The organism is Cognatiyoonia koreensis, from assembly GCF_900109295.1.
Classification (GTDB): domain Bacteria; phylum Pseudomonadota; class Alphaproteobacteria; order Rhodobacterales; family Rhodobacteraceae; genus Cognatiyoonia; species Cognatiyoonia koreensis.
This window is the reverse complement of the sequence record NZ_FOIZ01000001.1, coordinates 1,923,694-2,366,996: the sequence shown is the minus strand read 5'-3', so window position 1 is coordinate 2,366,996 and position 443,303 is coordinate 1,923,694. Positions and strand designations below refer to the sequence as shown.

The following is a 443,303-nucleotide window of genomic DNA, read 5'->3' as shown; positions in this document are numbered from 1 at the left end:
CGATGGCGGAAGAGCCAGTTTTCGATGGCAGCAAACTAATAGCCGGTGGATTTACCGTCGAACTCGACATCAGCTGAAGTAGTCAATGTCCGCTTCGTCCGCAGACCTGACCTCCGCGTTTCCTGCGTCGTAGGTCCGGTCTGAGTCAGAAATGCTTGACGTTTGGGTCAATATTGCATGGCGCGGCCTTCTTATCTGATTCAGAAAATCCGGTTTATCGAGTCAAAGGTGCGCGACGTTCCACATTCCCTGTCACAAGCTGGCGTTGCCGTTCGCGGCTGACCTGGCCGTAGTTCGTGAGCGTAACCAATACGCCCGAGTGACCAAGGTTCTGCGATGCCGCAACGATCTCTGCTACAGATTCTGCCGTATCGACTGCATGGCGGGCAAGCATATGACGGAATGAGTGCGGTCCGTAGTTCGGTTGACCAGCAACATCAAAGGCTTCTCTGACGATTTTGCGGACAGGTTCGGTGGTTTTCCAGTGCCGCCGATCAAAGCCATTACGTTCAAAACCTGCGTTTGAGTTTGATAGCAACGCAGTGGAAGGGAACAACGGATCATCTGGGCCATAAAGTTCAACTTCGTCGAGATGCTCTATCCATTGCGCCAAGACATCCTCGGCGTCCTCAAACCCGCGTGCAAAGAAAGTATCGATGCGTTTGCCAAATTTTGTGGCGACTTCGCGCGGGTTCTGCGTCACAGACTTTTCTGCCAAATCGACGTGCTTAATCCGCAAAGACACTAACGCCGCGACCCGAATACCTGTCAGGCAAAGCAATGCGAACACGGCTTTATTACGAAGATCGATTGGCGTGGTTGTCGGCATAAGGGACAAAGTGCGTTTGGCCTGATTTACGCTTGGGGCAGGGCGCGGCGGTGCAGCGCGGGCTTCGGCTTCGTCCCGGCGGGATAGGTTGAAATAGTCTGCATCCTTTGGCTTGATACGGCTGCGAAAGCCATCTTGCTGGGAAAGCCATAGAACAAATTCTCGCAGGGTTGCCAGCGTGGCGCGCATTGTAGACTTGGCCAAAGGTTTGTTCCCGGCCCCTTTGGCTTGCCCCAAGTGCGTGCGGAACCCCATCGCCTGTTCGATATGAAACTGGGCGAAGTCTTTGCGTTGGTTCCAAACGTCAAAGCGTTCAAGTGCCGCCATTTCTCGATCCAGTGTCTTGTCTGACAGTTGGCGGGCGTACTTGCGATATTCCAGAAAGTGCCGCTTGATGCGTTCGTTTTTTTCAATAGGTGACTTAGACATTCTAGCCTCTTTTCAATGTTGGATTTTGGTGTCGAAACAGCGCGGGGCCGTTCTGCGATGAAGTGACAAATCAAGGGGGCAGATGCGTACCACTATAATGTTGTTTCATGCCGTTTGATTGTGAGGTCGAGTGTGCGGGCCAGTGACGTGACATTGGCTTTGGCCACCGGCTTAGACACGACAGTTTCGCAGATTGTGCAAAGCGCCGTTAGTGTGGCGCGATTGCCGATGATTGTGCAGTCCGCCATGTTTGCAGCGGCATGGCGTGGCCGTTTGCAAACGACACAATAGAATGTGTCTGGTTCGGTTGGCGACTTGCGCTTGCTGCGCTGGGCCTTGATGTAGTCGCGCAGATCGTCACCACGAATAAGCGTAGGCTGTGCTGCGTCCATCATCCGCAAACCGTTCTTGCCCCAATTGTGGATCGTATGATCAGAGACGCCAGCGATGTGCGCCGCCTCTTGGATTGTGTAAGATCGGAAAGCTTTGATGCGGTTAAGTTTGGCTTGCTTTGGCATGGCCTTACCCGCCGTTCCGCTGTTCGTTCAATTGCAGCCAATCATGAATAGCGGTCACCTTGATCAGGCGGCGGGTGCCGATCTTGAGGCTTTTGAGTTCGCCCGTTGCCAAGGCGGCGTAAAGCGTTGTCCGTCCCACGCCTGCAAGGCGCGCGGCTTCGTTTGGTGAGACTGCGATTGGCGATTGGGTTTTGTTAAAGTCCGTCATTGCTCATACCTTTCTGTACGTTTGCAAGCGGACGTTCGCGGATCAAAGCTGGTTCAAAACAGCCCGATAGTTACTGACCATTTATTGACCAGTACGAGTCTTAGACAGATATGATTTGATTGTTGAAAGCGACGGGACTTGTCCGCCGCGTGAACTCTGGAATAACACTTCGCGGATTGCCTTCGCTTCTTTGTTTAGCCCAGAATGCGCTAAGTTTTCTTCAATACGGCTTAAAATAAGCGGTTGTAACATTTCAGCATAAAGATTGGGCCGTCCATTAATGACGGCTTGGGGCGCGCCCGCAATGATCCTTGGGTCGGTTAATGCGGTTAGTTCATTGGTCCTGCTATCCAGTTCGACAACGTCCACAAGTTCGGCGGATTTTGCGCCTGCAATTGGTAGTTTGCCGACTGCGCTGATGATCAATCGAAAAGCTGATCTGGTCTCTTCGTTCAAGGCAGACTCAACAGCCCTAACGTCTAGTTCGCTTTGCAGGGTTGGATGAAAATAGAGCGCCAGATCACCGCCGGGTGTGTCAATTGCGCCAATCCGCCAAGTGTCGGCGTGGATGGGGGTCGATTTGCGTCGTTTGCACGCAAACACTGATGCAAGATGTGCGACCAGCCCGCCAATGTTTGGATCGATAGCTATAACGTCACTTTCATCTACGCTACAAAAGCCCACTTCACCGCAGTAAAACCCATAAGTTCCATCCCTAAAGATGACTTCCGCGTCGTGTGGGTCGCTACATGCATCGCACAAGATTGACTGCACTTTGCCAGTAACTTCAACCAATCCAGCGTCAATCAATGGGTAAAAACCATCTTGCTTTTCAAAGAAGGTTTTTGAAGTCCTGCCGCGCTGGGCGATGATCCTGGCAAGCGTTGCGATAGTGGTCAATTAAGCAGCCTCAATGACTTCCGCTTCCTTTTCTGGTGGTGCGATCAGATTCCAGCGTTCTAGCAGGCCGAACACGAATTGACGGTCGGTTTCGGTCTTGTTGGGCAGGGTGGTCGTGTTCGGCGCGCGTAGCGTGACCGTGAGGGTGCGGCGTCGTTTTTCTTCTGAAGCGGCAACCACAATGCGGATTGTCGCGCCCAAGATGTCCCAACCGCTTGCCGTCAATGGTGACGATGGACCAAAGCGGCGTTCAAGAAACCGATAGATGTTTTCGCCTTCGCCTTTGCGTTCAAACCGGGAAAAGCCGCCGCCGCTTGAAAAAAAATCAAGTGAAGAGACTTCGACCCGTTCAATCCCGTCCGCAGGTTCGGTTTCGAAAGCTGGCATGCTGCGAAGGTGACCTAGATGCACCTCGCGACGCGGGGTTTCAACGGGTATTTCGCTTTCTGGTGCAAAGTGATTTGCAAAGGCTTTTGCGTATTGATCCCGGACCTTTTTGCCGCCCTTCGCGCAGATTTCAATCACACGTTCTTGGGCGTTACAGGCAAGGCCAACTTCGACCACTTTGGGGACAATCTGGCGTTCAAGGGTGTTGGTCGGACCAAAGGCAAGTTCGCTTTCTGCGCGTTCTTCGACATAGATTGTCGCCTGCAAAATTTCGATCTCTTCGCCCGTAATGGGGTGCAAGCGGATTACCTTGAACCAGTCGGCTTCACGCTGGCGATGCGCGGGCAGTTCGAGGATTTCGATTGCTTCGGCTAAGAAACCTTCGCGGGCCTCAACGCTACCCAAAGCCCATGGCTTGCCATCATTTTCGAACTGAAACGCTGACCACTGTTTGCCCCCTGTTCGTTGGATCAGCGACGCTTGTGCTGAAACACGGTCGATCAAGTGGGGGTGTTCAACCGAAAGCATCAACAGAATGTCTTGGACGCCTTCAAAACCCTCAAGGTCGATGCTTTGCCCAGCGCAAACCTGTTCTGCACTCAATAGCCCGTTGTCGTTTGCCAAACTGGCAAGGTGGTCAATCTCGGCTTTCAAAACATCTTGCTTAAGGTCGGAAAGTTCGGCCAAAAGCCCGTTGATTGACTCCACCAATTCAGTCCCGCGACCAGTGCTAGTCCAGTCAAAGTCTTTACGTGTTTCGACGCCTTTGAAGTGGAAATACTTTTCAAGACGGTGCGAAGGGGACTTTCTAAGAAAACCGTTATATGACGCCATATGTTGTGCCTCTGAAATAAACTATCAGAGATATGGGGTCCGTGTGCGTTCGTTGCAAGTTTGGGTTGTTTTTACCTAATTTAATCAGCGTAAAGGTGCGCCTGTATTTCTGTGAATGCCTGCTTAATTTGCGGTATGCCCCCCAAGGCATGCTTTGCACCATTTGTGCCGCCATACCGAACACGCAAGAAATCGGTGATCTTGGTCAGCGCAAGTTCATCTACGCCATGTATTTCGTAAGCGTTCAGAACAGCTTCCAGAAATGAACGCATCTCGCCTTCGATTTCGGAAAGGCCGACGTCTTTGGCCTTGCTTACTCTCTCTGAGCGCTCCAACGGTTGCAGCGTGAAACGCACGTAGGCAAGCACGTCAAAAACGTCGCTGTTCGGCGCATCAATCAACAGTTTCATGTCTTCCAAACGGTCAGAGTCATAGCCGCGATCCGCAAGAACTTTGAAGAACTGCACGCGCGTTTCGGGATTGCTCCAGATTTCGCGCAGGTGATCTTCGTCCCGCACCAAATCCCCAAGGTCACCAAACAGCTGGTCCATGAACTCTTGGCCCGAGATCATCTTGCCATCATGGGAAAAATAGGTCGTCGTCGCGACATACTTGATTTGGCGTTCCTTACCGTCTGCAAGCTTCACAATGATCTTCGCTTCGGGTTCTGGACTCGGATCAGGTGGACCTTCCGGGCGCGAACCACCAGCGGGCGCGGGCCTCGGATTTGGTACGTCAGGCGGTAATGGTTCGCCATCCCACTCAGGATCGTTGAAGTGTTCATAAGCCTTTACGAAGTCGAACACCGTGAAGAAATCTTTGCCTTCAAACGTCCGCGTTCCCCGTCCAACAATCTGCTTAAACTCAATCATCGACTTCACAGGGCGCATCAGCACGATGTTACGGACGTTGCGGGCATCCACACCAGTCGATAGCTTTTGCGATGTCGTCAGGATCGTCGGGATGCTGCGTTCGTTATCCTGAAACTCGCGCAAATGCTGTTCGCCCAGCGCGCCATCATTGGCTGTGACACGTTCGCAATAATGCGGATCGTCGATGTCTTTGATCTGGTTGATGTAGTCGCGGACGGCGGCGGCGTGGTTTTGGGTGGCGCAGAACACTAGCGTTTTTTGGCGCGGGTTGATCTGATCCATGAACTCGTGGATGCGGCTTTGTTCGCGTTCGGGGATCACGATCTTCGCGTTGATCTCGGCCTCGGTGTAGACGTGATCAGGGTCAATCTCACCGCCAACCACTTCATCATCAGGATCATAGACGTATGTATCAATCGTGCTGGCCATTTGGCGGACTTTGAACGGGGTCAGGAAGCCGTCTTCGATCCCGTCGCGCAGGGCGTATGTGTAGACGGGTTCGCCGAAGTAGGAATAGGTGTCGGCGTTCACTTTACGCTTGGGCGTAGCGGTCAGGCCTAGCTGCACGGCGGGTTCGAAATACTCCAGGATTTTACGCCATGTGCTTTCGTCTTTCGCGCCGCCCCTGTGACATTCATCAATGATGATGAAGTCAAAGAAGTCTTCTTCGTACTCGCGAAAGTTAAATTCCTCTTCGCCGTTCTTGTTCTCGGTCATAAACGTCTGAAAGATCGTAAAGAATACGGACGCATTGCGGGGCATCTTGCCCTTTTTGCTGATTTCCTTGGGATTAATGCGGCTTAGGGCATCCGGCTCAAACGCGGAAAACGAGTTGTAGGCCTGATCGGCCAGAATGTTGCGGTCGGCAAGGAACAGAATGCGCGGGCGGCGGGTAGGTTCGCCCGAAAGGCTCCAGCGCGATTGGAACAGCTTCCACGCGATCTGGAACGCGATAGAGGTCTTGCCCGTACCTGTCGCTAGTGTCAGCAGGATGCGCTTTTCGCCGTCGGCCATCGCCTCTAGCACGGCATTCACTGCGCCCGCTTGATAGTAGCGCGGTTGCCATTTGCCGCCGTCGGTTTCGAACGGGACTTGGCCGAAACGGTCGCGCCATGCGTTGCCGGTGGGATAGCAGCGGTCCCATAACTCGGACGGGGGCGGTACGGCGTCCACCTCTTGTTCCGCGCCCGTGTGCATATCAATCTCGTGATAGCGCAGCCCGTTGGTGCAATAGGCAAAGCGGGCACCGATGCGGTTGGCATAGTCATAGGCTTGGCTGCGCCCGTCGGTATAGGGCAGGCTGGCCTTCTTGGCCTCCATCACCGCCATGACGTGGCCATTCATGCGCAGGACGTAATCCGCAGGCTTTGGCCCGTTCGTCTGACCGCCAGACATAATGCGACCGGGCCAGAGCATTTCTTCGCGATGCACCCGCGCGCCGTCGATCTTGGCGGGGCCTTCCCAGCCGTTGGCCGCCAAGTCAGGGTCGATCCGCATCGCGCGGGTGTCGGCCTCTGTTTCGCGGCTCAGGGGGGATTCATCAATCATGGGTTGAGGTTAGCCCTAAGTCAGTTCCCCCGCAAAGGCCTTTTGCAAGAGCGATTGGCGCAGGTCTGCGATATCGGTGAGTTTGGTGGCCCCGAAATTTTCCAATTCGCTTAGTTGGCTGCGCGCCACCTCAAGTTTTTCAACTAGCGCGCGTTGTTCAAAGAGAGGTGGGAAATCAAACAAAGCTTCTTTTGCTGCGCCAACATTGAAGTGCTTTTGCGCGGCCCCGACTGCTGCACCAGCAACGAGCTTCTTCCCATAGTCAGAGTTAAGAAGCAGGGCAAGAAAATGGGCGTCGAGCTTTGGACCCGTCTTGGCGATCACTAAGTCTGCGCAATTTGCATCCAAAAGATCATCAGGGATAACCGCACTTGTACCCGGATAACCGGTACGCACGATGGCCACATCTCCGGGAGAAAGCTTAGACTTGGCCAACTCTCCATGAAAACCTTGATCAATGTACTTCACATTTTCCAAGTCAATTCTGTACGGTCTGACGTTCTGTGATCTCAAAAACGGCACGCCTTGATCGACATACTTGGAAGCCATTGGCCCGACGTGACCAACAGTGATTTTCTCGCAGTATTCGGTAAGTTTGGCTCGCTCCCATTCACCAGACGGATTTGAAAGTAACGCAGTTACAGTTGCCTCAAACAACTCCCGCGCGTTTTGGAGGTTGGCTTCGGCGTTTTCTTTGGCGCGGGTCAGCCCCTCAAACGCCGCATCCAAAACCGCCACAATCCGCTTTTGCTCTTCGAGGGGTGGGATTGGAAATTCAATTGCCTTGATGGACTTAGAGGACAAGTGCTTCACGGTGGTGAATGAAGTGACGTCTTCAATGTCCTTCAGATATTTATTGACCCCATAATAAAGATAGCGGGGAAGCAGCGCGTCGGAAAATTCGCGAAGGCGACAAACCCGCTGGTTCAGTAGCGCGTCATCGCCCTGCCATTGATTGCAACGAAACTCACCGTCCATCCCGATCAAATAGTCACCGTTCTTAACGACGTAGTCCTCGTTAAAGGGCCCAACAAAACGCTTAGTGGTTGTTCCCGCCGTAATATCGCGAATCCTGATGATCGGCGTGCCTTCACTTTCGGAAAACTGTTTTGAGGCAAAGGCATAACCGTTCTGCACCTCAAGAACTTCCCCAAGCGGCTTAACCTCCCAGCCCGCCTTCACAGCATTCCCCTGATCTCTTCCAAGATCTTGGCGGTCTCCGCATCCCGCGCCAGCATGTCCTCAATAATCTCCACCGGTTCGCGTAGGGGGGCTTCCTCTGGCGCGTTGGGGTTCTTGACGGACATGTCAAACGTCTCCGCATCAATATCCCCGCGCTGCACTGTCCAGCTTTTGGGGCTGTCACCTCGCGTCTTTTGCAGCTCCACAAACTCGGCCAGTTCATCATCGCGCAGGGGGGATGATTTGCCCAAGGACCGTTCCGGGTCCAGCGCGTAGTACCACGTTTTATGCGTCTTGCGCCCTTTCTCAAAGAACAGCACGACGGTTTTCACCCCCGCCCCTTGGAACACCTTGGCGGGGCAGTCCAGCACCGTGTGCAGGTCGCAGGTCTCCAACAATTCACGCCGTAACGCCGCCGCGTCTCCATTGGATAGAAACGTGTTCTTGATCACCACAGCGGCCCGCCCGCCAGCCTTGAGTTTCCGGATAAAGTGCTGGATGAACAGATACCCCATCTCGCCCGATTTGATCGGAAAGTTCTGTTGAACCTCGGCCCGTTCCCCTGACCCGAACGGCGGATTGGCAAGGATCACGTCGTGCCGGTCCTTTTCCTGAATATCCATGACGTTTTCGTTCAGCGTATTGGTGCGCCGGATATTGGGGGCGGTGATCCCGTGCAGGATCATGTTCATGATGGCGATGATATAGGCGAGCGATTTCTTTTCCTGCCCGTAGAAGGTCTTGGTCTGGAGCGTGTTGAAGTCGGTCGCGGAAATTTCAGGTGTCAGCATGTGGGTGTAAGCCTCAACCAAGAACCCCGCAGAGCCGCAGGCCCCGTCATAGACCGTCTCGCCAATCTTGGGATCGATCACCTTGAGCATGGCGCGGATCAGCGGGCGCGGCGTGTAGTATTCGCCCCCGTTGCGCCCCGCGTTGCCCATGCGTTTGATGCGGGACTCGTAGAGGTCAGACAGTTCGTGCTTGGCCTCTTGGGTATTGAATTCCAGCCCGTCCACGATTTCGAGCACGTCGCGCAGGGAATAGCCCGAGCGGAACTTGTTTGTGATCTCGGAAAAGATCTCCCCGATTTTATATTCGATGGTGTCCGGGCTGGTTGCGTCTTCCCGGTACTTCTTGAGCGTCGGGAAGAGCGTTTGATTGACGAAGGTGATCAGGTCTTCGCCCGTCAGCACGTCCTTACGGTCGGTCCCGTCGTCATTCTTGGCCGACGCCCATGTTTTCCAGCGCATCGGGGTTGGCAGGGTAGGGGCATAGTCCTCGCCCGCCAGTTCCGCTTCGTCCTGCCGTTCCTGTTCGATGTCGTCGAGGTACTTGAGGAACAAAATCCACGACGTTTGTTCCGCGTAGTCCAGTTCAGATGCCAGCCCTTCTTCGTTGCGTAGTTCACGGTCGATGCTGTTGAAGGCGTTTTCAAACACGTGGGATTCCTTTGATTTTCTGCAAATTAGAGTTGCGCCTCAAGGATCACAACGCGAATATGCGGGTCGTTACGTGCCCATCGTCAACATGAGCATCATCGCTAAGTAAGCAAACGACAGTTTTGATCAGCGGAAACCGGCACCGTGAAGCATCCCGCTCAGGAATATCAATTTGGAAGCTCCAAAGCGAACCGCTATCCTAATTACGTTGAGAAACAATATTGAGCCTGTCTCGATCGATGCTGCAATTTGTAAAGATGGTCGCTAGTTGCCCAAACTGCCATCAATGATCACATGGCATTTCAGGGTGTCGTGATCCAAGGCTGTTGCCAGTTCGCGGTCCATCAATTTTAGCATCCGGCTTGATATCTCCACTAAATTTCATTTTTTTTTGGCGCAACTTCTTGCCTTGATTGACTAAATCTGGTCAATCTCTTGAAGGATTTGGGGTAACGATGACTATATTGAAAGATGCGAACAAGAACGCATGGTACATACTAATGACCATGCACGGCGAACAACTTGATGCTGAGATTGACTGGGAACTGCACGCGAGGAACCGCCAAACCTGGAATTCGTGGGCGTCGCAAGGTTTACAGCCCAAACAATGCAAACTAATTTCAGCAAGGAACCGCTTATCAGTCCATGATACCGGAAAAGTGGACTTGCCGCAGCTTCAAATTCAGTTCAACCGAGAGTGGCACAAGCGGAATGGTCCAGACTCGATCCCGCCGGCTATCCCTAATTCAGAAGAAGTCATAAATCTACGCAATGTAAGATTTAAGCATCATGTCGTATTTGATAAGTTCATAGTGCGCATACTTTCTTTCGCTAGGTCTGTTTTTGAAAAAACAGCAAATTTTGACCGCGCTTACTTCTGTGACCGTGCCCGCTTTTACGAAGTCAATTTTCAAGAAGAAACGTCGTTCTACCGCGCAAATTTCTTAGATCGTGCGGTCTTTGAAAGAGCGAACTTCCATAAAAACGTTTCTTTTCAGAATGTTACATTCGAAGCTGTAACAGTATTCAGCCGCGCCATATTCGGTGTTTCAGATAGGGATATCGCGTGCCGAGCTGATTTCAGCGGAACGAGGTTTGATGCCGTGAGTTTCTTCGACGGAGCAAAGTTCACGAGCCACTTCCCAGTTCTGAATGGAGCAAATCTTCATGAGATCACAACTTTTACAGCACACGAGTCCTACTGGCCCAAAGAACATACGGATTGGGAAATCCTGAAGTCTCGTCTGCGCAGAGCAAATGTGAATACAGATAAAGCTGCTCTCCAAGATGCATTTGAGGGTAAAATATCTGCAAGTAAATTGAGACACACAATGGCCCGGCAGTCTTTTCCGGAAAGCGAACACTTTTTCTACAGACGAGAATTAGCATTCTCAAAACATATCGGTTCTGTGACACAACGCATGTTACACTATGCCTTTGATTGGTTTTCTAGTTATGGAAATAGTATTGGAAGGCCGCTGTTTTACCTCGCAGTTTTATTTGCGCTTGGAGGTGGTATGCTATTCGCGGAATTGCTTGATTCGTATAGCACTCGTGATGCTGCGGCGCTGTCTCTAGCTACCAGTTTTTCAAACCTGCTTCCAATTTTTGGCTTCGGACGGACGTTCTTGAAAGAGGTTCTAGAAGCGCTGTCTCCAACCATGCAATTCGTATCAGGAATTCAGACGGTTGCGGCATTGCCCTTATTATTCTTTTTGGCTCTCGGTCTGCGAACGAGATTTCGGCTACGCTAACAACACGCAACGTAAGTTAAATAGTCTAATTTTCGCTCAAACCTGCCCAAACATCAGGGAGTAGCTCAGTTTAATTTCATAGACACGACGTTGCCGGGTTGGGAGTGCGAAGCGGTAGTGCTCGCCCATGCTTCCATCAATAACCGCCGTTTGTCGAACAAATCGCTACGAGCGTAGGCCGCTTCGGCTTTGTCTTTGATCCCATGTGCAAGTGCGGCTTCGATCACTTCGCGTGGAAAGCCTGTCGTTTCTCCAGCCCAATCGCGGAATGTGGATCGGAAACCGTGGACGGTGATGTTGTCGCGCTTCATACGGCGTAGGACGGCGGTCATACTCATGTCTGATATAGGCTTGCCGGGTTTGGCTTCGCTTTCGAACACCAGCGCGTTGGCGTCCCGGCGCGGGCCAAGAAGGGCAATTGCAGCTTTGCTCAAAGGAACGCGGTGTTCTTTGCCTGCTTTCATGCGCTGGGCGGGAATGGTCCACGTCGCATTTTCAAGATCGACTTCGCCCCAAATCATGCCACGCGTTTCGCCTGAACGTGCTGCCGTCAGAATCGTAAAGCCCAGCGCCTGTGCTGCAATGCCTGTGCGCGTGGACAGTTCTGTCATGAAGTCGGCAATGTCGGCATGGGGCAGGGCGGCGTGGTGTTTCACTGCGCGCACCTTCTTTGGCTTCGGCAATAGGTGGTCAAGATGTCCGCGCCAGCGCGCGGGGTTGTCGCCTGTGCGGATACCCAAGGCGGATGCGTAGTCGATCACTGCTTCGATGCGTTGACGGACGCGGTTGGCTGTTTCGGGCTTTTCGGACCAGATTGGGGTCAATGTGCTGATCACGTCCGCAGTTTCGATCTTGGATACTTGAACTTGTCCGATCTTTGGAAAGACGTAGCTTTCGAGTGTCGATGTCCATTGTGCAGCGTGTTTGGCGTTTTTCCAGCCGTGCCGTTTGTTTTCGATCAATTCAAGTGCTGCATCTTTGAACGTCTTTGGTTTGGCTTGTTTCTTTTTGGCTATCGGGTCTTCGCCGTTGGCAATCAATCGGCGGGCTTCGGTTGCGCGTTCGCGGGCCATGGCCAGCGTCACGTCTGGGTATGCGCCCAGCCCTAGGTCACGCCGCCGTCCTTGCACTTGATACCGTAGAATCCACGAACGTGTGCCTGACGGTTTGACGTAAAGAAAAAGACCGCGCCCATCCCCGTGCCGCCCCGGCTTCGCTGCTTTGACCTTTTGAGCGCTCAATAACATTTTGTTCCCACATTTGTTCCCACACTGATTTCAGATTTAAGGTGAACGGTTGCGAACTTCAATAGATGCATGCGAATTTACCTATCTGATATATATAAATAAAAATGGATATTGCCGAATTTTTGCGAACGTGTAAAAACAGGGGTTATACGGTTCCCCAGTCCGCCAAATCACCCTTATAGTGTGTTGAACTTATAGGGTAATTCCTCAAATTCAGAACATGGGTTCACACTGGTGTGTTGACCGAGCGCTACAAGGTGCCGAGTTTTCGCCTTTGGTGCCCATGTATTCGCTTGTCACGAATGATTGCTGTCTTTCCTGCCGGGTTCGGCCTTGACCGACTCGTGTTAGGAAAACCTTTGAATTGAAAAGTTTTGCGGCGTTTCCATTAATCCAGAGGCCGTTTGAACCCGCTCTACTGCCTGATGCAATAGCAATTGATGGCACGGATGGGTGCCGTCGGTCCGCGCCGTCAAGCAATTTGTGACGGTCCTGCACAAGGGTTTCGTCAGTATCGACGACCGACGATCAAAGCGATTGAATTCCCGACCAATGGTTTGAGTTGCGATCAACGCTGTCGCGTGAAAACGCAATTCATCTGTGCCGGTTGGATTGACGCCGATAGGCCGCAATGGCCTCTTCAGCTCAAATGCAAATATGCTGCCAGACAAAAAAGGCCCGGTCGCACGACCGGGCCCTTGTTTTCGGTGTTATGGCGGTATCAGCCTTTTAGCGATCCATCGCCGTGACCGGACAGGCCGCCGGAGACTTCTTCGGTCGATTCATCTGACAGTTCTTCTGGCAGGATCAGATTGAGCACGATGGCGATCAGGGCAGCTGGAAGCAGACCAGAGGTCATCAAGATGCGCAGCGTATCAGGCAAGTACTGAACTGCTTTCGGATCAAGCTGTAGGCCAAGGCCAATCGACAAGGCGATGGCAAAGATCACCATGTTCCGACGGTTCCAATTCACATCGGACAGCATCGAGATACCTGCCGCAACGACCATGCCGAACATGACAATCACACCACCACCCAGAACTTCGATTGGGATCGTGCGGATCAACGCGCCCACTTTTGGCATCAGACCACAAATGATCAGGAAGATCGCACCGATGGTCACGACATGACGGCTCATCACGCCGGTCATTGCAATCAGGCCCACGTTCTGGCTGAAGGACGTATTCGGCAGACCGCCAAAGATGCCAGCGATTGCTGTACCAACACCGTCGGCGTATGTTGCACCTTGGATTTCTTGTTCAGTTGCTTCACGGCCAGCCCCACCTTTGGTAATACCTGACACGTCGCCAACAGTTTCAACGGCTGAAACAAAGGACATCAGGCAGAAGCCGATGACTGCTGCGAGGCTGAACTCGAACCCATATTTGAAGGGTGAAGGCACCTGGAAAGCTGCCGCGCGGCTCATGCTTGTTGAGATACCTTCAAACGAAACCATGTCCGTGAAGAACAGGGCGACGAGGTAACCGGCGATGATCCCGACGAAGACCGCGGAAACTGATAACATCCCCTTGGCAAAGAACTTCAGCCCGAGCGTCACGAGAACAACGACGAGTGCGATCGACCAGTTCAGCAACGACCCGTATTCCGGCTGATCGATGGCAGGAACGCCACCGGCTGCATATTGAATGCCGACCTTGACCAATGCCAAACCGATCATCGTAACAACAAGGCCGGTGACCAGCGGTGGCAGCGCAAAGCGGATTTTCCCAATGAATGTTCCCAAGAGCGTGTGGAACAAGCCGCCGATCAAGACCCCACCAAACAGGACCGGAAGTGCGTCAACGCCCTTACCGGCCACGAGCGGGATCATGATTGGAATGAAAGCAAAACTTGTGCCTTGAACGATTGGCAGACGTGCGCCGACCGGTCCCATTCCGATCGTTTGAAACAATGTCGCGATGCCTGCAAACAGCATCGACATCTGGATCATGTAGGTCATGTCAGGGAAGCCCTGCGCGCCTGCGTCAGAACCAAATCCAAAGCCAGCTGCACCTGCGATGATGATGGCAGGTGTCACGTTCGAAACGAACATTGCCAGCACGTGCTGGATGCCCAGTGGAATGGCACGGTGAAGTGCCGGGGTGTAATTGGGATCGCGCAGCTGTTCCGGCGTCCCGATAGATGTATCGGTCATTGTCAAGTTTCCTCCCTAAGATGCCTTCGCTATTCCCGTACCGGTTTTTTTATTTTTCAGTTCAACGGTGTACGGGGTGTCGAACCAGTGTTCTTCAAGATTTGCTCCGGTCCCGACGCGGTCAATCACCGCGAACAGGCCCGGTTCTGACAATGGCGTCAGGACGCCGTGCCATGTGCCGCGATGGAAATTGATGGCTTGGCCCGGCTTGGTCAGAAATGCCTTAGGCTGACCGGGCGTTCCGTTCTCATCGGGTGCAACAATGACCAGAAACCCATGTTCTGACATTGGTATGAACAGTTGAGATCCTTCGGGATGACGCTCGACCATTTGAAGCGCCATTGGCAAGGAACGCGCCTCTGCCTTGAACAGGCTGACACCTGCACGCCCCGAAGTGAAGTCAAGTTTTGCGCGGTCGTGGAAGCGACCGCAGAGACCCTGATTGATGATCTTGTCAGGAGCGCCTGATGTGTCGATCACATCACCAAAGTCCACAAACGCGGCTTTTGAAATTTCCTTAACCTGGATCGTCTGGGTCATGTGGGTAACTTCTCGCGCAGTCTGAGTTCCGCGATACGTTCGACCTGCCGACAGGCTTCGGCAAACTCGGTTTCGCGGTCGTTGCTGATCCGCTGCTTGAACGCTGCCATGATGGAGGGTTTGGTGTGGTCCCGTACCGCGATGATGAATGGGAAGCCGTGCCGGTCCACGTATTGTGTGTTCAAGGACTGGAACGTTTCGCGTTCTTCATCTGTGAGCATGTCCAATCCGGCACCTGCCTGTTCAGACGTGCTTTCTGCGGTCAGCTTGCCAGCGGCGGCCAGTTTGCCCGCAAGATCGGGGTGCGCGTTAAGCACTGCCAATCGCTGATCATGTGATGCAGACCGGAATATACGTGTCAGGCATTGGTGGACGCCCTGCGCACAATCGTGAGTAGGCCCTCGTTCTAGATCGTATGCCCCCTCTGCGATCCACGGGCTGTGTTCAAAGATCCCTCCAAATGCTGAAACAAAGGCGTCCCGCGTCATCTCGGATGGTTTGGCAATATCACTTGGGGGATGCGTCTGCGCCCAATGCTGTGCAATCTGAAGCCTTGTAGCGAACCAGACGTCTTCATAAGACTGCATATGCCTGATCGCACGCCGCAGGGCTGCAAGGCGACCGGGGCGTCCAATCAACCGGCAGTGCAAACCGATGGACATCATCTTTGGCGTACCAGCTACGCCTTCTTCATACAGGACGTCGAAACTGTCCTTGAGGTAACTTTCGAACTGATCGCCGTTGCTAAAGCCCGCTTGTATGGCGAAACGCATATCGTTGCAGTCCATCGTGTAAGGAACGATCAGTTGATCCCTGCCGGCAATCCGCATCCAGTAAGGCAGGTCGTCTGCGTAGCTGTCAGCGACGTAGTCGAATTGGCCAGATTCTGCAGCCAATCGCACTGTATTGTTCGAACATCTGCCAGTGTACCAGCCACGTGGCGGCGCACCGGTTACTTCGGTATGAAGCCGGATCGCCTCTGCGATTTGGGCCCGTTCTTCATGTTCGGGCATGTCCTTGTGTTCGATCCACTTGAGGCCGTGGCTGGCGATTTCCCATCCCGATGACTTCATTGCGGCCACCTGTGCAGGCGCGCGCGCAAGTGCGGTCGCGACACCGTATACCGTGATGGGTAAATCGCCGAGCAACCTTTGAACGCGCCAAAACCCTGCACGTGCGCCATACTCGTAAATCGATTCCATATTCCAATGGCGCTGGCCGGGCCACGCCTGTGCGCCAGTGATTTCGGACAAGAACGCTTCGGACGCGGGGTCGCCATGAAGAATGTTGTTTTCACCACCTTCTTCATAGTTGAGAACGATCTGGACGGCGATCTTGGCACCATTCGGCCAATTGGCGGGCGGTGGTACGGCACCGTAACCGGTCATGTCGCGCGGATATCGCTTCACGGGTGACTCCCTCATTGCTGGCGTGAAGTTAAAGCAAAACAATCTTAGCCATTTTCAAGAAATATGCGAAAGACCATCAATCAAATGCACTTTGCTGCTGATGCAAGCGCGCGTCTATAAGCACCTTAGAACCGATGGAGGCAACGATGACGGGTTATCTTACGACACACGTCCTTGATACAAGTAAGGGCTGTCCGGCAAGCGGACTTACAATCGACCTTTTCCGTATCGAAGGTGTTACCCGGACCCATCTAAGGACGCTTGTGACCAACAACGACGGGCGGACGGATGAACAGATATTGCCGGAGGCAGATTTTCAGATTGGCGTTTATGAGTTGATCTTCCACGCGGGTGACTATTTTGACGCTTGTGGTGTCGCGCCGGAAACGCCTCGTTTTCTGGATGTTATCCCGCTCCGGTTTGGGATGTCAGAAGCCTCGCATTATCATGTCCCGCTACTTCTTTCGCCATTTGGCTATTCGACCTATCGGGGCAGCTGAGCCTGAATGGAGCTATTTCTCACGGCTTTGCCGATCCGTTCGATCATGAACTCCATAAACAGTCTTGTCTTAGGGTCCTGCCGCCGGCGGTGTGTGAAAAGACAGGCCATCTGAATGTTTTCTGGCGGCGTGTTCACGGCGACCGGCACTAATTGGCCGTTGGTGATATAACTCGACACTTCGAAGGTCGGTTTCATCGCGATACCATGGCCGGCCAACGCCCAATCGGTCAGAATGTCACCGTCGTCACATTCGTAACGGCCAGAGACCCGAAATTTCTTGGGTCCGTCGTCAGTGATCAGAGGCCATTGAAACTCTGGCGCCCCCGGAAAACGCAGATTCAAACACTCGTGGCCATCAGCAATCAGTTGTTCGCCAGAGACAGGATTTCCGTGGGCTTCGATATATTCCGGAGAGGCACACAAAACGCGCGGTACATCCGCGATTTTCCGGATGCGGAGATTACTGTCTTCGGGCTGGCCAAGAAAGAATGCAAGATCGAGTCCTTCGGTTGTGAGGTCGATCTTTCGATCCGTCAGTCTGAGTCGGACCGAAACTTCGGGGTACTGCGCTAAAAACTCTGGGACTTGCGGCGCGATCAACCTGCGACCTACACCCAGTGGTGCCGCCACAAACAAGGATCCTTTTGGATTATCCGTGATATTGACGACGTTCGCTTCTGCGTTTTCGACGGCTTCCAGCACTTCGCAGGCCCCGCCGTAGAATGCTTTGCCCTGTTCGGTTGGGGTCAGGCTGCGAGTCGTGCGCTGGAAGAGGCGGACGCTCAGGCGATCCTCAAGTTGAGAAATGCGGGAAGATGTGACAGCAGGTGATATCCGAAGGTCACGGCCTGCAGCAGACATGCTGCCCAGCTCATAGACCCTTACGAAAGTGCGGATGTTTTCGAGGTATGACATTGTTTGGTTTTTTTTGATGCTCTTTGGCTTTTTGCAGCAATACCAGAATAATGCTTTATGGCATAGCATCCTTTGGAGTCCGACGAGGGAGACGACGCATGTTTGATTTAGCTGTGATGTGGGATTGGGTGGCGTTTTCCGTGCGTTGGCTGCACGTGATCACTGCCATGGCGTGGATTGGTGCGTCGTTCTATTTCATCGCTCTGGATTTGATGCTGAAACCTGCACCGGGCATGCCCGAAGGTGCGTATGGCGAAGAATGGGAGGTGCATGGCGGCGGATTTTACCACACGACCAAGTACCTTGTCGCACCAGCGCGACTTCCAGAGCATCTGACTTGGCACAAATGGCAAAGCTATACGACATGGCTGTCAGGGGCTGCGCTGCTTATGATCGTCTACTGGGTTGGCGGTGAGATCTATCTGCTGGACCCGACCAAAGCGGATTTGTCTTTGTGGCAGGGCATATTGATTTCCGGCGCGTCCCTCACCATCGGTTGGGTAATCTATGACCAATTGTGTAAACGCGGGCTAAGGGACTATCCCACCCTTCTGATGCTTGTGCTTTTTGCACTGCTTGTCGTGATGTCGTGGGGCTACAACCAGATTTTCACCGGTCGGGCTGCGCTGCTTCACCTTGGTGCGTTCACAGCGACAATCATGACTGCGAACGTGTTTTTCATCATCATGCCGAACCAACGGATTGTCGTTGCCGATCTCAAGGCTGGCAGGACCCCCGACGCAAAGTACGGAGCGATTGCAAAGCTGCGGTCCACGCACAACAATTACCTGACATTGCCAGTCGTCTTCCTGATGTTGTCGAACCATTATCCGCTATCGTTCGGCACACCGTATGCATGGATCATCGCAAGCCTTATCTTCCTGACCGGTGTCACCATTCGCCACTATTTCAATACCATGCACCGAACAGGTACAGGGCCACATTGGACTTGGGCAGTGACAGTATTGCTAATGATCCTGATTGCATGGTTGTCGTCTGTCCGCCCAACGGAAACATGGGAAGACGCAGAGGCACGCGCGCTTACAGCGTATGAACAGCGCTTTGTTTCCGCGGCTGGGTTCGAAGACGCCTATGATACCGTGCTTGGCCACTGTTCGATGTGCCATGCACGTGAACCGGTTTGGAATAACATGCAGTGGGCGCCCAAGGGTATTCACTTGGAAACGCCTGGTGACGTTGCCAAATACGCCAGCGAAATCTACCTGCAAGCAGGCCTGAGTCACGCCATGCCGCCACCGAATGCAATCCAGATGGATCAAGAGTCGCGCGAGACAATCATTGCATGGGTGCGTGAGGTGCGCGGCGCGGAATGACAGTTCACAACCTTCGCGTTTTGGAGTCCCCGCTTAACGCGAACTGATGACTGATCATATAGGTGCTATTGTGCGCGCAAATGACGCTGTGCAGATAATGAAGTCCTTTCGGACGATAAGTTGCCGGTCCGGCAGATATTTATCCACCATTTCCGAGATAGCAGAGTTCTGCCGGAAGCGCAGATCTGCCAACCATCTGGTTGCCCGCAATTTCAGAATTATGTGGCTTACTATCAAATGGAAGCAAAGTCGGTGTCTGTCCTTCGATTTGATTTCGCAAGAAACAGCTTGACGCGATACCATATGGTTTCATATAAGTGATACCAATCGGTATTACTTATGGGGGCGACATGCGTTCTGTATTGGGGTCAGCTGCAATTCTATTTATGAGTTTGGCAACATACGCCCATGCGGACCCTATTCAGTTGATCGGATCCGATGACTTTCAATGGCGGACAACTTCAGAAGGTGTCGCCTACCTACACCAAGACGGTGCATTCGATTTCCTAACGGTGATCGCATGACGGACGCTGAACATCTGGGATTTCGTGCGCTCGCCGACCCGACACGAAGAAACATCCTTCGATTACTCGCAGAGAACGAGATGACAATCGCGGAGGTTGCCGAAAACTTCGACATGACGAGGGCTGCCGTGAAGAAGCACCTTTCGATCTTGAGCGAGGGTGATCTGATTTCTGTCCAAGTCAGCGGCAGAACACGGGTCAACACACTCAATCCAAATGGATTGAGACGTGTGATCGATTGGTTCAGTTACTTTGATGCATTCTGGGACGATCGCCTGAGCACCCTGAAATCTGAAATAGAGAAAGACATGCAATGACCGACATGATCCTGGAAAAGACGATCTACCTGAAAGCGACGCCGGCTAAGGTGTGGGACTATCTGACGGAACCGGACAAGCTTGCGATCTGGTTTCACAAGCCGAAGAGTCCGTTGATCGAAGGCGAATACGAGATGTTTGGCGTTGAAAGTGGCGACAAACTCATGTGGGGCGAAGTTCTTGTCGCCGAGCCGTTTGCCCGTCTTGAATACACATTCTCGATCGCCCCAATGGCAGGGCAGACAAGCACGGTAAAGTGGACGTTGGAAGACGTCGAGGGTGGCACGAAGCTATCCCTGCGACATGAAGGTCTGCCCCAAGGGGAGGACGCCTTTGGCTTAATTCTTGCGCTGGATAAGGGTTGGGACGAACACTTGGCAAGAATGCGGACGTCTGCCCATGCTGGCTAAAATTGCAGCAGGGCGTTGACCGAGATGAGGCCTGCTAGGTCAGCTAGTGCAAGGTGCCCACGGTCTCTTACATCACACGCTCAAAAAGATAGGCGAACGCTTGTCGCGTGTAGGCAACAGCCCGGTTCGTCGCGAAAAGCATTTCGCGTGTGACTTCGACAGCTTTTTTGGGCTGCAGGTAATCATCCAGATCGTTTTGAATAACGCGATAGTCTCCTGCTTTTGAAAGGACTGCCCCCGCCAGCCGATAGCGTTTGTCTATGGACGCAAGTGCAGCATCGCCGTGGCTTGGATTTACGAGGAGGTGTCCGCCGACTTTGAGGAAGTCGGTGCAGTATTCCGAGATAAACCCAGCGTAGAGCGAAATCAGCAGATCAAAGGATTGGTCTGGCATCGACAGCTTTGCGTAATCAGTATGGACAAAGGAAAACGACGCATTCGATCCGACCACACTTTCGGTTTCAATGAGTTCCCTGACACCAGCTTCGTCATCAAAGAAGTGCTTGGCGCGGCGGTCCATGTCGACATACGTCACACTTGGAAAAATGAATGACGGTGCAATATCCACGTAGCTTCCGGCGTAAAGAACAGACTTGGGAGATATGACGTCTCCGACAGCGCGAAAGAGCCGAAACCTGTCACCGGGATGCTGGTTTTGTTTTTCCCAAAGCTTCCTGGTGAAGTCTTGCAAGTTGCGCTCCGGTCATTGCTGGTCAGTTTCAGAGATTGGCATCGGGTGATGTGGAAAACCAATCCAGATATGTCAGAATAGCACACCGACCCATTTGGTGAAGGATGGATCTTCGCCAATTAATGAACGGACATCTTCGGTGAGTTAGCGGCTGAATCTGCCATAGGCTGTTGTTTTCGGTCACTCGGAGATGCTTGGGTGCCTCTGACTTGCAGGTCCGGACCTGACATGCCGAAGACCAACTTGGACGCGGCAACTTGCTCTCACACCATGCACGGGACAGTTCCTGCCTCAAGGATTTGCGTCATGGCGTAATCGCGGTAGGGTCTTGTTGAATATGAGGAGCCATTCAGTATGCGTTTGATGAGTTTAGCCTGCACCGCGTTCGTAATTGCCTTTTCAACGGACGTCTCGGCTCAACGCCTTACGGCGGAATGTCAGGCGCTGTTCGATGAGATCACGGCGGATGTGCCAGTCGACATCGCGCAATGCACGCCAGTTGTTCCAACATATGATCTGCAGGATTGTGTCCGGCCTTCGGGAGTTGATGACGCACTGCCTGCGTCCCACCTAATCCTTGCGATTGATGCGTCCGGGTCCATGGCGGGATCGATTGACGGTGAAACGAAAATGGAAATCGCAAAACGCGAGGCTGTGAGTTTTCTGGCCGACCTTGATGAGAATATTTCCGTCGGGCTGGTCGTTTACGGGCACCTTGGCAACAACCAGCAGGATGGCAAGGCTGAGTCGTGCGCGTCATCCGAGATGATCCACGGATTTGATGCGGACCGCGCGGATCTGGCCACGTCGATCGAAGGGCTCAGCCCGACGGGATGGACCCCGATGGGTGGCGTACTGACCTATTCGGGAGAGCTGATAGCCGCGTTGCCGGAACCGGATGGCGAGGACGTATTGGCACCAGTGATCTACCTGATTTCGGACGGGGAGGAGACTTGTGACAGCGATCCTGTGACTGCTGCTACAACGCTCTACGAGGCTGGCGTGCGCACCACGGTAAACACCATCGGCTTTGCTGTGGATGCGGAAACCCAGGCGCAGTTGGAAGCTGTGGCGGCCGCAGGGGGTGGTACGTTTTATCCGGCGGAAACAGGAAGCATCCTGCGTGAAAAGTTGCAGGAAATTGCCCAATCGGAACGGGATATGATCACCTATGAATTCTGCGTCCAGGGCAATGCGAACCGAATTGATCGCGCCTTTGTCGAGGTCTCAACCCCTGCGATGCACTGTTACAATCGAAATGCGCCTCGCCGTCTTTTGCAAGCCGTCATGGCGGCAAACAACAACGCCCCTGACGATGACCCGCTTTATGCAGAATGTTCCAATCAGATGGTCTTTGAAGCGTCTGATATTGCCGCCGAGTCCGGTAACTGGGTGATCGACGTGCTGTATCCGTTTCTTGAGGTTGGGCGGGAACTGCAGAACGAATACCTGATAGAGCAAGGCTTTCCACCGCGTTTTCCGCCTGACAAGTAGGGGGCCACGTCCGCCAATTTGTCCTTTTGTTTCGAGCTTTCGCATGCCCGCAAATATGGCATGCGCTTTATTGCTGCGTGAATCGTCTATTTCGGTGAACGGCTTAGGCAGGCGTTTCCTCGTTTACGACCTCGGCAAAGGATTTGAAGAACTTCGCCGCGAGCTTCTTCGCAGTGCTCTGGATCAGGCGGCTTCCCAGTTGGGCCAGCTTACCGCCAATCGCCGCCTTTGCTTCGTAACGCAGTATCGTTGTCTCGCCGACTTCGGTCAGCGTGACATCGGCCCCACCTTTGGCATGGCCTGCCGCGCCCCCGTTGCCTTGCCCCGTCAGAGAAAAGGCATCTGGCGCTCCGCTTGTATCAAGCTGCACGTCACCGCTGAAACGGGCTTTGACGGGTCCGATCTTGAGAACGACTTTCGCCTCAAGCTCTGTATCGGAGTGCTTGATCAGTTCTTCGCAGCCGGGGATGCATTGCCTTAGTACCTCCGGGTCGTTCAGGGCTTCATAGACCCGCTCTTTTGGTGCGTTGATCACGATCTCGTCCGCAAGTTCCATCGTGGTGTCCTTTTCTTAGCAACAGGGAAATCTGATTTGTTCGGCTTATTCTGGTGTGAGCGCGAGTTTGCTACGCAACAGACGGAACGTCTTGAGTAGGCGTTTCATGTGATGAATTCCTTGTCTGAAGTCAGCGCCGCATAGTCGTTCGGGGTGTCGATATCGGTGTAGAACCCGGCCGCAGGCAAGGCGTGCCGTTGTACGCGGGCGGGGTTATCGCGCCTGAAACGCATGCAGCCGGGACGTTCTTGGTCTGCTGTCAGCATGGCACGCAGAGAATGCGGCACGACGATGGGGTTGCCGCGGACATGATCCATCGCGGGGATCGATATTTTGAGTGGATCTGCACTTTGATGGGCTGCGATAAGGTCACGAATATCTGCGCTTTGCAGCAGTGGCTGATCACCAAGCCCGATCAAGAGCAGGTTCGCATCGGGTGCATGCGACAGGCCGAGCGCCACCGCGGTCTGCTGCCCATTCTTGTGATCTGGATTGAAAGTGCAGTGCGCGTCGATGTGATCAAGTGCGGCTTCTACGTTAGATGCGTCATGCCCGGTGACAACGATGATCGGGCCGTCTATTGCTGCGCGATAGCATTTCACCACATGACGGATCATCGGCTGACCCGCGACAGGCAGAAGCAACTTGTTGGCGCCACCCATGCGCTGAGACTGTCCTGCAGCCAGAATGATCGCAGCGACGCTATACATCTGCGACACCTATCCCTGCGCGACGGACCTGTATGAGATCGGCCATGATCGAGAGCGCGATTTCTTCGGGCGTGACAGCACCCAGTTTCAGACCTGCAGGTGCCTTTACGGCATTTACACGGCATGTCTCAATGCCGCTGTCGATAAGTCTTGCGGCGAGTGTTTCGAACTTTCGTGAACTTCCGACAAAGGCCACATGTTGTGCGGGTGCGCGCAAGGACTGTTGCAGCGCGTCAATATCGCCTTGGCCCTGTGTCGCAATCACGATGATCCGCTGCTGGTGCGACGGTGTCTGTTCGTCCGATAATTCCCTGATAACTGCCCAATGAAACTGCGGTGCCAGGGTCGCCAGCGCGTCTGCAACCGGCGATGCACCCAACACCACCAGTTGTGGCATGGGCAGGCACGGTTCGATGAAGATATCAACGCTGCCTTTTGACGGGCAGCCGTTGCGGGCAAAGCGCGTTCCTTCAACCTCGTCACCAGCACTGACACCCCGTTCCGCCAAAAGTTCCTCGGGCGCGACAGACACAAGTTGCGGACGACCTGATATGAAGGCCTCCAAGGCTGCTTTCTTGACCGCACCCCGTGTGCATCCGCCACCCAGCCAGCCATGCAAGATAGTCCCGTCTGCACCTAGCAAAGCCTTTGCGCCAGGTTTCGCAGCGGTCGCCCCAGCCGTGCGGACAATGGTTGCAAAGGCGAACGGTTCGTCCCTTGCCCGCAGCGCCGTGGCTGCATCGGCCAATGTATCCGAGAGGAATTCGGCCGGGGTCATATGGTCATCACCTCTTGTTCAAGTGCCGCCAGATCCGAAAGTGTATTTGCCGCCCGAAACAGGTCGAGGTGCGGCAAAGCGGCGGCCATCCCATTGGCTACGGGCGCGTAGTCACGCCAGCCTTTGAGCGGGTTCAGCCAGATGATCTTGCAGCCCCGTTTCTTGAGGTCGGCCAATGCCGCGTCCATCACTTCGGGCGGTGCCGTGTCGTAACCATCCGACAGGATCATTACGACACTGCGTCCGTCGACAAACCGTTTGGCGTAGGTCCTGGCAAATCGTGCGATTGATGGCCCGATTTCCGAGCCGCCGCCAAAACCGTCTGCCATCAGCGACATGCGCCCGATGGCCCGCATCGTATCCTTATCCCGCAAAGCTTCGGTAATGCGTACAAGTCGGGTATGAAACAGGTAGGCATCGGCGGTTGTATCGCTGCGCATCAAGCCTGCCAAAAACGCAAGAAAGACCTGCGCATAGACGGTCATCGACCCAGACACATCGCAAAGAGCCACAATCTTGCGCGGCCGGTCTGGGCGATGTTTGCGCATCAGGCGCAATGGTTCGCCGCCAGTTGCAAGGCTTGCGCGGATCGTTTTGCGAAAATGCAGGCGATCCCCCTGGCGCGAAGCGATGCGGCGGCGCGACCGGCGGTCGCGCAGCGCAGCGCCCAATCGGCGAGCAACCTCTTCCGCTTTTGCGATATCTTCGGGGCGCACGAGGTCGCGCAGGTCTTTGCGCATCAGGTTGCGCACCTCGATTGCGATCAGGCGACCTTCGCCGTCGCTTTGCGCCTCGCCATTTCCAACATCCGGCGCGTTGGCAGACCCTGCACCACCGGTATCTTCGCCCTTGGCATCGCGGGAGGAGTGCACACTGTCATCGCCCTCGCTTGGCGGGGCCTGTACGATTTTCTGTTTCACGCGACCTGCATCCATCCAGTAGCTGTCGAACAGGTCGTCAAATCGTTCCACCTCTTCCTTGCAGCTTGTACAGACGGCCTTCAGGGCCTGGCGGCTGTGGTTCGGCTGGCTCGCATCGACTTCGCACAGTGCAGACAGGGCCAGTTCGGTTTCTGACACGCCGAGGCGTAGGCCGTTTTCGCGCAGATGTGCCATGAACCCGACGACCCGTGCTGTTGGACCGGGGTCACGGCTGGCAAAACGGGTGACCCTGCTCATGCGGCGCGTCCCGCGATGCGGCCAGCGACCTCTGTCGTGATATGCGCGCGGTCGCTTTGAGTTTTTAATAGCGTGCTGAGTGTATGTTGCAACGCAGCTGGATCGGACGTGAGGTCGGCTATGCCAAGCCCCATCAGGGCAGCAGCAAAGTCGAGCGTTTCGGCGATGCCCGGAACCTTCTCCAGCTCTTCTTCGCGTAGCTTCTGAACGAAGCCCACAATTTGCGCACCCAAGCGCGCGTTGATACCGGGGCAGCGCGCGTTCAGGATCGCAAGTTCAGTGTGATGGTCGGGATATTCGACGTAGGAATATAGACACCTGCGCCGCAGCGCGTCAGACAGGTCGCGGGTGCCGTTGGATGTCAGGATAACGATCGGTTTTGAGGTCGCTGTCACAGTTCCCAGTTCGGGGATCGTGATCTGGAATTCCGAAAGAATTTCCAAAAGGTACGCTTCGAATTCCTCATCGGCGCGATCAATCTCGTCGATCAGCAAGACCGGCTGGGTGTCTTGGGTAATGGCTGCCAACAGCGGGCGTTCCAACAAAAAATCCCCCGAAAAGATGCGTTCTTCGACGGCTTTCCCGGTTTCTCCGTCTTCGGCTGCGGCGCGGATTGTCAAAAGCTGGCGCTGATAATTCCATTCATAGATGGCCTGCGCAGCATCCAATCCTTCGTAGCATTGCAGGCGGATCAACTTGGTGTTGCGCAAAGTGGCGAGACTGGCGGCGAGTTGTGTCTTTCCAACGCCTGCCGCACCTTCGAGCAGCAAGGGCCGCCCGAGTGTCAGCGCAAGGTGCATGGCGACGCTGAGGTCATCGGAGGCAACATATCCGTCTACGGCAAGTGCCGTTTGAAGGTCCGTCCAGGTCATTTCGTTTTCCCGCAAGATAGGCACCCGAGTTGGCGTGAAGCCGGTCGGATGCCCATAGATTTGACTTAGTCGTGCAAGCCCAACTCGTTCGCAGTGCGCCAGATCCGCCAGTGGTCGTGCGGCATGTTGGTGTGCGTGTTGCCAAACGGGCGGAATGCATCCTGCACCGCATTTGAGAAGCAGGGCACGCCACCAACATGCGGGCTTTCGCCCACGCCCTTGGCACCGATCGGATGGTGCGGGCTTGGCGTCACGGTGAAGTCGGTTTCGTAATTCGGAACCTCCCAAGCCGTGGGCAGGAAAAAGTCCATCAGCGTCCCCGTCTTCACGTTGCCCATGTCATCATAGGCAATTTCTTGCCCCAGTGCGACGGCAAGCGCCTCGGTCAGACCACCGTGCACCTGTCCTTCGATGATCATCGGGTTGATCCGCGTCCCGCAATCGTCCAGCGCATAGAAGCGGCGGATTTCCGGCACACCGGTATCCACATCGATATCCATGACACAGACGTAGGCACCGAACGGATATGTCATGTTGGGCGGGTCATAGTAGCTGACTGCTTCCAGACCCGGCTCTAGACTGGGGATGGCTTGGTTGTAGGCGGCAAAAGCGATTTCCTTCATTGTCTTGAATTTCTCGGGTGCGCCCTTGACGACAAACCGGTCCACGTCAAATTCCACGTCGTTGTCGTGCACTTCTAGCAGGTAGGCTGCAATCATCTGTGCCTTGGCCCGGATCTTGCGGCCTGCCATCGCAGTCGCCGCGCCAGCGACAGGTGTGGAACGAGACCCGTAGGTCCCAAGCCCGTAGGGTGCAGTGTCGGTGTCACCTTCTTCGATTGTAATGCTATCCGCTGGCAGTCCGATTTCAGAGGCGAGGATCTGTGCGAATGTGGTCGCATGACCTTGGCCCTGAGAAATTGTGCCCAGACGGGCAATCGCTGATCCAGTCGGATGAATACGGATCTCGCAGCTGTCAAACATGCCAAGGCCCAGAATATCGCAATTCTTGACCGGACCGGCACCGACGATCTCTGTAAAGAACGACAGACCAATCCCCATCAGCTTGCGGGTCTTGCCAGCTTTGAAGTCTTCGACCCGCTGGGCCTGTTCGGCACGTAATCCTTCGTAGTCGACTGCTTTCAGTGCCTTGTCCCATGCGGTGTGATAGTCGCCGCTGTCATACTCCCAGCCCAGCGCAGCGGTGTAGGGGAACTGTTCCTTCTTGATGAAGTTGATCCGGCGCAGTTCGGCCGCGTCCATGTTCAGCTTGATCGCAAGAACCTCGACCATACGTTCGATGAAATACACAGCCTCTGTCACGCGGAACGAACAGCGATAGCTGACGCCTCCGGGTGCTTTGTTGGTATAAACGCCATCGACCTCCAGGTATGCAGTCGGGATGTCATACGACCCGGTGCAGATGTTCATGAATCCTGCGGGAAACTTCGTCGGGTCGGCACAAGCGTCAAAACCGCCGTGATCAGCCGTGACGTGGCACTGCAGGCCGGTTATCTTCCCTTCTTTTGTGGCCGAAATCTTGCCGGTCATGTGATAGTCCCGCGCGAAAGCGGTCGTCATCAGGTTGTCCATCCGGTCTTCGATCCATTTGACCGGTTTGCCCGTCACAATCGACGCGACGACCGAGCAAACATAACCCGGATATGCGCCCACCTTGTTGCCGAACCCGCCACCGATATCGGGAGAGATCACTCGGATGTTGTGTTCTTCAATTCCGGAAATCAGTGACACGACCGTGCGGATTGCATGCGGCGCTTGAAACGTTCCCCAAAGGGTCAGCTTGCCATTGACCTTGTCCATTGAAGCCACGCAACCGCAGGTTTCCAGCGGGCAGGGGTGCGTGCGGTGATAATACATCGACTCTTCTGCCACGACATCGGCGTTGGCGATGACTTCTTCGGTGGGGGCCTTGTTGCCTGCTTCCCATGTAAAGATGTGGTTGTGATGCTTGCGCGGCCCGTGCGCGCCATCGGGCAACGCGCCGTTTTTACCAACAAGGTCCTCGCGCAGGACAACATCCGATTTCAGCGATTCAAACGGATCGACGATGACGGGAAGTTCTTCATACTCCACCTCGACCAGTTCGATACCGTCCGCAGCTGCATAGCGGTCCTCGGCAACGACAAAGGCGACTTCCTGTCCTTGGAAAAGCACCTTGCCATCGGCGAGCACCATTTGCTTATCGCCCGCAAGGGTTGGCATCCAATGCAGACCAAGGGGTTCAAGATCGGCAGCTGTCAGGACGGCGAGAACGCCGGGGACTTCGAGCGCCGCCGCTGTGTCGATGCTTTTGATCCGCGCATGGGCGTATGGCGAGCGGACGAAGTCCCCAAATAGCATGCCGTCCAGCTTGATGTCGTCAACGTAGTTGCCTTTGCCTTGGGTGAACCGGGCATCCTCGACCCGCTTGCGCGAGCAACCCATACCTTTGAGATTGGCGACGCGGTCTTCGCGTGTGACTTCGTCCTTCATTCCGCGGCCTCCTTGGCTGCATTCATTTCCGCCGCAGCGGCCTGAATAGATTTAATGATGTTCTGATAACCCGTGCAGCGGCAGATATTGCCGGCCATACCAAAGCGGATTTCCTCTTCGGTCGGGTTGGGGCTTTCTTCCAGCAGCTTGGACGCGCGGGTGATCATCCCCGGTGTGCAATAGCCGCACTGCAATCCGTGGTGTTCCTTGAATGCGTTTTGCAGCGGGTGCAGGTCATCGGCACCGCCGATCCCTTCGATGGTCGTCACTGACTTGCCGCTGGCCTGCGCCACGAACATCGTGCAGGCCTTGACCGACTTCCCGTCGATTGTCACCGTGCAGGCTCCGCAGTGCGACGTTTCGCAACCGATATGCGGGCCGGTGATGTTGAGCCGCTCGCGCAGCGTGTAGATCAGCAATTCGCGTGGCTCTGCGAGAAATTCTTCGTCCTTGCCGTTCACATTCAGCTTGATGTGCATCTTTTTTGACATCTTTTTCCTCCCTTAGGCGCGCGACCAGGCGCGCTCGATCGCGCGGCGCAGGATGACGCCAGCCACGTGTTTCTTGAATGCGACGGGGCCGCGATTGTCCTCGGTCGGGTCGATGTCGTTCAGCATCGCGGCTACTGCCGCCTTGATTGCCGTGTCATCGAGGGTTGTACCGATAAGCGCTGCACCAGCGTCTTCGGAGAAGATCGGCGTATCGCTCAGGTTTGTCATCGCGACAGATGCAGAAGCGCAAGTATCGCCATCTTTGGTGATCTGAACCGCTGCCGCTGCTGTGGCATAGTCACCGATCTTGCGCTTTTGCTTTTCATAGGCATAGCCGCCAGAGGGGCGTGGGATCGTCACGGCAGTAAGGACTTCGTTATCCTCGCGTGCTGTCATATACGCCGCTTCGTAGAATTCCCGCGCTGGGATATCGCGCGCTCCGTCAGGACCAACGACGGTGAATGTCGCATCGAGACATTGCATCAGCCCTGGCATGTCGTTGCCGGGGTCGCCGTTCGCGACGTTGCCACCGACCGTACCCATGTAGCGGACCTGCGGATCGGCGATTTGCAAGGCGGCTTCGCGCAGGATCGGGGCGGCAGTTCCAAGTTCTTGGTGGTCGATGATATCGGACTGCGTCACCAGCGCACCGATCCGTATGACATCGCTGCCAATCTCGATGTCCGACATCCCATCGACATCCTGCAGATCAATCAGATGGGGTACGTCTGCCATACGCAGCTTCATCATGGGGATCAGACTGTGACCGCCCGCCATGACGCGTGCGTCATCTCCATGTTCTTCAAGAACAGCCAGAACCCCGGCCATGTCTTGAGGTCGGTGATATTCGAATGCCGCTGGAATCATCGGCTCTCCTCCCTAAAAAGCAAATGTTCTCGTTTGGGAAAAGCTTGCATGCGGCTGGATACGACCGCTTGCGAAATGTCATCAAATACAGAGGTAATGCACGAACTGCGCTTCAGTTCGCATGAACTGCGCCAGGCTGCGCGCTGAGGGCATCCTGAACAAGTTTCAGCTTGGATCGACTGACCGGGGCGGGTGGTAGGTCGTCCATTGCAAAGATGCAGCGCCCTTTGTCTTTCTGTCGTTCAAACCGCGAGACCTTGTGCGGATTGACGAGGTAGCTTCGATGCGTCTGAAGAAAGCCGGTCGAAACCAGCCGCTTTGTCGCTTCTGTGATTGGCCAGACACAGAACAGCCGGTCTTGTTCGGTATAGACCTGCGTATAGTGTCCGTCGGCGCGCACCAATGCGACATCCGCTGGTGAGATGAAAATGCGTGTGCCGTCCCGTTCGCAAGGAATCTGCAGACCTTGAAGTGGAAGGGAAGCAGTGTCTGGTATCTCGGCCTCAGCGTCTGGCATCTCTGCGTCCGGGGTCGACACGTTTCCGACCAGGTACGTGACGCTGACCCACAAGAACGTGCCGAAGATGATGAAGCTGGTAAAGATCACGCCCAGCGCCAAGACTTCGTTACTCATTGTCGGGCCAAATTCGCTGAGGCTTGGTTCAGCGACAAACCGCGTGCCCGCCATGGCCAGAAAATGAACAGAACAGACCGCAACTGCGAAGCAGATCGTCCCGAGGAAGATATTGCGATTTTCGCGGCGCCCGTAGGCGATTCGGAATGCGATGATGCAAAGAAAGATTGCCACAACTGACGAGAAGACAAGCCCGAGCGGCGTATAGATCGCACGGCAAAGCTGTAGACCTGCCATGCCGATATAATGCATCCCGAGGATGCCGACGCCGACAATGGCGCCAGCCGCATTGATTACGCGCGGTGTCCGTTCCACGAAGTGCAGCAGAACGAGTGCTGCTCCAACAATGAGAATGGCGGTAAGTGCAGAAACCAACGTGATGGCCGCGTCGTAGTAGAACAAGATGGGCAGGTCCAAGCCCAACATTGCCACGAAATGCATCGACCAGATGCCGCCGCCTAGGGCGATTGCAGCAAGTGCAATGGAAATCTGTCTTTGCAGGATCGGTTTGCGGGACAAATCACGGGTCAGCGACAGCCCGGTGAACCCCGCAACGAGTGCGACGATACAGGACATGACGACAAGGAAAGCATCGTGATTTGCTTCGAGGATAGTCATAGGTCACAAACTGACGCATAGCCGTCTTGTTAGCAAATGTTGCTGTGTTATGGACGGCTTTTTTGACGGAATTTTCAATCGTCCGATCGTCAGCTTTTTGGCGACGCGGACAAGAACGCGAACATTCAAACCACCGGCTTTCGATGCGTCTCGGAAAACGCGATGTGGACCTTCATGGCCTGAGTCCGGTCTTTCGCCATTTCAAAGGCTTCAATGGCGTGATCCAGATCGAATTGGTGCGTGATGAGCGGGCTGACATCAATCAGTCCTGTCTGCAGCATTGCCACGGCAGTCGCGAATTCGCTGTGAAACCTGAATGAGCCGCGAACGGTCAGTTCTTTTGCTGTGATCGCTTGCATCGGGACAGTCATATCGCCGCCCATGCCAAGCTGTATCAATGTGCCTTGCGGCCGCAGCGCGCTGATGCCAGTCGCCAGTGCCGCTGGGGCACCTGAACATTCAAAATGCACGTCTACTTGTCCTTTTCCGGCAGTGAACGGAGTAAGCGCGTCGGAATCCTTTGCAAGGTTCAGCGCCACGTCTGCGCCGCACTGAGAGGCCACGTCCAAAGTGAAAGCCGACAGGTCTGTTGCGATAATCCGCTCTGCACCCGCACGCCGCGCTGCCAGTATCGTTAGTGCTCCGATCGGTCCGCATCCGGTCACCAAAACGGTTTTGCCGACCAGATCACCTGCCTGGCGTAAAGCGTGCAAGCAAACTGCGAGAGGTTCGGCCATCGCGGCAACCTCTGGGCTTAGCCCATCCGCTGGCACGCATTGGCTTGCTTGAGCGAGCAACTGCTGTCGAAAAGCGCCTTGAATATGTGGAAAGGGCATCGCGCTGCCGTAAAAGCGCATGTTCTCGCAGTGGTTTGGCTGACCGCGCAAACAGAATTGGCATGCACGGCACGGCCTTGAGGGTGACACGGCGACAAGTTGACCGATGGACAGATCGCTTGCGTCGGAACCAAGTGCCGCAATCCGACCCGACACCTCGTGCCCAAGCACCATAGGTTCGCGCAGACGCACGGCACCAAATCCACCGTGATTGTAATAGTGCAAGTCTGATCCGCAGATGCCACCCATGGCAACATCGACCAGGACTTCGCCCGGGCCGGGATCCGCTACTGCTTTCTGAGGTTCGATGCGTAAATCCTGTGCTCCATGAATGACGATTGCCCGCATGACTTTTCCGCTTTCAACTATACAATCCAACGGAAGCTAACGATACTTGGTCAAAAGCACCAAAGGAAATTAGCATGAGCCTCTCTCTTTTTGACCTGACGGGTCTGCGTGTTCTGATCACAGGATCAAGTCAGGGGATCGGATTTGCTTTGGCTCAGGGCATGGCCGCTGCGGGGGCAGAGATCATTTTGAACGGGCGCAATGCGTCCAAGCTCGAAAACGCCGCCAAGGAACTTGGTGGCACCGCCCATGTGCTTGCCTTTGATGTAACAGATCACGTTGCCGTTCGTGCGGCGGTGGATGATTTCGAAAAGACAATCGGCCCGATAGACGTGCTGATCAACAACGCCGGAATGCAGCACCGCGGTGAACTGCAGGATTTTCCTGCTGATGCGTTTGAGCGGCTTTTGCAAACCAATATCGCCAGCGTATTCCATGTGGGTCAGGCCGTTGCGCGACACATGATCGAACGCGGACGCGGAAAGATCATCAACATCGCAAGTGTGCAAACATCCCTCGCGCGCCCGGGCATCGCCCCATATACGGCGACGAAAGGGGCGGTGGGCAATCTGACCAAAGGGATGGCGACGGATTGGGCGAAATATGGGCTTCAGTGTAACGCCATTGCACCGGGTTATTTCGACACGCCGCTTAACGCGGCACTGGTGGCGGACCCCACGTTTTCAGATTGGTTGGCCAAGCGCACGCCGGCAGGGCGCTGGGGTAAGGTCGAAGAATTGGTGGGTGCGGCGGTGTTCTTGTCTTCGGCGGCATCGAGTTTTGTCAACGGTCATACGTTGTACGTTGATGGTGGGATTACCGCATCGCTTTAGGTCTGTGAAAAGAGCGCAAGTCCAACAGCGACCAGCATCGACAGGGCCATCCCGATATTGACGACCCGCTGCGTTCGCGCGCTGAGATCAAGGCGGCGCAGACTGACACCCGCACCCAGCCAGCCGAGATGCAACGGCACCCAGATTAGGTTCATGATCAACAGCTTGATAATCGTTTCGAGCCAGATGTTGTCAGGCATAAATGCAAAGCCCGAAAACAGCGTGGTGCCCACGACGTATGCTTTCGGATTGATCGGTTGCAGCGCAAGGCCGTTCCAGAAGCCAAGCGGTGTGCTGGCTTCGACGAAACCGATCCTTGCTCCGGCGCTTGCGATGCGCCATGCGAGCCAGAGCAAATAGGCAAGGGATGCAATTAGCAAAGCTGTGCGCAACCAAGGCATCGCCAGAGCCATGGCTGCAACGCCTGATATAACAAGCAGCGCGACCAGATTGTTGCCAACGAACAGTCCGGCTACATAGGCAAGTCCATTGCGATAGCCGTAGGCGGCACCAACCCCTGCCGTCGACAGAACACCCGGACCCGGTGTGACGATCAGAAAGAATACGGCTGCCGCAAAGGCCAGCATCAAGCAACCTCGAAAGGTGCGAGCTTGGCCCAGTCAAACGTGACGCCGATACCGGGTGTGCCCGGTGCCACCGCACGATGTTCTTCGATGACCAGCGGTCGCGTTGTGTAGCGATCAATTGGAAAGCTGTGTACTTCCAGCCAGCCGCCATGCTTTTGCGAAGATACCAGTGACACATGCAATTCCTGCATTCCATGTGAACAGACCGGCACAGCGGTTTTGCGCGAAAGTTCTGCCACCTGCAACCAGCCCGTGATCCCGCCGCAGTTAGACGCGTCGGGTTGGATGAACCCAAGGTCGCCCTGCGCCAGTGCCAGTTCGAATTCGTGAATTGTGTGGAGGTTTTCCCCTTGAGCCACGGCAGTACCCGTCGCAGCAGAGATTGCGGCATACCCATCGTAGTCGTCTGGTATGATAGGTTCTTCGAACCATGTGATGTTCTGATCTTTCACGGCCAAGGCAAGTTTGATCGCTTCGTCCCGCGTCAGTGAATAGTTGGCATCAATCATAAAGGCCGCATCCGGTCCGATTTGCTGGCGGACCCTACGAATACGTTCAATATCATCGGCCATATCGGGCTGGCCGATCTTGATCTTCACGCCATTTAGCCCCGCATCAATGTAGCTTTGGACGTGGGCCAACAACTTGGGCAGCGGATAGCCGAGATCAATGCCGCCGCCATAGGCCTTGCAGGTTTTTGCCGCACCGCCAGCAACCTGCCAAAGCGGTTGATCCAATGTCTTACAGCGCAGATCCCACAAGGCGATATCAACAGCGGAAATCGCGAAGCTCGCGATACCACCGCGCCCAACGTAGTGGACATGCCATTGCATCGCATCATTCAGTGCTTCGACGCCACGCGCGTCCTTACCGATCAAAAACGGGGCCAGATCATGGGTGATCATTGCAGCCGTCGCATGCCCGCCGCGCCCGCCGTTGTAAGTATAGCCTGTGCCAGAGCGTCCGTCGTCAAGCGTAACGGTCGCAGTGATCAGATGGAAATGGGTGTGATCACCGTGCTTGGCGTCCACTAGAACCTCATCGAGGGGCACTGCGAACAAGCGTGCGGTCACATCTGTGATTCTCGCCATGTTCTACATGTCCGCACACTCTGGAACCGGGCTTATCACGGTGCCGTTTTCCAGATGTTGCAGCAAATTATCCACTGTCAGCGCACCCATGGCAGCCCGCGTTTCGATCGTGGCACTGCCGACATGTGGCAAGAGCACCGTGTTTGGCATATCCCGTAGCGCTTGTGGCACATGCGGTTCCTGTTCGAATACGTCCAGCCCGGCCCATCCGAGTTTGCCCGTTTGCAATGCAGTGATCAGGGCGGCTTCATCCACTACCGATCCGCGCGAGACATTGATCAGTGTTCCCTGAGGCCCGAGAGCCTCTAGCACGTCTGCGTTGACGATCTTGTTGGTCGAAGGGCCGCCTGGCGTGATGCAAATCAGTACATCGCAGTCTGCTGCCATCGCTTTAAGGTCATCGTAGTACTTGTATGCCACGTCTTTCTTGGTGCGTGTATGATAAACGATCGTCGGATTCCACGGTGCCAGCTTGTCGGCGATTGCCTGACCAATGCGGCCAAGGCCAAGAATGCCGACAGTCTGATTATCGGCAGAGCGGGTGAGGGGGGCGTTACCGTTCACTTCCCAATTGCCTGACCGTACATGGGCATCGTCGCGCAGCAATTCACGGTAGCAAGCCAGCATTAACAAGACTGCCGTGGTCGCGACTTCGGCGTTCAGCACATTAGGGGTATGTGTGACAACGATACCGCGTCTGACCGCTTCTGTTGTGTCGATGGCGTCGTAGCCCACACCGTAGCAAGAGATGAGCTTGAGACTAGGCAGATCTGCCATGATCTCGGGCTTTACACCGTCATGCCCGTTCGTACAGACATGTGTGATTTTTTCTGCGGGATAGTTGCCGTCCGAAAGTTTATGGATCGTGAATTTCTCGGCCATGCGCGCGATCATGGTGTCGGTCGCGCCGCCGATCAGCAAAAGATCAGGCATCTTGGCGAACCTCCTGCCTTTGTTTGCCCAGTCCGTCGATTGTCAGTTCCATGACGTCGCCGACCTTCAGATAAACTGGATCAGGTTTCATACCATCGCCCACACCCGGAGGTGTCCCTGTTGAGATGACGTCGCCCGGATGCAGTGTGAACAATTGGGATAGGTGCGAGATGATCTGCGCGACCGAGAATATCATTGTTGCAGTGTTACCGACCTGCATTTGCTTGCCGTTCACATGTAGCGACATATCAAGGTTTTGAGGATCAGCGACTTCGTCGCGGGTCACGAGGTAGGGGCCAGTTGGTCCGAAAGTGTCGCAAGATTTCCCTTTCGTCCATTGTCCGGTCAGGTTCTGCTGAAACTCGCGCTCTGACACATCGTTAACGATACAATATCCGGCAACATGGTTCAGTGCATCGTCCTCGGACACATATTTGGCGGTCTTGCCGATCACGACACCCAACTCGACCTCCCAGTCTGATCGTTTTGAACCACGCGGCATGACGACATCATCATTTGGGCCGACAATTGCGGAGTTGGCCTTGAAGAAAAGAATTGGGTGAGCCGGGATTGGCAAGCCTTGTTCGGCGGCGTGGTCAGAGTAGTTCAGGCCGATGCAGAGGAATTTGCCAATGCCGCCGATGCAGGCACCGATACGAGGACTACCGCTGACAACTGGCAGGGTGCTTGGGTCAATCGCGCGCAGCTTGTCCAGCGTTGCAGCGTCCAGCATTGCGCCAGTGATGTCATCCACATGACCCGACAGGTCGCGCAGCGTGTCACCATCCATCAGTCCGGGCTTTTCTGCGCCCGACTCTCCGTAGCGTACCAGTTTCATGGAGTTTCCTTCTTAGTGGTTGTCACGCGGCATGAATTTGCGCGCGATGTCTGTGTAATCGGCGGCACCTTCCAGCGTCATGCCTTGATCAAAACGGCCGACCTTTTCGCGGAAGAGAGACTGCCAAGGCGTCTGGCTGTCAGGAATGGCGTAACCGCCCTCGGCAAGAAGTTTGCGCGCTCGTTCGGCGAGTTCGTCGAGAGGGACAAGCATGTCAGCGGTGCATTTGTTCAAATCGATGCGCACACGATCGCCAGTTTGCAAAATGGCGAGGCCACCGCCATCCGCCGCCTCGGGCGAGGCGTTCAAGATAGATGGAGACCCCGAGGTTCCCGATTGACGACCATCGCCTACACAAGGCAGCGCCTCGACCCCTTTTTTCAAAAGGTACGCAGGTGGGCGCATGTTCACAACTTCTGCCCCGCCGGGATAGCCCTTTGGACCAGCACCGCGCATGAACAGGATACAGTTCTCGTCGATGTTTTCTGATGGATCGTCGATGCGATGATGAAAATCTTCGGGGCCGTCAAATACGATCGCACGTCCTTCAAATGCATTCGGGTCGTCCGGATTTGACAGATAGGTTTGCCGAAATGCCGGACTGATGACGGAGGTTTTCATCAGGGCACTGTCGAACAGATTGCCGGTTAGATTGATGAATCCAGCTTGCGCCTTGAGCGGGTCGCTGACGGGCTTGATGACGCGGATATCTTCGCTGCGGTTTTCGCCACAGTTATCACCCATGGATTTTCCGTTAGCGGTGATCGCATTGGGGTGGGGCAACAGCTTGGCGTCGATCAATTCGCCCACGACCGCCGGTACGCCGCCTGCGTGTTGGTAATCTTCGCCCAGGTATTCCCCAGCAGGTTGCAGATTGACCAACAGTGGCACGTCATGACCGATCTTTTGCCAATCGTCATTGTTGAGCGGCACGCCAAGGTGGCGCGCAATTCCGTTCAGATGAATGGGTGCGTTCGTGGAGCCACCTATGGCCGAATTGATGACGATCGCGTTCTCAAACGCTTCGCGGGTCATGATGTCGGAGGGACGCAAATCTTCCCAAACCATTTCGACGATCCGCTTGCCGGTTTCATAGCTGATCTGGCCGCGTTCGCGGTAGGGGGCCGGAATTGCGGCGGCACCGGGCAGTTGCATTCCCAGAGCCTCGGCCAATGAATTCATCGTCGTGGCGGTCCCCATCGTATTGCAATAGCCGACGGAGGGTGCGGACGAGGCGACCAAGTCCATGAACCCATCGTTGTCAATTTCACCTGCAGCCAGCATCTCGCGGGCTTTCCAAACAATAGTCCCTGATCCGGTGCGCTCGCCCTTGAACCATCCGTTCAGCATCGGGCCGACAGAAAGCGCGATGGCGGGGATGTTGACGGTGGCTGCGGCCATCAGCAGTGCAGGTGTGGTCTTGTCACAGCCAATGTTCAGTACGACCCCGTCAAGCGGATAGCCGAACAGTGTTTCGACCAAGGACAGATAGGCAAGGTTGCGATCCAGCATAGCTGTCGGGCGCTTGCCTGTCTCTTGAATGGGGTGCACGGGCACTTCGATACATGTCCCACCTGCGGCGATAATGCCGTCGCGCACCCGCTTGGTCAGTTCCAGATGGTGGCGGTTGCAGGGACTGAGATCACTGCCAGTCTGGGCAATCGCGATGATCGGCTTACCCGATTGAAGCTCTGCCCGCGTCAGTCCGTAATTCAGATAGCGTTCCAGATAGAGCGCTGTCATTTCGGGATTGTCGGGGTTCATGAACCACTTACGCGACCGTAGTTGTTCGATGCCTATTTTCTTGTTCATTGGCCTGACCAGCCTCCGTCAATGATATGAGGGTGTCCTGTGGTGAACGCGCTTTCGTCACTTGCGAGGTAGACAACCAAAGCTGCAATTTCTTCTGCTGACGCGACGCGCCCCATTGGTTGGCGTTCCACGAACTGCTTCAAGGCTGCATCCTTGCTGCCGAGCTGTTCCCCAAGTGCTGCCACGCGATCATGCCAACTGGGTGATTCCACAGTTCCGGGACAGATACAGTTGCACCGGATTCCCTTGGCGACATAGTCCACCGCCACGGATTTCGTCAGGCCAATTACCGCTGCTTTGGTTGTGCCATAGATGAAACGGTTTGGCGCACCAATCACGCTGGAACAGGCCGAGGACATGTTGATAATTGATCCGCCTTTGCGTTCCAACATACCGGGTAGGGCTGCGCGGATGGTTCGCATCATCGAGCGAACGTTCAAGTCGAAAGCAAAGTCGATTTCATCATCGGTGGCTTCTTGCACTGTTCCGTGATGGACGAATCCGGCGCAATTAAACAGAACGTCGGGATTGGCGCGTGCCACACCATCGGCCACGCTTTCCTGGTCGCGTACATCGACCGCAAATGTCTCGACACCTTCAAGTGTCTTGAGCGCGTCGGTGTTGACGTCGGTTGCAAAAACCTGCGCACCTTCAGCTGCCATGGCCAAAGCACTTGCACGCCCGATACCTTGTCCCGCAGCGGTAACGAGCACGCGCTTACCTTCAAGTCTTTGTTTTGTCATGGATATCCCCCCAGACCCTGTTCAGCGTTGGTGAGTCCTTGCGTTTGTTTGCTGTCAATGGTGACAGATTGGCCTTTGCCGAACAGCCTTCTGCTGCCTTCGCCAATGTGACGCAATGGTTATGTCGACCTGTCTGGCTCATTTGATTTATTGACATGTTTTCACGTCGGCACTGGCTTCGGTTCTGCGGCACTATACGCGCTATATTTTGTTTTGGTATACCAAAACGAATTTCATTTTCCGGCTTGTGAGCCGTCGCTCGCGCTCTTACCGTTTTGAGCGCGTGGCGGTGACACGCCGGTTTGCAAAGCGAAGGTGTGAAATGGATTGCGTGCGTCTTGACCCGTCCGACAATGTTGTAACTGCTACGCGATCGCTTGCGGCGAACACTGCGATCGAGTCAGTGCAGACTTCTGGCCTTATTCCATCCGGCCACAAGATCGCAACCGCGTCCATCAACCAGGGTGAGGCGGTGCGCAAGTATGCCCAAGTCATCGGTTTTGCGTCACAGGACATTGCATCGGGTGAACATGTGCATACGCATAATGTCGCCTTTCGCGCGACCGATGCGGATTATGAATTTGCGACCGACTTGCGTCCTGTAACAGCAGTACCGGAACACGAACGTGATACGTTCATGGGTTTTCGACGGGACAACGGGAGCGTCGGAACGCGCAACTATATCGCAATTGTCACTTCAGTAAATTGTTCAGCGACGGCGGCGCGGATGATCGCAGACCATTTCACGCCCGACGTCCTTGCAGATTACCCGAACGTGGATGGCGTCGCGGCCTTCGTACACGGCACCGGCTGCGGTATGGCCGGTGATGGAGACGGCTTTGAGGCGTTGCAACGCGTTATGTGGGGTTATGCGCGTCATCCCAACCATGCCGGTGTGCTGATGGTTGGTCTGGGTTGTGAAATGAACCAGATCGACTGGTTGTTGGATGCCTGGGGGCTCAAACAGGGGCCCTTGTTCCAGACAATGAATATACAGAACGTCGCGGGCCTGCGCCGCACTGTTGAATTGGGTATCGAAAAGGTTGCAGCCATGCTGCCGCTTGCAAATCAGGCAAAACGAACGGCCTGTCCGGTTTCGGAATTAAAGGTCGCACTTCAGTGTGGGGGATCAGATGCGTGGTCGGGCATTACTGCCAATCCAGCGCTAGGCTATGCGTGTGATCTATTGGTGGCGCAAGGTGGTACTGGAGTTCTAGCCGAAACACCCGAGGTTTACGGGGCCGAACACCTGCTCACTCGGCGGGCGATTGACCGTGCGGTCGGTGACAAGCTGATCGCGCTGATCCGCTGGTGGGAAGACTACACCGCACGCAATCGTGGTTCGATGGACAACAATCCTTCGCCTGGCAACAAGAAGGGTGGCTTGACGACGATCCTCGAAAAATCGTTGGGCGCTGTGGCCAAGGGAGGCACGACGCCGTTGACCGGAGTCTACAGATACGCAGAACAGGTGACCGCCCGCGGTTTCACGTTCATGGACAGCCCCGGCTATGATCCGGCGTCTGTCACGGGACAAATCGCGGGTGGCTGCAATTTGGTGTGCTTTACCACCGGGCGGGGGTCGGCGTTCGGCTCGAAACCAAGCCCGACAATCAAAGTCGCCACGAATACCGAGATGGCTGTGCGCATGTCCGAAGACATGGACGTCGATGCCGGGACGATCCTGAGTAGCGGTGTCAGTGTCGCAGAGAAGGGTCGCGAGATTTATGATCTGTTCCTGCGTGTCGCGTCGGGTGAGGCAAGCAAATCAGAAGCGCAAGGTTTGGGAGACTATGAATTCGTGCCGTGGCAGATTGGTGCGGTGATGTGAAACGGATCGTTGTTGTCGGTGGCGGCCTGATCGGTATCCGTCAAGTGAAAGCTGTGCAGGCCCATCACGACTGCGAGCTTGTTGGTCTTGTCGATCCGGATATGCGCATCGATGCGGGTGCTGATGTTGCGCGTTTTGCGGACATGGACGATGTTCCCGATGGCGTAGACGGCGCGATTATCGCGACTCCGACGGGGCTGCATACGGCCCATGGGGTTACGGCCGCTAAACGTGGTTGGCATGTGTTGATCGAAAAGCCTGTGTCGGACAACGTGGGCGGAGCGGACGTGATGCAAGCGGCCCTGACGCAAGCCGGAGTGCAATCCTTGGTCGGGCACCACCGCCGCTATCACGCTTCGGTTCGCCAATTGCGTGCCATGCTTGCCGAAGGGGCGATCGGCACGCCAGTCACGGCCACGCTGATCTGGGCCATGCGCAAGCCGGACACGTATTTTGAAGGGAACTGGCGCACTGCTGGCGGGTCTCCGGTTCTTATCAACCTCGTTCATGACATCGATATTCTGCGTTTTGTTTTAGGAGAAATTGCGGAGGTTGTCTGTTTGCCTGGACAGTCGTTGCGCAGAGATGGGCGGATCGAAAGCGGTGCGATTGCATTGCGTCTTGAGTGCGGTGCCACGGCGACGATCAGCTTTGCAGACACAGCCCCAAGCCCATGGGGTTTTGAGGCTGGAACCGGCGAGAACCCGAATATCGGTACGACCGGTCAGGACATGATGTGGATCACAGGCTCCAAAGGCGGAATCAGTTTTCCGTCGATGTCGCTTTGGCAGGGCGTCGCATGGGGACAAGCCGCGAAGCGCACCCCTGTAGATGTCGCTGTAAACACGGCCGAGCCCTTGCACGCACAGTTGGATCATTTTCTCGAAGTGATGAATGGTGCCACACCTTTGATCGACGTTGCAGACGCGACCCGGACCTTGGCCATCGCACTGGAAATCGAAGCACAATTACGTGCGCGGCTAGGTTTACTTTCTGGCCACTAAAGTCGTCTGGGCTTTGCCAGAGAGATGGTATACCATTTTTTTGAGAATGTTTGAGGGGGGCCGTGATGTCTGACTACCAAGTGGCGATTTTTGGTCTTGGGGCCATGGGGTATGGTATGGCAGGGGCATTGGTTCGTGCCGGTCTGAAGACGTATGGCTATGATATCAATACCGATGCGATGACGCGGTTTCAGAATGAAGGCGGCGCACTTGGTGCATTCCAAGACGTTGCCGCCACCCTTGATGCTGCGGTCATCGTCGTTGTGAATGCGGCCCAAACCGAGGCCGTGCTCTTTGGTGCTGACGGTATCGCAGTAAAATTGGCCAAGGGGACAGCTGTAGTTGCATGCGCAACGGTCGCCCCTGATTTCGCGCGGTCCATGGAAGCGCGCTGCGCCGAACTGGGTTTGCTCTATATTGATGCCCCCGTATCGGGTGGCACGATCAAAGCGGGTGAAGGCACGCTTTCCATTCTGGCTGCCGGCGTGCCCGAAGCGTTCGAAAAGGCTGCGCCGGTGCTTGATGCGATGTCCGCCAAGGTATTCCGCCTTGGTGACGCTGCAGGCGCAGGGTCATCAATGAAAGCTGTCAATCAAATGCTGACTGGCGTACAGATCGCCGCTATGGCCGAAGCCATGACTTTTGGCATGACCCAAGGTGTGGAACCCGCACAATTCCTTGAAGTAATCACCCAGTGTGCAGGTAACAGCTGGGCCTTGGAAAGCCGCGCGCCTTCGATCGTCAACGGCGATTACCGGCCACTCAGTGCGGTCGACATATGGCCAAAAGACCTTGGGATCGTCCTCGATATCGCAAAAAGTGCAAAGTTCTCTGCGCCGATCACAGCGGCGGCCTTGCAACAGTACTTGGCGGCATCCGGGTCTGGCCTTGGCGGCGAACATGACTCTGCTGTTGCCAAGGTTTACGCGCGCAATGCGGGCCTGACGCTGCCAAAGCAAACATGAGTGGAGTTTCACAGGGAATGGTATACCAGAATCTTATTGTGCGATTTGCCTGACCCGCGCAATGTGGGTCTGACGGGGAGGCGCACATGATGGAACACGACAGAGCGAATGTTAGTTTGGCGCGCCGGGCGTATGCAATTCGGCGCAACGCCCTGTTGATGGGCGAGGTGCAGGGACAGGGGTATATCGGACAGGCGCTGGGCGTGGCCGATGTTTTGGCCGTCTCCTATTTTCATGCGTTAAACTATCGCGCTGATGATCCCGAATGGGAAGGTCGCGACCGGTTCCTGCTGTCAATCGGGCATTATGCTATCGCCCTTTATGCTGCCATGATCGAAGCGGGCATTTTGCCAGACACCGAGATCGAGACCTATGGCATGGATGATAGCCGCATGCCGATGTCCGGCATGGCGGCGTACACGCCGGGAATGGAAATTACCGGCGGGTCGCTTGGCCACGGGCTTGGGATCGCGGTTGGGATGGCGCTGGGCCTCAAACGCAAGAATAATCCGGCCTTTGTCTACAATATGCTATCGGACGGAGAGCTTGGTGAAGGATCCACGTGGGAGGCAGTGATGTCGGCCGTTCAGTGGAAGCTCGATAACCTGATTGCAATAGTTGATTTCAATGACCAACAAGCGGACGGCAAGACCACTGCGGCGCTTGCACAGGTTCCTGAAGTCGGACGATGGCAGGGTTTTGGGTGGTTTGCGCAAGAAGTCGATGGCAACGATATGGACGCTGTCGTCGCAGCGTTTGATGCCGCCCGCGCACATCCCGATCCAGTACCGCGCGTTATTATTTGCCAGACCAAGATGTGCAAAGGCGTACCGTTTCTGGAAGACCGCGAGATCACGCATTTCGTGCGTGTCGAGCCGGACGAGTGGGCGCGGGCGTTGGAGATATTGGACAAGGGGAAGCCTGATGACTGATGCAAGCCTGTCCCGCCGCAAGTCAAAATATAGACCCCGCACCGTGCCGGTGTCCGAAGATGGCAAGAAGCTGACGACCTCTGCCATGATTGCGTCGCTTGATGCGGAAGGGCGCGATACCATCGCCGCCCCCTTCGGCCATGCGTTGGTTGATTTGGCCAAGTCCCGTAGCGACATCGTTGGGTTGACGGCGGATTTGTCAAAATACACCGACTTGCACGTTTTTGCCAAAGCTTATCCGGATCGCTTCTATCAAATGGGCATGGCAGAGCAGGTCATGATTTCAGCTGCCGCCGGATTGGCGCGCGAAGGTTTTACGCCGTTTGCGACAACGTATGCCGTGTTTGCATCTCGGCGCGCCTATGACTTTATCTGCATGGCGATTGCCGAGGAAAACCTGCCCGTTAAGATCGTCTGTGCCTTGCCGGGGCTGACCACGGGCTATGGCCCCAGCCACCAGGCAACTGATGATCTGGCGATCATGCGGGCGATGCCGAATTTGACCGTCGTTGATCCCTGTGATGCGATTGAGATTGATCAGGCCACCCGAGCCATTGCTGATCATCCTGGCCCTGTTTACATGCGTTTGCTACGCGGCAATGTTCCAAACGTATTGGGCGAATATGGATACCAGTTCAAGCTGGGTCAGGCCCAAATGATCCGAGACGGCAATGACGTTCTGTTCGTATCCACCGGCTTCATGACGATGCGCGTATTGGACGCAGCCAAGCGATTGCAGACCGATGGAATCGATTGCGGCGTACTGCATGTGCCCACAATTAAACCGCTGGACGTGTCAACGATCACGGCCGAGGCGGGTAAGGGCGGACGGCTGGTTGTAACGGCTGAAAATCATTCCATCACGGGTGGCTTGGGCGAGGCTGTCGGTGCAGCCCTGATGCGCGCGGGCGTGAATGTGCCATTCCGCCAGATTGCATTACCGGATGCATTTCTGGACGCGGGCGCTTTGCCCACCTTACACGATCAATATGGCATTTCGGTCGACGCAGTCACCGCGACAGTGAAATCGTGGTTATAGGAGCATCACATGAAACTTCTTCACAGCCAGACAGCGATCATCACCGGCGGTGCAAGCCCACGTGGTTTGGGAAAAGCGACAGCGGCCCTTTTTGCTGAACATGGCTGCCGCGTTGCGATACTGGACATTGATGAGCAAGCTGCCGCTGAAGCTGCAAGTGATCTGCCGGGCGAGGGGCATGTGGGACGGGCCTGCGACGTTACTGACAAAGACGCCTGTGAGGCCGTGGCGGCTGATCTTATCGCGATTTTCGGCAGGATCGACATTCTGGTGAACAATGCCGGTATTACCCAGCCGCTGAAACTGATGGACATAGCGCCTGACAATTATGATGCGGTGTTGGATGTGAACCTGCGTGGCACACTTTACATGTCGCAGTCCGTGATCCCGCATATGCGCGAACGCAAGGCAGGAAGTATCGTCAACATGTCATCGGTTTCTGCCCAGCGGGGCGGCGGCATCTTTGGCGGGCCGCATTATTCCGCAGCTAAAGCAGGCATTCTTGGCCTGACCAAAGCGATGGCAAGAGAGCTGGCACCCCACGGTGTGCGCGCGAACGCGATATGTCCGGGGTTTATTGCAACCGACATCACGGCTGGCAAACTGACTGACGAGATGCGCGCGCAGGTGCTAGCCGGAATTCCCATGGGCCGTGCAGGGACGGCACAAGACGTTGCGGGATGCTGTCTATTTTTGGGATCTGGCCTATCGGCTTATGTGACTGGATCAGAGGTTGACGTGAACGGTGGTTCGCTGATCCATTAATCTGCCTCGCGCAGTTCTAAGCTGATAGATCATTTGCTGTTTTGGCATTGCGTTGTTCGCGTAGTTCGTTTTCGTCTCGGATGACCTGCACGATGTCCTCTGTCAGTTGATCGAGGTGAATGCTGATCGCTTTTCTGATTGCCACGGTGTCACGCTTACGCAGTGCTGCAAGTATGCCGGTGTGATGTTTGATCACGCTGGCACGATTGCGCCGTTTCATAGCGGCAAGGAACCTGCTGCGCCACAATCGAGCGAGAAACCGTCCATGTATTTCGGCAAGGGGCTCGTTATGGGACGCTTTCGCGATGGCTGAGTGGAAGCTCATGTCGATCTCGAACATATCCAGCGGATCCATCGTATCGAAATTGTCGTCCATACGCTTTAGGATTGCGGCAATTTCATCGACTTCCGCAACGGTCGCTCGGGCACAGGCAAGTTCAGCGGATAGTTTTTCGACCGCCAGAAGGACCTCGACATCGTCGGTCACTGCTTTCACATCGGGCACTGCCACGATTGGACTTCGGGCGGGGCGAAGCGTGATCAGACCTTCACGTGCGACGATACGGATCGCCTCTCGCATGGGGGTTCTGCTGACACCAAGTTCGGCTGCGCTGTCGCGTTCCTTGAGTGAATCGCCAGGCACAAGCTTACCCCGCAGAATGTCGCGCCGAAGCCGGTTCGCAATGTTTTCTGGCAAGGTTTGGTCTTGCATGAAATCCTTTCCAAGCATGGCGCGACGGCCCAACGGGTCCGTATTTTTATTGGAAAATCTGGTATACCGAAACTTGTTGCTTGTCGAGCGAGCAGTCAGTAACGTCGGGGCAGATGGTATACCATCGCGATTCACGCTCTGGGAGGATGTGTGAAAACGGTAAACGGCAGGGCAAACCTGCCAAGGGAGGATGAAATACATGAAACTTAAGACATTATTGATGTCGGCTGTCGCCGGCGTCGTGCTGGCTGGCGCTGCCGTGGCTCAGGACGTGACACTGCGTATTCAAACCCACTACGCGACCGAGCACCCAACTGGGAAGATGCTCGCCACATGGATCGACGACGTTCAGACCATGTCCGGCGGCGAGATCGCCATCGAGATGTTCTATTCTTCTTCAGTTGTTGCGACTGTTGAAACCTTTGATGCAGCAATCAACGGCATTCTGGATTGTGACGCGACTGGCGGTGCATATCAGACTGGTAAGAACCCTGCGTTCCAGTTTGTCGGCGACATTATGGGTGGCTATGACACACCGTGGCAGCAGTATAGCTGGCTGTATTACGGCGACGGCTATGAGGCCGCACAAGAGCTGTATAACGCTCAAGGCATGCAGTTGATCGGGTGGGCCATCTATGGTCAGGAATCCTTTGCATCGTCCAAGCCAATCGCAGGTCCAGACGACCTTGTTGGCTGGAAATTCCGGTCCCCTCCGGGCATGGAAACAGAAATCTTTGAAAAGCTCGGCGCATCGCCAATCGTGATGGATTTCACCGAAATCTTTACGGCGCTTGAGACTGGCATCATCGACGGAGCGGACGCGTCCGGCCTCGCCAATAACGTTGGACTTGGTCTGTATGATATCGTCAAGCACGCCAACTATCCTGGCTTCCACTCCATGCCGTCTGACCACTTGGCTTGTAACCAGGCTGTCTGGGACGGTCTGGACGAAAAGCATCGCCGCATCATTGACACGGCATGGCAGAAGCTTTCATTCCAGATTGCGATGGCCAATGAGAAAGCCAACACAGAAGCAGCCGCTGCCTTGCAGGAACAGGGCGTGACACTGTACGCTTGGTCTGATGAAGATCGCGCCGCATTCCGCGTGGCAGCGCAGGCTGCATGGGATGACTGGGCAACACGCAGCCCCGAAGCCGGTGCGCTTGTAGAAAGCCACAAGGCCTACCTCACCCAGCTGGGTTTGATTGGCGGGTAATCGGGTCGCCTAGCTTGACCAGATAAGATCAAGGCGGGTCCAACCGGGCCCGCCTTTTTCAACCGACGTCATGACCATGTGGGGAGGCATGTAATGCAGGAAAATTCGCTATTTCTTGGGCGGTTGCGGGGGCCTGTGAAGATCGCGATGATCGTATTCTGTGCAATCACAGTTGCGCTTTACGTTCTGCTGGTCGGCCAACGCATCTTTCTTGAAGAGTCATATGGCATGTTCGAGATGATCCGACCGGGAGGTAAGCCGCTCGTGCAGCTGACCCTTGTCGTGTTCGGCATCGCGCTTTTGTTTGCATCGCTTTTTTTATCGGACAGCAAGGGGGCGATCGAGACGCCGCCGGACGGATTTTTCGATCTTGTGACCGTCGTGCTCGGCCGCCTAGCGATGATCATGACTGCGTTCATTGTGCTCGTGATGTTCTACGAGGTTGTGTCGCGCTACGTCTTTTCCAAACCCACCTTATGGGCCAATGAACTCTCTCTCTGGATTGCGTGTTTTGTTTTCCTGTTTGCGGGGCTCTACGCGATGCAGCAACGCAGTCACATCCGCATTTACATCATTTACGACCTGATGCCTTGGTGGATGCAGAAGACATCCGACTGCATTTCGGTTCTGCTGATTGTCGGGTTTACCTTTGCACTTGTCTGGGGCGGCTACACTGACGCTGAAAACCGTTTTTTGCGAATGGAGACTTTTGGCACGGCGTGGGATCCACCCATTCCCGGTATCGTCAAACCGGCGCTTCTGATCATCATTGTGCTGGTCTGCATTCAGGCTGTGTCAAATCTGATTGCGGATTGGAATAAGGAACCTGAAGTCCACACACCCGCAGATGAAATTGACGAAGAAGAAATCGAAAACATCCGCCGTACCCTTGAGGGAAAGAACTGATGGTCGATATTGGCACGCTTTCCCTAATCATCCTGTTGGGCATGTTTTTTTTGCTGTCCATCGGGATGCCGCTCGGTTTTGCCTCTGCATTTCTTGCTGTTGTAACGCTTGCACTGAAATTTCCACCTGACCTTTTGTGGGGGGATTTCGGGCGCGGCCCCTTGTCCGTACTCGGGCAGGCGGTTTACCGACAAATGACGAATTATGTTCTGATATCGGTGCCCTTATTCATATTCATGGCCGCAATGCTGGAGCGATCCGGCATTGCGCGCGATATGTATTCATCACTGAACGTCTGGATGAACCGGACACGGGGCGGCATTGCCGTCGCAACGTCGATCATGGCTGTCATCATGGCCGCGATGTCCGGTATTATCGGAGGCGAAGTCGTCCTTCTGGGCCTGATTGCCTTGCCGCAAATGTTGCGCCTTGGGTATGATCGCAATCTAGCAATCGGTACGATCTGTGCTTCTGGTTCGCTTGGAACGATGATCCCGCCATCTATCGTCTTGATCTTTTATGGTCTGGTCACCGAGACGTCGATCAAAGCTCTGTTCACCGCATCCTTCTTGCCGGGTTTCATGCTCGCGTCGTTCTTTATTCTTTATATTGTAATCCGGACGCGGATGAACACATCGCTCGCCCCATTGCCCGATCCGGTTCCAGGTGAGCCTGAAGGCAACGAAAAGCGGCTGATGTTCCTCGGGTTCGTGTCACGGTTTGCGATGTGGGTCACAGGCGTTTTGCTAGCACGCGCGTTGTTCTTTACGGCTACAGGTGACAACGCAATTCGCGAAGGTGAAGATCCGATCCCGCTTGGCATGGTGGCCGACATCCCGTGGATCATTGGTGCATTCATCCTGTTTGCGTTGATTGTCTTCGTCGTTGTGGGTCGGGAACGGACTTCACGTGGTTGGAACATGGGCAAAGGTCTTATCGCGCCAACTGTCGTGATTGGTGTCGTCCTTGGGTCGATCTATGGCGGTATTACCGGCATCACGGAAGCGGCTGGGATGGGGGTTATTGCAGTATTCGCGATTGGTATGATCCGCCGCGAAATGACATTTGATATCGTCTGGGACAGCCTGATTAGAACCTTGCGTTCAACAGGGACAATCATCTGGGTGACGATCGGTGCGGCAGCACTGGCTGCAGCCTACACACTGGTGGGAGGGCCGACGTATGTGGCGAACCTAATCATCGGTGCAGAGTTGCCGACAATGGGGATCATCCTAATGATGATGTTGGTCTTCCTGATCATGGGGATGTTCATGGATTGGGTCGGCATTGTCTTGCTGATTATGCCCGTGTTCCTGCCTATTGTTGTCCGCCTGCCTGCGGAAGAGATCGGTTTCCTTGGCAGCATTGATGCGCGCTATATTCCGATCTGGTTCGGCGTTGTGTTCTGTATGAACATGCAGGTCAGCTTTTTGTCGCCGCCTTTCGGTCCTGCCGCGTTCTACCTGAAGTCCGTAGCACCACCCGAGATTTCCCTGACAGACATCTTCCGAGGCTTCCTGCCCTTCATCTCGCTGCAGCTTTGTGCGCTGACCGTTCTGCTGATCTGGCCAAACATCATCACTGTGTTCTTGTGATGCATCGGGGCGGCACATGCTGACGCTGTGTTGATGCATGGGACATGCGGTCGCCCCAAAAGAAGAACGGATCGCGCTCGCGCTTGGGTCGATGGCCCTTGCGGTCACGCTTTTTACGCTGATCGACACATCCGCCAAGTGGCTGGTGCTTGCAGGGCTTCCAGCGCTGCAGGTCGTATTCATGCGCTATGCGTTTCACTTTCTGCTCGCGGTGGTGATCTTTGTCCCGCGTGAGGGTGTGTCTGCCTTTCAATCGCAGAGTCCAAAACTGCAAATACTTCGCTCGGTTTGCTTATTTGGCAGTACCTGTCTGAACTTCACAGCGCTCAAGTACCTGCCGATCACCGTGACCACGACGATCATGTTCGCTGGACCGATCGTTGTGACGCTACTGGCGATTCCGATGTTAGGTGAAAAGGTGGGCCGCCACCGGATTGCCGCTGTATGTATGGGGTTTCTTGGCGTTGTCGTCGTGATGCAGCCTTGGGGTGCCGCGTTTCACCCGGCGATGTTGCTCAACATTGCAGCCCTGACTGTTGCCTCTGTCTATTTCCTGATGACCCGCATGCTGGCGGGCGTTGAACATAACAGCACAGCACAGCTTTGGGCGTCAGGCTTGGCGACGATATGCCTCGTTCCCTTTGCACTAATGGATTGGGTCTGGCCTGCGGCACCTGCCGACTGGACCTTCTTCTGCTTGATCGGTGTATTTGGTGGAACGGCCCACATTCTGGCCACATCTGCACACCGGCTTGCAGATGCGAGCATCCTTGCTCCTGTCATCTATCTACAGATCTTCAGTGCATCGTTGGCAGGCATCATCTTTTTCCACACCAACCCGACGATCTGGACGCTGGGTGGTGGCATGATCATCATCGGGGCTGGTTTTTATATCTGGTACCGCGAACGCAAACTGCGGGGTCACAGTGTGACCATCGCCCAGACATCTGCAAATTAGAGAGTGGAGAGCGCTATGACCGAGAAGCTGGTTTTGATGGGGGCAGGCGGCAAGATGGGTGTCCGCAGTGCGACGAACCTTGCAAAGACGGATTTCGATGTAGCCCATGTCGAGATTTCGGAAACCGGGCGCGCCCGTTTGAAAGAGGCTGTCGGCGTCGACTGCGTTGAAATTGATGACGCAATGGACGGAGCCGATGTCATATTGCTGGCGGTGCCCGATACTGCGATCAAGGCGGTTGCCGCGTCGATCATCGATAAAGTCCCAAGTGGTGCAATGATTGTCTGTTTGGATGCCGCTGGTCCGTTCGCCGGTCATTTGCCCGAACGGGATGATGTCACCTATTTCGTCACGCACCCATGTCATCCCCCAATCTACAACGACGAGCAGACAGAGGCAGGTCGCAAGGACTATTTTGGTGGAATTGCGGCGCGGCAGGGTATCGTTAATGCGTTGATGCAAGGCCCCGAAGATCACTATGCCCTTGGTGAAAAAGTGGGCCGTGCGATCTATGCGCCTGTCGCCCGCAGCTACCGTGTTACGGTTGAACAGATGGCCTTGCTGGAGCCGGGTTTGTCGGAGACCGTATGCGCCTCACTTCTTGATGTCATGCGCGAGGCAATGGATGAAGTCGTCCGCCGTGGCGTGCCGAAGGATGCCGCACGCGATTTTTTGCTGGGTCATATGAACATCTTGGGGGCGGTCATCTTTGAAGAAATTGACGGCGTATTCTCTGATGCATGCAACAAGGCGATTGAATTTGGCAAACCTGCATTGATGCGCGACGATTGGAAAAAGGTGTTTGAACCGGATGAAATTGCTGCCAGCATCCAGCGTATCACCTGAATGAGCGCGCTGCCTGATACACCTGTATTGGCCTGGCTTGGCGATGATTTCACTGGCGCTGCCGCCGTGATGGAGGTGTTTGCATTCGCAGATCTGCCTGCTGTCTTGTTTCTGGATACGCCAAGCCCGGAGCGGATGGCCGATTTTCCGCGTATGCAAGGAATTGGAATTGCGAGCATGGCGCGCACCTATAGTCCCGCGCGCATGGAACGGGATTTGCCCGCGCAGTTCGAATTACTTGCACAAACCGGCGCGCGGCTTGTGCAATACAAAACATGCTCTACGCTCGATTCCGCGCCGCATGTCGGTTCAATTGGAAAAGCCATGGATATCGGGGCTGCGATTTTTGGCGCGACCACCATCCCGATCATGATCGCGGCTCCAGAAATGCGGCGATATCAGGCTTTTGGGACCTTGTTTGCCGGAACGGATGCGGGCGTCTTCCGGTTGGATCGGCACCCTGTCATGACGCGCCATCCAGTGACCCCGATGGACGAGGCCGACGTTGCGCTGCATTTGGCGCAGCAAACGGATATAGTGATCCAATGTCTTGATCTGGAAACTCTGGCTGAGCCTTCTCGCGCCTGCGCGATGCTTAAAGCCGGGAAGGGCGGTGTAACCATCGATCAGATGGGTCCGCAGGATGTCAGAGCGGCGGGTGCGTTGCTGTGGAACGGTCACAACCGGTTTGTTGTCGGTTCACAAGGGATTGCTTACGCTTTGGTTGCACATTTCCAAAAAATTGGGCTATTGCAGCACGCCCCGACGGTGAGCGGAATCGGACGTGCGGAGCGGATGGCTGTTGTGTCCGGATCAGTTTCTTCAACGACAGCAGATCAGATCACTTGGGCGCTGGATAACGGTTTTGCTGACATAAGACTGGATGTCACACAAGTATGTGGTGGCGATCTTGCCAATGCGGAAGCGCGCGCTTTAGAACTTGCACTGCAGTCTTTGGTACATGGGCAAGTCCCCATAATCTATACCGCTCGCGGTCCTGATGATCCTGCGGTCGCACAATTGCGCGCAGCTGCTGGCGATCAGCTTGTGCAGGTGAACGACGACATCGGTGCCGCACTGGGACGGATTCTGGAGCAGCTTGTCGATAAGGCCGGTCTGGATCGAGCCGTCGTATCGGGAGGCGATACGTCAGGCCATGTCTGCAAAGCTTTGGGAATTGATGCTTTGACAGCTGCGGCTCCGACGATCCCGGGTGCCGCGATCTGCAATGCTCACGGTCGTGCAAGTCCGCTGACACTGGCACTGAAAGGCGGTCAAATGGGCAGTCGCGACTATTTTGGATGGGTTCTGGACGGAGGCGGCGAGAGATGACGCGGCTACAGGCAACTTATGACATCGAAAGTCCGGTGGGGATCCAGCGCGCGGCGGAGGTCATGGCAGGCGAGCAGTCTACAGGGACATTTAGCCGTCTTGCGTCCGAGACCGATGCTTTGCGTGACAAATCTGCCGCGCGGATTGAGGCGGTGACGATCACCGGTTCGGCCGATCATCCCGCTTTACCTTGCCGCTTAAGTGGCGTCACATATGAACAAGGCCGCGTGACGATCAGCTGGCCGATGGACAATTTTGGCCCGTCACTAACAAATATTCTGGCCACGATCGCGGGCAATTTGTTCGAATTGGCAGAGCTTTCGGCAATCCGTCTTGTCGGTCTGGATGTCCCCGAAGCCCTTGCGCAAGCCTGTCCTGGTCCGCAATACGGGATCAGCGGGACGCGGGCATTGATGGGCGTGGACAGTGGGCCGATGATCGGCACAATCGTAAAGCCGAGTGTCGGACTTAGCGCATCACAAACCGCAGCCCTTGTTTCCGATCTGGCAGCCGCCGGAATTGATTTTGTCAAAGACGACGAATTGCAGGGCAATGGACCTGCATGTCCTTTTGAGGATCGCACCCGGCAGGTGATGCAAGCCATCGATACAGCGGCCCAAAAGGACGGGCGTAAGGTGATGTACGCCTTCAACATCACTGACGAGATTGACGCGATGCGTCGGAACCTGGACCTACTTGATAGCCTTGGAGCCACTTGCGCGATGGTATCACTGCATTCCATTGGCTTGGCTGGCCTGCGTGCTGTCCGCGATCACAGTCCGTTGCCAATTCATGCGCATCGCAACGGCTGGGGCCTGCTGTCACGCTCGCCTCACATCGGGATCGCCTTTCCGGTGATGCAGAAAATGTGGCGGTTGGCCGGAGCTGACCATCTGCACGTAAATGGGTTGGCCAATAAGTTTACTGAAACGGATGCTGTCGTAACAGAGGCCGCGCGCGCCGTGCAGGCCCCGCTAAACGACACAGTGCCACATCGTGCGCTGCCTGTATTTTCGTCGGGGCAGACCGCGTGGCAGGTTGGTCCGACCATGGAACTGCTTGGCAATGACGATTTCTTGTTTTGTGCAGGTGGGGGGATCATGAGCCATCCGGATGGACCAGCCGCTGGCATCACCAGTCTGCGCCAAGCCGCTGCAGCCCAAAAGGAGGGTGTTCGCGTCGAAGAATACGCCAAGGAACACCCAGAGCTGGCGACAGCCCTGGTAACTTTCAAATCAGCCGTTACACGTAGCTAGGCTGCAGGTTTGTCGTCTTCCAAATAGTAGCGGATGTTGTCTTCAAAACTGTCATCTGCCTTCAGGCCCAAACGTTCTGCCTTATCGGCATGAATGTCCCATCGCCAGCCAGAGACGATCTTCTTGATATCAGGCTGCGCGTCCCAACGGATCAATTTGGCAGGTTCAGGTCCAGCCACGGCGGTCATGGCATCGATCAGCTGCTTGATTGATAAAGACGTGCCCGGCATCTGCATAACACGGTTCTGCCCGATATCATCGCCGGCGAGCTCTGCTCCTTTGATCAGGTTATCAACGCAGCGGCGCGGGCTGAGATAATAGTGCAGGAAATCGGCATCGACCGGGCAGACAGCTTCTTGGCCATTCAGAGGTTCACGCAAGATCGAGGACATGAAACTACTGGCCGCCCTGTTCGGCTTGCCGGGACGTACTGAAATTGTGGGCAGGCGGAACGCACGGCCATCTATGAATCCTTTGCGCGAATAGTCATTGATAAACAGTTCGCCAGCTGCTTTTTGCATGCCGTAAGACGTCTGCGGATTGGGAAAGCTGTGATCGCCCAACGGATCCTGCGCCTCGCCGCCGTAGACGGCGATCGAAGATGTGAACACGACCACTGGGGACGTTCCGAGCGCTCTGCATCTTTCCAACACGTTGTATGTCCCGAAGAGGTTGATTTTCATCCCTGCGTCGAAATCTTCTTCGGCATGGGCGCTAACGATGGCGGCGAGCAGGTAGATTACATCGGTGTCTTTGCTGACACATTCAGCAACAGATGCGGGATCCGCGATGTCACAGATCATTGTTCGTATTTCGAAGGGGGCGGCCACAGGCGCGGGATCAACCACATCGGCCAATGTGATCCGCGTGATTGCCTGACCGCGCAGCATGCCCGATTTCACCAGTGCCTGTGCCAGTTTCTGGCCAACAACACCACCGCCACCGATAATCAATATGTTCATACCGCACTCCCCCGATTGACCATATCCTTGCAAGACTGCTTGGATGGTATACCATTTCCACAATGCGGTTTGGTGGGGCCTTGTCAATGGTGCCTGCCTGAAGGGGAAAGTCATGGCACAGAACAAAACCATAGGATTCATTGGCGTCGGCTTCATGGGTCATGGCATGGCCTGCAATTTGATGAAGGCGGGCTATCCAATGTGGGTCAAAGGCAACCTTAATCGCACGCCGATTGACAGCTTGGTCGCGAAGGGCGCGCTAGAAGCCGCAACCCCGCGCGAGATGGCACAGCACTGCGATATCATTCATTTGTGCTTGTCAAACTCGCCTCAGGTCGAAGCGGTGATCCGTGGCGAAGACGGTATTCTTGCAGGCGCACGCGATGGGCTGGTCGTGATTGACACGACGACCGCAGATCCGACCTCGACAGTGGTTTTAGCCAGTGAACTAGCCGCAAAAGGTGCCACCATGGTCGATGCCCCTTTAGGACGCACGCCAAAGGAAGCAGAGGCCGGCACGCTGGATACTATGGTCGGGTGCGATGCGGATACGTTTGCGTTGATTAAACCTGTGCTGCAGTGCTGGGCCGGTAACATCACGCATGTCGGGCCGACGGGTAACGGGCATAAGATGAAACTGTTGATGAACTTCATTTCGATGAGCTACGCCGCCCTTTATGCCGAGGCCACTGTGCTTGGCGCAGCCGTTGGCTTGCCACCTGCAAAGACACGCGAGGTGATAGGATCAAGTCGATTGGCAAACGGATTCTTTGATACCTTCATGACCTATGCGGTTGATCGGGATCGTGAGGTTCACAAGTTCACAATCGAGAATGCCGCAAAGGACCTGCGCTATGTCAACGCGATGGCGGCAGATGCAGGGCTGGTCAACATCATGGCTGGTGCGGCGAAACACTACTTCACGCATGTCGAAGCGATCGGAAAGGGTGGTGACTTCGTCCCGATGCTTATTGATCACGTGGGCCGGATGAATGGTTTGGACATGGAGGTCGAGGCTGCGAAGGGTCGCGACTAGAGGGAGAAGACAATGCTGAGCGCTGACCAAAAGGCTGCCTATGACAAGGACGGCTATCTGGTACTTGACGGCTTCATATCGGGTGAACAACTGACCCGGATGCAGGCTGCCACAGACCGGCTGATCGACGCGTCCCGCAACGTGAGTGAGAGCGATGAAATTTACGATCTCGATAAGGGGCACGGGCCGGATAATCCGCGACTGACCCGGATCAAACTGCCGCATAAGCGTGACCAGATTTTTGAAGACGTTTTGAAACGGTCTGCATTGACCGAAGTGCTGACCGATCTGCTGGGCCCGGATACAACACTGATCACTTCGAAGCTGAACACGAAGGCCCCGGGTGGAGGTGCGGCCGTAGAGTGGCATCAGGATTGGGCTTTTTACCCGCATACAAACGACGATCTGCTGGCGTTTGGGGTCTTGCTGGAAGACGTGGATCTGGACAACGGACCTTTGATGGTAATTCCCGGCACGCACAAAGGTCCGATCCTAAGCCATCATACAAGCGGTGTGTTCAGCGGCGCGATCGACCCTGATGATCCGCTGTTCACGCTCGAAAAGGCCGTAACGCTGACCGGAAAAGCGGGCACCGTCACCGTCCATCACGCCAGAATTCTGCATGGCTCCGCACCAAATAAGTCAGACCGGGCGCGCAAAATCTTGTTCTTCGAGTGCGCGGCTGGTGATGCGTGGCCGATCCTTGGGGCCAGCAGCTATATCCATGCCCTTGGACAGCGCTTGTTTTGGGATGACCTTCAGGATCGTCAGATTACCGGATCACCGTGCCTTGCACCAAGACTTGCTCTGGTCCCCGTCACGATGCCTCTTCCGCCGGCACCGGACAACTCGTCGATTTTCAGAATGCAGCAATCTGGCGGTGCAAAAAGCGCGTTTAAGTGATCAATCCTCGATCACTGCGCGCCCGTCAGCCAGCATTTCTACGATCTTCGCTTGCTCACTGAAACCTGCTTTTACCTTCGCCTCAAGCGAGATTTCGGCCGCGCGCACGGCGTCAAGTCTGGCAATCACCGTGTCAATCTGCGCGTGGGGGACGACCACGACACCATTTTCATCAGCGACGATTATGTCCCCGCTTTCGACGGTCTGCCCACCGACACTTGCACCGTAGCCGACCCTGCCGGGACCGGTCGCGTAGGGAGAGTTGGGATTCAATCCGCTACACCAGGCAGGCAGGCCGACATCGCGGATGCCTGTCAGATCGCGCATTGGTCCGTCCGTGACGAAACCGGCACCGCCTTTGTTGCGTATCATCGCGAGCACCATGTCACCAGCAGCTGCAACAGTCTGACCACCGCGCATGGCTGCTATGATGACATCCCCCGCTTGCATGATATGTACCGCTCCTAATGTCGCGAGATTCCCCTCTGGCCCATTTTCAGCAACGATTGCGCAACCGACGATATGGGCGTCCAACAGGGGCGAGATAGCTGTTCCCATACCTCCGCGGCCGTCCATCGCATCGCAAACAAAACCTGTCGGTACGTCGCGAAACGCAGCGACTTGCTTTGCTGTTGGCCGCGCGAAACCTTCACGGATACTCAGAAGTCTTGGGTCTTCAATCATGGCTCGCCCTTTCAGGGATAGTTAGAAATTCGCGAAGGTGCTGAAATTTGCTTGCTTTTGGTATACCAAATTGACAGCCTGCAACAACGCCGTAAATCAAAAGGGAGAGACCTCCATGCCATCCATTCTTATCACGGGCGCGGGTAGCGGCGTCGGGCGCGCCACGGCACATGCGTTTTTGGCGGACGGCTGGCAGGTGGGACTGGTCGGTAGACGCGCCGCGCCCCTTGAAGAAACGGCAGCAGGCCAAGAGGCTGCTATGGTTTTGCCTTGCGATGTCACAAATGAAGACGAGGTTGACAGCACTTTTGGCAAAGCCGCAGCAAAATGGGGCCGGATCGATGCGATGTTCAACAACGCCGGAGTCAGTTTGGGTGGGGCACCGATTGATGAACTTGCCGTCGAAGATATCCGCCACCTTCTGGACGTGAACATCATGGGCGCGGTCATTGCAGCGCGCGCAGCATTTGGTCTGATGCGCAAACAAGACCCGCAGGGTGGACGCATTATTAACAACGGGTCAGTTTCGGCTTATGTGCCACGGTGGGGCTCGGCACCGTATACAGTCTCCAAGCATGCCATAACAGGTCTGACCCGGACGCTTTCATTGGACGGGCGACCCTTCAATATTGCCTGCGGGCAAATCGACATCGGCAATGCTTTGACAGAAATGGCGGCCAAGATGACCAAGGGCGTTCCGCAGGCAGATGGATCGATGGCCGTCGAGCCGGTTATGGACGTTGCCCACGTCGCCAAGTCAGTGCTCCATATGGCGCAATTGCCACTTAATACGAACGTTCAGTTCATGACTGTTATGGCCACGAATATGCCCTTCATTGGAAGAGGATAGCCAATGCTAATGCAGGATCAGGTCGCGGTTGTCACAGGTGCAGCGCAGGGTATTGGTTTCGCTGTCTCCACTTTGCTGTCCTCGCGCGGTGCGCGCGTTGCTGGTTGGGATATTGACCCTGACCATCACGACGCAATGGCGGGCCTTGCGGGGCCGGGTACCGGCACTGCCTTTCAGTGTGACATCACTGATGTTGCGTCGGTCAAGTCCGCCTATGCAGCGACGTGTGACCAATTGGGTGTGCCGACGATCCTTGTGAACAGCGCTGGAATTGCCGGACCAAATGCGCCGGTCGAGACGTATGATATTGATGCATGGCATACGGTGATCGATATCAATCTGAACGGCACGTTCTACGTGAACCGGGTCTGCGTGCCAGGAATGAAGGAAAAAGGCTATGGACGTATCCTGAATATTGCGTCGATCGCAGGCAAAGAAGGCAATCCGAATGCATCGGCCTATTCCGCGTCAAAGGCGGCAGTGATCGGTTTCACCAAATCATTGGGTAAGGAGTTGGCTGGCATGGATATCGCTGTGAACTGCGTTACCCCAGCGGCTGCACGCACGCGCATCTTTGATCAGATGAGTGCCGAGCACATCGACTATATGCTGTCAAAAATTCCACGGGGGCGGTTCTTGGAAGTCAAGGAAGCTGCAGAAATGATCGTTTGGGCGGTTTCACCCGAAAACAGTTTCACGACCGGTGCAGTCTTTGATTTGTCAGGTGGTCGCGCGACCTATTGAACGGTGCGTGGAAGGCACAGTTGATTTCTATTCGGCGCTGTCCATTGGACAATTGCTGCGATTGACATGCCGAGCGGGGGTCAAGACCCTCGAATCGCTATCTCATCCAAAAGAAACTGTCCGGGTGTCGTATTGCAAACGATACGGTTGTTGCAGATAGCTTGGTTCGCTCTGCTTGGCATCACTTGCTAAGCAAAGGAGCCAGACCATGCCTGCTGGACAATCGATGATCGACTACAGGGACAACATCAGCCGCATCACTGGTGAACTGGATGACCTGAGCGCGAGCCTTGATGAATTCGCGGGCACGCTCAAAACGGCGTCGGACGTTGTCGGCTTCGTAGACAAGTCCGGAGACAAAGCAGGTAAAATCCGGAAACTAATCGACAAGCAGTTGAAGCTGCTCGAAGCTACAGAAAAGGCTGGCCCGCTCAGCAGCGTGTCGAAGGTTTTCAAGACGCTTTTGGAAAGCATTGCGCGACCCGCGATGAAAGCAATTGAGGAGCAGGTCGAGAAACTCAACAACATTGGCAAAGGGTCTAAGGAGAAGGGCGAGTTTCTGGCTGATCTAAAGTCGGCCCTGATTGACGCGGCTGACGCACTTGAACTTGTTTCCGAAAAGGTGGCCGAAGCAAAGGATCAGGTCAACGAACACACTGCGACGCTTGACGATACGATTGCGGCGATTGACGCAGCAACGGATGGCGGGCGTACGACGTTCATTACCGGTGCGGATTGGGCTAGCCATTACGCGGACCTTTCGGCCGAAATTGACTCGCAGCTTGCCAATCGTAACGCAGCGATTGATCCTTTGGTTGACGTCTACGAAACGCTAACCGGTCGTGTCACTACGATCCAGCGCACGATGGATTCAGCCAAACTTGATACTGCGCAATTTGGCACTGCAGAATTGGAGAAAATTGCCGGTGTTTTCAATCTGCTTTCTGGACCTCTTGAAGCTGCAGCCGCTGCACTAGAGCCGATCAAACCCCTGTTGGACGCAGCCGGGGTCGTGTTTGACCTGTTTGTTCAACCGGTACTGGACTTTCTGACTGATACTTTGGGCATCAAGCAGCTCCTGATTGATCTCGAAGTGGAGATCAACGCGCTCCTCACCCTTCCTGACGGGATCGAGTTAAAGAACTTTCTGGACGGTCTTGTGTCAAATGCACAAGACATGGCCGATTTGCTAGATGCGTTCAATGTCGACAATTTCGGCATTTTCAGTAGCACCAACGGAATTGAAACAGGATTCCTTGTTGATCTTGAAACCGCAATCTTCGGTGACGCTGTCGGAAAAGCCAACACGGATTCAAACTCTGGTCCGACGTGGTATGGAACCTCAGATATTGACTTAATCGACCTGAGTGGCCGGTCGGGCGGCAAAGGTGTTCTGTTCGATGGTAAGGATGGAAAAGACAACATCACAGGCACCAATGCGAACGATATTTTCGTGGCGAGTGAGGGGGACGACGTTCTTGATGGAGCCGGCGGAATTGACCTGATCTACTTTGATGGGAACTTCGGGGAATACGAAATTCTGGTGAATGAAGATGATGGCTCCATCGTCATCACCCACGTCAAGCCACCCGAAGGAAGCAGGAAGCAAGGGGCTGAGACGCTCTCGAATTTCGAGTATGTCGTCTTTCGAAATATTGCGTTTGAGGTTGCGACATTGGAAGACGCCGTCACCGGCGGCTCCATTCTGCAAGGTAACGAAGATGTGGACGACTTGATGTTCCTAAGTAGCTTTGGGCAAACAGTCGATGGCTTCTACGTTGCCGATGGGCAAAGCGGCGATGACACCATTTTTGGATCGACTGAAGACGACCGACTGATCGGCGGACTTGGCAATGATGTCTTCATTCCGGGTATGGGCGACGACGAAATATACGGCGGTCGTGGTCGGGATACGTTCCAGGTTCTGAACAACGATGACCCTAACAGTGAATTCACGGTCGATCTGATCGCGGGACAGTCGGTGTCGAAAAATACTGACGCCGAAGGTGATGACGTCCTTTACAGTATCGAAAACGTCATTCTGCAGGACGGTGGCCGTCTGAGTGTTCACCGGGTCAAGGGATCAGATCGCGCGAACTCTTTATTGACCGCCGAGGGCACAGACCTGGTAGAAGGGCGCGGCGGAAACGACGTTCTCGACACAAGAGGCGGTGACGATATCCTGATCGGCGGTGCCGGAATTGATCTGCTTCTGGGTGGCAAAGGAAATGATCTCCTGATTGCGGGAGACGCATCTGTTGCTGGTAAATCAGAGCACTACGACGGCGGCACGAACACTTCGGTCGGTGACGGTTTGGGTTATTCGCGCAATGGATTTGTCTACAAAGACCTTCAGTTTGTCGGTGAAGGAAGCAGCCCAATTAACCGTAATGATCTGACTTTCCTGCTGAACAACACCACTGCCGCATCCGGACCACTCCGGATTATTGCTGACACCGGAACCATCGAGCACCTTGATAGCCGCGGTCGTGTCATCGCGACAGATACCGCAGTGGGAATCGAAAAGTTTGCAGGCTCTGATGCGGATGATGTCATCTATGGCGCTGTCGGTACGCGTGAACGATCAATCGAGATTCACGGTGCCGATGGCAATGACACCCTCTATTCAAATGGTGCGAGTGTTACTTGGGGCGGTGATGGTGCCGATCTTATTTACGCGAGTTCTCTTGATGACAGTCAGAACATAACGCCGCTTTTCTATGGCGGCGGAGGTCGCGAAATTGATACGTTGAATCTGACGCAACTGGATGACGTGCGCTGGAAGCTGACGTCACAGGGGACGGGGCCAACTGGCAGGATTTATCTTGTTGAGGCTTTTACCACAAGCGAAACAGGATCCTTATCTTCATCGCAACGATCATACAGCGCGAATGCACATGACATCGAAAAGTTCGTTCTAAGTGAGAACGATGACGAGATTTCGATGATTCTTGATGGCACCCAAATCGGTGATTTCGACGGTCGTGGTGGAGATGACTTACTGATTGTGAAAGGCGGCCAGGCGATTTTCGATGGCGGCGATGGAGATGACGTTGTCAGTTTTGAAGGTGGCGGCCATGGGTCTGTTTCAGGCGGGGCTGGAAGCGATCGTGTGTCGTTTAACACAACGCTTAACGGCGAGTATCAAATCACTGATTTGGGTGCTGGTGATGATTTTGCCTTACTGCAGCGCTATGGCAGCTTTGATGTTGATCAGGCGACGATTGCAGGTGGAACGGGCTATGACACAATCGTTTTTGATCCGATTTCCAATGCATCGATTACGGTGGATGTGGCGGCCGGAACGGCGGCTAGTTCGAATAACAGCATCATCGGAAAATTTGCGGGCTTCGAACTTGTAGTCGGCTCCAACCAGAACGACACCATGAATGGCGACGCTGGCAACAACCAATTCGTCGGGCGGGCGGGTGTCGATATCGTCAAAGGCCGCAATGGAAATGATACCATTTTCGGCGGCGATGGAGCGGATTCTCTTTATGGGGACAATGGAAACGATACGCTACACGGCGGACGCGGAGCGGATATTCTTCACGGTGGTGACGGCATTGATACGGCGTCTTACGCAACCGTGCATCTTGGCGGCCCAGAGGGAGAAGCCATCATCAGTCGCTTTGCTGGTGTATCGGCCAGCATCAAAACCGGCAGAGCTTCTGACGGGAGTGGAATTGACCTTCTTAATGGCATCGAAAACCTTATTGGCTCGATTTACGATGACAAGCTCGAAGGCAATGCACTGGCAAATGTCTTGTCGGGGGATGAAGGCGACGACGTTCTCATCGGTCTTGGGGGTGACGACGCTCTCTTATTGGAAGACGACGACATTGCGCTGGGCGGCACTGGAGACGATGCTTTCTTTGCTAACGAAGGCAGCTACCTGATCAATGGCGGGTCGGGGGTCGATACGCTGGATTTCAGTTCGCTTCGCGGGTCAGTCACATTCTCTTCTTCTTCGCAATTTACGACCACTGTGACGGTCCAGAAGCCCGTCTGGTTTGACAACGGGCAGGACGAAGCCCGCAATGGGCTGACGCCGCAAATGGTGCTGGAGACTGATCTTCTATTTGCGAATGACGCAGCCGATCTTGCGCGCGTTGTGCCCGACACGCAGAGCTTCGAAATCAGATTGGCAACCGAGACAAAGCTGTTTGAAAGCACAGCAGCGAGCATCGAAAAAATCGTTGGTTCGGATGGTGATGACACTTTGGTGGGACGCGATGGTTTTACGGTCGATATGCTTGATCTCAATGCTGGGTCGGAACAGAAACAGTATGCAGAACTGGTCAATTTCGACATGCCGACTGCGTCCCTGTCCGCCGAGGTGCTCTTTCAAAGCGCAGATGAAGTCGACCCCGTAACGGGGCTGATCCCGTTCCTGTCCTATGCCGTCCCCAGTGACAATGAGGCCTTGTTGATCTTTGCATACACCGAAGGCAGTTTTAGCGGCGATATTGGTGTTAGGATCAACGGAACAAACCAGCTCACCGGTATTCCGTCATCAGTGATCCTTGATGGCGAGTTGCACCGTGTATCCGTCACCTATGACAGCAGCAACGGGCAAGTGAAGACGTTTCTTGATGGCGCACTTATCCATACCGGTTCGACAGGTAGTGGTGGCATTTCGTCTGGTGGAACGCTCGTTTTTGGTCAGGAGCAGGACGGGCTTGGCACCGGCTTCAATCTCAATAACCTCGGACGTGGCCAAGTGGCTGATATCCGTATTTGGGATGATGTCAGAACTGACGCAGAAATTGCAGCCAACGCGTTTCGCCATCTCGACAATCCCAGCACCCAAGCAAACCTCGCCGCGAATTGGCGGCCCGATCTGGCCAATCCGAACCAGATCGAAGATGCGGCAGGTGGCCCCGCGCTGACGCTTCGCAGTTTTGATGGCAGCCCGTTGCCAGGAATAACGCGCTTTGTAACTGGTCGTGACGACCACATTTCAGACGGTACCGGTGACGACACCGTTTCATTAGGCGCGGGTGACGACTACGTCCGCGTCGGCGGCGGTGCTGACAGCTTTGATGGTGGATCCGGGACTGACTACATCAGTTATTACGGCAGCAAGAACGGTGTATTTATCAATCTCGATAAGAACTCTGTATCCCGGTCCTGGGCCCAGAACGACAACATCAAAGATTTCGAAGGTGCATCGGGTTCGCGCACGGGTGACGATACGATTTACGGCACCGCCGGAGCGAACACGATCCGCACTTATGGCGGCGATGATCGGGTCTATGCCGGCAGAGGATCCGACAGGGTTGAACTTGGCTCGGGCAACGACTTTGTCCGAGTCGGTGGAGGCAGGGAAACCTTTGAGGGCGGGTCAGGCACGGATTACATCAGCTACTACGCCAGCTCAGGCGGGATCACGGCAAACCTCGCAACTGACGAAATCTCTGGCTCATGGGCAACCAATGACGTGATCAAGGATTTCGAAGGCATCTCTGGTTCAAAAACGGGCGGCGACAGTATCACTGGTACATCGGGCGCAAATACGATCCGTACGTACGGCGGCGACGACAAGGTCGCCGCAGGTGGTGGCGCAGACAAGGTGTTTCTTGGCGATGGCGACGACTATGTCCGCGTTGGCGGCGGAAGGGAGACCTTCGAGGGCGGATCTGGCAGGGACTACATCAGCTATTTCGACAGTCCGGACGGGATCAGGATCGACCTGCGCGATGACGAGGTTAGCAAGGCGTGGGCCACCAATGACAAGATTGCAGATTTCGAAGGTGCCTCAGGATCGCGAACCGGAGATGACACCATGTTGGGAACAAACGGAGCGAATGTTCTCAGGTCCTATGGCGGCGACGACAAGCTTTACGGACGCGGTGGCGCGGACAGGCTTTATGGTGGAGATGGCAAGGACTTCATGGACGGCGGGTCGGGGTCTGATTTGCTTTATGGTGGTGCAGGCGCGGATGTTTTTGAATTCGATCGTGGTGAAGGTGTTGATATCGTGAAAGACTTTCAGAACAACGTCGATACGGTCGTCCTCGACGGATTTGATCTTACAAAGGCCGAGGCACTGGATCTGGCAAAGCAAGTCGGATCAGATGTCGTGTTTGACTTTGGCAGCGGTGGCAAGCTGACAATCGAAGAGGTCACGGTCAACCAATTGGTTAATGATCTTGAGATGGGCTAGCGCTGCGCCAAAGACCCCATGTGCGGAGTGTTAGGCAGTGCAGCACACGCTTGATGAAACATCTCCAGAAAGATTCAGTTGATTTTGAGTAATCAGCCGTGGTTCAGTTGCAGCATACCTTGGCAATAAAGGCATTGCGCGCTGCTGCTTGGGGGAGCGGAGCAGTCTGTTCAAATTTCAGGTCGAATTGGCCCGAAGCGTGCAACCGGCTTCAATCCGTATGTCATCAGGCGGCGCGCCGCCAAAGCCGTGGGATAAGTCATGCTTCATAACGATAAACTGGAACAGTGGGACCGAGACAACTTCTTTCATCCCTCCACACATCTTGCCGAATTTGCGCGGGGTAATCTGCCCAATCGGGTCATCAAGGGCGGCTCTGGGTGTCATATTGAGGACCGTGATGGCAATCGAATGCTTGATGCATTCGCCGGCCTTTATTGCGTGAATGTCGGCTATGGGCGGCCCGAGATAGCAGAGGCCATCGCCGAGCAGGCAAGGGAACTGGCCTACTACCATTCATATGTCGGGCACGGCACAGAAGCGTCGATCACGCTTGCAAAAATGGTGCTGGATCGCGCCCCCGATCACATGTCCAAGGTTTATTTCGGTCTATCGGGATCGGACGCGAACGAAACCAACATCAAGTTGATCTGGTACTACAACAACATCCTTGGTCGGCCGCAGAAAAAGAAGATCATTTCACGTTGGCGTGGCTATCATGGGTCCGGGCTTATGACCGGATCGTTGACAGGGTTAGAACTGTTTCACAAGAACTTCGATCTGCCACTGACGCAGGTGCTTCACACCGAGGCCCCATATTATTTCCGCCGTGACAATCTGGACCAAACCGAAAGTGAGTTCGTTGCATATTGCGTGGCCGAACTCGAGGCGATGATCACTCGCGAAGGGGCTGACACGATTGCCGCCTTTGTAGGCGAGCCACTTTTGGGTACCGGCGGGATCGTGCCGCCACCAGCAGGTTATTGGCCCGCGATACAAGCCGTTCTTGACCAGCACGACATACTTCTGGTCGCAGACGAAGTTGTGACAGGTTTCGGACGCCTGGGATCGATGTTCGGATCCGACCATTACGGAATGCGCCCTGATCTGATAACAATCGCAAAGGGGCTGACATCGGCCTATGCGCCACTGTCCGGGTCTATCGTTTCGGAAAAAATGTGGGCCGTTTTGGAACAAGGCACTGATGAAAACGGTCCGATCGGGCACGGCTGGACCTATTCGGCGCATCCTATCGGCGCGGCCGCGGGCGTGGCCAACCTAGAATTGATCGACAAGCTTGGTCTGATTGAAAACGCCAGGAACGTAGGGGCGTATCTGAACGCAGAAATGCATGCGGCGCTCGCAGATCATTCCCATGTCGGGGACGTGCGCGGCGAAGGCATGATCTGCGCGGTCGAGTTCGTCGCGGATAAGAAAAACCGCACGTTCTATAACGCCAGTGAAAAGATCGGGCCAAAAATTGCGGCAAAGCTGCTGGAGCAGAACAAGGTCATCGCCCGGGCCATGCCACAGGGCGATATTCTTGGATTTGCGCCTCCGTTCTGTCTGACCCGTGACGATGTGGACCAAATCGTTTCCGCGACCCGGCAAGCGATTAAGGGTATTCTGGGCTAACCCGTGAAGGAGCAAGGTTATGACCGCGCAGGTTTCTGCTTTCGAGACGTCTGAATATGTCCACCGCATCGCCAAGACCAGGGTGGCGATGTTGGACGCAGGGCTTGATGCGATTTTTGTTACTGACCCGTCCAATCAGGCTTGGTTGACTGGATATGACGGGTGGTCCTTTTACGTCCATCAGGGTGTCATCCTCATGCAAGAGGGCGAGCCGATCTGGTGGGGTCGCCATATGGACATGATGGGCGGTCGTCGGACCTGCTGGATGCAGCATGAAAATATCCTTGGCTACGGCGATCACTTTGTGCAGTCGACGGCGATCCACCCGATGCAAGACCTTGCAGTGCACCTGAAACGTCTTGGCTTGGACCGCGCCCGGATCGGGGTCGAAATGGAGAATTACTATTACTCCGCCAAAGCCCATGCCGTACTTACCGAAGAACTGCCTGACGCAAAGCTAATCGATGCGACCGCGCTGGTGAACTGGCAACGGATTGTCAAATCGGAGGCCGAGATCGGCTTCATCCGTAAAGCGGCGCGGATTTCTGAGAAGGTGATCCGGACGGCGATTGAGCGCGCAGCACCCGGCGTGCGCAAAAACGATCTTGTAGCAGACATAATGCATGCGGGGATTTCCGGGGTCGAAGGCGATTGGGGCGATTACCCGGCAATCGTACCTCTGACACCGTCAGGGCTGGATGCGACCGCCGCCCATCTGACATGGGACGGCACGCCTATGCGGGAAGGCGAAGCGACGTTCTTTGAACTCTCGGGATGTTATCGCCGCTATCACGCTCCGCTTTGCCGCACCGTATTTCTAGGCACGCCGCCCGATGAGATGTTGCGCGCGGCAGAGGCGCAAATGGAGGGTATTGACGCGGGCCTTGTTGCCGCACGCGCTGGCAACCGAACTTGTGATATTGCGAACGCTTTCATGAGCGTGCTAGCCAAACATGGTATCGAACGCTCTGGACGCATGGGCTATTCGGTCGGTCTCAGTTATCCGCCGGATTGGGGAGAACGCACAGCCTCTATCCGCAGCGAAGACGAAACTGTTCTGGAAGCCGGGATGGTCTTTCACTTTATGCCCGCCCTTTGGATGGATAGCTGGGGGTTGGAGACGACCGAAACAATCCTGATTCAGGACGACGGTCCGGCCATGCCACTTTGCAATATCGAACGCGAATTGTTCGTGAAGAGTTGATGGGATGATCGCGCAGACCACGCAGATCCTGTCAGACCTCATCGCCTTTCCGACGGTCTCCTCTGACAGTAACTTAGAGATGGTCGCGTATCTCGCGACACGGCTGGAAGACAGCGGAGCAAAGGTCGATGTGCTACTTGATGAGCGTGGGCAAAAGGCCAACCTTTTCGCCACACTGGGGCCGGAGGAAGACGGTGGCATTGTCCTGTCCGGACATACAGATGTCGTGCCAGTCACTGATCAAAACTGGTCAAGTGATCCGTTCAATATGGTCGAACGCGATGGTCTTTTGTTTGGTCGCGGCACATGTGACATGAAGGGGTTTATTGCGGCCACATTGGCGATGGCGCCGACATTCGCGCAAAGCGTGCCCAACCGTCCGATGCATTTTGCGTTTACCTATGACGAAGAAACAGGGTGTATCGGAGCGAAAGACCTTGCACAGACGCTGATCGACCGCGCGATCAAACCATCCATGGCGATTATCGGTGAACCGACAAACATGCGGATCGTTGAAGGTCACAAGGGCTGCTGTGAATACACGACCCGCTTTCAAGGTCTTGAAGGACACGGGTCCGCGCCGGATCTTGGCGTGAATGCGGTCGAATATGCCGCTCGCTACGTCGGTCATCTGCTGAAACTGCGCGAAAATCTGAAATCCCGCTATCCCCAAAACAGCCGCTTCGACCCGCCTTGGACGACGCTGAATATCGGGGCGGTGAACGGCGGGACCGTCCACAACGTCATCGCGTCCAAAGCGCAGGTGGATTGGGAAATGCGCCCAGTACAGGCCAGCGATGCGAACTTCGTGAGAGACGCGGTCCAAACCTATTGCGACGATGTGCTGTTGCCTGCCATGCGGTCCGTCTACCCGGATGCGACAATCGAGACAGAAGTCGTCGGTGAAATCGCAGGTCTGATGCCGACAGATGAAAACGAAGCCTTGCAGGTTCTTGCTGCATTGACCGGAGTGAATAGGGCAGAAGTTGTATCATTTGGAACAGAGGCTGGGATATTCCAATCACTTGGTATGGATGTTGTTGTCTGCGGACCTGGATCAATCGAGCAGGCGCACAAAGCGGATGAGTTTGTGTCTATCGAACAGCTGACGCAATGTCTGGTAATGCTTGAAAGGCTAGGGAGTCATTCAAACAATCTGAGCGAGACATGAGCGGCATTTTTGAAAGTGTCGACTTCGTTTCTTTTTTCTATTGAAGCGGACTGGGGCTCTCGACCGGAGGTTGTCTTGTACCCGAACGTCTTTGATCCAGAGTTCACCATACTTCAGCTTTGACATTCTAGGGCATTGGAACCGTATCTTGCCAATGTGTTCCTTCGTAATCTCGAGAATTGGTATCGCGGCATCATTGAAAGAATGAGATCAGCGCAAGTGCGGGACATTGTAGAAAGGCGCTGCTCTGGGGTTAGGACCCTTGCGCCGTTCACACCGATTCCAAGTCATAGCCAAATGTGGGCTATCGTCGCGGGAAAAGTTATAAATAGAGTGATCAGCACGGCCACCAAGAGCAAGATTGGAGCGTAAATCAGTAGCTTTCTTCAACCTTAAGCTGCTGAAAATCCGACATGTTTCCAAATAGGAAACAATATTATCGGCTGAAAGGCTGGAAATCATCCACGCTTTGAAGCAACATTTTCAAATAGTGATTTGTGAGTATGCCGGTTTTAGGCTCATTATCTTGGGGGATAAAACGTGCTTGCTGATATTTTCATATATTTTCATCTATTGTTTGTCGCAGTCGGGTTGGGCCTTGCTGTACGACTAGATATTCTTTTTTTCCGGGGCCGACATGCTGCGCCCAGTCGCGTTCTTCTTGCCGATACGATGCTCTCACATCAAATGATCAGCACCGCTGTTGTTGGTCTTTGGGGGACAGGCATTTGTCTGATTTACATTCGTACCGGTTTTGTCGCGGCCGAATTCTCACCAAAGCTTTGGATGAAGCTGATCATCGTCACAGCGCTGACAATGAACGCGATGGTGATCGGGGCTTATGTCATGCCGGTGATGAACAGGTTCAGTGACCGCCCGGTGCTTGCAATTCCTGTGAAATATAGACTTCCGATGGCGGTGAGTGCAGCGACATCAGTCTTTTGTTGGTTCACAGCGCTGGCACTGGGGTCCATGGCAATGCTCAAAGTTCAACCTTGGAATACACTGGCACCTGTCATTGCGATCGAATACGCGGTCGGATTGCTGATCGCCATTTCCGTTGCCCTCTGGGCGCGCGTTCCGGATGACTGCGTGCCTGCGCCACGCGAAGCCAACGTTGGGATGCGCGAAGCGGAAGCCGCGATGCGCAAAGCCTGACGGCGCACAATAAATTATTGTACGCCGTAATGGATGCTTATTCGCAACCGCCTTGCGCCCAATTGCGAAGGTTCATTTTGAACGTACCGCCGTAGGGGTGTTTCTTGACAAGGTTCTCTGCACCGGCATCTGTCAGGTAGGAATTAGCCTGCGTGCAAAGATTGGCTTGTTCCCAAGTATGACAGTTCGAGCAATTCTGGTCTTTCCAGTATGACTCTGGAAGCCCTTCAACGGGTGGATAGAGGGGGGTGCCGTCGATCAGCTTTTCAAGTGTCATCCCGACGATATCGGCGGACCCTTCGGTCAATGGCGTGCTGAATGTGACAGGCACACTGTCTGCGACGGCAACCTCCACGACTGTGGCTTGCTCGGGCGCATTCGCGGCAAGTTCGACCCAAAGCAGATCAATCATGTATGCTTTGGCTTCTTTGGTAAATTCACCATTGGGATACTGTTCTATGAATTCAAACACCTCTGCCGAGGTGCCAGTTGCTTTTGCCGCTTCCCATGCCAATGCTTCGGCGCTGTCTTGTGCGGCTACCGGGCTCATCGTCAAAAGGGCAAGTACTGTCGCGGCGGTTATCTGCTTAAACATCGACCGTTCCTTAATATATTACACTGCTCGCCCTTGGGGATAGCGGCACTCTAAGGCTTTTTGATGAAATTTCGTTGGAAACTTTCGATGAAATTGAATCGAAATTACCTCATTTCCGCCCCATTAAAGCACCAATTAACGGGTCTATTCGCTCCAAAGCCGTCCTTTCCCAGGCCATCGTTCGTCTAACGCGAACAATTAGATCAAGGGTATGGCGCACGAATTGAATGGCAGTTTTTTGTGCTGCATAGTTTGGAGAAAACCTATGTCTTATAACGATCTACATGTTTTCACATCAAAGTGGAAACACCTGTGTGTGGCGGGGCTTCTGTGCTTTGGTCCTCAGCAAGCGCTGTCCCAGGAAAACGTTTTTGCACCTGGATGGACGATGAACGCAGAAGCGTCGACCCTTCGGTTCCAATCTGTGAAGAACGAGACGAAAGTCGAATCCAGCACCTTTGGTTCTTATGCCGGAACAATCGACGAAAATGGCGTGGCCACTGTGCGTATCCTCATGGATTCCGTCGATACCAATGTCGACCTGCGCAATGTGCGCATGCGCTTTTTGTTGTTTGAAACATTCCAGTTTCCTGAAGCCGTCGTCACCATGCAGCTTGATCCAGAACAATTGGAAGATCTCCGCGACGTTCGCCGGAAGGTCATGATGGCGAACTACACAATCGAATTGCATGGCGTCAAATCCGAGCGTGAAGCTGAAATCGCTGTCATGCTTCTGGATGACAACACCGTGTCCGTTACTTCGAGCACGCCAATTTCTTTGCCGACCGCAGATTTCGAACTTGATGGCGGGATCGCCAAGCTTGAAGAAGCAGCGAAAGTGCAAATCATTCCGTCTGCGACAGTGACTTTCGATTTCATGTTTAATCGTGCAGGTTCTGCGTCCGAATACGTTACCGCATCGAATGAGATGGCACAGACCGCTGGTCTCGTGTCTGTTGCGCTCGAAGATTCCGGCGACTTCTCAATGGAAGCCTGTAAGGGCCGCTTCGAGATCATGTCACGGACAGACAACATCTATTTTGCCCGCGGGAGTGCACAGCTTGAAGACCGCAGTGGTTTGCTTCTGGACAGCATCGTGGACATTGTGAACCGTTGCCCAGAGCTTGCCATTCGTGTCGATGGTCATACCGACTCCGACGGGAGCGAAATCCTGAACCAGTCATTGTCAGAAGCGCGTGCGCGTTCTGTCCGTGCGTATCTGGTTGAAGCTGGTGCCGACGGCGGTCGCATCGAAGCTGTTGGTTTTGGCGAAACGCTTCCAATCGTTGCGAACAACTCCGAAGAGAATAAACAACGCAATCGCCGGATCGAGTTTTCTGTGATGGAACCAGAATCCGACGTATGAACACAGTCTGCGGCCCCCTTTGCGGGGCCGCACGTCTCGGCTGCATCAAGCCAGGACCCTGTATTTTTCTTCGTCTCAGGCATTCAAAGTCGGTGTGTCGCTCTCGATCGCTTAAACTCTGAAAATTGATAGGTTTCCCAAATGAGAATTGGACTTATTGTTGGTATCTTTGCCCTGACGGGATTGGTGTTCTTCTCAGCCGTCCAGTCATTCGCAAAATCGGATGGACCGGATGTGTTTGCACAAGTTACAGCGCTGACCGCCCAGTTCGAAGAAGATCGGATTGCATTCGAAGAGGAGTCAGCTGCGCTGAATGCACAACTTGAGGTTCTCCGGACAGAGCGCGACGAATTGGTCGATGCCAGTACGCTGGTTGAGGAGAAAATCGCGGTAGCGCAGGCGGCTTTTGCCGATAGCGAAACAAAACTTCAGGGTGTTGCCGCAGAGTTAGACGAAACGCTTGCGCTTGCAGAAACGCTCGAATCCGAAAACGCGGAACTGCAGGTGGCCCTCATCGCCGCAAAAGAGCAAAGCGAAGCGATGAAAGATGACGTGACGATCGCGCTTGAAGCAGAAATCGCTTCCCTTCAGGGTGCGATCGACGAAAAAGCAGCAGCACTCGTATCCGCAGATGCACGTATCTCCGAACTCTCACAAGAGATCACGCAAAAAGAGCAACTTCAAAGCGAACTGGATCAGCTTTCTACCGAACTTGCCACTTCCAAAGCCGAACTCGACACTCGTGATGCGAAAATCGCAGAATTGCAAACTTTGGCAAATCAACCTGCGGTGACGCCAGAATCTGTTTGTCAGCAGAAGTCTGACTCGCTTCTTGCTGATGGCAGTATCGATTTCGAACCGGGGACGACAACATTGGCCGCAAACGCGATGCCACTTCTCGAAAGCATCGCAGCGACCGCAATTTCCTGTTCGCACGTTGATGTGCGCCTTGAAATCGAAGGACACACGCACAGTGGCGGCGGACTGGCCAGCAACCTGTTGCTGAGCAATGGTCGGGCTATGGCTGTTTATGACGCCCTCTTAGAACTAGGCGTTCCATCCAATGCGATGCGTGCCGTCGGCTATGGTGACAGCGACCCGATTGCTGACAATGCGTCAGAAGACGGCCGTCAGCTTAATCAACGCATTGCCCTCGACTGGGAACAGAAATGAATCCCTGTAGATCCATCCAAAGACTGGACTAAGCATGTTTACACCTCTCATAGATTCACTCTTGCACCTGTCAGCAGCGTTTGTTCTTGGCATGGCGCTGGGGTTCGCCATCTGGAAGCTTGGCGCGAAGCAGCAGATCAATGCCGCCAAGAGCGAAATGGATTTCTGGCGCAAACGTCTTGATCAGGAACGGATTGCCCGCGACGACGATCAAAAGAAGATCGAAGCCTTGGAGCATGACCGCACGGTGCTCAAGAAGCATATCTCTGCGCAGGCCAGCTGACGCACCAACTTAATACTACCCACAACTTGGGCATGAGATGCGCGATCATTTGATCGCGCATCTTTTTACGGGGCAGATAAGAGTAAGACAGCGTGATATTCCTGCCAAAAGAGCCATCCAATATGTGTACGTTCATTCTTGACTAAAAAAGCTTGCAAACAGGCGTCGGGATAAGGCGATGTCGGTAGTGCAGACCAGTTCTCTGCCCCAGAGAAATGAGGGTTGCAGCAAACTCAGACAACGGTCTTTTGCTATTTGCTTTCACCGCGCCGCCCGAGACGGGCAATAACATTGACAAAAATTTGTGCTGTGTCTGTCCAGTTCGGCAGGTTTGCTGCGTGTTGATGCGACAACCAGCGCATACGTTCCAGTTCTACCGGGTTTGTAAGCAAGCGCCGCAACGCAGCTTCGAAAGCCGCGGGATCATCGACCGGAACAAGATAGGCCGCATCACCGACTGTATCGGGCACTGCCCCGACGGCGCAGGTGACGACTGGCAGACCGTATTGCATCGCCTCGCTCAACACCATTCCATAGCCTTCATATCGGGTTGCCAGCGCGAAGATGGACGCAGCATTGAAACGGTCATTCAACTCAATTTCTGACAGTTCCCCTCCAAGTCTCACCCTGTCCGACAGGCCGGATTGCTCAATCTGGTATCCTAGGGCACGTGCTGTCGCGAAGTCATGGGCCTTGCCGACGATTACCGCCTGCCACGAAATATCCTGCATGCCGGCCAAGGCAGCAATCAACACATCATGCCCTTTCCGTTCAGCGAGAAGGCCAACTGACAGGATAAGAGGCGGGTCGACTCTGGCAGCAGCCACAGTCGGACGAGTGAAGCCAGGCAAGGCCACCGTGATCTTCGCTGGATCTGCACCGAAGTCACGGGCAAGCACGAGAGCTGTATGCGGGCTAGGCACGATAATGTGAGCGGCGTGGGCAAGCGCGGCAGCCTCGTTCGCGCGCAGGTAAGCCGCGCGTTCTTGGCTCAAGCCAGTCTCCAGCCCCAGCGGGTGGTGGATCATCGCAATGACAGGCGCAGACACCGTCGCAAGGCCCTCTGGATCAATCGCACCGAAGACCAATCCGTCAAGAATGATCGGCTGATCGACCGGAACCGCTCGCAGGAAGTCAATGGTGGTCGAAATATCCGCCTTGGTTGGTTCGGGGAAGCTGTCGGGGAGTTCCAGATGCCGTGTAGTGCAGCCGATTTCGTTCAGGATACGGAGCACAGTGGCTTCGTAAATGAAGCCGCCGGTACGCCGATCCTTGTCACCCGGAATCGCGAAAACTGCATCAGTCATGTCAGCTGCTCGCTTGCATAGATGCCAAGAACTGCCCGTTCGATCCATGTAATCAACCCATATCCGGTAACGGCGGCAAGCGACAGGACGACGACACAAGACCACAGCATGTTGTAATTTGACGTGCTGGCCGTCAGCGCCATCAGCACCCCGATGCCTTTGCCTGTCGCCAGCCACTCAGTCGTCGTGACAGCAAGCAATGCGGCAGGGACGGCCATGCGCGCGCTGGCGAAGAACGCTGGCAACATGGACGGGATCTGCGCGCTGACAAGTAATCGGAAACGACCTGCGCGATAGCTTTGGAAGACGTCCGTTATCTGTCCCGGCGTTTGGCGCAATCCTTGCAGGCATGCGATCAACGTCGGGAAAAAGATCATCACGGCTACGATAGTAATCGTACCAACTGCGCCCCGCCCCAAGGCGAGCACCAGCAACGGTGCCGTCGTGATTATCGGAATTGCACGTAATGCGACTGCGACTGGCAAAACGCTCGAGCTCAATCGCGGAAATAGAACCACGATTGCCGCGAGTGCTGCACCAAGAAAAAGTCCGGCGAGGTAGCCCGGAAAAGTAACTGTCAAAGTTTCGGCCATTGCGCCGAGCAAGATTGCGCGTTGTTCTGGCTGTGCTGTCAAGAATGTCCAAATATCCCCCGGTCGCTTTGCGAAAAAACGGTTGAGATCGAAAGCATCCATGCTGAATTGCCAAACTAAAAGTACCGCGATGGTCAGCCCGGCGAAACCGCCCAGACGAGATAAGAGCGGGCGCTTCTTTCCGGTGGGCGGCGACAGCAAAATCACTGGCGCGTAGCCGATACAACGTTTCGCCACCCAGCTAACTACTCCGTAAGCTAGCATAGCGATCAGCGCTGCAACTGTTGCCAAGCTCCAGGTCGCATTGACTTCGAGCGCCCGCATTGCCCTTAAGGTCAGCACGCCCAAGCCGCGTTCAGCACCAGTGAATTCGCCGATCATCGCGCCGAGAAACGCTGCGGGTGCAGCGATTTGCAGACCAACGAAAAGATAAGGCAGGCTGGCCTGCGCACGTACAATGACCAATGTAATCCACGCTCCGCGTCCGTAGATCGCGACAAGGTCTCGCCAGCTCTGTGGAATTGCACGTAGCCCAACTAAAACCGCCAAGTAAGTTGTGTATGAAACAGCGAGCGCCGCAAGCGTGATCTGCGGACCTATGCCGGGGCCGAAGAGCACGCGCAGGATAGGGCCGGTCGCGACCAAGGGAAGACAGAAGACAAGGAGTGACAATGCCGACACTGCCCGCTCGCTTCGAGGGACCAATATTGCAATAGCTGCCAGAATTATTGCGACTATGTTACCCCAAAGAAATCCCCACGCAGCCGATTGGCTGGTTGCAAGGGTGGCGCGTGCCATGAGGCCAGCATTGTCGAAAAGGTAGGTGGCGATACCGCGAGGTCCTGTGATCAACACGCTGTCTGGATGCAATTGCGCAAGCAATTCCCAGCAGACGAGTGCTGCAAGGCTCCAGATCGTTGTCCGCATCAGATCGCGTCCTGCAACGCGGCCAACGTTTGGTTTGCGATGCTTTGAAAGGCCGTGTCCTGTTCTCTGCGTTTGCCTTCCAGCGTGACAGCGATATCCGCGATAATCGCACCTGGGCGTGGCGACATCACCAGAATGCGATCAGCCAGCATCACCGCTTCGATTACTGCATGTGTCACCAGAATGGCTGTTGTCCCGGTTTCGCGCCAGAGCGGGGGAAGTTCCACGTTCAACCTGCTGCGCGTGATCGCATCGACTGCGCCAAAAGGTTCATCAAGGAGCAATACTTCGGGTGTGGATATGAGCGCACGCGCAATGGCAGCCCGCTGTCGCATTCCGCCGGAAAGCGCGGCGGGCTTCGTATCAGCAAATCCTTCAAGGCCAACGAGCCGGATGAGCGCGTCGACATCGCCCACGGGTTTGCGCGCCAGTTTCGCGCCGAGCGTGATGTTGGTGCGCACTGTGCGCCAAGGTAGCAAAGACGGATCCTGGAACGCCATCGCAAGGCCGCCGCGTTTCGCGAGCGCGCTGGGTGTTTCGCTTCCGATCAGGATCTCGCCTTCAGAGGGTACTTCCAGTCCGGCAATCATGCGTAGAACCGTTGATTTTCCGCAACCCGACGGGCCGACAATCGCAGTGGTCTTTCCTGCTGCAAAGCTAAGCGACAAAGGCGCAACTGCATCGAGGTCGCCAAACTTCTTGGCGACCCCTCTGCATGTGATGTCTGCGCCGGACACGTGCCTAGCCGTGGACTTCTTCCAGCAATGACCGGTCCCAGAGGTCTGCGGATACGTTTCGGTCCAAGAGCGCGAGCGTTTTTATATTTTGGGCGACGGTTTCGTCGGTGAACCATCCGAAGCCATTCGTGTCCGTCAGTTCAGAGAACATGAGCGGCACCTGACGTTCCGCCTGAAGTACCTGTGTCGGCAGATCAAGGCCTGCATCGGGGAACATTTCGACCGTCAGCGCAGCTGCTGCAGCCGGATCTGCCTGATAGTCGTTCCAGCCCATCACTTCACCTTTCAGCATCGCCACCAGATCAGCACGGCGATTTGCGAGGCTGTCCTCGGTGGCGATGTAGGTTTGCGAATGCACTGCATAGCCGTGATCAGCCATCAGCATCGTCGTATTGTCGACCCCTTGTATCGTCATTGCTACCGGCAGATCGGTTTCCCAGCACAAAAGGCAATCGACTTGGCCGCTGACCAGCGGTGCTGGATCATACTGTGTTGGCACGATCTCGATACTGTTGATGTCAATGCCATTCAAAGTGCATAGCGCCTGTAGAACTGGCGTATTCGCGACAGCCATCCCGATTTTCTTGCCGATCAGATCGGCGGGCGTATTTACCGGATTGCCAGCCAGCGATGCGATTGCAAAAGGGTTCTTCTGCATGGCGACCGCGATGATCTTGAACGGTGCACCTTCAGCGACGGCCGCTGCGGTGTAGTCGGCCGCTGAAATCCCGATCAATGCCTGACCTGTGACGACCGGCGGTTCCACTGGAGCGTTCGGGCCGCCTTGTGCAAGCGAAACATCGAGGCCAAGATCCGACCAATAGCCCTTTCGAGCAGCGATATAGCTGCCTCCGAATTGCACCGAATGTAGCCACGACAGCTGAAGATTTGCGGTCGTATGACTTGCTGCAAAGGCAGGTAGTCCGAAAGCACCAACCCCGAGGGCGGCACCCGTCTGCAAGAACGTCCGGCGGGTTGGTTTGGTAAGATTTATCATCATGTATCCATTTGGTTTCGAGTTTCAGCAGAAGGCGAAGCGGTTGCGCGCATCGCGAAATAGAGGCCGGGCATGGCTGCGATCATCAACATTGCTCCATAGGCGATTCCCATTGCGATTCCGGCACTAGCGCTTGCGCCGATGAGCGGGAACAAGGCCGCCGCCGCACCTTCGCGCCAGCCCCAGCCACCCACGGAGAAGGGGATCAACATGGCTGAGAGGATCAGTGGGATCAGAGTGAACCATCCGGCAGGCGGGATCACCGTTCCTGTCGCGCGAGCACTTGCATAGAGGCTGAAGATGAGCAGGACAGTGATGATCAGAGCAAGCAGCATCAGGCGCAGGTCTTTGAACTGGTCAAGAACCAGATAAAGGAAGCGCCCTGTCGCGCCATTTTGGCGCGACAAGACAAAAGCAGTAGCAACAACGACGCACCCAACGGCGATGCCAGTCCAAGCAATCGCTGGCCAAGGGATACCCCCAGGAAGGATCAGCGCTACGGCTATGCCGACTCCAAGGGCTGCGATCATAACGGACTGTCCGATGATCCGGTCTGCTGCGACGGATTGCGCTGCGCGGGTCAGATCGCCTTCGTGGCGCACCCGGACCGCGCGGGCGATGTCACCAGCCACGCCACCGGGCAGCACCAGATTGACCATTTGTGCGATGTAGTATTCGGCCACAGCGCGGGAGAAGCTGATCTCGATTTCCAATGCGGAGGCGATGATCTGCCAGCGTTTTGCCATGAGGAAGGTTAGGGCGGTCAAAGATAGGACAGCCAGCAAAAGCCAACCGACCGAGGCTTTTTGCAAATGCGCCAGAACTGCTGCGCCATCCGCCCACCAGATCAGCAAGCCAAGGATGCCAAGCGAGACCAGAATATTGAAAAACCGCTTCATTCCCGCACCTCGGCCAAGGCGACAGGGGTTGTAAATGCGGCGATGAAGTCGTTCCGAAACGTATCCATTCGCCGCACAGCTAAACCAGGGTCGGGGATCAATCCATCCGTCCATCCCCATCGGTCGATCATGCTGATAACGTCTGGCGGCCCGATCATATGCACCGGCACATCACGATTGTCGCTACCTGCGACAAAACCAGCCGCCTGATGATCGCCAACGACGATAACAAGCGGTGCGGAATCGCCGAGGCGTGCAATATGTTCGAAGGTGACTTGAAGGGAGTAATCGACTGCCTTTCGATAGGCTTCGCGGACGGCATCGCGATCTTTCCATAGCTCACGGGGCGTGGGCCCACGCGCAGCCATTTCGTTGAAGATCGTGCCATCACCGACGTCATCCCAAGAAATAACATCCGGAATTGGCACCCATGGTGCATGGGATGTGATCAATGCGATCTGGATGAAATCAGCGCGCGGATCATCCCCAATCAGATCGCTGTATGTCGCCAGAGTAAACTGGTCGGGCATCGTGACCCAATTGAAACTGTCACCCTTGTAGGGAATGTCTGCAGCCGGAAGAACCTGCTCGAAGCCCATCATGCTGCTTTCCGGCCAGCTAACGGTAATGGCGGGCATGATTGCAGCGGTGCGGAAACCGGCCTCTTGCGCGATGTGGAAAAGGCTCTTGTGGCCACTTGCCAGCATCGCGTTGTAGCGCCCGTTATCGGAAGTCCAAAGCCCACTGGACAACGTGCCGTGTGCTAGCCAGCTTTGCCCGCCTGCCGTTGGCGACTCCAACCATCCACTTTTTGTGGCAAAACCAGCACCTGCAATTGCGTCAGATGCGTCTGATAGCGTGCCGACATGTGTGGGCGCATAGAGCGTATTGTCAAAGCTCGCGCGGCCATAGCTTTCGATGTAGATCAGGATCACGTCTTGTCCCCGCAAGCGATCCAGTAGGTTGTCTGCGCTTGCATAGATGTCCTTTTGCGCATCGAGATTGAATTGCACCAGATCCGCTGCAGTGGCCTTCATTTCAAGTGCACGCTTGTACGCAAGACGCGAAGTCCACGCTGTGCCCGGCGGACTTTTTTCAAACTTCCAATACCCCAAGTGGTGCCCGGCATCGGCGACTGCCCAGCCCCCGCATGCGATAACACCCACAACTGCAAACGACCGTAAAGACTTTGTCAGTTGGACACCTGCCCAAACGTGCAGGCTTTTCAAGATGATAACGTATAGAAACGTCAGGAACAGGATTGTGCCGGCAACTGACAAATAGGCCAAGGGTTTGCCGATACTATCGCCCAATAGTCCGATCCCTGATTCAATCAGAAAGGCATCTAGAATGGGATTAAACGTCCGATTGTAGGCCGTGAACATGCCGTAATCGGCAAGTTTGAGAAATGTCGCAGTGACCAGCACTGCTGCCAAAAATAGGGGCACGCCCCAGCGTCGTCCAATCGCGATCATCGCTAAAAGGATCACTGGCAACTCGATCGGAAAACGGTTGAGTGCGGACCATTTCATCGTGCCGGGGTGGTTGGGCAGGACCAAAATCGCAAAGAGCACCCCCGCCGCGGCGGCGAGAACGATGAGCTTTCTCATGCGCCGCGTCGCGCCAGAAACAGCGCATCAAGGGCAAAGGAATAAAGGAGTGCGGCTGCAGCGGTAACAGCAACCGGTGTCAACAGAGCGGCAGGAGTCAGTGGAAAGATGAGGATAATCAACGCCGCAATCTGGATCACGCATATGGTTTTGCGGCGCATGCTTTGCGGTAAGTCACCTTGCAGAACTGGCCACACAATTCCCGCGATCACAAAGACGTAGCGACTGAATCCAAGGACAAGGATCGCATATCCCACTGTCCCGCTGGCCAAAAGAACCAGCGCCAACACCGCACCAAGCAACGCATCAATTTCCATGTCGAACCGCGCACCAAAGGCCGATTCAAGACCGGCACGCCGCGCGAGCCATCCATCGAACCCATCCAATGCAAAGGCTACAACCGCGATGCTAAAGACAATCCAAGCGGAAACTGGCACGAAGATTGCCCCAAAAAGCACTGCAATCAACGCCGCACGGAACAGGGTCACGCCATTGCAGGCTCCCAGTTCTTCATGCGGATAGCTTTGAAGCACCCCGCGCAGGCTAAGTCCGGTAATCACAGCAAAAATGAACATTGAGGGCAGGGGCATGTCAAACAGCATTTGTGTGACAACCCCAACGCCCAACAGCAAGACAAACGAAAGCAGTGCGAAATACAGGGCAGGCTTGCCCATGCCCCATGGTCGTCCTTCGTGCTGCGGATCGCTGTGTATCATGTCGTGCTCTTCGCGCTATTCCTGAACTTTGATCTAGACCACCTTTCGGTTTTGACTACTGTACCAATTGGCTTTCATCAGCGTTTTGCCGCCAAAATTCATCCAACGATGACCCGTCCGGCAAGCGGGCGATGATCCGATGCCAGGTTCGTTTCTGGCGTGTCGATCACACTAACGTCTTTCACCGTTCCTGGAGCGTTGGTCAAAATGCGGTCCAGAGGAAGAAGCGGCCGCCCTGTCGGAAATGTTGCAAGTGATGGGCCGCACAACTTCGTACCCACGCATTTACGTGAAAGCGCTATCCCGCCCCAGGGTCGCCATTCATTCAGATCACCCAGTAGAATTGTCTGCATGTCAGGGCGGCGGCGTAGGTACTGCCCGATGATACGCATCTGTATGATCCGGAGGGGTTGCGACAATGATAAATGCGTGGACATGATCCTGCACATCTTGCCATCTACCTTTGTTTCAACGGAAACTGCGCCGCGATGGCAATGACCAGGCAAGTCGATCAGGTCTGCGTGGACCTGCTCAAAACGTGGATGAAGGAACAGGATCGTGCCCAGAAAACCGTCGCTTTGTGGCCCCCAGCGCAGTGACAGTGTGTTATGGACATAATCCAATCCCGTCAGTTCTGCGACACGGGCAACATCCAAGATACTGGCATGCGGACGGCATTCGCCATCCGCCTCTTGCAGTGCGAGGATGTCGTCAGCGTGCGGAACAAGCGCTGTTCCGATCGCTTCGACGACCCGACCGGGATTGACGTTTCCGTCCCGTCCTTTTGCACGGTGGATGTTCCACGTCGCACAGCTCAGCTCCAACACAACCGACCCTCTCACGTTTCAGTGAACCGACCCAACAGTGAGTGCTTGGCACACAGTCACCTGATACCTATAGCGAAATTACTTTCATCCAACAGATAACGGAGTTTTCCAATGCGTTTTGTCGCGACAACTGCCTTCATCACAGCCATTGGTTCTGGCGCCTTTGCAGAAATGGCGACCTATGAACTGGACCCTGCACACACGACCGTGTTCTTCACCGTGGATCATATCGGCTATGCCAAGACGCTGGGCCTTTTTACGACTGTGTCGGGCAATTTCATGTATGACGCTGCGACGCAGGAACTGGGTGCTGTGAGTGTGAACATCGACGCCGCCAGCGTGGAAAGCTTCAATGATGCGCGCGATGAACATTTGCGTAAGGCCGATTTTCTTGATGTCAGCGCACATCCGGCAATCACTTTCACCGCAACGGGGGGGAATGCCACAAGCGCAACCACAGGAACCGTGACAGGTGATCTGACGATCCTTAGCAATTCCTTGCCAGTTACGCTTGAAGTGACGTTAAACAAATCCGCACCATACCCTTTTGGCCATAAGCGGGACGTCCTCGGCCTGTCCATGAACACGACAATCAACAGAAGCGAATTCGGAATGACCTATGGAGTGGACAACGGTCTTGTGGGTGATGTCGTCGATATCCAGATCGAAACCGAAGCCATGAAGGTGGAATGAGTCGGCCAGCAATCATGGATTCAATCGCGCAAACTATAGCATGAATTGACTGTCGATCGGCCGCGTAGCGGCACCGATGGCGCGTGCCTTTCGGCCGATACTGCCGGCTTCGATCCGCGGCCTGATAAGGCCGCGTGTATCTTGTGTGTTGACGTAGCGCCGCACCCGATCAACCAATTCATCCCGGATGAACCGTGGAAAGGCACCATCAATCAGTATCGCCTCAAAGTCGATAACCGAACAAACAGAGAGCGCGGCCTTCGACAGTTCTTGCGCAGTTTGACCGATCCACGGATCGACGTACCTTGAAAATGTGGTCCAGCTGTCCGGATCGGCCCAAAGGAGTCGTGGGTTTAAGTCGACCTCATTCAGCCGCATTTCCAGTTGGCGAATGGATGCCATGTCGACAAGCTGCATGCTTTCGCCATTCGGGCCGATACTGCGCAGTGAACCCAATGCACCGGCATTGCCCTGACGCCCCTCGTAGACCGCATTGTCCAGTACGACCCCGCCACCGATATAGGCACCAATGAAGAAATAGGCGTAATCGCGGAATTCTTTGCCTCGGCCGTACGTGTGTTCTGCCTGACATGCCGCAGTGGCATCGTTAAGTAAGGACACGGACAGGCTGGTTCGCATATAGAGTTCGTGGCGCAGATCCACGGAACGCCATTCGCTGAATTCGGTCCGCGCATCATCCTGCCGGTCTGGCCAGTTCCAGATTTCGAAGGCTGCCGCGACGCCCAAGCCGCAGATCCGCTCTGCTTCATGAGTGGAGAGTTCGTTCGTGATCGAATTGATAGAAATATCGACAAACGCGAGGATTTCGTCCGGAAGCGGGCGCAGATAGGTCATGTGGCGTTCGTCGCGCACGTTCCCGCTGAAATCGATAAGCACAAGTTCAGTGGACCGTCGCCCGATCTTTAGCCCGAACGAGAATGTTCCTTCGGGGGAGAGCATCATAGGAGTAGAGGGTTTGCCCACCTTTCCACGCACAGGGTCACCGCGCATGACAAGGCCGTCAGCTTCGAGACGGCGCAGGATGCTTGAGACTGTCGGCGGCGACAGACCTGCCCATTTTGCCAGATCACTTGCGGGGACGCCGCCGTTGCGCTGAATCAGCGAAAGGAGCAGCCGCTCATTGTGATCACGAACTCCCCGTTGGCTTAGCCCCGTGCTTATCGATCTGACTATCCCGTCATCCATGCGCACTTTCTATAGGTCTCCTCCGCGCCCATTCATAGGCGTTTTCGATTAATAAAGAAAGTTAATTAATTAATTGACAGCCGCGCTCGAATCGTGCCTTTTTGCGCCACGTGGCGGAAATCGCCGTCTTAAGCGGAGTGGACGCTCTGCAAAAAAATTCGTCTGGGAGGACAATATGAAAAAGCTAATGATTGGCACTGCCGTTGCCGCAATTACATCTGCAGGTGCCGCTATGGCCGATGGTCATGGGACGTCCGCGTGCCTTATCACGAAGACAGATACGAACCCGTTCTTCGTCAAAATGCGCGAAGGCGCCGAGGCCGCCGCGGCAGAGCTGGGCATTACGCTCGCATCCTATGCCGGTCAGGTGGATGGCGATCACGAGGCACAGGTTGCCGCAATTGAGGCCTGTATCGCAAATGGCGCGTCGGGCATCCTGATTACGGCTTCGGACACAGCTGCAATTGCTGAACCTGTTCGCGATGCGCGGGACGCGGGAATCCTTGTGATCGCGCTTGATACGCCGCTTGATCCAATCGACGCAGCAGATGCCACCTTCGCCACTGACAACTTTCTTGCCGGTGAACTGATCGGCAAATGGGCAGCGGGCGCACTTGGTGACGACGCTGCAAACGCAAAGATTGCCATGCTCGATCTGGCCATCAGTCAGCCGACTGTTGGCGTACTGCGCGATCAGGGCTTTTTGCAAGGTTTCGGTATCGATCTTGGTGATCCGTCCATGTGGGGCGACGAAGACGATGCACGCATCATCTGCAACGAAGTGACTGCCGGTAATGAAGAGGGTGGTCGGACCGCAATGGAAACTTGCCTTGCTGCAGACCCAGAAATCAATGTCGTCTACACGATCAACGAACCGGCAGCTGCCGGCGCGTATGAGGCGCTGGTTGCAGCAGGCCGCCAGGACGAGGTGCTGATCGTATCAGTCGACGGCGGTTGTCCCGGTGTAGCTGATGTCGCTGATGGCGTAATCGGCGCGACATCCCAGCAGTATCCTCTGCTCATGGCATCGCTTGGTATCGAAGCGATTGCGGCATTTGCCAAGGACGGAACGTTGCCGGAGAATACTCCGGGTAAGGACTTCTTTGACACAGGCGTTGCACTTGTTACTGACGCCCCTGTCGACGGTGTGGACAGCATCTCTGTCGAAGAAGGCACCGATCTCTGCTGGGGCTGATAAAGATAGGCCAAACGGCTAAAACTGAGATGTGGAGGGCGGATTCCGATCCGCCCTTCCAGCAAATGCGCTTGAACGCGCTTGATTGGGGGGATCGATGTCAGAGAAGTCAGACAATTACGAAAAAGGATTGGAAGGGGCGTCCCAGACGGTTGTTGCCTTTGACGTCGGCGACAAATCTTTCCTTATGCGCAGTCAAAGTGCGTTGCACAAAACACCTTCACTGGTTCCGCTCGTTGTGCTGGTTTGCGCGATCCTGATCTTTACCGGTTGGCTGGGTCCGCGTTTCCTGCCGCAAATGACGCTGGTGTTTCAGCAAATTCAGGTGGTGGGCATCCTAGCATTGGCGCAAACGCTCGTGATCCTCACGGCAGGTATTGATTTGTCAGTCGGCGCAATTGCGGTCTTCTGCTCTGTCATCATGGGGCAGTTCACGTTCCGCTACGGATTGCCGCCGGCCATTGCAGTCGGGTGCGGCCTCGCAGCTGGCGCAGCGATTGGCGCGTTGTCTGGTTGGCTTGTGACGCGGATCAAGATCCCGCCATTTATCGCGACACTTGGCGTGTGGCAAATCGTATTGGCGGCCAACTACATCTACTCAAAGAATGAAACAATTCGCGCGCGCACAATCCGCGAGGAAGCGCCAATCTTGCAGTGGCTCGGCCTGAAGCCAAATGAACAGTTCGTCAATTGGATCGAGCGCCTACAAGGTGTTACCTACGAGCGCATTCGCCCCAACGATACTGATCAGTTCCTGCTAGACCTTATCTGGCAGACAAAGATTACCTACGGCGTGCTGGCGCTAATCGGATTGACTTTCCTGCTGGCTTACATGCTGCGCTCTACAGCCTGGGGTCGCCATGTCTATGCTGTGGGTGATGACCCCGAAGCCGCCGAACTGGCAGGTGTGAACGTCAAGCGGACACTGATGTCGGTGTACATGCTCGCTGGACTTATTTCAGCAATTGCTGGCTGGTCTCTGATCGGGCGCTTTGCATCCGTATCGCCCAGTGCTTCGACCGGACTCGAGGGAAATATCGAATCTATCACGGCCGTGGTGATCGGAGGAATTTCGCTCTTTGGTGGGCGGGGTTCGATCTGGGGGGCCTTCTTTGGCGCGTTGATCGTCGGTGTCTTCATGCTTGGTCTTGGGATGGCACGTGTCAATCCGCAATGGACTTTCATGCTGATCGGCACGCTCATCATTCTTGCAGTCGGCATCGACCAATGGATTAGAAAGGTAGCAGCATGATGGAGCCCATTCTCAGAGGCCGCAACCTCACCAAGCGCTATGGCAAGGTTGTCGCGCTCGATAACTGCGACTTCGAACTCTATCCTGGTGAGATTCTCGCCGTGATCGGTGACAATGGTGCCGGAAAATCAACGTTGATCAAAGCGCTGTCCGGTGCGGTCGAGCCAGATCATGGGGAGGTCGAGCTTGAAGGCAAGCGAGTACAGTTCGCCTCGCCCAACGACGCACGTCATGCCGGCATTGAAACTGTCTACCAGACGCTTGCCGTAAGTCCTGCGTTGTCCATTGCGGACAATATGTTCATGGGTCGCGAACTGCGCAAATCGGGGTGGCGGGGTAAGTACCTTCGGCAGCTTGACAAGCAGGCGATGGAACGGGCCGCGCGTGAAAAACTGAACGATCTTGGTTTGATGACAATCCAGAACATCAATCAGGCGGTCGAAACACTGTCGGGTGGTCAACGCCAAGGCGTTGCGGTTGCGCGGGCTGCGGCTTTTGGATCGAAGGTTATCATCCTTGATGAACCGACGGCTGCGTTGGGGGTCAAAGAATCGCGGAAAGTGCTGGAATTGATCCTTGATGTTCGTTCTCGTGGTATCCCGATTATCCTGATCAGCCACAACATGCCGCACGTCTTCGAAGTTGCGGATCGCATTCATGTGCATCGGCTTGGGCGCAGGCTTTGCGTCATTGATCCCAAAGACTACACAATGTCCGACGCGGTTGCATTCATGACGGGGGCAAAAGAGCCACAAAAAACAGCTGTTCCTGCATAGACAGCTGGCCAAGCCGGCCGGGAAGCGCGACAGGATGTCGGACAACACCTATTCCGCCGTCAGCGACGTCACTCCAGTGTTCCGCTAGCTTCAGACATTGGTTGCAGCGGAACCAAGGTCGGCTTCGGCGTTGGTGACATGCGCAAGGATCGTCTTTTCATGACGCAGGAAGATTTATCCGTGATGGATTACGTCCAGCCCACGGGTATGCTGGTCGAACAGCTTTAGGCCATGTCCTATTTCAAGATACTTGATCGGTTCTGTCACAGTTCTTTGCAAGGTGTATAGCTCGACGGACGCACCGTTGACGGCTCATCTTTTTGCGTCGCTTGCAAAATTCCGCACATGTATGAGGGCAAGAGACATAGTGCGAAGGTGTAAGCGCAGCGTGGATGAATGCTGCGAAAATGCAATGATTGTCGCTCAGGGATTGCTGCGATTTGGCGCTTGCTTGGTGCGGGCGGGGCTGCGCATATTGGGATGGCTTGGAGCGAAGTTCACTAGCAGAATCCGAGTCGAATTTCAGCGTGTGTTCGTGCCGACCAGACGCCCTAACTAAACGTACAGCTAGTTGTGCACACACTGGAGAATTCCATGAAATTCCGCTTTCCCATCGTGATCATCGACGAGGATTTCCGCTCGGATAACTCTTCCGGAGTTGGGATCAGGGCAGTTGCCGATGCGATCGAGAGAGAAGGCTTCGAAGTGCTGGGCATGACCAGCTTTGGTGACTTGTCGCAGTTCGCGCAGCAGCAATCGCGTGCCAGCGCTTTTGTTCTGTCTATCGATGATGATGAATTCACGCCGGGGCCGGACCTTGATCCTGCCGTTCTAAACCTGCGGAATTTCATCGAAGAGGTCAGGTGGAAGAACGAGGATGTGCCGATCTACATCTACGGCGAAACCAAAACCAGCCGACATCTGCCCAACGATATTCTGCGGGAATTGCATGGCTTCATCCACATGTTCGAAGACACGCCAGAGTTCGTCGCGCGTCACATCATACATGATGCGAAGGCTTATCTCGAAGGGATCCAGCCGCCGTTCTTCAAGGCGCTTCTAGATTATGCAGAGGACGGTTCGTACTCCTGGCATTGTCCTGGGCATTCCGGTGGAGTTGCCTTCCTGAAAAGCCCGATTGGCCAGATGTATCACCAGTTCTACGGTGAAAACATGCTGCGTGCCGATGTCTGCAATTCGGTTGAAGAGCTGGGCCAATTGCTGGACCACAACGGAGCTATCGGCGCATCCGAACGCAATGCTGCCCGCATTTTTAACGCGGATCACTGCTTTTTTGTGACCAATGGCACCAGCACGTCCAACAAGATGGTTTGGCACCACACGGTCGCACCAGGCGATGTGGTCGTTGTAGATCGCAACTGCCACAAGTCGATTCTGCACAGCATCATCATGACAGGCGCGATCCCAGTCTTCCTGAAGCCGACACGAAATCACTATGGGATCATCGGGCCGATCCATAAGTCCGAATTCGAGATTGAGTCGATCAGAGCAAAAATTCGCGCGAACCCGCTACTGGCCCATGTTGATGCAGATGCAGTCAAGCCGCGGATCATTACGCTGACCCAATCCACCTATGACGGGGTGCTATATAACACAGAAACCATCAAGGATATGTTGGACGGGTATGTCGACAATCTGCACTTTGACGAAGCATGGCTGCCACACGCCGCCTTTCACCCTTTTTATGGCAACTTTCACTCCATGGGCCGCAAGCGCGAGCGTCCGACCCATTCTGTGACCTATGCCACCCAGTCCATCCACAAACTCTTGGCAGGGATCAGTCAGGCCAGCCACGTACTTGTACAGGATAGCAAGGACACCAAACTGGACCGACATCTGTTCAACGAAGCCTACCTGATGCACACCTCCACCAGCCCGCAATACAGCATCATCGCAAGTTGTGATGTAGCAGCGGCGATGATGGAACCTCCGGGCGGGCGAGCCCTGGTTGAGGAGAGCTTGCTGGAGTCATTCGATTTCCGCCGTGCAATGCGCAAGGTCGATGACGAGTATGGTGCCGAAGACTGGTGGTTTCAGGTCTGGGGCCCGGACGAACTTGATGAAGACGGGGTCGAGAGCCCGGAAAACTGGGTGCTGAAGCGGACAGACGCGGAAGGAGTTCAACGGTCTGACGGAGAAGACTCTTGGCACGGCTTTGGCGACATGGCGCGCGGCTTCAATATGTTGGACCCGATCAAAGCCACGATCATCACGCCGGGACTGAACCTTGACGGGCGTTTCGAGGATAGCGGCATTCCGGCGTCCATCGTGACCAAGTATCTGGCCGAACATGGGGTCGTGGTGGAAAAAACAGGGCTCTACAGTTTCTTCGTCATGTTCACCATCGGGATCACAAAAGGTCGCTGGAATTCGCTTCTGACCGAATTGCAGCAGTTCAAGGATGATTACGACAAAAATCAACCGATGTGGCGCTCGATGCCGGAATTCTGCGCCAAGCAGCCGCGCTATGAGCAAATGGGTTTGCGCGACCTATGTCAGCACGTTCATGAGATGTACGCCAAATATGATGTGGCGATCCTGTCGACTGATATGTATCTCAGCGATCTGACGCCTGCGATGAAGCCGACGGATGCATTTTCCAGCATCGCTGCGCGGACAACGCAAAGAGTGCCAATTGACGATCTGGAAGGGCGGATCACCACCAGTCTTGTAACGCCGTATCCACCTGGCATTCCGCTTTTGATCCCAGGAGAGGTCTTCAACAAGAAGATCGTGGAATACTTGAAATTCAACCGCACCTTCGCGCAGGAATGTCCTGGCTTCGAGACCGACATACACGGCCTTGTTCAAGAAGTAGATGAGAGCGGGCAGATGCAGTACTTCGCTGACTGCGTCGCAAAGGAATAGCACAGCGGCATTTGTGCCGAGAGGCGCGCTTCCGCTATTCGAAAGTGGCGTCTTAGTCATAGGTCTGTTGCCGACCGAAATGATTGAACGTTTCTCATTTCTTTTCAAAGGGTTCATCTTTGGGCGCGCAATTGCATTTCTCTCGAGCGGGATTCCTTTCCAGAAGTAAAGTTGCGAAAAATTGTTGACCGCTTATGATTCTTCGCCTTAGAAATTTCATGTCGCGCGTAAAGTTTCGGAAAATAAATATTTACAACATGCAACTTATGCGCCCGCGACACGAAATACGGGGTTGAAGATATGGGTCGTCGGCACATCAAGAACATGGAGGAATTTGCGGAGGTCAGCCGCATCTCGCGGCCGACGGTATCGAAGTATTTTCATGACCCCGAAAGCGTGCGTGCCACAACCCGTGAACGGATCGAGGCGGCGCTCAAGAAATACGATTACCGCCCGAACATCTTTGCCATCAATCAGAACCGGAAGTTGACCAAGACGATTGGGGTTGTTGTGCCCTATCTGGCTGACCCTTTCTTCGGTGAAATTGCCCGAAACATTGAACGTCGCTGCATTGATGCAGGGTTCTGGCCATCCCTGTATTCCTCGCATGGGTCGCCTGAATTTGAGGTGGAAGTGCTTGACAGTTTGCGTTCGCAGAAACCGGCGGGTGTTCTGTTGGCCCCCTTGGGTCGTATCTCGAACAAGGCAGCGATTGAAAAGTTCTGCAACGACGTGCCGACAGTCCTTTTTGACAGTAATCTCGAGGGTTTGGGCGCTGCATTCGTAGGGTCGGACAACTACAGTTTTGTTTCGCAAAGCGTCGAATATTTGACGCGAACCGGTACTGAACCGGTCTTTTTTGAAATGCGACATCCGCCAAACCCGAATGCCAACAAGCGTCGCAAAGCCTACTTGGAAATGATGGACAAGTTGAAACTGGAGCCACAGATTGTGCAAGTCGAAGGCGACGGTTGGGCGTTCGAAGAGATCGGATATGACGGCGCAATGCGCTTGCTGACAAGCGGTGAAATGAAGTCCAACACGATCCTGTGCAGTAACGATCGTCTTGCAATCGGTTTTCTTGCGGCGGCATTTGAGCAGGGGGTGCGCGTGGGGCGCGGATCGGAATGCGACATGCGGGTTGCATCTCATGACGATCATCCGTTTTCCCGATTCACAGGACCTTCATTGACAACTGTTGCACACGACTATCTTGCAGTGGCAAACCGCAGCGTCGAGACGCTTTTCAAGTTGATCCAAGAGGATAGCGAATCGTTGCCTCGTACAGAGGTGGTCTTTCCCGCTCGTTTGGTACTCAGGGCATCAGCCTGAAAACATGCAATAATTTAACGCGCGTAAAATTTTCGTTGACGCGCGTTAATCGATAGCGGATGCTTCCGTTACGACATCCAAGGAATCAAGGGAGGAAACCGGATGAAACTGAAGAGTGCACTTTTTGCAGCTTCTGCAATGGTCTCGGTCGCGGCAACTGCTGCTTTTGCCGACAGCCATTCGCCAACTCTGACAATCGCAACTGTGAACAATGGCGACATGATCCGTATGCAGGGTTATACAGACCAGTTCACAGAAGAGACAGGCATTGCCGTCGAGTGGGTCACGCTTGAAGAAAACGTTCTTCGTCAGCGTGTCACAACGGACATCACCACCAATGGTGGTCAGTTCGACATCATGACAATCGGCATGTACGAAACGCCAATCTGGGGCGCAAATGGCTGGTTGGTCCCACTGGACGACCTGTCCGAAGAATATGACGTTGACGATATCCTGCCAGCAATGGCCGGCGGTCTGAGCCATGACGGAACGCTCTACGCGGCTCCATTCTACGGCGAAAGCTCGATGATCATGTATCGCACCGATCTCATGGAAGCAGCCGGGTTGGAAATGCCTGACGCGCCAACTTGGGAATTCATCGCCGAAGCTGCGGCTGCGATGACGGATCGTGACAACGACATCAACGGCATCTGCCTGCGTGGCAAGGCCGGTTGGGGCGAAGGTGGTGCATTCATCACTGCTATGTCCAACTCCTTTGGCGCACGCTGGTTCGACGAAGACTGGAATGCCCAGTTCGACACAGAAGCATGGGCGAACACGCTTAACTTCTACAAGAACATGATGGATGCATCCGGTCCGGCTGGCTATGCAACGAACGGTTTCAACGAAAACCTGTCGCTGTTCCAGCAGGGCAAGTGCGGCATGTGGATTGACGCAACTGTTGCTGCATCTTTCGTCACAAACCCGAATGACAGCGAAGTTGCTGACAAGGTTGGTTTCGCACTGGCACCAGACACTGGTCTCGGCAAGCGTTCGAACTGGCTCTGGGCGTGGGCGCTCGGCATCCCTGCCGGCACACAGCAGGAAGCTGAAGCCAAGCAGTTTATCGAGTGGGCCACATCAAAGGACTACATCGAGCTGGTTGCTGCAAACGAAGGCTGGGCCAATGTTCCTCCAGGTGCGCGTACATCCCTGTACGAAAACCCAGAGTACCAGGCTGTTCCTTTTGCACAGATGACTCTGGACTCCATCTTGTCGGCTGACCCGAACAACCCAACAGTTGATCCGGTCCCATACGTCGGCGTTCAGTTTGCGGCGATCCCGGAATTTGCGGGTATTGCATCTGAAGTCAGCCAGGAATTCTCGGCTGTCTATGCAGGTCAGCAAACTGTAGAAGAAGCACTGGAAAAAGCTCAGGCGATCACAAACGACGCCATGGAAGCTGCCGGCTACCGTTAAGCCGATCCATTCTGCGGGGCAGCGTGACTGCCCCGCAGACCCTACCCTAGTATACTCCAGAATCGTTTGACGTCTGCGACGGATGATTTCCGTCAACAGAGGAGCTTTCCGTTATGGCCACACAGCATTCGCGATCCGCTGCCAGACTGATGTTGGCACCCGCAGTCATCCTGCTTTTAGGCTGGATGCTTGTTCCCCTGACGATGACCTTGTGGTTTTCGTTCAGACAGTATCTGCCCCTGCGTGGTGGCGATCAGGGATTTGTCGGGTTCGACAACTACGTCCGCTTCTTTACGTCCAGCGCATTCTGGCCAAGCATTCTGACCACACTGATCATTGTGGGTGGCGTTCTTGTCATTACCGTCGTTCTGGGCATCGTGCTCGCATTGCTGCTGGATCAGCCGATGTGGGGCCAGGGCGTCGTGCGAATTCTTGTAATTGCACCATTCTTTGTCATGCCGACGGTATCCGCCCTTGTGTGGAAAAACATCTTTATGGACCCGGTGAACGGTCTTTTCGCGCATCTTTGGCGGCTCTTTGGAGCAACGCCCGTGGAATGGCTCAGTCAGGCGTCCTTGCAGTCTATCGTGCTGATCGTCAGCTGGCAGTGGCTGCCATTTGCAACGCTCATCCTATTGACAGCGGTCCAGTCACTCGACAGCGAGCAACTTGAAGCTGCCGAAATGGATGGTGCCCCGTTCCTGAAACGGTTCTGGTTCATCATTTTGCCGCACCTGTCGCGGGCGATCACTATCGTAATCCTGATCCAAACCATCTTCCTGCTATCGATCTTTGCGGAAATCTTCGTAACGACGGGCGGTGCCTTTGGAACACGGACGTTGACTTACCTCATCTTCCAGCGGGTTCTGGAAAGCCAGAATGTCGGCCTTGGGTCCGCAGGTGGTGTCTATGCAATCATTCTCGCCAATATCGTTGCCATCTTCCTGATGCGCATCGTTGGCAAGAACCTCGACGCGTAAGGAGAGACGATCATGGCACGCGCTGTCTCGACCAACCGCAAGATGCTGAATACCGCTGTCGCTTGGACAATCGGAATCCTCATCTTCTTTCCAATCCTCTGGACGATCCTGACCAGCTTCAAAACCGAAGCACAGGCGATCGCCGATCCACCTGTCTTCCTGTTCTTTGACTGGACGCTTGAGAATTACGCTGTCGTTCAGGAACGTTCTAATTACATGCGTTTCCTGTGGAACTCGATCATCATCGCCGGCGGCTCGACCATTTTAGGTGTGATCATCGCAGTACCTGCCGCTTGGTCTATGGCTTTCGTTCCGTCCAATCGGACAAAGGATATCCTGCTCTGGATGCTTTCGACGAAGATGCTGCCTGCCGTTGGTGTACTCTATCCAATCTATCTGCTGTTCATCAAACTTGGCATTCTCGATACTCGCGTCGGTCTGGTTGTCGTGCTGATGCTGATCAACCTGCCGATTATCGTCTGGATGCTTTACACGTACTTCAAGGAAATCCCTGGTGAGATCCTTGAAGCGGCACGGATGGACGGGGCCTCCCTAAGGGACGAAATTCTCTATGTCCTTACCCCGATGGCGGTGCCCGGCATCGCTTCCACCTTGCTGCTGAATTTCATCCTTGCATGGAACGAGGCATTCTGGACCTTGAACTTGACTGCCGCAAAGGCCGCGCCGCTGACCGCATTCATTGCCAGCTATTCAAGTCCTGAAGGCCTGTTCTATGCGAAACTGAGCGCGGCCTCCACAATGGCCATCGCGCCGATCCTCATCCTTGGCTGGTTCAGCCAGAAACAACTTGTCCGGGGCTTGACCTTCGGCGCTGTAAAGTAAGGAACAAAACATGGGACGCATACAGCTCAAGCAGGTCAAAAAGTCGTTTGGTGACGTTGAAGTCATCCCGCCTTTGGACCTTGAAATTGAAGACGGTGAGTTCGTGGTTTTCGTTGGCCCATCCGGTTGCGGTAAGTCGACATTGCTCCGCCTGATCGCTGGTCTTGAAGACACAAGCGGTGGCAACATCGAAATCGACGGGAAAGATGCGACCGCATTGCCACCCGCAAAGCGCGGGCTTGCGATGGTGTTTCAAAGCTACGCACTTTACCCGCACATGTCCGTACGCAAGAACATCGCGTTTCCGATGCGGATGGCCAAGATGCCAGAGGCAGAACAGAAAAAGCGTATTGAGGCCGCGGCCAAAGCGTTGAATCTGACTGACTATCTGGACCGTCGTCCGGGCCAGCTTTCGGGTGGTCAGCGGCAGCGCGTGGCCATCGGCCGTGCGATCGTTCGCGAACCTGATGCATTCCTTTTCGACGAACCGCTGTCCAACCTAGACGCCGCTCTGCGGGTCGGGATGCGCATGGAAATTTCCGAGCTGCACAAAAAGCTCCAAACGACGATGGTTTATGTCACGCACGATCAGGTCGAAGCCATGACTATGGCCGACAAGATCGTTGTTTTGCAGGCTGGTGTCATTGAGCAGGTCGGTAGCCCGCTCGAACTTTACCGTGCGCCCAAGAACCTGTTCGTGGCAGGCTTCATCGGGTCTCCAAAAATGAACTTCGTGACTGGTGAAGAGGCAAGTAAACGCGGTGCCCAGACAATCGGTATCCGCCCCGAGCATATTCGCGTGTCTGAAACCGAAGGCGCGTGGCAGGGGACCGTTGGCGTTGCCGAACACCTTGGGTCAGATACTTTCATTCATATCCATGGTGTGCCTGGCTGTGATCCGATGACCGTTCGGGCCAGCGGCGAGGTGTCTGTGCGCCATGGCGACAGCGTCTTTGTCACTCCTGACGAAGCCCAGATCCATAAGTTTGATACGCAGGGACTGCGTATTGCATGAAACGGCTCGACGGCAAGGTGGCGATCGTGACCGGCGGTGCCCGTGGCATCGGTCGCGCGATTTGCGAAGCGTTTGTCGCGGCTGGCGCAAAAGTCGCCGTCGCTGATCTGCTCTTGCCCGAAGCCCAAGAAACGGCTTTAGCGCTCGGTGCGCAAGGTATGCCGGTGGCGGTGGACGTGACCGACCATGCGTCGATTTCGAGAGCAGTTGCCGAGGTCGAGGCAGCCTGGGGCGGGGTCGATATACTGGTGAATAACGCCGGTATCTTCAACATGGCTTCGATCGCCAAGATCACCGTCGAAGACTACCGCCGCCAGTATGACGTGAACGTCGGCGGCACAATTTTTGCGATTCAGGCCGTCGTACCTAGCATGAAGAAGCGCGGCGGCGGTGCGATCATTAACTTTTCAAGTCAGGCCGGCCGCCGTGGCGAGCCGAACATCACGATCTACTGCTCTACAAAGGCTGCGGTCATTTCGGTCACACAGTCCTTGGCGCTAGAATTGGCAGACGACAATATCCGCGTGAACGCAATTGCACCCGGCGTCGTTGATACGCCGATGTGGGACATCGTCGATGCGCAGTTCGCCGAGTACGAAAAAAAACCGCAGGGTCAGAAAAAGCGTGAAGTTGGCGACGCCGTTCCACTTGGGCGGATGGGCGATCCGAAAGACATCGCAGACCCTTGCGTATTCCTTGCCTCTGACGAGGCGCGTTACATCACGGCCCAGACTTTGAATGTCGACGGCGGAAACTGGATGAGCTGACGTGAAACTATCTAATGCCACTTTGAACGCTTTGCCTGATACCGTCCTGCGCCCGACATACGACCGATCGGCGCTTGAGCCCGGGATCGTCCATATCGGGTTAGGTAATTTCCATCGTGCGCATCAGGCCTGGTATCTGCACCGCTTGATGCAACAAGGGCTTGCGCTGGATTGGGCAATAATCGGGGCCGGTGTCCGTCAGAACGACGATGCCCAACGCGTGCGGCTGGAATCTCAGGACTATCTGACGACGTTGATCGAGCTCGATCCCAACGGCCGTTCGGCAGAGGTTATCGGTCCCATGATCGGGTTTGTCCCTGTCGAAGATGGCAATGCAGCACTCATCGCGCAAATGTCCGATCCGGCAATTCGCATCGTTGCGCTGACCGTGACCGAAGGTGGCTACTATATTGATCCGGTATCGAAGGCCTTCGATGTCGACGACCCGGACATGCAGCACGATGCAGCGCACCCTGAACGACCGCGCACCGCATTTGGAGCGATGATTGCGGCACTTAGACAGCGCCGTGACAATGGCACCGGTCCGTTTACAGGGCAAAGCTGTGACAATCTCCAAGGCAATGGAACCATTCTGCGCCAGACCGTCGTTTCTCTTGCACGCATGTCTGATCCTGATCTTGCAGACTGGATTGACGCGAACTGCACCTTCCCAGACTCCATGGTGGATTGCATCGTGCCCGCAACCGGCCCGAAAGAGCTGGAACTGGTCAAGACATTCGGCATCGACGATGCAGCACCCGTGACCCACGAAAACTACCGTCAATGGGTGATTGAGGATGCGTTCTGCGCGGGCCGTCCCCCTTGGGACAAGGCTGGGGCGACGTTTACAGATAATGTGCACGCGTTCGAGTCGATGAAAATCCGTATCTTGAACGGTGGCCACCAGCTGATTTCGGATGCGGGCGAGGTGCTTGGCGTTGAATTCATATCGGGCTGCATGGATCATCCTTTGATCGGCAAATTCTTCCGCAAAGTTGCCGCGCAAGAAATCGCACCGCACGTCGATGCTGTCCCGGGCATGACCGCCGTGTCATATGTCGATCTCATTGACCGCCGTTTTTCTAATCCCGAGATCATCGACACTGTGCGCCGCGTCGCCTTTGACGGATCTTCGCGCCAGACCGGATTTATTCTGCCGACGCTGCGTGATGCGCTAGAGGCAGGCGGCGAAATAAGCGGGCTTGCACTGGGACAGGCGATCTGGGCGCGCATGTGTGAAGGCACACGCGAAGACGGGTCGACTATTGAACCGAATGATCCAATTTGGAGCAAATTGAACGCGGCCGCGATTGCTGCGAGAACGAACCCGGACGCGTGGCTTGAACAGCGTGATCTTTACGGCGATTTGGCTGAACACCAGCATTTGAAGTCCAGCTTTGGCGATTGGCTACGGATGATCTGGAGCGATGGAATGGAAGCAGCTTTACAGAAATATCTCAACACCTGACGTTTATTCCAGACCAACAAATGCCCGTGTGATCGGGCTATCTGCCTTTTCCAGTCCGTCCAGTATCGAAAAATGGTGCTTTCCATCTTCAATGACTAGATTGACCTGCGCGCGATGGCTCTTCCAGCTTGCCTGAAGCGCCTGAGCCTGCCTGATAAATTCCGGCCTTTCATCGCGACCCACCCAAGCGGTCAGCCGTGCGTGCGGGTGAGGTGATGCCAATGCTGTGCTTTCTTGCGTCGCTTCATCATCGGATAGCTGCAGTTGTGCGTTCATGCGCGTTTTCGTCAGCGGACGCAGGTCGTGCAGCCCGCTGATCGACAGGCAGTGCGTGACTCGTTCCATGGTGTGGATCGAAAGCGGTGTATCTTCACAAACCATCCGGCTTGCCAGATGCCCGCCCGCAGAATGGCCGGCCAAGCAAATGGGCCCATCGATGATTTCTGACGCGTATTCGATGGCTTTTCCGATCTGCTGCGTGATTGCGCTGATCCTGCTTTCGGGGGCAAGCGTGTATTGCGGCAGGCACACTGCCCAGCCCAATGCCCGCGCACCCGCGGCGTAGTGGGTCCAAGTGGCCTTGTCCGTCGCGATCCAGTAACCGCCATGGACAAAAACAGCGAGCCCCTTTGGTTGGCCCCCGGGCATCACGACGTCAAGCAGCGCACGTGGCGCATCGCCGTAACGGTGTTCTTGGATTCTGACTCCGCTATCGCGAAACGCGGCGGCATCGGCCATCCATTGTTCAGGCAATCCATCGCTATCGGGAATGTGCGCCATATTGGCAAATGCATCGTCCCAATCAATCATATTGCCCTTTGCGCTGAAAGCAGTCACACCATCTGTCAGCTCATATCTTAGCGGATTGGCAGGGAATGAGAAATCCAGCCTGCGGTCAAAGCTCGATGAATTAGGCGACGCGGATAGGCTTGTTTGGGACGACATCCTTGCGAAATGCATCCTCCTGCACCTGGCGCACGTTCGAAAGTGAAATGCTCATCATGGATTCAAGCGTGAAATAAGCGCGCAAGATCCGAAAGATCAGATATTCCGGGATACAAAGCAAGCCGCGCGGCATGCCGTTCAACAACGTGGCAACCACAGCCATCAACGACGGAGCCCCGAGGAATACGGCAAGAATAGCTTGCCAGATAAGCGGACTATCGGGATTGAATGCGGCGACATATTCGATGATTCCAAAGCAGATCAGCGGGACCAGCATCGCCCGGCGTGCCGAATTGACCAGCATGTACGGGAGCATGATTTTTCCACGGATCGTGATCCAATCGGAATAGATCAAATCGCGACAGCGTGACGAGATATGATAGATTGAGCGGAACCAGCGCATGCGCTGTTCACGCATGTGCTCATAGGCCGAAGGCACTTCAGAGATGTAGCGGATGCGCGGATCAACGACGGATTTGAAGCCAAGCTCGCCAATACGTAGCGAAATGTCTGTATCCTCTCCGTTCATGCCTTCAACAAATCCGCCGAGGTAGCGGGGATGCTCTGTGCGGTAGACCACGAACATGCCGGGAATGCCGACGACCCCTTTGATCGCGCCCATGGCAACGGAATAGAAGCCGTGTTTGACCATCACTTCCAGCAGCCGCGCGCGGTCGAACAGCCCACCACCCGGTGGAATCGGCACACCGCCCACGACTCCGACCTCGGGATCAGTGAAATAGGGGATCGCGCGGCTAAGATTGTCTTCACCCAGCAGCGTATCGGCATCCACACGCACAAGAAGTTCGGTGTCAGCGGCATCAAGACCGGCATTCAGGGCATGCGATTTGCCCGGAGTGGGTACGTCGATGACGCGACCGGTCGCCGCCTCGCAAGCATTCAGCGTGCGTGTCGCGATTTCGGCGGTGTCGTCGGTGGAATTGTTATTCATAATCAGAATTCGCACATCGCCGCCGTAGTGTTTGGCTGCCTTATCCATCGCGTTGATCGTGCGTTCGATGATGTAGGACTCATTATGCGCGGGAACGATGATACTGACGGTCGGTTTGACCTGTGGTGGCCGCATCATGAGCACATCAAGCACCGCAAGAAAGTAGAGCTGCCCGAAGAAGACCGGCAAGAATAGAAAAACGCCGGGGCCGATTCCACCAAGTAAGGCCCATTCGCGCATCGTTCCGACAAGGGGCAAATCTGCATGTGAGGCAAGAACACAAACAGATACAGCGATCCCAAACGTGATGAACAAGCGCAGCAAGGCGCTGCGTTCCCTAGTGGGTCTGTGTTCGACCCTGATGCGCGCCGGCATATGGCCCCATTCCAGTAGTTTCACGGAATAGATTGCGAATCCGAGGATGCCACTGATTATTTCTGTCAGCGACAGGCCATAGCCGTGCCCTGACATGAAGTAGAAGACTGCGTTGATGACATCGAGAATGGCACAAACAAAGAAGAACGTGATCAAAAGATCGAGCCCAAAGAGGAACCGCATCTTCAGCGTTCCTCCTGCGAAGGCCGAAAACGAAATGAAAAATGAGATGATGAAAACGCGTATGGCAACGACGTGGTGCCCTTCGTAGGGCGAAAAGACCCAGTCGTGGTTTGGGAAAAAGCCTTTGAGCGGCGTCAGATTGATCAGAAATAGCTGCCCCAGGGCGACCACGATGAACAACGCGATTGATGCGGGTGCACGCCACTGTGGTACATGACCGGCAAAGCGCTTTGGTGCGCTGTCGACAGAAACAAAGTTGATTTCGGCGCGGTTGTCGGCAGCAGTTGTCATGGTGTCTGCAACAATGAGTTACGGTTCAGATCTAGTGGATCGGCAATTACGGCAAGCGCACCCAGCGCAATGACCGGGTCAGCGCCTTTGAACGCGGCGGCGGGTGTTGCGGTGATCTGGCTGTCGTCGTCGAACCAGACCACGTATGCCGTCTCTGGCAGAGTGGGAAGATCATCGGCATAGTCCGTGCGTCTGACGACCGACAACGTCGCATCCGCTTGAACGACTTGCAGGGTTGAGTCTTTGTCGACCAGCTCTTGAATCAGATCCAGCATCCGCTGTGCTTCGACCAGCGACATGTCCTCGGGTACAGCAAGGGTAACCGGTTGGCGTTGGTTCATGCGGTTCTTGAGCGCCTCTATCCCGTTGTCGAATAGCGTACCGCCACCGATCAGCCGGGTGTCGGGGCGTAGTTCGGCGTAAAGTTGTGGGCCGTTGTTACAGAGCCCGGTCGGTTCATAGCCCGATGTAGCTGTGATTTCGATGACATTACTGTGCGTGATGTCTGCCTCGCGCAGCGACAGCGTCCGCGTCAGGACAGTTGCCCGACCCGGTACGGTTTCGGCGTCGATAATCGACCCATTATGCGTGACGACGATCGTCCATTCAGCACCATTGGGCAGCGGCCCAAGCATCATTTCGTATGCGAAAGCCGTTGGATTTGACTGATGATCTTTCGGCCCGATGCGATACCAATGGCGCCAAGTGGCTGCGCGTTGGAACGCGCGCTTGCCCGCATTTCCGCCTACCTGTGCCACATATTCCGGCCATTCCGGTACGATTTCATCAGTGATAAAAGGTTGGACATCAGACGCAATCAATTCGGCGAGCGGATTGCCTGACAGGGTCTCGCTGTCCGGCGCATCGACAAAACGCACTTGAAAGCCGCGCTGGGCCAGTTGCATTGCGCTGAACCACCGGTCCTGCCGTTGGGCTTCGGACAGCCAACCCGGCCAGCCGATCAGTACGACATTGCCCCAAGCGGCGACCTGATCGCGCGGAGTCAGTTTCTTTTCGTCCACCTGTAAAACTAGGCGGCTGTCCTGTTCGACCTCGATCACGTTCGACCAACCGCCATCAACCGTGCACGCCCCGTCGTCGGCGGGGTTCACCAGCGCATAGCGCACTGCAAGCGCGTCACCGGCTAAATCGTCCGAAGTCAGTCCGATCTCTGCCTTGATGTCGCGCTGGCCAGGACGCAAGAGAACTTCACCGCGCGTCTGGTTGCCGACCAAAACGCGCAAGAGACTGTTCTGATCGTCGCTGATCTGCGCCGCCAAATTCAGTTCAAGCACGCCGGAGACCAGACCAGCATCCTGCGGCAACTGAAAATGCGCTGTCTGCGCGACATTGGAACGGGTCAACATCATCACCCCGTCGGGACGCGCACGCAGCACATCAACCTCAAGGCTTGTTTCCTTGGTATCTGGCTCGACTTCAAAGGTAAGCTGCGGCCCGTTGCCCGCCAACATCTGAGGGACAAGTTCCGTGATGCCAAGTCTTGAAAGGCCAAGCGAGATGCCTGCCAAGACAAAGACCAACAAGGCCAGAATTACCATTCTCATATTCTATCCCACCACGTATAGAACTGTGCGATTTCGGGGCAATCTGCGCCCCGGACGTTGGGGCGCAGATGCTTCGCTTTGCCTATTCGGCAGCGAGCGGCGTTACGACGCCGGGCTTTTGGTTGTCTGTCCATGTGGACACGCACGGGATCATTTCCATGCGGCAACGGTCGGCGTACTTCTGAGAGACCTCCATCGTCTCAGTCAAAAGGCCTTTGGCCAACGTCATGGGTTCGAGCCCCAGATCAATGAAGCCCTTGTTGGATACGACGAGGTCGTTTTCCGCGGCTTCGTTGCGTGGGTTATCAACCATGGCGACCTGCGCGCCGGCCACATCCGCGATCATCGTCGCCAAATCACGCACGCGATGTGTTTCCGTCATCTGGTTCAGGATCTTCACGCGATCACCGCGCGCTGGCGGATTTGCGATAGCAAGTGCAAGGCACTGCACGGTGTCCTGAATATGGATGAAAGCACGGGTCTGCCCACCGGTCCCGTGAACCGTCAGCGGGTGGCCAACGGCCGCCTGCATCAGGAAACGGTTCAAGACCGTGCCATAGTCACCGTCATAGTCGAAGCGGTTGATAAGGCGTTCATCACGACGGGTTTCGTCAGTCTGCGTGCCCCAGACGATGCCTTGATGCAGGTCCGTGATCCGCATGCCGTCGTTTTTGGCATAGAATTGGAACATTAGCTGATCCATGGACTTTGTCATGTGATAGACGCTGCCCGGGTTCGTTGGATACAGGATGTCGCGCTGGAAAATACTGCGGTCGTCGCCTGGCACATAAACCTTGAGGTAGCCTTCGGGAATTTCCAACCCGTCGCCGTCATAGCCATAAACACCCATCGTTCCGAGGTGCACGACATGAACGTCCTGACGCAATTCGGAAATTGCGGTCAGCAAGTTGTGCGTCGCGCCGATGTTGTTATTGACGGTATAGGTTTTGCCGTGCTCACCCTTCATTGAATAGGGGGCTGCACGCTGTTCTGCGAATTGGATAACGGTGTCTGGCTTGATCTGTGCGATCAAGTCACGCAGTCCAGCATAGTCCTTAGCAACATCGATGTTCGAGAACCCGATCGGCGCACCGCCGGTTTCCTCCCATGCTGTCAGGCGGTCTTCCATGGACGCAATCGGCGTCAGGCTGTCGGCACCGAGTTCTTCGTCGATGGCACGACGAGACATGTTGTCCACGATATGCACGTCGTGCCCTTGCGCACTCAGATACAACGATGTTGGCCAACCACAAAACCCGTCACCACCTAGTACGATAATTTTCTTAGACATTCCGCTACCTCTTTTTCGCTGTCTTAAGGGAACGTTAACCATGCGATTTAGGCGCATTCGGGGACCAATTCTGTCAGTGGCAAGGCAATGTTGTGAATTTGGATACATTCTGTTGGTGACGTATCGTCAATGAACTCGCATTTGCTTGGCATTCTTTGACAGGGCAAAGACCACGACCGCTGGACGATCGCGCCGTCCCAATCGACTTGTCGCAAGGCGATTGCTTACAGTGACTGTTTCGCAAGGTGCGACAATTGAACGTTTTTCGTAAAAATTGCTCCTAACTTTCGCCACAAAGCGCGGTCAGATCAAAGTTGTCTAATTCGTAGAAGTGGTGGGACACGGCATGACACTCAAGGGCGACAGGGCGATTCACATCGTTATTTCAGGGGCCTGCAGGCTGGTGGGTCTGTTCGGTCTTGCAGTGTTGCCTGTAATGGCAGTGGCCGACGATCAGTCATTCAGCGCTAGCACGACGCTTGGTTTCGGTCGTGCCGGGCAGCTTATGGATGAAGATGGCACCATGCGGGTCTCATTCGAGAATGCGCCGCATCTGTATTCGACGGCCTTAGTCGAAAACAAGTTGCCCGATGGTGCAAAGCTGACGTATGGCGCTGATCTCGAGGTCACTGGCAATAAGACCGCGCATGGAGTGTCAGGTAGGCAGGCAGGGCTTTCTGTCACCTATCAGCAGAAATTCGGAGAGGACAACGCCTGGCAATACCGCGTCATAGGCAACGTTGACCGCTCACACTCAGAAGGCAGTTGGGATTATCACCGCGAACGTGTTGGCGTGCAGCTGCAGTATCGGCATAGCCCAAAAGTAATGTCGACCGCGATGGTCCGGTTCGGCTATCGCGAGCAGAACGAGGATCGCCTTGCCGGCTTTGACCAGTTTGAATACCTCGCCCAGCTCACCCATATGGTGCGTCCGAACAAGGATCGGTTTGCAATTTCAGGCACGGTATACGCAGAGGCACGCCGCGCCGATCTGGAGCGCTTTAGCTATGACGAATTCGGATTGCGCCTGATGATACGGGTGCCGCTGTCAGAGCAGACAGAGGTCACGGCACGTTCCACCGTCTACAATCGCGCTTACCTGGACGCCTTTTCCAGCAGTGATCCTACAACTCGCGAAGACGATCGGGTAAAAGCAGTGCTGGAAGTCGATCACACTTTGAACGAGAAATACTCTCTCGCCGCATTTGTCGGATGGGATGAAAATGTATCAACGATTGCAGAACGCGCGCATGGCGATGCAACTGTCGGGTTCAGCGTCACCTACAACTGGCGGTAGTTTCGCTAACTCGGTTCTTCGTAGTGGCGATCGGCCTATACATCCAAGTTCAGAAATCTTTTCGCCTTTCGGTGATCTGATAGATACCGCTGGCTACCCAGACAAGCTGCCCTATTTGGGCCTGTCGCCCGTGATCGACGGATCGGGGAAAGTGCGGAACGCGAAGAATAATTCGTTGAAACGCCTTACGTTGTTGGATGAAGTCGCAGCGGCATATGCCGGTTTACGTCCTTGTAAAGCAGGTAGCGGAACCTGCCCGGACCGCCCGCATAACAGGCCTGCGGGCAGAAAGCGCGGAGCCACATGAAGTCACCGGCCTCAACTTCGACCCAGTCTTGATTAAGCCGGTAGACTGCCTTGCCTTCGAGCACATAAAGCCCGTGTTCCATAACATGCGTTTCCAGGAAAGGGATCACAGCACCTGGTTCGAAAGTGACGATGTTGACATGCATGTCGTGACGGATGTCAGACGGATTGACGAAACGGGTCGTGGCCCATTTCCCGTCTGTTCCTGGCATCACGTTCGGCGTGATGTCATTTTCATTGGCAATCAAAACGTCTGGTACCGCGATACCCGGAACAGGCTGATAAGCTTTGCGGATCCAATGAAAGCGCAAGTTATCATCAGCCTTATTGTGCAGTGTCCAATCCGTTCCGGGCGGCAGGTAAGCGTAACCACCCTCCGATAGTGTGTGCTCTTGTCCTTTGATGGACAGTGCTGCACTGCCTTCGACGACAAACAGCACGGACTGCGCAGTTGGGTCGCTTTCTGGCTGGCTGGATCCACCCCCTTTGCCGACTTCCATGATGTATTGGGAAAATGTCTCTGCAAAACCGCTGAGCGGGCGCGCAATCACCCACAGGCGCGTATTTTCCCAGTGCGGGAGATAGCTGGTGACGATGTCACGCATTGTCCCTTTCGGGATCACGGCATAGGCGTCAGTGAATACGGCGCGATCGGTCAAAAGCTGATCTTGACCGGGATGTCCGCCCTTTGGGGCATAGTATTTCGCCGTCATCGCCACTCCCATTGTCTGCCGTTGTGCCAGCCTATGTCATCCCGTCAGGGACAGCAATTGGTCCGCTTAGGCGCGCCTTGTTGAATTCTCCCATGCGACGCAACACGTCCACGCCCAGCTGCCGATAAAGGTCAAGCAAATCGACAAGTACCCAATTCTCTCGGATTTTACCGCCTTCCATGCGCCAGAAATCGAGGCTGCGCAGCAGAACCTCCCGTCCTGCTGGTGCGATTCCCATCCAACCGTCGTCGGTAAGTGTAAGTCGCATATTGGGCCAGCCGGTCTCGCACACATATGCACCTTCGCCGAACCAGTGGGATGAAAGGCCGCCCGTTCCGTCCAATCGGCGGTCGGGCATGGCATTCAGGAACGGGATCTGATGCCAGTTCCGAAACCCCGAGATTCCGCGGCCTGTGCCTATCCCCGCAGGCCCGTACCAATTGAAACACGGGTGCCAGTATTCTTCGAGGTTCATGCAGTGCGGATCAGGATTTTCTGGATACTTGCAAAGATCTGTCAGCATCGCGATAACGTGGTCATGGGTTGCCTGTCCGTCTCCTGAAACGGTCAACCCATCGCCGGTCATCGGACCGGGTGTGCACAGAAACGCCCCAAGTTGCGGTGCCATCGGCCAAGCCCTTGCTTGCATCATCAACTCCGGAATGTCCCAGATTGCTTGCATATGGACGACCTTACCGTCCGCGATCTGGAAGAACTCGTGATAGCGCATATGCGCCAAATGGCCCGTGGGCGGGATGCCAAGGAAAGGGGCCGCGAATGTGCCCATGTAGTTCCCCATCATGCCGACCCAGTCCTGCCCTTCCGGTGTTTTCCCCGCCAAGACGATCATGTCACGCCTTTCTAGGTCTGACATTGCATCATGGAGAGGGCCAAGGCAGTCATCGAAGAATACCGTAGGCCCACCGAGTTCCCCGAAAGGGTGGCACATGTTGATCACAGCACCGCTGCTGAAAACATCGCGCAAAGCCGCTGCGACTTCAGTCTTTTCGAAAGTCGCTGTTGCAGCCCGGTAGGGGGCTAGAAGTGCTTTAAGCTCTTTGGGTGTCATTCGGTTGGCCTTTTTGATCGATACGCCGAACAGATCAGCACCTTTGGGGTGCCAGGGACAAGGTAGAAAACGAAAGGGCGTCACTTGGCGTCAAGCGGACCCTGCTCCAAATGAATTGACCTAACTGCGTAAGGCTGGTGCAGTGCAAATATGGAAATTCAGAAAAACCCTTTTCGCGGCACCGGAATGTTGCATTCAGACCTTGATGCCATGCCGTGGCCCGTCGCGGATGCCTCCGCCACACAAGCCCTGCTTGTCCGGTGCCCGCGCGCTGCTTTAACACCGCTGGTCGCGGCAAGCGACTTGGCCGAGCATTGCAGCGTTGCGAGGATTTTTGTCAAAGACGAGCGCACGCGCATGGGACTAGGCAGTTTCAAAGCGCTGGGAGCCGCGCATGTCATCGCCAAGGACGCCTTGGCGAATGCCTCCGCAGGCAAGACCTACGTCACGGCAAGCGCGGGTAATCACGGGTTGTCCGTGGCAGCAGGTGCAGCAGCATTCGGCGCACAGGCCCGCATCTATATCGCAAACAGCGTGCCCGAAAGCTTTGCGAAGCGTCTACGTGATATTGGCGCCGAGGTCGTGCGCGCCGGAGAGGTGTACGAGGAAAGCATGGCTGCCGCTGCGAAAGCGGCGCAATCTGAAGGTCTCGTTCTGCTGTCGGATAGTTCTTGGCCCGGTTACAGCGATATTCCCCACGTCCTTATGGAAGGCTACCTGTCCCTGATGGCAGAAGCTGTTACGCAAATCCCAACCGCCCCGACGCATATCTTCTTGCAGGCCGGTGTTGGGGGTCTCGCGGCAGCTTGCGCGGCGCATGCGCGACTCGTTTGGGGCGATGGACCAAAGATTATCGTGGTCGAGCCGGATGCAGCTCCAGCACTTGCCCAGTCGATCGCAAACGCGGCACCGACTGCCACGCGCGGTCCGGTCTCAGTCATGGGACGTCTCGATTGCAAGGAACCGTCTCTGATCGCTCTTAAGGGCCTTGCCCGCGACGCCGATTTTTTTGTGACGATCAGCGAACACGAGGCAGAGGCAGGGACGGATTTCGTCGCGGGGTATGGGCTTCAGTCGTCACCATCTGGTGCGGCGGGGCTGGCGGCATTGCTGGCAGTGGATCAGCAAATGGACACCCTTGGACTTTCTAAAGAGTCGGTTGTCTTGTCAGTCCTGTCGGAAGAAGCCGCAACATGATTGGCGGGCAGGGTTTTCCGGATCGCGAATTTGAAACTCGCGTCGCACGTGCGCAGGCTGTAATGGCGAAATATCAGATAGCTGCGTTGCTTCTGACGACCGAACCTGATGTACGATATGTGACGGGCTTTCTGACGCGATTCTGGGAAAGCCCGACTCGCCCGTGGTTTGTGGTTCTTCCCGCAGCTGGCAAGCCAATTGCTGTAATCCCGTCTATTGGCGCGAACCTGATGGGTTCAACTTGGATTGAGGATATCCGATGCTGGTCTGCGCCGAATTACACCGACGATGGCGTCAGCCTGCTGATCGAAACGCTGGGGGAAGTGACCGAAAAGGGTGACACGATTGGGGTGCCTTCAGGGATTGAAACACATCTGCGCTTTCCGCTCGACAGTTGGCAGCGTGTGCAATCTGGATTGTCAGACAGAACGTTCGGAGGCGACAGTGCGATCATGCGTGACCTTCGGATGATCAAATCCGATGCAGAGATCGCCAAGATCAAGGACGCATGTAACGTGGGACATCGCGCGTTTTCGCGTGTTGCTGAAATCGCATCAGCCGGCGTTGCGCTCCGTGACGTGTTTCGTCGTTTCCAAATCTTATGTCTGGAAGAGGGAGCCGATTACGTTCCTTATCTCGCAGGTGCAGCAGAGAAAGGGGGATATGCCGATGTGATCTCTCCGGCGACGAATGCGGCATTGGAGAAAGGTCATGTGATGATGCTTGATACCGGATTGATGCTCGATGGGTATTTCTGCGATTTCGACCGCAATTTTTCCATCGGACAGCCTGATACAGCAGTTGCGGGTGCGCACGAAAAACTTGTCATCGCGACACGCACCGCGTTTGAGCAGGCGCGGCCCGGGCAGACGGCAGCTGATCTGTTCCACGCAATGCTTGGTGTTGTGGGGCAGCAAGGCGCGGGTGCTGACGCGGGTCGTTTTGGTCATGGTTTGGGGATGCAACTGACGGAAGGGCTTTCGATAATTCCGAATGATCATACCGTTCTTGCACCCGGCATGGTTCTGACGCTCGAACCCTGCATTGCGCTTGGGTCGGGCAAAATCATGGTTCACGAAGAGAACATCGCCATCCGCCAAACTGGCGCAGAATGGCTGACAGTGCCTGCGAAACCTGAAATTGACGTGATCCCATGACACCGAAAGCACCCTATCGCTATCATGCACCGCCGCTTTTGCGACCAACCCTCGGTGTGGTCGTGCTTGCTGCAGACGAAACTATCGAGTCTGACTTGCGCCATTATTTTCCGGCAGAGATCGATTGGTTTACAACGCGCGTAGGATCATCAACGGAAGTGTCGAGCCAAAGTCTTGCCGATATCGCATCACGGATCGGTCCTGCGGCATCCTTGTTTCCGCACGGTCGGAAATTCAAAGCCATTGCCTACGCCTGCACATCCGGGGCGGCTGAAATCGGGCCCGACGGCGTTGCATCAAGGATCAAGGCCAACGCAGATACTGAATCTGTCACAGACCCGGTAACGGCGCTTGTCGCAGCCTGTGGTGCGTTGGGCATCAAACGCCTCGGCTTGTTGTCACCCTATGTCGCCTCGGTTTCTCAGAAGCTGCGCAATGTTCTTCTGGATAACGGCATTGCGACGCCTGTGTTTGGCAGTTTTGAAGTTGCAAAGGAGGCCACGGTCGTGCGGATTGATGCGCAATCAATCAATGATGCGGCGCTAGACCTCATGGCGGGTGCTGATGTTGATGCGCTGTTTTTGTCCTGTACGAACTTGCAGACGCGCGATGTGATTGCGCCACTCGAACACGCCTTGGGAAAACCGGTTCTGACAAGCAATCAGGTATTGGCTTGGCACATGATGCATTTGACGCAGGCTGGCACCATTGTGGCGGACGGAGGCCGTTTATTTAATGAGCATGGGCGAGCCGGGACGCGCGGATGAAAGTCGCGATGAAAATCCCGGTCATAACCAGAATGATCGTTGGTGCCGGTTCACTGTTAATAATAAAACTAAGGTAGATGCCAACGACCGACGATACCGCCGTTACGCTGACCGCGATGACAAGCATCCGATCAAAGCGACGCGTTAGAAGAAATGCAATTGCCCCGGGCGCGATCAAAAGCCCGATCGACAGTATGATCCCAACAGCTGAAAGGGTCGCGACAATTGTCAGCGAAATCAGCGTTAGCAAGCCGTAGTGTAGCCATCCGACCCAAAGACCGACGGCCTGCGCCTGCACCGGATCAAAAGCATGCAACATGAAATCCTGCCGTTTGGCGATTATGACAACTGCGACGACGCTGGCGATGACCGCAGCAGTCAACATCTCGCTACCATTGATACCGAGCATATTTCCGAACAGGATGTGATCGAGGTGAATGTCAGAACTGATCTTCGTGTAAAGCACGATCCCGAAACCAAACATTCCCGAGAAGACAATTCCCATGATCGTGTCCTGCTTCACCCGGCTGTTGCCTGACAGAAATCCTGTGGCAAGTGCGCAGAACATCCCTGCAACGAAGGCCCCTATGATCAGTGGGATATTGATAAGGTAGGCAAGCACGACCCCCGGCAGAACGGCATGGCTGATCGCATCCCCCATCAGCGACCAACCCTTCAGCACCAAATAGCACGACAGCAGGCTGGTCGGGACCGAGAGGATCAGCATCATGACAAACGCGCGCTGCATGAAAGGGTAGCTGAATGGCTCCAGAAGTGTTTCGATCATTGCTGTACCAGTGCCTTTGCCGCACGTCGACGGGCAGCAAGATAGCCATGTTTGGGGGCAACAAAAAAGACGATCAGAAAGATCAGCGTTTGCAAAGATACGATCAATCCACCCGTCGCACCGTTCAAGAAATAGCTAAGATACGCTCCGAAAAAGCTTGTCAGTGAGCCGATCAAAACGCTGAGCACCAGCAGCCTTGGAAAGCGGTCCGTCAAAAGATAGGCAGTCGCGCCCGGTGTCACGACCATTGCGATGACCAGAAATGCGCCAACCGTTTGCAGCGCCGCGACGCACGATGCCGAAAGCAGTGTGAAGAATACGACGCGCAGAATGCCAGGACGCAGACCGATGGAGCGTGCATGGTTCTCATCGAAAAACGTGACAAGCAGGTCTTTCCATTTCAAAAGAAGCACAACGAGTGTCACGAACCCGATAATGGCAAGCTGAAGCGTGTCCTCGGGTGTGATGGCAAGAATATTGCCTTGGGTGATTGTCTGCACGTCCACCGACGTCGGTGATAGCGAAACCATAAACAGGCCAAGCCCGAAAAAAGAGGTGAAGATCAATCCAATGATTGTATCCTCTTTCAGTCCGGTGCGTTGGTTCAGGAACAGCATCGTGCCCGCTGCAAGACCACCCGCAACGAACGCACCAAGCGCGAACGGCAGGCCAAGCATATAGGCACCTGCGACACCCGGAACGATTGAGTGGCTCAGCGCATCGCCGATCAGCGACCAGCCTTTTAGCATCAAATAGGCTGACAGAAACGCGCAGATCGCCCCAACAAGGGCGCTCACCCACATCGCGGTGAGCATAAAGCTATAACCAAAGGGCTCCAGCAAAATGTCCATCAGCTGTCCTGCTTGTCCTCATCGCCATAGACCACGAACGGCCGCTCGTCGTCGGTGATGACACGCACCTTGCGGCTATCGTCATCGTCATGCAGGTCATCCCCGCCGAGAACAAAGTGACGCAGCACCCCACCAAACGCGATTTCGAGGTTTGCATGCGTAAATGTCTCTTCTGTCTTGCCGAACGCCAAGACAGTTTCCTTGACCAGAATTGTGCGGTCGCAGAATTCGGGAACAGACCCCAGGTTGTGGGTCGATACAAGCATCACCCGGCCTTCTTCACGCATGTCCCGCAGCAATGCGATGATCGCATCTTCGGTCTGGACGTCGACACCGGTAAACGGCTCGTCCAGCAAAATGACCCGGCCTTCCTGCGCAAGCGCACGTGCCAGAAAGACCCGCTTGCGCTGGCCGCCTGAAAGTTCTCCGATCTGACGATTCCGGAAGTCGGCCATGTTGACGCGAGCAAGCGCCTGCGTGACGGCATCGCGATCCTTCTGTGAAGGGCGGCGCAGAAAGCCCATGTGGCCATAACGGCCCATCATGACAACGTCTTCAACAAGCACGGGGAAGGACCAGTCGACTTCCTCTGACTGAGGCACGTAGGCGACGATATTCTTGGCCAACGCTTCCGAGACTGGCAGGCCAAGGACGCGGATGCCACCTTTCGCGACAGGAACGAACCCCATGATTGCCTTGAACAGCGTGGATTTGCCCGCGCCGTTCACACCTACAAGGGCCGTGATCGTCCCCGTCGGAATTTGGAATGTTGCATCGCGGAGCGCTGTATGACCGTTTCTGTAGGTAACAGTCACGTCCCGTGCGTCGATGCCACTGGCGATGGTCATTTTGTCAAACCCGCGACAATGGTTTCCGATGTCACCCTGAGCAGATCAAGATATGTCGGGACGGGGCCGTCGACCTCTGTCAAGCTGTCGACATAAAGAACACCACCATAAGCCGCGCCGGTTTCGCGGGCGACTTGTTCGGCGGGTGCCTGGCTGACGGTGCTTTCGCAAAAGACCGCAGGGATTTCATTTGCGCGAACGGTGTCGATGACTTTGCGAACTTGCTGCGGTGTGCCTTGCTGGTCAGCATTGATTGGCCAGAGATAGACTTCCTTCATCTGAAAATCCTCAGCAAGGTAGCTGAACGCACCTTCGCAGGTGACAAGCCAGCGTTGATCGTCGGGCAAGGCAAGCACAGCGTCGCGCAGCGGTTCAATAACGGCGGTAATTTCGGCTTTATAGGCCTCTGCGTTGGCGCGATAGACGTCGGCGTTCGCTGGATCGTGGGTCACGAATGCGTCGCGTATATTATCGATATAGATCAAGGCGTTGGACAGACCCATCCATGCATGTGGATTTGGTTTGCCATCGTATTCGCCCTCGGAAATACTGATTGGCGTGATCCCATCGGACAGCGTGACACTTGGCACATCCGACAGATTGTCAAGAAATTGGGCGAACCACAGTTCAAGGTTCAGTCCGTTCCACAGGATAAGATCGGCACCCTGCGCACGTACAATGTCGCGGGGTGTTGGCTGGTAGCCGTGAATTTCCGCGCCGGCCTTGGTGACACTTTCGACAACGGCCGCTTCACCAGCCACATTGCGCGCCATATCCGCGATAACGGTAAATGTCGTGACGGCCTTGAACTTGTCTTCTGCGATCGCGGTCGTTGCCATGAACGTGGCCACAACGAGAACGAGGAGGCGGGTAAACATCCGTTTCTGCTCCAATGACTCAGTGAACGTACGATGAGTATGGGAATTGCTTTCATCTGTAAATGAAATTGATAACCATTCTCAAAGAGAGTAGTTAGTTGCGAATGGAGACCCGTCAATGAGCCTCGCGCAAGAAAAAATCACCAAAATGACAAAGGCCTTACGTCAGGCTGGCGTGCGTGTGACCAAACAGAGAATCGCTTTGCTTGCCGTGTTGGGTGAAGCCGACGATCATCCTGATGCCGAGGAACTGCTGCGCCGCACAAAGAGGGTCGAACCTGGGATGTCGCTTGCTACCGTCTATCGGACGTTGTCAGTCTTGGAGGCGGAAGGGGTTGTTCACCGCCACAGCTTCGAGGGTGGTGGCGCGCGGTTCGAAACCGCTGATCAATCCCATCACGATCACATTGTCGATCTGGATAGCGGTGAGGTGTTTGAGTTCAACTCAGCAAAAATCGAGCAGCTGCAGACCGAGATCGCCCGTGAAATGGGATACGAGGTCATACACCATCGCATGGAACTTTATTGTCGCAAACTTGGCTCTGGGTCAGGAAAGGGCGACTGAAAAACCTCTCTGCGTCGCAGGGCGTGACATCATCCGGTCATACCATGCGCGCACCTGCGGGAAATCGATCAGATCGACGCGGTGACGTTCGTGTCGCCAAGCCCAGCCTATAATCGCGAAATCCGCAATCGACACGTCTCCTGCCACATAGGCGCGTCCGTCCAACTGTCGTTCCAGCACGCCATAGAGCCTTCGGGTCTCCGCACCATACCGTTTCAGCCCGTAGGCTTGCGCTTCGGCATTCTCGACCCCAAGAAAATGATGGACCTGACCTGGCATCGGGCCAAACCCGCCCATCTGCCACATCAGCCATTCGAGGACGGCAATGCGTTGTGGCCCCGACGACGGCAGAAATTGACCATATTTTTCGGCCAGATAGATCAGGATCGCGCCGCTTTCGAAAACGCTTTGTTCGCCATCCATGATTGCGGGTATGCGGTTGTTCGGGCTGATCTTTAAAAAGGACGGATCGAACTGATCTCCGGCAGTGATATCCACCGGGTGCACACTGTAGTCCAATCCCATTTCTTCAAGTGCGACGCTGATCTTGCGCCCGTTCGGGGTGTCCCATGTATGAAGGTCGATCATCTGTCGCCATCCCTGCTGTGCTTGGCAACCATAGAGCGGTTTTTGAGTGGTTCGTCAAACGCGCGGGCAAGCGCTTTGCGCGGCATGCGGGCGCTGTTTTTGCACGTGACAGGTTGCACTTCGCTTTGTAACGTCAGACGCTCATGCGAGCGGGCGTTAAGTCCGCCAACTAAATGGGAGGAATTTATGACAACTCGTCTTTTCAAGGCGCTCATTGCGGGTGCCGTGGTCTCGACTGGTCTGACTTTCGGGTCGGCTGCGTCCGCGACAGAATGTATCGCGCCGGCGAACCCCGGTGGCGGTTGGGATTTCACATGCCGTCAGATCGGAAAGATCCTGTATGATATCGGCGCGGTCGACAGCCCCGTGCAGGTTACGAATATGCCAGGTGCCGGTGGCGGCCTTGCCTACAACCACGTCGTGTCAGAGCGGTCGGACGACGCTGACTTGATCGTTGCGGCATCATCCGCGACAACGACACGTCTGGCGCAGAATGCCTATGCGGGCATGACTGCGGATCAGGTTCGTTTCGTCGGCGCAATCGGTGCCGATCCCGGCGTGATTGTCGTGGCTGCTGACAGCCCCTATCAGTCACTGAACGATCTTGTGGATGCGATCCTTGCCGATCCCGGTTCTGTCGCGTTCGCGGGTGGATCCGCAGTTGGTGGTTTTGACCACATGAAACCGCTGATGATTCTGCAAGAGGCAGACTTCACCGATATCACCGCGATCAAGTATATCGGTGTTGACGGTGGTGCGGATGCGATCACCCAGACGGTCGGTGGGTTCACACAAGCGATGACCGGCGACATGTCCGAAGTCGTGTCATTCCTGGAAAACGGTGACATTCGCGTCATTGCGGTTCTCACCGAAGAGCGCGTTCCGGGCTTCGAGGACATCCCGACTGCAAAAGAGCAGGGTTATGATGTCGTCGCGGTGAACTGGCGTGGTCTGTATGTTCCAAAGGGCATCAGCGACGAACAGTTCGACGAATGGGCCGGCAAGCTGCAGCAGGTTGCTGACAGCGATGAATGGGCACAGGCAATGGCAGACAACGGTCTTGCGCCATTCACCAAGGTTGGTGGCGACTTCCAGTCATATGTCGACGGCCTTGTCGCCGACATCGCGGAAATGAGCGCTGAACTCGGGGTGACCCAGTAATGGCATCAGACCGAATTTTCGGTCTGATCGTCCTGATCACGGCAGTCGCATATATCGCGGCTGCCACACAGATCCAGACCAACATGTTTTCCGGTGAATTCCTGCCAAAGCTGTTTCCGTTGCTGATCGGCGGGGTCGCGGCATTGTCTTCGCTTGTCCTGCTTTTTAAGCCTGATCCCGATCCGGACTGGCCAGCGGCGCGAACCTGGGGAAACTTGCTGGTCGCGATCGTTGTTCTGGCAATTTATGCAGTCATGATCACACCGCTCGGGTTTATCCTGCCGACAGCAATCACCGCTACGATCCTGAGCTATCAGATTTCTCCAAACGCCAAACATGCGCTACTCAGCGGAGTTGGTTTGGCGATCGGTCTATTCGTCATTTTCAAATACCTGCTCTTGCTGGGCAATATCGTGGCCTACCGCATTCCGACTCCGGCCAAGTTGTGGGATGCCTTCAGCATTCTCATTCCATTCGTGGGGCACTGATTGATGGAAACCCTTGCAAATCTCGCACTTGGCTTTTCGGTTGCGTTGTCGCCTTACACGTTGATGCTTGCGATCATCGGTTGCTTTTTTGGGACGATCATAGGCGCGTTGCCGGGGCTGGGGCCATCAAACGGCGTCGCGATCTTGATCCCGATTTCCTTTGCGCTTGGTCTGGACGCAACGTCTGCACTCGTGCTCATGACATCCGTATACTATGGCGCGATGTATGGCGGGCGTATCTCGTCGATCCTTCTGAATATTCCCGGCGACGAACCGGCGTTGATGACCACGCTTGACGGCTATCCGATGGCAAAGCGTGGGCAGGCCGGTGACGCGCTCGTCCTATCGGGTGTCGCCTCTTTCGTGGGTGCATTTCTTGCGACGATTGGGCTCATCTTGTTGGCACCTGTGCTGGCACGGGTCGCGTTTCTCTTCGGGCCCGCGGAATACTTTGCGCTTTACCTGCTCGCGTTCTGCACGCTGGGTGGCATGGCATCGAACAACCAGGCCAAATCCGCAATCTCGGCCTGTATCGGACTTGGCATTGCAATGATCGGCGTAGATTCGTCATCCGGTCTGCCCCGTCTGACCGGCGGCAACCTGCACCTTTACGATGGTGTTGATTTCCTTGTCGCGATCGTCGGTCTTTTTGCAATTGCAGAGCTGTTCTTCTTTATCGAAAGCCACGGGAAAGGATCATCAATCGGTGTCGTGCTCGACAAGGTCAGGATTCCTTGGAAATACATCAGGGAAACGACACCCACGATGTTGCGGGCCTCTGGCGTTGGATTCATCGCAGGGGTTCTGCCCGGTGCGGGGGCGTCGCTTGGGTCTTTCCTTGCCTATATGTCCGAGAAATCCATAGCCGGTGAAAAAGGCGGTTTCGGAACCGGTGTACCAAAAGGAGTGGCAGCACCCGAGGCGGGCAATAACGCTGCCGCCGGGGGGGCATTGGTGCCAATGCTGACTTTAGGTGTGCCCGGATCGGGCACAACAGCTGTGCTGCTTGCACTCTTGATGACGCTGAACATCACACCGGGGCCCACGCTATTCCGTGACAATCCGGATGTGGTTTGGGGGTTGATTGCGTCCCTTTTGATCGCGAACGTCGTCCTGTTGATCATGAATGTTCCCATGGTGAAGATTTTCGTGAAAATCCTGACCGTTCCCGCTTGGATCCTTATGCCGGGCGTTACAATGATCTCCTTCACGGGCATCTACTCACTGACAGGCAGCTATTTCGACATGTTGATGCTGATTGGTTTCGGTGTCCTTGGGTACTTCCTGCGCAAGCTGGATGTGCCAACGGTGCCTGTAATTCTCGGGATTCTGCTGGGCGGTAATATGGAAGATGCATTGCGTCGCGCCATGACCCTGTCAGATGGCGATCCGACGTATCTCTTTTCAAGCTGGATCGCGATCGGTTTCTGGGTCTTTGCAATTGCAGGTTTCGTCGCACCGATGTTCCTGCGGAATGTCCTCAGGAAGCCACAGGCGATCACAGACTAATGGTCAAGGTTCTGATCCCCTCCGGTGCTCTTGGACTGAACTACGACAAGGTCGCACTGCGGCGTGGTGTGGCGGCGAAACCCGATATTATTGTCGTTGACGGTGGCTCTACGGACAGCGGGCCTGCATATCTGGGACAGGGCGTGTCAAAATACGCCCGCTCCTCGACCAAAATCGAATGGGCCGGGCTGATGGAGGCGCGCGCACAGGCGGGCGTTCCACTTGTTATCGGCACCGCTGGAACCTGCGGTGCTGACACGGCAGTTGACTGGATGTTGGACATCACCCGCGAAATCGCGGCAGAACAGGGAACCCCGCTTAAAATTGCGGTTCTCTATAGCGGGCAAGATAAGACAGACATCGCAAACGCGCTGACAGAAGGACGGGTTCAGCCACTTGGAAATGCGCCCGACATTTCCGAGACAATCATTCAGGACTGCACACATATCGTCGCGCTGGCAGGGGCCGAGCAGATCACAGCCGCACTAGATACTGGGGCCGATATCGTGATCGCCGGACGTACGACAGATACCGCAATCATTGCCGCGCTGCCGTTGCAGAAAGGGTGTCACGCCGGTGGTGCATGGCACGGGGCGAAGATTGGTGAATGTGGGGCGCTTTGTGCGACTAACCCGCAATCGGGCGTGATCCTTGTCGATTTCGATGCTGAAGGGTTTACGGTCACACCTCTGGCCGATGGAGCGCATGCGAGCCCGCACACAGTGTCTGCCCATATGCTTTATGAAAACGCGGACCCTTTTATCTTATATGAACCAGGTGGTCATCTTGATGTCACGCAGGCGAAATATGCGGCGATTGATAAAACGTCGGTGCGTGTAATGGGATCGCAGTGGGTGCCGTCAGAAACCTACACAGTCAAACTGGAAGGTGCGTGCCCGGCGGGTTTTCAGGTCGTTCTGATGGCGCTACTGCGCGACCGACGCTACGTCGAGAGCGCACAAATCTGGGCGGACGACATTGTCGCGAAATGTCGCGCCAAGGCGGCCGACCGTTTGCGAACTGACGATTTTACAATCGAAATTCGATTGATCGGTCAGAATGCCAGCTTTGGCAGCCTCGAAACTCGCAGGTCGGAAGCTGTTGAAATCGGCGTGCTCGCAATGGTCACAGCCCCGACAGAGGCATTGGCGCTTGAGATTGGCAAGATGCTCAACCCCTATCTTCTCCACCACCCGCTGACGCCGGATGAAGAACAACCAACTTTTGCGTTTCCATACTCACCTGCGGAAATGCCCCGGGGCCAAATCTACCGCTTTGCATTGAACCACGTACTGACATTGGACGATCCAATGGACGCGTTTCGGATAGAGGTGCACGACGTTGGCTGAACTGCGCACGCTTGTCCAGAAAGTACGGTCCAAGAACGCCGGCCCGTTTTGGTTGACGATAGATATATTCTGTGGCGATGCTGAACGATATGCAGATGTCATCAAACGCCTGAAAACGGACGCGGTTTCTCGACTGTTTCAATCCAATAGCCAGACCCTGAAGCGGTTCGATATCGCTGACCTTCATGTCATCAAGTTCAGCCTGCCGCGCCCGGCGATACAGGGCGATATACATGACCGCGACATGCACGGCGCGTCATGGGCCGCGCTTTTGGCAGAGCTGGATATCTAGGCGAAAATGCCCGCGGAACGATAAGTGAAACCGGGAAACAGCAAATCTATATCATCGAATTTCATGTGACGGGTCATCACATCGGAAAGCACGGTTCGATAGTCAGTCGTGATGTCCAGATCTGCGCCAGAGTCCAAAGCATCATTTGAAAGGCCCGGCCACGCCCCTATCATGCGGCCACCCTTAACTGTCGGCCCAAGCACCATCATCGCATTTCCGAAACCGTGATCCGTGCCGCCAGAAGTGTTCGCCCTCAAGCGGCGTCCGAACTCACTCATCACCACTACGGTCGTGTGTTCTTGATGCGTGCCAAGATCGCGCCAAAACGCACCTAGTGCGCCGGAAAGATCATGCACCAGCCCGCCAAATGCACTGGATTGGTCCATATGCGTATCCCATCCGCCAAAGTCGACGGTCGCGACACGCAACCCCATGTCGAGCTTGATTGACTGGGCTACAGATATCAGAGAACGGGAAAGGTTGCATTCAGGATAATCCGCTTCCGGCACGTAATCGGTTACCTCACCAGCATCATTTACGATCCGGCTTTCGAGCAATGAAGACAATTGCAGCAGGCGTTCGACAGGCTGCGCGAGAAGGCTGTGCGTGCCAAAACCGCTAGCGAGGCGCTGTTTCAAGAGCGGCGCAATATCCCAACCCTGCGCGATGATAAGGTCGCTCAGTTGCTCAGCAAGTGCCACTTGGGCAGCGCCGCCCAAACTGTCGGGCACTTCAGAGCCGATTGCCAACGTGGGCAAAAGCCCTTCTGGCGCGATTGCGGTCAGATACCGGCCAAGCCAGCCGCCTGCCGCGCCGTTGGGTGCTGCGCGCTCCATCTTCGCTTCGGCATCGAAATGGCTGCGCGTACCGTCCGTCAGCCCGGCCGCGTGGATAATGGCCAATTCCTTGGCTTCAAAAAGCTCCCACAAGAACTTTGCTTGTGGGTGAAGGCGGAAATCGACATCTGCCGCCTGCTCGGACAGCAATAGGCCGGCATCATCGCCTTTGCGCTCAACCCGCAGGGTGTCCGGGCGTGCCGCAACCAAGTCCGCATCTCCGGCAGGACAGACCAGATTGAGGCCATCACAGCCGCCGCGCAGGAACAAAACTACAAGGATTGGATCTGCCATCAGCGCACCATGAATTCCGGATTGACCGCCGCGATGACAATCGCGGATTGCGCGGCCCACCTGATCCACCCTGGATCATCTCTTGGTAGCGGGTCGGATGAAGCAACGCCCATCAGCTCAATCCACGGATCAACGGAATCGAGCGCGCAGACACGTGTCGTCCAGTAAGTTCCTAGATCACCCCATGTCCGCAGTCCGTCAGGAATACGTTCAAGTGCGGCGACATCGGCGGCTTCAAACCAGTCTTCATGCGCGGCAAGCAGCATCGAAATTGTGCCGTTAAGCGTGCGCGTATTGGCCCAGTATTCCGAACGGTCAGAATGTCCAGTTGGCGGCCGGACCGCATGCTGTGACCAGCCGGCATCCTGCAAATAGGCAGTGAAGGTCATTTGTGGGCTCGCGACTGACGCACCAGTGCGGCGATACAAGGCTGCTAGCACTTCGAAGGGCCGACGCAGTTTTGTCTGTGGCGTGGTTGCGAATTCGTCGTCCAGCACGATCGCGCGGATCACCTGTGCGATTTGATCCGGCGCTTTGGCTGTCGATCGGAACATGGATGCGACCCGCGCATGATACGCATCGCTTGGGCTTTCGATGCCCAGTCGCAACAGAAATTTGCGGGTGACGAAGCGTGCCGTTGCAGGGTGATACGCCAAAAGATCCAGCACACGACGCCCGTCCTCCATCGGTCCGGCATTGGGTGGAAATTCGGTGGCGAGGATTCGTTTCTGATACGGGTCATGCCAGCTTTCAACATAGGCGAACCGACCCGTGCGTGGCGTTTCAACACCTTCATCAACCCAGCGCCCGTCACCAACAGTCCATCCCGTAAATGCACGTGCAACCTCGTAAACGTCCTGATCGATATAGCCTTTTGCGAGGCCATCGCGCGCGCCCGGCACGGCAGCCCAGTCGTCATAAAGATCGTTGTGATAGTGTTCCGCACCAAGCGTATGCAATTCAAGCAATTCGCGTGCATAGTTTTCGTTGGCGGGGCTCGCGCGTGACCCGTCGTTGTTAAGATAAGTCAGCATTGCAGGAGACGTAGCAACAGCTCCGAGCAGTTCGCGGAAGTTTCCAAGTGCGTTGGCGCGCAGAATTGAATCGTAGGTGGGAAAGTAAACAGCGGTTGCTTCATCCTTATAAGCATTCACGCTGAAATGGTCGTGCCAGAATTGTGTGATGACTTCGCGCAGTTGGGCCTCTGAATGAACGGCGCGGATCAGCGATGCAGCAACCACTTCGTCCGCCGGACGGATGCGCTCGCGGTAATTGAATGGTTTCTCATAATCGAGAAGATCCAGCATTTCCGCGGGATCACGAAACAAAGCAGACAGGGGTCGCATTTCATCCACGGCAGCATAAGTCGCACCGGACTCCTGCATTCCCGCATCAAAAGCAATGTGCAGCCAGGCGTCGGCAAGTCGGGCCTTCAGGTCCGGCGGGTTTGCTGGGATCGAAAACTGCTGATCCAGCCAACTCGCCAGATCGCCGATCTCCTCCCCTGGTCGCGCGCCAAAGGTCAGACGATTTAGAAGAATATCGGAAGGCGATGATGCAAAGGCCGACTTGGCCAAGCCTGCCACCAGCGAGGCCAGGGCCGCCTTGTGAAACGATCGGCGCGACAAGTGGAACATGCACAAAGCTTTGGGCAGTTCGCCGAAGCGGTCAACCGTCTTGTCGGAAGTGGATGATTTACGCGAGAATTGGCGCGTTAGAAGTTGACTTCGACACCGGGCAGATCCAGCCCCTTTATCAGATCGCGCAGTTCCTGCCTTGCGGCGACATTGGAAATATTCATGCCCTTCACGCCAAGGTCGCGCAGATCAAGCAACGTCAGGCCTCGTGGAAAAAGCTCGCGAAAAATCACCCGCTCATTGAAACCTGTCGCGGTACGGAATCCGATCCGCTTGGACAGCTTGTCCAATGCACGATGCATTTTTTCCTTGTTGACCATGGCCTGCGCGCCAAGACGGTTGCGCACCACGACCCAGTCAATCGGGGGCAGGCCAGCCTTCGCGCGCAACTGACGGGCATTCCAAACCATTTCCGAGTACACCGACGGACCCGTGATTTCTTCAGCATCCGTGTCAACATGAGCCAAAAGGTCGAAGTCAATGAAACTGTCGTTTAGCGGCGTAATCAGTGTATCAGCTAGCGAATGGGCAACCTGTGACAGCCGTGTGTGGCTGCCGGGACAGTCGATCAAGATGAAATCGGCGTTGGGCTCCAGCTTGGCAACGGCCATCGAAAGGCGGTGGTCATAGACGTTTTCGCCCGGACGAAGCTGGCTTTGATCTATTTCAGGTAGGTCCTGATAGGCCGGGGTGGGCAGGTCCAGTCCGACTTTTTTCATGTAGGTCAGACGGTTGTTGATATAGCGGCCCAGCGTCTTCTGGCGCAGGTCCAGATCAAGCGTGCCGACCTTGTGGCCCATGCGCGCCAGCGCCGTCGCGACATGCATGGCGACTGTGGATTTCCCCGCTCCGCCCTTTTCGTTTCCGACAACGATTATATGTGCCACGGCTCAGCCCTCACCGACTTATTTTGTGCGATCTTATGGCGCACGATCATGTGTGAAAAGTGCAAGTGACCAGAATGTCTCATTTTTGCAGCGGGCTTGACAGATCGGCAACAAAGGGCCATTTGCACCTCAGGGCGCGCATCCTGCCGCGTGAGCAGAGCGTTGGCGCAAGCCAGACGCAAGACGCGCCCGAGAATTACAGGTTCCCACAATCACGCAGGGGGTCCAGCGCCAATTCGGGCGCAGCCACTGCAACCGCGCGCCTTTCCGGCGCCGAACCTTACGTGCGGGCTCTTCCCGCCAGAAAGACACTTATGGACTTTGATATGCTGGGCCTCGCGCCCCGTCTTGTTGCGAAATTGAAAGAACAAGGCATTACTGACCCGACCCCGATCCAGACCCAGGCGATCCCGCATGCCATGAACGGCCGCGATGTGATGGGCCTTGCGCAGACGGGCACGGGCAAAACCGCAGCCTTTGGCCTGCCGATGATCGACGCCTTGATGAAGGCAGGCGTCAAGCCGAACCCCAAGACTGCACGCGGCCTAATTCTTGCGCCAACACGCGAGCTGGCCAAACAAATTGCGGACAATTTGACCGATTATACCAAGGGCAGCCATTTGAAGGTCGCGCTTGTGGTGGGGGGAGCTGGCATCGTTGCCCAGCAAAAGCGTCTACAGAACGGTGTCGACCTTCTGGTGGCGACACCAGGTCGCCTGATTGATCTGCTGGACCGCAAAGCCGTGCGGCTTAATGAAACGATCTATCTGGTGCTGGACGAGGCGGACCAGATGCTGGACATGGGCTTTATCCACGCATTGCGCCAGATCGCGCCACTGCTGGCGAACGATCGTCAGACCATGATGTTCTCGGCCACGATGCCAAAACTGATGTCGGAACTTGCAGATACATATCTCAAAGACGCGGTGCGTGTGCAGGTGAACCCTCCTGGGCAAGCGGTCAAGAAGATCGACCAGCGCGTACACTTTGTTGCGCAGGCGGCAAAATCCGAGCTGTTGGTCGAATTGCTCGATAAGCACCGCGATGAATTGGCTTTGGTTTTTGGCCGCACAAAACATGGCTGCGAAAAGCTTTTCAAATTCCTTGAGAAAAAGGGTTTCGCCGCGGCATCGATCCACGGCAACAAATCCCAGGGCCAGCGCGAACGCGCGATCGAGGCGTTTAAGTCCGGCAAGGTGCGTGTGCTTGTGGCCACCGACGTCGCTGCGCGCGGTATCGACATTCCCGGTGTGCGCCACGTCTATAACTATGATCTGCCAAACGTTGCTGAAAACTACGTTCACCGGATCGGGCGGACAGCGCGGGCAGGGGCCGAAGGCACAGCCCACGCGCTAGTCGCTCCAGACGAGATGATCGAACTTAAAGACATTGAAAAAGCGATGAAGGCGACGATCCCTATCGCGTCAGGCCGCGAATGGGATATCCAGCCGGGTCAGAAGAAGCGCCCGAACGGTGGCGGCGGCGGTGGTCGCGGACGCGGCAAGCCGCGCAACGCTGGTGGGGCCGGTGGTGGCAACAAGCCGGGTCATACCAACGCAAAACCGAAGTCGGGCAACCGGCGGCGCAAGCCTGCAACGGGCCGCGGGCGCAGCACTGCGGCTGCGTAAGGGAAAAGAGCAAGATAAGAGAAAGCCCGCCACTTTGGCGGGCTTTTTTACAAAGGAATTGCGGACTGAAGTCGGTTATTTGGTGTGATCATTCGCACTATGTCCTCTCTTGGGAAAATCGACCGAACCGCTGGCCAATCAAATTCATTCTGAGGCAGTCCATGGCGCAAAATGCCACCGTTTATAAGGTAGAACTTTCCGTGTCGGATATGGATCGTCACTACTACGAGACCCACAAACTCACGGTCGCCAAACATCCATCAGAAACGGATGAACGGCTGATGGTGCGCATTCTTGCTTTCGCACTGAATGCGCACGAGCAGTTGGAAATGACGCGTGGCCTATCGACAGATGACGAGCCTGATATCTGGCGGAAAAGCCTAAGTGGTGAACTTGAACTGTGGGTGGCGTTGGGACTTCCGAGCGAAAAAATTGTCCGTCAGTCATGCGGCAAGGCCGACAAGGTGATTGTCTACACATATGGTGGCAAAACAGCAGAGATGTGGTGGGAAAAGATCAAAAACGGCACAGCCCGCTTCGACAACCTTTATGTCAGCAATCTCTCGGAACAAGAAACCGGTGACTTGGGCCGGCTCGCAAATCGGGCCATGAAACTGCAGATCAATATTCAGGACGGCGAGGTCATGGTCAGTGTTGGTGACAATATCGTATATGTCACTCCGGCCAAATGGAAAGATGCCGGTCGCTGATCGATCTCAACAATTCGCAAAGCTGAGATTCTTCGTTCTGAATGGTGCGTTCAAGCATGGCTAACGACATGTCCAACAAGGTTGCCGTCCAATGTGTATCTTTAACCCGCGACCCAACCGTTTTCATTTAACGCTTTACGCACCTGATCGGTGCTGACGTGCTTGTCACGCGACGCCTTATTACACGTCACGATCATCACCTCTCGTTTTCGCCCACGATTTTTTGCAAGCCAGTTTCATAGCTCCTGCGCTGAAGAGACTTTAATTCTTTTGAGCTTGGGCGCGATCATGGGATGCGGTCCTGTGTGGTACGCGCGGATTTTAAGTCAAAGCAAAGACCGGGGCAAACGCGCCTTCCACAAAGCAAAAAGGCCCGCCAAACTGGCGAGCCTTTTCGAGATTTGGACAGCGAGACGTCGTTTAACACAACGCTGAAACCGTGTGCCGCTTTCGGGCGCTTTTCATTCAAAAGCCCCTGCCGCGCACTGGTCGCTTTACTTTAAAACGACCTTAGAAGCCCAGACCAGCGTACTTGTTCTTGAACTTGGATACGCGACCGCCAGCGTCCATCAGACGGGTGCCGCCACCGGTCCATGCAGGATGCACGGATGGGTCAACGTCAAGCGACATCTGGTCACCTTCTTTGCCCCAAGTGGATTTCATCTGAATCACAGTGCCATCTGTCATCTTGACGTCGATGATGTGATAATCTGGGTGAATGTCTTTTTTCATGACAGCAATCCTTACGCTTCAGCGCCAGTCGGCGCTTTGTAATTTGCGACCTCAGCGATACGCGCGGATTTACCACGGCGCGAGCGGAGATAGTACAGCTTGGCGCGACGCACGCGACCGCGGCGGACGACTTCGATGCTGTCGATGTTGGTAGAGTGCAGCGGGAAAACACGTTCCACACCCTCACCAAAGGAAATCTTGCGCACTGTGAAAGATCCGGCGATGCCCGATCCGTTTTTGCGTGCAATGCAGACGCCTTCGTAATTCTGAACACGGGTGCGCGACCCTTCGGTCACTTTGTAACCCACGCGGACGGTGTCACCCGCTTTGAAGTCGGGGATGGTTTTCCCCAGCGCAGCAACCTGCTCCGCTTCGAGTTGTGCGATCAAATCCATTGATACGCTCCTTTGTTTATCGGCAGGGTATTTCCCTACAGCATTATGCGCGATCTCAGAGCTCTGTGTCGTTATCGGGTTCACCGCGGTGCCCGCCAGAGGTATGTCGTCGTTTGTTTTTTTGTGGCTGTCCGGCCTGTCCGGTGAAGCACTGCCAACGAAGACAGGTTCGTTTGTCCGGATGGTTCCATAAACCAGCACCCGGAATCAGTGATGAGACCGAGGATGGCTGCGTATAGGATGAAGGGTGATACGGATCAAGCGGTATCCAAGTGCCGCGAGGAAAAGTTGGTCTGCGACGGTGTCGGCTCCTTCAGGCCCATTGCTGACGCTCAGCCTATTTTGTGCTAAGATATGCGCAAGGAGATGGATCGATGTTCAAGATTGACAGATTTATCGCTGACTGCGTCGAAGCCGTCGAGAATGACCCGACACACAAAACGGTTGCAGAGTTGATGCGTCGCGCAATGTCCAATTCTTCTGATGTGCTTGCAGCGTTAGGAGAGCCAGAAGAGCCGGGTATCACTCCGCTCTATCAGTCTTCAGATTTGACGATCGTGAATCTAGCTTGGAAACCAATGACGACGATCCCCCCGCATAACCATGAGATGTGGGGTGTGATTGGCATCTACGGCGGCCGGGAAGACAATATTTTCTGGCGTCGCGTCAAGGATCATCCGGAGGGGCTGATTGAAGCGGCTGGTGCAAAAGCACTTTCGACCGGGGATGTTTGCCCTCTGGGCGTGGACATTATTCATTCCGTGACCAATCCGGTTCCCCGACTCACCGCCGCATTGCACGTTTACGGCGGCGACTTTTTTGCGGCGGAACGCAGCGAATGGGAGGCCGAACGGCTGACTGAACACCGGCTCGACATGGATGCGGTACGGGCACGGTTTTCGCAGTAGAGATGCGCATTAAGCAAGGTCGGGTTCGTCTGCGCTGCCGACCTCGGCTTTTAAGTGTCGTCTAAATGCTTTTTCCACAAGTCTGGCCGCCGTTCGCGAGTGATCCGCTCAGACTCTGCCTTGCGCCACTCTGCAATCTTGGCATGGTTGCCCGATAGAAGAACCTCTGGGATCGCGTGCCCCTCCCACTCGGCTGGCTTGGTATACTGCGGATGTTCCAGCAGGCCGCTGGAAAAACTCTCTTCAACCGCGCTGTCCGCGTTCCCCAGAACGCCCGGCAGCAGTCGTACTGTGGCATCGATCAGCGCGTGTGCTGCGATTTCGCTGCCGGTCATCACAAAATCGCCAAGGCTGATTTCCTCGATCCCGTAATGCTGCAACACTCGTTCGTCTACGCCTTCAAAGCGACCGCAGAGCAGCGTGATACCATCCATCTGCGCAATGTTCTGCATCATCTGCTGGTTCATCGGTTTCCCGCGTGGCGACAGATAGACCAGCGGCATGCGCCCTTTGGCACTGGCACTGGCATCGCGCAGTGCCGCGTCCAGCACATCGGCGCGCAGGACCATGCCGGCACCGCCACCAGCGGGCGTGTCATCGACGTTGCGATGCTTGCCGATGCCGTATTCGCGCAGATCAAACGTGCGGAGTTGCCAAATTCCGTCTTTAAGTGCCTTACCTGTCAAGCTTTCGCCCAGGATTCCAGGGAATGCTTGTGGGAACAGCGTGATGATCTGGGCCGTCCATGCGCCCGCAAGATCAGGCGCGTCGGTCATCAATTCGCGCGGTTTGAAGGTTGGACTGATCGATTTGCGTCCAATGGCTTTCGGGCTTTTGGTCATGGGAACCTCTTACGCCTTTCGGCCGGTATCGCGCAACTTGGCATCTGCGCGGGCGCGTGCGGCGATGCGGTCTTTCATCCGTTTCAGCTCTGCCTTGTCATTGATTGTGCGGTTGAGCTTCAGAAATTCTGCTTCGTCTTCTTTCGATAGTCCGGTGTTGGAACGATGAGCGGCGGGCAGCTTTGCCTGAACGTCTTCCGGCACGCCCATTGCCTGCAGTGCCGCACGCGCTGGTCCCAGCCTGTGTCCGCCGGTTTCTTCAAGTCGGGCGGTGATGACCGGCACGCCAAGGGCGTGCCCGATGGTCTGCGCTTCCGTCATTATATCGGGCAGGTCGGACAGTGTCGCACAAAACGTTTCAAAGTCGTCCGTGATCCGGATCGAGCGGACGACATGGCCGTAGACGCTTTTGATCCAGCTCTCATGATCGCGCAGCGTGTAGAGGAATGTGATCTCCACATTTGGCCCGAACCGCTCTCGCAAGGCGGCGATAATTTCCCGACCAAGCGGGATCGCGGCGGTCTTGAAATCCTGCACTGTCCCGCCGATGACACGGCGATGACCGGGCATGACGCCAGAGAAACCTTCCCACGATAGAAAGATCACCTTGCTCTGTGGGATGGATGTTAAGAATGCGTCAAAGGCCCTTCGAAACTGTCGCCGTCGCCAGAAGAATGGACGCAAACCGTAGATACGACCCAGATTGCCCGCATCCAGAAAGTCGGCCTTGAGGTAGATCGCACCGTAATCCGTCAACCTGCTGCGATGCGCCTTGAGATAGGATTGCAGACTTGACGTACCGGTCTTGTGAAACCCCGGATGAACGATCACGCGGATCGGTTCAGGCATCGGGGAAAAGGCCGTCGGGCGGGTCAGCAATGATCCGTTTTGCGGCAAGGTCGACGGTTGGCACTGCAGCTTGCGTAAAGGGTAGCAAGACAGTTTCGGACTGGCCGGGCACGTTGAGTTCGAGCAGGTCGCCGGCACCGTGATCCATCACGTTCTTGACCTTGCCGAGTATTTCGCCACCGGAATTCAGAACGGTCAGACCGATGAGATCGGCGTAGTAGTATTCATCGTCCGGAAGCGATGGCATCACCTCACGTGCGGCATAAAGTGGCGTGTTTCGAAGGGCGTCGGCATCTTCTTTGGTCACGACACCATCAATTCGGGCGCTGAAACCGTTCTTGATCTGACCCGTGATGACAATTTGGGCGAAGGCGTGCCCGTCTTCGGTATAAAGCGGGGTGTAATCCGCAATCGCTTGCGGATCTGCGCAAAAGGATTTCAGGCGGACCTCACCGTGGACGCCGAAGGCACCCGCGATCGTTCCGACGATGATCCGTGCGGTCATTGGTTCACCTGCTGATAATCGATGCTGCTTGTCGATGTGGCACCGTAAAGGATCGCGCCAGCTGAGCCGACGTTAAACGAGATAAGAAAGACCACACCGACAGCGCCGGTCGTGGTGATCAGGAACAAGAGGACCAGAAGAGGGAGAAAGCTGAGCGCTAGCATGGTGCAAAGGGGCGGTCCGCAAAGGCGGACCGCCAGTGACTTCCTTACTCTTCAGCCGCAGCTTCTTCTGCGGGTGCTTCTTCCGCGGGTGCTTCTTCAGCTGGGGCATTTGCAGCTTCTTCAGCGGCTTTTGCCTTTTCGGCTTTCTCGTTCGCGCGATCCTGCGCAGCCTTGCCCGGTTTGCCCTTCTTGGGGTTACTGCGTGTTTTCTTGGGCAATTCGCCAGCAGCTTCCAGCATCCGGGAAATACGGTCTGTTGGCTGGGCACCTTCGCCAAGCCAGTATTTCACGCGCTCCATGTTCATTTTGACGCGCTCTTCGCTATCCTTGGGAAGCATCGGATTGTAAGTGCCCAGCTTTTCGATAAAGCGGCCATCGCGTGGCATGCGGCTGTCGGCAGCGACGATCGAGTAGAAAGGGCGCTTCTTGGAGCCGCCGCGGGCGAGACGAATTTTCATAGCCATGGTTGGTTTTCCTTCAGGTGTTTTCTTGGTGTTGCTTATGGTGCTGAATGACTTCAGCGATGATGAAGTTCAAAAACTTCTTGGCGAAATCCGGGTCGAGATCGGCCCGGTTCGCCAAATCTGTCAGCCGCGCGATCTGGGCCGCTTCGCGGTCGGGATCGGACGGGGGCAGGTCGTGGGTGGCTTTCAGCTTGCCAACCGCTTGCGTGTGCTTGAACCGTTCGCCAAGCGTATAGACCAGAATGGCATCAAGGCGGTCGATGCTTTCACGATGCTCTCTCAAGAGCGCGGCGGCGCGATTAGCGACATCAGTCATGGGATGGCTCCTGTGCTTGGGCGCAAGACGCGAAACATAAGGGTTGTCTGACAAAATGGGCTGAAGGCTCTGGTAGGCTGGCATAGCCAGAACAAGCGTCGCAATCGGCGCGCTGAGAAAGGCGAAAAGCCAACCGATTTCTATGCAGCTTATGGATCATGCCGCCACCCTTGGATGCCGATAGACATATGCGCCGGGGTAGCGTTCTGGCGGGGTCGCCGCATCGTCGCGGACGGCCCCGAGCTTTTCTGCCAACGCGATCGAGCGGTAGTTGTCCGGATCGATATAGCTGACAGCCGTGTCCCACCCCAGTTCCGTGAAAGCATGGTTGATGGCTGCGCGCGCCGCTTCGGTTGCGATGCCGGTGCCCTCGACTGCCGGATCAAGGACCATCCAGCCAATTTCCTTCTCAGGCCAGTCGATGGGATGCCACGGACCGATCAAAGCGATGTTCGTGTCATCGCCAGTGCGGGTGACCGACCACATGCCGAAACCGTTGATGTCCCAATGTCCGATCTCACTGGCGAAGGTGCGCCAAGCGACGCCAATATGGTCCGGGCCGCCAATGGCACGTGACCGCTCGGACGTCAGGAAGTCGCGAAACGCGGGCCAGTCGGACGCTTTCGGGCGTCGCAATGTCAGGCGTTCCGTTGTCAGCATGGGATTGCCTCACATGGGGCAAGATGGATGTCCGCTGCGCGCATGGCACCGGCGGACCCTCCGGGGGGAGTATTGCTGGCAAGATGATGGCGTGAGTGGCGCGTCATGATAACGTTACTTCTTTTTCCCGAAACCCGAGAGGCCGGGGGGCAGACCAGCACCGCCAAGGCCCGGCATTTTGCCTTGCAGGGCTTTGGCTGCTTCTTCCATCGCTTTGGGATCGTTCATATCGGGCATCCCGCCGCCTTTACCGAACATGCCTTTCATGGCTTGTTTGAGCATGCCGCCTTTGCCCATTTTGCCCATCTTCTTCATCATGTCGGCCATCTGGCGGTGTTGCTTGATCAGCTTGTTGAGTTCGGAAACCTCAAGCCCCGCACCTTTGGCAATCCGTTTCTTGCGACTGGCCTGCAGCAGTGCGGGGTTGGCACGTTCGCGTTTCGTCATGGAATTGATGAGAGCAACCTGCCGCTTGAGGATACTGTCGTCCAGCCCAGCAGCGTCCATCTGTTTCTGCATTTTTCCCATGCCAGGCATCATGCCCATCATGCCTTCCATGCCGCCCATTTTCATCATCTGTTCAAGCTGCATCTTCAGATCGTTCATGTTGAACGCGCCCTTCTGAAAGCGCTTCATCATGCGTTCGGCCTGTTCGGCCTCGATCGTCTCCTGGGCCCTTTCGACAAGCGCGACAATGTCGCCCATGCCAAGGATACGGCCTGCAATCCGCTTTGGTTCGAAGGTCTCGATAGCGTCCATCTTTTCGCCAAGGCCGACGAAACGGATTGGCTTGCCGGTGATGGCGCGCATGGATAAGGCCGCACCACCGCGCCCGTCACCGTCCATCCGGGTCAGGACAACGCCGGTGACGCCAATCTTGTCATCGAATTCCTGCGCGACGTTCACCGCGTCCTGACCGGTCAGGCCATCCACGACCAGCAAGGTCTCGCGCGGGTTTGCCACATCGCGGACTGCGGCGGCTTGGGCAATCAGTTCCTGATCAATGTGCAGGCGGCCCGCAGTGTCGAGCATGTAGACGTCATACCCGCCAAGGCTGGCTTGCGTCTTGGCGCGTTTGGCGATTGCGACCGGATCTTCGCCTTTGACGATGGGCAACGTGTCGACCCCGATCTGGACACCGAGGATTGCAAGCTGTTCCATCGCCGCCGGACGGTTCGTGTCGAGCGAAGCCATCAGGACGCGCTTGCCTTCGCGCTCTTTCAAACGTTTGGCGAGCTTTGCTGTCGTTGTGGTTTTACCGGAACCTTGGAGGCCGACCATCAGGATCGGGGCGGGCGGGTTGTCGATCTTCAGCGCACCGGGGTCCTGGTCACCTGTCAGGATATGTTCAAGTTCGTCATGCACGATTTTGACGACCTGCTGACCGGGCGTCACAGATTTCGTGACGGACTGACCTGTGGCTTTGTCCTGCACGGCTTTGACGAAATCACGTGCGACTGGCAACGAGACATCTGCCTCCAGCAAGGCGATACGCACTTCCCGCAAGGCAGTTTTGACATCATCCTCGGACAACGCACCTTGCTTGGTGAGTTTGTCAAAGACGCCGGATAGACGTTCGGACAGATTTTCAAACATGGCCAAGGCCCTCGTGTGGTTGCGATTTGCCCCATATAAGAACGAAACGCGTAAAGCAGTAGCGCCCCCGTGGGCGCGACGCGCTGACGGAGGGCGATCCCTATCAGATAAGGACCGGACGGCTAGCGCTGTCCGGATATAAGGGGCGTTTAGGCCTTTGCGCGCATGCTGTCAACCGGGCCCATCAGCCATGCGTTGATTGCATCGGCAGCGTCAAATGCCTGCGTGTCATGCACGAAAAGCCAAGTCATCGGGTGTTCCCCGGCATCCATTCCGCCAGTCAGCCGAAGCGCGAGCCGATAAGTCTCTGTTTGGTTCCGGTTCTGTGTCTGAACGACCGCTTCGCCGAGATAGCTGAGCGGATATGTCAGGTTCGTTTGGCCTCGCCAAGTGCGCGTTCGCAGCGTCAGCTGATCCGCTTCACGATCCAGAAAAACGGCAATACGACGCAGCGTTGCGGCAAAGACGGTTATGCACAGCAAAGCGCTTGCAATGCCGATAAGCCCTGCAAAAAGATGTCCCGTCGTCGCCATCGTTAAACCGAGCGACGCAAAGGCAAGTGTGCAACCGATCATCGCGACACTCACCGGCGTTGAATTGTATGTGAGGACCATGAGGTCAGGTGTGCTTGTCTTGATCCGCATACGACAAGCTTGGCAGGCTGGCTCGTCCTTATGTTGGCAGGAACGCGCCAAATTGATGGCGATAGGACCAAGCAACGGTTGCGGCCATGATCCCCAGACCAATGAGATGCCAGAACGGCATACCCGCGAAAAGGGTCAAAGCCGAGGTGCCGACGATCATCGTGCCTACCAATCCAGCCGCGCCAATACCTTGCAGGCCGGGCATCCACAGCAACCCAGCGCAAAGCAGTTCGACTGATCCTGTGATGTACCTTGGAAACTGGCCAAATCCGATGGCTTCATAGATCGCAACGTCTGCAGGGTCGCTCAGCACCTTGCGCAGTCCGAAATAAACGAACGCGAGAGTAAGGCCGATCCGAAGGGCAAGAATGAACAACTGCATTACGCAGACTTAGGTTGTGCCGCCCCTTTGCCAAGCTCCGCTGCTGCTGCAACGGCGTTCTTGAGGAACGCGGCGGCCTCTGCGACCGAGGCATCAGCCTCCGGAGATCGCCCGACAAAATACTGCCAGACGTGCGGCAGCGCGGTCGTCGTTGTCAGAGTCACTTCAACGCCGTCAGCGCGTAGCTTGTCCGCCATAAGACATCCGTCATCATAAAGGACTTCGTGACGGTCGCACTGGATCAGCACGGGCCCAGCCCCTTTGAAACTGCCAAAAATCGGCGAAATCTCGGGGTTGTTCGGATCTTGTCCCGATAAATAGGCATCCACGCCGCGTTGTCCCCAGCTCATCGGGACCAGCGCGTCTTTCTTCAGGTTCTCAGCCAATGAAGGATTGATCAGGTGCAGATCGACAATTGGCGAAAAACAGACACAGGCTGCCGGTGGCGCGACTCCTTTGCGCAGCAGGCGATGCAGCAGCGCGAGCGTGAGATTGCCGCCTGCACTGTCGCCTGCGATCGTGATCGGTCCGCTTTCAGGATCAGCGAGAAGCGCCATATACGCCGTCTCCGCATCATCAAGGCCAGCAGGAAACGGGTGCTCGGGGGCCAGCCGCCAGTCGACATAGACCCCGCGTTGGCCTGACAGTGCCGCAAGCTCTGCGATCACGTGCCGACAGCCACGCAGATTCCCGATGATAAAGCCTCCTCCGTGAATGTAGAGCAGGGTGCCATTGGTCGGTTTGGTATTTCGTGAGCAGTACGCCGCTGACACGGTGCATCCATCATGTGTAAGTGAGACGTCGCGCTGGCGATACCCCATAGGCGTCTTGTATGCCATGATCGCATTTACGGTATAGGTCTTGCGGGCGAGCCAATTGTTACTAACCGCTGCCAGACACGGTTTCTGGACATAGCGTGCGTAGACATTCAGCAATTTCTGAGAACGGGATAGCATGCTTAACGCTAGGCTGGGCCGCGACAAAAGGTCAAGGCGTGACACTATGGTCGGCTTCAGGGTTGACGCGACCGGATGATAGGGATTTTTGGGCATCGGGGATTCTTGCTTGCGTCCTGATGAGTCACATTTGTTCATTGCAAATTTGAACAAAATGCCGAATTTCTGATATTTGTTGTTTGCACGCGCACATGCCGGGAGTAGCAGGATATGGACAGTTGGGACGAGGTTAGAACTGCCTATCAGGTGGCCCGATCCGGGACCGTCAGCGGGGCTGCCGATGTTCTGGGCGTTCATCATGCGACAGTCATTCGTCACATTGACGCACTCGAGGGGCGGCTGGGTGTCAAGCTTTTCCAGCGACATGCCCGTGGCTACACCGCGACAGAGGCGGGGGCAGACCTGTTGCAGGTCGCACAGGCCACGGACGACCAATTCACGCAGCTGGCGGGCCGCATCAAGGGGCTGGGCGAAGGTCTGTCAGGCGATCTGGTGATCACATCGCTCGGCACCGTAGCTGCGATGGTCGTACCGATCGTTGTTGCGTATCAAATTGAAAATCCTGACATTCGTGTACGCTTTCTGACCGGCGACCGCCTGTTCCGGCTGGAATACGGGGAGGCCCATGTTGCAATCCGTGCGGGGCAGATGCCAAGCGAGCCCGACAATGTTGTCCAGCCTTTTACGAAACAGCGGATGGCGATGGTTGCATCGCAGTCCTATCTCGATCGGGCCGGTAGGCCGACGGGCGAAGACGATCTGAAAAACCACAGCTTCGTCAGCCATGATGATGTCGATACCCGGGCACCATTCAGTCGCTGGCTGATGGATGTGGGTGGTATCACGGATATCGCATTTCGCGCGACCGATACACGCGTCATGAAAGAGGCGATCTTGGCAGGCGCGGGGATCGGCTTTGTCGCGGAATACGAGCTTTCGAATTATCCGACGCTGGTACCCATCATGGAAAGCAAGCCGGAATGGGCAGCATCCCTATGGCTGGTAACGCACGTTGATCTACATCGCACAGTCAAAGTGCAATCCTTCCTGACATTCCTGAAAGCACACACTAAGGACTGGCCACGCTAATGCCGCCTGCGACCGCTGGGCATCTCGCGATGCTCCTCTTTTCTGCGCTTGTTGCCGGGTCATTCGCGCTGGGCGAACTTGCGGCAAACGAGATTGCACCGGCGGCCCTGAATGCGGTGCGGTTCTGGATCGCAGCAATGGTAGTCGGGTTCGTGGCGTTGTCCACCACTGGCCTACCGCGGACTGTGGCGCATTCTCTCTGGCGCTACCCCGTTCTTGCGTTCTTCTTCATCGTTTATTTTGTCTTGATGTTCGAGGGTCTGAAAACCGCACCAGCGGTTAGCGCAGCTGCTGTATTTACCCTGACGCCAATCCTGTCCGCGCTGTTTGGATGGTTGCTGCTACGGCAGCGTTTCACGGGACGTATTGCTCTGGCGCTTGCCATCGGCGGGGCAGGGGCGCTTTGGGTGATTTTCCGCGCAAACCTCGGCGCGCTCATGTCTTTCGATATAGGTCGCGGTGAAGTAATCTATTTCGTCGGATGCGTTTCCCACGCCATTTACACGCCTTTGGTCGCCACGCTGAACCGTGGCGAGCCTGCCGTTGCCTTTACTTTTGGCACACTGATCGCAGGTGCCCTCATGCTGACGGCGTGGGCATGGGGTGATCTGATGGCGACCGACTGGGCGAACCTGCCGGCCATCGTTTGGATCACCATTCTTTACACGGCTGTCTTTGCAAGCGCGGCAACTTTCACTCTGCTCCAATTTGCGGCGCTTCAACTGCCATCGTCAAAGGTTATGGCTTACACGTACCTCACCCCAACTTGGGTAATCGTGTGGACAATTGCGATGGGGCAGCAAGCACCACCCTTAATTCTACTAGTGGGTGTCGCGATGACAGTATTGGCGCTTCTGCTGCTATTAAAGAACGAGGACCGGGATTACGTCCGGGGCGCAAGCTCTTCCTGATCAAGGAACCGTTCGAATGCATCTAGGTCGATGCCTTCCATCTGACCGAATCCCTTCATCCAGACGGAAGCTTCGCGCAGCGCGTCGGGTTCGAGTTTGCACCATTTGACCCGCCCGCGCTTTTCCTGACTGATCAGCGCCGCGGCAGACAACACCTGCAAATGCTTTGATATCGCAGCCAGGGACATATCAAAGGGGGCGGCAACGTCTGTGACAGCCATATCGTCCTCAAGCAGCATCGACAGGATTTCCCGGCGGGTCGAGTCGGCCAGTGCCGTGAAAACGATGTCCAGATGCGAAACCATACTGCGCATTACGCCTTGGTTGCTGCAAAGGTCAACCAATTGGTTGAATATGAAAAATGGTCCAGTTGCGGCATATCTGGCCCGACCAACCAATTCAGTCATGGTGTAATCATTTGATTGTAATGAAGAAATCGGCAATTTCCATTCTATTGACTCTGTTCCGATCCAACCCTAGACCATGCCCAATATCTGAGTGGGGGAATTCCTTGTCTGATCCGACAGATCCCGACGACCGGCTCGCAGCGCTAGAGGCCAGACTGGCTGCAAAGCGCGCGCCGCAGAAGGTCAAGGACCACGCAGAGGAGCACTATTCACAGGCGCAACTCGCCTGGCGCATGGTGATTGAATTGGTGGCCGGTCTCGCGATCGGTTTTGGCATCGGATACGGGCTGGATTACCTACTGGGAACCCAACCTTTCATGATGGTGCTGTTTATCTTCTTTGGCCTTGCGGCTGGTGTTCTCACCATGGTGCGCAGCGCCAAGGAAGTGCAAACGAAACAAGAAGCAGCGCAAGCTGCAAGAGACGAGGGTGACGAAAGTGGCGACTGAAACTGACGCACAATCCGAAGGCGGTCTGGTTTTCCATCCGCTGGATCAGTTCATCGTTAAGCCGTTGTTTGGACCGGGCGGCATGTTCGGTGGACCGGCTGACGGACCGACCCAGATCGGCATGTTCACACCGACAAACGTGACACTTTGGATGGCTGTCGCCGTCCTTTGCATCTTCCTTCTGTTTGTTGTTGGCTCGCGTGGCCGCGCAATCATCCCGACACGGGTGCAGTCCATTGGCGAACTGGTCTACGGCTTCATCTACAAGATGGTCGAAGACGTCACCGGCAAGGACGGCGTCAAGTATTTCCCGTACATCATGACGCTATTCGTATTTATTCTGTTCTCGAACTATCTCGCACTCTTGCCGATGTCTTATTCGCCGACATCCATGATCGCTGTGACTGCGGTCCTTGGTTTCGGGGTCTTCATCTGCGTGACGATCCTTGGCTTTGTGCTGAACGGCGCTGCATTCCTTGGCCTTTTCTGGATGAAAGACGCACCAGCGATCCTGCGCCCGATCATCGCCATCATCGAAGTGATCTCGTACTTCGTGCGCCCTGTCAGCCACTCTATTCGTCTGGCCGGTAACATCATGGCAGGCCACGCCGTGATCAAGGTTTTCGCAGGCTTTGCCGCGCTGGCGCTGGTGTCCCCACTCGCGATTCTGGGCATCACGGCGATTTATGGCTTGGAAATCCTCGTTTGCGGCATCCAGGCCTATGTTTTCACGATCTTGACGTGCGTCTACCTGAAAGACGCGCTGCATCCCGCACACTAACAATAGCGGGCATATCGCCCGCCAATCTTTCTAACTTCCAATCGTAAGGAGAATTCTCATGGAAGGTGAACTCGCACACATCGGCGCTGGTCTTGCTGCAATCGGTTCCGGCGCTGCCGCAATCGGTGTTGGTACTGTTGCTGGCAACTACCTCGCAGGCGCTTTGCGCAACCCATCTGCTGCTGCATCGCAGACAGCAACACTGTTCATCGGTCTGGCCTTCGCAGAAGCCCTGGGGATCTTCGCGTTCCTCGTCTCGCTCCTGCTGATGTTCGCCGTCTAAGAACAACCCATATCCTTACGGCGGGTTAGGGCGGTTGCGCCCTGACCCGTAAACTTTCAAGGTTATTCGGGGGCCACTTCATGGCGACAGAAACAACAGAGGCCGTTGCAGGCGCATGCGTTGGACCAGATGGGTCTGCCATTGGCATGCCGCAGCTTTGCGCGGATTGGATGGGCAATCAGGTATTCTGGTTGGTGGTCGCGCTTGTCGTGATCTTCTTCATCATGTCGCGGATCGCTTTGCCGCGCATCGGGGCTGTTCTGGCCGAACGTGCTGGGACAATCACCAACGATCTGTCTGCGGCAGAAGAACTGAAGCAGAAAGCCGTCGAGGCTGAAGCAGCCTATGAAAAGGCACTGGCTGACGCCCGTGTCGAAGCCGCGAAAATCGTTGCTGACGCCAAAGCGGAAATTCAGGCTGATCTGGACGCTGAGCTTGCAAAAGCCGACGCGCAGATCGCTGAAAAGACTGCGGAAAGCGAAGCTGCAATCGCGGAGATCCGTGACGGCGCAGCCAAGAGCGTTACCGAAGTTGCCAAAGACACCGCAAAGGCAATCGTTGCCTCTATGGGTGGCACAGCGGACGCGAAAACAATTAACGCCGCCGTTTCAGCACGGATGAAAGGGTAGACCATGCGCTATTTTGCAACCGCCCTTTTGACCGTCGCGGCCTCACCCGCATTTGCGGCGGGCGAAAAGGGTTTCTTTTCGCTGGCGAACACGGACTTCATCGTCCTGATCGCGTTCCTCTTGTTCGTGGGCATTCTGCTTTACTACAAGGTTCCGACAATGGTCGGCAAAATGCTCGACCGGCGTGCAGATACAATCAAGTCCGAGCTTGATGAAGCCAAAGCCCTTCGCGAAGAAGCGCAGTCGCTGCTTGCCTCTTACGAGCGTAAACACAAAGAAGTGCAAGAACAGGCCAAACGCATCGTGACTTCCGCAAAAGAAGAAGCCCAACGCGCTGCCGCGACCGCGAAAGACGATATCGCATCTTCCATCACTCGTCGCCTTGCCGCTGCTGAAGAACAGATCGACGCCGCGCAAGCTGCAGCGATCAAGGACATCCGCAACCAGGCCGTAACAGTTGCTGTCGCTGCCGCACGCGACGTCATCGCCAAACAGATGGACGCCAAAGGCGCCAACACACTGGTTGATGAAGCGATCGCCACGGTCGGTGAAAAGCTGCACTAAGCTGATATCATACCAATTGACAAAAAGCCCCGGCGGAAACGCGCGGGGCTTTTTTGTTATGCGTGATTTGGTAGACAATCGGCATGGTTCATTTGACAACAAGGATTCGCCAGTGAGGCGGTCGTTCTGGAAACCTGCGCGGTCTGCGAAAAAGGAACGTCCATGGTGGCATTACTTCGATGAGCCATCCAGCGGGAAAATCTATTCCCAACCCGTTGGAAAGCCGGAATTCAACGTCGGTGACGTCGTGCGCCTTAGGGCCAGACCCGAAAAGCGAAGGCGCGTTGTTGGCGTCGAATGGCACAAGTTCCGCAACTGTTATTGCTACTTGATCGAAGTGACAGAGAACGGGCGGCTTGCACCGGTTTCACCGTATTGGTTTGCGCCGCAACTGTCGCTGGTCGAACGAGGCTAACGTTCCTGCTCGTGCGCGAACCTCTTCTTGGCGTAGACTTCGTTCTCGTCCACCTTCTGCTGGTCGGTAAGCGCTTGTTTCACATAGTCAAGGTGGGTCGCCACAGCGGCGCGCGCGCCTTCGGGGTCGCGGGCTTGCAAGGCATCATTGATCGCTCTGTGTTGATCCAGAAGTTGGTCACGGGTCATGCGTTGCTTGAACATGATTCCACGATTGTAAAACACGCCTTCGCGAAGCAGTTCGTACATCGAGCGCATCATATGCAGCATGATGATGTTGTGGCTTGCCTCGATGATGGCGAGGTGGAAATCGGCATCAAGTTGGGCCTCGTCGTTCGGATTGCGCTTCTGATGGGCGACTTCCATTTTCCGAAAGATCGTGTCGATGACCTTCAGATCAGTCTCTGTGCCCAGCCGTGCGGCGCGTTCAGCGGCAAGGCCTTCCATGTCGCGCCGAAAGCTGAGGTAGTCAAAAACCGCCGCATCATGCGTCGCAAACAAGGTTATCAAGGCTGGTGAAAATGCACTGCCCAGAACATCCGCCACAAAAACACCCGCCCCCGCTTTCGAGGTCAGTAAGCCGCGGTTCTGGAGGTCTGCCAGGGCTTCGCGCAGTGACGGACGCGAAACACCCATCCGTTCGCTTAATTCGCGTTCAGACGGCAGCCTTTCACCGGGCCGTAAAATCCCGCGCAGGATCAGGCTTTCAATCTGGCGCATCACGCCATGCGAGAGTTTCTCCTGCTGAACGGTTTCAAATGGCATGGTGGTATCCCGAACTGATTGGTCAAAACATATGACCACTTTGCGCGAACCACAAATGGAAAAAGGGCCACCGAAACGGCGGCCCTTTCTGAATTGGTAAGATCGCCCGCTTAGTTAGGGGTGATAACGATTTCGACGCGGCGGTTCTGCTGACGGCCATCGGCTGTCAGGTTTGTTGCCACAGGTGCGTCTTCGCCACGACCGACAGAGCGGATTCGCGACGGGTTCACGCCAGCGTTGATGAGTACCGAAGATACGGCCTGCGCACGGCGCTGGGACAGGTCAAAGTTGAATGAAGCGTCGCCCACGTTGTCAGTGTGACCAATGACATTCACCGTAGTGTTCGGGTACTGGTTCATTGACGCTGCGAGTGTGCGCAGATCAGCCTGTGCTGAACCGGATACAGAGGTGGAATTCGTTGCAAACAGGATGTCCTGTGGCAGCGTCACGACAAGATTGTTGCCGTTGTTCACGATACCCACGTTGCCACCAAGCGAGCGACGCAGCTCTTCTTCCTGGCGGTCCAGCTGGTTGCCGATTGCGGCACCACCAGCGGCACCAATTGCGGCACCAAGAACAGCATTGCGGCGGCGCTCGTCGACGCTGTCGCCGGAAATGACGCCTGCAAGTGCACCGACGCCGGCACCGATCAGTGCGCCTTGTTCTGCGTTCTGGTTGTTGTTTGGTCGGGTTCCATCACACGCGGCAACAAATGCGACCGCTGCAAGACCGAGAGAGATTTTAGTCAGTGTCATGAGACAAGTTCCGTTATTTGGGAGAGCGCAATTGCGCTTATCTGTAGTTTGTATAAAGCGCAAACTGCGCTGCTATCCAATAACGAAGGGTTGCATGGCGATAACTCGCCTATTTCTATGGGGTTACGCGGCGGCGTCCGCCTTCGCCGACTCGTAGGCGAGCATCGCGCGTTTCACCGGAAGCCCCCAATGATACCCGCCAAGCGCACCCGATTTGCGCAGTGCACGGTGACAGGGAATCAGCCAGCTCACCGGATTACGCCCGACGGCTGTACCGACAGCGCGGACCGCTTTCGGATGACCGATTGATTTCGCTATTTCGCTATAGGTTGTCACGTGCCCTGACGGGATCGCCAAAAGCGCCTCCCAGACCTTCAACTGAAACGGGGCTCCGATCATGTGAAGACGGGTGTCACCATCCATTGCCAATGCGGCACGCGCCCAACTCGAAAGTGCTGCATGGTCTTCGGCGAATTCGGCGTCCGGCCAGCGTGAAGTCAAGTCGTCCATCGCCGCTTCCATGCCGGACTCCGCTGCGAAAGCCAGACCGCAAATCCCCTTGTCTGTCCCCATCACCAGTGCTGGCCCGAACGCACTGTCAAACCAACCCCATTTTATGGTCAGGCCTTTCCCGCCTGCCGCGAATTCACCCGGCGACATGGCCTCCCAGCGTAGAAACAGATCATGCAAGCGTCCGGATCCGGACAGGCCAACCGAGTCTGCCGTTTCAAGCATGGTAAAGCGTTCACGCAAAAGCGTCTTGGCGTGGCCAAGCGTCAGGTACTGCTGATAGCGCTTGGGGCTGACGCCGACCCATTGCGAAAACAGGCGTTGGAAATGGGCCGGTGACATTTTCATCTGTGCGGCGATGTCCGCCAGTGAAAGCGTTTCGTCCGCGGCATCCAGCAGCTCGATTGCGCGGGCCATGACCTGGTAGTGATATGCGTTTTCCTGTGTCATGAGATGATGATAGGCAAGCGGGGCGTTGCGAGCGACCCGAAAATTGCGCATACGATGGGCATGGCAAAACAACTTGATTACCACACCATTCGGCGTATCTTCGAACGCTTTCAAGCCGCAGAGGCGGAACCGAAGGGCGAGTTGGAACATGTGAATGTTTACACGCTTTGCGTCGCTGTTGCGCTGTCTGCGCAGGCGACGGATGCCGGAGTGAACCGGGCCACACGTGCGCTTTTCAAGGTGGCGGACACACCGCAAAAGATGCTCGATCTCGGGATCGACGGGCTGACAGAGCACATCAAGACGATTGGCCTGTTTCGCCAGAAGGCCAAGAACGCGATGAAAATGAGCCAGATCCTCGTGGATGAATACGGCGGAGAGGTGCCAAATTCCCGCGCTGCCTTGCAATCGCTTCCGGGTGTGGGTCGAAAGACTGCTAACGTGGTGCTGAACATGTGGTGGGGGCAACCTGCGCAGGCTGTGGACACGCATATTTTCCGGGTCGGCAACCGCACAGGCATTGCACCGGGCAAGGATGTCGATGCAGTTGAACGCGCGATCGAGGACCATATTCCAGCAGATTTCCAACTGCACGCCCACCACTGGCTAATCCTGCACGGGCGCTATACATGCGTCGCCAGAAAACCCAAATGCCAGGCATGTCTGATCCGCGACCTCTGCCAATTCGAGGACAAGACTGTATGAGCTATGACGTAATTGGGATCGGCAATGCGATTGTCGATGTGATTGGTGCGGCCGAAGACACCTTTCTGGACCATATGGGTATCGAGAAGGGGATCATGCAGCTGATCGAAAAGGATCGTGCAGAGGTACTTTATGCAGCCATGACAGAGCGGGTGGAAACCCCCGGTGGGTCTGTCGCGAATACCATTGCTGGTCTTGGCAGTCTTGGCCTTTCCACAGCATTCATTGGTAAGGTCAAAGATGACGCACTCGGTCGTTTCTACGCCAAGGGGATGGAGGATGCAGGCACTGCATTTCCCAATCCACCTGTTCCCGATGCAACGGCTCCGACTTCGCGGTCAATGATTTTCGTCTCCCCTGATGGGGAGAGGTCGATGAACACCTATTTGGGCGCTGGTGCCGATCTTGACCAAAAGGACGTGCCCGCAGACATCTTTTCTGGCAGCAAGATGCTGTTTCTTGAGGGCTATCTGTTCGACAAGGACCACGGAAAGACAGCCTTCGCAGAAGCCGCACGGCTGATGCGTGCGGCTGGGGGCAAATCAGGCATCACGCTGTCCGATCCGTTCTGTGCAGATCGGCATCGGGCGGATTTTCAAGACCTGATCGCGAACGAAATGGATTTCGTTCTGGGCAATGCTGCCGAATGGACCACGCTTTACGAGACGGATGATCTGGAATCCGCCGTCGCGCAAGCCGCTGCGGTGTGTGATGTGGTTGTCTGCACGCATTCAGGTAAACCGGTCTGGATTCACGCAGGTGACCAACACATTCAGGTGCCAGTCACGCCTGTGACGCCAGTGGATGCCACGGGAGCCGGTGATCAGTTTGCGACAGGATTTCTTTTTGGATTGTCGCGCGGTCTATCGCTTGAAACCTGCGGCAGGATGGGGGTTGTCGCCGCAGCAGAGGTAATCGGCCATATCGGACCAAGGCCAAAGGCAGACCTGTCCGACCTGTTCAAGTCGGCCGGATTGTTTTGAGCCACAGCGCGTCAAGCGCATCAATCGCGGCCACATCAAAACGGTCTTCTTCTTTCCAATACTTTCCGGACGTTACGTAATAGCCAAGCCGCTCTTCTTCTTGCAGCGCCGCCGCGGCAACCGCTGTGTCAAATGGCAACGGCGCGTGCGCGGCGGATTGCGCCGGAGCACTTCTTGGAAATGTCAGCCGACTCTGGCCTGCCGACAGGTTCACCATTGCGCAGCCTTCGCGGGCAGCCATCACCTGCAGCCGCGCCGATTTCGCCTCGAGCGAGCGCAGGCTCTTGTCCGCGCGGAGCGGGTCAGCTGTGCCTTTGCCATAAAAATGGGTCTGTTTGGTGTCATAAACCATGTCACAGCCCATCATGGCGATGACACGCGGCCTCAGCGCACCCAGCGCCCAGTAGGCTGCGGTGAACGCCATCGTCCCACCTGCATAGACAAAGCCACCGAACCGGTTCTGAACTGGCACATAATCTGCAGCGCGGATTATCCGCTGTCCAGGGTCGAGAGCATTCGGCTGTCTGGCGGTATCAAAGTCATCCGGAAAGATCAGATCGTCCCAATCAGGTCTGACGGCCCAAGCATTGTTGATCGCAACGATGCGATCAAACGGGGCGCGGTCCCAAGCGCGGCTGTCCACGACATTCGGACCACTGCCCAAAATCAATACAGTCGTCATGCCAGAAAGCCTCACCCGTCAAATACAAATGGTCCAAGCCTGTGGCGCGACATCGCCGACGCACGGACAACCTGCCGAACTGCTTGTTGATCACTCGCCTAACTTGGCGTGCACTTCGTTCAGGTCAATCTCGCCAATCGGCATTTTGTTGGCTGGGTTCTCAAAGTCGTATTTGAACAGATTGAAGTCCTTCTTGTAGACCTCGTACATCAGGTGCATGGACAGATCATCGAAATAATCCTCGACCGGATGCAGCCGTTTTGGCCCATGCCCTTCACTTTCGTTAAAGCGGGGAATCTTGGCAAGATCGATGGCATTGGGCGTTTCGATCTTGTCGAGAACCTGTTGCATCCCATCGTTGAACTGTTCCGTCCAGAAAATCTTGTCATAGCGACCGCCATTCACAATGAATGTCGAGATATGGCCGGACATGGCAGACCAGTGGATGTCAGGTTCCATCGGACGACGCCACCGGATGGTATCGCGCGCAAACAACAGGAACCGGCGAAACGATTTGATCTGGTCAAATTCGAATCCGTTCTCGGGATCGCCGACTTCAATGCCGTATTTCTGGATCAGCAGGGGGACGAGGTTCCCTCGGTAATAGCGTCCGTTGCGCTGGATACCGCAAATCTTGTCGAAGAAGGATGACAGGATACGGGTGTAAGGATTGCGCACGCAAGTGAAGGCAAAAGATTTGTGCGCTTTGACATTGGCTGTGATGAGCGGCTGGCTGTCATCCATCGCCCATTTATGCATCCCGTGCTGCGCATCATGGATGTCACCATCGAAGAATTCGCCATGATCTGAATAGAACATGATCTGACCGATGGTCGAACAGGCGCATTTCGGAACGACCCGATACACAACGCTTTCGCTGTTCGTCATCCATGTACCGGGAAACCCCATGAAACACTCTCTCCTTGGCGCGCCGTGGTCGCGTGCGTCACTCACGTCATAGTTGGCCTTAAAAAGCAAAGAAAGCCTGTATATTCAATGTCTCTTCAAGGTATGACATCTAAACAATACCAAACGACGGGACCTGACTGTTTCCAATATGGCAAAAATCGCCTTCATTCTCCTGTGTCACAAAGATCCGGATGCCATCATCCAGCAGGCCAGACAGTTGACAGCGGTGGGCGATTACATCGCGATTCACTTCGATGCCCGCTCCTCGAAAGACGCGTACGCGAAAATTAAAACCGAACTGTCCGACAATCCAAACGTGACCTATGCCAAAAAGCGGATCAAATGCGGCTGGGGTGCTTGGAGTCTGGTGCAGGCCACGCTTTACGCAGTGGAGGCCGCGGTTGAAGACTTCCCAAGGGCGAGCCATTTCTACATGGTGTCCGGCGATTGCATGGCGATCAAATCAGCGGTTCATACGCATAAATTCCTTGATGCAGAAGATGTCGATTACATCGAAAGCTTTGACTATTTCGATAGCGACTGGATCAAGACGGGCTTCAAGGAAGAACGGTTGATCTATCGACATTTCTTCAACGAACGCACGCAAAAGCCGTTGTTCTATGCGGCTTTCAATTTTCAGCGCCGTTTCGGATTGACGCGGCAAATCCCGAAGGATTTGCAAATCATGATCGGCAGCCAATGGTGGTGCCTGCGCCGTCGTACGATCGAATTCGTTCTGGAATTCGTGCGTAAGCGCAAGGATGTGATGCGGTTCTTCAGAACGACCTGGATTCCGGATGAGACGTTTTTTCAGACAATCGTCCGACATCTTGTTCCGAAAGAGGAAATCAGAACACGCACACTGACGTTCCTGATGTTTACCGACTACGGGATGCCGGCGACGTTTTATAACGATCACTACGATTTGCTGCTTGCGCAGGACGGGCTTTTTGCGCGGAAAATCAGCCCCGAGGCAAAAGAACTCAAGAACCGATTGGGAGTCCTCTATGCCTCTGACCGCGAGGACTTTCGGATTTCGAACGAGGGACGCAGCCTGTTCAAGTTCCTGACAGGACGTGGCCGGATCGGCCGCCGCTTCGCGACCCGTTTCTGGGAAACGGAAACCTCTCTCGGTCGCGAACGCGAGCTGCTCATCATCGCTTGTAAAAAGTGGCATGTCGCCAAGCGCCTGACAGATGCGATCCGGGCCGAAACCGATGTCCCCGCGATTGATTATCTCTTCAACGAAGACGACACTAACATGCCCGACCTGGGTGGTATTCAGTCCACGCTGGGTAAACGCACCCGGCATCGTCGCGCGCTGATGCGCATGCTCTTTGATTACTACCAGACCAACAAACTGGTGATCTGTCTTGATACGGCAAACATCGACCTGATGCAGGATTTCTTCTCTGACCGTTCGAACACGCGATTGCTGGAAATCGATTGTACGTTCAGCGATGAATACCTGACCGGTCATGCGCGCCGCGTCGGTCTTGCAGGGGATCATACGTCCAGGGAAACACTGGACCAGTTGCTGCCAACGATCCGCTACGATGTGATTTTCGAAAGCGACCGTATTCGCGATGCGAATTTTGCGGGCACGTATCGTCTTCGTGAGGTCGCAAACGAGACCGAAAACGCGCGCGCTCTTGCGGCGTTCCTCGGGATCGAGGACGAGGCCGCCGAGAAACTTGCCAAAACACCTTATCTATTTGTCGACTAAGGAAAAGCCATGCAGTTCGAATATGACGATCAGAACATTTTCGCAAAGATTTTGCGGAGCGAAATCCCGAACGCCACCGTGTTCGAAAACGACCATGCCCTTGCCTTCAACGATATTAACCCGCAAGCGCCGGTGCATGTGCTGATCATCCCGAAAGGGCCTTATGTCTCTCTCGATCATTTCGCACGGGATGCATCGCCTGAAGAACAGGTCGGTTTCATGGCCGCTGTCGCAGAAGTTTGCCGGCTCACAGGCGTTGACGATGGCTTTCGTGCCATTGCGAACACGCGAACACACGGCGTGCAGGATGTCCCTCATTACCACATGCATATCATCGGTGGGACGCAGTTGGGCAGGATGCTCCCGGCCTAAATCGCTTTCAGTCAGACTTGGTCAGGGCAAGAAAGACATCTTCTAGATCAGCCTCTTCACTTCGGATATCAGCGATCGTGATACCTGCGTCCTTGACGATATGCAGGATCTGATCGGCGCTGATTGCCTTTGCAGAATAGGTAAAGCGCAGCGTACCGTCGGTTGATACGCTACCGGTGATTGCGTCTGGCAGGTCAGGCAAGATGGAATCCGACGTAGGTGTGATTGCAAGCGTCTTGCTGTCCAGTCGCGACAACAGGTTGGCAGTGCTGTCTTGCACAATCTTTTCACCGTTATTGATGATCGCGATCTCGTCGCACATCTCCTGCGCTTCTTCGAGGTAGTGCGTCGTCAGGATGATCGTCATACCATCCTCATTCAGTTTGCGCACGTTGGCCCAAAGCTGATTGCGCAATTCGATATCGACGCCGGCGGTTGGTTCATCCAGCACCAGAATTTGTGGTGAATGAACAAGCGCCTTGCCCAGAAGCAGACGGCGCCGCATCCCACCTGAAAGGGATCGGGCATATGCATCCCGTTTGTCTGACAGACCGATCAATTCAAGAATTTCGTCTGTGCGCCGCTGACTCCGCGGAACACCGTACAATCCGGCCTGAACCTCCAGCGATCCACCCGGCGTGAAAAACGGGTCAAGGTTGGGTTCTTGCGGCATAATGCCAATGGCAGCGCGGGACTGGCGCGGGTTCACATCCTGATCGAAGCCCCAGATCTTCACAGAACCAGCGGTTTTGGTGACCAGACCTGCCAGAATATTGATCAACGTGGATTTGCCTGCGCCATTCGGACCAAGCAGCCCAAAGATGGAGCCGCGTGGAATGACGAGGTCAATGCCTTTCAGGGCGTCTTTCGGCGGCGCTTTCTTGGTCGCAGCATAGGTCTTTTTCAGCCCGGTGATTTCGATCGCATTGTCGCTCATGTCGGTCTTTCCTCGCGCCGCACCCTGCGGTAGTGTCCGCCCAGACATATGGCGGCATTGCCCGCTGACAACAACACGAGATACGCCAATGACCACACCCGTGCCCGAAACCCGGATCGTGACCGAATATCGCATTGCCTGTGACGGCGGCGAAGGGGCGCTGGGCCATCCGCGTGTCTGGTTGCAGATTCCGCATGACACAGGCTTTGTCGAATGCCCCTATTGCGACGCAAAATTGGTGCATGAAGACTTCGCGGGCAAGGTCTAGCCGACTGAACCATTTCCGGCTTTGCAGGGCAGGACCGACCCGAACACTGCCGGATCGACAAGAAATCGAAACTTACTGTTACGTAAGCAGGCCTCAATGGGGCTGCTACAGCGATCCTGCCCCTGTCCGATGCCAGCGCCCGCGCGCATACGGCGAAAACGCGCATAGCGACTGGCAGGCAAGTGCGGAACATGGCAGAACCGTTTTTGGCGACGCATGGGGGAGAGATGTGACATGGCGCAGAATTTCGGCAAGGGCCACCATCTTCATCTGATTGACGGTTCGGCGTTTATCTTTCGTGCCTACCACGCGCTTCCTCCGTTGACGCGAAAGTCGGATGGCTTGCCGGTCGGAGCGGTGAGCGGCTTTGTAAACATGCTCCAGCGCTATATCGAGGGTAACACCGGTGATGATGCCGCGACGCATGTTGCGGTGATCTTCGACAAGGGGTCACACACGTTTCGCAACGATATGTATGATCAATACAAAGCGAACCGTGAGGCGATGCCCGAAGACCTGCGCCCCCAGATTCCCTTGACCCGCGACGCGACCCGCGCATTCAACATCGCGTGCGAGGAAATCGAAGGGTTCGAGGCGGACGATATCATTGCGACCCTCGCGCATCAGGCCCGCGATGCCGGTGGGCGTGTCACGATCCTGTCGTCGGACAAGGATCTGATGCAGCTTGTTGGCGGCGGCGTGGAAATGCTGGACCCGATGAAGAACAAACGGATCGACAAGGACGGCGTCTTTGAGAAATTCGGTGTCGGTCCGGAACGCGTTGTAGATGTGCAGGCACTCGCCGGTGACTCGGTCGATAACGTGCCAGGCGCGCCCGGGATCGGGATCAAGACAGCAGCACTTTTGATCAACGAGTTCCATTCGCTGGAGGAATTGCTGGATCGTGCAGACGAAATTACACAACCCAAGCGGCGGCAAACGCTGATCGACAATCGCGCACAGATCGAGCTTTCCAAGAAGCTCGTCCAGCTCGATTGCGACATGGACCTGCCGTTTGATCTCGATAGCCTTGAAATCCGCGATCCCGATCCGGAACCGTTAATGGCGTTCCTCGCTGATATGGAATTCCGCACGGTGACAAAGCGGATCGCCGACAAACTCGGTGTGACTGCGCCAGTGATCGAGGCCGCCCCCGCACCCGATGCACCTCAGCCAGAAGAAGTCGCATTCGATGCGGACGCATATGAATGTGTAAGCGATGCGGCCGCATTGCAAGTCTGGATCGATCGCATCAGGGAACGCGGCTACGTCGCCGTCGACACCGAAACAACCTCCTTGTCCGAGATGAAGGCCGAATTGGTTGGCGTTTCTCTATGTGTTGAACCGGGACAGGCCTGCTATATTCCCCTGATACACAAGGCTGGCAAAGCTGACGACCTGTTCGGGACAGATGACCTCGAAGAAGGCCAGATGGATCTCGACGAATGCCTGTCTTTGCTCAAACCGGTTCTTGAAGATGCCAGCATCATCAAGATCGGCCAGAACATGAAATACGACGCCAAGATTTTCGCGCGTCTGGGTATCACTGTGGCACCTATCGACGACACGATGTTGATGTCCTATGCGATGCACGCCGGCACGCATAACCACGGCATGGATATTCTGTCCGAACGCTATCTTGGACACACGCCCATCCCGATCAAACCCCTGCTTGGGGCAGGGAAATCCGCAATCACGTTCGATCGCGTTCCTGTTGTGGACGCTGTGAAATACGCAGCCGAGGACGCCGACATCACTCTGCGGCTTTGGCAGCTCTTCAAGCCGCAACTGCATACCAAGAAAGTGACCACCGTCTACGAAACGCTCGAACGACCCCTTGTGCCCGTTCTGGCACAGATGGAAATGCACGGCGTCAAGGTCGACAGAGATACGCTGTCGCGCATGTCCAACGCTTTTAGCCAAAAGATGGCTGGCCTGGAAGCAGAGCTCTACGAACTTGCGGGACATGAATTCAACGTGCAAGCACCGGCACAGGTCGGCAAAATCCTGTTCGAAGAGATGGGGCTGGAAGGCGGGAAAAAGACAAAGACCGGTCAATGGTCTACGCCAGCCGACGCGTTAGAGGATCTTGCGACCGAACATGATTTTCCGGCGCGTATCCTTGATTATCGCCAACTGGCAAAACTGAAATCCACCTACACCGACGCGCTGCAAGAGCATATCAACCCCGAAACTGGTCGGGTGCATACGTCATACTCGATCGCGGGCGCCAATACGGGACGCCTCGCGTCCACCGATCCAAACCTGCAGAACATTCCTGTCCGCTCGGAAGAAGGGCGGCGCATCCGCGAAGCTTTTGTTGCAGAAGAGGGCAAGGTGTTGGTCGCATTGGACTATTCGCAGATCGAACTGCGCATCCTTGCCCATATCGCTGGGATCGACGCCTTGAAACAGGCCTTCAAGGACGGGCAAGACATCCACGCGATGACTGCGTCCGAAATGTTCGACGTTCCACTGGATGAAATGACGCCTGAAATCCGCCGCAAGGCCAAGGCGATCAACTTCGGCGTGATTTACGGGATCAGCGGCTTCGGTCTGGCCCGGAACCTGCGTATCCCACGGGGTGAGGCTCAAGGATTTATTGACCGGTATTTCGAACGCTTTCCGGGCATTCGTGATTACATGGATGACACTGTCGCCTTCGCCAAAGATCATGGATATGTGCAGACACTCTTCGGGCGCAAGATTAACACGCCTGAAATCAACGCCAAAGGCCCACATGCCGGTTTCGCGAAACGCGCGGCGATCAACGCCCCGATCCAAGGCACGGCAGCGGACGTGATCCGGCGCGCCATGATCAGGATGCCGGCCGCAATCGAAGGAATGCCTGCAAAGATGCTGTTGCAGGTGCATGACGAACTGATCTTCGAAGTGGAGCAGGGCGCAGAGGACAAACTGATCGCTGCTGCGAAAGACGTTATGGAAAATGCATCAGTCCCGGCGGTGAAACTTGACGTTACGCTGGCCGTGGATGCAGGCACAGGCGCAAACTGGGCCGAAGCGCACTAGCCTAAATGTAATGCTGCTCAGGACGCGTCGTCCTCGATCCACGTCTTGGCGGCAACTGCGCGGGGCAGTCCAAGCGGACCGATCGCAAGTAGGGCAACCTGTTCAAGCGCGTCATCTGCGATGCCTTCGGCACGGGCACGGCGGCAATGTGAATGGACGGCCCCTTCGGAATTTGCACCAATGGCGAGCGCAAGCTTAACAAGACGCTTTTCACGATCTGTCAGCGGGCCAGCGCCGGAACTTGCCTTTCCCAGTGCGGCATATGCACGCCAGATATCGGGATACTGTTCTGCAAGATCACCGGCGGCTCCGGGCATGTTTTTTGGCATCGCATTGTCCTTATGTCGCAGGATCATCAATCAGGCTGCTGGGTCTGGCAAACCGGATCAGATCATCGGCGTCAGTGACATGAATCCTGTTGCCTTGCACCCGAACCCCATAGGGCTCAAGGCTCTTGAACGCACGGCTCAGGTTCTCGGGCGTCATGCCAAGAAAGGATGCCAGGCGACGCTTCTCCATCGTCAGGTCGAATATATCAGCTTTGTTGTGATCCCGTTGACGCAAAAGATAGTTCGCAAGGCGTTCAAGCGACGTGCGCAGCTTGAGGTTCTTCGTGTTCTTGACCACCGCGCGGTAACACTGGGATAGCTCTGAAACGATCGCGCGCGCGAATGCACCATCCTTGTCAAAGATTGCCCGCACGTCTTCGGAAGGCAGCAGCACAATCCGGCTCTTTTCCAGCGTACGGGCTGACATCAGATAGGGCGCGTTCTTGATCGTTGCGGCTAGAATAAATGTTGAAACAGGTCGAACTGTTGCAAGGCTCGTCTCGCGCCCGTTCCATGATGAAAACAGATCGACTGAACCTGACATTACGACGTGCAGAAAATCTGGTTCGTCCCCTTCAGTGATCAGGTCCACACGCGGTGGAAAACTCTGGACATACGCCGCGCGCATCAGCGCCTCGAAATGCGCAAGTTCCATATCCGCAAAAAGAGCAAGTTCACGAACGTCCTGTCGGTAGGATTCGGGCATCGGCGACAACGACCTTTCGCACAGTTCAGCCATAGCATCAGCGGGCACTTGATAAATGTCAAGCGACGGATTGCAAAGCTGGGCAAGGTCGCTTGACCATTGCCTTCCAATGGCCTGATGAAAGTCTCTAAATCATTTATTTCATTGCGGAAATCACGATTTTTTGATCTGCATCAACTGTCGCGCCTCTACGCAGGCAGACACTTGGCCCAACCCAGAACAGCAGCAAAAGGCTGCACTAGGCGGAGGGGCCGCAATGGAACTTCAAAACAAGGCCACAGCGTTGTGGTCCAATTTCTTCAACGTAAAAATGGTACAGATCAGAACCTTCCACATGACGTGGTTTGCGTTTTTTTCCTGCTTCTTTGCGTGGTTCGGCATTGCGCCGCTGATGAGCGTAGTACGTGACGAATTGCAACTGACACCGGACCAGATCGGCTGGGCCATCATCGGGTCGGTGTCGATGACGATTTTCGCGCGGCTCTTTATCGGCTGGCTTTGTGACCGGATCGGCCCTCGGAAATCCTATACTTGGCTCCTGCTGATCGGGTCGCTGCCCGTGATGGGCATCGGCCTGTCCTACAATTTCGAAACGTTTCTGCTCTTCCGTGTCCTGATCGGTGGTATCGGCGCGGCCTTTGTCATCACACAATACCATACATCTGTCATGTTCGCCCCAAATGTGGTGGGGCAGGCAAATGCGACATCTGCAGGCTGGGGAAATCTCGGCGGGGGTGTCACGCAGTTCGTCATGCCGCTCCTGTTCTCGGTCATGGTCGTCGGTTTCGGCTTTTCCGAAGCAGTCGGATGGCGTCTGTCGATGGTCGTCGTCGGTGTGATCATCTTCCTGACCGGTATTGCCTACTACTTCCTGACCCAGGACGCGCCAGACGGCAATTTCGATGACCTGCGCGCGCAAGGCAAAATGGAAGAAAAGCGCAACGTCACAGGAAACTACATGCACGCCCTGAAAGATCCGCGCGTCTGGGTCTTGTTCGTTATCTATGGTGCCTGCTTCGGAATCGAGCTGACGGTGAACAACGTCGCTGCGCTCTACTTCATGGATTATTTTGATCTTACACTTGTGACCGCTGGTTTCGTGGCCGCGTCCTTCGGCCTGATGAACCTGTTCGCCCGCACACTTGGCGGTCTGTTCGGGGATAACTTCGGATCGCTTTGGGGCCTGAAAGGCCGTGCGTTCTGGTTGTTCATGTGCCTTTTCTTCGAAGGCTGTGCGCTCATGGTTTTCAGCCAGATGCACGTACTCTTTCTTGCGCTGCCCGCTTTGATCGTCTTCTCGCTGTTCACGCAGATGGCGGAAGGGGCAACATATTCGGTCGTGCCGTTCATCAACAAGAAAGCGCTGGGCGCGGTGGCCGGTGTGGTCGGTGCGGGCGGGAATGCAGGTGCGGTTCTGGCAGGCTTCCTCTTCAAGAACGTCATCGACTGGTCGCAGGCCTTTTTCATTCTCGGCATCGTCGTAACCTGCGCATCGTTCCTCGCATTCTTTGTGCGCTTTTCGACCCGGCAGGAAGACGAGGAGCGCGCGAACTTTGCAGCAGCCAACATCGAGACTTTGCGCCTGCGCGCCCTGAAGGCCAACGCGGCACTCGAAGAAGGACTGCAGGCAATCAGCCGCAAGAACGGCAGCCAACCGGCTGAATAAATCCAATCGCGGCGGGTCGATGAGCGGCCCGCCCTATTCCTCATACGCCACAACGGGAGGACCCCATCATGGCGATCAGTGCAACCCAATCCGCAAACAGCGGCTATCTGCTGACCGACTGGCGGCCAGAAGACCCGCAATTCTGGGAAAGCGAAGGCAAACGCATCGCGACCCGCAACCTATGGATTTCAATCCCGAACCTCCTGCTTGCCTTTTCGGTCTGGATGGTTTGGTCGGTCGTCGTCGCCAAAATGCCTGCAATCGGCTTTGATTTCTCGGTCGGAGAGCGGTTCTGGCTTGCAGCATTACCTGGCTTGTCCGGTGCAACACTGCGCATCTTTTACAGCTTCATGGTCCCGATTTTCGGTGGCCGAAAGTGGACAGCGATTTCAACGGCATCCCTATTGCTGCCGGCTATCGGTATCGGGATGGCGGTGCAAAACCCAAACACCAGCTATGTGACCTTCCTGATATTGGCGCTTATGTGCGGCTTTGGCGGCGGAAACTTCGCTTCTTCTATGGCGAATATCGCGTTCTTCTACCCCAAGAAAACCAAGGGCCAGGCTCTTGCAATGAATGCCGGTCTTGGCAACCTCGGCGTGTCAGTCATGCAGTTCGTCGTGCCAATCGTCATCACGATGGGCGTGTTCGGTGCAATCGGGGGTGAACCGCAGCAGCTGTCTGATGGTGGTCAGCTCTTTATCCAGAACGCAGGGTTCATCTGGGTGCCATTCCTCGTGCTAAGTGCAATCGCCGCATGGTTCGGGATGAATGACATCGCGGATGCGAAGTCCTCTTTTGCAGAGCAGTCGATCATCTTCAGCCGCAAGCACAACTGGATCATGTGCGTACTCTATACAGGTACGTTCGGTAGCTTCATCGGATACGCAGCAGGCTTTCCGCTTCTGATGCGCACCCAGTTTCCCGAAGTTGACGTCCTGCGCTATGCCTTCCTTGGCCCACTTGTCGGTGCGCTAAGCCGGGCGGCGACGGGATGGATTTCCGACAAGTTCGGCGGCGGTCGCGTGACATTCTGGTGCTTCCTCGGCATGATTGTGGCCGTCTTCGGAGTGCTACAGTTCCTGCCCTCCGATACCTCGCCTACCGGTAACTTCTGGGGCTTCTTCGCCTGCTTCATGGCGCTTTTCTTCCTCACCGGTGTCGGCAATGCATCAACCTTCCAAATGATCCCGTCGATCATGCGGCAGGAAGTGCCGCGCCTGATGCCTAATCTGGACGAAGCAATGACGCTGAAGCAGTCAGCGCGTGAAAGCGCAGCGATCATCGCCTTTACCAGCGCGATTGCAGCCTATGGTGCCTTCTTCATTCCAAAACTTTACGGCACCTCGATCGCAATGACAGGTGCTCCGAACGGCGCACTCTGGGTTTTCACGGCCTTCTATGCCGTCTGTGCGGTGATCTGCTGGAACTTCTACAGCCGCAAGTCTGCACCGGTTCCGTGCTGACGCACTAGCTATCCCGCCGCGCCGCATTGGCGGCGCGGTCCCCGTTTTCAGGAGATAATGACATGAGCCACCTGCTCGACAGATTGAACTTCCTCCAGTCCAAGGAACTTGAACAGTTCGCAAACGGACACGGGCAGGTCACCCGTGAAAACCGCGACTGGGAGGATACGTATCGCAATCGCTGGCGGCACGACAAAGTCGTGCGCTCGACCCATGGCGTGAACTGCACAGGGTCTTGTAGTTGGAAAATCTATGTCAAATCGGGGATTGTGACGTGGGAAACCCAGCAGACGGACTATCCGCGCACACGTGCTGATTTGCCAAACCACGAACCGCGTGGCTGTGCCCGCGGGGCAAGCTACAGCTGGTATCTCTATTCCGCAAACCGGGTCAAGAACCCGCTTGTGCGCGGTCGTCTTATGAAGATCTGGCGCAAGATGCGCGAGACGATTGAACCGATCGAAGCCTGGACCAAACTGCAGGCCGATCCAATCCTGCGTGCCTCTTACGTCGAAAACCGCGGCAAGGGCGGTTTCGTCCGCGCGACGTGGGACGAAGCGACTGAAATCACCGCTGCCGCAAACGCCTATACCGCCAAGACCTATGGGCCAGACCGGGTGTTCGGCTTTTCGCCCATCCCTGCGATGTCGATGGTCAGCTATGCTGCGGGGTCACGCTACCTCAGCCTGCTTGGCGGGGTCTGCATGTCGTTCTACGACTGGTATTGCGATCTGCCGCCAGCCTCCCCGATGACATGGGGCGAGCAGACGGATGTGCCTGAAAGTGCAGATTGGTATAACTCGGGATATCTGCTGCTCTGGGGGTCGAACGTGCCCCAAACGCGGACGCCGGATGCGCATTTCTACACAGAAGCGCGATACAAAGGCACCAAATCCGCAGTCATCTGCCCTGACTATTCAGAGGCCGCAAAATTTGGCGACGTCTGGTTAAATGCCAAACAGGGGACCGATGCCGCGCTGGCGATGGCCTTTGGCCACGTAATCCTGCGGGAATTCCATCTCGACCGCCAAACCGAATACTTTGAAGAATACACCCGCAAGTATTCCGACTTCCCGATGCTGGTGAAGCTCGAGGAAAGGGACGGGCGTCTTGTACCCGGCCGGTTCCTGCGGGCTGACGATCTGGACGGAAAGCTGGGTGAAGAAAACAACCCGGAATGGAAGACTGTCGCCTTCGACGAGATATCCAAAGCGATGGTCTCGCCAAACGGGTCCATCGGTTATCGCTGGGGCGAAGATGGTGAGTGGAACCTCGAAGAAAAGGCAAATACTGACGACATCAAGCTGAAGATGACATTCGTCCTCGAAGAGGATCACGACAATGTCGTCGGAGTCGATTTCCCCTACTTCGGCGGGCAGGCCTATGGCCAGTTCGAAACCGACGCGGATCATCCAGACGTTCTGACACGCAATATTCCGGTCAAGACGATCAAGACAGCCGACGGGGACATCGCGGTCGCGACCGTCTTCGATCTGTTCTGCGCCAACTACGGCCTTGACCGTGGGCTGGGCGGTGACTGGGTGACATCCGACTACGGCGACGACATGCCCGGCACACCTGCCTGGGCAGAAAAGATCACCGGCGTGCCTGCCGACAAAATCATCCATGTCGCCCGCGGGTTTGCGGATAACGCGGAAAAGACCAATGGCAAGTCGATGATCATCATCGGTGCCGCGATGAACCACTGGTTCCATATGGACATGAACTATCGCGGCGTCATCAACATGCTGGTGATGTGCGGCTGCGTCGGACAATCTGGCGGCGGCTGGGCGCACTACGTCGGTCAGGAAAAGCTGCGTCCCCAAACGGGCTGGCAACCGCTTGCCTTCGCGCTGGATTGGGGCCGTCCACCACGGCACATGAATTCCACAAGCGCGTGGTATGCCCACACCGACCAATGGCGCTATGAAACACTCAGCGCATCTGAAATCTTGTCGCCCACCGCCCCCGAAGGCGATTGGGATGCCAGCCTGATCGATTACAACATCAGGGCAGAGCGTATGGGATGGCTGCCCTCGGCACCGCAGTTGAAAACCAACCCTTTGCAGGTCGCCAAGGCAGCGAACAAGGCCGGGGTCGAAATTCCAGCATATGTCACGGATCAACTCACCAAAGGCGAATTGGAAATGTCGTGCGAAGACCCGGATGATCCGGCGAACTGGCCGCGCAATCTGTTTGTCTGGCGCTCGAACTTGCTGGGGTCGTCCGGCAAGGGGCACGAATACTTCCTCAAACACCTGCTGGGTACAGAACACGGCGTGCTTGGAAAGGATCTCGGCGAGGAAGGTGGCCAACTGCCCAAAGAGGCGAAATGGCATGACGACGCACCGCGCGGCAAACTGGATTTGCTGGTCACCATCGACTTCCGGATGAGCACGACTTGCGTCTATTCAGACATCGTTCTGCCAACCGCCAGTTGGTACGAAAAGGACGACATGAACACGTCCGACATGCACCCGTTCATCCACCCGCTGCAAGCGGCAGTGGATCCGGCCTATGAAAGCAAATCGGACTGGGAAATCTTCAAGGCAATCGCCAAGAAGTTCCAGGAAATCGTGCCGGGCTATCTTGGCAGGGAAACCGATATCGTCGCATTGCCGATCCTGCACGACACACCTGCAGAGATCGCACAGGATCAGGTGAAGGACTGGAAAAAGGGCGAATGCGACCTGATTCCAGGCAAGACGGCACCCGCCTATGTCGCTGTCGAGCGGGACTATACCGCAATCTACGACCGTTTCACTGCGCTTGGCCCGCTGATGGACAAGCTTGGCAACGGCGGCAAGGGGATTGCATGGAACACGCAAGAAGAGATCGACAACCTGTCGGCCTTGAACGGGGTCCAACTGGATGGCGCGGCTGCGGGACGGCCCAAGATTGAAACGGCAATTGATGCCTGCGAAGTCATCTTGATGCTTGCCCCTGAAACCAACGGAAACGTGGCCGTAAAAGCGTGGCAGGCGCTGGGCAAAGCCACCGGTCGCGAACATGCGCATCTGGCGGACGGCGAACACCACCAAAAGATCCGCTTTCACGATATTGCGGCTCAGCCCCGCAAAATCATCTCGTCGCCCACTTGGTCGGGCATCGAAAGCGAAAAAGTCAGCTACAACGCCGGCTACACGAACGTGCACGAATTGATCCCGTGGCGCACTCTCACGGGGCGACAACAGCTCTATCAGGATCACCTCTGGATGCGCGCATTTGGCGAAGGCTTCATGTCCTACCGCCCGCCGGTCGATCTGAAAACGATCACGAAGGACGTGCAGGATGTAGGCGACAACCTCGTGCTCAACTTTATCACGCCACACCAGAAATGGGGGATCCATTCAACCTATTCCGACAACCTTCTGATGCTGACGCTCAACAGGGGTGGGCCGGTGATTTGGCTTAGCGAGGTCGATGCGAAATCGGCAGGCATCGTCGATAACGACTGGGTCGAACTTTACAACACGAACGGAGCTCTGACAGCACGGGCGGTCGTGTCCCAACGGATCAAGGAAGGCACGACCTTCATGTATCACGCGCAGGAAAAGATCGTGAATACGCCCGGGTCCGAAAAGACCGGACATCGGGGCGGAATCCACAACTCTGTCACCCGCACAACGCTCAAGCCAACACACATGATCGGCGGATACGCCCAGCAATCCTACGGTTTCAACTACTACGGCACAGTGGGGTCAAACCGCGATGAATTCGTCGTGGTCCGCAAAATGAAAAAGGTCGACTGGCTTGACCGCGAAGCGACCGCAAAGGAGGCCGCAGAATGAGAATCCGCGCACAAATCGGCATGGTGCTGAACCTCGACAAATGCATCGGGTGCCACACCTGCTCTGTCACTTGCAAGAACGTCTGGACGACCCGCGAAGGCGTTGAATACGCATGGTTCAACAACGTCGAAACCAAACCCGGCACCGGCTATCCGACAGACTGGGAAAATCAGGCACGCTGGAAAGGCGGCTGGGAACGGACGAAATCCGGCAAACTGCAACCCAAGCAGGGCAGCAAATGGCGGATCCTGTCCAACATCTTTGCCAACCCGTCCATGCCCGAAATCGACGACTACTACGAACCTTTCGATTTCGACTACGACCACCTGAAATCTGCACCCGAGATGGAAGCGTTTCCCACGGCACGTCCGCGCTCCAAGATCACAGGCGAGCGGATGGAAAAGATCGAGAAAGGACCGAACTGGGAAGAGATTCTTGGCGGTGAATTCGCAAAGCGCTCTGAAGATTACAATTTTGAAGGCATTCAAAAGGAAATTTACGGCGAATACGAAAACACCTTCATGATGTATCTGCCGCGGCTGTGTGAACACTGCCTCAACCCGGCCTGTGCATCCTCCTGCCCATCAGGCGCGATCTACAAGCGCGAAGAAGACGGTATCGTTCTAATTGATCAGGAAAAATGCCGTGGCTGGCGGATGTGCGTCAGTGGCTGCCCATACAAGAAAATCTATTACAACTGGTCGTCTGGAAAGTCCGAAAAATGCACGCTCTGCTACCCGCGCATTGAATCAGGTAACCCAACTGTCTGTTCGGAAACCTGCGTCGGGCGCATCCGCTATCTCGGGGTCATGCTGTATGACGCCGACAAGATAGAGGACGCGGCAAACATGGAGCACGAGAAAGACCTCTATAACGCGCAGCTAGGTGTGTTCCTTGATCCAAATGATCCGGTTGTGATCGAAACCGCTCGTGCTGACGGCATCCCCGAAGACTGGATCAAGGCTGCACAGGAAAGCCCGATCTGGAAAATGGCAATGGAATGGAAGGTCGCGTTCCCGCTTCATCCCGAATACCGGACCTTGCCGATGGTTTGGTACATTCCGCCGCTGTCCCCGATCCAGAACGCAGTTGAAGCCGGAGCGATCGGCACTGACGCAGGCATGCCGGACGTCAAGAACCTGCGCATTCCGGTGCGCTATCTTGCCAACATGCTGACGGCTGGTGACGAAGCGCCAGTCGTCACCGCGCTTGAACGGATGCTCGCGATGCGGTCCTACATGCGCTCCAAAACCATCGAAGGCGTCATCGACGAAGGCATCGCGGCCCGTGTCGGCCTGTCAGGCCGCGTGATCGAAGACATGTACAAAATCATGGCGCTTGCCGACTACGAAGACCGCTTTGTGATCCCCACGACGCACCGTGAACAGGTCGAAGAAGCTTACGATCTGCGCGGAGGCTGCGGATTCACCGACAGCAACGGCTGTTCGACCGGGATCTCCAAAGGCTCGCTGTTCGGCGGGTCCAAGAAACCCCTGAAAATGCCGACGGAGGCGATGTAATATGGACCGCACACTCAAAGCCTTGTCGCTGATCCTCAGTTACCCGACGGGCGAGCTGCAGCATGCCATGCCCGAAATCAGAGCCGTACTGGCCTCGGACACGCGATTGACAGCAGCAGCACGTCGGGGATTGCGCCCGCTGGTGGAGGAGCTGGAAGGGCGCGACATCTATGACCTCGAAGAGCAATACGTGATGCTTTTCGACCGCTCGCGGACCTTGTCACTGAACCTGTTCGAACACGTTCACGGCGAAAGCCGGGATCGTGGCGGCGCAATGGTGTCGTTGGTGGAAACCTACCGTGCAGGGGGCTTTGATCCGGTTACTTCCGAATTGCCGGATCACCTTCCTGTGCTTCTCGAATTCCTGGCCACGCGTTCCCAAACTGAGGCTCAGGAAACGTTGGCGGATGCAGCCCATATTTTTGAGGTTCTCGTGACACGTCTTGCACGCCGCGAAAGCCCCTATGGCGCTGTGTTCGCCGCGCTGACGCAGTTAGCAGCCGTCAGGGTGGATAGCGACGCGGTCGCAGACATGTTGGCAGAGCCTGATGATGATCCAACGGATCTCGATGCACTGGATAAAGTCTGGGAAGAAAGCGAAGTGCTCTTCGGACCAGATCCGAATGCCGGTTGTCCACAGGTGCGGGACATGCTTGCGCGAATGGACACACCCATCAACCCCGCAGCCGCACCGCACGCTGCAGAATAGGGAGAAAGCAGAATGTTAATCGATATCGACTTCTTCATCTTTGGTATCATGCCCTATATCGCGCTGACGGTGCTGATCGTGGGGTGCATCGCCCGCTACGAACGTGATCCGTTCACATGGAAATCGTCGTCCAGCCAGCTCTTGCGGCGCAAGCAGCTTTTCTGGGGATCGGTCCTGTTCCATGTCGGGATCATCACGGTATTTGGTGGGCATCTTATCGGATTGTTCACGCCTGTCTGGCTGCTTGACGCCTTCGGCATCCCTTACGCCTTGAAGCAATGGATGGCCGTCCTGCTGGGTGGTGTCGCAGGAATTGCCGCCCTGATCGGGGCAACGCTCCTGATCCACCGGCGTGTCAGCGATCCCCGTATCTGGAAACACACAAGTTTCGCGGATATTAGCATTCTGGTTCTGATCTGGCTCCAGCTTCTGATCGGCTTGGGAACGATCCTGCTGACGCTTCAACACATGGACGGCGAGGAAATGGTTCGGTTCATGACGTGGTCACAAAGTGTCGTGCTTCTCAGATTGAATGCATGGGCGATGGTTGTGGATGTGCATTGGCTTTACAAGGCGCATATCTTCCTTGGTCTGCTGATCACGATCCTTTTCCCGTTCACGCGTTTGGTTCACATGGTGTCGGGCTTTGCTGCACCGTTCCGGTACCTCCTGCGACCCGGATATCAACTGGTGCGCTCGCGGCGGCAAAAAGCCTTGCCCGCCCGGTCGACACCCAAACCAACACCGGCGGAGTGAAGAACATGCAGTCTGCACTATTTCCAGAACTCGTCGTCAACGGTGAACAGGTGCCCCATGCGTTAATCGCTGCTGAAACGCAAAATCAGGACGCACCCAAAGGCAAGCCAGGAATCGCGTGGCGCAAGGCCGCAAACGCAGTCGCGATCCGAACGCTGTTGCTTCAGCAGGCACGAGACAAGGCGATCAAGGCCGATCCGCAAGAGGTCGGCCCGGGCCGTTTTGAAACAGAAGAGGAGGCCCTGATCCGCACGGTCCTGGAGCTTGAGATCGACGTGCAACAGCCAAGCGAAACGGACGTAAAAAGCGAGTGGGAAAAAGATCCCGGCCGGTTTCGCACCCCACCTTTGTGGGAGGTGTCCCACATCCTCTGCGCCTGCGATCCAAGAGACACGGCAAAGCGTGAACAGGCGCTGGCCCGGGCAAACGGTATTTGCCGCAAACTCGAAAGCGATCCGAAAGGCTTTGCCGCACTTGCCGCACGGGAAAGCGACTGTGGCTCAAAATCGTCTGGCGGCGTGCTCGGTCAACTCGGTCCGGGCGATACGGTGCCGGAATTCGAAACAGCGCTGCGACATCTGTCAGAAGGGCAGGTTACGAACCCGCCGATCCTGACCCGCCACGGCTATCACGTGATCCGGCTGGATGCGCTGGCAGTTGGGCAAGTCCTGCCGTTCGAAGCCGTAAAAGACAAAATTGCGCTGGCGATGGAAAAGGCCGCATGGGCGCGTCAGTCACGTGCTTTCATTGATCGGCTGGTGGCGGCGTCGGATATCAAAGGGGCTGATTTCAGAATGGTCTGATCGAAAGGAGCGGGTCATGAGCACGGACGACGGAAGACGTTTGGTGGCGGCCAGAGGCCAAAATGCTCGCGCGGCAATCCCGCATAATCCACTTGACCTGATTGCCGAAGACCACATGCGCGAAAGGGAAGTCTGTACCATGATCGACCGACTGGTCGCGGACCTTCCGATCGCCGACGAGGATCTGAAACAACTGAATACTTTTCTCAGAAAGCAGCTTCCTCAGCATCTCGCTGATGAGGAAACAGATCTCTTCCCGATGATGTTGTCGCGCTGTGAACCCGAAGATGAAATCGACAAAGTGATTGACAGGCTTCTGTCCGACCACAGCCATGCAATCGCTGATGCACCAGCGGTCGCGGAAATCATTCAAAGCCGGGCAACGACGGTGGCGTCCTTTTCAGATGCAGACAAAAAAGACATGAAGAAATTTGCGCATCATTCGCGGCGCCACCTCATCCTTGAAAACGCTGTGATCCTGCCCATTGCAAGGGCGCGACTGACTGCAGGGGATTTGAAACAGATGATGAGGCACATGCTTGAACGGCGCGGTCTTAAACCGATGCCGGATGACGCGTAACGGAACAGAAACACCGCCCGCTGACGGTTTTGCCAACATCGGCAAAACGTCAGGGTTGATTTGAAGAAGGCCCGACAAAGATGAACATCGCATACACAATGGCGCAGGGCAGGGGCGGCATTGACACGCTACTCTTTGCGTTCGCACAAACGCTTGCAAAGGACGGCTACAGAACCTGCGGCACAGTTCAGATCAACACGGACAACGCAACCGGCCCATGCGATATGGACGTGCGGGTTTTGCCAAATGGCCCCGATCTGCGGATTTCACAGAACCTTGGGGCCGCATCGAAAGGTTGCAGGCTTGATCCCATGGTCCTTGAAGCGGCTGTCGGACTGGTGTCCCAAAGTTTGCAAACAGGTGCGGACATATTGATCGTCAATAAGTTCGGCAAACACGAAGCACACGGACGCGGCTTCCGGACCGTTATCGCCGACGCTCTCGAATTGGACGTGCCCGTTCTCATCGGCGTCAACGGGCTGAACCTCGATGCATTTAAGGCATTCGTCGGACCGGACGCGCTCTATCTCGAACCGCGCGATGCGATTTTACAGGGATGGTTCAGAAAGGCGCAGACGAAGGCACAAACGCTTCATACGGCCTGAAGAAACAGTTCAGGCGTGCAGGTCTATACTATCCGAAGCAGCAGTTCCCGCGTATTTTCAGGCGTCATTTTAATGGGGTTGCCGCCCGTGCTGGGATCGGCCAGCGCGCCTTGCACAATCCGGTCGATATCTGGATTTTCGATACCAAGGCCATCCAGCGTTGTTGGAATTCCAAGACTTGCGTTCAGATCGTCTACAAAGGCGCAGAACCCGTCAAAGCCGCCTTCGATACTAAGATAGCGCGCAGCCTGTTCCAAGCGGTCCAAGATTTCGGGTCTGTTGAATTGAAGCACAGCGGGCATGCAGACGGCGTTCGTTGTACCGTGGTGCGTATGATAAATTGCGCCAATCGGATGTGATAATGCATGGATCGCGCCCAATCCCTTTTGAAACGCAGTCGCGCCCATCGCCGCAGCAGACATCATGTGCGCGCGTGCCTCCAGATCGGTTCCGTCTGCATAAGCGCGCGGAAGATAGTCTTTGACAAGCCGCATGCCTTCAAGCGCGATACCCTGTGACATCGGATGGTAATGCGGAGAGCAGTACGCCTCGACGCAATGTGCAAACGCATCAAGCCCCGTTCCCGCCGTGATGGCTCTTGGCATCCCGACCGTCAATTCCGGGTCGCAGATCACGACTGACGGCAATATCTTCGGATGAAAGATAATCTTCTTTTCTGCCGTTTCAGAATTGGTGATGACTGATGCGCGACCGACTTCTGATCCGGTGCCGGCAGTGGTCGGGACAGCAACGATCGGGGCGATGGCCTCCGCGTCCGCGCGGGTCCACCAATCCCCGATATCCTCGAAATCCCACAGCGGGCGGGTCTGCCCCGCCAGAAAAGCAACCAGCTTGCCCAGATCAAGGCCGGAACCGCCGCCGAACGCAATCACACCATCATGCCCGCCATCCTTGAAAGCGCGCACACCCGCTTCGGCATTCTTCTCATTCGGATTCGGATCGACATCCGCGAATATTGCGTCACCAAGACCTGCGGCTTCCATCAGGTCGCGTGTTTTTGCAGTAATTGCCATGTCCTTCAGCCCGCGATCAGTCACTAACAGCGGCTTGCGGATTCCGGCCAGCGCGCAGGCTTCAGCGATTTCAGAAATGCGACCGGCACCAAAGCGTACAGCGGTGGGATAGGACCAGTTTGCAGTCGGCACCATGGGTTCAGCCTTTCTTCAAATGGTAGGATTTCGGGCGGGTCAGATTGTGATAGCCAATAATCGAAAGCCCGCCGCCACGTCCCGTGTCCTTGCATCCGGTCCAGCAAAGGCCGGGATCAAGATAGTCGGCACGGTTCATAAAGACAGTGCCTGTTTCGATCAAATCCGCGATCGCTTCGGCACGTATGACGTCGCGCGTCCAGACAGAAGCAGTCAGTCCATAGTCGCTGTCATTCATTAGTCCGACAGCCTCGGCATCATCCTTGACAGGCATGATCCCGACGACGGGACCAAAGCTTTCCTCGCGCATGATGCGCATATCGTGTGTCACATCAGTCAGGATTTGCGGCGACAGATACGCGCCACCATCGTCAGATTCGAAAGTCGGAATGTGTGGCTTGGCACCATCCGCGACAGCTTCAGCAATTTGCGAACGGACGGTATCGGCAAATCGCTTGTGCGCCATAGGACCAAGCGTGGTGTCCGGTTCAAGAGGATTGCCTAGCTTGTAGCCCTTTACGATGGAAACGGCCTTTGCAACAAAAGCGTCGAAATGTTGCGCGGCAACGTAGATGCGTTCGATCCCGCAGCAACACTGCCCGGAATTGAACATCGCCCCGTCAATCAAGGTTTCAGCGGCGGCATCAAGATCGGCATCGTCACACACATAACCGGGATCCTTTCCGCCCAGTTCCAGACCAATGCCCGTGAACGTGCCTGCGGCTGCCTGCTCTATGGCCTGACCACCCGAAACGGAACCAGTGAAATTGACGAACCCAAAAGATTTCGCAGCGATCAGTTCAGACGTCGTCTCGTGATCGAGAAAGACGTTCTGAAAAACATCTGTCGGTATCCCTGCACTATGAAACGCCGATGCCATGCGCTCACCGACAAGCGGGGTCTGGCTCGCGTGCTTAAGCATGACAGCGTTCCCGGCGATCAACGCAGGTGCAACAGTGTTGATCGCAGTCATATAGGGATAATTCCAAGGCGCGATGACCAGAACGACCCCATGCGGGACACGTTTGATGACACGCCGGAATGCGTCACTGTCTTCAACGACAATGTCGGCAAGCGCGTCTTCGGCGATTTTTGCCATATACGTTGCACGTTCGTTGAAGCCGCCAAATTCGCCGCCGTACCTGATTGGCCGACCCATCTGGTGGGCCAATTCGGGCACGATCTGATCGTTCATCTTTCCCACGTTCGCAACACCATCCATGACAAGCGCGATCCGCTCCGCAATCGGTCTTGCAGCCCATTGCGTTTGCGCGGCACGTGCCTTGGCGACAGCTGTGTGCGCGGCAGATGACGACAGGGTATCGCGTTCAGCAAAGACCGAACCATCAATCGGCGAAATACATCTGATCATCGTTCAGGCCCTTTCGAAGCCACGCGCAATTTCCCAATCGGTGACAATCCTGTCGAACTCTTCCTGCTCCCATTCGGCGCAGCGCGTATAGTGGTCAACGACCACATCGCCGAAAGCCTCTCGCAGGAATGACGAACCGCGCAGTGTGGTGGTCGCATCGCGCAGCGTTCTGGGAATATTCTGGGCCTTGGAATCCACGTAGACGTCACCTGTTGTCGGCGGGGCAAGTTCCATCTTGTCAGTGATCCCCTTCATTCCGGCGGCCAACATCGCGGCCTGTGCCAGATAGGGGTTTAGATCGGACCCGCCGATCCTGCATTCGACCCGCACGCCCTTCGTCCCGTCACCGCAAAGCCGAAAACCCGCAGTACGGTTGTCGACTGACCAGACCGTCTTGGTCGGGGCGAACGTTCCTTTCGCAAACCGCTTGTAGCTGTTGATGTAGGGAGCCAGAAAAAACGTGTAATCGGGCACATAAGCGATCACGCCGGCCATGTAGTGCTTCATCAGATCCGACATGCCCAAAGGATCATGCTTGTCATAGAAGGCCGGCTCTCCATCCTGCCAAAGCGATTGATGCACATGACTGGATGATCCGACCTTGTCGTGATGCCACTTGGGCAAAAAGCTTGCTGCCTGCCCATGCTGCCAGGCGATTTCCTTGATCGCGTGCTTGGCAATCGTGTGGTGGTCGGCGCAGGCCAACGCGTCGCAATAGCGTATATTCAGTTCTTCCTGACCGGTTTCTGCTTCGCCTTTGGAATTCTCGATGGGCAGTCCGGCATCAAACAGCAGGTTACGGATCGGGCGCATGACGCCTTCTTCCTTGGTGGTCTGCAGGATGTGATAATCCTCGTTATAGCCGCTGACAGGGACCAGTTCGCGAAAGCCCGCCTTGCGTATTTCGTCATAGGATTGCGCGAACAGGAAAAACTCCAGTTCGGTGGCCATCATCGCGTCATAGCCCATCGCGGCCAGCTTCTCGACCTGCACCTTGAGTATTTGGCGCGGCGCGTGAGGCACCGGTTCATGGGAGTGATGGTCAAGAATGTCGCAAAGCACCATCGCTGTGCCTTCAAGCCACGGCAGTACGCGGATCGTCGTCAGGTCGGGGGCCATGACATAATCGCCGTATCCCTTTTCCCAACTGGTCGCCGCGTACCCATCAGGTGTTGCCATTTCAAGATCGGTCGCCAACAGGTAATTGCAGCAATGCGTTTCCTTGAAAGCGCTCTCGATGAAATTGACCGCGTGAAACCGCTTGCCCATCAAGCGCCCCTGCATGTCTGGAAAACACGTCAAGACCGTATCGATCGATCCGTCTTTGACGGCCTTCTTCAATGCATCGAACGTCAGTATGCCACGCATGAGGCCACTCCTTCGTAGGGTCTGCAGGCGCCCCCGAAAAACGGGGACGCCTTGTTCACATTGTCGGACCTATTCAAAGTTATACGGCACGCCAGCTTGGTTGATGACGCCGTTGTACTCCTTGAAGATATTGACGATCTTCTGATGTACTTCGCCTTCCTGCGCGACCTCTTCCCAGAACTCTTTGGCTGCGGCTTCAACTTCCGCCCATTCACCCGGCGGAACAGAGCGAAGCTGCAACTTGTCGCCATTTGCGCGCAGCGCGGCTTCACCGCCCCAGTACCACTGGTTGCGATAGGTGTGCCCCGCCTCCGTGGCAGCCATGACGACGGACTTCAGATGATCGGGAAGTTCTGCCCAGCGTTCTTCGTTCACGAACCAAGATCCGATCCATGCACCCGAAATGTTGTTGGTCAGGAAGTAATCCGTCACGTCCGCCCACCCGACGGTGTAGTCCTCCGTGATGCCAGACCAGGCCATTCCGTCTAGCTCACCGGTCTGCACTGCGACCTCTGCGTCTTCGTATGGGATGTTCACCGGAACGACGCCGAATTTCGACAGGAAGCGACCCGCCGTCGGGAAAGTATACAATTTGAGACCATCAAGATCTGCAACGCTGGTGATTTCCTTCTTGGTGTTGAAGTTGCACGGATCCTGACCCGCGGCAGACAGCCATTTGACGCCCACCTTCGCATATTCCTCGTCCCAAATTTCGCGAAGCCCATACTGATTGAACAGAACTGGCACATCGAGGATGTGCTTGGTTGCAAACGGGAAATAGCCGCCGAATTGGCGCAGCGGGGTCGGGGAGGCCATCGAGTCATCATCCGAATGAACGCCGTCAATCGTACCGCGCTGTAGTGCCTGGAAAAGCTCTCCGGTCGGGACGATCTGGTCGGCATAGAAAAGTTCGACCTGAAGCTCGCCATTGGAATTGGCGTTGATGTAATCGATGACCGGTTTGGTCACATGTTCTCCCAAAGCGCCACCAGCATAGGTCTGGAAACGCCACGTGATGGCTGTCTGGGCTTTGACAATTGTCGGGCTGGCAAGCGTTGCAGCGCCACCAAGACCGGCAGTGGTTAGAAACTTACGTCTAGTCGTCATGATTCAGTCCTCTCTGTTAAAGCTCTACTCATCAAACGTCCCGCTTCCGGGATCTTATTTCCTTGGTTAATTTCCATAGACATAGCCGGGCAGCCACAAAGCGATTTCAGGAAACGCCATGATCGTGGCCAAGGCGACCGTCATTACCAGCACAAAGGGCAATATCGACCCGTAGATGTCGCGCAGCGAGATCTCGGGCGGTGCCATCGCGCGCATCAGAAACAGGTTATACCCGAAAGGCGGTGTCATATAGGCAATCTGGGTCGTGATCGTGTATAGCACACCATACCAGATCAGATCGAACCCCAGCGCAGCAACAAGCGGAACATAAAGCGGGGCAACAATGACCAGCATCGCAGTATCATCAAGGAATGTGCCCATGATGATGAAACTCAGCTGCATCAGGATCAGGATCATCCAAGGGCTCAGGCCCAACCGCTCTGTGAACAGGCTTTCAATGGCCTTGACCGCACCCAGGCCGTCAAAGACAGCACCGAATGCCAGAGCTGCAAGAATGATCCACATGAACATACAGGAAATGCCAAGTGTCATCCGCACGCTTGTTTCAAAAACCTCACGCGTCATGCGCCCCTTCAGGACAGCGGCGGCAAACGCCGCAAGCGCCCCGATCGCGGAACTCTCAACAAGCGATGTCCAGCCATTTACGAAAGGGACCATCATCGCGAAAAAGATGAACAGTGGCAGAAGACCCGCGCCCAAAAGCCTGAACTTCTCGCGCATCGGTATATCGCGTTCTTCAAGCGGCAACACAGGGCCAAGGGAGGGATTGATACGACACCGAACGACGATGTAAATCACGAACATCGCCGCCATCATCAACCCCGGGATGACACCTGCCAGCCACAACTGACCAACGGGCTGGCGCGCAATCATCGCGTAAAGAACAAGCACGACAGACGGCGGCACCAGAATGCCAAGGGACGATCCCGCCTGTATCACCCCCGTGACCATGCGCTTGTCGTACCCCCGTTTCAAAAGCTCCGGCAAGGCAATGGTCGCGCCGATCGCCATGCCGGCCACAGACAATCCGTTCATCGCCGAAATCAGGACCATCAGGCCGATCGTGCCAACGGCCAGACCGCCAGACAGCCCGCCCATCCAGACATGGAACATCTTGTAAAGATCATCGGCGATCCGCGATTCCGACAGGATGTAGCCCATGAAAATGAACATCGGCAGGGTCAGAAGCGGATACCATTTCATCAACTTGATCGCGGCGGCAAATCCCAAATCATAACCGCCCCGATCACCCCAAAGGAAAAAGGCAGCGACGACAGCCACGAAACCGATCGCGCCAAAGACACGTTGCCCCGTCAGAAGCATCAGCATCATGGTGGAAAACATGAGCGCGGCAATGACTTCATATGACATCAGAGCTTGGCCCCGACATCATGCCCCTTGATGCGCAGGATATCCTTGAAAAACTCGGAAACCGCCTGAAGCAACATCAGGAATATGCCAATCACCATGATCGACTTGATCGGCCAAAGGTATGGTCGCCAGACCGAAGAACTTCGCTCGCCACCATAGCTGAACGAATACATAAGGCTTTCCCAGCCACCCCACAGCAGAAAGCCAAGGTAGACGATCAGGAAAAGCACGGTCATCGCATCAACTTGCGCTTTGCGATGGTCGGACCACTCTCCGTAAAGCAGGTCCATGCGCACATTCGATCCCATCTGGATCGAATACGGACCTCCCAGCATGTAATAGGCCACCATCGCAAACTGCGCGACCTCAAGTGTCCAAAGGGACGGAACAAAAAACGTCTTCGAGATCGACGACCAGAGCAGGATACCCATCATCACGAATATCCCGTACATCATGATGCGCCCGACACGGTAGTTCATCGCATCAATCAAGTTGATATAGCGATACATCAGGCCTTGCATGCATCAGCCTCCACCATGGAAATCGCCTGCGTGACCCAAGCCGATAACATCCGCGCCATCTTCGTCTGTGTCTGGGCGTCGGCGATCAGATCATTTCTAATTTCCAGCATGACGTTAAGATGTGCGTCAGGCAGGGCGTGTTCGCGCAAGGTATGGGTCACGCCGTCGTCCGGGCCGTAGGGCTCATTCCGTCGCACGTCGCAATCGGTGTGGCCTCCCGCAACATCAAGCATCGCATCTGCAAGGCGTCGGTCCTTGTCATGCAGAACGCCAATCTCGACGTTGCGCGGCGTTCCAAAATAGATCGGCGTGAAGCTATGCACAGTCACAAGCACCGGCACGTCCTTCCCGCTGATGATTTTGGCAAGCGCCCTACGAAACGGATCATAGTATTTCGCAACGCGATCCGCCTTCTGGGTTGGTGTCAGGTTTGCATTCCCCGGCACATCGACCACCTCGCTGCGTTCAGGTATTGCGTCAGGTGCATCGGGCGGTCTGTTGCAATCATAGACTAGGCGGGAAATGCGGGACGCAACGAATGTCGCACTCATGGTCTCTGCCATCTTCATCGCGATCGCTCTTGCGCCAAGATCCCACGCAACGTGACTTTGCAATGCCGCGGTACTTAACCCAAGATCTTTGAATTCCTTGGGAATGTGGGCGCTGGCATGTTCGCAAACGACAATGACAGATGACTCTGCCTGCACATTCAGAACCTCGACCGAGGCCCCTTCCAAAAGGTGATCCGCATGATTCATAACTGCCCCCACAAGTGAAAATGGTCTTGCCAAGCAGGGCTTCTGTCAACAAAATTGTGAAAAATTTATCACAGCCACCCACCGCTTGATATATTTTTGGATAAAAACAAGGCAGCAACCATGTCTGACGAAAGCGATACGATCTCGGATCGGATACAGGGAAAGCTCGATGATCTGACCCGCGCTGAACGGCAGTTGGCCCTGTCGATCCTCGAAAACTATCCGGCCTCCGGTCTGGGACCACTCGCGGAACTTGCAGAGCGGGCCAACGTCTCGGTCCCAACTGTCGCACGGATGGTGCAGAAATTGGGGTACAACGGTTATCCTGAATTTCAGGCCGAACTGCGCGAGGAGTTGGGCGCGATTGCAAAGGGCCCGATTGCGAAACACGAAACCTGGGCAGGGGCCGCACCGTTAGAACATATTCTGAACCGTTTCACCGACGCGGTCATCGACAATATCCGCAACACACTTGCCCATATTGATCCCGACGCATTCGATGCGGCCTGTGCGCTGGTCGCTGATCAAAAGCGGCATCTTTATATCGTCGGGGGGCGGATAACACATACCCTTGCAGACTACCTGTTCATGCATATGCAGATGATCCGACCCAATCTGACGCACGTGCAGTCAACATCGAACGCGTGGCCGCATTATTTGCTGAACGCGGACGAAGGGGACGTTTTCGTTATTTTCGATGTCAGGCGATACGAGAATAACACGCTCAAGCTGGCGGAAATGGCACGCGCGCGCGGTGCGAAAATCGTTCTGTTCACAGATCAATGGCGGTCGCCAATCCATCGTCTGGCCGACGTCAGCCTGACAAGCCGGATCATCGTCCCCTCCGCCTGGGATTCGCTGGCAACAACAATGTTGCTGGTCGAAAGCATGATCTCTGCGGTCCAGACATTGAATTGGGACGACACGAAAGACCGTATGGAAGCACTTGAAGAAATCTTCGACAAGACAAAGCTTTTTCGCAAGTTCACCTAGGCCGACACACGCCGGGCCGGTTGGCCGTGCATACGACACACCTGATCCTGTCCAACGCAATTTCTGGCTTGTTTGCGACTTTCAAAACAGGTCGCTAAATCTGAATAAGATCCGGCCCAATTGCCCTTCAAACCTGCTTTTTCCTTGGGAACCAACGACACGCTCGGGCGTTGTTTTCATATGACTGATAAGATTGGTCGTAGAAAAAAGGCTGCTGGACATGAATCCTCAAGCGGAATTCTGGAATCGCCTTAACGATGTCGGGGCAGGGATGCTGGGTCTTTTGGCCGATAAGGACTTGATGCCAATTGCGCCAAGTCTGCGTGAAAAACACGATGGGTTCATCTGGTTTATCGTGACGCAAACGAACGCGATGGTGACAGGCGTGACGTTTGCTCCGCAATCAGGACTGTTCGTCGTCGCGGACTCCAAAAGCGGGCTTTACGCCAGCCTGATCGGCGAACTTTCCTTGCTGGACTGTCCTGACATCATCGAAGAATTATGGAGTCCTGTGACCGCCGGTTGGGTGCAGGACAGAAGCAATCGGGAGGCCTTGCGGCTACTGAGGTTCGCGCCGCGATCTGGCAACGCATGGTTTAACACCACCCAAGGTCTAAAATTTCTCTATGATATCGAACAGGAAAACCGGTTGGCAGGTGTGTCAAACGGCGGGGCGGTAAAGCTCGTATTCAAGAAGCCGAAATAGAAAAGAGCGCGCCGAAGCGCGCTCTTTGTGTGCGGAATGGTCCGCGCGGGATTAGTTGACAGATTTTGCTTCGACCAGATTGGCCTGCGCAGGTGCCGCACGCGTAATCTCGATCTGGCGTGGCTTCAGCGCCTCGGGCACTTCGCGTACAAGATCGATGTGCAGCATACCATCAACGTGGCTCGCACCGGTCACCTTAACATGATCGGCAAGGTGGAATCGGCGTTCAAACGCGCGCGTCGCGATGCCACGATGCAAGTAGGTGCGGTCCTGATCGTCTTCCGCCTTTTTCGCGGTCACGATAAGGCTGCGTTCCTTCAATTCGATGGCAAGGTCGTCATCGGAAAAGCCAGCGACGGCGATGGAAATACGCCAGGCATCATCTTCGACTTTTTCGATATTGTAAGGGGGATAGCTATTCTGGCTCATGTCGCTGGCAAGCGCACGGTCCATAAGGTCAGCAATTTGGTCAAAACCGACTGTCGCGCGGTAAAGCGGTGTCATATCAAAACGACGCATTTGGGTCATCCTTTCATCAAGCGATAACATATGTGACGCCTTCCCGGATGGGACAGGCAAAGTGCGGGAACCCATGATTGGCGCTCCCGTATCCCCTATTTGGGAATGGTATTTCAGGGTTTCAAGAGGCTGCAAAGCAGTCACGGCTCGAAAGCCAGGCCCATCAAAAAAGCTTTTGAAATAATGAGGTTATCGTCTGATAAACTTTGCGCCTGTTCCGTTGCGCTCTCCGATTGACATGATCCGCACCTCACCGGCAGGGGCCACCGTGCCTGATCGTGCAAAATGGGCCAAAAGCTCTTGAAGCGGTTCCTGCAGCGATGTCCCCAATGAAACCGGTTCGCCATCAAGGTTTGCCATCGCCGAAACGACTGATGCAATGCGACGCTCGCCGTCCTGCGTTATAAAGACAGGAGAGCCGCTTGATCCGGGCTCGACCGCACATGTCATGACAATGATCCCCTCCTGTCGGCCCTTCACGGAACACAGGTCCTGAAGGCTGGCCGCCTCAGAGCGGGATCGTCCGTAGGACACAACAAAAACCTCGTCACCGAAATCGGGGCGTGCGGCAATCGGGAATGGCTGAATGCGCGGACGGCGGATCGGGCGATCAAGCCGCAAGACTGCGATATCCATCGCAACGCGGTTCGGCTCCGTGACGCCGCCTTCGTGGCGATAGGCAGGATGTGCGATCAAGCGGGTCACACCGCGGGTTGCTTCGGCCCGCCCCGCGCGCAGTCCGGCATGAAATGTCAAACGATCCGCGTCGATCAGGCCGCCACTGCCGTCGTAAACGCAATGTGCGGCTGTCAGGATCAGGTCATCCTCGATCAAAGTTGCCGTGCAAAACCCCTTGTTGCGGATGTCGAGGCGGCCCACGGATTCCCAACCGCGCGCATCAACCCCACTTTCAAGGGACACCAATTCCGATGCGACCTCCTGCGCGGGCGCAGTGGTTGCAGCAAGGCCCAGGGCCAGTGAAACTGTCAAAAGCAAATGTCGCATCGTCAACCTCTTCATATGCCGGTTAACGGACAGTTAGGGCGAGATTGTGGCGTCACCGCAGGATCGGAACGGCCGGGTGTTGCTTTCCGGGCGCAGTCAGGGCGGGGGGCTGCGGGCCACCTGTCGCCCAGTCCAAAAGCTCGACCGTGTGAACAATAGGCACATCGGTACCGCCGCCGATCTGCATCATACAGCCGATATTGCCGGCCGCGATGATATCGGGGGTCAATGCCTCCAGCGTGTCGATCTTGCGTTTTTTCAGCTGCTTGGAAATCTCGGGCTGCATCAGGTTGTACGTTCCTGCAGACCCGCAGCACAGATGGCTATCCTTGGGTTCCAGCACCGTGAAACCGGCCTTCTTCAGCAGATCTTTGGGATATGTCTTGATCTGTTGGCCATGTTGCAAGGAACAGGCGGCGTGGTAAGCAACCTTGGTCTGCCTGTCGGCACCGGTGGGCAGGTCCAGCTTCATCAGAACTTCTGACACGTCCATCGCAATGGCACTGACGCGCTTGGCATCTTCGGCAAGGTCTGGGTCAGTACGGAACATATAACCATAATCCTTGACGGTCGTGCCACAACCCGAGGTGTTGATGACAATGGCATCAAGCCCGCCCTGATCCATCTCTTTCGCCCATGCGCGAATATTTTTGGCAGCCGTTGCATGGCTTTCGCTTTCCTTGCCCATGTGATGGGTCAACGCACCGCAGCAACCGGCCCCCTCGGCCACGACAACTTCAGCCCCCAGACGGGTCAGCAAGCGGATCGTCGCATCGTTGATATCGGTGTTCAGTGCCTTCTGCGCACAACCCGTCATTAGCGCGACGCGCATCTTCTTGTCTTGGGCCGGAAAGGTTTGCGGATCGTCATTGCGACTGACCGGTGGAATGGCCTTCGGGGCCATTTCCAGCATCGCCCTCAACCGTGCATCTGGCATCAGCGCAGCAAAGGGACGCCCGATCTTGGCCCCCAACAACGCGATCCGGAACCGCATCGGATATGGCAGGATCTGCGCAAGAATCCAGCGCAGAGCCCTGTCGGAGAAAGGCCGCTTATAGTTCTTTTCAATATAGGCGCGGGCATGATCAACAAGATGCATGTAGTGCACGCCGGACGGGCAAGTCGTCATACAGGCGAGACAGGACAGGCAGCGGTCGATGTGTTTGACGGTCTTTTCATCCGGCACACGCTCGTTCTCAAGCATGTCCTTCATCAGATAAATCCGCCCACGCGGACTGTCGAGTTCATCACCCAGCACCTGGTAGGTTGGGCAAGTTGCTGTGCAAAAACCGCAATGGACGCAGGCGCGCAGGATTTCATTGGCACGGGCTGTGCCCGGATCGGTCAGCTGTTCGGGTGTAAAGGTGGTTTGCATATCAGGTCATCAATCCGGGGTTCAGAATGCCGCGCGGGTCAAACTTGTCGCGCAGGCCCTTGGAAATGGCCCCGACCGCTGGCGTTTCGGGATGGAAGGATGCGATTGCGGCGCGCGTTGCCTCGGATGCGCGGATCAGGGTCGCGTGGCCTTTGACATCGCCAATCCGCGACCGCAGATCGCTACCTTCTGGAACCAGCGCCCAGATCAGCCCACCGCCCCAGTCATATTGCGCGGCATCAACGCCAAGGTGCGCAAACAGCGCTGCCGCATCCGTTGGCTTCACGGAAATCCGCCAGACATCGCCGACGCGGTCGGCAAATGCGGTGACATCGCGCATCGCGGTCCAAAGTGCAGCGCTGTCCTTGCCTTCGACAACGCTGGTCTGACCGAACGGCTCCAGAACCCGGCCAAGGCTTTCGGCGCGATAGGCAACCGAGTTTGCAAAACCCTCAAGGCGCAGCATTGTTTGCCCGTTGATCGGATCATAGGCAGCACCAGAAACCTCATAAGGCGATCCAAGTGCTGCGGACATCGCGGCAACAGCACGGGCATCGTCCAGACCCTCGATCACGACAGTTGATGCGCAGGCCACGTCTGGCAACACTTTCAAAGCAACCTCGGTCAGAACGCCTAGCGTGCCGTGTGCACCACACATCAGCTTCACCAGATCGTATCCTGTGACGTTCTTCATCACGCGCCCGCCATTCTTGACGACATTGCCAGCGCCATCGACAAACCGGACACCCAGCAGAAAGTCACGACAGGCACCCACGGAAATTCTGCGCGGGCCGCTGATATTTCCCGCCACTACCCCACCGATGGTCGGTTCGCCTTTGCTGGCCAGCAAGGCGCGGTGATCCATCGGTTCGAATGGCAGTCGCTGGTTTTCCTTCTTGAGCGCGGCTTCAATGGTCTTGATCGGTGTGCCCGCTTGCACAACGATGGTCAGCGCGCCGGGATCATACAGGTTAATCCCTGACAGCTTTGAAACAGACAGGGCTTCACCAACGACCGGGCGGCCATAGGGGCGGGTGCCGCCGCCGGTGATCCGCAAAGGTCCTTTCGCGTCCCTGATCGCTTCGGCCAGCGCGGTTTCGTCTTTTGGAGTCATGCACTTACTTCTTTTGAATGGGAAAGTGGCTTGGGGCATTCGCGCCGCTTGCATAATCAGGCCGCGCGACGAGCTTCACTTGTGTCCAGCGGAAAGACCTTTGCAGGGTTAAGCAACCATGCAGGATCGAACACGTCCTTGACCGCCATCTGCGCCTCAAGATCGACTGGATTGAACTGCACGTTCATCAGATCCCGCTTTTCGATACCGACGCCATGTTCGCCCGTCAGACAACCGCCGACCTCTACGCACAGCTTCAGGATTTCGGCGCCCAAAGCCTCGCAAGTTTCCAAATCACCCGGCGTGTTCGCGTTGTACAGGATCAACGGATGCATATTGCCATCGCCCGCGTGAAAGACGTTGCCGACTTTCAGCCCGTATTCGTCGGACAATTCACCAATGCGGCGCAGGACATAAGGCAATTGCGAGACAGGGATCGTGCCATCAAGACACATATAGTCATTGATCTGGCCCATCGCGCCGAACGCGGACTTGCGGCCTAGCCAGATACGCCCAGCCTCTTCGGCATTCTTGGCCTCACGCAGTTCGACAGGATCGTGACGGCGCGCGATCTCCATGATCAGGGCAAGTTGTTCGTCAATCTCGGCGTCCGATCCTTCGACCTCGACGATCAGCAGGGCCTCGCACATCGGATAGCCCGCCTTGGCAAAGGCTTCGCAAGCCTCGATGCAGGGGCGGTCCATGAATTCAATGGCAACAGGCAGGATGCCAGCCTTGATGATGTCCGAAACACAGGCACCGGCAATCTCGTTGCTGTCAAAGCCGATCAACACCGGGCGTGCACCTTCGGGCTTGTGCAGAATACGCAATGTGGCTTCGGTCACGACGCCAAGCTGCCCTTCGGACCCGCAGATCACACCCAGCAGATCAAGACCGGCCGCATCCAGATGGCTGCCGCCGATTTCAACGACGGTGCCGTCCATCATGACCATCGTGACGCCCAGTAGGTTATTGGTCGTCACGCCATACTTCAGGCAATGCGCACCGCCGGAATTCATCGCGATATTGCCTGCAATCGCGCAGGCAAGCTGACTGGACGGGTCGGGCGCATAAAAGAAGCCCTCACTTTCAACGGCCCCGGTCACGGACAGATTGGTGCGCCCTGACTGCACGGTGATCGTGCGGTTCAGGTAATCCGTTTCAATCACGCCATTCAGACGGGCAACACCCAGGATGACACTGTCAGCAGTGGGCATTGCACCACCGGCCAGAGACGTGCCTGATCCGCGGGGCACGACGGGCACATGCATATCGTGGCAAATTTTCAGTACGGCAGACACTTCTTGCGTGGTGGATGGCAACACGGCCAGTAACGGCGGGCACTTGTAGGCAGCAAGGCCATCGCATTCATATGCGCGGGTTTCTGACAGTTCGTGGATGATGGCATCGGGCGGAAGAACCGTCGACAAGCGGTCGATCAACTGATCTTTCGTGGCGATGACGGATGCGTCAGGGGTTGGCATCTGCATGGTCGAATCCTCCCGGATGCTGGAATTGGTCAGAAATTATAACCAATTTTGTGTTCTGGCAAGTCCTTTTGGTCAGGCGTAGGGTATCATCATGGAAGCGTTCACACTCTTGTTGCAGCTCAACCCGCTGAATTATCTGGCTTTGGGCGTATTTGTCGCGGTCTGGCTGGGCCTTGGTTTCTGGATCGAGCATCCGGGGGCAAAGCGGCCATCGGTTACGGTCTTGATGTCAGAAAGACGTCGGGACTGGATGAAGGTCTTTGTGGCACGCGATCCGCGCATTTTCGACAGCCAGATCCTCTCAAGCCTGCGACAAGGCACGTCCTTCTTTGCCTCGACCTGCATCTTCGCAATCGGCGGGGTTTTGGCGCTGATTGGCAACGCAGAAACGCTGCAGGGATTTGCAACACAAGTCGGGGATCAGACCCCATTGCTGATCTGGCAGATGAAACTTGGCATCGTCGGACTGTTCCTGACGAACGCGTTTCTGAAATTCGTCTGGGCCAATCGGGTTTTTGGATATTGCGCGGTGCTGATGGCATCAGTGCCAAACGATCCAGAGGACCCGACATCTTACCCGCGCGCAGCGCAGGCGGCAGAGCTGAACATCAGGGCAGCAATCAATTTCAATCGCGGGCTGCGTGCGGTCTACTTTGCGCTGGGCGGACTGGCATGGTTGCTAGGTGCGATTCCGCTGCTTGTCGCGGCCTTGATTGTTGGCTGGACGGTCTGGTCACGCGAATTTGCATCAATCCCGCGCAGGATTTTGCTAAAAGACACGATATGAAAAAGCTGATCCCCCTCCTGATGCTCGCCGCGCCCGCCTTCGCAGAACCCGTCACCGTGCTGGATGTGACGGCCACACCGTCCGGTGACACATGGCGGTTCGACGTGACGGTCGAACACCCTGACACGGGATGGGATCACTATGCCGACGGCTGGCGCGTCGAAGATGCAGACGGAAATGAACTTGGCATGCGTGTGCTGGCGCATCCTCATGTTAACGAACAACCCTTCACGCGATCCCTGTCAGGCGTGGTAATTCCCCAAGACGTCAACACGGTCTATGTCCGGGCGCGTGATCTGGTCGACGGATGGAACGCAGACACGACCCCCGTGACGCTCGAACGGTGATTATTCGCCTTTCCCTGCCGCAGCAGATACACGTATAGCTTCGGAAACCGGAACGATACTGATCAGGGGATTTGATTGCCGACGTCTTCATTGCTTGTAATTGGCTGGCAGGAACGGGTGGACTTGCCGCTACTGGGCCTGACAAATCTGCGGGCCAAAATTGACACCGGCGCACGCACCTCGGCCCTACACGCCACCGATATCGAAGAATTTGATCGTGATGGCGAACACTGGGTCAGGTTCCATACGCGTTTTGACGACGATGCCCATGACACGGATGTGGAATGCCGCATCCATGACCGCCGCGAGATCACGAATACAAGCGGTGTGCCCGAAGTACGCATCGTGATACGCACGAAATTCCGCATCGCGGGACGGCTTTGGACGATTGATTTGTCTTTGGCCGAAAGGACCGAAATGAAATTCCGGATGATTGTGGGGCGGACCGCCCTGCGCCGGCACAAGATCGTCGTGCATCCCGGAAAACGAAATCTGACGACAAGCATGTCGTTGACGAAACCTCACACAAGGAACGCCTCATGAAGATAGCTATGCTGGCCCGTAATCCCAATCTCTATTCACATCGGCGGCTTGAGGCGGCAGCACAAGAGCGGGGGCACGAGCTTCGGATCATCAACACGCTCAGATGCTACATGAACATCGCGTCGCGACGCCCTGAAATCTATTACAACGGTGAAAAGCTCGACGGCTTCGATGCGGTCATTCCAAGGATCGGCGCATCTGTGACGTTTTACGGCACAGCAGTGCTGCGCCAGTTCGAAATGATGGGCGTCTATCCGTTGAACGAAAGTGTCGCCATCGGTCGGTCGCGTGACAAGCTGCGCTCGATGCAGCTTTTGGCCCGCGACGGTGTCGGGCTGCCGGTCACGACGTTCGCGCATGATCCCAAGCAGACAGAAGAAGTGCTTGCACTCGCGGGCAATGCTCCGCTTGTCATCAAACTATTAGAAGGTACGCAGGGTTTGGGCGTCGTTTTGGCCGACACGAACCGGTCCGCGAAATCCGTGATCGAAGCGTTCCGCGCGACCAATACGAACATCCTCGTGCAGGAATATATCAAGGAATCCGGGGGTTCCGACATTCGGGCCATCGTGATCGGTGGCCGCGTCGTCGCAGCAATGAAACGCACCGGCGCAGAGGGTGAATTCAGGTCGAACCTGCATCGCGGCGGCACAGCGCAAGTTGTCAAACTCTCTCCCGAAGAACGTTCGACTGCGGTCCGCGCCGCGAAATCCATGGGGCTGAACGTGTGCGGCGTCGACATGCTGCGCGCCAATCACGGTGCCGTAGTAATGGAAGTGAACTCGTCCCCTGGCCTTGAAGGCGTCGAAAAGGCTACAGGCCTTGATATCGCGGGGAAGATCATCGAATTCATCGAAAAGAACGCCAAACACGGGGCGACACGGACCAAAGGCAAAGGCTGATGCTCAAGCGGATCGGTTTTGAGATCGGCGGCGAGGTCATCGCGCCGAACACCCGCAAGACAGTGGACTTGCCGGTCAGTTCCCTTTCCGATCATACGCCCGTGACAATGTCGGCGCATATCATCCATGGCAAGAACGACGGGCCGACAGTGTTCATCAGTGCCGGCATCCACGGCGACGAGGTGATTGGCATCGAAATCGTGCGCCGTCTGCTGAAATCACCAGCCTTGCGGGCGATGCGCGGCACGCTGATCGTCGTGCCGATCGTCAACTCCTTCGGCTTCATCAACAAATCACGCTATCTGCCCGATCGGCGCGACCTGAACCGGTGTTTTCCGGGAAGCGAAGGCGGTTCACTCGCAGCGCGGCTTGCCAATCTGTTCCTGACCGAAGTGGTGGAAAAGGCAGACATGGGGATCGACCTGCACTCAGCAGCCATCCACCGCACGAACTACCCACAAATCCGGGTGTCACCTGACGATCCGGAAATGCGCAAGCTTGCCGATGTCTTCGGCGCACCAATTATCATGCAATCCGCGATCCGCGACGGGTCGTTGCGCGGGGCGGCGCGCGATCTGGGCAAACGCGTGCTACTGTACGAAGCGGGCGAAGGTCTGCGTTTTGACGAGGTCTCGGTGCGGGCAGGGCAGGCGGGCATCCTGCGTGTCCTCCACTCGCTCAAGATGATTTCCGGCAAAGGCGTGGCCCGGGCCAAGTCGCCTCCGCAGTTTTGCACATCCAGCAAATGGCTCCGCGCGCCCATGGGCGGGCTGTTCCGCAGCTACAAATCAGACGGTGATCCCGTGCAACTGGGCGATACGCTCGGATCAGTGACAGACCCGTTCGGCGAAAGCGAAAGCGATATCGTCGCGCCGTTCGACGGGATCATCGTCGGACGGGCGGTTCTGCCTATCGTCAACGAAGGCGATGCGGTCTTCCACCTTGCGCGGATTGGATCATTCAAGAAGGCGGAAAACGCGCTTGATAATCATTCCACACAGCTCGCCGATGATCCGATGTTCGATGAAGACGAAATCATCTGATACGCCAGTCCGCTGCCCGTAGAGGCGCGGCAAAACGGAAATTCCGCTATCGGCGTGACTTGGTCGGCCACGCGTCGTAGAATCGCGGCAGGGCAGGTATCATCCTGATATCCGGCTGAAATGATGGAATAACAGCGTTGCGACACAGCAGGTCACTCACGGTGCGGGCGGGCTAGCCATGGTATCACACGCCACACGGCCGCCGTCACAGACCAAAGACAAAACCGTGGCGCTTTCAGGCGAGATCACGATCAAAACCGTATCAAACGTGCAGTGCAATCTTGCGTCACTTGACCCAGACACCGCCGCGACCGTCAGCCTGCACGATGTCACGCGGCTGGACACGGCCGGTGCGTGGCTGCTGATCGCAACACAGAAGCGTTTCGAAGACAAGAACCAGACGCTTGCAATCAAGGGGGCAAGCGCAGAAGCGCAAAGCCTTCTGGACAGCGTTGCAAACGCCATGCCTGTCAAGGAAACAGCGCCGGCGCGGCCACTGACGCTGAATGGAATGCTTGATTCACTCGGGCGCACTATGGCAGGTGCCACGCGGTTCCTGATGGCGCTGACAGGATATCTTGGGATGTTCTTGTCCAGACTCTTGCGCGCAGTACGCCGCCCGCAGGAATTCCGCTTCACGGCACTAGTGCACCACTGTCAGGAAGTCGGGCTAAAAGCCGTGCCAATCGTTGCGCTGATGTCTTTCCTGATCGGCGTCGTGCTGGCTTTTCAGGGATCGACGCAGCTGCGCCAATTCGGGGCCGAAGTGTTCGTGGTCGATCTGATCGCAATTTCGGTGTTGCGCGAACTCGGCATCCTTCTGACGTCGATCATCGTCGCCGGGCGGACAGCTTCCGCCTTTACGGCGGCCATCGGGTCCATGAAGATGCGCGAAGAAATCGACGCGATGCGCACGCTCGGGCTTGATCCTGCCATGGTGCTTTTCGTGCCGCGTATCCTTGCGCTGCTGTTCATGCTGCCGATCCTCGGGCTGATCGCCAATGCTGCCGGGCTCTTTGGTGGCGCGCTCATGGCATGGATCGACCTTGGCATTTCGCCGGAAATGTTCCGCACGCGGCTGGTCGAAGGAACAGATGTCAGCCACGTCTTCGTCGGTTTGGTGAAAGCACCGTTCTTTGCGCTGATCATCGGGATCGTGGGCTGCCATGCGGGGATGCAGGTGCAAAGCAACGCAGAATCGCTCGGGCGCATGACCTCCAACGCGGTCGTCACCGCGATCTTTGCGGTGATCGTGGCGGATGCTGTCTTTTCGATTTTCTTCGCGAGCCTTGGCATATGACCAAAGAGAAAGCCGCAGACGACGGTATCATCCGGGTCCGTGGGCTGAAAAACCAGTTCGGTAGCCATGTCGTGCACGAAAACCTCGATCTGGATGTGTATCGTGGCGAAATCCTTGGCGTCGTTGGTGGGTCCGGAACCGGAAAATCGGTGCTGTTACGCAGTATCACCGGATTGCAGCCACCCAGCGAAGGTACAATCGACGTGCTGGGCACGAATGTGCGTCAGGCCGATGACGATACCCGTGCCGCATTAGAAGCACGCTGGGGCGTCATGTTTCAGGATGGCGCGCTGTTTTCATCGCTCACCGTGCGCGAAAATGTCGAAGTCCCGATGCGCGCGATCGAAGGGCTGGACCCTGACATCAGGCGGGACCTGGCGGATCTCAAGATCTCGATGGTCGGCCTGCCGTATCTTGCGGGGGACAAATACCCCTCGGAACTGTCCGGCGGCATGCGCAAACGCGCAGGGCTTGCGCGGGCACTGGCGCTTGATCCCGAGATTGTGTTTCTTGACGAACCGACAGCAGGGCTGGACCCGATCGGGGCATCTGCCTTTGATGCCTTGATCAGGGGACTAAGCCGGTCCTTGGGGCTGACGGTGTTTCTCGTGACACACGACCTTGATACGCTGCATGCAGTGTGCGACAGGATTGCAGTGTTGGCTGAAAAGCGGGTGCTTGTGACCGGAACGATGCACGACATGTCGCAGGTCGAACATCCCTGGGTGCATGAATATTTCCACGGGCCACGCGCACGCGCGGCGATTGACGCGGCGCAATGCGACGCCGGTCGGAAAGGATAACGCAGTGGAAACCAAAGCGAACTATGTGCTGATCGGTGCATTCACACTGGCCGGCTTTGCCGGAATCCTGGCATTCTTTCTTTGGTTCGCGAGCGTGGAGCTTGATCGCCAATTCGCCTATTACGATATCAACTTCACTTCCGTCTCGGGCCTTGGAAACGCGTCCGACGTGCGGTTCAGCGGATTGCCCGTCGGGCAGGTTGTAGAAGTGAAATTATCCCCTGAACGGGACGGCACAATCGCAGTCAGGGTCGAAGTGGCCGCCAATACGCCGGTGCGCACAGACAGCATCGCCACCATCGAAGCGCAGGGCGTCACAGGTGTCTCCTTTGTCAGCATCGGTCCGGGAACGCCAGAGGGCGAACTGATCGAGCAACCAGAGGATGGCGCAGTCCCGACAATCACCGCAGGCCGCTCTACGCTGCAATCCCTGTCAGAGGACGCACCCCAACTTCTCGAAGAAATGCTGCTAGTCGTGCAAGAGGTAGGTGACCTCCTTGGCGGCGAAAATCAGGGGCGGCTTGACCGGATTCTCGTGAACGTCGAAGGCGCGTCGGAAGACTTCGCCAAGACTTTGGATGATTTCTCATCCGTAACCTCCACGATCACGGATTTTGCAGATGAAATCGGACAGTTCAACGCGACACTCGGCGCGCTCACCGACGATCTGGCAGGCGTGCTTGAAAACGCCGATGCAGCCGTGGTGTCAATTGGCGAATTGTCCGAACAGGCCAAATCGGTGCTGACGGAAGGTTCCGAAACGCTGGCGGATGCACGTGGGGTGATTGCCAGCAGCGACGAATACATCACCGGCGATCTCGTCGCCATGACACAGGACATGCGCGATACGCTGGCAGAACTGCGCACACAGGCCTCCGATATCGGCGAAAGCGCGCAACAGGTAATCGCAACGCTCGACACGACAGGCACAACCGCGACAGCGCGCCTGCAACAGGCAGAGGAAACACTCGCGTCCGTCGATGCGCTTATGCTGCAGCTCGATGCGACAGCACTCTCTGTCACCACCGCGGCGGATCAGTTCACTGGCTTGATCCAGGACGAAGGCACACCACTCATCGCTGAAACGCGGGTAATGGTCGCTGAAGCAAATGCAGCAATCAGTTCAATTGCCGAGGCTGCCAACACCGATCTGCCTGCCATCGTGGCTGATATCCGCAGCGCGACAGAATCCGCATCCGCAGTGATTGCCGACGTTGGCGAAAACCTGTCCTCATCAAGCGAAAACATCGACGCAATCCTCGAAAGCGGAAAGGTCGCACTGGATGAAGCAAGCATCGCTTTTGCCAACGCAAACGAAACGCTGGCAGCGATCAACGGCGCGCTCGAAACAGGTGATCGGGCGCTTGCCGCCGCCGAAGGGGCATTTACCGGGGCCGAGAAAGTCATCAATGAAGACCTCAATGGAATTATCGGCGGGCTCGAAACGACGCTCGCCTCACTCAACGAAGCTATCGGCGAGGTGTCGGAAGACATACCCGAAATCACTGCAGACTTGCGCGCCGCAAGCCGGTCTGCATCTGTCACGTTCCGCCAACTGCGCGAGGTGACGGCAGCCTCCGGACCAGCGGTGGCCGACTTTACAAATTCTGCGCTGCCCCTCTACACTCGGCTGGCACAGGAAACACGGACGTTGATCGCAAACCTCGACCGTCTCACAACACAGATCGAACGGGATCCGGCACGGTTCCTGCTTGATCGCGAAACGCCGGAATTCAGACGATGAGGCTGTCATGACATCGCTCGCCCGCTTCCTCGCAGTCATGTTTGCCGCAGCGGCTCTCAGCGGCTGTGCGGCAATCTCCGCACTCACGGACGCCTCGACCCCGCTCGAAGTCTACGAATTACGCAGTCCGGTCGATATCACACCACGTCAGGGCAGAACGCTGCCACTCGATGTGATCGTCGAACTGCCAACCAGCAGCGGGACACTTGAAACCGATCGGATCATGATCCGTCCGAACGCCCTGCAAGCCCAGTATCTGCCCGAAGTCAGGTGGAGCGACGCGACCCCCGTCATGGTACAGAACCTGATGCTGCGGGCCGTCGAAGCAACATCGGCAGTGCGCTATGTCGGGCGCAAACCACTTGGCCTCAGCGGCGATTATGCAGTGGTGACGGAACTTCTCGATTTCCATGCAGAGGTCGGGGCAGATGGTGAAACTGCCGTGATCCAGCAACGCATGATCGTGCGCCTTGTGCGCGAACGTGATGCCAGCATTGTCGCAAGCCGGACGTTCAAGGCGTCTGCTGTATCCCCAACGCTGGACACGCCCGATCTTGTCGCCGCATTCGATGTCGCCTCAAACCAGCTCTTTACGCAGTTTGCCGATTGGATTGTGACGGCACTGTCTGCACGATAGGCCGCGCTATCGCCGTCCTTCGCGCACCCATGCAAAGACGCTCAGCAAAGCGGCCAACAGCAACCAGACCCATGCAGGCAAAAGCGACGTGATGCTGATGTCGGCCGTCTGATAGGCCCCGCGCGGTGTCACGCCGATCCAGCCACGGCCAGCGGCGGGGCGTCCCTCGCGCACTTCGCGAATGTCGACATCGCCGGAAGACATGGAATAAATCCCGCCACGCGTGCTCGCGACAAGCGGTTCAAGGATGTCACCTGTCGCGATGGTTTGTTCAAATTCGCGTGGTGCTGATGGCCCAAGTGCGATGACGCTTTCCAGATCGCCTTCCTTCAGGCGATAAAGCCCGATCTCCGGCGCGTTCCATGTGGTCGCGAAACGACCGGGGCTTGTCTCTTCCAATGACAGGACTGTTTCGGTCCCATCCGGATGGGTCACCGTCACATCACCGATGCTTTCCGAAATGGTGCGCCGGACGATCTGCATCGTCTGGCCATTCGGGTTGGCAAACAGTGCCTCTTCCTCAAGGTCCGGTTCTTTCATCATCCAATGGGCCAGACGGCGCAGTAATTCCTGCTGCGGGCCGCCACCCTCATATCCGCGATCCCAAAGCCAGCTTTGATCAGATGCAATCAACGCAACCCGGCCGTCGCCAATCCGTTCAAGGGCCAGAAGCGGGCGCTCTTCTTCATCCGACATCACGACAGTTGCAGTGTCCGGAACGATAACATCGACAAGTCGGAACCAGCGCCCCCAGCCGGGCCCGTCGCCCGAGTCTGGTGCCGGTGAAAATGCAGCCAGACCTTCTGTGACCGGATGGCGCTCACCGATATCGGTGATCTGCGGCACGTAACCGTCCTCGAAGACACGCGCGGTCGGTGCGCCCGGCAGGATCGCACCCAAGGGCGAGCGATAGATACTTTCCGCGCTGCCGTATTCAGGGCCAGAAGACACAAGGACGGCACCGCCGTTGTTCACGTAATTGGTGATGTTTTCAAGGTATTGTGACGGCAAGATCCCGCGTCGGCGATAGCGGTCAAAGATGATCAGATCGAAATCGTCGATCTTTTCCAGAAACAACTCGCGCGTAGGAAAGGCGATCAGCGACAGTTCGTTTACGGGAACGCCGTCCTGCTTTTCAGGCGGGCGCAGAATTGTAAAATGGACAAGATCGACAGCGGCATCCGCTTTCAACAGGTTGCGCCATGTGCGCTCTCCCGCATGGGGTTCACCAGACACCAACAAGACACGCAAGCGATCACGCACGCCGTTGATCTGCACGACAGCAGCGTTATTGCGTTCGGTCAGTTCCCCTTCGACAAAAGGTGTTTCGAACTGCAGCACGTTCATCCCGCCATGCGGCAGATCAATCGGCAATTCGATGTCTTCATTCAGAGGCACCTGAAAATCAAGCGGTGCATCCCCGTCGATACTGATTTGCAGTGGAACGAACGCATCTTCACCGGGTGCGGCACCCTGATCCTCAACCCGCAAGGTCAGACTGACCGGTTCACCGAGAATGGCAAACGCAGGGGCGTTGGAGATAACCAGTCGGCGATCCCAGTCTGTGTCCTCGCCGGTCAAAAGCGCATGGATCGGGGCAGGCAGACCCGGCGCACGTTCGATATCGTGCAGGCGCCCGTCGGTAAGCAGGATGATCCCCGCAACGCGGCCCTGCGGCTCCTCTGCCAATGCCTCCGCCAGCCCGGACATCAGCGCAGTGCCGGCATCGCCTTCACCATCCCCGACGCGCACAACCCGCAGTTCGGTATTCTCAAGCCGCGCGACCTCGGCTTCGACATTGGCAATCGCTGCTTGCGTCTGCGCGGGGCGATCTGCGATGCGCTGGCTTGCGCTTTCATCGACGACCAACATGACGATATCGGACAACGGATCACGGTCTTCCTGCTGGATCGCAGGATTGGCAAGGGCGGCAAGCAGGGCCAGACCAGCCAGACCGCGCAACCACCAGCCACCAAGGCGGCGGTAAATGGCGATGCCCAGCCCAAGCACGGCAAGCGCCGCAAGACCATAGATCACGACAAGCGGCAGAAGTGGGTCAAAAACAAGGGTGCCGGTCACTGTCCCAACCTTTCCAGCAGATCGGGAACGTGCACCTGATCGGATTTGTAGTTGCCTGTCAGCACATGCATGATCAGGTTCACACCGAAACGAAGGGCGATTTCGCGCTGACGTTCACCGGCCTGACCGCGCCCGACAGGAAACATGCGATCGCCATACTGATCGACAGCCCAGGCGCGCGCCCAATCATTGCCGCCGATCACAACAGGGGTCACACCGTCGTTCAAATTGCGAAACGGCATGCCCTCGACAAGTTCGGCGTCAGCCGGGGCGGCTTCGACCCAGATATCGCGACTGTTATAGCGGCCGGGAAAGTCCTGCAGCAGATAGAAGGTGCGCGTCAGAACATGATCTTCCGGGATCGGTTCAATGGCGGGAATATCCAGCGAACGCGCAATCGCCTGCAGCTTGCGCCCCTCAGGAGAGCTGGAGCCAAAACGCGCAGTATCCGCGTCTTGGGTGTCGAACAAAATCATCCCGCCCGCGCGCAAATAGCGGTTCAACTTGGCATAGGCCTCACGGCTTGGCAGCGATTGATCAGCGGTGACAGGCCAGTAAAGAAACGGAAAGAAAGCAAGCTCGTCGCGTTCAAGATCAATACCCATCGGTGCGGCGGGTTCGATTGAAGTGCGACGGTTCAAGGTCATGCCAAGGCCACGCAAGCCAGCCTCTGAAATGCTGTCCGTGTCTTCGTCACCGGTGACGACATAGCCCAGAACAACATTCGCCGTGGCGGCAATGGCAAATTCATCGTTCTCTTGCGCGGCGACCGGCGCAGGGACGCCAAACATGGCAACACCCAGCATGATGGCAGCAGCGACATCGGCTCGCGGGCCGCGCAGCCGTCCACCAACAGCAAGGGATGCAATGATATCAACCATCAAAAGCGCAAGCGCTGCCGCCAAAAGCCAGCCTTTCAAGGCCGTCTCGCGCACGATCTCCATGCCTTCCACGGCAATGCGTGCGGGCCATTGGGCCGTCGCAAGGGTTGACTCTGGCTGCATGACGTTCACGGCAATCCTCTGGTCAGGGCCTGCATAAAGGCCGGGTGGCAAGTCGGCGCTGGGCACGGGTGCGGCAAGCAATTCACCAGCGACACCGGGCAAGGTCGCGCCATCCTCAAGCTGTCCGAACGCGTTCAGCACATCCTCCGGCAACCATGTCGTGCCTTCCAGCGTTTCCGCATCGGGTGTCGAAGGGCGGGTGGAAACGGCCATCCGCTCCAACATCTGCACGAACAGACCTGACAAGGGCAGGGTGGACCATTCGGCATTGGCGGTCACATGGACAAGAACCACCTGACCTTCACCGACATTCTTGCGGGTCACCAGTGGTGTGCCGTCGGCAAGCTGCGCGATGACGCGGTCGGCAAGCGTCGGATCGGGTTGCGCCATGACCTGCGATGAAACGGTGACATCATCGGGCGGTGTCAGGCCGAAAAAGGGTGACCCTTCAACGAAGGGGGCCAGCGACTTGGGTTCACCCCAACTCATCGCGCCGCCAACCGTTCGACCACCATCACGCAAACGCACGGGCAGCAAGGGGTCTTCGCTCGCCCGACCCACATCGCTGGCCGCCAGCCGAGGACCGGCAAAGCGCAACAGCAACCCGCCGTTTTCAACCCAGCCAAGCAAGTCGGCCTCTTCTGTACCTGCAAGACTGGCGACATCGGCCAGTACGATGACATCGGGATTGGCAAGAAGGATATCCTCCATCGTGCCGTTAATCATATCTGCTGTCGGCTCCAGCGCCTCGCGCAGGTAGTATAGCGGATCAAGCAGATCGAGCCCTTCGCGATCACCCGCGCCGGAAATCAACGCGACTTCGCGCCGCTTCAGTCCATCGTCAGCCAAGGTCACCGTCGCGGCGGACCGACCGCCAGCAATTTCAAAACGGGTCACGCGATTGCGCAGCTCCGGGGGCAGGACAAGCGCGGTTTCAGCGACAGCATCACCAGCAGCAAAGGTCAGGGTCACACTGGCCAACTGCCGCTCAACCCCGTTCGGATCAAGCCCGATCGCGTTCACGGGCACGTCAAAGGCACTGCCGACAGGTGTGCGCGTCGCTGATAAGATGATCTCGCCTTCTTCATAGAACGCAGGGCGCAAGCCGAATGTCTGACGTGGGGTCTGAAACACCGTCACCGACCCGAAACCTTCAAGCGCAGTCAGGATCGGATCGCGAGCGTCACGGGCAAGGCCATCAGACAGCCAATAGGTGTCAAACGGGCCCGTGACAGTCTCCAGCCAAGCCAGCACGTCGTCGCCGTTCGGCTCCCACGCGTTTGGCTGCACATTCGGCAAGGTCTGGGCAACAGCATCGGCGGATTGGAAAACAAGTGCTTCCGGCAAATCAGTCAGGGTGACGACTGCTGCGGTGCGCCCGTCGCGGGTCGCCTCGTCCAGCATCAATTCCATGCGATCTGACCGGGTCCCCCAATCGCGGGCATCGGCCCAGGTACCATCCGCGACAATCAGCAAGGGGCCGTTGCCTGCGGTGCGGGTTTGCGGGTTCAGAACCGGACCGGCAAACCCGATGATGACGGCCGCAATCGCAAGCAGCCGAAGCAGCAACAGCCACCACGGGGTGCGATCCGACTGGCTTTCATCGTCCTGCAGGCCCAAAAGTAGGGCGACACCCGGAAAACGTCGCTTGATCGGGGCAGGCGGTACGGCACGCAGCAAGATCCAAAGGATCGGCAGGGAAATAAGACCCAGCAGCAACCATGGCGCTGCAAATCCGATGGGACCAATCGACCACATCAGGCTTGCCCGTCCAGCGCATGATAAAGCCACAACAGGGCCTGCGTTGCAGGCGCATCCGTGTGATGGGTCATGTATTGCCAACCGGTTGTGCGGGCCAACTGGTCCAGGCGATCCTTGCGTTCTGCCAGCCGATCCAGATAGCGCGCGCGCAAATCGCCCGCCTTCAGCGTTTCATGACGAACGGCACCGGTCATCGATTCAAAGATCGTTCGGCCATCAAACGGAAATGCTTCTTCCTGCGGATCAAGCACCTGCAAAATCGCGCCATGCACGCCGCGATCCGCAGCCTTGGTCAATGCGGCCTCGACGGGCGCGATGTCGCCCAGAAAATCACTGACGAAAAATGCGCGACTATGGGGCAACATGCCTTGCGCCTCTGGCGTGCCATAGTCTGTTTCTGAATCCTCGGACAGGATTGCGGCCATCTGGTTCAGCTGGATTTCGCCGCGCTTGGGCGGCAAACGCATCCCGGTCAGCCCGACACGTTCCCCGCCGCGGATCAGCAGGATTGAAGCGGCAAGTGCAATGGTGCGGGCGCGTTGGGATTTGGTGGGCAAGTTCTTGTCAGAACTGAAGCGCATGGATGCGGCCTGATCGACCCAGAGGATGATCGACTGCGCGATCTGCCATTCCTTATCCTGCACAAAGGCCTGATCGGACCGCGCGGACCGACGCCAGTCGATGCTGCGTGCGTGGTCATGGTTCTGCGCGGGCCTGTATTGCCAAAAGGTATCCCCCAATCCCGCGCGACGACGCCCGTGATCCCCCAACAGAACGGTGGACGCCAGATGTTCGGCCTCTGCAAGCAATGCCGGAAACGGGGCCGCAAGGGCTTCAGCCCCTGCGCGGAGGGTGAGGGGTGCGCTCATGCTGCGGCAGCGACCTTTGTAATGTCACCGGCCAACGTGTCGATCAACGTATCAAGGCTTTCGCCGCGCGCCCTTGCTGCAAACGACAAGGCCATTCGGTGCTTCAGGACAGGTGCGGCCATGTTGCGGACATCCTCGGCCGATGGGGCAAGGCGACCGTCAAGCAAGGCAGACGCCCGCACTGTCAGCATCAAAGCCTGCGCGGCACGCGGGCCGGGGCCCCAGCTGACCGATCCATTGACGGTGTCAGGGGCATCAGGTCCGGGACGACAGGCGCGCACAAGATCAAGGATCATCTCGACGATATTCTCGCCGACGGGCATGCGGCGCAACAGTATCTGCGCATCCAGCAGTTCCTGTGCAGTAAAGACGGCGGTGGCCATGCCTTCCTCGGCACCGGTCGTGGCAATCAGGATATCGCGCTCTGTGTCGCGGTCAGGATAGGGGACATCAATCTGGACAAGGAAACGGTCCAACTGCGCCTCTGGCAGTGGATACGTGCCTTCCTGTTCGATCGGGTTCTGCGTGGCAAGCACGTGGAACGGGGCTCCTAGCGGGCGATGTTCGCCTGCGATGGTCACTTCCTTTTCCTGCATCGCCTGCAACAGCGCGGACTGGGTACGCGGGCTGGCGCGGTTGATTTCGTCGGCCATCAGCAACTGGCAGAAAATCGGACCTTCGAGAAAACGAAACGCACGCGATCCGTCGTTCGAGGTCTCAAGCACCTCTGACCCCAGAATATCGGCGGGCATCAGATCGGGTGTAAACTGGATCCGGTTGCCCTTCAGGCCCATGACGGTCGACAGCGTATCAACCAACCGGGTCTTGCCCAAGCCGGGCAGGCCGATCAAAACCGCATGGCCGCCGCAGATCAGCGAGGTCAGCGTCAGGTCAACGACGCGGTCCTGCCCCAGAAAACGGTTGGCAATGCTCGTGCGCGCCTCACCCAGCTTGCCCGCAAGGGTTTCGATCTGCGCGACAAGATCTGTGTGGTCTGGCATGACATTACTCCGACTGAACTATATCAAGGTTATAACACCAGATAATCCCAATGACCCCAATGGCAAAAACAATGACCGGACAAAAGATCGTGACACCCTCGGCGGAAAGCCTCGCATCTTCGGCGCAAGCAGCGGCCGGAAAGGGCTTACCCCCTGTTCATCTATGGAATCCGCCGTTTTGCGGCGACCTCGATATGCGCATCGCGCGGGATGGGACCTGGTTCTATCTGGGCACGCCGATCGGGCGTCCCGCGTTGGTAAAGCTGTTTTCGTCAATAATCCGCCGCGACGGGGATGATTATTTCCTCGTCACCCCGGTCGAAAAGGTGGGAATCACCGTCGATGACGCGCCGTTCGTGGCAGTGGACTTCGAAAAGAAGGGCGACGCGCTCGTGTTCGAAACCAACGTTGGGGACAAGGTGACAGCCAGTGCCGACAATCCGATCCGTGTCGTGCGCGATGCGCAAACAGGCGAACCTTCGCCGTACGTGCTGGTGCGCGCGAATCTCGAAGCGCTCATCGACCGCAAATCCTTCTACAGGCTTGTCGACATCGGCGAAACGACGCAAGTTGATGGCACAGACTGGTTCGGCGTGCGCTCATCGGGCGAATTCTTTCCGATCATTCCAGCGGCCGAACTGAAATAGCGCCGCGCAAGAAAAATGCGCCCTACTGAAAACATGCTGACATAACGCTGTCAGCAGGGGTATGGTTAAACATGTTCATCAACCGCACCAAGGAGATGAAACATGACTGCCAAACCAACTGTCGTCTGGACCGAAATTCCCGTGACCGATCTCGCCAAGGCCCAGCAATTCTATGAAACCGTCTTTGGTTTCAAAATGGCGATGGACGACACAGGGCCGAACCCCATCGTGAACTTCGATGCCGATCTGGATGGAATCGGCGGGCACCTTTATCCCGGCGAACCGGCCAGCGGAAACGGCCCGACGATCCACCTCGCCACACCGGACAAGCTCGAAGCGGCGATGGAACGGTGCACAAAAGCTGGCGGCAAGATGATCAGCCCGATCGTGGCCATTCCACCTGGACGTTTCGCCTATGCCACCGATCCCGATGGAAACTCCATCGGCCTGTTCGAGCCAGCGTAATGCGACGCGCCGACCGCCTTTTCCAGATCCTGCAATTCCTGCGCGGCGGGCGGCTCGTCACGGCCAAACAACTGGCCGAAAAACTCGAAGTCACGTCGCGGACGATCTACCGCGACGTGGCGCATCTGATCGGCTCCGGCGTGCCAATCGAAGGCGAAGCCGGGGTCGGCTACATCATGCGGGATGGCTATGATTTGCCACCGCTCATGTTCACACCTGACGAAATCGTCGCCCTCGTCGCGGGCGCACGGATGCTCAAAGGCTGGGGCGGCACCAAGATGGCTGCCGCAGCACAGGAAGCACTGATCAAGATAGATGAGGTGCTGCCCGATGCAGCCCGCGCCCGTGTCGGTCAGGTCAGCATTCAGGCCATCGCCTCAGAGGCACCGCTTGGCAGCTGGCGTGACGTGCTGGACCGGTTCGAAGCCGCAGCCGAAGACCACATCCGGCTTGAAATCAGCTATGCCGACGAAGGCGGGGCTGAAACGTCGCGCATCGTGCGCCCGCTCGGTGTCTGGTTCTGGGGCAAGGTCTGGACTGCGATCTGCTGGTGCGAATTGCGTCAGGGCTTTCGTATGTTCCGGCTCGACCGTGTGATTGCGATGACAGAAGTCGCGCCGTTCAAACCCCAAAAGGGTCAAACCATGCGCGACTTCATGGATGCGGAATGCTACATCCCGCACTAAGTGTGCCTAGCGGGATATCCGCGTCCCGTTCTCGAACGGGTTGCGCGGCAGGTTTTCGGCCAACCGCATCAGCTGCACCGCTTCAGTACGATAACCGAACGGGTCTTCGCCGCGATTGGCATTGGCTAATGCAATCGCGTCGTCATAACCCCACTCACCCAGAAACCGGTCATCGCGCAGCAGCTGGCCCCAGCCCGCAATCGCCACAGCGAACAACGCATCTGCCGGTGCACCGCCACCCGCCACGATCGGCGTGGTCAACAGCTGGCTTTCGTCCGCACCGGGATCTTTATAGCGCAGCTTCAAAAAGCCCAGTTCGCCGTTCCCCGCCGCGACTGTCGCGGGGGCATAGCGCAGCGGATCGCTCAACTGGGCAGGGCTACCAACAGGCGTCACCTCGTAAAGCGCGGTGACGGTATGACCGGCCCCCAGTTCGCCCGCATCAACCTTGTCGTTATTGAAATCCTCACGCGCCAGCGCACGGGTCTCATACCCGATCAGACGATACTCAGCGATTTCCGCCGGATTCCACTCCACCTGGATCTTCACATCACCGGCAATCGGGAACAATTCACCCGTCAACTGGTCCACCAGCACCTTTTGCGCCTCGGTCAGCGTGTCGATATAGGCCGCCGTGCCGTTGCCGTTCTGGGCCAGCGCCTGCATCGTCGCATCGTCCAGATTGCCGCGGCCAAAGCCAAGGACAGACAGATATGTGCCGGTGTCGCGTTTGTCGGCAATGAAATCCTTCAGCGCATCCGGATCATTGATCCCGACATTGAAATCGCCATCCGTCGCCAACAGGATCCGGCTGACCTCACCATCGGCAGCCATCCGGTCGGCAACGGCATAGGCCTGCTGCAGACCACCTTGTCCGTTGGTCGACCCGCCAGCACCCAGACCGTTGATCGCATCAATGATCGTCGCCTGATCGGATGCAGGGGTGGGTGCCAATACCTGCCCGGCACTGCCCGCATACTCCACGATCGCCACCTCATCTTCGGGACGCAGCTGCGACAGCATCAAGCGGAACGACTGCTTGAGCAGCGGCAGTTTCGCCGGATCATTCATCGACCCAGAGGTATCAATCAGGAACACAAGGTTCAGGGGCGGGCGATCTTCAACCGCAGGCATCTGGCCTTGAATGGCAACATGGACCAACTGCGTATCCGCATTCCAGGGCGTGTCCAAGACACTGACCGTCGGACGAAACGGCGCTTCTGTCGCGTCCGGTGCGGGGTAGTCATAAGGGAAATAGTTGATCAGTTCCTCAATCCGGATTGCCTCTGCCGGCGGCAACTGACCAGCCGTGATCGAAGAACGCAGCACTGCATAGCTGGCAGTATCCACGTCGATCGAGAAGGTCGACACAGGGTCTTCCTGCGTGATCTTAAGCGATGCCGGGGCCTCGTTGGCGAAGGTTTCTGTGTTCGGGATCGCGCGAGCCGGTCCTTCTTCTTCGGCATCAAGGACCAACCGTTGAACTCCGGACGAACGGCTTTCAAGCCTTTGCTGGCTTGCTTCAGGTGCAGGCGGAATAGCAGTCGGTGCTACGCTGCTCTGGGGGGCTAATGCCCGTGGACGGCTGGTCGCTGTCGGCGCAGCAGGCTCGATGGCTTCCGGCTGAATGCGGCTTAGCCCATCTTCGACCACGACGTCGTTCTGGCCAAGCTCCGCTGAACCGGCAAAGCTCTCACCTTGCGCGATCTCGGGTTCGGCAAGCACGACGGCATCTTCATCCGCCGGAGCCAATTCAATCTGCGCTTCGTCAAGGGCTTCAGGCAAAGGGGCCATGATCCCATCGACGGCGACCTCTTCCTCAACCTGTGCAGGCTTTGCGATCTGCGGGGCACTGCCTGCGTCCTTGGGTGCCTGCGCACCAACATCCGCCAGATCAAAATCACTTTCGCGCCACATGTCCTGACCGGTTTCGGTCAGAAAAAGGAACCCGCAGGCCACAAGTGCAGTCGTTGCGGTCAAAGCACCGCGTGTCGTCAATGAATTCAGCATATCCTTCAATCCTGTCCAAAGCCCGCTCGGGGCAGCTACAGGATTAGGACGTGCCGCTTCCGGCGTTCCTTGGAGCGCTTCGAAATTTTTCTGCGCCAACGCCAGATTTGCCGCCCGACGGCTGGCATCCGGGGCAGGGGTGGCCGCATTCATCGCGGATTTCAGATCATCAAGGTCGTCGCTCATGCGACATCCTCCTTTGCTTTGAGCGCTTTCAGGGCCTTCTTGGCCTCTGATACACGCCAGCTGATCGTGCCTTCGCTAACACCCAGCACATGGGCCGCGTCCGCGTGGGTCATGTCATCCAGCACCAGTGCAAGCGTGTCGCGCAGATCGTCGGACAGATGCCGCATCGCTTCACTCAGCCAGTCCAGTTGCGCGGCCGCTTCGGCATTCGCGGCGGTGCGGTTGGTTTCCCAATCGCCCCAACCGTCGCTGGCCTTGGCATAGGTCGCCTGCTTGCGGCGGCGGTCATGGGCAGCGTTCATCGCGACACGGTAAAGCCATGTGGTCACCTTCGCGTCGCCGCGAAACCCGGCCAGTTTGGCGGGCAGGGCGGCGCAGATATCCTGCGTCAGGTCTTCGGCTTCTTCGCGTCTGCCGGTCATGCGAAAACAGAACGCGAACAGCCGGTCATAGTGGCGATCCAGCAAGCTCGCAAAAGCCTGCCCATCGCCACCGGCGGCCGCAATTGCAAGGTCCTGATCGGTCACTGACATACGCATCACAGGACTATGACGCGCGCTAATGGTCAATCCTTGGCAGAAGTTGAAAAAAATTCGTCAGGCGTGTCGTCGTCAGTCCGACAGTTCCGCCGTCATCGGCACAAAGACGGCGAAAGGACGGTCTTCGTTGGCGCAATCCAGCTTGATCAACTGCTGGTTGGGGCCCGCATCTGACCAATCCGGCAAAACATACAACGCCGTGACAGCACAGGTTTCATTCAACGCCACAGGCACCGCAAACAAATAGTCGAAATCATCTTCTGCAACCCCCGAACTGATCTGTCCTGTCGCAATTGGAATCGTCTTTCGCGACGCTGCAAAACTTTCTTCCAGCGCCGCCTGCACGTCGGCCAGCTCAAAGCTGTGCAATGCATTGTTTCGGCGCAAGGTGAACCGGCCAGCACTGAACGCAACATCCAGATCGGTCGGCACATAATGCGGGCTGAAAGGCAGATATGCCTTGCGCCACAGGACGACGTCATATGGATTGACGCGCTCTGGCAGACCCAGGTTCGTTACGCGACTGTTCGGGTCAGCAGCGTCCGTCGGAAACCCGTTGTCGCGCACGCTAAGTACCGGCCAATGCTGATCGTCCCATCCGGTTTCGCGATTGCGCGCGATCAGGGTGACATCGGTCTGATTGACCTGATGGTATCCATGATTGTCGCTGATGGTGCGCAAGATAAAGACATGTGTGGCGTTGATGGCCAGAAGGTCTTCATCGACCGACACGATCCGCGGGGGTGTGGCCATGGACAGCGTCGGCACCACAAGCAGGAACAAGGCCAGGATCAGACGCATATTCGCAACCTCACGCAACCCGGCACCATCGACATCGTCCTAACGCTTCCCGTAATAAAGTCCGACCACATGTTCGGCCTGCGCAAAAAACAACCACCGCAGGGCCAGTATCCCCGCAATATGGCTCAGCACGGCGATCGCCGCACCAAAATGGCCAAGCGGAAGAAGCAGGACAAGCACAGGCACGACAAATCCCAGCGCAAGGGCAATCAAACGTAACTGCTGCACATGTTTGCGACCAACCTCGTAAGCGAATTCCTTCAGCAGATAGTTGGTACCGGTATGGGGCGGTTCAAACGCGCGGACCTTGCCAATGTGACCCAGACCCGTCGCCGTGGCGAGCGTCGTGCCACTGTCCGACAGGCGGCTGTCACCGCTGAACCACGCATAGGCCTGCAAAAGACCCGCCGCGATCAGCAGGACAATGGCAATCGTCACCTTGCCTGCAAACAACGCACCACCCCCCAAAGAAAGCGCGAGAAAAAGCGCAGGGGTGGTCCAGTGCTTCCAGCGGGGCACGGTCTTCATCTGCGTGTAAATCATCGAGGTCGTGAAAACGGTCGCCAATGCGCCAAGCGAACCCAACCAGCCAAGCGGTTGCCAGGCGGCAGCAAAAAAGACGAGGCCAAGACCATAAAGACCCATTGCAACAAGCGTCGCGACAGCGGCAAGCCCTTCACGCGAAAGCCAGGAACTGCGCCATTGGGTAAAAGCCTTCAGGAACCGTTCGGGATGGCCAAGATGGAAGGTGGATGACAGCAAGCCACCCGCAGCCATGACATAGGCGATGACCCAGAACACGAATGCGACCCAGCCTGTCGGTGGCGTCGCGTCGATCCCAAGCCAGAATAGCAGGCCAAAACCGAGGCCGGAAAAGACGGTGAAGATGATAACCGACGGTGCGGGATGCATTATCTGGCACCCCCGGGCATGGCGGACAGGGCTTTATCAAGCCAGCCAAGCAGGCCCTTGGCATCCTGCGCGACGGGCTCCAGATATGGGGCCAGAATGTCGATTTCGGGTTCGACATCCTTGGGGCGCGGTGGCAGGTATTTATTGACCGGCTTCGTGCCCTGTTCCGGCATCAGATCAAAACCACCCCGCTCGGCGACCAAATGGCTGACATCGCTTTCCGGATCACCCAAATCGCCGAAATGGCGCGCGCCCGCAGGGCAGGTGCGCACACAGACGGGCTGGCGATCTTCTTCGGGCAGGTTTTCATTGTAGATCCGGTCAACGCAAAGGGTGCATTTCTTCATGACACCTTCTGCCACGTCCATCTCGCGCGCGCCGTAGGGGCAGGCCCATGCGCACAGGCCGCAGCCGATGCAGTCGCTTTCGTTGACCAGCACGATCCCGTCTTCGACCCGCTTGTAGCTGGCCCCCGTCGGACAGACCGTCACGCAAGGGGCGTCTTCGCAGTGCAGGCAGGATTTCGGGAAATGGATCAGCTGCGCTGTTCCGTTTTCGGGCTGTACTTCATATGAATGCACCCGGTTCAGAAACGTCCCGGATGCCGCGCCTGAATAGGCATTCTGGTCCGACAGCGGCGCGCCATAGTTTTCGGTGTTCCAGCCCTTGCAGCTGATCACGCAGGCATGACAGCCAACGCAGGTGTCAAGATCGATGACAAGCCCGAGCTTCTTGGCAGAGGGTGGCGGTAAAGTGGTCATGCGATGGCCCCTTTGGTCAGTGCGGATGCCTCCGGCGGGAGTATTTCAGGCAAGATGATAGAGACGGGTTGCTCTTTTTCAGCATCCCATGTGGCGACGAAATAGACAAAGCTTCCCAAGGTCAGCAGCAGGAAACACGCAATCAGGAGGAGGATTTGCGTATTGCTCATGTGCCGACCTTCCAAACGAGGGTCTCCGGCCCCTGCGGCACCGGCGATTTGAGTGGCGGCATGGCCGGTTTTGCCTCGTTGGTTTCGCGGGTCTTTTCGATCTTGACCCGCAGGTCAAACCACGCCGCCTGACCCGTGATCGGATCGGAATTGGCCCAGCGCAGCCCGTCGCCCTTTGGCGGCAGCAATTCGTGGATCAGATGGTTGAGCAGGAACCCCTTGTTCGCCTCGCTCGCGTCCGTATCCAGTGCCCAGGCCCCCTTGCGCTTGCCGATGGCGTTCCAGGTCCAGATCGTATGCGCGTTCAGGGACGCCTGATGCGCCACGGGCACGACGATTGACCCGTGCGCGGACGTGACCTTGGCCCAGTCGCCTTCGGCGAACCCGTGCTGTTCCCAGATCGCTGTCGGCAGATAAAGTGGGTTATGGCCGTGGATCTGGCGCAACCAGGCGTTTTGCGTCCCCCAGGAATGATACATCGCCATCGGCCGTTGGGTCAGGGCGTGGATCGGGTATTCATCGGGATCCACGCTGGAGTCCTCGAACGGCGCATACCAGATCGGCAGCGGGTCCATCGTCGCCTTGATCTGGTCGCGCAGATGCTCCGGTGGCTGGCGTGTGCCGATCCCTTCGGCCGCGGCCTGAAATTTGCGCAAGGGTTCGCAATAGATCTGGAAGATATAGGGCTGGACCACATCGTAGAAACCCAACTTGACCGCCCAATCCTGATAGGCCGCATTGAAGGGTTTGTAGTAAGAACATTCAGCCGGCACATGTTCCATCCAGAACCCGCCATTGCTGATGTAGTTGTCCAGCTGCGCCTCGTTCACGTCACCGCGCCCGCCCTGCATCTTGCCGTTTTCGCCAAGGCGAAAGCCAGCCAAGGGCCCAATGCCGGGACGGCGGATATGGTGCGTGATGTAGTCGGCATAATCGGCGTATTTCTGACTGCCGTCTTCATTGACAAAGCCGGGCAATCCAAGGCGCGCGCCAAGCTCGCACAGCACGGACTGAAAGCCGCGCACGTCACGATCGGGTTCCACGACAGGCCAGCGGATCGCATCTGCAACGGCATCCGCCTCGCAGATCGGGCGATCCAGCAGGGAAATGCAGTCATGGCGTTCAAGGTAGGTGGTATCCGGCAGGATCAGATCGGCATAGGCGATCATTTCCGACGAATAGGCATCCGAATAGATGATGCGAGGGATGACATATTCGCCGTCTTCGTCCTTGTCCGTCAGCATCTTCATGACACCGCCGGTGTTCATCGACGAATTCCAGGACATGTTCGCCATATACATGAACAGCGTGTCGATCTTGTACGGCGTGCCGGCATGGGCGTTCGAAATGACCATGTGCATCAGCCCGTGGGCCGACATCGGGTTTTCCCATGAATAAGCCTTGTCGATCCGCTTTGGCTGGTCGTTCTCGTCCAGCAGCAGGTCTTCGGGGCCGTGGACATAACCCAGATGCGGGCCATCCAGCGCCTGACCCGGGGTGACTTTGCCGTGCGGCTTGGGATGGGCGGTCGCAGGCTTGGGGTAGGGCGGCTTGAACCGCATCCCGCCGGGGGTTTCAACACTGCCAAGGATAATCTGGAGGACATGCAGCGCGCGGCAGGTCTGGAAGCCGTTGGAATGGGCGGAAATCCCGCGCATCGCATGGAAACTGACAGGGCGGCCAATCATCCGGTCATGGTGCTTGCCACGGAAATCTGTCCATGGCTGGTCCACGGTGATCGCCTCGTCAAAGGCCACGCGGGCCAGTTCGGCCGCCATCTGCCTGATGCGTGCAGGCGTCAGACCACAGCGGTCCGCGACAGCTTCGGGGGCGTAGTCATCCGACATGTATTTTTCGGCCATCAGGTGGAATGCGGGGCGATGGGTGATTCCCTTGGCGCGATGGGTTTTGGACAGATCGGGCTCGACGCCCACACCGTTCCAAGGGGCCAATTTCCCTGTGGCACGGTCAATAACCAGGGGTTGCCCCTGATCGTCGCGCAGGAACTGCCCGCGTTGGTCGCTTTTCGGATCTTCGTTGATCAACACAGACGCATTGGTGAACCGCGCAAGATAGTCGAGGTCGATCTTGCCCGCCTTCATCAGGCAATGGATCATCGACAGGATGAACAGACCGTCCGTGCCGGGCGTGATCCCGACCCAATCATCCGCAACCGCGTTGTAACCGGTGCGGATCGGGTTCACTCCGACAATTTTGGCACCGCGCGCCTTGGCCCGGCCGATGCCCATCTTGATGGGATTGCTGTCGTGGTCTTCGGCGACACCAAAGATCATGACCATCTTGGTTCTGTCCCAGTCAGGCTGGCCAAATTCCCAGAACGCGCCGCCCATCGTATAGATACCGGCAGCGGCCATATTCACCGAACAAAAACCGCCATGCGCGGCATAATTCGGCGTGCCGAAACCTTGCGCCCAAAGTGAAGTAAAAGACTGCGATTGGTCACGACCGGTAAAGAACGCCAGCTTTTCTGGGGCGTTTGCACGGATGGGCGCAAGCCATTCTGTGGCAAGGGTCAGCGCCTCTTCCCAGGAAATCTCCTCGTATTCGCCTGATCCACGCTCGCCCACGCGCTTGAGCGGGGCACGCAGACGCGATGGGGCGTTGTGCTGCATGATTCCGGCCGACCCTTTGGCGCAAAGCACACCCTTGTTGACCGGATGGTCCTTGTTGCCTTCGATATAGGCAACCTTGCCATCCTTCATGTGCACGTTGATCCCGCAGCGGCAGGCACACATGTAACAGGTCGTCTTGCGGACTTCGTCGCTGACACGCGGGCTCAGGTCGATGGCCGGTTGATCAAGTGACATGTGTAAACCTTTCAAGCAAGCTGCGTGCGGACCAGGCCAAGACCGGCAAGCCCGACAAGCAGCGAAAGACAGAAGGGGCGATAATACGGGGCAAACCGCTCTGTGAAAAGCAGCTGGCCCAGAAAGACGCCAATCATCGTGGGAACAGCAAAGACAAGGCCACGGCTGACACCGGACCAATCCATCACGCCGAAAGCAAGCTGGATGAAAAAGGACACCAGCGCCCCAAGAAACAGGAACAGAACCAGCGAGCCGCGCATCTGCTTTGCAGGCGCGTCAGAGGCCAGCACATAGAACGCCACGACCATACCGCCGACATGGGCAAGACCGGACACAATCCCGGCGACAATACCGGTGCTATAAAGCCCGGCACGGGTGGCAAGAAAGGGCAGGCGCACTTTTGCGAGCTGGCTCGCGGCGAGGATCAGGATCACGACAAGCGCGACCACCTTGGATGTCGCCACATCGATCGATGTGGTCAGCCACAGCCCAAGCGGCCAGCCAAGTGCCGAACCAAAGACCAAACCGAACGCCGTGCCGCGATCCGCTTCGGCCCAACCGCCCTTCAGCATCATCAGCGACGCGGACATTTCCAACCACCACAGCATAGGCAGCAATTCGACAGGTGGCAGGATCGTGACAGCAGTGGCCATGACAAGTGCCGACAGGGCGAAGCCCGAAAAACCGCGCACCATGCCGGCCGCGATCACGATTCCGGTCACGATCCAGAACTCTTGGGCGCTTAGCGCTGTAAGATCATAGGCTGCGTTCATGCGTTCATCAGGGCCAATGCGTCACGGGCGATCTGCTTTTCCTCATCCGCCTCGATGATATGCACCGGCACCGTGCCCAAAAAGGCAAGCAATTCCATGATGCGGTCCCGCACGGGTGCCGCGTTCTCACCGATCCCGCCGGTAAAGGCGACCGCGTCAAGACCGCCCATTGCAACCACGGCAGACCCGGCATGGCGGGCGGCCCAATAGCAGAAATGCTCGACAGCAAACTGCGCGGCGGCGTCGTCGCGTTGCAAAAGCGTCTTCATGTTGTTGTCGCCGGCAAGGGCTTGAAGCCCACTGACCTTGTTCAGCATACGGTCCGTTTCTTCCTCGCCCAGCGACTGGGACATGCGCAAGACAGCGGCACCGTCGATGTCGCCGGACCGCGTACCCATCGTCAGGCCGGACAGCGGCGAATAGCCCATAGATGTTGCAATGGATTTGCCATCCTTGATTGCGCACAGCGATGCGCCGTTGCCCAGATGGAAGGCCAGCAGATGCTCTGGCAGATCATCACCGAAATCGGCAACCATATTGGCATAGGACAAACCGTGGAACCCATAGCGTCGGATACCCGCGTCATGCTGCGTCTGTGGAATGGCATAGCGGATCGCGACGTCCGGGTTTGTTGCGTGAAAAGCGGTTCCAAAGGAACAGTACTGCGGCAGTTCAGGCGCAACCTTCTGCAGCGCCATCAGCCCCGCAAGATTGTTCGGATTATGCAGCGGAGCGAGGGGGATCACACTTTCAATTGCGCGGATCACTTCCGGCGTCACCTTTGCAGGACGGGTCAGAATGGTGCCGCCATGCACAACACGGTGGGCGGCAGCTGACAGGGTGTCGATACCGAACCCGGCCTCTGTCAGCGCATCCAGCATCAGCGAAAGAGCGTCGGCATGGGTCAATGCGGTGACCTGCGTGACCGATTTGCGCAGCTTCAGCTCGCCATCCGTGCCGATATTGGTGACAGCACCTGTAATCAGCGACGTCAGGTTTTCGTCAAACACCTCGATCTTGAGAGAGGAAGAACCGGCATTCAGGACAAGGATCATTTTGGCAAACCGCATTGAATGGCGGCCAAAGCGACAGACGCCATACGCGCCGCCGCCGGATCAGCACGAGAGGTTAGCAGGATCGGCACTTTCGCGCCGGTGACAATCCCCGCAGCGCACCCGCCCTTGAGATAGACGAACGCCTTGAACAATGCGTTGCCCGACACGATGTCCGGCACGATGATCGCATCGGCTTGGCCGGCGACAGGATCGTCCGTCAGCTTCTTCGTGGCGACGGCCTTGGGGGACAGGATCAAATCGAACGCCAGCGGGCCGGATACATCCGCATTCGGAACGTTGTCCTTGGCCCACTCCGCCAGTTCACGCGCCTCGCCAGAAGAGGGAACCGCAGGAATCACGCTCTCCGTGGCGGACAGAATCGCGATCTTCGGGCGGGATGTGCCAAGGCGATCCAGCAGGGCGACGCATTCGCGGATACAATCCTGACGGGTCTCGATATTGGGGGCGACGTTGACAGCAGCGTCCGAAATCAGGATGGGACGGCCCCCGTCGGGGTGGGAAATATGAAAGATATGGACAAAGCGGCGACCGGAGCGCAGGCCGTTATTGCGATTGACCGCAGATTTCATAAAGACGTCGGTATGAAGCTGGCCCTTCATCAAAACATCGGCCTCACCCTGACCACACAGGGCGGCAGCCTTCATCCCGGCCTCTTCTTCGCCCGTGGTGTCGTGCAGATCATAGGCGGAAATGTCCCAGTCCAGTTTCGCAGCCTCGGCCTTGATCTGGTCGGCCTCACCGATGAAAACGGGAATCATCAGATCGGCCTCGGTGGCTTCCTTGGCGGCCTTCATCGGCAGCGGTGCGTTGGCGCGCGCAATCGCCACGCGGGGTGACCCGAAATCCTGGCCCATCTTGATGATATTGGCCGGGGCAACGGCAGTGTCCTCGGAAATGAATGGGGATGGGGTCATGTCAGTCTTTCAGGTCAAAGTGCGGATCAGGCCAAGAACGGCCAAGACCAACAGTAGCGAAATGGCGAAGGTGCGAAACCCCTCCGGACTGGCTGCGCCGAAACGCCGCCCACCCAGCCAGACACCAAGGCCCAGCAGCGGAAAGGCAAGGGCAGCGCCAAGCGCCGTATCCCATGTGACCAGCCCGCCGGCCCACATCAGTGGCATGGTGATCAGATCCAGCCCGGTCAGATAAACGATCATCGTTGCGCGAAAGCGTGCGGGGGCAATGGGTTGCGCCGTCATTGTGGCAGCGACCGGAAGACCCCCGACACCTGCCGCATTGCACAAACCCGAGGCCATCCCGATCGCGATATTGCCCGGCGTGCGGATCAATCGCGTCAACGTCCAGCCCGACAGCAGAACCAGCGACATGACCAGCACGATGATGGACACGGTCAGACGGACCTGCGTCTCTCCCAATGACAGGATGATGCTGACCGAAATCGGCAGAACCAGCGCGGCACCGCCCAGCAGCGCAAAGACCCGGTGCCAGTCGATATGGCCGCGAATGCCGCGGGCCTGAAAGACTGTCATGAGCATTTCGCATGCAAATACCACCGGGATCAGGGGTAATGGATTGGTGAAAAGGGCGGCGGCGGCAATGAAAATCGCACTAAAGCCAAAGCCCGAATAGCCCCGGACGTAAGCCGCCCCCACCAGAATGGCAGCGAGGGCGGCAAGCGTTCCGGGGCCAAGATCGAATGGCAAACCTTACTCGGCCGCCATATCAGCGGCACTGATACCCGCGACCCGCACCGGCTTTTTCATCGCGTCGCGACGGAACGGTTCGCCCAGTTCCTGATTAAGCAGGACTTCAATCAGTGTCGTGGTGTTGCTATCCATCTGCTCCTTGATTGCGGTGCTCAGCGCATCGGTCAGTTCTTCCATCGTCTTGACCTGAACGCCCTTCAGGCCACAGGCCTGTGCGATACCGGCATAATTCACCTGCGTATCCAGTTCGGTGCCGACAAAGTTATCGTCAAACCATAGGGTCGAATTCCGCTTTTCAGCGCCCCACTGATAGTTGCGGAACACGATCTGCGTGATGCCGGGCCAGTCGCCACGACCGATCGCCGTCAGCTCGTTCACCGCGATTCCGAATGCACCGTCACCGGCAAACCCGACAACCGGCACATCTGGCTGACCGATCTTCGCACCAACGATGGACGGCAGACCGTAACCGCAAGGGCCGAACAGACCGGGGGCCAGATACTTGCGACCTTCGTCAAAGTCGGGATAGGCGTTGCCGATGGCACAGTTGTTGCCGATGTCAGAAGAGATGATCGCCTCACGCGGAAGTGCGGCCTGAATGGCACGCCACGCCATGCGCGGGGACATCCAGTCGGGCTTGTCGGCGCGTGCACGCTGGTTCCAGGTGGTGCCCGGATCATCATCCTCGTGATCCATGGACGACAGTTCCTGCTTCCACTTGGACTTGGTGTTCGCGATCAGCGCCTTGCGGTCATCACGGCCCGCATCACCCGCGCTGTCGGACAGTTGCGCCGTGATCCCCTTGGCCACTTTCGCAGCGTCGCCGACGATGCCGACAGTGACTTTCTTGGTCAGACCGATGCGGTCGGGGTTGATGTCGACCTGGATGACTTTCGCGTCTGCGGGCCAGTAATCGATGCCGTATCCGGGCAAGGTTGAAAAAGGGTTCAGACGTGTACCAAGCGCCAACACGACGTCGGCCTTCGAAATCAGCTCCATTCCCGCCTTGGATCCGTTGTAACCCAACGGTCCGGCAAACAGCGGATGCGAACCGGGGAATGCATCGTTGTGCTGATAGCCGACGCAAACGGGCGCATCCAGCGCCTCGGCCAACGCCTTGGATGCCGCGATTCCGCCTTCGGACAGGACAACGCCCGCGCCGTTCAGGATGACGGGGAACTTGGCGTTTGACAGCAATTCGGCTGCTTTTGTGACGGATGCCTCACCGCCGGGCGACACTTCGAAATTGATCGGATCGGGGATTTCAACGTCGATAACTTGGGTCCAGAAATCACGCGGAATGTTGATCTGCGCAGGGCCGGACAGACGGTGGGCCTTGGAAATGACGCGGGCCAGCACTTCGCAGACACGGGACGGGTCGCGGACCTCTTCCTGATATGCGACCATGTCTTCGAACAGTTTCATCTGTTCGACTTCCTGGAAGCCACCCTGACCGATGGTCTTGTTCGCGGCCTGCGGTGTGACCAGCAAAAGCGGTGTGTGATTCCAATAGGCCGTCTTCACGGCGGTGACGAAATTGGTGATGCCCGGACCGTTCTGCGCGATCATCATCGACATTTCGCCCGTCGCGCGGGTGTAGCCGTCGGCCATGAAACCGGCAGAGCCTTCATGGGCGCAATCCCAGAACTTGATTCCGGCTGTGGGGAAGATGTCGGAAATCGGCATCATGGCAGAGCCGATGATCCCGAACGCATGACGGATGCCATGGCGTTGCAAGGTTTTGACGAATGCTTCTTCGGTCGTCATTTTCATGGGTTGGGTCCTTCCCCTCATAGGATACGTGCGCGGCGCGATTGCCCTGAAATCATTGGCTGCACATTAAGGTCATTGAGCCGTTTTGCGATAGGGCCAGTTGATGTCGTCAGTTAATGCCAGGGCTTTCAAAAATGAGACTCAAGGTCTCAACTTTACTTGTCACTTGGTTTAGCACAGGTGCGCTGAAATACAATGATTCTGCATGCGGTTTCGAAATCACATCATCTCGCGCATGGCCTGACCAATCAGGGCGACACCTTCGGTGATCCGCTTGGGTCCAATCGACGAATAGGCCAGTCGGAAATAATTCTGCGGCGGGCTGTCCCCGGCGAAAAAAGGCGCGCCCGGTTCGATCAGAACGCCCTTGTCACGCAAGTGCTGGGCGAGCAGGGTTGTATTGATCTGCGCCGGTGCGCGCAGCCAGACCGACGAACCGCCATATGCGCCTTCGCCCGCAACCGTAATACCTTCCGCCGCAAGGGCTGCATCAATCACTTGCCGCCGGTCGTGATAGGCCTTGCTGGTGCGCCGCACCAACGCATCGTAGTGGCCAAGCGACAGAAAATAGGCGACCGTGCGCTGGATATGCCCCGGCGCATGACGCAGCACAGACGCCCTCAGCGCGCGGGCCTCGTGGATAAACGGGGCAGGGCCGACCAGATACCCAAGACGCAACCCCGGAAACAGTGATTTCGAAAACGATCCGACATAGATGACCCGCCCGGTATCATCGAGCGATTTCAACGATGGCGACGGGGCTCCCAGAAACGCCATTTCGAATTCATAATCATCCTCGACCACCAGAAAATCATCCCGCTCCGCCCGTTCCAGCAATGCCTTGCGGCGGGCAACAGGCATCGTGGCTGACGTCGGACACTGATGGCTCGGGGTGGTAAAGACCACGTCGGTATCGCGGGGCAGCAAGTCGGGCGGCAACCCGTTGGAATCGACCGGAATATGGCTCAACTGGCAGCGCGCTTGGGTCAGGATCGACCGCAACGCCGGATAGCACGGGTCTTCTGTCGCAGCACGACGGCGTTGCGTCAGCAAAATCTGCGCCGTGATCCAAAGGGCATTCTGCGCGCCCATCGTCACAAGGATCTCGTCAGGCGACGCAAGAATACCGCGCCGTGGTAAAGTCTGACGCGCGATGAATTCGATCAACTGTGGATCGTCACCGTCGAAATAATCAGCCGTCAGCGCCGCGAAATCCCGCTTGCCAAGGGCTTGCAAGGCGCAAAGGCGCCAGTTCGCCGTATCAAACAGGGTGGGATCAGCTTGACCGTAAATAAACGGATACTTGTACTGCGCCCAGTCGCTCGGCTTTTGCATGCCCAGCCCGTCACTGTAGCGATGACCTAGCGCGCGGTTCCAGTCGACGGTCGTGGTCCGTGCGCGTTGGGCGGTAAAGGCCGGCGGCTCCGGCGCATTGTCGGACACGAAATAACCCGACCGCCCGCGCGAGGTCAGATAGTCGTCGGCCACCAATTCGGTGTAAGCCAGCGTGACGGTGATGCGGCTGACACCCAGATGCTCGGCCATCTTGCGCGAAGACGGAAGGCGTTCACCCGACCGAAAGCGCCCGGCCAAAATCCCCTGCGCCACCATCTGCTGAATCCGCGCCTGCAATGTGCCTTCGGTGGATGGATCAAGAAAGAAGGTTTCAAGCGATATCGACATCATGTGGCCTTATGGTGGTGACAGATTGGCCTTATCGCAAACCTTTGGCAACCCGTCCGATTGTCCCCAAATCTCCCCCAATCAGCCCCAGCATTGCCGCTTTTCGCAGCTAAACCGGAACAATCCGGCAGCGCAGAAAGACAGGCTGATGGCAACGCATATCTACTATGACGGCGAATGTCCGTTCTGCACCCGCTACGTGAAAATGTTGCGGCTACGCGAGTCGTTGGGCGAAATCGCCCTCGTGGATTTGCGCACCCATGCCGAAAAACGGGCCGAACTGGAACGCGAAGGGTTTGACGTCGATCAGGGGATGGTTGTCGAAACCGAAGGCCGCCGTGTCGGCGGGGCAGATGCCACGAACGCGCTGGCGCTGATGTCCACGCCATCCAACCTGTTCAACCGGCTGAACCAGATGATCTTTGCCCAGCCGTTGCTTTCGGCGACGGTGTATCCGGTGCTGCGCTCTGGCCGCTGGCTGACGCTGTTCCTGATGGGGCGCGATGCGATCAATGCCGAAGAAACGTCGCAGCGCCAAATTCTGTTCAGCTTTTTCTTCGGTCTGTTTTCGCTGTTCCACGTCTTCAACTATGCCTTCGCCTATGACCGCTATCCGCCAGCGATGGACCTGATTGCGGTCTTCGCGGCGGCGCTGTTCCTGCTGTGGCGGCCCGGATCATCGCGGGCGCTGTTCCTGTTGATGCTGGCAAGCACGATCAGCACCATCGCGCAGGCCCCGGCGCAGTCCAATCACACAATGCTGCGCACCGTGGTGATCGTCGGCTATTGGCTGTCGTTTTTCTGGGCATTCATCCGCAGCCAGCCCATCGCGAACGTGTTCGAAAACTTCATCCTCGCCGGGCGCGGATCACTGCTGGTGATGTATGTCTTCGGCATCTTCCACAAGATCAACACCGATTTCATGGACCCCACGATGAGCTGTGCGGTCTATCTCTGGCAGGACATGCCGGCCCCGTTCAGCATGATGGGTGGATCGTTCATCGACTATTCCGCGATCTATGGCACGTATGTGGTCGAAGGCGCGATCATGCTCGGCTTGCTCTACCGGCCCACGCGTTACATCGGGCTGGTGTTTGGGATTTTCTTCCACCTGTTCCTCGGGCTGTCCGACTATGCCGCCTATATCGCCTTCACGACGCTTTCGATTTCCATGCACGTTCTCTGGCTCGACCGCGAAGCGACGGACCGGATCGGCGCATCGCCTGAAATGGCGTTCATCAGGACGCGTATCCAGCAGCCGCTTTATATCGCCGCCTTCCTGACGTTCCTTGTCGGTGGGGCGATGGCGATGAAGGGGCACGACTTCAGCCTGTCCAACCTTTATCTGCTGCCATTTGTCCTGCCACTTTGCTTTCTGATCCTGAAATACGGGAAAGAAGGTGTCGGCGTCACAAAGGAAAAATTCAGCACGGCCGCATGGGTCTGCGGGATCGCCGCTGCCGGTCTCTATTTTGCGAACGGGGCCGCCCCTTATTTTGGCCTGAAAACAGCCCAGTCGATCAACATGTTCGCGAACTTGCGGCTGGAAGGTGGGGTCAGCAATCATGCCGTCTTTGGCAATGCGCCGGGGCCATTCACATACCTCAACGACGTCGCCGAAATCACCGAGGCAGACGACAGCTATTTCCTCAACGACTACAAGCGGCGCGGATTTGCCATCGTCTACTATGACCTGATCGCCCATCTTGCCGACAATCCCGACGTGGCGGTCAGCTACACGATGAACGGGCAGTCTTTCACCAACATCAGCGCGGCTGACGTGCAGGGCGACATCGATGCAATGGTCCACCACCCCTTCATCCGCAAATGGTTCCATTTCCAGCCCGTCCAGTTGGAGCGGCCAGAGCCGTGTACGTTATAGATGCAAGCCGCTGCCAGCAGTCATGTCCGACGATAAAGACAGTGGGCAAGGCTTCGCGGATGTCGGTTGTGCGGACGAAGTTGCCATTGACGCTTCGCCGACAGGAAATGAAAAACGGTCATATCGGTCCTCGACCCGCTGAGATCCAGTGAACCAACCCAGCCGAATGATGCAGGTACGCAAGCACAATTAACGTAACTAGCCGACCTGAAGATCCTGATTTTCCCAGAATGGGGCTCTTAGATCCTTTTTCAGGACTTTCCCCGCACCCGATAGAGGCAATGGTTCGGATCGAAATTCAATGGAGCTTGGGCACTTGTAGTGGGCAATCATATCCCGGCAATGGTCGATCACTTGGTGCTCTTTTAGTTCGACACCCTGATCTGGGACAATAATCGCATGTACCGTTTCGCCCCACTTTTCACTTGGAATACCGATCACAGCGACTTCCGCGATCCCTTCAAGTTTGGACAACGCGTTCTCTACTTCTGTTGAATAGATATTTTCTCCGCCGGAGATAATCATGTCTTTCAACCGGTCAGCGATGAAAACGAATCCCTCATCATCCATCCATGCGGCATCACCAGTGCGCACCCAGCCGTTGACCAAAGCCTTCCTTGTTTCCTCTGGGCGCTTCCAATACCCCAGCATTGTGTTGCCACCCCGAGCCCAGACCTCGCCGACTTCTCCACGTGGGACTTCGGTGCCGTCTTCAGTCGCGATTTTCACTTCGTTGCATATGGCAGCCTGCCCGGCGGAACGTATGCGTCCATTGTTGCTGCCTTCGAAATTGTGCCATTCTGGACCGCACAAAGTGGCAATGGGCGAAAGTTCAGATTGGCCGTAGGCTTGTGTCCATTCAACATTTGGCAGCAGTTCTAACGCCTTGCGTATCACACCTTCCGGCATTGGGGATGCACCATAAGCAATGTTTCGAAGTGAGCTAAACTTGGTATTGTCAAAGCTTGGGTCATCCAGAATCATTCTCACCATTGTAGGGACTAGCAATATGTCTGTGACGCTGAAGTCATGAATGGCATGACTGGTCTCCGCAGGTGTGAACCTCGGAATGAAAGCGTGTGTTCCTCCGCAGACAGCGATACCCATGGAATAGGCACCATCGGCAATATGGAACATTGGCGCGGCATGTAGGTAGATGGCATCAGGACCAAGATTCCGTTTTGCCACCAACGCGGTTCCGCTGGCCCACAACCCACGATGTGGCAACATGACCCCTTTGGGAAACCCTGTCGTCCCACCCGTGTAGAAAATACCCGCCAAATCTTCGCCACCTGCGCCCGCGTCATCAATAGGCTCGTTCGTGGCAATCAGTTTTTCATAGTTCTCAAACCCATTCGGAGTGCTGGACTCTCCAAGATGAACTTTTGTTTTCACTCCCGGTGTGTCCTTAAGAATATCCTCTGCCATCGCTAGGAACTGATCATCGATGAACAACGTTTCTGCGCCGGAATCGTTCAGTGAATGCGCGTTTTCCAAAGCCGACCAGCGAAGATTCATTGGAACGGCAACCGCACCAATCCACCAGCACCCAAAATAATATTCAAAATAACGATCTGAATTTAGAGCTAGGATAGCGACCCTGTCTCCCTTGCAGACACCAAGAGAAGTCAGACCTGCGCCAAGTCGGGCAACGCGCTCAACAAACTCATTCCAGGTTCTTTTTCGGTCGCCTTGGATGGTGGCAATGCCTAAAGGTTTGTTTCGCGCGTTGCTGCGTATTGTCTGCGTAAGGTACATTTTTTTCCCCTTAATGCTGTTGCCCCGGATCCTAGTCATCAGCCCTTCTTGTCTCAGAATTTCGTCAGGGTACCACGTCCGGCTCAGTTGAGAGAAGAATTTAGAGCTACTTCGGCACGGGAGGATATCATGGCGTTTCAACAGGTAACTTCGGGCTCATTGCTGCCGTTCCGTTTCCTTTCCATATTGATGCACTATTGATCTATATACTGTGTTCGTCCTAGTCTGACGCACCGCACATCCCGTGCGGCATGTTCTCAGGGCGGGGCGGAATTCCCCACCGGCGGTAATGGCCTTGGCCTCAGCCCGCGAGCGCCTTGGCTTTGGCCAAGGGTCAGCAGATCTGGTGCGACTCCAGAGCCGACGGTCATAGTCCGGATGAAAGAGAATGCAGTGCACGCCCGGTGCACGCGCTGTGCACGCAAGTCATAGGGCGGTTCGGGCTGTCCTGTTTTGCCTCTGAGGTCACGCAAAACGAAAGGACAAGTGCTGTGACTTCGATAGATCTGAAACGAAACGGGGCGGTCGCCGGACCGCTTCTGATGATAGCGGCAGGGGCCTTGTTTGCAGGGGCCAACACTGCCGTACAAGCGGCTGGTATGACATTCGGCATGGCACCGGCGACGACCGCATTCTGGCAATACGCCGTCGCGCTTGCCCTTGCAGCCCCCATGCTTGGCTGGTCAAGCTGGCGAACACGGCAACCGGGCTGGCACATCCTGCGGGTCGGATTCGCCGTGATCGGCGTACAGATGTGGGTCGCGGGGCTGGCGGTTGTGCCGATCTGGCAGGCCATCGCCTTGATCCTCTCATCGCCCTTGTTTGTCACGCTGGGCGCGGCGTTTTTTTTGGGTGAATGCCTGACCTGGCAACGTGCCGGCGCGGTATTTGCGGGGGCCGCTGGCGGGGTCATTATTCTGGCACCGTGGACGGATTCATTTAGCTTGAACGCCCTGTTGCCGGTCGGCGCGGCGGCGTTCTGGGCCGCTTCGTCCCTTGTGACGAAACACCTTGCAGAACGCGACAGCGCTGCGACACTGACACTGTATTTGCTGGTGATGCTCGTGCCGCTGAATGCAGGTTTCGCGGCAGGTGCAGGGTTCGCAATCAGCGGACAGGCGGTCTGGGTCGTCACACTGGCTGGCCTTCTGACAGCGTTGGCACAATACGCGCTGGCAGGCGCCTACAGACTGACGGATGCTGCATACCTGCAACCGTTCGATCACGTGAAATTGCCGCTGAACGTTCTGGCCGGTATCGTCGTTTTCGGCTTCGCGCCGCCGGGCCTGATGTGGCTGGGCGCTTCGATCATCTTCGCAGCCTGCGCGTGGATCTGGCAAGACGAAACGTAAAAACCCGGCCGCGACGGGCCGGGTGCAACAAGACACAAGAGGTCCCGGGTCAGGCCCGGGACCGGATTATCCCAGAACGCGTGTGATCGCCTGATCGACGGCGTCAGTGATGTGGTCCAGATCATCCTTCGTCGCGATCAGGGCAGGGGCGAACAACAGCGTGTTGTTGAACCCCGGCAGCGACCGGTTCGTGGCACCAATGATCACGCCTTGCTTCATGCAATCACCAACAATCGCGGCGACCGTCTTTTCATCGACCGGTTCCTTACTGTCGCGATCCATCACAAGTTCCGCACCGGCAAACAGACCCTTGCCGCGCACGTCACCGATCCAGCGATGCTTTTCCATCAGCGCATGGAGGTTCGCTTTCAAATGCTCGCCCATCGTTGTGGAGTTTTCGAGCAAGCCTTCTTCCTGAATGATGTGCATGTTCTCGATCGCCGCAGCCGGACCGGCAGTGCACCCTCCGAATGTCGAGATATCGCGAAAATAGCCAAGCTTGTCAGTATCGTCCTTGAACTGTTCGAACACGGCATTTGTCGTCACGCAGCAGGAAATCGCGGCATAGCCAGAGGCTACACCCTTTGCCATGGTCACGATATCCGGCTGCACACCGAATTGCTGATAGCCAAACCAGGTGCCTGTGCGACCCAGCCCGCAAACGACCTCGTCGATATGCAGCAGGATGTTGTATTTCTTGCAAAGCGCCTGCACGCCGTCCCAATAGCCGACCGGCGGGGTGATGATGCCGCCGCCAGCCGTGATCGGCTCAAGGCAAAGCGAGCCGATGGTATCGGCCCCTTCGCGCAGGATGACGTCTTCGATGGCTTTCAAAGACGCAGCTGTATAGGCCTCGCCGTTCGATCCGTCCTGGCTGCGGTATTCCAGACAATGCGGTACCGAAACGAAACCCGGCGTGTAGGGGCCGTATTGCGCATTCCGTTCTTCCTGACCGCCAGCGGACAGACAGGTGATCGTGGTACCGTGGTAATCGCGCTCACGATAAAGGATCTTGGACTTCTTGCCGCCATGATGCTTGTGGCTGATCTGGCGCACCATCTTGAAGCCCTTTTCGTTGGCTTCAGAGCCGGAGTTCGCGAAATAGACGCGATCCAGTCCCGGCATCTTGTCGATCAGCATCTGCGAGAACGTGGCCCCCGGAATGGTGCCGGCGGTTCCGCCGAAAAAGCACATCTTGGTCAGCTGGTCACCAACAGCGCGGGCAATCCGCTCGCGGCCATAGCCGACGTTCACGGTCCATACACCGCCGGACACGGAATCGATATGTTCCTTGCCCTTGATGTCCCAGACCTTCAGGCCTTTGCCTTCAACGATGATGCGCGGGTCAACGCCGTGATCGTGCGGCTTGTGTTGCAGCAGATGGTGCCACACATGGGCGCGGTCGGCTTCAACGATGCCTTCTGGATCATTTGTCAGTGCATGCAGGTCCATGGAATATTCCTACGATTTGAGTGGGGACAACGGCCAGTCGCCGAATCCGTTGGCAGCACCGTATCACATGCGCCTATTTTGCCTGCGAATTGTTTGTTTCCAATAGGGCCAGAACGGTTGGATGCGTAAGGCCAGATTGATGCGGCAGTTGGCCGAAAGAGCCCAAACTTGGCCGGTAAGTGATTGAGATCGCGAGATTTGTTTCCCGATAAGGTGAAACGGCCCTGATCCACCGGTCGTCAGGGGGCGGTGCAAGATAGATTGACGCAGGGTGCATTTTTGCTTCGATTTGGCCTCGCAACGCAGGGCCGGACCATCGGTTCAGACCCTGTGAAAGAAAAGTTAGGCGCAACGCAACAGGGCTGGCAACCACAATCCTGCTGTGCTTAGCTTGATGACATCGTCGCGGGCCAACCTGCGCAAAAGATCGCCCTGGCAAACCGGGGTTTAACAACGGGAGAACACACGAATGACTATCAAAACAACACTGATGGGTGCGGCTGCTGGCCTTGCGCTGATCGCTGGTGGCACGGCTGCGATGGCAGACGGGCACGAAGAAATCACTGTCGCATACTTCCTCGAATGGCCGATGCCATTCCAGTTCGCAAAAGTGCAGGGCATGTACGAAGAAGCGATGGGCACAAAGATCAATTGGGTCAGCTTTGACACAGGGACAGCCATGTCCGCTGCAATGGCATCCGGTGACGTTCAAATTTCCGTATCGCAGGGTATCCCACCATTCGTGGTCGCATCCTCTGCCGGTCAGGACATTCAGGTCATCGACGTGGCCGTGTCTTATTCCGAAAATGACAACTGCGTAGTCGCGTCCGGTCTTGAGATCGACAAGGATTCTGCTGGCGAACTGGCTGGCAAGAAAGTTGCCGTCCCACTTGGCACTGCCGCGCACTATGGCTTCCTGCGCCAGATGGACCACTTCGGCGTTGACCTTGCATCCCTGTCCGTCGTTGACATGGCACCTGCGGAAGGTGCGGCTGCATTGGCCCAGGGTCAGGTCGATATGTCCTGTGGCTGGGGTGGTGCGCTGCGCACCATGAAAGAGCACGGCAACGTTCTGCTGACCGGTGCTGAGAAGGAAGAACTGGGTATTCTGGTATTCGACGCCACGACTGCGCCTGCGTCCTACATCGCAGAAAACCCTGAAATGGTTGCGAAATTCCTTGAAGTGACTGCACAGGCCAATGCCATGTGGGCGTCCGGAGAAAACAAGGACGAAATGCTGTCCGTGATCGCGGCTGACGCGGGCATGGACCCGACAGCAACCGAAGAGACAATGGCAACATTCGTCTTCCCAACGGTTGAGCAGCAGCTGTCCCAAGCCTGGCTTGGCGGCAACGCACAGACATTCATGAAAGGCGTCGCCGACGTCTTCGTTGAAAGCGGTTCGATCCCAGCATCGCTGGACAGCTATGAAAGCGCCGTGAATACTGGCCCGCTTTCCACACTGAACTAAGCCAACCTCGGCTGGCGTGCCTTCGGGTGCGCCAGCCGCCATCACGTGTTCTTGTCGCAAGAACGCCGTCCGCCGTAGCTGTGGTGGACGCGTCTTTCCGACAACAACAACAGGGGTTGGATATGTCAGGACTGGCAATTAATCAGCTTTCGATGCGTTTTGATCTGCCGAACGGGTCGTCCGTGCAGGCGCTTCAGGACGTGTCGTTGAGCCTGAAAGCTGGCGAGCTTTTGTCCGTTCTGGGCCCGTCGGGCTGTGGGAAGACAACGCTTTTGAACATCGTAGCCGGGTTTCTGGCACCGACCGCCGGAGAGATCGTGCTGAACGGTCACAAGGTCACCGGCCCGCATCCCGAACGCGGCATGGTTTTTCAGCAGGGTGCCTTGTTCGAATGGATGAACGTGCGCGAAAACGTCGGATTTGGCCCACGCATGAAGGGCATGCCAACACGCGAGAAGGCCGAGATCGTCAATCACCTTCTGGATGTCGTCGGTCTGCAGGATTTCAAGGACAAGGCGGTTTACGAATTGTCCGGCGGTATGCAGCAGCGCGTTGCACTTGCCCGCTGCCTTGCAAACGAACCGGACGTGATCCTGATGGACGAACCGCTTGGCGCGCTTGACGCGCTGACCCGTGAAAAGATGCAGGGCCTTGTCCTGAAGCTTTGGAAAGAAACAGGGAAAACCATCATCTTGATCACACACTCCGTAGAAGAGGCGTTGCTTCTGGGCGAGCGCCTGATCGTCATGGCCCCGCGGCCAGGCCGCATTCACAAGGAATACAATCTGCCCTTTGCTGAAATGGGTGTCGGTCAGGATTTGCGCGAAGTGAAAAAGCACCCGGATTTCAACAAGGTGCGTGAAGAGATCCTGTCGATGATCTGGAACATGGAAGAAGAGATCATGGGCCGCACAGAGGAGACCGCGTAATGGGTGATTTCCTGAGCTCTGTCGTCGGTTTCTTCAGCGGGCTTTGGTCGCAGCTGTTGATCCTTGGTCCGAAACTCTGGGCCGAACTGGTCGAAGTTGTGCGCACGATCGTCTGGGCGATCCCGGCGATTGCGGCCTACGTCGGGCTGATCCTTCTGATGATGATCCTGTGGTCCTTCATCAAACGTGTTCTGACCCCGAAGAAAGACTATGGATCACTGAAGACGGTGACATTCGGAGATGAAAGTGCGGTGACCTCAAACACCGTCGCCTCAATCGTTTCGATTGTGTTGATCTTCGTGCTTTGGGCGTCGTTTACCGGATCGAACTGGCTGCCGCGCTTCTTGCATGTGCCCGCCCCGTATGTCGGAGAAACATCTTTTACCTACACGGCGTCCGATGGTGCCGGACAGACCGATGATGCGACTGTTTCGCTGATCGTGCACCCCTTCGGATCAGAACCAGAAGCCCCAGAGATCACGCCAGGCGACGGCTTTGCAAAGAACGATTTGATCACGCTTGTCGCCGCGCGTTCACAGGTTGTCCGCGTGGATTCAAACGATGACCTCGGGCGTGATGAAAACGTTCAGATCACCGCCATCAATGGCACGCCGATTGAACCGGGCGGCACGGTCAACACGGATTTCGGTCGCGTCGAGATGACGCCCAAAGGCTCGTTAAACGTCTTTGGGGCGGCCGGCTGGCAAATGGAAGCGATCTGGTTGCCGCCGCCCGAAGACGTCTGGGGACAACTGACCGGAATCGCAGAAGACGGTTTCCGCAATACGGTCCTCCTTGAACACCTCGGGTTTTCCCTGTTTCGGGTCGTTATCGGCTTCCTGCTCGGCGCGCTGATCGGTATTCCGTTGGGCTATGCGATGGGCTTGTCCAACTGGTTTCGTGGCTGGTTCGATCCGATCGTTGAATTCATGCGTCCAGTGCCGCCTTTGGCCCTGATCCCGCTGGTCATCATCTGGTTCGGTATTGGTGAGGTTGGCAAGGTAATCTTGCTGTTCCTTGCGGCGCTCTGGATCATGGCGATTGCTGCGCGGTCCGGTGTTTCGGGTGTGCGGATTTCGAAGGTGCACGCTGCGTATTCCCTTGGCGCATCCAAGTGGCAGATCATGCGTCATGTAATCGTGCCCAATTCCTTGCCAGAAGTCTTTACCGGTGCCCGCGTGGCCATGGGCGTATGCTGGGGCACAGTGGTTGCCGCCGAACTTGTCGCTGCGGAAAAAGGGGCCGGCATGATGATCATGGTCGCCTCGAAATTCCAGCAGACGGATATCGTGCTTTTGGGCATCATCCTGATCGGGATCATCGGGTTTGGCATCGACATGCTGATCCGTGGGTTGGAAAGATGGCTGGTTCCATGGAAGGGCAAGGGCTGATCTAAGCTGACAGCATTGCAGTATTTGGCGCGGCCCTTTGGGGGGCCGCGTTTTCTTTTGCGGGAAATACATGCGTTGCGTTTCCAAATCGCTTTCGTTGGAAACGAATGATTTTAGGACATTTTGACTTGCACGCATAACGTGCAAATGCATCCTGACAGGAATGACCAGTCCTGAATTGATTGCCGCACTTGCCGGCGTTGCGCTTGTTTTCTACTTTTTCTGGCCGACGCCAAAATCGAAGCTGAAGCCAAAGCAGAAACGACCAAAGTCGCAGCCGAAGAAACGCTCTGGCCTGCCCCGAAATCCGATCGTTCTGGATGGATCGAACGTCATGTTCTGGGGTGGCGATCCGTCTGCGAAAACGCTCAATCACGTCATCGGACATATCACGCAAAAAGACTTTTCGCCCATCGTCATATTCGATGCGAGCGCCGGTTACAGGCTGTCGGACCGCTTCATGACCGAAGGTGATTTCGCGCGACTGACCAGCCTGCCGGAAAAGCAGATCCTTGTGGTGAACAAGGGTGTCGTCGCGGATGCGGTCATTCTGGATTTTGCCAGTGAACACAATCTTCGCATTGTCACGAACGATCGCTATCGCGATTGGTCGGGGTCCTTTCCCATCGTGCGCGAAAAGGGGCGACTTTTGCGGGGCGATTTCAAGCAAGGCAATGTTCGGCTGAACGGGCTTTGATTTCTTGCGCTCTGCGCCACACGCACCATTTATCTGCTATGCAATTTTGAAACGGAGAGTCTTATGCAATGTCCAGTCGACGGTGATACCCTTGTCATATCAGAACGCAGCGGGATCGAGATTGATTACTGCCCTACGTGTCGTGGAGTATGGCTGGATCGCGGTGAACTCGACAAAATTATCGAACGTGATGCTGCCGCCACTATGCCGCCAGCCCGTGGTGGGCGCGACGCGTACGATGACCGGGGTGAGCGCGGCGGCAAGCGGCGCAAAAAAGGCGGCCTTTTGGGCGAGCTATTCGATTTTCTTGACTAGATCGTCCGGCGTCAACGTATAGGCCTTGCCGAACCCGCCGTTGAGGTGGATCACGCGGGGTTCGAGCCGGAACATCAGGAAATCCGCAAAGTCATAGTACAGTTTTGCCTTGGGAATGGCCGTCAGCCAGCGGTCTTTTAACGCCGCTTTGTCAGCTTGTTCGGCCTTGCACAGCAGTGTCATGCGGGGATGCGTCAGCGGATCCCCTTTTGGCCCCGGTTCGCCAATCAGCAACGAACAGGCAGGATCGGCCTGCAACGCCTTGGTATGTAGCGACAGGGTCGAAATCAGGACCAAAGGGTCCGCCCCGTCCGCAACCGTCGCGATGCGGGCGACATACGGTGTCTTGAGCTTAGGATGGATCACCGCCAACGCGCCATAGCGGGCCTGCGCAAGCAGTGCCTGCGCGAGCGTGCGGGCGTCGTCATCTGTGGGATTGATCGGATCGCGCTTGGTCAAGATGTGACCTCTGCCGGGCATGCGCGGAAGGCTGCGACTGCCGGGGCGGCATCGGCCAAGTCGAATGTAACCGCTGTTTCACCGACGACAGCACGCGAGCGCACATTTGCAGCCAGCCCGTCCAGTACGTTCCCGAACCCCGTATCCCTGACCGTCAAACTGGTTCCGTCTGCGGACAACGTATGTCGATCAGTGCTGAGAACAGATGGGCGCGGGCCTTCAAAGCCAAGCTGGAAGATCGGACCTTCGGGCCACGCCGTATCGCGCGTGATAGTGATCGCGTATTCAGGCAATGCAGGGTCAAAGGTGACGACAACCGCAACGCCGGGCTGGTCGTGGGAGAGCGTGCAGATCGGGATTGGCGTGAATTCCCACGCAGTGGCGGGGGAGGCGAGGAGAAGACTGAGGTAGACGAGGCGCATTAATGGGAACTAGCATATTTCCCCGCCACGGCAATCAGGTGACACGCACCATCAGAACCATTGCGGCAAGTGCACAGGCGATACCGAGATACTCCCGCAGGAACAATTGCTCGTCAAACCGCATCACGCCAAGGACACAAAGCGCCAGAAGGGTGAGCATCGAAAAGATCACGCCGACCTGCGACAGCGTCATGTATTGCATCGCGTAATACCAGAAAACGGCCGAAATCCCGTAGATCAGACCGCCGGCAAGTACGTAACCGGACAGCAGCGGCCTATCTGTGTCGGCGGCAACTTTCAGGACGAAATCCCCGACAAGCACGATCGTGGTCGTCAGGAATGTAAAGAAAAGGCCATAAATCACAGGTGACATCGGACTACTCATCATTCGAAAAATCAATGATCGGCGAATGAAGTGCAGTCTGTCAGTCAGTGCGAGAGTTGGCGAGTATGGAATAGCTTACCCGAAGGTAAAGTGCTGATCCGAGGGATCGGGTCTGCGGACTTCGCTGTGTTGTCGCAGGCGGGTGACTTCGCGCTGCCTCAGCAAGGCTGGTCAGCTACGAAGTCAGGGCCGGAGCGGCAGCAATAACTACCGCTTCCCCCGTCGTTTCACCCCGCCGCGCATGCCACCGCGGCCCATCGTGGACCGGCCAGAAGCTTTCTGGGCGTTCTCGACGGCCTTATCGACCTGATACTGGCGCGCCAGTGGATCGTCGGCAATCGCAAGCTCGACGGCTTCCAGCCGCTTGACCTCATCCCGGAGCCGCGCGGCTTCCTCGAATTCGAGGTTTTCGGCAGCCTTGCGCATGTCCGTTCGCAACCCGTCCAGCACTGCCGCCATGTTCGCGCCGGGTTTTTCGACCTTGGTCGTGATGCGGGACTGATCGGTGTCACCTTTGTAAAGCCCGGCCAGAATGTCATCGACGTTCTTTTTGACCGTGGAAGGCGTGATCCCGTGCTTTTCGTTGTAGGCGATCTGGCGGGCGCGGCGGCGGTCTGTTTCTTTCAGAGCGCGTTCCATGCTGCCGGTGATGCGGTCGGCATACATGATGACCTTGCCGTCCACGTTCCGGGCGGCACGCCCGATCGTCTGCACGAGCGAGGTTTCAGAGCGCAGGAATCCTTCCTTGTCGGCATCCAGAATGGCGACAAGCCCGCATTCGGGAATGTCCAACCCTTCGCGAAGCAGGTTGATCCCGATCAGTACGTCAAACGCCCCAAGGCGCAGGTCGCGCAGGATTTCGATCCGTTCCAGCGTGTCGATGTCGCTGTGCATATAGCGTACGCGAATGCCCTGTTCGTGCATGTATTCGGTCAGGTCTTCGGCCATGCGCTTGGTCAGGGTGGTGACAAGCGTGCGATAACCTTTTTCGGCAACCTTGCGGACCTCGTCCAGCAGATCGTCGACCTGCATGTCGACGGGCCTGATCTCGACCTCGGGGTCAAGCAGACCGGTTGGGCGAATGATCTGTTCGACGAAAACTCCACCAGCCTGTTCGAGTTCCCAGGACGATGGGGTCGCCGAAACGAAAACCGACTGCGGGCGCATCGCGTCCCATTCTTCGAACTTCAGCGGGCGGTTATCCATGCAGGACGGCAGGCGGAACCCGTGTTCGGCCAGCGTGAACTTGCGACGGTAGTCGCCTTTGTACATCCCGCCGATCTGTGGCACGGACACATGGCTTTCATCCGCAAAAACAAGGGCATGGTCGGGGATAAATTCGAACAACGTGGGCGGTGGTTCGCCCGGTGCACGCCCCGTCAGATAGCGTGAATAATTCTCGATCCCGTTGCAGACGCCGGTTGCTTCCAGCATTTCCAGATCAAAGTTCGTACGTTGTTCAAGGCGCTGGGCTTCCAGCAGCTTGCCATCGGCGACAAGCTGGTCAAGCCGTGTGCGCAGCTCTTTCTTGATCTGCACCATCGCCTGCTGCATCGTCGGTTTCGGCGTCACATAGTGCGAATTCGCATAGATGCGGACCTTTTCCAGCGTCGCGGCTTTTTCGCCGGTCAGCGGGTCGAATTCGGTAATCCCTTCCAGTTCTTCGCCAAAGAACGACAGTTTCCACGCCCGATCATCAAGGTGGGCAGGCCAGATTTCCAGCGTATCGCCGCGCACCCGGAAGGTGCCGCGCTGGAATGCCTGATCGTTGCGCTTGTATTGCTGGGCGATCAGGTCGGCCATGATCTTGCGCTGGTCATACATCTTGCCAACGTGGATATCCTGCGTCATCGCGCCATAGGTTTCGACCGACCCGATGCCGTAGATGCACGACACAGAGGCCACGATGATCACATCATCGCGTTCCAGCAACGCCCGCGTGGCCGAGTGGCGCATCCGGTCGATCTGGTCGTTGATCTGGCTTTCTTTCTCGATGTAGGTGTCGGACCGCGCAACGTAGGCTTCGGGCTGGTAGTAGTCATAGAAGGACACGAAATATTCGACGGCGTTGTCAGGGAAAAACCCCTTCATCTCGCCATAAAGTTGGGCGGCGAGCGTTTTGTTGGGGGCCAGAATGATGGCGGGTCGCTGGGTTTCCTCGATCACCTTGGCAATCGTGAAAGTCTTGCCCGTGCCGGTCGCACCCAGCAACACCTGATCACGATCCCCGTCGCGCACGCCTTGCGACAGCTCCTTGATAGCGGTCGGCTGGTCGCCGGCGGGCTCGAAATCGGTGACCATCTTGAAGGGAATGCCACCTTCCAACTTCTCGCGCTCGCGCACGTTCGGCGCGGGGTTCGACAGATAGGCAGCGTCTTCAAGCGCGCGCTTGTCGGAATGGGCAAAGGCCATGCGGGGCGACTCCTCGGGATGATGTCCTATAGTTGGACTTCATGGGCGCAGGTTCAACCCCGCCTGCTGACAGCATGTGTCAGCAGAGTTCGCCGGATGTGGCGGGGTGAGGGGAATGTGTGAGGGGTGAGTGATCGCTGTGAGTTCGAATTGTCGACTGTTGCCGTGAAAGGGAATTCCGGCTTCACCAATCTCTCTCTCGGACTCAGAAGACGCCTGAATGTCGAGTTGTTGTTCTCTGACGCACGCAAAGCCGTAGTCGGAAACAAGTTCGTTCGCGCGTTAGAATCAGCCGTATTTACGTAAGGCTTCAAGTTCTAGGTCCAACCTCAATTGCTGGTCGGAAATTTGTTTCATCAGGGATTTGCGCGCAGATTCATCGGTTTCAGATTTCAGCGCTTGTCGAAGCGCGCTGATTTTGTTTTTTAACTGCACAGCCAATGGCTTGGTTCGGTTTTCCTTCATAAGACGATCAATCACCGCGTCTTTGGGGTTTGACAGAAATTCAAGCGGCTTTCCTGCCCCAGGCAGATCCTTGAATTCGTCGGACTTGTCAGCGGCCTGAATCGCCATTTCGATTGCAGAGTTAAGTGGATGTGACATGATCAACGCCTCAATACTATCAGGCCTGAATATAGTCCGGCGATAAGGTTTTGATAAGTCCACTCTGCCAAAACTCCCTCAAATCCGGCAGTCAAACCCATGCCAGCAATGTTAGCTTCGTCCCGAAACCTGTTATCTCCAACCACACCGCTCCGCTGCCTTGACCCTGCTCCTCAGCGCAGTAGCAATGGGCGCGTACAAACAGGAGCCACATCATGTCCATTGATCCCGTCAAACTTGACCGTCTTGCTGAAGTCGCCGTGCGCACGGGCGTCAATCTTCAACCCGGGCAGGATCTGGTGATCACGGCACCTATGGCGGCGCTTGATCTTGTGCGGGCAATCACAGTGCATGCGTATAAGGCCGGGGCAGGGATCGTCACGCCGTTCTTCACTGACGATCAGATCACGCTGGCCCGTTACGAACATGCGCCGGATGACAGTTTTGATCGCGCGCCGAACTGGTTTTTCGACGGGCTGGCGCAGGCGTTCAAGGGTGGTGCGGCCCGCATGGCGATTTCCGGGGATGACCCGATGCTGTTGGCCGAACAGGATCCCGCCAAAATTGCCCGGCTGTCCAAGGCCACATCGATCGCCGCAAAACCGGCGATGAATCCCATCGTCGGGTTCGAAGTGAACTGGAATATCGTCGCCTATCCATCCGCGGGCTGGGCGGCGCGGGTTTTTCCGGACATGCCCGTGGACGCAGCGCAGGGCAAGCTGATGGACGCGATCTACAAGGCGTCCCGCCTTGAAGGGGACGATCCGGTGGCGAACTGGGCGGATCACACGGCCGAGTTAAAAAAACGCGTGAAATGGCTGAACGATCACAGCTTCTCGGCCCTGAAATACACAGGCCCAGGCACGGACCTGATGCTGGGTCTCGCCGACGGTCATATCTGGAAGGGTGGGGCGTCGCCTGCGCTTAACGGCGTGACCTGCCAGCCGAACATTCCGACAGAAGAAGTGTTCACCTGCCCGCATGCCTACAAGGTCGACGGCACGGTATCCGCGACCAAGCCGCTTGCCCATCAGGGCAGCGTGATCGAGAATATCAAGGTGCGGTTTGAAGCCGGGCGCATCGTCGAAGCCTCGGCCTCCAAAGGCGAAGACGTCCTGCAGGCGCTTTTGAAAACCGACGACGGGGCCAGCCGGATCGGTGAGGTTGCGCTTGTTCCGCATTCATCACCGATCAGCCAGTCGGGCACGTTGTTTTACAACACCTTGTTTGATGAAAACGCATCCTGCCACATCGCGCTGGGTCAGTGCTATGCCGACACCATCGAAGGTGGCAGTACACTGTCGCCGGAAGAGTTGAAGCAGAAAGGTGGCAACCAGTCGATCATTCACGTCGACTGGATGATGGGATCGGACGCCGTGGATATTGACGGGATCACAAAGACGGGTGACGTCGTGCCCGTCATGCGCGGCGGTGAGTGGGCGACGGGCTGATCCAACTGCCTGCGGCCAAGTTGCAAAGGCACGACCAAACGTCTTGCCTTGCGGGGCGGTATTGCACATATAGTCACCAGCCAAAGGGAGAGTTCACTCATGCGCGCACGTATCTTCAAACCAGCCAGAACGGCGATGTCGTCCGGCACGGCAAAGACCCGCGGCTGGGTGCTGGAATACACAAGAAGCAGCGCGCGCGAGATTGATCCCCTGATGGGCTGGACGTCATCTGACGATACGCAATCGCAGGTCCGTCTGAAATTCGACACCAAGGAAGCGGCTGTCGCCTATGCCAAGGATCACGGGATCGACGCCCTTGTGACAGAGCCAAAGCCGCGCAAACCCAATATCCGCGCCGGTGGATATGGCGAAAACTTTGCAACCAACCGTCGCGGGGCATGGACGCACTAGTCCACGCGGATATCGCGCGATTGCATGGCTATCCCGCCAATAAAGCACCACCTGCACTTGATGCTGCAACCACCAGCTAGGTCTTGCCAAACACGGCTTAAGACCGCATGAAAGTGGCAGTGCGTCTCCATAGCTCAGCTGGATAGAGCAGCCGACTTCTAATCGGCAGGTCGAGGGTTCGAATCCTTCTGGGGACGCCATTCCTACACATCCTGTAAGAGAGGCTTTTTGCCATCTTGGTTGACGTTGGCGATCGGCTCATGCTTCAATTCAGCTCTGCCATCCTGCCTTTATCGGCAACGCGAGATAGGCCCAGCCAATTGGAGTGTCAGAATGACGTGGGATGATATTCCAGACCGGCCAGACTTTTTGACGAGTGACGCGTTGGCTTCATTGAACAATGGAACGCACGGCGCGCCATTCGATGTCCTTGGCCCACATAAAAGTGGCAACAGGCGGTGGATCACGACATTTCAGCCCGGGGCCACTGAAGTTTGCGCAACTGTCGCAGGCAATCTAACCGTTTTGCCGCGTATTGAAGGTGACGTATTCTGCGGCCGGGTTCCGGGAAAAACCTACACGCTGACAATGACGTATTCTGACGGGACGGAGCATACCACCCGCGATCCGTTCTCGTTTGCTCCGGTTCTGTCTGACATCGACAAGTACTTGTTTGGCGAAGGCACCCACAAGAAATTATGGCGTGCATTGGGGGCTCATGTCACCGAACATCAGGGTGCTCATGGAGTACATTTTGCGGTCTGGGCTCCGAACGCCCGCCGCGTTTCTGTCATCGGCGATTTCAATATGTGGGACGAGCGTCGACACCCGATGCGGCCTGCGGGCGAGACAGGGGTCTGGGAAATCTTTGTTCCGGGGATCGCAGACGGCGCGCTTTATAAGTTTCGGATCGTCGGGAAGGATGGGCAGGCACGCGACAAGGCCGATCCGGTCGGCTTCGGCTCTCAACATCCGCCAGATCAAGCATCCATCGTCCGCGATCTCGCAGGCTACGGTTGGCGCGACGGCGCATGGATGAAAAGCCGCGCGAACAGCGCTGACCGCAGCCAGCCAATTTCGATCTACGAGGTGCATTTGGGGTCTTGGCGGCGTCGCTATGATGATCATGGCAGGCCGTTGTCGTACCAAGAGTTGGCCCGTGATCTGGTCTCTTACGTCAAATACATGGGGTTTACCCACATCGAGTTGCTTCCAGTTTCAGAGTTTCCCTTTGATGGGTCTTGGGGATACCAACCTGTCGGTCTCTACGCGCCCACGATCAGGTTCGGACCGCCAAACGAATTCCGCGATTTCGTCGATGCGGCGCATTTGGAGGGTATTGGCGTCTTGCTTGATTGGGTTCCGGGGCATTTCCCCACTGACGCCCATGGCCTCGTGGAATTCGACGGAACCGCGCTCTATGAGCATGCCGACCCGCGCGAAGGATTTCATCAGGACTGGAACACGCTGATCCCTAACTACGGGCGCACGGAGGTGAAGAACTACTTTGTCGCCAACGCGCTTTATTGGCTTGAAGAATACCATATCGACGGACTGCGCGTGGATGCCGTAGCCTCCATGTTATACCGCGACTATTCCCGCGAGGAAGGTGAGTGGGTTCCGAACAAGGACGGCGGCCGCGAGAATTACGAGGCGATTGCCTTCCTGCAGGAAATGAACGTCGCGGTTTATGGCGAAGACAGTTCGATCATGACTGTCGCCGAGGAAAGCACGTCATTTCCCGGCGTATCACAGCCGGTGCATGGTGGGGGTCTTGGATTTGGCTATAAATGGAACATGGGCTGGATGAACGATACGCTGCGCTACATGGAAAAAGATCCGATCTACCGTCAGCACGATCACCACCTGATGACCTTCCCAATTGATTGGGCGTTCACCGAAAATTTCGTCTTGCCCATCAGCCATGACGAGGTCGTACATGGCAAGGGCTCCATGATCGAAAAAATGCCCGGCACTGAGTGGGAAAAATTCGCCAACCTGCGGGCGTATTATGCCTTCATGTGGACACAGCCAGGCAAGAAACTTCTGTTCATGGGGTGCGAGTTTGCGCAGCCGGAAGAATGGAACCACGACGCGGAGCTGAACTGGGGCGCGGCCGCACAGCCTGCCCACAAGGGCGTACAGCGGCTGGTTCAAGACTTGAACAGGCTTTACCGCGACACGCCCGCGTTGCACGTAAAAGACTGTGAATACGAGGGCTTCCAATGGGTCTGCAACGACCCTGCGCAGTCAGTCATGGCGTATCTGCGCAAAGGCAACATGGCTGACAAGGACGTATTGGTGGTGTGCAATTTCACCCCTGTTGAGCGTTCCGGTTTTCGGGTCGGCGTTCCTACAAGCGGTCATTGGAGTGAAGTGATGAATACCGACTCCGAAGTCTATGGCGGCGGCAACCGGGGCAATCTGGGAGGCTGCGACGCCGCAGATGTGCCTGCCAATGGGCATGCGCATTCTCTTGCGCTTACACTACCGCCGTTGTCAGTCGTCGTATTGCAAAGTTAAGCTCAAATATAACAACATCAGGGGATGACGACATGCCGACAAAGCGTATCACACAAAGGTCCATGGCATTCGTTCTTGCGGGGGGGCGTGGAAGCCGGCTCAAAGAGCTGACGGACCGTCGGGTCAAACCCGCCGTGCCGTTCGGCGGCAAGGCCCGGATCATCGATTTTGCGTTATCCAACGCTGTCAATTCCGGCATCCGCAAGATCGCCGTCGCCACCCAATACAAGGCCCACAGTTTGATCCGGCATACGCAGCGAGGATGGAACTTCTTTCGCGCAGAGCGCAACGAGTTTCTTGATGTGCTGCCTGCATCACAGCGTGGCGGCAATGAAAGCTGGTACAAGGGAACTGCGGATGCAGTGACCCAGAACATCGACATCGTCGATAGCTACAACGTGGATTATGTGGTTATTCTTGCTGGCGACCACATCTACAAAATGGACTACGAGATCATGCTGCGCCAGCACGTAGACACCGGCGCGGATGTGACCGTCGGATGCCTCACCGTTCCCCGGATGGAGGCCACGGCCTTTGGCGTCATGGACACCGACAACGCTGGACGCATCACGAGCTTTCTCGAAAAGCCCGCTGACCCGCCCGGCACGCCGGAGGACCCAGATAAAGCCCTCGCTTCCATGGGCATATATGTCTTCAACTGGGCGTTCCTACGCGATCTGCTGATCAAGGACGCCGAAGACCCGGACTCATCCAACGACTTCGGCAATGACCTGATCCCAAGCATCGTTAAGAATGGCAAGGCCATGGCGCATCGGTTCGACGAAAGCTGCGTGCGCTCTGACGGGGCCCCTGCCTATTGGAAAGACGTGGGCACTGTTGACGCCTTCTGGGAAGCCCATGTTGATCTGACCAATTTCACGCCCGAGTTGGATCTTTGGGACCAGAGCTGGCCCATCTGGACCTATAACGAAAGCGTCCCTCCGGCGAAATTTATCCATGACGAGCGCGATCGGCGCGGCATGGCGATTTCGTCGATGGTGTCAGGCGGTTGCATTATCTCTGGCACCGAGGTGCGCAATTCGGTCTTGTTCACCAACGTACATACCAATTCCTACGCGGTGCTGGATCATGCCGTCGTGTTGCCGAACGTTGTCGTCCATCGTTCTGCGAGATTGCGGCAGGTTGTGGTCGATAGCGGGGTCGTCATCCCCGCGGGCCTCGTCGTGGGAGAGGATCCCGCAGAAGACGCGAAATGGTTTCGCGTCACCGAACGCGGCATCACCTTGATCACCCAAGCCATGCTGGACAAACGGGCCGCTGCCTTATGACCAACACGCTTTTCGTCGTCTCTGAATGCGCTCCGCTGGTGAAAACCGGCGGGCTCGCGGACGTAGCCGGGGCATTACCCGGCGCGTTGGCACAGCACGGAGTCGCTGTCCGGGTACTGCTTCCGGGATATCGCACGGTGATGCGCCAGATTGGAAAACCTAAAGTCGTGGCGCGGTATAGAAACCTGTTTGGTGGATCGGCCAAGCTACTGGCGTGTAAGGTTGCGGGCATTGATCTGCTGATCCTCGATGCCCCCCATCTTTATGATCGCGACGGCGCGATTTATGGCGATGCGACCGGCGCAGACTGGCCTGACAATGCCGAGCGGTTCGCCGCATTGTGCAAGGTCGGGGCGATGATCGCTGCTGAGGGCGTGGATGGCTGGACGCCTGACATCGTGCACGGGCACGATTGGCAGGCGGGGCTGACGCCTGAATACATGCACGCGCTTGGCGTCACGACGCCTTTTGTTTTCACGATCCACAACATCGCCTTTCACGGCAACACAGATGCGGGCGCGTTGCACGCCCTTGGCCTTGATCCCGCGCGGTTCACGTCAGAGAATTTCGAATTCTGGGGTCAGATTTCTGCGCTCAAGGCGGGACTTGTGGGAGCAGCGAAGATCAACACTGTCTCGCAGACCTATGCCGAGGAATTGCTGACGCCTGAGTTCGGAATCGGTATGGATGGGATATTGCGGGCGCGGCAAGCTGACCTTTCAGGCATCGTGAACGGGATCGATCTTGATACGTGGAACCCGGCAACCGACCCCAACATTACCCCCTATAAATCGCCTACGGGCAAGGCCGCCAACAAAAGGGCCCTGCGCAAAACCTTCGGACTTGGCCCGGCGGACGGCCCACTATGCGTGCTGGTGTCACGCCTCACGGAGCAGAAAGGCATTGATCTACTGCTCGACGCGTTGCCCGCGCTTTTGGAGCATGGCGGACAACTGGCGCTTCTGGGCTCAGGTGATCCGAAACTCGAGATCGCCCTGTTGGAGGCAGCGGACCGTCACGAAAATCTCTCCGTGAAAATCGGCTATGACGAGGCCCTGTCGCATCGGATGATGGCCGGAGGTGATGTTATATTGGTGCCATCACGATTTGAGCCCTGCGGGCTGACGCAGCTTTACGGACTGCGCTACGGGACGCTGCCACTGGTGGCTTTGACCGGCGGCCTCGCGGACACCGTTATCAATGCGTCCCCCGCGGCTTTGGCGCGCGGTGTTGCGACCGGCATTCAGTTCTTTCCCATTACCGCCCAGTCCTTGGCAAATGCCTTTGTCCGACTTATGGATCTGTTCAATGACAGCAAGACTTGGAAAGCAATGCAGCGCAACGCGATGAAGCAGCCTGTCGGCTGGGAGACGTCGGCCGCTGCATACAATGACATCTACACAAACTTGATTGCGGCACGCGGGTGAACGTGGGTCCATTTGAGACGCGCCCGGGACGCCCCACGCCGTTGGGGGCCACCCTGGACCCTGAAGGCGTGAACTTCGCCGTTTTTTCCCGGCACGCCACCAAGGTGATGCTGTGCCTCTTTGATGAAGAAGGCAACGAAAACCAGATCATCACGTTGCCGGAGCGGGAAGGCCACGTCTGGCATGGCTATTTCCCGGGTATGAAGGCTGGCCAGCAATATGGCGTGCGAATGGACGGCCCTTATGAGCCGCATGAAGGGCACCGCTTTAACCCCTACAAACTGTTGATCGACCCTTATGCCAAGCATCTGACAGGGCACCCGAAATGGAATGACGCGCTGTTTGGTTATCAAAACGACCACAAGGACAAGGACCTCAGCTTAGACAAGACTGACAGCGCGCCTTACATGCCGCGCTGCGTCGTCGTTGATCCGTCCTTCAATTGGGAAAATGCGGCAGAGCCGCGCCATGCGCTGGAAAGCTCCGTAATCTACGAAGCGCACGTCAAAGGGCTGACGGCCGGGCGGCGCGATATTCCGAACCCGGGTACGTATCTTGCGATGGCCTCCGACCCAATTCTGGAGCATTTGAACACGTTGGGCGTGACGGCGGTAGAGCTATTGCCGGTTCAGGCTTTTCTGAACGAGAAGTTCCTGCTTGACCGGGGCCTGACGAACTATTGGGGCTACATGACTTACGGGTTTTTCGCGCCCGATCCGCGTTATATGCAAGGCAGCGACATCGCAGAGTTCCAGCAAATGGTGCGCCGCTTCCACTCCGCGGGCATCGAGGTGATCCTCGACGTGGTGTATAACCACACTGCAGAGGGCTCGGAGTTGGGACCGACCTTGATGTTTCGTGGGCTCGATAACGCCAGCTATTACCGTTTGGCCGACAACCCGCGCTACTACATCGATGATGCCGGCTGCGGGAATACGCTCGACTTTGAAAATCCGTTCGTGATCCGGCTGGTCATGGACAGCCTGCGCTACTGGGTGGAGGTCATGCATGTGGACGGGTTCCGGTTCGATTTGTGCTCGGCGCTTGGGCGGACCGCACGAGGCTTTGAACGCGACGGGCCATTCTTTCGCGCCGTCGGGCAGGACCCGGTCCTTAATCAGATCAAGCTGATCGCCGAACCGTGGGATATCGGACCCGGCGGCTACCAGTTGGGCGCATACCCGTCGCCGTTTGCGGAATGGAACGACAAATACCGCGACAACGTTCGCGAGTTCTGGCGCGGCGACGCAGGAAAGGTCCGCGATGTGGCCGAACGCCTTGTGGGCTCCGCACCCTATTTCGACCATGACGGTCGAGCGGCAACCTCTTCACTGAATTTCCTGACAGCCCACGACGGCTTCACGTTGCACGACACTGTCAGCTACAATCAGAAACACAATCTGGCCAATGGCGAGAACAACCGTGATGGCCACTCCAACAACCATTCCGACAATATGGGGGTAGAGGGGCCAACCGATGTTCCGGCCATCAAATCCGCCCGTTTACGGCGCAAACGCAATATGATCGCCACGCTGATGCTGTCGCAAGGCACGCCGATGATACTGGCGGGCGACGAGATCAGCAATTCTCAAGGCGGCAACAACAACGCCTATTGTCAGGACAATGAAATCGGCTGGGTCAACTGGCCCGAGGAGGAAGATCCATTTTTCACCTTCTGCCAACAGGCGATTGCGTTTCGCAAAATGCACCCGCTGTTGCGACAGACCCGTTTTTTGCATTCTCGCCAGCGGCAGATTGACGGGGAACCTGATTTGTTCTGGCGTCGTGCCGATGGGGTGGCAATGCAGCAGGAGGACTGGGATAATCCAGACCTTGATACCTTGGTGGTTGAAATGCGCATGGCGTCGGGCTCGCCAGAGTACGTCAAACGCGAAGGGGCACTGCTGGTTGTGCTCAACCGTGGGGAGGCGGTTGAGATCGCACCGCCGGAGTTGCCACAGGGCGACGTCTGGGTGCGTCGCTTCGATACCAGTCAGGAGGACGCGATCAAGGTTATACCTGGCATGACCGTGGCAGCCGACAGCGTAGTCGTCTTTTCACACGAAACCTCTGATAGGTGATTGAAGAGGAAAACTAGGGAGGAAGACAGATGCCGATCCAGAACGTGCGGACCACTCCGATCGAAGGGCAAAAGCCGGGAACCAGCGGGCTTCGAAAGAAGACGGCTGTGTTCAGGCGACCTCACTTCCTTGAGAACTACGTGCAGTCGATCTTCGACGGGATCGGCGGCGTAGAGGGTAAGACCCTCGTCATTGGTGGCGACGGGCGGTTTTTCAATGATGCAGCGATCCAGATCATCCTGCGCATGGCCTGTGCGAACAGCGCGGCCAAATGTATCGTGGGACAAGGCGGGATTTTATCAACGCCTGCGGCGTCCCATCTTATTCGGCTGAAAAAAGCAGATGGTGGGCTGATCTTGTCAGCCAGCCATAATCCCGGCGGCCCCGATGCCGATTTTGGTCTGAAATATAACGGTCCGAATGGGGGCCCGGCGACAGAGGCCGTCACGGACAAGATCTTTGAGCGTACTAAAACACTCGCTTTCTACAAGATTGCTGCGGCGGGAGATATTGATCTAGCGCAGCTTGGCATGCACAAGCTCGAGGACATGGTGATCGAGATCGTCGATCCGGTCGCCGATTATGCTGAGCTGATGCAGACCATCGTGGATTTCCCGAAAGTCCGGAACCTCTTCGCTGGCGGCTTCACTATGTGCTTTGACGCAATGCATGCGGTCACCGGACCCTATGCCCACACAATTCTCGAGGACATGCTCGGCGCACCCAAGGGCACCGTAATCAATGGCGAGCCCAGCCCTGATTTTGGCAAGGGCCACCCGGATCCGAACCCTATCTGGGCCAAGGTCCTGATGGACAAGATGTATGGCGCTGATGCACCGGATTTTGGGGCGGCGTCGGACGGCGATGGTGACCGAAACATGATCGTGGGGCGCGGTGCGTATGTCACGCCTTCCGATAGCCTTGCGCTTTTGACCGCGCATGCACATTTGGCCCCCGGCTATCGTGGCGGGCTCTCAGGGGTCGCACGCTCCATGCCAACCTCGCGCGCAGTTGATCGCGTGGCTGAAAGTCTTGGTATCGGATGCTACGAGACGCCCACCGGATGGAAATTCTTTGGCAATCTGCTGGACGCGGGCAAGGTCACCTTGTGCGGGGAAGAAAGCGCCGGAACCGGATCGGATCATGTGCGCGAAAAGGATGGGCTTTGGGCCGTCTTGTTATGGCTGAACATATTGGCAGAAACCGGCAAATCAGTGTCCGAGCTGATGGCTGACCTGTGGCAGGCTCATGGCCGTTGCTATTATTCGCGCTTTGACTACGAGGATGTGGATAGCGGCAAGGCCGAGGCAATGATGGATGGGCTGCGCGCCAAGCTCAACAGCGTTGCCGGGGTCACCATTGGCGGCTTGACCGTCGAAGCGGCGGATGAGTTTGCCTATCTGGATCCGGTGGATGGATCGAAGTCCACAGGCCAAGGCATTCGTATCGCCTTCGAAGGCGGTGCGCGTGCCGTGTTCAGGCTCTCGGGGACGGGGACTCAAGGCGCGACCGTCAGGCTTTACCTTGAGCAACTGGAGACCGATCCGGGCCGCTTGCAAGAAGAGCCTGAACATATGCTTGCAGACGTGCGCGAGGCCGCGCTCACGGTTTCGGACCTCACGGCGATCACCGGTCGCACCGCGCCGGACGTCATTACCTAAGCGTATGACGTCGCTACAGGGGAATGTCCGCGCCATGGGTTAAGTAGGCAAACCCATTGCCTTCAAGGGTCAGCACACCGTCCGTTATTGACGACGCCTTGCCCAACGCGATTTCCGCCGCATTCTTCAGCGGCACAGTGTGCACGTTTTTGGACAAGTTGAATATGCAGGTCAGCGTTTGCTCGTCGCTTTGGCGGGTGAAGGCGAGAAGAGGTTCGGGCAAGGAAATGAAGGTCGTCTTGCCTCGCGACAAAGCCGGGCTGTTCTTGCGATACGCGATCATCTCTTTGTAGTAGGCCATGATGCTTCCATCGCCTTGCTGGTCCACCGCGCGGGCAGCCTGCGGGGGCTTAACCGGCAGCCAAGGCTGCGCGGTCGAAAATCCTGCATTCAGAGCGTCCTTTTCCCAAACCATTGGCGTGCGGCACCCATCGCGGCCTTTCACAGCAGGCCAGTAGCGGATCGCTGGCGGATCGGTCAGTTCTTCAAACTCCAGCTCTGTTTCGGTCTGGCCCAGCTCTTCGCCTTGATAGATGCCAATGGTGCCCTCGAACGACATCAGCATCGCGCAGGCCAAGCGGGCGATGCTGTCTTCGGAGACCGAATGCTCAGCCCAGCGTGTGACCTGACGAGGCACATCATGGTTGCTGAAGGACCAGTATGGATGCCCGTCGGGCGCGCCGGATTGGAATCCTTCAATACAGTTGCGGAAATGCTCCGCGTTGAAGTCAGGGCCCAACATGGCGAAGCTGTAGGCCATGTGCAGGCGCTCTCGCCCTTCAGTGTACTCGCCCATGATCTCGATTGAGCGGCGGCCCATTTCGCCGACTTCGCCCACCATCATGATATCGTCATACTGATCCGTCAGCGCCCGCAGACGCTCCAGAAACGCTATATTTTCGGGCCGGGTCTTATTGTAGATATTGTTCTGCATTCCATAGAGGTCCGTCGCCATCACCTGCGGCGCAGCCTGAGCTGGCGGGTTGGAACGCAGCTCTTGGTCGTGGAAATAGTAGTTCACCGTGTCGAGTCGGAAACCGTCCAGGCCGCGGTCTAGCCAGAACTTGCAGGTTTCGAGGATCGCGTCGACGACATCGGGGTTATGGAAGTTCAGATCAGGTTGGGAGCTGAGGAAGTTGTGCAGGTAGTATTGCCCCCGCTGCGGATCAAACTCCCAAGCGGGGCCACCGAAATGACTGTGCCAGTTGGTAGGGGGCGATCCATCGGGTTGGGGGTCGGCCCAAACATACCAATCGGCTTTGTCGTTGTCTCGGCTGACGCGGGATTTCTTGAACCAGTCGTGCTGGTCAGAGGTATGTGACAAGACTTGGTCGACGATCACTTTCAAACCGCGCGCATGGGCACCCTCGATCAGGGCGTCAAACGCGGCCAGACCGCCAAACAGCGGATCAACGGCGAGGTAGTCCGAGACATCGTATCCCATGTCAGCTTGCGGTGACGCGAAGATTGGCGACAGCCAAATACAATCCACCCCAAGACCCGCAATATGGTCAAGCCGCTGCGTGATGCCTGCAAGATCGCCCACACCATTGCCGGTACTATCTTGATATGACCGCGGATAGACCTGATAGATCACCGCACTCCGCCACCATTCTTGCATAAGTATTCGCTCCGCCTTTGGATACATGCTTACGGTCATGCCCTTGATGTGACTGGCATTGAAAGTAAACCTGAAATTTTACGAAGACAGCCAAAGAATTCGGTGTGCCGGCAATGTGATCCCTGTGCGGACATGAAATGCCTCGCCGGTGATTAAGTCGGTCATCCGTGGTGGGGTAGCGATGAAATGCTGTGCTAAGATGTCCTGCGGATCATCAGCAAAATTGGCGAGCACATGAATTGTCTGGTCGTCGGTGCTGCGTGTGTAACCGAGCACGTGGGTGTTGCCTGTCGGGAATGGCGCGATGGCGTTGCCAGCCAGGCCCGGGGCGGATTTGCGCGCAGCAATCAAACGCTGCATGCCTGCAAATATCTGGCCTGCTGTCGTGTTCGGGTCATGGCGCTGGTCGTAAAGGTCATCCGGCCTAAAAGGTCGCCCGACCCAACGCGAGTCGCTCGCGCGGCTGGGATGGTCGAGATAGGAATGGTCATTGAGCTGACCGACCTCGTCACCCAATGACAAAAGAGGAATGCCGCCAGCGGAAAACGCAATCCCGTATAAAAGCATAAAACGGTCGATACCGCCCGCATCCCCTGCCTCAACCCCTGTGAGGGCGGCGGTGGTCCCGCACACGCGGCAATCGCCGGTCTTGGGGTTGAACTGAAACGGAACGCCACGCGCGAAGCTGCCCTCGAACTGGTTGGAATAAAACGCGTTCAAGAAACGCCGATGGTCAAAGCCCAAAATGCCAAGCTCGGCCGCGTCTTCATCCGCAAAGGTCCATCCAATATCGTCGTGACTGCGCACGTAGTTGACCCAAGCACAGTTGGGGTCGAGGGCTTGCCGCATCGTGATCGCTTGATCTAGCAATGCCACATTGCGTGTGGCAAGCGCTTCCCAACTCAGGGCCATCAACAGCGGGTTATATGAGATTTGGCACTCGTGCGGGTCGATATAAGACACAACCTCGTCAGGGTGAACGATCGCTTCTGATTTGAACAACAACGATGGCGCGGCGATGCGGCAGACGCTGTTGAACGCCTGAAGCAGAAGGTGCGCCTCTGGCTGGCTCTCACACGTGGTGCCAAGTCGCTTCCAGATGAAGGCGACCGCATCCATGCGGATCAGGTCGACGCCCTGATTGGCCAAAGCTAACATCTCGCCTGCCATGGCGTTGAACACAGCCGGGTTTGAATAGTTCAAATCCCACTGAAACGAGTGAAACGTCGACCAGATCCAACGCCCATCAGGCAGTTGAATGAAAGCGCCCGGGTGGTCATCTGGAAACACCTCGCGCACCGTACGTTCAAACGCATCCGGCATCCGCCTGTCGTCGAAAATCCAGTAGTAGTCAGAAAATTCAGGGTCTCCGGCAGCCGCCTTCTTAGCCCATTCATGCTCGTTAGAGGTGTGGTTGAAGACGAAATCAGCGACAAGAGAGATACCATTCTCGCGCAGAAGGTCCGCCAACGCGCGGACATCTTCCATCGTTCCCAAATCCGAACGGACGTCGCGATAGCTGGAAACCGCATAGCCACCGTCAGAGCGTTCCTTCGGGCAGTCAAAGAACGGCATCAGGTGAAGATACGTCACACCAAGCTCTTTCAGATAGGGTACGTGATCCTGCAGTTTGCGCAGATCGCCCGCGAAACGGTCTACGTAACAGAATGCACCAATCATCTTGTTGGATTGAAACCAGTTCGGTGTGGCCTCACGCGCGCGGTCAAGCTCTTTCAATGCGTCAGGGCGGTCTTGCCATGAATTGAGTGCCACAGTGATGAGATTGATAAGCCGCTCAACGCAATCTTCTCGATCTCCGTACAGTGCTGTGAACAACTTAAAGAGATTGGGAAAATGTTCGTCAAATCGCTCCTTGAAGGATGCCAGATCGTGACTGTCAAAGTCAGCCCCCGCCTGCGTCAGACTAGACAGGATCAATGCGGAAACGGCTTTAAGTTGTTGAGAAGAAGAGAGCATTGAGCACCATCAGTAATTTCCGCAGGAGGTTTGGCGTGCGCCGGAGAGGCACATGTTCATTTCTATCATGGCTGCCATGAGGCCACCAGAATTGAGTGTGGCGATTGGTTTAGAAGCAACCTGACTTTGCAACTGTCCAGCCACTTCGCCGCAAACCAAGATTTTTCCAAACATGAAGCAACACTTGTTGCCTAAAGGATCGAGAGATTTTGACTGCCAGAAACCAAACGATCAGGACGAATCCAGTACAAACGTTTTCGGGCCAACTCGCTCCGAAAGCGGACCTTGGCCAAGTTGAGTTCAAAGGCAGCAGACATAGCAGACTGTAAATTTGACCAAGCCCGGATTTCGCGTCTGCAGCATCTTGACGGCCAGGTGATCGGCCGCAATTGCTACCACCGCAGGCGACCCGTCGGAACTAGATTGCAACGGCGTCAGCAATCGCCAAAGCATCTTCAGGTTCCACACCCAAGTTGACGGACTATGCTGTCCATCTTGGTGGGGCGGGGTATAAGTTGAACGGCTCGCAGGTTACCAGTTTTCTTGTAGATTTGTGTTACTCTGGTTCTTCGCATCGAGCGGGTGCCATATGCGCTTGCTATGAGACCAATTGACGTCAATCAATCCCGGACAATCCGCGCACACTGGCGCGTTGAAATGCGCATGCACTCGTGGAACGGACAGGGCCAAAGATACTCTGAGCGTGTGCTCCACCCATTTCAATAATGTGTCCAAAGCAATGTATGCTGGCTCTGCGCGAATGTTGGCTTGGCTTTGCCGACCGAAGGACCTAATCTGGCGCAAGTCATCATCTTGGAAGATGAAGCTCCCTTGCGACGCTCTACGTCATTGCAGGGAATGTCCTTCTTCAGTCTAACTGCGGAGGACCAATCTTTGGCTCACACATTACAAATCCGATTTGTGCCAGGACGATACGCTGTCTCTAAACTCAGAGCCAATGTGGACATTCCAAGCTGGTTTAGAGGGCCAGGCTTTAGGGCACTTGTCCACGCCGATGACGAGACAACATTGGTTTGTCTCGAAGATCGCGTTCCGGAAAACATCGAAACTGAAAACGGTTGGGCCTGCCTGCGCACGATTGGTTCTTTTCCATTTGATGCTGCCGGAATAGTCCAATCACTCATCACGCCACTTTCTACCAATGGCATCGGTGTTTTTGTCGTCTGCACTTACGACGGCGAGCATGTCCTAATCCCTGCCTCAGACAAGAAAAAGGCAGTGAAGTTCTTGGAAGCGGCTGGGCACGTTGTCAGCGGGTAGTACCACACGCACGAGTATCAAACCGAATTGAGGAGATTTAGAGAAATGACTTCAACGGGTCTTATTGGCAGATGTCTATGCGGGCAGGTCACTTACGACACAGGTAGCAAGCCGCTTTGGATTACGGTTTGCTACTGCAGGTTTTGTCAACGCGCCACAGGTTCCGATCGAATGATTGAGCCCGTTTTTGACCGCCAAGGCTTCAACTTCGGCCCTGTTCAGCCCGACGTCTATACACAACCGTCCGATGGAAGCGGAAAGGATATAAACGTACACTTTTGTTCGACTTGCGGAACCAAGCTGGCGCTGACTTTTGAACGGTGGCCAGACAAGATTGGTGTTTACATTGGAACGCTCGTCAATCCCGATGCGATCAAGATCAGACCGGAAAATAGTAAGCACATATTCGTTTCTGAGGCCCGGTCAGGGACCCTGTTACCACCAAACGTGAAGATTTTTGATCGCCACGCGGCAGAGAATGATGGCACGCCAATCGCGCCAACCATTCATACGAAGCCCGTTACCACCTAACGAAAGCAGCCGTCCACGCAGCCGCCGCGCATTCATACTTCGTCGCGCAAGCTTTGCATTCATTCAGAACCTAATTGGGTGACTTCATCGAAAGTCCGCATAGACGGGCCGCAGCGCAGCATTCCCAGTGAGGGGTGATTGGCAGCAAAGGGCGGCTGTGCGGGACCTTGCTGCCGTTCGCTGCGTTCTTTGCAATGGCGGCTAAGTGGAGCACGAGGTCGGATTGGTTCAAGCAAGACGTTCCAGTCGACCGTTACGTTTGTAAATATTCTTGTAGTCCCACTGGATATCTCTGCTCTTTGAAAGCCATCGCCTCAAGTCGGCAGTCTCAATCTCGTTTAAATCCTTGTAGCGGATTGAAGCATCTTTGAACTTGCCAGTCCCAAGTTTTAACTTCGGCTCTTCAAAATCCGCCCCACTCCAGAACATTAGACGTATACAGTCCTTGAGCTTGCTGTAACCGACTACGGGGTTTTCATTGAGGAACCACACTGGATGGCCATGCCATATCTTGCAGTCGGCCTCTGGAAGAGCTTCATCGATGACCGCACGCAGCGCGTCGCAAATGGCCCTGTCCGCAGATGATTGAGCCTTGTGAAACTCTTGAATGGTGGTTGGCTTCATGGCAGTTCTTTAGCACAGGTCCGGTCGCAACCGAAAGGAAGCCGACATTCGTGCAATGTGCAGCATCCGACACTCTGGGCTCATAACCGCCATTCCCTACACTTGCAGACAGACCACATTGTAAGAACGCCACCGCTGACCACATCTCCGGGCTTTGAGATAGCCAGCGGAATGTCCGCCGAACGTACAGTAATCAAAAGACAAGCGTGGAAAGCTTACTGCGTACTTTGAAAAAGTTATGCTGTGATCGGCACCATGCCATGATCGGCACGAATCCACTTAATTGCGGTGCCGTTCGATTTGGAACGTCCAATTGTGGCGATTCTTGCGCGACTTATTGCGAATTGCCCAGACATTGACGGCTAACTGCCGCTTTCTTGTCCGCTTCTCATAGTTAGGTGTTCGACGGGGCGCAGCGGAGCGCAGAGATAGTTCCGCACATGATCGAAAGGTGTCGTCGATGAAGCCCGTCTATTCCGTTGCTCTGCTCGCAACGTTGGCTGCCTGTGGTGGGACAAGCATTTCCGAAAACGTCGTTAGTAGTGGTGGATCGCTCGCATCCCCGACTACAACGATCCCGGCCGTTGCGCCGGTTCCCGATACGGCCCAGGATGCCTCCTTTGCCGATCTGCTGAACGGCGTGCGTCGTGACAATGGTGCCGATGATGTGACCTACAATGCACAACTCAACACCGCCGCCCAGCGACACGCCGATGATATGCTCGAGAACGATTACTTCTCGCACACCGGTCTCAACGGGTCATCGGTTGGTCAACGCGTACAGGCCGCCGGTTACAATTTCAGACGCGTTGGTGAAAACATCGCCGCCGGCTACCAGACAGAAACAAGCGTTCTGGACGGCTGGGTGAATTCGCCCGGACACCAGCGCAACAACATCGATCCGAACTTCGAAGAATTCGGATTGGGCTTTGCCCGTGACGGACAGGATACCCGCTGGGTTCTTGTATTGGGCACAGAACAATAGAAAACAGCCGCTCCGCGTACGCGCGAAATGGACAGGCAGGGGCCGCGACCGGGCTTTGCCGACCAAAAAAGGACACGACATGAAATACCTGATCGCCATCCCGGCAATGCTTGCCCTGACCGCCTGTGGCGGGGCGTCGATTGGTCTTGATGACTCTGTCTCGCGCGGTGCGCCATCGACATATGGGATCGAAGACCTTCCCGTAGATAAGGTGGAGGATGCAAGTTTCGGCAGCATCCTGAACGGGCTGCGCGATTCCCGTGGTATTCCGGCTGTGACATATGACGCCCGGCTTGATCAGGCAGCGCAGGCCCATGCCGACGATATGGTTGAACGCGGTTTTTTCAGTCACGTGAATCCGGACGGCGAAAACGAATATGACCGGATCGTTGCAACAGGTTACAACCCGCGCTCGTGGGGCGAAAATCTTGCCGGTCGCCAGACGTCCGAAGCGGATGCACTTGTGACATGGATCAACTCTGCCGAACACAATCGCCTGTTGAATGCAGAGACTGTGAACGAATATGGGCTTGGCGTGGCCGGTTCCGGACGAGGCACGCGCTGGGTGTTGGTCATGGCGTCAGAGCGCGACTAGGGCACCCAGAAGAACATCACCAGATGATAAAAGATCGGGGCAGCGAAGACGACGCTGTCCAGTTGATCGACGAATCCACCTTGTCCGGGGATCAGGTGGGACCAGTCCTTGACCCCACGATCCCGTTTGATCGCCGCGAAGACAAGGTTCCCCAGCATCCCTACCAGTGATGCAACGGCTGCCATGACCATGGCACCGCCCACACCAAAAGGTGTGATCCAGCTCAGCAATCCCCCGATCAGGGCCGCGGACGCGATTCCGCAGGCCATGCCTTCAAGTGTCTTGGGGGACAGTCCGGGCGCGATGCGTGTTTTGCCGATGCGCCGCCCGAAGAAGTATTCCAGCAGATCGCCCAACTGCACGACCATTGTCAAAAAGGCGACCAGCAAAATTGCCCGATCCCCGTATCCGGGAATGTCGACGGTCATCAACGCGGGCACGTGGCTGACGCAGAACACGGCGATCATCAGCGCCCATTGCGTTTCAGCCACGCGGATCAGAAAGCGGTGCGAGTCACCACGCAACGCGCTGACGATGGGCAACATCAGAAACGCGTAGACAGGGATGAAAATCGACGTCAGCCCGGTCCATTCCATGGCAACAAAGATATACTGCAGCGGCAGAACAGCGAAGAAGGCGAGCGCGAGGCTGATATGGTCCGCCTGACGTTTGTGTGTCAGCGTCAGAAACTCGCGCAGTGCTGCGAAACTCGCAAAGGCAAACAGGATCATCACGCCGATCTTGCCGATCAGCAGGGCCAGCCCGATAAAGGCAATCATACCCCACCAGCTGTTGACCCGCGTCATGTAGGTATCCAGAACCGGGTTCGCTGTCCCGTCGGTTTGGCGGGCGCGCAACACCTCCCCAAAGAACGTCAGCGCGAACATGATCCCGAAGCTGCCTAATGTCAGCAGCAGGACGTCACTGGTCGTCTCGTTCATGTCGGCTCCTCCGGACGCAGGGCCAAAAGGGCCTCGGCGGCACGCTTCAGGAAATCATCCTTGCTTTCGCCGTCCTTCACATGGATCGGCTCGCCGAAGGTTACCGTACAGATCAGGGGCAGGGGGATGACCTCGCCTTTGGGCATGATCGAATTCAGGTTGGCGACCCATGTCGGCACAAGGTCAACGTCGGGACGCGCAACACCCATGTTGTAAAGGCCCGCCTTGAACGGCAAAAGCGGGTCCTCGGTCATGTTCCTGTTGCCTTCGGGGAAAATGATCAGCGATGATCCCTCATCCAGTGCGGCAAGGATCTTGTCCATCGGCTTGTCCTGCACCTCTGGTCGGCGATCGACCAGCACGCAGTTGAAAACCTCTGGGCCGACAAAGGCGCGGATCGGGTTTTTCAGCCAGTAATCCGCCGCCGCAACGGGCCGCACAGTGCGCCGCAACGCGGGTGGCAAACAGGACCAGATCATCGGCATATCGCCGTTGGATGTATGATTGGAGAAATAGACCCGCTGCTTCGGGACCGGCTCGATCCCCTGCCAGACAGGGCGCACAGCGGTGATAAAGCGTGCAAACAGGCGCAGCAGGTTTCCGACGATATCAGCCGCAACGCGGCGCAGGATCTTTTTCATACAGCAGAGTTTGCCTTGATTTCATGCACTTGGAAAGAGAATTGCCCGCCCCCGGGGGAACTTCCGGGGGCGGGCCTGCGAGGCACAAGGGACACATTGGGGAGATATGGCCGCGCAGATAGGGCGTGGTCAGTCCTGATCGCCACCGACATATTCAGACAGAAGGCGTTCGTTCTTTGCGTCTTCAAGGCGCTGGATCCGATCTTCGGACAGCCGGTCGTCAAAGCGGTATTTGACGAAGTTCACGAGCGCGAGTGTCAGAAGCAAAATACCGATCCCCCAATAGCCCTTCGTCGAAAGTGGCACATCGGGCGACATGTAAAGCGACAGCGCGAGCATGCCATAGGCAACCAGAACGGCGGCCCCGTTGAAGAACATGATAAGTGCGTTGTCAGAGCGGAAGTTGTTATGCATGGGAGGTCTCCTAAGGTATTGTCGTTACTTTGTTTTCAATTTCAGACGTGCCAGAACGTCTTCGGCCGTCGATCGGGTCGCCGCGCCATAACCTGCGTCAGCCAAGCGGTTGGTGACACCGTCATGTGCCAGTCCGTCGTTGATCTCGGACAGAATTTCGGCCTGCTCGAACGGGTCGTCGCGTCCCAGAACGCGGGCGATAAGCTCCTCGGCCTCTTCCGCGCTGGAACTGGACCGGATCGTCGCATTCATCCGCGACTGGATGTCCTGTTCGCGGCGAACGGCACGGGCCTGGATCGCCCCTTGCTTGAGGTCGATAATCCGGCGGTGTCCGGCCTCGATCGACATCCGCAGCCGTAGGATTTTTTGATCGAGGCGGTTCAGGGTTTCGTTTCTGACCGCCAGTTCGTTTTCCATCGACGCAATGGCTTTTGCCGCTTGCGTCGCCATGTCCTCGCGCCCGTCGTCAAGCGCGGCTTCTGCGCGGCCCATCAGATCGTCCACCTTTTTTTGCAGCGTGACGCGCATGTTTTCTTCGGCGCGCTGTCGCTGGATAAGGCTGGCCAGCGTCGCCTTGGCAACCTTCAGACTGCCTTCGGCCTCGCGGATTTTCTGGTCGATCAATTCGATTGCAAAAGCGTCGCGGATGCGGTCTTCGCCGCGAGCGTTGGCACCATGGATCAACGTGGCGAGAGTCTTGAACATGGGAATTGTCCTTTGTTGGGTCAGCATGGGAGGGCCTTTGATTGGGTGAGATTTTCAATCCGCGACAAAACACGAGAGATCAGCGCATCGTCCTTTTCGGGATCACGCGGCGTCAGTTCAGGGGCTTTCGCCTTGGGGCGGGGGTCAAGTGTCGCAATTTCACGGTTCAGATCGACGATCATCTTGAAGCGGATCGCAAGGTCTTCCTTCAGGCGGGCAAACATTTTGGCCGCTTCCGCCGCATTATCCGCCCGTCCCGCATCAAGCGCGGCCTGAAGGCGGTCGCCCAGAAAATTCAATTTGAACTGAAGAGTCTGGTGGCGGTCTTCTTCTTGACGGAGCTGCTGACGCAGGTCCATCAGGGTTTTGTCGTCTGACGACGGACGGGTCGCGTAGCGAATATCAATTCCTTTGAGCATGGCGTCATTCCTTTCAATTCGAACGTGAACGTTGTTCATGAAACAGATATAGAAAGCCGCTTGCTGTCATGCAAGTAAAAAATGAACACTGTTCAGATTTTTTTCGAACCAGCCAGTTGGCGCAAGATCAGACCCAACATCTTGTCGATATCTCCGGTTGGAACACCAGAACTCGCTTGATCAAGGCTCAGAAGCACGATCCCATGCACCGACGAAAACAGCGCACGCGTCATTAGCAACCGTTCTTCATCGTCCAAATCCGGAAAGATTATCCCCAGCGGTGTGCTGATATACGTGAACAGCAACCCCATTTCGTGCAAGTACCAATCGGGAGCCTCTTCTTCTGGTGCACGCTCCAGATCAAAAAGCGCGCGCCAGTGATTATGGTTTGCCGCAGCAAAGTGATGGTAGGCCTGCGCCATGATCACCAGCTGTTCTGTCGGATCCTGCGGCGCGTCTGCCAGTTCTTCGGCGACGGTGGCCCCCAAACGATGAAAGGTTCGCGCGTTCACGGCCAGAACCAGATCGTTAAGATCGGAAAAGACGTTGTAGATCGCACCCAAGGCACAGCCCGCATCCTTTGCAAGATCGCGGGCGCGCAGGCCGGACAAGCCGTCAGCCTCGATCTGCTTTTCTGCAAGGTCGATCAGCGTATCGCGCAAGGCCGCGCGGCGTGCGGCAACTTTTCCAGCCATCGGAAGCTCCTTCATGAACGGGGTTCAGCCTAACGCACGAACCACCAACCGTCCATATCGCACCAGCGCCGTCATGTTTTGACCGGCGCGCCGCCTGCAAAGTTGTTGATCCCGTGATAGCTGATCGGGTCTTCCTGCATTTGCAGGTGCAGACCGTCGTCGGTGAACGGATGCGCGCGGGCAAGGTCTTCGTTAAAGTTGATGCCCAGGCCCGGTCCCGTTGGCGGGGTGATATACCCGTTTTCGACGGTGATCGTTCCGCCGATCAGATCGTGATGGAACGGAGTTTCGATGGTTTCCGCCATCAGGATGTTCGGGATCGACGCGGATAGATGGACGTTGGCCGCCCATTCGACAGGGCCTGCATAAAGATGCGGTGCCATCTGTGCGTTGAAGGTTTCGGCAAGGGCCGCAATTTTCTTGGTTTCCCATATCCCGCCGGACCGCCCCAGTGCGGGCTGCAGGATGCTGACGCCTTGCCGCAGCGCGTGCGCGAACTCTGTTTTGGTGGTCAACCGTTCACCTGTCGCAATCGGAATACCGACCGCCTGCGCGACTGCGGACATATCCGCATCGGGCGGTGTGGGTTCCTCATACCAAAGCGGGCTGTAGGGTTGGATCGCTTGCCCCAGCCGGATCGCGCCGCCGGTGGAAAATTGCCCGTGCGTGCCGAAAAGCAGATCAGCGCGATCACCCACCGCCGCGCGGATCTTGGCGCAAAAGGCGACAGACAGCGAAATATCATGCATTGATGGCATATGCCCACCGCGGATCGTGTAAGGCCCTGCGGGGTCGAATTTGACAGCGGTGTAGCCTTGTTCGACCATATCGACCGCGACCTCGGCAGCCATATCGGGATCGGCCCAGAATTGGGGCATCGGATGGGACGGGCGGGGATAAAGATAGGTATACGCGCGGATGCGTTCGTTCATGCGGCCACCGATCAACGCATGAACCGGCCGGTCACGGTCTTTGCCAAGGATATCCCAGCAGGCAATTTCTAGTCCCGCGAACGCGCCGATGACCGTCACGTCAGGGCGCTGCGTAAACCCGGCGGAATAGGCGCGGCGAAACATCAATTCGATGTTCTCAGGGTTTTCGCCCTGCATATGACGCTCAAAAACGTCGGTGATGACCGCTTTCATCGCTTCGGGGCCGACCGAGGATGCATAACATTCGCCATACCCGACGATGCCGGTGTCCGTCGTAACCTTCGGGATGATCCAATAGCGCCCGCCCCAGCCGGGGGCAGGTGGTGCGGTGACGATAATGTCGAGGTCTGCTAACTTCATGAAGGACTTCCGGAGGCTGCGATCATGTCCGACACAATCACGCTTGTTCATCTTCGTCCAGACGACTTTGACCGGTTGATGGCCGTGCCCGAGGGGCTATTTGACAATGCAATAGTTGCGAGCCAGGCGCGCGCTTTCCTCACTGATCCGCTGCATGAATGTGTTCTGGCCTATGCCGATGATCTGGCGGTTGGCATGGCGACAGGCACCATCCTGCTGCATCCTGACAAACAACCGGCAATGTTTATCAACGAAGTTGGCGTTCGCGAATCCTATCAACGCCGCGGAATCGGGCGTGCCGTGACCGAGGCCCTGATCGCCGTGGCACGTGAAAAGGGCTGCAAGGGAATTTGGCTGGGTACCGAGTTGGACAACGCACCCGCGCTCGCGCTGTACAGATCCATGTGCAAAGACGAACTGCAGGGGGTGTTTTTCGGTTGGGACGACGGGTTGTAAGCCTTAGTCGAACACAATCACGTTGCGCTTGGCCGCACCTGTCTTGGTGTCGGCAATTGCGTCATTGATCTGGTCCAGCTTCCACGTGCGCGACACCAGTTCGTCCAATTTGAGTCGGCCCTGCTTGTACAGATCAAGCATCCACGGAATATCCCGCGCGATGACCACGTCACCCATTTTTGAGCCGGTCATGCCCTGGCCGGTCGCCGCAAGCATGACAGGTTCATAGTGCGACATCGCCCCGGAATGCGGCATCCCGACCATGATGACCTGTCCACCATTAGCAAGGTATTGCGGGGCCTGATCATAGGCCGGAATGGCACCGACTGTCACAATGACAGCATCCGCACCGCGCCCGATTGCCTTTTTCGCAGCGCGCCACGGCTTGGTATCCGTGGCCAGCACCCCGTCCGTCGCGCCAAAGGATTTCGCGATGGCCAGTTTCTCTTCGGTCATGTCCACGGCGACAATCCGGCGCGCGCCGGCGATACGGGCCCCCTGGATCGCATTCAGCCCGACACCACCGGCCCCGATGACCACGACATCCTGACCGGCGCGCAAACGGGCCGCGTTCACGACTGCCCCGATCCCCGTGATGACGCCACAGGCAACCAGGCTTGCAGCTGGCATCGGCATGGTGCGCGGAATCTTGACCACCTGCGATTGATCGACGACGCATTTTTCGGCGAAAGCTCCGCAATTCATGGCCGCCACCAGCGGTTCACCCGCAGCGGTGGTCAACGGGCCGGTCGCGGTATTCGGGGTTTCACAGATCACCGGCTTGCCGCCTGCACAGGACGGGCAGGTCCCGCAGGCACGGATCAGCGTGACGATAACATGATCACCTTCTGCCAGACCGCGCACGCCAGTTCCCACGCTCGACACGATGCCCGCAGCCTCGTGCCCGTAAACGGCCGGCAGATCGCCGCCCCAGGCACCGTCCGCATAGGAAATATCGGAATGACAGATTGCCACTGCTTTCAACGTTACGGCAACCTCGCCCATTTCCGGGGGGCGAATGTTGACGGTCTGAACTTCGAGGGGCGCACGGAAGGCGGTGCAAACGGCGGCTTTGATCGGCGACATGAGGGCTCCTGTTTTGCGCAACCTGCCGCCGGGAAAAGGCAATGGCAAGACTGCCTGTAAGCCTATGCGTTGATTTTGATCGATGCGCCTTTCGGGCGGGTCAGGAAGATGGCGATGCAGCCGGACATGATCAGCCCCGACAGGATAAAGGGCGCCCCGGGCGCGTAAATTGGTGCTGTATCGGTCGTGAAGTACCAGAAAATCTGTGTCACCAGCAGGGGTGACAGGATTGTCGCGACCGCCTTGATCGAACTCAGCGTGCCTTGTAATTCACCCTGCTGGTCGTCCGCTGCGGTGCGCGACATGATCCCTTGCAGTGCGGGCTGTGCGATCGACCCAAGGGCAGAGAGCGGTGTTAAAGCCACCGCGAGCCAGCCGTTCGTGATGAATCCCAACGCGATGAAGCAACCAATGCTCAGCGTCAGGCCAAGGATCACGACCGACCTTTCGCCAAGGGCGGCGATGATCGGGCGGATCAGCAGCCCCTGCGCGATAGCGATAGATACACCAAACGCCCCAAGCGACACGCCGATCATCCCCGGCCCCCACCCGAATTGGGCGACCCCGTAATAGGCCCAGACCCCTGGATAGACGAAAAAGGCGACCTCGTACAAAAAAGCGATGGACAACAGCTTTTTCAGCCCCGGCAGGTTCCCGATATGCCAGAACGCACCGATCGGGTTGGCACGGGTCCAGCTGAACGGGCGGCGGATCTTGTCGGTGACGGTCTCGGGCAAAACGAAGTAACCGAATGCGAAATTCGCGGCTGCAAGGACGGCTGCCGCGTAAAATGGCGCACGCGTTCCAAATTCGGCAAGCGCCCCGCCAATCAGCGGCCCAAGAATGAATCCGATGCCAAAGGCCGCACCGATCAGTCCAAAGTTTGCGGCCTTGTCCTTCGGGCTGGAAATGTCGGCTATATAAGCCGCAGCAGTCGCAGGTGTCGCCGCAGTAATCCCGCCAATGATGCGCCCGACAATCAGCAACGTGATCGTGCCGGCGACGGCCATCAGAATGTAGTCCAGTGCCATCACGGCAAGTGATATCAGCAACACGGGTCGGCGCCCGAAACGGTCGGACAAGCTGCCGATTGTCGGTCCGCACAAGAACTGCATGACCGCGAAAATTGTCGTCAGAATACCGCCCCAGACGGCGGCTTTGGCCAGTCCGGCCCCTTCGACCTCTTGAATGAGATCGGGCATGACCGGCATGATCAGACCAATCCCCATACTGTCGAGCACGACACTGATCAGGATAAAGGTGATGGGAAGACGGTTCTTCATCGCGGGATACCTAAACGGATCATTCCCGATTGCAATGGCCGACGCCGCAACGTTGTCCTAGCGCAAGTGTCCGGTTTTTTCCGCAAAGGATGTCAGGATCGCAGCATATTCCGACGGGTGTTCGACACAAGGCAGATGGCCGGTCTTGCGCATCAGGCGAAATTCCGAGCCGGGGATCAGATCAACGGTTTCGCGCACAAGGTCGGGTGGTGTTGCGCGATCCTCGCTCCCAGCGATGCCAAGGGTCGGCAAGCGCAAACCGCTTGTCGGGGTATAGAAATCGGTGCCAGCAATGGCTGCGCAGACGCCGGTGTAACCCTCGGGATCTGTTGCAAGCAGCATCTCGCGCCACGGCGTTACATCCGGTGAGGCAAGGAAGGCAGGGCTGAACCAACGGGCAAGAACCGCATCGGCAAGGGCTGGCATCCCGTCTCGTTTGACGATGGCAATCCTGTCCTGCCAAAGCTGCGCATTGCCGATCTTGGCGGCCGTATTGGACAGTACAAGGGCGCGGACCAGATCAAGCCGCTTGATCGCCAGCCCTTGCCCGATCATACCGCCGACCGACAGACCGACGAACAGCGCATCCCGCATCTTGGCCGCGTCGCAGATAGCCTCGGCATCCGCGACCAGCGCGCCCATGGCATAGGGCCCGTCCGGCGCATCGGATTGACCATGGCCGCGCAAATCAAACCGCACGATGCGCAACCCGTCAGGCAGGTCGGCAATAGTTTGATCCCAGATACGCATGGAAGTGCCAAGCGCATGGGCGAACACGATTGTCGGGGCTGCAGGATCATCGGCCCCGTCAATCCGCACTGCCAGTTTGACACCAGCGCGATCAACCGCAAATTCACGCATCTGGACGGCCCTGAAAAAGTTCAAGCCGCGCAATCGAAGGCGTCCCTTCTGCGCGGCTCTCCCTTGCCATCCGGCTGCCCAATAGCATCAGATGACCCTCCCACGGCGGATTGAAACGGATTTGTGACGGCACTGTCAACGCTCTGATGCCTGAAATTGCGGACTATCGGGAACGGCACGCCTCATGGTTGTGTAACTGGCTTCACGAGCGTGAAATGAGCCATTATTTGCCCATGGTCAGACGCCAATTTGTTGTAAGGCGCGTCCGGATGACTGCCATCGGTCAGGTGGTCGTTCAGGACATTGAAATACGTCATCTCACCGATTCGTTTGTCATTGTCGGGGTGGAAATGACGCGACATCAGGATCTGGTCGATGGATTCAAACACGCCACCGAAGGCGGATGTATACACCATGTCCTGTAGTGATTTGCGCACGAACAGCTTTTCGGCAGAGTGCAGGCGCACGCGGTCAATCTGTTCCTGTATCACCGCGTCCTCTGCGGCGCTATAGCGGTCGCCCTTGTGCTGCGCGTCGTGTCGGCGGATCCAGGCATAATTCTTGAACGGGATCTCGCCACTGATGATTTCCGACGACACCGCATGTTCGCTATCGTTGAAATCTCCAAGGACCATGACGGCATTGCCCGCCTCCAGATCCTTGATGATCGCACGCCGCAAAACCCACGCCTCTGCCATGCGGCGCAGACCCGCGCGCAAACTGCCCATCGCGCGGGCAGCGGGGTCATAGCGTGTCAGATCAGCAGCGGGCGGGTAGGGGGCACCGTCAGGACGGTCCAACTCACCCAGTTTCGATTTCAGATGGCAGTTGAAAACCGTCACCACCTGATCGCCGACCGGGATACGCACGCGCAGGATCGGGCGCGACAAACGCCTAAGCTTGTAGGTTCCACCATCGCTGCCACCCAGATCCTGAAACGGAATTTCAAGCGGTTCGGGAAGTTCCTGAATGACCTCCGGCTTCTCGGTGAAACCAAAGCGGGACAAGACAGCGACACCGGGACGCCGCTGACCGGGGGCCCCGTCATTCAGGTTGGGGGCAAACGCAAGCTGCGCATGGGTGTAGGGATCATAGGCCAGCTTGCGAAAGATCGCCTTGCGTGCATAGCGTTTGGTCTCGTCCGGAATACTCAGCTTGTTCGCAGCAACACCCAGTTCATCGGCCTCGTCGATGACGGCCTGCAGGGCCACATCGTCAAAAATCTCCTGAAATCCAATGATATCGGCGTTTAACTGCAAAACCTGATTGGCAAGCCAGCTTTGTTTCCAGCTGTATTCCTCGGGCGTGTAGCTTTCGAACTTATAGTATTCCTGTTCCGGCCCGATCAGGTTCTTGACGTTGAAACTGGAGACGGTGAATTCCGTCACTGAGACATCTCCAGCGCTTTGATGAACACGGCCTTGTCGACGTTCCCGCCGGTCGCAACGGCTATGACCGCATCCCCTTCACTTTCCGCGGGATGGAACAGGGCTGCTGCAAGGGCCGCAGCACCGCCCGGTTCGATGACGATCCGCAGCCGCTCATAGGCATGGGCCATTGCGCGCAGGCATTCTTCCTCGGTGACAACGATGCCGCTCGCGCAGTGCTGTTGCATGATTGGAAAGGTCAGATCGCCCGGCCGCATCGTGATGATGGCATCGCAAAGCGACCCGGACGCGCGGTTGTTGCTTTCGATCCGGCCCGACTTTAACGACCGGGCGACATCGTCAAACCTTTCAGGTTCGCAAGGGCGCACTTTCAGGCCGGGCGCGTCGCCGGCCAACGCCAATGCGATGCCAGACGTCAAACCGCCGCCCCCGCAACAGACAAGCACATCTGCCTGCGTGACGCGGGCTGCGTCGGCCTGTTTTGCAATTTCCAGACCGCAGGTGCCTTGTCCTGCAATGACCATTGGTTCATCGAATGGCTTGATCAAGGTCAGACCGCGTTCAGCCGCCAGTCGGGCACCGATTTCGTCACGATCTTCATTGTCACGATCATACAGAACGACCTCCGCGCCCAAATCCCGTGTGTTCTGGATTTTGACGGCGGGTGCATCGGACGGCATCACGATGACGCAGGGCGCATCATGGGCATCGGCGGCGATCGCAACGCCTTGGGCATGGTTGCCACTGGAATATGCAATGACGCCTGCCTTCCGTTTTTCGGGAGGCAGTGCAGACAGGGCCGACCAGCCACCGCGAAACTTGAACGAACCGGTATGCTGAAGGCATTCAGCCTTCACCAGAACGCGCCGCCCGGCGATGTCATCCAGAAAGGGCGATGACAGCAGCGGTGTGCGCCGGACGTAGCCGTTCAGCCGCTTGTCAGCGGCGCGGATCATCTCAATATCCATGCAAATCCTCCAGCCATTCGGCAAGGGCATCAAGTGATAGCTCTTCGTCCAGAAAGGGGACATGACCGCGCTTGGGAATATCGGCGCGGATCATATCCGGGCGCCGGCTCAGCATTTCATCCGCCGTTTCAACCGTCAAAAGGTCGGAATTCGCCCCTCGGATCAAGGCAAGCGGCAAACCGTTCAGCGCATCGTAAAGCGGCCAAAGATCAGGGGCCGGTTGTGCCCCTGCTTCCAGCACCGCGTCCCGAAGCTTGGGGTCATAGCGCAGTTTCAGCCCGTCGGGCGTTTCTTCGTAATGATTGCTGACTTCGTGCACCCAGCGTTCCATGGGCACGTCCTGAAAATGGGTCCATGTCAGGGCACGGACTTGCGCAGCTTCCTTGTAGGTTTTTTGCAGGGGTGTCTTGCCGACATATTTCTTGATGACATCAAGACCTGCATCCGCAATCTCCGGCCCGATATCATTCAGGGCCACACCTAGCAGCCTGTCTTTGACAGTTGCGGCAAGCAGCATCGCAATCAGTCCGCCACGCGATGTTCCAAGAATGGCGGCTTGCTTCAATCCCAGATGATCCATCAGGGCAAGGGTGTCTTCGGCCTCTTGCGGGATCGTGTAGGTGCTGGGATCGGCCCAGTCGGATTTACCGCGCCCGCGATAGTCCAGCCGGATAAAGCGCACCGGCATATGCGGTGCCACATGATCGAAATCGCCACCATTTCGGGTCAACCCGGCCAGCGCGATCACGGGGATGCCTTCACCTGCTTGCGAATAGTAAAGTTGGGTTCCGTCAGCAGTCGTGAAATGCGGCATTAAACAAGGTCCGGTATTGTGCGCAGGTCTGACAGGACATGGTGCGGCGCGGCATAAAGTCGATCAAGTGGTGCGTCGGTGCGATTCACCCAGGCGGTCTGGAAACCATAGCCTGCTGCGGCACACGCATCCCAGCCATTGGACGAAACGAACAGCACGCTGTCCTTGTCGCAATCGAAATGCTGCCCGACAAGGTCGTAGACCGAATTGTGCGGCTTGAAGACCTGCACCGTTTCCACGGACAGCGTCGCGTCCAGCAGTTCGCCCAACCCGGCACTTTCGACCGCACCTTTCAGCATATCGGGCGACCCGTTTGACAGGATTGCAGTCTTCAAGCCCTTGGCTTTCAGTTCAGCAAGCATGTCGGGGACTTCGGGAAAGGCCGCCAATTCCCAGTAAAGCGCCAAAAGCCGTTCACGCAAGGTGATGTCATCAAGGTCTGATGCCTCCATCGCCCAATCCAGCCCGTCCTGGGTCACTTTCCAGAAATCGCAGTGACGTCCGGCAACAGTTCGCAGCCATGTGTATTCCAGTTGCTTGGCGCGCCAGTCTGCTGCCAGCTTGGGCCACACGGCCCGCAGCGCGCTTTGCCCCGGTTCTTCGGCAGCCTGCCGGGCCGCTGCATTCACGTCGAACAACGTGCCGTAGGCGTCAAAGATGCAAGTCGTGATCGGCATCGCCATTCCCCTTCGCCGCACAGTGCAATGCATCTGCGAAGAGGTAAAGCTGTTTGCATCCCAAAGCACCACGAATTAGCTTTGCCCCTCATTCGCTAGGAAAGGCATTCTCTATGACGACAGCAAAATCGGGCGACACGGTGCGCATCCACTACACCGGGACACTGACCAACGGCGACACTTTTGATAGTTCGACCGGCCGCGATCCGCTGGAATTCGAAGTGGGCTCTGGCATGATCATTCCCGGACTGGATGCCGCAATTCCCGGTATGGCTGTCGGCGACAAGAAGACCGTGAACGTGCCGTGCGATCAGGCCTATGGCCAGCGTCACGATGAAGGCATTCAGGCCGTGCCCAAGGCAGATTTCCCGCCTGAAATCCCGCTCGAAGTCGGGCTGCAGCTTCAGATGCAGACACCGGATGGCCGTGCAATGCCCGTCACCGTCGCAGAGATCAGCGACACCGAAGTGACACTGGATGCAAACCATCGCCTTGCAGGGCAAGATCTCGTCTTTGATATTGAAATGGTCGCGATCGACGCCGCCTGAATTCGGTTATTCCATCGAACTGTGCTAGACTGATCCCATCCGAAAGGGAGGATGAGACATGTCAGACAGTCATGGGAGCGTATGCTGGACGGAATTGATGACCCGCGATGTTGAAGGCGCGAAATCCTACTATGGCGATACCTGCGGTTGGACATTTACGACCATGCCGATGGAAGAAGGTGATTACCACCTCGCGATGTTGAATGGGCAGCCGGTGGCGGGAATCATGGATATGTCCGGCGTCGACTACATGAAGGACGCGCCAGCACATTGGATGTCCTATTTCGCCGTGGACGATGTGGATGCAGCGGTCGAAGCCACCAAGGCAGCTGGCGGCAAATGCACGCGCGAACCCTTTGATGTGCCGGGGACAGGACGGATCGCAATGCTGACCGACCCGACTGGCGCTGAAATGGGGCTGATGACGCCCGAACCGATGGACTAGTCGCGCGACTGCTGCACCATGTAGAACGGTTCGAACACGTGCCCGTCAGGGTCGCTGAAGCTTTGCCCGTACATGAATCCTTCGATGTCCTGCGGTTTCTTGTTGTCGGTCCCCCCATGGGCAAGGGCCGCCGAAAGCATCGTATCAACAGCCTCGCGGCTTTCGCAGGTCAGGGCGAAAAGACTTCCGGTGACTTTTTGGGTTTCTGCAACCGGTCTTGGTGCGAAATCCTTGAAACGCGCGTGCTCAAGGATCATGATATAGATGTGTTCCGAGACAACGATACACGCCGTCGTGTCGTCACTGAACTCTTCATTGACGGTGAAACCAAGCGCTGTGTAAAACGCGCGGCTGCGTTTGACGTCCGATACCGGCAGGTTGACGAAAATCATCTTGGTCATGGCGCGATCTCCAACCCAGGGATACTTCCAGTTGGAAACCCGTCGCGCCACACTGTCAAGGTCGATGATTAAAGGTGGTCAGGCTGGGGCATACCCAAGACGTGGAATCCGCCATCGACACGGATGATCTCTCCCGTGGTGCAGGCTCCGGCGTCCGAGGCAAGATAAACGGCAGTGCCGCCCACAGCCTCAAGCGTCGCGTTCGCACGCATCGGCGCGTTCATGTCCGTGTGCTTGTAGGTCTTGCGCGCACCACCAATTGCCGCGCCGGCAAGCGTTTTCATCGGCCCGGGGGAAATGGCATTCACGCGGATCCCGTCTGGGCCAAGATCGTTGGCAAGATATCGGGTCGCGGATTCCAGTGCCGCCTTGGCCACGCCCATGACATTGTAGAACGGCGTGACGCGATTGGACCCTTGATAGGTCAGCGTCAAAAGGGTGCCGCCATTCGGCATCAGTTCAGCCGCGCGGCGGGCAACATCAATAAAGGAATAGCAGGAAATCGTCAGCGAATTCTTGAAGTTCGCGCGGGACGTATCACGAATGCGACCCGTCAGTTCATTCTTGTCGGAATAGGCGATGGCGTGGACGACGAAATCAAGACTGCCCCATTTTTCCTTCAACGCGGCAAAGCACTGGTCCATGCTGTCGTCATTGGTCACATCGACATCGACCATGAAATCACTGCCGACACTGGCGGCCAGCGGTTCCAGACGTTTGCCAAAGGCTTCGCCCTGATAGGAAAACGCCAGTTCCGCGCCGGCTTCGTGCATCGCCTTGGCAATGCCCCACGCGATGGACCGTTCGTTCGCAACGCCCATAATCAGGCCGCGCTTGCCCGCCATTGAAATCGTCATCGGGCTACTCCTTAAATTTACTCAACAACATGGATCCGTTTGTGCCGCCAAAACCGAAAGAGTTTGTCATCACAGTATCAAGCCCGGCATTTTCGACCAGTTCCGTCGCGATTTCTTCGGGCTTCAACGCGGGGTCAAGAGTTTCGACGTTGATGGATGGCGCGATAAAGTCATGTTCCAACATCAACAGGCAATAGACCGCTTCGGACGCACCCGTCGCCCCCTGGCTGTGGCCTGTCATCGACTTGGTGGATGAAACTGGCGGCGTTGATCCCTCGCCAAAGACACGCCGGACCGCTTCGATCTCGCCAACGTCGCCGACCGGTGTGGATGTGCCGTGCGCATTGATATAGCTGATCTTGCGGCCTTCGGGCAGGGTTTCCAAGGCACCGCGCATCGCTCGTTCCCCACCTTCGCCAGATGGTGCGACCATGTCGGCCCCATCGGACGTCGCCGAAAAGCCCGTGACCTCTGCATAGATTTTCGCACCACGCGCCTGCGCGGAATCAAGGCTTTCCAGCACAACCATCGCACCGCCACCGGCAATCACGAAACCGTCACGGTCGGCGTCAAACGCGCGCGAGGCCTTGGTCGGCGTGTCGTTGTATTTCGAAGACATCGCGCCCATGGCGTCGAACAGGCAGGACAACGTCCAGTCCAGTTCCTCGCCACCGCCAGCGAACATCGTGTCTTGCGTGCCAAGTGCGATCTGCTGCGCGGCCATGCCGATGCAATGCAGCGACGTCGAACAGGCCGAGGTGATGGAAAAATTCATGCCTTTGATCTTGAACGCCGTTGCAAGGTTCGCGCTGACGGTCGAAGACATCGTCTTGGGCACAGCAAACGGTCCGATCCGCTTGGTTGCTCCGGTATTCAGCACAACCTGATGGGCAGCGAGCATGGCAGACGTCGATGGACCACCCGAACCCGCGATGACACCCGTCATCGGATTGACGACCTGATCCTCGGACAGACCTGCATCTGCTATCGCCTGCTGCATCGCGATATAGGAATAGGCGGCACCCGGGCCCATGAAACGCAAGGTGCGTTTGTCAACATGATCGGCCACATCCAGCTTCAGCGTGCCTGCGATTTGGCTGCGAAAGCCGTGCTCTGCCATGTCGGCACTCGCCTCGATCCCTGACGTGCCGGACTTGAGCGACCCCAAAACCTCTTCTGCGTTATTTCCGATCGGGGAAACGATCCCCAAGCCTGTGACGACGACGCGGCGCATGGGCGCTCCTCTTTGCTAGGTCGCAGCCTGTGTAGGACAGGGTGTCGCAATGGCGCAAGGGCAAAGCAGACGGGCCTAAGTCGCGTGCGGGTGGCCAGAAATCAGCCTGTCACAGCTGCGAAGGATCGCAGATGTTCCCCAGTATCGCCTTGGCACGATCATAATTCGGACACCATCCGGCGTATGATAAAGGCTTAAGATCACTGCGTTTTGCGGTGGGGTAATGTATTTGAGACTGATTGACCGGAGACGCAACAATGGCCGACACTCCCAAGACACGAAAAGAAACGCCGTTTCCGACGATTCAACCCGACATGGTAAGCCGGTTGTCTCAGGAGGCCGATCTGCGGACGATCCAGCCGCAGACTGTTGATTGGGCTGAAATCCATCGTCAGGCTGAAGAAGCGCGAAAGAAATCGGGCTAGATCCGTTTTCCCGGCCTGACCCGAACCTACGGTGTCAGGTCAGCCGAAACTCTTCCAGATGATTGTTGATGTGCAGAACATGGGCGATGGCATAATCGTCCTTTGACAGCGCACCGTATGCAAAATGCGGCTTCAGCTCTGCTTCGTAGCTTTTAAAATCCAGCAACGCCGATTTCAGCCGCAGCAATGCGTCCTGCGTCTGGCCGTCCTCGGTCACGATTTCACCTGGAATAACCTCGTCCAACCCGTGCGACATCTGCCCGCGCGCGTTGAAAACCCGGTAGGCCATCTTGCCGACAGTGTTCTGAAACAGCGCCGACTTGTGTTCTGGAAAGCCTGCCATGGAAAACTCGACGGATTGGGCAAGATGGTGAAACGTGCGGGTGGCGTCCCAGCTTCCCGCCTTCTCCAACGGACGGCTGGCCAGCGTGTCCAGTTTGTCGAGCATCAGATCAAGCCCCAGATGGCTCTGGTCGCGCGGTGCGTTCAGCCAGTAAAAGCCACCACCTGCGACACCCAGAAACGCACCGGAAGCGACGTATTTCGCGAAAGATCGGCGGTCCATGGATGTTCTCCGGGTTCTGGGCGCAGCTCTGCGCGGTGGGTCAGCTTTCGCTCAGGGCGACTTTCATGTCCTTGACCTGATAGATGACTTCACCATCCGCTTCGACGATCCCGTCGGCAACTCCCATGGTCAGGCGGCGGGTCTGGATCGCTTTGGTAAAGTCGATCTTATAGGTCAGCATCTTGCGGTCGGGGCGCACCATGCCGGTCAGTTTGACCTCGCCCACTCCCAACGCATAGCCACGTCCCTGCCAGCCGCGCCAGCCAAGGTTGAAGCCGGTCAACTGCCACAGACCGTCAAGGCCAAGGCAGCCCGGCATGATCGGATTGCCGGGGAAATGGCACTCAAAAAACCAAAGGTCAGGCGTGATATCGAACTCTGCAATGACATGACCTTTCCCATGGGCACCACCATCGCCGGAAATGTCGGTGATGCGATCCATCATCAGCATCGGCGGGGCCGGCAACTGGGCATTGCCCGGACCGAAAAGCTCACCACGGGCGCATTTCAGCAAACCTTCTTTATCAAAGCTGGAGGGATAGTCGGCCATATGGGTCGCTCACTTTTTATGTCTGCATGTTGCCGCGACCTCTATCACCGCTGGCTTTGCAAGGGCAAGAGACGTGCAGAATCGCCGCAGTTTGCCCGCCATTCAGCAAAACTGATTGATCCACAGGGCAAAAATCCCATATGTGTAAGGGAATAGAGGAACGGACTGATGTCAGATATCCAGACGGAACGCTCGACAGAATGGCTTGCCGGAGCATCGCTGCGCCCGACGCGGCAGCGCCTTACACTTGCGCGGCTCTTGGTGGGTGACGGTCAGAACCGCCACGTCACCGCAGAAAGCCTGTTCGACGCGGCTTCCCAATCCGATGAAAAGGTTTCGCTGGCAACCGTCTACAATACGCTGCGTGCCTTCTGTGATGCAGGGCTGATGCGCGAAATCACCGTCGACGGCGCGAAAAGCTATTTCGATACACGCATCGACGATCACCCCCATTTCTACTGGGAAGACAGCGCCGCCCTGACAGACGCACCCGCGTCCGAACTTGAAATTTCCCGGATACCGGATGCACCCGAAGGCGCGGAAATTGCGTCCGTCGATGTGGTGATCCGCCTGCGTCGCACCCGCTAACCCGACAGCCCGACAGGTCTGGAAACCCTGACCTTGCTCGCACGCCCCTATGTGCGCGACTGTTATTGCAAGAACGGTGGCGCACATTTGGCGCGGCTGGGGGACCAGATGAATGTAGAACACGGCAGAGATATGGTCATGTCCTACACCCGCGTGCGCAATGCACTTGGCGTGTTGGGCATGCTGCTGCCCGTGTTCCTCATCATTGGCGGTGTACTTGATAACGAGCGGATCGAACCGACGATCAGCGACTTCTATCACACGACATATCGCGACCTCTTTGTCGGCACACTTTGCGCGATCGGCGTTTTTCTCATTTCGTATCGGGGCTACCGGCGCGAAAAGGGCGAATTCATCAACGATGACTGGCTGGCAACGTCCGCCGGTATCGCGGCCTTCGGCGTGGCCCTGTTCCCGAACGAAAGCCAGACCGGGCAGATCGCAACGATGACGCAGGCAAACCTCGGGATCGATATGACGCCGGTGTTTCACTACAGCGCTGCGCTGGTGTTCTTTTCGTCACTTGCAGCCTTTTGCCTCGTGAAATTCCCGCGGGGCGCAAAACTTCACCGCAAGCGGGTTTATCACTGGTGCGGCTACACCATTCTGCTGTGTCTGGCGCTGACGGCAATCGCGGCGGCGTTCAAGAATTTCTATCCAGGGCCAATCCGCGATGTCGTGATCGCAAATAACCTGATCTTCTGGTTCGAAGCATTCGGGATCTGGGCCTTTGGCCTATCCTGGCTGGTCAAAGGCAAGGCTGACCTGATGCTGGTCCAGGCAGTGCATCCAAAGGATGACACCGCGCTGGACGAAGATCACGCTGCGCAATAGCTCCACAAAACGACTTAGACCGACGCGCAGATATACTTCATTTCAAGATAGTCATCGATGCCGTGCGATGAACCTTCGCGGCCAAGGCCGGATTGCTTGACCCCACCAAAGGGGGCAACCTCTGTCGAAATAATGCCAGTGTTCACACCGACGATCCCGTATTCCAGCGCCTCGGCAACCTTGGTCACGCGGCTAAGGTCCTTGGCATAGAAATAGGACGCAAGGCCAAAGATCGTGTCGTTGGCCATGGCGATCACTTCATCCTCGTCCTTGAATTTGAACAATGGCGCGAAGGGACCAAAGGTTTCGTCCTTGCTGACAATCATGTCGGTCGTGGCTTCGGTTACGATTGTCGGCTCGAAGAACAACCCGCCAAGCGCGTGCGGCTTGCCACCTGTCAAAACCTTGCCGCCCTTGGCGATTGCGTCTTCCAGATGCTCTTGCACCTTGTCGATGGCGGACGGTTCGATCAGCGGCCCGAGCGATGTGCCGTCCTCCAGGCCATCCCCGACTTTCAGGTTTTCAACAGCGACTTTCAGTTTCTTCGCGAAGGCGTCGTAAACACCGGCCTGCACGTAAATACGGTTCGCGCAAACACAGGTCTGACCATTGTTGCGGAACTTGCAGGCGATGGCGCCTTCGACAGCCGCATCAAGATCGGCGTCATCAAAGACAATGAACGGCGCGTTGCCGCCCAGCTCCATTGAACACTTCATCACCTGATCGGCAGCCTGTTTCAGCAGAATGCGCCCCACTTCGGTCGATCCGGTAAAGGTCAGCTTGCGCACGATCGGGTTCTCGCAGAATTCCTTGCCCGCTTCCGAAGAAGATGTCGTCGTGACGACCGAGAACAAGCCTTTGGGCACACCGGCTTCTTCGGCAAGCTTACCCATCGCCAGTGCAGACAAAGGCGTCAACGACGCAGGACGCACCACGAATGCGCAGCCGACAGCCAAGGCAGGGGCGACCTTGCGGGCAATCATGGCGTTCGGGAAATTCCAGGGGGTGATACCGGCGGCGACACCGATAGGCTGGCGGATAACCGTGATCCGCTTGTCCGGCATGTGGCCCGGAATGGTTTCACCGTAAACGCGCTTTGCCTCCTCGCCGAACCATTCGACGAAAGATGCGCCGTAACCGACCTCGCCCTTGGATTCTGACAATGGCTTGCCTTGCTCGGCGGTCATGATGATGGCCAGATCGTCCTGATGTTCCATCATCAGATCGAACCACTTGCGCATGACCTGCGCGCGATCCTTGCCAGTACGCTTGGCCCAGTCTTTTTGGGCCTTTTCTGCTGCAGTGATGGCATCACTGATTTCCGCGCGGGACAGGTCAGCGACATTGGCGATGACATCGCCACGCGCAGGGTTCTTGACCTCGAAAGTCTTGCCGTCCTTGGCATCGACCCAGGACCCGCCGACAAACGCCTGTTCGCAAAGCAAGTCCAACCGCTTCAAAAGCGATTTCAGATCGGTGGATTGGTCAAGCATGGGTGCCTCCGGCATATATGAAGAAAAAGGGTCGGCGCGCGCGCTGGGCTGCCGACGTCGGCCCCGTTGTGACGGAACTTGGCATGACGCACAATATGCATACGGCTTGTGAAATGGGGCGTTGGCGTCAGGTCGCCACTGTGTGCGCCCCAAGATAGCGCAGCGTGTCCGTGTCATTGACTTGAAAGGGCAGTCCCGAAAACGCCTCTTCAGTGATGAATATCAATGTATTGCGGCCGCGCCGGTCTGCCATCAAGTCCGCAACGGTGTCTCCTGACAGGAATTCGGAAAGCCGCCCGGCCAGATTGCCGCGCACAACTTCGACAAAGGCAGTGTCGATTGTCGCACCATCCAGCTCGGTCGTGATCGGTTCGGGCTTGTTGGGATCGCCCGTGCCAAAGCAGAACAGTTCCGCTTCTGCATCCGTTTCAAAATCGGCCGCGAAAAAGTGGATGCGCACGCGGCCTTCGGGCAGCTTTGCGGGGCGTTGAATTTCGGCCATGCGCCCGTCAAATGCCGGATCAAAGATGCGGCCATCCGTCAGCCCGACCTGCCGGGCGAACCAACGCAGGATGCTCCAGTTCAAATGCAGCGTCCTCCGTCCACTTCCAGCGCAACGCCGGTAATCATGCTGGCCGCGTCAGAACACAGGAACGTCGCTGCCGCCCCCATGTCCTCTGGTGTGGAAAAGCGGCCCAACGGGATCGTGGACAGGAATTTCGCGCGCACCTCGGGCGTGTCCTCACCCATGAAGGACTTAAGCAGGGGCGTTTCACCCGCAACCGGATTGATCGCGTTCACCCGCACGCCAAACGGGGCAAGCTCGACCGCCATTGCCTTGGTCGCCGTGATCATCCAGCCCTTTGATGCGTTGTACCAGTTCAGGCGCGGACGCGGAGAGACGCCAGCGGTCGAAGCGACGTTGAGGATTGCACCCTTTTGGCGGGCCTTCATCGCGGGAACGAAATGTTTTGCCGTCAGATAAACCGACTTGGCGTTCACATTTAAAACGCGGTCAAAGTCCTCTTCGCTGACATCTTCCATCATTGTCGGCAAATGCGTGATCCCGGCGTTGTTGACCAGAATATCAAGGTCACCCAACTGGTCCGCGCAAGCATAGGCCAGCGCGGCAACCGAGGTGTTCGACCCGACATCGACCTCGGACCAGACACCGTCGATGTCAGCGGCAATTTCCTTGGCGGCATCGGCATTGATGTCGGCAACCATGACCTTTGCCCCGGCCTGCGCGAATGCGCGCGCAATACCCGCACCGAAACCAGATCCACCGCCCGTGACAATTGCTGTCTTGCCTGCAAGTTCCATCATACCACTCCGTTTTGACGCAGTCTGTGTCCAAGGCTCTTGCGTTGCAAGGACTTGTCGCTAATCTGCCCGCGAGCGAGTGGCGATGGCGTCGTCACGGGTGCCATCCGCACCGCTTGGCACATCGCCTATGTCCTGAACGCCGGGGCCTTTCGGGGTCTGACCAGACCCCATCCCATGTGAGGTCTGATATGAAGAACCGTCCACAATTCTACCGTTTTCACCAAGGCGAAAAGGTCCTGCCATTCGCCGACACCGAATACGAAAACCGGCTTTCCGGTCTGCGCGAAATCATGGCATCCAAGGGGCTGGACGCGGTGGTTATGACGTCGATGCACAACATCGCCTATTACTCTGGCTTTCTTTATTGTGCATTCGGGCGGCCGTACGCACAGGTCGTCACCAAAACCGAAACCGTCACCATCAGCGCGGGAATCGATGCAGCCCAGCCGTGGCGGCGGTGTTACGGGGACAACATCACCTACACTGATTGGGAACGCGACAATTACTGGCGCGCGATTCTCTCCATCACGGGCGAGGGCAAGGCGATCGGTTTCGAAGGCGATCACCTGACCATCCTGCAATCAGACAAGCTCAAGAACTTCCTGTCGCCCGCAACACTGCTGGATATCGCGCCCGATACGATGCGCCAGCGGATACATAAATCGCAGGCCGAACTTGACCTGATCCGGCACGGGGCTGGTGTGGCAGACGTGGGCGGCTATGCCATCCGCGACGCGATCAAGGTCGGCGGGCGCGAAATCGACATTGCCATGGCCGGACGGGACGCGATGGAACTTGAAATCGCAAAGCGGTTTCCGGACGCTGAGTATCGGGATACGTGGGTCTGGTTCCAGTCCGGGATCAACACAGATGGCGCACACAACCCGGTGACATCGCGGAAGCTGGACGTCGGGGATATTCTGTCACTCAACACATTCCCAATGATTTCAGGCTATTACACCGCACTGGAACGGACGCTGTTCGTGCGGGAAGTTGACGATGCCTCCCTCAAAATCTGGGAAGCCAACGTCGCCGCGCATGAATACGGGATCAGCTTGCTCAGACCGGGCGTGTCTTGCGCCGACGTCACGGCAAAGATCAACACGTTCTTTGCGGAACGCGATCTGCTGCAATACCGGACCTTCGGCTATGGCCACTCTTTCGGGGTGCTATCGCATTACTACGGTCGCGAAGCCGGGCTGGAACTGCGCGAAGACATCGACACGGTGCTGGAACCGGGCATGGTGATCTCGATGGAACCAATGCTGACCATTCCGGACGGTCAGCCCGGTGCCGGCGGCTATCGCGAACACGACATCCTGTTCATCACGGAAAACGGGAACGAGGATATCACGCAATATCCATTCGGACCGGACTTCAACGTCGTCGGATAGTCACCCGAACGTGAGTCAATGTGACTTGCTGTTGCACAATTACACTGCCCCTTTTGGGCAGTGTTTTGCCATTGCCGATCAGCGTGTTAAAGCATGAGTCGTTTTTACTTTAGGTGCTGCCATGCCGTCCAATTCGAACCTGTCCCGCCGGTCATTCGGTGCCCTGATGCTCGGCGGGGTCGCTGCATGCGGACCGCGTGTGCCGGAATCCAATCCGATATCCACGCCATCCATTTCTTTTCTGGATGAATACGGCCCAATTCAGGACAATGGTTACAACCTGCCGCCAATCCCTGCGGAATACACGCAAGGGATCAACCGGCGGATGGAAGGCACGTATCTTGGCGAAGGAGCGCCCGGAACGATCGACGTCGATCCGTATGCCAAGTTCCTTTATCATGTGAAATTTGACGGAACAGCCGTGCGTTATCCCGTCGGCGTCGGCCGTCAGGGGCGCTCGATTCGGGGGCGCGCAACGGTCCGGCTGAAAAAGGAATGGCCCGGCTGGACGCCGACCGCGAACATGCTGCGCCGTGAGCCTGAAGTGTACGAACAATTCCGCTCCGGCATTCCGGGGGGTCTTGCCAGTCCGCTTGGATCGCGGGCGCTCTACCTCTATCGCAACGGGCGCGACACGTACTATCGTATCCACGGGACCAACGATCTTGAATCAATCGGGAATTCCGGCTCTGCGGGCTGTATCCGCATGTTCAATCAGGACATCATCCATCTCTACAATCAGGTTGATATCCCGACAGAGGTCATCATCCGCTCGCCCGAGGAATCCCTGCGGATCGACCCCGAATATTACGAACGCGGCGTGGAACTTCCGCCGAAAATCCTGTCACGCGAAGAACTGCTGAACGGGGCGCAAAGCTGGGACGAACTCGACCGGCTTGCACGCGAAGATCTGGCACAGGCAGCAGGCGTCGCTAACCGCGGCCCACTTGTCGGTGGCAACTAGGGAAATCCTGACCCGCAAATCCCCAATTCCGGCCATGATGCTGTCATATGGCGTTTGTAATGAACGCCATAACTGCCTAACTATTGGGTAACAAACAGCAGACGAGGGATTTCCGGATATGGCCAATTTCGACCAGCAAATTGAAGACAGCAAAGCACAAGTTGAAGAAGCGCAGGGCAAGATTGCAGAACTGACAAGCCGCATTGAGACAGCCCGCCAGAAGATGGCCGAAGGCATGGATATCGAAGTCGATATCGAAAATGCCACGCTGGAAGATGTCCACGCCCACACCGAATTGATGAACGCCAATATCGCCGAACTCATTATGGGTCTGGATGATGTGACCGCCGGTTTCAGCCGTGAATTCGATGAAATGCGTTCCAAAACGACAATGGAAAGCATCGTCGGCTGGTTTTCCGGCGGCAAGTCGGATTCCATGCGCGAAGAGCGGATGCGCGAAGCGTCCGTCGATGACAAACTGCAAGATCTGATTTCCAAATCCGACGTCATCACCAAGCTGCTCGAAAGCCAGTTGAACGTGCTGAACGAGCAGAAGGAAAAGGTCGAAACGAACCTGACCGGCACGCTGGATGAACGCGAATTTACCGTTGGTGAACTTGAAGCGGTCCGCGCCGATATTTTGGCGATGGACCCCAAGATCATCGCCCTTGAAGGCAAGATTTCCGTCGAACAGGACGCGGCGGCCCGCACCAAACTTGAAACCGAATTGGCCGACCTGAACACCAAATATAACGAACTGGTGCAGCAGGAACAGGTCAAGCTGGCCAAGTCACAGACGCTGGAACGCTATATCGAAAAGGGCAAGACCTGGATTGACTCGCTCCAGAACCAGGCTGCAACGCAGATGGTGCTGATCAACAAGCTGCAGACAGACACCAAGCAGCGTGTTGTTCTTTACGACGCCCTCACCAAATCCTTGAAGACAGCCCAGCAGCAGGACGTCGCCCACCGGATCAACGAAATCGGTGTGAAGACAGACCAGGAAGCGCAATCCGCGATGGCCGCGATCGGGTCGGCGACGAACGCCAAGATGGCCGACATGCTCGAAGCTCATGAAGACCACATGGTCTTTGCCCGCGAAGTGCTGGAGCAGAAAGCAAAAGCAGACGAACGCTTTGTGCGCCGGTTTGCCAAGATCGTCGAAAAGCACGACAGCAATCAGTATGGGGATCTATGAAGCCCAGGACATGGGACTGGACCACCAAAGTCATCATCGCGTCGGCTTTCGTGATGGCTGGCATGATCGCGTTTTGGGTCTGGACCGGAAATTTTGCTGGGTTTCCCGTCTTCATGATTGCCGCCGTTGTCTTTGTCGGATTGGGGGCGATCGAACGAATGCGATATCAGCAGCGCGCGCCTGTTTCCAAAGAGGATCAGATGCGCGTGAACATCCTCAGAGGTTTACGTGACAAAAACTGACCTCTCCGACGATCACTTCAAACTTGAAGACACGCGTGTCACCCGCCGCTATTTCGGCAAGTTCGAACGGATCACCAACCACCTGACCAAGGTCGCGGCCACGATGGAGGCCGAAGGCCGCCTGTCGCGGCGCGATATCGAGGCGGTGGCAGGCTATCTCCTCGGGCTGAATTACACATTCAAGGCGCTGGCACATAAGTATCATTTCAGCGGTCGTTTCGCCCACGCGGGCAAGCTGACGTTTGATCGGGTCGAAAGCGGTTTTCCGGTCTATTCCGAGCTGCTTGAAATGGCGAACGACGCACTTCAGTCGCGCAAGCATCTGGAAAACATGCCGTCCGAGGCTGACCTCAAGGATCAGATGGTGCGGACCATCGTTGGCGAACAGGCAATCCCGACAAAACTGCAATACGCGCTGTCCCAGCGGCTCTACTACGAAGAACTGCTGAAAGGCGAACTCTTCTGGGCACGCAATGATCCAAAGGCGGTTTGGCTCGGAAACGAAGGGATGCGTCGCCGGTTTCAGATTTCATGGGCAGTTTATGACAGTCAGGTGAACCTGCCGACGATCTATCTGATGGACGTCGAAGACACCGGCCGCATCGGCCTGCCCAAGGACGAACGCCGCTGGCCAGAAGTGCAGGCGCACCTGATGGCACAATCCGTCGGCGGGCTGAAATTGCTGACCATCGCAAAGGGCTTTGACGAAGATTTCGACGATCTGCACCCGACACGGCTGCGCCGCTTTCACATCGGGCCGATGTATAGCCACGCATTCACGCGCCAGACCGGCCCGCTCCGCGAAGTCCTCGAACAGGCCAAAAGCCCCGTTGGCGAAGACTGGGCGCTAGTCTGGACCGAAGAAGACCTCGTGGCCGAACGGGCCGAAATGGTGAAATCCGGCTGGTTCGGATCGGTGGAACGCCAGATTTTCGCACTCGACCCGTTTGCCGGTCAGGGCGGAGAGACAGGTGCCACCCGAATGGAACGGTCAATCATCATGCCCGAACGCCCTTATCAGGCGCTGGCCGAAAGAAACCCGCCCGGATTCCGCGACGTGCGAAAGTTCGTGGTCAGCGATCAGGGGCGGGTGCTGAGTTATCGGTAACAGCGTCCCCCAAGAAGAATTTGAACAAAGCGAGATAATGACAAGATGAGCCAGACAAGCGACCAGATGGAACTGCGCGAAGAAGACATCCGCGCCCATTACGCAGCTGCACTCGACCTGATGGATGGGTTCGACCACGCGCCAAAGCTGGCTTTGCGAATGACGCCGGACGCACCTGAACGATCCTCTGGCATTGGCACGCGCCGCACCTTCCGCTCGACCACACCGGGCCTTGCCACGCGCCGCACGCAACGCAAGGAAGGCATCCATCTGACCGACCGGATTGAAGCCGTCGAAGGCGGTGACGGGCTTGTCTCGCCACTGCAAGCCACGATCCAGCAGGGCTTGCGCCGCGCCATTGCCATCGCGCTTGCCGTGGCGGATCAATACGCGGATCGTACAGCACTCAAAGATCTCAAGCGCGCCAACCTCGAAGGCAGCCTTGCGGACAGCAAAAAGGCCGAGTTTTCCGAACTGCTGACGGCCGAGGCGCTGATCACGCTTTACGTGTTCGGCTCAGCGACAGCCTTTCTGCTGGGCAACCACGCGACCGAGGAAACCGTCGAAATCGGTGACGTCGAAGAAGTCCTGACAGACAATGGCCAGCTTGCCCTGCACGGTGTGCTTTGGGAGCTTGATCAAGACATCGCACTGCATGCGTCTTCCGAACCCAAGCTGATCGCCACCGTGCTCGCCTATGCCGAGGCGTTGATGGAAAAGGTCGGCGGTCGGGCCTCAACGGCAAATCGGTTGGAACCCTTCAACAGCGCCTCGTGGCGTGTCGACGCGGATGATTTCGTCGTTGACGGCTTCTCGCCCGCGCGCAAGGCGAAGGGGTCCAAACTGACGATGACCTTCAAGAAACCGAACGAGGTCGTCGGTAACCACATCGCGAAATACCAGTCCATGAAACTGGCAAAGATGCTGATGGCCTACGATTTCGAACGCAAGCTGAACCCTTTTGCGGAACTTGGCGGCTTCATCTTCACCTTCATGGGCGACGGTGCGCCGGGCACAGGCAAGACGACACTGATCCAGATGATGGCGGGGCTGATCAACGATTACTGCCAAACGGCAGGCTATGCATTCCGCTACCAGAATCTGTCGACGGACAACATCGACAGCTATCAGGGCAAGTCGGGCCAGAACGCCAAGGCGTTCATCAACAACGTGCTTGATCCGGGCGTCATCGGTTTCGGCACGATCGACGACATCGACCAACTGGCGGGCAAGCGCGGGGATCGGCAATCCTCTGCCGGACAACTCGAAATTACCGCTGTGCTGATGGAATCCTTTGCTGGTGCAAACACGGTTGTGCGGGGCAACTGCACATTCGGGATGTTCTCGAACTATCCCGAAAACGTGGATGACGCGCTGCGCCAACGGGCCGGTGCGCGTTTCCTCGTGGATGGGCCGCAAACGCGGGACGACTACATCGACATCCTTTACCTGCTGATGGGCAAGAACCATGACATCCCCGTCGGAGACCACGACGTCTTCAATGCGCAAGAGATCAAGAAAGCGGTCGCCGCCTCCTTTGAAGGCCATTCCCGCCCCCACGAACAAGGGTTGCTTGAAGTCTTCGACCGGGTGCATTCTGAAATCGGTGAACTGAACACGATCGCCAAGATGGGCACCTACCTGAAAGGCATTCAGGAGGCCGACAGCCGCTTTACGGGCCGCGCGATCAAGAACATCACGGACGCAGTCAAAGTGCGGGCAATGGACTTTGAACTGCCGGACGAATGGATGGAAAACCCCGAACTGTTCCTGTTCAAGGACTACGACACCAAGAAGGCAATGATCGAAGAACTGCGTGTGCCGATCACGGTCGACATGGTGATGCAGGAAATCAACCGCTACGCGGACAGTGAATTCCGCTATGCCGACAAATCCGACGAAGTTGCCATCGAAAACATGGTCCGCGAATTCGGACGGCAGGAAGAAGCCAAGCGGCGCTATCTGAAAGAACAGCAGGGGTGAACGACGTCGTCGCCATAGATGTGCTTGTGCCAGCCTTGGTCTTGGCCATCCTTGGCTGGGTCGTGCCACAGCTTCTGGCAAAGATCATGCCCGAAGGCGTGGCGGCACTTGTCGCAATCGGGGTCCTGTCTTTGCTGATCCTGCTGGTGCTTGCGACGCTGACCTTTGCGCTTCTCTATGCGGTGCGTGGCCATGAAGTGCAAAACATGGCCTTTCTCGCAGCGCTTTTCCTGTTCGGGCGCGCGGGCCTTTTGTCGGCGATAATCTGGGCACCAGTCGTGGCGATCTCAACGGCGAACCTGCCGCGACATTGGACAAAGGAGACGTGGTAGAATGACGGGTCTTGCCGCGCATTTCGCATCTGTTCATGTCTTTGCCTGGGGATTTTCGGCCATCGTCGGACTGATGATTGGAACCTATTTTGCCCGTCGGGATGTGGCGACCGGAACCGGTGTGCTGATCCTCGCGTTGCTGACGTGGTCGATGTTGATCGGCTTGCTGCCACTTATCAACAACGCCTTGCAGCCCGAAGGCCTGACGGGCGTGTTTTCCGGCAGAGGGTTTGCGCAATTCCTTGTGGATGCGGCACCGCAGGCGATCTTCTCCGAGGCACCCGCGCACCGCAACGAAGTTCTGTTCAGCGCAGGGATCGGCGCTGTGATCTTTGCACTTGCCGGGCTTGTCGCCTCTGTCGTGATGCGCGGTGACATCGATGACTAGCGGACAGGGAATAAGCACATGATCGCAGACGGCGGCTTTGGTGAAATTTTCAGCCCACTTTTCTGGGGGGTACTTGTTGCCCTGACGATCGTGATGATCGTTGCCGGTTACTGGCTTGGTGGGGTGATCAGGCGGCGCACGAATACAGGTGTCGGCGCGTTCTTCGTGCATCTGTTCATTTCGCTAAGCGTCGCAGGGGGAGTTTTGCCGCTGGTGGTCTTTGTCGGTGCCGGTGATACGCTGCTGCAGTATGATGCATTCGCGAACCCGGACTTGACTGTGAACGAAGACGAGGTCTTGTCGATGGCAATCGGTATCTTCAGGGCGATTGGCGTCGCGAGCCTGTCTGTCTTTGCATATTTCATCGCCGGATTGGTTGGTATGATGCGGGGTGGCCACAATGCATAGGCTGATCGAAAAAGGGTTGATGTTTGGCAACCTGATCCGCGTGGACAGTCCAGTGCTGGTAGACCGCTACAACCGCGCGCTGGTCTCGCTGATTGGAAAAACCACGACACAGGATGCCTTTCACATCGATATATCGGGCTATTCGCCGGAAATCGGGGATGAATTCGATGATGACCTTTATCTCAACCACAACGGGGTAAACCGGCAATTCATACTGCTGACGACAGAACAGCAGACAGCCCCGCTGCTGAATGCGCAGTTTTCAACCAGTCGCGGCATCTTGCGCCAGTTCATCCGTGAAAATCAGGCGCAGTTGTTTGCCTTGACGGCCCGCGACGCGGTCGCCGGCGAACTGGTAAATTCCGTCTACGAAGTCGGTAAGGCTGCGCGCCTGTTTGACCTGCGCAAGATCAGGATCGAGGCGGACACGACTGGCGGCACGGTGCGCACGGCCAAAAAGCTGGGCAAGATGATCGACCAGTTCAAATCAAAGCCGAATGCCTGGTTTGACGATGTGCTGATCGCAGAAATGATCGGGCTTGCCAAGGAAACGGGTGATGTGACCCGCAACCCCGTCGCGCTGAAAGAAATGTCATTCGATCAGGCGAACTTCTGGACGGCGCATTTCGGCGGGCTGTACGTGTTCCGCGGTGTCGAACATCCGGCCGCGATTTCCGTTGGCCCCAAGGACGCGCTCGGCGAACTTCCCATCGCCTATACAATGGATTTCAAGGACCGCGCGGCGATTGCGAAGTTCCTGCAGCTCAACGATCTTGTGGAACCTGTCGCCAAGGCGCGCGGCATCGACGCTGGTGCGATCCTGCATCAGAAAATGGATTTCGTGGTGGCCGAAGTTGCCTCGACCATGGGCGAAGATCTGACCGGGGCGACCCGGCGCGACCTGCGCCGTCTGGGACGGCATTATGCAAAGCTTTTGCCAGAGGAATGGCAAGGAATGGCGGCCCTTGCACGCTGGGCCGAAGAAGACGGGCCTTGGCCGCGGATCACATCCGACCATCCGGCCTATTTCTATACCTTGCGGGCCAAGCCGCATGCGGACGCGGATTTGGTGAACATGCTGCTGTCCGAATTGTCCCCCTTGGATATCCGGCAGTTGTTCATATGTCATAAGGAAGCGTTCTATCGGGCCTATGCCACATGGCCTGACAGCAAAAAGTCCTACGTCGCCGATTTCCTTGAACGGGAATACCAGGTCGACAAGGCCGGAACGCGAGAGGCCCTGTTCGGGCACGAAGACCCGATGGAAGAACCGCAAGTGCAGCATCCCGAACCAGTTGCACCACAAGCCGATATCGTGGAACGTGTCGGTCCGTGGGGCGCGGTAAGGAGACGGTAGATGGTATTTGTCAGGTTTCTGATCTTCGGCTTCATCGCCATGACAGTCGTCTACGTCTGCTTATGGTTCTATTCACGCTCTGTGCGGCGGGAAAAACTGGAAGATCAATGGGACGCGGAACGCCCGGACGGGATCAGCCGCGACGACTTTGTGAAACAGGGGATGGAGGCCTATCACAGCAGCCTGCGCCCCAAGCTTCTGCTGCTTGTCTATGTCGTGCCGACACTTGTCGTGGGCACAATCCTATTTATCATCAACGCGAATTGAGGCCCTGAAATGAAACGTATCCGCACGATTTTCCGTCTGATCGTTCTTTTGATTTTCGGGCTGGTTCTCCACTATGCCTTGCCGCAGCATGACGTTGTGCGGGTCGTGAACACCTATCAGGAACGGCAGGACCTGAATGACTGGACCCGTGTTTTCTGGGCACGACCGGACGATCAGTCTGCCACCCTGATAAACCGTGACGTCCAGTTCATCCAGACGGTGAAGAAACGCACCATGCTGCTTGGTTTTATCCCGCGCGAGACGACCGAAGTGATGGTCTATCGCAACGAGGACACCAATTTCTCCTGGCCATTCTATTTCAAATTCGACACGGCGAACTTGCAGACCGAAGCGGATGATCTGGTTTCAACGGCAGAAAACCCGAAATGGGCTGTCATCACGCACTACGGCTGGCGCAACGAATATGTGTCCGCATTCCCGAATGCGATTGCTATCAGGCCGGTGGCGAGCCCGGATGTCACAATTATCCCATGGTTCAATATCGGGTTCTTCGTTGTGGTTGCGTTTTTCTTCGGTCTGGTGCGCGCCATGTGGCGCCAGTTCCGCGAGCGTTCTGTCGATCCGCTGCTGGATAGCGCGGGTGACCAGTATGACGAACTGCAGGCCAGCGTGTCCGAACGCCGCTCGCGGATCGGGCGCTGGATGGATACCTGGCGCAAGAAGGACGATCGGCGGCATTAGGTTTTGGTGTGGGAGGGCCCGCCCTCCCACCCCTTTTTCGGGGCGCTGCCCCGGACCCCGGAGTATTTGCGGCAAGATGATAGAAGGCCGTTCAGGCCCCGTAGGGCACCCAGACATTCTTGATCTCGCAGGCTTCGCGCAGCATGTCCTTTGCCGCCGTTTCAGCCGGATTGATCCATGTCCGTTTGAGGTTGCTTGCCGCCCCGTGTTCCAGCGCCTGCGCCAGATTGTGGCCTGAAAAGCTCCACACGGCGTCGATATCGGCGTGTTGTGCGACCTGTGGCGCGAGTTCGGTATGTGACCCCGTCAGAATGTTCACGACACCTGCCGGGACATCGGATGTTTCGAGGATCTGATAGAGTTCCGCCGCCATCAGCGGAAAAGGGTCGCTGGCGACAAGTGTCACGCGGTTGCCCATCGCAATGGTCGCCGCCATCGGAGAGATCATGCCAAGCAGTGGCCAATCGTCGGCACAAAACACCGCGATGTTGCCGACCGGCTCTTTCATGGCCAGTGCGACGCCGCGCATCGGTACATTATGCACCTGCCCGTCGTACTTGTCGGCCCAGGCTGCAAAGGTGAAAAGCGTGTTGATGCAATGGCCGACTTCATCCTTGCCGTCCTTGCCCGTTATGGCCTTGATCCGCTTGGCAAGCTCTTCGCTGCGCGCCGAGAGGTTTTCGGCGATGTAATAGATGATCTGCGCGCGCAGATGGCCGGTGGATTTCGACCAGCCTTTGGCGCTGTTCATCGCTTCGACCGCGTTGCGCAAATCCTTACGGTTGGCCAGCGACGCTTCGCCCAGCAGGTCGCCCTTTGGGCCAAAGACCGTGCGACTGTACCCGCCGTCGGGCCGTGCTTGTTTGCCACCGATGAAAAGTTTCTGTGTGCGATCCAGCCCGCTGCCCGCACCATCTTTCCCGCTGAAGGGTTTGATCTGCTTTGGCTTCGTCGGCTTCGTTTTCGGTTTGGTGTAGGCTGACAACCCTTCCCAGCCGCCTTCGCGTCCGAAACCGCTTTCGCGTACACCGCCAAAGCCTGCAGCCGCATCCATCATGTTCGTTCCGTTAATCCAGACGATGCCTGCCGCCAATTGCGGGGCGATATCCAGTGCGACGTTGATGTTTTCCGACCAGACAGACGCAGCCAGCCCGTAACGGCTGTTGTTGGCGACCTCGACCGCTTCGGAGGGTGTGCGGAAGGTCGTGGCCGCAAGCACCGGACCAAAGATTTCTTCCTGCATCAGCGTGCTGGCGGGTGATAGTCCGGTGATCAGTGTCGGCGGGTAAAAGCAACCATCAGGGGCCGAAGTCTGGAACGTTTCGCCTTCGGTATTGTCGCTGACCATCTTGGCAATCATCGCGCGTTGTGACGGATCGACGATGGCTCCGACATCGATGGCCTTGTCCAGCGGGTCACCGATGCGCAAGGTTTCCATCCGGGCCTTCAGCTTGGCATAGAAGCGGTCGGCGATGCCTTCCTGCACCAAAAGGCGCGATCCGGCGCAGCAGACCTGCCCCTGGTTGAACCAGATCGCATCGACAAGACCTTCGACGGCTGAATCGAGATCTGCATCCTCGAACACGATGTAGGGGGATTTGCCCCCCAGTTCCAAAGTCAGTGCCTTGCCCGTGCCTGCCGTGGCCTGCCGGATTTTGCGACCCACCTCGGTCGAGCCGGTAAAGGCCACCTTGTCTACATCGGCCGCCACCAGCGCCGCCCCTGTTTCGCCATCGCCCGTCACGATGTTGATGACGCCGGGGGGAACACCGGCCGCTGTGCAAAGCTCCGCAAAGACCATCGCGGAAAGTGATGTAAACTCTGCCGGTTTTAGCACGACCGTATTGCCCATCGCGAGGGCAGGGGCGATTTTCCAGGCCAGCATCAGCAATGGAAAGTTCCACGGGATCACCTGACCGCAGACACCGATGGGCGCGCGGTCCGGCAGTTCGGTGTCCATCAGCTGCGCCATGCCAGCGTGATAGTAGAAATGGCGGATCGCCAGCGGTACGTCGATATCGCGGCTTTCGCGGATCGGCTTGCCGTTGTCGAGCGTTTCCATCACCGCCAGAAGCCGGCTGTGTTTCTGCATTTGCCGGGCAATGGCATAAAGCACCTGCGCCCGCTTGTGCCCGTCTTTCGCCCATGCAGCCTGTGCTTTGCGGGCGGCCCTGACGGCGGTTGCAACCTCTTCCGGCGAACCCTTTGTGACACCGGCCAGATGTTCGCCAGTGGCCGGGTTCATACTCGCGAAATCATCGCGCAGTGGCCCCCATTTGCCGTTGACATAGTGACCCGCGATGCCGCCACGATCTGCAAGCCAGGCCAGAGCCTCAGCGCTTGATTCCGGGGCCGGGCCATAATCCATGGTGTCGAAGATTTCTTTGATGGTCATGTGTTCACCCAATCGCATGCCGGTAGGACGCCGAATAGGCACCCGAGAGGTGGTGATCCAGCTGCCGCTCGATATCGCCCAAGAGCGATGATGCCCCAAATCGGAACAGATCGGGCTGCAGCCAACGGTCGCCCAGTTCGTCCTTTATCATGGCAAGATAAACCAGCGCGTCCTTGGCTTTCGAAATGCCACCAGCGGGTTTGTAGCCGACCTTGATGCCGGTGCGGTCGTGATAGTCGCGGATCGCGCGGATCATCGTCAATGTGACGGGCAGGGTGGCGTTCACGGGTTCCTTGCCTGTCGAGGTCTTGATGAAATCCGCGCCGGCCATCATGCAGACAAGCGAGGCTTTGGCGACGTTGCGCAATGTACCCAACTCTCCGGTGGCAAGGATCGCCTTGACGTGCGCATCACCACAGGCCTCGCGCATTTCCTTCATTTCGTCGTAGAGCGCCTGCCAGTTACCGGTCAGCGCATGGCGGCGTGAAATGACAATGTCGATTTCCTGCGCCCCTGCGGCAACCGAGTCCCGAATTTCCTGAATGCGCAGATGAAACGGCGATAATCCGGCTGGAAACCCAGTGGACACGGCAGCGACAGGAATGCCTGTGCCTTGCAGCGCGTCCACGGCGGTTTCGATCATGTCGTGATAAACGCAGACAGCGCCGGTGGTCAGGCCTTCCATGCCAAGCGCCTTCAAAAGGGCGGGGGACACGGGCTGGCGCGCTTTGGCGCATAACCGACGCACGCGGGCCGGGGTGTCATCGCCCGACAGCGTCGTCAGGTCGATACAGGCGATCGCCTTGCACAGCCACGCGGCCTGATGGTCTTTCTTGACAGAACGACGTCCGGGCAACGTCGCCGCGCGCCGTTCAATCGCCGACCGGTTGGCCTGGGCCGCCGTGACCCAATCCAGATCAAGCGGAATGCCGTCGTTGCGGGGTTCGTGGACCTGCGGCAACTGCGCTGTCATCGTCCCCGTTTCAGTTGATTGCACACGCAAGGCAGCCTCCGATCCATCACACTTCAGCGTGACACTTCGCGGCAGTCTTGGCAAGGTTTGACCAAATGGTCAAAGGTTAAAGCGGCAGACGCCAAAAAAGGCGATATCGTCGAAATATTGCAAGTCAAACTGGCATGGGGCCTGCAATCGACGGATAAGTGTTCTGACCCGGACGAAAGGAAGCAAGAGAATGGCGAAACCCCCAGCCCAAAAACGCGTCGGGGTAGGCCTGATTGGGGCCGGTATGATTGCAAAAACCCATGTCGCGGCCTTGTCCGGCTTGCAGTCCGTCGCGCAACTGCGAACCATCGTCTCGCGCAATCCCGAACGGGCGCTTTATCTTGCAGACCACTACGATGGCGCGGCACCGGAATTTTCGGCCGATCTAACGGCAGTCGCGGCGGACCCGTCCATTTCGATGGTCATCGTCGCAACACCCCCAAGCGTGCGCAAAGACGTCATCGCAGAACTCGCGAAAGCCGGAAAACACATCCTTCTTGAAAAACCGGTCGCCCGCACCCCGGAAGAGGCACTTGAAGTCGTTGAAATCTGCGAACGTGAAGGCGTGATGCTTGGCGTTCTGTTCCAACACCGGATGAGGGAAACATCAATCGCCGCCGCCCGTCATGTCGCTGGTGGAATGCTCGGCAAGCTTGGCGTGGTTGAGATCGCCGTGCCTTTGTGGCGTGACCAATCCTATTATGACGAACTGGGGCGCGGCACCTACGCCCGCGATGGCGGCGGCGTGATGATCACGAACGCCATCCACTCCATTGACCTCGCACTCAGCATGACCGGCCCGGTGACACGCGTTCAGGCGATGACGGCGACGTCACCCTTGCACCGGATGGAGGCAGAGGATTTCGCAACCGCCGGATTGCGGTTCGCCAACGGGGCTGTCGGCTCATTTGTTGCCAGCACCGCCATGTACCCACACCGAACCGAGGTGATCCGGCTGCATTTCGAAAACGGGAGCATGCGCCTGGACAAGGACACCCTCGAAATCAGCTGGCGCGACGGGCGCACGGAACATCAAGGCAAAGACGATTCTACGCACGCGGTAAAGCCGCTGTCGGGTGGCACACACGAATGGCATCAAGCAGTTATCGCGGATTTCATCGATGCAATTCGCGTTGGATGCAAACCGACTGTCACCGGGCGCCAGGCGCTTGTTTCCCAGCAACTGATTGCGGCGATCGAGGCCTCGTCACAAACGGGCCTTCCTGTGGATTTGGCCGTCTAGGTTGCGCCATCAGGCGTTAAACGATGCTGAACGCCTGCCTCAGGCGGGTTGCACCACGTTGCGCTGGTATTGCTGGCGGTATTGCAAAGGCGTCATGCCGTGATGCGCGCGGAAAAGCTTGTGGAAATGGGCCATGTTCGGGATGCCGCACGTGGCGGCGATCTGGCTGACCGGTTCGCTATCGGTGGTCAGCGCACGGGCTGCATGGGCCATGCGGATCATGTTGATGTATTCTGACGGGCTCTGGCCTGTGACCTTGCGCATCGTGCGGCTGACGTGGGCATGGGCGCGTCCTGTCTGCGCCACAAAACCGGCCGCCCCTTCCTGAAACACGGGTGCTTTCTGTGCGGCTGTCAGCGCGCGGGCCAGCCAGTCCGGCGCATTCTGCGGGGTTGATCCGGCCTGCAGATCGGCAAGCAGAGGCAACAGGAACGCCTCGGCGGCAAGCGCGTTGCAGGGGCTTGCTTCAAGCACGAGCGCGGCGTGGTTCAGCGCCGAAAGCTGGCGCATATCGCGATGCAGGCGCGCAGGGACGGGGCCAGTCGGCCAGACGCCGGCATGGCGATTGTTCAGTGCATTGACGACATCGGGGTGTACGGAAATGGACACGATCATCGCGTGTTCACCTTTTCCCTGGATCGCGTGCTCCTGTTCGGGCGAGACGAGAATCAGGTCACCCTCTCCCAGACGGTCGGATCCGGCAGGCGTGTGATGTCTGACAATGCCGTTCTGGACCCAGAAGACTTCGAAATAGTCGTGCTTGTGCAAGGCCTTGGGACGGGCCGTTGTCAGGGTCGCACGGGTGAGATGGATCATCGCACCGGGTTGCAGAATGTCAGCGTGGCGCAGGAGATATGTCATAGGTTAACGATACCACAATGCTGCGCTGCGGAAAGTCATAGCTGACATGCGCTGGGCGCAGACATCTACCGGTAGGACACGATCACACCCAAACCGACAAGAACGATGGCAATTATGCGCGAAGAACTGATCTCGCGCGTCTCCAGCCCCATGATCCCGCCACCATCAATAATGATCGCGGCAATCAACTGACCCAGCACCATCGCCGACATCATGGTCACAACACCAAGTCGCGGCACAGACCAGATCGCGGCAAGCACCCAGATCGCACCCATCAGCCCACCCATAAGCGCCCACCACGGCATCGCTTGCAGGCTGGCAAGGCTTGGGCTGCCGCCACGCCCGATCGCAATCGCGCTGAGCAACAGGAAACCGATCCCGAAAGAAAAGGCCGCGGCCCAGACCGGATCACCGATCCCACGGGCAAGGGCCGCATTGGCCGGTGCCTGAAACGCCAAAAGCGCACCCACGACAACAACCATCAACGTCACTGAAATTAGGACAAGGTTCATACTTAAAATTCCTCCGCTTTAATGCGGGAAAGGTCGCAGGCACGACGCAGTTTCCCAATGCAGGTTTTCCTGACCCCCGACGTGACAAGCACGTCAGGGCGCGCTAATGCAGGGCCAACCAATGACATCAGAGGTCTGCCATGACATTCGACCGTTCCATCAAGATCGCACCCTCCATCCTTGCTTCTGACTTCGCGAACTTCGGCGCGGAAATCCAAGCGGTAGAGGCACAGGGCGCGGACTGGATCCACGTCGATGTGATGGACGGGCATTTCGTGCCAGCAATCACATTTGGCGCGCAGACCTGCGCCGCGATCCGCCCGCACATCAAAACAGTGATGGACGTGCATCTGATGATCTCGCCGGTCGATACATACTTGCAAGGCTTTGCCGATGCTGGCGCAGATATTATTACTGCCCATGTCGAAGCAGGGCCCCACATACACCGCACGTTGCAGAATATCCGGGCGCTCGGGTGCAAGGCGGGCGTAGCGCTCAACCCCGGCACCCCGGCCGACGCTGTCGCGGACATCCTCGACATGTGCGATCTGGTCTGTGTGATGACAGTAAACCCCGGCTTTGGCGGACAGAAATTCATCGACATGACAGACAAGGTGCGCCGTCTGCGCAACATGATCGGCGACCGCCCGATCCACATCGAAATCGACGGCGGCGTCGATCCGACGACAGCCCCGCTGGTGGCGGCGGCGGGCGCGGATGTGCTGGTGGCAGGATCGGCTGTCTTTCGCGGCGGGTCTGTCAGCGATCCAGCACCCTACGGTGCGAACATGAAAGCGATCCGCGACGCGATCAGCGACTAAGGCGGCGGCACCGCTCTGCAAAATCTGCACAAGCCGCGTCCCTGACCTGCACCGGTCTGTCCTATCCCCTTTGTCCAACGTCAAAAGACAAAGGACCAAGGGACATGACAGCCAGCCAAGAGCTTTACGCCGAACATAGCGACGCAATACCAAGGGATGTCGCCGCACCGCGCGCGCGCCTTGGATGGCCCCGGCTTGCCGCGCTGGCACTTCTGATCCTCGCCGGTGATCTGCTGCTTTATCAGGTGCTCCCCGGCATCGGGCTGGCCCTGTTTTGCATAACGGTCGCTGCCGCCACGCATCTGTTCTGCTTTCGGGACACGCCGCTCGGGTCCGCGTTACTTGCATGGGGGTTCTTGCTCTTTTCCCTGCTTCCAAGTGTCGAACTGGTGCAGGGCATCTCTGTGATGCTTGCGCTTTTGGGTATGGCGGGTTTTGCTGGGCTGCTGGCAGGCGGTCATAGCCAAAGGGCACCTTGGGCGGCGCTGCGATTTCCGTTGTCCGGCGCGATCATGACTGGTGCTGATGCCGTGCATTTTGCGCGCACGCCGCGCAGGCAGACCGGTAGTATCATCGGTTCGCTCAAAGACTGGATCATCCCCCTGACGCTCAGCCTCGTGTTCGGGGCACTCCTGATCCTCGCCAATCCCGTGCTCGATCTATGGGTCAGCAAGGCGCTAAGCGAAAGCACGCTGCCGTTACCCGACGCCGGACAATTGGTGTTCTGGATTGTGCTTGCGCCGGTGATCTGGCCTTTCCTGCGCCTGTCCGCGATAAAACCAACCCTCTTGCGTAATGCGCCGCAGGTCGCGGCATTCGGTCAGGTCTGGTATTTAACAGAACGGTCCGTTTTGCGGGCGCTGGTGCTGTTCAACCTGATCTTCGCAGTCCAGACAGCGTCCGACCTCACAATTCTCTGGGGCGGGGCGACACTGCCGGACGGGCTGACTTATGCGCAATATGCGCATCGCGGAGCCTATCAACTGCTGGCGGCCGCACTCCTTGCGGGCGGGTTCGCACTTCTTGCCCAGCCGTTTCTGGTCAACCGTCCGGTCCTGCGTGTTTTGCTGATGGTCTGGGTCGGGCAAACGGCGCTGCTGGTGATCTCGGCGATGATGCGGCTTGATCTTTATATCGACAGCTACGGGCTGACGCACATGCGGTTTCTCGCGTTCGTCGGTATGGGCCTTATCGCGGGCGGTCTGGCGCTGATGCTCTGGCAAATGCTGCGCGGCTTCGGGCCGGGTTGGCTGATGTCGCGGGCGGCGGAACTGGCGTTCATTGCCACGTTCGTTGTCGCGCTGGTCAATATCGACGGACTGATCGCCCGGCACAATCTGAACACGGCGGAACTGGAACTGGACGAATACTACATCTGTGAGCTGGGTGCGGGTGCCGCTCCTGCGATTGCCGCCTATAACGCCGAGCACAGGCGCAGAATTTGCGGTCAAACCTACTATCATGGCCCGAAAGTCGCGACACCTGCAGACTGGCGCGAATGGGGCTACCGCAATGCACGTCTGCGCCGTAAGTTGACCGAAATCGAAGGACTGCATTCATGACGACTATCCTGATTGCCGATGATGATGCGCAGATCCGCGATGTCTTGCGGATTGCGCTGGGACAGGCCGGATTCACAGTGACCGAGGTCGCCGATGGCCGCGCCTGTCTTGACGCCTGCGCCAAGGCGATGCCGGACCTGATCGTGCTGGACATCGGGATGCCCGAAATGGACGGGCTGGAGGTTTGCCGCCAGATCAGGCGTGACAGCAACGTGCCGATCCTGTTCCTGACGGCGCAAGGCGATGAAATCGACAGGGTTGTCGGGCTGGAGCTCGGGGCGGATGACTATGTGTCCAAACCCTTTTCCCCGCGCGAGGTCGTGGCCCGTATCCGCGCGATCCTCAAACGCGGCGGGCTCGCCGGCATGCCCGATACGGCGATGAAACGGGGCTTGCTGACGATCGATCCCGAACAGCACAAATGCAGCGTCAATGGTACCGCCGTCACGCTGACGGCGCGTGAAATGGAACTGATCGCGACCCTGATGAAGCGGCCCGATCATGTGATGCCCCGCCCGCAACTGGTGGACACGGTCTATGGCACCAACATCCACGTCAGCGACAGGACGATGGACAGCCACCTGCGCAACCTGCGCGCCAAACTGGCCGAGGCAGGCTGCAACGACGCCATCGAAACCGTGCACGGTGTCGGTGTCAGGATGGGGCCATGCAGCGGCGCGTAGCGCGCAAATGGCGCCCGCCACTGGCCTTTGTGCTGGCGGGCACGTTGGCGACGATCATCGCCGTGCCACTGCTTGCCATCGGCTACTTCCGGCTCGCGGGTGGGGTGCTTGGCTGGTACGAAACCAGCCTCATGCTGTTCTGGCTGGCGGTAATCGCGACAGGCATCCTTGCATTCCTGCTATGGCGACTTGTGCTGCGCCCGGTCTGGGCACTGACGGCCTATGCACGTCAGGTCACCGAAGGGGGGAACGCCGAAGCGCCTGAACACTTCGGCACGCCCGAATTCTGGGAACTGGGACAGGCGGTCCGCGATATGTCCGCCACGTTGCAAGGGCGCGAGGCAGTGGTGCGCACCTACGCCGACCACGTGACTCACGAACTGAAATCACCACTGACGGTGATCCGCGGGGCGGCCGAATTACTGTCAGACCCCACCTTGCCCGATGCAGAGCGTGACAAGCTGCTTGCACGGGTCGATCAGGCCACCGCGCGGATGACGGCGCTGCTGGACGTGCAGCGCGAATTTGCCCGCGCGCAGGAACCGCTTCCGCATGGCACGGTAGAACTGTCGGACGTGGCGGCTGGGCTGAACGTCACGATCATCTCCGACGGAAAACTTCCGCTGCACGGGGATGTGGCGCGCATCGTGCTGGAACACCTCGTGGGAAATGCCCGCGCGCACGGGGCCGATGATGTGCTCTTGTCGCTCGATGATGGCGTGCTGCGGGTCGCAGACAATGGACCCGGCATTTCCGACGGCAATCGGGACCGCATTTTTGATCCCTTCTTCACGACGCGGCGCGATGCCGGTGGCACAGGCATGGGGCTCGCCATCGTGCGACGGATGCTTGAATCGCAGGGCGCAGAGATCGACCTTGTCGCCGGTGACGGGGCAGTCTTCGAGATCCGCTTCCGCTAGCCCTTCACCGCACCGTCACTTAGCCCAGCGACTAAGTATCTTTGCGCAATCAGAAAGACGACGGTGATCGGCAGGCCCGACAGGATCGCAGCAGCTGCAAAGTCGCCCCACAAGTACTGGAATTCATTCAGGTAAAGACGACTACCAACAGCCAGCGTCATCTGATTTTCCGACCGGATCAGCACCGACGCAATCGGGTAGTCGTTGATGAATCCGATAAAAGCGAGCACGAAAACGACGGACATGATCGGCACAGCCAGCGGCAGAAAGATAAAGCGGAAGGTCTGCCAGGGCGTTGCCCCGTCGATCATCGCAGCCTTGTCCAGCGCGGTATCGATGCTGTCGAAATAGCCCTTGATCGTCCAGATATGCAACGTGACGCCGGACAGATAAATCAGGATCAGCGCAACATGGCTGTTCAGCCCTAAAACGGGCGTGACCTCGCCCAGGGCATCGAAAATCGCATAGATCGCGACCAGCGCCAGCGTGGTCGGAAACATCTGGATCAAGAACAACCCATCCAGCATCGCAGCCTTGCCCTTGATGCGGATTCGGCTGAAGGCATAGGCGCTGACGGTGGCGACGGCCAGCACACCAAGACCTGCAATCAAACCGATCTTGATCGAATTCCACATCCACAAAAGCACCGGATAAGGTGGTTCGACCACGGTGCCGTCCGCACGGGTATAATCGAACCCGAAGGCCAGCCACCAATGTTCCAGCGTCGGATTGTCGGGAATGATTGACCCGACCGCGAAATTGCCCTCGCGAAACGAAATCGAAAGCACCATGAAGAACGGAAACAGGATCAGCGTCAGGAAAACCAGCATGAAACCGTGGGCCAGCATCTTTTTGATCAACAGGTCGCGCGGACGTTCAACGATCATCTCAGGCTCTCCCCGACCGGCGCTGGGCAGCACGGCGCATGGCGACAAAATTGGCGTATGATATCGCGGCGACGACAATGAAGATCAGCAGGGTAATGGCACCGGCAAGACCGAATTGCTGGCCCGCATTGTCGAACGCAAGGCGGTAGGTAAAAGACGCCAGAATATCGGTTTCGCCCGCCGGAATGACGGTGCCGGGGATATCAGGCAGCCCGCGCGTCAGCAGAAAGACAAGCACCATGTTGTTGAAGTTGAACGCAAAGGACGCGATCAGAAGGGGCAGAAACGGCGGGATGATCTGTGGCAGGGTGATCGTGAAAAACACACGTACCGCCGACGCACCCTCCAGCGCTGCGGCCTTCTTGTGATCGGCAGGCACCGACTGCAGGAAACCCATCGCCAACAGCATCATGTAAGGATAGCCAAGCCAGGTATTCACGATCAGCAGCATCGAACGGGCCAGATTCCCGTCGGTGAACCACTTGGGCGAAATGCCGAACAGACCGTTCAGGATCAGATTGATCTCGCCGTTGTTCTGGTTGAACAGGCCCTTGAAAACGAGGATCGAAATGAAGGCAGGCACAGCATAAGGCAGGATCAGCAGAACGCGGTAAACCGCTTTGAACCGCAAATGCTCCCACTGCAGGATCACGGCCAGCGCCAGCCCGACCGCAAAGGTCAGCAGCACCGACAGGGTCGCGAACACAAAGGTCCAGATAAAGATCGACACCATCGGTTCGCGAATGCCTTGGGAATTTGCAATCCGTTCAAAGTTGTCGGTGCCGATGTTCACGCGCCATCCCGGTGGCACAGGCGTGCCGTCAGCGGTTTCGAAAAAGCCCGTGTCGTGATTGGCGGTGATCGTCGTGCCATCCGCACGGGTCAGCGTGTCCGGCCCGGTCTGCGTATATTCCGGCGTGACAGTCGCAAAGGTGCGCAGCCCGGCATTCTGAATGATCACGCCGTCCGGTGTCGTCAGGGTCAGGGCCTGCAAGCCGCCACGCAGCTTGATTGCGTCGCGGCGTTCCAGCAGCGTTTCGGGCGGCGCTGACGGGGTCAGCTCGGCCGCTGCCTCACCTTCCAGCGTGACGGGGGTCGAAATCAATCCGCTGTCCGGCAACCAGATGCGATAGGCATCGCCATCCACGGCAACGGCAAATGGTTGCTCGGTCGCAGGATCAACCGTGCCCCGCGACGTCAGCACCTCAACCGTGCGGTCATAGGTCAGCAGGTTGAAGGACGAATAGTTCGTGAACCCGATATAGATCGTGTAAATCACCGGAAAGGCGATGAAAATCAGGACGGCAGCAATGCCCGGAAAGATGAACCGCCCGCCATAGAACCGTTGCGCGCCAAACACGATGGCAAAGCCCGTGGCCAATGCCAACAAGATCGCGCCAAACACAGGCTGGCTGACCTGATACAGATAGAACGCGCCATAAAGCAGGATAAGCGACACGACCGCGACGAACGCCAGACGCGGCCAATCGCGCGCAGCGGCATCTGTCGGGCTTTGAACGGTCATGGTCATCTGCTGGCTCATGCGTTTCTTCGCCAAATCCGTCGCGGACGGCGGATCAGGGGCAGAAACGGGTCCGGCCCTCCCCTTCGTGGGAAGGGCCAGTCGTATCGCTTATTCGCCAAGGATACGCGTTGCCGCGTCGTTCAGCGCATCAGCAGGCGATGCAGCACCGGTGGTGATGTTGGTCAACGCCGGGGCCATCGCCGCCCAGAATGCACCCATTTCAGGGTTTGATGGCATGGGAACGCCATTCGCCGCGACGTCCAGCATACCGGACACCAGCGGATTGTTCTGCGCCTCTGCGGCCGAGACATCGGCAAGCGCGCCAAGGCCATTCTGCGCGTTCCAGATGGCCAGCCCTTCATCGGTGGCAAGATAGTTCTCGATCAGCTCAACCGCGAGGTCCATGTTCGGCGATGCCGCGTTGATGCCGAGTGCCTGCACGCCAAGAAACGGCGGGGATACCTCACCGTTCACGGTCGGGATCGGGGCAACGGCATAGTTGATGCCGGCCTCGTCAAAACCACCCCACGACCACGGACCGTTCAGCACCATGGCGACCTCGCCGTTCTTCATCGCGCCGTCCATGACACCATAGTCAACACCCTGCGGCATGACGCCATCGTCAAAAAGCGATTTCAGAACCTCCGCACCCGCAATCGCGCCGTCCGTGTTCACACCGGTTGAAGATCCGTCATATGACCCGTCGACCTTTTGAAAGGCATAACCACCACCAGCCATCAGCATCGGCATGGTGAAATAGGTGTTGTTGTAATCCCAAAGGATTTTCTGACCCTCTACGTCCATCTCTGCAATCTCTTCAAAAGAGGCAGGGGGCGTCGGCACAAGGTCGGTATTGTAGATCAGCGTCACGGCCTCGACGGCCAGCGGATAGCCCCAGGTTTTCCCGTCGAATTGCACAGCCTCCATCGCGCTTGGCAGAATGTCGGCGGCCCAATCGGCTGACGGCTGGACAGGGGCGATCAAGCCACCGTTGGCCCATTCGCCAAACCGGTCATGCGCCCACAAAACGACATCAGGGCCATCGCCGGTCGCGGCAGCCTGCTGGTACTTCTGCGGCAAATCGGGATCGACGACCTCGACCACAACCTCGACGCCAAGGTCATCCACGAACGGTTGCACGGCTTCAAGCAGCGCTTCACGGTCGCGGTTCGCGCCGGTCCAGATGACGATCTTCCCGTCTTCAAAAGCAAATGACGGCGTAGCTGTCGCCAGCAACAGCGCGGTAAGTGACAGGGTCTTTTTCATTTTTTCTCCTCCCAGAGATTTTCAGGCCGACAACTCAGGTCGCCATCGTGATAAAGATCAGCGAAACCATTGCCCGGCTGGGTCAAACTGGTTCCATTCAGATTTTCATGGCGGGGCCGCGTCAAGATGGCATCCCCGCCCAGTGTGGTTTCCCGCGCATCTCATTGCCGGATGTCCGCATCCTGCGACCGGAAAATGCATTCAGAAGTCCCTTCGATTCGCGGCAACGGTAGCAAACTGAGCGCATCTCTCAAAACGTTTTAAGTCTGGAAATATACTTTGACGTGGGGTCCGTTCTGGATAGTATCCTGCGATATTGCAATCGCTTTGAGGAGGAAGCGGGTGGCAACCCTGAAAGACATCAGCACAGAGCTTGGCCTGTCGGTGGCAACCGTCAGCCGTGCGCTGAATGGCTTTCCTGAGGTGAACATAAAGACCCGCGACAAGGTGCAAAAGGCGGCGAACCGGCTAGGCTACAAACCCAACCGCGTCGCACAACGCCTCGTCACCGGACGCTCCGGTATGGTCGGCATGATCGTCAAGATCAAACCGGACATGAGCGCGGACCAGACTTTTTTTGAAACACTCACAGGCCTCACCGCTGCGCTCTCGGCGCGCGAAACGGATCTCGTGCTTGCGGTCGATCAGACGGCTGACCCGGTCGAACCCTACAAGAAACTGCTGGAACGCGACATTCTTGATGGATTCATTCTGAACGCACCTGTCGTGAACGACCCACGTGTCGATTTTCTGAAATCCCGGGGTATCCCGTTCGTGCTGCACGGACAGGACCGCGCGGATGCCGATTATCCCTATTTCGGCATCGACAACCAGGCAGTGCCCGCCGTCGCCGTCGACATGCTCGCAGCCCTTGGTCACCAGCGCATTGCCATGATCAACGGCGAACTGCGCCACGCCTATGCAGCTGACCGGCTGACCGGATACCGCGATGCGATGGCGCGACACCGTTTCGCGCCCATTGTGGAAAACGGGGCGACCTTCGAAAGCCATGGGTACACGATGGCGCTGGCCATGCTGGCAGGTGTGGAAAAACCAACGGCGTTCATCTGCGCCTCGACCGTCATCGCAGAAGGGGTCATGCAGGCAGTGCGCGACCGGGGCCTGCAGGTGCCGCAAGACGTATCTGTCATCGCACATGATGACGCTCTCCCACTGACCCGTGCGGTCAGTTTTGACCCGGCACTAACTGTCACCCGCGCGCCCTTGCGCGACGCTTGCGAACCGCTTGCCGGTCTGCTGCTGGATCATCTGAACGGGGCAGATGTGGCGGATTGTCAGGTCCTCAACAAAGCAGAATTGATTGTGCGCGGCTCGACAGGGCCCGCACCCACGGAGGAATGATGTTGGACGCTACCGCTCTTTCAGCGCTGGAAACGCGCAACCTGAAAAAATCCTATGGCGCGGTCGATGTGCTGCACGACATCAATCTCGACATGGCCGAGGGCGAATTTCTCGTGTTGGTTGGCCCGTCCGGTTGCGGCAAATCCACGTTGCTCAACTGCATCGCCGGTCTGGAAGAAATCACCGCCGGATCGCTGATGATCGGCGGGCGCGATGTCACGCAGGAACCGCCAAAGGATCGCGACATCGCGATGGTCTTTCAATCCTATGCACTCTACCCGACGATGAGCGTGGGCGAAAACATCGGCTTTGGCATGCGCATCCGCAAGGTGCCAAAGGCGCAGATGGACGCCAAGATCAAGGAAGTGGCGACGCTGCTGCAAATCGACCACCTGCTTGACCGCCAGCCCGCGCAACTGTCCGGCGGTCAGCGTCAGCGCGTCGCGATGGGGCGCGCGCTTGTGCGCGATCCGAAGCTGTTTTTGTTTGATGAACCGCTCTCGAACCTCGACGCGAAACTGCGGGTCGAAATGCGCGCCGAAATCAAACGGCTGCACAAGTCGACAGGTGCCAGCATCGTCTACGTGACCCACGACCAGATCGAGGCGATGACACTCGCCAGCCGCATTGTCGTGCTCAAAGACGGCTATGTGCAGCAGGTCGGCACGCCAGAAGAAATCTATGACCGGCCGGCCAATACCTTTGTGGCAGACTTCATGGGATCGCCACCGATGAACCTGCTGCCAGCCAAAGTGGTGCCAGAAGGTCTGCTGATCGACGATCATTTGCTGACCATGCCGCAATGGGACGCGACCGGATTGCCTGCCAAGCTGACGCTGGGGATCCGCCCCGAACAGATGTCGATCGGCGGCAGCGACCTGCGTATCACCCCGACCATGATCGAAAATACGGGTGCCGAAAGCTATGTGTCTTTCATGCTGGCAGGGGCGCAGCTGACCGCGCGGGTGCCGGGGCGGATGGACGAGGACAGCGTTACAGAAGTGGGCTTTGATGTGGCTCGCGAAAAGCTTTGCCTTTTTGACGGGGAAACAGGCGCACGCATTCCCGTCTAAAGGGGTTCCAATCCGCTTGATCCATCAGGTATGTCAGGCACAGCGGAACGGAAGGGACCATTTATGCGGGTGCTGGTGACAGGTGGTGCAGGCTATATCGGCAGTCACACGCTGATCGAGCTGATGGCCCTCGATCACGAGGTCTGCGTGCTGGACAACTACGTCAACTCCTCACCGGTCGTGCTGGACCGTGTCCGCAGCATGTCCAACGGCTTGGTGAGCGCTGTCGAAGGCGACGTACGCGATAGCGCGGTGCTCAAACGCGTCATGCAAGATTTCCGGCCAGAAGCGGTAATCCACTTCGCCGGTTTGAAGGCCGTCGGCGAAAGCATGGCGCGCCCGCTTGAATACTATGACGTCAACCTGCATGGCACGATGGCACTGCTGCGGGCGATGGACCAGATTGACTGCAAACGGATGATCTTCTCTTCCTCGGCCACGGTTTACGGCGAACCGGACTACCTGCCGTTCGACGAAGACCACCCGACACAGCCGACCAGCGTCTATGGCCGCACCAAACTCCTGTCCGAACGGGCGATTTCCGACTGGGCCACAGTTCGTGGCGGCAGCGGCGTTCTGCTGCGCTACTTCAATCCGGTCGGGGCGCACCCCTCCGCCCGGCTGGGCGAAGACCCCGACGGGGTGCCCGACAATCTGATGCCCTATATCGCGCAGGTGGCTGTAGGCAAACGCGCCGAAGTGTCGGTCTTCGGCGACGATTACGACACGCCGGACGGAACAGGGATGCGCGATTACATCCACGTGGTCGACCTCGCTCGCGCACATGTCGCTGCGCTGGACTATGCAGCCAGCACGCCCGGCGTGCGGACATTCAACATCGGAACGGGTGACAGCTACAGCGTGCTGGACATGATCAAGGCATTCGCGCAAGCGGCCAAACGGGACATCCCCTATACCGTCGCCCCGCGCCGGGATGGCGATATCGCAAAGATGCAGGCAGACCCCAGCCGCGCGAAGGCCGAACTGGGCTGGCAGGCGCGGCACACGCTTGCGGATATGGCGCAAAGCACGTGGAACTGGCAGCGGGCCAACCCGGACGGCTATCGGCAAAGCGAAGGTTGACAGGTCGCACAAACCGCGCAAAAGCGGCAGCCGTCGCGAATTGTCTTCCATCTGTCGCCGAAGTTGCAGCCACGTCGCAAAAGGATCGCGAAGACTGGGCATATCCAAACGCAGAGAAGCGCGATGCCACAGGATCTTTCAACTGTCCTCAGACCAATCGAAACCGCCAACGGTTTGCCGAACGCGCATTACACCGATCCGGTTGTTTTTGCCGAGGAACGACAGTCCGTGCTGTTCGCGAACTGGTCGGGCATCGGTTTCGGCAAGGACGTGCCCAATCCCGGCGATGCAAAACCGGTGTCGTTCCTCGGGATGCCGCTGCTGATCGTGCGCGATCACAACGGGGCCATCGGCGTGTTCCAGAACACCTGCCGGCACCGCGGCATGATCCTTGTGGCAGAACCCACGAATGTGCGCGGCACAATCCGCTGCCCCTATCACAGCTGGTGCTACAGTCTGAACGGCCAGCTGCGGGCAACGCCGCATGTAGGCGGGCCGGGTCAGAACAAACATGACGACATCCGGCTGGATGAACTGGGGCTGATCCGCATCGCCAGCCACGTCTGGCAGGATGTGGTCTTTGTGAACGTGGACGGGAACGCCGACCCGTTCGACGTGATGCACGCCGATCTACTTGCGCGCTGGGCGGAATTCGACCAGCCCCTGCACTTTGGCGGGCCATCCTCGGGCTTTCGGCTGGATGTCAGGACAAACTGGAAACTGGCAGTCGAAAACTATTGCGAAAGCTATCACTTGCCGTGGGTGCACCCGGGGTTGAACAGCTATTCACGGCTCGAAGATCACTACAACATCGCCGAACGCGGTAAATATTCCGGTCAAGGGACAAAGGTCTACCAGCAGCTCAAGGGCGATCAGGGCGAGGTGTTTCCGGACATTCCCAACGTGGACGACAAATGGAAAGAAGGGGGCGAATACGTCGCTGTCTATCCCAACGTCCTCTTAGGGGTGCAGCGCGATCATACCTTCGCGATCGTGCTCGAACCCGTAGATACCGAAGAAACGCACGAACACATCGCGCTTTATTACGCGGTCAGCCCGCAAGACTCACCCGAACTCGACGCGCTGCGCGACAAGAACGGGGCGCTGTGGAAAACCGTTTTTGCCGAAGACATCTTTGTGGTCGAAGGAATGCAGCAGGGGCGGCATGGCGTCAAATTCGACGGTGGCCGGTTTTCGCCCGCTATGGACGGACCAACGCATAATTTCCATCACTGGGTCGCGACACAGGTGATGGAAGGCCGCACGCGGTGACACTGAACGATGCATTGCTGGCCGCCCACGCCAATGGCGACGGGGCGGAACTTGTCAGGCTCTACACGCAGGCCGCCGATCAGGCAGACGGGGTCGATGCGGAATGTTTTTTTCTGACACACGCCTATGTCTTTGCCCTCGAACTCGGCCTGCCAGAGGCCGGGATATTGAACATGCGGCTGGTCGCACATGACCGCGTTCACCCGCTGACTTTCAAAAAGGATGTCCCAAATGCGCACTGAAGCCAAAGCCGTCGTGATCGGCGGCGGGGTCATCGGCTGTTCGATCCTCTACCATCTTGCGAAACTGGGCTGGTCCGATGTTGTCCTGCTGGAACGCGACGAACTGACAAGCGGGTCAACGTGGCACGCGGCGGCCAATATTCACGGGCTGCATGACAGCACGAACATCAGCCGCATCCAGCACTACACGATGAACCTCTATAAAGAGCTGGAAGAAGAAACAGGCCAGTCCTGCGGAGTATTTCAACCCGGCTCGCTCTATCTGGCGCAAACAGAGGAACGCGTGCACCAACTGCGGCTGCAGGCGGCCAAGGCCAGGCTTTACAGCATGAATTTCTACGAGATCTCGATCGAAAAGGCGCAGGAACTGAACCCGCTCGTCGATTTTTCTGGCGTGAAATGCGTGATGTACGAACCTGACGGCGGCAATGTGGACCCGTCCGGTGTCACGAACGCCTACGCGGTCGGGGCACGCCAGCGCGGAGCGGAAATCAACCGCTTCACGCCCGTGACAGCCACCCAAGCCCAACCCGATGGCACATGGATTGTCAAAACGCCCAAGGGCGACATCCGCACGGATTGGGTGGTGAATGCCGCCGGTCTCTGGGGGCGCGAAGTCGCGGCACTGGCCGGAATCACGCTGCCGCTGCAACCCACCGAACATCAGTATTTCGTCACCGAAACCATCCCCGAAGTCACGGCCATGGGGCGCCGTCTGCCATCCGTGTCAGACCGCGACGGCGAATACTACTTGCGCCAGGAAGGGCAGGGGTTGCTGGTCGGGGCCTATGAAAAAGACGTGCGCTTTTGGGCGGAAGAAGGAACGCCACTGGACTTCGCGCATGACCTTTTCGCAGACGATCTGGACCGGATCGAAGAAAACATGATGAACGCGATCAACCGTGTGCCAGTGGTCGGGAACGCGGGGATCAAGCGGGTCATCAACGGGCCAATGATCTGGTCCCCCGATTCCAACGTGCTCTTCGGGCCGGTGCCGGAACTGGACAATTACTTTTGCTGTAACGGCATCATCCCGGGGTTCAGCCAGTCGGGTGGCATGGGGCTGCAAGCAGCACAATGGATCATCCAGGGCGAAAGCCAGTACGACATGTTCGGCTGGGACATGGCGCGGTTTGATGACTGGGCAGACAAGGCGTTCACCAAGGCGCGGGTTGAGGACAGCTATGCGCACCGTTTCGCGATCCATTTCCCGAACGAAGAACGCAGCGCCGGACGCCCCGCCCGCACACGCCCCATCTATGACTTGCAAAAGGAAATGGGCGCGGTCTTCGGTTTAAATGGCGGCTGGGAACACCCGCTTTGGTTCGCGGACGCACCGGGCACCAAAGACACGAACGGCTTCACCCGCCAGAACTGGTGGGGACCCGTGGGCGAAGAATGCCGCAAGCTGCGCAGCCACGCCGGCATCATCGACATTTCGAATTTTGCAAAATACCGCTGCAGCGGTCCGGGGGCGGCAGAGTGGCTGAACGCGATCTTCGCCAACAACATGCCAACGACCGTCGGGCGGTCATGCCTTACGCCGCTGATCGGCGTGCGCGGCGGGATTGCAGGGGATTTCACTGTCACCAAAACGGGCGCGGACGACTTCTGGATCATCGGCTCGGGCATGGCCGAACGCTATCACAAGCGCTTCTTCAAGCAGGTTCCACTGCCAACCGATACAACCTTTGAAAGCCTCACAACCGCCACGTGCGGCTTTAATATCGCCGGGCCGAAATCGCGCGAGATGCTGCAAAGGCTGACGAATACCTCGCTGGCCACTGCCGATTTCCCCTTCATGCGCAGCCAGACGATCACGCTCGCCGGGGTCGATGTGCTGGCGCTGCGCGTGTCCTTCACCGGCGATCTGGGCTGGGAACTGCATTGCAAGTCTGACGATCAGGCAAAGCTTTACGCGGCTCTTCTGGAGGTTGGCAAAGACGTCGGTGCCGTGCCCGTCGGCAGCCGGGCGCTCATGGCGCTGCGCATCGAAAAAGGCTACGGATCCTGGAGCCGTGAATACTCGCCCGAATACTGGCCGCAAGAGGTTGGACTGGACCGGCTTTGCAAGCTGGACAAGGATTTCCTGAACAAGGCGGCCTGCGTGGGGAACCTTCAAAAGCAGGCGCGTGAACAGCTGGTCATTCTGCAACTCGACGAAGCGGACACGCTGAAATCAAACGCCGATGCGACTGGCGGCGAACCGATCTTCAAGGACGGCAAGGGGATCGGGCGAGTGACCTCCGGGGCCTATGGTTACACGGTCGGCATGTCACTGGCACTCGGGTTCGTCAAAGACGCAGGCGCAGGCGACAGGGTCGACGTCATGGTGCTGGGGCAGCCGCACAAGGCCACGATCCTTGCCCGGCCACCCTTTGATCCTGACGGCGCCATCCTGCGCGGCTAGACGGTCCCGCCGAGTGATCCTTCCAGCGTGGCCAGTTCCTGACCGCCCGCCATCAGATCCTGCAACTCCTCGGGGGTGATCTCACCCCGCTTGGCAGTGCCAAGGGTCTGGCCACGGTTCAGCACAGTGAAGCGATCACCGACAGCCATGGCATGGCGCACGTTGTGGGTGATGAATACAACAGCCACGCCCTGCTTGCGCACCTTGTCGATGGTCGCCAGCACGTTCGAGGTCTGGCGCACACCCAAGGCCGATGTGGGTTCGTCAAGGATCAGAACCTTGGCACCGAAATGCACAGCACGTGCAATGGCCACGGTCTGGCGTTCACCACCGGACAGGGTGCCAACGGCCTGATCGGGGCCGCGCAGGTTGATGCCCATCTTCTGCATTTCCGACATGGTGATGTCATCCGCCAGCTTGCGGTCGAAAAACGATATCCCGGCGATCTTCTTCACCGGCTCGTTGCCCATGAAGAAATTGCGCGCAACACTCATCAGCGGGATCATGGCCAAGTGCTGGTGGACGGTCGCAATGCCCGCCGCCATGGCATCGCGAGGATCGTGAAAATGCATCGGGCGACCCTCGAACAGGATTTCACCTGCTGTGGGCTGATGCACGCCCGACATTGTCTTGATAAAGGTCGATTTCCCGGCACCATTGTCACCCAACAGGCAATGGCATTCGCCGGGGATTACATCAACGGACACACCCGCCAGCGCAATGACGCTGCCGAAATGCTTTTCGATGTTCTTCATCTGGATGATGGGGGTGGTCATATCAACGCTCCCCCGTGATGACGCGGCGGATGTAGGTGTTCAGCACCACTGCGCCCAGCAGAATGATGCCAAGGAACACGCGGAACAGCGAACTTTCGACACCTGCAAAGAACAGACCCTGCTGGACAACGCCAAAGATCAGCGCACCCAGCGCGGCACCAAGGACAGACCCGTAACCGCCGGTCAAAAGCGCACCACCGATAACAACGGCAATGATCGCCTCGAATTCCTTCAGCAATCCACGGTCGGCACCGGCAGAACCGAACTCCATCACCTGACAAACCGCAAATACGGTCGCGCAGAATGCGGTGAACATGAACATGCTGATCTTGACCTGATTGACCGGAACACCCGAATTGCGCGCGCTTTCGGCATCGCCACCAGAGGCATAGATCCAGTTGCCGAAACGGGTGCGCGTCAGCAGGACATGCCCGAATACGATCAGGATCAATGCCCAGATCATCATCATCGGAATACCGTCCACGACCGGCTCGCCCATGCGGTTGCCACGTTCGAAGACACCGATAATACCGGCATCACCAAGCCATTGGAAAATCGGCGCACCGATTTTGCCGCCGAATATCGGCGCAAGCCAGTCGCCCTCGGCTGCATCGCGGATGCCGCCGATGATGGTTTTGCTCTCAAGCGTTTGCGGAATATAGATCGTAAATCCGCGCAGGATGAACAGAAAGGCCAGCGTCACGATAAACGACGGCAGGCCGGTGCGGATCACGATGAACCCGTTCAACGCCCCGATCATCAGGCAGATTACAAAGGTAATGATGATGGCCATCCACATCGGCCAGGCCAGCACGACGCCGAAAACGGCAATCATCATGCCGGCAAAGCCGATCATCGACCCAACAGACAGATCGAATTCTCCGGCGATCATCAGCAGACAGGCACCGACGGCGATGATCATGAATTGGGCTGAAACGATACCCCAGTTCATGACGCCTTGGGCGGCGAACATGCCACTGTCGAAGGCAAAAAGGAGAAAGAAGGTAAATACGGCGACGGTGCCGACGATCCCGCCCAGTTCCGGCCGGATCAGCGCTTGGCGAAACCGCGAGGTTTCCTTGATCCGTTCGTCTTTTGTGTCAGTAACAGCCATCAAACCCACTCCAATGATATGCGGTCGGAAAAAAGGCGGACCCGGCAGGGCCCGGATCCGCCTGATTTTGTGTCAACTTGTGTTGACTTGGTCGGCAGGTTCTAGCGGAATTCGCCTGCGAACTCTTCAACCTTGGCAAGACCGTCCTTGGTGACAAAGCCGGGGCCAGAGTTGATGTTGTTGCCGGGCAGAACGCCGTAGCGGTCCCAGTTGGCCAGGATCACGACAGGCATATAGGCCTGCAGGAATGGCTGCTGGTCGATGCCCCAGTTGATAGTGCCGTCCTTGATGCCTTTGACGATCTCTTCGCCCAGATCGAACGTGCCAAAGTGGATGTCACCGGCCATGCCATTTTCTTGCAGTGCAGCAATCGTTGGATCAGCGGACACAGGGCCCAGCGTCAGAATACCATCGACGTCAGGATTAGCTGACAGATAGGCCAGAACCTTGTTCTTGATTTCCGCCGGGTCGGTGCCGGAATCCATCATTGCATCACCCAGTTCGATGCCCAGACCATCGGCATAACCGCGGCAGCGCTCGCCCACGGTGGGCTGCTGGATGGCGTGGTTCACGCACAGGAACTTTGTGACACCTTCGCCTGCAGCGCGCTGACCAGCAGCAAAGCCTGCGTCATATTCCGGCTGGCCGACATACATCAGCGCGCCCACTTCGCGGGCCTGTTCCGGTGTACCGGTGTTCATGATGATGACGTCGATGCCCTGATCGACAGCGGCAGTAATTGGCCCTTGCAGCACATCGAAATCGGCAAGGGTCGTGATGATGCCATCCGGGCTGGACGCTGCGGCCTGTTCAATGATGCGCGCCATGTCGGCGATATCACCGGTAGGCGGGTTGCGATATTCGACACTGACGCCGACCTGATCACCGGCCAAAGCGATGCCGTTCTTGATCGTGTTCCACCACGTGTCACTGTCGGGTGCGTGGCTGACCAGAATGTATGTCAGGTCGTCGCCGTGCGCGTCTGCGGACGCCATCAACGGGGACGCAACCAGCGCCGCCGTCAACATCATCTTCTTCATAAGCGATTTCATGTGATTCCTCCCAAGGATACCATTTTTATTGGCATTAAGACGGGTGCAGACCCTGCCTTACCTAAAGACAAGCATGGATTCGCCATTTTTGCAACCGGTTGCAAAAAGAATCAAAAAGATTTCTACTGCAGCAAGCCATGGGGCGGTGTAAAAGCGCGCACCAAAAAACGGAGGAACACATGGCAGCCACCCTCAAGGATGTCGCGAACAGGGCCGGTGTGTCGACATCAGCGGTCTCGCGCACGTTTACGGATGGTGCGTCAGTGTCGGTCAAAATGCGGCGCAAAGTCGAAAAGGCGGCGGCGGAACTGGGGTATAGCCCCAATTTCCTCGCCCGGAGCCTGACGACACGGCGCACAAAGCTGATCGGCCTCGTGTCCAACAACTTCCACAACCCTGTCTTCCTCGAAGTCTTCGACCTGTTCACCCGTGCCTTGCAGGAACGGGGATTGCGCCCGCTGCTGGTCAACCTGTCCAATGAAACCGATCCCGAAAACTCGGTGCAAATGCTGCACCAGTATTCGGTCGACGGTGTGATCGTCGCCTCCTCGACCTTGCCGCCCGCGTTCAGCAAGGCATTCCGGGACAAGAAGATCCCCGTCGTGAACACGTTCGGCCGCTATTCCAGCAGCCCCGAAGTGCATGTGGTCGGCATCGACAACGCCGAAGCCGGGCGCATGGCCGCAAGCGAGTTGGTATCGCGGGGATACAAGCGGGTCGCGTTTCTCGGCGGGCCGGAATCCGCAACCTCCACGCAGGACCGGCTCAAAGGCTTCCGCGAAGAACTGCGCAACCACCCGGACGTCAGCGTCAGCCATTCCTTCGCTACGCAATATTCGTTTCAGGCAGGGCGCACAGAAATGCTGCGACTGGCCAAAGACGATCTGGCAGAGGCGTATTTCTGCGGCGACGACGTCCTGTCCATCGGCGTGCTCAGCGCTTTGAAAGACGTTGGCAAACGCGTCCCCGAAGACGTCGGACTGATCGGCTTCAACGACATGGAAATGTCCAGTTGGGAAAGCATCGCGCTGACAACGGTGCGCCAACCGATCAAGCAGATCGTGAACTCGTCCGTCGAACTGATGGCGGCCATGCTCGACGAACCGGATCGCTACCCCGAAGCACGGCTGTTCCCCTGCCGCGTGATCGAACGGGCCACACTGCGCATGCGCAGCGACGGACAAACGCTCTAGCGCTCGCGCAGATAATCGGCCGAAACATAGCCGCTGACCTGCGGCGCACCGGCGAGGGACACCTTGCACCAGCGCTGCCCCAACTCGGTCACGCAATCCTGCTTGTTCAGCGCGGTGCCATCAGGCAAGCCCAGCACGACATTGAACCCAAGACCAGGCCCCGCACGCAGCTTCAGCAAGTCGTCCGGACCGGTGCCGGTCACAACAGCCCGCTCCCCGACAACCCCGGCACAGCCCGACAAAAGCACGCCGACAAAAGCGGCGGGAATGATGATACGTTTCATAATGATCTGCCCTCACGTTTTTTCGTGATCTTAGGCGGATCAGCGATCAAAGCCTAGCGCAGTGTTGAGGGCAACATGGCGGTCGCCGGACGGGGCTTACAATTGCGATGCCATGAACCCAGTCTGACCTTGCGACGTCAGACTATTCCGACACCACAACACTCAGCTTTGCGTTGCCCAGTTTCTCGGCTTCGCCAAGCAAACTGTCGAGGAAATATGCAGATAACTCGACGCGCCCAGACAAACCTGATTTGCGATACATGCTTTGTGCTTGCTGACGGATCGTTGCTTCCGATGTCTCGCGCGCAATGGCGATTTCTTTCATCGACGCGCCTTTCAACAATAGGCCAGCCACGTCCATTTCTGCCGATGTTAAGCCCCACGCCTTGAACTCGCGCGTGATCGCGTCGCCCATTGCCGCGATTTCTGCTGCACGTTCGGCGCGCCAAGTTTCACCGCGAGCGGTGCGTCTTGTAAAATAATCCTGAATGGCGCGCTGCTCTTCATCGACGCTTGAAATGCGTTGCACAGACCAGGCCACCGCAATGATAAGCAAAACGAGCATTGCCGTTTCCGCGACATCCAAACCGACTTCGACAGGATCCCAAGCGTCAGTTTCGCGAAGAATATCGACACCGCAAACAACAGCGAATGCCAGTGCAGGCAACGCAATCACAACAATATTTCGCTTGCCCAAGATTCCCTCCGCGCTCGCGCGAGAAATTATGATGGAATTTGTCTCACTGGTCTATCCGCCTAATGCGATAAGCCCTGCTTTGCATCATTCAGTGGATCGACCCGTCGATCTCTGGGCTGCTTTGAGAGTCATGCAAATCCGCATTCTCTCATCAAGGGCAGATGGTCATGCGACAAACCTGTATCTGTCTCGTCGCTTCGTTCAAGCACAGTGGTCACGACTGCAACGATCAACCCGAACGATCCGGACTGCGTATTCGAAACGCAAAGGCCAGGCCTTATGTGTTCAAACAACTTATGTCGGTCTTATCCTTGGGCTTTGCGCTATTGGCTACCCAAAGCCGGGCGAATGACAGGCTGGTCGAAGTCGGCGATTTCTTCCATCAATACGCGCAGATTGCTGCCATAGGATATACGCATATGAACCATGGCATCGAAGGTTCGGTCGGTTGCCTTGCAGGCAGCATAGCGAACAATGAGGCTACTTTATTTCTTAAGAAAAAGTTCAATCAACGACGGCCAAACGGGGGTGGCCATGGCATGCCGTCAGGACATACCTCGCGCGTGGCGTCTTCATTCGGTTGCATGCTTGGACAAGAAGGCTGGACAACGCCGACACTTGCATTCGGCGCTGCAACCCTCATCACCGCCTATTCCCGGGTCGAGGGCGATTATCACACGCCCAAACAGGTGTTCGTCGGCGCGGTCCTCGGCACCACATTTGGCTATCTCGGCACACAACATCTGTATGTCGCACCGAATGAAATCCAGATGACAATTCCACTCGGGGGACATGTCGCAACAGGCCCAGAGGTTTCCGCAAATGCCCGCAAGAGCCTGATCGCTTTTGCCAACAACCGCTAAGATGGGGAACAGCCGCCACGTAGCTTGACTGGACCTACCGAAACATCCCCGGCCTTGCATCCATCCACGCACCACCCGCCTTCGCGGACGCAACTGCTGTATGCACTGCCGCCATGGACCGCACGCCTGCGGCTGCGTTTGGCAGACCGTCGCGGGTCTCGCCCCGAATTGCGTCGGCCAGATCGCAATAGATGTTGGCGACGGCCAGCGGAAATCCTTCGGGGTGCGCAATCGACACGCGGGACAGGCGCTGCGCGTCTTCATGAAGCCCGCCTTCGCCCTTTTCGATGATCTGGGTGCGGCCTTTGACGGGGGTATAGATCAGCTGGTTGGGCTGTTCTGAAAACCACTTCAGCCCGCCGGTTTCCCCGAAGACCTGGATTTCAAACCCGTGCTGGCGACCAATCGCGACGGACGATGTCCAAAGCCGCCCGACGGTCCCGCCCGACATGCGGAAATTGACCATCGCGTCGTCTTCCAATTCGCGGCTTGGGATCGTTGATGCGAAATCGGCGGACAGCGTTTCGACCTCATCATCACAGATGAAGCTCGCCATGTGCAGCGCGTGGATGCCGCAATCGGCGAACTGCCCCGACACGCCTGCCATCGCAGGATCATAGCGCCAGCGCACGCGCGGATTGTCCGCATCTGTCGCGTCACCATGATGGCCGTGGCTGAAGGCGGTGACGACAAGACGCACCTTGCCGATCTCGCCCGCACGGACCATGGCGCGCGCCTGACGCACCATCGGATAAGCGGAATAGCAGTAATTGACAGCGCAGATCTTGCCGGTCTTTTCGGCAACGCGGACGATCTCTTCGCCTTCCTCTACGGTCATGGTCATCGGCTTTTCGCACAGCACGTTGAACCCGGCTTCAAGGAAGGCTTTGGTGATCTCGAAGTGGGTGGCGTTAGGGGTCGCGACCGTGACCAGATCAACCTTGTCATCGCGCGCCTTTTCGCCGTCCAGCATTTCGCGCCAGTCGCCATAGGCCCGATCCGGCGCGATCCCAAGCCGCTGCGCATAGGCGCGGCCCGCCTCGGCACGGTGATCCAGCGCACCGGCCGTGAATGCGAACAGCCCGTCGGCTTGCGCGCCAAGACGGTGGGCGGGGCCGATCTGGCTCCCTTCGCCGCCGCCGATCATCCCCCAGTTCAGTTTTGCCATATCGCTGTCTTTCACAATTGCGGTGCACGCGCTGTGCACGTCCGGTGTACGGGGTGTGCCACCCTAAAATCCGATGGATTGCAGGTAGGCGCGGTTCGCTTTCGCATCCTCAAGCGGGGTGCCGGGCAGGGACGGGTCGCAGTCCTGTTCTACCGTGCACCACCCTTCAAATCCGTGGTCCAGCAGCACCTGACGAACAGCCGGAAAATCAACGTCGCCCTTGCCCAGATTGCAGAAGATGCCTTGCCCGCAGGCCTTGTAGAAATCGGTCCGCTTTTCCACGACGTCCGCTTTGACGGCCGGGTCTATGTCTTTGAAATGCATATAGGAAATACGGTCCATATGCCGCTTCATAAAGGCAACGGGATCATAGCCCGCATAGGAATGATGCCCCGTGTCAAAGCAGATTTTCAAGATGTCCTCATCGACCTCGTCCAGCAGACGTTCCAGTTCCGGCTCAAAGTCCAGAAAGCCCGCGGCATGGGCGTGGATGCCCACGGTCAGCCCGTATTCCTCGGCCCCCATTCTGGCGATGGTGGCGATCCGGTCGCGAAAGGCCGCCCATTCGGCGGTTTCCATCTGCTCGGCCTCATCTGCACGCCCTGCAGTGGGTGCGCGCCGGGGCGAAATACTGTCAATCAAAACAAGGTGTTGCGCGCCATGCGCGATCAAGGCTTTGCAGGTCCGCACGGATGCATCCAGCACCTCGTCCCATTTGTCTGCATCGTGAAACGGGCGGAAAACGACGCCCCCGATAATCGCCAGATCCCGATCTGCCAATGCTGGCGCAAGCACTGCAGGATCCTCCGGCATATAGCCGATCGGGCCCAGTTCGATCCCCTTGTAACCCGCCGCCGCGCATTGATCCAAAACCGACTGCCACGTCGGATAAGAAGGATCGGAGGCAAATTCGATGCCCCAGGAACATGGGGCGTTGCCGATCTTGATCGTCATATATGTGGCTTTCCAAGTTAAACGTCTGCGACGTTGATCCAAGATTTTGTTGTGGCCGATGCCATGGCGGCGGCGATGATCTGGTTGACCAGCATCCCGTCCCTGAACGTCGGCCAGACCTCTTTGCGGGTGGCGATGGCCTGCAAAAAATCGCGCGCCTCGATGATGATCTGATCCTGATAACCGGTGCCATGGCCGGGTCCCTGGCAAAAGGGTGCATAGTCCGGATGGGCAGGGCCGGTCAGGATCTTGCGAAACCCGCGCGTCGCTTCGGGTTCGTCCATCTGATAAAGCCAGAGCGCGTTCTGGTCTTCCTGATCAAAACGGATCGCCCCTTTGGTTCCTGTGATTTCATAGGCATAGCCCATCTTGCGGCCATGCGCGACGCGGCTGAAGAACAGATGCCCCATTGCCCCATTTTCAAAACGGCACATGAACTGGCCTTGGTCGTCATTCGTCACGGCCCCGCCGGGGCGGTCCTTGTGGACGGTCTCGACCTCGGCGCAAAGCGACGTGATTGGGCCGACAAGCGCCAGCGCGCCGTTCACCATGTGCGGTGCCAGATCGCCCATACAGCCGTTCGCATCACCGTGCGCGCGCCATGTGGGAGGCAATGACGGGTCGGCGTAGAAATCTTCGGTGTGTTCGCCGCGAAACCAGATCACATCGCCAATTGCGCCGTCGGCGACAAGCTGACGGGCGAACTGGCTGGCGGGGGTGCGGATATAGTTGAAGCCGGTCATGCTGATCTGACCTTGGGCGGCGGCAACCATCGCGCGACTGTCTTCAAGCGAGGCACCCAGCGGCTTTTCACAAAAGACGGGTTTGTTCAGCGCGAAAGCGGCCTCGGCAATCGCGCGATGCGTTTCCTGTGGCGAGGCGATGATGATCGCCTCGACCCTGGGGTCATCGACCAATGTACGCCAGTCATCGCAGGCACGGGCAAAGCCATAAGCTGCGCGATATTTTTCGGCTGATGCCAGATTTGTCGCGCAGACCATTTCAAGGCGCGGGCGCAGCGCGGTGTCAAAAACCGCCCCGACCGCGGACATCGCAACGGCGTGGGCTTTGCCCATGTAGCCGCCACCGATGATGCCGATCCCGATTTCCGTCATGGTCTGGCTTTCGTCTGAAAAGAGTTTGCAACCGGTTGCAAAATGAGTAACCTCAGATTCGAAATCGCGCAAGCGGCAATCGCTGCCACGGCGCAATTGGGAAAGACAACGACTCATGACGGACCGCACCATTCGGCTGACAACGGCGCAGGCGATCATCAGGTATCTGGACGCACAATTCATCGTCATTGACGGTGAAGAACGGCGGGTGTGCGGCGGCGGTTTCGGCATATTCGGACATGGCAATGTCACCTGTCTGGGTGAGGCGCTGTATGACACGCGCGAAACGCTGCCGCTTTATCGCGGGCAGAACGAACAAAGCATGGGCTTTGCTGCGGCGGGCTATGCCAAGCAGTGGTTGCGCCAACGATTTATGTTTTGCACGGCAAGTGCCGGTCCGGGAACGGCCAACCTGCTGACATCTGCAGCGCTGGCGCATGCCAACCGCCTGCCGATGCTGCTGCTTTGCGGCGATGCCTATATCACCCGTTTGCCTGATCCGGTGCTTCAGCAGCTTGAACACTTTGGTAACCCGACGCTTGGCGTGAACGACGCCTTCAAGGCTGTGTCCCGGTTCTGGGACCGCATCACCCATCCCGCACAGGTCTTGCAGTCATTGCCTGCCGCATTGGCGACAATGCTGGACCCGGCAGATTGCGGGCCTGCCTTTATCGGCCTGCCGCAGGACGTGCAGGGGTGGGCTTATGACTATCCTGAATCTTTCTTTGAAAAGCGCGTGCACCGCATCCGGCGTCAGTCACCTGACCCTGCCGAGATTGCCGACGCTGCAGCGCTTCTTGCCACGGCAAAGCGCCCGATGCTGATCGCTGGTGGCGGCGTGCAGTATTCCGGCGCGGTGGGCGAACTCACGGCATTCGCGGAAAAGCACAATATCCCCGTTGTCGAAACCATCGCCGGGCGCGCCAATCTGGTCCAGGGCCATCCGCTGAACATCGGTCCCGTCGGTGTAACAGGATCCGACAGTGCCAATGCCATCGCCGAAAAGGCCGATGTGATCCTTGCGGTCGGGACGCGGCTTCAGGATTTCACGACCGGGTCGTGGACCGCATTCGCCCATGATGCGCGCATCATCGGGCTGAACGTCGGGCGTCACGATGCGATGAAGCATCTGTCACTGCCGGTTGTGGGCGATGCGAAAGTCGCGCTTGATGCGCTGTCAACGGCGCTCGACTATCGCGCACCGTCCGACTGGGTCGATTTCGCACAAGGCGAACGCGCGACTTGGATCGCCTATACCGACAAGATCACGACGCCGGGCAACGGCCCGAATTCCTATTGTCAGGCCATTCGCGCGGTCAACGATCTTTGCGATCCGCGCGACCGGGTCGTCGCCGCCGCGGGTGGCCTGCCCGCCGAGGTCACCGCGCATTGGCAGACCAAAGAAGTCGGCACCGTCGATGTCGAGTTTGGTTTTTCCTGCATGGGCTACGAAATTGCGGGTGGATGGGGCGCACGGATTGCACAATGCGAACGCGAGCCGGATCAGGACACCATCGTTTTCACCGGCGACGGGTCATACCTGATGCTGAATTCCGATATCTATTCATCGGTCCTGACGAACCGCAAACTGATCATCTGCGTCCTTGATAACGGCGGTTTCGCCGTCATCAACAAGCTGCAGAACAACACAGGCAACGAAAGTTTCAACAACCTGATCGCAGATACGCCAACCGTCGATGAACCTTTCGCCGTCGATTTCGTGGCCCATGCCGCCGCGATGGGGGCAAATGCGGAAATGGTGTCCAACCCTGTCGAACTGGGGGCGGCGTTCAAACGCGCGAAAGCGGCTGACAAGACATCCGTGATCGTCATGAATGTCGATGCCTATGACGGCTGGACGACACAGGGCCACACATGGTGGGAAGTCGGCACGCCCCATGTCACCGAGAACCCGAAGGTCGCTGAAAAGCACACGGAAACCGAAGCCTCACGCGTGAAGCAGCGGAAAGGCGTCTGATGGACGTTCTGGGGGGCATCAAAAAGAACCGTTTCGTGATTGTCGGGCGTGTCGGCATGGACCTGTTCCCGCCGCCGGGCATCGCGACCGAGGATGCCGCGATGTTTACCGCCGATATGGGCGGATCATCGGCCAACACGGCTGCGGGGATTGTGAAACTGGGCGGGCAGGCGGCCCTTGTGACCCGCGTGTCCGACGATGCGGTCGGGCGGTTTTGCGTCAACAAGCTGCATCATTACAAGGTCGATACGACCTATATCACTCCCGTCGGTGGCGAAGCGCGCAACTCGCTCGCCCTTTATGAAAGCCGCGTGGAAGGGCACCAATCGGTGATCTATCGCAACGGCGCTGCTGATTTCGAGATGACCGTCGCAGATGTCGAAGCCGTCGATTACAGCCAGTTCGGCGCTTTGGTGACCGCTGGCACGGTTTTCGCAGCAGAGCCTTCGCGCGGGGCGGCGTTTCGCGCATTCGAACTGGCCCGCGCGGCCGGTCTGCCGATTATCTTTGATGTGGATTACCGCCCTTACAGCTGGCCCTCTGCCGCCGTCGCCGAAGACGTGCTGTCGCGCGCCGGGGCCATGTCGGATGTGATCGTCGGCAATGACGATGAATTCGGCTTTATGGCGGGGGGCAAGGACAAGGGCCGCGCCAAGGCCCGCGCGCTGGCCGAAGACGGGGCGCGCATTGTTGTCTACAAGATGGGCGAACGGGGTGCTGTGACCTTTGCCGACGGCGCGGAAATTGCGACCGGGATCTATCCGGTCACGGCTTTGAAACCCACAGGCGCGGGCGACAGTTTCATGGCCGGTTTCTTGACGGGGATCGCCGATGGCTTGTCCCTGAAAGAAGCGATCTTGCGCGGCTCTGCCTGCGCGGCAATCGTCGTGGCCAAGCCCGGATGCGCCCCTGCGATGCCCTATCCATCCGATTTGAACGAATTCCTGGCCGCCCATGACGGCCCGACCGAAGCTGCCTAAAGGATTTTTCCGATGCATATTCCGCCGCATGACAACCAGAACAAGCCGATTGTGGATGCCGACGATCCGACGGTGCCGCTGAACTATCTCAACATCGTCAACCTGAAGGCAGGAGAGGCGTTCGACTATCAGGTGCCCGGCTATGAAACCTGCATCGTGCCAGCGACCGGAACGATCGATGTCGATGTCGAAGGGGTTGGTTTTGCCGATCTTGGCGGGCGCGGCGTTGATGTCTGGGATGGAGAGCCGGAAGGCGTTTATGTGCCCGTCGGGGCAAAGGCAACGATCGTTGCCAAGACCGACACCGAAACCTTTATCGCAGGGGCGCGCTACGACAAGGTGCTCGATCCGTTCGATGTGCGCAGCGACGAACTCGACCTTGTGCAATACGGGTCTGATGACACGAAAACCCATCGCAAGATCAAGCATATCCTTGGGCAGAAACAGCACGACAAAGTCGGCCGTCTTCTGGTGAGCGAGCTGTTCACCGTCGGGCAGGGCGGTTGGTCGGGCTTTCCGGCGCACAAGCATGACACCGACAACCTGCCGCATGAAACGCGGCATGATGAAACATACAACTTCCGCTTTCGGCCGAACCACGGCTCTGGCGTTCAGATCCTGCAACGCGAGGAAGGCGTGCCCGGCGATGCCTATCAATTGATGGACCGCTCTACGATCCTGATCGACAAGGGCTATCATGCCTGTGCCGTGATGCCGGGTTATGAAATGTATTACTTCACGATCCTTGGCGGTCTCAGCCAGCGCAGTCTGGTCCAGTATTTCCAGCCCACGCATGCCTATCAGATCGAAACGATCCCCGGCATCAAGGATATGATCGCGAAATTCAAATGACCCTGGCGACTTTGGCAGAAGTGCTGCAGCCCGCGCTGAAGCAAGGCTACGCTGTCGCGGGCCTTGTCACCCTTGGATGGGAAGACATGCGCGCCTATGTTGCCGCCGCCGAGGCTGAAGGGGCACCTGTCATTCTGCAGGCCGGACCTGGCTGCCGTGCGCATACGCCGTTGCCTGTGCTGGGGGCCATGTTCCGCTATCTGGGCGAACGGGCCGCGGTGCCGGTGGTGGCGCATCTCGACCACGGCTACACGCTGGAAGAATGCAAAGAGGCAATCGACAGCGGCTTTACCTCTGTCATGTTTGACGGGTCGCGCAAACCTTTGGCGCAAAACATCGCGGAAACGGCCGAAATTGTTGCGCTGGCCCATGCTGCGGGCGTGTCCTGCGAGGGCGAGATCGGGTTCGTCGGCTACGCAGGCGGCGCTGATTCCGATGGAACGATCCCCGAAGAAGCAGCGCAATTCGCCCGTGACACCGGTGTCGATGCAATGGCTGTGTCAGTGGGCAACGTGCATCTGCAAACCGACGCGTCGGGCGGGCTGGACGAGGCGCGCATTGGCCAGATCGCCGCGCTGACAGATGTGCCACTTGTCATCCATGGCGGTTCGGGTGTTCCGGCTGCGCAACGTGCCGCACTGGCCCGCCAAACCCCGATCTGCAAATTCAACATCGGGACCGAATTGCGGATGGCCTTCGGGACAGCGCTGCGCAACGCCGTGAATTCCGATCCCGACCGGTTTGATCGGGTCGAAATACTGAAGGATACACATGACCCGCTGGTTGCAGCGACGCGGCAGGTCATCCGTGCATTCGGTGCGCCCAGACAGGAGAGCAGGGCATGATCGGAATTGGTTTGCTTGGCTGCGGGCGGATTGGTCAAGTACATGCGGCGTCCATCACGCGTTTGCCGGATGCACGGCTTGTTGCTGTGGCTGACTTTCTTCATGAAACGGCAGACGCCTTGGCGATCAAGACTGATGCAATTTCGCAAAGTTCTGACGCGGTCATTGCAAACCCGGATGTTGATGCGGTTGTCATCGGCACCCCGACGGATACGCATTACGATCTGATCCACGCTGCGGCCCGCGCGGGCAAAGCGATTTTCTGCGAGAAACCAGTCGATATGTCAGCCGATCGCATCCGCGAGTGCATGGACGTGGTGACAGAGAATGCGGTGCCTTTCATGACGGCTTTCAATCGCCGCTTTGATACGAATTTTTCAGATATTCAGGCCCGCATTGGGGCCGGAGAAATTGGCGATGTCGAAATCGTAACGATCCTGTCCCGCGATCCATCCCCGCCGCCGGTATCCTATATCAAAAGTTCGGGCGGCATATTCCGTGACATGATGATCCACGATCTTGATATGGCCCGTTTTCTGCTGGGCGAGGAACCGCTGCAGGTCTTTGCTGTCGGTTCTGCGCTTGTTGATCCCGCAATCGGGGCGGCGGGCGATGTGGATACGGCGGCTGTGACCCTGACAACGGCGTCCGGCAAGATATGCCAGATATCCAATTCACGCCGCGCGACCTATGGCTATGACCAGCGGGTCGAAGTGCACGGGTCCAAAGGTATGTTGCGGGCCGAAAACAAGCTGGAAAACGCTGTCGAAGTGGCGACGGCCCAAGGTTTCCGGCGCGCGCCCACGCTGAACTTTTTTCTGGAACGTTATGAGGATGCCTATTTCAGCGAAATCGCACAGTTCGTTGCCGCATTGCGCGACAAGGCCCCGATGTCACCCGACATCACCGACGGGTTGCGCGCGCAGCTTTTGGCTGATGCCGCGACGCGGTCATGGGAAACGGGTGCCCCTGTCGCCGTCTAGACCTCGGCCACACGCGGTGCCCGCCACAGGCTGCCGAACAGTACAAGAAATGAAAGGCCGCTGGTTATTGCAAGTGCGATGATCCACCATGCCCCGACTGCCCAGATTTGTGACAGCGCGTAAATCGTGGCAAATGCGGTTGCGAAGAAGGCAAGCCATGCCAGACTGCGCCAGCCGCGCCGCATCCCGGCCATAAGAGCCAGAAAAACCGCCGCGAACGGCAAAAGCGGCATCGGTTGCGCAACGAACCCGCCGTAGATCATGATCAGCGCGCTGACGAACATTAGCAGGGCCGCAAGGCTGTATGGTTTTGACATGGCAGACACTTTCTAGGCGAAGTCGATGAATTTGTTGAACGGCATTTCGCGCAAACGCTGCCCAGTCGCCGCGAAAATCGCATTGGCAAGCGCTGCGGGCGCAGGTGGCACACCGGGTTCACCTGCGCCACGGATCATGTCGGCGTTTTCAAGCGCCTTGACCGCGACGTCGGGGCACTGGAACATCCGCATGGCGTCGTGCGTGTAAAAGTTTTCCTGCTCGGCGATGCCATCCGCATAGGTGATTTCGGCATTGATCGCATGGCCCAGACCCCAGATTGCGCCGCCCGAAAGCTGGCTTTCAAGGTTCACGGGGTCGATGATCTGGCCCACATCCGCGACGACATAAACCTTGTCGAGTTTGATGCCACGATCCGTCATCGTGACCTCGACCACTTCCGCTGTCGGCACGCCGAAGGATTCGACAATGGCGATGCCACGTCCACGGTTTTCGCCCATGTCGCTGCCCCAATTCGACATCTCGCCGATCGTTTCCAGCACCGCGCGGTGGACCGGGTGGTTGCACAGCCGCAGACGCTCTTCCAGCGGGTCGGCACCGGCGGCGTGGATCATCTCGTCAAGAAAACTTTCCGCAAAGAAACCCGCCGTCGAAGCCCCGACAGACCGCCAGGAACTGATCGGCGCAAGTTCCGGCACGCGGTAGCCGCGCACCCGCAGATGCGGAATGGCATACGGCATATTCCACGCCCCTGACACGATCTGCATGTCCGGACCGGGAACCGCCTGACCCATCCGCCCGCCTTGCGAAGCAACAGGCGAAGGCGTTGCGATATCAAGCGCCCAACTGTCGACCTTGCCGTCCTTGATCGCGCCTCTGGATCGCGACATGCCGATCTGGCGTGTGAAATCCTGCGCGAAATCCTCTTCGCGGCTGAAGGTCAGTTTGACGGGGGTTCCCAGCAATTGTTTGGCGATTTCGGTGGCCAGCGTGATGTTTTCGAATTCAAGGCGGTGGCCGAAGCTGCCGCCGATCATCTGGTTGTGAAAGACGACATTCTCAATCGGGCAACCGACGATATCGGCGACTTTCATCGTCAAAAAACCGGGGAGTTGGTGTCCTGCCCAGACCTCGGCCCCGTTCTCATCCACGCGGACAATGGCACCGATCGGTTCCAATGGCTGGTGCGCGACATAAGGGGCGCGATATTCCGCTTCGATCACGGTTACATCCGTCAATGCACTGTCCACATCGCCATCGGCCCGCCATTCCTTGTCGAGCCGGTCGTCCGTAAAGCTGGCCGCGACTGCCTGCCAGTGATCGTCCTGTTCTGCAGGGTATGGGGCTGGTCCCCAGTCAAAATCAATCGCATTCACCGCCGTAATCGCGCGCCAGGTATTGTTGGCGATGACCGCTGCGCCGTTTGCCAAGGGAATAACCTGCGACACACCACGCATGCCTTCGGCGGCAGTGGCGTCATAACCGTTCATCGCGCCCCCCTTACGCGGATTCATGCGTACGGCGGCGTGAACCATGCCGTCGACTTTCAGGTCGATTCCGTAGGTTTCAGTACCGGTCGATTTGGCAACGGAATCCGTGCGCTGCATCGGCTTGCCCAGCAGGCGCCATGTGCCGGGATCACGCAAGGTGACGTCCTTCACGGGTTCGATCTGTGCCGCCTGCGCGGCAAGGCTTTGATATGTGAGCGCAGTACCATCAGGTAATTGCACCGCTCCGCCAGCGGTGGTCAGTTCCGCGACAGGCACACCGCTTTGGGCGGATGCGGCCAGTTTCAGCGTTTCGCGGGCGACAGCCCCGGCGGTGCGCAGTTTGACATACTGGTCGGGCATTGACGTCGATCCGCCGGTGCCTTGCAGGCCCAGCAACTTGAGCGCATCCGCCGCGAGCCCGCGCATGGTCTGCGCCGGCAGAGACCGGTCAAACGACATGAATGGCACCGCTTCGGCTGCAAAGCCTGCGTTATAATACGCAGGGTCAGGGTGCCCGAAGCTGAGCGTGACCTGATCAAGATCGACATCGAGTTCTTCGGCAATGAGGGCGGCCTGTGCCGATTGCACACCCTGGCCGCTGTCGGCGTGGTTCACGATCAGGGTGATCGTTTCATCCGTGATCTTGACGAAAGGATTGAACGACGCCTCGCCGTCGCCAAGGTCGGCAAGCAGGGGGTTATCGTAGGGTTTGTTGGCCGCGAACGTGCCGAAGGCGACGCCGCCCAGAACGGCGGTCGACCCGATCAGGAATGTGCGGCGGGAAATGGTGCGCAAACGTCCCATAATCAGGCCCCCTTCATCTTGGTTGCAGCGGTCTTGATCGCGGCGCGAATGCGCGGGTAGGTGCCACAGCGGCAAAGATTGCCGCTCATCACGTCGTCAATGTCCTGATCGGTTGGATTAGGGGTGGTGGTCAAAAGGTCGGCGGCCTGCATGATCTGGCCGGACTGGCAATAACCGCATTGGGCCACCTGATGATCGACCCATGCTTCTTGCAAGGCGTGCATGGCATCCGGCGTGCCCAGACCTTCGATGGTTGTCACGCGCGCACCTTCAAGAGATCCGGCAGGGATCTGGCAACTGCGCACAGCGATACCATCAAGGTGAACAGTGCAGGCCCCGCATTGGGCGATGCCGCAGCCATATTTCGGCCCCGTAATGCCAAGTTCGTCGCGCAGCACCCAAAGCAGCGGCATGTCGTCCTCGACATCCACCTCGTGTGTTTGACCGTTCACCGTGAATTGCATTCGCCGCTCCGAGATATACTGTTGGACATTTTCCGTATAATTGTCCAATCTAACCCGACACGTCAAGAAGTCGAATACGTAATGAGTGATCGCACAACGCAATTGGTCGAAGCTGCACTGCGCGTTTTCATGCGCTATGGAGTTGGCAAGACCACCATGAATGACATTGCCAATGAGGCAGGCGTCGCACGGCAAACGCTGTACAACAGCTATGGCAGTAAAGAGGACATCTTGCGTGGTGCCGTCCGTCACGTGATTGCAAAGACATTCAAAGAGGTGACGACCGCCTGGGCCGAAGTGCCGACGCTGGCTGAAAAGCTGGACCTCTACTTTGAGATCGGCCCCCTGAGATGGTATGACATCGCGACCGGGTCTGCCGAAGGTGCGGAACTGCTGGACGGGATTCACGAGGTCGCGCAAGAAGAACTGCGCATTGCCGCGCGGGAATGGGATGCGTTGTTCACCGACGCGGTGCGTGCGGCGGATGGCCCTGACCCGGAAACGCTTGGCCCCTACATCAATGCGATGAGCACGAACGCAAAGTACAATGTTGCCGATCGGCAAACACTCGAAATGCGGCTGAAGGTGCTGAAGCAATCGGTGCTGGCGCTGATGGGCACCCAGAAATAGACATATTCCCTTCGAAAATCGCGCCTCACCTGGACGCAGGACGCGACACTGCGGCGAACGGGCAACGACACCGGCACGTTCATATTGAAACAGAGCTGTTACAGAGGAAGGTTTTGGTGGAGCCTAGGGGAGTCGAACCCCTGACCTCTTGCATGCCATGCAAGCGCTCTCCCAACTGAGCTAAGGCCCCAAGCCGTGCTGCGTTCTAGGCAGCAGCGCGGGCAGGATCAAGTGAAAAGATCGTGCCCGCCCTGAAAATCAATCGTCGTCTGTCGTGGCGACGTCGGCAAGTTCGTCAAGCGAAACGGTATCGTCGTCGTCGTCATCTTCAAGCACATCATCGCCAAGATCGACATCTTCATCATCGTCGTCGTCAAGGACCAGATCATCTTCTTCTGCGACCTCTTCCATCTTTTTGGACTGCGCGTCTGCGGCGTCGGCCTGCATGGTGCGGGTCTTGCCGGTTTCGATCTGGACTTCGTTCCCGGTGTACGGGCTGATGACGGGGGTCGCGTTCAAATCATAGAAACGCTTGCCGGTTTCCGGGCAAAGGCGCTTTGTGCCCCATTCTTCCTTCGGCATGGTGTGTCCCTTCAAATAATCTGTCTACGCTTGCAGTGGATCGTCGCCAACTGCCATAAGCGGGGGGTGGTGTCAAAGCCTTTGACACGTTGCATTTGTGAAGGGTTCATATGGGCCGTCAACTGACGATTGGCAACCCCCCGATTGACGTGGAATTGCGCCGTTCTGCAAGGGCACGGCGCCTGTCGCTGCGCGTATCGCGGCTGGATGGCAGGGTCACGCTGACCATCCCCAAACGTGGCTCTGAACGCGAAGCCATCGGGTTTTTGCGCGAACGTGAGTCGTGGCTGCGCGGCCATGTTGGCGCGGTCGCACCAATCACTGAGGTACGCATCGGTGCAAGTATTCCAATCGCGGGGCAGTTGGTGCCGATCCACGCAGGGCAGGGGCGGCGTGCTGTTTTGAAGGATGGCGTTCTGCTGGCCCCTGCCACAGATACCGGGCGGCGGGTGCAGGCGTTTTTGAAACTGCTGGCACGCGACCGTTTGGCCGCAGCCTCTGACACTTACGCCGCCGCGGTGGGTAAGCCTTACGACACAATATCGCTGCGCGACACGCGCTCTCGCTGGGGGTCGTGTTCGTCACGCGGCGGTTTGATGTATTCATGGCGGCTGGTCATGGCCCCGCCTGCCGTGCTGGATTACGTTGCGGCGCATGAATGCGCGCATCTGGTCGAGATGAACCATTCGTCAGCCTTCTGGTCGGTCGTTGCGGGTTTGATGCCGGACTATGCGCAGCACCGCGCGTGGCTGCGCGAAAACGGGGACCAGTTGCATCGGGTTTCATTTGACGGCTAGCTGCTTTGTGATCACAAAGACGATATGCTGATCCAGACCCGCACATCCGATCCTGTTGGTGCCGCGCATGACCGTGTCTACCGCGCCTTGCGCTCGCGCATCATGCACGGCGAAATTGCGCCCGGTGCAGCGCTGACCCTGCGCGGGATCGGCAAGGAATTCGGCGTGTCCATGACACCCGCGCGCGAAGCGGCCCGACGGCTTGTCGCGGAAGGGGCCTTGTTTCTGTCTTCGTCCGGGCGCGTTTCGACGCCGGAACTGTCCAATGAGCGGATCGAGGAGCTGGCGACGCTTCGTGCGATGCTGGAACCGGAACTGGCTTCGCGGGCCTTGCCGCGTGCGCATTTTGCGCTGATCGAAAGGCTTGAGGCCATCAACACCAATGTCGCGCAGGCTGTCGCCCGGCATGACGCCACGGCCTATATCCGCGCGAACCTCGATTTTCACCGCACGCTCTATCTGCGCGCGCAGGCCCCGGCGATGCTGGCGATGGCGGAAACGGTCTGGCTACAACTCGGGCCAACGATGCGGATGCTTTACGGACGGCTGAACCGCAAGGAACCCCCATATCACCACAAGCTGATCCTTGGTGCGCTGAAGGCCGGTGACGATCCGGGCTTGCGGCTTGCCGTTCGGGCCGACGCAACCCAAGGGCTGCGCATGCTGAAAGGGTGACGGTGGCTGTTTGCTGGCGCTAGAACGTAATGTCGTTCTTCAGCGCATAGCCGGCGAAAAAGAAGGTCTGCAGGACAGCGAAGGACACAAGCTGGAACAGAAACCACTGCGTTTCGAAAATTACCAGTGAGAACACCGTCCCTGATCCCGCAAACATGAATGCACCGATCGTCAGGGCCACGCCGGTCAGGACCGTATCGCGCCAAAGCAGTCCCGTACCCGTCAGATTCATCAAGCGGGGGTAAGCCCAGAAATAGGCATACCCCAGCAGGACAAGGTTGATGGCGATGATCTTGGCTTCGGGTGTCATCACATGTGGATCGGGCCGTCGCCGCAGGCAAGTGCGGCTTCGCGGACGGCTTCGGAATAGGTGGGGTGGGCGTGGCAGGTGCGCGCCAGATCTTCTGCTGCCGCCCCGAATTCCATCGCGACGCAGATTTCATGGATCAGATCGCCAGCCATCGGGCCGATGATATGCGCGCCCAGAATGCGGTCGGTTTCCTTGTCGGCAAGGATCTTGACGAACCCGTCGCCTGCGAAATTGGCTTTGGCACGGGCGTTGCCCATGAAGCTGAACTTGCCAACTTTGTAGGCGCGACCTGCTTCCTTCAGCGTTTCTTCGGTTTCGCCCACACTGCCCACCTCGGGGTGGGTGTAGATGACGCCGGGGATCACGCCATAATTGACGTGCGGGTGCTGTCCGGCGATGCCTTCGGCGCAGGCCATGCCTTCGTCTTCGGCCTTATGCGCCAGCATTGGTCCGGCGATGGCGTCGCCGATGGCGTAGATGCCGTCAACGTTTGTGCGATAGTGATCGTCGGTCTTGATCTGGCCGCGGTCGGTCATCTCGACGCCAAGCTCTGCAAGGCCCAATCCATCAGTATAAGGGCGGCGGCCTGTGGCCAGCAGGACGGTGTCGGCTGTCAGTGTGTGTTCGCTGTCGTCCTTGCGCAGCTTGTAGCTGACGGTCGCCTTGTTGCCCTTCTTGGTGGCGGATTGAACGGCCGCACCGAGGATGAACTTAAGTCCTTGCTTTGTCAGCATCTTCTGGAACTGACGTGCGGTTTCGGCGTCCTGACCGGGGGTGATGTGATCAAGGTATTCGATCACCGTCACCTCGGCCCCGAGACGGGCGTAGACCGACCCGAGCTCCAGACCGATTACACCGGCCCCGATCACTATCATCTGCTTTGGCACCTTGGGCAGGGTCAGCGCGCCGGTAGAGGATACGATTGTCTTTTCATCAACCTCGACGCCTTTCAGCGGAGAGACCTCGGACCCGGTCGCGACGATGATGTGCTTGGCGTCGTGGACGTCGTCACCGACTTTCACTTTTCCGGCCTCGGGGATGCTGCCCCAGCCCTTGATCCAGTCAATTTTGTTCTTTTTGAACAAAAACTCGATCCCGCCGGTGTTCTGCCCGATGGTGTCGTCCTTGTATTGCAGCATCTGTTTCCAGTCCACCGACGGAGCCTTTCCCTTTAGGCCCATGGTCCCGAAATTGTGCTGCGCCTCGTGCAACATATGCGTTGCGTGCAACAACGCCTTGGACGGGATGCAGCCGACGTTCAGGCAGGTGCCGCCCAGGGTTTCGCGCCCTTCGACGACAGCGGTTTTCAGGCCCAATTGGGCCGCGCGGATCGCACCGACATAGCCGCCGGGGCCGGAACCGATGAAGATGACGTCATATGCGGACATGGGGTGTCTCCTTGGGGTCATTTTGGGCGGTGACATGCGTGCACAATGCGTGCACCGGGCGTGCACCGCAATTATTCAAATCAGGGCTGACAGTAGCATCAGCATCGTCGCCGTAAACCCGACAAACCAGATGAATGATCGCCACGGGCTAAGCCCAAAGTAGTAGGCAGGAATGTAGAGAACGCGCGCGCCGAGATAGGCCCAGGCACACAGCGCCGAAAAACCGGTTCCCTTGTCGGCGAGCGTGATGACGACGACGGCGATGGTGAAAAGGATCAGCGCCTCGAAATGGTTGTCGAGCGCCCGAAAGAGTCGCCCCGTTCGCGCGCTGACCTGTTCGATCAGCGGCTTGCCCAGCCGTTCGGGATCGCGCGGTGAAGCCGTTTTGCCGGTGCCGAGTTCCATGTTGGCCGGAACCGCCATCAGGACGAACTGGACGCCTTGCAGCAAGCCCGCGAGGGTCAGGACGGTGAGTTCGGGGGTCATCTAGAAGGCCTGCAGGATCATGATCAGCAACCCGGCCATGGACGCAAACCATGTCACACTGCGCACCAATGGCACGCCGGATGCGTAGGCTGGCACATAAGCGACGCGTGCCCAGAAATAGAGTGCTGCCCCAAAAGCAGACGTGGTGTTCGCGGTGTCCGAGACGGTCAGCAACAGCGCGAGGGCAACAAAGGCCGGAAAGGTTTCAAGGTAGTTTGCAAGTGCGCGCTGGATGCGCCCCGCAATAACATTCTGGTCGCGTTTCTCATCCTGCGGCCCAAGCGCCCAGCCAAGCCCCTTGGACAGGTCAGAGAATGTTGCCTGTGCGAGCACATGCACAATGAGCAGGATAACGGCATAGAGGAGGTAGGTCAGTTCGGGTGTCATGTCATTCCTCGATCGTGATGGGCGTGCCGTTTGGCACCAGCGACCAGATGGTCTGCATGTCGGCATTGGTGACAGCGATGCAGCCGTTTGTCCAATCGACAAGGTGCTGCAAGGGGCCAAGAGCGCCCCAGCCGTTCAGCACGCCGTGGATCATGATATTTCCGCCAGGGGATACGTTGCGGTCGGTCGCTTGCGCGCGGTCGTCTTCGTTGGGGTAGGAGATGTGCAACGACAGATGCGCGATGGAGTTTTCGTTGCGCCAGTCGATTGTGTAGCTGCCCGTCGGCGTGCGCTCATCGCCCTCTTGCCGTTTGTGCCCTTCGGGCGCGCGGCCAAGTGCGATTTTGGTTTGGAAGATGGGTTCGCCTGCTTTCAAAAGCGTCAGCTTGCGGTCAGATTTGTCGACGTGGATCGCGTCGGCTTGTTCGGTTGTGGCCGCCATGGTGGGGGGCGTGCCAGAGCCGGTGCGGAGCATGATTTGGGTGTAGGCGACGGTGGCGAGGGTGAGGGCGAAAAGGCCAAAGAGGATGCGTTTCATGGGACTTGAATAGCCGTAATTGCGAGAAAAACGCCACGCACAAAAAATATCGCTGAAAAAATCGCAGGACCGGTCATCACCGATATGAATATCACAAAATTGTAACGGAAAACGGAACGTCCAGAATTCGTTGCTTGCGCTGAAGTATAGGCAACGGCAATTCCAATGAGCGTCGCTGAAATGCCCGCCAGAAAGAAAAACAGGGCGCTCTTGACCTTTGGAACTGACAATTCGAACGGCGCATGAGAAATATCGACGTTCCCAAGATAGGTCAGCAGAACCAAGAAAGCCCCACCATTCAGCGTAACCATTGTTCTGAAGGCAAGAAGGCTCAGGTCCTTAATGATCCCGTCTTGAATGGGTGTGGTGACCTGATCCTTGTTTGAAATCTTTTGCTCCTTAGAAGTCAAAGCACCTTGTTCCTTTGCAAAGCGAGCGGCTGCCCGTTCTAAAGCAAACGGGCAGCTCCTTGTCAGTCAAGAACCTACAAATCCATCAACAACCGCCGTGGATCCTCGAGCGCTTCTTTCACGCGCACAAGGAATGTCACTGCCCCTTTGCCGTCCACAATCCGGTGGTCGTAGGACAGGGCGAGGTACATCATGGGGCGGATCACGACTTCGCCGTTGATCGCCATAGGCCGGTCCTGGATCTTGTGCATGCCGAGGATGCCGGACTGTGGCGGGTTCAGGATCGGCGAGGACATGAGCGAGCCGTAGACGCCGCCGTTGGAGATCGTGAAGGTGCCGCCTTGCATTTCCGCCATCGACAGCTTGCCGTCGCGGGCCTTGGCCCCTTTTTCAGCGATGGCTTTTTCGATTTCAGCGAACGACATCGCGTCTGCGTCATTGATCACGGGCACGACAAGGCCCGTGGGCGTGCCTGCCGCGATGCCCATGTTAACGTAGGATTTATAGACGATTTCGGTGCCGTCGATTTCAGCGTTCACTTCGGGCACTTCTTTTAGCGCGTGGCAGCAGGCCTTGGTGAAGAAGGACATGAAGCCGAGTTTGACGCCGTGCTTCTTGAGGAACAGCTCTTTGTATTCGTTGCGCAATGCCATGACCTCGGTCATGTCGACCTCGTTATAAGTGGTGAGCATCGCGGCGGTGTTCTGGCTGTCTTTCAGGCGCTTGGCGATCGTCTGGCGCAGGCGGGTCATCTTGACCCGTTCTTCGCGTGCGGCCTGCTCGGCCGCAACCGGCGCGCGTGGGGCCGCAGCGGGTGCGGGTGCTGGTGCTGCCGCGCCTGACAGGGCTTTTAACACATCCTCTTTCATGACGCGCCCGTCCTTGCCGGTGCCTTGCACATCGGTCAGATCGTTTTCGGCCATCAGTTTCTTGGCAGATGGTGCGTCTTCGACATCCTTGCCCTTGGCGTCGGCTGGTGCCTTTGCGGGGGCCTCTTCCTTGTCTTCTTTCGTCTCACCGGCATCGACCTTGGGGGCTTCGGCCTTTGGTGCGGGTGCGGCGTCGCCTTCGGCGATCTGTGCCAGCAAGGCGTCAACACCGACGGTTTCGCCTTCGGCGGCCACGATTTCCGACAGGGTGCCTGCGACAGGGGATGGCACTTCGACAGTGACCTTGTCGGTTTCCAGCTCGCACAGCATTTCGTCGACAGCCACGCTGTCGCCGGGTTGCTTGAACCATGTGGCGACTGTCGCCTCTGTCACGGACTCGCCAAGGGTAGGGACGCGGACTTCGGTGCTCATTTCTTTGTTCCTTTGATCGTCAGCGCCTGATCGACGAGCGCTTCTTGTTGTGCTTTGTGCTGGCTGGCCAGACCCGTGGCGGGCGAGGCGGCAGCGGCGCGCCCGACGTAGACGGGCCGTGTGTGTTTGGCTTTGATGCGTGTCAGAACCCATTCGAGGTTTGGTTCCATGAAGGACCATGCCCCCTGGTTGCGCGGTTCTTCCTGACACCACACCATTTCGGCGTTCTTGAACCGTTCAAGTTCCTTGACGGAGGATTGCGCGGGGAACGGGTAATACTGCTCGTAGCGCAGGATGTAGACGTCATCGATGCCGCGTGCGTCGCGTTCTTCGAGCAGGTCGAAGTAGACCTTGCCCGAGCACATCACCACGCGCTTGATCTTGTCATCCGCGACGAGTTTCGTGTCCGAGTTCCCCTGCTGTGCGTCATCCCAGAGCACGCGGTGGAAGGATGATCCGGTCGTGAATTCTTCGGCCTTGGACACTGCCAGCTTGTGGCGCAGCAGTGATTTGGGCGTCATGATCACCAGCGGTTTGCGGAAATCGCGGTGGATCTGGCGCCGCAGCAGGTGGAAGTAGTTCGCAGGCGTTGTGCAGTTGGCCACGATCCAGTTATCACCGCCGCACATCGTCAGGAACCGTTCCAGACGCGCGGAGGAGTGTTCGGGCCCTTGTCCTTCGTATCCGTGGGGCAGCAGGCAGACCAGGCCCGACATGCGCAACCATTTGCTTTCGCCTGAAGAAATGAACTGGTCGAACATGATTTGTGCGCCGTTTGCGAAATCGCCGAACTGGGCTTCCCACAAGGTCAGCGCGTTGGGTTCGGCCAGCGAATAGCCGTATTCAAAACCCAGGACCGCATATTCGGACAGCATCGAGTCGATGACTTCGTAGTTGGCCTGACCGTCACGGATGTGATTGAGCGGGTAATGGCGGTCTTCGTTTTCCTGATTGATGAAGGCCGAATGGCGCTGACTGAACGTGCCGCGCGTGGCGTCCTGGCCCGACAGGCGCACAGGGAACCCTTCGGTGAGGAGTGAACCGAAGGCCAGCGCCTCGCCCGTGGCCCAATCGAACCCTTCACCGCTTTCAAACATCGTTTTCTTGGATTCGATCAGCCGCACCACGGTTTTATGGATCGGGAAGTTTTCGGGGATCGTTGTTAGCGCCTTGCCGATATCTTTCAGCGTGGACGCTTTGATTGCCGTCTTGCCGCGCTGGTACTTGTCCATTTCGCGTCTGTCGATGTGCGACCAGCGCCCGTCAAGCCAGTCCGCCTTGTTTGGCTTGTAGCTTTTGCCGGCGTCGAATTCCTCGTTCAGGTAGGCCTGGAACGCGGCTTTCATATCCTCGATTTCGCCTTCGGGGATCAGCCCGTCCTTGACCAGCCGTTCGGTGTAAAGCGTCAGCGTCGTCTTGTGACGCTTGATCTTTTTGTACATGACCGGGTTGGTGAACATCGGCTCGTCGCCTTCGTTGTGACCAAAGCGGCGGTAACAGATGATGTCGAGAACCACGTCCTTGTGGAATTTCTGGCGGAATTCGGTGGCCACACGCGCAGCGTGGACCACGGCCTCGGGATCGTCGCCATTGACGTGGAAAATCGGTGCTTCGACCATCAGCGCGATATCCGTCGGATAGGGGCTGGAGCGGCTGAAATGCGGCGCGGTGGTAAAGCCGATCTGGTTGTTCACGACAATATGCATTGTGCCGCCGGTCTTGTGCCCGCGCAGACCTGACAGGCCAAAGCCTTCTGCGACCACACCTTGTCCGGCAAATGCCGCATCACCGTGGAGAAGGATCGCCATGACCTTTGTGCGGTCGGTATCGTTCTTTTGATCCTGCTTGGCGCGGACCTTGCCCAGAACGACGGGGTTCACCGCCTCCAGGTGGGACGGGTTTGCTGTCAGGGACAGGTGTACGCTGTTGCCGTCGAATTCCCGGTCGGATGACGCACCGAGGTGGTATTTCACATCGCCTGACCCGTCGACGTCTTCGGGTTTGAAACTGCCGCCCTGAAATTCGTTGAAGATCGCCCGATAGGGTTTTTCCATCACGTTGGCCAGCACTGACAGACGGCCACGGTGCGGCATCCCGATGACGATATCTTCTAGCCCCAGCTGCCCGCCGCGCTTGATGATCTGTTCCATTGCAGGGATCAGGCTTTCGCCGCCATCAAGACCGAAACGCTTTGTGCCCATGTATTTGACATGCAGGAATTTTTCGAAGCCTTCGGCCTGCACGAGGCTGTTCAGGATCGCCTTGCGCCCGTTCTGGGTAAAGGTGATTTCCTTACCGTAACCTTCAATTCGTTCCTTCAGCCAGGATGCTTCTTCGGGATTGGAAATGTGCATGTACTGCAACGCGAAAGTGCCGCAATATGTGCGCCGCACGATCGCGAGGATTTCGTTCATCGTCGCCATTTCGAGGCCGAGCACATTGTCGATGAAGATTGGCCGGTCCATGTCGGCGTCGGAGAACCCGTAGGACGCCGGATCGAGTTCGGGGTGCGGTGTGTTCTGGCGCATTCCCAGCGGGTCGAGATCGGCGATCAGATGGCCTCTGATCCGGTAGGCACGGATGATCATCAGCGCGCGGATACTGTCGAGCACGGCAGCGCGCACCTGGTTTTCGGACAGGTCCACGCCCTTTTCGGCCGCTTTGGCCTTGATCTTTTCCCCGGCGGCGGCCGGTTCCGACGGCCACTGCCCATCCAGCGCCGATGTCAGATCGTCATTGGGGACGGGGGGCCAGTCAGCACGCGCCCAGCTTGGGCCGGACGCTTCGGCCTTGGCATCGGCGGGGGCATCGCCAAGCGAACGGAAAAAGGCCTGCCAGGATTCATCCACCGCGCCGGGGTTGTCGGCGTAGCGGGCGTAAAGCTGTTCGACGTATTCCGCATTGTGTCCCTGCAGGAACGAGGAAGCGTGGTAGACGTCGTTGGGGGATTGATCGTTCATCGGGAAAACCTCAGTTACTGAGAAGCGGGCGTATTGATGCGGATTAAGTGAACAAAACTAAGCGGTGTGCCAAGCGTGTCGGTGAAAAAATCGGGTGACGGCGTGAGAACCATCTCGATGTAGCCATCTTGGCTGCGCGTATCCAAAGGGCGTTCAAGGATCGTGATGTAGGGATCGCGAGATTTGGTCAGCATGGTTCTTGGACCAAGTTCAGCAGTAACTGCATCAGGCAACGGGCGGCTGGTGTAGATTTTGCACTTAGACACGCCGTAAGTGGGTGTGCCCGCAATCACGAGAAGATCGCCGTCCCCCGCATCAAATATGCCATGCAGGCTATCTGGCTGCGACGTCTCATATCGCGCAATGGCATCACGTCCTTCCTGTTGCAGAACTTTGGCGTCGGCGGGCATGGGTTGTTCATCGGCGGCGCGGAACATATACACGCTGTCCCCGGTGAGGGCGTAGGCTGCGTATTCCGCACCGTCTTCCAGTTTGACCAAGCCCGCGGCCTGCGCGCGCGCGGCGAAATCTTCGTGTGACGCGCGTTCGGCCAAGCAGACGTCGGTCGCGGCGATGACGTCAGCGGATGCTGTGTCCGGGTAAACGCCCGCGCACAGGGCCGCCCCGACATATGCCGCGACCAACCTCATTTTATCCAATCGCTTTCAGCACAGCCTCGCCCAGTGTCGCGGGGCTGTCGGCCACGACGATCCCGGCGGATTTCATCGCTTCGATCTTGCTTTCTGCATCGCCCTTGCCGCCTGCGACAATCGCGCCGGCGTGGCCCATGCGGCGCCCCGGAGGTGCCGTGCGTCCGGCGATGAAACCGGCGGTGGGCTTCCAGCGGCCCTTTTTCTTTTGCGCGGTCAGGAATTCGGCGGCTTCTTCTTCCGCTGATCCGCCGATTTCGCCGATCATGATGATGGAGTGCGTTTCGTCGTCGTCCAAAAACATGTCGAGCACGTCGATGTGTTCGGTTCCCTTGATCGGGTCACCGCCGATGCCCACGGCGGTGGATTGGCCAAGGCCGCTGTCTGATGTCTGTTTCACAGCCTCATAGGTAAGTGTGCCGGAGCGGGATACAACGCCGACGGACCCACGCTTGTGGATGTGGCCGGGCATGATGCCGATCTTGCAGGCATCAGGTGTGATCACGCCGGGGCAGTTTGGCCCGATCAGGCGGGAGGCGGACCCTTCAAGCGCGCGCTTGACCCGCATCATGTCGAGCACGGGGATACCTTCGGTGATGCAGATAATCAGCTCCATCTCGGCATCGATCGCTTCGAGGATCGAGTCGGCGGCGAAGGGCGGTGGCACGTAGATGACCGATGCGTTCGCTTCGGTCTTGGCCTTGGCTTCGTGCACGGAGTTGAAGATCGGCAGGTCGAGGTGCGTCTGCCCCCCTTTGCCGGGCGTTACGCCGCCGACCATCTTGGTACCATAGGCGATGGCCTGTTCGGAGTGGAACGTGCCTTGCGAACCGGTGAGGCCCTGGCAGATGACTTTGGTGTTTTCGTTGACGAGAATGGCCATGTGTTACAGGTCCTTATTGGGCGGAGAGACGCGCATTGAGAAGGTTTTTGCCATCGGTTGACCGGCTGGCACGAACGACGACAACGGAATCGTCGGTGGGATTGATCGCGTTCAGCACCTGCCCGAAACGCGCAAGTGTCGCGTTTGCATCGGCAGGCGTGATGAACACGATGGAACAGGTTTCCACAGGGTTGCCGATAAGCTTGACCGACAGGTTCTGTTCATTGTGGTAGTAGGTTCCGAACGTCGAGTTGTATGTGAACGGGAACTTGGTCGCGGCCTGTGCTGTCCCGCTGAAGCCGGGTTGCTGGGTCAGGCACATCGCATTGAAAATCTGCGCGGCGGTGTCTGGGTTGGCATCCACAGGTCCGGGCCCCGCCGTCGGCGATTGCGGCACTTGCGTGCACGCGGTCGCGATCGCGAGAACCGGCAGGATTGCCAGTGCTTTCAGTTTGGAAAGTGCGTTTTGCACGTGTCTTGCGGTCATTCTGATCCGTTTCGTCGTCTTGTGGGGCGCACCAAAAGCTGCGCCCCCTGTGTCTTTAGTTTGCGTACGTGTAGGGTAGTTCGGTTTGCGGGCCGCAGCGCACGCTGCCGATCATTTCGAGATGTTGCGCGGATAGCCCGTGGAGATAGCCGCAGCTGCTGGCCGCTGTCGGGGCGCGGGTCACGCCAGTGCCGCCGCCGCCGCCGTCAATGCAGCCTGCGAGTGTCAGCGCGCCGACCAGCGGCAGTGTTGTTTTCAGTAGTTTCATGTCGGTTTCATCCTGCTCAAGAGATTGCACAAAGCCACCGCCCTGCTGGGCGACGGCCTGCAACGGCTCTAGCGTGCGAAAGTGGATGATCCGTTTATGAGACAATTTGAACGAGTTCCTAGTTCTGTTCGGGGGCTGGAGCAGGGGTGAAAACCGGCTCTGCCTGCGGGCCACAGCGGACCGGACCGCCAAAGGTAGCCTGGTTGAGGAATGCGCCGTTCTGGCAATCGCCGATCAGCACTTCGCGGGTTTCCGCTTCGGAATTGAGTGTATTGCAGCCGGCGAGCGTCAGGATCACGGCCAATAGCCCAAGTTTTGATTTCAGCATGCGGTGGCCTTTCTGCAAGAACGGACAGACAAATACAGAAAACCGGGCGCTGCGCGGGCAACGTCCGGTCTGAAAACGGGTAGAGTTGCAGCCGCGCGGGCTGCGCTAGGTTCTATTGAAACGTGTAGGGCAGTTCGGCCTGTGGACCGCAGCGCACGTTCGGGCCGGTAATATACTGGGCGCTGATCCCCGTGATGTTCCCGCAGGAGGACGCGCCGGTTGGCGCCTTGTTTACGGCTGCGCCGCTGCCGCCATCCATACATGCTGTCAGTGCCATCATCAGTGCCGCTGGCAGCGCAATCTTGGTCAGTGTCATCGTCTTTCTTCCTTACAATAGGTGCATAGCCCCCTAAGCACGCAGAATGCATAGGGTAACCCTTTGCGGGTCTATCGTTCAGAATGACTGCTTTTCCGCCCATTTGATGATGAATCCGTGGCAACTTTAAGGCGCTAAACCGCCGATCCCGCAGGACCGGCGCGAAACGTGGCGTGTATGCGCGTTTTTGCTCATGATCCGACGAGCGGTTGGCGCTGCGGCGTGCAGCGCAGCAGGTTTTCACGCGGGTTGAGGCTGCCTGATCCGACCTCGGTCGGAATATTGGCGCAACTTGTGGTGTCATCGGGATCAAGCGGGACTTCCCCGCCGTAGGGGATGCTGCAAGCGCAGGTCATGGCCAGCGCACCGCCGATGAAGAGTGATTTCAACATCAGCCCTTGACCGCCTTGACGATTTTCTGCGCGCCGTCCTTGAGATCGTCCGCCGCGATGACGTCAACGTCGCTTTCGTTGATTATGCGCTTGCCTTCTTCGACGTTCGTCCCTTCGAGCCGCACGACCAGTGGCACCTTGAGGCCCACCTCTTTCACTGCGGATACGACACCTTCTGCAATAACGTCGCAGCGCATGATCCCGCCGAAGATATTGACGAGGATGCCTTTGACATTCGGGTCGGACGTGATGATTTTAAAGGCTTCGGTCACTTTTTCTTTCGTGGCACCACCGCCGACGTCAAGAAAGTTGGCAGGTTCCGCGCCGTAGAGTTTGATGATGTCCATCGTCGCCATAGCAAGGCCCGCGCCGTTCACCATGCAGCCGATTTCACCGTCCAGCGCGATGTAGTTCAGGTCGTACTTGGAGGCCGCGAGTTCCTTGGGGTCTTCTTCGGATTCGTCGCGCAGGGCGGCGACGTCGGCATGGCGGTAGATCGCGTTTCCGTCAAATGACACCTTGGCATCCAGCACTTTGAGATCACCCTTGTCGGTCACGATCAGTGGGTTGATTTCCAGCATCTCCATGTCTTTTTCCACGAAGGCTTTGTAGAGCTGGCCCATCAGTTGCACACACTGCTTGACCTGCTGCCCTTCGAGACCGAGGGCAAAGGCGACGCGGCGGCCGTGGAAGGCTTGATAGCCTGTTGCAGGATCAACGGTGAAATTCAGGATCTTTTCGGGTGTTTCGGCTGCGACTTCTTCGATGTCCATGCCGCCTTCGGTGGAACAGACGAAACCGATCCGGCTTGTCTGGCGATCCACGAGAAGGGCAAGATACATTTCCGTTTCGATGCCGGATCCGTCTTCGATATAGATACGGTTAACCTGCTTGCCTGCGGGGCCAGTCTGGTGCGTGACCAGCGTGCGACCCAGCATTTTCTTGGCTTCGGTTGCGGCTTCCTCGACGGATTTGGCAAGACGCACACCGCCGGCGTCGCCGGCATCTGCTTCCTTGAATTTGCCTTTACCGCGTCCACCGGCGTGGATCTGTGCCTTGACCACCCAGAGCGGACCGTCCAACTCTCCCGCGGCGGTTTTCGCTTCTTCCGCGCGGGTCACGGGGCGACCGTCGCTGACAGGCGCGCCGTAAGAGCGCAGGAGAGCTTTGGCCTGATATTCGTGGATATTCATGTGGTGTCCCTCGGGTGGCTTGGGTTTCGCCAATGAAGATCACAAGAAAACCTAACAAAAAACTGTCATTTCCTGCCGGATACGAAAAAAGCGACATTTGTGATCACACCTTCAAAACGTGTGATCACAAATCCTGACGGTTTGTGCTGGTGAACGGGAAAACGATGCATTCATGCGCGGAATTGGTGCGGAAATGACCTTGGCGCAGGATTCGCAACGCCGTGAATTGCTGTTCCGTCAGGCTGGGCGCTTTTGAAACAGTGCATTCGATCGCCAAAAGAAAAGGGCGCGCGACCCGGTCCGGTCGCGCGCCCTATATTGCAAGTGTCGCGGGCTTAGGCCAGTGCGCTGTCGATCCCTTTGCAGGCTTCGACGAGCCCTTTGACGGCGTCGACGGACTTGTCGAACATCCCCTGTTCGTCCTTGTTCATCTTGATTTCGACCACACGTTCGATTCCGCCGGCACCGATTACGGTCGGCACGCCGACATACATGCCGTTCAGGCCATAGGCCCCATCGACATTGGCCGCACAAGGTAGCAGACGTTTCTGGTCTTTCAGGAACGCCTCGGCCATTTCGATGGCTGAGGTTGCGGGCGCATAGAAGGCGGACCCAGTTTTCAGCAGGCCGACGATTTCGGCGCCGCCGTCGCGGGTGCGCTGCACGATCGCGTCAAGCTTTTCCTGCGTCGTCCAGCCCATGTCCACCAGATCGGGGAGCGGGATACCGGCCACTGTGGAGTAGCGTGTCAGCGGCACCATCGTGTCGCCGTGACCACCCAGAACAAAGGCTGTCACGTCGCGCATGGAGACGTTGAATTCTTCGGCAAGGAAGTGACGGAAGCGTGCGGAGTCCAGAACCCCCGCCATGCCGCAGACCATGTTATGCGGCAGGCCCGAAAATTCGCGCAGCGCCCAGACCATGGCGTCCAGCGGGTTGGTGATGCAGATAACAAACGCGTTCGGTGCGTGCGCGGCGATACCTTCGCCCACGGATTTCATGACCTTGAGGTTGATCCCCAGAAGGTCGTCGCGCGACATGCCCGGTTTGCGTGGCACACCGGCTGTGACGATGCAGACGTCCGCACCGGCGATATCGGCGTAATCGTTCGTGCCTTTGAACGATCCGTCGAACTTGGCCGCTGGGCCGGATTCGGCAATGTCGAGCGCCTTGCCCTGCGGGATACCTTCGGAGATATCGAAGAGGACGACGTCGCCCAGTTCCTTTACCGCAGCAAGGTGTGCAAGGGTTCCGCCGATCTGTCCGGCGCCGATCAGGGCAATCTTGGGTCTGGCCATTGGAATGAATCCTATGTGGTTTGATTTTGCGCGATGCCTAGTCTTTTGCACGCGCCGGTGCAAGTGTGCAGCGATTAAGGTTTGATCGAGGGACGGGCGTTTGGACGGGGCGGTTTTTTGGAGTGTGGCCATTGTCGCCGCGGTCTGCGTTGGGCTTGGCAAGGGCGGCGTGCCTGTGATTACCGCGTTGGCGGTGCCGCTGATGTCGCTGGTCATGTCCCCGATCGTGGCCGCAGGGCTGCTTTTGCCCGTTTTCATCGCCGCGGATGTTTTTGGTCTGATCGCCTATCGCAAGTCATTCAGTCGCGATGTTCTCAAGATTGTCATGGTAGCGATGCCGCTTGGCGTGTTGATCGGGTATCTGACCGTCGATTACGTGTCAGATGCCATGGTCGTGCTGATCCTTGGGCTGATCGGTGCGATTTTTGCGCTGTCGCTGATGCTGCGCAAACCGGTCGAGACCCCGCCGCGCCCCGCACGCTGGGGGTCGGGTCTGTTCTGGGGCACGATCACCGGTTTCACCAGTTTCGTCAGCCATTCGGGATCGGTCCCCTATCAGATCTATGTGCTGCCTCTGAAGCTGGAAAAGATCATATTTGCGGGCACGGTGACCGTCGCTTTTGCCTATATCAACATCATCAAGCTGGTTCCTTATTACCTGCTGGGACAGCTGAATCTTGCGAACATGAAAACGGCGGCGATCCTGATGATCCCCGCCGCTGTGTCGGTCTTTGCCGGTGTCTGGCTGATCCGTGTGATGCCGGAAAAACTGTTCTTTCGCATCATCGTCTGGGCGCTTTTGGCGCTGTCGCTCAAGCTGCTTTATGACGGAATCATGGGGCTTTACGCGCCCTGATCGGGGGCACCGAGGGCTTCGGCGACGTGCTGGTAATTCTGTCCCGCCGCCACAAGGCAGGTTGGCTGTCCGGCGCGGGTGATCGTGATCGTCCAGCTGCCCGTTTCGGGCGAGGCAAAAAGTTCCATCACCGACTGGTCAGACGTCAGCGCAATGATCTGGCGGCTTTCGCCGTAGCGTTCCGCAAGTCGTGTTGTCACCACCTCGTGTGGGCCACAGTTGCGCGCTTGCGCGGCGAGTTCGTAGGTCGTCAGCAACATTGCCGCAAGTGCGGTCGATGTCAGGAAAAAGATACGTTTCATGGCAGGCCCCTTTTGTGAAATCAGGTTGCAGCGGTGCGATCTTGCAGTCGCTGGACATGCGACGAGTTTGGCTCTGACAATCGTGAAAATTGGTTAACAATGCGTAACGGGCGGTCTGTTGCGCTGCGATGCAGCATTTTCAGGTTGAACAATGCGCAAAGATCGGCGCATGTTTGCGCAACAATATTGCGAGGAAGATTCGATGACAGTTCGCCCCAGCCGTTCCGCCCTGTATATTCCCGGTTCAAAGGAGCGTGCGTTGAACAAGGCACGCGCGCTGCCTGTCGATATCATCCTGTTCGATCTGGAAGATGCCGTCGCGCCGGATGAAAAAGACAACGCACGCAAAGGCTTGGCCAACGCGTTGGCCGATGGCGGCTATGGCGTGCGCCAGCGGATCGTGCGGATCAACGGGCTGGATACGCAGTGGGGCAAGGCCGATGCTGCGGCAGTCAAGGACATGGCTTGCGATGCGGTCTTGCTGCCCAAGGTCAATAGCGCTGCCGACGTCGACGCCTTGGCAGCATTGGTGCCGGACCTGCCTATCTGGGCAATGATGGAGACCCCGCAGGGAATTTTGAATGCCGCCGACATTGCCGCGCATCCGCGTATCGCAGGTTTTGTCATGGGAACGAACGATCTGGCCAAGGATCTTGGGGCCCAAGGCCGTACGGCCATGATCACATCATTGCAGCTGTGTCTGCTGGCGGCCCGTGCGCACGGGATTGTCGCCCTTGACGGTGTTTATAACGCGTTCAAGGACGAAGAGGGGTTGCGCGCCGAATGCGCCGATGGGCGTGCGATGGGGTTTGACGGCAAGACGCTGATCCACCCCGCGCAAGTTGCCATTTGCAATGCAGTTTTCGGCCCGACACCGGAAGAAGTCGACCTAGCCGAACGCCAGATTGCCGCTTTTGACGATGCGATGGCCGCGGGGCAGGGCGTCGCCGTGGTGGACGGCAAGATCGTTGAGAACTTGCATATCGAAACCGCACAGGCGACGTTGGCGAAAGCCAAAGCAATTGCGGAGCTTGAAGCCACATGATCCTTCTTATTTCCGGTGTCGTCCTCTGGTGGGCGGCACATCTTTTCAAACGGCTTGCGCCTGACCTGCGTGCGAGGATGGGAACGCCGGGCAAGGGCGTGATGGCATTGCTCATCGTCGCGAGCGTCGTGCTGATGGTGATCGGCTATCGCGGTGCGGAGACAACGTTTTATTGGGGGCCAAGTGCCGCCTTGGTCGGTGTGAACAACCTGCTTATGGTCGTTGCGTTTTACATCTATGCCGTGGGTGGCCCCGGACCGGGCAAACCCCGTGTTTGGCTGGGTACCAAGATGCGCCATCCGCAGCTGACCGGGTTCAGCATCTGGGCCATCGCGCATTTGCTTGTGAACGGTGATATTGCGTCCTTCGTTTTGTTTGGCGGTTTGCTTGTCTGGGCATTTGTCGAGATTGCGCTGATCAACACGCAGGATCCCGAATGGACACCGCCGCCCCGAGGCGCGGCGAAAAAGGAAATCATCTATGTCGTTCTGACCCTTGTGATCGTTGCCGTTGTCATGGCCATTCACAACTGGTTGGGCGTCAGGCCATGGGGTTGAAATGAATACGCTTTATCGCTTGCTGACCGAAGACGACACGTCTGCCTTTTGTCACAAGGTGTCCGATGCGCTGGCCAAGGGCTGGGTTTTGCATGGATCGCCCCAGTACGCCTATGACCACGCCAACGGGGTGATGCGCTGTGCGCAGGCCGTCATCAAAGAGGTCGAAACCCCCTATTCATCCGACATGAAGCTGGGCGCGCAATGAGCAAGACGAACGCGGGCCGTTTTTTCGATGATTACAAGGTCGGTGACGTCATCACGCACGCCGTCCCACGTACTGTGGCCGAGGGAGAGCGGGCACTTTATCACGCGCTCTATCCCGCGCGGGGTGCGCTTTATTCGTCGGATATGTTCGCGCAGGACTGTGGTCTGGAGTCTTCGCCGCTGGATGATTTGATCGCGTTTCATATTGTCTTTGGAAAGACGGTGCCGGATGTGTCGCTGAACGCTGTCGCCAATCTGGGGTACGCCGAGGGACGCTGGTTGGCCCCGGTCTGGCCCGGTGATACGCTGACGTCGACGTCCGAAGTGATTGGCGTCAAGCAGAATTCAAACGGCAAGTCGGGTGTTGTCTGGGTGCGTACGACAGGGCGCAATCAGATGGATGTGCCGGTTCTGGAATACGTCCGCTGGGTTATGGTGCGCAAGCAGGGCGACGCGCCGGCCCCCGACACTGTTATCCCCGACTTGCAGAAATCTGTTCTGCCGGGCGATCTGGTGGTGCCAGAGGGCCTAGACTTTACAGATTACGACTTTGCCCTTGCCGGAGAACCGCATCGCTTGGGCGATTACAAGGTGGGTGAGGTGATCGACCACGTCGATGGTGTCACAATTGAAGAGGCCGAGCATATGATTGCCACGCGCCTGTGGCAGAACACGGCGAAGGTGCATTTCGATGCCACCAACCGCCCTGACGGCAAGCGTCTGATCTATGGTGGCCATGTCATCAGCATGGCGCGGGCCTTGTCGTTCAACGGGTTGGCGAATGCGCAGATGATCGTTGCGCTGAACGGCGGCGCGCACGCGAATCCCTGTTTTGCCGGTGATACGGTGCGGGCGTGGTCAGAGGTGCTGGACACTGCCGACACGGACGCGCCCGGTGTCGGTGCCATCCGGTTGCGTCTTGTCGCAACGAAGGGAAAGGCCGGAGCGCTGAAGACGGAGGATGGCAAGTATCATCCCGACGTTTTGCTTGATCTGGATTACTGGGCATTGATGCCGACCTGAGGTGCGTGTCTTTCATTCGCACAGAACGCTGATGGTCGCGGAAGACGCGAGATGCAGATGCATGATGTTGCATGATGTGATCACACCGGGAAAATCTGTGATCACATTCCCCGGAAATGTGCCGCATCGCGGCAAAATCACGCGGTATTTCATCGGTTGGACTCGTGACTCTCTTTACCAATTGGTGCAATACAGGCGCAAAGGTGTTGTCTTGCCGGACGACATATCGCCAGGAAGGGAACTGATATGGCTGACGTGAACCGGGGAAATCGCCCCCTGTCGCCCCATTTGACAATCTACCGACCCCAGCTGACATCCATGACGTCGATTTTCGTGCGCCTGACGGGGAATGCCCTGTTGGTGGCCGCGCTGATGATCGTCTGGTGGTTTGTCGCCGCTGCTGCCGGACCGGAGGCATTCGCGACCGCGGACGGCTTTCTGCGCAGCTGGTTCGGTGATCTGGTCTTTTTCCTGTCGACATGGGCAATCTGGTATCACCTGCTTGGCGGCCTGCGTCATCTGATCTGGGATATGGGTTACGGACTCGAAGTCGAACGTGCCGAGATGATGGGCCTTGTGATGATCATCGCGTCGGTCCTGCTGACCATCTTTACCGTAATCGTGATATAGGGAGCAGACCAATGGCATTTCTGACTGATCGCAAGCGTGCTTCTGGCATGGGGTCTGCAAAATCCGGGACAGAGCATCACTGGCAGATGATGGTATCATCAGTTGGTCTGTTGATCCTGATCCCGATCTTCATCTTCCAGTTCGGGTCCGCGCTGGGCGGCACCTATGAAGAGGTCATCGCCTATTACAGCCGTCCGGTCCCTGCCGGGATTGCAATGCTGACCTTGCTTGTGGGCTTTTTCCACTTTGCCAAAGGTGTGCAGACCCTGATCGAAGACTATGTTCACGGCAAGGCGCGCAAGATCGCAATCATTGCAATGATCTGCCTGTCCTACGGGGCCGCTGGCCTTGGCATCTTTGCCCTCATCCGCATCGCACTTTAATTCGCCGGAGCATCTGACAATGGCAGCTTACGAATACGAAACCCATGTCTATGACGCGATTGTGGTGGGCGCTGGCGGCGCTGGCTTGCGCGCAACGTTGGGTCTGGCCGAACAGGGCCTGAAAACAGCCTGCATTTCCAAGGTCTTTCCGACCCGTTCGCACACTGTGGCAGCGCAGGGTGGTATTGCCGCATCCCTTGGCAACATGGGGCCGGATAGCTGGCAGTGGCACATGTATGACACCGTCAAGGGGTCGGATTGGCTGGGTGATACGGATGCAATGGAGTACCTTGCCCGCGAAGCCCCGAAAGCGGTTTACGAGCTGGAGCATTACGGCGTTCCGTTTTCGCGGACCGAAGAAGGCAATATCTACCAGCGCCCCTTTGGCGGACACACTACCGAATTTGGTGAAGGCCCGCCCGTGCAGCGCACCTGTGCCGCCGCCGACCGCACCGGCCACGCCATTTTGCACACGCTTTATGGCCAGAGCCTGAAGCAGAAGGCCGAATTCTATATCGAGTATTTTGCAACCGATCTGATCATGTCCGAGGATGGCCAGTGCCAGGGCGTCATCGCGTGGAAGCTTGATGACGGTACAATGCACGTATTTTCCGCCAAGACGACCGTGTTGGCGACAGGCGGTTATGGCCGTGCCTATTTCAGCGCGACATCTGCCCACACCTGTACCGGTGACGGCGGTGGCATGGTGGCCCGTCAGGGTCTGCCGTTGCAGGATATGGAATTCGTACAGTTCCATCCGACGGGCATCTATGGTGCGGGCTGCCTGATCACCGAAGGTGCGCGCGGCGAGGGCGGTTATCTGACCAACTCTGAGGGCGAACGCTTTATGGAGCGTTATGCGCCGACCTACAAAGACCTTGCATCCCGCGATGTGGTGTCACGCTGCATGACGATGGAAATCCGCGAAGGTCGCGGTGTGGGGGCGAATGCCGACCACATCCATCTGCACCTGAATCATTTGCCGCCTGAAACGCTTGATCTGCGGTTACCCGGTATTTCTGAATCTGCCCGCATCTTTGCCGGTGTCGATTTGACGAAAGAGCCGATCCCTGTCTTGCCAACGGTGCACTACAACATGGGCGGTATTCCCACAAACTATTGGGGCGAGGTGTTGAACCCGACGAAGGACAATCCTGATGCGGTTGTTCCCGGCCTGATGGCCGTTGGTGAAGCGGGCTGTGCGTCTGTTCATGGCGCGAACCGTCTTGGGTCCAATTCGTTGATCGATCTTGTTGTCTTTGGCCGCGCCGCCGCGATCAAGGCGGGGGAGGTTGTCGATCGCAATTCCGCGAACCCCACTCTGAACGCAGCGTCGATTGACTATGCCTTCGACCGCTTTGACGGGCTGCGCCACGCGGATGGCACGACCGGCACTGCCGAGCTGCGCCTTGAGATGCAAAAGGCGATGCAGGAAGACGCCGCCGTCTTCCGCACCGACAAGACGCTGGCCGAGGGTGTCAAGAAGATGGAAGCTATCGCGGACAAGATGGATGACATCAAGGTCACCGACCGTTCGCTTGTCTGGAACAGCGACCTGATGGAAACGCTTGAACTGACGAACCTGATGCCAAATGCGCTTGCCACGATTGTTGCGGCCGAGGCCCGTAAGGAAAGCCGTGGTGCCCATGCGCATGAGGATTACCCTGACCGGGACGACAAGAAATGGCGCGTGCATTCGCTGGCCGTTGTGGATGGCGCAAAGACCAAACTGTCGACACGTCCGGTGCATGTGGATCCGCTGACCTCTGAAAAAGAGGGCGGTATCGATATGAAGAAGATCGCGCCGAAAGCCCGCGTTTACTGATGCCAGCGGCGGGTTATTCTGGCACACCTTTGCCCAAGAAGTTGGGATTGAAGGATGGGCAGACCGTCGCATTTTGCGATTTGCCCGAAAGCCAGCGTGATTTATTGAAGGCCGCCAATTTCGTTGCGCTTGAAGAGGTGCGCGATTGGCGGACGCTCAAAGGCAGGACCTTTGATTTCATCCATTTGTTCACGAAGTCGGCGGCAACTGTGGTTGATGCGCTGCCGGTTTTGCGCGACCGGATCAAACCCGACGGCATGATCTGGGTGAGTTGGCCCAAGAAAGCGTCGAAAGTGCCGACCGATCTGACCGAAGACACCATTCGGAACCGCGCATTGGCCGACGTCCTGGTGGATGTCAAAGTCTGTGCAGTGGATGATATCTGGTCCGGTTTGAAACTGGTCATCCGTAAGGAGTTGCGTGCCGGTCACTGCAATGCGGTGCCGGTGTGAGGTTCGGAGATGTTCCCATGAAACGGATTGCTTTTGTCTTGTTGTCATTTGCCATCACTGCCTGCACCCCGATGTCGCCGGAACGTGCGGCCGACCGGTGCGAAGAACGTGCGCGTGGGGCCCAGGCTCCGGAGGCCGAGTTGACCATCGGTGCCAACAGTAACTCTGGCCCTTTTGCTGAAGGGTCGATCAGCATCACGAGCGACTTTGTTCAGGGCCGCGACCCGCTTGCTGTGTATGAAAGCTGCGTTTTTCAGCTGACTGGTGAGTTGCCGATCCGTCCGCCACGCCTGCGCGATCTTTAACCCGAAGCCTGTATTTTGTCGGCCAGTGTGTCCCACCAGGTTTCAAGCTGCGGTTTGATCTGGGCTACTTTTGCTTGCAACGCGGCACGGCGCTGCGCTTGCGCCGCATCATCGTTCAGGAAATGACGCAGCGTTGAGAGAAATGCATCCGTGTCCCCGTCAAAGATCGCATCCGCGCAGCCGAAATCCGACAGCAATTCCTTGTATTTGTGCGACCAGCTGACCGCGAATGCGGGGACGCCTGTAGACAGTGCGTTGGCCAATCCGTGAAAGCGCGCGGTGACTGTGCAGGTCGATCCGGCAATGAACGCCTTGATGTCGCGCGCGTCGTCGAGCGCGATCATCTGAACCCCGTGCGCATCCGCCAACGTTTGTGACAATGCCGCGTCCGCTCTGGGTTCGTGCAGCACGACAACCGGTGTCACGCTTGCGTTTTTCATCGCCGTGATGACACCGCCAAAGAGCGCGTTGATGCCATCTTCATCGAGTGCTCCTGCTTTCATCAACTGCGCGTTCACGACGACACACCCGTATGGCCCTGCGGGTTTGGTCACGTCACGCGCGCTGATGTCGAGGCCGAGTGTGATGTCGGGCATCTTTGGAATATCAACGCCCGCGTTCAACTTTTGCAGGTGATCGAGCGAAACGGCGTCACGTGCGGCGACCATGCCGAGACGCGGCAGGATGAACCGCATTTCATCAGCTAGCGTGGGGTCGGTGAAGGGCCCGAATGCTTGCGGCATTACGTAGGTGGGATAGCCCGCCCGCAGGTAGGCACCCACCCGACGGCGTGCTTTCTTTGCCCCCCAGTGATCGCCGTAGGCGAAGCCGGAAATGTCGATAACGTGCGTGATTTCGGGTCGTTTCGCCCGGAATGCCAGTCTTTCGCCTGCAAATGGAACCAGTCGCCAAAGTTGGCCGCGGTTTTGTGGCATCGCAGGCATGCCGATTTCAGCCCGCATTGCGTCCGGCCCTTGCTGGGGCGAACGGAATTGCGCATCGGGCAGTCTTTTCCGCAGGGCTGCAATGGTCGCGTGCGCCATCAGTTCCGCGCCTTTGTTGGGCAGCCAGACACCGGCGATTTCGATGACCGGTCTAGTCGATGACATGTAGAACCTCGTCCGCAGGGCGTTTGCCGGAGTAGGGGATGATGCATGTCGGGTCGGGCACGCCCAAACCGATGAGCATGATTGGCACCTGATGCGGCGCAAGGCCAAGAATGTCCCGCAACGCATCATGGTTGTCGGGCAGGTCCGGCCAGTTGATCGGCACACTGCCAAGTCCTTGCGCTGTCAACGCCAGCATGAATTGCATCGCAACCAGCCCTGAATCGATGAAGATCAGATGGCGGTCGCGCGGTTCGGCAAAGTTCGACAGATCGCCGACGACGGCAATGACGGCGGGCAGGTCGTCACCAAAGCCGGCTGTCCCGAGCGGGAGCGATGTGACCGCCTTTACCTTTTCGCGGCTTTGCACGAGGTAGAAATCAAAGGGTTGCCGGTTGCATGCACTGGGTGCCTGCAAGGCTGCGTCCATTGCTGCCCTGACCTGATCCATCGGCAGTGGCGCGTCGCTGAACCATCGCTGTGAGCGGCGCGCGCGGCAAAGTGCTGCGAAGGTTTCAAATGCGGGCAGTTTTTCAGTGATCATTTGCCCTTGATCGGCCAGCGCGTACGGGCTTGCCGGCATGGGCGTTTGTGCTGGAAGGGGCGGCAGAGCTGACCATGATTTGTACGCGGCGGCGATCTTGCCGTCGTCTTTTTGGACTGCCGCAAAATACGCCGTCAGTACGTCATGCGCCCAACGTACTTCGGGGGCGGACGGGGCCGCGGATTTGATTAGCCTTGTATAAAGCGCGACCGTTTCGCCGATAAAACTTTCTGCGAAGACGGGCCTGCGTTCGGGCATCGCGAGGCCTTTTTCCAGCCTGTGGATGTTGCGGCGCAGCAGCGGCGAGCTTTTTTCGAACAGCGTTTTCTTTTCAGCGAACCGTGCAAGGCCCGCGCGGGTGGCGTCGCCTTCCGCCTCTAGCTGTTCGGAAAGGGCGCGGCGGCGCTTGCGTGATAGCACTTTCAGCCGGTCACGGCGTACTTTCAATCGCGATTTGAGACCGCCCAGCATGTCGATGCCCCGTTGCCGTTTGATCACCGGTCATACCAGTGCCGCAGATAGGAGGCAATTGAGTGAAAATCCGATCAATACAACGGTTTGTCGCATTGGCCTTGCCGATGAGGTAGGGTAATGTCTGCCCAAAGTAGATGACAGCATCGGAAAATCGCCGACATGGTTCAACTAACACTCCCTAAGAACAGCCGCATGGTCACGGGCAAAACATGGCCCAAGCCTGAAGGCGCGACCAATCTGCGTAAGGTGCAGATCTATCGCTGGAACCCCGATGATGGAAAGAACCCATCGCTGGATACCTATTTCGTGGACGTCGATACCTGTGGGCCGATGATCCTGGACGCGCTGATCAAGATCAAGAACGAGATTGACCCGACCCTGACCTTCCGCCGGTCCTGCCGCGAGGGGATCTGCGGATCCTGCGCGATGAACATTGACGGGATCAATACGCTTGCGTGTATTCATGGGTTGGACGATGTGACCGGCGACATCAAGATTTATCCGTTGCCGCACATGCCTGTGGTCAAGGACTTGATTCCCGATCTGACCCATTTCTACGCGCAGCACGCTTCGATCATGCCGTGGCTTGAAACCAAGACGAACCCGCCTGCGAAGGAATGGAAGCAGTCCATCGAAGATCGCGAAAAGCTGGATGGCCGTTATGAGTGCATCATGTGCGCCTGCTGTTCCACATCGTGCCCGTCTTACTGGTGGAATGGTGATCGCTATCTTGGACCTGCCGCGTTGCTGGCTGCGCACCGCTGGTTGGTCGATAGCCGGGACGAGGCGACCGGCGAGCGGTTGGACGAGTTGGAAGATCCGTTCAAGCTGTACCGTTGTCATACGATCATGAACTGCGCCAAGACCTGCCCGAAGGGTCTGAACCCGGCCAAGGCGATTTCAGAAATCAAGCAGATGATGGTCGAACGCGTCGTCTAGGCAGCCGAGAGATTGTAGGAAAGCCCGGGCAGTGACCCGGGCTTTCTTATTCAGCGACAAAGCCGCCCGCAAAGATGCCCGTGACGCTTTGCCCATTAAAGATGCCGACGGCTTGCGTGTTGCCCACGTCACCGGCTAGTTCACCCGCCATATCTTCAAATTGCGCTGTGCCTTCCAGGGTGCCGGTCCGGTTGAAATTGCCGGACACGGCCAGCCCGTTGTCCGAACCGCTGATTGTGCCGCTGTCGAAATTGACGGTCAGCGCCATGTCACCGGCAACCGATCGTCGCGTGCCGATCAGGCCGACATCATCGGTTTCCGGGGCTTCGAAGGTTTCGAGTTCGTATGCCGCTGTCATGGTGGCTGTTCCGCCGTTTGACGGCGCGGGAAGGTTTGTGCCGTCCAGCAGCACCGCCTGCGTGACAAAGCCGCTGCGCGATGCGTTCATGCCGACCTGATAGGCATAGCCGTTGTTCGTGCCCGCAAAGTTTGCTGTGCCGCCGCGTGCGTCTTCCAGCGGTTCAAGAAAGCTGCCGTCTGCGCCAAGAAGTCCGGAAGCCGTGGTGCCGCCGTTTCCGCCACATGCCGCAAGGCAGGAAACCGCCGTGAGCCCGAGGATCACATTCTTCATTGTCTGCTCCAGTCATGGGGCTTTTCTTGCCCCTTATTGCCTGCGTTATCCGCCTTGCCGCATTGCGTGCCGGTTTTTGATCCCGGTTCTTGCACATGTGGACGGACGTGTTCGTATCTTGCCTTGGCCGCATTCATACGGCTGGAGTGCCTTTGCGTAAAGAAATCCGGCTTTCCTTTGGTCAGTCAGTTTGATTTGCTGTCAGAATGACACGCTCTGACCCACCCGAAGATGCAGATGCCCGCCGCGCCGTTGCGCCAGTTATCTGCTATCCTGTTGACGCTTTGCCGCCACCGGATATGGATTTTTATGAACGGGCGCGGGCAGATATGGAATTACAGCAGACGCAAATCGTCCCGCCCCGCGAGGCTGCGGCGATCCGCGTTCCCGCCGGACATGTCCTGCGTCTGAAATCGGTCGATGGGCCGCAGGTCGGTGATTTGAACCTTTTTGCCGATGATGATCTGTCAGAACGGTTTTATTCCGGAAAGACCCGTGCCTTGCATGGCACCCACCTGAGCACGGGTGATCGGATGTGGTCGTCTTTTCCGCATTTGCGCCCGATGGCGACGGTCATTCATGACACGCTTGATTGGTATGGCATCGATACGTTTGGCGGCAGTGTACATGATGTGATCGGAACCCGTTGCGATCCTTACACCGGCAATTTGTTGTCGGGCACGCAGTATCACCATTGTTGTCATTCCAACCTGACACGCGCTTTGGCAGCCGAAACGGGACTTTCGTTGAAAGACGCGGAAGCCCACGTGCATGATGTGCTGAATGTGTTTATGTGCACCGGTTTTACCCGTGATACGGGTCAGTATTTCATGAAGGCGAGCCCTGTCCGTCCGGGCGATTACCTTGATCTGTTTGCGGAAATCGACCTGCTCGCCGTGTTGAGCGCCTGTCCTGGGGGTGATTGCAGTGCCGAGCATTCGAGCGATGCCGCCGCCTGTTATCCGCTGTTGATGGAGGTTTTCAGGCCTGCGTCACTGGCAGGTTGGGAGCCGCCAGCGAAGAATGGCTATGACGGCAGCCACGGCGTTCACGTGCCGTCAGGTGAAGGCGGCCTCTAGTGCGATTTCAACCATATCACCGAACGAGCGTTCCCTCTGATCAGCGGGGAGCGCTTCGTGCGTCAGCAAGTGGTCGCTGACGGTCAGCACTGCAAGCGCGCGCCGTTTGTGACGGGCGGCGAGAATGTAGAGTTCGGCGGCCTCCATTTCGACCCCGAGTATCCCGTGACGCACCATTTGTTCGTTCAGGTCGGGTCGTTCGTCATAAAAGACGTCCGAGGAATAGATGCCCCCGACGTGGGTTTTCGTGCCTTTCCTCGCCGCGGCTTCTGCGGCGGCGGCTAGAAGACCGTAGTCGGCACAGGGTGCGAAGTTCAGTTCCTTCATAATGCCGCGCGAGGGTGTGGACAGCGTTGTTGCCGTCATCGCAAGGATCACATCCCGGATGCCGACATAGTCCTGCATCCCGCCGCATGATCCAATCCGGATCAGGGTCTGCGCATTGTATTCGCTGATGAGTTCATTTGCGTAGATCGACAGGGATGGCATGCCCATGCCCGATCCTTGGATCGTCACCCGGTGTCCGTTCCATGTGCCGGTAAAACCGAGCATTCCGCGGACTTCGTTGACGCAGACGGCATCTTTCAGAAAAGTTTCCGCCGCCCATTTCGCGCGGTAGGGATCGCCCGGCATCAATACGGTTTCCGCGATGTCGCCCGGCTTTGCGCCAATATGGATGGTCATTTCCGATTTCCTTTTTACGTCCCGGATTTCACTTTAGCACAGTCTTGAAAAGACGTGCATCGCGCAATCTGAAATTGATTGTCGCGAATTGAGGTACGGACTATTCCGTCAGACCCGGCTTTTTCGGCAGGTCTGACAGAAATCTTCAATGGGATCAGATAAAGCTGCCCTAGACCGCGAGTGAATCCGGTGTTGCGCCTGACGCCATCGCGTCCTTGAACCATTGTGGTTGGCGCCCCTTGCCTGTCCATGTTTGCGAGGGGTCATTCGGATTCTTGAATTTTGCGGGGGCCTTGGTCTTTGGTCCGCTGCTTTTCTTGCGACCATATTTCTTGCCGGCACCTGTTAATTCGGCCAACGAAAAGCCATGCGCTGCGGCAGCCTTTTCAGCGGCCTCCCGTGCCGCTTTCAATTCTTTCTTTTTCAGGCTTTCGAGTGCCTTGTCGATATTATCGCGCAGTTTGGTCAGCTCTTTGCGCGACATCGCGCTGAGGTCGATTGACATGTCATCTCCGTATTCTGCCCCGTGAGTGTGAGCGCCGCCATTTGATCGGAGTTTGACGTAAAGGGAAACCTATCTAAAGGGACAATGCCTATTCCGCTGCGATTGCGCGGGGATCCACCAGTGTCACAATATCTGCCATTATCTTATTCAATTCAAAATCTTTCGGCGTATAGACTTTGGCGACCCCCATGGCGCGCAGCTTTTCCGCGTCTTCATCGGGAATAATGCCACCGGCGATCACGGGAATATGCGATAAACCCTTTTCCTTCAGCTTTTCCATAAACGTCGCAATCAGCGGAATATGGGAGCCTGACAGAATTGAAAGACCGATGACATGTGCGTCGTCGCTTGCCGCAGCGGCAACCAATTCATCAGGTGTCAGGCGAATGCCTTCGTAGGAAATATCCATTCCGCAATCGCGCGCGCGTGCCGCGATTTGTTCGGCACCGTTAGAGTGACCATCCAGCCCCGGTTTCCCGACGAGGAATTTCAGCCGCCGCCCCAGTGCGGCTGATACCAGATCGACCTGTTCGCGAATCTCGTCCAGCCCTTCGGTTCTGTTTGACGGGTTCGCGCTGACGCCGGTCGGGGCCCGGTATTGTCCGAACGCGGCGCGGATCACATCGGCCCATTCGCCCGTTGTCACGCCAGCCTTTGCTGCCGCAATTGACGGGATCATGATGTTCGTGCCGTCCTTGGCCGCACTGCGCAGGTCTGCGAGTGCCTGTTTTACGGCCGTTTCATCCCGGTTGGCTTTCCAGTCGGCAATGCGGCGAAGCTGGTCGGCCTCGGCTTCGGCGTCGGCGACCATGATCGCGTCGTCGCCCGCCGTCAGCGGCGATGGTTCACCTGCCTGCCATTTGTTCACACCGACAACCGTCGTGTCGCCACTTTCGATGCCGCCGATGCGGGCCGCGTTGGATTCGACCAGCCGGCCTTTCATGTACGCAATCGCATTGACTGCCCCACCCATGCCGTCGATCTGTTTCAGCTCTGCGCGCGCTCCGTCTTTGAGCGCGGCGACCTTGCGTTCGATTGCCGGGTTTCCGTCAAACAGGTCTTCGTATTCCAGAAGGTCGGTTTCATAGGCCAGGATTTGTTGCATCCGGAGCGACCATTGCTGATCCCACGGGCGGGGCAGGCCAAGTGCTTCGTTCCATGCGGGCAATTGTACGGCGCGGGCGCGGGCGTTCTTGGACAGCGTCACGGCCAGCATTTCGATCAGGATCCGGTAGACGTTGTTTTCAGGCTGCTGTTCTGTCAGCCCGAGCGAGTTGACCTGCACCCCATAGCGGAACCGCCGGTATTTGGGGTCTTCCACACCATAGCGTTCCTGGCAGATTTCATCCCAGAGTTCGACAAAAGCACGCATTTTGCAAAGCTCGGTCACGAACCGGATGCCCGCATTCACAAAGAACGAGATACGACCCACCATGGCCGGAAAATGCGCGGCCGGCACTTTGCCTTTCAAATCATCCAGAACGGCGGTTGCTGTTGCCAACGCGAAGGCCAGCTCTTCCTCGGGCGTCGCCCCTGCTTCTTGCAGGTGATAGGAACAGACGTTCATCGGGTTCCATTTGGGCAGGTGTTCGCGCGTATATGCCGCGACATCCGTAATCATCCGCAAGGATGGTTCGGGCGGGCAAATGTAGGTGCCGCGAGAGAGGTATTCCTTGATGATGTCGTTTTGAACGGTGCCTTGGAGCGCCGAGATATCCGCGCCCTGTTCTTCGGCCACGGCAATATAGAGCGAGAGCAGCCAGGGTGCTGTCGCGTTGATCGTCATCGACGTGTTCATCTGATCCAGCGGAATATCGTCGAACAGCGCACGCATGTCGCCAAGGTGGGACACAGGCACACCAACTTTGCCGACTTCGCCCGCAGCAAGCGTGTGATCGCTGTCATAGCCCGTCTGCGTCGGCAGATCGAAAGCCACCGACAGACCGGTCTGCCCTTTGGCAAGGTTCCCACGATACAGCGCGTTCGAGGCTTTGGCGGTAGAGTGGCCCGCATATGTCCGGAACAGCCAGGGACGATCTTTCTGCGTTTGCGACATAGACGGGCTCCTCGAATCCTGATGCGCAATTTTATTGCGCGTTGAGGGTAGTTATAGGTAACTTTCCAAAGCTGTCAATTCGCTGCATTGCGGCATTGGGTCGATTGGCGTTGGCAATCGCATGCGACCTGATAATCTCTGCCGCGATGACGCAGCCAATTTCCATGCCCCTGTGGGCCTTCGTTCTGATTGTCCTTTTTGCGGCTGTGACGTTTGCATCCCACTTTTTATTTCCATCCGTGCGCTGGTTCTTCCGCAAGCGGGCAGAGCGCGTTATCGCGCGCGTCAATGAAAGGCTGCAGCGTCCCATCGAGCCGTTCAAGCTGGCCCGTCGCTATGACATGATCCAGCGCCTGATTTATGATCCGGAAATTACCGAGGCGATTGTCGAACATGCGCGCGAATTTGACGTGCCCGAGAACGTGGCGTTCGAGCAAGCCAAGAAATACGCCCGCGAGATCGTCCCGTCTTTTTCGGCGACGGCCTATTTCACGATTGGCACACGTCTCGCCAAGTGGCTGAGCCGCGCCTTTTACCGGATCAGGTTAGGCACTTTTGATCGTGATGCGCTGGAAGCGCTGGACGCTGATGCGACTGTCATCTTCGTGATGAATCACCGCAGTAATATGGATTACGTGCTGGTGACGTATCTGGTCAGCCGCGCGGGTGCGCTGTCATATGCCGTGGGGGAATGGGCGCGCGTCTGGCCGCTGTCGTCCATGATCCGGATGATGGGGGCCTACTTTATCCGCCGCCGGTCGCGTGGTCAGCTTTATCGGCGTGTTCTGGCGCGATATGTCCAGATGGCGACGCAGGGCGGCGTCACGCAGGCGATGTTCCCCGAAGGCGGGTTGAGTCTGACGGGCGCGGTGGGTGAGCCAAAGCTGGGTCTGCTGAATTACATCGTCAGTAGTTACAAGCCGGAGGGGCGCGACGTCATCTTTGTGCCGGTCGGGCTGAATTACGATCGCGTCTTTGAGGACCGGTTTCTTGTCGCTGCGCACGAAAGCGGCAAGCGCAAGTTCCGTCCGCCGTTCATGACCGTCATCCATGGCATTTGGACGTATCTTTTGGACCGGGTTACCAAGCGGACACGCGGGTTCGGGACGGCCTCGGTCGGGTTTGGCAAGCCGTTGCATCTGTCCGCCTTTTCCGGCGATGACCTTGATGCGAAGACAGAAGCCATTGCTGCTGAACTGATGGACCGCGTGCGTGCGGTTGTGCCGGTGCTGGCCACGCCGCTGATTGCGCATGTGCTTGTGACTGATGGCGCTTCCAGTCGCAGCGCCCTGGCAGATGGTGTGCGCGCGCGGTTGGAAATGCTGAAGAGCAAGGACATGCCACTGCCGCGCAAGGAAGTCGGCGCATTGGTCGAAGATACCCTGAAACCGCTACTGGCGCGCGGGTTTGTTGTTGAGAAGGACGGTGAGATATCGATCCAACCCGAAGGGGCAGGGGTCGTTGCCTATTACGCAAACACGATTGCGCACCATTTTTCTGCGTCCGCAAAGTAATTATATTACAAAAAATCATGTGATGGGGTTGCAAAGTTTCGCTGCAGTTGCATAACTGCTGGAAAGGCACGGATGATTCCGCAATGCAGCAATATGGACGAAACACAGGATGGTGACAGAGATGGCCCTCGACACAAATGCCCCAGTACTTACCTACAATGCCCCGGTGAAGGATCTTTACGACGTCGCAGAGATGCCGCCGCTCGGCCATGTGCCTGCGCAGATGTATGCGTGGACGATCCGGCGCGAACGGCACGGCGAACCTGACAAGGCATTCGAGATCGAGGTCGTCGATTGCCCCAAGCCGGATAGTAACGAAGTCCTGGTTCTCGTGATGGCGGCAGGGGTCAACTATAATGGTGTCTGGGCGGGTCTTGGTATCCCGATCAGCCCGTTCGACGTGCACAAGGCCGATTACCACATCGCCGGTTCAGATGCTTCGGGTATCGTCTGGGCCGTTGGTGACAAGGTCAAGCGCTGGAAGGTTGGCGACGAGGTCGTCATTCATTGCAATCAGGACGATGGCGATGACGAACATTGCAACGGTGGTGATCCGATGTTTTCGGAAAGCCAGCGGATCTGGGGTTACGAAACGCCGGACGGATCCTTTGCCCAGTTTACGTGCGTGCAAAGCCAGCAGCTGATGGCACGTCCCCAGCACCTGACCTGGGAAGAGAGTGCCTGCTACACGCTGACGCTGGCGACCGCCTACCGGATGCTGTTCGGACATGAACCGCATGATCTCAAGCCCGGCCAGAACGTACTGGTGTGGGGAGCGTCCGGCGGTCTTGGGTCGTACGCGATCCAGTTGATCAATACGGCGGGAGCGAACGCCATTGGTGTCATCAGTGAAGAAGACAAGCGCCAGTTCGTTATGGACCTGGGTGCAAAAGGTGTCATCAACCGCAAGGATTTTGACTGCTGGGGGCAACTACCTACGGTGAACACGCCCGAATACAACGCCTGGCTGAAAGAGGCGCGCAAGTTCGGCAAGGCGATCTGGGAGATCACCGGCAAAGGCGTAAACGTTGACATGGTATTTGAGCACCCCGGCGAGGCGACATTCCCTGTTTCGTCGCTGGTCTGCAAAAAAGGCGGCATGGTCGTCATTTGTGCCGGCACCACCGGTTTCAACTGCACGTTCGACGTCCGTTACATGTGGATGCACCAAAAACGCCTGCAGGGCAGCCATTTTGCCCACCTCAAGCAGGCAAGTGCGGCGAACCAGTTGATGATCGAACGGCGCCTTGATCCGTGCATGTCAGAGGTATTCCCTTGGTCCGACATTCCTGCGGCGCATACGAAGATGCGCAAGAACGAGCATAAGCCGGGGAACATGGCCGTTTTGGTACAGGCCCCGAAAACCGGCCTGCGCACATTCGAAGACACGGTGATCGAGTCACAGCGCTGATTCGACAATTTCCGCAAACAGAAGGAGCGTACGCGTTATGCGTGCGCTCCTATTTCGTTCCACGCTTGCTTTTATCAAGAGCAGTTGGCTGATCACCATCCCCCCATTTCTGGGGGGGCGAATTCAGCGAATATATTTCGTTTAGAATTGCTTGCTACCATAGGTTGTTAACGGTTCGTTAACTATTCCGAGGGAGGGTAATCTTGGGACATAACTGGATCATCGACGTCTTGGCCGACTTGAAATCCTTTGCTCACACAAATGGTCTCGACTTGCTGGCGGATCATTTAGAGCAGACTGCCGCAGTGGCGACGGCCGAAATCGCGACGACATCCGAAGGGACGATGCGCGCGCAATATAATGGCAAAGAGCAGACTGGACAACTTTCTTCACGGCTTGGGTAACGCCACAGAAATCGCTCAAATTCAGGGACTTATCGTCTCACTTCGCGATACATTCAGGATAGATCATACGGTCTATCACTGGGTCAGCGCTGATGGCGAACAGTACGGTTTCGGGACATATGACCCGAAATGGGTGCAGCATTACGTCGACAAGGACTACCTGCGGGTCGATCCTGTCGTGCTGGGGTGCTTTCAACGGTTCCATCCGGTGGACTGGAAGATGCTCGACTGGTCGTCAAAGGCCGCGCGGGCCTTTCGCAAGGATTCGATCGCGCATGGGATCGGCAATCAGGGCTTTTCTGTCCCGATCCGTGGTCCGAACGGTCAGTTCGCCCTGTTTTCATTGTCGCATCATTGCAGTGATGCGGAATGGTCGGCTTTTACGACCAAGAACCAGCGCGACATCATCCTGATTGCGCACTTTCTGAATCAGAAGGCGCTTGATTTCGAGATGGAACGCCAGCCCGAACCAGTGCGCCCGCTGTCCCCGCGCGAGGTGGACACGCTTACCTATCTTGCAATGGGCTATGGCCGCAGTCAGGTGGCTGAGATGCTGTTGATCTCAGAGCACACCTTGCGCGCCTATATCGAGAGCGCACGCTTTAAGCTGGGCGCATTGAACACCACACACGCGGTTGCCCGGGCCTTGGCCGAAGGTCTGATTGTCGTTGGCGGTGCGGCGCGCGCTGCAGAAGGTGGCTGGCCCGGACGCGAGGAAAAAACCCCGTTGCGCGCGTGATTCTGCCGACCGTGACGGGCCATTAACCAACCGCAAAGTACCCTTCTGCCAATGTCCCTTCCATGAAGGAGCAGCTTTGAAGGGGCTTAACATGTTACGCTATGTTTACGGCGACGCGCTTGGCGCATATCCGACCTTGCAGGAAACGATGCACCGTGACCGCGCGGTGCAGTTCCGCGACCGTTTGAAATGGGATGTCAGCGTGGATGCGCGCGGCTGGGAACAGGATGAATACGACAGCCTGAATCCGCTTTATGTGATCTGGGAAGAACCGGGCGGGGTCCACGGCGGGTCCATGCGGTTTCTGCCGACATCCGGGCGTACCATGGTGAACGATCATTTCAGTCACCTGTCACCGGAACGGATTGAAAGCCCCTTTATCTGGGAATGCACACGGTTCTGTCTTGCACCTGATGCATCCCCCCGCGTGGCTGGCGCGCTGATGCTGGCGGGTGGAGAGCTGATGCGCGCTTTCCAGTTGACGCATTTGTTGGGAGTATTCGACGCCCGCATGATCCGCATCTATAACATGATCGGGGCTGCACCAGAGGTGCTGGGCAGCGCAGGCGAGGGGCGTGATCGGATCAGCGTCGGTCTTTGGGCATATTCCGAGACGGATCGCGAGAAAGTCTTGCGGCGTGCCGGACTGTCATCCGAGATTTCGGAGGCATGGTTCGCAAGGTCGTTCGGGCAGCCAATCAGGCCGCAAAAGGTCGCTTAACCACTGGTGAGCAGGCGCGGGGGCGGATAGGTTGCCCGCATGACATCCAGCTCTCCCGCGATCGTATTTTCCGAAGACCAGGCCGAGGCCTGGGACAGTGTCGTATTGGCCTTGCGGCAGGCTGGTGTCGATCTGGATGACAGCCTGCTGCAACCGCCGAAATCCGAAGCGACCTCTGTCATGGCGGTCGTCGGCAAGGCCGGTTCCGGCAAGACGATGCTGCTTGCGCGGCTTTTCAAAGCCTTGGCAGACGCCGGCGTCGATATCGTGTCCGGTGACTATGAAGGCAAGAAGCGCCGCGACCGTCGCACGCTGGCCATCCTTGCACCGACCAACAAGGCGGCAAGCGTTTTGCGTACCCGTGGCGTGCCTGCCACCACGATCCACCGTATTCTCTATACGCCGGTCTATGATCCTGAATACGAGAAGGTCGCGGAGTGGCTGGCCGGGCAGGGAGAGCGGCCAGAGATTGAAGGCCTGACCGACATCGCGCTTGATCGCGCCTATGCGTCCTATCAGGCGAACACATCCGTGCCGGCCGCTTTGGCCGCTGCAGGCCTGCGTGGCAGCGATTTCATCACAGGATGGAAGCGGCGGGAAGAACCGCTGGATATCGGCTTTGTCGATGAATCCTCGATGCTGGACAAAAAGCAATTTGAAGACCTGCAAGAGATCTTTCCCACGCTGATCCTGTTTGGCGATCCGGCACAGCTGCCCCCCGTGCAGTCCGAAGGTGGGATGGTTTTCGAAAGTCTTCCGGCAGAGCGGGTTCTGACTCTTGAACGCATTCACAGGCAGACGGCAGATAACCCCATTCTTGACCTTGCCCACGCGCTTGCCGATCCGCAGATCGATTTCTACGCCTTCGAAAAGCTGATCGCCGAAGCGGCCGAAAAGGATGAACGCGTGGTCATGGCGCAGCGTGTCGAGGCGCAGTTGATGGCCCGATCCCCCTGTCTGGTCTGGCGCAACGCGACGCGCATTCGTTTGATCCATGCGTTTCGCGCCGCTTACAAGGCACCGGATGATGAACTGCGCGAAGGCGAGCCGTTAATCTGTGACGGGCTGGAACTGCCCATGAAGCACCGCAAGAAGCGCCTTGATCTGGAGGCGCGCGGCCTCATCAAGGGGGCACAAGTCATCTATCTGGGGCCGGGTCGCAAGCCGGGTTTTAGCCGTTTGCACGTCATGGGGGCCGAAGACCCGCAGGTCAGTGCTGCCAGTATCGTCAAGATCGAGCAGGATGGCGACGAGGAACCATTCATTCCTTTTGCCGCCAAGATGGGGGCAACGTTCCTGCACGGGGCTGCCGTGACCATTCACAAGGCCCAAGGGTCGCAGTGGGATACGGTGCAGGTCTTTGCGCCGGATATTAACGCTGCAAGCCGGATGGGACGTGTCGAGGCAGGTCAGCCGTTGTGGAAACGATTGGCCTATGTCGCGATCACCCGCGCTGAAAACCAGCTACGCTGGGTCGTGCGCAATCGTCTTGCCCTGCCGCAGGATGAATTGCGCGTTGATGATTTGGTGGTGCCCGCTGCACCGCTGGAACTACGGAGCGAGGACATATGAAGACAATCATCATTACCGGTGCCAGCAGCGGCATCGGATTGGCGACGGCAGAGGCATTTCTGGAAGATGGCTGGCGCGTGGGACTGGTGGCGCGGCGGGCCGACCGGTTGGAAGATCTCGCGCGTATGTATGACACGGCCGTGCCTTTGCCGTGTGATGTGACCTCTGAAGTTGCTGTGCAGAACACCTTTGCGTCGTTTGGACGTTTGGATGTCTTGTTCAACAATGCGGGCATGTTCGGTCCGCAGACCACGATTGATGAAATCCCGCTAGATAACTGGAAAGCCGTGCTGGATGTGAACCTGACCGGCATGTTCCTGTGCGCGCGAGAGGCGTTCAAGGTCATGCGCAAGCAGGCCCCGCAAGGTGGGCGCATCATCAACAACGGGTCGATTTCAGCGCACACACCGCGTGAAGGGTCTGTCTGCTATACGACGACCAAGCATGGTGTCAGCGGTCTGACGAAAACCCTGTCGCTGGACGGACGCCCGTTCAACATTGCTTGCGGTCAGATTGATATCGGGAATGCGCGTACCGATCTTGTCCGTGATCTTGAAAAGAAGCGGCAGGCCGAGGGGCTGGACCCTTTGCCTACGATGGATGTGGCCGATGTGGCCCAGGCCGTTTTGCACATGGCGAACCTGCCTTCAGAGGCGAATGTCCAATCTATGATGATCATGGCGACGAAGATGCCCCATATCGGGCGCGGTTAGCGGCGCAAGAGCGCAAAGGCCGCAGATGCAAGCCATCCCGCCGCAATCGCGATCGACAGCGACATCAGCCCGTACCAGAACGGGTTGTCGTGGGCGAGGTTATAAAGCCAACGTTCTAGCCCGACCTTTTTCACGGGGATGTTCGTGTCGTAAATATCGACCACCTGACCGTCGCGCGTCAGAAAGATCCGTGTCTGGTAGTCGCCTTCCGTCAGGTTTGCGGGCAGGCTGATCGCTGCGCGGAACAGGGTATCTTCCTCGAAATCGACCTTTCCTTCGAGGTTCTGGAACAGGTCTTGTCCTGCCCGAATCCGGATCAGGGCGCGATTGAAATTGCCGGCGTCCATGACATCAGCACCGACGCTGCGCACCATTTGCGGTGTCCGGATGCGATGGCGAATGTCTTCGGTGGCGGTCAGGATATCGGACAGTGGTGCGCTGCTGGCAACGGCGTAAAAGGATGGTGCCGCATCGACATTCACCACGTCGGTGTTCACCCAGATTCCAAAGCGCCGTTCCTTGCGCCGGACGGTGACCGGTGTATCCGGCCCTGCGACGGTCACGATCACCCCAAGCTCTCCTGCGGCTGTCGGTGCGTCACGCTTGATTGCACCAAAGATCAGCAGGTCTGAACCGTCGAACGTCGCGGTGATTGCCACCTCATCCTGGCTGAGGCCGAGTACAATCTCTTCGGCCTTGGCTGGCAGTGCAAGCACGCTGAGCAGGATCAGCAGGCGGATCATGTGTGCCCCTCTGTGCCCAGTGTGTAGATTTCGGATGGTTCCACAAGCAGATCGAATGCCAGCTTTCCGCAGACGGCCAAAACCATGATCGCCAGCAGGATGCGCAACTGTTCTGCTTTCATTCGCGTGCCGATCCGCGTGCCGATCTGTGCCCCGATCACGCCACCGACGAGCAGCAGGACTGCCAGCATCACGTCGACGGTGTAGTTTGTCGTGGCGTGCAGCATCGTGGTGAATGCGGTCACGAAAATGATCTGGAACAGCGACGTGCCAACGACGACCTTGGTTGGCATTCCAAGCAGATAGATCATGGCAGGCACCATGATGAAACCGCCCCCAACGCCCATGATCGCGGCCAGCACACCGACCAGCACCCCGACAAGCAGGGGCGGGATGACTGAAATATAAAGCCCCGAAACACGGAATTTCATTTTGAAGGGCAAGTTGTGCACCCAGTTGTGCTTGCGTCGCGTCGGGATCTTGCCGCCCGTCTTTTTTGATTTGCGGATAGCGTTCAGGCTTTCCAGGAACATCAGCCCGCCGATGATCCCGAGGAATACGACATAGCAAAGCTTGACCAGCAGATCGACCTGACCCAGCGATTTCAGGTAGTTGAAGACCAAGACACCCAGTGCCGCGCCAATCAGACCGCCCACAAGCAGGACGGTCCCCATTCGCAAGTCGACGGTCTTTCGTTTGAGATGCGCAAGCACGCCGGAAAAGGATGAGGCGACGATCTGGTTTGCTTCGGTCGCTACGGCAACAGCCGGGGGGATGCCAATGAAGAACAAGAGCGGCGTCATCAGGAATCCACCGCCGACGCCGAACATACCGGACAGGATTCCCACGATCCCACCCAATCCCAATAACAGAAAGGCGTTCACCGAAACTTCGGCGATTGGAAGGTAAATCTGCATGAGCTATCCCGGCAAGGCTTGGCCGCTTTCCTGCACAAGAAACCTTATCGTCCCGTTAGTCAAACCCCACAACGGGGAAATACTGTGCAACTGCAGCAAATCCTTTAAATTGGTGCTATTGTTGCCGCGCGCTGGACTTAACAGCCCGCGGCAACCAGCCCGAAATTGAGACTGCTAGCGTTCCTTGACATAAGGTTCGCCACCCGCGCGCGGCGGAATGGCCTTGCCCACGAACCCCGCCAGAATCACCACAGTCAGGATGTAGGGCAGCGATTTGATGAAGTCGTTGGGAATGCGTACCGTTTCAAACAGACCCGTCAGCATCCCGATCCCCTCGCCCGAGGCGGCCCCGATCCAGGTCATCAGCGCGATTGCGATCAGCACGGCCGACAGTCCGCCAAGAACCGCCATATCGATTTTGTCGCGTCGGACTGCATAGAAAATCATGAAGACCGACGGCAGCACCAGCAGAAGGATCACCCAGATCGCGTCCATCGAGATGGTCGAAAAGCGCGCTTCGATAGCGAAGAAGAAGCCGAACAACAGGCAGGCCCCGAGCGCCTGCCAGGGCCGCCATTTGGCAAAGATGAGTGCGGCAAGTGCAATGAACCCCCGATTGGCTGTCATGTCCTTGGTAAAGCCCGCCTGAACGGCCGTTGACAGGTAAGCACCGGCAATGCCGCAAAGGACACCGCAGATGATGACGGCGGCGAACCGCAACTGCACGACAGAAATCCCGGCCGTATCAACTGCGGCGGGGTTTTCGCCGACTGCGCGCAGTCGCAATCCGAAACGCGTACGGTAAAGCACCCACCATGACAGTGGCACTGCGACAAACGCAATGTAGACGAGGATCGAGTGACCCGAGATGAGTTCAGAGTAGAACTGCATCCCCGGGCTTGCATCACGCATGTCACGGATACGTGTCAACGCGCCGGGAAAGTCGATCCCGTCAAAACGGGCCGCCCCTGACAACGACGGTGTACGCCCGGCCTGTCCGAACCAGCCACCTGCAATCACGACTGTCAGACCAGCGGCAAGGAAGTTGATTGCAACCCCCGAAATGAGTTGGTTTCCACGAAAGGTGATGGATGCGATGCCGTGCACAATCGAGAGCATGATCGACGCGCCGATCCCTGCGAACAGGCCTATCCAGACCGACCCTGTTGTGAAAGAGACTGCCGCCGAAAGAAACGCGGCTGCCAGCATTTTGCCTTCCAGCCCGATGTCGAAAATTCCGGCGCGTTCGGAAAACAGACCCGCGAGGCACGCCAGCAATAGCGGGATCGCCATCCGGATCGTTGCATCGCCGAGCTGAACGATGGTGTAGAAGTTATCCATGGTTACGTCGCCTTCCGCATCGACAGGAACACCCGCTGCAACGGCGCGCGCACAAGATTATCAAGCGCCCCTGTGAACATGATGACCAGCGCCTGAATGACGACGATCATCTGCACCGGAATGCTGGTGTCCTGCGCCAGTACGGCCCCGCCCTGATAAAGCATCCCGAAAAGGACGGCGGCGATGATGATCCCGACCGGATGGTTGCGCCCCATCAGCGCGACCGCAATCCCGATGAAACCGGCCCCTTCGGTGGCGTTCAGGACCAGCCGTTCTGCTTCGCCCATGACGTTGTTGATCGCCATCATTCCAGCCAGACCGCCAGAAATGAGCATTGCGATCATTGTCAGTTTGACAGGATTGATCCCGGCGTATTTCGCGGCGGTTTCCGAATGCCCGAGCGCGCGGATTTCATAGCCGAGCCGCGTGTGCCAGATCAGTAGCCAGATGGCAAAACATGCCAGCAAGGCCACGAAGAAGGTGATGTTCGCGGGCGAGGATGTGAAGGCATCCCAGCCAATGGCATTGGCCATATCTTCGAAGCTGGGTAAATGCGTCGGTTCGGGAAATCGTGGCGAGGCGGGTTCCATGGACCCGTCGGGTTTGTAAACTTCGCGCAGCAGGTAGACGAGCAGCCCTGATGCGATGAAGTTGAACATGATTGTCGTGATAACGATGTGACTGCCCCGCTTGGCCTGAAGATAGGCGGGAATAGCGGCCCACGCCGCACCCAGCAGTGCCGAGGCTGCGGCTGCGACCACCAATGCAATCGTCCAATGCGGCAAGGGGAAGTAGAGGCAGACCGTCGCGACACCGACACCACCCAGCATTGCTTGCCCTTCGCCGCCGATATTGAAAAGGCGGGCGTGGAAGGCGACGGCGACGGCCAGTCCCGTAAAGATGAAGTTCGTGGCGTAATAGAGCGTGTAGCCAATCCCTTGTGTTGAGCCCAGCGACGCATCCGCCATGATACCCAAGGCGTTGAACGGGTCTTCACCGATCGCGATGATCACGAAGATCGAAATCACCATGGCAAGTAACAGGCTGATCAGCGGGACCAGTACGACTTCGGCCCATCTTGGCATCGCATCCATTCTCAGACCTCCTTGCTTGCATCGCCGCCTGCAAAGGCGAGGTTTTCTTCGACCGCTTCATGCAGCGGTTTGTCTTTTGGCGCACTGGTCATCCCGGCCATCAAAAGCCCCAGTTCCTTTTCGTCGGTTTGGTCGGGCATGCGTTCGCCCATGATCTGACCGTCAAACATCACCGCGATGCGGTCGGACAGTGCCAGAATTTCTTCCAGTTCGACCGAGACGAGCAGGATCGCCTTGCCCTGATCGCGCAGAGCGATGATTTGCTGGTGGATGAATTCAATCGCGCCGATATCGACGCCGCGTGTAGGCTGGCCGATCAGAAGAAGATCGGGATTGCGTTCGATTTCACGGGCCAGCACGATTTTCTGCTGGTTGCCCCCTGAAAAGCTTTTCGCCTGCAACTTTGGATCAGGGGGGCGCACGTCGAAGCGTTCCATCTTTCCCACGGTGTCCTGATAGATCGCGCTATTGTCCATCAAGAGACCTTTTTGATAGCGCGCGTCATGGTGGTAGCCAAAGGCTGTGTTTTCCCACGCCGTGTAATCCATGATCAGGCCTTCGCGCTGCCGATCTTCGGGGACGTGGCCGATCCCGCGCGCGCGGCGCGACTGACCATCCGAATGCGCACCGGTCAGATCAATGGGTTCGCCATTAACGATGACTTCACCCGTTGCTTTTTCGTATCCGCCCAGCACTTCGAGCAGTTCAGACTGGCCGTTCCCGGCAACACCCGCGATGCCCAGAACTTCGCCCGCGTGAACCTTGAAGCTGACGCCTTTGATGCGATGCACGCCCTTGTTGTCGGTGACGTGCAGGTCCTTCACTTCAAGGATTGTCTTGCCGGGCTGCGCGGGTTTCTTTTCGACTCGCAGCAGCACCTTGCGACCGACCATCAATTCGGCCAGTTCGGGTGGAGAGGTTTCTGACGTCTTGACCGTTGCGGTCATTTCGCCCCGCCGCATGACGCTGACGGTATCTGTGATGTCCATGATTTCACGCAGCTTGTGCGTGATCAGGATGATTGTTTTGCCTTCTTCCTTGAGCCGTCCAAGAATCCGGAACAACTGGTCTGCTTCTGCCGGTGTCAGCACGCCGGTGGGTTCGTCCAGGATCAGGATGTCAGCCTTGCGGTAGAGTGCTTTGAGGATTTCAACGCGTTGCTGCATCCCCACGCCGATATCTTCGATCAATGCGTCTGCATCAACGTTCAGTTCGTATTCTTCGGCCAGTGCCTTCAACTCGCGCCGCGCGCGGTTGAGTGACGGTTTCAACAGGCCGGAATCTTCGGCCCCAAGCACCACGTTTTCCAGCACTGTGAAATTCTCGACCAGCTTGAAATGCTGGAACACCATGCCGATACCTGCCGCAATCGCGGCCTGGCTGTCGGGGATTGTCGTTTTCTTGCCTGCGATAAAGATTTCGCCCTTATCGGCCTTATAGAACCCGTACAGAATCGACATCAGCGTCGATTTGCCCGCGCCGTTTTCGCCAATGATCCCGTGGATCGTGCCGGGCATGACGCGGATCGAGATATCCTTATTGGCTTGGACGGGTCCGAAGGCTTTGGAGATCCCTTTGAGTTCGATGGCAGGCGCTTGGTCGTTCATTCAGGTGCGCCCGTTCCGACGAATCCGACCATGCGGGTGATCTTGCCATCTGCAAGATCTGCGAAATATTGGCCGTGCTGCACCATATCCGACCCGTCAGGGCCTTTGCCGCCGAAGGCGACGGTCGTCCGGATTACCCCGCCGATGCTGTCGGATTTGACCACCTTTGCTGACCATCCCGGCGCATTGGCGCTGAACATGTTGACGTATTCCGCGATTGCCGCGCCCGACAGCGTATCGGGTGATCGCGGGTCGGTGTAGGTTCCGCCGTCGGCATAAACAGATGCGATTGCGTCTGCACGTGCCGCATCGTCGGACATACCCCAGGCGTCAAAGAACGTTTCGATTGGATCGCTCATGGTCTCGTCCTCCTAAATGCAAAGGGCCGCGCCTTTCCGAAAAAAGCGCGGCCCTGTTCGTGTTGGCCTACGTCGGTGCCTTAGAATTCAAGCGCCGGGCAGGATTCGTCGCTGTTGTAGTTGTGGACAGAGATTTCGCCCGCGACGATCTTTGCCTGCGCGTCTTCCAGTGCCGCAGTCATTTCAGCCGTGATCAGGTCCGCGTTGTTTTCGTCAACCGCATATCCCACACCTTCGTTAGAGAGATCCATGACGTTGAAGCCCGGCTCGAGCTCTGTTCCCGCTGTGAACGCGTCATAGACAGCGTTATCGACGCGCTTGAGCATGGAGGTCAGGACCTGACCGGGGTGCAGATAGTTCTGGTTGCTGTCCACGCCGATAGACAGGATGCCTTCGTCGGCTGCGGTCTGCAGCACACCGACACCCGTACCGCCAGCAGCGGCATAGACGACTTCAGCGCCTTGCGAAATCTGCGCGAGCGTCAGTTCGGAACCCTTCACCGGATCGTTCCATGCGGCAGGCGTTGTGCCGGTCATGTTGGCGATCACGGTGACGTCCGGGTTTACGGCTTTTGCACCCTGGGCATAGCCACAAGCAAAGTTGCGGATCAGCGGGATATCCATACCACCGATAAAGCCGATGGTGCCACCTTCAGCGGCCATCGCAGCGGCCATGCCGACAAGGTAGGACCCTTGCTCTTCTGCGAAGACGATCGAGCGGACGTTCGGCTGGTCAACGACCATGTCGATGATCTGGAATTTGGTGTCAGGATAGTCGCCGGCCACTTCTTCGAGGGCTGTAGCAAAGGCAAAACCCGCCATGACGATCGGGTTCTTGCCGTCTTCGGCAAAGCGGCGCAGCGCCTGTTCACGCTGTGCGTCCGATGTCAGTTCGACCTCTGCGAATGTGCCACCGGTTTCTTCTGCCCAACGCTGTGCGCCGTTGAACGCGGATTCGTTGAACGATTTGTCGAACTTGCCGCCAAGATCGAAGATCACGGCAGGTTCAGCAAGCGCACCGCCAGCAGTCAGTGCCACTGCGGCTGTCGCGCCGAGCATGGTTTTCATAAATGTCATTGGTGTCTCCCAGGTCGAATGTTGGGGGGTCTTTTGTGCAAACACGCGCGCCACCCCCATGAAAGCGAGCCGATCTTTGTCGGATCATTGCAAGATAAGGCAACGCCTGCGCGGAAGCGTCAACCGATTTTTGTCGGTTTCGGCGGGTTCCACATTGTTTTCGCTATGTTTTGACCGTTAACGCTGCGGCAGGTCCAATTGCAGGACGAGCGCGTCACAATGCGTGCCGTCTGCCCGTTGGTAGTATTTCTGCCGTAGCCCGACCTGTGCGAAGCCTGCACTGACGTAAAGCGCGATCGCCGGAGCGTTATCTGCGGCGACTTCCAGAAATACCTTTGCCGCACCGCGTTTCGCGCATCTGTCAGTAAAGTCCCGTAGCGCCGCACGGGCCAAGCCGCGCTGTCGCTGCATTGGGTTGGTGGCGATGGTCAGGATTTCGGCCTCATCGAGCAGTAAAGTTCCAAGCACGAAGCTGTCCGCGCTGCCGGTGATTACTGTTGTGTCCCGCGCAAGGTAGGTTTGAAACCGCGCCGCATCCCAAGCGAGCGTCGGCGGAAAACAGACCGCGTGTGTCTTTGCCAAGGCGTCTGGAGTCACGACAGAATGACCGGTGCCAGATCGCGTGGAGGTGCGGCATCGGCGGCGCGTACATAAAGCGGGGCAGGGCGGTCTGGGGTGGTTTCGCCTGCGGCCCATCGCTGGGCCGCGATTTGCGCAATTGTTGGGGCTGGTGCGTGTGCGGCGACCAGAGACATGCAGTTTTCAGATATGGTTGGTGGCCCTGCGGGCTTACCGTCGCAGAATTCTTGCACATATGCGCTGTCGCGCGGTCCCGGCACCGATGCGACCGATGCGTCCCGTAAATTCGGACTGTCCGGACCGCGCGAAACTTCGAATTGCGAAACGCCCATGACAGGGATGCCGCAACCCAGCCCAATCCCACGGGCTGCTGCAACGCTGATGCGGATACCGGTGAAGTTGCCCGGACCGATCCCGACAGCGACCAATCCGATATCTGCCCATGTAATCTGGTTTTCGCCTAAAAGCTCTTCGATGAGGACCATCAGCCTTTCGGCCTGGCCACGCTTCATTTCCTCATGGCGGGAGCCGATGACGTGTCCATCGCGCCAGAGTGCGGCTGCGCAATGCGGACCCGCGGTATCAAAAGCCAGAATGACGGGCGGAGTCATGCCTTGGAAAATGTCAGCGGCTTGGTGGCGTGTCGCTTGACGACACCCTTTGCTTCCAGATCAAGCTGCACGCATTTCTGCCACCAGCCGGACGTCGCGCCACCGGGGAACAAATCGTCTGGCAGATGCGCTTTGGCCGCTTCCTTGATGTCTTTGGCGGTCATGCCCTTGTCAGACATGACATTCAGCATCGCGTCTTTCATGGCAGTGTATTTGGCCGCATCGACGTTTGTCACGTGTCCGGGGACATTGACGTTCTCGACGGGAATCTTGTCGCCGCTCATGCTGCGACGGGGCGGACTTCGATCACCTCGGGGATATAATGCCGCAGCAGGTTTTCGATGCCCATTTTCAGGGTCAATGTGGATGACGGGCAGCCAGCGCAGGCACCCTGCATATGCAAATAGACGATCCCGCGGTCAAAGCCGTGGAATGTGATATCACCACCGTCCTGCGCCACGGCAGGGCGGACGCGCGTGTCGAGCAATTCCTTGATCTGGCTGACGATTTCGCCGTCTTCGCCTGTGTGTTCGGCATGGCCGGAGGCTGGTTTGTGATCATCCGCCATCACCGATTGGCCAGACTGGTAGTGTTCCATGACCGCGCCAAGGATCGCCGGTTTGATGTGGTCCCATTCAACACCGTCGGCCTTTGTCACCGTCACGAAATCGACGCCAAAAAAGACCCCCGTCACCCCATCGACCGCAAAGATGCGCTGCGCGAGCGGTGAGCTGCTTGCCGCCTCGGCCGTTGGGAAATCCGCAGTCCCCACTTCGAGGACAGTTTGTCCGGGCAGGAATTTCAGCGTCGCCGGGTTTGGTGTGGATTCGGTTTGAATGAACATCGGACCAACCTTTTCTGTCAGGATTTGAATATGCGTATCCACTCCCCGTAAGTCAAGGTTTAGAATTATTCTAAACCGGAGAAGTCTGCATAGTTCAGGTGATGGCTTCGAGCCGTTCCTTAGACATGTCGCCCGGAACGATCGTGACAGGGATCGGCAGATTTCCCGCCTGCCGGGTCAGCTGTGTCACAAGTGGGCCGGGTCCCTTGCCGTCGGTACTTGCGCCAAGTACGAGCACGCCGATTTCGGGGTCTTCCTGCACCTGTGCCATGATTTCAGGAACGACTTCGCCTTCGCGGATGACAAGTTCGGGTTCGACGTTCTGCTTGTCGCGCATCCACTTGGCAAAGACCTCGTAGTGCACCTCGATACGCTCGCGCGCTTCCTGACGCATGATTTCGCCGACACCGATCCAGTGGTTGAATTCGTCGGGGCTGATAACAGACAGGACAGTCACGCCGCCTCCTGTATGGGCCGCGCGCATCGCTGCAAAGCGCATCGCGTTCAGACATTCGCGGCTGTCATCAAGCACAACCATAAACTTGCGCATCACTGGTTCCCTGTTTGGCTTTCCGTCACATTGTCGCAACCCGCCGTCACTGGCAAGGTTCATCGGATATGCGTGCTTGGCCCGGCCGTGTCGTCAGAGAGGTTTGACAAGCCGATGGAGCACTTGCGTCTTGTCACCGACCTGCATTTGTCCGCTGTGTCCAGTCGGCAAGAAACCGTGCCGCGCCCAGAATGCCGCACCCCGCGGGTTGCTATCCATAACAGCGAGAAAAAGATATGGCGACCCAGCCTTCTGCGCGAGGTCCACGATATGCGCCAGAAAGACCTGCCCATAGCCGGCGGACCGCGCCCAAGGGCCAAGCATCATCAGGCCGAGGTAGGCGTCACCCTGTGCGGGAAAGCCGAAGGACAGTTCTGCGAGGCCGGACAGGCGATCATCCAGAAAATAACCAAGCCGGTGACTGTTTGCCGGATCACAGCCCGGTGGTCCATCCGTGAAGAAGTCGCGTGCTTTGTGCAGGCCGGGCACGCGGCCCTCTGCCAGTTCCCAATAGTCCGGCGCATCGCGGTAGAACGCATGCACGCGGTCAAGGTCTAGTGCGGGGTCCAGTGCGCGGATCATAGATCAGTCGGCGTCAGAGGCAGCCCAATCCCAGTACATTTCGCGCACCCGTTTGGTTAGCGGCCCGATCTGGTAGTTGCGGTCATCAAAGGCCGTCACCGGCGTGACCTTCATCATATTGCCTGACAGGAAAACCTCGTCCGCTTCGCGAAAGTCGTCGAAGGACAGCACGGTTTCGTGCACGTTCACCCCGTCTGCGGCGAGGTTGGAGATATGACGTGCGCGGGTGATCCCGGCGAGGAACGTGCCGTTTGGAATAGGTGTAAATACCATCCCATCCTTGACCATGAATACATTCGCACTGGCTGTTTCAGCCACATTTCCCATGATGTCGGCCACAAGGGCATTTCCGAAACCTTTGGCGCGGGCTTCGGCGAGCATCCTTGCGTTATTGGGGTAGAGACATCCTGCTTTTGCGTTCACGACGTTGTTTTCCATGACCGGACGGCGGAACCGTGTCGTGGTCAGGGTCGTCGCGGCCGTGGGGGCGGCCATCGGGATTTCTTCGAGGCATATCGCAAAACCGGTCGCGCCTTCCTTGGGCACGATCCCGAGATCACCACCATCAAGCGCCCAATACATCGGGCGTATGTAGACGGCAGTGTCAGGCGCATAGGCCTTGAGCCCTTCGCGCACGATCTGGACCATGTCGTCGGTCGTGACGGTGGGCGTGATCATCAGCGCCTTGGCGGATCGGTTGACCCGCGCACAGTGGGCGTGAAGGTCGGGTGTCTTGCCGTTCACGAAACGTGCACCGTCAAACACGGTCGTGCCAAGCCATGACCCGTGATCGGCGGCACGCATGATGGCCACATCGCCATCGTGCCAAGTCCCGTCAAAGTATGTGCGAATGTTTTGTCCGGTCGCCATGCCACCCTCCCTTTTGCGGCAGGCTAGGGGGAAAACGGGAAGGTGAAAAGGGGGCTACCGGACGGTGCAGTTGATCGCATTACGATCCTGATCGTGTTGCGTTGAGCCGTGCCTTAGCTGCGCAGCATCCCGACGATGTCGTATGTCTTTTTCAGGATCGGTTCCGCGATCTCGCGCGCCTTTGCAGCGCCTTCACCCAGAATGCGATCAATTTCAGCCGGATCATCCATCAGCCGCTTCATTTCGCCCGAGATCGGGGCGAGCTTGGCGACGGCCATATCGGCCAGCGCGGGCTTGAATTTGCCCCATCCAGCACCGCCGAATTCAGCGATGACCTGTTCTGGTGTCTGATCGTTCAGAGCCGCGTAGATATCGACGAGGTTGCGTGCCTCGGGCCGGTCTTTCAGCCCTTCGACGTTTTCGGGCAGCGGTTCGGGATCGGATTTCGCTTTTTTGAACTTTTTGGCGATCGTGTCGGCATCATCAAGCATGTTGATGCGTTCCATATCGCTTTCGCCGGATTTCGACATTTTCTTGGTGCCATCGCGCAGATTCATGATCCGCGCGGCAGGGCCGCCGATGACCGGCTCGGTCAACGGGAAGAAGTCGGTTTTGTAGTCGTGGTTGAATTTCGCTGCGATGTCGCGCGTCAGTTCAACATGCTGTTTCTGGTCTTCGCCCACGGGAACGTGGGTTGCGTGGTAAAGCAGGATGTCGGCTGCCATCAGTGACGGATAGGCATACAGCCCGAGCGAGACGTTCTCCGCATTCTTTCCCGCCTTGTCCTTGAATTGGGTCATGCGGTTCATCCAGCCCATGCGGGCGACGCAGTTGAAGATCCAGCCAAGTTCTGCATGGGCGGCGACTTGGGATTGGTTGAACAGAATGGATTTTGTCGGGTCAAGTCCCGCTGCAAGATAGCCAGCAGCGACTTCGCGCGTGCCCCGTGCCAGCTCCTGCGGGTCCTGCCAGACGGTGATCGCGTGCAGATCGACAACGCAATAGATGGTTTCCATCTCGCCCTGCATGCCGACAAACCGCTTGATCGCGCCAAGGTAGTTGCCAAGCTGCAGCCCCCCTGACGGCTTGATGCCAGAGAAGACGCGGGGGGTGAAAGTGGCTTGGGTCATTGGTCTATCCGGGGTGGTCATCTGCAAAAACGCCCGCTACCCATGCCAGAGGTCGTTTCGAGTTTCAACAGGTCCAATCATGGATAACCAAAGCCCCTTTAACGCATTGCCACCCGTGGTCGTGGCCCTTGTCCTGATCATCGTTGTCGTCGAATTGATCTTCACGGCCGGGGCGCAGGGTTTGATTGGCGGGCCCGGCGCGATTGGGTGGCGGCTGGAAGCGGTGCGCAGCTATGCATTTGCCCCGTCGGTGTCCGAACTGGTCTTTGTGCGCGGCGATTATTCTTTCGAGGTCCTCAAGCGGTTCGTCACGTTTTCATTTGTCCACGCGTCCTTTCTGGACGCAATGTTCGGGATGGTTCTGACGCTCGCACTTGGGAAGTTTGTCGGAGATGCGTTCGGGAACTTCGCCACCGGCTTTCTGTTCTTCTTTACCGCGGCCTTTGGTGCGCTTGTCTATGGCCTGTTCCTGTCAGGCTTTGTGCCGCTGATCGGTGCATACCCAGCTGCCTATGGTTTGATCGGGGCCTATACCTACCTGATCTGGTTGCGCCTCGGAGAGTCGGGCGAGAACCAGCTGGCGGCCTTTCGTCTGATCGGATTTCTGCTGGGATTGCAGCTATTTTACGGCATCGCGTTCGGATCGACCCCGCAGTGGATCGCGGAATTGGCAGGATTCTTTTCGGGCTTTGCGGTGGCACCATTGCTTGCCCCTGGCGGTTGGCAGGCATTTGTTGCGCGTATGCGCCGCCGCTAGCGCCGCAGCGCGCGCCTGACATCGCCAAGCCGAAGCGCCCCGAAAATCTGTGCCAGACCGAAGTAGCTGACGATCCCGATCAGAACCAGCACGGCAAGCGCGACGTAGCGCAGCGTTGGCACGCCAAAGAACGGGCCCAGGATGACTTGCGCGCCCCAAAGTACGACACCCATGCCGATTGCCGCCAGAATGATCCGCCAGATGCGCGTCTTGAACCGGTCGTCCAGTCGCGCGGCTTCGCCCATGTCGCGTGATCCGAGCCACAGCAGAACAACCATTGCCCAGCCCGTTACGGTTGTGCCGATTGCTGCTGCAATGAAACCGACCACCGGCGACAACCCAATCGCCAGTGAAGCGTTCAGTACCATCGCGGCCATTGCATAGTAGAATGGGCGCTTTGTATCCTCGCGCGCGAAATAGAGCGGCTGCAAAGCCTTTTGCAGAACAAAGGCGGGCAGCCCAAGGCCATAGACTGCGACGGCGAATGCGGTGGCCATCGTGTCATCGGATGTAAATGCGCCACGCTGGAACATAACGCTGACCAGCGGGATCGGGATCACGATCAGCGCGATGGAGGCCGGAATTGTCAGTGCAAGGCTGATTTCAGAGGCGCGGTTGAACGCATCGCGCCCGCCTGCGGTATCCCCGGCGCGCAGACGGCGCGACAGATCCGGCAACAGCACAACCCCGATGGCGATGCCCACAACGCCCAATGGCAGTTGGTAAAGTCGGTCTGCATAGTTCAGCCATGCAACCGCCCCTTCAAAATAGCTGGCGACCTGTCTGCCAACGAGCAGGTTAATCTGTACGACCCCGCCTGCCAGTGCTGCGGGTGCGGCGATGATGGCGAGCCGTTTGAGTTCCGGTGTCAGCTTTGGCATGCCGGGCAGCAGCGTGAAACCGGCGCGCCGTGCGGCAAACCAAACCAGCGTGACTTGCGCGATCCCCGCGAGGGGTACGGCGTAGGCCAGCCATTGCCCAATCGTGCGGGATTGGTCCGGTGTATCGAGCGATGCTGCGATCAACATTGCGATGACGAAAATGATGTTCAGCAACACAGGGGCGGCAGCAGCGGCCATGAACCGCCCCGTCGCGTTCAGAACGCCTGATAGCAATGCTCCGAGTGAGATAAATAGGATGTAGGGAAACGCCCACCGCCCGTAGGAGACCGCCAGATCGAAGCGTTCGTCATATATGTAACCGCTGGCAATGGCAGAAACGAGCAAGGGCATGAAGACGATGCCGACAACCGTCAGAACCGTGAGAATGAACGCCATGCCAACAAACGCGTCCTGCGCGAATTTTTTGGGGTCTTCGCCGTTTTCCAACTTTTTGGCGAACATCGGCACAAAGGCCATGTTGAACGCCCCTTCTGCAAAGAAACGGCGGAACAGATTGGGCAGCGAGAAGGCGACCAAGAACGCTTCGGCGACGGGTCCTGTCCCGAGATAGCCCGCGATCATGATATCGCGCACGAAGCCGAGGACGCGTGACAGCAATGTCCAGACGCCAACGGTCAGGAACCCGGCCATGAGACGGATCGGTTTCATGACTCTGCGCGTTCCGCACCTTGGGCGATGGCTTCGCGCAGTTTGCGTTCAAGCGATGCCCGCTTGTGTTCGGCGTGGTATTTCATGCCTGTCATGTCTTTCACATAGAATGTGTCCACGACCTGTTCACCATAGGTCGCGATCACAGCTGACGCGATATAAACGTAGTTATGTGCAAAAGTTCGTGTGAGATCGAACAGAAGTCCTGGACGATCGCGGGTATCGACTTCGATGATCGTGTAGATTTCCGACCCTTCGTTATCGAAGGTGATGTTTGTCGGCACCTTGAAAGCGCGCTCACGTTTCTTGATTTTGTCGCGGTCCTTGATGGCATCGCGGGCCACCACTTCGCCCTTGAGCGTTTTCTTGATCATCTGTTCAAGCCGGGGCAGGCGTGAGGCCTCGTAAGGGTGGCCTTCGGAATCCTGGACCCAGAAGACGGCGGTCGCATATCCGTCCTTGGTCGTGTAGGTGCGCGCATCCACGATGTTTGCCCCGACGAGCGCGAGGGCACCGACCATACGGCTGAAAAGCCCCGGGTGATCGACCATCGCGAAACAGGCGCGTGTCGCATCGCGGTCGTCATCCAGCATCAGATCAATCGCAATTTCGCTATCAGTGATATCCTTGAGAAGGTTCGCAAACACGATATGCGTTGCGGGCGGCAGACCCTGCCAATAGGGGCCATAGTGCCGCCCGACCTCTGTCTTGAGGTCTTTTGCGTCCCAGCCGTCCAGCGTTTCGCGCAAGGCCCGCTTGGCCTCTGCCTCGCGGCTTTCGCGGTTGACGTCTTCGAGCCCGTTTTCAAGTGCACTGCGGGTCGCGCGATAGAGGTTGCGGATCAAAACCGCTTTCCAGTTGTTCCACGTGTCAGGGCCAACGCCACGGATGTCGCAGACGGTCAGCACTGTCAGCAGGTCAAGCCGCTCGACCGATTTCACCGCGTTCGCGAAACCACGCACGGTGCGCGGTTCGGCGATGTCGCGTTTCTGGGCCGTGTCCGACATCAGCAGGTGATAGCGGATCAGCCATTCCACGGTGTCACAGTCTTTCTTGCTGAGCCCGAAGCGCGGTGCGATCTTGCGGGCCATCTGTGCGCCCAGAATGGAATGGTCTTCGTGCCGTCCTTTGGCGATGTCATGGAGCAGCAAGGCAACATAGATCACCCTGCGATTGATCCCTTTTTCGAGGATTCCGGACGCGATCGGAAGTTCTTCGATCAGTTCTTTCTGTTCGATCTGGTGCAGGTTCGAGATCGTCTGAATGATATGCTCGTCGACCGTGTACTTGTGATACATGTTGAACTGCATCATCGCGACGATATGCGCGAATTCAGGGACGAAAGCGCCGAGCACGCCAAGTTCGTTCATGCGTCGCAACGCGCGTTCCGGATTGCCGTGTTTCAACATCAGGCCAAGGAACAACTTGTTGGCTTCCTTGTCGTTGCGCATTTCATCATCGATCAGATTTAGATTGGCCGCCAAAAGGCGCATCGCGTCCGGGTGGATCAGCGTGCCGGTGCGCAATGCCTCTTCGAAGATGCGCAGCATGTTCAGACTGTCCGACAGGAATGCCTTTTCATCGTCTACCGTGATCCGGTTCTGCTTGATGGCGTATGGCGGCTTTGCCCGTTTGCGCCGTTTCAGCAGACGCACCAGCATCGGCTCGGGCTTTGTGCGGGCGTCTTCCTGTGCTGTCAGGAAGATGCGTGTCAGCTCTCCCACGCGGGTCGCGTGGCGGAAGTAGTCCTGCATGAAGTGTTCGACCGCGCGCCGCCCGCCCTTGTCTTCGTAGCCCATCAATTCGGCCACCAGCACCTGCATGTCGAACGTCAGCTGATCGACGGCACGGCCGGCGATAAGGTGCAGATGACAGCGCACGGCCCACAGGAAATTATGCGCCCGTTTGAACGTTTCATATTCGTCTGCCGAGAATACATCAAATTCGATCAGGTCTCGTGCCTGTTGAACGCCATGAAGGTATTTGTTGATCCAGAAAAGTGACTGAAGATCGCGCAGACCACCTTTGCCTTCCTTCACATTCGGTTCGACCACATAGCGCTGCCCACCCTGCTTGCGGTGTCGTTCGTCGCGCTCGTCAAGCTTGGCTTCGATGAAGTCGCTTGCCGTGGTTGAAAAAAGTTCATCCCAGAGTCGTTTGCCAAGTTTCCTGGCGAGTTCGGCGTCGCCTGTCAGATAGCGGTATTCGACCAACGACGTGCGGATCGTGTAATCCTCGCGGGCAAGTCGGATGCAATCCTTGATCGTGCGGCTGGCGTGGCCGACTTTCATCTTGAGATCCCACAACATGTAAAGCGTGGACTCGATCACGCTTTCTGCCCAAGGCGTCATTTTGTAGGGGGTGAGGAAAAGTAGATCGACATCGGAATGCGGGGCCATCTCTCCTCGTCCGTAGCCGCCGACAGCAATAACGCTTAGTTTTTCAGCCTCGGTCGGGTTCGGAAGTTTGTGAAGCGTTGTCTTGGCAACCTCAATTGCTGAAATGACCAGCTGGTCGGTCAGCCATGAATAGGCGGTCGTTGTTTTATGCGATGCGAATGGCTGTTCAAGAAACGCTGCTTTGATCGCCTCGCGCCCACGCACCTGTGCGCGCTGCAGCACACTGATGGCCGCCTTGCGGACGTCCTTGGCATCAGTGCAGTCTGCAATTGCCAAGCCGAGCGCCTCTCGCGTGGCGGCATGGTCGAAAATGTCAGACGCCGGACAGAGAAAACTGTCCGGCGTTTTGATGTTGGTCATGGCTTTTTGCCCGGTTTTGACGATCAGAGACCGGACCCCCCGAAAGAGCGAGGTGCCGGTTCAACTATGACGACGCGGTTGTTGCGCACTTCGGCGACCGCAAGACCGCGTTCGTTCAGACCGTTCGGCAGCAGGCGGAAGATGCCGCTGGTTCCCTGAAAACCCTGGCGGGTGGTCAGTGCCTGCTTGGTCAAAGCATTGGAATCACCGGCGGCGACGAGGGCGCCGATTGCCGCGATTCCGTCATAGGCAAGGCCGGCCAGCGGATGTGGCGCGTCGCCATAGACACCCTGATAGCGGCTTTCGAAATTTGCCACCATCGACTGGTCGGGCAGTGCAAACAAGCCGCCCTGAACACCTGGAAGGGACAGCGCCTGCGGCAACGCGTTCCAGCGCGTCAGTCCGATATAGCGTGTGTCAGCCGGGTTGATGCCCGCTTCTGGCAAGGACGTTGCGATGATCGGCAGGTCTGCGTTGACACCGGCGGTCAGAAAGACCGCATCGGCACCGGTCGCATTGATGGTTGATGCAATCCGTGGCGTCGCTTCGAGGATGCCTTGCTGGGAGAGCGCATAGCTTTCCACACCGGCAAGTTGGGCACCGCTGCTGCGCACGGCGGTTGCAATCGCATCACGGCCAACCTGCCCACCTTCATCGTTGCCGTGAACGATGGCAAACCGGGTTGTCCCGTTCCGGGCGGCGTGGTTGACCAGTCTGCGCGCGGTATTGTCGAACGTCGCACCCAGCAAAAACACATTACCACCCGCAATCTTTGGGTTGTTCGAGAAGGTCAACACGTTGACGTTGCGGCTTGCGGCCGCAAGACCGGCAGCGTTCGCAGCATCCGCATACAGCGGGCCTAGAATGATTTTCGCACCTTCTTCAAGGGCTTGCGCTGTGATGACTGATGCTTGCGCCGGATCAGACCCCGTGTTGTAAACCCGCAGGTCGATGTCGACACCGTTCAGGTCTGCAATTGCCATGCGCGCGGCGTTTTCAAGATTTGCCGCCAGAAAGCGGTCGGACCCTGCCGTGGATCCGCCTGGCACCAGCAGCGCCACTTGGACGGGTGCATTCGGATCAATCCGCTGACCTGTATTCTGGTTGATCCCGACCGCACCCGGCGCGGCACATGCAGCGACGAATACAATCGTCAAAAGAGTGAAAAGGCGGGCGGCAGCCTTGCGGGCGCGCAACAAATTGGCAAACATGAATAACTCCTCCTGTACGGCAGCTGCGACAGGAGCCCCCTGACAGCCATTCTTGTGGCGCATCATAAAGACCGTGACGGAAGGGTCTAGGCATGAATTTTGAGATCAAGCCACTCTCTGCCGGTTTGTATTTTGTGGCGACACCCATCGGTGCCGCCCGCGATATCACATTGCGCGGTCTGGATATTCTGGCAAGTGCGGACGTGCTTGCAGCGGAAGACACGCGAACAGCGCGCAAACTAATGGAAATCCATGGCGTTCCACTGGGGGAGCGCCGGATCGTCGCGTTTCATGATCACAGCGGCAAAGCCGTTATCCAGAAGTTACTGGAGCACATGAAAGCAGGGCGTTCCGTCGCCTATGTGTCAGAGGCAGGCACCCCTTTGGTCGCTGATCCGGGGTATGAATTGGGCGTTGCTGCTGCGGGCGCTGGGTTCGCGGTGATTGCCGCACCGGGCGCGTCGGCCGTGCTAGCGGCCTTGACCGTTTCGGGGCTTGCCACCGATCGCTTTGCCTTTGTCGGCTTTCTGCCCGCCAGCAAGGCCGCCAGGCAGACGGAAATTGCGCAACTGCGGGATACGCCGTTTACGCTAGTGTTCTTCGAGTCGCCAAAACGCGTTCATGAATTGTTAGCCGATCTCTGCGAAATTCTGGGCGGTACGCGCGAAGCGGCTGTCTGCCGCGAACTGACGAAGAAATTTGAAGAAACGCAGCGTGGATCGCTGGCAGAACTGGTTGCGGCATTTGACGGGCGCAGCGTCAAGGGTGAGATCGTGGTGCTTGTCGGTCGCGCAGGGGCCACGGTGATATCCGATGCAGATGTGGATACGGCCCTTCGAACGGCGCTGGAGACGATGCGGGTGAAAGATGCAGCAACGACAGTGGCCGGTGCCTTTGGCATGCCACGCAAGGATGTGTATCAGCGGGCATTGGGCCTGAAGGATGAAACGTGAGCGGTAAAACCAGCTATCACGCAGGCGTAGCCGCCGAAGATATCGTAGCGAAGGATTATCTGCGCCGCGGTCGCATTATCGCCGAAAGGCGGTGGCGCGGCAAAGGTGGCGAGGTTGACCTGATTGTCCGGGAAGGCGCACGTGTCGTCTTTGTTGAGGTGAAGAAAAGCAGTAGTTTCACGCGGGCCGCGACGCGGCTGTCGCGCAAGCAGATGGATCGGCTTTGTGCGGCTGCAACCGAATTCGTTTCCAACGAGCCCGACGGCCAATTGACGGACATGCGTTTTGATCTGGCAATGGTCGACAGTAGTGGTGCCGTTCGGATCATCGAGAACGCATTCATGGAAGCCTAGACATTACAGGATTGCACCCGCCCACCCGCTGGGCCATGTATCAGAGCGCACCACATAATTGAGCGAGGGCTGTCATGTCGCTTCACGTTGCTTTCCAGATGGATCCTATCGGTCCGATCAATATCGACGCAGACAGCACGTTCCGCATTGCCGAAGAGGCACAGGCACGCGGCCATCGCCTGTTTTATTACACGCCGGACAAGATTGCCTATCGTGAGGGTCGCGTCACGGCGCGGGGGTGGCCGCTGGAAGTGCGCCGCGAAAAGGGCAACCATTTCACCCTTGGCGACGAGACGGAAATGGACCTTGCCGATCTGGACGTCATATGGTTGCGGCAAGACCCGCCGTTTGACATGGGTTATATCACTACGACGCACCTTCTGGATATGGTGCACCCGCAAACGCTTGTCGTGAATGACCCGTTTTGGGTCCGCAACTATCCTGAAAAACTGTTGGTTCTCGCATTTTCTGACCTGACCCCGCCGACGATGATCGCGCGTGATCTCGAAACCCTCAAGGTGTTCCGCAAGGACCATGGAGATGTCATTCTCAAGCCGCTTTATGGCAACGGCGGGGCCGGCGTTTTCAAACTGCAATCAGATGACAGTAACCTTGCTTCGCTGCACGAGGTATTTACCGGCATCAACCGTGAACCGCTGATCATGCAGAAGTTTCTGCCGGATGTAAGCAAGGGCGATAAGCGCATCATCCTTGTCGATGGCGAACCCGTCGGTGCGATCAATCGGGTGCCCGCGGCTGGTGAAACCCGTTCGAACATGCACGTCGGTGGCCGCCCCGAGAAAGTGTCGCTGACTGATCGCGATCGTGAAATCTGTGCCGCGATTGGCCCGCTGCTGAAAGAGAAGGGTCAGGTCTTTGTCGGGATTGACGTGATAGGGGACTGGTTGACCGAGATAAACGTCACATCACCCACCGGCATTCAGGAACTTGAGCGGTTCGACGGCACGAATATCGCGGCCAAGATCTGGGAAGCGATCGAGGCAAAGCGGGCCTAAACCTCTTTCGTGAGCGTCAGCCTGTAGCTGACGGCTTCGGCAACATGTGGCTTGCGCACGTCCGGGGCACCTTCAAGATCCGCAATCGTGCGCGCCACACGCAATACCCGGTGATATCCGCGCGCAGACAAACCGAAGCGTTCGGCCACCTGCGTCAGGAGAGCACGTCCTTCTGTATCTGGTGTGGCGACGTCTTCCAGAATGGCCCCTTGCGCGTCCGCATTTGCCGTCATGCCCGGCCGTTTGGCATAGCGCGTCGTCTGAATGTCACGGGCCATCGCAACCCGTTTCGCAATCTGTTCCGATTTTTCACCGTCAGCTGGCAGATCAAGGTCTGTGAACGCGACCGGCGGCACCTCGACCCGCAGGTCGAACCGGTCCATTAGTGGCCCGGAAATGCGTCCGAGGTAATCCTCTCCGCAGGCTGGCACCCGGGCGCACGCCCGCGCCGGATCGGCAAGATAGCCGCATTTGCAAGGGTTTGCGGCTGCCACCAGCATGAATTTGCAGGGATATTTTACGTGCGCATTCGCGCGGGCGACGACGACTTCGCCGGTTTCGATAGGCTGACGCAAGGTTTCCAGCACCGTCCGCGGAAATTCGGGGAATTCATCCATGAAAAGCACGCCGTTATGCGCCAGTGAGATTTCACCGGGCTTTGCTCCGCGCCCGCCGCCGACGATTGCCGCCATAGATGCCGTGTGATGGGGTTCACGGAACGGGCGCTGTCGGTTGATACCACCTTCGTCGAGCAATCCCGAAAGGGAGTGGATCATCGACGTTTCAAGCGCCTCTGCCGGGGTCAGGTCAGGCAGGATGCCCGGTATCCGAGCCGACAGCATGGATTTGCCTGAACCGGGTGATCCGACAAGAAAAAGGTGGTGCCGCCCCGCCGCCGCGATTTCCAGTGCGCGCTTAGCCCGTTCCTGTCCTTTCACTTCTGACAGATCACGGGTTGCGTCGCGTGCCTGCACCTCACCCGGCTGTGCCGGTTCAAGGATCGCTTGGCCGTTGAAATGTTGTACAGTTTGCGCGAGCGATGCGGGGGCGATCACGGTGACAGCATTCACCCATGCCGCTTCAGCGCCACAGCCCGCTGGACAGATCAGTGTGCGGTCGTCTTCGGCTGCGGCCATTGCAGCGGGCAGGGTACCGATGACAGAGACCAATCCGCCATCGAGCGATAGTTCCCCCAATGCGACGGTCTGTGCCACTGCGTCGCGCGGAATGATTTCAAGTGCAGCCAGCAGGGCCAGCGCGATCGGCAGGTCGAAATGCGATCCTTCTTTCGGCAGGTCCGCTGGTGACATGTTAATCGTAATGCGTTTGGAAGGCAGCGCGATGGCCATGGCGGTCAGGGCCGCACGAACCCGTTCACGGGCTTCGCTGACCGCCTTGTCAGGCAGCCCGACGATACTGAATGCTGGCAGGCCCGGAGAGACAGCGCATTGCACTTCGACCAAGCGTGCGTCGATCCCGTCAAAGGCCACCGTATAGGCGACTGCCACCATGTCTTGTCCCCGTTGTCAGGTGTAAACACCTACGCGGAACGTGGTTTAGGAATTGTTAACGGGCCAGGGTTTGCGTGGCAGACCAAGATCATATGGGAACGGTTCGTGCGTTTCCTTCATTGCGTCTGCCCGCCATACCAGAAATGCAGGATCGGCAAGTTGCGTATCGATGTAGGCCTGCGCCAGCGCAGATCTTGGCAGTTCATATGTCGTCATGCGATGCGTAACAGGTGCGAAAAACGCGTCCGCCAACGTGTATTCACCAAAAAGCCACGGACCCTTTGCCCCGTGACGGGATCGCGCGAGCGCCCAGAGTTCCTCGATCCGCGCCAGATCGGACAGGACGCCTTGTGACGGTGTGAAACCTTCCCAGACTTGGCTGATCATGTTGCTGCATTCTGCGCGCAGCGTCATGAATCCGCTATGCATTTCAGCGACCATCGTTCTGCACAGCCCCCGTGCGACCGGGTCACGCGGATAAAAAGCGATATCCGGATGGAGTTCCACCAACGTTTCGGCCATTGCCATGCTGTCGGGCAGGATTGCGCCATCGGGCGTCACAAGAACAGGCACTGTCCGTGCCGGTGCCAAATGCGCAAGATCGCGGTCCAGCGTCTTTGCGTAGAGTCCAACAAAATGGGTGTTGTAGTCGAGCCCGAACTTTTCGAGCATCAGCCAGCCCCGCAAAGACCAGCTCGAGAATGTCCGGTCACCGATGTAGAGATCATATGTCATAGCGTCGATTTACCGATTTTTGCAGGCGACAGCCAACGCCGATTTGTGCGGTTTGTCATCACGGAACGTGATTGATTACACCCAGCGTCCAATGCCCATCAACAAGGCGCATGTCCGTCGTTGAATAGTTGTCGATCTGGTGGCCCATCGCTGCATAGGCTGACATTGACCCCGCCCTTTGGATCTGCGTCATGATAACACCCATGTGGGCCACAACCACCAAATGGGCGGGGCGGTGGTCTGCGATCAGCGTATCGAGGCGGGTCCCGAAACGGGCGGCCGCATCGTTCCAGCTTTCACCATCCGGCGCGCGCAGATCACCGGGTTCTTCCCAGTACTGACGGGAGAGGATCGGGTCGCGTTCTGAAACCGCATCGAAGGTCAATCCGTCCCAATGCCCGAAGTTCAATTCGCGCAGCGCTGGACATGACGGCAATCGCTTGCGATCACCGCCGATGGCAGTTGCGGTGTCATGCGCGCGTTTGAGATCGGATGAAATCACCAGTGCATCACGTGGCAGATAGGCACTTACCCTTTCGATCTGGGCCGCATCCGAAAGATCGGCCGGCACATCGCGCCAGCCGGTAAAGGCTTTTTCGTGTGTCGGCCCGTGCCGTACCAACCAGACATGGGTCACAAAAGATCGCCTTTCAGCGCGAGGGGGAGGCCGGCCATGACCGTGACAACAGTGTCCGCCTGCGCCGCCAGCATCTGGTTGAGCTTGCCTTGGGCGTTGCGGAACTGGCGTGACAGGGCGTTGTCGGGTACAATACCTTGTCCGACCTCGTTGGATACAACGATGATGGGGCAGGGTGCTGCGGCAAGCGCTGCGCAGAAAGTTGCGGTTTCGATCTCGATCTCGTGATTGTCCAGCAGCACATTTGTCAGCCAAAGTGTGGCACAATCGATCAACACGACCTGCTCTGCTTGCGCGGAAGACAGCGCATTTGCCACGTCGATCGGTGCTTCGATGGTGATCCAGTCCGGCCCGCGCATGTTTCGGTGTGCCGCGATCTTGGCCTTCATTTCGGCGTCGAACGCTTGTGCTGTCGCAACATAAACGCGTGATCGTTCACTGCGTTTGGCCAACGACTCCGCGTAGGCCGATTTTCCGCAGGCCGCGCCGCCTAGTACCAATGTCAGTTTGGGCAAGAAATGCGTCACTTATTTTGATCCATTCTAACTGACGTCCCGTAACAACTGCAATAAAGCGCCAAACAACACGATAAAATCAACTGGGGAATGAACATGGCTTTCGATGGCTTTTCCGATCAGACGCTCTCGCGCACCGCGATGAAGGCTGAACTACTTGATGCAGAAACTGAATTGAAGCTGGCCTATGCATGGCGTGACCAGCGTGACGAGCGCGCACTTCATCGGTTGATTACCGCGTACATGCGACTTGCGATCTCAATGGCTGCGAAGTTTAAGCGCTATGGTGCGCCGATGAACGACCTTATTCAAGAGGCTTCTGTCGGTCTGATGAAGGCCGCGGACAAGTTCGACCCCGACCGTGGCGTGCGCTTTTCGACCTATGCAGTCTGGTGGATCAAGGCGTCCATTCAGGACTACGTGATGCGCAACTGGTCTATGGTTCGTACCGGTTCAACGTCTTCCCAGAAATCCCTGTTCTTCAACATGCGTCGCGTTCAGGCCCGCCTGGAGCGTGAAGCGGCAGCCGAAGGTCGGGTGCTTGAAGGGCATGTGATGCGCCGCCTGATTTCGGAAGAGGTGGGTGTACCACTTCACGATGTAGAAATGATGGAAGGCCGTTTGTCGGGATCCGATTTTTCCCTGAACGCGACCCAATCGTCAGAAGATGAAGGTCGTGAATGGATCGACGCGCTTGAAGATGACGGTATGCAGGCCGCCGAACACGTGGAAAACAACCATGACAATGACACGCTGCGCCAGTGGCTGCTGTCAGCACTGAACGAGTTGAACGAGCGTGAGCGGTTCATCGTACGGGAGCGCAAATTGCGTGACGATCCGCGCACGCTGGAAAGCCTCGGCACGGAGCTTGGCCTGTCAAAAGAGCGTGTTCGCCAGCTTGAGGCGGCTGCTTTCGGAAAAATGCGTAAGACGCTTGAGGCGCAAAGTGGCGAAGTCAAAGCGTTTTTTGCCTGAACCATCCCCCCTTCCCCCTCAGAGCGCGTCCGGCTAACGTCGGGCGCGTATCTCTTTTTTGGGGAAGCATGATGCTTGCTGGCAAACATATCCTACTGATCATTGGCGGCGGTATCGCGGCATTCAAGTCGCTTGACCTGATCCGCCGGCTGCGTGAACGCGGCGCGAAAGTGACCCCGGTGCTAACAAAGGCCGGGGCCGAATTCGTAACACCCTTGTCTGTTTCCGGGCTGGCGGCGCAGAAGGTTTATCAGGATCTTTTCGATCTGACTGATGAGGCCGAGATGGGCCATATCGAACTGTCCCGCGCCGCTGACCTGATCGTCGTCGCGCCCGCCACGGCTGATCTGATGGCGAAAATGGCAAGCGGTTTGGCCAATGATCTTGCGTCCACCCTGCTTTTGGCAACGGACAAGCGCGTTCTGATTGCCCCCAGCATGAATGTGCGCATGTGGGAACATCCGGCCACGCAGCGCAATTTGGCGACATTGCAGCGGGACGGAGTGCTGTCAGTCGGGCCAGACGAAGGCGACATGGCTTGCGGCGAGTATGGCCCAGGTCGCATGGCTGAACCGCTGGAAATCGTCGCGGCTGTCGATGCGGCATTGGCTGATGGTCCGTTGAAGGGAAAGCACGTGCTGGTCACATCCGGCCCGACGCATGAACCGATTGACCCCGTGCGATACATCGCGAACCGGTCTTCCGGCGCGCAAGGTACGGCGATTGCCAAGGCGCTTGTTGCGCGCGGGGCGCACGTGACGTTCGTCACAGGCCCTGCTGACGTGCCGCCACCACATGGCGTAGACGTTGTCAGTATTCAGACGGCGCAGGAAATGCTGACTGCGGTGCAGGCTGCCTTGCCAGCGGATGCGGCGGTTTTTGCTGCTGCTGTTGCAGACTGGCGCGTTGAAAGTGCATCGGACAGCAAGATTAAGAAATCCGGTAAAAAGCTTCCGACAATCGCTTTCGCGGAAAACCCCGACATTCTGGCGACTGTCTCTCAGTTGAAGACAGGGCGACCGGCCCTTGTTGTCGGCTTTGCCGCGGAAACCGATGATGTGATCGCTCACGCCACTGCCAAGCGAGAGCGCAAGGGGTGTGACTGGATTCTGGCCAATGATGTTTCTCCTGAGACTGGCATTATGGGTGGTGCGGAAAACGCAGTGACGCTGATTTCTGCCGATAAGGCAGAGCCATGGCCGCGCATGGGTAAGGATGCAGTTGCCGCGCGTCTTGCCGATCTGATCGCTGAAACGCTTGCGACATCTGCGAAAGGGCGTGCCGCGACATGAGTTGCACCGTTAATGTCATGTGGGACGACTCTGCTGACAAGGAATTGCCACTGCCAACCTATCAGACTGCTGGTGCCGCAGGCGCGGATGTCTGTGCGAACTTTCCCAAAGCGGATCGCGGTGGGATGGTGCTGGAACCCGGTCAGCGCGCGCTGATTCCGACGGGCCTGCGGTTGGCGGTCCCGGCAGGGAGCGAGGTACAGATCCGGCCACGTTCCGGTTTGGCCCTGCGCCACGGCATTTCCATGGTCAATGCGCCGGGTACGATTGACAGTGATTATCGCGGAACGGTCGGTGTTATTCTCGTCAACCTCGGGCAGGAGGCATTCCACATAGGGCATGGCGAACGGATCGCACAGATGGTTGTGGCACCGGTGATCCAAGCTGATTTCCAACTGGTCAATGCGCTGGACAAGACTGCGCGCGGTGCAGGTGGCTTTGGTTCGACGGGTGTCGACACATGATCATGGTTGGAACCATGGTTGCGGTTATCTGGCTGACCGGCGTTGTCATGAAGACACCGCGATCGGCACGTTGGACAATGATCCTGCTGCTGCTTGTCTGCGTGATGGCGTTGCAGATCGCACTGCCACAAGGCCATCCGCTCCGCGAGGCGACGGGCGGCGATGCGCGCCTTTGGGCGCTGGTAATTGCCTTTGGCCTTGGGATTTGGGGCTACAGCATCCTGTTGGGGCGTTTGAAAGCACGGGTGCAACAACCCGAGGCGTTTCCGTCACCGGCACCTGTGGGCAAGTTTTCCGAAACCGAGCTGAACCGATATGCCCGCCATATGATGCTACGTGAAGTCGGCGGGCCGGGCCAGAAGGCTTTGCGCGATGCGAAGGTGCTTGTGATTGGGGCAGGGGGTCTTGGTGCCGCGGCTTTGCAGTATCTTGCGGCGGCGGGGGTCGGCACGATTGGAGTTATTGACGACGATATCGTGGAAAACACGAACCTGCAGCGTCAGGTCATTCACAAGGACGCAAGCATCGGACTGCCCAAGGTGCATTCAGCAGCCGAAGCCATGCAGGCACAGAATCCATTCGTCACTGTGAAACCCTATCATCGCCGCCTTGATGAAACAATCGCCGAAGCTCTTTTCAGCGAATACGATCTTGTCCTTGATGGCACGGACAATTTTCCGACCCGTTATCTGGCCAATGCCGCCTGTGTGCGTACAGGACGACCGCTGATTGCTGGCGCGCTGACGCAATGGGAAGGGCAGATCAGCATCTATGATCCGTCGGCAGGCACCCCCTGTTATGCCTGCATCTTTCCAAAAGCTCCGGAACCGCATCTGGTGCCGACTTGTGCAGAGGCTGGAGTTATCGGACCTTTGCCCGGCGTGATCGGCGCGATGATGGCTTTGGAGGCGTTGAAGGTGATTACCGCCGCTGGCGAGACGCTGCGCGGGCGGATGCTGATTTACGACGCACTTTTCGCCGAAACGCGGATCATCGCGGCCAAACCGCGTGCAGATTGTAGCGTTTGCAAAGGCAAAGGCTTGCAAGCGGGCTGAAGCGGGGCATACTTCGCGACAGGATCATTTATGCCTTTGGGGGACAACACGATGAGAACTTTGATGATGTGCGCCGTTGCGACGGTAATCGGCACAGCCGCAACTGCAGACGGCCACCTGCCCGACTTGGGCGGGCAGGAAGTGGTCGTCGTGACCGAGAACGCATACCCGCCGCTGCAGTTCATGGACAATGACGGCAATGCCGTCGGTTGGGAATATGACGCGATGGCCGAAATCGCAGAGCGTCTGAATATCACCGTGACCTATGAGAACATCTCTTGGGACGCGATGATCCCGGCGGTGTCCGAAGGTCAATTCGATATGGGTATGACGGGGATTACCATTCGCGACGACCGTGCGGAAGTTGTCGACTTTTCCGACAGTTACATGACATCTGAAATGGTCATGATGGTGCGTGGTGACGAGGATCGTTTTACGGATGCCGCAAGTTTCGCAGCCGATGAAGACCTGCTGATGGCCGCCCAACCGGGCACGACCCCGTTCTATGTTGGCGTCTATGACGTGCTTGATGGCGATGAGGCCAATCCACGCATCAAGTTGATGGAAACATTCGGCGCGACCGTGCAGGCGCTGCGCGCTGGCGATGTCGACCTTGTTCTGACAGATGGCACTGCCGGAAACGGATATGTCGAAGCATCTGACGGCGGTTTGAAGATCATCGGCGAAAAGCTGGGTACTGAAGATTTCGGGTTCATCTTCCCGAAGGGCTCTGAACTTGTCGCACCGATGAATGCCGCAATCGCCGACATGCAGGCCGATGGTACGATTGATGCGCTTAACACCAAGTGGTTCCTTGAATACAAGCTTGGCGAATAGCGCGGGGCCGGTGATCTGAGCGGCATCGCACGCGATGCTTCCGACCTCGCCTGACGACAAGGATTTCCCTTGGTGGCTGCTGATCGTGGCCGCCATCGGCATTTATCTGTTCGCGCAGGTGCTGACCGACGACACCTATACGCAGGTTCTTGTAACGTTGATGAAAGGGCTGCGGATCACGGTGTTCGTAGCCCTTGTATCCTACATTCTGGCCTGTGCATTGGGGCTGGTGCTGGCGCTGATGGCGACGTCGCAATGGCTGATCTGGCGGCAGATTGCGCGGTTGTACGTCGAAGTTATGCGCGGAATCCCGATCATCGTGCTGTTGCTTTATGTTGCCTTTGTCCTTGCCCCGGCACTTGTCGCGTTGATCGGTTGGGTGCAAGAAGCGCTGGGATTCGAGGCGATGCGGACCCGCGATTTTTCGTTGCTTTGGCGGGCGGTGATCGCGCTGACACTGGCATATGCATCATTTCTGGCAGAGGTGTTTCGCGCCGGCCTGCAATCAGTCGATCACGGGCAAATCGAAGCCGCCGAGGCGCTGGGCCTGAACAAGTGGCAGCGGCTGCGCCATATCGTTCTGCCACAGGCCTTGCGGACGGTGCTGCCACCGCTTGGCAATGATTTCGTGGCGATGGTCAAGGATTCCTCACTCGTCTCGGTTCTGGGCGTTACGGACATCACCCAGCTTGGCAAGGTGACGGCCGCCGGGAATTTTCGCTATTTCGAAACCTATAACATCGTTGCCCTGCTTTATCTGACGATGACGATCGGCTTGTCGATTCTGTTGCGCAATTTCGAAAGGCGAATGCGCCAGCGGTAGGCGATTTTTGAGTATTTTTGGCAAGATGATACAGGCACGCTGGCACTTAGGACCTGACCGCCCTACCTATGGTTCAAAGGAGATCGCCACATGACAAATCCGCTTTTGACCGAATGGGACACGCCTTTCGGACTTCCACCTTTTGACCGCATTTCCGATGATGACTGGTCACCTGCGGTTGATGAGGCGCTGGGGCGTGGACGTGCGGCGATTGATGCGATTTCTGGGTCCGCAGAGCCGCCGACATTCGCGAATACCATCGAGGCGCTGGAGATGTCCGAGGACGATCTGAACCGTATTCTTGGTGCGTTTTATGGAGTCGCGGGCGCGGATAGCAACGACAAGCGCGAAGCGCTGCAGCGCGAATTTGCACCAAAGTTGAGCGCATATGGATCGGAAACAATCGAGAACAAGGCCCTGTTTGCGCGCATCGAAACCCTGTGGGCGGAGCGCGACGCACTCGATCTCACGGATGAGCAGATGCGGGTGCTGATGTTGACGCGGCGCAGCTTTGTGCGGGCGGGTGCGCAGCTGGAAGGGGACGCGGCGAAGCGTTTGCGCGACGTGAAATCGCGGCTGTCGGTGCTGGGCACGGAATTTACGCAGAACCTGCTGGCGGACGAGCGGGAATGGGCAATGCCGTTGAGTGACGAAGATCTGGACGGATTACCAGATTTCGTTATCGCGACTGCCCGTGCTGCCGGTGGCGGTTCGCCTGTTGTGACGCTCTCGCGCTCTTTGATCGTGCCATTCCTGCAGTTTTCGCCGCGGCGTGACCTGCGCAAGACGGCCTACGAGGCCTGGGTCGCACGCGGCCAGAACGGGGGCGAGACGGACAATCGCGCAATTGCTGCCGAAACGCTCCGCCTGCGCGAAGATCGCGCCCGGCTTCTGGGATATGCGAATTTTGCTGATTTCAAACTGGAAACCGAGATGGCCGGGACGCCGGAAGCGGTGCGCGAGCTGCTGATGCAGGTCTGGACACCGGCCAAAGCGCAGGCGCAATCCGACGCGAAGGCGTTGGAGCGCATGTTACACGCTGACGGGTTTGATGGGCCGCTGGAACCCTGGGACTGGCGTTACTATTCCGACATTCGCCGCAAGCAGGAACACGATCTGAACGAAGCGGAATTGAAACCCTATTTGCAGCTGGAAAAGATGATCGAGGCTGCGTTCGCCTGTGCAAATCGCCTGTTTGGTTTGTCTTTCGCGCCAATTGACGGACCGGTCTACCACGACGATGTCAAGCTGTGGGAGGTCACGCGCAACGGCGAGCATATCGCTGTTTTCATGGGCGATTACTTTGCACGCCCCTCCAAGCGCTCCGGTGCCTGGTGCATGGCGATGCGCAGCCAGCAGCGCTTGCAAGGCGATGTGCGCCCGCATGTCGTCAACGTCTGCAATTTTGCCAAGCCTGAAGCAGGAAAGCCTGCTTTGCTGTCATATGATGATGCGCGCACACTGTTTCACGAGTTTGGCCATGCCCTGCACCAGATGCTGTCTGATGTGACCTATGAAAGCATTAGTGGCACGTCCGTGGCCCGTGATTTCGTTGAACTGCCCAGCCAGCTTTATGAACACTGGCTGGAAGTCCCCGAAGTGCTGTCTGAGTTTGCGACCCATGCCGAAACAGGTGAGCCGATGCCACGTGCGTTGCTGGACAAGGTGCTGGCTGCAAACACGTATGATATGGGCTTCCAGACGGTCGAGTATGTCGCCTCAGCCCTTGTCGATCTGGAATTTCACGATGGTCCGCCCCCCGCCGATCCGATGCAGAAACAGGCCGAGGTGCTTGAATCGATCGGGATGCCGCATGCCATCCGCATGCGTCACGCGACACCGCATTTTGCCCATGTCTTTGCGGGCGACGGGTATTCGAGCGGTTATTACAGTTACATGTGGTCAGAAGTTATGGATGCTGACGCCTTCGAGGCATTTGAGGAAGCCGGCGATCCATTCGATCCCGATCTTGCGAAGAGGTTGGAAGAGACAGTGCTGTCATCCGGTGGGTCTGTAGATGCGGCAGAGCTTTACACTGCGTTTCGGGGGCGGTTGCCGGGCGTTGAAGCTTTGCTGAAAGGCCGCGGACTGGCGGCTTGATCCGGGCGCAAAGGGTCGGATGGTCTTTGTCCAAAGTTGCGGATGCTGCGTCTGTAGATGGGTTTTGTGCGTCTGCCGCGGACATATGGCATCTGACATGTCGAGAAATACTGCGATTCTGACCGGTTGTTACTTTGCGTTGCGCGGCGACGGATCGCACCCGATAGTAAGGCATGTCCAAGTTCGCAGATCATGACGCATATATCGCTGCAGCCTCTGAGACGCTGCGGCCACTGCTTTTGCAGTTGCGCGCGCAACTTGCGCGGGCACTTTCTGACGCTGAAGAGATCATCGCGTATGATTTGCCCGGGTTTGGATTTGGGAAGTCGATCATTGCTGGCTACGCGGCGTTTACCCAGCAGCGCGGTCTTTACGTAAGCAAGGGTGCAATCTCTGCCCACGCAGAAGATATTGCCGCTGCCGGTCTCAAATCGACGAAGACTGGTGTCACATTCTCGCCGCGAAAGCCGATCCCTGATGAATTGGTTGCAAAGCTGGCGCTTGCGTCGCGAAAAGAGCTGGGATTGTGAGCGACAAGGTTCGTGGCTGTTCAATCAAAGGAAAGCGCGATCCGAAAGCTGCAATTTGGCAGCGGAGGCGGATATCGCAGAAGTGCCTGTCCTAAGTCAGTCCCGCAGCTCTTCGGGCAATACGCCCCAGAGCACGTGCTTGGGGGCCCAGCCTTTGTAACCGCCGGCGTTCAGGTAGCACCAGTCACGTTCGCATTCGTTCAGCCGCGCAATCACGCCGACCTCAAGCCGTGCATTTTCCATCGCGTCCGGTTTCGGCCTTGTGCGCAGGGGCAGCATGTCTTCGTCGACGATGACGGTACGTGCACCCGAGAGCATCGTGTAGTGCACCCAGCCGCCCAGGCCTTCACGGTCGATCACCCGCCGCCAGTGCCCGTATTCCGCGACCACCTGTAGGGGCATGCCGCGCCGTTGGAACACCCAGTCGATCCGGTGGGACAGGGATGGCCCACGTCGCACATTCGCCTCTGCAGCTTTCAACGAAACAAAGCGGGGCAGGGGCAGGTTCGTCTCGGGTCCGAAGTCAGGTGCCGCAACAGGTGCGTTGGCGGCTTGCGTCACGTCTTGCGCGTTGATCGGCGCAGCCAGACCCATCAGGGTCAAAACACCACACATCGCCGCAACCGTCCGAAAATTCATCCGAAATACCTGCCTATATTTCACTGCTTATGCGCATGGGTTCTTGTGCCCTGCGTCGCTTGTTGGCAACCTGACACCATACGCTTCATTTGAAAAGCGGTCGGGAGGGTGAAATGCCGGGTAAGAAGCTGAGTGTTGTTGTCACGCGACGGTTACCGGATATCGTTGAGACACGCATGTCTGAACTTTTCAATGTGCGCCTGCGCGAAGATGACACACCGATGACCCGCGAAGAACTGATCGGTGCTGTCGCGGATGCGGACATCCTCGTGCCCTCTATCACCGACCAGATTGATGCGGGTTTGATTGGTCGTGCCAGTGAACGGCTGAAACTGATCGCGAATTACGGGGCGGGTGTCGACAATATCGATGTCGCGACCGCCCGACAGCGGGGCATTCTTGTGTCCAACACACCCGGTGTCACAACAGAAGACACAGCCGATATGACGATGGCGCTGATCCTTGGTGTCACACGGCGGGTGCCGGAAGGGATGCGTCTGGCCCAATCCGGCGAATGGTCAGGTTGGTCACCAACGGCTATGCTGGGTGGCCGGTTGCGGGGTCGTCGGCTTGGAATTCTTGGCATGGGGCGCATCGGGCAGGCGGTGGCAAAGCGGGCCGCAGCCTTTGGATTGCAGGTGCATTATCACAACCGCAAACGCCTGCGCCCGGAAATCGAGGACGCGCTGGAAGCGACCTATTGGGAGAGTCTCGACCAGATGGTTGCCCGGATGGATATCATTTCGATCAACTGTCCGCATACACCATCAACCTTTCATCTGATGAACGCGCGGCGGTTGAAACTGATGAAGCCGGACGCCGTGATCGTGAACACGTCTCGTGGTGAGGTAATCGACGAAAATGCGATGACACGGATGCTGAGGGCAGGTGAAATTGCGGGTGCCGGGTTGGATGTTTTTGAGCGCGGGCATGAGATTAATCCGCGACTTCAGGCCCTACCGAACGCGATTCTCTTGCCGCATATGGGGTCGGCAACTGTCGAAGGACGCATCGAAATGGGCGAGAAGGTCATCATCAATATCAAGACCTTCGCCGATGGTCACAGGCCGCCAGATCTGGTGGTGCCCGCCGCGCTTTGACAAATTGGAAACACCGAAGGGCCCGTTGCAACGCAGCGGGCTTTATCATTTCAATACAGGGGTTTGACTAGCGTGGTCCTTCCGGGAACGACGCATAGTTCATCGCGGAAAACCGCAGGATGTCATTGTCTGCGCGGCCTGTCACAGGTTGCGGGTTGGCACATGCTGCCAGTCCCACCAGTGCAGCCACCGCAAGAAGGGTGGTGCGTTTCATGTCTGCTCTCCAATTGTCCACATCTACGTGTGGTGATGCCAATATAGGGTTAAGCGCAGGGAAATGCTTGTATTTTATTTGAATGCGCCAATTCCGCGTTGCAATTTTGCCCAAAATCCAGCGACGCCTGCCCTTCACCCCAATATCGTCATGTTTTCGCCCACTGTGCTTGGCACGACAGGCGCAAAGAAGCAGTGACTTGAACCTGTTTGGCGCATGAGGTGTGGCTGACGGCGTTCAGATATCGCTATCGGCAACGCTACAGAGGCAACAGATGCGTATTATCCTTCCCGTCATTTTCGTCCTTTTTGCAATTTGTGGTGTTTTCGGACTCGTCCTGTTCAATGCGTCGCAAAATGGAAGTGGCAAATCCGGCGGCGACAACGCTTTGTCGATTGCATTACAGTTGTTCAGCGAGGATTTTGTCGCACGGAACGTCCCTGAGCAACCTGTTGGAGAGCTGGTCGCCTTTCTGCCTGAAGCCCCAGCGGGCTGGACGCGCGAGGGGTACGTCACCGCCCATGGCGAGTTGATCACCGAGTCCGTCTATCAGCGCAGCGCGGTCGTGATCAGCAGCACCAATACCCTGTTGAGTTCACTGGAGCGGGCCAGCCGCGACACCAATGGCGCTGCCGTCACATACACGAATGGTATGGAGTGGATCGTGGTCGCCTTATCCGCACGGTCCGAGCGTGACATGCGCTCGCTTCAAGGCAGCATCATGACGGCGATCAGCGGGAACCTTGCAGCAAGTACCGGTTTCAATTCGAACGAATTCGCATCGTTGCATGGCGTCAGGTTCAAACAGGGCGGTGCCTATTCGCGTGTGATGGCGACCAACGTCAATGTACCCATCAATTACCGCGATTTCACCGCTTCCATGGGTGGCCAACTGGCCATCAGCATCGTGACCAACGCAAGTGACGCATCCGTTGCGACAATCATGCGCGGCATCGACATTCCCGGTTTGAATGCACAACTTCTTACACCTGACCTGAGCGTGACCCCTGGCACAGGTCTTATCACACGCGAGCGGGGCGTGCTTTCAACTGTCCCACCCGAGCCATCCCTGCCATACAAGGCGTTCAACCGCCTGCGCAGTGGCGTAGAAGGTTTGAAAGAAGACGACGTGCGCTTGCTACAAGCCATGGCCGATCAGAAGATCAGCGGCTGGGTTGACGTCTACGATACGTATGGCCTGAACCATCGCCTGTCGGACGCGGTTGTCGAGGTGCTTGGAGAAGAGCCTGAACTGCCGGCCAACCTTCTTGTGAAATACGAAGCCGGGGCCATGTTGCAGAATGCGGCGCAGTTTACCGCGTATGAACGGCGCATTCTTGAAAACCTTGCAACGGGGCGCGTTGAAACCCAAGGGGCCGCACAGCGCAGTCTTGAGAGCGGTCGCCTGTACGCCCCACCCATCATGCGCCTGATTGCAAAGCTGCCAGTGGAGGAAGAAACCACATCTGCCGACGGAACCACCGAAGTGCGCCAGGAACTGGTTGTCCGCCGTGGTGTCGAAGTGCAGCAGGGCTCGCCTTTGGTCGGTGAATGTACAATCGAATTCGGCGTACGTCGCTGCGTCATCGAAGACGTGACCCAATAGGTCAAAGGTCGGTTTCCGATCAAGGAAGGTCGGCTGGTTCAGCCGACCAATCCCGCATTGGGCATAAGTGATCGCAACACTTCTGCTGCGATAAGGGTCGGCCCATGAAAACCAACGTAAAAGCACTTGTTGTCGGCGGTGGCGCGGTCGGCACATCCATTGCGTATCATTTGGCAAAAGCGGGCTGGGACGATGTGATGTTGCTGGAACGGGACGAACTGACGTCCGGTTCCACGTGGCATGCTGCGGGTCTTTTGCCGCTGTTTAACATGTCCTTCGCAACGACCCATATTCACAAGTATTCGGTCGATTTCTACAAATCGTTGGAGGCGGAAACGGGTTTGAATGCGGGTTTCGCCGTTGTTGGCAACCTGCGCATGGCACAGACCCAAGAGCGCATGGATGAATACATGCTTTATGCCTCGACCGCTGAAACCTGTGACGTGCCTTACGTCTGGATGACACCGGACGAGATCAAGGAAAAGTGGCCATTGATCCGCACCGAAGATCTCAAGGGTGCGCTCTACCACCACACTGACGGCTATATTAACCCCGCCGATGTCACCATGGCGATGGCCAAGGGTGCCCGTCAGCGCGGGGTCATGATCGAACGCAAATGGCAGGCCGATGCGTTTCATTGGAATGGCAAAGCGTGGGAGGTCACCTGCACCAAGATGGTCGAAAAGGGTGGCAACCTTGTGCCTTCTGACGAGCAGATCACTATCACGGCAGAGCACGTCGTCACCGCATCCGGCAACCATGCCCAGACGACGGCCAAGAAGCTTGGCATCAAGATTCCGGCGATTCCTGTCGAACACCAGTTCATTGTAATGGATCAGGACCCGTCGCTGGTGGCGTGGCGCAAGGAAGGCAACCCGGAACATCCTGTTATCCGTGACGCCGACGCCCAATCCTATGTCCGCGAGGAACGTGGTGGCTGGATTCTTGGTGTCTACGAAAAGAACGCGCCCGCTATTTTTGAATACGGCGTCCCTGAAAGTTTCCGCGCTGATCTCTTCCCGCTCGATCTTGAACGGATCGAGGACCAGTATATGGCGATGATCCATCGTGTGCCGTCCTGCGAAGAAAGCGGCCTGAAGGATGATTTCAACGGCCCGATCTGTTACACCCCTGACGGCAACCCGCTGGTCGGCCCGGCACCCGGGTTGCGCAATATGTGGCTGGCCGAAGGCTTTTCCTTCGGGATTACAGCGGCGGGCGGCACAGGCTATTACCTTGCGCAGATGATGGTCGATGGCGAGGCCGAGATCGACATGGCGAGCCTTGATCCCAAGCGGTACGGCGACTGGATGACGACTGAATTCACAGCCCGCAAGAACGAGGAATGCTACGACCACGTCTATATCCTGCACCACCCGGATGAAGAACGCCCGGCATGTCGGCCACTGCGCACGTCACCGGCCTATGACCGGCAGAAAGAACGCGGCGCACAGTTCGGCTTCGTCAACGGTTGGGAGCGTCCAAACTATTATGCGCCTGCGGGCTTCAACGATCACGACAGCCGGTCGTTCCGTCGCGGCGGTTGGTGGAAATACGCCGTCGAAGAAGCCAGGGCAATCCGTGAGGGTGTTGGGTTGATAGATGCGACTGCCTTCACCAAACATCGCATCAGCGGTCCCGGCGCAACGGCGTTCCTTGACTGGTTCACCACTAACAAGCTGCCCAAAGTGGGCCGGATCAACCTGACCTATGCACTGACCTCGCATGGAACGACGCGCACTGAATACACGATCGTGCGGCTGGCCGAGGACGACTATTATCTGGTCTCGGCCGGTGCGTGGCACGCTTATGACCAGGACTACCTTTATAAGGCGATCATGGACAAAGAGCCTGAATTCGGGCGCATCAACGAACAGGACGTCACCACTCAATGGGGCGTCTTCGCCATCGCTGGTCCAAAATCGCGTGATGTGCTGGCAGAGGTTATCAAGGACCCAGATCCGACGACGGGCCTGTCAAACAAGCGTTTCCCGTGGCTATCGGCCAAGCAGATCGAGCTGGGCATGTGCCCTGTGAACGCGATCCGTGTGGCTTATACAGGCGAGCTGGGGTGGGAGTTGCACCATCCCATTGAAATGCAGAACTATCTGTTCGACCTGCTGGAAAAGGCCGGAGAGAAACACGGCATGAAGTTGGTCGGTGCAAGGGCGCAGAACTGGCTGCGGCAAGAGAAATCCTATCGCGCGTTCGGCACGGAGTTGGGTCGTGACGCAACCCCGCTGGAAGCGGACCTGCCGCGCTTTGTGGATTTGTCCAAGGACTTTCACGGAAAGGCCGCGATGGAGGCAAAGGGCATCCGTTCGAAATGCGTGACGTTTCTGATCGACGGACCTGACGATGCTGATCCGTGGGGGCGCGAGGCGATTTACGTCGGTGGCAAGCGCGTCGGTCGTCTGACATCGGGTGGTTATTCGGTGGCCTTCGGGCAGTCGATCGGGATGGGTTATCTACCGCCTGATCTGGCCGTCGTTGGCACAAAGGTACGGGTCAAGATGCTCGACAAGCTTTGGGAAGCACAGGTCGTCGAAGACAGTCCGTATGATCCAAAGAACGAAACCATCCGCAAGGACGGTTGACCTTTCCTACGCAAAAAAAGAGGTTGGCCCGGCACATTGAAAGGCCAGCCCATGACATTTGTCTTTCCGCCCTCCGAAACCAAATCACTTCCCGTTGAAGCGAGCGAACAACGCTATGCGGTGAGGCGCATTTTTTGTGTCGGTCGTAACTATGCCGCCCACGCGGCCGAGATGGGTGGCGAGGTGGATCGCGAAGCACCTTGGTATTTCACCAAGTCGTCCGAAGCTTTGGCCGCATCCGGGCAGACCCTGCCATATCCGCCAGGCACGTCGAATTATCACTACGAAATGGAGTTGGTTGTCGCCCTTGGTGCGACACTTTTCAAAGCCGCTCAGGTGCAAGCTGCGGACGCTGTCTTTGGCTATGCGTGCGGCCTTGATATGACGCGTCGCGATTTGCAGCAGGTAGGGAAGGATAATCGTCGTCCTTGGGATCTGGGCAAGGATGTGGAAAACGGCGCTGTGATTGGCGCGCTGTCGCCTTCGGTTGCACCCGATGCGCACATCAGTTTGACGGTGAACGATGAAACACGGCAGGATGCGACCCTCGCGGACATGGTTTGGTCTGTGCCCGAAATCCTGTCGCACCTGTCTCACTACTATCACCTTGGCCCAGGTGACCTTGTTATGACCGGAACGCCTGCGGGTGTTGGTCCCGTTGTTGCGGGGGACCGCATCAAGGGGATGATCGACGGATTGGAGCCTGTGAAACTGACTCTGGGGGACCCGGAAACATGAAGACTGACGGTCAACGCGTCCTTGTTGCCGGTGGCGGCAGCGGCCTTGGTGCGGCGACGGCCCGCTATCTTTCTGAGCGAGGCGCACACGTAACAGTGCTTGATTTCAATCTGGATGCCGCACAGGCCATAGCCGCTGATATCAAGGGTTCGGCGGTACAGGCTGATGTCAGTGATCCCGCATCCGTGGCTGCGGCTTTCGCCGACATGCCGCCTGTGCGCATCGCCGTGAACTGTGCCGGCATCGCAGATGCTGCGCGCATTGTCGGACGTGAAGGCAAGCTTTCTTTGGAAACCTTTGAACGTGTGATCCGCGTCAACTTGATCGGGACATACGCTGTCATGTCCTATGCGGCGCAAGGGATGATGACGCTTGATCCCCTTGGTGAAGAGCGCGGTGTCATCGTTAACACGGCATCTGCCGCATACGAAGACGGTCAGCTTGGCCAATCCGCATATGCCGCGTCAAAAGGCGGGATCGCGTCCATGTGCCTGCCTGCCGCACGTGAATTCGCAAAGCTCGGTATCCGTGTCATGGCGATCGCGCCAGGTTTGTTCCACACGCCCATGATGGAAGGCTTGCCGGACGAAACGACTGCACAGATCGCATCAAATATCCCGTTTCCGCCACGTTTGGGCGATCCGGCGGAATTTGCCCGCATGGTCGGTGATATCGTCGAAAACCCGTATCTGAACGGAACGGTCATCCGCCTTGACGGTGCGGTAAGGTTACCGCCGCGTTAAGACAATCCTTGTGTTGACGCCTTATTCTTTCCGCATCGTGGACATTCTGACGCCACCGCATCCCGCTAGGCCTGTGCTGACACGAACAGGCAAAAAGGGAGAGTGCCGATGGCGTTCCTCTCTGAGATCCACTACCTCAACACGGTTTCGCAGGCCGTTGGCGTTGCGGAGTACGTCGAAATCTCGGTCGCGCCCGAAGACATGGGCCGCCTCGCAGATTTTACTGTCGCGACCTATCAGACGGATGGCACGGTAAGAGAGCAATTCAATCTGGCCGACTTTACCGGTGTTCTTGATCCCGATACCGGATGGATGATTTTCCAGATTACCACGCGCGTTACGGACCCCGATCATGTGGCTGGTTCGAACGAAGCGGAGGCCGTTGCCTTTCTGGACGCAGCCTCAAGCCCGTCGTTGCAGACGTTTGTCGACATCGGCGGTGGTGTCAGCCAGATCAAAGCGATCAGTGGCCCTGCAGCGGGCGCGACCTCGACGAATATACCGTCTGCAAGTGGCCAGTCGATCCAGTTCGACGTTTACGGGAACCGGGTTGACGGGGATATCACCCAAGGAAGTTCGGTCATTTGTCTGACGGCAGGCACATTGGTGGAAACCGTCAATGGCCCCGTGCCGATTGAGGACCTTGAGGTCGACGACCTGATCGTGACATTCGACAGCGGGCCACAACCTATCCGAATGATCCACCAACGCACGATTGCTGTCGCGGAACTTGCTCGAAACCGCAAGCTTTGGCCTGTGTGCATCCAGAAAGGCGCACTGGGCTTTGGTCTGCCAATGCGGAACCTGCGTGTCAGCCCGCAGCACCGGATGCTTTACCAGCACATCCGTGTGCCGCTGATGTTCGGGGAGGAGGCGGTCTTTGTCCGTGCGAAATCGCTCGCCGCGAGTTTCGAGGAAGTCTACGTCGATAGCAGCCTTGAAGCGGTCACATACTATCATCTTGTTTTCGACAAGCACGAGGTGATCTATGCCGAGGGAGCCCCAACCGAGAGTTTTCATCCCGGACCTGAAGGGATTGCCGCGCTTGACGCGGACGCGCGCGAGGAATTGTTCACGATCTTTCCGCATTTGCGGTTTGGCAATAGCAGCCATTCGGCGGCCTATCGCACACTGCGTAGTTGGGAATTGATGACAGTCGTTGCTTAGCGAAAGCGGGCAGGTGACAGGTTTGCCAGTGTTTCGTCATCCACGACTGTCGCTTTGCCACCGATGATATCGGCCAAAACCTGGCTCGCCCCGGGCGAGGACTGCATGCCATAGCCACCTTGCCCCGCACACCAGATGAAACTGTTGTCATCGCTGGCTGGGCCAAGAACAAGTTGCCGGTCGGGCGCGAAGGTCCGCAATCCCGCCCACGAGGCAAGCAAGCGCGTGACAGGTTCTGTCACATGGGCCTCGTATCGCGCGAACCCTTCGGCCAGAACCATGTCGTCGGGAAAGGCATCATGGGGTTCAACGGGATCCTGATCCGCGGGTGATACAAGCAACGCACCCGCGTCAGGCTTGGCATACCACGTTTCGCCAGGACCAAAGATCATCGGCCAGCTGCTCACATCAAGCCCACCGGGGGCCGGGATCCGCCCCATGGATCGCCGAAATGGCTGGAACCCCAACGGCGCGATCCCTGCCAGTTCTGCGATCTTGTCGACCCATGCCCCGGCGGCATTGATAATGACGCGCGCTTCGACCACATCCGCAGCAGTAACGGCCCACCCCTGATCGGTCTTCTTGATGTCTGATACTTGCGCGCGCGTGGTGATGGTCCCACCGTTCTGACGGGCGATCTTGGCGAAGGTCTGAATTAGCAGATCAGTATCAATGTCCCAGGCGGCAGGATCGTGCGCGGCGCGGGTGATGACCTTGCGATCTAGGATTGGAAACAGGTCCACCGCTTCATCAACACCGATTTCCGGTATCTGCATGTAATCGCGATCCGCATCGAACGCGTCATCTTCGCCGTCCTTGCCAACAAGCAGGAACCCACGTGGCGATAAGACGTCCGCGTCTTCGTGAAACTGAAGACTGGCCGTGTTCAGCGCAATCGTTGACGGTTTGCCATAATTGCGTTCGTACAACGCCGCCGAACGACCCGATGCGTGATAGCCAAGCGCAGTTTCCTGTTCGAGTACTGTCACGCTGCCCATGGCTGACAGTCGTGCGGCTGCCGATACGCCGGCGATGCCGCCTCCGATTACGAGAAAGTCGATCATGCTTCTTCCAGACGATCCGTTGCTGGCGGTGGGGTGGGGGAGAGTGCTGTGATGCGCGCGAGCAACTCGTGCGACATTTCAAAATTCGCAGCGGCCAGTGATGGCTTCAACTGCGCGACACTACGGGCCGACAGGATTGGCATGATGTCGCCCGGTTGGTGCATAATCCACGCGACGGCAAGCGTTGCGGGGTCAACGTTTTCATCCTTTGCGATCCGGCTGAGTGCCGCGGCAGCGTCATGCATCCAGTCCTGCGCATAACGTGCTGCATACATCTTGTTGTCGCGAATGCGCCCCGCCCCTCCGGCAGCATATTTACCCGTCAGAAGCCCGCCGCCCAATGGCGAATAGGGGATAATTGCGATATCCTGATCGCAGGCCATCGGAATGATTTCGACCTCTGCCTGCCGTTTGACAAGATTATACATCGGCTGGATCGCATCAATGCGCGTCCCAAGCGCCGCAGCGACGGCTTGCGCTTTCATCACTTGCCAGGCGGCATAGTTGGACACGCCGATATAGCGAACCGCGCCGCTTTGCTGCAGTTCGGCCAGCGTGCTGAAGGTTTCTTCAAGGTCCGTGTCGGGATCGAAGCGGTGCATGTAGAGCAGGTCAACGGTGTCGAGCCGCAGCTGATCGCGTGACCAGCCCCACTGTTCCATGATGTTGGCCCGGCCTGCGCCGCCACTGTAACCAACCTTCGTGGCGACAAAGACGTCTTCGCGTTCAGCCGATACCATCGGTCCCAGAAGCCGCTCGGATGCGCCGTCGGTATACCGCACTGCTGTGTCGAAATGAGTTATCCCGGTTGCGCGGCACAGATCATAAAGCGCGCGGCTTTCGCTGGCGTCGGCTGTGCCGCCGAATTGCATGGTTCCGAAAGCGAGGCGCGAAACCTGCTTTCCATTTATCAGGTGCATTTGTGTCATGAGACAGAGCGTGCCACGCGGCTGCAAAAAGAAAAAGACCCACCGGGAGGCGGTGGGCCTTTTCTGGGTCGGAACGTTACTTTGCCGGGAGAGTGCGCAGGAACGTCATGACCAATGGGCAAGCGTGGCAGGCGATGTCGCCGGACTTTTCAAACCAGTCGCAGGTCTCACGCTTGGCGCAAGCGGGAGGGGTCGCGCGGCGCGGCACAATGGGAGGATTGTGACCTGCATGGATTGAAAGCATTGGCGTCATCGGGTGCTCCGTTTGTCTGCAATATTGATAGCATGAACATGGGGGGCGCGCAGGTGTGGTTTCCCATACCTTTCAGAACATCGGAAAGGCCCGCCGGTTTGGCAGGCCTTCGATCAGTTTCTGTTGGCGGGTCACTCTGCGGCGATGGCCGATTGATCGGTCACGACCAGTTCGCAGGCGAAGCAGGCGGTTTCACCCGTTTGATCGAACCAGCGGCAGCTTGCGCGGATCGCGCAGGCCGGCAGCGTGTCACGTTGGGGTGTACGCGCGACTGTTAGATGTTTCAGAACATTGTCGATGACACCACAGCGTGTTCCGGTCCATTGGGCGCAGCCCTTTGTTTGGCAGGGTGAGGCGAAGCGCATCCGTGCTTCGGGTGTGCCGTGAGCGCTGGCCGCTTCGACAAAATTGTCGTCAACGACCATCGGCGTCCGCATGTGCTTTATCCGTCCGTCAGCGCCCTTAATCCCTAGCAGGATTGCCCCAGGCGCAGCGCGCGCGCTGGGGCATGTCTTGTCGTCCTCGTTCACCGGCCAAGCTCTAGGCGCTTGCCGATATCTTCCTCAAGGCCAGGGATACCCTGAAGATCGGGGTGCAGAATGATCCCGTACCAGTGGCGTGGGAACTTTGTGACCCATGGCTTTTCATAGCCAAGCTTGGCGATATGGCCCAGCGTCGTGCTTTGAAGATCGGACTGAAGAAGCATGACATCTTCTTTGGACATATCAATATCACCGGTATCAATGACGAAACGTGGCATGCGTCGTCTCCTTTTTTGTAAAATTGAATTGCCGCTGAAATACGGGTGCGGCATCTTCATCATAGCACATCGGTGTACGAACGAGAGTGTGGTTTCCCATACCCACCAAACGCAAAAAGGCCCGCCGATTGGCGGGCCCTTATGTATTCGAATTTGGTTTTGTTTAGCTTTTGCGTGCTTTGCGCCGTGCAACAGCGCCAGCCCCGAACAGGCCACCAAGCAGAAGTAGGCCAGATGCCGGCAGCGGCACAACAGAAACATTCGTCAGCAAGTCCTGTGTACCGGATGCATTCAGAATGGCGAACTGCTTGCCATCTGATGACCAGGTATCATCGTTGAAGTGCGACAACCATTCTTGTGCAATCGCTTCAGCGGCGTTTGACATCTCAGAGTTCTTGGTGATCTTGAAGAAACCGCGATTGATATCGAATGTATTGCGTGTTTCGGTGGTCAACTCCCATGCAGCCATCTGGAATGCGGCGGCAGTTTTGCTGTTCGTCACCAAATCCCAGGCATTTGCGGCCAAAGTATTCAGATTGTCCGTTACCTCTTGGCTGAACAGGCTGCCGATCGCGTAGTCTTTTGGAAGGTTCAGTGTTTCGAGTGGCTCCAGGCAGAAGGCGAGAAATTCGCTCAACGCACCGCCATCATCGCTTTCAAGGCGGAAGGCACCTGCATAGACATCGCCGCTTGAATTGCCATCGATTTTGAATTTTGTCTTTACCCACCACTGGTTCGCGCCTGTGTCAGCTTCTCCGAATACGGATCCGTGGGCGGAGTCTACGGTGATGGTGCTTGCTGCTGCAGATGAACCAAAGGCCATCGTAAGGGCAATAGCTGCGGTCAAAATCGTCTTTTTCATTTTTATGTCCAACTCATTACGGGTGGTGGCAAACGGGATGCGTTAACCGGACGTTAACTCATGCCCTACACAATTGTAAGCGTGGTCGCAATAAAGGATTAACGACCGGCCGTGACGTCAACTATGGGTATTCGTTGCTCAATTTGTTTCCAATTCGGAAACAATAAACACGAAAAAAGGTCCGCGAACGAATCGCGGACCTCTTCAATTCAATTGGCCGGCTCAGCTTGGAATTTCAGCCGTCAGGCCTTCGACATAGAAATCCATACCTGCGAGCGTGCCGTCATCTGCGGTTTCGCCCTCGGCAAGCCATGGTGTGCCATCCTGCTTGTTGATCGGGCCTGTAAAGGCGTGGTATTCGCCTGTCCGCAAACGCTCGATCAGGGCTTCTGCTGATGCTTTCACATCAGCGGGAACCGCGTCTGTGATCTCACCGATCTTGACCATGCCTGGCCCGATACCATCCCATGTGTCGGTGCTTTCCCATGTGCCATCGATGACGGCCTGTGTGCGGGCGACGTAGTAAGGGGCCCAATCGTCGATGATGGACGATACCCGTGGGAACGGCGCATATTCCGCCATGTCCGACGCCTGCCCGAATGTCACCACATTTCCAGCCGCCTGCGCTGCCGCCTGTGGCGCGGTCGAGTCGGTGTGCTGCAGGATCACGTCGGCACCTTGTTCGATCAGAACGTTGGCAGCTTCGGCCTCTTTCGCAGGATCAAACCATGTGTAGGCCCAGACGATCTTGAACTCGACGTCGGGATTCACTTCCTTGGCATGGATATAGGCAGAATTGATGCCCCGGATGACTTCGGGGATCGGGAAGGACGCGATGTAGCCGATGATGTTGCTCTCGGTCATGTGCCCGGCAATGTGACCTTGGACAGCGCGGCCTTCATAGAAACGGGCAGAGTAGGTCGAGACGTTATCGGCACGCTTGTAGCCTGTCGCGTGTTCGAATTTCACGTCAGGAAACTTGGCGGCGACGTTGATTGTCTGATCCATGTAGCCGAAGGATGTGGTAAAAATCAGGTCAGCACCTTCAAGCGCCATCTGGGTCATCACACGTTCTGCGTCAGGGCCTTCTGGCACGCTTTCGACAAAGACGGTTTCGACCTTGTCGCCGAATGCTTCTTCGACGGCCAGACGGCCTTCGTTGTGTTCGTATGTCCAGCCGCCGTCACCGACGGGACCAACGTAGACAAAGCCAACCTTGACTGGCTCATGACCATCGGCAACAGCGCCGGTGGCCAAACCAACGACCATCGCGGCGCTGGTAAGAATGGTTTTCAAAGACATGGTATCCCCCATATTGGTCCCAAGAAACTGCCTCAACGTGAGGCGTGAAAGATTCGCCCCAAGCTCCCGGGGGCGCGCCCGGCAGACATTACCACCAGAACCACGATGGTTGCCAGATAAGGCGAAGACGAAAGCCAGAGCGTTTGATTAAAAGGCCAGCCCATTACGACATATGCGTAACAAAGCAGCATAAAGGCTGCCGCGCAGGCAGCGCCGATCAAAGGCGACTTGCGCGCGCCCGTGGGTTTGAACAGTGCGACAACCAGCAGAACAGCCGTTGATACGCCTGCAATCAACACAAGAAGCGGCAACAGCGGAATGCTGGCCGCTTGCAGGTTCAGTTGCAGTGCGGTGACGCCCCCAAAAAGATAGGCACCCAGAACCAGCCGTCCCGGCTTCCAGCTTGCAAAAACCACGATGGCAAGCGCGATCCAGCCTGCACCTGCGGTCATCCCTTCGGTCCACTGCGGGACGCGCACAAGGCTCAGGTAGGCACCCCCGAGACCCGCGCAGGCACCACCAAACAAGATCGCGAGGATACGGACACGGACCACCTTGTAGCCCAATGCATGGGCGGCTTCGTGATTTTCCCCAACCGCCCGCAAGATCAGACCGGCACGGCTGTATTTCAGGAAAACCCAGACCCCGAACGTCAAGAGCAGGCCCAGATAGACAATCGGATCATGCTGAAAGACGATTGGCCCGATGACGGGAATGTCGCCAAGCACCGGGATGTGCCAATCCGGGAATGCCGGTCCTTTGATCCCGATGTAGCTTTGCCCCAAAGAGGCCGAAAGTCCCAAGCCGAACAGCGTCAGCGCCAGACCTGTCGCCACCTGATTGGACAACAGGTACTGCGTAAGCACCGCAAAAATCAGCGAAAGCAGGGCACCGCCGATGGCTGCGCCGGCAAATCCAACCCATGCAGAACCAGCATTTGTTGCCATAATGAACCCGCAGACGGCACCGACGATCATCATGCCTTCCACACCAAGGTTCAGAACCCCCGCGCGTTCGACCACCAGTTCGCCCAAGCCCGCCAATAGGATCGGCGTCGCAGCGACCATCATGGATGCAAAGAAAAGGATCGGGTTGATGGCGGAAAGGTCGATCATGCGACGGCCTCGCGCTTTGTGCGAACACGGTAATGCGTCAACAAATCCAACGCCAAAAGAAAGAACAAAAGCATCCCTTGCAGCATCTGGATTGTCGCACTGGGCAGTTGCAACGAACTCTCTGCAATATCACCGCCGATATAGGTCAGCGCCATCAATCCACCCGCGAACAGAATGCCGATCGGGTTCAGGCGACCAAGGAAGGCGACGATAATCGCCGTAAAGCCATAAAACGCGTTGAAGTCGATGCTGACTTGTCCGGATGGCCCTGCAACCTCTGTCAAACCCGCCAGCCCGGCCAGCCCGCCGGACAGGCCCATACAGGTCAGAATCAATCCGTTCGGATTTACGCCCGCAAAGCGCGCTGCGCGCGGGCTTTGCCCCGAAAGGCGAACGTGAAAGCCAAAGATATGGCGCGACAGGGTGATATAGGCAAAGATTACCGCGATGAACGCAAAAACCACGCCCCAATGCAGCCCGAGGCTTTCGTTGATCCACGTTGTCGCGCTTGGGTATTGCGCAAGATTGCGACTGCCCGGAAACCCCATGCCCTCCGGGTTTTTCAGCATCCCGAGCGACATCGCAGACAGAAACTGTTCGGCCACGTAAACCAGCATCAGGCTGACAAGGATTTCGTTTGTCCCGAATTTGACGCGCAGAACGCCCGGAATCATTGCCCATGCCCAGCCACCAAAAGCCCCGGCAAGGATCATCAGCGGCAGGATGAACACGCTTTCTGACGGATAGAACGCCAATCCGACGCCGGCCCCGCACAACGCGCCAATGATGTATTGACCTTCGGCACCGATATTCCAGACGCCTGCACGAAAACCGAATGACAGCCCGATGGCAATCAGTACCAGGGGTGCGCCCTTAATCAGCAGTTGCGGGCGATAGAACCACGCGAATTCGGAAAACAACGGATCGAAAAAGATCGTGCGGATGACTTCGAACGGGTTTTTGCCCATCGCTGCGAATAGGACACCGCCCACAACCATCGTCAGCAAAACGGCCAGCACCGGGGTCGCGAATGTCCAGATGCGGCTTGGGGCAGGGCGTTTTTCAAGGATGATCACGCAATGCCCTCCGAGAATTCGGGGCAAATGCCAGCGTGCGTCAAGCGTACGTCAGACATGAGCCACCTCGATGTCATGAGCGCCGCCAAGCATCAGGCCGATCTCTTCGACAGTCAGCCCTTTTGCCAAGCGCGGTGCAGACAGGCGGCCCTCGTTCAACGCTGCGAACGTGTCTGAAATTTCCATCAGTTCATCCAAATCCTGACTGATGCAGACAACGGCTACGCCACTTGTTGCAAGATCGAGGAGGGCCTGCCGGATCGCAGCAGCTGCGGCGGCATCCACACCCCATGTCGGTTGATTTACAATCAATACATCGGGTTCTTGCATGACCTCTCGGCCGATCACGAATTTCTGTAGGTTTCCGCCCGACAGTGACCGGGCCATGTTGTCCGCGCCAGGGGTGCGCACGTCAAAGGTCTTGATGATGGATTGGGCGAAACCGCGGGACTTTGGCCAATCCACAAAACCGCGCTTTGCCAGATGCTTACGGGTCACAGCTGTCAGAACGGCGTTTTCGACAAGCGTCATGTCCGGGGCAGCGGCATGGCCCATCCGTTCTTCGGGCGCGACAAGCAGGCCTTTGGCGCGGCGCGCGTTGACGGAGGCCGTGCTGATGTCAGCACCTTTCAGCCAGACCATGCCTGCTTTTGTACGCATTTCGCCTGACAGCGCTGCGACCAATTCGTCTTGCCCGTTTCCGGCGACGCCGCCGATTCCGAACACCTCGCCCGCCTTGACAGTTAAAGAGATGTCTTTCAGAGCCGTCCCGAAACGATGCGGTGCATTGGCGGTCAAACCGCGTAGTTCCAGCAGGACCTCACCATCCGGTTTCGCCGCGCGATCGGGAATATGGAGTACACTGCCCACCATCATCTCGGCCATGTCGCGTGCGGATGTATCGCGCGGATCGCAATCACCGACGACAGCGCCCATGCGCAGGATCGTGGCGTTTTCACAAAGGGCGCGAATTTCTTCCAGCTTGTGTGAAATATAAAGGATCGCCGTGCCGTCCTGCGCCAACTTGCGGAGCGTTTCGAACAGGATTTCGACCTCCTGCGGCGTCAGCACGCTGGTCGGTTCATCCATGATCAACAGTTTTGGATCTTGCAACAGACAGCGGATGATCTCGACACGCTGGCGTTCACCGGCGGACAGATCGCCGACGATCCGGTCAGGATCAAGCGGCAGGCCGTACTTGCCAGACACGTCGCGCACCTGCGCTGCAATCGTGCGCTGGGGCGGGGGATTTTCCATGCCAAGGGCGATGTTTTCGGCCACGCTCAGCGCATCGAACAGGGAAAAATGCTGGAATACCATCGCAACACCAGACGCGCGCGCCATGCGCGGTTCAGTCGGTGCGAATGGGCGGCCAAGCAACGTCATCGAACCGCTGTCCGGTTTCACAAGCCCATAGATCGTCTTTACGAGCGTTGACTTGCCGGCACCATTTTCGCCAAGTAGCGCGTGAATTTCGCCAGGCATGATTTCAAACGACACGTCCTTGTTCGCGATCACACCCGGATAGGCCTTTGTCAGGCCATGCAATGTCAGCAACGACTCGGTCATCCCGTCCCCTTATCCCGCTGACGATCAAACCCACCCAACAAGGCCGTGGCAACCCCGATTGCAATCGCTTGCGGGTGTTTTCCAAGGGTTGGATCGCCAATCGGGCACGCAATGCGTGCAATCTGTTCCGCAGGATGGCCAAGGGTTGCAAGGCGCTTTTGGAACCGCGCCCATTTGGTCGCAGACCCGATCAGTCCAACCGCGCCGAAGGATCGCGACAGGATTGCGTGACACAGCGCGAGGTCGAGATCATGGCTGTAGGTCAGGATCAGATGCTCCGCGTTCGCAGGTGCGTGTTTGACGACAGCGACTGGATCACTGGCGACAAGCTGGTCCACACTGTCCGGCACTTTCGGAAATCGTGTTTCTTCTGTGTCGATCCATGTCACGGCGATGTCGGGCAGGGGGGCAAGCACACCGACAAGGGCGCGGCCGACGTGACCGGCCCCGAAAATCCAGACCGGACGTGCGATATCAACCGTCATAGGTGCATCGGCATCGAATGTCAGTGTTACCGACCCGCCGCAGCATTGCCCCAGAGCCGGGCCAAGCGGTATCGTCTGGGTGGCTGTCGTCTGACCCTTTTGAAGCATCGCGCGGGCCAAGGACATTGCTTGCCATTCCAGTGCCCCACCGCCAATCGTGCCTTCGATATGGTCGGCGAACACCATCATTTGCGTGCCGCTGTCGCGCGGGACAGACCCTGCCGTTTTTGTTACGGTGACGCGAACGTGTTTCACAGGCGCACCCGATCTACGGCTTTCAGAATTCGTTCCGGCGTCGCGGGAGCATCAAGTGACGGGTAGACGTCACCGCAGGCGGATATCGCGTCTGACAGTGCAAGATAGGCTGAAATCCCCAGCATAAGAGGTGGTTCACCGACCGCCTTAGAGCGATAGATCGTCTGCGCCGGATTAGGCTGGTCCCAAAGTGCGACGTTGAATTGTTGCGGCCGGTCAGAGCACGCGGGGATTTTGTAGGTCGCTGGTGCATGGGTGCGCAGGTGCCCCTTGTCGTCCCAGACAAGTTCTTCCGTGGTGAGCCAACCGGCACCTTGGACGTATCCCCCTTCGATCTGGCCAAGGTCCAACGCAGGATTTAGCGAGGTGCCCGCATCATGTAGAATGTCAGTGCGCAGGATGCGGTTTTCGCCCGTCAGCGTGTCGATCACGACCTCTGTTACTGCACAGCCTTGGGCGAAGTAAAAGAACGGACGGCCCTTTCCTTTGATCCTGTCCCAGGACAGATCCGGTGTTTTGTAAAAACCGGTTGCCGACAAACTGACGCGGTTTTCATAAGCCAGACCCGCCGCCGCGGCGAATGTCAGTCGTTCATCGCCTACCGTGACATAGCCGTCGGCGAAGACCACCTCAACGGCTTGATAGAGCATTTTCAGGCAATCACTGATCCGTTCGCGGATTTCATCGCAGGCCGCAGCGACAGCCATACCGTTCAGGTCTGTGCCCGACGAAGCAGCAGTCGCGCTGGTGTTGGGCACCTTGCCGGTGTCTGTCGCGGTGATCTTGACCGCGGCAACATCGACGCCAAAGCGCGCTGCAGCGATCTGAGCGACCTTCTGGAACAGGCCCTGGCCCATTTCGGTGCCACCGTGATTCATGTGAATCGACCCGTCCTGATACACGTGGACCAGTGCCCCTGCTTGGTTGAGGTGGGTCAACGTAAAAGAAATGCCGAATTTGACGGGACTGAAGGCGATGCCCTTTTTTAGAAAAGGATTATTCGCGTTCCATTCCGCAATGGCGGCGCGTCGCGCGTCATAGTCGGCAGTGACAAGTAGCGCCTCTGTCATTTCATGCAGGATGAAATCGGTGACCGGCATGCCGTAAGGCGTTACCTGCGTGGCCGGTTTGGGCGAGTGGGCAGCTCCGAAACGGGTGCCTCGGCTTTTGGATTGCGCAGGCTTCGTCGCGTCGTTGTGCATCGCCGTATAGTAGTTGCGCTGCCGCACAATCGCAGGATCAAGTGATAGGTCGTGCGCGATTGCATCCATCACCCGTTCGATCCCAAGAACGCCTTGTGGCCCACCAAAGCCACGAAATGCCGTGGCGCTTTGTGTGTTCGTTTTCAACCGATGAGACGTGATCCGGGCGGACGGGAGATGGTATGCATTGTCTGCGTGGAGCATCGCGCGGTCGGCGACGGGCAGTGACAGATCCATCGCCCAGCCGCAGCGCGTGGCCTGTATGAAATCGACCCCAGTCACCCGCCCCGCGTCATCAAAACCGACGTCGTAATCTATCCGGAAATCGTGACGCTTGCCTGTGATCATCATGTCGTCATCGCGATCATAGCGCATCTTGCAGGGTCGGCCGGTTTCGCGTGCGGCAACTGCGCAGGCCACGGCCAAGGCGTTGCCTTGGCTTTCCTTGCCACCAAAGCCGCCGCCCATGCGACGGATTTCGCAGCGCACTGCGTTCATGGGTACGCCCAACGCTTCTGCGACCTTGTGCTGGATTTCGGTTGGATGCTGCGTGGATGCGTGGACGACCATGTCGCCACCTTCCTGCGGCAGTGCCAGTGCGGCTTGGCCTTCAAGGTAGAAATGTTCCTGGCCGCCGATTTCAATGCGGCCTTTCAATCGGCGGGGCGCACTTTCCAGCGCTGCTGAAACATCACCTTTCGTCCAGACACGGGGTTCATCCTCGAAACGGCTGTTTGCAGCGAGTGCCTCTTCGATCGACAGAATCGGTTTTTCTTCAGCAATGTCGATCTTGCCAAGACGTGCCGCCTTTCGGGCGGCAAGATGCGATTTGGCAACGACAAGAAAGATAGGTTGACCGACATAGTGAACCCGATCGGTAGCAAGCAGAGGCTCATCATGTGCAGAAGGCGAGACATCGTTCGCGAATGGCAAGTCCGCTGCAGTCATGACGGCGACCACGCCGTCCGCAGCGCGCACATCTGCAAGGTCCGTTGAAACGATCTGACCTGCCGCGATCTCTGACATGCCAAAGGCAAGATGCAATGTCTGGGCCGGGACTGGCAGGTCATCGACATAACGGGCGCTACCTGTGACATGCAGACGCGCTGCATCGTGGGGCAGGGGCTTTGCGACACTCATGCCGTGACCTGTAGCAGATCGACCCGTTGGCCAGCGATGTCCGCGAAATAACGTTGTAACATATTCGTGGCGGCAGTCAGACGATAGTCGGCGGATGCGCGCATGTCACTCATGGGTGTGAAGTCTTCGGCGAACGCAGGCAAGGCAGCGGTTACCGTCTCTTCAGTCCACGGTTTGCCCACCAGCGCGGCCTCGACCGCCTTTGCGCGTTGCGGGATGCCCGCCATGCCGCCGAATGCGATCCTTGCATCTGACACCGAACCGTCTGTCACAGTGATATTGAAACAGCCGCAGACCGCCGAAATATCCTGATCGTACCGCTTGGACAGCTTGTAGCACCGAAGCGCATCAACTCCCTTTGGGACGGTGATCGCGGTGACCAGTTCACCTGGTGCGCGGTCCTGCTTTCCGTAAGACAGAAAGAAGTCTTCGAGCGGGATTTCCCGAGTTTCGTCCCCGTTGCGCAGATGCAAGGTCGCACCAAGCGCGATTAGGGCAGGTGGGTTATCCCCGATGGGCGAGCCGTTGGCGATATTTCCACCAATCGTTGCAGCATTGCGGACCTGAACCGAACCGTAGCGGCGGATCATTTCGGCATATGACGGGTAATGTCCCGAGACGGTTTCCAATACCTGCGTCATCGTGACTGCAGCGCCAAAGCGAAACGTGGTTTTGGTTTCGACAACCTTTGCCAGTTCTTTGCAATTATACAGAAATGCGACCTCTTCCAGATCACGCAACTGCTTTGTAACCCACAACCCTACGTCCGTCGCGCCTGCAATCAGTGTCGCATCGGGGTGGGCGGCATACCACTTCGCAAGTGTGTCCAGATCAGACGGGGCGAACGCCGCGTCCTGATGTTCGGGCGTGTCCTGCATCCAGTCGGGGACAGGTTTGTTGGCTGCAGCGTCCGCTGCGCGCACGATCGGAGCATAGCCGGTGCAACGACACAGGTTTCCCGCAAGCTGGTCGTCATGATCGCGGCGACCGTTCGCGTGTGCAACTGCCATGGAAACGACAAAGCCTGGTGTGCAGAACCCACATTGGCTGCCATGATGATCGATCATTGCCTTCTGGACAGGATGCAATGCGCCATCCGGCCCTGCAATTCCTTCGACAGTCCGCACGGCCTTGCCGTGAAGCTGAGGCAGGAACAGAATGCAGGCATTTAGCGCCTTAGGGCCGTCATGATCGGTGACCATGACGGTGCATGCCCCACAATCGCCTTCGTTGCAGCCTTCCTTGGTGCCGCACAACGTACGGTCTTCGCGTAACCAATCCAAAAGGGTGTGCGTCGGAGATGTTTCAATCTCCACAGTCTCCCCGTTCAGAAGAAACGTGACTTGCATGATGTTAACCCGCCGCCTTACCAGATGGTCCCAGAGCGTAACGCAGTGTCGATGCGGCGTAGACACCTGCACTCTGTTTGGGACAGGAAAGCGGGCGGCGAGCAATTTTGCAAGGGCTGTTTGCGATTTCCATCCTGCAGACGACTGCGACGGCTTGAGATCGTAAGGGATACTTCGCAATCGCCCGAACTTTGGGCGTCCTGCAGGGCCTCAGGACGGTGCGTGTATCTGTCCTGCATATTGCACAAGCAGGTCCAATCCGCCGCCCCAACCCGCTTGCATCTCGTCCAGTGTCTCGGGCCCGCTGAAAGACGACGCCGCGACTGTAACGAAAAGCTGTGTCGAGGTGTCATCGCCCGATAGCGCGTAGGTCACTAGCGAGGTCGCGACAGCTTCGCCGCCGAAGATGAGCGTTTCGGTAAAGACCGCGCGTTCGGGGACCGTCAGATCATACCAGCGCGTTTCTGCAATGAATTCCGGATTGTCTTTCGGACCGCACCGGTGCCGTTCCAGCCCGCCAACGCGTGTGTCGACATTTTCCATCTCCAGCACCATGCTGGGGTCAGGTACGCCCCACTTTTCGCGGTGGGCCGGAAAGATGAGAAGTTCCCAAAGTTTTGCCGGTGGCAGCGGCATATTGCGCTGCATGTCGAATGACGATGTATCAGTTCCCATCTTTACTCTCCTTTGCGAGTTGCTTGGCCAGGGCGTCCAGCCGGTCCATGCGTCCTTCCCAGACAGCGCGTTGCCAGGCCAACCAGCCTTGTGCTTCGATCAAGGGGCCGGTTTCGATGTGGCAGGTGCGTACGCGCCCTTTTTTGACGGTCCGGACAAGTCCGCTGTCTTCCAGCACCTTCAGGTGTCGTAGAAAAGTCGGTAGTGCCATGTCGTGAGGCGCAGCCAATGCGCTGACCGTCGCCTCGCCCGAAGCGAGGCGTTCGATCACCGCCCTGCGGGTAGGGTCAGAAAGCGCTGAGAAGAAAGCATTTAATTGGTTAGCCATAGTGCTAACTTTTGCATGGCGCGAAGCAGAACGCAAGACACTTAGTTGATCAGCTAAGTAATTGGCGCTTCCTCCTCCTCTGCCCACAACATATGGTGGTTTCTATGTCTGATCCGCGATTCATCCACCTGCGCCTGCACACTGAATATTCCCTTCTTGAAGGGGCGATTCCCGTGAAATCCCTGCCTGGCATGGCCGCCAATATGGACATGCCTGCCGTCGCGATCACGGACACAAACAACATGTTCGCGGCGCTGGAGTTTTCCGAGTACGCTGCCGGCGCCGGAATTCAGCCTATCATCGGTTGCCAGATCGACGTGACCTATCTTGCCGCCGAACCGGGCAAGCGAATGCCGGATCCGGCCCCGGTCGTCCTGCTGGCACAGTCCGAACTGGGTTACATGAACCTGATGAAACTGAATTCATGTGCCTATCTGGATGCAGAAGGCCAACTGCCGCAGGTCACAATCGCCGAACTCAGCACGCATAGCGCCGGGCTGATCTGCCTGACTGGCGGTCCGGATGGTCCTGTCGGACGACTTCTTCAGCAAGGCCAACGCGCCAAGGCGGAAGATCTGGTCGACCAGCTTGCCTCGATCTATGGCGACCGTCTGTATATCGAATTGCAACGCCACCCAGACGAAGGCGGGCAACCCGAGGCCGAAAAACTTTCAGAGCGCGGCTTTATCGAGATGGCCTATGCAAAGGACCTGCCGCTAGTCGCGACCAACGATGTCTATTTCCCCAAACCCGACATTTACGAGGCCCACGATGCGCTGCTGTGTATCGCACAAGGGGCCTATGTCGACCAGCAAGAGCCGCGCCGCAAACTGACCGCCCAGCACTATCTGAAAACACCGCAAGAAATGGCGACGTTGTTCGCGGACCTGCCAGAGGCCATCGCGAACACGGTCGAGATTGCAAAGCGATGCGCATTCAAAACCTACAAGCGTGATCCGATTCTGCCGAAATTCGCAGACGACGAGGTGGCAGAGTTGCGCCGTCAGGCGGAGGAGGGTTTGAAAGCGCGTCTTGCCGTCATTCCCCATGCCGCGCCGGTCAAGGAATATGAAGATCGGCTTGAATTCGAACTCAAGATTATTGAGGGCATGGGGTTCCCCGGCTACTTCCTGATCGTTGCGGACTTCATCAAATGGGCCAAGGATCAGCACATTCCGGTCGGACCGGGGCGGGGATCTGGAGCCGGTTCACTTGTCGCTTATGCTCTGCTGATTACCGATCTTGATCCTTTACGCTACTCATTGCTGTTCGAACGATTCCTAAATCCCGAACGTGTATCGATGCCCGACTTCGATATCGACTTCTGCATGGATCGGCGCGAGGAAGTGATCCGATACGTTCAGGAAAAATACGGCCGTGACAGGGTCGGGCAGATTATCACCTTTGGCGCATTGCTCTCCAAAGCGGCCGTCCGAGATGTGGGACGCGTGCTGCAAATGCCTTACGGGCAGGTGGATCGTCTTTCAAAGATGATCCCTGTCGAAGGTGTCAAACCGGTCAGCATCGAAAAGGCCCTCGCTGACGAACCCCGCTTACGTGAAGAGGCCAAGAACGAGGAAGTCGTCGACCGCCTTCTGACTTACGCGCAACAAGTCGAAGGTTTACTGCGCAACGCATCAACCCACGCGGCAGGTGTGGTGATCGGCGACAGGCCACTGGATGAACTGGTGCCGCTATATCAAGATCCCCGCTCTGACATGCCAGCAACCCAGTTCAACATGAAATGGGTGGAACAAGCAGGGCTGGTGAAGTTTGACTTTCTTGGCCTGAAAACGCTGACAGTCATTCAAAACGCCGTCGATCTGATTAAGAAATCCGGCCGTGACCTGCACGTCGCGGCAAACGGGACAGAGCTTTACCAGCCCGCCGATAACACGATCAACGACATCGGGCATATCCCGCTGGATGATGAAAAATCCTACGCGCTCTATGCTTCGGCCAAGACCATTGCGGTGTTCCAGGTTGAATCCAGCGGCATGATGGATGCCCTGAAGCGTATGAAGCCGACCTGTATCGAGGATATCGTGGCTCTTGTCGCGCTGTATCGGCCTGGACCGATGGAAAATATCCCAACCTATTGCGAGGTGAAGAACGGGCAGAAGGAACTTGAGTCGATCCACCCGTCGATTGACTACATTCTGGAAGAGACCCAAGGCATCATCGTCTATCAGGAGCAGGTGATGCAGATCGCGCAGGTCATGGCGGGCTATAGCCTTGGCGGTGCAGACCTGCTGCGTCGCGCGATGGGTAAGAAGATCAAAGAGGCGATGGACGCCGAACGCCCCAAGTTCGAGGAAGGGGCAAAGAAGAACGGTGTCGACGCAAAGAAAGCGCGCGAAGTCTTCGACCTGCTGGAAAAGTTCGCCAACTACGGTTTCAACAAATCCCACGCCGCTGCCTATGCCGTCGTCAGCTATCAGACGGCATGGCTGAAGGCGAACCATCCGGTCGAGTTCATGGCTGGCGTGATGAATTGCGATATCCACCTGACCGACAAGCTGGGTGTCTATTTTCAGGAAGTGAAAAAGGGTCTTGGCGTCGACTACATCCCGCCTTGCGTGAACCGCTCGCAAGCGACATTCGATGTGGTCGATCAGGAACTGGTCTATGGCCTTGGTGCCTTGAAGAACGTCGGCGTCGAAGCGATGAAGCTGATTGTGGAAGGGCGCGCAGACAAGCCGTTCGTCACGCTTTTCGATCTGGCTCGCCGTGTCGATCTGAAACGGGTCGGCAAACGTCCGATGGAAATGCTGGCACGTGCGGGTGCATTTGACATCCTCGATCCGAACCGGCGGCGTGTCTTCAATTCGCTTGATGCATTGGTGGCCTATTCGGCCGCAATTCATGACCAGAAAAGTTCCGCGCAGGTGTCTTTGTTCGGTGAAGCGGGCGAAGACCTTCCCGAACCGCGCCTTGCAGGTGGTGATGACTGGCTGCCTGCCGAGCGTTTGGCCGAGGAATTCAAGGCGATCGGTTTCTACCTGTCGGGTCATCCGCTTGATGACTACATGGGCGCGCTGAAACGCCAGCAAGTTCTGACGCTAGATGATGTGACGGCCAAGGCCGAGCGGGGGGCGTGTATTGTAAAGATGGCTGGGACGGTGTCAGGCCGGCAGGAACGCAAGTCAGCCCGCGGCAATCGTTTTGCTTTTGTCCAACTCTCTGATCCGACGGGGCAGTATGAGGTCACGATGTTCTCGGACACGCTCGAAACGGCACGTGAATATCTCGACACGGGGTCGCAGGTCGTTTTGCAATGCGAAGCGACGATGGAAGCCGACCAACTGAAATTGTTGGGCCGGTCAGTCAGTCCGATTGATACGGCAGTGACCGATGCCGTCAGCGCGGGGCTGCGCGTATTTCTGGACGCACCGGATGCCATCCCTTCGGTCGCGTCAATCCTTGAGAACGCGATGCGTGACAACGTAAAGGGCGGGCGGGGGCCAATCTATTTCTGCCTGATGAACAGCGACCTGCCCGGCGAGGTCGAACTCGATCTGGGGCAGGACTTTCCCGTCAATCCGCAGATCAAGGGCGCGTTGCGCAGTCTTGGTGGCGTCATCGAGGTCGAGGAGGTCTAGGTCACAGTTGGCCGCGATTTTGTATTGTGAATTGATCTTTTCGATCGGCCATTTACCGCAACGTGACTTGTCAGCAATATAGACGCAGCATGTCCAATCCATTAACAGGGCGTTAATGGGGATGAGGACGAAGACCATGCGCGCACCTATCGTGACAGTCGGGGTATTGCTTTTGCTTGCCGCTTGCGGTGGAGCGCCGACATCGAATCCGATGCCGATTGCGGAAGAACCCGACGTCCCGCGTCTAAGCGATCTTGATGTGGCAGCAGATGCGCCGAACGTATCCCTTGCGGCCGGACAAGAACCGGTAGTTGGTCCACTGATTTCCGAACTGATCAGCAGTAACGATGGGGTCGCCGCCGGGACTTCGCAGGAAAACTCCGGCTTTTTCGGGCGGATTTTCAGTGTAAGTGCGGGAAGCTCTGCGTCCGGCTCAAGTTCTGCACCGGCCAATAGCGTGCCACCGAACGCTGGCCTCGCGTTTGGCGAGATCGCACCGACCTGCGGGATGTCGCGTCGCGATCTTGGAACGGAAGTTGCAAGCGCATCCGGATACACGATCTACGACACCATCCCGAATTCGACCGCCCCGCGCACGCATTACATCACAGGTTTTGATGACAACTGCGCGCGTCAATTTACGGCGGCCCTTGTCTTGTTGGGGGATGTGGGGACGCATGAAGTCGTGCGCTATAACCCCGCGAACCGCAATCAATCATACACCGCGACCGACAACGCCTATGAGGCGATCAAGGCATCTTTTTGCCGGGCAGGTTTTGGAAAACCGTGTGGCGGGCGCATCGACCGTCTGGCCAAACGAACCACTTTTGTCACGGCCTACGAGCGGTTCGGGTCGAGCCCGGTCTGGGCCAATTTCCTGCTGCACAATGGGGATGTCGCAGCATCGGACATTGAAGGCAGATAAACTACCAGTGCGGCGGTTTCTGATCGGCAAGCGGAACTGATCCGCCCGCTTCCAACTCGCGCCCTGCTTCTCGCTCCATCAGCATTTCGATCCGGCGCGTGGCAAGCGCCAATGCGGTTTCTTGCCGTGCAACGACATCGGACATTTCTTCGACCACGCGGGTCAGATGGGCAATCTGTTCTTCAAGATGGGTCACGTCTGTCATGTGCTGCATCTACACCGGCTGTGGTCCAAGGCCAAGCATTGCATTGCCCCTGTGGGCGACCCGCGCTAAACGCTGCCCAGAACCAGACCGCAGGACCAAAACGATGGCCAAAGACAAGAAACAACCAAGGCCCAAGGCGATCACGCCAAAAGGCTTCCGCGACTATTTTGGCGCAGAGGTCACACAGCGCGCCGAGATGCTGTCCAAGATTGCCGCCGTCTATCATCGTTACGGATTCGATGCGCTGGAAACATCTGCCGTGGAAACGGTCGATGCGCTGGGCAAGTTCCTGCCCGACGTTGATCGCCCGAACGAGGGCGTGTTTGCCTGGGAAGAAGACAAGGACTGGCTGGCGCTGCGTTATGATATGACCGCACCGCTGGCGCGGGTCGCCGCACAATACCGCAACGATCTGCCGTCACCTTATCGCCGCTATACGATGGGTCCGGTCTGGCGCAATGAAAAGCCGGGGCCAGGGCGGTTCCGTCAGTTTTATCAATGTGATGCTGATACCGTTGGCGCTGCATCCGTTGCCGCTGATGCGGAGATTTGTGCGATGCTGGCCGATACGCTTGAGGCTGTCGGGATCGAGCGTGGAGATTACGTTGTACGGGTCAATAACCGCAAGGTGTTGAACGGCGTCATGGAAGTGGCGGGACTTTCGGGCGATGAGAAGGCCGCAGAGCGCGGCATCGTCCTGCGCGCGATCGACAAGCTGGATCGGTTGGGCGTCGAAGGTGTGCGGGCCTTGCTTGGTGAAGGTCGTGCGGATGATAGCGGCGACTATACCAAAGGTGCTGGGCTGACTCCCGCGCAGGCGGACACCATTGTGGATTTTGTTACTGCTGGCGCAAATGGTCTGGACGAGGGTGTCATCGATCTGATCGAAGAAGCCACAGACTTCCCCGGTGCTGCATCCAACTTGCCGGATCAATCCCTTGTCCTGAAACGTTTGAATGATCTGGTCGGATCCTCAGAGATCGGACGGGCGGGCGTGGAAGAACTGGAAACGATTGCAAATTTGCTTTCTGCCCAAGGATACGGATCTGACCGCATCGTCATCGACCCTTCGGTAGTCCGCGGACTCGGCTATTACACCGGCCCCGTCTACGAAGCCGAACTGACTTTCGAAATCAAGGACGAGAAGGGCCGCCCGCGCAACTTTGGCTCTGTCGCAGGCGGCGGGCGCTATGATGATCTGGTCAAGCGGTTTACTGGTCAGGAAGTGCCTGCAACAGGTGTGTCCATCGGTGTGGATCGTCTCTTGGCTGCGCTGCATGCGAAAGGCCGGATCACGACAGACACGCAAGGCCCCGTGATCGTCACAGTAATGGATCGCGACCGGATGGCTGACTATCAGACCATGGTCGCAGAATTGCGTAACGCGAGCATCCGCGCAGAGGTCTACCTTGGCAATCCCAAGAATTTTGGCAACCAATTGAAGTATGCCGATAAACGCAACTCGCCCGTTGCGATCATCGCCGGAGGGGACGAGTTTGAGGCAGGCAAGGTGCAGATCAAGGACCTATATCTGGGTGCCAAGATTGCCGAAAGTGCAAGTGCCGATGAATGGAAAGACCGCCCACAGCAATTCGAAGTTTCGCGGGACGAGATGGTTACAAAGGTGCGTGCTATTCTGAATGGTCAGGCTGATGGTTGACGCAGTTTTCAGACGTGTTGGCGCATGGATCGTTGGGCTGGGCGTTGGTTGGATGCTGTCGCGTCGAATACCGGCTGAAGCGGTATGACGGCCATCGCGATCGAAACCAAGCGGCTGCATGATCGCTTTATCGCCATCGGCGGGCAAATGGTTGAGGCAGACGTCTTGCTGTCCGCTGATACGTTGCTTGATCTTTACGGCGAGGACATTCGCGGGCGGGCCTATCTTACCAATGATCCGTTGCGTGGCGAGATGGTGCTGCGGCCCGATTTCACTGTACCGGTGGTGCAGATGCATATGGAGAGCCGCGCGGATCCGGCCCGGTACACCTATGCCGGCAAGGTCTTTCGCAAGCAGGAACAGGACGCGGAACGTGCGAATGAATTCGTTCAGGTCGGTTTTGAAATTTTTGATGGACAGAACCCAGCTGCTGCGGATGCCGAGGTTTTCGCCGCGGTATCCGAAACGCTTGCTGATTTGCCGGTCACGGCGGCGACCGGCGACATCGGGATTTTGATGGCCGCCGTGCGCGGGTTGCACACAACCGAAGCACGCAAGGCCGCCCTGCTGCGCCATCTTTGGCGACCGCGGCGCTTTCGCGCTTTGTTGGATCGTTTTGGTGGCGTGTCGCCGGTGCCGCAGTCTCGCGCCCGTTTGCTTGCGTCAGCTGACCCGTTTGCGGATGCCGGACCGGACATTGGTTTGCGCAGTCGTGCGGAAGTCGAAACACGGATCGCAGCGCTGCAGGCCGACGCCACAACACCCCCGGTCTCGCGCGAGCAAATTGCACTGATCGAAGCCATTCTTGGCTTGGCTGACACGATGCCGCATGTCCTGTCGCAACTGCGCGATCTTGTTGTCGATCTGCCTGCGATCGCAGGCGCGGTGGACCGGTTTGCCGAACGGATGGAGGCATTGGCGGCGCGGGGCGTTGATGTTGAAGCGCTCGCGTTCGAGGGAAGTTACGGTCGAACGTCGCTTGAATACTACGACGGTTTCGTCTTCGGCTTTGCCGCAGGACCGGGCTTGCCTCCGCTAGCGTCCGGTGGCCGCTACGATGCGTTGACGTTGCAGCTTGGCAATGGGCGTGCCGCCCCTGCGGTGGGCGCGGTCATCCGTCCCGATATGGTGGTGGAGCTGCGCGGATGTTGAAACTTGGCGTACCGTCCAAGGGGCGGCTGATGGAAAAAACGTTCGAGTGGTTCAGCGCCCGTGGTGTGACGCTTAAGAAAACCGGCACCGACCGCGAATATGCGGGGGCTGTTGAAGGTGTGGATGGTGTCGAGTTGGTCCTGCTGTCTGCTGGTGAAATCCCGCGTGAATTGGCGGCGGGGCGGATCCAGCTTGGTGTGACAGGATCGGATCTTGTGCGCGAAAAGTTGGCAAATTGGAATCGCCAGGTCGTCGAGATCGAACAGATGGGATTTGGTGGGGCTGATCTGATTGTCGCTGTGCCGCAGGCCTGGGTCGACGTGGATTGCTTGGATGATCTGGACGCCGCCGCTGCAGCATTTCGCGCCAAGCACGGGTTCCGGTTGCGGATTGCGACAAAGTACCACCGGCTGGTGCGTGAATTCCTGCGCCGCGAAGGGGTAGCTGATTACCAACTGATCGACAGTCAGGGCGCGACCGAAGGCACCGTAAAGAATGAAACAGCCGAAGCCATTGCCGATATCACCTCGACCGGTGAGACACTGCGCGCGAACGGGCTGAAGATTCTGGACGATGGGTTAATTCACGCCAGTCAGGCAACGCTATTCCGCGGGCGGCGGGCGCACTGGTCAGATGCGCAACGCGACGCGCTAGTGGCTTTGCTGGACAAGCTGGTCACGAAGTAGACGCCGCAAAATCTTGCCTGAGGCGCTTTTGGGGATTTCGCTGACCCGTTCGATCCTGTGCAGTTGTTTGTAGCTTGCAAGATTGTCGGAAAAATGCGCACGGATAGCGGCGTCACTTGGGCCATCTTCCGTCGCCACGATATATGCAATCGGCAGCTCGCCTGCCTCGGGATCCGGGCTACCGATGACCGCAGCGTCGGTAACCCCGTCCATTCCGACAAGAACAGCTTCCAACTCGGCGGGCGCGACCTGAAAGCCCTTGTATTTGATCAGTTCCTTCAGACGATCCGTGATCGTCATGAAACCGTCAGCACCAATTTTCGCGATATCGCCAGTGCGCAGCCACCCGTCTTGCGTGATGGTTTCTGCAGTTGATGTAGGGTTGTTCAGATACCCCAGCATCACTTGGGGGCCTTTGATCCACAATTCACCTTCGCCATCAGCGCCAAGATCGTCGCCCGTTTCAATATCAACGATGCGGCAGAGCGTGTTGGGTGCTGATATCCCGGCTGCGCCATGGCGGGTGGTACCGACGGGAACGGCATGGCTGACAGGTGCCAACTCTGTCATACCGTATCCTTGTACGCAGCGACATTTCAGCCGATCTGCCACTGCTTCGGATAGAGCTGCGCCAAGCGGGGCGGCCGCACAAAAGACAAGTTCCAAAGCCGACAGATCATAGTCATCCACCATGGGATGCTTGGCCAATGCGAGCGCTACGGGCGGGGCAATCCACATCCGCCGGGCCTTATGATCCTGCGAAATCCTCAGAAACATCTCGAGGTCAAATCGTGGCATCGTGACAAGGCCCCCGCCGCCAGTCAGATGCGTGTTCATCAAAACATTCAGTCCGTAGATGTGGAAGAACGGAAGAAAGGCAGCTGTCACTTCGCCGGGTTGGAAATCAAGCGCACTGATCGACTGGTCAACGTTCACGACCATGTTGCGATGGCTAAGCATCACACCTTTAGGCAGGCCCGTTGTGCCAGAAGAGTAGGGAAGCACGACCGTATCGTGATCCAGATCAACGGAGATTTGTGCAGTCAGGGCCGTCCCAAAAAGATCGGTGTAGCTGTCTTCGCCGACGACGAACAAATCCTCAACGGATGTGCCGCTGATCGCTGCCTCGGCGGCGTTGCACAGGGCCGGGACCGTGAACAGGGCTTTCGCACCGCTGTCTTTCAGCTGATGGGTGATTTCGGGCGCGGTGTAGCTTGGGTTAAGCGTCGTAATCGTTCCGCCGGCATAGGTAATCGCATGAAATACCACGCAAAAATCGGGCATGTTCGGGGCAAGTATCGCAAGCACGTCACCCTTACCAAAGCCCTGTTGGGCAAGCCCACCTGCAAGGCGCTGCACCTGATCGATGAAGGCTGCGGCTGTCATGCTTTTGCCGCTCGGACCATCCGTCAACACAATGTCATCCGGGCGTTTCCGGAGGCTTTCAAAAACCTGTTCTGTCATTGTGACGTCGCGCAGCGGGACATCAGGATAGATACTGTTGAACACATGCATTGGCGTATCCCGTTGGTGTGACCCACACGCAGTCACCGCCGCAAGGATGCTACCGCACACCGATGTCGGCAAGCGCTTTCGTTAATCCGGGTGGCAGCGGCACTTCGGACTCGCGCCCTTTCGGGACGTCTTCGGGGGCATCTTCCGGTGTCAGATAGCGCCAGCCCTGAAAGGCGCGTTTGGGCGTTGGTGTCACAAGGATCAGTCCCGGTTTGGAGACGATGGCGCAACGACGGATCCCGTCAGCGCTATCGTATGCGTCTAGGCGCAGGATAGGCTGGCGACAGAGGATGACACCCTTGATTACCCAATAGATCGACCCTCCGTTCAGAATTTCGGCCTCGCGCTTGGGCCACATGCGGGTAATGTGGCGCGGATTGCCTTCCGGGGTCTGTGCGCGCGCGGTTGCTTGCCACGCTGCAAGGCCTGCGACATCTTCTGTTCCGACGGATAACTTGATCAGATTTACGGTTTTTGCCATGGGCATAACTTATATCAGGTGCTATGTGATGCAAGTGCGACAGACCGTATCTTCCGCTGATATTGTGGTTGATTGAGAGTTATCCACAATATATTGTGTAGACCTGCGCGAAATTCACAACAGAGGGATCGACCCATGACCGCATTTTCCGCCCCGATTGCCGAACAGATCTGGGACATGAAGTATCGCTTCAAGGATGCGGACGGCACGCCGATAGATGAAACCGTTGAAGACACGTGGCGGCGGATTGCCTCGGCTCTCGCGGCTGTTGAAAAAGTGCCGGCGGACTGGGAAGCCAAGTTCTATGACGCGTTGGCTGATTTCAAATACCTGCCCGCAGGACGGATCACCGCCGGGGCGGGCACGGCACGGTCAGTGACACTGTTTAACTGTTTCGTCATGGGGACGGTGCCTGACAGCATGGGCGGCATTTTCGACATGCTGAAAGAGGCTGCACTGACGATGCAACAAGGTGGCGGGATCGGCTATGACTTTTCGACAATCCGTCCAAAGGGCGCGTCTGTCACCGGTGTGGCCGCCGATGCCTCTGGACCCTTGTCATTCATGGATGTCTGGGATGCCATGTGTCGCACGATCATGTCCGCCGGATCACGGCGCGGTGCGATGATGGCGACGATGCGCTGTGATCACCCGGATGTCGAAGAATTCATCACGGCAAAATCCGATGCCGCACGGCTGCGGATGTTCAACATGTCTGTGTTGATTACTGATCCGTTCATGGACGCAGTCAAGGCGGACAAGCCATGGGACCTGGTGTTTGGCGGACAGACCTACAAGACAGTGCGTGCCCGCGACCTATGGGATGCGATCATGCAGTCGACCTATGATTACGCCGAACCTGGTGTCATTTTCATCGACCGCATCAACCAGATGAACAACCTCAGCTACTGCGAAACGATCGCGGCGACGAATCCGTGCGGCGAACAGCCGTTACCGCCTTATGGGGCGTGTCTGCTTGGCTCGATCAACATGGCGCGGCTTGTGTCCGATCCCTTCGAAGACGCTGCTACATTGGATGAGGCACAGCTGATCGAGCTTGTCGCAACAGCCGTGCGGATGATGGATAACGTCGTTGATGCATCCCGTTTCCCCTTGGAAGCGCAAGCGCGCGAGGCGGCTGCAAAGCGCCGGATCGGTCTGGGTGTGACAGGTCTCGCGGATGCGCTGCTGATGGTCGGTCTGCGCTATGGATCAGAGGAAGCGGCGCGTCAGACCGATCGCTGGATGCATGCGATTGCCCGCGCCGCCTATCTGGCATCGGTCGACTTGGCGAAGGAAAAAGGGGCCTTTCCCTTGTTTGATGCGGACAAGTTCCTTGCCAGCGGTGCAATGCAAACAATGGATGAGGATGTGCGCGATGCAATCGCGAAACATGGCATCCGCAATGCCTTGTTGACGTCAATCGCACCAACGGGCACGATCTCGCTTTACGCTGGGAACGTCTCGAGCGGGATCGAACCGGTGTTTGCCTACGCCTACAAGCGCAAGGTTCTCCAGAAGGACGGATCGCGCACCGAAGAGGAAGTCGTCGACTACGCTGTCCAACTGTGGCGCGAGTTGAAAGGTGATACACCCCTGCCGGATTACTTCGTGAACGCCCAAACGCTCGCCCCGCTGGATCACGTGCGCATGCAGGCCGCTGCCCAGAAATGGATCGACAGTTCAATTTCCAAGACGATCAACTGCCCCGCCGACATCAGCTTTGACGACTTCAAAGAGGTGTATATGGCCGCTTGGGATCAGGGTTGCAAAGGCTGCACGACCTATCGTCCGAATGACGTGACGGGGTCTGTTCTGTCGGTCAGCGAGGATGCCGCGCCGGCTGAAACGCCGCAGGTTGTCCAGACCGATGATGAAGGTGCCGAGGTTGTTTATATGTCCGAACCGCTCGACCGTCCGAGCGAGTTGGAAGGCGCGACCTACAAGCTCAAATGGCCGGACTCGGAACACGCCATCTATATCACCATCAACGATCTGGTGATCGCCGGACATCGCCGTCCGTTCGAGGTGTTCATCAACTCCAAGAACATGGAGCATTTCGCATGGACTGTCGCGCTGACGCGGATGATTTCAGCAGTCTTCCGGCGGGGCGGGGATGTGTCATTCGTCGTTGAAGAGCTGAAAGCAGTTTTTGATCCGCGCGGCGGTGCGTGGATGCAGGGCAAATATGTGCCTTCGATCCTTGCTGCAATTGGCGGTGTCATCGAAAAGCACATGGTCGCGACTGGTTTCCTTGCGGGCGAAGGCATGGGGCTGAAGACCGACCCAAAGGCTGACGTCGTATCGTTGCAGAACGGACCTAAGGGAAAGTCATGCGGCAGTTGCGGATCTTACGAGTTGCGCATGATTGAAGGCTGTATGACCTGCGGGTCTTGTGGCTATTCCAAGTGCGGTTGAATGGCCATATCGCGTTTGCCCATTAATCAGGCAAGCGCGGGTGAACTGGGCGAATTATTGGGCGAACGCTGCGAAAGTAGGCAGCTAGTCCGGCCCGCGCCTTACGCATTGGCATTTCTCAAAGTTAGCTGGTGTCTGGACGTTCCGTCCAAGCGGAGACACCGATCAATATCCAGACCGATACCCGAGTGCCGCAAAGCCTGTCACCACAACCGCGTGCGCGCGGTGATGTGTCGGTGTCGGCCAAAACGCGTAATGGGCGTACGGTTCTTGATGGCCTGCGCCAATCGGGGTCGCTGAAACTCCTCTTTCCGCGCGTCTATGGTCCCGCTTTACAGGGTGTGCTTATCAATACCGCTGGCGGTGTCACCGGTGGTGACCGGTTCAATGTGAAAGTAGACGTCCCCTTCGGTGCGCATCTTACTTTGACGACGCAGGCCGCCGAACGGGCATATCGCGCCCAATCTGGTGAGACAGGGCAGGTGCAGGGCCGCATTCGTGTCGCTGACGGGGGCCGTCTGGACTGGCTGCCGCAGGAAACGATCGTCTTCGATGGCGCGGCAATGCGGAGGCGACTGGATATCTCGCTTTCTGGCACGGCGCGTTTGCTGATGTGCGAACCGCTGATCTTCGGGCGGGCGGCGATGGGTGAGACTGTCAGAAGCGGGCGTTTTCACGATCGCATCTCTATCATACGCGATGGCATTCCGGTTTTTTGCGATGCGATTGCCTTGACCGGCGACATCACTGCCCATCTGGCGAAGGCCACAATTGCTGGCGGGGCTGGGGCGATGGCAACGCTTGTCTACGTGGCACCGGACGCTGAAAGCCATTTGCCGACACTTCGCGACGGGCTTGGTGCGACAGCCGGTGCAAGCCTGTTGGCACCCGATGTTCTGGTGATGCGCGTCCTTGCGCCCGATGGCTTTCTTCTGCGCAAAACGCTTTGCCCGATCCTGACCGCCCTTTCAGGCACGACACTTCCCCGCCCTTGGATGATCTGACATGAATCTCACACCCCGCGAAAAAGACAAACTATTGATCGCCATGGCTGCCGAAGTCGCCCGTAAGCGACTGGCCCGCGGCGTAAAACTGAACCATCCCGAAGCGATTGCGCTGATCACGGACACGGTCGTCGAAGGCGCGCGCGACGGGCGATCCGTCGCGGATATGATGGAGGCAGGTGCACAGGTTATTACCCGCGATCAATGCATGGAGGGCGTGCCCGAGATGATTCACGACGTGCAGGTCGAAGCGACGTTTCCCGATGGGACCAAGCTGGTCACCGTCCACAATCCGATCCGTTAGGAGAAATCGATGATCCCTGGAGAATTCTTCCCTGCCGAAGGCTCTCTGACGCTAAATGCTGGTGCGACGCCGGTTACGCTGATGGTCGCAAACAGCGGCGACAGGCCGATACAGGTCGGTTCGCACTACCATTTCGGAGAGGCGAACAGCGCGCTCGATTTTGATCGTGATGTGGCCCGCGGGATGCGTCTGGATATCGCTGCTGGCACGGCTGTCCGCTTTGAACCAGGGCAACGCCGTGAAGTGCAGTTGATTCCGATCTCGGGGCGGCGTCAGATATACGGGTTTAATCAGAACGTCATGGGCGCGCTTTAGCGTCCGCAACGGGAGGACCCCACAATGTGTAATGCCTGCATCACGAACGCCGTTAAGAAGCACATGATTTCGCGCCGCGACATGTTTCGATCCGCCGTAGCGCTTGGCGCGGCATCCGTCGCAGCCGGGATTGTTACAGCTAGACCCGCGCTGGCCGCCGCGCACGGAACTGTTGTTGATCTGACCCATACGTTCACGCCGGAATTCCCGACGTTCGACGGTGTCCCCGGCCTTACGATGGAGCAGACGGTGAAGTTCGACGAAAGCGGCTATCAGCTCTTTCGCCTGACTGTCGATGAACACTCCGGCACACATATCGACGCGCCACTGCATTTTACAACGGATGGTACATCGGTGGATGAACTGCCGGTCGAAAACCTCGTCTGCCCGCTTTGCGTCATCGACATCGAGGCGCGCGCGCAGGAAGAGGTCAACACCATGGTCAGCACGGAGGATATCGAAACTTGGATCAGTGCGAACGGCGACATCCCGGAGGGAGCTTGCGTCGCGATGCACTCGGGCTGGGCTGACAAGGTTGGCGATGCATCCTATCGCAATGACGCAGACGGCAATTTCACTTTCCCGGGGTTTTCCAAAGAAGCGACCGATATGCTGATGGAGATGGGTGTCGCGGCGATTGGCGTGGACACACTTTCGCTTGATCCGGGCAATTCTGCCGACTTCGCCGTTCACTATTCCTGGCTGCCAAGCGGTCGCTACGGCATCGAAAACCTGGCCGGTTTGCGCAATGTGCCGGCTGCCGGTGCAACTGTATTTGTCGGCGCACCGAAACATGGCGGTGGCACCGGCGGACCTGCCCGTGTCCTGGCCGTGACCTGAAACAATCGCGGGCGCGTGCGATACCGCGCCCGCTGCACATATAGGAAGAGAGACAATGCCTGCCACTATTTCCCGCGCCGATTACGCAGCAATGTTCGGACCCACGACAGGGGACAGATTGCGCCTTGCGGATACCGACCTGATAATTGAGGTCGAGCGGGATCTGACGGCGGAACAGGCCGGGGCGGCCACGACCGCCGGCTCTGGTGCCAACGCGCTACTCTACGGCGAGGAGGTCAAGTTCGGGGGTGGCAAAGTTATCCGCGATGGCATGGGCCAAAGTCAGGTGACCCGTACCGAAGGTGCTGTTGACACTGTCATCACGAACGCCCTCATCGTCGATCATTCCGGGATTTATAAGGCCGACGTCGGTTTGAAGGATGGGCGCATTCACAAGATCGGCAAGGCGGGCAATCCGGATACGCAACCGGGTGTCAACATTATTATCGGACCGGGGACCGAGGCGATCGCGGGCGAAGGGCGTATTTTGACGGCGGGTGGCTTTGACAGCCACATCCATTTCATCTGTCCGCAACAGATCGAGGATGCGCTGCACTCTGGCCTGACGACCATGTTGGGCGGTGGCACCGGGCCTGCGCACGGCACGCTTGCGACCACGTGCACGCCCGGGCCGTGGCACATCGGGCGCATGTTACAGGCAGCAGATGCCTTTCCGATGAATCTTGCATTTGCAGGCAAAGGTAACGCGTCCTTGCCCGCTGCTTTGGTCGAACAGGTGAATGCCGGGGCCTGTGCGTTGAAATTGCACGAAGACTGGGGCACGACGCCCGGCGCAATAGACTGCTGCCTGTCCGTCGCCGATGACATGGATGTGCAGGTTATGATCCACACCGATACGCTGAACGAAAGCGGGTTCGTGGAAAACACTGTCGCGGCGATGAAAGGCCGCACGATCCACGCTTTCCATACAGAAGGCGCCGGCGGTGGTCACGCGCCCGACATCATCAAAATTTGCGGCGATGAAAATGTGCTGCCGTCATCGACCAATCCGACGCGGCCATTCACGGTGAATACGCTGGAAGAGCATCTGGACATGCTCATGGTATGCCACCACCTCGACAAATCTATCCCTGAAGACGTCGCCTTCGCCGAAAGCCGTATCCGGCGTGAAACCATCGCGGCAGAGGATATTTTGCACGACATGGGTGCCTTTTCGATCATCGCATCGGACAGTCAGGCCATGGGCCGCGTGGGCGAGGTGCTGATCCGTACTTGGCAGACGGCCGACAAGATGAAGAAACAGCGCGGGCGCCTGACAGAGGAAACCGGCGACAACGACAATTTCCGCGTGCGCCGCTACATCGCGAAATACACAATCAATCCAGCCATTGCGCACGGCATTTCCACCGAGATCGGTAGCATCGCGGAAGGTAAGCGCGCAGACCTTGTGCTCTGGAACCCAGCCTTCTTTGGCGTGAAACCTGAAATGGTGCTGCTAGGTGGCACCATCGCGATGGCCCAGATGGGTGATCCGAACGCGTCGATCCCGACACCACAACCGGTCTATTCGCGGCCCATGTTCGGGGCGTTCGGACGTTCGGTCGAGCATTCTTCCGTCACCTTTGTATCTGGTGCGGCGTATGCGGCAGGGATTCGCAACCAGCTTGGGCTTGCCAAGCAGACGATTGCTGTCAAAACAACGCGCGGGATCGGCAAGAAAGACCTGATTTTGAATGACGCACTTCCCGAGGTCGAAGTGAATCCGGAAACCTATGAGGTCCGCGCCGATGGTGAACTTCTGACCTGTGAACCTGCAGAAGTGCTGCCCATGGCACAGCGCTATTTCATGTTCTGATGGTCACCTATACCGCGCGTGAAATCCGCCGTGCAGGCGATTGGTCAGGTAGCTTCGAACTGTGCGTGATGACGTATGACGAACGCTTTTTGCGACGCAAGGTCATCAAGACGGCACACGACGACGACCTGCTGGTCGATCTGGAACACACGACCTCGCTGAATGATCGGGATGCTTTCCTTCTGACCGACGGTCGCCTTGTTGAAATCATTGCGGCAGATGAACCGCTTTATGCCATCACAGGGAACCTGACCCATCTTGCTTGGCATATCGGGAATCGTCACACGCCTTGCCAGATCGAAGATGACCGGCTTCTGATCCAACGCGACAAGGTGATCGGGCATATGCTTGAACATCTGGGTGCGACGCTGACCGAAGTGATGGAGCCGTTCACACCGGAAGGCGGTGCATACGGCCACGGTCGCACCCACGCGCATGAACATGGTGCAACAGCCCATGAGCACTGAAATCCTGATATTGACCCAATGGTTCTCACCTGCTTACCCGATCGGAGCCTTCGCCTATTCCCATGGGTTGGAGGCGGCCAACATTGATGGCATCGATGATCTGGAGTGTTGGCTGACCGATGTCTTGCACTATGGCGCAGGAAGGTCGGACGCGCTGTTTCTTGCGGCCAGCTATCACGTGACGGACGTTTCGGAAATCGACGCTCAATGCCGCGCTTTTGCACCGTCGGCAGAGCGGCTCAGGGAAACCGACTTGCAAGGCGCTGCATTCGGCAAGGTCACGTCCGATGTCTGGACGCAGGTGGAGATTGAAAACCTCGCCTATCCCGTCGCGGTTGGCCGGGCTGCAAAATTGATTGAATTGCCGCTAAAACTGACCACGACAATGTTTCTGCATGCATTTGCAGCAAACCTGGTCGCGGCGGGTCAGCGACTTGCAGGCATCGGTCAGACAGAGGCCCAAGCTTTGATCAAAAGGCTCGTACCCATCTGCATAACCATTGCGGACGATTCCGCTGATGGCAATCTTGATCAGCTATCCAGCACAGCCTTCATGGCTGATATCGCCTCGATGAAACATGAAACGCAATACGCGAGGATTTTTCGCACATGAGTACAATGAACGGTCCCTTGCGCATCGGCATCGGTGGCCCTGTCGGGGCTGGAAAGACGACCCTTTGTGCCGCATTGGCCAATGCATTCCGGGATAGCCATTCGATCGGTGTCATCACGAACGATATCTACACGCAGGAAGACGCAGAGGCGCTGATGCGGATGCAGGTCTTGCCGCAGGATCGGATCATCGGTGTCGAAACGGGGGGGTGTCCGCATACGGCCATTCGTGAGGACGCATCGATCAATCTGGCAGCGGTCGCAGAAATGCGAGAGCGTCATCCGGATATCGAAATTGTGCTGATCGAAAGCGGTGGCGACAACCTGTCGGCAACATTCAGTCCGGAACTCGCCGATCTGACGATCTATGTGATCGATGTGGCGGCGGGTGAGGAAATACCCCGCAAGGGCGGACCAGCGATTACGCGGTCTGACATTCTGGTCATCAACAAGACCGACCTTGCCCCGCATGTGGGGGCTGATCTGACTGTCATGGACCGGGACGCCAAAAAAATGCGCGACGCGCGTCCGTTTGTCTTTGCAAACTTGCGTGGAGGCGGCGGGGTCGCAGACATCAAGGACTTGGTTCACCGGATCGGCGGCGTCACCTAATGCTTGCGCCGTGACTTTTCATAGAGCCACTGGTTGAGCTTGATGAATTGCGCGATGGCATGGCCAAGCCAGCCTGCTGAATTGCGCTTGAGATAGACGTATCCCGTGATGCTCGCGATCAACGCGCCAGCAGCATTGATGATAAGATCGCCCATTGTGTCGAGCAGTCCCGATTTCTGCATGTTCAGCCCAAAAGTCTGGTCCATGAGAAATTCAAAAATCTCCCACATCGCGCCAACGGTCATGGCCACACAAAAGGTGATGAACGCGATGGCCGATGGTGGTGCGGCAAAGCGGTCGCCCTCGAACAACATAAAGACGAACAGGAAACCGAACAGGCCAAAGCCGATCGCGGCCGCGCCATGCAACGCCAGATCCCACCACCACAGTCGTTCGTAGAAATCAAAAGCCTCGCCCAAAAAAATAGACGCGAAGACAAAAACCGTAGTTGCCAGCAGGAATGGCAGCGGAAGCTTCAATCTCCAACGGAAGGCCAGAATGGGTGGGATCAGCGACAGGCCAAGCGTGGCAAAGCTGACGAATGCAAGCGACCAGCGGGCAAAGCCAAGCGCGACAAGCGCCGCCAGAAACAAAAGGGCCCATATTGTTCCCATCAAGGGGTTGATGTCGTGTCCAAGCTTCATGTCACGCTGAGGTTCCGCTTGTGAGTGTCATCCGTCAAGCGAAGAGCGTAACTGTTTGACCGCCGGGCGACAGCCAACCCGATCTATTTGCTGAACATCACCGGCAGGTCCGCATCTTTCAGCATTGCATAGGTCGTCGCGCCGATCACGAAGTCATAGGCCTTTGAATGGCCGAAAGCACCGGTCACGATCAGATCGGCTCCCTTTTCAAAGGCCACCTGATTGAGCACGCTTGCGACGGCTTCGCCGGCCGGTTCCCTGTGTTCCAGCGTGGTCTTCATACCGTGTCGTGCCAACGTGTCAGCGATATCGATCCCGTCATAATCGCGCATGGGATCCTGTCCCGACTTGTCCACGCGCAGAACGGTGACGTTTGCTGCCTCGTCGGCGACAGTCAAAAGATCGTGGGCGGCGCGGGCCGTTTCACGTGTGTCGCTCCAACCAAGTACGATGTTCGAACCGACGACTGGGCCGTCGTAATCAAGTGGCACGACAATAACCGGGCGCCCACTTTGGCGGATCACTTTGGACTGAATATGGCGCTGGTCGTAGCGGTCAATGCCCTTATCCTCATGGGCCATAAAGACCAGATCTGCAGCCCGCGCGCTTTCGACCAGCCGATCCGCGGCGGAACTGGATTCCGCACGCAAGAGCCGGAACTCATACGGGAAGGTCTCAGCCTTCACGTGCTTGTCAAAAATCGCTGCAACGGCATCGGATTCTGCTTTCTGGCTTTCGTGAAACAGGGTGAAGCTGGTTTCCGGAACATGGATCGCAATGCTGGGATAAACGATCAGCGCTTCGACCGTATGAATCCCGATCAGATGCGCATTGTGTTTGCGTGCCAGCGGCACGGCAGCTTTCATCAATGTGTCGGCGTGGTCGGACGTTGTCAGGCAGACAAGAATTGTTGTGAGACTCATAACCAGTTCCTTTCCTGCAATCGCGAAAGGGCGCGAACTGCGCCCTTCGACATCAGCTCTCGTTGATGTTCACTTTGTGAACCTTCGCCTTGGCTTCCGCGGGTTTGGCAATGCGCAACTTCAAAACACCGTCCGCGAACTTGGCGTCGACAGCGTCATCAGCTGGCGCGAATCCGAGTGGGACCAGGCGATGAAAACTACCGTAGTGCCGTTCAATCCGGTGGAGCCCCTCTTTCTTGTCTTCGTGTTCAGATGTCTTTTCACCCTTAATCGTCAGACGGTCGCCGGTGATCGTGACGTCAATATCCTTTTCGCTTACACCGGGTACTTCCGCACTGATTTCCAGCGCGTCTTCGGTTTCAACCACGTCAATGGATGGAAAAACCGCGCTGCCATAAAAGGGTGGGGCAAGCGCTTCCGCGATGGGGAAACCATTGCGGAATTGATCAATCAGGCGGTTCATCTCCCTTTGAAAAGACGGGAAGAACGCCGTTCCGCTGTTATCTGCTTGGGTATCTGGAAGCGATTGTGATTGCATGATGTATCTCCTTTCCGCGTGTTAGGCACTTGGCCGTGCCAGAATTTTTCTAGCAGTGAAGTCCGTGAAACGATTGATTCCGATCAATCAACCGAACCGCAGTCTGAAAAAAACGAACGCCACGATGGGGCACATCGTGACGTTCGCGGCCTTCACGAACTGTTCAGCGTCAGGGCAAAGTCGGGGGAGACTTGTGACGTATCGTGAAGGTTTCACTGACGATCACCTTGCGACAGGCAGAGAAGCGCCCTGGGCCGCTGGATGATGATCGTATAAATATTGTCGATCGTGATGATCCCGCTTTTACGCAACTGCGTGAATGTCCGGCTGACGGTTTCTGTGGTCAGGCCGAGAAAATCGGCGATATCGCTTCTGCACATCGGCAACTCAACCTGTGTCACGCCGTTCAATTCCGTGCCAACCCTCTCAGACAACACGCAGAGAAATGACGCCACCTTCTCGATCGCAGATTTGCGGCCAAGCATCATAAAGTGATCCTGCATCGCGCCGATTTCGCGCAAAGCCGCCTGCAACAAGGCCTGATGCAACTCTGTGTGGCTCGTTTTCCCGTCAAGTGCATTCTTGCTGTATGGTTCAAGACATACATCGACCAGCACATCGCAATCGGTGTGATGCAATCCATCAGTAGGAAAACCGACGATGTCGCCGGGGTAGCCAAAGGCGATGACCTGCCGACGACCATCCTCTAGCAACCGGGTCAGGCGCAGGACGCCCGATTTCACCTGATACAGCCATTCGACAGGATCGCCCTCAAAGAAAAGATATGCGCCTGCTTTAAGATGCGTTTCGGCCGATTGCCCTTTGCTCGTCTTCAGCGAAGTCAAAATCGCGGGTCGCACGCGTTCGGTTGGTATGGTCACATACATCTCTTTGAACCCCCTTGTGTGTCAGGTTCAAATTGGACGTCGAATGTAATTGGCGTTAGGGTTGTTGTGTGCCGGTTTGTATCAAAATGTATCGCGTTGATGTGTTCGCCTTCTGCAAACTACCCAGCCTGCCTATCTGTCGGATATAGATTTTGCCGATGAGGCCCGTCATGTCAGACCAGACCATTTTGGTTGTGGATGATGATTCAAAGATCAGGACCCTGCTTCGCAATGTCTTCGAAGCGGAAGGCTTTCAGTTGCGCGAGGCAGCCGACAGCAAACAAACGCTTGCGGCGCTTGATGCGGAGAATATCAGCCTGGTGACACTTGATCTGCATTTGGGTCAAGAGGACGGCTTGGACCTGGCCCGTCTCATCCGGCAACGCTCGGCAGTGCCGATCATAATGGTAACTGGTAAGGATGACGTGATTGATCGGGTGGTCGGTCTTGAAATGGGTGCTGATGATTATGTCACAAAGCCGTTTCACGTCCGAGAGGTCGTTGCCCGCGCACGCAGCGTCCTGCGGCGCAGCAGCCAGAAAGAGGCGCAGCCAATTGACCCGATTCCGGAATTGCATGCGGGCGGACAGGAATCTGCCCTTCAATACCATTTTGACGGATTGACCGCCGTCCCCGGTCGCATGGAAGTGCTGGACCGCGACGGCATCGACTGCGGGCTGACCAGTGGCGATTTCAAATTGCTGAACGTTTTTCTGGAACGGCCTATGCGCGTGTTGTCACGCGACCAGTTGATGGACCTGACAGGGGGCCATGCATGGAGCCCGCTCGACCGGACCATCGACAACCAGATCGCGCGTTTACGCAAGAAGATCGAACGCGACGTGTCACAGCCCAAGATCATCAAGACGGTGCGCGGTGTCGGTTATACCTTTGCCCAGCCAGTCAAGACGGCTCAACTATCGGATACATCTGCCAAAAGTGCCTGAAGGCGGCGGACCAGTTCTGCCTGCCGATAGGGCTTGTGCAGGATGTCGAATTCTTGTCCATGCCCCATTGCGCTCGTGACGACATCGCTCGCATAGCCTGAAGTCAGCAACACTCGTAATTCTGGGAGTACGGCCTTTGCCTTAATGGCCAGTTCGAAGCCGTTCAGCGTTCCCGGCATCACCAGATCGGAAAAGAGGATGTCGGCTTGGGCTCCGTCCGTGAGCATCGCAAACGCCTCGTCTCCGCTAGACGCTGAAATGGTTTCGAAGCCAAGATCCTGCAAGCGGGCGATCGAAAGAGCACGCACTTTTGCATTGTCCTCAACGATCAAGACTTTCGAACCTGCCCCGAGTCTGCCGACATCGGATACCGCTGCAGGATCGGAATAACTGTCCCGTGCCTGCTCATGGTATTGTGCCGGGAAATAGAGCCCGAAACTCGTGCCCAAACCCAATTCACTATAGAGCGTTATGTGTCCGCCAGACTGGCGCACAAACCCGTAGACCATTGCCAGCCCCAGTCCTGTGCCGCCTGTATCGGCCTTGGTTGTAAAGAACGGCTCGAACGCGCGGCGCTGGGCCTCCGGCGTCATGCCGGCACCGTTGTCGCTGATCGACAACCGTACATAATCGCCGGCCTCGATATCGGTCTCCTGCGCCATGTAGGCGTCATCTATTGCCACATTCGACAAGGAAATAAGAAGCTCGCCATCGTCTCCCATCGCATCACGCGCGTTTAGCGCAAGATTGATTAGTGCCGATTGCAACTGGACCGGGTCGATCATGACTGGCGCGACGTCTGCTGCAAAATCTGTCTTGATGCGATAGGTCGATCCAAGCGTGCGCCGCAGGATCGCAAGCGTATCCTCGCATAGCTGACGCAAGTCGGTGCGGCGCGGCGTCAACTTGCTCTGACGTGCGAAAACAAGAAGACGCGAAGTCAGATCAGCGCCCAGTTCAGCGGCTTCAAGCGCGTCTTTCAACAAGTTGATTTGCTTGTCCGTCAGTGCCTGCATTTCCAGCAACTCGAGATTGCCGATGATTACAGAAAGAATGTTGTTGAAATCATGGGCAATGCCGCCGGTCATCTGCCCGATGGCATCCAGCCGTTGCGACCGGGCCAAAGCTTGTTGGGTCGCTTGGCGCTGCGTCAGATCGTGCATGATACTGACGAACAACGGACCATCCGGCGAAATCGCATCACCTACGGATAGGTGCAGCGGAAACACGTTGCCGTCGTTTCGCTTGCCCTCGACCTCACGACCGATCCCGATGATCTGTTTTTCTCCGGTTCGCAGATAAGCGGACATGAAACCATCATGCACATTCGCTAAGGCATCAGGCATTAGCATGTTCACCTTCTGCCCGATCATCTCATGCACGCTATAGCCGAAAAGGGCTGACGCAGCGGGGTTGGCTTGCTGAATGATCCCGTGTTCGTTTGCAACGATGATTGCATCCGTTGCTGCTTCAAGGATCGCCCTGAGCAACGCACCATCTTGAGCTGCGTGATCCATTGTGTTCCTTTTCTGCGGTCAGCCTGCCAAATGCATCAGCCTTTCTGCAAGCTGGAATTGATCCGCAACGGCATGAATGGAGTTCCGGAAGTTGTGACGAAATAGGTCAGCGCGCGTGGATCAGCTTGGCTGCAAGACCGCCGCGCAAAAGCGGTTCGACAACCTGAAGGTAACTGGAAATGTCCGCCAGTGTGATGACGCCGGCCAGATCGCCGCCTTCAAGCACCAAAAACTTGCGGCGTCCCGTCTTGGCGATATGCGTCAGCAGATCGGCGATCGGCATGTCCTGTGGTACGGTCGCGTCGGGGGTCAAGGCGGCATAGACATCCTCGACCCGCGTATTGTTCCAGTTTTCGCGATCAATGTCGGCGAGCACGGCCTGATCGATATGGCCCAGAAGGACGTTTTCGGCAACGACAGGGGCAAAGGTGACGCGCTTGGCCAGCATGATCTGGTTCACGAAATCGCTGATCGTCATGTCTACCGTCGCGGTCTGCGGGTCACGCTTCATCAATGCGCCGACGGTTTTTTCCTTGAATGCGGTGCGCATCAGTTCGGACTGATAGCTTGTCTGCGCCGCACCATAGAGGAACGTGCCGATCAGAATCTGCCAAAGACCAACGACGAATGCGCCTTGAAACAGGGCTAGAACGCCAAGACCGATCAGGACATAGGCAAAGATCTTGCCCGCACCGGCTGCCGTTTCCGTCGCTTTCAGGCTGTCACCGCTTCGATACCAGAGCGCGGCGCGCAGTATGCGTCCGCCGTCCAGCGGGAAGGCCGGAACCAGGTTGAAGACAGCCAGCACGAAATTGATCATCGCCAGATAGGATAGCACCGCCGTGGCAGATGCAGCACTGCCCGCGACGACGGATGCTTCAGCGACCACCCAGAACGCGAAGGCGAGTGCAAAACTCATCAGCGGTCCGGCCAGTGCGATCACGAACTCAACAAATGCCGTTGGCGGTTCTTTCTCCAATTCAGCCATGCCGCCGAACAAGAACAAAGTAATGCCATTGATTGGTACACCGTAGCGGATCGCGACTGCGGAATGTGCCAGTTCGTGCAGCAGCAGCGATGCAAAAAAACAAAGCATCGCAACCAGCGCCATCAGGAAATAAGCGGCCGGCGACTGGTCGGGAAGGCTGATGGGGAAATATTGCTGGGACAAACTCCATGTGATCAGGGCAGCGATCAAGAGCCAACTGGGGTCGATCTTGATGTCGATACCTTGCATCGAAAACAGTGTCACAGACTTCGAGAACATCGCTCGCTCCATGTTTCATTCAAACGTAACCGAAACGGCACCGACGCGATTGATTTTGCTCAATGAAGATAGGTCTAGCCGACATGGAACATACCACCGACGCTATAGGCGATGAGCGCGGCTGCGGCCCCGATCAAAAGCGTTTCTCCACCGGACCACCACCATTTGGACAGCGACCAGCGGCTTTTCCCCGTTCCGATCAGAAAGAAGGTCAACAGCGTCGCAAGGATCGCAATCTCGAACGCAGAGTCCAACGCAAAAATAAAGGGCAATAGCGGGACAGCACCGGCCAGAAGAAATGCACCAAAGGTCGCAAGAGCAGCGCGCATCGGATGGGGCGCGTCCAGGGCCAACCCGTATTCATCCGTCAGCATCAATCCGATCCATTTGTCGGGGTCCGACGCGATTTCCTTTGTCGCATCTTCAAGCACTTCGCCCGACAAGCCGCGCCGCGCCAGTATCTGCCGCAGTTCTTCGATTTCTCCGTCGCGAAAACGGGCAATATGGTCTTCCTCGATCTGGATGATCCGTCGTCGGTCATCAAGTTCCGCCTTGGTGCCAGAGTAGTTGCTGGCAGCCATCGAAAACCCGTCTGCAAGGATATTGGCCACGCCAAGTGCAACGATGATCGTATGTGACAGGCCCGCACCGGCGACACCCGCCACAATGGCAAATGTGGTGACGGCACCATCGATACCGCCATAGATCATATCTTTGAGATAATTTGCGTTCGGCCCCGCAGAGAGGCGTTCAGCGATTTCAGCGGGGGAATGACCGTGTTCTTCTTGCATGAACTGATATTGGCAGAACCATGCATTGCCGTATTGACCGATATCAAGAACGCCGCGCAAAATCGCGTTAACGCGGTAGGATGATGTTGCCTGACACGACACTTCTCCAAAGCCTCGGCCTTTTCGCTGTCAGTGCGGCAATTGTCTGGTTCGCAGGCACGCGGCTTGCCTATCTTGCGGACGCTCTTGCGGATCGCTTCAATCTGGCGAAATCTCTGGTTGGACTTCTGCTCCTTGCGCTTGCGACCTCACTGCCAGAAGTCGCGACCACTCTGTCCGCAGCCGTAAGCCAAGCAAAAGCGCTTGTCCTCAACAACCTTTTTGGCGGCATCGCCTTTCAGACAGCAATCCTTGCGCTCTCCGATCTTTGGGCGCGGGGGGCCATCACGAACTATCCGCGCAAAGCCAACCACGCGTTGGAGGCGACTTTGCTTGTCTTCCTATTGGCCATTGCGCTGCTAGTGATCGAAGTCGGTGAACCAATAGCCGTCGCGGGGATCGGTATGGGCAGTGTCCTGATCGCCCTGATCTATGGCGGAGCTATCTGGCTCTTGCGTCGATATGACGGCGAAAACGACTGGATTCCGGTCGATCTGCCCGATGAAGTCCCCGAGACCTTTCCGGTTTCGGCTTTGTTGGCCGGTGAGAGCCGTGCGATGCTGTGGCAGGCGGGTGCCGCGTGCCTCGCGATCCTTGTTTTTGGCGTGCTGCTCGTCACCTTTGCTGAACGCATCGCCAGCCAATCGGGCCTTGGGACCAGTTTCATCGGGGTGACGCTTTTGGCAGCGGCGACATCCCTGCCAGAGCTGACGACAAGCATCACTGCGGTCCGGATCGGGGCTTATACGATGGCCATATCTAATATCTTTGGCAGCAATCTGATCATGCTTGTCCTTATTTTTCCTGCTGACATGCTGTTTCGGTCCGGACCGATCCTGCAAAATACATCCCAGACTGTGCGGCTCGCGCTTCTATTCGGGATCGCGGTGACAGCGATCTACCTGACCGGCCTGATCGTGCGACGCAAACCGACGGTCGGTCCGTTTGGACTGGACTCGATCATCGTTCTGGCCGTCGTAATCGGAAGCGGGTTCGCCTATTATGCCGCGCGGTAGCACCGAACAGTTTTTACGACTTCTGGCACGATAATCAGAGGCAGAGCAAACAGGGCAATCATGACCCACTGGTCGGGGCCAATCGGCACTGTGTGCAACATCGTTTGCAAAGGCGGCCAATAAACGGCAAGCAGCTGTGCCCCAATCATCAGGCAAAGTGCGCCAAGCAGAAACGGGTTGCTGAAGCATCCAATCCGCCACACAGGCAAAGTCAGTGAGCGGAACGCAAAAACGCTCATTTTTTCGAAGATCACCATTGCGGTAAAAGCGGTTGTTCGCGCCAGCATTTCGCCCTGTTCAAGCAATTGGAAGAATATCCAGAGACTGGCAAGTCCGGTGTAAATGCCAAAAAGCACGATCAATCCCACCCCACCAATCCCAAGGATTGATGATTGCTTCGCACGTGGCGGCTGGCGCATCTGGTCTGGCTCTGCTTTTTCCAACCCTAGTGCGACCGCCGTGACCCCGTCGGTGATCAGATTCATCCAAAGAATCTGGGTCGCAAGAAAGATCAGCGGTCCGCCAATAGCGATATTCACGACGAGGGCGACGACCTCACCCGCGTTCGATGACAGAAGATAGCGCACAAACTTGCGCACGTTTGCGAACTGCCGCCGCCCTTCGGCAATCGCGCGCACGATGGTGGCAAAGTTGTCGTCCAGCAGCACAAGGTCTGACGCGTCCCGTGCGACGTCCGTGCCACGCACACCCATCGAGACCCCGATATCTGCCTTCTTGAGGGCAGGGGCGTCGTTGACGCCGTCGCCGGTCATGGCGACGATCTGGCCGTCAGCCTGCAAGGCAGCAACGATACGCATTTTTTGTTCTGGTTGGGTCCGTGCGAACAGGACGTTTTTGCGCAGCAGCGCGGTCAGCTCGATGTCGTCCAATTCTTTCAATTCTGCACCCGTCACCTTATGCGTGACCTCAAGCGCAAGCTGGTCTGCAATCGCAGCAGCCGTGATGGGGCTGTCGCCGGTAATCATGATGACGCGGATACCCGCCGATTTCGCACCCTTGATCGCGGCTTTGACTTCGGCGCGTGGTGGATCGATCAGGCCGATCAGGCCAAGAAAAACCATCTGGTCCTCGACGATTGTTTGATCGGCGACCGCACGGCTGGCAACTGCAATGACGCGCAGACCGCGGGACGCAAGTGCAGCATAGGCTTCTTCGATCTGACTGCGGGTCTCGGTAGTGATTTCAATCGGCCCAGTCTGCGTCATCACCTTTGTCGAAATTTCAAGAACCTGTTCTGGTGCCCCTTTGGTCAAAACTGTGGCCTGTCCATTGTGCTCGTAAAGCACACTCATGCGCTTGCGCGAACTGCTGAAAGGGACCTCAGCAATCAGATTGCGGTTCTCAGGCAATTCGCACCAACCCTTGTAGGCAAGCGTGACCAGCGCACCTTCGGTCGGTGCGCCAACTAGGACCCAACTGTTGCCCTGCTGATCCAAGCGCGCATGGCTGCAATAAAGGCCGACCTGAAGAAGCTGGGCGAGGACTGCGTCGTCTTTCGCCAGAAGCCGCTGCCCATCTGCCGCGATGTGTCCTGCAGGATCATAGCCGGTGCCGGTCACCTCATACTGCCTGTCGATTGTCCAGATCGCCGTGGCAGTCATCTTGTTCTCCGTCAGCGTACCGGTCTTGTCAGAACAGATTACAGAGGCCGCACCCAGCGTTTCGACAGCCTGCAGGCGGCGCGCGAGTGCCTTTTGGCGCACCATCGCTGTCGCGCCAAGTGCCAGCGTTATGGTGACGACAGCGGGCAACCCTTCTGGCACCATGGCGACAGAGAGCGACAGGCCCGTCATGACCATTTCAAGTGCATCGCGCCCGACCGCAATCCCCAACCCGACGACAGCAGTGGCGATAAGCAAGGCAGCGATACCTAACTGGCGCGCAAGCTGCCCCAGCTTGGATTGCAGATTAGTGACTTTCAGTCCGACAGACACGGTCAGATCAGCGACCTTCCCGAACGCGGTGGCAGTGCCCGTGGCGACGACCTGCGCCTCGGCGCGTCCGGCCACGACCGACGTGCCGGCAAGAACCGTATCGGCGTCGCTGTCTTTGCTGACGGGAACGGACTCGCCCGTCAGAACGCTTTCATCGACCGACAAATCAACGGATTGAAGCAGACGCGCATCGGCGGCGACCTTGGCACCTGCCGCGAGAACAAGGATATCTCCGGGCACGATTTCGCGCGCCGGAATTTGTTGTTCCTTTCCGTCGCGCAAGACCATCGCCAAAGGATCAAGCAGTTTCTTCAAAGCTGACAGCGCCGTCTCTGCCCGCCATTCCTGAACAAAGCCGAGAAGCGCGTTCAGCACGATGACCAGTCCAATGGCAATGGCATCAACGACCTCGCCAAGAGCCAATGCGACAACTGCCGCTACGATTAGAATTATGACGAGAAAGCTGGAAAACTGGCGCAGAAATACGCGGATCGGCCCAACCGGTTTGGCGGCAGGCAATTCGTTCCAGCCAGCCTTGGTACGGGCTGCGATGACCTCTTCCTGGTTCAGGCCCGTCAGGTTGGCGGTGTCCAACACATTCACTCTCCTCGCGCGTTGACAGCAGCCTATGCGGAAAACGGTCGCGTGCGGATTGCGTTAGATCAATCCCAAGGCGCAATTCCTGCGCTATGCTGTCCGCAGTCTGCAAAGGAGGAGTCCAAGCGATGGCGAAAAAGACGGAAACGGATACCGCCAAAAGCATCGAAACGCCGCTCGATGCGATTGCGCAGCTGCAAGAGACAGGGTTGAGCAATCTGATGGGAATGAATACCGCATGGGTCGAAGCGATAAGTGATATGGGTGCAGAGGTTGTAAGTTTCGTCGCAGATCGGATCAAGGAAGAT

General features: G+C 57.1%; 437 protein-coding genes, 2 tRNA genes and 1 riboswitch (1 of these 440 running past the window's edge). Of the genes, 206 read left to right on the top strand and 233 right to left on the bottom strand.

Going from position 1 to position 443,303, the window contains the following annotated elements:
* Positions 1–214: 214 nt before the first annotated feature.
* From BMY44_RS11700 to BMY44_RS11665, 8 genes are all read right to left on the bottom strand, one after another.
* The gene (locus tag BMY44_RS11700) at positions 215–1,258 is read right to left on the bottom strand and encodes a tyrosine-type recombinase/integrase (protein WP_089994267.1); all 1,044 of its coding nucleotides are present in this window, start codon (positions 1,256–1,258) and stop codon (positions 215–217) included.
* A 92-nt stretch (positions 1,259–1,350) separates the two neighbouring features.
* Positions 1,351–1,776, bottom strand: a complete 426-nt coding sequence (locus BMY44_RS11695; protein ID WP_089994265.1) for a helix-turn-helix domain-containing protein — start codon at positions 1,774–1,776, stop codon at positions 1,351–1,353.
* Positions 1,777–1,780: 4 nt separating this feature from the next.
* The gene (locus BMY44_RS11690; RefSeq protein WP_089994263.1) at positions 1,781–1,984 is read right to left on the bottom strand and encodes a helix-turn-helix domain-containing protein; all 204 of its coding nucleotides are present in this window, start codon (positions 1,982–1,984) and stop codon (positions 1,781–1,783) included.
* An 81-nt stretch (positions 1,985–2,065) separates the two neighbouring features.
* Positions 2,066–2,884, bottom strand: coding sequence for a hypothetical protein (locus BMY44_RS11685; protein WP_089994261.1), 819 nt, complete (start codon positions 2,882–2,884; stop codon positions 2,066–2,068).
* Positions 2,885–4,105, bottom strand: a complete 1,221-nt coding sequence (locus BMY44_RS11680; protein WP_089994258.1) for a hypothetical protein — start codon at positions 4,103–4,105, stop codon at positions 2,885–2,887. It lies immediately after the preceding gene.
* Between the two features lie 80 nt (positions 4,106–4,185).
* Positions 4,186–6,525: an EcoAI/FtnUII family type I restriction enzme subunit R gene (gene hsdR / locus BMY44_RS11675; RefSeq protein WP_207510509.1), complete on the bottom strand. Its 2,340-nt coding sequence runs from the start codon at positions 6,523–6,525 to the stop codon at positions 4,186–4,188.
* Between the two features lie 15 nt (positions 6,526–6,540).
* Positions 6,541–7,707 (bottom strand): restriction endonuclease subunit S, encoded by a 1,167-nt coding sequence (locus BMY44_RS11670; protein WP_089994255.1) that lies wholly within the window; start codon positions 7,705–7,707, stop codon positions 6,541–6,543.
* Positions 7,704–9,146: a class I SAM-dependent DNA methyltransferase gene (locus BMY44_RS11665; protein WP_089994253.1), complete on the bottom strand. Its 1,443-nt coding sequence runs from the start codon at positions 9,144–9,146 to the stop codon at positions 7,704–7,706. The genes BMY44_RS11670 and BMY44_RS11665 overlap by 4 nt, the downstream gene beginning before the upstream one ends.
* Before the next feature lie 455 nt (positions 9,147–9,601).
* Here BMY44_RS11665 and BMY44_RS18380 point away from each other — a divergent pair, with 455 nt between their 5' ends.
* A complete protein-coding gene (locus tag BMY44_RS18380) occupies positions 9,602–10,900 on the top strand; it encodes a pentapeptide repeat-containing protein (protein WP_242650534.1) in 1,299 nt (432 codons plus the stop codon).
* Positions 10,901–10,965: 65 nt separating this feature from the next.
* On the opposite strand, the gene BMY44_RS11655 is transcribed toward BMY44_RS18380, so the two are convergent.
* The 4 genes from BMY44_RS11655 to puuE all read right to left on the bottom strand — a co-directional run bounded on the left by BMY44_RS11655 (position 10,966) and on the right by puuE (position 16,251).
* On the bottom strand, positions 10,966–12,147 hold the full coding sequence (locus BMY44_RS11655; RefSeq protein ID WP_089994250.1) for a tyrosine-type recombinase/integrase: 1,182 nt from the start codon (positions 12,145–12,147) through the stop codon (positions 10,966–10,968).
* Positions 12,148–12,868: 721 nt separating this feature from the next.
* Positions 12,869–14,302, bottom strand: coding sequence for a uracil-xanthine permease family protein (locus BMY44_RS11650; protein ID WP_089994248.1), 1,434 nt, complete (start codon positions 14,300–14,302; stop codon positions 12,869–12,871).
* Positions 14,303–14,317: 15 nt separating this feature from the next.
* Positions 14,318–14,842 (bottom strand): ureidoglycolate lyase, encoded by a 525-nt coding sequence (locus tag BMY44_RS11645; protein ID WP_089994245.1) that lies wholly within the window; start codon positions 14,840–14,842, stop codon positions 14,318–14,320.
* Positions 14,839–16,251, bottom strand: a complete 1,413-nt coding sequence (gene puuE / locus BMY44_RS11640; RefSeq protein ID WP_089994244.1) for an allantoinase PuuE — start codon at positions 16,249–16,251, stop codon at positions 14,839–14,841. The genes BMY44_RS11645 and puuE overlap by 4 nt, the downstream gene beginning before the upstream one ends.
* 146 nt (positions 16,252–16,397) lie before the next feature.
* On the opposite strand from puuE, the gene uraH reads away from it, so the two are divergent.
* Complete coding sequence (gene uraH, locus BMY44_RS11635; protein WP_089994891.1) at positions 16,398–16,751, top strand: hydroxyisourate hydrolase; 354 nt, start codon at positions 16,398–16,400, stop codon at positions 16,749–16,751.
* Here uraH and BMY44_RS11630 read toward each other — a convergent pair.
* Complete coding sequence (locus tag BMY44_RS11630; RefSeq protein ID WP_089994242.1) at positions 16,736–17,668, bottom strand: LysR family transcriptional regulator; 933 nt, start codon at positions 17,666–17,668, stop codon at positions 16,736–16,738. The genes uraH and BMY44_RS11630 overlap by 16 nt on opposite strands.
* A 98-nt stretch (positions 17,669–17,766) precedes the next feature.
* Here BMY44_RS11630 and BMY44_RS11625 point away from each other — a divergent pair, with 98 nt between their 5' ends.
* The 3 genes from BMY44_RS11625 to BMY44_RS11615 all read left to right on the top strand — a co-directional run bounded on the left by BMY44_RS11625 (position 17,767) and on the right by BMY44_RS11615 (position 20,253).
* Positions 17,767–19,002 (top strand): urate hydroxylase PuuD, encoded by a 1,236-nt coding sequence (locus tag BMY44_RS11625; protein ID WP_089994239.1) that lies wholly within the window; start codon positions 17,767–17,769, stop codon positions 19,000–19,002.
* Positions 19,003–19,522: 520 nt separating this feature from the next.
* A complete protein-coding gene (locus BMY44_RS11620) occupies positions 19,523–19,843 on the top strand; it encodes an ArsR/SmtB family transcription factor (protein WP_089994235.1) in 321 nt (106 codons plus the stop codon).
* Positions 19,840–20,253 (top strand): SRPBCC family protein, encoded by a 414-nt coding sequence (locus BMY44_RS11615; protein ID WP_089994232.1) that lies wholly within the window; start codon positions 19,840–19,842, stop codon positions 20,251–20,253. The genes BMY44_RS11620 and BMY44_RS11615 overlap by 4 nt, the downstream gene beginning before the upstream one ends.
* Positions 20,254–20,320: 67 nt before the next feature.
* On the opposite strand, the gene BMY44_RS11610 is transcribed toward BMY44_RS11615, so the two are convergent.
* Positions 20,321–20,944: a hypothetical protein gene (locus BMY44_RS11610; RefSeq protein ID WP_089994230.1), complete on the bottom strand. Its 624-nt coding sequence runs from the start codon at positions 20,942–20,944 to the stop codon at positions 20,321–20,323.
* A gap of 354 nt (positions 20,945–21,298) precedes the next feature.
* Here BMY44_RS11610 and BMY44_RS11605 point away from each other — a divergent pair, with 354 nt between their 5' ends.
* Complete coding sequence (locus tag BMY44_RS11605) at positions 21,299–22,438, top strand: vWA domain-containing protein (protein WP_089994227.1); 1,140 nt, start codon at positions 21,299–21,301, stop codon at positions 22,436–22,438.
* A 103-nt stretch (positions 22,439–22,541) separates the two neighbouring features.
* On the opposite strand, the gene BMY44_RS11600 is transcribed toward BMY44_RS11605, so the two are convergent.
* The 10 genes from BMY44_RS11600 to BMY44_RS11555 all read right to left on the bottom strand — a co-directional run bounded on the left by BMY44_RS11600 (position 22,542) and on the right by BMY44_RS11555 (position 32,818).
* Positions 22,542–22,994: an SRPBCC family protein gene (locus BMY44_RS11600; RefSeq protein WP_089994225.1), complete on the bottom strand. Its 453-nt coding sequence runs from the start codon at positions 22,992–22,994 to the stop codon at positions 22,542–22,544.
* Positions 22,995–23,098: 104 nt separating this feature from the next.
* Entirely contained in the window at positions 23,099–23,704 is a 606-nt protein-coding gene (locus BMY44_RS11595) for a nucleotidyltransferase family protein (protein WP_089994222.1), read from the bottom strand.
* Positions 23,697–24,482 (bottom strand): XdhC family protein, encoded by a 786-nt coding sequence (locus BMY44_RS11590; protein ID WP_089994220.1) that lies wholly within the window; start codon positions 24,480–24,482, stop codon positions 23,697–23,699. The genes BMY44_RS11595 and BMY44_RS11590 overlap by 8 nt, the downstream gene beginning before the upstream one ends.
* Positions 24,479–25,660, bottom strand: coding sequence for a vWA domain-containing protein (locus BMY44_RS11585; protein ID WP_089994217.1), 1,182 nt, complete (start codon positions 25,658–25,660; stop codon positions 24,479–24,481). Before BMY44_RS11585 ends, BMY44_RS11590 begins: the two co-directional genes overlap by 4 nt.
* The gene (locus tag BMY44_RS11580) at positions 25,657–26,532 is read right to left on the bottom strand and encodes an AAA family ATPase (protein ID WP_089994215.1); all 876 of its coding nucleotides are present in this window, start codon (positions 26,530–26,532) and stop codon (positions 25,657–25,659) included. The genes BMY44_RS11585 and BMY44_RS11580 overlap by 4 nt, the downstream gene beginning before the upstream one ends.
* A gap of 65 nt (positions 26,533–26,597) precedes the next feature.
* On the bottom strand, positions 26,598–29,024 hold the full coding sequence (locus BMY44_RS11575; RefSeq protein WP_089994212.1) for an aerobic carbon-monoxide dehydrogenase large subunit: 2,427 nt from the start codon (positions 29,022–29,024) through the stop codon (positions 26,598–26,600).
* A complete protein-coding gene (locus tag BMY44_RS11570; protein ID WP_089994209.1) occupies positions 29,021–29,515 on the bottom strand; it encodes a (2Fe-2S)-binding protein in 495 nt (164 codons plus the stop codon). Before BMY44_RS11570 ends, BMY44_RS11575 begins: the two co-directional genes overlap by 4 nt.
* A 12-nt stretch (positions 29,516–29,527) precedes the next feature.
* A complete protein-coding gene (locus BMY44_RS11565) occupies positions 29,528–30,382 on the bottom strand; it encodes an FAD binding domain-containing protein (RefSeq protein ID WP_089994207.1) in 855 nt (284 codons plus the stop codon).
* A gap of 112 nt (positions 30,383–30,494) precedes the next feature.
* Positions 30,495–31,634 carry an MHYT domain-containing protein gene (locus tag BMY44_RS11560; protein WP_089994205.1) on the bottom strand — a complete coding sequence of 380 codons (1,140 nt, stop codon included), beginning with the start codon at positions 31,632–31,634 and terminating at the stop codon, positions 30,495–30,497.
* 125 nt (positions 31,635–31,759) lie between these two features.
* Complete coding sequence (locus BMY44_RS11555; RefSeq protein ID WP_089994202.1) at positions 31,760–32,818, bottom strand: L-idonate 5-dehydrogenase; 1,059 nt, start codon at positions 32,816–32,818, stop codon at positions 31,760–31,762.
* Positions 32,819–32,892: 74 nt separating this feature from the next.
* Here BMY44_RS11555 and BMY44_RS11550 point away from each other — a divergent pair, with 74 nt between their 5' ends.
* On the top strand, positions 32,893–33,651 hold the full coding sequence (locus BMY44_RS11550) for an SDR family oxidoreductase (protein ID WP_089994199.1): 759 nt from the start codon (positions 32,893–32,895) through the stop codon (positions 33,649–33,651).
* On the opposite strand, the gene BMY44_RS11545 is transcribed toward BMY44_RS11550, so the two are convergent.
* The 6 genes from BMY44_RS11545 to BMY44_RS11520 are packed head-to-tail and all read right to left on the bottom strand — an operon-like array spanning position 33,648 to position 39,655.
* A complete protein-coding gene (locus BMY44_RS11545) occupies positions 33,648–34,238 on the bottom strand; it encodes a LysE family translocator (protein WP_089994197.1) in 591 nt (196 codons plus the stop codon). The two genes, BMY44_RS11550 and BMY44_RS11545, sit on opposite strands and share 4 nt — an antisense overlap.
* Positions 34,238–35,329 carry a mandelate racemase/muconate lactonizing enzyme family protein gene (locus BMY44_RS11540; protein WP_089994194.1) on the bottom strand — a complete coding sequence of 364 codons (1,092 nt, stop codon included), beginning with the start codon at positions 35,327–35,329 and terminating at the stop codon, positions 34,238–34,240. The genes BMY44_RS11545 and BMY44_RS11540 overlap by 1 nt, the downstream gene beginning before the upstream one ends.
* Before the next feature lie 3 nt (positions 35,330–35,332).
* Positions 35,333–36,262 carry a 2-hydroxyacid dehydrogenase gene (locus BMY44_RS11535; RefSeq protein ID WP_089994192.1) on the bottom strand — a complete coding sequence of 310 codons (930 nt, stop codon included), beginning with the start codon at positions 36,260–36,262 and terminating at the stop codon, positions 35,333–35,335.
* Positions 36,255–37,100 carry a fumarylacetoacetate hydrolase family protein gene (locus BMY44_RS11530; protein ID WP_089994189.1) on the bottom strand — a complete coding sequence of 282 codons (846 nt, stop codon included), beginning with the start codon at positions 37,098–37,100 and terminating at the stop codon, positions 36,255–36,257. The genes BMY44_RS11535 and BMY44_RS11530 overlap by 8 nt, the downstream gene beginning before the upstream one ends.
* Positions 37,101–37,112: 12 nt before the next feature.
* Entirely contained in the window at positions 37,113–38,912 is a 1,800-nt protein-coding gene (locus BMY44_RS11525) for an IlvD/Edd family dehydratase (RefSeq protein ID WP_089994188.1), read from the bottom strand.
* Positions 38,909–39,655, bottom strand: coding sequence for an SDR family oxidoreductase (locus BMY44_RS11520; protein ID WP_089994186.1), 747 nt, complete (start codon positions 39,653–39,655; stop codon positions 38,909–38,911). Before BMY44_RS11520 ends, BMY44_RS11525 begins: the two co-directional genes overlap by 4 nt.
* 322 nt (positions 39,656–39,977) lie before the next feature.
* On the opposite strand from BMY44_RS11520, the gene BMY44_RS11515 reads away from it, so the two are divergent.
* The 6 genes from BMY44_RS11515 (at position 39,978) to BMY44_RS11490 (ending at position 46,191) form a co-directional block, all read left to right on the top strand.
* Complete coding sequence (locus tag BMY44_RS11515; protein WP_089994184.1) at positions 39,978–41,486, top strand: UxaA family hydrolase; 1,509 nt, start codon at positions 39,978–39,980, stop codon at positions 41,484–41,486.
* Entirely contained in the window at positions 41,462–42,490 is a 1,029-nt protein-coding gene (locus BMY44_RS11510; RefSeq protein WP_242650533.1) for a Gfo/Idh/MocA family protein, read from the top strand. The genes BMY44_RS11515 and BMY44_RS11510 overlap by 25 nt, the downstream gene beginning before the upstream one ends.
* A 65-nt stretch (positions 42,491–42,555) precedes the next feature.
* Positions 42,556–43,455 (top strand): L-threonate dehydrogenase, encoded by a 900-nt coding sequence (gene ltnD, locus BMY44_RS11505; protein ID WP_089994182.1) that lies wholly within the window; start codon positions 42,556–42,558, stop codon positions 43,453–43,455.
* Positions 43,456–43,544: 89 nt separating this feature from the next.
* A complete protein-coding gene (locus BMY44_RS11500; protein WP_089994885.1) occupies positions 43,545–44,387 on the top strand; it encodes a transketolase in 843 nt (280 codons plus the stop codon).
* Positions 44,380–45,426, top strand: coding sequence for a transketolase family protein (locus BMY44_RS11495; protein ID WP_089994179.1), 1,047 nt, complete (start codon positions 44,380–44,382; stop codon positions 45,424–45,426). The genes BMY44_RS11500 and BMY44_RS11495 overlap by 8 nt, the downstream gene beginning before the upstream one ends.
* A gap of 9 nt (positions 45,427–45,435) precedes the next feature.
* Positions 45,436–46,191: an SDR family NAD(P)-dependent oxidoreductase gene (locus BMY44_RS11490; RefSeq protein WP_089994177.1), complete on the top strand. Its 756-nt coding sequence runs from the start codon at positions 45,436–45,438 to the stop codon at positions 46,189–46,191.
* 16 nt (positions 46,192–46,207) lie between these two features.
* Here BMY44_RS11490 and BMY44_RS11485 read toward each other — a convergent pair whose 3' ends face one another.
* Positions 46,208–46,903: a GntR family transcriptional regulator gene (locus BMY44_RS11485; protein ID WP_089994174.1), complete on the bottom strand. Its 696-nt coding sequence runs from the start codon at positions 46,901–46,903 to the stop codon at positions 46,208–46,210.
* Positions 46,904–47,102: 199 nt separating this feature from the next.
* On the opposite strand from BMY44_RS11485, the gene BMY44_RS11480 reads away from it, so the two are divergent.
* From BMY44_RS11480 to BMY44_RS11450, 7 genes are all read left to right on the top strand, one after another.
* Entirely contained in the window at positions 47,103–48,119 is a 1,017-nt protein-coding gene (locus tag BMY44_RS11480; protein ID WP_089994882.1) for a TRAP transporter substrate-binding protein, read from the top strand.
* Positions 48,120–48,212: 93 nt separating this feature from the next.
* Positions 48,213–49,025, top strand: a complete 813-nt coding sequence (locus BMY44_RS11475) for a TRAP transporter small permease subunit (RefSeq protein WP_089994171.1) — start codon at positions 48,213–48,215, stop codon at positions 49,023–49,025.
* A complete protein-coding gene (locus BMY44_RS11470; RefSeq protein WP_089994169.1) occupies positions 49,025–50,620 on the top strand; it encodes a TRAP transporter large permease in 1,596 nt (531 codons plus the stop codon). Before BMY44_RS11475 ends, BMY44_RS11470 begins: the two co-directional genes overlap by 1 nt.
* 37 nt (positions 50,621–50,657) lie before the next feature.
* Positions 50,658–51,578 carry a DMT family transporter gene (locus tag BMY44_RS11465; RefSeq protein WP_089994166.1) on the top strand — a complete coding sequence of 307 codons (921 nt, stop codon included), beginning with the start codon at positions 50,658–50,660 and terminating at the stop codon, positions 51,576–51,578.
* 15 nt (positions 51,579–51,593) lie between these two features.
* Positions 51,594–52,424, top strand: a complete 831-nt coding sequence (locus BMY44_RS11460; RefSeq protein WP_089994164.1) for a phosphogluconate dehydrogenase C-terminal domain-containing protein — start codon at positions 51,594–51,596, stop codon at positions 52,422–52,424.
* Positions 52,425–53,756, top strand: coding sequence for a four-carbon acid sugar kinase family protein (locus tag BMY44_RS11455; protein ID WP_089994160.1), 1,332 nt, complete (start codon positions 52,425–52,427; stop codon positions 53,754–53,756).
* Positions 53,753–55,012 carry a ribulose-bisphosphate carboxylase large subunit family protein gene (locus BMY44_RS11450; RefSeq protein ID WP_089994157.1) on the top strand — a complete coding sequence of 420 codons (1,260 nt, stop codon included), beginning with the start codon at positions 53,753–53,755 and terminating at the stop codon, positions 55,010–55,012. The genes BMY44_RS11455 and BMY44_RS11450 overlap by 4 nt, the downstream gene beginning before the upstream one ends.
* Here BMY44_RS11450 and denD read toward each other — a convergent pair.
* On the bottom strand, positions 55,009–55,974 hold the full coding sequence (denD, locus tag BMY44_RS11445) for a D-erythronate dehydrogenase (RefSeq protein WP_089994154.1): 966 nt from the start codon (positions 55,972–55,974) through the stop codon (positions 55,009–55,011). The two genes, BMY44_RS11450 and denD, sit on opposite strands and share 4 nt — an antisense overlap.
* Positions 55,975–56,086: 112 nt before the next feature.
* On the opposite strand from denD, the gene BMY44_RS11440 reads away from it, so the two are divergent.
* Both BMY44_RS11440 and BMY44_RS11435 read left to right on the top strand, forming a co-directional pair.
* Positions 56,087–57,010: an NAD(P)-dependent oxidoreductase gene (locus BMY44_RS11440; RefSeq protein WP_089994879.1), complete on the top strand. Its 924-nt coding sequence runs from the start codon at positions 56,087–56,089 to the stop codon at positions 57,008–57,010.
* Between the two features lie 12 nt (positions 57,011–57,022).
* The gene (locus BMY44_RS11435; protein ID WP_089994151.1) at positions 57,023–57,913 is read left to right on the top strand and encodes a phytanoyl-CoA dioxygenase family protein; all 891 of its coding nucleotides are present in this window, start codon (positions 57,023–57,025) and stop codon (positions 57,911–57,913) included.
* Here the strand turns inward: BMY44_RS11435 and BMY44_RS11430 are convergent, their stop codons facing one another.
* Positions 57,914–58,597, bottom strand: coding sequence for an RraA family protein (locus tag BMY44_RS11430; RefSeq protein ID WP_089994149.1), 684 nt, complete (start codon positions 58,595–58,597; stop codon positions 57,914–57,916).
* 115 nt (positions 58,598–58,712) lie between these two features.
* Here BMY44_RS11430 and BMY44_RS11425 point away from each other — a divergent pair, with 115 nt between their 5' ends.
* The 7 genes from BMY44_RS11425 to BMY44_RS11395 all read left to right on the top strand — a co-directional run bounded on the left by BMY44_RS11425 (position 58,713) and on the right by BMY44_RS11395 (position 71,528).
* On the top strand, positions 58,713–59,447 hold the full coding sequence (locus BMY44_RS11425) for an SDR family oxidoreductase (RefSeq protein WP_089994147.1): 735 nt from the start codon (positions 58,713–58,715) through the stop codon (positions 59,445–59,447).
* Positions 59,448–59,450: 3 nt separating this feature from the next.
* Positions 59,451–60,191: an SDR family NAD(P)-dependent oxidoreductase gene (locus BMY44_RS11420; RefSeq protein ID WP_089994145.1), complete on the top strand. Its 741-nt coding sequence runs from the start codon at positions 59,451–59,453 to the stop codon at positions 60,189–60,191.
* A 208-nt stretch (positions 60,192–60,399) separates the two neighbouring features.
* A complete protein-coding gene (locus tag BMY44_RS11415) occupies positions 60,400–66,360 on the top strand; it encodes a LamG-like jellyroll fold domain-containing protein (protein WP_089994142.1) in 5,961 nt (1,986 codons plus the stop codon).
* A 261-nt stretch (positions 66,361–66,621) separates the two neighbouring features.
* Entirely contained in the window at positions 66,622–67,995 is a 1,374-nt protein-coding gene (locus BMY44_RS11410; RefSeq protein WP_089994141.1) for an aspartate aminotransferase family protein, read from the top strand.
* 19 nt (positions 67,996–68,014) lie between these two features.
* Positions 68,015–69,199, top strand: coding sequence for a M24 family metallopeptidase (locus BMY44_RS11405; RefSeq protein WP_089994138.1), 1,185 nt, complete (start codon positions 68,015–68,017; stop codon positions 69,197–69,199).
* Between the two features lie 4 nt (positions 69,200–69,203).
* A complete protein-coding gene (gene argE / locus BMY44_RS11400; protein WP_089994136.1) occupies positions 69,204–70,370 on the top strand; it encodes an acetylornithine deacetylase in 1,167 nt (388 codons plus the stop codon).
* A 687-nt stretch (positions 70,371–71,057) separates the two neighbouring features.
* Positions 71,058–71,528 (top strand): hypothetical protein, encoded by a 471-nt coding sequence (locus BMY44_RS11395; protein ID WP_131801603.1) that lies wholly within the window; start codon positions 71,058–71,060, stop codon positions 71,526–71,528.
* 37 nt (positions 71,529–71,565) lie between these two features.
* On the opposite strand, the gene BMY44_RS11390 is transcribed toward BMY44_RS11395, so the two are convergent.
* Positions 71,566–72,123, bottom strand: coding sequence for a hypothetical protein (locus BMY44_RS11390; protein WP_089994131.1), 558 nt, complete (start codon positions 72,121–72,123; stop codon positions 71,566–71,568).
* Between the two features lie 388 nt (positions 72,124–72,511).
* On the opposite strand from BMY44_RS11390, the gene BMY44_RS11385 reads away from it, so the two are divergent.
* The 3 genes from BMY44_RS11385 (at position 72,512) to BMY44_RS11375 (ending at position 74,945) form a co-directional block, all read left to right on the top strand.
* The gene (locus tag BMY44_RS11385) at positions 72,512–73,489 is read left to right on the top strand and encodes an OmpA family protein (protein WP_165611825.1); all 978 of its coding nucleotides are present in this window, start codon (positions 72,512–72,514) and stop codon (positions 73,487–73,489) included.
* A gap of 141 nt (positions 73,490–73,630) precedes the next feature.
* Positions 73,631–74,662 (top strand): OmpA family protein, encoded by a 1,032-nt coding sequence (locus tag BMY44_RS11380; RefSeq protein WP_089994126.1) that lies wholly within the window; start codon positions 73,631–73,633, stop codon positions 74,660–74,662.
* A 34-nt stretch (positions 74,663–74,696) separates the two neighbouring features.
* Positions 74,697–74,945 (top strand): hypothetical protein, encoded by a 249-nt coding sequence (locus BMY44_RS11375; RefSeq protein WP_131801602.1) that lies wholly within the window; start codon positions 74,697–74,699, stop codon positions 74,943–74,945.
* Between the two features lie 251 nt (positions 74,946–75,196).
* Here the strand turns inward: BMY44_RS11375 and BMY44_RS11370 are convergent, their stop codons facing one another.
* The 8 genes from BMY44_RS11370 to BMY44_RS11335 form a co-directional block, all read right to left on the bottom strand.
* Complete coding sequence (locus tag BMY44_RS11370) at positions 75,197–76,252, bottom strand: glycosyltransferase family 4 protein (protein WP_089994120.1); 1,056 nt, start codon at positions 76,250–76,252, stop codon at positions 75,197–75,199.
* Entirely contained in the window at positions 76,249–77,772 is a 1,524-nt protein-coding gene (locus tag BMY44_RS11365; RefSeq protein ID WP_089994118.1) for an ABC transporter permease, read from the bottom strand. The genes BMY44_RS11370 and BMY44_RS11365 overlap by 4 nt, the downstream gene beginning before the upstream one ends.
* Positions 77,772–78,509 carry an ABC transporter ATP-binding protein gene (locus BMY44_RS11360; RefSeq protein WP_089994115.1) on the bottom strand — a complete coding sequence of 246 codons (738 nt, stop codon included), beginning with the start codon at positions 78,507–78,509 and terminating at the stop codon, positions 77,772–77,774. Before BMY44_RS11360 ends, BMY44_RS11365 begins: the two co-directional genes overlap by 1 nt.
* A gap of 4 nt (positions 78,510–78,513) precedes the next feature.
* On the bottom strand, positions 78,514–79,506 hold the full coding sequence (locus BMY44_RS11355) for an ABC transporter substrate-binding protein (RefSeq protein WP_089994877.1): 993 nt from the start codon (positions 79,504–79,506) through the stop codon (positions 78,514–78,516).
* On the bottom strand, positions 79,506–80,405 hold the full coding sequence (locus BMY44_RS11350; protein ID WP_089994113.1) for a lysylphosphatidylglycerol synthase transmembrane domain-containing protein: 900 nt from the start codon (positions 80,403–80,405) through the stop codon (positions 79,506–79,508). The genes BMY44_RS11355 and BMY44_RS11350 overlap by 1 nt, the downstream gene beginning before the upstream one ends.
* Entirely contained in the window at positions 80,402–82,015 is a 1,614-nt protein-coding gene (locus BMY44_RS11345) for an alkaline phosphatase family protein (RefSeq protein ID WP_089994110.1), read from the bottom strand. Before BMY44_RS11345 ends, BMY44_RS11350 begins: the two co-directional genes overlap by 4 nt.
* A complete protein-coding gene (locus BMY44_RS11340) occupies positions 82,012–82,731 on the bottom strand; it encodes a CDP-alcohol phosphatidyltransferase family protein (RefSeq protein ID WP_242650532.1) in 720 nt (239 codons plus the stop codon). Before BMY44_RS11340 ends, BMY44_RS11345 begins: the two co-directional genes overlap by 4 nt.
* A gap of 98 nt (positions 82,732–82,829) precedes the next feature.
* Positions 82,830–83,558, bottom strand: coding sequence for an endonuclease/exonuclease/phosphatase family protein (locus BMY44_RS11335; RefSeq protein WP_089994108.1), 729 nt, complete (start codon positions 83,556–83,558; stop codon positions 82,830–82,832).
* 111 nt (positions 83,559–83,669) lie between these two features.
* Between BMY44_RS11335 and BMY44_RS11330 the strand changes: the two genes are divergently transcribed.
* The gene (locus tag BMY44_RS11330) at positions 83,670–84,251 is read left to right on the top strand and encodes a YceI family protein (RefSeq protein WP_089994104.1); all 582 of its coding nucleotides are present in this window, start codon (positions 83,670–83,672) and stop codon (positions 84,249–84,251) included.
* A 33-nt stretch (positions 84,252–84,284) separates the two neighbouring features.
* On the opposite strand, the gene BMY44_RS11325 is transcribed toward BMY44_RS11330, so the two are convergent.
* The gene (locus tag BMY44_RS11325; protein WP_089994101.1) at positions 84,285–85,457 is read right to left on the bottom strand and encodes an ROK family transcriptional regulator; all 1,173 of its coding nucleotides are present in this window, start codon (positions 85,455–85,457) and stop codon (positions 84,285–84,287) included.
* Between the two features lie 175 nt (positions 85,458–85,632).
* Here BMY44_RS11325 and BMY44_RS11320 point away from each other — a divergent pair, with 175 nt between their 5' ends.
* From BMY44_RS11320 to BMY44_RS11270, 11 genes are all read left to right on the top strand, one after another.
* The gene (locus BMY44_RS11320) at positions 85,633–86,652 is read left to right on the top strand and encodes a sugar ABC transporter substrate-binding protein (protein WP_089994099.1); all 1,020 of its coding nucleotides are present in this window, start codon (positions 85,633–85,635) and stop codon (positions 86,650–86,652) included.
* 97 nt (positions 86,653–86,749) lie between these two features.
* Positions 86,750–87,904: an ABC transporter permease gene (locus BMY44_RS11315; protein WP_089994096.1), complete on the top strand. Its 1,155-nt coding sequence runs from the start codon at positions 86,750–86,752 to the stop codon at positions 87,902–87,904.
* A complete protein-coding gene (locus tag BMY44_RS11310; protein ID WP_089994871.1) occupies positions 87,904–88,680 on the top strand; it encodes an ATP-binding cassette domain-containing protein in 777 nt (258 codons plus the stop codon). Before BMY44_RS11315 ends, BMY44_RS11310 begins: the two co-directional genes overlap by 1 nt.
* A gap of 594 nt (positions 88,681–89,274) precedes the next feature.
* The gene (locus tag BMY44_RS11305) at positions 89,275–91,569 is read left to right on the top strand and encodes an arginine/lysine/ornithine decarboxylase (RefSeq protein ID WP_089994094.1); all 2,295 of its coding nucleotides are present in this window, start codon (positions 89,275–89,277) and stop codon (positions 91,567–91,569) included.
* A gap of 300 nt (positions 91,570–91,869) precedes the next feature.
* Positions 91,870–92,901, top strand: a complete 1,032-nt coding sequence (locus tag BMY44_RS11300) for a LacI family DNA-binding transcriptional regulator (protein ID WP_089994091.1) — start codon at positions 91,870–91,872, stop codon at positions 92,899–92,901.
* Between the two features lie 102 nt (positions 92,902–93,003).
* On the top strand, positions 93,004–94,320 hold the full coding sequence (locus BMY44_RS11295; protein WP_089994089.1) for an ABC transporter substrate-binding protein: 1,317 nt from the start codon (positions 93,004–93,006) through the stop codon (positions 94,318–94,320).
* A 113-nt stretch (positions 94,321–94,433) separates the two neighbouring features.
* Positions 94,434–95,300 (top strand): carbohydrate ABC transporter permease, encoded by an 867-nt coding sequence (locus tag BMY44_RS11290; RefSeq protein ID WP_089994086.1) that lies wholly within the window; start codon positions 94,434–94,436, stop codon positions 95,298–95,300.
* A gap of 12 nt (positions 95,301–95,312) precedes the next feature.
* Complete coding sequence (locus tag BMY44_RS11285; protein ID WP_089994084.1) at positions 95,313–96,143, top strand: carbohydrate ABC transporter permease; 831 nt, start codon at positions 95,313–95,315, stop codon at positions 96,141–96,143.
* A gap of 10 nt (positions 96,144–96,153) precedes the next feature.
* A complete protein-coding gene (locus BMY44_RS11280) occupies positions 96,154–97,158 on the top strand; it encodes an ABC transporter ATP-binding protein (RefSeq protein WP_089994081.1) in 1,005 nt (334 codons plus the stop codon).
* Positions 97,155–97,925 carry an L-iditol 2-dehydrogenase gene (locus BMY44_RS11275; RefSeq protein WP_089994079.1) on the top strand — a complete coding sequence of 257 codons (771 nt, stop codon included), beginning with the start codon at positions 97,155–97,157 and terminating at the stop codon, positions 97,923–97,925. The genes BMY44_RS11280 and BMY44_RS11275 overlap by 4 nt, the downstream gene beginning before the upstream one ends.
* Before the next feature lies 1 nt (position 97,926).
* On the top strand, positions 97,927–99,393 hold the full coding sequence (locus BMY44_RS11270) for a mannitol dehydrogenase family protein (protein WP_089994076.1): 1,467 nt from the start codon (positions 97,927–97,929) through the stop codon (positions 99,391–99,393).
* A 3-nt stretch (positions 99,394–99,396) separates the two neighbouring features.
* On the opposite strand, the gene BMY44_RS11265 is transcribed toward BMY44_RS11270, so the two are convergent.
* The 4 genes from BMY44_RS11265 to BMY44_RS11250 all read right to left on the bottom strand — a co-directional run bounded on the left by BMY44_RS11265 (position 99,397) and on the right by BMY44_RS11250 (position 104,995).
* Complete coding sequence (locus BMY44_RS11265; RefSeq protein WP_089994868.1) at positions 99,397–100,203, bottom strand: alpha/beta hydrolase; 807 nt, start codon at positions 100,201–100,203, stop codon at positions 99,397–99,399.
* 100 nt (positions 100,204–100,303) lie between these two features.
* Complete coding sequence (locus BMY44_RS11260) at positions 100,304–102,139, bottom strand: glycosyltransferase family 2 protein (protein WP_089994075.1); 1,836 nt, start codon at positions 102,137–102,139, stop codon at positions 100,304–100,306.
* Positions 102,136–103,704, bottom strand: a complete 1,569-nt coding sequence (locus BMY44_RS11255) for a hypothetical protein (protein WP_131801601.1) — start codon at positions 103,702–103,704, stop codon at positions 102,136–102,138. The genes BMY44_RS11260 and BMY44_RS11255 overlap by 4 nt, the downstream gene beginning before the upstream one ends.
* Positions 103,705–103,786: 82 nt before the next feature.
* Positions 103,787–104,995 (bottom strand): NAD-dependent epimerase/dehydratase family protein, encoded by a 1,209-nt coding sequence (locus BMY44_RS11250; protein WP_089994071.1) that lies wholly within the window; start codon positions 104,993–104,995, stop codon positions 103,787–103,789.
* 346 nt (positions 104,996–105,341) lie between these two features.
* Here BMY44_RS11250 and BMY44_RS11245 point away from each other — a divergent pair, with 346 nt between their 5' ends.
* On the top strand, positions 105,342–106,292 hold the full coding sequence (locus BMY44_RS11245; RefSeq protein ID WP_089994068.1) for a hypothetical protein: 951 nt from the start codon (positions 105,342–105,344) through the stop codon (positions 106,290–106,292).
* A gap of 185 nt (positions 106,293–106,477) precedes the next feature.
* On the opposite strand, the gene BMY44_RS11240 is transcribed toward BMY44_RS11245, so the two are convergent.
* Positions 106,478–107,311 carry a bifunctional allantoicase/(S)-ureidoglycine aminohydrolase gene (locus tag BMY44_RS11240; protein WP_089994865.1) on the bottom strand — a complete coding sequence of 278 codons (834 nt, stop codon included), beginning with the start codon at positions 107,309–107,311 and terminating at the stop codon, positions 106,478–106,480.
* A gap of 31 nt (positions 107,312–107,342) precedes the next feature.
* Complete coding sequence (locus BMY44_RS11235; RefSeq protein WP_089994065.1) at positions 107,343–108,380, bottom strand: ester cyclase; 1,038 nt, start codon at positions 108,378–108,380, stop codon at positions 107,343–107,345.
* A gap of 150 nt (positions 108,381–108,530) precedes the next feature.
* Between BMY44_RS11235 and BMY44_RS11230 the strand changes: the two genes are divergently transcribed.
* Genes BMY44_RS11230 through BMY44_RS11220 form a run of 3 tightly spaced genes read left to right on the top strand, consistent with a single transcriptional unit; the run spans position 108,531 to position 111,501 of the window.
* Positions 108,531–109,577 carry a pyridoxal-phosphate dependent enzyme gene (locus tag BMY44_RS11230; protein WP_089994063.1) on the top strand — a complete coding sequence of 349 codons (1,047 nt, stop codon included), beginning with the start codon at positions 108,531–108,533 and terminating at the stop codon, positions 109,575–109,577.
* Positions 109,574–110,734 (top strand): M24 family metallopeptidase, encoded by a 1,161-nt coding sequence (locus tag BMY44_RS11225; protein WP_089994061.1) that lies wholly within the window; start codon positions 109,574–109,576, stop codon positions 110,732–110,734. Before BMY44_RS11230 ends, BMY44_RS11225 begins: the two co-directional genes overlap by 4 nt.
* Positions 110,731–111,501 carry a maleate cis-trans isomerase family protein gene (locus BMY44_RS11220; RefSeq protein ID WP_110521944.1) on the top strand — a complete coding sequence of 257 codons (771 nt, stop codon included), beginning with the start codon at positions 110,731–110,733 and terminating at the stop codon, positions 111,499–111,501. Before BMY44_RS11225 ends, BMY44_RS11220 begins: the two co-directional genes overlap by 4 nt.
* Here the strand turns inward: BMY44_RS11220 and BMY44_RS11215 are convergent.
* Genes BMY44_RS11215 through BMY44_RS11200 form a run of 4 tightly spaced genes read right to left on the bottom strand, consistent with a single transcriptional unit; the run spans position 111,467 to position 114,865 of the window.
* Positions 111,467–112,288: a metal ABC transporter permease gene (locus BMY44_RS11215; protein ID WP_089994058.1), complete on the bottom strand. Its 822-nt coding sequence runs from the start codon at positions 112,286–112,288 to the stop codon at positions 111,467–111,469. The two genes, BMY44_RS11220 and BMY44_RS11215, sit on opposite strands and share 35 nt — an antisense overlap.
* A complete protein-coding gene (locus BMY44_RS11210; protein WP_089994056.1) occupies positions 112,285–113,139 on the bottom strand; it encodes a metal ABC transporter permease in 855 nt (284 codons plus the stop codon). The genes BMY44_RS11215 and BMY44_RS11210 overlap by 4 nt, the downstream gene beginning before the upstream one ends.
* Positions 113,139–113,987: a manganese/iron ABC transporter ATP-binding protein gene (locus BMY44_RS11205; RefSeq protein WP_089994053.1), complete on the bottom strand. Its 849-nt coding sequence runs from the start codon at positions 113,985–113,987 to the stop codon at positions 113,139–113,141. The genes BMY44_RS11210 and BMY44_RS11205 overlap by 1 nt, the downstream gene beginning before the upstream one ends.
* A complete protein-coding gene (locus BMY44_RS11200) occupies positions 113,984–114,865 on the bottom strand; it encodes a metal ABC transporter substrate-binding protein (RefSeq protein WP_089994050.1) in 882 nt (293 codons plus the stop codon). Before BMY44_RS11200 ends, BMY44_RS11205 begins: the two co-directional genes overlap by 4 nt.
* Before the next feature lie 118 nt (positions 114,866–114,983).
* Here BMY44_RS11200 and BMY44_RS11195 point away from each other — a divergent pair, with 118 nt between their 5' ends.
* On the top strand, positions 114,984–115,430 hold the full coding sequence (locus BMY44_RS11195; RefSeq protein ID WP_089994048.1) for a Fur family transcriptional regulator: 447 nt from the start codon (positions 114,984–114,986) through the stop codon (positions 115,428–115,430).
* Here the strand turns inward: BMY44_RS11195 and BMY44_RS11190 are convergent.
* Entirely contained in the window at positions 115,413–116,018 is a 606-nt protein-coding gene (locus tag BMY44_RS11190) for a glutathione S-transferase family protein (protein WP_089994045.1), read from the bottom strand. The genes BMY44_RS11195 and BMY44_RS11190 overlap by 18 nt on opposite strands.
* A gap of 186 nt (positions 116,019–116,204) precedes the next feature.
* Here BMY44_RS11190 and BMY44_RS11185 point away from each other — a divergent pair, with 186 nt between their 5' ends.
* The 5 genes from BMY44_RS11185 to BMY44_RS11165 are packed head-to-tail and all read left to right on the top strand — an operon-like array spanning position 116,205 to position 120,817.
* A complete protein-coding gene (locus tag BMY44_RS11185) occupies positions 116,205–117,179 on the top strand; it encodes a Bug family tripartite tricarboxylate transporter substrate binding protein (protein ID WP_089994042.1) in 975 nt (324 codons plus the stop codon).
* Positions 117,179–117,667 carry a tripartite tricarboxylate transporter TctB family protein gene (locus tag BMY44_RS11180; RefSeq protein WP_089994039.1) on the top strand — a complete coding sequence of 163 codons (489 nt, stop codon included), beginning with the start codon at positions 117,179–117,181 and terminating at the stop codon, positions 117,665–117,667. Before BMY44_RS11185 ends, BMY44_RS11180 begins: the two co-directional genes overlap by 1 nt.
* Positions 117,668–117,670: 3 nt before the next feature.
* Positions 117,671–119,176 (top strand): tripartite tricarboxylate transporter permease, encoded by a 1,506-nt coding sequence (locus tag BMY44_RS11175; RefSeq protein WP_089994037.1) that lies wholly within the window; start codon positions 117,671–117,673, stop codon positions 119,174–119,176.
* Positions 119,176–120,525: an acyclic terpene utilization AtuA family protein gene (locus BMY44_RS11170; RefSeq protein ID WP_089994034.1), complete on the top strand. Its 1,350-nt coding sequence runs from the start codon at positions 119,176–119,178 to the stop codon at positions 120,523–120,525. The genes BMY44_RS11175 and BMY44_RS11170 overlap by 1 nt, the downstream gene beginning before the upstream one ends.
* Positions 120,518–120,817, top strand: coding sequence for a DUF4387 family protein (locus tag BMY44_RS11165; protein WP_089994031.1), 300 nt, complete (start codon positions 120,518–120,520; stop codon positions 120,815–120,817). The genes BMY44_RS11170 and BMY44_RS11165 overlap by 8 nt, the downstream gene beginning before the upstream one ends.
* Here the strand turns inward: BMY44_RS11165 and BMY44_RS11160 are convergent.
* The 3 genes from BMY44_RS11160 to BMY44_RS11150 form a co-directional block, all read right to left on the bottom strand.
* Positions 120,814–121,947 (bottom strand): DUF1501 domain-containing protein, encoded by a 1,134-nt coding sequence (locus BMY44_RS11160; RefSeq protein ID WP_089994029.1) that lies wholly within the window; start codon positions 121,945–121,947, stop codon positions 120,814–120,816. The two genes, BMY44_RS11165 and BMY44_RS11160, sit on opposite strands and share 4 nt — an antisense overlap.
* Positions 121,947–123,584, bottom strand: coding sequence for a DUF1800 domain-containing protein (locus BMY44_RS11155; protein ID WP_089994026.1), 1,638 nt, complete (start codon positions 123,582–123,584; stop codon positions 121,947–121,949). The genes BMY44_RS11160 and BMY44_RS11155 overlap by 1 nt, the downstream gene beginning before the upstream one ends.
* Positions 123,585–123,661: 77 nt before the next feature.
* Positions 123,662–124,471: a division plane positioning ATPase MipZ gene (locus BMY44_RS11150; RefSeq protein ID WP_089994024.1), complete on the bottom strand. Its 810-nt coding sequence runs from the start codon at positions 124,469–124,471 to the stop codon at positions 123,662–123,664.
* A 314-nt stretch (positions 124,472–124,785) separates the two neighbouring features.
* Between BMY44_RS11150 and BMY44_RS11145 the strand changes: the two genes are divergently transcribed.
* Positions 124,786–126,099 carry a DEAD/DEAH box helicase gene (locus BMY44_RS11145; RefSeq protein WP_089994863.1) on the top strand — a complete coding sequence of 438 codons (1,314 nt, stop codon included), beginning with the start codon at positions 124,786–124,788 and terminating at the stop codon, positions 126,097–126,099.
* 161 nt (positions 126,100–126,260) lie between these two features.
* Positions 126,261–126,809 (top strand): YaeQ family protein, encoded by a 549-nt coding sequence (locus tag BMY44_RS11140; RefSeq protein ID WP_089994021.1) that lies wholly within the window; start codon positions 126,261–126,263, stop codon positions 126,807–126,809.
* A gap of 510 nt (positions 126,810–127,319) precedes the next feature.
* Here BMY44_RS11140 and rpmE read toward each other — a convergent pair.
* A complete protein-coding gene (rpmE, locus tag BMY44_RS11135) occupies positions 127,320–127,541 on the bottom strand; it encodes a 50S ribosomal protein L31 (RefSeq protein ID WP_089994019.1) in 222 nt (73 codons plus the stop codon).
* 11 nt (positions 127,542–127,552) lie between these two features.
* Complete coding sequence (rplS, locus tag BMY44_RS11130) at positions 127,553–127,936, bottom strand: 50S ribosomal protein L19 (RefSeq protein ID WP_089994016.1); 384 nt, start codon at positions 127,934–127,936, stop codon at positions 127,553–127,555.
* 374 nt (positions 127,937–128,310) lie between these two features.
* On the opposite strand from rplS, the gene BMY44_RS11125 reads away from it, so the two are divergent.
* On the top strand, positions 128,311–128,844 hold the full coding sequence (locus BMY44_RS11125) for a cysteine dioxygenase family protein (protein ID WP_089994015.1): 534 nt from the start codon (positions 128,311–128,313) through the stop codon (positions 128,842–128,844).
* 50 nt (positions 128,845–128,894) lie between these two features.
* On the opposite strand, the gene trmD is transcribed toward BMY44_RS11125, so the two are convergent.
* From trmD to BMY44_RS11075, 11 genes are all read right to left on the bottom strand, one after another.
* On the bottom strand, positions 128,895–129,686 hold the full coding sequence (trmD, locus tag BMY44_RS11120; protein ID WP_089994012.1) for a tRNA (guanosine(37)-N1)-methyltransferase TrmD: 792 nt from the start codon (positions 129,684–129,686) through the stop codon (positions 128,895–128,897).
* A 9-nt stretch (positions 129,687–129,695) separates the two neighbouring features.
* Positions 129,696–130,535, bottom strand: coding sequence for a hypothetical protein (locus BMY44_RS11115; RefSeq protein WP_089994010.1), 840 nt, complete (start codon positions 130,533–130,535; stop codon positions 129,696–129,698).
* Entirely contained in the window at positions 130,528–131,040 is a 513-nt protein-coding gene (gene rimM, locus BMY44_RS11110) for a ribosome maturation factor RimM (RefSeq protein ID WP_089994007.1), read from the bottom strand. The genes BMY44_RS11115 and rimM overlap by 8 nt, the downstream gene beginning before the upstream one ends.
* Positions 131,037–131,204: a hypothetical protein gene (locus BMY44_RS18215; protein WP_165611824.1), complete on the bottom strand. Its 168-nt coding sequence runs from the start codon at positions 131,202–131,204 to the stop codon at positions 131,037–131,039. The genes rimM and BMY44_RS18215 overlap by 4 nt, the downstream gene beginning before the upstream one ends.
* Positions 131,205–131,248: 44 nt before the next feature.
* The gene (rpsP, locus tag BMY44_RS11105; protein ID WP_089994003.1) at positions 131,249–131,668 is read right to left on the bottom strand and encodes a 30S ribosomal protein S16; all 420 of its coding nucleotides are present in this window, start codon (positions 131,666–131,668) and stop codon (positions 131,249–131,251) included.
* 13 nt (positions 131,669–131,681) lie between these two features.
* Positions 131,682–131,984, bottom strand: coding sequence for a chorismate mutase (locus BMY44_RS11100; RefSeq protein ID WP_089994000.1), 303 nt, complete (start codon positions 131,982–131,984; stop codon positions 131,682–131,684).
* A 156-nt stretch (positions 131,985–132,140) separates the two neighbouring features.
* A complete protein-coding gene (locus tag BMY44_RS11095; protein WP_089993998.1) occupies positions 132,141–132,644 on the bottom strand; it encodes a GNAT family N-acetyltransferase in 504 nt (167 codons plus the stop codon).
* A 114-nt stretch (positions 132,645–132,758) separates the two neighbouring features.
* Complete coding sequence (gene ffh / locus BMY44_RS11090) at positions 132,759–134,240, bottom strand: signal recognition particle protein (RefSeq protein ID WP_089993995.1); 1,482 nt, start codon at positions 134,238–134,240, stop codon at positions 132,759–132,761.
* 149 nt (positions 134,241–134,389) lie between these two features.
* Positions 134,390–134,884 carry a hypothetical protein gene (locus tag BMY44_RS11085; RefSeq protein WP_089993993.1) on the bottom strand — a complete coding sequence of 165 codons (495 nt, stop codon included), beginning with the start codon at positions 134,882–134,884 and terminating at the stop codon, positions 134,390–134,392.
* 28 nt (positions 134,885–134,912) lie between these two features.
* Positions 134,913–135,266, bottom strand: a complete 354-nt coding sequence (locus BMY44_RS11080) for a DoxX family membrane protein (protein ID WP_089993990.1) — start codon at positions 135,264–135,266, stop codon at positions 134,913–134,915.
* Entirely contained in the window at positions 135,266–136,318 is a 1,053-nt protein-coding gene (locus BMY44_RS11075; protein WP_278246569.1) for an alpha/beta hydrolase, read from the bottom strand. Before BMY44_RS11075 ends, BMY44_RS11080 begins: the two co-directional genes overlap by 1 nt.
* Positions 136,319–136,432: 114 nt before the next feature.
* Between BMY44_RS11075 and BMY44_RS11070 the strand changes: the two genes are divergently transcribed.
* Together BMY44_RS11070 and BMY44_RS11065 are read left to right on the top strand one after the other, a co-directional pair.
* Positions 136,433–137,311: a LysR family transcriptional regulator gene (locus tag BMY44_RS11070; RefSeq protein ID WP_089993987.1), complete on the top strand. Its 879-nt coding sequence runs from the start codon at positions 136,433–136,435 to the stop codon at positions 137,309–137,311.
* On the top strand, positions 137,311–138,222 hold the full coding sequence (locus BMY44_RS11065; protein WP_089993985.1) for a DMT family transporter: 912 nt from the start codon (positions 137,311–137,313) through the stop codon (positions 138,220–138,222). The genes BMY44_RS11070 and BMY44_RS11065 overlap by 1 nt, the downstream gene beginning before the upstream one ends.
* On the opposite strand, the gene BMY44_RS11060 is transcribed toward BMY44_RS11065, so the two are convergent.
* Positions 138,195–138,527, bottom strand: a complete 333-nt coding sequence (locus tag BMY44_RS11060) for an ArsR/SmtB family transcription factor (protein ID WP_089994858.1) — start codon at positions 138,525–138,527, stop codon at positions 138,195–138,197. The two genes, BMY44_RS11065 and BMY44_RS11060, sit on opposite strands and share 28 nt — an antisense overlap.
* A 206-nt stretch (positions 138,528–138,733) precedes the next feature.
* On the opposite strand from BMY44_RS11060, the gene BMY44_RS11055 reads away from it, so the two are divergent.
* The 6 genes from BMY44_RS11055 to BMY44_RS11030 all read left to right on the top strand — a co-directional run bounded on the left by BMY44_RS11055 (position 138,734) and on the right by BMY44_RS11030 (position 141,750).
* Entirely contained in the window at positions 138,734–139,078 is a 345-nt protein-coding gene (locus BMY44_RS11055) for an AtpZ/AtpI family protein (RefSeq protein WP_089993982.1), read from the top strand.
* A complete protein-coding gene (locus tag BMY44_RS11050) occupies positions 139,068–139,859 on the top strand; it encodes a F0F1 ATP synthase subunit A (RefSeq protein WP_089993980.1) in 792 nt (263 codons plus the stop codon). Before BMY44_RS11055 ends, BMY44_RS11050 begins: the two co-directional genes overlap by 11 nt.
* A gap of 58 nt (positions 139,860–139,917) precedes the next feature.
* Positions 139,918–140,142, top strand: a complete 225-nt coding sequence (locus tag BMY44_RS11045) for a F0F1 ATP synthase subunit C (RefSeq protein ID WP_089993977.1) — start codon at positions 139,918–139,920, stop codon at positions 140,140–140,142.
* An 80-nt stretch (positions 140,143–140,222) separates the two neighbouring features.
* On the top strand, positions 140,223–140,771 hold the full coding sequence (locus tag BMY44_RS11040) for a F0F1 ATP synthase subunit B' (protein WP_089993975.1): 549 nt from the start codon (positions 140,223–140,225) through the stop codon (positions 140,769–140,771).
* Between the two features lie 3 nt (positions 140,772–140,774).
* Positions 140,775–141,335: a F0F1 ATP synthase subunit B gene (locus BMY44_RS11035; protein ID WP_089993972.1), complete on the top strand. Its 561-nt coding sequence runs from the start codon at positions 140,775–140,777 to the stop codon at positions 141,333–141,335.
* A gap of 112 nt (positions 141,336–141,447) precedes the next feature.
* Positions 141,448–141,750: a hypothetical protein gene (locus BMY44_RS11030; protein ID WP_131801600.1), complete on the top strand. Its 303-nt coding sequence runs from the start codon at positions 141,448–141,450 to the stop codon at positions 141,748–141,750.
* Here BMY44_RS11030 and BMY44_RS11025 read toward each other — a convergent pair.
* The 3 genes from BMY44_RS11025 to BMY44_RS11015 all read right to left on the bottom strand — a co-directional run bounded on the left by BMY44_RS11025 (position 141,747) and on the right by BMY44_RS11015 (position 144,229).
* On the bottom strand, positions 141,747–142,514 hold the full coding sequence (locus BMY44_RS11025) for a FadR/GntR family transcriptional regulator (protein ID WP_089993967.1): 768 nt from the start codon (positions 142,512–142,514) through the stop codon (positions 141,747–141,749). The two genes, BMY44_RS11030 and BMY44_RS11025, sit on opposite strands and share 4 nt — an antisense overlap.
* Positions 142,515–142,624: 110 nt before the next feature.
* Positions 142,625–143,269, bottom strand: coding sequence for a YiaD family glycine zipper/OmpA-like lipoprotein (locus BMY44_RS11020; RefSeq protein WP_089993963.1), 645 nt, complete (start codon positions 143,267–143,269; stop codon positions 142,625–142,627).
* A gap of 123 nt (positions 143,270–143,392) precedes the next feature.
* Positions 143,393–144,229, bottom strand: coding sequence for a bifunctional helix-turn-helix domain-containing protein/methylated-DNA--[protein]-cysteine S-methyltransferase (locus BMY44_RS11015; protein WP_089994855.1), 837 nt, complete (start codon positions 144,227–144,229; stop codon positions 143,393–143,395).
* Between the two features lie 60 nt (positions 144,230–144,289).
* Between BMY44_RS11015 and nth the strand changes: the two genes are divergently transcribed.
* Positions 144,290–144,934, top strand: a complete 645-nt coding sequence (nth, locus tag BMY44_RS11010; RefSeq protein WP_089994853.1) for an endonuclease III — start codon at positions 144,290–144,292, stop codon at positions 144,932–144,934.
* Positions 144,931–145,917, top strand: a complete 987-nt coding sequence (locus tag BMY44_RS11005) for an adenosine kinase (RefSeq protein WP_089993960.1) — start codon at positions 144,931–144,933, stop codon at positions 145,915–145,917. The genes nth and BMY44_RS11005 overlap by 4 nt, the downstream gene beginning before the upstream one ends.
* Here BMY44_RS11005 and BMY44_RS11000 read toward each other — a convergent pair.
* Both BMY44_RS11000 and BMY44_RS10995 read right to left on the bottom strand, forming a co-directional pair.
* Positions 145,895–146,599 carry a hypothetical protein gene (locus tag BMY44_RS11000; protein ID WP_089993957.1) on the bottom strand — a complete coding sequence of 235 codons (705 nt, stop codon included), beginning with the start codon at positions 146,597–146,599 and terminating at the stop codon, positions 145,895–145,897. The two genes, BMY44_RS11005 and BMY44_RS11000, sit on opposite strands and share 23 nt — an antisense overlap.
* A gap of 90 nt (positions 146,600–146,689) precedes the next feature.
* Positions 146,690–147,508 (bottom strand): sulfotransferase family protein, encoded by an 819-nt coding sequence (locus BMY44_RS10995; protein WP_089993954.1) that lies wholly within the window; start codon positions 147,506–147,508, stop codon positions 146,690–146,692.
* A gap of 148 nt (positions 147,509–147,656) precedes the next feature.
* Between BMY44_RS10995 and BMY44_RS10990 the strand changes: the two genes are divergently transcribed.
* Both BMY44_RS10990 and BMY44_RS10985 read left to right on the top strand, forming a co-directional pair.
* Entirely contained in the window at positions 147,657–149,234 is a 1,578-nt protein-coding gene (locus BMY44_RS10990; RefSeq protein WP_089993952.1) for a DUF5928 domain-containing protein, read from the top strand.
* A 9-nt stretch (positions 149,235–149,243) separates the two neighbouring features.
* The gene (locus BMY44_RS10985) at positions 149,244–149,606 is read left to right on the top strand and encodes an HIT domain-containing protein (protein ID WP_089993950.1); all 363 of its coding nucleotides are present in this window, start codon (positions 149,244–149,246) and stop codon (positions 149,604–149,606) included.
* 7 nt (positions 149,607–149,613) lie between these two features.
* Here BMY44_RS10985 and BMY44_RS10980 read toward each other — a convergent pair whose 3' ends face one another.
* Positions 149,614–150,543, bottom strand: coding sequence for an ABC transporter ATP-binding protein (locus BMY44_RS10980; protein ID WP_089993948.1), 930 nt, complete (start codon positions 150,541–150,543; stop codon positions 149,614–149,616).
* 88 nt (positions 150,544–150,631) lie between these two features.
* Between BMY44_RS10980 and BMY44_RS10975 the strand changes: the two genes are divergently transcribed.
* Together BMY44_RS10975 and polA are read left to right on the top strand one after the other, a co-directional pair.
* Entirely contained in the window at positions 150,632–150,811 is a 180-nt protein-coding gene (locus BMY44_RS10975; protein WP_089993946.1) for a zinc-finger domain-containing protein, read from the top strand.
* 234 nt (positions 150,812–151,045) lie between these two features.
* The gene (gene polA, locus BMY44_RS10970) at positions 151,046–153,841 is read left to right on the top strand and encodes a DNA polymerase I (RefSeq protein WP_089993943.1); all 2,796 of its coding nucleotides are present in this window, start codon (positions 151,046–151,048) and stop codon (positions 153,839–153,841) included.
* A 17-nt stretch (positions 153,842–153,858) separates the two neighbouring features.
* Here the strand turns inward: polA and BMY44_RS10965 are convergent, their stop codons facing one another.
* Positions 153,859–154,170, bottom strand: coding sequence for a carboxymuconolactone decarboxylase family protein (locus BMY44_RS10965; protein WP_089994850.1), 312 nt, complete (start codon positions 154,168–154,170; stop codon positions 153,859–153,861).
* Between the two features lie 10 nt (positions 154,171–154,180).
* The gene (locus BMY44_RS10960) at positions 154,181–154,876 is read right to left on the bottom strand and encodes a cyclic nucleotide-binding domain-containing protein (protein ID WP_089994847.1); all 696 of its coding nucleotides are present in this window, start codon (positions 154,874–154,876) and stop codon (positions 154,181–154,183) included.
* Positions 154,877–155,132: 256 nt separating this feature from the next.
* Here BMY44_RS10960 and BMY44_RS10955 point away from each other — a divergent pair, with 256 nt between their 5' ends.
* The 9 genes from BMY44_RS10955 to BMY44_RS10915 all read left to right on the top strand — a co-directional run bounded on the left by BMY44_RS10955 (position 155,133) and on the right by BMY44_RS10915 (position 166,772).
* Positions 155,133–156,542 carry an MFS transporter gene (locus tag BMY44_RS10955; protein WP_089993941.1) on the top strand — a complete coding sequence of 470 codons (1,410 nt, stop codon included), beginning with the start codon at positions 155,133–155,135 and terminating at the stop codon, positions 156,540–156,542.
* A gap of 68 nt (positions 156,543–156,610) precedes the next feature.
* Positions 156,611–158,008, top strand: coding sequence for a NarK family nitrate/nitrite MFS transporter (locus BMY44_RS10950; RefSeq protein WP_089993938.1), 1,398 nt, complete (start codon positions 156,611–156,613; stop codon positions 158,006–158,008).
* Positions 158,009–158,070: 62 nt separating this feature from the next.
* Positions 158,071–161,799, top strand: coding sequence for a nitrate reductase subunit alpha (locus BMY44_RS10945; protein WP_089993936.1), 3,729 nt, complete (start codon positions 158,071–158,073; stop codon positions 161,797–161,799).
* On the top strand, positions 161,796–163,319 hold the full coding sequence (gene narH / locus BMY44_RS10940) for a nitrate reductase subunit beta (RefSeq protein ID WP_089993933.1): 1,524 nt from the start codon (positions 161,796–161,798) through the stop codon (positions 163,317–163,319). The genes BMY44_RS10945 and narH overlap by 4 nt, the downstream gene beginning before the upstream one ends.
* Position 163,320: 1 nt before the next feature.
* Positions 163,321–164,028: a nitrate reductase molybdenum cofactor assembly chaperone gene (gene narJ, locus BMY44_RS10935; RefSeq protein ID WP_089993930.1), complete on the top strand. Its 708-nt coding sequence runs from the start codon at positions 163,321–163,323 to the stop codon at positions 164,026–164,028.
* 12 nt (positions 164,029–164,040) lie between these two features.
* A complete protein-coding gene (gene narI / locus BMY44_RS10930; RefSeq protein WP_089993928.1) occupies positions 164,041–164,784 on the top strand; it encodes a respiratory nitrate reductase subunit gamma in 744 nt (247 codons plus the stop codon).
* A gap of 5 nt (positions 164,785–164,789) precedes the next feature.
* The gene (locus BMY44_RS10925; RefSeq protein ID WP_089993926.1) at positions 164,790–165,587 is read left to right on the top strand and encodes a peptidylprolyl isomerase; all 798 of its coding nucleotides are present in this window, start codon (positions 164,790–164,792) and stop codon (positions 165,585–165,587) included.
* A 16-nt stretch (positions 165,588–165,603) separates the two neighbouring features.
* Positions 165,604–166,167 (top strand): hemerythrin domain-containing protein, encoded by a 564-nt coding sequence (locus BMY44_RS10920; protein WP_089993924.1) that lies wholly within the window; start codon positions 165,604–165,606, stop codon positions 166,165–166,167.
* Between the two features lie 80 nt (positions 166,168–166,247).
* Complete coding sequence (locus BMY44_RS10915; protein ID WP_089993922.1) at positions 166,248–166,772, top strand: DUF2478 domain-containing protein; 525 nt, start codon at positions 166,248–166,250, stop codon at positions 166,770–166,772.
* A 23-nt stretch (positions 166,773–166,795) separates the two neighbouring features.
* Here the strand turns inward: BMY44_RS10915 and BMY44_RS10910 are convergent, their stop codons facing one another.
* From BMY44_RS10910 to BMY44_RS10880, 7 genes are all read right to left on the bottom strand, one after another.
* The gene (locus BMY44_RS10910; protein WP_089993919.1) at positions 166,796–167,941 is read right to left on the bottom strand and encodes an iron-containing alcohol dehydrogenase; all 1,146 of its coding nucleotides are present in this window, start codon (positions 167,939–167,941) and stop codon (positions 166,796–166,798) included.
* 4 nt (positions 167,942–167,945) lie between these two features.
* A complete protein-coding gene (locus BMY44_RS10905; RefSeq protein WP_089993916.1) occupies positions 167,946–169,313 on the bottom strand; it encodes an aldehyde dehydrogenase family protein in 1,368 nt (455 codons plus the stop codon).
* Positions 169,314–169,316: 3 nt separating this feature from the next.
* The gene (locus tag BMY44_RS10900) at positions 169,317–170,681 is read right to left on the bottom strand and encodes a glutamine synthetase family protein (RefSeq protein ID WP_089993913.1); all 1,365 of its coding nucleotides are present in this window, start codon (positions 170,679–170,681) and stop codon (positions 169,317–169,319) included.
* A 69-nt stretch (positions 170,682–170,750) separates the two neighbouring features.
* Positions 170,751–171,788 carry a TRAP transporter substrate-binding protein gene (locus BMY44_RS10895; RefSeq protein WP_089993910.1) on the bottom strand — a complete coding sequence of 346 codons (1,038 nt, stop codon included), beginning with the start codon at positions 171,786–171,788 and terminating at the stop codon, positions 170,751–170,753.
* Positions 171,789–171,854: 66 nt separating this feature from the next.
* Positions 171,855–173,180, bottom strand: coding sequence for a TRAP transporter large permease (locus BMY44_RS10890; RefSeq protein WP_089993909.1), 1,326 nt, complete (start codon positions 173,178–173,180; stop codon positions 171,855–171,857).
* Positions 173,180–173,701 (bottom strand): TRAP transporter small permease subunit, encoded by a 522-nt coding sequence (locus BMY44_RS10885; RefSeq protein ID WP_242650530.1) that lies wholly within the window; start codon positions 173,699–173,701, stop codon positions 173,180–173,182. Before BMY44_RS10885 ends, BMY44_RS10890 begins: the two co-directional genes overlap by 1 nt.
* Positions 173,689–174,459, bottom strand: coding sequence for an N-formylglutamate amidohydrolase (locus BMY44_RS10880; protein WP_089993904.1), 771 nt, complete (start codon positions 174,457–174,459; stop codon positions 173,689–173,691). Before BMY44_RS10880 ends, BMY44_RS10885 begins: the two co-directional genes overlap by 13 nt.
* Positions 174,460–174,579: 120 nt before the next feature.
* Between BMY44_RS10880 and BMY44_RS10875 the strand changes: the two genes are divergently transcribed.
* Together BMY44_RS10875 and BMY44_RS10870 are read left to right on the top strand one after the other, a co-directional pair.
* Positions 174,580–175,452 (top strand): MurR/RpiR family transcriptional regulator, encoded by an 873-nt coding sequence (locus tag BMY44_RS10875; RefSeq protein ID WP_089994845.1) that lies wholly within the window; start codon positions 174,580–174,582, stop codon positions 175,450–175,452.
* Positions 175,453–175,672: 220 nt separating this feature from the next.
* Positions 175,673–176,158, top strand: coding sequence for a pyridoxamine 5'-phosphate oxidase family protein (locus tag BMY44_RS10870; RefSeq protein ID WP_089993901.1), 486 nt, complete (start codon positions 175,673–175,675; stop codon positions 176,156–176,158).
* Positions 176,159–176,209: 51 nt separating this feature from the next.
* On the opposite strand, the gene BMY44_RS10865 is transcribed toward BMY44_RS10870, so the two are convergent.
* From BMY44_RS10865 to BMY44_RS10845, 5 genes are all read right to left on the bottom strand, one after another.
* The gene (locus BMY44_RS10865; protein ID WP_089993898.1) at positions 176,210–176,677 is read right to left on the bottom strand and encodes an Hsp20 family protein; all 468 of its coding nucleotides are present in this window, start codon (positions 176,675–176,677) and stop codon (positions 176,210–176,212) included.
* Between the two features lie 189 nt (positions 176,678–176,866).
* Entirely contained in the window at positions 176,867–177,682 is an 816-nt protein-coding gene (locus BMY44_RS10860; RefSeq protein ID WP_242650529.1) for a trypsin-like serine peptidase, read from the bottom strand.
* A 52-nt stretch (positions 177,683–177,734) separates the two neighbouring features.
* Positions 177,735–179,057, bottom strand: a complete 1,323-nt coding sequence (gene glcF / locus BMY44_RS10855; protein ID WP_089993892.1) for a glycolate oxidase subunit GlcF — start codon at positions 179,055–179,057, stop codon at positions 177,735–177,737.
* Position 179,058: 1 nt separating this feature from the next.
* On the bottom strand, positions 179,059–180,171 hold the full coding sequence (locus BMY44_RS10850; protein ID WP_089993890.1) for an FAD-binding protein: 1,113 nt from the start codon (positions 180,169–180,171) through the stop codon (positions 179,059–179,061).
* A gap of 56 nt (positions 180,172–180,227) precedes the next feature.
* The gene (locus BMY44_RS10845) at positions 180,228–181,661 is read right to left on the bottom strand and encodes an FAD-linked oxidase C-terminal domain-containing protein (protein WP_089993887.1); all 1,434 of its coding nucleotides are present in this window, start codon (positions 181,659–181,661) and stop codon (positions 180,228–180,230) included.
* Positions 181,662–181,752: 91 nt separating this feature from the next.
* Between BMY44_RS10845 and BMY44_RS10840 the strand changes: the two genes are divergently transcribed.
* The 9 genes from BMY44_RS10840 to BMY44_RS10800 all read left to right on the top strand — a co-directional run bounded on the left by BMY44_RS10840 (position 181,753) and on the right by BMY44_RS10800 (position 189,767).
* On the top strand, positions 181,753–182,448 hold the full coding sequence (locus BMY44_RS10840) for a DUF599 domain-containing protein (protein WP_089993884.1): 696 nt from the start codon (positions 181,753–181,755) through the stop codon (positions 182,446–182,448).
* On the top strand, positions 182,445–182,795 hold the full coding sequence (locus tag BMY44_RS10835) for a hypothetical protein (protein WP_089993882.1): 351 nt from the start codon (positions 182,445–182,447) through the stop codon (positions 182,793–182,795). The genes BMY44_RS10840 and BMY44_RS10835 overlap by 4 nt, the downstream gene beginning before the upstream one ends.
* Positions 182,796–182,870: 75 nt before the next feature.
* Positions 182,871–183,338 (top strand): ATP-dependent zinc protease family protein, encoded by a 468-nt coding sequence (locus BMY44_RS10830; protein WP_242650528.1) that lies wholly within the window; start codon positions 182,871–182,873, stop codon positions 183,336–183,338.
* The gene (rimK, locus tag BMY44_RS10825; RefSeq protein WP_089993879.1) at positions 183,335–184,240 is read left to right on the top strand and encodes a 30S ribosomal protein S6--L-glutamate ligase; all 906 of its coding nucleotides are present in this window, start codon (positions 183,335–183,337) and stop codon (positions 184,238–184,240) included. The genes BMY44_RS10830 and rimK overlap by 4 nt, the downstream gene beginning before the upstream one ends.
* The gene (locus BMY44_RS10820) at positions 184,240–185,283 is read left to right on the top strand and encodes a succinylglutamate desuccinylase/aspartoacylase family protein (protein ID WP_089993877.1); all 1,044 of its coding nucleotides are present in this window, start codon (positions 184,240–184,242) and stop codon (positions 185,281–185,283) included. The genes rimK and BMY44_RS10820 overlap by 1 nt, the downstream gene beginning before the upstream one ends.
* Before the next feature lie 178 nt (positions 185,284–185,461).
* Positions 185,462–186,583, top strand: coding sequence for an ABC transporter permease (locus tag BMY44_RS10815; RefSeq protein ID WP_089993874.1), 1,122 nt, complete (start codon positions 185,462–185,464; stop codon positions 186,581–186,583).
* Positions 186,580–187,386, top strand: a complete 807-nt coding sequence (locus tag BMY44_RS10810) for an ABC transporter ATP-binding protein (RefSeq protein WP_089993872.1) — start codon at positions 186,580–186,582, stop codon at positions 187,384–187,386. The genes BMY44_RS10815 and BMY44_RS10810 overlap by 4 nt, the downstream gene beginning before the upstream one ends.
* A 4-nt stretch (positions 187,387–187,390) precedes the next feature.
* The gene (locus BMY44_RS10805; protein WP_089993869.1) at positions 187,391–189,130 is read left to right on the top strand and encodes an MlaD family protein; all 1,740 of its coding nucleotides are present in this window, start codon (positions 187,391–187,393) and stop codon (positions 189,128–189,130) included.
* Between the two features lie 7 nt (positions 189,131–189,137).
* Positions 189,138–189,767 carry an ABC-type transport auxiliary lipoprotein family protein gene (locus BMY44_RS10800; RefSeq protein ID WP_089993866.1) on the top strand — a complete coding sequence of 210 codons (630 nt, stop codon included), beginning with the start codon at positions 189,138–189,140 and terminating at the stop codon, positions 189,765–189,767.
* A gap of 6 nt (positions 189,768–189,773) precedes the next feature.
* Here the strand turns inward: BMY44_RS10800 and BMY44_RS10795 are convergent, their stop codons facing one another.
* From BMY44_RS10795 to BMY44_RS10780, 4 genes are read right to left on the bottom strand one after another with little or no spacing between them, the layout of a single operon-like run.
* Positions 189,774–191,846: a hypothetical protein gene (locus tag BMY44_RS10795; RefSeq protein WP_089993863.1), complete on the bottom strand. Its 2,073-nt coding sequence runs from the start codon at positions 191,844–191,846 to the stop codon at positions 189,774–189,776.
* On the bottom strand, positions 191,843–194,608 hold the full coding sequence (locus tag BMY44_RS10790) for a DUF4159 domain-containing protein (RefSeq protein ID WP_089993861.1): 2,766 nt from the start codon (positions 194,606–194,608) through the stop codon (positions 191,843–191,845). The genes BMY44_RS10795 and BMY44_RS10790 overlap by 4 nt, the downstream gene beginning before the upstream one ends.
* Complete coding sequence (locus tag BMY44_RS10785) at positions 194,608–195,480, bottom strand: DUF58 domain-containing protein (protein WP_089993858.1); 873 nt, start codon at positions 195,478–195,480, stop codon at positions 194,608–194,610. The genes BMY44_RS10790 and BMY44_RS10785 overlap by 1 nt, the downstream gene beginning before the upstream one ends.
* Positions 195,477–196,481: an AAA family ATPase gene (locus tag BMY44_RS10780; protein ID WP_089993856.1), complete on the bottom strand. Its 1,005-nt coding sequence runs from the start codon at positions 196,479–196,481 to the stop codon at positions 195,477–195,479. The genes BMY44_RS10785 and BMY44_RS10780 overlap by 4 nt, the downstream gene beginning before the upstream one ends.
* 71 nt (positions 196,482–196,552) lie before the next feature.
* Here BMY44_RS10780 and BMY44_RS10775 point away from each other — a divergent pair, with 71 nt between their 5' ends.
* The 3 genes from BMY44_RS10775 to BMY44_RS10765 all read left to right on the top strand — a co-directional run bounded on the left by BMY44_RS10775 (position 196,553) and on the right by BMY44_RS10765 (position 198,279).
* Positions 196,553–197,128 carry a DUF1285 domain-containing protein gene (locus BMY44_RS10775; protein WP_089993853.1) on the top strand — a complete coding sequence of 192 codons (576 nt, stop codon included), beginning with the start codon at positions 196,553–196,555 and terminating at the stop codon, positions 197,126–197,128.
* A gap of 102 nt (positions 197,129–197,230) precedes the next feature.
* Entirely contained in the window at positions 197,231–197,593 is a 363-nt protein-coding gene (locus tag BMY44_RS10770; protein WP_089993851.1) for a VOC family protein, read from the top strand.
* On the top strand, positions 197,593–198,279 hold the full coding sequence (locus BMY44_RS10765) for a helix-turn-helix transcriptional regulator (protein ID WP_089993848.1): 687 nt from the start codon (positions 197,593–197,595) through the stop codon (positions 198,277–198,279). Before BMY44_RS10770 ends, BMY44_RS10765 begins: the two co-directional genes overlap by 1 nt.
* A 6-nt stretch (positions 198,280–198,285) precedes the next feature.
* On the opposite strand, the gene BMY44_RS10760 is transcribed toward BMY44_RS10765, so the two are convergent.
* From BMY44_RS10760 to pdxR, 13 genes are all read right to left on the bottom strand, one after another.
* Complete coding sequence (locus BMY44_RS10760) at positions 198,286–200,475, bottom strand: vWA domain-containing protein (protein ID WP_089993845.1); 2,190 nt, start codon at positions 200,473–200,475, stop codon at positions 198,286–198,288.
* Positions 200,472–201,008, bottom strand: coding sequence for an RNA polymerase sigma factor (locus tag BMY44_RS10755; protein WP_089994840.1), 537 nt, complete (start codon positions 201,006–201,008; stop codon positions 200,472–200,474). The genes BMY44_RS10760 and BMY44_RS10755 overlap by 4 nt, the downstream gene beginning before the upstream one ends.
* 78 nt (positions 201,009–201,086) lie before the next feature.
* The gene (locus tag BMY44_RS10750) at positions 201,087–201,815 is read right to left on the bottom strand and encodes a hypothetical protein (RefSeq protein ID WP_089993842.1); all 729 of its coding nucleotides are present in this window, start codon (positions 201,813–201,815) and stop codon (positions 201,087–201,089) included.
* A 39-nt stretch (positions 201,816–201,854) separates the two neighbouring features.
* Positions 201,855–202,727, bottom strand: a complete 873-nt coding sequence (locus BMY44_RS10745; RefSeq protein WP_089993839.1) for a dimethyl sulfoxide reductase anchor subunit family protein — start codon at positions 202,725–202,727, stop codon at positions 201,855–201,857.
* The gene (locus tag BMY44_RS10740; RefSeq protein WP_089993836.1) at positions 202,727–203,488 is read right to left on the bottom strand and encodes a 4Fe-4S dicluster domain-containing protein; all 762 of its coding nucleotides are present in this window, start codon (positions 203,486–203,488) and stop codon (positions 202,727–202,729) included. The genes BMY44_RS10745 and BMY44_RS10740 overlap by 1 nt, the downstream gene beginning before the upstream one ends.
* Positions 203,485–203,658, bottom strand: coding sequence for a hypothetical protein (locus BMY44_RS18210; RefSeq protein ID WP_165611822.1), 174 nt, complete (start codon positions 203,656–203,658; stop codon positions 203,485–203,487). The genes BMY44_RS10740 and BMY44_RS18210 overlap by 4 nt, the downstream gene beginning before the upstream one ends.
* Positions 203,655–206,486 carry a molybdopterin oxidoreductase family protein gene (locus tag BMY44_RS10735; protein WP_089993833.1) on the bottom strand — a complete coding sequence of 944 codons (2,832 nt, stop codon included), beginning with the start codon at positions 206,484–206,486 and terminating at the stop codon, positions 203,655–203,657. Before BMY44_RS10735 ends, BMY44_RS18210 begins: the two co-directional genes overlap by 4 nt.
* A gap of 11 nt (positions 206,487–206,497) precedes the next feature.
* Entirely contained in the window at positions 206,498–207,259 is a 762-nt protein-coding gene (locus BMY44_RS10730; protein ID WP_089993831.1) for a sulfite exporter TauE/SafE family protein, read from the bottom strand.
* Positions 207,256–208,314 carry an acetate/propionate family kinase gene (locus BMY44_RS10725; RefSeq protein ID WP_089993829.1) on the bottom strand — a complete coding sequence of 353 codons (1,059 nt, stop codon included), beginning with the start codon at positions 208,312–208,314 and terminating at the stop codon, positions 207,256–207,258. The genes BMY44_RS10730 and BMY44_RS10725 overlap by 4 nt, the downstream gene beginning before the upstream one ends.
* Positions 208,311–209,249, bottom strand: a complete 939-nt coding sequence (locus BMY44_RS10720; protein ID WP_089993827.1) for a phosphate acyltransferase — start codon at positions 209,247–209,249, stop codon at positions 208,311–208,313. The genes BMY44_RS10725 and BMY44_RS10720 overlap by 4 nt, the downstream gene beginning before the upstream one ends.
* Positions 209,250–209,258: 9 nt before the next feature.
* Positions 209,259–209,999: a TSUP family transporter gene (locus tag BMY44_RS10715; RefSeq protein ID WP_089993825.1), complete on the bottom strand. Its 741-nt coding sequence runs from the start codon at positions 209,997–209,999 to the stop codon at positions 209,259–209,261.
* A gap of 3 nt (positions 210,000–210,002) precedes the next feature.
* Complete coding sequence (gene xsc / locus BMY44_RS10710; protein ID WP_089993823.1) at positions 210,003–211,775, bottom strand: sulfoacetaldehyde acetyltransferase; 1,773 nt, start codon at positions 211,773–211,775, stop codon at positions 210,003–210,005.
* 219 nt (positions 211,776–211,994) lie between these two features.
* The gene (gene pdxR, locus BMY44_RS10705) at positions 211,995–213,458 is read right to left on the bottom strand and encodes a MocR-like pyridoxine biosynthesis transcription factor PdxR (protein ID WP_089994836.1); all 1,464 of its coding nucleotides are present in this window, start codon (positions 213,456–213,458) and stop codon (positions 211,995–211,997) included.
* Between the two features lie 148 nt (positions 213,459–213,606).
* Here pdxR and BMY44_RS10700 point away from each other — a divergent pair, with 148 nt between their 5' ends.
* Positions 213,607–215,340, top strand: a complete 1,734-nt coding sequence (locus tag BMY44_RS10700) for a DCC1-like thiol-disulfide oxidoreductase family protein (protein WP_165611821.1) — start codon at positions 213,607–213,609, stop codon at positions 215,338–215,340.
* Positions 215,341–215,538: 198 nt separating this feature from the next.
* On the opposite strand, the gene BMY44_RS10695 is transcribed toward BMY44_RS10700, so the two are convergent.
* The gene (locus BMY44_RS10695; RefSeq protein WP_089993818.1) at positions 215,539–217,098 is read right to left on the bottom strand and encodes an acyl-CoA synthetase; all 1,560 of its coding nucleotides are present in this window, start codon (positions 217,096–217,098) and stop codon (positions 215,539–215,541) included.
* A 249-nt stretch (positions 217,099–217,347) separates the two neighbouring features.
* Positions 217,348–217,492: riboswitch (FMN riboswitch) on the top strand.
* A gap of 97 nt (positions 217,493–217,589) precedes the next feature.
* Here BMY44_RS10695 and BMY44_RS10690 point away from each other — a divergent pair.
* The gene (locus BMY44_RS10690; RefSeq protein ID WP_242650527.1) at positions 217,590–218,450 is read left to right on the top strand and encodes a DMT family transporter; all 861 of its coding nucleotides are present in this window, start codon (positions 217,590–217,592) and stop codon (positions 218,448–218,450) included.
* Between the two features lie 66 nt (positions 218,451–218,516).
* On the opposite strand, the gene BMY44_RS10685 is transcribed toward BMY44_RS10690, so the two are convergent.
* The gene (locus BMY44_RS10685) at positions 218,517–219,902 is read right to left on the bottom strand and encodes an aminotransferase family protein (protein WP_089993815.1); all 1,386 of its coding nucleotides are present in this window, start codon (positions 219,900–219,902) and stop codon (positions 218,517–218,519) included.
* 469 nt (positions 219,903–220,371) lie between these two features.
* Here BMY44_RS10685 and BMY44_RS10675 point away from each other — a divergent pair, with 469 nt between their 5' ends.
* The 5 genes from BMY44_RS10675 (at position 220,372) to BMY44_RS10655 (ending at position 224,705) form a co-directional block, all read left to right on the top strand.
* On the top strand, positions 220,372–221,373 hold the full coding sequence (locus BMY44_RS10675; protein ID WP_089993810.1) for a taurine ABC transporter substrate-binding protein: 1,002 nt from the start codon (positions 220,372–220,374) through the stop codon (positions 221,371–221,373).
* 122 nt (positions 221,374–221,495) lie between these two features.
* Positions 221,496–222,302, top strand: coding sequence for a taurine ABC transporter ATP-binding protein (locus BMY44_RS10670; RefSeq protein ID WP_089993808.1), 807 nt, complete (start codon positions 221,496–221,498; stop codon positions 222,300–222,302).
* Positions 222,303–222,460: 158 nt separating this feature from the next.
* On the top strand, positions 222,461–223,693 hold the full coding sequence (locus BMY44_RS10665) for an ABC transporter permease subunit (RefSeq protein WP_242650552.1): 1,233 nt from the start codon (positions 222,461–222,463) through the stop codon (positions 223,691–223,693).
* A gap of 163 nt (positions 223,694–223,856) precedes the next feature.
* Positions 223,857–224,390, top strand: a complete 534-nt coding sequence (locus BMY44_RS10660; RefSeq protein ID WP_089993802.1) for an NYN domain-containing protein — start codon at positions 223,857–223,859, stop codon at positions 224,388–224,390.
* Positions 224,391–224,453: 63 nt separating this feature from the next.
* Entirely contained in the window at positions 224,454–224,705 is a 252-nt protein-coding gene (locus tag BMY44_RS10655; protein WP_089993800.1) for a TFIIB-type zinc ribbon-containing protein, read from the top strand.
* On the opposite strand, the gene BMY44_RS10650 is transcribed toward BMY44_RS10655, so the two are convergent.
* From BMY44_RS10650 to BMY44_RS10630, 5 genes are all read right to left on the bottom strand, one after another.
* A complete protein-coding gene (locus BMY44_RS10650; protein WP_242650526.1) occupies positions 224,685–225,164 on the bottom strand; it encodes a HugZ family pyridoxamine 5'-phosphate oxidase in 480 nt (159 codons plus the stop codon). The genes BMY44_RS10655 and BMY44_RS10650 overlap by 21 nt on opposite strands.
* On the bottom strand, positions 225,161–225,586 hold the full coding sequence (locus BMY44_RS10645) for an excinuclease ABC subunit B (protein ID WP_089993794.1): 426 nt from the start codon (positions 225,584–225,586) through the stop codon (positions 225,161–225,163). Before BMY44_RS10645 ends, BMY44_RS10650 begins: the two co-directional genes overlap by 4 nt.
* Positions 225,587–225,620: 34 nt before the next feature.
* Positions 225,621–225,971: an EamA family transporter gene (locus BMY44_RS10640; RefSeq protein WP_278246573.1), complete on the bottom strand. Its 351-nt coding sequence runs from the start codon at positions 225,969–225,971 to the stop codon at positions 225,621–225,623.
* Between the two features lie 207 nt (positions 225,972–226,178).
* Positions 226,179–228,383, bottom strand: coding sequence for an excinuclease ABC subunit UvrB (gene uvrB / locus BMY44_RS10635; protein WP_089993789.1), 2,205 nt, complete (start codon positions 228,381–228,383; stop codon positions 226,179–226,181).
* Positions 228,384–228,671: 288 nt separating this feature from the next.
* Positions 228,672–229,049 carry a DnaJ family domain-containing protein gene (locus BMY44_RS10630; RefSeq protein ID WP_131801598.1) on the bottom strand — a complete coding sequence of 126 codons (378 nt, stop codon included), beginning with the start codon at positions 229,047–229,049 and terminating at the stop codon, positions 228,672–228,674.
* 149 nt (positions 229,050–229,198) lie between these two features.
* Between BMY44_RS10630 and BMY44_RS10625 the strand changes: the two genes are divergently transcribed.
* The 8 genes from BMY44_RS10625 to BMY44_RS10590 all read left to right on the top strand — a co-directional run bounded on the left by BMY44_RS10625 (position 229,199) and on the right by BMY44_RS10590 (position 239,829).
* Positions 229,199–230,437 carry an aminopeptidase gene (locus tag BMY44_RS10625; RefSeq protein WP_089993784.1) on the top strand — a complete coding sequence of 413 codons (1,239 nt, stop codon included), beginning with the start codon at positions 229,199–229,201 and terminating at the stop codon, positions 230,435–230,437.
* Between the two features lie 99 nt (positions 230,438–230,536).
* Positions 230,537–230,848, top strand: coding sequence for an ETC complex I subunit (locus BMY44_RS10620; RefSeq protein ID WP_089993781.1), 312 nt, complete (start codon positions 230,537–230,539; stop codon positions 230,846–230,848).
* A gap of 123 nt (positions 230,849–230,971) precedes the next feature.
* Positions 230,972–231,048 (top strand) — tRNA-Arg (locus tag BMY44_RS10615).
* A 133-nt stretch (positions 231,049–231,181) separates the two neighbouring features.
* The gene (gene glgB, locus BMY44_RS10610) at positions 231,182–233,371 is read left to right on the top strand and encodes a 1,4-alpha-glucan branching protein GlgB (RefSeq protein WP_089993779.1); all 2,190 of its coding nucleotides are present in this window, start codon (positions 231,182–231,184) and stop codon (positions 233,369–233,371) included.
* A 32-nt stretch (positions 233,372–233,403) separates the two neighbouring features.
* Positions 233,404–234,660: a glucose-1-phosphate adenylyltransferase gene (gene glgC / locus BMY44_RS10605; RefSeq protein ID WP_089993776.1), complete on the top strand. Its 1,257-nt coding sequence runs from the start codon at positions 233,404–233,406 to the stop codon at positions 234,658–234,660.
* Positions 234,657–236,087: a glycogen synthase GlgA gene (gene glgA, locus BMY44_RS10600; protein ID WP_089993774.1), complete on the top strand. Its 1,431-nt coding sequence runs from the start codon at positions 234,657–234,659 to the stop codon at positions 236,085–236,087. Before glgC ends, glgA begins: the two co-directional genes overlap by 4 nt.
* 2 nt (positions 236,088–236,089) lie before the next feature.
* Positions 236,090–238,168, top strand: a complete 2,079-nt coding sequence (glgX, locus tag BMY44_RS10595) for a glycogen debranching protein GlgX (RefSeq protein ID WP_089994829.1) — start codon at positions 236,090–236,092, stop codon at positions 238,166–238,168.
* Positions 238,169–238,197: 29 nt separating this feature from the next.
* Entirely contained in the window at positions 238,198–239,829 is a 1,632-nt protein-coding gene (locus tag BMY44_RS10590; RefSeq protein ID WP_089993771.1) for an alpha-D-glucose phosphate-specific phosphoglucomutase, read from the top strand.
* 13 nt (positions 239,830–239,842) lie between these two features.
* On the opposite strand, the gene BMY44_RS10585 is transcribed toward BMY44_RS10590, so the two are convergent.
* Both BMY44_RS10585 and BMY44_RS10580 read right to left on the bottom strand, forming a co-directional pair.
* Positions 239,843–241,450: an alpha-glucosidase gene (locus BMY44_RS10585; RefSeq protein WP_089993768.1), complete on the bottom strand. Its 1,608-nt coding sequence runs from the start codon at positions 241,448–241,450 to the stop codon at positions 239,843–239,845.
* A 78-nt stretch (positions 241,451–241,528) separates the two neighbouring features.
* Positions 241,529–243,388, bottom strand: coding sequence for an alpha-amylase family glycosyl hydrolase (locus tag BMY44_RS10580; RefSeq protein WP_207510507.1), 1,860 nt, complete (start codon positions 243,386–243,388; stop codon positions 241,529–241,531).
* 807 nt (positions 243,389–244,195) lie between these two features.
* On the opposite strand from BMY44_RS10580, the gene BMY44_RS10570 reads away from it, so the two are divergent.
* Both BMY44_RS10570 and BMY44_RS10565 read left to right on the top strand, forming a co-directional pair.
* Entirely contained in the window at positions 244,196–244,708 is a 513-nt protein-coding gene (locus tag BMY44_RS10570; RefSeq protein WP_131801597.1) for an ACT domain-containing protein, read from the top strand.
* A 45-nt stretch (positions 244,709–244,753) separates the two neighbouring features.
* A complete protein-coding gene (locus tag BMY44_RS10565) occupies positions 244,754–245,239 on the top strand; it encodes a GFA family protein (protein WP_089993759.1) in 486 nt (161 codons plus the stop codon).
* Between the two features lie 228 nt (positions 245,240–245,467).
* Here the strand turns inward: BMY44_RS10565 and BMY44_RS10560 are convergent, their stop codons facing one another.
* Positions 245,468–245,863, bottom strand: a complete 396-nt coding sequence (locus BMY44_RS10560; RefSeq protein ID WP_089993756.1) for a DUF1801 domain-containing protein — start codon at positions 245,861–245,863, stop codon at positions 245,468–245,470.
* A gap of 460 nt (positions 245,864–246,323) precedes the next feature.
* Between BMY44_RS10560 and BMY44_RS10555 the strand changes: the two genes are divergently transcribed.
* Together BMY44_RS10555 and BMY44_RS10550 are read left to right on the top strand one after the other, a co-directional pair.
* Positions 246,324–246,848, top strand: a complete 525-nt coding sequence (locus tag BMY44_RS10555) for a CAP domain-containing protein (RefSeq protein WP_089993753.1) — start codon at positions 246,324–246,326, stop codon at positions 246,846–246,848.
* Positions 246,849–246,927: 79 nt separating this feature from the next.
* Entirely contained in the window at positions 246,928–247,443 is a 516-nt protein-coding gene (locus BMY44_RS10550) for a CAP domain-containing protein (RefSeq protein WP_089993751.1), read from the top strand.
* Here the strand turns inward: BMY44_RS10550 and BMY44_RS10545 are convergent.
* The 7 genes from BMY44_RS10545 to BMY44_RS10515 all read right to left on the bottom strand — a co-directional run bounded on the left by BMY44_RS10545 (position 247,440) and on the right by BMY44_RS10515 (position 252,550).
* Positions 247,440–248,384, bottom strand: coding sequence for a phosphatidate cytidylyltransferase (locus BMY44_RS10545; protein ID WP_089993748.1), 945 nt, complete (start codon positions 248,382–248,384; stop codon positions 247,440–247,442). The genes BMY44_RS10550 and BMY44_RS10545 overlap by 4 nt on opposite strands.
* Positions 248,381–249,025 carry a lysophospholipid acyltransferase family protein gene (locus tag BMY44_RS10540; RefSeq protein WP_089993745.1) on the bottom strand — a complete coding sequence of 215 codons (645 nt, stop codon included), beginning with the start codon at positions 249,023–249,025 and terminating at the stop codon, positions 248,381–248,383. The genes BMY44_RS10545 and BMY44_RS10540 overlap by 4 nt, the downstream gene beginning before the upstream one ends.
* A 129-nt stretch (positions 249,026–249,154) precedes the next feature.
* On the bottom strand, positions 249,155–249,439 hold the full coding sequence (locus BMY44_RS10535) for a hypothetical protein (RefSeq protein WP_089993742.1): 285 nt from the start codon (positions 249,437–249,439) through the stop codon (positions 249,155–249,157).
* 24 nt (positions 249,440–249,463) lie between these two features.
* Positions 249,464–250,144 (bottom strand): PspA/IM30 family protein, encoded by a 681-nt coding sequence (locus BMY44_RS10530; RefSeq protein WP_089994826.1) that lies wholly within the window; start codon positions 250,142–250,144, stop codon positions 249,464–249,466.
* A gap of 20 nt (positions 250,145–250,164) precedes the next feature.
* Entirely contained in the window at positions 250,165–250,563 is a 399-nt protein-coding gene (locus BMY44_RS10525) for a hypothetical protein (protein WP_089993740.1), read from the bottom strand.
* Between the two features lie 92 nt (positions 250,564–250,655).
* Positions 250,656–251,258 carry a TetR/AcrR family transcriptional regulator gene (locus BMY44_RS10520; protein ID WP_089994823.1) on the bottom strand — a complete coding sequence of 201 codons (603 nt, stop codon included), beginning with the start codon at positions 251,256–251,258 and terminating at the stop codon, positions 250,656–250,658.
* A 71-nt stretch (positions 251,259–251,329) separates the two neighbouring features.
* Positions 251,330–252,550, bottom strand: a complete 1,221-nt coding sequence (locus BMY44_RS10515; RefSeq protein ID WP_089993737.1) for a mandelate racemase/muconate lactonizing enzyme family protein — start codon at positions 252,548–252,550, stop codon at positions 251,330–251,332.
* A 24-nt stretch (positions 252,551–252,574) separates the two neighbouring features.
* On the opposite strand from BMY44_RS10515, the gene BMY44_RS10510 reads away from it, so the two are divergent.
* Positions 252,575–253,006, top strand: a complete 432-nt coding sequence (locus tag BMY44_RS10510; RefSeq protein ID WP_089993734.1) for a GNAT family N-acetyltransferase — start codon at positions 252,575–252,577, stop codon at positions 253,004–253,006.
* Positions 253,007–253,009: 3 nt separating this feature from the next.
* On the opposite strand, the gene BMY44_RS10505 is transcribed toward BMY44_RS10510, so the two are convergent.
* The 7 genes from BMY44_RS10505 to BMY44_RS10475 all read right to left on the bottom strand — a co-directional run bounded on the left by BMY44_RS10505 (position 253,010) and on the right by BMY44_RS10475 (position 260,083).
* A complete protein-coding gene (locus tag BMY44_RS10505; RefSeq protein ID WP_089993731.1) occupies positions 253,010–254,092 on the bottom strand; it encodes a Zn-dependent alcohol dehydrogenase in 1,083 nt (360 codons plus the stop codon).
* A 62-nt stretch (positions 254,093–254,154) separates the two neighbouring features.
* A complete protein-coding gene (locus BMY44_RS10500; protein ID WP_089993728.1) occupies positions 254,155–255,375 on the bottom strand; it encodes a TCR/Tet family MFS transporter in 1,221 nt (406 codons plus the stop codon).
* A gap of 57 nt (positions 255,376–255,432) precedes the next feature.
* Positions 255,433–256,236 carry a 3-oxoadipate enol-lactonase gene (gene pcaD, locus BMY44_RS10495; RefSeq protein ID WP_089994820.1) on the bottom strand — a complete coding sequence of 268 codons (804 nt, stop codon included), beginning with the start codon at positions 256,234–256,236 and terminating at the stop codon, positions 255,433–255,435.
* A 182-nt stretch (positions 256,237–256,418) separates the two neighbouring features.
* Positions 256,419–257,624, bottom strand: a complete 1,206-nt coding sequence (locus BMY44_RS10490; protein WP_089993725.1) for an endonuclease/exonuclease/phosphatase family protein — start codon at positions 257,622–257,624, stop codon at positions 256,419–256,421.
* Positions 257,621–258,592 (bottom strand): threonine ammonia-lyase, encoded by a 972-nt coding sequence (locus tag BMY44_RS10485; protein WP_089993722.1) that lies wholly within the window; start codon positions 258,590–258,592, stop codon positions 257,621–257,623. The genes BMY44_RS10490 and BMY44_RS10485 overlap by 4 nt, the downstream gene beginning before the upstream one ends.
* Positions 258,582–259,406 carry an alpha/beta fold hydrolase gene (locus BMY44_RS10480; protein WP_089993720.1) on the bottom strand — a complete coding sequence of 275 codons (825 nt, stop codon included), beginning with the start codon at positions 259,404–259,406 and terminating at the stop codon, positions 258,582–258,584. The genes BMY44_RS10485 and BMY44_RS10480 overlap by 11 nt, the downstream gene beginning before the upstream one ends.
* Positions 259,406–260,083, bottom strand: a complete 678-nt coding sequence (locus BMY44_RS10475; protein WP_089994818.1) for a haloacid dehalogenase type II — start codon at positions 260,081–260,083, stop codon at positions 259,406–259,408. The genes BMY44_RS10480 and BMY44_RS10475 overlap by 1 nt, the downstream gene beginning before the upstream one ends.
* Before the next feature lie 113 nt (positions 260,084–260,196).
* On the opposite strand from BMY44_RS10475, the gene BMY44_RS10470 reads away from it, so the two are divergent.
* Both BMY44_RS10470 and BMY44_RS10465 read left to right on the top strand, forming a co-directional pair.
* Entirely contained in the window at positions 260,197–260,631 is a 435-nt protein-coding gene (locus BMY44_RS10470) for an FKBP-type peptidyl-prolyl cis-trans isomerase (RefSeq protein WP_089993717.1), read from the top strand.
* A 97-nt stretch (positions 260,632–260,728) separates the two neighbouring features.
* Positions 260,729–261,076, top strand: a complete 348-nt coding sequence (locus BMY44_RS10465; protein ID WP_242650523.1) for a VOC family protein — start codon at positions 260,729–260,731, stop codon at positions 261,074–261,076.
* On the opposite strand, the gene BMY44_RS10460 is transcribed toward BMY44_RS10465, so the two are convergent.
* From BMY44_RS10460 to BMY44_RS10450, 3 genes are all read right to left on the bottom strand, one after another.
* The gene (locus tag BMY44_RS10460; protein ID WP_089993713.1) at positions 261,073–261,477 is read right to left on the bottom strand and encodes a VOC family protein; all 405 of its coding nucleotides are present in this window, start codon (positions 261,475–261,477) and stop codon (positions 261,073–261,075) included. The genes BMY44_RS10465 and BMY44_RS10460 overlap by 4 nt on opposite strands.
* Before the next feature lie 68 nt (positions 261,478–261,545).
* A complete protein-coding gene (locus tag BMY44_RS10455) occupies positions 261,546–262,334 on the bottom strand; it encodes an enoyl-ACP reductase FabI (RefSeq protein WP_089993711.1) in 789 nt (262 codons plus the stop codon).
* A gap of 4 nt (positions 262,335–262,338) precedes the next feature.
* Complete coding sequence (locus BMY44_RS10450) at positions 262,339–263,568, bottom strand: beta-ketoacyl synthase N-terminal-like domain-containing protein (protein WP_089993708.1); 1,230 nt, start codon at positions 263,566–263,568, stop codon at positions 262,339–262,341.
* 257 nt (positions 263,569–263,825) lie between these two features.
* On the opposite strand from BMY44_RS10450, the gene BMY44_RS18205 reads away from it, so the two are divergent.
* Positions 263,826–263,993: a hypothetical protein gene (locus BMY44_RS18205; RefSeq protein ID WP_165611819.1), complete on the top strand. Its 168-nt coding sequence runs from the start codon at positions 263,826–263,828 to the stop codon at positions 263,991–263,993.
* Between the two features lie 34 nt (positions 263,994–264,027).
* On the opposite strand, the gene BMY44_RS10445 is transcribed toward BMY44_RS18205, so the two are convergent.
* Together BMY44_RS10445 and fabA are read right to left on the bottom strand one after the other, a co-directional pair.
* Positions 264,028–264,558 (bottom strand): DUF1569 domain-containing protein, encoded by a 531-nt coding sequence (locus tag BMY44_RS10445; RefSeq protein WP_089993705.1) that lies wholly within the window; start codon positions 264,556–264,558, stop codon positions 264,028–264,030.
* Between the two features lie 40 nt (positions 264,559–264,598).
* On the bottom strand, positions 264,599–265,108 hold the full coding sequence (gene fabA, locus BMY44_RS10440; RefSeq protein WP_089993703.1) for a bifunctional 3-hydroxydecanoyl-ACP dehydratase/trans-2-decenoyl-ACP isomerase: 510 nt from the start codon (positions 265,106–265,108) through the stop codon (positions 264,599–264,601).
* A gap of 168 nt (positions 265,109–265,276) precedes the next feature.
* Here fabA and irrA point away from each other — a divergent pair, with 168 nt between their 5' ends.
* Together irrA and BMY44_RS10430 are read left to right on the top strand one after the other, a co-directional pair.
* Entirely contained in the window at positions 265,277–265,696 is a 420-nt protein-coding gene (gene irrA / locus BMY44_RS10435; RefSeq protein WP_089993691.1) for an iron response transcriptional regulator IrrA, read from the top strand.
* Positions 265,697–265,804: 108 nt separating this feature from the next.
* The gene (locus BMY44_RS10430) at positions 265,805–266,530 is read left to right on the top strand and encodes a DUF998 domain-containing protein (RefSeq protein WP_131801596.1); all 726 of its coding nucleotides are present in this window, start codon (positions 265,805–265,807) and stop codon (positions 266,528–266,530) included.
* Between the two features lie 14 nt (positions 266,531–266,544).
* On the opposite strand, the gene BMY44_RS10425 is transcribed toward BMY44_RS10430, so the two are convergent.
* The 3 genes from BMY44_RS10425 to BMY44_RS10415 all read right to left on the bottom strand — a co-directional run bounded on the left by BMY44_RS10425 (position 266,545) and on the right by BMY44_RS10415 (position 269,346).
* Positions 266,545–268,023, bottom strand: a complete 1,479-nt coding sequence (locus BMY44_RS10425; protein WP_089994815.1) for an NAD-dependent succinate-semialdehyde dehydrogenase — start codon at positions 268,021–268,023, stop codon at positions 266,545–266,547.
* 127 nt (positions 268,024–268,150) lie between these two features.
* Positions 268,151–268,609 carry a hypothetical protein gene (locus tag BMY44_RS10420; protein WP_089993676.1) on the bottom strand — a complete coding sequence of 153 codons (459 nt, stop codon included), beginning with the start codon at positions 268,607–268,609 and terminating at the stop codon, positions 268,151–268,153.
* On the bottom strand, positions 268,606–269,346 hold the full coding sequence (locus BMY44_RS10415) for a glucose 1-dehydrogenase (protein WP_089994813.1): 741 nt from the start codon (positions 269,344–269,346) through the stop codon (positions 268,606–268,608). Before BMY44_RS10415 ends, BMY44_RS10420 begins: the two co-directional genes overlap by 4 nt.
* Before the next feature lie 191 nt (positions 269,347–269,537).
* Between BMY44_RS10415 and BMY44_RS10410 the strand changes: the two genes are divergently transcribed.
* From BMY44_RS10410 to BMY44_RS10355, 12 genes are all read left to right on the top strand, one after another.
* Entirely contained in the window at positions 269,538–270,743 is a 1,206-nt protein-coding gene (locus BMY44_RS10410) for an aminopeptidase P family protein (RefSeq protein ID WP_089993673.1), read from the top strand.
* 121 nt (positions 270,744–270,864) lie between these two features.
* Positions 270,865–271,707, top strand: a complete 843-nt coding sequence (locus BMY44_RS10405; protein WP_089993670.1) for a L,D-transpeptidase — start codon at positions 270,865–270,867, stop codon at positions 271,705–271,707.
* 118 nt (positions 271,708–271,825) lie between these two features.
* Positions 271,826–272,905, top strand: coding sequence for a coiled-coil domain-containing protein (locus BMY44_RS10400; protein WP_089993667.1), 1,080 nt, complete (start codon positions 271,826–271,828; stop codon positions 272,903–272,905).
* The gene (locus BMY44_RS10395; protein WP_089993666.1) at positions 272,902–273,147 is read left to right on the top strand and encodes a hypothetical protein; all 246 of its coding nucleotides are present in this window, start codon (positions 272,902–272,904) and stop codon (positions 273,145–273,147) included. The genes BMY44_RS10400 and BMY44_RS10395 overlap by 4 nt, the downstream gene beginning before the upstream one ends.
* Positions 273,134–274,255 (top strand): hypothetical protein, encoded by a 1,122-nt coding sequence (locus tag BMY44_RS10390; RefSeq protein WP_089993665.1) that lies wholly within the window; start codon positions 273,134–273,136, stop codon positions 274,253–274,255. The genes BMY44_RS10395 and BMY44_RS10390 overlap by 14 nt, the downstream gene beginning before the upstream one ends.
* A gap of 45 nt (positions 274,256–274,300) precedes the next feature.
* Positions 274,301–276,238 carry an AAA family ATPase gene (locus BMY44_RS10385; RefSeq protein WP_089993662.1) on the top strand — a complete coding sequence of 646 codons (1,938 nt, stop codon included), beginning with the start codon at positions 274,301–274,303 and terminating at the stop codon, positions 276,236–276,238.
* Positions 276,235–276,570, top strand: a complete 336-nt coding sequence (locus tag BMY44_RS10380; protein WP_089993656.1) for a hypothetical protein — start codon at positions 276,235–276,237, stop codon at positions 276,568–276,570. The genes BMY44_RS10385 and BMY44_RS10380 overlap by 4 nt, the downstream gene beginning before the upstream one ends.
* A gap of 1 nt (position 276,571) precedes the next feature.
* Positions 276,572–276,958: a hypothetical protein gene (locus tag BMY44_RS10375; protein ID WP_089993654.1), complete on the top strand. Its 387-nt coding sequence runs from the start codon at positions 276,572–276,574 to the stop codon at positions 276,956–276,958.
* Positions 276,959–276,976: 18 nt separating this feature from the next.
* Entirely contained in the window at positions 276,977–277,366 is a 390-nt protein-coding gene (locus BMY44_RS10370) for a hypothetical protein (protein ID WP_089993651.1), read from the top strand.
* Complete coding sequence (locus BMY44_RS10365) at positions 277,359–278,723, top strand: DUF6638 family protein (protein WP_089993629.1); 1,365 nt, start codon at positions 277,359–277,361, stop codon at positions 278,721–278,723. The genes BMY44_RS10370 and BMY44_RS10365 overlap by 8 nt, the downstream gene beginning before the upstream one ends.
* Positions 278,724–278,990 carry a hypothetical protein gene (locus BMY44_RS10360; protein WP_089993626.1) on the top strand — a complete coding sequence of 89 codons (267 nt, stop codon included), beginning with the start codon at positions 278,724–278,726 and terminating at the stop codon, positions 278,988–278,990.
* A 9-nt stretch (positions 278,991–278,999) separates the two neighbouring features.
* Positions 279,000–279,692 carry a DUF1523 family protein gene (locus tag BMY44_RS10355; RefSeq protein ID WP_089993622.1) on the top strand — a complete coding sequence of 231 codons (693 nt, stop codon included), beginning with the start codon at positions 279,000–279,002 and terminating at the stop codon, positions 279,690–279,692.
* Positions 279,693–279,783: 91 nt separating this feature from the next.
* Here BMY44_RS10355 and BMY44_RS10350 read toward each other — a convergent pair whose 3' ends face one another.
* On the bottom strand, positions 279,784–282,087 hold the full coding sequence (locus BMY44_RS10350) for an aldehyde dehydrogenase family protein (protein WP_089993619.1): 2,304 nt from the start codon (positions 282,085–282,087) through the stop codon (positions 279,784–279,786).
* A gap of 4 nt (positions 282,088–282,091) precedes the next feature.
* Entirely contained in the window at positions 282,092–283,060 is a 969-nt protein-coding gene (deoC, locus tag BMY44_RS10345; RefSeq protein ID WP_089993616.1) for a deoxyribose-phosphate aldolase, read from the bottom strand.
* 220 nt (positions 283,061–283,280) lie between these two features.
* Here deoC and BMY44_RS10340 point away from each other — a divergent pair, with 220 nt between their 5' ends.
* A complete protein-coding gene (locus BMY44_RS10340; protein ID WP_089993613.1) occupies positions 283,281–284,333 on the top strand; it encodes a Gfo/Idh/MocA family protein in 1,053 nt (350 codons plus the stop codon).
* 39 nt (positions 284,334–284,372) lie between these two features.
* Here the strand turns inward: BMY44_RS10340 and BMY44_RS10335 are convergent, their stop codons facing one another.
* Together BMY44_RS10335 and BMY44_RS10330 are read right to left on the bottom strand one after the other, a co-directional pair.
* On the bottom strand, positions 284,373–285,194 hold the full coding sequence (locus BMY44_RS10335; protein ID WP_089993611.1) for a helix-turn-helix transcriptional regulator: 822 nt from the start codon (positions 285,192–285,194) through the stop codon (positions 284,373–284,375).
* A gap of 65 nt (positions 285,195–285,259) precedes the next feature.
* Positions 285,260–285,706, bottom strand: a complete 447-nt coding sequence (locus tag BMY44_RS10330) for a DMT family transporter (RefSeq protein ID WP_089993608.1) — start codon at positions 285,704–285,706, stop codon at positions 285,260–285,262.
* A gap of 140 nt (positions 285,707–285,846) precedes the next feature.
* On the opposite strand from BMY44_RS10330, the gene rpe reads away from it, so the two are divergent.
* The 4 genes from rpe to BMY44_RS10310 all read left to right on the top strand — a co-directional run bounded on the left by rpe (position 285,847) and on the right by BMY44_RS10310 (position 289,692).
* Complete coding sequence (rpe, locus tag BMY44_RS10325) at positions 285,847–286,527, top strand: ribulose-phosphate 3-epimerase (protein ID WP_089993606.1); 681 nt, start codon at positions 285,847–285,849, stop codon at positions 286,525–286,527.
* 104 nt (positions 286,528–286,631) lie between these two features.
* Positions 286,632–288,089, top strand: a complete 1,458-nt coding sequence (locus BMY44_RS10320; RefSeq protein ID WP_089993603.1) for a DUF4153 domain-containing protein — start codon at positions 286,632–286,634, stop codon at positions 288,087–288,089.
* A complete protein-coding gene (locus tag BMY44_RS10315; RefSeq protein WP_089993599.1) occupies positions 288,086–288,772 on the top strand; it encodes a response regulator transcription factor in 687 nt (228 codons plus the stop codon). Before BMY44_RS10320 ends, BMY44_RS10315 begins: the two co-directional genes overlap by 4 nt.
* A complete protein-coding gene (locus BMY44_RS10310; protein WP_089993597.1) occupies positions 288,757–289,692 on the top strand; it encodes an ATP-binding protein in 936 nt (311 codons plus the stop codon). The genes BMY44_RS10315 and BMY44_RS10310 overlap by 16 nt, the downstream gene beginning before the upstream one ends.
* On the opposite strand, the gene malG is transcribed toward BMY44_RS10310, so the two are convergent.
* The 3 genes from malG to malE form a co-directional block, all read right to left on the bottom strand.
* Positions 289,689–290,579: a maltose ABC transporter permease MalG gene (malG, locus tag BMY44_RS10305; RefSeq protein WP_089993595.1), complete on the bottom strand. Its 891-nt coding sequence runs from the start codon at positions 290,577–290,579 to the stop codon at positions 289,689–289,691. The genes BMY44_RS10310 and malG overlap by 4 nt on opposite strands.
* 1 nt (position 290,580) lies before the next feature.
* Positions 290,581–292,122 carry a maltose ABC transporter permease MalF gene (gene malF / locus BMY44_RS10300; RefSeq protein ID WP_242650522.1) on the bottom strand — a complete coding sequence of 514 codons (1,542 nt, stop codon included), beginning with the start codon at positions 292,120–292,122 and terminating at the stop codon, positions 290,581–290,583.
* A gap of 90 nt (positions 292,123–292,212) precedes the next feature.
* The gene (gene malE, locus BMY44_RS10295) at positions 292,213–293,370 is read right to left on the bottom strand and encodes a maltose/maltodextrin ABC transporter substrate-binding protein MalE (protein WP_089993592.1); all 1,158 of its coding nucleotides are present in this window, start codon (positions 293,368–293,370) and stop codon (positions 292,213–292,215) included.
* Between the two features lie 342 nt (positions 293,371–293,712).
* Between malE and BMY44_RS10285 the strand changes: the two genes are divergently transcribed.
* From BMY44_RS10285 to BMY44_RS10260, 6 genes are all read left to right on the top strand, one after another.
* Positions 293,713–294,732: a LacI family DNA-binding transcriptional regulator gene (locus BMY44_RS10285; RefSeq protein ID WP_089993587.1), complete on the top strand. Its 1,020-nt coding sequence runs from the start codon at positions 293,713–293,715 to the stop codon at positions 294,730–294,732.
* Positions 294,729–295,805 (top strand): ABC transporter ATP-binding protein, encoded by a 1,077-nt coding sequence (locus BMY44_RS10280; RefSeq protein WP_242650521.1) that lies wholly within the window; start codon positions 294,729–294,731, stop codon positions 295,803–295,805. The genes BMY44_RS10285 and BMY44_RS10280 overlap by 4 nt, the downstream gene beginning before the upstream one ends.
* Before the next feature lie 63 nt (positions 295,806–295,868).
* On the top strand, positions 295,869–296,888 hold the full coding sequence (galE, locus tag BMY44_RS10275; protein WP_089993584.1) for a UDP-glucose 4-epimerase GalE: 1,020 nt from the start codon (positions 295,869–295,871) through the stop codon (positions 296,886–296,888).
* 123 nt (positions 296,889–297,011) lie between these two features.
* Complete coding sequence (locus BMY44_RS10270; protein ID WP_089993581.1) at positions 297,012–298,160, top strand: aromatic ring-hydroxylating oxygenase subunit alpha; 1,149 nt, start codon at positions 297,012–297,014, stop codon at positions 298,158–298,160.
* Complete coding sequence (locus BMY44_RS10265) at positions 298,157–298,402, top strand: hypothetical protein (RefSeq protein WP_089993579.1); 246 nt, start codon at positions 298,157–298,159, stop codon at positions 298,400–298,402. The genes BMY44_RS10270 and BMY44_RS10265 overlap by 4 nt, the downstream gene beginning before the upstream one ends.
* A complete protein-coding gene (locus tag BMY44_RS10260) occupies positions 298,392–300,812 on the top strand; it encodes a GcvT family protein (RefSeq protein WP_089993576.1) in 2,421 nt (806 codons plus the stop codon). Before BMY44_RS10265 ends, BMY44_RS10260 begins: the two co-directional genes overlap by 11 nt.
* Here the strand turns inward: BMY44_RS10260 and BMY44_RS10255 are convergent.
* From BMY44_RS10255 to BMY44_RS10245, 3 genes are all read right to left on the bottom strand, one after another.
* Positions 300,809–301,588, bottom strand: a complete 780-nt coding sequence (locus BMY44_RS10255) for an ATP-binding cassette domain-containing protein (RefSeq protein ID WP_089993574.1) — start codon at positions 301,586–301,588, stop codon at positions 300,809–300,811. The genes BMY44_RS10260 and BMY44_RS10255 overlap by 4 nt on opposite strands.
* A gap of 1 nt (position 301,589) precedes the next feature.
* A complete protein-coding gene (locus BMY44_RS10250) occupies positions 301,590–302,702 on the bottom strand; it encodes an ABC transporter permease (protein ID WP_089993571.1) in 1,113 nt (370 codons plus the stop codon).
* 101 nt (positions 302,703–302,803) lie between these two features.
* Positions 302,804–303,754 carry a sugar ABC transporter substrate-binding protein gene (locus BMY44_RS10245; RefSeq protein ID WP_089993568.1) on the bottom strand — a complete coding sequence of 317 codons (951 nt, stop codon included), beginning with the start codon at positions 303,752–303,754 and terminating at the stop codon, positions 302,804–302,806.
* A gap of 179 nt (positions 303,755–303,933) precedes the next feature.
* Here BMY44_RS10245 and BMY44_RS10240 point away from each other — a divergent pair, with 179 nt between their 5' ends.
* On the top strand, positions 303,934–304,947 hold the full coding sequence (locus tag BMY44_RS10240) for a LacI family DNA-binding transcriptional regulator (protein WP_089994804.1): 1,014 nt from the start codon (positions 303,934–303,936) through the stop codon (positions 304,945–304,947).
* Here the strand turns inward: BMY44_RS10240 and BMY44_RS10235 are convergent.
* Together BMY44_RS10235 and BMY44_RS10230 are read right to left on the bottom strand one after the other, a co-directional pair.
* Positions 304,944–305,231: an SH3 domain-containing protein gene (locus BMY44_RS10235; protein ID WP_089993565.1), complete on the bottom strand. Its 288-nt coding sequence runs from the start codon at positions 305,229–305,231 to the stop codon at positions 304,944–304,946. The genes BMY44_RS10240 and BMY44_RS10235 overlap by 4 nt on opposite strands.
* Before the next feature lie 142 nt (positions 305,232–305,373).
* Entirely contained in the window at positions 305,374–305,928 is a 555-nt protein-coding gene (locus BMY44_RS10230) for a helix-turn-helix transcriptional regulator (RefSeq protein ID WP_207510506.1), read from the bottom strand.
* Between the two features lie 281 nt (positions 305,929–306,209).
* Here BMY44_RS10230 and BMY44_RS10225 point away from each other — a divergent pair, with 281 nt between their 5' ends.
* Positions 306,210–306,791: a phosphatase PAP2 family protein gene (locus tag BMY44_RS10225; protein WP_165611818.1), complete on the top strand. Its 582-nt coding sequence runs from the start codon at positions 306,210–306,212 to the stop codon at positions 306,789–306,791.
* A 34-nt stretch (positions 306,792–306,825) separates the two neighbouring features.
* On the opposite strand, the gene BMY44_RS10220 is transcribed toward BMY44_RS10225, so the two are convergent.
* The 3 genes from BMY44_RS10220 to BMY44_RS10210 form a co-directional block, all read right to left on the bottom strand.
* On the bottom strand, positions 306,826–307,959 hold the full coding sequence (locus tag BMY44_RS10220; RefSeq protein ID WP_089993560.1) for a Gfo/Idh/MocA family protein: 1,134 nt from the start codon (positions 307,957–307,959) through the stop codon (positions 306,826–306,828).
* 63 nt (positions 307,960–308,022) lie between these two features.
* Positions 308,023–308,913: a sugar phosphate isomerase/epimerase family protein gene (locus BMY44_RS10215; protein ID WP_089993557.1), complete on the bottom strand. Its 891-nt coding sequence runs from the start codon at positions 308,911–308,913 to the stop codon at positions 308,023–308,025.
* 17 nt (positions 308,914–308,930) lie between these two features.
* Complete coding sequence (locus BMY44_RS10210) at positions 308,931–310,028, bottom strand: Gfo/Idh/MocA family protein (protein WP_207510539.1); 1,098 nt, start codon at positions 310,026–310,028, stop codon at positions 308,931–308,933.
* Positions 310,029–310,143: 115 nt separating this feature from the next.
* Here BMY44_RS10210 and iolD point away from each other — a divergent pair, with 115 nt between their 5' ends.
* Genes iolD through iolG form a run of 5 tightly spaced genes read left to right on the top strand, consistent with a single transcriptional unit; the run spans position 310,144 to position 315,666 of the window.
* Positions 310,144–312,006, top strand: coding sequence for a 3D-(3,5/4)-trihydroxycyclohexane-1,2-dione acylhydrolase (decyclizing) (gene iolD / locus BMY44_RS10205; protein WP_089993551.1), 1,863 nt, complete (start codon positions 310,144–310,146; stop codon positions 312,004–312,006).
* Complete coding sequence (gene iolC, locus BMY44_RS10200; RefSeq protein WP_089993549.1) at positions 312,006–312,986, top strand: 5-dehydro-2-deoxygluconokinase; 981 nt, start codon at positions 312,006–312,008, stop codon at positions 312,984–312,986. Before iolD ends, iolC begins: the two co-directional genes overlap by 1 nt.
* Positions 312,987–312,998: 12 nt before the next feature.
* A complete protein-coding gene (locus tag BMY44_RS10195) occupies positions 312,999–313,838 on the top strand; it encodes a 5-deoxy-glucuronate isomerase (RefSeq protein ID WP_089993547.1) in 840 nt (279 codons plus the stop codon).
* The gene (locus tag BMY44_RS10190; protein WP_089993545.1) at positions 313,835–314,683 is read left to right on the top strand and encodes a class II fructose-bisphosphate aldolase; all 849 of its coding nucleotides are present in this window, start codon (positions 313,835–313,837) and stop codon (positions 314,681–314,683) included. The genes BMY44_RS10195 and BMY44_RS10190 overlap by 4 nt, the downstream gene beginning before the upstream one ends.
* On the top strand, positions 314,680–315,666 hold the full coding sequence (gene iolG, locus BMY44_RS10185; RefSeq protein WP_089993542.1) for an inositol 2-dehydrogenase: 987 nt from the start codon (positions 314,680–314,682) through the stop codon (positions 315,664–315,666). The genes BMY44_RS10190 and iolG overlap by 4 nt, the downstream gene beginning before the upstream one ends.
* On the opposite strand, the gene BMY44_RS10180 is transcribed toward iolG, so the two are convergent.
* The 3 genes from BMY44_RS10180 to BMY44_RS10170 are packed head-to-tail and all read right to left on the bottom strand — an operon-like array spanning position 315,663 to position 318,700.
* Complete coding sequence (locus BMY44_RS10180; RefSeq protein ID WP_131801595.1) at positions 315,663–315,983, bottom strand: hypothetical protein; 321 nt, start codon at positions 315,981–315,983, stop codon at positions 315,663–315,665. The two genes, iolG and BMY44_RS10180, sit on opposite strands and share 4 nt — an antisense overlap.
* A 12-nt stretch (positions 315,984–315,995) precedes the next feature.
* Positions 315,996–318,236, bottom strand: a complete 2,241-nt coding sequence (locus tag BMY44_RS10175; protein WP_089993537.1) for a xanthine dehydrogenase family protein molybdopterin-binding subunit — start codon at positions 318,234–318,236, stop codon at positions 315,996–315,998.
* Positions 318,237–318,238: 2 nt separating this feature from the next.
* The gene (locus BMY44_RS10170) at positions 318,239–318,700 is read right to left on the bottom strand and encodes a (2Fe-2S)-binding protein (RefSeq protein ID WP_089993534.1); all 462 of its coding nucleotides are present in this window, start codon (positions 318,698–318,700) and stop codon (positions 318,239–318,241) included.
* 81 nt (positions 318,701–318,781) lie between these two features.
* Here BMY44_RS10170 and BMY44_RS10165 point away from each other — a divergent pair, with 81 nt between their 5' ends.
* A complete protein-coding gene (locus BMY44_RS10165; protein WP_089993532.1) occupies positions 318,782–319,330 on the top strand; it encodes a TetR/AcrR family transcriptional regulator in 549 nt (182 codons plus the stop codon).
* 114 nt (positions 319,331–319,444) lie between these two features.
* On the opposite strand, the gene BMY44_RS10160 is transcribed toward BMY44_RS10165, so the two are convergent.
* Both BMY44_RS10160 and BMY44_RS10155 read right to left on the bottom strand, forming a co-directional pair.
* Positions 319,445–319,520 (bottom strand) — tRNA-Ala (locus BMY44_RS10160).
* A 68-nt stretch (positions 319,521–319,588) separates the two neighbouring features.
* A complete protein-coding gene (locus BMY44_RS10155) occupies positions 319,589–319,912 on the bottom strand; it encodes a TIGR02300 family protein (protein WP_089993529.1) in 324 nt (107 codons plus the stop codon).
* A gap of 110 nt (positions 319,913–320,022) precedes the next feature.
* On the opposite strand from BMY44_RS10155, the gene BMY44_RS10150 reads away from it, so the two are divergent.
* Entirely contained in the window at positions 320,023–320,709 is a 687-nt protein-coding gene (locus BMY44_RS10150) for a M48 family metallopeptidase (RefSeq protein WP_089993526.1), read from the top strand.
* Positions 320,710–320,733: 24 nt separating this feature from the next.
* The gene (locus BMY44_RS10145) at positions 320,734–321,384 is read left to right on the top strand and encodes a GntR family transcriptional regulator (RefSeq protein WP_089993524.1); all 651 of its coding nucleotides are present in this window, start codon (positions 320,734–320,736) and stop codon (positions 321,382–321,384) included.
* A gap of 19 nt (positions 321,385–321,403) precedes the next feature.
* On the opposite strand, the gene BMY44_RS10140 is transcribed toward BMY44_RS10145, so the two are convergent.
* The 17 genes from BMY44_RS10140 to mdh form a co-directional block, all read right to left on the bottom strand.
* Positions 321,404–321,694 carry a hypothetical protein gene (locus tag BMY44_RS10140; protein ID WP_089993521.1) on the bottom strand — a complete coding sequence of 97 codons (291 nt, stop codon included), beginning with the start codon at positions 321,692–321,694 and terminating at the stop codon, positions 321,404–321,406.
* Entirely contained in the window at positions 321,694–323,082 is a 1,389-nt protein-coding gene (gene lpdA / locus BMY44_RS10135; RefSeq protein WP_089993519.1) for a dihydrolipoyl dehydrogenase, read from the bottom strand. The genes BMY44_RS10140 and lpdA overlap by 1 nt, the downstream gene beginning before the upstream one ends.
* Before the next feature lie 75 nt (positions 323,083–323,157).
* Complete coding sequence (locus BMY44_RS10130; protein ID WP_089993516.1) at positions 323,158–323,568, bottom strand: MAPEG family protein; 411 nt, start codon at positions 323,566–323,568, stop codon at positions 323,158–323,160.
* Positions 323,569–323,955 carry an MAPEG family protein gene (locus BMY44_RS10125; RefSeq protein WP_165611817.1) on the bottom strand — a complete coding sequence of 129 codons (387 nt, stop codon included), beginning with the start codon at positions 323,953–323,955 and terminating at the stop codon, positions 323,569–323,571.
* 1 nt (position 323,956) lies between these two features.
* Entirely contained in the window at positions 323,957–324,493 is a 537-nt protein-coding gene (locus BMY44_RS10120) for a L,D-transpeptidase family protein (RefSeq protein WP_089993511.1), read from the bottom strand.
* Complete coding sequence (locus BMY44_RS10115) at positions 324,490–324,903, bottom strand: hypothetical protein (protein WP_089993508.1); 414 nt, start codon at positions 324,901–324,903, stop codon at positions 324,490–324,492. The genes BMY44_RS10120 and BMY44_RS10115 overlap by 4 nt, the downstream gene beginning before the upstream one ends.
* A 74-nt stretch (positions 324,904–324,977) precedes the next feature.
* Entirely contained in the window at positions 324,978–326,204 is a 1,227-nt protein-coding gene (odhB, locus tag BMY44_RS10110; RefSeq protein WP_089993506.1) for a 2-oxoglutarate dehydrogenase complex dihydrolipoyllysine-residue succinyltransferase, read from the bottom strand.
* Positions 326,201–329,164, bottom strand: coding sequence for a 2-oxoglutarate dehydrogenase E1 component (locus BMY44_RS10105; RefSeq protein WP_089993504.1), 2,964 nt, complete (start codon positions 329,162–329,164; stop codon positions 326,201–326,203). Before BMY44_RS10105 ends, odhB begins: the two co-directional genes overlap by 4 nt.
* A 14-nt stretch (positions 329,165–329,178) precedes the next feature.
* Positions 329,179–329,814 carry a hypothetical protein gene (locus BMY44_RS10100; protein WP_089993501.1) on the bottom strand — a complete coding sequence of 212 codons (636 nt, stop codon included), beginning with the start codon at positions 329,812–329,814 and terminating at the stop codon, positions 329,179–329,181.
* Position 329,815: 1 nt separating this feature from the next.
* A complete protein-coding gene (gene sucD, locus BMY44_RS10095) occupies positions 329,816–330,697 on the bottom strand; it encodes a succinate--CoA ligase subunit alpha (RefSeq protein WP_089993499.1) in 882 nt (293 codons plus the stop codon).
* A gap of 13 nt (positions 330,698–330,710) precedes the next feature.
* Positions 330,711–331,184 (bottom strand): hypothetical protein, encoded by a 474-nt coding sequence (locus BMY44_RS10090; RefSeq protein ID WP_089993496.1) that lies wholly within the window; start codon positions 331,182–331,184, stop codon positions 330,711–330,713.
* A 55-nt stretch (positions 331,185–331,239) separates the two neighbouring features.
* Positions 331,240–331,557 (bottom strand): hypothetical protein, encoded by a 318-nt coding sequence (locus BMY44_RS10085; protein WP_131801594.1) that lies wholly within the window; start codon positions 331,555–331,557, stop codon positions 331,240–331,242.
* Between the two features lie 13 nt (positions 331,558–331,570).
* Positions 331,571–331,780, bottom strand: a complete 210-nt coding sequence (locus tag BMY44_RS10080; RefSeq protein WP_089993489.1) for a hypothetical protein — start codon at positions 331,778–331,780, stop codon at positions 331,571–331,573.
* A 112-nt stretch (positions 331,781–331,892) separates the two neighbouring features.
* Entirely contained in the window at positions 331,893–332,096 is a 204-nt protein-coding gene (locus tag BMY44_RS10075; RefSeq protein ID WP_089993486.1) for a hypothetical protein, read from the bottom strand.
* A gap of 191 nt (positions 332,097–332,287) precedes the next feature.
* Positions 332,288–332,488, bottom strand: coding sequence for a hypothetical protein (locus BMY44_RS10070; protein ID WP_089993484.1), 201 nt, complete (start codon positions 332,486–332,488; stop codon positions 332,288–332,290).
* Positions 332,488–333,681, bottom strand: coding sequence for an ADP-forming succinate--CoA ligase subunit beta (sucC, locus tag BMY44_RS10065; RefSeq protein WP_089993481.1), 1,194 nt, complete (start codon positions 333,679–333,681; stop codon positions 332,488–332,490). The genes BMY44_RS10070 and sucC overlap by 1 nt, the downstream gene beginning before the upstream one ends.
* A gap of 335 nt (positions 333,682–334,016) precedes the next feature.
* Positions 334,017–334,979, bottom strand: coding sequence for a malate dehydrogenase (mdh, locus tag BMY44_RS10060; RefSeq protein WP_089993478.1), 963 nt, complete (start codon positions 334,977–334,979; stop codon positions 334,017–334,019).
* 124 nt (positions 334,980–335,103) lie between these two features.
* Between mdh and BMY44_RS10055 the strand changes: the two genes are divergently transcribed.
* A complete protein-coding gene (locus tag BMY44_RS10055; RefSeq protein WP_242650520.1) occupies positions 335,104–335,835 on the top strand; it encodes a sulfite exporter TauE/SafE family protein in 732 nt (243 codons plus the stop codon).
* Here BMY44_RS10055 and BMY44_RS10050 read toward each other — a convergent pair.
* Entirely contained in the window at positions 335,823–336,137 is a 315-nt protein-coding gene (locus tag BMY44_RS10050; RefSeq protein ID WP_089993472.1) for a hypothetical protein, read from the bottom strand. The genes BMY44_RS10055 and BMY44_RS10050 overlap by 13 nt on opposite strands.
* A 202-nt stretch (positions 336,138–336,339) precedes the next feature.
* Here BMY44_RS10050 and BMY44_RS10045 point away from each other — a divergent pair, with 202 nt between their 5' ends.
* The 9 genes from BMY44_RS10045 (at position 336,340) to BMY44_RS10005 (ending at position 342,564) form a co-directional block, all read left to right on the top strand.
* Entirely contained in the window at positions 336,340–337,182 is an 843-nt protein-coding gene (locus BMY44_RS10045; RefSeq protein WP_089994798.1) for an HpcH/HpaI aldolase/citrate lyase family protein, read from the top strand.
* A complete protein-coding gene (locus BMY44_RS10040; protein ID WP_089993470.1) occupies positions 337,179–337,739 on the top strand; it encodes an NnrU family protein in 561 nt (186 codons plus the stop codon). The genes BMY44_RS10045 and BMY44_RS10040 overlap by 4 nt, the downstream gene beginning before the upstream one ends.
* A gap of 1 nt (position 337,740) precedes the next feature.
* Entirely contained in the window at positions 337,741–337,947 is a 207-nt protein-coding gene (locus BMY44_RS10035) for a DUF1737 domain-containing protein (RefSeq protein ID WP_089993468.1), read from the top strand.
* Positions 337,944–338,969 (top strand): MaoC family dehydratase, encoded by a 1,026-nt coding sequence (locus BMY44_RS10030; RefSeq protein WP_089993465.1) that lies wholly within the window; start codon positions 337,944–337,946, stop codon positions 338,967–338,969. The genes BMY44_RS10035 and BMY44_RS10030 overlap by 4 nt, the downstream gene beginning before the upstream one ends.
* Positions 338,970–339,215: 246 nt before the next feature.
* Positions 339,216–339,599, top strand: a complete 384-nt coding sequence (gene sdhC / locus BMY44_RS10025) for a succinate dehydrogenase, cytochrome b556 subunit (protein ID WP_089993463.1) — start codon at positions 339,216–339,218, stop codon at positions 339,597–339,599.
* Positions 339,600–339,610: 11 nt separating this feature from the next.
* The gene (sdhD, locus tag BMY44_RS10020) at positions 339,611–339,982 is read left to right on the top strand and encodes a succinate dehydrogenase, hydrophobic membrane anchor protein (RefSeq protein ID WP_089993460.1); all 372 of its coding nucleotides are present in this window, start codon (positions 339,611–339,613) and stop codon (positions 339,980–339,982) included.
* Positions 339,983–340,001: 19 nt separating this feature from the next.
* Positions 340,002–341,807, top strand: coding sequence for a succinate dehydrogenase flavoprotein subunit (gene sdhA / locus BMY44_RS10015; protein WP_089993457.1), 1,806 nt, complete (start codon positions 340,002–340,004; stop codon positions 341,805–341,807).
* On the top strand, positions 341,807–342,259 hold the full coding sequence (locus BMY44_RS10010) for a DUF3052 family protein (protein ID WP_089993454.1): 453 nt from the start codon (positions 341,807–341,809) through the stop codon (positions 342,257–342,259). The genes sdhA and BMY44_RS10010 overlap by 1 nt, the downstream gene beginning before the upstream one ends.
* 17 nt (positions 342,260–342,276) lie before the next feature.
* Positions 342,277–342,564 (top strand): hypothetical protein, encoded by a 288-nt coding sequence (locus tag BMY44_RS10005; protein ID WP_089993452.1) that lies wholly within the window; start codon positions 342,277–342,279, stop codon positions 342,562–342,564.
* Here the strand turns inward: BMY44_RS10005 and BMY44_RS10000 are convergent.
* Positions 342,561–343,673: a polysaccharide pyruvyl transferase family protein gene (locus BMY44_RS10000; RefSeq protein ID WP_165611816.1), complete on the bottom strand. Its 1,113-nt coding sequence runs from the start codon at positions 343,671–343,673 to the stop codon at positions 342,561–342,563. The two genes, BMY44_RS10005 and BMY44_RS10000, sit on opposite strands and share 4 nt — an antisense overlap.
* A complete protein-coding gene (locus BMY44_RS09995; protein WP_131801593.1) occupies positions 343,660–344,712 on the bottom strand; it encodes a nitroreductase family protein in 1,053 nt (350 codons plus the stop codon). The genes BMY44_RS10000 and BMY44_RS09995 overlap by 14 nt, the downstream gene beginning before the upstream one ends.
* Positions 344,713–344,847: 135 nt before the next feature.
* Between BMY44_RS09995 and BMY44_RS09990 the strand changes: the two genes are divergently transcribed.
* Complete coding sequence (locus BMY44_RS09990; protein ID WP_089993442.1) at positions 344,848–345,627, top strand: succinate dehydrogenase iron-sulfur subunit; 780 nt, start codon at positions 344,848–344,850, stop codon at positions 345,625–345,627.
* A 46-nt stretch (positions 345,628–345,673) separates the two neighbouring features.
* Here the strand turns inward: BMY44_RS09990 and BMY44_RS09985 are convergent, their stop codons facing one another.
* Positions 345,674–346,258 carry a hypothetical protein gene (locus BMY44_RS09985; RefSeq protein WP_089993438.1) on the bottom strand — a complete coding sequence of 195 codons (585 nt, stop codon included), beginning with the start codon at positions 346,256–346,258 and terminating at the stop codon, positions 345,674–345,676.
* 206 nt (positions 346,259–346,464) lie between these two features.
* Here BMY44_RS09985 and BMY44_RS09980 point away from each other — a divergent pair, with 206 nt between their 5' ends.
* Entirely contained in the window at positions 346,465–347,337 is an 873-nt protein-coding gene (locus BMY44_RS09980) for an urea carboxylase-associated family protein (protein ID WP_089993435.1), read from the top strand.
* On the opposite strand, the gene deoD is transcribed toward BMY44_RS09980, so the two are convergent.
* From deoD to BMY44_RS09965, 3 genes are all read right to left on the bottom strand, one after another.
* Positions 347,317–348,021: a purine-nucleoside phosphorylase gene (gene deoD, locus BMY44_RS09975; protein ID WP_089993433.1), complete on the bottom strand. Its 705-nt coding sequence runs from the start codon at positions 348,019–348,021 to the stop codon at positions 347,317–347,319. The genes BMY44_RS09980 and deoD overlap by 21 nt on opposite strands.
* A 169-nt stretch (positions 348,022–348,190) precedes the next feature.
* The gene (locus BMY44_RS09970; RefSeq protein WP_089993431.1) at positions 348,191–348,526 is read right to left on the bottom strand and encodes an H-NS histone family protein; all 336 of its coding nucleotides are present in this window, start codon (positions 348,524–348,526) and stop codon (positions 348,191–348,193) included.
* Positions 348,527–348,614: 88 nt separating this feature from the next.
* Positions 348,615–350,582, bottom strand: a complete 1,968-nt coding sequence (locus tag BMY44_RS09965; protein WP_089993428.1) for a protein meaA — start codon at positions 350,580–350,582, stop codon at positions 348,615–348,617.
* 110 nt (positions 350,583–350,692) lie between these two features.
* On the opposite strand from BMY44_RS09965, the gene BMY44_RS09960 reads away from it, so the two are divergent.
* From BMY44_RS09960 to BMY44_RS09935, 7 genes are all read left to right on the top strand, one after another.
* Complete coding sequence (locus BMY44_RS09960) at positions 350,693–352,096, top strand: 1-acyl-sn-glycerol-3-phosphate acyltransferase (protein WP_423219741.1); 1,404 nt, start codon at positions 350,693–350,695, stop codon at positions 352,094–352,096.
* A 121-nt stretch (positions 352,097–352,217) separates the two neighbouring features.
* Positions 352,218–353,507 carry a crotonyl-CoA carboxylase/reductase gene (gene ccrA / locus BMY44_RS09955; protein ID WP_089994796.1) on the top strand — a complete coding sequence of 430 codons (1,290 nt, stop codon included), beginning with the start codon at positions 352,218–352,220 and terminating at the stop codon, positions 353,505–353,507.
* A gap of 203 nt (positions 353,508–353,710) precedes the next feature.
* Positions 353,711–353,911, top strand: coding sequence for a hypothetical protein (locus BMY44_RS18200; RefSeq protein ID WP_165611815.1), 201 nt, complete (start codon positions 353,711–353,713; stop codon positions 353,909–353,911).
* Positions 353,868–354,650, top strand: coding sequence for a helix-turn-helix transcriptional regulator (locus tag BMY44_RS09950; RefSeq protein ID WP_089993424.1), 783 nt, complete (start codon positions 353,868–353,870; stop codon positions 354,648–354,650). The genes BMY44_RS18200 and BMY44_RS09950 overlap by 44 nt, the downstream gene beginning before the upstream one ends.
* Positions 354,651–354,741: 91 nt before the next feature.
* Complete coding sequence (locus BMY44_RS09945) at positions 354,742–355,371, top strand: acyl-homoserine-lactone synthase (RefSeq protein WP_089993420.1); 630 nt, start codon at positions 354,742–354,744, stop codon at positions 355,369–355,371.
* Between the two features lie 39 nt (positions 355,372–355,410).
* Complete coding sequence (locus BMY44_RS09940; protein ID WP_089993417.1) at positions 355,411–356,943, top strand: ATP-dependent DNA helicase; 1,533 nt, start codon at positions 355,411–355,413, stop codon at positions 356,941–356,943.
* Positions 356,940–357,656, top strand: a complete 717-nt coding sequence (locus tag BMY44_RS09935) for an SDR family oxidoreductase (protein WP_089993414.1) — start codon at positions 356,940–356,942, stop codon at positions 357,654–357,656. Before BMY44_RS09940 ends, BMY44_RS09935 begins: the two co-directional genes overlap by 4 nt.
* Here the strand turns inward: BMY44_RS09935 and BMY44_RS09930 are convergent.
* The 15 genes from BMY44_RS09930 to trpS form a co-directional block, all read right to left on the bottom strand.
* Positions 357,653–358,399: a TIGR02186 family protein gene (locus tag BMY44_RS09930; RefSeq protein ID WP_089993410.1), complete on the bottom strand. Its 747-nt coding sequence runs from the start codon at positions 358,397–358,399 to the stop codon at positions 357,653–357,655. The genes BMY44_RS09935 and BMY44_RS09930 overlap by 4 nt on opposite strands.
* The gene (locus BMY44_RS09925; RefSeq protein WP_089993407.1) at positions 358,396–359,316 is read right to left on the bottom strand and encodes a sulfite exporter TauE/SafE family protein; all 921 of its coding nucleotides are present in this window, start codon (positions 359,314–359,316) and stop codon (positions 358,396–358,398) included. Before BMY44_RS09925 ends, BMY44_RS09930 begins: the two co-directional genes overlap by 4 nt.
* 174 nt (positions 359,317–359,490) lie before the next feature.
* The gene (locus BMY44_RS09920) at positions 359,491–360,657 is read right to left on the bottom strand and encodes an ABC transporter permease (protein WP_089993404.1); all 1,167 of its coding nucleotides are present in this window, start codon (positions 360,655–360,657) and stop codon (positions 359,491–359,493) included.
* A 2-nt stretch (positions 360,658–360,659) separates the two neighbouring features.
* Positions 360,660–361,751 (bottom strand): ABC transporter permease, encoded by a 1,092-nt coding sequence (locus BMY44_RS09915; protein WP_089993402.1) that lies wholly within the window; start codon positions 361,749–361,751, stop codon positions 360,660–360,662.
* Between the two features lie 2 nt (positions 361,752–361,753).
* Positions 361,754–363,358 (bottom strand): ABC transporter ATP-binding protein, encoded by a 1,605-nt coding sequence (locus BMY44_RS09910; RefSeq protein WP_089993399.1) that lies wholly within the window; start codon positions 363,356–363,358, stop codon positions 361,754–361,756.
* Positions 363,355–363,717 (bottom strand): nuclear transport factor 2 family protein, encoded by a 363-nt coding sequence (locus BMY44_RS09905; RefSeq protein ID WP_089993396.1) that lies wholly within the window; start codon positions 363,715–363,717, stop codon positions 363,355–363,357. The genes BMY44_RS09910 and BMY44_RS09905 overlap by 4 nt, the downstream gene beginning before the upstream one ends.
* An 80-nt stretch (positions 363,718–363,797) precedes the next feature.
* Positions 363,798–364,793 (bottom strand): BMP family lipoprotein, encoded by a 996-nt coding sequence (locus tag BMY44_RS09900; RefSeq protein WP_089993393.1) that lies wholly within the window; start codon positions 364,791–364,793, stop codon positions 363,798–363,800.
* A 177-nt stretch (positions 364,794–364,970) separates the two neighbouring features.
* Positions 364,971–365,390: a GNAT family N-acetyltransferase gene (locus BMY44_RS09895; RefSeq protein WP_165611814.1), complete on the bottom strand. Its 420-nt coding sequence runs from the start codon at positions 365,388–365,390 to the stop codon at positions 364,971–364,973.
* Positions 365,387–365,983, bottom strand: coding sequence for a tRNA (adenosine(37)-N6)-threonylcarbamoyltransferase complex dimerization subunit type 1 TsaB (gene tsaB / locus BMY44_RS09890; protein ID WP_089993388.1), 597 nt, complete (start codon positions 365,981–365,983; stop codon positions 365,387–365,389). Before tsaB ends, BMY44_RS09895 begins: the two co-directional genes overlap by 4 nt.
* Positions 365,980–366,267 carry a DUF6958 family protein gene (locus BMY44_RS09885; protein ID WP_089993385.1) on the bottom strand — a complete coding sequence of 96 codons (288 nt, stop codon included), beginning with the start codon at positions 366,265–366,267 and terminating at the stop codon, positions 365,980–365,982. Before BMY44_RS09885 ends, tsaB begins: the two co-directional genes overlap by 4 nt.
* Positions 366,264–366,827 carry a NifU family protein gene (locus tag BMY44_RS09880; RefSeq protein WP_089993383.1) on the bottom strand — a complete coding sequence of 188 codons (564 nt, stop codon included), beginning with the start codon at positions 366,825–366,827 and terminating at the stop codon, positions 366,264–366,266. The genes BMY44_RS09885 and BMY44_RS09880 overlap by 4 nt, the downstream gene beginning before the upstream one ends.
* A 94-nt stretch (positions 366,828–366,921) precedes the next feature.
* Entirely contained in the window at positions 366,922–367,377 is a 456-nt protein-coding gene (locus tag BMY44_RS09875; protein ID WP_089993380.1) for a universal stress protein, read from the bottom strand.
* Between the two features lie 93 nt (positions 367,378–367,470).
* Positions 367,471–367,959 (bottom strand): GNAT family N-acetyltransferase, encoded by a 489-nt coding sequence (locus BMY44_RS09870; protein ID WP_089993377.1) that lies wholly within the window; start codon positions 367,957–367,959, stop codon positions 367,471–367,473.
* A 3-nt stretch (positions 367,960–367,962) separates the two neighbouring features.
* Positions 367,963–368,829 carry a branched-chain amino acid aminotransferase gene (locus tag BMY44_RS09865; RefSeq protein WP_089993375.1) on the bottom strand — a complete coding sequence of 289 codons (867 nt, stop codon included), beginning with the start codon at positions 368,827–368,829 and terminating at the stop codon, positions 367,963–367,965.
* A 113-nt stretch (positions 368,830–368,942) separates the two neighbouring features.
* Positions 368,943–369,959: a tryptophan--tRNA ligase gene (gene trpS, locus BMY44_RS09860; RefSeq protein WP_089993373.1), complete on the bottom strand. Its 1,017-nt coding sequence runs from the start codon at positions 369,957–369,959 to the stop codon at positions 368,943–368,945.
* A 79-nt stretch (positions 369,960–370,038) separates the two neighbouring features.
* On the opposite strand from trpS, the gene BMY44_RS09855 reads away from it, so the two are divergent.
* The gene (locus tag BMY44_RS09855) at positions 370,039–370,716 is read left to right on the top strand and encodes a rhomboid family intramembrane serine protease (RefSeq protein ID WP_207510505.1); all 678 of its coding nucleotides are present in this window, start codon (positions 370,039–370,041) and stop codon (positions 370,714–370,716) included.
* Here the strand turns inward: BMY44_RS09855 and murJ are convergent.
* From murJ to BMY44_RS09840, 3 genes are read right to left on the bottom strand one after another with little or no spacing between them, the layout of a single operon-like run.
* Entirely contained in the window at positions 370,713–372,266 is a 1,554-nt protein-coding gene (gene murJ, locus BMY44_RS09850) for a murein biosynthesis integral membrane protein MurJ (protein WP_089993371.1), read from the bottom strand. The genes BMY44_RS09855 and murJ overlap by 4 nt on opposite strands.
* A complete protein-coding gene (locus tag BMY44_RS09845; RefSeq protein WP_089993368.1) occupies positions 372,263–375,025 on the bottom strand; it encodes a [protein-PII] uridylyltransferase in 2,763 nt (920 codons plus the stop codon). The genes murJ and BMY44_RS09845 overlap by 4 nt, the downstream gene beginning before the upstream one ends.
* A 23-nt stretch (positions 375,026–375,048) precedes the next feature.
* A complete protein-coding gene (locus tag BMY44_RS09840; protein ID WP_089993366.1) occupies positions 375,049–376,236 on the bottom strand; it encodes a penicillin-binding protein activator in 1,188 nt (395 codons plus the stop codon).
* Positions 376,237–376,328: 92 nt separating this feature from the next.
* On the opposite strand from BMY44_RS09840, the gene rsmI reads away from it, so the two are divergent.
* The 3 genes from rsmI to gshB all read left to right on the top strand — a co-directional run bounded on the left by rsmI (position 376,329) and on the right by gshB (position 378,558).
* The gene (gene rsmI, locus BMY44_RS09835) at positions 376,329–377,189 is read left to right on the top strand and encodes a 16S rRNA (cytidine(1402)-2'-O)-methyltransferase (protein WP_089993364.1); all 861 of its coding nucleotides are present in this window, start codon (positions 376,329–376,331) and stop codon (positions 377,187–377,189) included.
* On the top strand, positions 377,186–377,542 hold the full coding sequence (locus BMY44_RS09830) for a YraN family protein (RefSeq protein WP_089993361.1): 357 nt from the start codon (positions 377,186–377,188) through the stop codon (positions 377,540–377,542). Before rsmI ends, BMY44_RS09830 begins: the two co-directional genes overlap by 4 nt.
* 74 nt (positions 377,543–377,616) lie before the next feature.
* Positions 377,617–378,558 carry a glutathione synthase gene (gene gshB / locus BMY44_RS09825; RefSeq protein ID WP_089993359.1) on the top strand — a complete coding sequence of 314 codons (942 nt, stop codon included), beginning with the start codon at positions 377,617–377,619 and terminating at the stop codon, positions 378,556–378,558.
* Here the strand turns inward: gshB and BMY44_RS09820 are convergent.
* From BMY44_RS09820 to cobU, 4 genes are read right to left on the bottom strand one after another with little or no spacing between them, the layout of a single operon-like run.
* A complete protein-coding gene (locus BMY44_RS09820) occupies positions 378,555–380,069 on the bottom strand; it encodes a YifB family Mg chelatase-like AAA ATPase (RefSeq protein WP_089993357.1) in 1,515 nt (504 codons plus the stop codon). The two genes, gshB and BMY44_RS09820, sit on opposite strands and share 4 nt — an antisense overlap.
* Positions 380,070–380,114: 45 nt before the next feature.
* Positions 380,115–380,804, bottom strand: a complete 690-nt coding sequence (locus BMY44_RS09815) for a glutathione S-transferase (RefSeq protein WP_089993354.1) — start codon at positions 380,802–380,804, stop codon at positions 380,115–380,117.
* A gap of 58 nt (positions 380,805–380,862) precedes the next feature.
* Positions 380,863–381,441: a histidine phosphatase family protein gene (locus BMY44_RS09810; protein WP_089993352.1), complete on the bottom strand. Its 579-nt coding sequence runs from the start codon at positions 381,439–381,441 to the stop codon at positions 380,863–380,865.
* Entirely contained in the window at positions 381,438–381,968 is a 531-nt protein-coding gene (gene cobU, locus BMY44_RS09805; protein ID WP_089993350.1) for a bifunctional adenosylcobinamide kinase/adenosylcobinamide-phosphate guanylyltransferase, read from the bottom strand. The genes BMY44_RS09810 and cobU overlap by 4 nt, the downstream gene beginning before the upstream one ends.
* A gap of 84 nt (positions 381,969–382,052) precedes the next feature.
* Between cobU and BMY44_RS09800 the strand changes: the two genes are divergently transcribed.
* The 8 genes from BMY44_RS09800 (at position 382,053) to BMY44_RS09765 (ending at position 390,032) form a co-directional block, all read left to right on the top strand.
* The gene (locus tag BMY44_RS09800; RefSeq protein WP_089994790.1) at positions 382,053–382,931 is read left to right on the top strand and encodes an RNA polymerase factor sigma-32; all 879 of its coding nucleotides are present in this window, start codon (positions 382,053–382,055) and stop codon (positions 382,929–382,931) included.
* A 71-nt stretch (positions 382,932–383,002) separates the two neighbouring features.
* Positions 383,003–384,223, top strand: coding sequence for a bifunctional phosphopantothenoylcysteine decarboxylase/phosphopantothenate--cysteine ligase CoaBC (gene coaBC, locus BMY44_RS09795; RefSeq protein WP_089994788.1), 1,221 nt, complete (start codon positions 383,003–383,005; stop codon positions 384,221–384,223).
* Positions 384,220–384,687, top strand: coding sequence for a dUTP diphosphatase (dut, locus tag BMY44_RS09790; protein WP_089993347.1), 468 nt, complete (start codon positions 384,220–384,222; stop codon positions 384,685–384,687). The genes coaBC and dut overlap by 4 nt, the downstream gene beginning before the upstream one ends.
* Complete coding sequence (locus tag BMY44_RS09785) at positions 384,684–385,742, top strand: HesA/MoeB/ThiF family protein (protein WP_089993344.1); 1,059 nt, start codon at positions 384,684–384,686, stop codon at positions 385,740–385,742. Before dut ends, BMY44_RS09785 begins: the two co-directional genes overlap by 4 nt.
* Positions 385,743–385,805: 63 nt before the next feature.
* Entirely contained in the window at positions 385,806–386,579 is a 774-nt protein-coding gene (locus BMY44_RS09780) for a transporter substrate-binding domain-containing protein (protein ID WP_242650551.1), read from the top strand.
* A 34-nt stretch (positions 386,580–386,613) separates the two neighbouring features.
* Positions 386,614–387,402, top strand: coding sequence for an amino acid ABC transporter permease (locus BMY44_RS09775; RefSeq protein ID WP_089993339.1), 789 nt, complete (start codon positions 386,614–386,616; stop codon positions 387,400–387,402).
* Between the two features lie 90 nt (positions 387,403–387,492).
* Positions 387,493–389,502 (top strand): M3 family metallopeptidase, encoded by a 2,010-nt coding sequence (locus tag BMY44_RS09770; RefSeq protein ID WP_089993337.1) that lies wholly within the window; start codon positions 387,493–387,495, stop codon positions 389,500–389,502.
* Between the two features lie 173 nt (positions 389,503–389,675).
* Positions 389,676–390,032 carry an iron chaperone gene (locus BMY44_RS09765; RefSeq protein ID WP_089993335.1) on the top strand — a complete coding sequence of 119 codons (357 nt, stop codon included), beginning with the start codon at positions 389,676–389,678 and terminating at the stop codon, positions 390,030–390,032.
* 96 nt (positions 390,033–390,128) lie between these two features.
* On the opposite strand, the gene BMY44_RS09760 is transcribed toward BMY44_RS09765, so the two are convergent.
* Positions 390,129–390,626: an SH3 domain-containing protein gene (locus tag BMY44_RS09760; RefSeq protein WP_207510537.1), complete on the bottom strand. Its 498-nt coding sequence runs from the start codon at positions 390,624–390,626 to the stop codon at positions 390,129–390,131.
* A gap of 158 nt (positions 390,627–390,784) precedes the next feature.
* On the opposite strand from BMY44_RS09760, the gene BMY44_RS09755 reads away from it, so the two are divergent.
* Positions 390,785–391,771, top strand: a complete 987-nt coding sequence (locus BMY44_RS09755) for a 2-hydroxyacid dehydrogenase (protein WP_089993333.1) — start codon at positions 390,785–390,787, stop codon at positions 391,769–391,771.
* A 67-nt stretch (positions 391,772–391,838) separates the two neighbouring features.
* On the opposite strand, the gene BMY44_RS18195 is transcribed toward BMY44_RS09755, so the two are convergent.
* The gene (locus BMY44_RS18195; protein ID WP_165611812.1) at positions 391,839–391,985 is read right to left on the bottom strand and encodes a hypothetical protein; all 147 of its coding nucleotides are present in this window, start codon (positions 391,983–391,985) and stop codon (positions 391,839–391,841) included.
* Between the two features lie 274 nt (positions 391,986–392,259).
* Between BMY44_RS18195 and BMY44_RS09750 the strand changes: the two genes are divergently transcribed.
* From BMY44_RS09750 to BMY44_RS09730, 5 genes are all read left to right on the top strand, one after another.
* Positions 392,260–393,591 carry a hypothetical protein gene (locus tag BMY44_RS09750; protein ID WP_089993330.1) on the top strand — a complete coding sequence of 444 codons (1,332 nt, stop codon included), beginning with the start codon at positions 392,260–392,262 and terminating at the stop codon, positions 393,589–393,591.
* A gap of 104 nt (positions 393,592–393,695) precedes the next feature.
* The gene (locus tag BMY44_RS09745) at positions 393,696–396,188 is read left to right on the top strand and encodes a GcvT family protein (RefSeq protein ID WP_089993326.1); all 2,493 of its coding nucleotides are present in this window, start codon (positions 393,696–393,698) and stop codon (positions 396,186–396,188) included.
* A gap of 51 nt (positions 396,189–396,239) precedes the next feature.
* Positions 396,240–396,926, top strand: coding sequence for a fumarylacetoacetate hydrolase family protein (locus tag BMY44_RS09740; protein ID WP_089993324.1), 687 nt, complete (start codon positions 396,240–396,242; stop codon positions 396,924–396,926).
* The gene (locus BMY44_RS09735; protein WP_089993321.1) at positions 396,923–397,669 is read left to right on the top strand and encodes an SDR family NAD(P)-dependent oxidoreductase; all 747 of its coding nucleotides are present in this window, start codon (positions 396,923–396,925) and stop codon (positions 397,667–397,669) included. The genes BMY44_RS09740 and BMY44_RS09735 overlap by 4 nt, the downstream gene beginning before the upstream one ends.
* Positions 397,670–397,777: 108 nt before the next feature.
* Positions 397,778–398,836, top strand: a complete 1,059-nt coding sequence (locus tag BMY44_RS09730) for a Hint domain-containing protein (RefSeq protein ID WP_089993319.1) — start codon at positions 397,778–397,780, stop codon at positions 398,834–398,836.
* Here the strand turns inward: BMY44_RS09730 and BMY44_RS09725 are convergent.
* From BMY44_RS09725 to BMY44_RS09655, 14 genes are all read right to left on the bottom strand, one after another.
* Positions 398,833–399,900 (bottom strand): NAD(P)/FAD-dependent oxidoreductase, encoded by a 1,068-nt coding sequence (locus BMY44_RS09725; protein ID WP_089993317.1) that lies wholly within the window; start codon positions 399,898–399,900, stop codon positions 398,833–398,835. The genes BMY44_RS09730 and BMY44_RS09725 overlap by 4 nt on opposite strands.
* Positions 399,897–400,829 carry an aldo/keto reductase gene (locus tag BMY44_RS09720; protein ID WP_089993314.1) on the bottom strand — a complete coding sequence of 311 codons (933 nt, stop codon included), beginning with the start codon at positions 400,827–400,829 and terminating at the stop codon, positions 399,897–399,899. Before BMY44_RS09720 ends, BMY44_RS09725 begins: the two co-directional genes overlap by 4 nt.
* 384 nt (positions 400,830–401,213) lie before the next feature.
* A complete protein-coding gene (locus BMY44_RS09710) occupies positions 401,214–401,519 on the bottom strand; it encodes a hypothetical protein (RefSeq protein ID WP_131801592.1) in 306 nt (101 codons plus the stop codon).
* 89 nt (positions 401,520–401,608) lie between these two features.
* Complete coding sequence (locus BMY44_RS09705) at positions 401,609–401,842, bottom strand: hypothetical protein (RefSeq protein WP_089993307.1); 234 nt, start codon at positions 401,840–401,842, stop codon at positions 401,609–401,611.
* Between the two features lie 163 nt (positions 401,843–402,005).
* Positions 402,006–402,704 carry a VPLPA-CTERM sorting domain-containing protein gene (locus BMY44_RS09700; RefSeq protein WP_089993304.1) on the bottom strand — a complete coding sequence of 233 codons (699 nt, stop codon included), beginning with the start codon at positions 402,702–402,704 and terminating at the stop codon, positions 402,006–402,008.
* A 222-nt stretch (positions 402,705–402,926) separates the two neighbouring features.
* Positions 402,927–404,006 carry a BMP family ABC transporter substrate-binding protein gene (locus tag BMY44_RS09695; protein ID WP_089994782.1) on the bottom strand — a complete coding sequence of 360 codons (1,080 nt, stop codon included), beginning with the start codon at positions 404,004–404,006 and terminating at the stop codon, positions 402,927–402,929.
* A gap of 32 nt (positions 404,007–404,038) precedes the next feature.
* On the bottom strand, positions 404,039–405,121 hold the full coding sequence (locus BMY44_RS09690) for an ABC transporter permease (RefSeq protein ID WP_423219740.1): 1,083 nt from the start codon (positions 405,119–405,121) through the stop codon (positions 404,039–404,041).
* Entirely contained in the window at positions 405,118–406,197 is a 1,080-nt protein-coding gene (locus BMY44_RS09685; RefSeq protein ID WP_089993302.1) for an ABC transporter permease, read from the bottom strand. Before BMY44_RS09685 ends, BMY44_RS09690 begins: the two co-directional genes overlap by 4 nt.
* Before the next feature lie 51 nt (positions 406,198–406,248).
* Positions 406,249–407,766, bottom strand: a complete 1,518-nt coding sequence (locus BMY44_RS09680) for an ABC transporter ATP-binding protein (RefSeq protein WP_089993299.1) — start codon at positions 407,764–407,766, stop codon at positions 406,249–406,251.
* Positions 407,763–408,506: a xanthine dehydrogenase accessory protein XdhC gene (gene xdhC / locus BMY44_RS09675; protein ID WP_089993297.1), complete on the bottom strand. Its 744-nt coding sequence runs from the start codon at positions 408,504–408,506 to the stop codon at positions 407,763–407,765. Before xdhC ends, BMY44_RS09680 begins: the two co-directional genes overlap by 4 nt.
* Positions 408,503–410,848 (bottom strand): xanthine dehydrogenase molybdopterin binding subunit, encoded by a 2,346-nt coding sequence (xdhB, locus tag BMY44_RS09670; protein WP_089993294.1) that lies wholly within the window; start codon positions 410,846–410,848, stop codon positions 408,503–408,505. The genes xdhC and xdhB overlap by 4 nt, the downstream gene beginning before the upstream one ends.
* Positions 410,845–412,197, bottom strand: a complete 1,353-nt coding sequence (xdhA, locus tag BMY44_RS09665; RefSeq protein WP_089993292.1) for a xanthine dehydrogenase small subunit — start codon at positions 412,195–412,197, stop codon at positions 410,845–410,847. The genes xdhB and xdhA overlap by 4 nt, the downstream gene beginning before the upstream one ends.
* Before the next feature lie 210 nt (positions 412,198–412,407).
* Positions 412,408–412,872, bottom strand: a complete 465-nt coding sequence (locus tag BMY44_RS09660) for an SRPBCC domain-containing protein (protein WP_089993290.1) — start codon at positions 412,870–412,872, stop codon at positions 412,408–412,410.
* Entirely contained in the window at positions 412,862–413,200 is a 339-nt protein-coding gene (locus BMY44_RS09655) for an ArsR/SmtB family transcription factor (RefSeq protein WP_089993288.1), read from the bottom strand. The genes BMY44_RS09660 and BMY44_RS09655 overlap by 11 nt, the downstream gene beginning before the upstream one ends.
* A gap of 104 nt (positions 413,201–413,304) precedes the next feature.
* On the opposite strand from BMY44_RS09655, the gene dnaE reads away from it, so the two are divergent.
* Together dnaE and BMY44_RS09645 are read left to right on the top strand one after the other, a co-directional pair.
* Entirely contained in the window at positions 413,305–416,802 is a 3,498-nt protein-coding gene (gene dnaE, locus BMY44_RS09650; protein ID WP_089993286.1) for a DNA polymerase III subunit alpha, read from the top strand.
* Between the two features lie 136 nt (positions 416,803–416,938).
* The gene (locus tag BMY44_RS09645) at positions 416,939–417,727 is read left to right on the top strand and encodes a hypothetical protein (protein ID WP_089993283.1); all 789 of its coding nucleotides are present in this window, start codon (positions 416,939–416,941) and stop codon (positions 417,725–417,727) included.
* Position 417,728: 1 nt separating this feature from the next.
* Here the strand turns inward: BMY44_RS09645 and BMY44_RS09640 are convergent, their stop codons facing one another.
* Positions 417,729–417,932, bottom strand: coding sequence for a SlyX family protein (locus tag BMY44_RS09640; RefSeq protein ID WP_089994778.1), 204 nt, complete (start codon positions 417,930–417,932; stop codon positions 417,729–417,731).
* A gap of 103 nt (positions 417,933–418,035) precedes the next feature.
* On the opposite strand from BMY44_RS09640, the gene hisS reads away from it, so the two are divergent.
* The 3 genes from hisS to hisG all read left to right on the top strand — a co-directional run bounded on the left by hisS (position 418,036) and on the right by hisG (position 421,430).
* On the top strand, positions 418,036–419,592 hold the full coding sequence (gene hisS, locus BMY44_RS09635; RefSeq protein WP_089993280.1) for a histidine--tRNA ligase: 1,557 nt from the start codon (positions 418,036–418,038) through the stop codon (positions 419,590–419,592).
* Between the two features lie 84 nt (positions 419,593–419,676).
* Complete coding sequence (locus BMY44_RS09630) at positions 419,677–420,744, top strand: ATP phosphoribosyltransferase regulatory subunit (protein ID WP_089993277.1); 1,068 nt, start codon at positions 419,677–419,679, stop codon at positions 420,742–420,744.
* Complete coding sequence (gene hisG, locus BMY44_RS09625) at positions 420,738–421,430, top strand: ATP phosphoribosyltransferase (protein ID WP_089993275.1); 693 nt, start codon at positions 420,738–420,740, stop codon at positions 421,428–421,430. The genes BMY44_RS09630 and hisG overlap by 7 nt, the downstream gene beginning before the upstream one ends.
* Here hisG and BMY44_RS09620 read toward each other — a convergent pair.
* Together BMY44_RS09620 and BMY44_RS09615 are read right to left on the bottom strand one after the other, a co-directional pair.
* Complete coding sequence (locus BMY44_RS09620) at positions 421,395–422,945, bottom strand: AMP-binding protein (protein ID WP_089993272.1); 1,551 nt, start codon at positions 422,943–422,945, stop codon at positions 421,395–421,397. The genes hisG and BMY44_RS09620 overlap by 36 nt on opposite strands.
* 49 nt (positions 422,946–422,994) lie before the next feature.
* The gene (locus tag BMY44_RS09615; RefSeq protein WP_089993269.1) at positions 422,995–423,426 is read right to left on the bottom strand and encodes a DUF1489 family protein; all 432 of its coding nucleotides are present in this window, start codon (positions 423,424–423,426) and stop codon (positions 422,995–422,997) included.
* 135 nt (positions 423,427–423,561) lie between these two features.
* On the opposite strand from BMY44_RS09615, the gene BMY44_RS09610 reads away from it, so the two are divergent.
* The 9 genes from BMY44_RS09610 (at position 423,562) to ureG (ending at position 431,814) form a co-directional block, all read left to right on the top strand.
* Positions 423,562–425,844 carry an adenosylcobalamin-dependent ribonucleoside-diphosphate reductase gene (locus tag BMY44_RS09610; RefSeq protein WP_089993267.1) on the top strand — a complete coding sequence of 761 codons (2,283 nt, stop codon included), beginning with the start codon at positions 423,562–423,564 and terminating at the stop codon, positions 425,842–425,844.
* A 131-nt stretch (positions 425,845–425,975) separates the two neighbouring features.
* Positions 425,976–426,848 (top strand): urease accessory protein UreD, encoded by an 873-nt coding sequence (locus tag BMY44_RS09605; protein WP_242650518.1) that lies wholly within the window; start codon positions 425,976–425,978, stop codon positions 426,846–426,848.
* 1 nt (position 426,849) lies between these two features.
* Complete coding sequence (locus BMY44_RS09600; protein WP_089993264.1) at positions 426,850–427,152, top strand: urease subunit gamma; 303 nt, start codon at positions 426,850–426,852, stop codon at positions 427,150–427,152.
* 9 nt (positions 427,153–427,161) lie between these two features.
* Complete coding sequence (locus BMY44_RS09595) at positions 427,162–427,467, top strand: urease subunit beta (RefSeq protein ID WP_089993261.1); 306 nt, start codon at positions 427,162–427,164, stop codon at positions 427,465–427,467.
* Between the two features lie 24 nt (positions 427,468–427,491).
* Positions 427,492–428,307 (top strand): cyclase family protein, encoded by an 816-nt coding sequence (locus tag BMY44_RS09590; protein ID WP_089993258.1) that lies wholly within the window; start codon positions 427,492–427,494, stop codon positions 428,305–428,307.
* A gap of 55 nt (positions 428,308–428,362) precedes the next feature.
* Positions 428,363–430,123: an urease subunit alpha gene (gene ureC, locus BMY44_RS09585; protein WP_089993256.1), complete on the top strand. Its 1,761-nt coding sequence runs from the start codon at positions 428,363–428,365 to the stop codon at positions 430,121–430,123.
* Positions 430,123–430,590 carry an urease accessory protein UreE gene (locus tag BMY44_RS09580; RefSeq protein ID WP_089993253.1) on the top strand — a complete coding sequence of 156 codons (468 nt, stop codon included), beginning with the start codon at positions 430,123–430,125 and terminating at the stop codon, positions 430,588–430,590. The genes ureC and BMY44_RS09580 overlap by 1 nt, the downstream gene beginning before the upstream one ends.
* Positions 430,580–431,203, top strand: a complete 624-nt coding sequence (locus BMY44_RS09575; RefSeq protein WP_089993250.1) for an urease accessory protein UreF — start codon at positions 430,580–430,582, stop codon at positions 431,201–431,203. The genes BMY44_RS09580 and BMY44_RS09575 overlap by 11 nt, the downstream gene beginning before the upstream one ends.
* Complete coding sequence (gene ureG / locus BMY44_RS09570; RefSeq protein ID WP_089993247.1) at positions 431,200–431,814, top strand: urease accessory protein UreG; 615 nt, start codon at positions 431,200–431,202, stop codon at positions 431,812–431,814. Before BMY44_RS09575 ends, ureG begins: the two co-directional genes overlap by 4 nt.
* Here the strand turns inward: ureG and BMY44_RS09565 are convergent.
* From BMY44_RS09565 to BMY44_RS09550, 4 genes are all read right to left on the bottom strand, one after another.
* A complete protein-coding gene (locus BMY44_RS09565; RefSeq protein ID WP_089993244.1) occupies positions 431,811–432,458 on the bottom strand; it encodes a DUF2238 domain-containing protein in 648 nt (215 codons plus the stop codon). The genes ureG and BMY44_RS09565 overlap by 4 nt on opposite strands.
* Before the next feature lie 83 nt (positions 432,459–432,541).
* On the bottom strand, positions 432,542–433,381 hold the full coding sequence (locus tag BMY44_RS09560) for a universal stress protein (protein ID WP_089993241.1): 840 nt from the start codon (positions 433,379–433,381) through the stop codon (positions 432,542–432,544).
* 52 nt (positions 433,382–433,433) lie between these two features.
* Positions 433,434–433,919, bottom strand: coding sequence for an Hsp20/alpha crystallin family protein (locus tag BMY44_RS09555; RefSeq protein ID WP_089993238.1), 486 nt, complete (start codon positions 433,917–433,919; stop codon positions 433,434–433,436).
* A gap of 212 nt (positions 433,920–434,131) precedes the next feature.
* Positions 434,132–434,806 carry a helix-turn-helix domain-containing protein gene (locus tag BMY44_RS09550; protein WP_089993237.1) on the bottom strand — a complete coding sequence of 225 codons (675 nt, stop codon included), beginning with the start codon at positions 434,804–434,806 and terminating at the stop codon, positions 434,132–434,134.
* Positions 434,807–434,976: 170 nt separating this feature from the next.
* On the opposite strand from BMY44_RS09550, the gene BMY44_RS09545 reads away from it, so the two are divergent.
* Entirely contained in the window at positions 434,977–435,753 is a 777-nt protein-coding gene (locus tag BMY44_RS09545; RefSeq protein WP_089993234.1) for a response regulator, read from the top strand.
* On the opposite strand, the gene BMY44_RS09540 is transcribed toward BMY44_RS09545, so the two are convergent.
* The 3 genes from BMY44_RS09540 to BMY44_RS09530 all read right to left on the bottom strand — a co-directional run bounded on the left by BMY44_RS09540 (position 435,720) and on the right by BMY44_RS09530 (position 439,328).
* Positions 435,720–437,270 (bottom strand): PAS domain S-box protein, encoded by a 1,551-nt coding sequence (locus BMY44_RS09540; RefSeq protein WP_089993232.1) that lies wholly within the window; start codon positions 437,268–437,270, stop codon positions 435,720–435,722. The genes BMY44_RS09545 and BMY44_RS09540 overlap by 34 nt on opposite strands.
* 106 nt (positions 437,271–437,376) lie before the next feature.
* The gene (locus tag BMY44_RS09535) at positions 437,377–438,537 is read right to left on the bottom strand and encodes a site-2 protease family protein (protein ID WP_089993229.1); all 1,161 of its coding nucleotides are present in this window, start codon (positions 438,535–438,537) and stop codon (positions 437,377–437,379) included.
* A 74-nt stretch (positions 438,538–438,611) separates the two neighbouring features.
* A complete protein-coding gene (locus BMY44_RS09530) occupies positions 438,612–439,328 on the bottom strand; it encodes a VIT1/CCC1 transporter family protein (protein WP_089994773.1) in 717 nt (238 codons plus the stop codon).
* A gap of 80 nt (positions 439,329–439,408) precedes the next feature.
* Here BMY44_RS09530 and BMY44_RS09525 point away from each other — a divergent pair, with 80 nt between their 5' ends.
* Positions 439,409–440,443, top strand: a complete 1,035-nt coding sequence (locus BMY44_RS09525) for a sodium:calcium antiporter (protein ID WP_089993225.1) — start codon at positions 439,409–439,411, stop codon at positions 440,441–440,443.
* On the opposite strand, the gene BMY44_RS09520 is transcribed toward BMY44_RS09525, so the two are convergent.
* Complete coding sequence (locus BMY44_RS09520) at positions 440,428–442,995, bottom strand: cation-translocating P-type ATPase (protein ID WP_242650517.1); 2,568 nt, start codon at positions 442,993–442,995, stop codon at positions 440,428–440,430. The genes BMY44_RS09525 and BMY44_RS09520 overlap by 16 nt on opposite strands.
* Positions 442,996–443,123: 128 nt before the next feature.
* Between BMY44_RS09520 and BMY44_RS09515 the strand changes: the two genes are divergently transcribed.
* Positions 443,124–443,303, top strand: partial view of a phasin family protein gene (locus BMY44_RS09515; protein ID WP_165611811.1) — the 5' portion only. 168 nt of this gene lie beyond the right edge of the window; only the first 180 of its 348 coding nucleotides appear in the window; the start codon lies at positions 443,124–443,126; the stop codon falls past the right edge of the window.

Coding starts and splice junctions, on each gene's coding strand:
- BMY44_RS10050 (WP_089993472.1), bottom strand. CDS start 336,137: ATGAAACGTATCTTTTTCCTGACATCGACCGCACTTGCGGCAATGTTG.
- BMY44_RS09540 (WP_089993232.1), bottom strand. CDS start 437,270: ATGGATCACGCAGCTCAAGATGGTGCGTTGCTCAGGGCGATCCTTGAA.
- BMY44_RS09770 (WP_089993337.1), top strand. CDS start 387,493: ATGACAAATCCGCTTTTGACCGAATGGGACACGCCTTTCGGACTTCCA.
- BMY44_RS10980 (WP_089993948.1), bottom strand. CDS start 150,543: ATGAGCGACAATGCGATCGAAATCACCGGGCTGAAAAAGACCTATGCT.
- BMY44_RS11340 (WP_242650532.1), bottom strand. CDS start 82,731: ATGATACACAGCGATCCGCAGCACGAAGGACGACCATGGGGCATGGGC.
- BMY44_RS10520 (WP_089994823.1), bottom strand. CDS start 251,258: ATGGCTGGAAAAGTTGCCGCACGCCGCGCGGCCTTGCGCGATACGCTG.
- BMY44_RS10910 (WP_089993919.1), bottom strand. CDS start 167,941: ATGGTGCCGACTGCAAACTGGTCCTATCCCACCGCTGTACGCTTTGGT.
- BMY44_RS18215 (WP_165611824.1), bottom strand. CDS start 131,204: ATGCTAGCGCTCAGCTTTCTCCCTCTTCTGGTCCTCTTGTTCCTGATC.
- BMY44_RS10500 (WP_089993728.1), bottom strand. CDS start 255,375: ATGAAGAACCGTCTTCCCATCACCTTTATCCTGATCAGTGTCGTGCTC.
- BMY44_RS10430 (WP_131801596.1), top strand. CDS start 265,805: ATGAATGTAGAACACGGCAGAGATATGGTCATGTCCTACACCCGCGTG.
- BMY44_RS11005 (WP_089993960.1), top strand. CDS start 144,931: ATGAGCTATGACGTAATTGGGATCGGCAATGCGATTGTCGATGTGATT.
- BMY44_RS10040 (WP_089993470.1), top strand. CDS start 337,179: ATGATCCTTCTTATTTCCGGTGTCGTCCTCTGGTGGGCGGCACATCTT.
- BMY44_RS10395 (WP_089993666.1), top strand. CDS start 272,902: ATGAAGCCCAGGACATGGGACTGGACCACCAAAGTCATCATCGCGTCG.
- BMY44_RS11490 (WP_089994177.1), top strand. CDS start 45,436: ATGAAACTTCTTCACAGCCAGACAGCGATCATCACCGGCGGTGCAAGC.
- BMY44_RS10645 (WP_089993794.1), bottom strand. CDS start 225,586: ATGCGCCTCGTCTACCTCAGTCTTCTCCTCGCCTCCCCCGCCACTGCG.
- BMY44_RS11265 (WP_089994868.1), bottom strand. CDS start 100,203: ATGATTGATTGGGACGATGCATTTGCCAATATGGCGCACATTCCCGAT.
- BMY44_RS11375 (WP_131801602.1), top strand. CDS start 74,697: ATGTTTACACCTCTCATAGATTCACTCTTGCACCTGTCAGCAGCGTTT.
- BMY44_RS11230 (WP_089994063.1), top strand. CDS start 108,531: ATGGAAATTCAGAAAAACCCTTTTCGCGGCACCGGAATGTTGCATTCA.
- BMY44_RS10405 (WP_089993670.1), top strand. CDS start 270,865: ATGCCGTCCAATTCGAACCTGTCCCGCCGGTCATTCGGTGCCCTGATG.
- narJ (WP_089993930.1), top strand. CDS start 163,321: ATGGACCGCACACTCAAAGCCTTGTCGCTGATCCTCAGTTACCCGACG.
- BMY44_RS10880 (WP_089993904.1), bottom strand. CDS start 174,459: ATGAATCATGCGGATCACCTTTTGGAAGGGGCCTCGGTCGAGGTTCTG.
- BMY44_RS10150 (WP_089993526.1), top strand. CDS start 320,023: ATGGGCCGTCAACTGACGATTGGCAACCCCCCGATTGACGTGGAATTG.
- ffh (WP_089993995.1), bottom strand. CDS start 134,240: ATGTTTGAAAATCTGTCCGAACGTCTATCCGGCGTCTTTGACAAACTC.
- BMY44_RS10965 (WP_089994850.1), bottom strand. CDS start 154,170: ATGCCAAAAAACATGCCCGGAGCCGCCGGTGATCTTGCAGAACAGTAT.
- BMY44_RS11560 (WP_089994205.1), bottom strand. CDS start 31,634: ATGACTATCCTCGAAGCAAATCACGATGCTTTCCTTGTCGTCATGTCC.
- BMY44_RS11480 (WP_089994882.1), top strand. CDS start 47,103: ATGAAACTTAAGACATTATTGATGTCGGCTGTCGCCGGCGTCGTGCTG.
- BMY44_RS11370 (WP_089994120.1), bottom strand. CDS start 76,252: ATGACTGATGCAGTTTTCGCGATTCCGGGTGACAAGGATCGGCGTACC.
- BMY44_RS10445 (WP_089993705.1), bottom strand. CDS start 264,558: ATGGACCGCCGATCTTTCGCGAAATACGTCGCTTCCGGTGCGTTTCTG.
- BMY44_RS11060 (WP_089994858.1), bottom strand. CDS start 138,527: ATGGTTTCGCATCTGGACATCGTTTTCACGGCACTGGCCGACTCGACC.
- BMY44_RS09550 (WP_089993237.1), bottom strand. CDS start 434,806: ATGTATGTGACCATACCAACCGAACGCGTGCGACCCGCGATTTTGACT.
- BMY44_RS11160 (WP_089994029.1), bottom strand. CDS start 121,947: ATGGCAGATCCAATCCTTGTAGTTTTGTTCCTGCGCGGCGGCTGTGAT.
- BMY44_RS10415 (WP_089994813.1), bottom strand. CDS start 269,346: ATGGAACTTGCAGGCAAGACAGCAATTGTCACGGGCGGTGGATCTGGT.
- BMY44_RS11470 (WP_089994169.1), top strand. CDS start 49,025: ATGGTCGATATTGGCACGCTTTCCCTAATCATCCTGTTGGGCATGTTT.
- murJ (WP_089993371.1), bottom strand. CDS start 372,266: ATGAAACCGATCCGTCTCATGGCCGGGTTCCTGACCGTTGGCGTCTGG.
- BMY44_RS11220 (WP_110521944.1), top strand. CDS start 110,731: ATGACACCGAAAGCACCCTATCGCTATCATGCACCGCCGCTTTTGCGA.
- BMY44_RS11190 (WP_089994045.1), bottom strand. CDS start 116,018: ATGATCGACCTTCATACATGGGACACCCCGAACGGGCGCAAGATCAGC.
- rpsP (WP_089994003.1), bottom strand. CDS start 131,668: ATGGCTATGAAAATTCGTCTCGCCCGCGGCGGCTCCAAGAAGCGCCCT.
- BMY44_RS11520 (WP_089994186.1), bottom strand. CDS start 39,655: ATGACAAAACAAAGACTTGAAGGTAAGCGCGTGCTCGTTACCGCTGCG.
- BMY44_RS10890 (WP_089993909.1), bottom strand. CDS start 173,180: ATGTCATATGAAGTCATTGCCGCGCTCATGTTTTCCACCATGATGCTG.
- BMY44_RS10900 (WP_089993913.1), bottom strand. CDS start 170,681: ATGCGTGGCATACTGACGTTCGATGCATTGAAGAAGGCCGTCAAAGAC.
- BMY44_RS10170 (WP_089993534.1), bottom strand. CDS start 318,700: ATGCAATTCACGGTGAACGGTCAAACACACGAGGTGGATGTCGAGGAC.
- BMY44_RS09950 (WP_089993424.1), top strand. CDS start 353,868: ATGGCAAAGAGCAGACTGGACAACTTTCTTCACGGCTTGGGTAACGCC.
- tsaB (WP_089993388.1), bottom strand. CDS start 365,983: ATGACTCCGCCCGTCATTCTGGCTTTTGATACCGCGGGTCCGCATTGC.
- BMY44_RS11455 (WP_089994160.1), top strand. CDS start 52,425: ATGAGCGCGCTGCCTGATACACCTGTATTGGCCTGGCTTGGCGATGAT.
- glgB (WP_089993779.1), top strand. CDS start 231,182: ATGACGTGGGATGATATTCCAGACCGGCCAGACTTTTTGACGAGTGAC.
- rimM (WP_089994007.1), bottom strand. CDS start 131,040: ATGACCGCACGGATCATCGTCGGAACGATCGCGGGTGCCTTCGGCGTC.
- xsc (WP_089993823.1), bottom strand. CDS start 211,775: ATGAAAATGACGACCGAAGAAGCATTCGTCAAAACCTTGCAACGCCAT.
- BMY44_RS11525 (WP_089994188.1), bottom strand. CDS start 38,912: ATGAACAAGAAAATAGGCATCGAACAACTACGGTCGCGTAAGTGGTTC.
- BMY44_RS10535 (WP_089993742.1), bottom strand. CDS start 249,439: ATGCATAACAACTTCCGCTCTGACAACGCACTTATCATGTTCTTCAAC.
- BMY44_RS10350 (WP_089993619.1), bottom strand. CDS start 282,087: ATGACCATCAAAGAAATCTTCGACACCATGGATTATGGCCCGGCCCCG.
- BMY44_RS10655 (WP_089993800.1), top strand. CDS start 224,454: ATGCAATGTCCAGTCGACGGTGATACCCTTGTCATATCAGAACGCAGC.
- BMY44_RS10365 (WP_089993629.1), top strand. CDS start 277,359: ATGCATAGGCTGATCGAAAAAGGGTTGATGTTTGGCAACCTGATCCGC.
- BMY44_RS11535 (WP_089994192.1), bottom strand. CDS start 36,262: ATGCCTGATCTTTTGCTGATCGGCGGCGCGACCGACACCATGATCGCG.
- BMY44_RS11320 (WP_089994099.1), top strand. CDS start 85,633: ATGAAAAAGCTAATGATTGGCACTGCCGTTGCCGCAATTACATCTGCA.
- BMY44_RS09695 (WP_089994782.1), bottom strand. CDS start 404,006: ATGTCTTTGAAAACCATTCTTACCAGCGCCGCGATGGTCGTTGGTTTG.
- BMY44_RS11450 (WP_089994157.1), top strand. CDS start 53,753: ATGACGCGGCTACAGGCAACTTATGACATCGAAAGTCCGGTGGGGATC.
- deoC (WP_089993616.1), bottom strand. CDS start 283,060: ATGACAGCGCAGTTGCCGCAGGTCCACGAACCCCGCAACGACGGCATT.
- BMY44_RS10385 (WP_089993662.1), top strand. CDS start 274,301: ATGAGCCAGACAAGCGACCAGATGGAACTGCGCGAAGAAGACATCCGC.
- BMY44_RS10660 (WP_089993802.1), top strand. CDS start 223,857: ATGACCAGTCCTGAATTGATTGCCGCACTTGCCGGCGTTGCGCTTGTT.
- BMY44_RS11435 (WP_089994151.1), top strand. CDS start 57,023: ATGCTGAGCGCTGACCAAAAGGCTGCCTATGACAAGGACGGCTATCTG.
- BMY44_RS09725 (WP_089993317.1), bottom strand. CDS start 399,900: ATGATCGACTTTCTCGTAATCGGAGGCGGCATCGCCGGCGTATCGGCA.
- BMY44_RS10460 (WP_089993713.1), bottom strand. CDS start 261,477: ATGACCAAGATGATTTTCGTCAACCTGCCGGTATCGGACGTCAAACGC.
- BMY44_RS11210 (WP_089994056.1), bottom strand. CDS start 113,139: ATGGACATTTTGCTGGAGCCCTTTGGTTATAGCTTTATGCTCACCGCG.
- BMY44_RS09910 (WP_089993399.1), bottom strand. CDS start 363,358: ATGAACGACCAAGCGCCTGCCATCGAACTCAAAGGGATCTCCAAAGCC.
- xdhA (WP_089993292.1), bottom strand. CDS start 412,197: ATGCAAGTCACGTTTCTTCTGAACGGGGAGACTGTGGAGATTGAAACA.
- sdhA (WP_089993457.1), top strand. CDS start 340,002: ATGGCAGCTTACGAATACGAAACCCATGTCTATGACGCGATTGTGGTG.
- BMY44_RS10145 (WP_089993524.1), top strand. CDS start 320,734: ATGCTGATCCAGACCCGCACATCCGATCCTGTTGGTGCCGCGCATGAC.
- BMY44_RS11070 (WP_089993987.1), top strand. CDS start 136,433: ATGGACAGTTGGGACGAGGTTAGAACTGCCTATCAGGTGGCCCGATCC.
- BMY44_RS11540 (WP_089994194.1), bottom strand. CDS start 35,329: ATGGCGAGAATCACAGATGTGACCGCACGCTTGTTCGCAGTGCCCCTC.
- BMY44_RS10475 (WP_089994818.1), bottom strand. CDS start 260,083: ATGCCGATCACGACTTGCATCTTTGACGCCTACGGCACGTTGTTCGAC.
- BMY44_RS10525 (WP_089993740.1), bottom strand. CDS start 250,563: ATGCTCAAAGGAATTGATATTCGCTACGCGACCCGTCCGTCGTCAGAC.
- BMY44_RS09930 (WP_089993410.1), bottom strand. CDS start 358,399: ATGATCCGCCTGCTGATCCTGCTCAGCGTGCTTGCACTGCCAGCCAAG.
- BMY44_RS09575 (WP_089993250.1), top strand. CDS start 430,580: ATGAGCACTGAAATCCTGATATTGACCCAATGGTTCTCACCTGCTTAC.
- BMY44_RS10510 (WP_089993734.1), top strand. CDS start 252,575: ATGTCCGACACAATCACGCTTGTTCATCTTCGTCCAGACGACTTTGAC.
- BMY44_RS11595 (WP_089994222.1), bottom strand. CDS start 23,704: ATGTATAGCGTCGCTGCGATCATTCTGGCTGCAGGACAGTCTCAGCGC.
- argE (WP_089994136.1), top strand. CDS start 69,204: ATGATCGCGCAGACCACGCAGATCCTGTCAGACCTCATCGCCTTTCCG.
- BMY44_RS10465 (WP_242650523.1), top strand. CDS start 260,729: ATGACCCGCGATGTTGAAGGCGCGAAATCCTACTATGGCGATACCTGC.
- BMY44_RS11115 (WP_089994010.1), bottom strand. CDS start 130,535: ATGCCTGAACCGATCCGCGTGATCGTTCATCCGGGGTTTCACAAGACC.
- BMY44_RS11405 (WP_089994138.1), top strand. CDS start 68,015: ATGACCGCGCAGGTTTCTGCTTTCGAGACGTCTGAATATGTCCACCGC.
- BMY44_RS11195 (WP_089994048.1), top strand. CDS start 114,984: ATGAGCCTCGCGCAAGAAAAAATCACCAAAATGACAAAGGCCTTACGT.
- BMY44_RS10810 (WP_089993872.1), top strand. CDS start 186,580: ATGACCAAAGAGAAAGCCGCAGACGACGGTATCATCCGGGTCCGTGGG.
- BMY44_RS10955 (WP_089993941.1), top strand. CDS start 155,133: ATGGAACTTCAAAACAAGGCCACAGCGTTGTGGTCCAATTTCTTCAAC.
- BMY44_RS10750 (WP_089993842.1), bottom strand. CDS start 201,815: ATGCGTCTGATCCTGGCCTTGTTCCTGCTTGTGGTGCCGACGCTGTCC.
- BMY44_RS09560 (WP_089993241.1), bottom strand. CDS start 433,381: ATGAGTCTCACAACAATTCTTGTCTGCCTGACAACGTCCGACCACGCC.
- gshB (WP_089993359.1), top strand. CDS start 377,617: ATGTCGCTTCACGTTGCTTTCCAGATGGATCCTATCGGTCCGATCAAT.
- malF (WP_242650522.1), bottom strand. CDS start 292,122: ATGAGCCAGCAGATGACCATGACCGTTCAAAGCCCGACAGATGCCGCT.
- BMY44_RS10280 (WP_242650521.1), top strand. CDS start 294,729: ATGATGTTGGACGCTACCGCTCTTTCAGCGCTGGAAACGCGCAACCTG.
- denD (WP_089994154.1), bottom strand. CDS start 55,974: ATGAACATATTGATTATCGGTGGCGGTGGTGTTGTTGGCCAGAAACTG.
- BMY44_RS09985 (WP_089993438.1), bottom strand. CDS start 346,258: ATGAAGAATGTGATCCTCGGGCTCACGGCGGTTTCCTGCCTTGCGGCA.
- BMY44_RS11620 (WP_089994235.1), top strand. CDS start 19,523: ATGACGGACGCTGAACATCTGGGATTTCGTGCGCTCGCCGACCCGACA.
- BMY44_RS11075 (WP_278246569.1), bottom strand. CDS start 136,318: ATGCCCAAAAATCCCTATCATCCGGTCGCGTCAACCCTGAAGCCGACC.
- BMY44_RS10550 (WP_089993751.1), top strand. CDS start 246,928: ATGAAATACCTGATCGCCATCCCGGCAATGCTTGCCCTGACCGCCTGT.
- BMY44_RS11255 (WP_131801601.1), bottom strand. CDS start 103,704: ATGAGAATGGTAATTCTGGCCTTGTTGGTCTTTGTCTTGGCAGGCATC.
- BMY44_RS10140 (WP_089993521.1), bottom strand. CDS start 321,694: ATGACACCCGAAGCCAAGATCATCGCCATCAACCTTGTCCTGCTGGGG.
- BMY44_RS11155 (WP_089994026.1), bottom strand. CDS start 123,584: ATGTTCCACTTGTCGCGCCGATCGTTTCACAAGGCGGCCCTGGCCTCG.
- BMY44_RS10740 (WP_089993836.1), bottom strand. CDS start 203,488: ATGACCACTTTACCGCCACCCTCTGCCAAGAAGCTCGGGCTTGTCATC.
- BMY44_RS10945 (WP_089993936.1), top strand. CDS start 158,071: ATGAGCCACCTGCTCGACAGATTGAACTTCCTCCAGTCCAAGGAACTT.
- malE (WP_089993592.1), bottom strand. CDS start 293,370: ATGAAAAAGACCCTGTCACTTACCGCGCTGTTGCTGGCGACAGCTACG.
- BMY44_RS10530 (WP_089994826.1), bottom strand. CDS start 250,144: ATGTTCAAGACTCTCGCCACGTTGATCCATGGTGCCAACGCTCGCGGC.
- BMY44_RS09900 (WP_089993393.1), bottom strand. CDS start 364,793: ATGACATTTATGAAAACCATGCTCGGCGCGACAGCCGCAGTGGCACTG.
- BMY44_RS11430 (WP_089994149.1), bottom strand. CDS start 58,597: ATGATTGAAGACCCAAGACTTCTGAGTATCCGTGAAGGTTTCGCGCGG.
- BMY44_RS09965 (WP_089993428.1), bottom strand. CDS start 350,582: ATGTCGCAAACGCAGAAAGATCGTCCCTGGCTGTTCCGGACATATGCG.
- BMY44_RS11290 (WP_089994086.1), top strand. CDS start 94,434: ATGGCCACACAGCATTCGCGATCCGCTGCCAGACTGATGTTGGCACCC.
- BMY44_RS11215 (WP_089994058.1), bottom strand. CDS start 112,288: ATGATCGAAACACTTCTGGAGCCATTCAGCTACCCTTTCATGCAGCGC.
- BMY44_RS10005 (WP_089993452.1), top strand. CDS start 342,277: ATGAAACGGATTGCTTTTGTCTTGTTGTCATTTGCCATCACTGCCTGC.
- BMY44_RS10820 (WP_089993877.1), top strand. CDS start 184,240: ATGCTCAAGCGGATCGGTTTTGAGATCGGCGGCGAGGTCATCGCGCCG.
- BMY44_RS09865 (WP_089993375.1), bottom strand. CDS start 368,829: ATGGCGACCGGACAAAACATTCGCACATACTTTGACGGGACTTGGCAC.
- BMY44_RS10425 (WP_089994815.1), bottom strand. CDS start 268,023: ATGCTTGACCAATCCACCGATCTGAAATCGCTTTTGAAGCGGTTGGAC.
- sucC (WP_089993481.1), bottom strand. CDS start 333,681: ATGAATATCCACGAATATCAGGCCAAAGCTCTCCTGCGCTCTTACGGC.
- BMY44_RS11410 (WP_089994141.1), top strand. CDS start 66,622: ATGCTTCATAACGATAAACTGGAACAGTGGGACCGAGACAACTTCTTT.
- BMY44_RS18205 (WP_165611819.1), top strand. CDS start 263,826: ATGGCCGACACTCCCAAGACACGAAAAGAAACGCCGTTTCCGACGATT.
- BMY44_RS09980 (WP_089993435.1), top strand. CDS start 346,465: ATGACACGCTCTGACCCACCCGAAGATGCAGATGCCCGCCGCGCCGTT.
- BMY44_RS11025 (WP_089993967.1), bottom strand. CDS start 142,514: ATGCCATTTGAAACCGTTCAGCAGGAGAAACTCTCGCATGGCGTGATG.
- BMY44_RS09660 (WP_089993290.1), bottom strand. CDS start 412,872: ATGGGAACTGATACATCGTCATTCGACATGCAGCGCAATATGCCGCTG.
- BMY44_RS11125 (WP_089994015.1), top strand. CDS start 128,311: ATGTTCAAGATTGACAGATTTATCGCTGACTGCGTCGAAGCCGTCGAG.
- BMY44_RS10870 (WP_089993901.1), top strand. CDS start 175,673: ATGAATCCTCAAGCGGAATTCTGGAATCGCCTTAACGATGTCGGGGCA.
- BMY44_RS11465 (WP_089994166.1), top strand. CDS start 50,658: ATGGGACATGCGGTCGCCCCAAAAGAAGAACGGATCGCGCTCGCGCTT.
- BMY44_RS10370 (WP_089993651.1), top strand. CDS start 276,977: ATGATCGCAGACGGCGGCTTTGGTGAAATTTTCAGCCCACTTTTCTGG.
- BMY44_RS09935 (WP_089993414.1), top strand. CDS start 356,940: ATGAAGACAATCATCATTACCGGTGCCAGCAGCGGCATCGGATTGGCG.
- BMY44_RS11385 (WP_165611825.1), top strand. CDS start 72,512: ATGAACGCAGAAGCGTCGACCCTTCGGTTCCAATCTGTGAAGAACGAG.
- BMY44_RS10665 (WP_242650552.1), top strand. CDS start 222,461: ATGATGATCCTGTGGTCCTTCATCAAACGTGTTCTGACCCCGAAGAAA.
- BMY44_RS10125 (WP_165611817.1), bottom strand. CDS start 323,955: ATGACACCCGAACTGACCTACCTCCTCTATGCCGTTATCCTGCTCATT.
- BMY44_RS11095 (WP_089993998.1), bottom strand. CDS start 132,644: ATGCTGACAACGGAACGCCTGACATTGCGACGCCCGAAAGCGTCCGAC.
- BMY44_RS10920 (WP_089993924.1), top strand. CDS start 165,604: ATGAGCACGGACGACGGAAGACGTTTGGTGGCGGCCAGAGGCCAAAAT.
- BMY44_RS10195 (WP_089993547.1), top strand. CDS start 312,999: ATGCATATTCCGCCGCATGACAACCAGAACAAGCCGATTGTGGATGCC.
- BMY44_RS09655 (WP_089993288.1), bottom strand. CDS start 413,200: ATGGCTAACCAATTAAATGCTTTCTTCTCAGCGCTTTCTGACCCTACC.
- BMY44_RS10485 (WP_089993722.1), bottom strand. CDS start 258,592: ATGGATATTGAGATGATCCGCGCCGCTGACAAGCGGCTGAACGGCTAC.
- BMY44_RS10130 (WP_089993516.1), bottom strand. CDS start 323,568: ATGACCCCCGAACTCACCGTCCTGACCCTCGCGGGCTTGCTGCAAGGC.
- BMY44_RS09750 (WP_089993330.1), top strand. CDS start 392,260: ATGCGTATTATCCTTCCCGTCATTTTCGTCCTTTTTGCAATTTGTGGT.
- BMY44_RS10250 (WP_089993571.1), bottom strand. CDS start 302,702: ATGGCTGTTACTGACACAAAAGACGAACGGATCAAGGAAACCTCGCGG.
- BMY44_RS09595 (WP_089993261.1), top strand. CDS start 427,162: ATGATCCCTGGAGAATTCTTCCCTGCCGAAGGCTCTCTGACGCTAAAT.
- BMY44_RS11045 (WP_089993977.1), top strand. CDS start 139,918: ATGGAAGGTGAACTCGCACACATCGGCGCTGGTCTTGCTGCAATCGGT.
- BMY44_RS11530 (WP_089994189.1), bottom strand. CDS start 37,100: ATGAAACTGGTACGCTACGGAGAGTCGGGCGCAGAAAAGCCCGGACTG.
- BMY44_RS10685 (WP_089993815.1), bottom strand. CDS start 219,902: ATGGACCTGCATGCACTGACAAATGATCCAGAAGGCATCGTTGAAGCC.
- BMY44_RS10995 (WP_089993954.1), bottom strand. CDS start 147,508: ATGGGGTTTCCCGGTACATGGATGACGAACAGCGAAAGCGTTGTGTAT.
- BMY44_RS10330 (WP_089993608.1), bottom strand. CDS start 285,706: ATGAACCTTGTCCTAATTTCAGTGACGTTGATGGTTGTTGTCGTGGGT.
- BMY44_RS10190 (WP_089993545.1), top strand. CDS start 313,835: ATGACCCTGGCGACTTTGGCAGAAGTGCTGCAGCCCGCGCTGAAGCAA.
- BMY44_RS11325 (WP_089994101.1), bottom strand. CDS start 85,457: ATGGATGACGGGATAGTCAGATCGATAAGCACGGGGCTAAGCCAACGG.
- BMY44_RS11390 (WP_089994131.1), bottom strand. CDS start 72,123: ATGTTTAAGCAGATAACCGCCGCGACAGTACTTGCCCTTTTGACGATG.
- BMY44_RS10165 (WP_089993532.1), top strand. CDS start 318,782: ATGAGTGATCGCACAACGCAATTGGTCGAAGCTGCACTGCGCGTTTTC.
- BMY44_RS11295 (WP_089994089.1), top strand. CDS start 93,004: ATGAAACTGAAGAGTGCACTTTTTGCAGCTTCTGCAATGGTCTCGGTC.
- iolC (WP_089993549.1), top strand. CDS start 312,006: ATGGACGTTCTGGGGGGCATCAAAAAGAACCGTTTCGTGATTGTCGGG.
- BMY44_RS09705 (WP_089993307.1), bottom strand. CDS start 401,842: ATGCCACGTTTCGTCATTGATACCGGTGATATTGATATGTCCAAAGAA.
- BMY44_RS11065 (WP_089993985.1), top strand. CDS start 137,311: ATGCCGCCTGCGACCGCTGGGCATCTCGCGATGCTCCTCTTTTCTGCG.
- BMY44_RS09720 (WP_089993314.1), bottom strand. CDS start 400,829: ATGACACAAATGCACCTGATAAATGGAAAGCAGGTTTCGCGCCTCGCT.
- BMY44_RS09755 (WP_089993333.1), top strand. CDS start 390,785: ATGCCGGGTAAGAAGCTGAGTGTTGTTGTCACGCGACGGTTACCGGAT.
- BMY44_RS10755 (WP_089994840.1), bottom strand. CDS start 201,008: ATGTCAGTGACCGATCAGGACCTTGCAATTGCGGCCGCCGGTGGCGAT.
- BMY44_RS10865 (WP_089993898.1), bottom strand. CDS start 176,677: ATGCGTCGTTTTGATATGACACCGCTTTACCGCGCGACAGTCGGTTTT.
- iolD (WP_089993551.1), top strand. CDS start 310,144: ATGACGGACCGCACCATTCGGCTGACAACGGCGCAGGCGATCATCAGG.
- BMY44_RS11550 (WP_089994199.1), top strand. CDS start 32,893: ATGAGCCTCTCTCTTTTTGACCTGACGGGTCTGCGTGTTCTGATCACA.
- BMY44_RS10180 (WP_131801595.1), bottom strand. CDS start 315,983: ATGTCAAAACCATACAGCCTTGCGGCCCTGCTAATGTTCGTCAGCGCG.
- BMY44_RS10120 (WP_089993511.1), bottom strand. CDS start 324,493: ATGAAACGCATCCTCTTTGGCCTTTTCGCCCTCACCCTCGCCACCGTC.
- BMY44_RS09735 (WP_089993321.1), top strand. CDS start 396,923: ATGAAGACTGACGGTCAACGCGTCCTTGTTGCCGGTGGCGGCAGCGGC.
- dnaE (WP_089993286.1), top strand. CDS start 413,305: ATGTCTGATCCGCGATTCATCCACCTGCGCCTGCACACTGAATATTCC.
- BMY44_RS11315 (WP_089994096.1), top strand. CDS start 86,750: ATGTCAGAGAAGTCAGACAATTACGAAAAAGGATTGGAAGGGGCGTCC.
- BMY44_RS09740 (WP_089993324.1), top strand. CDS start 396,240: ATGACATTTGTCTTTCCGCCCTCCGAAACCAAATCACTTCCCGTTGAA.
- galE (WP_089993584.1), top strand. CDS start 295,869: ATGCGGGTGCTGGTGACAGGTGGTGCAGGCTATATCGGCAGTCACACG.
- BMY44_RS10835 (WP_089993882.1), top strand. CDS start 182,445: ATGAAAAAGCTGATCCCCCTCCTGATGCTCGCCGCGCCCGCCTTCGCA.
- BMY44_RS10070 (WP_089993484.1), bottom strand. CDS start 332,488: ATGTTGAAATCACTCTTCATCGGCGGTGCGCTGGCCATGACCTGCGCT.
- mdh (WP_089993478.1), bottom strand. CDS start 334,979: ATGGCCAGACCCAAGATTGCCCTGATCGGCGCCGGACAGATCGGCGGA.
- BMY44_RS10815 (WP_089993874.1), top strand. CDS start 185,462: ATGGTATCACACGCCACACGGCCGCCGTCACAGACCAAAGACAAAACC.
- BMY44_RS09885 (WP_089993385.1), bottom strand. CDS start 366,267: ATGAGCGGCGACAAGATTCCCGTCGAGAACGTCAATGTCCCCGGACAC.
- BMY44_RS10030 (WP_089993465.1), top strand. CDS start 337,944: ATGAGCAAGACGAACGCGGGCCGTTTTTTCGATGATTACAAGGTCGGT.
- sucD (WP_089993499.1), bottom strand. CDS start 330,697: ATGGCCATTCTCGTCAACGAAAACACCAAAGTCATCTGCCAGGGCCTC.
- BMY44_RS11145 (WP_089994863.1), top strand. CDS start 124,786: ATGGACTTTGATATGCTGGGCCTCGCGCCCCGTCTTGTTGCGAAATTG.
- BMY44_RS11080 (WP_089993990.1), bottom strand. CDS start 135,266: ATGCAGTTGTTCATTCTTGCCCTTCGGATCGGCCTTACTCTCGCGTTC.
- BMY44_RS09855 (WP_207510505.1), top strand. CDS start 370,039: ATGGATAACCAAAGCCCCTTTAACGCATTGCCACCCGTGGTCGTGGCC.
- BMY44_RS09785 (WP_089993344.1), top strand. CDS start 384,684: ATGATCATGGTTGGAACCATGGTTGCGGTTATCTGGCTGACCGGCGTT.
- BMY44_RS10790 (WP_089993861.1), bottom strand. CDS start 194,608: ATGTGGTCGATTGGTCCCATCGGATTTGCAGCGCCATGGTTGCTGCTG.
- BMY44_RS18195 (WP_165611812.1), bottom strand. CDS start 391,985: ATGAAACGCACCACCCTTCTTGCGGTGGCTGCACTGGTGGGACTGGCA.
- polA (WP_089993943.1), top strand. CDS start 151,046: ATGGCGCAGAATTTCGGCAAGGGCCACCATCTTCATCTGATTGACGGT.
- BMY44_RS09620 (WP_089993272.1), bottom strand. CDS start 422,945: ATGCATGTGTTCAACAGTATCTATCCTGATGTCCCGCTGCGCGACGTC.
- BMY44_RS09545 (WP_089993234.1), top strand. CDS start 434,977: ATGTCAGACCAGACCATTTTGGTTGTGGATGATGATTCAAAGATCAGG.
- BMY44_RS09630 (WP_089993277.1), top strand. CDS start 419,677: ATGACGGCCATCGCGATCGAAACCAAGCGGCTGCATGATCGCTTTATC.
- BMY44_RS09990 (WP_089993442.1), top strand. CDS start 344,848: ATGGTTCAACTAACACTCCCTAAGAACAGCCGCATGGTCACGGGCAAA.
- BMY44_RS10875 (WP_089994845.1), top strand. CDS start 174,580: ATGTCTGACGAAAGCGATACGATCTCGGATCGGATACAGGGAAAGCTC.
- BMY44_RS11350 (WP_089994113.1), bottom strand. CDS start 80,405: ATGAAGCGGTTTTTCAATATTCTGGTCTCGCTTGGCATCCTTGGCTTG.
- BMY44_RS10100 (WP_089993501.1), bottom strand. CDS start 329,814: ATGAGGTTGGTCGCGGCATATGTCGGGGCGGCCCTGTGCGCGGGCGTT.
- BMY44_RS10240 (WP_089994804.1), top strand. CDS start 303,934: ATGGCAGCCACCCTCAAGGATGTCGCGAACAGGGCCGGTGTGTCGACA.
- BMY44_RS09590 (WP_089993258.1), top strand. CDS start 427,492: ATGTGTAATGCCTGCATCACGAACGCCGTTAAGAAGCACATGATTTCG.
- BMY44_RS10045 (WP_089994798.1), top strand. CDS start 336,340: ATGACAGTTCGCCCCAGCCGTTCCGCCCTGTATATTCCCGGTTCAAAG.
- uraH (WP_089994891.1), top strand. CDS start 16,398: ATGACGGGTTATCTTACGACACACGTCCTTGATACAAGTAAGGGCTGT.
- BMY44_RS11475 (WP_089994171.1), top strand. CDS start 48,213: ATGCAGGAAAATTCGCTATTTCTTGGGCGGTTGCGGGGGCCTGTGAAG.
- pcaD (WP_089994820.1), bottom strand. CDS start 256,236: ATGCGTGAATTTGCGGTTGATCGCGCTGGTGTCAAACTGGCAGTGCGG.
- BMY44_RS10675 (WP_089993810.1), top strand. CDS start 220,372: ATGACTATCAAAACAACACTGATGGGTGCGGCTGCTGGCCTTGCGCTG.
- BMY44_RS10860 (WP_242650529.1), bottom strand. CDS start 177,682: ATGCGACATTTGCTTTTGACAGTTTCACTGGCCCTGGGCCTTGCTGCA.
- BMY44_RS10355 (WP_089993622.1), top strand. CDS start 279,000: ATGAAACGTATCCGCACGATTTTCCGTCTGATCGTTCTTTTGATTTTC.
- BMY44_RS09915 (WP_089993402.1), bottom strand. CDS start 361,751: ATGGATGCGATGCCAAGATGGGCCGAAGTCGTACTGGTCCCGCTGATC.
- BMY44_RS11240 (WP_089994865.1), bottom strand. CDS start 107,311: ATGACGGCGAAATACTATGCCCCAAAGGGCGGACATCCCGGTCAAGAT.
- BMY44_RS10410 (WP_089993673.1), top strand. CDS start 269,538: ATGAAGAACCGTCCACAATTCTACCGTTTTCACCAAGGCGAAAAGGTC.
- BMY44_RS09820 (WP_089993357.1), bottom strand. CDS start 380,069: ATGGTGGCAGTCGCCTATACGGTGGCCTTTGACGGGATCGACGCACGC.
- BMY44_RS11355 (WP_089994877.1), bottom strand. CDS start 79,506: ATGATAAATCTTACCAAACCAACCCGCCGGACGTTCTTGCAGACGGGT.
- BMY44_RS18210 (WP_165611822.1), bottom strand. CDS start 203,658: ATGAGCAATACGCAAATCCTCCTCCTGATTGCGTGTTTCCTGCTGCTG.
- BMY44_RS09815 (WP_089993354.1), bottom strand. CDS start 380,804: ATGACATATGATCTCTACATCGGTGACCGGACATTCTCGAGCTGGTCT.
- BMY44_RS10590 (WP_089993771.1), top strand. CDS start 238,198: ATGCCGATCCAGAACGTGCGGACCACTCCGATCGAAGGGCAAAAGCCG.
- ureG (WP_089993247.1), top strand. CDS start 431,200: ATGAGTACAATGAACGGTCCCTTGCGCATCGGCATCGGTGGCCCTGTC.
- BMY44_RS11460 (WP_089994164.1), top strand. CDS start 51,594: ATGACCGAGAAGCTGGTTTTGATGGGGGCAGGCGGCAAGATGGGTGTC.
- BMY44_RS09610 (WP_089993267.1), top strand. CDS start 423,562: ATGACCGCATTTTCCGCCCCGATTGCCGAACAGATCTGGGACATGAAG.
- narI (WP_089993928.1), top strand. CDS start 164,041: ATGTTAATCGATATCGACTTCTTCATCTTTGGTATCATGCCCTATATC.
- BMY44_RS09690 (WP_423219740.1), bottom strand. CDS start 405,121: ATGATCGACCTTTCCGCCATCAACCCGATCCTTTTCTTTGCATCCATG.
- BMY44_RS10555 (WP_089993753.1), top strand. CDS start 246,324: ATGAAGCCCGTCTATTCCGTTGCTCTGCTCGCAACGTTGGCTGCCTGT.
- BMY44_RS09875 (WP_089993380.1), bottom strand. CDS start 367,377: ATGCGCAAGTTTATGGTTGTGCTTGATGACAGCCGCGAATGTCTGAAC.
- BMY44_RS10105 (WP_089993504.1), bottom strand. CDS start 329,164: ATGAACGATCAATCCCCCAACGACGTCTACCACGCTTCCTCGTTCCTG.
- BMY44_RS09555 (WP_089993238.1), bottom strand. CDS start 433,919: ATGCAATCACAATCGCTTCCAGATACCCAAGCAGATAACAGCGGAACG.
- BMY44_RS10080 (WP_089993489.1), bottom strand. CDS start 331,780: ATGCTGAAATCAAAACTTGGGCTATTGGCCGTGATCCTGACGCTCGCC.
- BMY44_RS09775 (WP_089993339.1), top strand. CDS start 386,614: ATGCTTCCGACCTCGCCTGACGACAAGGATTTCCCTTGGTGGCTGCTG.
- BMY44_RS10455 (WP_089993711.1), bottom strand. CDS start 262,334: ATGACGATTTCAATGGCGGGCAAGCGCGGCCTGATTATGGGCGTTGCG.
- BMY44_RS10775 (WP_089993853.1), top strand. CDS start 196,553: ATGACCGGACAAAAGATCGTGACACCCTCGGCGGAAAGCCTCGCATCT.
- pdxR (WP_089994836.1), bottom strand. CDS start 213,458: ATGTCGATATCGCTTGAAACCTTCTTTCTTGATCCATCCACCGAAGGC.
- BMY44_RS09615 (WP_089993269.1), bottom strand. CDS start 423,426: ATGGCAAAAACCGTAAATCTGATCAAGTTATCCGTCGGAACAGAAGAT.
- BMY44_RS10735 (WP_089993833.1), bottom strand. CDS start 206,486: ATGTCACTTGATCAACCGGCCATCGACCTGAGCCCGCGTGTCAGCGAC.
- BMY44_RS10840 (WP_089993884.1), top strand. CDS start 181,753: ATGGAAGCGTTCACACTCTTGTTGCAGCTCAACCCGCTGAATTATCTG.
- BMY44_RS11015 (WP_089994855.1), bottom strand. CDS start 144,229: ATGACACAGGAAAACGCATATCACTACCAGGTCATGGCCCGCGCAATC.
- BMY44_RS11250 (WP_089994071.1), bottom strand. CDS start 104,995: ATGTCTAAGAAAATTATCGTACTAGGTGGTGACGGGTTTTGTGGTTGG.
- BMY44_RS10800 (WP_089993866.1), top strand. CDS start 189,138: ATGACATCGCTCGCCCGCTTCCTCGCAGTCATGTTTGCCGCAGCGGCT.
- glcF (WP_089993892.1), bottom strand. CDS start 179,057: ATGCAAACCACCTTTACACCCGAACAGCTGACCGATCCGGGCACAGCC.
- BMY44_RS10565 (WP_089993759.1), top strand. CDS start 244,754: ATGACTTCAACGGGTCTTATTGGCAGATGTCTATGCGGGCAGGTCACT.
- BMY44_RS10745 (WP_089993839.1), bottom strand. CDS start 202,727: ATGCATCCCGCACCGTCGGTTATCATCTTCACCGTCTTTTCCGGCCTC.
- BMY44_RS10765 (WP_089993848.1), top strand. CDS start 197,593: ATGCGACGCGCCGACCGCCTTTTCCAGATCCTGCAATTCCTGCGCGGC.
- BMY44_RS11615 (WP_089994232.1), top strand. CDS start 19,840: ATGACCGACATGATCCTGGAAAAGACGATCTACCTGAAAGCGACGCCG.
- BMY44_RS11515 (WP_089994184.1), top strand. CDS start 39,978: ATGGATTGCGTGCGTCTTGACCCGTCCGACAATGTTGTAACTGCTACG.
- BMY44_RS10985 (WP_089993950.1), top strand. CDS start 149,244: ATGCAGTTCGAATATGACGATCAGAACATTTTCGCAAAGATTTTGCGG.
- BMY44_RS09600 (WP_089993264.1), top strand. CDS start 426,850: ATGAATCTCACACCCCGCGAAAAAGACAAACTATTGATCGCCATGGCT.
- xdhB (WP_089993294.1), bottom strand. CDS start 410,848: ATGAGTGTCGCAAAGCCCCTGCCCCACGATGCAGCGCGTCTGCATGTC.
- BMY44_RS10700 (WP_165611821.1), top strand. CDS start 213,607: ATGGCAACGCATATCTACTATGACGGCGAATGTCCGTTCTGCACCCGC.
- BMY44_RS11040 (WP_089993975.1), top strand. CDS start 140,223: ATGGCGACAGAAACAACAGAGGCCGTTGCAGGCGCATGCGTTGGACCA.
- BMY44_RS10760 (WP_089993845.1), bottom strand. CDS start 200,475: ATGAGCGACGACCTTGATGATCTGAAATCCGCGATGAATGCGGCCACC.
- BMY44_RS10155 (WP_089993529.1), bottom strand. CDS start 319,912: ATGCCGAAGGAAGAATGGGGCACAAAGCGCCTTTGCCCGGAAACCGGC.
- BMY44_RS10545 (WP_089993748.1), bottom strand. CDS start 248,384: ATGAACGAGACGACCAGTGACGTCCTGCTGCTGACATTAGGCAGCTTC.
- BMY44_RS10255 (WP_089993574.1), bottom strand. CDS start 301,588: ATGACCACCCCCATCATCCAGATGAAGAACATCGAAAAGCATTTCGGC.
- BMY44_RS09710 (WP_131801592.1), bottom strand. CDS start 401,519: ATGCGGACGCCGATGGTCGTTGACGACAATTTTGTCGAAGCGGCCAGC.
- BMY44_RS10895 (WP_089993910.1), bottom strand. CDS start 171,788: ATGACGACTAGACGTAAGTTTCTAACCACTGCCGGTCTTGGTGGCGCT.
- BMY44_RS09970 (WP_089993431.1), bottom strand. CDS start 348,526: ATGTCAATCGACCTCAGCGCGATGTCGCGCAAAGAGCTGACCAAACTG.
- BMY44_RS10235 (WP_089993565.1), bottom strand. CDS start 305,231: ATGAAACGTATCATCATTCCCGCCGCTTTTGTCGGCGTGCTTTTGTCG.
- iolG (WP_089993542.1), top strand. CDS start 314,680: ATGATCGGAATTGGTTTGCTTGGCTGCGGGCGGATTGGTCAAGTACAT.
- BMY44_RS10090 (WP_089993496.1), bottom strand. CDS start 331,184: ATGACCGCAAGACACGTGCAAAACGCACTTTCCAAACTGAAAGCACTG.
- BMY44_RS10360 (WP_089993626.1), top strand. CDS start 278,724: ATGGTATTTGTCAGGTTTCTGATCTTCGGCTTCATCGCCATGACAGTC.
- BMY44_RS10315 (WP_089993599.1), top strand. CDS start 288,086: ATGACGACTATCCTGATTGCCGATGATGATGCGCAGATCCGCGATGTC.
- BMY44_RS09580 (WP_089993253.1), top strand. CDS start 430,123: ATGGTCACCTATACCGCGCGTGAAATCCGCCGTGCAGGCGATTGGTCA.
- BMY44_RS11570 (WP_089994209.1), bottom strand. CDS start 29,515: ATGTCAAAAAAGATGCACATCAAGCTGAATGTGAACGGCAAGGACGAA.
- BMY44_RS10310 (WP_089993597.1), top strand. CDS start 288,757: ATGCAGCGGCGCGTAGCGCGCAAATGGCGCCCGCCACTGGCCTTTGTG.
- BMY44_RS10450 (WP_089993708.1), bottom strand. CDS start 263,568: ATGCGCCGCGTCGTCGTCACAGGCTTGGGGATCGTTTCCCCGATCGGA.
- BMY44_RS09745 (WP_089993326.1), top strand. CDS start 393,696: ATGAAAACCAACGTAAAAGCACTTGTTGTCGGCGGTGGCGCGGTCGGC.
- BMY44_RS10585 (WP_089993768.1), bottom strand. CDS start 241,450: ATGCAAGAATGGTGGCGGAGTGCGGTGATCTATCAGGTCTATCCGCGG.
- BMY44_RS10725 (WP_089993829.1), bottom strand. CDS start 208,314: ATGATCCTTGTCCTGAATGCCGGTTCTTCCTCTCTCAAGATCGAGGTG.
- BMY44_RS10560 (WP_089993756.1), bottom strand. CDS start 245,863: ATGAAGCCAACCACCATTCAAGAGTTTCACAAGGCTCAATCATCTGCG.
- BMY44_RS10975 (WP_089993946.1), top strand. CDS start 150,632: ATGACCACACCCGTGCCCGAAACCCGGATCGTGACCGAATATCGCATT.
- BMY44_RS11225 (WP_089994061.1), top strand. CDS start 109,574: ATGATTGGCGGGCAGGGTTTTCCGGATCGCGAATTTGAAACTCGCGTC.
- irrA (WP_089993691.1), top strand. CDS start 265,277: ATGTCAGATATCCAGACGGAACGCTCGACAGAATGGCTTGCCGGAGCA.
- coaBC (WP_089994788.1), top strand. CDS start 383,003: ATGCTTGCTGGCAAACATATCCTACTGATCATTGGCGGCGGTATCGCG.
- BMY44_RS10035 (WP_089993468.1), top strand. CDS start 337,741: ATGAATACGCTTTATCGCTTGCTGACCGAAGACGACACGTCTGCCTTT.
- BMY44_RS11565 (WP_089994207.1), bottom strand. CDS start 30,382: ATGATTCCAGCGGCATTCGAATATCACCGACCTCAAGACATGGCCGGG.
- BMY44_RS11180 (WP_089994039.1), top strand. CDS start 117,179: ATGGCATCAGACCGAATTTTCGGTCTGATCGTCCTGATCACGGCAGTC.
- odhB (WP_089993506.1), bottom strand. CDS start 326,204: ATGAGCACCGAAGTCCGCGTCCCTACCCTTGGCGAGTCCGTGACAGAG.
- BMY44_RS09800 (WP_089994790.1), top strand. CDS start 382,053: ATGGCTTTCGATGGCTTTTCCGATCAGACGCTCTCGCGCACCGCGATG.
- BMY44_RS11420 (WP_089994145.1), top strand. CDS start 59,451: ATGCTAATGCAGGATCAGGTCGCGGTTGTCACAGGTGCAGCGCAGGGT.
- BMY44_RS11700 (WP_089994267.1), bottom strand. CDS start 1,258: ATGTCTAAGTCACCTATTGAAAAAAACGAACGCATCAAGCGGCACTTT.
- BMY44_RS11310 (WP_089994871.1), top strand. CDS start 87,904: ATGGAGCCCATTCTCAGAGGCCGCAACCTCACCAAGCGCTATGGCAAG.
- rpmE (WP_089994019.1), bottom strand. CDS start 127,541: ATGAAAAAAGACATTCACCCAGATTATCACATCATCGACGTCAAGATG.
- BMY44_RS11680 (WP_089994258.1), bottom strand. CDS start 4,105: ATGGCGTCATATAACGGTTTTCTTAGAAAGTCCCCTTCGCACCGTCTT.
- BMY44_RS10695 (WP_089993818.1), bottom strand. CDS start 217,098: ATGTACCTTACGCAGACAATACGCAGCAACGCGCGAAACAAACCTTTA.
- BMY44_RS11580 (WP_089994215.1), bottom strand. CDS start 26,532: ATGACCTGGACGGACCTTCAAACGGCACTTGCCGTAGACGGATATGTT.
- BMY44_RS10925 (WP_089993926.1), top strand. CDS start 164,790: ATGCAGTCTGCACTATTTCCAGAACTCGTCGTCAACGGTGAACAGGTG.
- ltnD (WP_089994182.1), top strand. CDS start 42,556: ATGTCTGACTACCAAGTGGCGATTTTTGGTCTTGGGGCCATGGGGTAT.
- BMY44_RS11205 (WP_089994053.1), bottom strand. CDS start 113,987: ATGACCATCGCCAGTGGCATCGACGCACGGGACGTGACTGTTACCTAC.
- BMY44_RS11100 (WP_089994000.1), bottom strand. CDS start 131,984: ATGACTGATGTCGCTAATCGCGCCGCCGCGCTCTTGAGAGAGCATCGT.
- BMY44_RS11020 (WP_089993963.1), bottom strand. CDS start 143,269: ATGACACTGACTAAAATCTCTCTCGGTCTTGCAGCGGTCGCATTTGTT.
- BMY44_RS10215 (WP_089993557.1), bottom strand. CDS start 308,913: ATGACGATCAAGATCGGCAACGCCCCATGTTCCTGGGGCATCGAATTT.
- BMY44_RS09535 (WP_089993229.1), bottom strand. CDS start 438,537: ATGTTCTCGAAGTCTGTGACACTGTTTTCGATGCAAGGTATCGACATC.
- rsmI (WP_089993364.1), top strand. CDS start 376,329: ATGAATTTTGAGATCAAGCCACTCTCTGCCGGTTTGTATTTTGTGGCG.
- nth (WP_089994853.1), top strand. CDS start 144,290: ATGGCAAAACAACTTGATTACCACACCATTCGGCGTATCTTCGAACGC.
- BMY44_RS11280 (WP_089994081.1), top strand. CDS start 96,154: ATGGGACGCATACAGCTCAAGCAGGTCAAAAAGTCGTTTGGTGACGTT.
- BMY44_RS09945 (WP_089993420.1), top strand. CDS start 354,742: ATGTTACGCTATGTTTACGGCGACGCGCTTGGCGCATATCCGACCTTG.
- BMY44_RS11655 (WP_089994250.1), bottom strand. CDS start 12,147: ATGTTATTGAGCGCTCAAAAGGTCAAAGCAGCGAAGCCGGGGCGGCAC.
- BMY44_RS11415 (WP_089994142.1), top strand. CDS start 60,400: ATGCCTGCTGGACAATCGATGATCGACTACAGGGACAACATCAGCCGC.
- BMY44_RS10210 (WP_207510539.1), bottom strand. CDS start 310,028: ATGACGGAAATCGGGATCGGCATCATCGGTGGCGGCTACATGGGCAAA.
- trpS (WP_089993373.1), bottom strand. CDS start 369,959: ATGACCCAAGCCACTTTCACCCCCCGCGTCTTCTCTGGCATCAAGCCG.
- BMY44_RS11345 (WP_089994110.1), bottom strand. CDS start 82,015: ATGAGAAAGCTCATCGTTCTCGCCGCCGCGGCGGGGGTGCTCTTTGCG.
- glgA (WP_089993774.1), top strand. CDS start 234,657: ATGACCAACACGCTTTTCGTCGTCTCTGAATGCGCTCCGCTGGTGAAA.
- lpdA (WP_089993519.1), bottom strand. CDS start 323,082: ATGTCCGCATATGACGTCATCTTCATCGGTTCCGGCCCCGGCGGCTAT.
- BMY44_RS09530 (WP_089994773.1), bottom strand. CDS start 439,328: ATGCAAGAAGAACACGGTCATTCCCCCGCTGAAATCGCTGAACGCCTC.
- BMY44_RS10785 (WP_089993858.1), bottom strand. CDS start 195,480: ATGAGCGCACCCCTCACCCTCCGCGCAGGGGCTGAAGCCCTTGCGGCC.
- BMY44_RS09940 (WP_089993417.1), top strand. CDS start 355,411: ATGACATCCAGCTCTCCCGCGATCGTATTTTCCGAAGACCAGGCCGAG.
- BMY44_RS11185 (WP_089994042.1), top strand. CDS start 116,205: ATGACAACTCGTCTTTTCAAGGCGCTCATTGCGGGTGCCGTGGTCTCG.
- BMY44_RS11395 (WP_131801603.1), top strand. CDS start 71,058: ATGATCAGCACCGCTGTTGTTGGTCTTTGGGGGACAGGCATTTGTCTG.
- BMY44_RS11555 (WP_089994202.1), bottom strand. CDS start 32,818: ATGCGGGCAATCGTCATTCATGGAGCACAGGATTTACGCATCGAACCT.
- BMY44_RS11690 (WP_089994263.1), bottom strand. CDS start 1,984: ATGACGGACTTTAACAAAACCCAATCGCCAATCGCAGTCTCACCAAAC.
- BMY44_RS10400 (WP_089993667.1), top strand. CDS start 271,826: ATGGCCAATTTCGACCAGCAAATTGAAGACAGCAAAGCACAAGTTGAA.
- BMY44_RS11085 (WP_089993993.1), bottom strand. CDS start 134,884: ATGCGGATCAAGACAAGCACACCTGACCTCATGGTCCTCACATACAAT.
- deoD (WP_089993433.1), bottom strand. CDS start 348,021: ATGACCATCCATATTGGCGCAAAGCCGGGCGACATCGCGGAAACCGTA.
- fabA (WP_089993703.1), bottom strand. CDS start 265,108: ATGGCCGACTATCCCTCCAGCTTTGATAAAGAAGGTTTGCTGAAATGC.
- narH (WP_089993933.1), top strand. CDS start 161,796: ATGAGAATCCGCGCACAAATCGGCATGGTGCTGAACCTCGACAAATGC.
- uvrB (WP_089993789.1), bottom strand. CDS start 228,383: ATGGCCTTTGCCCATTCCGACAAGCGCGCGCTTGAAGACGCTGCCTAT.
- BMY44_RS11485 (WP_089994174.1), bottom strand. CDS start 46,903: ATGCAAGACCAAACCTTGCCAGAAAACATTGCGAACCGGCTTCGGCGC.
- BMY44_RS09905 (WP_089993396.1), bottom strand. CDS start 363,717: ATGAGCGATCCAATCGAAACGTTCTTTGACGCCTGGGGTATGTCCGAC.
- BMY44_RS09760 (WP_207510537.1), bottom strand. CDS start 390,626: ATGGGTCTGGCTGCGCCGATCAACGCGCAAGACGTGACGCAAGCCGCC.
- BMY44_RS11495 (WP_089994179.1), top strand. CDS start 44,380: ATGACTGATGCAAGCCTGTCCCGCCGCAAGTCAAAATATAGACCCCGC.
- BMY44_RS09640 (WP_089994778.1), bottom strand. CDS start 417,932: ATGACAGACGTGACCCATCTTGAAGAACAGATTGCCCATCTGACCCGC.
- BMY44_RS11305 (WP_089994094.1), top strand. CDS start 89,275: ATGAAATTCCGCTTTCCCATCGTGATCATCGACGAGGATTTCCGCTCG.
- BMY44_RS11440 (WP_089994879.1), top strand. CDS start 56,087: ATGGCACAGAACAAAACCATAGGATTCATTGGCGTCGGCTTCATGGGT.
- hisG (WP_089993275.1), top strand. CDS start 420,738: ATGTTGAAACTTGGCGTACCGTCCAAGGGGCGGCTGATGGAAAAAACG.
- BMY44_RS10505 (WP_089993731.1), bottom strand. CDS start 254,092: ATGTCGCCGATCAAAGCCGCCGTTTGCACCGCCTTCCGTGCGCCCCTC.
- BMY44_RS10245 (WP_089993568.1), bottom strand. CDS start 303,754: ATGAAATCGCTTATGAAGAAGATGATGTTGACGGCGGCGCTGGTTGCG.
- ccrA (WP_089994796.1), top strand. CDS start 352,218: ATGGCCCTCGACACAAATGCCCCAGTACTTACCTACAATGCCCCGGTG.
- BMY44_RS11260 (WP_089994075.1), bottom strand. CDS start 102,139: ATGACAACTGCTGCCGACAACCGCGCCGAAATCAACTTTGTTTCTGTC.
- BMY44_RS11285 (WP_089994084.1), top strand. CDS start 95,313: ATGGCACGCGCTGTCTCGACCAACCGCAAGATGCTGAATACCGCTGTC.
- BMY44_RS09880 (WP_089993383.1), bottom strand. CDS start 366,827: ATGTTCATTCAAACCGAATCCACACCAAACCCGGCGACGCTGAAATTC.
- BMY44_RS11000 (WP_089993957.1), bottom strand. CDS start 146,599: ATGACGACTGTATTGATTTTGGGCAGTGGTCCGAATGTCGTGGACAGC.
- BMY44_RS11365 (WP_089994118.1), bottom strand. CDS start 77,772: ATGCGGACAACGATCTGGAGCCTTGCAGCACTCGTCTGCTGGGAATTG.
- BMY44_RS10950 (WP_089993938.1), top strand. CDS start 156,611: ATGGCGATCAGTGCAACCCAATCCGCAAACAGCGGCTATCTGCTGACC.
- dut (WP_089993347.1), top strand. CDS start 384,220: ATGAGTTGCACCGTTAATGTCATGTGGGACGACTCTGCTGACAAGGAA.
- BMY44_RS11695 (WP_089994265.1), bottom strand. CDS start 1,776: ATGCCAAAGCAAGCCAAACTTAACCGCATCAAAGCTTTCCGATCTTAC.
- malG (WP_089993595.1), bottom strand. CDS start 290,579: ATGATCGTTGAACGTCCGCGCGACCTGTTGATCAAAAAGATGCTGGCC.
- BMY44_RS10850 (WP_089993890.1), bottom strand. CDS start 180,171: ATGACTCCAAAAGACGAAACCGCGCTGGCCGAAGCGATCAGGGACGCG.
- BMY44_RS11600 (WP_089994225.1), bottom strand. CDS start 22,994: ATGGAACTTGCGGACGAGATCGTGATCAACGCACCAAAAGAGCGGGTC.
- BMY44_RS10175 (WP_089993537.1), bottom strand. CDS start 318,236: ATGGGACGTTTGCGCACCATTTCCCGCCGCACATTCCTGATCGGGTCG.
- BMY44_RS10375 (WP_089993654.1), top strand. CDS start 276,572: ATGACGGGTCTTGCCGCGCATTTCGCATCTGTTCATGTCTTTGCCTGG.
- BMY44_RS11425 (WP_089994147.1), top strand. CDS start 58,713: ATGCCATCCATTCTTATCACGGGCGCGGGTAGCGGCGTCGGGCGCGCC.
- BMY44_RS10075 (WP_089993486.1), bottom strand. CDS start 332,096: ATGACACTGACCAAGATTGCGCTGCCAGCGGCACTGATGATGGCACTG.
- sdhD (WP_089993460.1), top strand. CDS start 339,611: ATGGCATTTCTGACTGATCGCAAGCGTGCTTCTGGCATGGGGTCTGCA.
- BMY44_RS10770 (WP_089993851.1), top strand. CDS start 197,231: ATGACTGCCAAACCAACTGTCGTCTGGACCGAAATTCCCGTGACCGAT.
- BMY44_RS11140 (WP_089994021.1), top strand. CDS start 126,261: ATGGCGCAAAATGCCACCGTTTATAAGGTAGAACTTTCCGTGTCGGAT.
- BMY44_RS10540 (WP_089993745.1), bottom strand. CDS start 249,025: ATGAAAAAGATCCTGCGCCGCGTTGCGGCTGATATCGTCGGAAACCTG.
- BMY44_RS10960 (WP_089994847.1), bottom strand. CDS start 154,876: ATGCCCGAATCCTACCGACAGGACGTTCGTGAACTTGCTCTTTTTGCG.
- BMY44_RS11200 (WP_089994050.1), bottom strand. CDS start 114,865: ATGTTTACCCGCCTCCTCGTTCTCGTTGTGGCCACGTTCATGGCAACG.
- BMY44_RS10335 (WP_089993611.1), bottom strand. CDS start 285,194: ATGACATATCTCCTGCGCCACGCTGACATTCTGCAACCCGGTGCGATG.
- hisS (WP_089993280.1), top strand. CDS start 418,036: ATGGCCAAAGACAAGAAACAACCAAGGCCCAAGGCGATCACGCCAAAA.
- BMY44_RS10670 (WP_089993808.1), top strand. CDS start 221,496: ATGTCAGGACTGGCAATTAATCAGCTTTCGATGCGTTTTGATCTGCCG.
- BMY44_RS11275 (WP_089994079.1), top strand. CDS start 97,155: ATGAAACGGCTCGACGGCAAGGTGGCGATCGTGACCGGCGGTGCCCGT.
- BMY44_RS09730 (WP_089993319.1), top strand. CDS start 397,778: ATGGCGTTCCTCTCTGAGATCCACTACCTCAACACGGTTTCGCAGGCC.
- BMY44_RS09920 (WP_089993404.1), bottom strand. CDS start 360,657: ATGGATAACTTCTACACCATCGTTCAGCTCGGCGATGCAACGATCCGG.
- BMY44_RS11170 (WP_089994034.1), top strand. CDS start 119,176: ATGGTCAAGGTTCTGATCCCCTCCGGTGCTCTTGGACTGAACTACGAC.
- BMY44_RS11650 (WP_089994248.1), bottom strand. CDS start 14,302: ATGACCGATACATCTATCGGGACGCCGGAACAGCTGCGCGATCCCAAT.
- BMY44_RS11500 (WP_089994885.1), top strand. CDS start 43,545: ATGGAACACGACAGAGCGAATGTTAGTTTGGCGCGCCGGGCGTATGCA.
- BMY44_RS10340 (WP_089993613.1), top strand. CDS start 283,281: ATGGCGAAACCCCCAGCCCAAAAACGCGTCGGGGTAGGCCTGATTGGG.
- BMY44_RS11645 (WP_089994245.1), bottom strand. CDS start 14,842: ATGACCCAGACGATCCAGGTTAAGGAAATTTCAAAAGCCGCGTTTGTG.
- BMY44_RS10000 (WP_165611816.1), bottom strand. CDS start 343,673: ATGTCATCGACTAGACCGGTCATCGAAATCGCCGGTGTCTGGCTGCCC.
- BMY44_RS09525 (WP_089993225.1), top strand. CDS start 439,409: ATGATGTTGCCTGACACGACACTTCTCCAAAGCCTCGGCCTTTTCGCT.
- BMY44_RS10260 (WP_089993576.1), top strand. CDS start 298,392: ATGCGCACTGAAGCCAAAGCCGTCGTGATCGGCGGCGGGGTCATCGGC.
- BMY44_RS09645 (WP_089993283.1), top strand. CDS start 416,939: ATGCGCGCACCTATCGTGACAGTCGGGGTATTGCTTTTGCTTGCCGCT.
- BMY44_RS10990 (WP_089993952.1), top strand. CDS start 147,657: ATGGCAAAAATCGCCTTCATTCTCCTGTGTCACAAAGATCCGGATGCC.
- BMY44_RS10620 (WP_089993781.1), top strand. CDS start 230,537: ATGCGCGCACGTATCTTCAAACCAGCCAGAACGGCGATGTCGTCCGGC.
- BMY44_RS09765 (WP_089993335.1), top strand. CDS start 389,676: ATGTCCAAGTTCGCAGATCATGACGCATATATCGCTGCAGCCTCTGAG.
- rimK (WP_089993879.1), top strand. CDS start 183,335: ATGAAGATAGCTATGCTGGCCCGTAATCCCAATCTCTATTCACATCGG.
- BMY44_RS10905 (WP_089993916.1), bottom strand. CDS start 169,313: ATGATCAGATGTATTTCGCCGATTGATGGTTCGGTCTTTGCTGAACGC.
- BMY44_RS10010 (WP_089993454.1), top strand. CDS start 341,807: ATGCCAGCGGCGGGTTATTCTGGCACACCTTTGCCCAAGAAGTTGGGA.
- BMY44_RS11590 (WP_089994220.1), bottom strand. CDS start 24,482: ATGACCCCGGCCGAATTCCTCTCGGATACATTGGCCGATGCAGCCACG.
- BMY44_RS10270 (WP_089993581.1), top strand. CDS start 297,012: ATGCCACAGGATCTTTCAACTGTCCTCAGACCAATCGAAACCGCCAAC.
- BMY44_RS11575 (WP_089994212.1), bottom strand. CDS start 29,024: ATGAAGGACGAAGTCACACGCGAAGACCGCGTCGCCAATCTCAAAGGT.
- BMY44_RS09840 (WP_089993366.1), bottom strand. CDS start 376,236: ATGTTTGCCAATTTGTTGCGCGCCCGCAAGGCTGCCGCCCGCCTTTTC.
- BMY44_RS11175 (WP_089994037.1), top strand. CDS start 117,671: ATGGAAACCCTTGCAAATCTCGCACTTGGCTTTTCGGTTGCGTTGTCG.
- BMY44_RS10470 (WP_089993717.1), top strand. CDS start 260,197: ATGACGACAGCAAAATCGGGCGACACGGTGCGCATCCACTACACCGGG.
- BMY44_RS11330 (WP_089994104.1), top strand. CDS start 83,670: ATGCGTTTTGTCGCGACAACTGCCTTCATCACAGCCATTGGTTCTGGC.
- BMY44_RS10780 (WP_089993856.1), bottom strand. CDS start 196,481: ATGCCAGACCACACAGATCTTGTCGCGCAGATCGAAACCCTTGCGGGC.
- BMY44_RS09700 (WP_089993304.1), bottom strand. CDS start 402,704: ATGAAAAAGACGATTTTGACCGCAGCTATTGCCCTTACGATGGCCTTT.
- BMY44_RS10885 (WP_242650530.1), bottom strand. CDS start 173,701: ATGCAAGGCCTGATGTATCGCTATATCAACTTGATTGATGCGATGAAC.
- rpe (WP_089993606.1), top strand. CDS start 285,847: ATGACATTCGACCGTTCCATCAAGATCGCACCCTCCATCCTTGCTTCT.
- BMY44_RS11605 (WP_089994227.1), top strand. CDS start 21,299: ATGCGTTTGATGAGTTTAGCCTGCACCGCGTTCGTAATTGCCTTTTCA.
- BMY44_RS10320 (WP_089993603.1), top strand. CDS start 286,632: ATGACAGCCAGCCAAGAGCTTTACGCCGAACATAGCGACGCAATACCA.
- BMY44_RS10515 (WP_089993737.1), bottom strand. CDS start 252,550: ATGAAGTTAGCAGACCTCGACATTATCGTCACCGCACCACCTGCCCCC.
- rplS (WP_089994016.1), bottom strand. CDS start 127,936: ATGGATTTGATCGCACAACTCGAAGCGGAGCAGGTTGCTGCGCTGGGG.
- BMY44_RS11235 (WP_089994065.1), bottom strand. CDS start 108,380: ATGACACCCAAAGAGCTTAAAGCACTTCTAGCCCCCTACCGGGCTGCA.
- glgC (WP_089993776.1), top strand. CDS start 233,404: ATGCCGACAAAGCGTATCACACAAAGGTCCATGGCATTCGTTCTTGCG.
- BMY44_RS10730 (WP_089993831.1), bottom strand. CDS start 207,259: ATGAACGCAGCCTATGATCTTACAGCGCTAAGCGCCCAAGAGTTCTGG.
- BMY44_RS11380 (WP_089994126.1), top strand. CDS start 73,631: ATGAGAATTGGACTTATTGTTGGTATCTTTGCCCTGACGGGATTGGTG.
- hsdR (WP_207510509.1), bottom strand. CDS start 6,525: ATGATTGATGAATCCCCCCTGAGCCGCGAAACAGAGGCCGACACCCGC.
- BMY44_RS10640 (WP_278246573.1), bottom strand. CDS start 225,971: ATGAGTAGTCCGATGTCACCTGTGATTTATGGCCTTTTCTTTACATTC.
- BMY44_RS10915 (WP_089993922.1), top strand. CDS start 166,248: ATGAACATCGCATACACAATGGCGCAGGGCAGGGGCGGCATTGACACG.
- BMY44_RS10480 (WP_089993720.1), bottom strand. CDS start 259,406: ATGCCGCATTTCACGACTGCTGACGGAACCCAACTTTACTATTCGCAA.
- BMY44_RS18380 (WP_242650534.1), top strand. CDS start 9,602: ATGACTATATTGAAAGATGCGAACAAGAACGCATGGTACATACTAATG.
- BMY44_RS11625 (WP_089994239.1), top strand. CDS start 17,767: ATGTTTGATTTAGCTGTGATGTGGGATTGGGTGGCGTTTTCCGTGCGT.
- BMY44_RS09780 (WP_242650551.1), top strand. CDS start 385,806: ATGATGTGCGCCGTTGCGACGGTAATCGGCACAGCCGCAACTGCAGAC.
- BMY44_RS09680 (WP_089993299.1), bottom strand. CDS start 407,766: ATGACCGAGTCGTTGCTGACATTGCATGGCCTGACAAAGGCCTATCCG.
- BMY44_RS09925 (WP_089993407.1), bottom strand. CDS start 359,316: ATGCAGATTTACCTTCCAATCGCCGAAGTTTCGGTGAACGCCTTTCTG.
- BMY44_RS11630 (WP_089994242.1), bottom strand. CDS start 17,668: ATGTCATACCTCGAAAACATCCGCACTTTCGTAAGGGTCTATGAGCTG.
- BMY44_RS11585 (WP_089994217.1), bottom strand. CDS start 25,660: ATGAGCAGGGTCACCCGTTTTGCCAGCCGTGACCCCGGTCCAACAGCA.
- sdhC (WP_089993463.1), top strand. CDS start 339,216: ATGGCTGACGTGAACCGGGGAAATCGCCCCCTGTCGCCCCATTTGACA.
- BMY44_RS10845 (WP_089993887.1), bottom strand. CDS start 181,661: ATGCAGATGCCAACCCCTGACGCATCCGTCATCGCCACGAAAGATCAG.
- BMY44_RS11545 (WP_089994197.1), bottom strand. CDS start 34,238: ATGCTGGCCTTTGCGGCAGCCGTATTCTTTCTGATCGTCACACCGGGT.
- BMY44_RS09845 (WP_089993368.1), bottom strand. CDS start 375,025: ATGACCAACATCAAAACGCCGGACAGTTTTCTCTGTCCGGCGTCTGAC.
- BMY44_RS10220 (WP_089993560.1), bottom strand. CDS start 307,959: ATGGCAAAACTGAACTGGGGGATGATCGGCGGCGGCGAAGGGAGCCAG.
- trmD (WP_089994012.1), bottom strand. CDS start 129,686: ATGACCAAAAGCCCGAAAGCCATTGGACGCAAATCGATCAGTCCAACC.
- BMY44_RS11245 (WP_089994068.1), top strand. CDS start 105,342: ATGACACTCAAGGGCGACAGGGCGATTCACATCGTTATTTCAGGGGCC.
- BMY44_RS09870 (WP_089993377.1), bottom strand. CDS start 367,959: ATGATCCGCGCACTGGACCCCGCACTAGACCTTGACCGCGTGCATGCG.
- BMY44_RS11300 (WP_089994091.1), top strand. CDS start 91,870: ATGGGTCGTCGGCACATCAAGAACATGGAGGAATTTGCGGAGGTCAGC.
- BMY44_RS11035 (WP_089993972.1), top strand. CDS start 140,775: ATGCGCTATTTTGCAACCGCCCTTTTGACCGTCGCGGCCTCACCCGCA.
- ureC (WP_089993256.1), top strand. CDS start 428,363: ATGCCTGCCACTATTTCCCGCGCCGATTACGCAGCAATGTTCGGACCC.
- BMY44_RS09565 (WP_089993244.1), bottom strand. CDS start 432,458: ATGAAGCTTGGACACGACATCAACCCCTTGATGGGAACAATATGGGCC.
- BMY44_RS10720 (WP_089993827.1), bottom strand. CDS start 209,249: ATGACCCCATCCCCATTCATTTCCGAGGACACTGCCGTTGCCCCGGCC.